Raw genomic sequence first — 461,373 nt, forward strand, 5'->3', positions numbered from 1 at the left:
ATGATGTTAACGGCATTACCGGTAATGAGTATAAATACTCCGATCTTATCGCTCAGGAATATGGGACAGAGCACAACCGAATTCATGTGAGCCCAGAAGAAACGCTTTCTGCATTACCAGCAGCCGTTGCGGCTATGTCTGAACCTATGATGAGCCATGACTCTGTTGGCTTTTACTTGCTCTCAGAACAAGTTACGAAAACCGCTAAAGTTGTACAAAGTGGACAAGGCGCGGATGAGGTTTTCGGAGGATACCATTGGTACCCTAAGCTGGAAAATTCACAAAATCCTCTAGATGACTATGCGCAGCTCTATTTCGACAGAGATCATGCAGAGATGCAAAAGACGCTTTCACCAGACTATATTGGCGACGACTATAGCAGAATTTTTGTTGAGGAATACTTTGAAAAATTAAGTACGTCTTCACCCGTCAACAAAGCGCTACAAATTGATACCGACATTATGTTGGTTGATGATCCCGTTAAGCGTGTTGATAATATGACAATGGCCTTCGGGGTTGAGGCAAGAGTTCCGTTTCTTGACCATGAGTTAGCGGAGCTCGCTGCACGCATACCTTCAGAATTAAAAGTTGGGCATGGCGGAAAATATATTTTGAAAGAAGCCGCCCGTAAAATCTTGCCGGCAGAAGTTATCGATCGTCCAAAAGGATACTTTCCAGTACCAGCCTTGAAATATATCCAAGGCGATTATCTAACATTTATCAAAGAGATTTTAAATCAACCAGTTGCTCGTTCGCGAGGTCTATTTAATCAGTCCTATATTGATGGATTATTGGCGGAACCAGATGCCGCTCTTACCCCTAAAGGACATTCCAAACTCTGGCAGATTGGTTCTCTTGAACTGTGGTTGCAGTCGCATGGAATTTAATAAGGGAGGATTAACCATGTCACTTTCAGCTCTGCACCGCCTGAGTGGTTTTGAAACTGCAGATCGGGATCAAGGGTCCTTTTCTTTTGGAATTGAAGAGGAGTTTTTCCTTTCTAATATTAACTCCGGCGAAATAAGTATTCACACACCTGATCAACTCTTTGAAGGAGCTCATGCTGCCACGAATGGGAGGGTTGATAGAGAGTTTTTACAAAGTCAGGTTGAAGTCGCCACTCCCCCCCTTTATTGCTTCAAAGAAGCGAGAGCAGAGATGTTGTATATCCGGCGCGTATTAGCTGCTTATGCCAAGGAACATAATCTTGCTATTCTCGCATGCGGCACCCATCCAGAGGGTAATTGGCAAAATGCGGTTCAAAGCGAGAAAAAACGCTATGACCATGTGATGGATAGTCTTCAGATGATTGGAGAGCGCAATCTACTATGCGGCATGCACGTACATGTAGAGCTACCGGACCCTACACGTCGAGTTGACATTATGCGTCGTATTCTTCCTTTCTTACCTTTATTGTTAGCGCTATCAACATCTTCACCTTTTTGGCATTCCCGGCAAACAGGGCTCAAAGGATATCGGCTCGCTGCATATGATGAGCTTCCACGCACCGGTATTCCTGAGCTCTTTGGTAATACGGCTGAATATGAGACTTATGTTGAGAGTTTAGTAAATGCCGGAGTAATGCCAGATGCCTCACATTTATGGTGGATGATACGCCCATCCGTAAAGTACCCTACGTTGGAGTTACGTGCACCGGATTCCTGCACACGTGTAGAGGATGCTTTGGCCATCGCTGCGCTTTATCGCTCACTCGTTCATCATCTTTTTTACAACAAAGATTGTAACGCCGATATTGATGTCGTGGATAGAGCTCTGATTTTAGAAAACAAATGGCGAGCACAACGCTATGGCACGAAAACTATTTTCGTGACGAAAGATGGTGACGAAAAAATCTCTAATTTCTTAGATAAGACCCTCGCTATGATCTGCAAGGATGCACAAATTCTAGGTTGTGAAGAAGAAATAGAGCATTGCAGGGATATTTTGGCAATGGGTAGCTCTGCGGACATACAGCTGAAAGTTTATCAAGAACGCTTGTCAAAAGGCTCTGAAAAAGAAGCCCTCCATGAGGTAATTAAATGGATAATGGACACAACCACTAAGAAGACTTAATAAGACCTTCGAGCTATCAATAGTCTTCATATCTCATTATTTCTAATTTTGTATAATAAGTAAATTCATAGTTGACTAAATGGATATGTGTAATAGGTAGATTTTTGTTATATTTATTAGAGATACTTTAATGCTTTTAGTCTGCCGGCTTGTAATTTTTTTAGCAGTTGGCTGTTGGGGAGGAGTATTTCAACATATGGCAAAATGTGACTTTTGCCATATGTGTGAATCGTCGATTGTGTGCTGTTTCGTGCTTTCATCCTTGGTCGTAAATATCCACATTTAGGATAATGTTGACGTAGTAAACGAATCTGGCAGTAATATTCCTGTAGCTAGTAAAATTATGGGATATGGAATGATTACTTACACTGTTTGGACGTCAAATAATCCAGATGAATGGACGCATAAATTTCTAGAAACTGATGATAAAGAGATAGCTGTGAGCAAAGCTACTGAACTGTGTGAATCTAAACGATTCAGGTTTGTTGCTATTGATCAAGGGGATAAAACAATTTGGTCGAATGACCCCGCTACTCCGGCTGAAATAGATTTGTAAGGTGAAGTTACTCGCGGGACACCTCAGTTGCAATTTATAGCTTTTCTCAGAGCGCTTCATATGGCGTTTTGCCGTTATGTGCGCCGTACGGTCTGTTGAAATTATAAAAGCGCTCCCATTCTGCCAGGTTTGCCTTGAGATCGACATCCCCTTTGTAACTGAGAAGTTGATAGAATTCCTGGCCATCGGAGCTTGCTCAAAACACGCTGCATACTCTGATTGAAGGCGCTACTGCCAATGCCGGTAGTACGCAGATCTCGGAGCATCTTTTGACGACGGTTTCGGGCATTCAGAATGTTAGCCACATCCATGTCTGGTCACTGACTTCCAATCGCGTTCTGGCAACGCTTCAGGTGCAGACATTGGAGGGGGGCCGATATTCGAGTTGTGGTTAGCCAAATTGAGCACGAACTGAAGACGAAGTTCAGCATCGAACACCCGCCAATCGGCATCAACTGGGAAGGAGACGCCACTTGTAGTTTGGAGACGCCAAGCTATCCGGCCGCTTTCCATACAGGTCGCTTGCATTAACTAACTGCGCATCACGGTTCATTGGTAATCTCCCTATTTTTAACGGGTTTTGGAGTAGAACTCTTCCAATGCCACGTGGTTTTGTCTATCTGTGCGCTGTCGTCGATTGATTCAGCCGCAAGGTTCTGTTGTGGCGACTGTCAATCGCGATGGAGGCAGACTTTTGCATCGAAGCGGTTGAGGAGGCACTCGCCAGTTACGGCAAGCCTGACATATTCAACACAGATCAGGGTTCGCTGTTCACGCCCATTGACTTCACTGCCGTGCCGTAGAAGACTGAGAGTGCCATCTTGATGCATGGAAAAGGCGCTTGGCGCGACAATGTTATCGTTGAACGGCTTTGGCGGTCGATCAAATACGAGGAGGTCTATCTTCACACTCACAAAACCGTATCCGAAGCGCGAGCGGCATCGGCCGATATCTGACCTTCTATAGCAGCCGACGTCCTCATCCATAGTTTGACCGGCAGGCACCGGATCTGGTTAACTTCAACGCGCTGACACCAATAATGGTGGCGGCATAGCCTCAAAGGCAATGTCGGCTTCCGTGTGAAGTGGTAATCTACATTATATCTTTCACGAAAATTGAAAATTCCGCTACGGTAGGGTTTTTTCTTTGTTATTGAATGTGATTGAGGGCTTCTCTACACTTCTGTAGTGGTGAACATATTCGCCCACCAAAAAATTTTAAATGGAAAAATCCAGTTGAAAATAGTCTCATTTTGGTAAGCACATCAGTTCCTATACTCAAATTTACAATCAACTGTAATCTAATCAACATATGGCAAAAGGTGATTTTGCCATATGTTTATTTATTTATTTATAGATTGTAGATTATTATTTATATATTTAAATTTTTTAATTTTTCCCAATCTAATTTATAGCCGGATGGTCTAATGCTTGAACTATCGAGACCTTCTATGAGCATTGTTCTTGTGTCAGAGTTATCTCCATTAATTAAGACATTATTATCTTTAAGTATTTTGTTGAAAGTTCTGTAAAAAATTTCTGGTATAATATTTTTGTACTCTTTTGTTGTTACGAATAAATGTTCGATAGTTTTATATTTTTTTCTGATGGCCACGAAACTACCCTTCTCATTATTTAGGGTCTTTCCCTTTGTAACAATCGCGCAGCGTTCTTTATCGAGACCTAGTTCAATAAGATCCTGAATGTATTTGCTAGCGGTCTGATGGTTGTCTTTGGTAGATGGTATCGTGCTTTTGAAAATCCCTGTTAATGCTTTTGATAACTGTTTCTCAGAAAAAGGCACGATTCTGTATTTAGCGGCGAGTTTTCCTGTCGCATAGACACGCCCAAATGCCTCTCTATAACGATCTTGGCTGTCGGGATATTGCTTCTTTAGTTTTTTGGAAAATTCATTGCACAGTATCTCTAGGTCGTCTTGATCTGCCTTTGACAATAATAGTTTTTTTACAAATTCATATAAAGCATGCCCATAATTTCCAGTTATTGTTGTTTCGGTTTTGGATATCAATTCTGCTGCTGACAATCCTAATTTATCGGCTAGGCTAAATATTCCTCCTTTTGTAATGTCAGGGATAGGGATGTCGATATAACGGATCATTGCCCCCGCATGTTGGTTCTTCTCTCCTAATATACTGAGTAACGTATGTTCCGCTGTAGTTAAAATTGTAGTTTGCCAGCGTCCTGAACTTTCTCCATTCCAGCCAGACCAGCGGCTTTTCCCTTTTCCTTCATTGATGGAATAAGCGAGGTCCAGAATAGATTCGATAGCCTTTTTCGGACTGCCGAGGACGGCGCCGAATTCATCTAGACATAATATAAGATTATTATGAAGCATGGCTTGTTCTTCTAAAGCCGTTCTAGTTGATGCAAGGGTTCCTATCGCATCGTTGCCGCATGCTTTGAAAACAGACTGTGCTGCTCTTAATAATGTGGTTTTTCCAGTGCCACTGGTTCCTGCAAAATTGAACATTAATCCAGTTTTAGATGAAAAGAACGGCAGTGCGGGACCACTGAGCCCGGCTGCAATAGCGAATATAAGATATGGGGATGCCTCGCAGGGTTGTTCTAAGCCACTGATCCATTTGGGCATCTTCCCGTTTATCCAGCAGATATCTTCTTGGCTTTCGAAATATGAAATGCCGTAATGCTTTTCAATATGCTTTAGGTTTTTGGATTTTGTGATTGTGATGTCTGGTAAGACAAACTCAAAGGGATCGCCATTCGTATCGCGATAAAAACCAGCTCTTTTAACAAGTTTACCCGTTTCCTTGATGAGCGGCCCAGCTTTCATGATGAGGTCACAGATAGCTTTGGACTCATTCATATTAAATGGCAGTGGAACTAAGTAGTCAGTTAGAGCCTCAACAAACTTGGCATGAGAGCGATGCAACGAGTAAGGTAGCAATATTGATCTCAGCTCGCCGTCGGGGGTTTTGAACTTGAGTAGCATTACTGCTTTCCCTTCGGTTTCTGTTTCGAAGAGGCGTTCAAATGTAAAAGGGGAATTTTGATTTTTCGACATAATTTTTCCTGAAGTGTAAAGTGTAAAGTGCTAAACAGGCGCTTTTGAGTTTTTGAAATATTCACTGCAGTGTTGCCCACTAGTCACTCTATTAATTAGCGTGGATGGCTCAAGCAGATGCCGCAGCATCGCTGCTGAGCCTGTTGCTGTTATCTGTCATTTTTCATTCTCGTTTTTGTGGCGACAAGGACTGCTTGATTAATGCGCTCTGTAATGAGAATTTCATGCTCAATGGTGCGGCACGTAATCGCTTAATATTGCGAAGAAATAGCCGGTCACCAACGCTGTATTTGCCTAACCAGCTTGAGAGTTCTGCAAGTTGATGTGCTTTTAATGGTAGGGATCGGACATTAATGCGCGGTGACCCATCACGTTTTAAACGGGCTTCATAATAGGAAGACCGCCGGTTAAACCCATTCTTGTACACATAGGTGAGAGCCCGACCTATGTGTTTTTGGAGTGGGGTTTGTTTGTCAGATTTGATTTCTTTAAAACTAAAGGACTTGTCCGCACCTTTATTGAATGCATCATTAATGCTGGTTTTTAGAGTGTTTGTGAGTGGGCGGTTGATTAGAAAATAAAGGTGTAATTGCCAGCCTTGTACGTCGTTTTCAAAGACGTTAAGTGAAATGTCTATGCCGCCAATTATGATCGCGTCAGCCAAATTGGAGCGTTGAATGTTTTTGTTAAGACGCTTTATTATGGCTTTGAGATTGGCGTTTTTGAGCTCGCCTTCAGGGAAAAGAAGACCGTCAGGTATGATGGAAACTCTGGTCCATATGGCGTGTTGCAGCTCGCTTTTTAGGAAAGCTTTGACAAACGATTTTCGATATACTCTACGGCATCTAGGGCATGCTTCCACTTTGCAAGGTCTTGCTTTGGAACACTTCCCTAATATACGTGCCACCCACATGCTGTGAGTTCTGGAAAGATCTGTTGGCCTTCTCTTCCTCAAAGCTTTTATTGTCGCTAATCGCTGATCATTTGCCTGTGGCCCACTTTCGAACTTAACAGGCAGATAGTTTTTCAATGCGTGAGTTTTACTCATTTTGCTTCTCCCTTGCTCTGGGAGGTGTTCAAGCGCTTATGGCTATCAGCGAATGCTTGAAGATCAGCATACTGATAACGAATGGCACCGCCAATCCGTCGATACGGCAGTTCGTGCTGGCCCGAGACGCGCCAGTTGGCCAGTGTTTTAACGCTAAGGCCAAGCACTTCAGCTGCTTGGGTGCAATTGAGCAGATCAGTTGCTTGATAGCTGGGGGAGGGGGCTGATGATTTGCCTGAAGCTAGAATACTTAAGCTCATGCCACATCGTCTCACGAGAAGCTCAGTGAGGGTTAAATAGGCTTTTTCTAACTTTTGAGATTTGGAGGTATTTGTTTTAGACATCGACTTTCCTTTCGTTGCGTAATGCGTGAAAGAATAATCGATGCGTCGGGTAACAACGTTGCACATCGACTATTCTTTCAAGCAATCCTAAGATCCACTTGATTGACAGAATAGTCGAAGCACCAACTCCATCCCTGGCTGACATCACAGTAATGCCACAAAGGGGTTGAAGCGCTGTATTTCGGCTTGCCTTAAAAGGTTCGCTGCTACTTACCATGCAGATAAGTGATTATACAGTCTGTACCAAACATAAGCTTGGCTCGTTGTACCTCTAGGTAAGAGCTACTGGTATTTGCTCTCACTTGAGATGGATAATCTCAAAATTTACAAGAAAGTCAATATAGGTTGAATAAATTATTCTAAGGCGCATTTTTCAACAAGCGAAAGGCATATTAAGCTTCCGGGTTGAATGTGAGACCGTCGTTGCTTTTTGCTAACAAGATCAGCGGGTTGAAGAGTGGTTGCTGACATGGTTTGAGAGCGATCACTATCAAATAATTTGACTGTGTTGTTTGTGATTTCAGTGGTAACCGTCCAATGGTTCACTGCGCCATAGATGGCAAGCAAGGCGGAACTGTTGGGGTGGTTGAGGTGATTCAAGATGGTTTCGGTGATTTGAACGGATTGTTTTGGCTTGCTAAGTGCAAAGGGGCGATGAGTGCTAATATGAACACCGTGAACATCTATCATGTGCTCTTGTGCCGTTCGTAAAAGCCATATCATGCTATTGAGACCGGTGCCGGTTGATGCGATGCTCAGATTACCTAGCTCTTTTACCGCATAATTGTTTAACACCGCGAAGAGGTCACACCAGTGCTGGCCTTTTGACGATAACTCATGCCCACGGAGGCACCACCTTATGCTGTTGATAATGGCATATAGACCGCACAGCCCATCAAGCTCACCTTGTTTATAGGGTCGCATGGTTTGAGGTTTGGCTGGTGGGGCAAGGTGGTCAATACGCACTAGTACTCATCCACCAACATGACTGTTAAAATGCGTACCGTGATGTTTTCATCAGAGGCATCAGGGGAGTGCTGTGTGAGCGTTTCATCATAATAATCGATTTTCCATAATATGCTTACGCTATCAACTTCCATGGATGCACAGTCATGCTCACCATAAGGATCATTACGATCATTGAAGTCAGAAAACTGTGCAATTGAAGTCATGATGTTAGTGATATGAGCTGCATCAAGGATTTGAATTCCTCTTGTTAGCATAATGCGACCGCCGGCATGCTTCATGCGCAGCCGGTCATTGAGTTGTCGGATTAGCAGTGTTTTTGCAGATGTGGTATCGTTGTTGTTCACTATTTGTTCTTTTGTGTTATGCATTAATGCCTCCGTTTTAGTTGTTGAGCATGTGTTGGTGTTTTGTGTGGCTAGGTTTTTGAGAGGTGGCGTTAAAGCAGTCTCACCAGTCGCCTCTGTGCGTCGCTGTCGCCATCAATATAGCGCTGTGTTGTTACAATCGACTGATGTCCCGCCAGCAATTGAACATCACGTAATGAGCCGCCTGATTTATGCACTAAACGCGCGGCTTGTGTGACAAACGTTCGCCGTCCTGAATGGGATGAGCAGCCTTCAAGTCCTGCTTGTTTGTACAAGTGGTTAAACCAGTTCACGACAGATTTGGCTGTCATTGCCTTGCCGCGTTCACTGAGCACGACAGGACCAGTGAAGCCGGTAGTGCGGCCTAAACTTAATAGGGCCGCTTTCAAATCGGGGTGTATGGGAATACGCCTTGCTCTGCAGTATTTTGTTATGCTGCCAGGTAAATAAAGCGTAGTAGCAATTTTACCTTGGGCATTAAGGAGCATTGGCCATTCAAGCTGGGCAATTTCACCGGCCCTTGGGCCTGCTTTAAAGCTGAGTAAAATAATAATTTTGTTGCGAAGGGGATGGCGGAGGGTTTTGCAGGCTTTGAGTGCCTTCGTTAATTGAGCGTTTGTCACCGTGCGAGCTTGCCGGTGTTGAGCCATGATAAACCTCACCTTTTGTTAGGTGAGGTTAGCTGAGTTTTTTATAAATGTCAAATCACCAGTTAAAATAAGATATATAAATCAAGATCTTAAGTCGTTTTCTCGATTGTTTTTATACTGCGCTGCCTGAGTTTATTTGCTTATACACGGTTGCAAATTGGAGCCATTGTTACTGTTTTGACTCCTTTTGAAAGATGTCTGGATTACCCGTTATGTGCTTTGTGCACGCATCGATAGCTTCGCGCATTTCTTGCTGTACTTTTGGCTGTTGTAGAATGGCGCGAGCGCTTGGAAAATTCCAGCTAACACAATACAGAGCGCCTTCGCGTCCATTAACGATGCTTACGCCCCAATTGCCCTTTGTAAAAAATGGTACTTCCTTAGACGATCTATCGGATTGAGAAGGCACAGGTTCTGGTCGCTTGAATGTCTGAGGTTTTTCGGCTGCTATTTTTTCTACGCTAATCACCGATTGTATGAACTCAGAGTCGGGATTCACCAGAGCTGTGATTTTACAATTGTCATCCATTTTACAAGTCTGAAAGATCTTGTCACCTTCAGGTGAGCGTGTCATGAACCCAAACCAACCTTCAGGTCCTGTAATGCCGCTATCTAATGTACCAATTCCAATAGTGCCTGTTAGAACTTTCTGCACAAGGTTTTGATTGTCTTGTTTGAGCTGGGATTTTGCTTCCACTGCGGTTTTGCCAGCACAATCCCAGAGTAAGTCTAGGGCACGGCTGGAGCCCTTTAATGGTAGACCCAACTTGCTATGATCATAGGTAAGACGAATTTGTTTGCTTTTACGCAACAGCGGCTCAAAACCTGCTTCATTAATATAGGCAGAGAATAAAGCTATGTCTGGTTCGACCATGCTGCCGGTTAATTGCTGCGGGTCATTATCATCAAATGTAACTGTTCCTGCTATTTCTTCATCGACCTCTTTGTCTAATGAGCTAGATGAGACGCCTATGGATAAAACTTTGCTGTCATTGGCATAAATCAAAAAATATATGCCATTCGTCACATGCTTGCCCATAATGCAGCCATTGTAGATGTCATCTTTGCGCACAAAGCCTGTCCAGCCTTCATGATCAAAGGCAGGTGCGGCGCTTGCTATTGTTGTACACGCAACTAAACTTAAGCCGATGAGGCCTGTATATGTGTGATGATGCATTGGGAGCCTGCTGAGTTAATACGGTAGAAGAAGTCGCTTATTGAGCGCTTTGCCGTTGTGCTGTTTTGATGCAATTCTTCAGTGCTGTGACTGCGAGATTATTGTCATAAAATGCAGTTTGGCCAACATAGTTGAGCTTTGGAAAGGCGACTTTTAGGTCGCTGGCTTTGCGTATGAGATCTTCTAAACGCTTATTATCTGCTGGTGTTGTGCCTCTAATCACAATCACCTGTTGGTTAAGTAGGTAAACCCGGGTGAATGTGATTGGCTGATCATCTAAGTCCAGTTGAGCTTCTACGTCCTTTTCCTGCAAGATGCTCCACTTGTCAGAACGAAAGGTGAGATCGAAGCGCCCTTTGGTGTTTGCATAAATTGACAGCATCGTTTCATCATCAAGCATCATTGCCATGTGGCAGCCAAAATCCTGATCATTTGGGATGGGTTGGCCAGCCCAATACCCTTCTTGGAATGTAATTTCGTTAGCAAAAGCAAGTGAACTAAGGGCTGCGGTGGAAGCAAACGCGGTGAGTGTAAAACTGATCGCCCTCTTTATCGTAATCTCAATGCGGCTGATATTTTTACGATGCGATATTGGCTTTAAGTGAACTGTGGGCATGTCGCATTCCTGTCTAAAATATAGCGATTGATGATTGGTGTTTTGAGTGCGGTATATTCTTCAGAGGAAATTGCACCCGCGTTAAATAGCGTTTTCAGACGCGCTAAAGTTTCAATATCATTGGCATTGTTGTCGTGAAGGATTGGGGCCTGGTGAGCCTGCGGCTTATCCAGTGCAGGTTCTATGCGAATGGTTTTGGGGTCGTTGACGAATATATTGAGACCACTTTCACCGCCATTGCTACCGTCTTCACTCTGATGAGCGTAGCGCAGTGCCCATATGAGAGCCACAAACCATCCGACAAGTGTGTAGCCGAAGGCCAGATTGATGATGAATATCAACCATCGGTTAGGGTGGTTTCTACTAAAGGCCACATATGTTGGAATAAAAGTGATGATGAGCAGTATGATAAATAAGCCCATCAGAACCGCAATTGTTGTGGCTCCATCATCTGCAAAGGCGGGGATCGCTAAGGCCAAGTAAAGACTTGTTGCTAATAGGCTGAGAAGTTGAAGTTTAGGCCATTTTTTATGACTGATCATTGCCATGTCATGTCGTCTCATAGTGAGGAGCGGGCAAGCACGTTGGCTTTCAGCTGTTTAAATTCATCCTCATCAATTGCGCCTGTTGCACGTAGCGAAGCGATTTTTTCAAGTTGATGAAGGGAGCTTTGCTCCGTGCCTTCAAAATGAGGTTTGCGTTCAAATGACTGAGTTTCGCCAATATGTGTATTGAAACGATTTTCACCAGTTTTGGTTGGTGTGCACATGAAGACCAGCAGCACAATCGAGCCAATGCCAGGGGCAAGCATTAATAATAGCCACCAAGCTGATTTGCCGATGTCATGCAGGCGGCGTGCGGTGATAGCGAGTGACGGTATGAAATGCGCAAGCACGACTATGCCGGTGAAAAATGCGGCAGGCTCAGCGCTTTGGTCGTCAATAATAAGGTCAAGCGCCAAGGCTACGACCGTAATACCAAACAATGTGAGGGTGTATAGCCAATATTGGGTGCGGCTTGCGCGGCCTTCAAAGTCAACATAATGGCGCATGGCATTAGTGTAGTGGTTCACAGTTTTTACCCCAATCGCGGTGAATAAAAAAACGTTCTTCGTTTGTGTGCGTATGCTAATGATATATGATTTTACATATTATAGTTGATAAACTTGAGCGAAGTAAAGTGCCATCAATTTTTGTATGGATATTCGTAAATTAGTTGGAGATAACTTCGGGCGTGCTCGTAAAGCGAAAGGCCTGACGCAAGAACAGGTTGCTGAGCGCTCGGGTTTTAGTCAGCAATATTTAAGTGATTTAGAGCGCGGTCGCCGTAATCCAACGGTGGTGTCTGTGTATGAATTAGCTATGGCCCTAGATGTAAATTACTTAGAGCTTTTGAAGCAAGATTCTGATCAATAGAGTTTAGTTTAGTGACTTGAATTTGCGCACCGGATTTGCTTGGAATTTAAGACGTATATGTACGCTGCGGGGTATCACTCAAGAGACACTTGCGGTTGATGTTAACGTTGATCTGACGGCAACTAGCGGTATTGAGCGTCCCAAACAATCCATCAATAGATTTGCCTGGTAAGTGGGCAGACGCTTTGCAAGTTAATGTTTTGGATCTATTGGTGGTGTTGCCGGAGGGTATGGATGAGCCCAAGTCCTTGAGGGCAGGGCGTAAGCCAGTAGATACGTCAAAACGCTGAATTTGTGTAAGACGAAAGTGACTGGCTTCAAAAGCCAATTAGCAAACACCGCAATTTTAATTTCTAAAATGATCACTATGCATCCTTAGCAATCACGAATGATCTCTTGATTGCTGGGATTGGTATGACTTCAAAAAAGTGATTGCTATTTGATTGCTGGCTGTATTTCATAAAGTCAACATAGATACTAAGTCATTGATTTTATGGTGCCGCTTATAGGATTCGAACCTACGACCCCATCATTACGAATGATGTGCTCTACCAACTGAGCTAAAGCGGCAGGGACATTTATTCCCTCAGGTCAGAGCTTTAATAAAGCAATCTGTCCGGGCGCGTGATAACGAAATCTCGACTTGTTTGCAAGGCGCAAAAATAAAAAAAGCGTGCTTTCTGACCTGCTCTGTATTTTATTATTCTTTCCCTGAAAGAACAAGTATATGAACTATATTCTCTCAGGTATGTGACTATATTAATTGCATTTGATCTGTAAATTTAGGATGCGCAAAGCGCTGATTTCGCAGTTTTATATTGCTCAATCCAGCGTTCAACCAACTGTCCGGCAGGCAGGATTTCTTTGACCGCTCCGATCCCCTGACCACACCCCCAGATGTCTTTCCATGCTTTGGCTCCGGTCGTGGCTTTTTGGAAGTCCATCTTGCTCGGATCTGCTTCCGGCAGATGATCGGGATCCATTCCCGTTGCTTCGATCGATTGGCGCAGATAATTGCCGTGAATACCGGTGAAGTAGTTGGAGTAGACGATGTCCTTGGCGCTGGATTGCACGATCATTTCTTTATAGGCGTCCACCGCATTGGCTTCTTTGGTCGCGATAAAAGGTGAGCCGATATAAGCAAGGTCTGCACCCATTGCCTGTGCTGCCAGAATGGCGCTGCCGCTGGAAATAGCGCCGGAAAGGGCGACCGGGCCGTCAAACCATTCACGAATTTCGGCCATTAAGGCAAAAGGAGAGAGTGTGCCCGCATGGCCACCGGCACCGGCGGCTACGGCGATCAGCCCGTCGGCGCCTTTGCGAATTGCGGAATTGGCGTGGCGGTTGTTGATCACATCGTGCAGCACAATGCCGCCATAGGAATGGATTGCTGCATTAACTTCCGGCACAGCGCCGAGCGAAGAAATCACTACAGGCACTTTATACTTGATGCAGAGCTCCAAATCCTGCTGCAGACGTAAATTGGAGCGGTGCACTATCTGGTTAACCGCAAATGGTGCTGCCGGTTGCTCCGGATGCTGTTGATTATAGCTCTGAAGCCCTTCGGTGATCTCAGCCAGCCACTCGTCAAGTTGTGCCGGAGTACGGGCATTTAAGGCCGGAAATGCGCCGATAATTCCACTTTTACATTGCGCCATTACCAGAGCCGGATTGGCAATAATAAAGAGCGGTGCTCCGATTGCCGGTAAGCGCAGATGATTTTTGAGAATATCTGGAAGAGCCATTTCGCATTCCCGTAATTGACGTTAACGTAAAAGGTATATTGGTAGCAAAGATACCGTGATGTCAAAGGATAAAATATGGGGGTAAGGATTTTAAAATGGCAAAACCTTGCCGCTAGACGAATGTGCGATATTTATTGCGGCCTGTGCAGGCTACGGGTTTTGAGACTGTTATATTACCTCTGGTTCGGATGGTTCATTTAAGCGCTCGTACATATGCGATTGTTAAAAAACTGGCGCGGGCACTATGATTTTGAGGCGCTGCGACACGTTTTTGGAAAGAAAACAGCATAAAAGAACCACAAAAGCCTGTGAAATCGGGATTTTATGCAAATAGTCTTTGTGGAACAATATGTTAAGATCGTATACAATCTTTTTGCTCTCTGGCGACAGATAGGATTTTATAAAAGCTTAAAAATCAGTTAATGCGTATATCTGCTATTTTATGCATAAATACCGGCGCCGGAGAATGCGACGGGCTATAGGAAGGGACAATTTTGCAGGGCATCGAAAGCGCTATTCGCAACGCTTTAACCAAAGCGGATTCATCTGATCCGGCCATGCGCCAGCGGATTTATGAATCCGTTTGGAGTGCGCATGAGCGTGCTATGGCTGCGAATACTCAGCTTTCGGATCAGCAGCGCGCGGAACGTCGCGAAAAGCTGAAAACTGCAATTTCTCAGGTTGAAGAGGAAATGCGCCAGCCGGTCAGTCCGGTTGTTGCAGAGCCGCTTGCCGCGGAACCGCGCTATGATGGCGGACTGGGTGTACCGGAACTGGATCGCACAGAAATGCGGGCGCAGCCCGATGCTCCGCGCAAGCGCCGCGGCAAAGCAAAGGCAGAGCCTGATCTTGGCTATGAACCGGACATTGCCCAGCCTGTTGCCCGTAAAAAACGTAAAAAATCCCGTCTGGTGTCTCTGGGGCTACCTTTAGCATTTTTGCTGACTGCGGGCTTTATCGGGTGGTCGGTCTATAATAGTTTTGTCACTGTCGGCCCTGTGAGCAATAACAGTCATTCTCTGCCCGGCAATATTGCGCCGGTAATGCAGGGCAATGAAGCCGACAGCAAAGACTGGATCACAATTTTTACGCCTTCACAGCCGAACCGTATGTCGGTTCAGGGGCAGGCGACTGCGGAAATTGCCGGTTCAGGCACATCCCGTTATGTACGGGTTAAATCACCGACGGCTCACGACACAGCCAGCTTTGATATCGGACAGGGTGTGCTGGATCAGATCGAAGGCAAGCAGGCTACTTTTGAAGTCATGGTGCGCAGTGATGATGGTGGCACGGTACAAATGTCTGTGAGTTGCGACTTGGGCACATTGGGCGATTGCGGTCGCAAGCGCTATGACGTGACTGATCAGCAAAGCAGTCTGTTGTTTGATCTTGCAGTTCCGGAAGTGTCGTCTCCCAATAGCGCAGGGCGTATTATCGTTGCCAGTGACATTAACGGCTCCGGTAAAAGCGTTGATATTTATGCAATTCGCGTCAAGGTCGTACAATAGTCCGGCTGTACCTGACGCTTTGTCCGGATAAAATCGGCACAGAAAAATGTGTTTCAAAGCGCTGATCGTGTAAAAAATATCTTGTCAAATTCCGCGTATCACTGCATATCGCGTGCTCTGCAACAAATGCGGTAACTATGGCGCGGGCATTTTTTTCTTCCGGCGATCTGATAGCGGATCGTCGCGCTCATTATGCGGTCATGATGTCTGAGGCGGGAGACCATTCCGCAGCGGCTGATCTGATGCGCCAGTCGCTTGATTACCTGAAATCGCAGTTTCTGCAGTGGCCTGCGGGCATGTTTATGCTGAGCGAAATGCATGAAAATGCCGGCGAGACCGCAGAGGCAGTAACGCTCTGGCGCCAGCTTCTCAAACTTGACCCTGAAGATCGTTTTGGTGCGGCGCTGAAGCTCGCACAATGCGGGTTGGGCGAAACACCCGATGCGGCACCTCCTGCCTATATTGAAGCTCTGTTTGATGCCTACGCGCCGGATTTTGAAGAGTCACTGGTTGATAAGCTGCAATATTGCGGCCCGCAAAAATTGGCCGGACTGATCACCACGCATTTTCCGGAGCGCAGCTATCAGCATGTGCTGGATCTGGGGTGCGGCACCGGCCTGATGGGCGAGGAAATCTATCAGCATTGCGGCTTGCTGAGCGGTGCTGATCTGTCTGAAGCCATGCTGAAAAAGGCAGAAGAAAAACAGATTTACACGCGGCTGATCAAAGCTGATGTGAACCTGTGCAACAGAGCAGCCCTTGTAGATGATGCGCTGCCGCAACCGGATATGATCCTCGCGGCTGATGTGTTTATTTATATCGGTCAGCTGGAGCGTGCTTTTGCACTGGCGGCGGAATGTCTTCGGAGAGGAGGGGTGTTTGCCTTCTCGGTGGAAACACATGATCGTCCTGAAATACAGGATTCAGACGGTTCATGTGAAGATATGATTTTACAACCCTCTTTACGTTTCACGCATTCTGCCCGTTATATTCAAAATCTTTTACAGGCCAGCCGTTTTGAAATGCTGGATTATCAGCACATTGCCTTGCGTCTTGATCGCGGCGAATATCTCGATGGCTATGTTTTTATCGCGCAAAAACTTTGATTGTTTTTAGTCCTTGCGGAATAATAACTGTCCGATCCAGCCTGTCAGACCGGCGAGAAACACAGCGAACAAACCATAAGCCAGACTATATTGGTGGGCTGCTTCAAAAATCTGCTGCTCCAGACCGGCTTTGACAATATTGAGATGGCTGTTGGCCTCACCAATAAAGACGCCATGGCGGAAGAGCAGGGCGCGCGCTTTATGGCGGCCGACAGGCACATTGGCAGAGAGAGCGAGTGTCGCACGGAAAAGGGTCTGCGAGACAAACTCCACAGAACCGACATTCTGCGTGTAAATTCCCTGACGGGATTTCAGATCACGCAATTCCTGAGCAAAGCGAATAGTGTTCGGATCCGTTAAGGTGCCATATTCCGGTGTCATCGAAAAATAATTGACGCCGAGTGACAGCTGGCGATAGGTGCGCTCATCCGTAATGTCCTGCAATGGTCGCGTGGATGCCAGAGAATAAGATAGCGGCACCGATTGGAATGTCTCGGAATCGGCATTCACCCATACACCCAGATAACGTGACTTTTCACGGATTACCAGATTGCGCTGGGGGCCTTCGAGCACCACGATAATATCGTAACGTGCCTGTCTACGGATCAGCGGGTCAGCATTATCCAGCGCGCCGAAGATTGTCAGATTGGTGCCGTTGAAGTTCGACGCAATCGCAATTGTCTCGGTGGAAAGACCGATCTCAATCGTCTCCGGCAGTTGCAGTGGCTCCTGCATGGCACTAACCGGCGGTGTCTCTTGGCCACGGTCTTTTTTGCGCGGTGCAGTATTGCCGCTTTGCAGTGGCAGCAGCGCCGAGAGTAGCAGGGTTGCGATCAGGGTTTTGATGAGCGGTGTCTTCATCTTACTCATCCGCAAAGCCGATGGAGAAAAGATTATCCGGCTGGATGAACAGGCCGAAAGCCAGACGCAGTGCAACGGCCAGCACCAGCAGTGCCAGCAGCATACGCAATTGCTCGCCACGCAGTTTGCGGCCGGCACGGGCACCGTATTGGGCTCCGATCACACCGCCGACCATCAGCAAAAAGGCCAGAACAATATCAACCGTATGGTTGTTTGTAGCCTGCATAACTGTTGTAAAGGCGGTCACGAATGTGATCTGGAACAGCGAGGTGCCGACAACCACATTGGTTGGCACGCGCAGCAGATAAATCAGCGCCGGAACCATGATGAAGCCGCCGCCGACACCCATAATCGAAGAAAGCAGACCAATACAAAAGCCGATAGCCAGAACCGGAATGATACTGACATAGATCATCGAAGCGCGAAAACGCGCTTTAAACGGCATTTTGTGAATCCAGTTATGCTGGCCGGAGCGGCGGACATCCGGTGCGGTGCCGCCCTTGCTGCGCCGCAGGGTGCGCCAGCTTTCAATCGCCATCAACCCGCCGACAGAACCGAGCAACACAACATAAAGCAGCGAGATGATCAGATCGAGCTGGCCAAGTTCACGCAACAGGGAAAACAGATAAATACCGATCAGCGATCCGACCAGACCGCCAATAACCAGTAATACCCCCAGTTTGATGTCGAGCGTGCGTCGCTTGAAATGCGAGAGGGCGCCTGAAACCGAAGATGCAATCACCTGATTAGCGCCGGTAGCAACGGCAATAGCGGGCGGAATGTTATAGAAAATCAGCAAAGGCGTGATGAGAAATCCGCCGCCGACACCGAACAGGCCGGATAAAAAACCAACAGCTGCCCCCATGCCGAGAAGAACCAGCATGTTGACCGAAATTTCCGCTATTGGCAGATAAATACCCACGTCCCGTTACCGCTACTATGCTACTGCGGGTACGCAAATATCTGTAAACCTGACTGGTGGTTTGCAGCTTTGATCCCGCAGAATGCTCCCGAATTTACTATCTGTGCCTATCATCAGACTTTGCAGCTTTTCGATGGCAGAAGGCAGTCATTATCCGTGAGCTGACAGAATTATATGTCTGAACATCATTTACGATGCCAAACCTGAAAAATATCTGTATCGGAGCGTGTCGCATTCATGTTGAGTGCAGACTGTACAACAGACCCTGTGTCTGTTTAAAAACCTGCAAAGAAACGCTGTGATCTCAACTGAATAATACCCACTCTGATGGCGTTTTTGCATACAACAGATTGATTGTTGCAAAAAACTGTTAATTTTCTGCGCCTTTAGCGGCATGATGTCAAACCATGGCTGTGCATAATATGATGCGAAACAAGCAGCCTGTATGAGCGCTGTAAATTGTGCGGCTCAACTGTTGCAGTAAGGTCGCAATTTTCACTATGATATCAAATAAAAATGCCCTGCTACGGCTGAGTAGCAGGGCATGAAAATGCATTTCGAAAAGTGTAAGCAGTTTCAACAGTTCAATATTCACTGAAGCCGCTCTGATCTGTCAGTTTTCAATCAATCAGCTATTGCGTGCGAGCAATGCTTCCACCAGCGGCTGATCGACTTCACCGGTCGGCTTCATGCCGTTGGATTTCTGGAAAGCCGCAATTGCCTGACGGGTTTTATTCCCCATCACACCATCGGCACTGCCTGCGTCATAACCGTTTTTTTGCAGGATCAGCTGAATATTGCGGATTGCCTTTTTCATATCCACAGAAGCGGTCGGCATCGCTTTTTCGTCTGTCCATGCATCCGGAATATGGACTGAATTGGCCTCTTCAATCATATCCTTCGGCTTCCAGAGCTTGGTCAGATTAACCGCGCGCTCCAGCTGTTCAGGCTTGAGTGATTTCGCAACCTGATCACGCTTTTCAGCTGCATCGGCGTCACCGGCTTCAGCGGCCAGAGCAAACCATTTGTAGCTTTCTTCCAGGCTTTGTGTGCGACCCAGACCTTTGGCGGTCAGGATGCCGAGATTATATTGGCTGTCTTTAATACCGAGTTCTGCAGCTTTGAAAAACCACTTGGCAGCATCATCATTATTAACCTGACCGGCAGGCCCCATTGCATAAAGCACTGCGAGATTGTGCATCGCGCTGGCATTACCCTGAACGGCCGCCTGTTCGTAAAGCTTTGTTGCCTTGGCTGCATCACGTGGCATGCCGAGGCCTTTTTCATTGAAATTGCCAAGGCGATATTGTGCCGGTGCAAAGCCACGTTCAGCTGAGAGCGCATACCATTTTGCAGCTTCCGCATAATCACTGGCAACGCCGCGACCGTCTGTATAGCGCAGGCCGATTTCATAAAGCGCACGGGCATCGCCACCTTCAGCCGCATTGCGCAGGGCAATCGAACCCACGTCTTTGGCAATCGCCGGAATGGCTGACAGTTTTTCCTGTGCAGGAGCTTCTGCTTTCACTGGGCTTGTCAGTTCAGGTGCACTGTTGAAGCTCTGCTCCTGCTTGTCCAGTGCTTCAGGCATTGGCTGAATAGCCGGAGCCGCTGATGGCTGATTGATGGTCACAGGTTTGATAATTGCCTGTGTACTGCCTGCCAGCGGATTTGCCGACAAAGGCTGTGTCGGGAATGCGCGGGTGCCAAGCGGCAGTGCATCCTCAGATGTGGTTCCCTGGTTCAGCGTTGTGATCTGAACGGAAGGTGTCACCTGTTCTGACGGATAGCCAGCATTGTCGAGCGTGCTCACCGTTGGCAAAGCAGGTTTTGCTTCTTCTGTTACCGCCGGTTTTGTGCTGATCGCAGCGGTTTTGATATTGGAAACATCTGCAGCCTGCGGTGCAGTGTTTTCTTTTGTATCATTCAGATAGGTGTTGCCGAGCTGCAGACCGGTCGCGGCAATGATAACGGCGCCGAGTGCCAGCAAAAGTGGCTTACGCAGGGAGCGCTTTGGTTTGTCTGCTGCCGCAACGCGATTTTCATCGGAGGTGATATCTTCATTCAGATCACCATCGGTCTGTTCCTGATCGCGCAGGCGTCCGGTTTCATCCGCTGCTGCCTGAGCTGCCCGGCGGGCAGCGCTGATCAGATCGGATTTGCCGTTGCTGGCAGGCTGATCGGAACCGCGGTTACGCTGTTCATCACGGACACGACGGATAATTGCATTGAGATCCGGCATGGCTGCAAGGGTCTGATCAACGCGGATTTCTTCGTTTTGCACTTCTGGCTGCGTTGCCGCTGCCTGCGTGTCGAGTTCCAGCAGATCGCTGGTTTCGATTTTGAAATCTTCCGTGGCAGCAGTTGCCTGAGCGTCCGGCTTTGAGCGGCGAACAGCTTGTGCAAGACCACCGAGCAGGGATTTACGGGTATCTGCTTTCGGATTGTCAATATCTGCATCCACACGGGCTTTATCGGCGACCGGATGTGCCGCAGACTTGACCGCAGCACGGGCGGCTTCAATCGCAGCATCGGCCGGCGACGGTGCGGTGGAGAATGAACGCGCTGCATTGCTTGTAGCCTGCGGTGTGTCCGTGCCCCATTCCGGAACAGAGAACTGATTTGAGTAGCGACCGGCGTCACCCTGTTCGCGCGCTGGTACAGCGGGACGGGAAACCTGCGCATGCGGCGGCTTCTGAAGATTGTCCTGTTCCATCTGTCCCAGACGTTCAGCAATTTTCAGAAGTGTATCATGTACACGGTTAAACGTGCGGTTATTCCGTTCATCGGTTTCGCGGGTCAGTTGTTCCAGTGCTTTGAGATCATCTGCAAGCTGACGGGCAAAGCCGGTGTCACGGGCAGAGCCCTTGTCGACAACCTGACGGATGGCTTCTTCGGCAGCTTCACGGGCAGCACTCAGAACTGTGTCACGATTAATATCAATGGCGCGTTCAATCACGTCGAGACGTGGTTTGATATCTGCCAGCTCCGGTACCAGAGCTTCCGGCTTGCTCAGTTGTTCGCTGATGAAGCTCAGCTGCTTTTCAAGATTGCGCATCAGCTGCTGATCAGCCTGAGGCGCAGCAACAGGAACAGCCTGCAAAACGGCTGTCTGTTCCGTCACCTGACGGGTAATATGATCAAGGCGGCTTTCGAGAGCCTGAATAAAACGGTCATCGTTCAGCGCGGTTTTATGTGCGCTGTTGCGATATTGCTCATCAAGATGGCTGGTCAGATCGGCAAAACGGCGGTCAAGCTCTTCAAAAACAGCGTGTTCCTGATCCGGCTGCTGACTTCTATAGCTGGTGGCGAGAATAGCGCGGCTGATTTCATCGAGGCGCTCATCCAGCTGGCGCAGAGAATGGCTCTGATTATCCGGCAATTGCTCAACGGCATGGCGCAGATCATCAAGACGTGCGCTGATGGCTTCCAGTGCAGGGTCTAGATTAGCAGGCTGAGTGGCCGTTAACTTTTGAAACTGCTGCTGCTCAAAATTATCAAAGCGCTCATCCAGCGCATCCCAGCGATGGCTCATACGGCGCAGGGATTCTTCACGTGCCAGTGTTTCAACTGTCCGTTTCAGTTCTTCGAAATCACGACGCATAACGGCATCGGTATTCGGGCTGTGATTTACGTTGGAAGTAATGTTGCTGGTGCCTGCAATAAAACGGTCAGCTGCGGAGAGACGCGCCGGAGGGGTCTGCTGGGCATCAGACAGATGTAGTTTTTCGCTGATTGCTGCGGCTTGTCTTAATTCCGTGCGTGCGCGCAGGCGCTGCAATTCTTCGGCAATGGCAGACAGTGCTTCTTTATGCGGATGATCGGCAACAGGGGCGGATTGCTGCGGACGCACATTCTGTACCGGCGTTTCATGACGCAGGAACTCCAGTGCATCAGCTGCTGCTGTTTCCGGCAGTGCGGCTTGGGAAGTATAATGACTCTCCGGCTCTTGCCGCGAGCGCAGGTGATCTTCCAGCGCGGACAAGGTGCGGTTCAGTTCATCAAGCGATGCAAGTGGACGGCGTTCACGACGCAGATTGAGATTATCGAGAGGGGACCGCTGGTTATTCATCGCCATTTCACCTTCAAACTGTGTCGCCGTTTCACCGGCGCCGGTCAGATCATTCGCTTTGCTTTCGCCTGCGGTTGTGCGGGCGGTGAAGCAAAACTTTTTGCTTGGTGATGTTGAGTGATCACACGAAACACAGATTTTGCCGTAATCACACTTTTGTCGAAACGTGGTAAATAAGCGGTTAACTTTAGAGTTAATTATTAATTTTATATTGGATGAATAATAACTCGGAGCTTTTTTTGAAGCAAAAAGCACGAAGGAAAACAGGTCGTATAAGCCTGCTTTTTTAGCTGTGATGCAGCTGTTGTGTATTCATCAATGGCATGGCTGGCATGCAGATAAAGAAAAACCCTGCCTCTATGAGAGGCAGGGTTTTCAATTTTAATCCCGATCTTTAGCAGATCAGATGATTAGAACTTGTAGTTTACACCGATGCGAACTTCGTTAACTTTGGTTTTGAAGTTACGATTGTTTACATCAGAGGTTGGGAAGTTAATATCTGTCAAACGAACGCCGTTTTTACCGAAGTTCTTGTGCAGGTATTCACCTTTAACAGTCCAGTTATCGGTAACTGCATATTCAAGACCAGCACCAGCTGTCCAGCCAGTTACAGTTTTCTTGTTTGAGTCTTCAAATGCGCCAACTTTAGTGCAGCCGCCAATTGTTGTGCCTACACGAGCAGTGTCACAACCAAGAGAATACTTTGTCTGACCCCAAGCAAAACCACCTGTTACGAATGGCAAGAAGCGATCTGCAGCATAACCAAGACGTGCACGAACTGTACCGTTTGTGCTCAGCTTATCTGAACCGTAATAAGGATCGTTTACGTTGGCACCGCCCCAGTTTTTCTTAACTGAACCGAAAGAAACGTCAGCTTCAGCACCGAGAACAACATTGTTGTCGAACTGCCAGTTATAACCAGCCTGCAGACCGCCGAAACCACCTTTGGTTTTTTGTTCGTTTGCATTTGGGTTGTGTACGTCGTGCGAACGACCCCAACCGTAGCCGGCATGCGCACCAATATAGGCACCGGTCCAGCTGAATGCTTAATATTCAACTGGTGCTGGTTCCGGAGCAGAAACGATTGCGTCTGCGGCGAATGCCTGACCGGACAGAACAGTCATGGCGAGAAGAGCTACGATTTTTTTCATATTCGAAATCCATGAGTTAGAAATTTGAACTGACAATAGCGTGATAAAAATTAATGGCCAACTATAAAACTAGGTTTAGAATTGGTTAATCTTTACTTGCGAGTTTGCTAAAATACCTTTATTTTTCAGAATCTTAATCGACTTAACATTTTGAAATCAAATTATTGAAGGAAAATCAAAATGTTAAATTATTCGCTCATTGAGTAAAGTGAGATTGAGAAAAACTCTTTAATCGTGGCCGACAAATATACTCCTTAATTTCAAGGGGGCGGTTGTTGCATAAATACATCGCTTTTAAAGCCCGGCTGTCATTTTACCTGCGTGAGTTGTGCATATTTGCCGGTGAAATGACTGCAAATTGGGAATCGTTTCCTGTCAAAGGGCGGGGCGAGCCTGTAAATCTGCGTTTTTTTTGAAGTGTGGCTTTTAATTCCTCTAGCCCAAAACACTTTTCAGTAAAATTTAGATGCTTTGATTGATTTTGACGTTTACGCAAACGTCAAAATTTACTAGGCTGTATGATAAAGGTGCCGGATTTTCATCTGAGGTGTCATATTAAGATCGGTTCTTGCGGAAATACGCATAATATAGCCACATAAGGTGATAGGCTGTATTCTGATAAGCAGGAACTGTGTGCGGCCAGCCGGAGAGGGGATGGTCAGCAGTAGCAGGCTTTTTATGACTGAGAAGGGAGCGGCACCACAGAATACTGCTCAGTCTGTGTTCTGAATGTTTGAATGAGGCAACATGCGGATAAGTGCGCCTGATGTTTCAGGCGCCTTCATCCGATACCGGCAGAGCACCGTTCTGCCGTCGTCAAACTTGGAGGAAGTGCATGCCAGTCTATCGCGCGCCGGTTCGGGATACGCAATTTATTCTCAATGAGGTCTTGGGCGTACAGAGTCGCAATGATTTGCCGTCCTATGCAGAAATGAGCAACGACACTGTTGAGGCTATTTTGCAGGAAGGCGCAAAGCTCGCCGAGCAGACCCTGTTTCCTGTCAATTATAGCGGTGACCGTGAAGGTTGCGAGCGCCTGCCGGATGCTTCCGTTAAGGTACCACAGGGTTTTAAGGAAGCCTATGATCAATATTGTGCCGGTGGCTGGGTTGGTCTTGCCGCACCGGAAGAATTCGGCGGTCAGGGGCTGCCTTATCTGCTGCATGCAGCGGTGGGTGAATATATGTCATCCGCCAATATGGCACTGATGATGTATCCGGGGCTGACACAGGGCGCGATTGCCGCAATTATCACCCATGGTACCGACGAGCAGAAACAGACTTATCTGCCAAAGATGATTGAAGGTCGCTGGTCCGGCACCATGAATCTTACCGAACCGCATTGCGGTACGGATTTAGGCTTGCTGCGCACCAAAGCTGTGCCGCAGGCGGATGGTTCCTACAAGATTACCGGCTCGAAGATTTTCATCTCTGCCGGTGAACACGGCATGACCGATAATATTATCCATCTGGTGCTGGCGCGTATTGAAGGCGCACCGGAAGGCAATAAAGGTATTTCGCTGTTCATCGTGCCGAAATTCAATCTTGATGCCAATGGCGAAGCGGGTACGCGCAATGGCGTGACCTGCGGTTCTATTGAAGAAAAGATGGGCATTCACGGCAACTCAACCTGCGTGATGAATTATGATGAGGCAACCGGCTTTCTGATCGGTGGTGAAAACAAAGGCCTGCGCGCCATGTTCACCATGATGAATGAAGCGCGTCTCGGCGTGGCATTGCAGGGACTGTCGATTGCTGAAACGGCCTATCAGAACGCTGCTGACTATGCCCGCGAGCGTTTGCAGGGACGTGCGCTGACCGGTGCCGCCTATCCGGATAAAAAGGCTGATCCGATCATCGTGCATCCGGATATCCGCCGTTCGCTTCTGACCATCCGTGCGTTTAATGAAGCAGGCCGTGCGCTGTTGCTGTCTACCGCTTTGCAGTCTGACATTGCCCATTACAGTGGCGATGAAGCTGTCCGCGAATTGGCTGATGATCATGTCGGCCTGTTGACGCCGGTGCTGAAAGGTGTGTTGACCGACAAAGGCTTTGACCATGCGGTCATGGCACAGCAGGTGTTTGGCGGCCACGGCTATATTGAAGAAAACGGCATGAGCCAATATGTGCGCGATGCCCGTATCACCATGATTTATGAAGGTGCCAACGGCATTCAGGCGCTTGATCTGGTGGGGCGCAAACTGCCTGCCAATGGCGGTCGTGCCTTGATGGCCTATTTCAAGGAAATCGGCGACTTCTGTGAAGAAAACCGCGCTGATGAAGCGCTGTCTTTCTACACCAAACATTTGAAGAAAGGCCTGAATGACCTGCAAACCGCATCCATGTGGCTGATGCAGAATGCCATGGCCAAGCCGGATAATGCGGGCGCTGCCTCAACAGATTACATGCATCTCTTTGGTCTGGTCGCTTTCGGTTATATGTGGGCGAAAATGGTCAAGGCCGCACAGACGAAGCTGAATGCCGGCGATGGTGACAAAGCCTATTATGAGACGAAACTTGTCACAGCCCGTTTCTATATGGAACGTATTATGCCGGAAACGCAGTTGCGTTTAGCGCGCATTCAGACCGGTGCCGACACACTGATGACACTGCCGGAAGATGCCTTTTAAGAACCGCTCAACAGCGTGTTTTGAAGGCTTATAAAGTTTGGGAGTTAAATGAACTATGACAGACGCTTTTATTTATGATCATGTGCGCACACCGCGCGGACGCGGTAAAAAGGATGGCAGCTTGCATGAAGTGCCTGCCGTGCGCCTTGGTGCTAAAGTGCTGGAAGCTTTGCGCGATCGCAATGGCATTGATACGGCCAAAGTCGATGACATTATCTTCGGCTGTGTTGATCCGGTTGGTGAAGCCGGTGCGGTTATTCCGCGATCAAGCGCTTTTGAAGCGGGCTATGATTTCAAAGCGCCGGGTATGCAGATTTCGCGCTTCTGTGCCTCCGGTCTGGATGCCGTTAATCTCGCCGCAGCCAAAATTGCCGGTGGCACTGATGAGCTGGTGATTGCCGGTGGTGTGGAAAGCATGTCCCGTGTCGGTATGGGGATGTCCGGCGGTGCATGGTATATGGATCCGTCGGTGGGCTTTCCCGGTTGGTTCATGCCGCAGGGCGTATCCGCTGATCTGATCGCCACCAAATATGGCTTCTCCCGTGAGGATGTGGATGCTTATGCGGTGGAAAGTCAGCGCCGCGCAGGCGAAAGCTGGAAAAAAGGCTACTTCAAAAATTCTGTCATTCCCATCAAGGATATCAATGATCTGACCATTCTTGACCATGACGAGCATATGCGCCCGACCACTGATCTGGCAGCGCTTTCCGGCCTTAATCCGTCTTTCGTGATGCCGGGAGAAATGGGCGGCTTTAATGCTGTCGGTATTCAGGCGCATCCTGAAGTTGAAACCATTAATCACGTGCATCATGCCGGTAACTCCTCAGGGATTGTCGACGGTGCTGCAGGGGTGCTGGTCGGCTCCAAACGCGCAGGCAAGATGCTGGATATCAAACCGCGCGCCCGCATCCGTGCCTTCACCAATATCGGCTCCGATCCGGCATTGATGCTGACCGGCCCTGTGGATGTGACAGAAAAACTGCTTGAACGTGCAAAAATGAAACTCTCGGATATTGATCTGTTCGAGCTGAATGAAGCTTTTGCGGCAGTGGTGCTGCGTTACATGCAGGCCTTTAATATTCCGCATAGCAAGATCAACGTGAACGGCGGTGCGATTGCTATGGGGCATCCTCTGGGTGCAACCGGCGCGATGATCCTCGGCACCGTGCTTGATGAACTGGAACGGCGTGATCTCAATACAGCACTGGTTACCCTGTGTATAGGTGCGGGTATGGGCACGGCAACCATCATTGAGCGTGTGTGAGGGAGGGTAGTCCAATGACAAATTACAAGAATTTCAAAGTTGAAACCGGTGCAGACGGTATTGCAGTTGTCACATGGAATATGCCTGACAAAAGCATGAATGTGCTGACCGAAGAAGTGTTGACAGAGCTCGATAAGATCATTGATCAGGTTGTGGCAGACAGCACGATTAAAGGCGCGGTGATCACATCGGGTAAGGATACATTCTCCGGCGGTGCCGACCTTACCATGATGCAGAAAATGCTCAGTGTTTTCAAAACAGAGCAGAAGCAGGATGCTGAAAAAGCTGTCCAGAACCTGTTTGATAATGTCGGACGAATGACCGGCCTGTATCGTAAGCTGGAAACCTGCGGCAAGCCTTGGGTCTCGGCAATTAACGGTACCTGCATGGGCGGTGCGCTGGAACTGTCGCTGGCCTGTCATGGCCGTGTGGTTTCCGATGCGGAAGGCGTGAAACTGGCGCTTCCGGAAGTTAAAGTCGGCCTGTTTCCGGGTGCCGGTGGTACGCAACGTGTGCCGCGTCTGGTCAACCAACAGGACGCGTTGCAGATGATGACCACCGGCTCGAGCCTGACCGCTGCGCGCGCCAAAGGCATGGGGCTGGTGCATGAGGTGGCTCCGGCGAAGAAGCTGGTTGAAACTGCTAAAAAGATGATCCGCAACGGTTTGAAGCCGGTGCAGCCTTGGGATGAGAAGGGCTTTAAACTGCCGGGTGGTGCGATTTATTCCGCAGCCGGTGCCAATCTCTGGCCTGCGGCAACGGCTATTCTGCGCCGCGAAACATCCGGCAATTATCCGGCGGCACTGACCATTCTCAAATGCGTTTATGAAGGTCTGCTGGTGCCGTTTGATACCGGTCTGAAGATTGAGCAGCGCTATTTCACGCATATTCTGCAGACCACAGAAGCCCAGTCGATGATCCGCTCATTGTTTGTGTCTTTGCAGGAGCTGAACAAAGGCGCACGTCGCCCAGAAGGCATCAAACCAACCAAGTTCAAGAAAATCGGCGTAATCGGTGCCGGTTTCATGGGCGCTGGTATTGCTTATGTTACTGCCAAAGCCGGTATTCCGGTGGTTTTGATCGACCGTAATCTGGAAGCCGCGGAAAAAGGCAAAGCTCATTCTGCCGATCTGATTGCCAAAGAGATGCAGAAAGGCCGGATGACAGCAGAAGATAAAGACAAGCTGCTGGCATTGATTACGCCATCTGCCGATTATGCGGCGCTAGATGGTGCCGATCTGGTAATTGAAGCTGTTTTTGAAGATCGCGGCGTCAAGCAGGCGGCAACCGAACAGGCAGAAGCGGTGCTGGGGCAGAATGCAATTTTTGCATCCAATACTTCAACCCTGCCGATTACCGGTCTTGCCAAAGTCTCACAGCGTCCGAAAAACTTCATCGGTTTGCACTTCTTCTCACCTGTTGATAAGATGATGCTGGTTGAAGTGATTATGGGCAAGAAGACGGGCGAAAAGGCGCTGGCAACGGCACTGGATTATGTGCGTGCCATCAAGAAAACGCCGATTGTCGTCAATGATACGCGCGGTTTCTACGTCAATCGTTGTGTACTGCGTTATATGTCTGAAGCCTATAATATGCTGGTGGAAGGCGTGCCGCCAGTAATGATCGAAAATGCCGCTAAAATGGCCGGTATGCCGGTCGGGCCGCTGGCACTCAATGATGAGACAGCGATTGATCTGTCGCAGAAAATTCTCAAAGCCACGCTGGCTGATCTGGGTGACAAGGCCGTTGATCCGCGCCATGTCGAACTGGTCAATACGCTGGTGGATAAATATGACCGCCTTGGCCGCAAAAACGGCAAGGGTTTCTATGATTATCCGGCACGACCTGCCAAAAAACACCTTTGGCCGGAACTGAGTACACTTTATCCGCAGCAGGATGCAGACAAGGTGGATGTGGAAACTCTCAAGCAGCGTTTCCTCGTCACTATCGCTCTGGAAGCAGCCCGTGTGATGGAAGAGGGCATTGTGACCGATCCGCGTGAGGCCGATGTCGGCTCCATTCTTGCTTTCGGTTTTGCACCTTATACCGGTGGTACATTGTCTTATATTGACGGCATGGGTGCCAAGGCATTTGTCAAACTGGCGAAGAAGCTGCAGAAAGATTACGGTACACAATTCAAGGCACCGAAACTTCTGACAGATATGGCTGACAGCGGTGAAACTTTCTATCAGCGTTTCAATCCGTATAAGCCTGCTGATAAGGCTGCCTGATCATTCATTTTTATCAACAGTCATATAATGGCGCGGACATATCCGCGCCATTTTCGTTTTTATTGATATTCTGATATAGGGAGAGGCTACGAAAGTAAGGATTTTATTCCTTGGGATGGGCTGATGTTTACCCATGAAGAACTCTGGTCAGCCATTGATATGGTGGCAAAGCGGGCGCAACTGACGCCATCCGGTCTGGCACGCCGTGCCGGTCTTGACCCGACGACATTTAATAAATCCAAACGTTTTTCCGCAGATGGCAGACCTCGCTGGCCATCCACAGAGTCTCTGGCAAAAATTCTTGAGGTAACAGAGATAGATGTTATGACATTCGCGCAATTGTTGGGTGGCGAAAAATACTCTGAGCGCACTCCCAAAAATGTGAAGCAGTTACCGGATTAATCTTCGCAAAAAACATAGAATGGTTTCAACGTTTCACTATTAACTGAAGGTGTTCTATAACGCGCAGCACATAAAGCGGACGATAAACAGGAGTAAGTATGCGTAAACCGGCGACCCTTCGTACAATTTTGCCGCCGATCCTCGCCTTTGGTGTTGGAGCAACCCTGTTCGCTGCCTATGTCGCACCATTTTATGGCGCGCTTGATCATGACGCCGGTAATGGCGATACAGCCATTGTTGTTGAGAATTTTGATCTGCCGGAAGATATGCCACCGGAAAGACTGCCGTCCGGCACACTCGCGAATGAAGAGCCTAACACGGATAATCCTTTGCCGGATGCATCAGACGCAGTGCAGGATCAGCCGCTGGAGCGTGTAGAACCACGCCCTCCATTGAGTGAGTTGGGTCTGGCGTCGCCGGTGCAGGAAAAGCCTGAACCCGCACCTGCCCCTGAAGATAAGGCCGCAGAAGGCGGCTTGTTTTACCGCCCTGTGGCTTTGGCCGCAGGCAGGCTTGCTGTCGGTAACCGCACGATTGAGCTGAACGGTATTGATATTGTTGAGCCGGATGCCTCTTGTGCCGATATTAACGGCGATGTTTGGCAATGTGGTATGCAGGCACGCACTGCATTCCGTTCATGGTTGCGCGGGCGGGCAATCAGTTGTGATCTGCAAGGCACTGATCCGCAAGAGGAACTGATCCGTACCAGCTGTACCTTGGCCGGAACTGACGTTGCCCGCTGGCTTGTTGAAAATGGCTGGGCGAGAGCGACATTTGGCGGTCAATATGCTGATAGCCAGACACAGGCTGAGAAAATGCTGCTGGGCGTCTTTGGTCGCAAGCCTGTGACTGCAATGCCTGAGCCTTCGGATACTGCGCCAGAGACAATGATACCACTGTTCCCGCAGGATAATGCTGCACCTGAACAAGCGGCGCCTGCACAACCGGCCGCACCGGATTTGCCGTTTCCACCGGCACCACAACAATAAATACAAAAAAGCCGCGTCTCAGAGAAACGCGGCTTTTTCTTTTCATTTGAAGTCTCAGGCGCGCTTGAGTGCTTCCGCAATCAGGCCGCGTGTTTCATCAATACCGTAGAGTGCAACGAATGAACCGAAGCGCGGGCCGCGTTCCTGTCCGATCAGCACTTCATAGAGCATCTGGAAGAACGAGACAGAAACACCAGGGCCGCCGTCAGGGCTCTTCTTATTGTGATCCTGATAGCGTTCGATAACGCGGGCAACATCCAGAATAGCATTCTGGATTGTGGTGCCGTCAGCAGCCTTATCGAGAGCAGCCAATGCTGTATCCAGATCACGCAGAGCCTGCTGTTCAACTTCATCCGGTGCGCGGAATTTCTTGCTCGGCTTCACGAAATCATTGAAGTAGCGGATGGCATATTCCACCAGAGCATTGAGCTCCGGATGGGTTGCCGGAGACGCACCCGGTGCATAGCGGGAAATGAAGCCCCACAAGGTGCTGGCATTTTCCGCATTGGATGCACTGACAAGGTTCAGCAACATGGCAAACGGCACCGGCAGATCAACCTTCGGCGGATTGCCGTAATGCTGATGCCAGACCGGATTGTTGAGGCGTGCTGCCCAATCCTGCTTTTCATAGGCTGCCAGATAGGTGAAATACTCATCTACAGCTTTCGGGATCACGTCGAAATACAGCTTTTTCGCTGTTCTCGGCTTCTGGAACATATAGAGGCCGAGACTTTCGGTCGGTGCATAGGTCAGCCATTCGTCAATGCTGATACCGTTGCCTTTTGACTTGGAAATCTTCTGACCGAGATCGTCGAGGAACAGTTCATAAACGAAATGTTCAGGCGCGCGACCGCCAAGAATTTCACAAATCTTGTCATAGATCGACTGATTGGTCTGGTGGTCTTTACCAAACATTTCAAAGTCAACGCCAAGGGCTGCCCAGCGCATGCCGAAATCCGGCTTCCACTGCAGTTTCACATTACCGCCGGTGACCGGCAGAGTGGTTTCCACGCCGTTTTCATCGTCGAAAGTGATGGTGCCGGCTTTCGCGTCAACCTTCTTCATCGGTACGTAAAGGACACGACCGGTGGACGGGGAGATTGGCAGGAACGGGCTGTAAGTAGCGCGGCGCTCTTCACCCAGTGTCGGCAGCATGACGGCCATAATGTCGTCGTAACGCTCTACGGCACGCAGCAACACTTTGTCAAAGCGGCCGGACTTGTAATAGTCGGTCGCACTGGCAAATTCATAGTCAAAGCCGAAAGTGTCGAGGAAGCGGCACAACATAGTGTTGTTGTGGTCGGCAAAGCTCTTGAAGTCACCGCCGAACGGGTTTGGCACTGCTGACAAAGGCAGCTGCAGGGACGGCTCGAGTGCTGCGCGATCCGGCACATTGTCCGGAATTTTGCGCATGCCATCGAGATCATCCGAGAAACAGATGAGCTTGGTTTTGACTTTGTCTTCTGTCAGCACGCGGAATGCATGGCGTACCATGGATGTACGTGCAACTTCACCGAAAGTACCGATATGCGGCAGGCCGGACGGGCCATAGCCGGTTTCGAAAATCACGACTTCAGGAAAGCCGGTTTTCTCGTACCGTTTTATGATTTTCCGCGCCTCTTCAAAGGGCCACGCTTTCGCCTGTGCTGCTGCCGCAATCAGGTCGGGCGCAAGGTCGATGTGGTTTGAGCGGTCGGTTGTCATAATATCTTTCCTGATAGGAGGTGTTGATTAAAATATCCGCACTTTTTACCGGTACGGATAGACAGGTCTATGGTGAGATGCGGGTTTCGTCAATGCGGCGCAACGCTTTCTTTGCCGCCGCTGGGGGATATCATGTGCTTTCTGTGAAAGCCAAGGTGATATGACACGCTTTCTGTGAAAACGGGGGGAGCGTAATACAAAAATGATGGGGGTTGCGGGCATTATCCATAGGCTTAAACACAATTGAACACTTGTTAAGCGCTATAGAATAGTCTCAATCTTATATTTCAGACCATGCAGGAGTTCTTGGAAATGAAAATCACGCCGCAGGATGCGCTGATCTATATTATGGTAACGGTTTCAGCTGCGGATACGCGGATGACAGATGCAGAATTGTCTTCCATTGGCAATCTGGTACGCCGTTTGCCGGTTTTTACCGGTTTTGATGTGGATACTGTGCCGGAAATTGCAGAACGTTGCTATGAGCTGCTGACCAAAGATGATGGTTTGGATCGCATTCTGGATATTGCACATCAGGCATTACCGGAAAAACTCTATGAAACAGCCTATGCGCTTGCGGTTGAAGTGGCGGCAGCCGATCTGCATGTTGAGCAGGAAGAGCTGGAGTTTTTGCAGCTGATGCGTGACTTGTGGAATCTGGATGAGTTGAGTGTTGCTGCGATTGAGCGCAGCGCTCGTGTGCGCTTCCGCAAACTTTGATGCATTATCGGGCGCGTCTGGTGATAAACGCGCCTTTTTTTTAATAAAATCCGACCGGAAAATAGCGCAGATATAAATCATCCAGCACGCCTTTGCGCTCCAGTGCGGTGAGGGCGTTATTGAAAGCAAGGCGCAGATCTGCATCCTGTTTGCGTAAGGCAATCGCCATGCCTTGCCCTAAGAATTCCGGTGCCGGATAAGCGCCGCCGACAAAGTGGCAGCATGCGCCGTTAGAATTATCTGAAGCGCTGGCAGGATTCATGCGGAGCGACAGGCTCATCGCATCTCCGAAAATCAGCTGAACTTTACCATCCTGTAGCCCCTTATAGAGCAACTCGCTGTTGTTATAGGGTGTGATTTTGGCTTTCGGGAAATAGGTTTTTAACAGGGCTTCATGAGCGGTATCTGCTAGGACGCCGACATTTTTGCCGTCCGGAGAGAATGAAGCGGGGCTGCTCTGCTCCGTTTTAACGGCGACAAAGCGGGCGGGTAAGCTGAAATAAGCGCGGGTGAAGCTTAGAGTAACTCGTTTCTCCCGATCCGGCATCAGTCCGGCAACCAGTGCATCTGTTTCATTGTTGCGCAGCGCTGGCAGCAATTCATCCCATGGCCGTGCTTCGATCTGACAGCGGCTGGCAATTGATAATTCCTGACAAATGGCGCGGATCAGATCAATATTATAGCCGCTGAGCCGTCCTTGTGGTGTGAGACTGTTAAACGGTGCGAAATCCGTGCCGGTCAGAAAGCGGATCTGGCTTCTTTGTGAAATATCCGGCTTTGCCGGTTTCTGATCATCGCCTGCGAGGTAGGGGGAAGCGCTCTGGGCTGAAGCCATGCCGCTTGCCAGCAAAAACATACCTGCAAAGATTGTTGTTGGGGCAGATTTTAGCATTTGACGAAATGAGGTGCGGACGGATGAATTGCGCATGAGGATCCAGTATCTCGTCTGATTATCTTATGAAATATGCAGAGTATAAAACAATCTGAAACGCATGGAAGGGGTCTGTAATTTATTTATTATATTTTCCTTTAGAGTATTAAAAATTTAAATATTAATTGGATTTGAAATTTTGGATAAGATATTTTTTACAGTTGTTATTTTTGCGTGATAGACATTATTGTTAAAAATGCGTTTATTTTGAATGCATAAATTTTTGTAATGTAGAATTTATTGAAATTTATCTTTGTTATTTCTTGGTGGTGAAATGACGATGCATTTATTTATTTCGCAGAGCTTCATTGGGCTATGTGCTGCATTCTCTGTACGTCTGGTGGAGGCAGGGCTTGGCAAAGGAGAGATTATTGCGGCCTTTGCCGGTGCTGCGCGCCATAATACATCATTCAATGATGAGCTTGTGCATCGGGGGGCTATTTCGGAAAGCGCCCTTTATCGGCTCTGGGCGGAAGAGACAGGGCTGACTTACGATGATACGCCAATTGTAAGCGATGTCTTGCTGCGTCCCTTTGATGGTATTGCTCGTTTGAGTAATATTCGTCATGTGTTGGTTGCGGGGCGAAATGGCCAGAGTCTGCTCTATATGGCGCCCGATCTCAAAGAATTGGCGATGTTGAAGTATTATCTGCGGGAATATCCGGAGATGCAGGCACGGTTGCGTTTATGTCCGCCGACAGTGTTGATCGCATTACTGCATGATCGTTATGGTAAAGCTGCCGCGGGACGCGCGCAGCGGATGACGCCGTTGCATTTATCTGCCCGCTTCGTGATGAATGGCTGGCAGGGCTTTAGTTTAGGAGCGCTTCTGCTCGGGCTGATGTGGTTGTTTCTTGTTAATGGCGGCGGTTACTTGTCAGTGCTCTATTGGGGAATGACATTGTTCTTTTTTGCGTGTGTGATCATACGCCTGTTGGCTGCATGGAACGCCCGCCCGTTGCACATACGCCCGTTATCCGCTTACAGAGCCTATAGTCTGCCGGTTTATACAGTGTTGGTGCCACTTTATAAGGAGGCAAATGTCGTTGATCAGCTCGTTTTGGCGTTGGATGGTCTGAACTGGCCGACAACAAAGCTTGATATTAAATTGATTTGTGAAGCGGATGATACTGAGACGGTATCAGCTTTAGTACAATGTAATTTGCCGGCATATTTTGAAATTTTACGGGTGCCGGATATCGGGCCACGTACTAAGCCCAAGGCTTTGAATTATGCGTTGCAATTTGCCCGTGGTGAATTTGTCGTTGTCTATGATGCAGAAGACAGGCCGCATCGCGATCAGCTGCTGGAAGCTTGGCAGACATTCCGGCGTGGAGATGAGAAGCTGGCATGTCTGCAAGCCCCGCTGGTGATCAGTAATTTCAAACATAATTACCTGACGCGTTATTTTTCATTCGAATATGCGGGGTTGTTTCGCGGGCTGCTGCCATGGCTAAGCCGGAGAGGGGCCGTTATGCCTTTGGGCGGAACCTCAAATCACCTGAAGCGAAAAGTTTTGCAGGAGGTCGGCGGCTGGGACAGTTATAATGTGACGGAAGATGCAGATTTAGGTATGCGCTTAGCGCGTTTTGGTTATTCTGTGGATGTGATCAACAGACCAACGACTGAAGACGCGCCGGAAAATTATAAGGACTGGAAAACGCAAAGAACACGTTGGTTCAAAGGCTGGATGCAGACATGGCTGGTGCATATGCGCTCACCGGTGCAAACTTGTCGTCAGTTGGGGATCGGGCGTTTTACACTCTATCTGCTTTATACAACGGGCTTATTGCTGTCGGCCTTGTTGCATCCTCTTATGCTGATAAGCCTGGGGTGGGGAATTGCACAAAGCATTGCCGGTTATCATGATCAGAATGTTATGGCAGCAGTGATATTCAACGGAATGAATCTACTGACCGCCTATCTGAGTTTTCACATTCTATGCAACAAGACACTGCGCTTTGAGGAGCGTCGTCGTTATTCTTATCTCTGGGGCGTGCCGTTCTATTGGATATTATTATCGATTGCCGCATGGCGTGCTTTTTTTCAGATGTTTACGGCACCGCACCACTGGGAAAAAACGCCGCATTTTCCTAGCCGGAATGAAGAGGGGGAGGCAGAAGCGACAAATCTATCTATGCCACCATATGGATTATCTGTTCACAGTCAGAAGAAGTCATCTGCAACGAAACCGTTTGTCACAAATTTGTAATGTAAATCATAAATAGTCTGCTCATCTTATTTGAACGGAAGATGTTTTCCCCGATTAGCATATGATATATCCGCAAAGACAGATATTATGTTTTTGTATTCAATTGCTTTCACAATGGTTACATAAGCATCTGTTGAAATAAGAGGGAATGAAGACGGATATAAAGGCGGCATACAGACATATGGTAACTGATCACAGTCAGAAAAATGATGTTTCTGTTGCAGTGGCTACGGAGGCAGAGATGGTGAATGATCCGGAACGAAATATGTCGCGCTGGTTGCATTCAACCCGTAAGACTTTGCCTGCTTTGATCGTCTTATTGCCGCTTTTTTTACTGCTGCATTCCTGGAATATTTCAGCCCTGTGGGCAGCTATAGCCTGTGTATTGTTGTTTGTTCTGGCTGTGCTTCTGACTGCTTTTTCTGCGCCTAAGCCTGTCGCGGAGGTAGCCAGAACAGGTAAGCGTGAAGGACCGCTCTCACGCCTTTCCGGCGAAATACTGGCTGATTTTTTGCCTGACCCACTGGTGTTGTTTGATGCGGATGGCACTATTCTTTATATCAACTATGCTGCGCGCGAAGCGTTTCCGCCTCTGGCACGCGATACCTCGCTTTATTTATGTTTTCGTTCACCGGAAATGCACGCGTTAATTCAGGGGATTAGCGCTGATGGTCAGGCGCGTTCAACGGATTATCTTGAGCGTCTGCCGCTGGAGCGCTGGTATCGTGCTTCTGTTATGACTTTTGAAACAGCCAAAGGTGAGGCCGACTGTTTCATCCTGATTTTCCGAGATCAGACGGAATTGCGTCGGATCGACCGCATGCGCTCAGACTTTATCGCCAATGCCAGTCATGAATTGCGTACACCTTTGGCCTCTCTGCGCGGGTTCATTGAGACTTTGCAAGGTCCTGCACGGGATGATGCAGGCGCGCGCGAGCGCTTCTTGGGGATCATGCAGGCACAGGCAGATCGCATGTCGCGCCTGATTGATGATCTTTTATCTCTCTCCCGACTGGAAATGAAAGCCGCAATACCACTGAAAGAGCGTGTCGACGTCGGACAGATCGTTAGTCATGTCGTTGAAACACTTGCGCCAATGGCCTCCGGTGTTGGCGTGACCATTGAATGGGCGAAGCCGGATCATCCGGTCTGGTTGCCCGGCGACAAAGATGAGCTCATTCAGGTATTTCAGAACCTGATTGAGAATGCCTGCAAATACGGGCAGGCTGGTAAGTGTGTTGTAGTAACGCTGGATGAACAAGGCGCTGAGAACAGTCAGGCGGATGGCTTACGCGGTTTTTCTGTCAGTATTCAGGATTTCGGCCCCGGTATTCCGGCAGAACATTTGCCGCGTCTCACAGAGCGTTTTTATCGTGTGGATGTGGACAGCAGTCGTGCACATAAAGGCACGGGTTTGGGGCTGGCAATCGTCAAGCACATTCTGACACGCCATCGCGGGCGCCTGACCGTTCGCTCCCAACTTGGCGAGGGTTCAGTCTTCACTGTGGTTTTTGCCGGTTCATAATTGACTATGAACTTCACTTTTCATGGTGCAAAGCACGCAGAAAACGCCATTTCAGCGGTCGAAAAGCCTGCCAAAAAGCGGTGGTGCGCAAACGAGCCATAGTTGTTTTTTGCATGGCATATAAGCTGCCGCGCATTGTGGCTGTTATTGTTATGCATTTTAGCGGGATGGTCAGGCCGCAGTTTTGCACTTTCCATTCTTCGTCACCGACGCCGAGGTCGAGGCAATCATAGTCTTCATCTTTGAGATGCTGCAGCAGTAAATAATGCAGTACATGACCCGGGGAGTATTTGGCCCATTTTTTCAAATTAGAGGCAATCATAATGCCGTAATAATGCGGGCCGCTGACCAATCCCCACATGCAGGCGAGGGGTTCACCATTCAGCTTTAATGCGGAAATATGCAAAGTGCCGGCTGCTTGGAAAGCTTTTGTAGCCTCTTTGAAATAGTGAACTTTTTCCGGATATTGATCAAACCCTGGCACATGAGTTTCAATAAAACGCTGCTGTTTTTCATAGAGCATGAATTCCAGAAGCTGTTGCTGCTCCTGAGGTGTCTCAGCGATGGAGAATTCGCAATTCCCTAGCTCGTGAAGATGGCGAAGTTTGCGACGGATCGCCTTGGGACGGACGAGATCCTGTTGAATTTTGTCCCAGCTATGGGTCAGACTATTGGCATGGCTGCTCGCCTGATTGTCAGTATTCGCCAATAGAAAGAGCGGATTAATCAGGTGTCCGATTTTCTCCGGCATATTGCTGAGTTCAGCAAAGTCAAAAGCCGGCAGGGCTGCCAAAACCTGCTGCCATAAATTCTCAGCCTGCTGCTGGTTCCACTCGACGCCGCAGTCGAACAAGACAGGTGCGTTATAATCGGCGACACCCTGATCTGTAAAAGACAGAATACGTGTCCGCTTGCAGGGAAAAACAGCAAAGGGCAGAAAAGCAACCGGTTTACCGTCTTTCATCCGGACTTCAATAAGGCATAGCTCCGCCTTAAGGGCAGGGGCGTAGGTTTTCTCCCATGTTTTCAGAAAAGTTATAGTTTGAAAAATATGATAATTGGGACTGGCATCACTCTCTAACTTGCCCGGAGCTTGTCTGTCAGCGACTGGCCACTCAACAGAGACATCTGCAACAGATTGAACGCAGCGAATATCATAATTGATTTTCAGAGAAGTACGGGGACTCGTATGAGGTTGCGTTAATGGCTGATCTGGTGCCGGCACAGACTCAATCAAGCTTAAACCCGCATCATGACGGGAAAGCTGTATCGAACTTAATAATGCCATGCCACTTGATCCTGTCTTATTATACCATCGTCAGGCTGAGTATAGGTCTTGTGATCAGTCTGGCAGAATTGAGTAAATAATATCCTATGACAAAGGCTGATGTTTCAGCTTCTTTAGCCTGCCGCATAGAAAGACGGTAATGTGGTAAATAATTGCTTTTAAATGTGTTTTCATAAGAAGAGTGATAATATTATAAAGTTCAAATCTAGTTTTTCAAGAGTATGCTTAGCCCGAATTAATTGCATTTTAGATGTCTTGTGCCTATATGCGCCTAACATATCAGGTGCTCCGGCAGGCAGGATGTCAGATGACGGTCTCAATCATTATTAAAGCATTGAATGAAGAACGACGGATTGCTGCTGCGATTGAGAGCGCTCTCGCTGCTCTGCCGGCAGGTCAGGGCGAAGTTATTCTGGCAGATAGCGGTTCCACTGACCGCACAATTGAAATAGCTAAACAATATCCGATTATTATTGTGCAGATTGAGGCACCGGCCAAGCCGAGTTGCGGATTAGGGCCACAACTCGGCTATCAGTATAGCCAATATCCGTATATTTGCCTGATGGACGGCGATACCGAGCTTGCACAAGATTTTATTGTTGAGGCTATGCAGTATCTTGAAGCAAATGCAAGGGTTGCCGGTGTAACCGGACATGTGATGGAGCGTAATCACGATAATCTGGAATATGTGCGTCGTGGCTTACGCAAAACAGCCTATAAAGCAGTTGGCGTCATCGACCGGATTAATTGTGGCGGGCTTTACAGGCGTGAAGCGATAGAAAATATCGGTTATCTGTCCGATCGCAATCTGCATAGTTATGAAGAATATGATTTGGGCGTGAGGCTTCGTGAGAAGGGCTGGACATTGTTCCGGCTTGACCGGCGTTTCGTCTATCATACAGGCCATAATGTTAACGCATACAAGCTTCTCATCAGACGCTGGCAAACAAAATATATTCGCGGGATTGGCGAGCTGTTGCGTTCGGCAACAGGCAAGCCGCATTTCAAGATGCTCTTTGCTGATTTACCGGAATTGCGCCTGTGGATGGCTGTTTATGGATGGATCATTCTGATGCTGCTCCTGTTCGTAGTGCTGCCGCATATGGGATACGCCGTTTTGGTCGATCTCATGATGATCGGGACGGCAGTCGGTTTAATGAGCATTAAAAACCGTAGCGTGTCGATAGGTCTTTATTCCGTTGTCGCATGGTTTGCGCATGCTGCAGCATTGCCGCTTGGTTTTTTCACACGGCGTAAAAATCCTGAGGCTTTCATTGAAAGCAAAATTCTTCAGGGAAAGTCAGCGGTTGACTAGAGCATAATCCCTTAAACTTGGATCAGTTTAAAGTAACATTATGCTCTCATTTTAAAGTGTTAGAGACCTTTGTGTGTCAAGTCTGGCACATGGCGCTCTAGGTGTGAGCAGCCCGGCGCACCAGCTTGTACAGAAACAGCCACGCACATAAAGCAATTGAGAATTCAATCAGATAGATTGAAATAAATGTACCGGTCGGTGGCATCAGCCATGTGGCGAGCGCCAAGACGGGCGCACCAAGAATATTGCCGGTATTGAGAATGGCCGCCCGATAGCCGTGTTCTCCGGCTGCGCCCATAACTTCTACGGCAACCGACCATAGTGCATAAAAAATGATAACCCAGCACAGCACCTGTGTGAAGTAAATCATAGACTGATATTCATTGCCGAAAATCAAAGGCAAATATGGCGCTAAACCGTAAATCACGACAGCTGTAAAGATCGCTATGCCGACAGCCATCACTACGGATTTTTGCGCCAGCGGCCATGCTTTATCAATGCCATTGGCGCTCATCTTGGCAAAGCGCGGATAGAGCAGGCGGCTCATAGCGTCGATATTCAGATAACTGCTGTCGACGATGCGGCGCGCGACGCCATAGCTGCCGATCACTGCCGGAGAGAGAAGCAGACCAAGCAACAGTAAGTCGATATTCTGCCGGATGGCGCGGAAAATAAACGGTGTGGCAAAGAAAAGTCCGAGTTTGAGTTCTTCGCGCACCAGACGGAACTTAGGTTTTCCGAGGCGCATCAGCCAGAGCCAGTATGCTGCAGCAACAAAAAGATGGCACAAAAACTGCCACCATGCCCAGCCGCTGATTGTATCGACACCAAAAGCGATACAGGCCAGAATGGCTGCAAATGTACGGGCAAAGGCAAAGCCGACGACTGAGAGATTTGCCGCTTTGAAATTGCTGTGTCCGATGTAAACTGCTTCAGCCAGCAGGATCAGGCGCAGCAAAACAATATTGGTAATGAGAAACAGAAACAGGCTGATATAATTGGTCAGCGGGTCAGTAGAAAAACTGACCCAATAGGGCAGAACGAGTATACCTGCGACAATGAGCAAGCTGCCGCTGATGCTGATCAGGATCAGATTATGCCCAAGCATTGCCGGATAAATGGACGTATCTTGAGCAACGCGGCGTAGCAGTGACTCTGAACCGCCGATGCCGCAAATATGCACGGCAATGCTGGTAATGGCCATAATAGTAATGAACATACCGAATTCGGACGCGCCAAGGAAACGGGCGAGAATAGCAAATGTCACCAACTGAGCGACGCTCGCCATGATCAGGCTGCCGCTTGAGGCCATATAGGAGAGGAGCGAGGGCAGATAGCGCTTGATACGCGCAGACAGGCGGTTGTCCGTCAACTCCGTTTCACTCATATTTTCGTTTCCTTTGATGCAGTGTCTGTAAAGCATTTTTGTGCAAAAAGAAACGGCTAAGAGTGACAAGCAGGAACAGATCATCGCTTATTTAGTTGAAATAACTAATGTTTAATATTTTGTTTTTTATGAATTTCAATAGTTAAGCACCGTCTTGCAGATTTCGTTAACCTTTTTTTTTAATGTTTCTGTTAGTGCATATACAAGAATGGCAGACATGCCTGAAAAATGAATTTTGATCAAAATAGTAGAGATGTCTGATGTATACTCTGCAAGAATTAGCCCAAAAAGCCAAAACCGCGCCTGTGACCACACGCGGGGAAGACAATTTGGGGCAAAAACAGGCAGAGATGCAGGCGGCAGTTCCTGTAACAGCGCATGAGACTGTTCCGCCTGTTGTTTATCAGCAGGGATGGGTTTTCCCGTTAATCAGCTTTTCAGATATTATCAATTGGTTACTGCGTTATTGGCTTTTAATTTTGCTAATGGCGGCACTTGGTGCAGCGGCCGGTATTGCATTTGGCAAAACTGCCAAACCACGTTTTACAGCCGGTACAGATATTCTGGTTTCTCCGTCTAATTTGCAGCTGGTACCGAATGATGTTTACGCGACTAGTATGCAGGCTGAAAGCCAGCTGATGGACGTCGAGAGTAAGTTGCGGGTGCTAACTTCAGGTAATGTATTGCAACGTGTTGTTGATGAGCTGAAGTTGCAGGATGATCCGGAATTTAACGGAACGGAAACAAGCTTGCTTTCTGCTCTTGTTGGCAGTGCGAAAAAGGATGCTGATGGCATGGATCCTGCACAGGCCAAAAATATCTCTGCTTTGCGTGAACTGTCTTCCCGTATTGATGCCCGCCGCCCTGAGCGTTCTTATCTGATTAATTTGTCCGCATGGGCGCGGGAACCTGAAAAAGCAGTTTTGCTTGCAAATGCGGTTGCGAAGGCCTTTCAGGAAGAGGTTGCACAAAATGAACAGGATGGTGCAGCTCGCGCAGCCCGTGCTTTAACTGAACCTTTGAATGAACTGAAGCAGGCTGCGACTGAGGCAGAAATGAAAGTTGCCCAATTTCGCAATGCGCAAGGCCTGCAAACCGGCAATGCCGGCGGACTGGTCAGTGCACAGTCTTTGACTGAAACCAATACGCAGCTTGTTGGTGCGTTGAGCCGTCAGGCGGAAGCTAAATCACGTTATGATGAGTTAACCAGTGCAAAAAATCAGGCTCTGGATCCGTCTGCGACTTTGCAGTCGTCGACGCTGACAGCGTTGCGGACTCAATATGCAACCCTGAAACAGCGCGTGGATGCGATGACAATGACCTATGGTCCGCGCTATCCTGAGCTGGTGAGTGCGCAATCACAGTTGTCGGGTCTGCAGGCGCAAATTTCGCAGGAAACCTCACGGATTCTACGGGCTGCGAAGCTTGATCTTGAACAGGCTAATTCAGTTGTTGAAACATTGCGCAGACAGACAGAAACCGCGCGTTCCGCAGTATCACTTGATACAGATGCGCAGGTAACGCTGAATGATCTGGAGCGCGATCGTCTGGCTAAGACAACTCTGTACCAGACATATCTGACACGCGCGCAGGAAATTGCGCAGCGTCAGCAAATCGATACGACGAATATCCGTATTGTCTCTACTGCTTTGCCGCCAAAGAGCCGTTCGTGGCCTCCGGGGACAGCTTTACTCGCTATCGCCGGTGCCATTGTTGGTGGCGGTATGGGGGGCGGACTGGCTTTGTTATTTGGTTTCGTAGGTGCCATGCGCGGACAACGCCGCACTGTGTAAATTAGGTGTAACTGGCGAGCCAAGCCGGAAAGAAATCTGATATATGCGTGTAGACAGCTCTGCTGCTTCAACTCAGACAATGAATGTACTGGGCATAGCATTGTTTATGGGGCAGTTTCTCTATCTGTGGGTTACTGTTGATCCCTATGTGACAGTGACACTTGATGGTGTAGATCGCGGCTCAAGTTTGTTTAGTCAGCTGGCTGCGCTGACTTTGTTCGGTGGTTCGATTTTCTATATCTGTACCAGCCCGCAGAGGGCTTTGGTGCTGCAGCCAAGACCACTGATGATTATGCTGCTGCTTTGGCTACTATTGGCAGCGGCATTCTCTACGGAGAAAATTGACTCATTTAAGCAGGTTATTCTCTCCGGTATCCTGCTGTTGAACGCCTCGGTTTATTTATTGCTGCCTCGCTCGGAAGAGCAGTTCGCCAAACTGGTTATAGCAGGGCTGCTGATTATGCTGGGCTTTGCATATTTTGGCGTGATATTTAAACCGGCACAGGCTATTCACCAGTTCAGTACCCGGTTAGGGGATGCACAAGTGGGGAATTGGCGCGGTCATTTTACCCACAAAAACGTAGCAGCATCGGTCATGATGTTGAGCTCTTGTTATGCGCTTTATCTTAAGGATAAGGGGTGGCGGCTGGTTGGCTGGTCATTACTCATTTTATCTGTACTTTTCTTAACCCAAACCGGTGGCAAAACCTCGACGGCAATGTTGCCGTTGATTTTGATGCTTGCCTTTGTGTTTGAGAGAATACGTTGGGCACGTTGGCCTCTTATTGTCGGCGGCGTATTGCTGATTAATTTTCTGACTGTGGGCGCCGCATTAATACCGGCAGTTTATGAATTTCTTGAATCTTTAGGTATTGATGCCACTTTTACCAATCGTGCTCATATCTGGCGGTTTTCTGTCGGAGCAATGATTGACAGTCCAGTTCTTGGTCACGGGCTTCATGGCTTTTGGCAGACTGAAAGACTGATCAATAATGATACTGTTGAAAACTGGTCGCCAAGAGCATTTAATGGGCATAATGCTTGGGTTGATGCCCTTATTAATCTTGGAATTGTTGGTTTTGTTTTGATTGCAATCTGGGTAATCTTTATGCCTTTGATTTATATCGGACAAATATCGAAGCGAAATTTATATTCGCCACTTGTGCGTCTTTATGTTCGCATCTGGCTTTTCGCTGTGTTTTCGAGTGCGATGGAAAGTGTATTCTTTGAGACAGGCAGTTTGTTATGGTTTAGTTGCATGATGGCTATATTCGGGTTGCGTTTACAGGCGATTGCTCTTCCGCTATCAGGCAAATCTGTAATGGTTAATATTGAAAAATGAACCGGCTGACCTTTCCAGGGGCGGTATAGGAGTGAAGCAGTGAAGCATAAAATCCAATACTGGATTGGACGCATACAAGCGCATTTAATGCGCCGCTTTGCTCCTAAAACATTGCATGTCACAACGACGCGTCCGGTGATTTCCTTTACCTTTGATGATGTTCCCGATAGCACTCTGTTTTATGGCGCAACCATTCTGGAAAAATACGGGTTGCGTGGCACCTTCTATATTGCCGGACGTCTTGCCGGTACTCTGGAGACAACGCGGCAGCTCATCAATGAAAACGGTATAGCGGAACTTGCAGAGCGCGGTCATGAAATCGGCTGCCATACTTATTCGCATCCAAATATTGCGCGTTTGAACGGCACGCAGCTGCAAAGTGAAATTGATCAGAACCGTTCTTTTCTCAGCCGGATATTAGGCAAGCGTTGGAGTGCAACTGGTTCACAATTGAATTTTGCCTATCCGTATAATGCGGTTTCTTATTTTGCCTATCGGCGTATGGCAAAAAATTACCGCAGTTGCCGTGCCGGCGAAAACCGGATTAATCGCGGCGCGACATGCCTGCAAATGTTGTTTGGCATGGAAATCGGCCGACCGGACGAAGATGTGGTGCAGTTGAAGGCTGAGATTGATGCGGTGAAAGCGCAGCCCGGTTGGCTGATCTTTTTCACCCATGATATTTCAGAAACACCGACGCCTTATGGCTGCACACCTGCGGCCTTTGAAAAACTGGTGCAATATGCAGTGCAAAGCGGTTGCGACCTTCTAACGGTAAATGAAGCGCTGGATCACTATATGTTAGCAGAAGCAGCCTGATCGCTTGCGTTCGAAATATGATATAGTCCTGTCTTGTTCGAGGAAGCCTGATGAGCTCTGATATGACGCAATTGCGTTTGCTTGCCATTAATAATTATTTTTACCGGCGTGGCGGTGCAGAAGCGATTTTTCTGGATCATATGAGCCTGTTCGAGGATATTGGCTGGCAGGCTATTCCCTTTGCCATGCAGCATCCGGAAAACCTGCCGTCCGACTGGTCGCAATATTTTGTTTCCGAAATTGAATATGGTCGTGAAAGCTCGGCGCTGACAAAAGTGAAACAGGCGGCAAAAGTTATCTATTCCCGTGAGGCACAGCAAAATCTGAGCCGGTTGCTGGAAGCTGCAAAGCCCGATATCGCTCATGCCCATAATGTCTATCACCATTTGTCGCCGTCGATTTTTGCGACGCTGAAACAGCACAATATTCCGGTGGTGATGACGGTGCATGATCTGAAGCTGGCCTGTCCCGCCTATAAAATGCTGGTTGACGGCCATGTCTGCGAGCAATGCAAAGGCGGACGGATCTATAATGTGGTTGCCAATCGCTGCATCAAAGGCTCCCTGCCGCTGAGCGGGCTGGTGTTTGTGGAAACCGCGATCCACCGCATGCTCGGGCTTTATCGTAATAAGGTGGATCGTTTCGTGGTGCCAAGCCGCTTCTATCGTGAGAAGCTGATTGAATGGGGCTGGCCGCAGGAACAACTGATCTATATCCCGAATTTTGTGGAAACAGACCATCTGAAACCGGTTTATGAGGCGCAGGATTATCTGCTTTTCGCCGGTCGTCTCGCGCCGGAAAAGGGTTTAAAGACACTGATTACAGCGGCAGAAAAATCCGGCGTGAAACTGGTTATTGCCGGTACCGGCCCTGATGAGGCTGAGTTGAAGGCGCTAGCCGCAGAACTCAATGTGCCGGTAATTTTCGCCGGTTATGTGACGGGTGAAAAGCTGCACCGGCTGATCGGTGAGGCAAGGGCACTGGTGCTGCCGTCTGAGTGGTATGAAAATGCCCCCGTCAGTATTTTGGAAGCCTATGCGCTGGGTACACCGGTGATTGGTGCGCGGATCGGCGGTATTCCTGAAATGATCCGTGACGGTGAAACAGGTTTGACCGCTGAGGCCGGTAATGCGGAAGATTTGGCAAAACAGCTAAGTCATATGGCCGCTTTGCCTGTTGCAGAGCGCAATGCCATGGGGCTTGCTGGACGCGAATGGATTTTGAATGAGTTTTCCGCTGATGCTTACCGTAATCGGATGCTGGAACTCTATGGCACGCTCGGAGTAAGCGCATGAGCAAGCGTCCCAAAGTGATGATGCTCGGCCTGCGCGGTGTGCCGCAGGTGCAGGGTGGCGTGGAAAAGCATGTGGAAGAGCTTGCCCGTGTGTTTGTTGAAAAAGGCTGGGATGTCGAAGTGCTCGGGCGCAAGCCTTATCTGAAACAGAAGCAAGCTTATCAGTGGGAAGGTGTGCAGGTCACGCCGCTTTGGGCGCCGGTTTCCACGAAATTTGAAGCGATCGCCCATACATTTCTCGGCGTATTGGTTGCAGCCGTCAGGCGGCCGGATATTTTGCATATTCATGCGATCGGCCCCGCTTTGCTGACACCATTGGCGCGATTGTTCGGGTTGAAGACAGTCGTGACCCATCATGGTTTTGACTATAATCGTGACAAATGGGGCGGGCTTGCCCGTAAAATGCTCAAGACCGGTGAATGGGCAGGGATGCGCTTTGCCAGTCAGCGGATTGCCGTTTCGCGCCATATCGTGGAGACAATGGCGGAGCGCTATCATGTATCGGCGCAGTTTATTCCCAATGGGGTAACCTTGCGTGAAAGCGCCGGTACGAGCGATGTCCTGCAGCAGTTTGGATTGGTTGAGAAACAATATGTAGTGATGGTCGCCCGCATTGTTCCGGAAAAAAACCAGCATGATCTGATTGCGGCTTTTGCTGCGATGCAGGCTGCCGGTTGTCACACGGACAAAAAATTAGCGATTGTCGGTGCAGCAGATCATCAGTCACCTTATGTGGACCAGGTGAAAGCTCTTGCTGCCCAAACGCCTAATGTTGTGCTGACGGGGATGCAACGCGGTGATGATCTGGCGGCACTTTACAGTAATGCGGCACTGTTTGTTTTGCCGTCCAGTCACGAAGGCATGCCGATCGCGATGATGGAGGCAATGGGCTATGGCCTGCCGGTACTGGCAAGCAATATTACTGCAAATCTGGAAGTTGGTTTGCCGGAGGGGGATTATTTCCCGCTTGGTGATACGCAGGCCTTAGCAAAGCAGATGGCTGTGAAACTTGATCAGCCTTTGAGTAGCAAACAGGCAGAAGCGCAGAGTGCGGAAGTGGCGGCAACCTATGGCTGGTCAGGAATCGCCGATCAGACTTTGGCGGTTTATCAGCGTTTGATTTAAGCCTTGCTCATCAGATCGGGCAGAAAGCAGTGAATTTCGAGTTTTGCCTTTGCATTATCTCAAGATGAATTAATGCGGGATACGCATGAAGCGCTTAAAATCATGGCAATAAAAAAGGCGCTGAAAAGCGCCTTTTTCTTTGATGCGTTTTTCCGTTTAGCGAGCGCGACGGCGCTCTGCTGTCGGCTGGAAAGCCAGCTTGGAATGATAGCTGCAATACGGGCTGGATTCACCGGATTCATGGCCACAAAAGTGGAAGTCTTCATGCAGCGGATCACCAACCGGCCATTTGCAGGTGCGCTCTGTCAGCTGCAACAATGTCAGGTGACGGGAGATTGGCACCACAACATTCTCGTTAGAGCGAATGATTGGTTCTGCAACGGCATCCGCCAGAATATCCGCCTGCAGCGCGGCGCTGCCGGAAGATTTCATCACGGTTGCACGTGGTGCAGCCGGGCTGGCGCTGACACTGGCAGCAGACATGCTGCTGACATTAGAGGTCGTTGCTGACCGTGGTGTTGTCACCGGTGCAGGTGCCGGTTTTTTGCTGCGTGGCGCGGCAGTTGTGGTTTTGCCGCGTCCGGAGAGTTTAAGGCGGTGCACTTTTCCGATCACCGCATTACGGCTTACGCCACCCAGCTGGGCTGCGATCTGACTTGCACTCAGACCTTCACTCCACAACTTCTTGAGAAGCTCGACGCGTTCATCTGTCCAGTTCATTGTGGCTCAGGCTCCGTTCTTTATAATCTTTATAGCGTCCGGCGTTCGTTTTTGCGGGCCCGTTCAAGCAGGCACCATATGTACCGGACAGCTGGCGCTGTCGCACTAAATCTAGTCTTACTTTAATATGAAACTACCTTAAGCAGGGACGCCGTGACAAGCGCAGCGCCCTTTGCAGCATTGGTTTTCCCCAACCTTGGAGATCAGCGGGCATTTAATAGACCGGTTTTTTTTAAATACAAGGTTTTCGTGCAACACATGCGCGTTTATTTCATGGCAGCAGCGGCTGAAAATAATTGTTCAGCCATAAAAATGGTTTTAGCACAGTGGTTCAGCAGTTTCATCCTCTTCTGTAAAATTGTCTGTCAGCGACATTTTTGCGCATTTTGAAGAGGCTATTTTCCTGGTCTGACACCGGCGTCTTTGATTGACATTTAAATATTGGCGAACAATAGTGCATTGTCGAGCCGCCCTGAGGGCGGCTTTTTGATTTCATCTGCGCGCAACACCCGCTTCACCGGAGGGGAGTTTGAGAGAACTCACGGAGACCGGCGAAGTCTGAGATGCTGCCCGCTTCAATTTAAAGGCTTTGGAGGCCTTATTGGCATGACGACTGCAAATGTGCACCCGCTTTACGACACCTATAATCGTGCAGCGTTGCGCTTTGAGCGAGGGGAAGGCGTTTGGCTGATTACAGAAGACGGCGAGCGTTATCTTGATTTCGCAGCTGGTATCGCTGTGAATGCACTCGGCCACAGCCATCCTCATCTGGTAAAGACACTTCAGGATCAGGCCGCCAAATTGTGGCACCTGTCCAATGTTTATGAAGTGCCGGGTCAGGAACGCCTTGGTCAGCGCCTTGTCGATAATACATTTGCCGATAAAGTTTTCTTCACCAACTCCGGTGCCGAGGCACTCGAATGCGCGATTAAAACCGCGCGTCGTTATCATTTTGTCAATGGCCAGCCTGAGCGCTACCGCGTTGTCACTTTTGAAGGTGCTTTCCACGGCCGCACACTGGCAACGATTGCTGCAACCGGTCAGGCGAAATATCTCGAAGGTTTCGGCCCTAAGGTTGACGGTTTTGATCAGGTGCCGTTTGGCGATGAAGCTGCCTTGCGCGCTGCCATCACGCCTGAAACCGCTGCCGTTCTGCTTGAGCCTGTGCAGGGTGAAGGCGGTTTGCGTTCCTTCTCAACCGAGTTCCTGCGTCTCATCCGTCAGATCTGCGATGAAAACGGCCTGCTGCTGATTTTGGACGAAGTGCAGACCGGCGTTGGCCGTACCGGCAAATTCTATGCGCATGAATGGGCCGGCGTTACCCCTGACCTGATGGCAACAGCCAAAGGTATCGGCGGCGGCTTCCCGATGGGCGCATGTCTGGCAACGGCAGAAGCAGCCAAAGGCATGGTCGCAGGCGTACACGGCACCACCTATGGCGGTAACCCGCTGGCGATGGCTGTTGGCGAAGCCGTGCTGGATGTGATGCTGGCCGATGGTTTCTTTGATCATGTCAATGAAATGGCATCGCAGTTCCGTCAGGGCATGGCGTCGATTATTGACCGCTATCCGGATGTTTTCACTGAAGTGCGTGGCAAGGGCCTGATGATCGGTCTGAAATGTGCCGTTCCGAATGGCGATGTAATTACCGGTCTGCGCGCTGAGAAAATGCTCAGCGTTGGTGCGGGTGATAATGTTGTGCGTTTGCTGCCGCCGCTGACAGTAACGGCAGATGATATGCGTGAAGCCCTGAACCGGATTGAAAAGGTTGCAGCGAAGCTTTCCAAAGCTCCTGCATAAACGGTGACTAATAATGGCAAATGATAAGACTTTAAGGCATTTTACCGATCTCTCAGCAGTCAGCCCGCAGGACCTGCGTTTCATCATGGATGAAGCGCGCGCCCGCAAAGAGCGATTAAAAGCCGGTAAGCGCGATAAGCCGCTTGAAGGCAAAGTTCTGGCAATGATTTTTGAAAAGCCGTCAACGCGAACCCGCGTCTCTTTTGATGTGGGCATGCGCCAGCTCGGTGGTGAAACCATCATGCTGACCGGTTCGGAAATGCAGCTTGGCCGCAGTGAAACCATTGCGGACACGGCTAAAGTTCTGTCACGCTTTGTCGATGCCATTATGATCCGTACGACCTCCCATGATCGCATGCTCGAACTGGCTGAGCATGCGACCGTGCCCGTGATCAATGCACTGACCGATGATACTCATCCGTGCCAGATTATGGCCGATATTCTGACGTTTGAAGAACATCGCGGTCCGATCAAAGGCCGTACAGTCACATGGAGCGGTGACGGTAATAATGTGCTGCATTCCTTTATCGAGGCATCGGCACAGTTTGATTTCCGTCTGAATATTGCGACACCTTCAGGCAGTGAGCCGCTGCCGCGTTTCCTCGACTGGGCAAATGCAAATGGTGCAAAAATCTTCTCAACCACCAGTGCGGAAAAGGCTGTGGCCGGTTCTGACTGTATCGTAACCGATACCTGGGTCTCGATGGGGCAGGAAGATAATGCGCGCGGCAATAATGTATTTATGCCGTATCAGGTGAATGCGGATCTGATGGCGAAAGCCAATAAAGATGCGCTGTTCATGCACTGTCTGCCGGCGCATCGCGGTGAAGAAGTAACGGATGAAGTGATCGACGGCCCGCAATCGGTGGTTTTTGATGAAGCCGAAAACCGTATGCATGCACAGAAGGCGATTTTGACCTGGTGCCTTGAAGGACGCTGATCGCTTCTTATTTATATACTAACTTCAGGCTTGGCACATTGTCAGGCTTGTCCTAAATAAACATTTACGGCTTGCAGGTTTGTAAACAGCTTGCAGGCCGTATCTGATTTGTGGCGCAAGTTTTGCAGCCAATGAAAAGAGATCGTTATGAATAATCAGACCAGTACCGACCAGATGATGACCAATAGCCCGATGCCGGATCATATTCCTCTGTCCGGTGATGATGTTGTTGTGCCGTTTCAGGTTGAGGGTCTGGATGTGCGCGGCCGTACAGTGCAGCTTGGCGCGGCGCTTGATGCTATTTTGAAACGCCATAATTATCCGGAAGCCGTTTCGCGGCTGCTGGGTGAAGCGGCAGTGCTGACCGTGCTGTTTGGCACATCCCTGAAATTTGACGGCAAGTTTATTTTCCAGACCAAATCTGACGGACCGGTAGATATGCTGGTGGTGGATTTCCGCACGCCTGATGCAATCCGCGCCTATGCACGTTTTGATGAAGAGCGTGTGGCAGAGTTTGTGGCTGCCGGTAAAACCAAGCCGGAAGAACTGCTGGGGCAGGGTACGCTGGCACTGACCGTCGATCAGGGCGAATTTACCCAGCGCTATCAGGGTATTGTCGCGCTGGATGGTTCTTCGCTGGAAGATATTGCGCGCAACTACTTCATGCAGTCTGAACAGATTGCGACTGAAGTGCAGCTCGCAGTTGCCCGCCTTTTTGAGCGCGGTGCCGATGGCAAGCCAACCGAACAATGGCGTGCCGGTGGTCTGATGGTGCAGTTTCTGCCGCAGTCTGAACTACGCGCGCGCCATCGCGATCTGCACGGCGGCGATAATCCGAATGGTACTGAAGCTGAACAGGCACCGGTTGAGGATGAATGGCAGGAAGCCCGTTCATTGGTTGCGACCATTGACGATTCCGAACTGACCGATCCGCAGGTGCCGTCTGAACGTCTGCTGTATCGTCTGTTCCATGAGCGCGGCGTTCGCGTTTATGAAGGCACTAAAGTGGTTGATCATTGCGCTTGTTCACGCGAGAAAATTTTCGGCGTGTTGAAAGGTTTCTCGGCTGAGGAACTCGAACACAGCACTGAAAACGGCAAAATCTCTGTGACCTGTGAGTTCTGCTCAAGCCATTATGATTTCGAGCCTGCTGAAATCACTGCCGCACAATGATGGCTGAAACCGAGAAAAGTGCCTGCCTGATCCGGCAGGCACATATCACAGATGCGGAGTTTTTGCCGGAGATTGAACGCTCGGCAGTGCAGACTTTTGCCGCTGATCCGTCCTTGCATTTCATTCTGGATATGCCGGTGATGTCTGCTGAGCAGCATCGTGACTTTATGCAAAAAGGTCATGTGCTGGTAGCAGAGTGCGATGGTGTGTTAGGTGGATTTCTGGTGGCAGAAGCCATGCCGGATGAAAACCGTCTGCATGTCTGGGAACTGTCAGTCCATCAGAATTTCCAGCGGCGCGGGCTTGGCCGTACATTGCTGGATGCAGCGGCCGATATTGCTAAGGCGCAGGGCTGCACAAGCCTCAGCCTGACAACATTTGGCGACGTGCCATGGAACCGGCCTTTTTATGAAAGCTGCGGGTATCAGGTGCTACCGGTATCGGAACATAATGCACGCTTCCGCTCGATTGCCGAGCTGGAAGAGTCTATTGGTTTGCCGATTGAGCGCCGTGTGGCGATGATCAGAACACTATAATTAGTTGAGCACCGGCCTGTGCCCCGGCATATCGAGCGAAAATGCCGGTATGGTGATGGAAAATAGTTTGCCCTCATTAGGGCTGCCGCTTTCATGATTTTGCATCATATAGCTGCCGGACATCATGCCCGATGAAGTCGTCAGTGGGCAACCGGATGAATATTGATAGCTGTCACCCGGTTTCAGAAACGGCTCTTCACCCACAACACCGGGGCCACGTACTTCTTCTGTGCGCCCGTGCGCATCGGTGATCTTCCATGTGCGCGAGCGCAATTGCACCGGAATATCCGAGTGATTGATTATCGTTACGCGATAGGCCCAGACATAACGGGATTCATCAGGAGCGGATTGCTCTTCCAGATAAAACGGCTCAACGGTGACTTCGATATTCTCGGTAATTGCACGATACATAGAGACTACTCTGGAAGGCCATGGGAGCTGGCAGGATATGACGGCTGCCGGCAAATCAGCAGCCGTCTGATACCAGTTTAGCCTTGAGCGGCTTTCAGTGCAAAGCCAATATCATCGATCAGATCATCGGCATCTTCCAGTCCGATGGAAAGGCGCAGCAAGCCGTCGGTAATTCCGAGTTCCGCTTTGGCTTCATCGCTGAGATTTTTATGCGTTGAGGTGGCCGGATGGGTGATCAAGCTTTTTGCATCGCCGAGATTGTTGGAAATGCTGATGACCTCCAGCGCATTTTCAAATGCAAACGCTGCTTTCTTACCGCCTTTAAGTTCCAGCGCGATCATGGTGGAGCCGCCGGTCATCTGCTTGGCGATGATATCTGCCTGCGGGTGATCTTTGCGACCCGGATAAATCACACGGGCAATGGCATTCTGCTCGGCCAGAAAATCGGCAATCTTGGCGGCAGAACGGGTTTGTGCTTCAACACGCACGGCCAGTGTTTCCAGACCTTTGAGCATTGTCCATGCATTGAACGGGCTGAGACCCGGACCGGTATGGCGGAAATAATCCTGCAGAACTTCTGTAATCCACTCGCGATCAGACAGAACAACGCCGCCGAGGCAACGTCCCTGTCCGTCAATATGTTTGGTGGCGGAATAGACAACAATATGGGCGCCGAGTTCTAGTGGGTGCTGATAGAGCGGGGTGGCAAATACGTTATCGACGATCAGCTTGGCACCGATACTATTGGCAAGACCTGCAATTCTGGCGATATCCATCACTTCCAGTGTCGGATTGGTCGGGCTTTCCAGAAACATGACTTTGGTGTTCGGGCGAACAGCATTTTCCCAGTTTTCAAAATTCACGCCGTCAATCAGGGTAAATTCAACGCCGTATTTCGGCAGCAACGTTTCAATGATGTAGCGACACGAGCCAAACATCGCTTTAGCCGCCAGCACATGGTCACCGGTACGCACCTGACAGAGGATCGCGGCGGCAACCGCAGCCATGCCGGAGGCGGTGGCGCGTGCTTCTTCTGCACCTTCAATTGCGCACATGCGTTTTTCAAACATATCCGTCGTCGGGTTGGCATAACGGGAGTAAATGAAACCCGGGTCTTCACCGGTAAAGCGTGCTTCGCAAGCTTCCGCAGTGTCATAAACAAAGCCTTGTGTCAGAAACAGCGCTTCGGATGTTTCACCATAAGGCGTGCGGGTTGTGCCGCTATGCACAAGCTGCGTTGCAGGGCGAAGGGTACGGATATGTGTCTTTGTCATCGGTCCAGCCTATATTAAAGGATGGTCGGCAGGGTTCGGGCCACACCGGCCAATAAAAAACCGGCCTATGCATGAAGACGCAAAAAGGCCGGTTCGGAACCGCGGCCATATTTAGCAACTTCTTTAACGTGGCTGCAAGCCGGCCGGCAAATCACCACGCCGATTTTGTAGGACTGTTATGCTTGTTATGTCAAGAGTGCTGTGTGCAATGTGTTCAGGTCATTGCAGTCTCGTGGCTTTACCTGTTAAAGGTTAAAGCATTTCACATTCAAGTTGGATCAACTTGAATGGCATGATAATGCGACAAACTAAAGAATCTAGAGCGAGTGCTATGATCCAATCTGGACGTCAACCGCTCTAGATGCAGTAAAATAGTATCTTATGACTGGACAGATGATGACCCGAGATAGCGGAATTTTGGCAGACAGCGATATTGCAGCTCTGTTTGAAACCGGTGCGCTGACGTCAGCGCGCGCCTTGGATCATGATCAGATACAGCCTGCCAGTCTGGATTTGCGCTTGGGCAGCAAAGCCTATCGCGTCCGCGCCTCTTTCATGCCGGGGCCTGAAACGCCGGTAGCGAAAAAGCTGGAACGCCTCAAACTTCATGAAATTGATCTGCGTGAAGGTGCGGTGCTGGAAACCGGTTGCGTCTATATCGTGCCGTTGCTGGAAGGGCTGGCATTGCCGCCGGAATTATCCGCTTCTGCCAATCCGAAAAGCTCGACCGGCCGCCTCGATATTTTTACCCGTGTGATTACGGATAATGCGCAGGAATTTGACAAGGTGCCTGCCGGTTATCAGGGGCCGCTTTATCTGGAGGTTAGTCCGCGGACTTTCCCGATTGTCGCACGTACCGGTTCGCGCCTGTCACAAATCCGCTTCCGCAAGGGCGGTTCCCAGCTGAATGAAGCTGAGCTTGGAGCGCTGCACACGGCTGAAACACTGGTTGCTTCCGCCACGCCGAATATTTCCAATGGCGGTATTGCGCTGTCGATTGATCTGAGCGGTGGTGAAAACGGTCTGATCGGTTATCGCGGTAAGCATCACACATCGGTCGTGGATGTGGACAAGCGTGCGCAGCATGATGTGCTGGATTTCTGGGAACCGATCTATGACCGCGGACACCGTGAACTGGTGTTGGATCCGGACGAGTTTTATATTCTGGTTTCACAGGAAGCTGTGCATGTGCCGCCGCTTTATGCTGCGGAAATGACGCCATTTGATCCGCTTGTCGGAGAGTTCCGTGTCCATTATGCTGGTTTCTTCGATCCGGGCTTTGGTAACGTATCTGCGGGCGGACAGGGTAGTCGTGCGGTGCTGGAAGTGCGCAGCCATGAAGTGCCGTTTATTCTTGAGCACGGCCAGATCGTTGGTCGTCTGATTTATGAACACATGCTCAAACGCCCGAAAGCGCTCTATGGCAGCGATCTTGGTTCACATTATCAGGCGCAGGGTCTGAAGCTTTCGAAACATTTCCGCTGATTGGAAAAAGTCTAAAGTTTTGAAATCCGGTATCTGTTTAGTTACCGGATTTTTTGTTTTTATTGCCTAAGAAATTGGGAATGATTTTGAGGGTTTTATTTTTAGTTTCAAATTATTTATAAGACAATCTGAGGTTGAATTGTATTTCGTCTTCCTCTTTATATTTGTTAATTGATTTAAGGTTGTAATTTATTGAAGAAAATTATCTTTGTTTTGACTGCCGCTACTTTTTCTTTGGTTGCTATGAACTATGCGAGTGCCGATCAGGGCGGTGTAGTCCCTAAGTTGGCGCAGGTAATCAAGCAGGAATGCGGGGAGCCGCCTGCGACAGCATCGGATCTGGATGGTATTAAATATGATATGTGTGTGCAGGTAACGATTGCTAAATATAAAGGAACTGAAGATTAAGCGTGGATTTTGCCGCTTGTCTGAATGATGTTTGAGGTCGCAATATTTATATTGCGGCCTTTTTATATGGTTTGTCCTGATGGTGTTTGACTGCGGCAGTTCTGCGTTCTAATTTCAGCTGAAGCTGGGGGAGAGCGTAATTGGACATGGTGGCAAAACAGGACGGGGCAAAATCTGACGTTTCGCAGGCACAGCGTCTGACGCTGGGGATTGTCGTCTTACCCGGTTTTACTTTGTCGGCACTCAGCCTGTTTCTCGATCCGTTTCGTTTGGCGGCGGATGATAAGGATAAAAGTCGCCAGATACGCTGCGGCTGGAAAATCTGTACATTGACCGGTTTGCCGGTGGAATCCAGCTCCGGCATGACTGTAACCCCGACTGCGCCGATTGGTGCACTGGATGATTGTGACTATATCGCTGTTGTCGGCGGTGTGTTGCCGCATTACCGGCCGGGTCAAAGTGCATTGATTGATGTGCTGAAACGCGCTGACCGGCAGAAAAAGAATGTCATCGGCCTGTGTACTGCGGCTTTCATTGTTGCTGAGGCCGGTCTGCTGGAAGATCGCAATTGCTGTGTGAACTGGTTCCATAAAGAGGATTTTCTCCAGCTTTTTGACGGTTTCACAGCGGATACGACCAGCCTGTTCCACCGTAGCGGCAGGCATTTTACCTGCGCTGGCGGCTTGGGCGCTGCATCACTGGCGCTCTCTATCATTCAGGCCGAAATTTCCGAGGAACTGGCACGTAAAAGCGCATCCATTCTGATGTTCCCCTATGAGTTACTTTCATCGGAGCAGCCTGCGCTGAGTTTTAACGGTGTGCGCTCACCGATGATCCGCAAAGCCATTCGTATTTTTGAAGAAACGCTGGAAGACCCGCTGGCGATGGCTGAAGTCGCGCGTCGTCTTGGCATTTCCACACGCCAGATGGAACGGGGCTTTCAACTCGGACTTGGCAAAACGGCGTTTCAGGTGCGCGAGGAATTGCGTGTGCAACGCGCTAAAGAGCTGCTGACAACGAGCAATGCATCGCTGCTGGAAGTGGCTGTTGCAAGCGGCTTTACCGATACGCGCAGTATGAACCGCTCTTTCGTTCGCCAGAAGCAGAACCTGCCGCGCAGCTACAGAAACAACCGTTAATAGTGCAGTAAAATCGTGAAGGCTTGTCACGCCGGATATTCGCGCTTATTTGTTTGTCTCAACAAAGGAGTGCTTTTATGTCTGACCGTGCTACCCGTTTTCTGGGCGATACACCGGGTCGTGTGATCGTTAAGCTGATTTTGGTGTCGCTGGTTGTCGGCGTTGTCATGCATGCCTTTAACTGGACGCCTTACGACATTCTCTGGAATATCCGCGATTTCTTCGTGCGAATTTGGAATATGGGCTTCTCGGCATTGTCACGCTTTGCTGATTACCTGCTGTTAGGTGCGGCTGTTGTGATCCCTGCCTTTATTTTGCTCAGAATTATCAACTACAGAAAATAACAGCGCTCATTTTTAAGTTGTGGTTTTGATGACTGATACATTGCTGATTTCACGCCGCCGGTTGCTCGTAGCCGGTGGTGCTCTGGTGCTTAGTCCTGTGCTCATTCCGGTTGCTGATGCTTTTGCCGAGGATGATGTCGTGGAAATGGTCAATAAAGTGCGCCGCCAATATGGTGTGCCGCCGATGCAGCCGGAGGCAAAGCTTGAAAAAGCGGCGCTCCATCAGGCAAAGCTGATGGCCAATGCCGGTAAAATTGGCCATAGCATCGGTTGGGGTAATACATTTACCGGCCGCTTAAAACAGGCTGGCATTCGGGGGCCTGCGGCAGAAAATGTTGCATCCGGCCAGAAAGATGTGCCAGCAGCACTGAATGCGTGGCTGAACTCCGCAGGGCACCGGAAAAATCTGCTCGATCCGATCTTCACCCGTTATGGCCTTGCTTATGCAGCACGGGCAGACAAGCCGCATTATCTTTATTGGGCGATGCTCTACGGTATTGATGTGCCGCAAGTCATGCCATGAACGGGCGCGACAAATTGCTGTGATGGTGCAGAATTATACTGACCATCATTGCAAAACAGGATATGTCTTTGCAGAAACTTCTGCACTGACCGATAAAAATATCCGCGACTACTCATGAGTTGAGAGTAGTCAGCACGGCTGACAGCAGAGTCTTTTACATTTCTGACTTTGTTGTGTGGTATTATGTTTAAGCCAGATAATGACGCGCTCGAAACGTCGCTCGTTCGTCCGTTTAACGTCACGCATCGTATGGTGCTGACGATCGCTATTCCTATGACACTGGCCGGTATGACCACGCCTCTGCTGGGGCTGGTGGATACGGGCGTGATCGGACAACTTGGCAATGCCGGTATGCTCGGCGGTCTGGCAATGGGCGCGCTGGTCTTCGATTGTTTGTTTTCAGTATTTGGTTTTCTGCGTTCCGGCACAACCGGTCTGGTGGCGCAGGCGATGGGGCGCGGCGACCGTACAGAAGAGATTATGGTGTTCTGGCGCGCGATTATTGTGGCGCTGGTGGCCGGTTTACTGATGATCGCCATTCTGCCACTGACACTCTATGCAGCCAATGATATTCTTAAACCTACTTCCGATACCGCGAAAGCGCTGAATGAATATGTGTCGATCCGTATGATCTCGGCACCAATGGCGCTGGTAAATTTCTCAGTGCTTGGTCTGTTGCTCGGGCGCGGTAAAGGGCTGTTCGGTCTTGCCCTGCAATTTTTGCTCAATGGTATTAATATCATTCTGGCACTGACCCTCGGGCTGGGGCTTGGCTGGGAGGTTTCCGGTGTAGCATGGGCGACGGTGACCGGTGAAACAGTTGCGGCTATCACAGGCATGACCGTGCTGATCTGGCGTGGCGGTGCATTGCGTAAGCTGGATGTGAACCGCTTGTTCGACAAAGCCGGAATGTGGCGCATGATTGTCATCAGCCGCGATATCATGATCCGCTCATTATTGCTGATGTCGACTTATGTGTTTTTTGCCCGTGTCGGCAATGAAATGGGCACGATCACATTGGCCGCTAATGCCGTTTTGATGAACTTCTATCTGGTGGTCGGCTTCTTTCTGGAAGGCGTAACCATTGCTGCCGAACAATTGGCAGGCCGTGCTGTTGGCGCGCGTTATAGTCCGGCTTTCCGCCGCTCCATTCAGCTGACCTTTTTCTGGGGGATGGTGATGGCGCTGGTGATGGGGCTGATCTTCCTCGCGTTTGGCGATCGTCTGGTCAATATTCTGACCACCGAGCCCGATGTACGCCAAATGGCAGTCTATTATTTGCCTTGGGTGTCACTCACGGCACTGACCGGTCTTTATGCCTTTCAGATGGACAGTATTTTCATCGGCGCTTCCTGGTCAAAAGACATGCGCAATATGATGTTCCTGTCGCTGTTTGTCTTCTTCGGCGTGCTTTATGGTACCCGTGACTGGCTGGGCAATCACAGTCTTTGGCTGGCGCTGAATATGTTCCTGTTTATTCGCGGGGTCACTTTGTCGGCCATGTTGCCACGGCGTTATCGTGGTGAGTTTCCGGCGGGCTTATAAAACAAATATGCTTTGAAAGAACCGGATGCGGCAGCGCATCCGGTTTTTGTTTAAAGATATTTTTTATGACATTGCTTTGTGCATTGTCGGCGCAATTTCCGGATTTGCATGGGCTGGTGACAGAATAATTTCAAGAAAACCAACTGTTTAAGTTATGCTGTAATGCGAGTATTAATTTAAAATTAATAAATAAAATCAATGGCTAAACGTCTCCGCGTTAACGAAGCATCAAGGTTAATAGATCATTATCTGACCATAGTCGTTTTGTTGAGTGAGTGGAGTATTCCGGTGCGTAGTAAAGCTTTGCAGGCCTTGTTTGGCCGATCCGGCAATGAGCCAGCACAGGTCTGGTATTATCCTACAGAAGGTTACTGCCCGCAGGACGGCCGCTATTATCCGGTCGCTGTGACCGTTAAGCAAAAACGACGCTCTTCAACGCTGCCCAAACTACTGGCCGGAGTAGGGCTGTTTTTCTATTCCAGTAATGTTATCGCCTATCAGGATATGGCCAGTATGCTGAGCCTCAGTGAGCAGTCCGGCAATCGCTGGGCGACCTATATGGTGGATGCTCCTGCCGGTTCCATACACAAGGCTGAAATGCCGTTTGTTGATTCGTCTGTAGTCACAGGCAGCCTGAGTGCTGCTGCCGATATTGAAGGCATCGGTCGCGTTGTACTGAGTGGCCGCGTTGCTGGTGGCAAGCTTGGTGTTAATGATCCGAACCCTGATGAGAAACGCGTCAGCCGCTCCGACAAACAGGGGCGTCTTGTTTCCGTCCAGACCAAGGCACCGGCACGTATGTTTAATGCGGGATCGCTCGCCGAGGGCGTTGCTCAGGTGAGTCCCAGGCTGATGCAGCCGGTTGCCGGTAAAAAAGACGTCAAATCCGCTTTTGTTAAGGGCCCGCTGCGCGGCAAGGAAGTTGAGATCGCGCTGGCTTTCCATCGTCCTGAGATCAAGCAGACCGTGGCTGTGCCAACGGCACTCGCTTCCCTTATTACCAATGATACACCGGATGTTTTGGCGCTGGGTTATGCGCCCGCAAAACCGGATTATGCCAAGACCTCACCTTTCGAAAGCATTCTGGTGCCGGAAAAAGACAATGGCCGTTTTATTCCGCCAATCAGTGTACGCGATCACAGTTGGGCAGCAACACCATTGCCGCCGCTTGTGTTCAGCGCGGCAGAGCAGAAATGTCTGGCTGAAGGTATTTATTTTGAAGCACGCGGCGAGCCGGTTAAAGGGCAGGCGGCAGTTGGTCAGGTTATTCTCAATCGTGTGCGCAATCCGGCCTATCCGTCAACGATTTGCGGCGTAGTCTATCAGAACAAAGACTGGCGCAATGCCTGTCAGTTTTCTTTCGCCTGTGACGGGCAGAAGCATCGTGTGACAGAAATGGGTCATTGGCGCATGGCGCAGCAGGTTGCAAAGGCTGTCACAGATGGCCAGATCTGGCTGCCGGAAGTGGGGTCAGCTACGCATTATCACGCGACTTATGTGCGTCCTCGCTGGGCTTCAACGATGGAAAAAGTCAAGAAAATCGGGCTGCATGTTTTCTACCGTACTTATGGTGGCGGCTGGAGCTGATCTCTCAGGGATTCGGTGCCTAAAAACAGAGGTCGAGGCGGGATTTAAGACCCGCTTCGCATTGTTGCCTGTTAAGTATATGATTTAAAAGTAGAAAAAACCTTCAACTTCTATGCAGACAGTGCCTTGACGAATGACTTGGCTGTTAATATGTTGCGGCCGACTTCACAGTGGGGTGAAAACCTCAGTTTTCTTGCCAAAGGAGGCATGAATGGCAGTCGGGAATATACCCGAAAAGCCTCAGCATTCCGATGATGTGGCGAGCAAAGCTGATGCTCCGGCGCAGGCCGGTATTCAGTCCGATACTGGGGCAAGTCTGGATGATCGTCTGCAAAAACTTGGAAGCCATCTGGCCGCCAAAGGTGTAGGTGAGAAATCTAAAAAAGACGAACAGGCTGAGAAAAACGCAACGTCTATGGCGCAGGCCATGAAATTATCCAGCGAATTTATTGCTGGTATCGTGGTTGGTGCGGTTTTAGGTTGGTTTTTTGATCGTGTTTTGGGTACGAACCCGTGGGGATTGATTATCTTTCTCTTTTTGGGATTCGGAGCCGGTACTCTGAATGTTTTACGTTCCGCAGGATATGTCGCAGAAAGCGGCATTAATGTGGAGAGAAAGCAACAGGACAAAAAATAATGTGCATAAGAGTTATCTCTGATATGCACAGTAGTGAATAAGCCTGTAAAGGCAACGGTACGGCTCAAACACATTTGTTTGATTGTGCTGAAAAGATCGTGAGCCGGTGTCTCATGATTTAAAGATTGTGAGCCGTTGGCATCACGGTTGCAAAGCGCCCTCGGGCATGAATGAAACGCCTTCGGGCATGGGTTACAGGTGAGGTTAAGGTGGCAAACGATCCGATCCATCAGTTTCAGGTCTCCAGATGGATTCCTATCGATGTCGGCGGTGTTGATCTGTCGTTTACGAATGTGTCCGCCTTTATGGTGTTGACTGTCGTAACCGCTTCCGCTTTTCTGTTTCTGACATCAGCTGGTCGTGGTCTTGTACCAACAAGATTGCAGTCGGTTTCTGAAATGGCTTACGAATTTGTTGCGTCCTCACTACGGGATTCAGCCGGTTCTAAGGGTATGAAGTTCTTCCCGTTTGTGTTCTCACTGTTCACATTCATTCTTGTAGCAAACTTCATCGGCCTTTTCCCGTATTTCTATACCGTAACCAGTCAGATCATTGTTACTTTTGCGCTGGCGCTGCTGGTCATCGGTACAGTGATTATCTATGGTTTCTTCAAGCATGGTGTGCGCTTCCTCAAGCTGTTCGTGCCAAATGGTGTTCCGCTGGCCATCATCCCGCTTGTGTCCGCAATCGAAATCATTTCCTTCTTGTCTCGTCCGATCAGCCTTTCTGTGCGTCTTTTCGCTAGTATGCTGGCTGGCCACATCACCGTAAAGATTTTCGCAGGTTTCGTGGTATCCATGGCTGCGCTGGGTCCGATCGGTGTAGGCGGTGCAATTCTGCCTCTGTTTATGACCGTTGCTATCACCGGTCTGGAATTCCTGGTCGCATTCCTGCAGGCCTACGTCTTCACTGTTCTGACCTGCATGTATATCAATGATGCAGTTCATCCGGACGGTCACTAACTGAAATTGCTGCTGTCCGGTTTCGGACAGTAGCCTTGCCTATCCTGAAATCAGGCTCTGTATTGTCATTGTTAGTTTATCAATGTTTTACAGGTCGCTCTGAAATATCACCGGCGGGTTTCCGCCAGAACTGAAATCCGCATTTATATCAATCCAGAAGGAGCTTAACATGGAAGCGGAAGCAGCAAAGTACATCGGCGCAGGTCTCGCCTGTTTCGGTCTGGCCGGTACGGCTCTCGGCCTCGGCAACATTTTCGGTAGCTTTCTTTCGGGCGCACTGCGCAATCCGTCTGCCGCTGACAGCCAGTTCGGCCGTCTGGTATTCGGCTTCGCGGTAACTGAAGCTCTGGGCATCTTCTCGCTGCTCATCGCGCTTCTGCTCCTGTTCGCAGTTTAATATTTAAGCTGCCGGATTAAATCGGCCGCATATGCAAATTTCCTTTTAAGGACTAAAAGCATATGCGGCTGGTTATCTTTTATTAAGCCTGAGTGATAAGGGGAAAATGGATGTTCGTGTCCACGGCGTTTGCCCAAACCGCAACTGACTCTCAGCCGGCACCAGTGTCGGGAGCTGACAGTGGCAACTCTGTTGTGCACACTGAAACAGGTGTGGCGCATGATGCCGGTAAAGGCGTGTTTCCACCATTTGATTCCACCCATTTTGCATCGCAGCTGCTCTGGCTCGCGATTACCTTCGGGCTGTTCTATCTGTTCATGTCGCGCGTTGTACTGCCACGTATCGGTGGTGTGATCGAAACGCGTCGTGATCGTATTGCCCAGGATCTGGAACAGGCTGCACGTCTGAAAACCGATGCTGACAATGCAATTGCTGCATACGAGCAGGAACTGGCTGAAGCCCGCAAAAGCGCGGCTGTCATCGGTCAGGAAGCCCGTGACAAGGCTAAAAATGATATTGATGCTGAACGCAAAGCCGTTGAAGCATCGCTTGAAAAGAAATTAGCTGAAGCTGAAAGCCGCATCGCTTCCATCAAGGAAAAAGCGATGAGTGATCTCGGTTCGATTGCTGAAGTAACAACTGCAGAAATCGTTGAAAAGCTGCTTGGCGGCAAGTCCGACAAGGCTGAGATTGCTGCTGCTGTTAAAGCTGTAAGAGCGTAAGGGAGACCGTTATGGACGCAACATTTTGGGCCCTGATTGGTCTGGTCATTTTCCTCGCGATCTTAGTCTATCTCAAAGTTCCGGCTATGATGGGTCGTTCGCTTGATGAGCGTGCCGCTAACATCGCCAAAGAACTGGACGAAGCACGCACACTGCGTGAAGAAGCTCAGGCTCTGCTTGCTGAATATCACCGCAAGCGCAAAGAAGCAGAAAAAGAAGCCAGCGAAATCGTTGCGAGCGCTCAGCGCGAAGCTGCTGCTCTCCTGACTGAAGCAAAAGAAAAGTCGGAAGATTACATTGTTCGCCGTAATAAGCTGGCTGAACAGAAAATCGCTCAGGCTGAAGCCGATGCTGTTAATCAGGTTCGTGCATCCGCAGTAGAAATTGCTGTTGCTGCTGCCGGTTCGCTCATCGCTGACAAGATGGATGCTAAAACTGCCGGTGAGATGTTCAAGTCTTCGCTGGAACAGGTTAAAAACAATCTGAATTAAGTATCTCATTGTATGAATAAAAAACGCCGCTTTATGCGGCGTTTTTTGTTTGTCTTGAGCTTTGGCGTTGTGGGTGAGTATCAAAGTTTGAGAAAAAGCGGGAGTATGAGCTCCGCTTCAGGTGGCCGTTCATTCGTCGTGATTGCTAGAGCATGTTGCGTTTAATCGTACCCACTGCGCTCGCGTCTCAATTCTTTTAATTATCGCATGTTCGCGGTAGCTCAAATGAATACATTTGAGCGCGACATGCTTTAGCCGGAAATCCAGCGTCCTTTAATTGGTGCGAAGCTGTAACGGTGCAGCCCTGCGATAGGCCCTTGATCCTCAATTGCCTGCCGATGCGCTGCGGTGCCATAGCCCGCATGTTTCTCAAGCCCATAAACCGGATGAATAAGCCCTGCACGCTCCATCATCCGGTCACGGGTGACTTTGGCGATAATGGAAGCGGCGGCAATGGTCAGGGAGCGCTGATCGCCCTTTACCAGTGTCATGGCAGGGCAGGGCAAGCCGGATGGCGTTTTATTACCATCGATCAAAGCATAGTCAGGCTGCATGGTGAGCGCATCAACACAGCGCTTCATCGCCAGTAATGATGCGGCCAGAATGTTGCTTCGATCAATCGTCTCGGCACTGAGGCTGCACAGACTGATAGCAACGGCTTTATCCATGATATTATCAAAGAGCAGATTACGTTTTGCTGCTGTCAGCCTTTTAGAGTCATCCAGACCTTCCGGAAGATTGTCCGGATCAAGGATAATGCAAGCGGCGACAACAGGGCCTGCAAGCGGGCCGCGCCCGACTTCATCAAGACCGGCAATCAGCCGAAAACCTTGCGCCTGTAATTGTTGCTCATGGCTGTAATCAGGTGTGAAAACTACAGATTTATCAGCTGATGATTTGGACTGCTTTTTAGAAAAAAGCGGAGAATCAGATGGTGCTTTGCTCATAGGCTGAGATTGCATCCAAACTGAAACTCCGCAAGACCACATCACAAGAGGGGGCGAATGATGTGGCAGGCTGTCGGCAAAAGGAAAGACGACAGCACTTATCTGCTGGAGGGCAGATCAGAAAAGCGAGAGCTGAACACCATTTGTCTGTGGTGGCGTGAACAGATCGCAGCGCAGACGGAACTTATGCACATTCAGTCCGTGCTTTTTACAGGCGATTTCAAAGCGGCGACCAATCTGCCATGCATAAGGGCCTTCGCCGCGCATACGCTTGCCCCACTCGGCATCATAGTCCTTACCGCCGCGCATCGAGCGAAGCAGTGACATGACATGGCGGTAGCGATCGGGGAAATGCTGCAATAGCCAATCCTTGAATAAAGGAGCTACTTCATAAGGCAGGCGCAAAAGCACATAACCGGCCTCACGTGCACCCATCGCATAGGCGGAATCGAGGATACGCTCAATCTCATGATCATTGATCCCCGGAATGACAGGGCCAAGCAGGACAGATACCGGAATACCCGCTTCACTTAACTGACGCACAGCCTGTAAGCGTAAGGTTGGTGTAGAGGCACGCGGCTCCATATTGCGTGCCAGTTTGGCATCCAGCGTCGTGACCGAGATGGCGACTTTGGCCAATCCACGCTCAGCCATTGAGCTGAGGATATCAATATCACGGGTGACCAGTGCAGATTTGGTGATGATGCCGGCCGGATGATTGGCGGCATCCAGAACGCCGAGAATATCGCGCATGATGCGCATTTTCTTCTCAACCGGCTGATAAGGGTCTGTATTGCTGCCAATGGCAATGGTTTTCGGTATATAGCCGGACTTGGACAGTTCTTTTTCCAGAAGCCGTGCGGCATCCGGTTTGGCAAATAATTTGGTTTCAAAGTCCAGACCGGCGGACAGCCCCATATAGCTGTGAGAAGGGCGGGCGAAACAATAGATGCAACCATGCTCACATCCGCGATACGGATTAACGGAGCGGTCGAAATTGATATCCGGTGAGTCATTGCGCGTAATAATGCTGCGCGGCTTTTCAATCTGGACTTCGGTTTTAAACGCTTCCATTTCTTCAAGAGAGTTCCAGCCGTCATCGCTGTCGATGCGTGTTTGGCTTTCAAAGCGACCGGAGGGATTGATCCCTGCGCCACGTCCGCGCCGACGGCTGTGATCAATACGCAAGCCCGTACCATCAATGATGGCATTGGCATGATCTGTGCGCTCGGAACCGAAAACTGCTTTGCTGGAGAAAACAGCCTGATCAGCCGGTTCGAAAACCTCCTGTAAAATTGCCATAGCTTTCTCCTTGCCGGAAATGCAGAGGCATAACCGGAGCAAAATAATCGGGATGTGGAATTTTATACGGCGCGATATATGCGACTCTGTTACGCCGTTTGTACTTTAAAATTTAATCCGAAATAAGGAACAAAGCAAGAACTTATTTTATGGTCAGCTTTTACGCTTCAGGTGCTCATCAAGACGCGGCATGATTTCAACAAAATTACACGGGCGATGGCGATAGTCGAGTTGCTGGGCGAGAATACCTTCCCATGCGTCGCGGCACGCCCCGCCGGAACCCGGCAATACAAATACAAAAGTCTGGTTGATCAGGCCTGCTGTGGCGCGGGACTGGATCGTCGATGTGCCGATTTTGGCATAGGACATCTGATGGAAGATGACGGAGAAGCCTTCCATCTTTTTATCAAAAACCGGTTCCAGCGCATCAGGGGTAACATCGCGACCGGTAAAGCCGGTGCCGCCGGTCGTGATCACGACATCTATTTCCGGATTTTTTGACCATTGCATAACCAGCGCGCGGATTTGCTCTGCATCATCGGTCACAATCTGACGGTCACGCAGCTGATGACCTGCCTCCGTGATGCGGGATGCCAGATAGGCACCGGATGTATCGGTTTCCAAAGTGCGGCTGTCCGATACTGTGAGAACGGCAATACCAACCGGTATGAATGGACGCTCAGTCTTAACAGTATCAGACATAGGCTGGCTCCTTTAAGCTCGAGCGGTTTCAGTTGATATTAAGTCGCAGAAACCGCTCTATTTTTGTTTTACGCGCATTTTATCCCGAAAACCGCTTACACTTTTCGGAATGCGCTTTAAAGGCAAGGTCGTGCTGGCACAGATAAACCAATGCGGGTTTTGTTGCTGAAGCTGTTCAGCGGCCAGTTGCGCTTCGGATAATGTGGCATAAATTCCAAAGCAAGTCGCGCCTGATCCGGACATTTGCGCATATTCTGCGCCACTGTCCTGCAACAGTTTCACTATTTGTGGTAATTGCGGAGCGATTTCTGCGGCAGGCTGAAACAGATCATTACGGGTGGTTTTCAGATAATCGCACAGGTCTGTCTGGCTGTGTCGAGCACCAATATCCTGCAAGGCAGGATTATCGCGCTTACGCAGATGCTTGAAAATCTGTGGTGTTGAAATCGCCGTACCGTCATTGACCAGAACCAGCGGCAGCACGGGCAGAGCGGAGAGAGTTTGCAGTTCTTCACCAATACCCTTAGCGATCAGAGTGCCGCCGTGCAGCTGACCATGCAGACACATCGGCACATCGGCGCCGAGTTGCAGACAAATCTGTTCAAGCAGTGCCTGTTCGGGCTGGATATTCCATAATTTGTGAAGCAGGGCCAACACCGTGGCCGCGTCACTTGAGCCACCGCCGATACCGGAAGCAACGGGGAGCTTTTTCTCCAGATGGATGGCAACAGGCGTATTATGCTGCGGAAAATGCGCACGCAGAAGATCGCGCGCTTTTAAAACAAGATTGCCCCCGTCAACTGGTAAACCCGCACCAAAGCGGCCGGAGAGTGTGAAACTGTCTTGCTCTGCAATTGAGACGCTGAGTTCATCACCGTAATCGGCAAAGGCCACCAATGTATCCAGCAGATGATAGCCGTCATTACGCTGGCCGGTGACATGCAGCGCAAGATTGAGCTTGGCATAAGCCGTAGCCGTCAGGGTACTATACAACATTGAAGTGTCGGGCATGCTTTGAAATCAGTCTTTATCAGCCGGACGATAAACACCGGTTTTCGGGTCGCGTACCAATGTTCCGCTCGCACCGGTGCGGGCTTCCTGCTCGGCCTGACGAACCTTTTGTGAAACGCGGGCAGCTTCCCGTTTAAAGGAGCGATAGCCATAGATCGCAGCTGCAACCAGAAGGATCAGAAAAATCAGTTGTGGCATACCGGCTCCTTTCCGGAGTGAGTTCAGAGTCCTGCTGATTTAAGCAGGATGTTTCCGTGTTTCAAGATAACACAGCACCATGATGCAATTATGATTGCACTAGAGCGCATTCCGACAAGTGTGAAGCGGTTTTAATGGTTTAACATTAAAACCGCTCTAGCTATTACAGGCCGTAACGCGACCACAGGCTCTTTTCCTCAAGCACATTCATCAGGCTTTCGCCTGCCGCACCAAGCAAATGACCGTGAGAAATGCCGCCGGTATTCTTGCGTCCCAGTAATCCGCGGGATGGTTGTATCAGGTTGAGTTTGGTTTTCTCACCATAGGCGGCGCGTAAGTGTGAACGCATATCGCCCAATCCGTCTACCAGTCCCAGTTGCAGGCCGGTGATCGCAGTCCAGAACTGGCCAGTGAACAGGTCGTCATTGTCCTGAAGTTTGGCACCACGGCGCGCTTTTACCATATCAATAAAGGTCTGGTGAATTTCCAGCTGCAATGCTTTGATGTGGTCCACATCTGATGCTTTTTCCGGTTGGAACGGATCCATCGTTGCTTTGTTTTTTCCCGCCGTATGGACGCGGCGCTCCACGCCGATTTTTTTAATCAGTTCGGTAAAGCCGAAAGAGGCTGACACAACACCGATGGAGCCGACAATGGAAGACGGATCAGCGATGATTTCATCACCGGCAACAGCAATCATATAGCCGCCGGATGCTGCCACATCCTCAACGAAAATATGGACTTTCTTGTTGTTTTCCTCAGCAAGATCACGGATGCGCTTATAGATCAGCCGTGACTGTACGGGCGAACCGCCGGGAGAATTGATGCTCAGCGCCACCGCAGGACTGTGCTTTGCCGTGAAGGCTTTTTCCAACTGGTTAGCAATGCCCTCAAGAGACAGGTTTTGCCGTAACGGGCTGTTGCCGGTCATAATGGCACCGCTGAGCCGGACAACCGGAATTTCAACTTGAGACGATTTGAAACGGCGCGGAATAACACGGCTGATAAGTGACGGCACAGATAATCTCCGGTGCGAAAAGCAGATGAAGAAGTGAAGTTCACCCGCTGTCATTATAACAGCGGGTGAAAACAGGGTTTGTTATTTGGCAGCGCGATTGCGCGTTGTCATACGCAGCAAGGCATAACCAAAGACGGCAGAAGTGATGGAGCCGAGCAGAACGCCGATTTTGGTTTCACTGTGCAGCAGGTCATTGTCGAAGGACAACAAACCGATAAACAGGCTCATGGTGAAACCGATACCGCAGAGCAGGGCCACGCCGTAGAGCTGTGTCCAGCTGGCACCCATCGGCTTGGTTGCAATACCCGCACGGATAGCCAGCCATGCGGCACCAAAGACACCGAATTGCTTGCCTAAGAAGAGACCAAGCGCAATGCCGAGTGTCAGCGTGTCGCCGAGGATGGACGGGCTCATGCCTGCAAAAGAAACACCGGCATTGGCAAAACCAAAAATCGGCACGATCACAAAACCGACCCATTTTGCCAGAGCATGTTCCAATGTGTGCAGCGGCGAGCTCATATCATCCGGTCGGCCAAGCGCAGGCTTGATCGGAATAGTCAGAGCCGTCAGCACACCGGCTACAGTGGCGTGAACGCCGGAACGCAGCACGAAGAACCACAGCACAAAGCCGAGGATCAGATAGGGGGTGAGACGCATCACGCCCATCTTGTTGAGGATGAACATCAGTACAAAAACACCGGCGGCGCCTGCAAGATAGAGCGTGGAAATATCAGCGGTGTAGAACACAGCGATAATCGCAACAGCTGCAAGGTCGTCGAGAATGGCGAGCGTTGCCAGAAACACTTTCAGGCTGGTCGGTACACGAGGCCCGAGCAGGGAGAGTACACCGAGTGCGAAGGCAATATCGGTCGCGGAAGGAATAGCCCAGCCGCGGATAGTTTCCGGATTAGACCAGTTGAAGCCGGCAAAAATCAGTGCCGGAACAATCACACCGCCAGCTGCGGCAATGCCGGGCAGAGCGCGATTCGACCAGCTGGCAAGCTGACCATCGAGAAATTCGCGTTTGATTTCGAGACCAACAAGCAGGAAGAACACGGCCATCAGCGCATCATTAATCCAATGCAATACGCTCAACGGGCCGAGCTTCGTCTCGAGGCCTTGGAAATAGAAGTTCGAAAGCGGCGAATTGGCAACGATGAGCGCAAGTGCTGCGGCAATCATCAGGGCAATACCGCTGGCGGATTCACTGTCGAGCCAATGGCGTAGCGTTGAAAAGGGGCGCTTGGTCTGGCTTTGTGTCATCCGGTATCGGCCTTTCTTTGCGGGCGGCATTGGCAAATGCACAACCCTTATCTGTCCGGCGGGCTTCGCACTGTAATCAATGCGCCGACCGGTTCAGACAGTCATTGTTTGCGGAAGAATGCGCTTCGGCCTCCTGAACGCCAGCTCTTATAAGCTGTCGCAACCATTAATGAGGTTTTCTGCGCGTGGCGTAAATTCATGGCCGGAACTTTTATGCAAAATTATTGCCGGTGCAAGGAAAACCGGAGCGCGGCTGCCTTTTATGCCCGTAATCACGACACGAATGGCCGGTTCTTCCGGTCTGGCATGGATCGGGGTGATGGCAATGCTGCCAAAACGGCGTTGCAGGGCTGTCAGCATTTCACTCAAATTTGCGGGGCGGGCAATAATCGCAATTTGCCCGCGCGGACGCAAAATGCCGGAGGCGGTACGTATCCAGCTTTCAAACATGCCTTCATGCATCACATGGGCTTGCGCCTTCAGAGTGTCCGGCGTGGCACGGTCATGGCTCTGGTTAAAAGGCGGGTTCATAATCACATAGTCAAAGCTGTTATCGCTTAAGCCCGCTTTATGACGGGCAGGGCCCGACATCGTGACATCTGCCTGCAAACAAGTGAGGCGGCCATGCATGTGGGCGTTTTCAGGCAAAGCACAGGATTTGTCCGCATAGAGCAGCATTTCCGGTGAGCGCTCAATCAGTGTCACCTGTGTCGCTACGCAGCGCGATGCGACGGCCAGTCCCGCAGCACCGGCACCGGCACCGAGATCCGCCACCTCGCCTTTAAAGCCTGCAGGAAGCGCACTTGCCAAAATCATTGCATCAATACCCGACCGGTGACCTTTCATGGAAGGCTGCACCAGATAGAACGCACCGCGATGAAAAGCGTCCAATGTTTCGCCGTAAGGCAGGGAATGAAGCGAGGAAGACATAGAGGCAGTGGTTTCCTGTCTGGCTGATATTGAGTTCATCAAACCGGCTTTAACCGATTCTGTATATGGGGCGTTCGGGACACAAATAGGTTTGCTGACAGGAATTTGACATCTTATATCAGCGGAATGTGCTTTATTGTGCTGTGTGGCAATAGGCAACTCTTGCCTTTGGCAGGGCTTTTGGTGCATTTGACTCTTGAGCATAAAGGCAGCGTTGAATAATGTGCTGCTATAAAAACGGGTCTCATTATCAGGCCGCGTGAACTGGAGATATGGCATTGGGTGTGGTTCTCAATCTCGATGAGAAAAAAAATCAGCAGGCGTCCATTCAGAAGCTGGTTGATCTGACGAAAGCGGATATGGGACGTGTCAATGCGCTTATACTGTCCAAGGCCGGTTCTGATGTTGAGATGATACCGGAAGTGGCCAATCATCTGATTTCATCCGGTGGCAAACGTTTGCGTCCGATGATGACGCTCGCCGCCGCAGCCATGTTCGGCTATGAGGGTGAAGGTCATGTGCAGCTCGCAACAAGCGTCGAATTTATGCACACGGCTACCCTGTTGCATGATGATGTGGTGGATGAAAGCGACCTGCGTCGCGGCAAAAGCACGGCACGGATGATCTGGGGTAATCAGGCCAGCGTTCTGGTCGGTGACTTCCTGCTTGGTCAGGCGTTTAAAATGATGGTTGATGTCGGCTCGCTCGATGCGCTTGATGTGCTGGCAACCTCGGCTTCCGTGATTGCGGAAGGTGAGGTGATGCAGCTCGCCGCCGCTAAAAATATGGAAACCACGGAAGATGAATATCTGGCCGTGATTAAAGCCAAGACTGCTGCGCTGTTTTCTGCTGCTGCCGAAGTCGGCCCGATCATTGCTGATGCATCGCGTGCCCATCGTCTGGCACTGCGCTCCTATGGTCTCAATCTCGGTCTTGCTTTCCAGCTGATTGATGATGCGCTGGATTACGGCGGCACGGCTGCTGACCTCGGCAAGAATGTCGGTGATGATTTCCGTGAAGGGAAAATCACCATGCCATTGTTGCTCAGCTATCGCCGTGGTTCTGAAGACGAACGTGCTTTCTGGAAATCTTCCATTGAGCAGGGCAATAATGATGATGAGGCTTTGCAAAAAGCGATCGGCCTGATGACCAAACATGGTTCCATTGCGGACACCGTTCAGCGTGCCCGCCATTTTGGTGAAATCGCCCGCGATGCCTTGGCTCCTTTGCCACAGACACCGCAAAAAGATGCTCTGATTGATGTTATTGATTTCTGCATCAGCCGCGTAAACTGATTATTGATCACTACCGGAACATGGTTCCGGTAGTGATGTTTTTTGAGAATACCCTCTTTTCCGGTCACATAAAAACCATGCCAACGCCGGATAGTCTCTCTGTTTTAAAAACAGGCTGGAAATTAAGAATTTAAGGGGAAGTGCCGATGCAGCGGAAGACAGTTAAAGCCCGTGCTCTGGTTCTCGCACTGATGGCGGGAGTGGCTTTCGCTGCGGGCATGTCAGGAGCAGCTCAGGCTGCAACACCGGCAAAGGCGCCGGAGCAGAATGAGCCGGTGATTATATCGCGTGCGGGTTCTTTCCCTGGGGCTTATCTGGCGGGGCGTATTGCCGAGATCGACAATAATCTTCCCGTGGCAATTGCCTATTATCGTCAGGCGCTGGTGTTTGACCCGTCAAACCAGCCGATGAAACGCGACCTGCTGCTCTCTTACCTGACCGACGGTCAGCTGGATGAGGCGCTGCCATTCGCGCGTGCATTGAAAAACGAGCCGGAAGTTGAACGTTTCTCCCGCGTTGTTTTGGCGATCAAATCATTTAACGACAAACATTACCGTACAGCCCGTACCAATCTGAAGCTGACCCAGCAATCGGAAATGGATCGCTTAGCGACAGGTCTGATGACCGCATGGACATTCTTCGGCGAAGGTCGTCCGAAAGATGCATTGGCTGCTGTTACCAAGCTGGACGGGCCGGTCTGGTACGATCTTTTCAAGACCTACACTTCGGCGTTGATTGCCGACAGTGCCGGTCAGACCAAAGAAGCTGATAAATTCTACGCGCAGGCTGTTGCGGATAAAGAAGGCGGCAGTGCTGCGCCTGATACCTATGAGCGTATCATTTATTCCTATGCAGATTTCAAGCAGCGTCAGGGCGATAAAGCCGGTGCGATTAAGCTCGTAGAAGATGCAGAGCAGATCCTCAGCGGTCGTGTCATTCTGCGTGAAGTACGCCAGAAGCTGGAAGCCGGTGAGAAGCTGGACCCGCAGGTGCGTACACCGCAGCAGGGCGCTGCTGAAGTGCTCTATTCTCTGGGCACAGCGATTAATCGCGGCGGGGCGGAAGCCTTTGCAACGATCTATCTGCAAATGTCGAATGAACTTCGCGCCAATAATGACGCAACGCTGTTCCAGTTGGGCGATATTGCCGCCAAGCTGCGCCAGCCGGAAAAAGCTATTCAATATTATGGCCGTGTTGCTGAAAAATCGCCTTACAAGCGTGATGCAGAAATGCAGCAGGCGCTCAATTTGGCTGATACCGGCAAGCCGGATGAAGCAATTGAGCACCTGAAAAACAACCTGCGCAGCAATGATAAGGACAACCGTTCTTATCTCGCACTGGGCGGTGTTTATGCGCAGAAAGAAGACTGGGCAAATGCGGCAAAGACCTATGATCAGGCTGTTGCAGAGCTGAAAGAGCCAACCCGTCAGGACTGGCCGGTATTCTATCAGCGCGGTATTGCCTATGAGCGTCTGAAAGAGTGGGATAAGGCCGAGCCGAATTTCCGCAAAGCGCTGGAACTGTTCCCGAACCAGCCGCAGGTGATGAATTATCTCGGTTATTCCTGGGTTGATCGCGGTGAAAATCTCGAAGAAGCAATGCTGATGATCCGCAAAGCTGTCGAGATGCGCCCGCAGGACGGCTATATTGTCGATTCTCTCGGCTGGGCTTATTACAAGCTTGGTCGCTATAATGAGGCGGTTGTCGAGCTTGAGAAAGCTGTCAAACTGCGTCCTGAAGACCCGACGATCAATGATCATCTGGGCGATGCCTATTGGCAGGCAGGGCGCGGGCTGGAAGCCACTTTCCAGTGGAACCATGCTATTGCCGGTAAGCCGGAACCGGCTGAACTCGCCAAGATCGAGAAAAAGCTGAAACATGGTCTGACGCAGACTGCGGAAGCGGATGTTAAAGATATTACGCCGGTAAAATCTGACACTGCGCCTGAAGCCAAAGTTGATGCCAAGCCTGCTGATCCTGCAGCCAAGCCGTAATTCCGGTGACCTTTCAAAAAGGTCATAATTATTGAGATCAGGCTTTAAGCCTTGACCGTTTAACGCGGAATAATTAGGACAAACTATCTGTTTTTCGGCGGGGCTGAGCTGTTATGGCTCAGCTTTCACCGTTTTCACCACGCATGATTTGCAAGAAGATCAGCTTTGACAGCTGATCTCGCTAAGAATGCTCCAATGAGGCCTTCCCGTGACTCGTATCATGACCAGCACATTGCCTGAACACCTGCATCCGACCCGCTCTTTTCAGGGCTTTATCATGGCGCTCCAGCACTACTGGGCGCAGCATGGCTGCACAATTTTGCAGCCTTACGATATGGAAGTAGGGGCGGGTACGCTGCATCCGTCCACCACTTTGCGCGCTCTGGGGCCAAAGCCGTGGAATGTTGCCTATGTGCAGCCGTCACGCCGTCCGAAAGACGGCCGCTACGGTGAAAACCCGAACCGTATGCAGCATTACTACCAGTATCAGGTATTGCTGAAGCCAAGCCCGCCGAACCTGCAGGAGCTGTATCTCGGCTCGCTGAAGGCGATTGGCATTGATACCGACCTGCACGATATCCGCTTTGTTGAGGATGACTGGGAAAATCCGACCACCGGCTCTTGGGGCTTGGGTTGGGAGTGCTGGTGCGATGGTATGGAAATCTCGCAGTTCACTTATTTCCAGCAGGTTTGCGGTATCGAATGTTCACCGGTTGCCGGTGAGCTGACCTATGGTCTGGAACGTCTTGCTATGTATGTGCAGGGCGTGGACAATGTTTATGACCTGAACTTTAATGGTCTCGAAGGCGAGGACAAGGTAACTTACGGTGACGTGTTCCTTCAGACCGAGCAGGAATATTCGCGCTACAATTTCGAAATCGCCAATACCGATATGCTGCACCAGCATTTCATTGATGCGGAAGCGGAATGTAAAGCGGTTCTCGCTGCAGGTGCACCACAAGAAGGTGCAACAGGGAACTTACACAAATGCGTATTCCCTGCTTACGATCAGGCGATTAAAGCCTCGCATATTTTCAATCTGATGGATGCCCGTGGTGTTATTTCGGTAACCGAGCGCCAGAGCTATATCCTGCGTGTGCGCAATCTTGCGCGCCAATGCGGTGAAGCCTTCCTTCAGACCGATGCCGGTGGCGTCAACTACAAGAACGAGACACGCTGATGCCTGATTTACTGTTAGAATTGTTTTCGGAGGAAATTCCGGCACAGCCGTCCGCCCGCAACGAAGTGAGGACGGACAATACAAAAAATAAGCATGCGGAGGGCGCACGCTGATGCCTGATTTACTGTTAGAGCTTTTTTCCGAGGAAATCCCAGCCCGCATGCAGCGTAAAGCTGCCGGTGATCTTAAAAAGATGATCACAGATGGTCTGGTTGAAGCTGGTCTGACCTATGAGGCGGCAACGCCTTACTGGACACCGCGTCGTCTGACTTTGGATATTCGTGGTCTGACTGTGCGTTCAAAAGACGTGCATGAAGATATCAAAGGCCCGTCTGTTTCTGCGCCTGAGGCTGCAATTCAGGGCTTCCTGCGTAAAGCTGGCTTGAGCGATATTGCGCAGGCGCATGTGCATTCTGATCCGAAGAAGGGTGACTTCTACGTCGCCCATATCACCAAATCCGGACGTGCTGCGGAAGAAATTATCGCGGAACTGGTGCCGAATGTGGTGCAGAATTTCCCGTGGCCGAAATCCATGCGCTGGGGCAAGGCTTCGGCGCAGTCAGGTGCGATGCGCTGGGTACGTCCGCTGCAGTCGATCATTTGCCTGTTTGGTCCTGAAACCGAAGAAACTGTTGTGGTGGATTTTGAAGTCGGTGGCGTGCGCTCTGGCAACACCACACATGGTCACCGTTTCATGAGCGATGGTCAGCCGATCACCGTGCGCCGCTTTGACGATTATGTCGAAAAGCTGGAAAAAGCGCATGTGGTGCTCGATGCTGAACGCCGTAAAGAAATCATTCTCACCGATGCCCGCAATCTGAGCTTTGCCTCCGGTCTGGAGCTGGTTGAAGACGAAGGCCTGCTGGAAGAAGTTTCCGGTCTGGTCGAGTGGCCGGTGGTATTGATGGGCGAATTTGAGGAAGAATTCCTCTCGATTCCGCCGGAAGTGATCCGTCTGACCATCCGTGCCAATCAGAAATGCTTTGTCACCCGCAAGCAGGGCGAGACAGATGCACTTTCCAACAAGTTCATTTTGATCTCCAATATTGCTGCCCGTGACGGTGGCAAAGAAATCGCTTTCGGTAACGGCAAGGTTGTGCGTGCACGCCTGTCCGATGCCTTGTATTTCTGGCATACCGATCAGGCAGATATGCCGGATATGGACAAGCTGAAAGCTTCCGCTGCGAAATTCGCGCTTGATCTGGCTAAGCCGCTTGATCAGCGCATGGCGCGTCTGGATTCGCTGAATGTGACCTTCCATGCCAAGCTCGGCACGCAGGGCGCGCGCGTGGCACGCATCAAGGCGCTTGCTGAGGCAATTGCACCGCTGGTCGGCGCAGATGTTACGCTGACTGCCCGTGCGGCAGTGTTGGCAAAAGCCGATTTGCAGACTGAAGTTGTCGGCGAGTTCCCTGAACTACAGGGTGCAATGGGCCACAAATATGCGCTTCTTCAGGGTGAAGATGCTGCTGTTGCAACCGCGCTTGAAGATCATTACAAGCCGCAGGGTCCGTCCGACCGCGTACCACGCGATCCGGTTTCGGTTGCCGTTGCGCTTGCGGATAAAATCGACACGCTTGTCGGTTTCTGGGCGATTGATGAAAAGCCGACAGGTTCGAAAGATCCTTATGCGCTGCGCCGTGCTGCCCTTGGTGTGATCCGCCTGATTTTGGAAAATGATATCCGTGCGGAATTGAAAGCACTGATTGCACAGGCAGAAAAGCCGATGGCTTTGATTGAAGGTCTGGCATCAAAAGATGTTGGTGCTGACCTGCTGTCCTTCTTCCATGACCGTTTCAAAGTCTATCTGAAGGATGAAGGTGCACGCCACGATGCGATTGATGCAGTCCTGTCCGCCGATGCTGATAATCTGCTGCTGGTTGCCCGTCGTCTTGAAGCACTGATCGTTTTCATCAATGAGGAAGACGGCAAGAACCTGCTGGCAGGCACCAAGCGTGCAGCCAATATTCTCGGGGCAGAAGAGAAAAAAGGCACTGTCATTGCTGACAGTGTGGATGCCGCACTCTTCAACAATGAAGAAGAAAAAGCATTGTTTGCTGCGGTGCAGTCGGCAGAAACCAAAGCTGCTGCGGCCATTGCCAAGGAAGATTTCTCGGCAGCTATGTCGGCAATGGCCGAGCTGCGTGCACCGGTTGATGCCTTCTTTGACAAGGTGATGGTCAATGATGAGAATGAAGCCATCCGCGCTAATCGCTTGGCATTGCTGGCTAAAATCCGTGTCGTAACCGGTCAGGTTGCTGATTTCTCAAAGATCAGCGGCTAATTATAGCATTTCCAGCAAAAGTGCGAAGCGGTTTTGCGTTGGATAATGCGTAAAAACAAACAGTTACAGCGGTTCCAACGATTCAGTCTTAACTGGAACCGCTGTCAACACATTGATAAGAAAAAGCCGGAGTGGTGAGAACCGCTCCGGCTTTTTGATATTCAGCTTTTAAAAAAATCAGGCCGGAATATCTTTGGCTGCCCAAGCCGCAGTTTCCATATCGCGCAGCTCGGAGATATTGGCGACGCCTGCCTGTTTCACCAATGCGGAAAGCTCTTTGACGATCTCTTTCGGCACTGTCGGGCCGCGATAGATCATACCGGTATAAAGCTGTACCAGATCGGCACCGGCTTTAATTTTGGTGAGTGCGGTTGCGCCGCTGTCTACACCGCCGACGCCGATAAGCGGCATGGTTTTACCGATGCGTTGGCGCATTTTAGCAAGCACAATAGTCGAGCGTTCAAAAATCGGAGCGCCGGAAAGGCCGCCTGTCTCTTTTGCTTCAACCTGATTGAGCAAATTGGTGCGTGACAGCGTGGTATTGGAGATAATCAAACCATCAAGCGGATGAGCGAGAGCCACTTCGGCAATATCATCCAGCCCTTCTTCTGTGAGATCCGGTGCGATTTTCAGGAATACAGGGCGTTTCAGGGTGCATTTTTCAGCTTCCTGATCGCGTGCTTCTAGCACTTTTTCCAGCAGAATATGCAGACTGTCTTTGGCTTGCAGATCACGCAGACCCGGTGTGTTCGGGGAAGAAATATTTGCAGTGAAATATTTGGCAACGCTATAGAAGCGATGAATACCGGCGACATAATCAGCCACACGGTCTTCGCTGTCTTTATTGGCGCCGATATTCACACCAACAATACCGCATGTGGTGCAGCTGTTACGCTGGCTGAGGCGTTTATAAGCGGCTTCATGGCCTTCATTGTTGAAGCCGAGGCGATTGATCACTGCACGGTCTTCAACCAGACGGAAAATACGTGGTTTCGGATTGCCGGCCTGCGCGCGCGGCGTGATGGTGCCGACTTCTGCAAAACCAAAGCCGAGTTTCAAAAGCGCATCAGGCACTTCGGCATTCTTATCGAAGCCCGCAGCCATACCCAGCGGATTGGTAAATTTAAGACCAGCAATCGTCTGTTGCAAAGCAGGGTCAAGCGGGGCAGGGCTGGAGAGGACGCCGGTTTTTAATGCGGCAATAGACAGGCCGTGTGCCTGTTCTCCGTCCATCGCAAAAAGTGCGCGACGGGCAATGTTTTCAAAGAAACCGCTCATTGTTCAAGCTCCGGAAACTGATGCTTGCCGTCACTGTTGAGCGGCAGGTCTTTCACCCAGCGCACCGCAGTGAGCTGGAGATTGGCGTAAAGATGCGGGAAGGCTTTGCCGCCGCGGGAAATTTCATAGCGAAGAGCATCACCCAGTGCAGAGGCATCAACTGCCACCAGCAGCAGATCATTCTGACCGGCAAAATGCTTGGCCGCAGTCTCGGCAACCGTGTCAGCGGTAGAAAAGTGAATATACCCATCCTGAAGATCGACAGGAGCGCCGGTAAAATATCCGGTCTGTTCTGCAGCTGCCCATTGGGCGCGCGTGGCTATCTTGTAGATGGTTGTATGTGACAGATCACTGTGTGACATGAAAAACGCTATTGTTGTGAACGGAAATGTTGTTCAGACATCGTTATATATCTGGCCGGTTTGGCGCATCCGGCAGCTTTTAGGACAAAATTAAGTCACAAGCTACCACTAAATTTTAATAAAGAGTTAATGCTGCTTTTGCAAATTTTCAAATGCAGATTGGGGGATGCTTGTTTTTTGCGCTTTTTGGTCTGGAAAACAGTGCCGCATCCTCCCATATTAAAACTATAGTTCCCAAAGGAGATGGCAGATGAAAAACCGTTCCGGTCGTGCGATTGCTGTGGCGAGAGAGAATAAATCGAAACTCATCCTGCGCAGTGCGATAATCTCCGCTCTTACCGGTTTAGCTCTGGTTTGGGGAATGAGCCCGTCTCCGGCGCAGGATATGCAGCGCTACTCGATGGAGAAAACTGATTCCGGTATTATCCGTCTGGATCGTCAGACCGGTGAATTTGCTTTGTGTAAAGAGCAGGCAGGTAAAGTTGAATGTGCGGAAACCAAACCGGCACAGCTGAGCAATGACGAACGCACACTTCTGCTGGAAAAGCAGGTCGCCGATCTGACCGCACGTATCGCCCAGCTTGAAAAAACAGGCGTTGCGAACAGCACATTGCCGAGTGAAGAAGAATTTGAAAAAGGTCTGGGCTATATGGAGCGCTTCATGCGTTCTTTTATGGGCGTGGCCAAGAGCCTTGATGAGCCTGCCACAACACCAAACCGCACTTGATCCTTATAGCATTTGCGAGCCAAAAGTAGGAACCGGTTTTGGCAATAGATAATGCGTAAAAACAAATAGTTACAGCGGTTCCAACGATTCAGATTTGACTGGAACCGTTGTAAATAAAAAAAGCGCCGGAAACGGCGCTTTTTTATGGTTATAAATTGAGTTTAGCGAATATTCGCAAAGCGGCGTGTTGCCTCAATCAGCTCATGTGTGATGCCTGGTTCTGAAACCGCATGACCGCCATCTTCAACAATACGCAGGTCAGCCTCCGGCCATACCTTCTTCAGGTGCCATGCGTTGATGAACGGCGTGCACATATCATAGCGGCCGTGAATGATAACGCCCGGAATATGACGGATACGGTCAGCAAGACGCAGCAGCTGATCGTCAGTGTCGAAGAAGCCGCGGTTCTGGAAATAGTGGCATTCGATACGGGCAAATGCGATGGCAAAATGATCCTGTCCGAAAGCAGCTTCACGTTCCGGATCCGGCAGCAGGGAAATCGCAGAGCCTTCCCAGCGCGCCCAGCGACGGGCAGCTTCAATCTGCACCTGCGGGTTAGGATCGGTCAGGCGGCGGTAATAGGCAGCGACCATGTCACCACGCTCAGCTTCCGGAATATGCAGCTGATAGGCTTCAAAGCGATCCGGATAGATAATGCTGGCACCATTGCTGTAGAGCCAGTCAATCTCGAAGCGGCGTGCCATGAAGATGCCACGCAGAACCAGTTCGGTCACGCGTTCCGGATGGGTCTGGGCATAAGCGAGGCCAAGTGTGGAGCCCCATGAGCCGCCGAAGACCTGCCATTTCTCAACGCCGAGATGGGTGCGCAGACGCTCCATATCCGCAACCAGATCCCATGTGGTGTTTTCACGCAATTCCGCATGGGGTGTTGAACGGCCGCAACCACGCTGATCAAACAGGATAATGCGATAGGCTGACGGATCGTGCAGACGACGCATGGTCGGCGAAATGCCGCCGCCCGGGCCACCGTGGATCATAATGACCGGCTTGCCGTTCGGATTTCCGCATTCCTCAAAATAAATCCGGTGCAGTGCTGAGACCTGCAACATCTCTTCCCGATAGGGTTTGATTTCCGGATAGAGGGTGTGGCGTGTCATGGGTCGTCCTTTTGCGTTATTTTATCTGCGATCAGATCCGGCTATTAGCTGGCCGGCTTTTCTCTTACCTATAGAGCAGGCATCACCCTAGCGGACAATGCGGCACGATCACGGCAAAAGCCGAAAACAGACGGTAAAATCTTTATTTCTCAGACAATATAGACTGTGAAAATTAACAGGGTCTGCGAGAAAGACAAATTTATCGTAATTTACTTATCCCTATTTTATTTTTCGATGCGCGATACAGCGCGTACAAAACTAAAAGGCATTGAGATGGTTTCAAGTTGCGATAAGAACAATGAAATGTCATTTCGTGTGTAAAGCATGATGAATTCATGTAATTTCTAACTTTATCTTTGGTTGTATATAGAGATAAGGTGCGTTCGGGAGAATAGTTGCGTGGACGCTGCTGAGGGGGCAGGCAAGGGGTAAGAAATTTATGAATTTGAATTTTATCATTGCAGATGACCATCCTTTATTTCGCGGCGCTTTGCGTCAGATATTGCAGGATAGCTTTCGGCCGGAGAGTGTGACCGAAGCAGAAAACTATCAACAATTGGAATTGGTTGCGGAAGAAGCGCAGGATGTTGATCTGCTGTTTCTTGATCTGACCATGCCCGGTGTGAGCGGTCTGTCCGGTCTGATTAATCTTAAAGCACAATATCCGCAGTTACCTGTGATGATTGTCTCCGCCACGGATGATGTGGCAACAATCCGTCGTGCGATGGATCTTGGTGCCTCCGGCTTTGTTTCAAAATCGGCAAGTCTGGAAGAAATCGGCGAGGCCGTGCGCACCGTACTGGATGGCGGGGAGTGGGTCTCCGGTGATATGGAACTTGGTGCGGAAAATGATGCGGAAATTGCTGATCTGATTGCCCGTATCCGCGCATTAACCCCGCAGCAGACCCGTGTGCTTTCCATGCTCGGGCAGGGGCTATTAAACAAGCAACTGGCCTATGAGTTGAAAATCTCTGAAGCCACAGTTAAAGCGCATGTTTCCGCAGTTTTGCAAAAGCTGGGCGTGGACAGTCGCACACAGGCGGTGATTTTGCTGTCCAAACTCGGTCCCGGTTTCACACTGCTCGACTAGCGCGTTGAGCACATTCCGAAAATTGTAAAACGGTTTTCGCAATGTGCTTCAGAATAGTTTTAGCGCAAATGATAATGTGCCAGCAGAGCCCGCAAAGCTGCGGGTTTCAGCGGCTTGTTCAGTACGTGAACATTCTCTTCTTTCGCCTGTAATTTGACTTCCTTGGAACGGTCTGCGGTCACCAGTACCGCAGGGATGCTGTGTCCCAGCGTTTCACGGATATAGCCGATCATATCCAGACCATTCTCACGATTGAGGTGATAATCCGCGAGGATGATATCCGGCAAGATCCGCACTGTGGTTTGTTTGCGGGCGACCTGCTGGCACCAGTCTTTCAGTTGCGCACCGTCACGGATCAGCGTCATATCACAACCCCAGCCACCGAGCAGCGTGTGCATGCCATCAAGGATCAGCGGGTCATTATCGATACACAGCACGCGCATACCTTGCAGCGCATTACTCCTGCGTCTGGCAGGCAGCTGATCATTTGCAGTTTCCGTTGCCGGTTCCTGTGACTTTGGAATGATAACGCTGAAGCAAGTGCCTTTGCCATGTTCCGAGCGTAAATGAATCGACAAATTGAGGACGCGAACAATACGGTCGACGATAGAGAGACCAAGCCCGAGCCCGTCAGCCTGAGAAATGCCTTCATCAAGCCGGTAGAATTCACGGAAAACCAATTGTTGCTTGTCGGGGGCGATGCCGATGCCGGTATCCGCAACTTTAATTTCAAGATTATCGCCGCGACGACGCACACCAATCAGAATTTTACCGGAGCGACTATATTTGATCGAGTTTGAGATCAGGTTCTGCAAAAGGCGGCGTAACAGATTGCGGTCGCTGAAAACGCTGAGCGAACAGGGAACAACCCGTAATTGCAGGTCTTTACTGGTTGCAAGCGGGGTAAAGTCGGTGACCACTTGCTGAAGCAGCCTGTCCAGCCTGAACAATGACAGCTCCGGCTTGAGTGCGCCGGTATCAAGACGGGAAATATCCAAAAGCGCACTGAGAATACCCTCGACTGCTTCCAGTGAGGAATCAATATTGCGAGCCAGTTGCGCTTCGGTTTCTTGCAATCTTTCGCTGAGGGCTGTGCTGTAGAGACGTGCGGCATTGAGTGGTTGCAGAATGTCATGCCCCGCTGCTGCCAGAAAGCGGGTTTTGCCGAAATTGGCTTCTTCTGCCAGTTTTTGTGCCTGTATGAGCTGTTTATTGACGTCCAGCAATTCGGTGGTGCGATCGGCCACGCGCTGTTCCAGCGATTCATTGAGGCGTTTCATAGCGTTATCCGCTTCAACCGAGGCGGTGATGTCGGTATAACTGGCAACAATTCCGCCATCGGGCATCGGATTGGCGGCAATCTCGATAATACGGCCAGTGGAGCGTAATAAAATGCGACTTGGCTCATGGGCGCGCTCTAAGGTGCGCATCAACATATTGGCGTCGCTTTCGTGGATTTCTCCGTGATGCAGCAGCCGGTCAAGTACTTCTGAAATCGGTTTTCCGACCTGTGCCAGACCTTCAGGCAATTGCAGCAGGTGTCGGAAACGTCGGTTCCAGCATGTCAGGCGAAAATCCTTATCGAGAACCGTTATGCCCTGTTCCATCTGATCCAGCGCAGTTTGCAACAGATCACGGTTGTGTTGCAGAGCTTCTGAAGCATCGTCCAGCAGGCGTAGCGTATCAGGTGCGGTATTATCTTTGCGTTGCAGCAGCAATGACAGCACCAGTCGCGCAGAGGAGGAGCCGATGGCACTCCCTAATATCTGCTCGGCAAAGCGGATCAATGGGACGTCAGCAACGGCTTTATCATCGAGTGGCAGGTCGCCGCCATGATCATAGCGGCTGAAGGCGAGAGCAACGCGGTCTTCGCCCAGATAGCGGGCGATGGTGTTTTTAATCTCGCCGACTGTAACGCTGGTACGGAAACGGCGCAAAACCGGTACGGTTTTCAGATTGCGCGGCATGAAAGTGCTGGCCTGAATCCGCTCCAGCGGTGTGGATTGGCGCGAGAGCGAGCCGATCACAAAGAACAGCGTATTAATTGCAAGACTCCACAATGCACCATGGGTAAGCGGCAGAGCCTCAGTGCCGAACAGCGCTTGCGGACGCAAATAAGATAGCCCCCATAGGCCATTTTGTAAAATCGGTGCATCCGGATTAGCGAGTGTTGGCAATAATAATGTATAGCCCCAGACTGCGAAGCCGCAGACCATGCCTAAGACTGCGCCGCGGGCATTGGCATTACGCCAGACCAGCCCGCCGATCAGTGGTGGTGCAAATTGAGCAATAGCAGCAAAAGAAACGAGACCAATCGATGCCAAACCAAAAGTGCTGGAGCTGGCGCGGTAATAGCTGAAAGTTACCGCCAGAATAATCACGATAGTGGCGCGACGGGTATAGAGAATGAGCCGTGTCAGATCCCGCTGCTGATATTTGTTACGCCGGTAAACATAGCGGATCAGCAATGGCAGCAGCAGATGGTTGGAGATCATAATCGACAGGGCAACACAGGCCACAATAACCATTGCTGTGGCTGCAGAAAGCCCGCCGACAAATGCCAGCAGAGTCAGAATATGTGAACCTGCAGCGAGTGGCAAAGCCAGCACATAGAGATCGGCATTGGTTGAAGCGTCGAGATTAATCAGTCCCTGCAATGCAATCGGCAGTACAAACAGATTGATCAGGATCAGGTAGACCGGAAACAGCCAGCGTGCAGTACGCAATTCTTTTTCGCTGCGGTTTTCAACCACTGTGACATGAAACTGACGGGGCAGCATCAATATTGCGGCAGCACTCAATAAGGTATGTACCAGCCATGTGCTGACACTGGTTTGCGAGAGCATACTGCCTAAATCAATATTTTTTTGCTGGAGCTGCTGCGATAATTCTAACGGCGAGCCGAACAGAAAGAAGGTAGTGGCAATGCCGACAATCAGAAATGCTGTAATCTTGATTGCAGATTCCAATGCTACAGCAAGGATCAGGCCGTCCTGATGCTCTGTAGCATCGGTATGTCTGGTGCCAAAGAGAATAGCAAAGATTGCAAGCAGTGCTGTTACAAACAGGGAAATATCACCGAAGACATAGACAATCGGGTCATAGGAAGCCTGATATTCAGCCAGTACCATGCCGACGCTACCGGAAACCGCTTTGAGCTGTAGCGCTATATAGGGCATGGAGCCTACCACAGCAATACAGGTGCCGATGGTGGCAACGCTGGTGCTTTTTCCATAGCGGGCTGCGAGAAAGTCAGCGATAGATGTAATGCGCTCTGCTTTTGCCAGCCGCACTACATGACGTAAAAATTTATTGCCGAATGTAAAGACCAGTATCGGGCCTATATAAATACCTAAGAATTCAAGCCCGCGATCAGCGGCCAGCCCGACAGAGCCGAAAAATGTCCAGGAAGTACAATAGACTGCAAGGCTGAAAGCATAGATATAAGGTCGGGGCTTAGCCATCCTGCGAGATGCTTTGCGATCACCTATGCTTGCGACCGCAAATAAAAGAATCAGATAAAGAAATGCTATGCCGATAATGATCCAACCGTGCATTCTTTCCCCTTTCTGATCTGTTTATTACAGCGTTACAGACATAGCATGCTTACAGATACTGTATAGGGTTGCAAATCTTTGTCTTTTTGAGACGCAGAGGCTGTATTCTTGATGCCTATAGGCAAGAATTAACGATATTCAAGGGAATAGCAGCATTATTATCTTTAAAAGATAACAATATTCTTTATTTCTAGTATTCATAATATATTAGAAGAAGCCCCCGTATCGAAAAGGACAGTCTATGTTAAAAGAGTTTCGCGAGTTCGCCCTGAAGGGGAACATGGTTGATCTGGCTATCGGTGTTATCATCGGTGGTGCATTTGGTGGTCTGGTGAATTCCATTGTGAATGATATCATCATGCCAATTATCGGTTTGGTCACCGGTGGTATCGATTTCTCGAACATGTTTATCCAGCTGGCCGGTGAGCCAAAGGGTACTCTTGCTGCTGCGCGTGAAGCCGGTGCGACAATCGCTTATGGTAACTTCGTGACCTTGCTGATCAACTTCATGATCATCGCATGGGTTCTGTTCCTTGTCGTTAAAGGCATGAACAAAATGAAGAAGAAGGAAGAAGCTGCACCGGTTGCTGAGGCAGAAATTCCTGCTGATCAGGTTCTGCTGACAGAAATCCGCGATCTTCTGGCGAAAAAAGCCTGATATTTGCGATGAAGTATAATAGGCCCGGTATCAGCGATGATGCCGGGCTTTATTTTTGGTGGCGTGTTTTGCGGTAAAGAAAAAGTGAGGCGCTTTACACTGCTTGCTTTGTGGCTAAAATGCGGCAACGGATGTTTGTATATCCGTTTTATATGGCTCTTTCAGAATAAGAATAATCACATGCCTCGCCCGCTTTTGCTGAAGAATATCATTGCGCTGTTTCTGACATTTTTAATCGCAGGTGGCGGAGCCGGAGTTGCATGGTTCATCGGGTTGCCAATCCCGTTTTTGCTTGGCTCCATGTGCACTGTGATGATCGCGTCCTTGAGTGGCGTACATATTTATTTGCCGGTTTGGCTGCGCAATCTGGTGTTCATCATGCTGGGCGTGCAGGCGGGTTCCGGTGTGCGCCCTGAGACACTGAACCAAATTGGTGAGTGGCCGCTGAGTTTCATGCTGCTGTTTGTGATGCTGGTCTCGGTCACGGGCTTTACTTTTATGCTGTTACGCTACGTATTCCGCTGGGATGCGCAAACCGCATTTTTCTCCTCATTGCCGGGTGCGTTGTCTTTTGTGATGGCAGCGGCAAGTGAGACCCGCGCTGATCTGATCCGCATCAGTATGATCCAGACCGTACGCCTGTTACTGCTGATTGGTTTGCTGGCTCCTGTGCTCAATGTTTTGGGGCAGTCCGCACCGCATGTTGATCTGACTGAACTGGCCGCAGCTGACCCGCAGGAATGGCTATGGTTGTTTATGGCGGGCGCTGCCGGTGCTTTGCTTGGACATTACAGCCGTTTACCCGGTGGTATGATGCTGGGCGCATTGCTCGCCAGTGCGCTGGTTTATGTAACGGGCTTTGTTACTGTGCGGGTGCCGCCGGAATTGGCCGATTTCGGTATGGTTATTCTCGGCGTGCTGATCGGCTCGCGAGTAAATAAGCAGCATCGCGGAATTATTGTTGAATTATTGCCGGTTGCTCTGATGGCGTTTCTGGTGGGGGCTGCAAGTGCCGGAGCGGTGTGTGCACTGGCATGGCTGGTGACCGGCCTGCATCCTGCGCAGATTGCATTGGCCTTTGCGCCGGGAGCATTGGAGGCTCTGACGGTTATTGCCTTTTCACTGGGCGTTGATCCGGCCTATGTGGCCTCGCATCATGTGGTGCGGTTTATGCTGATTGCCCTTGTTGTGCCGTTTCTCGCTAAGTCTTTGCGGCGGATGGATGAAAAACAAACAGCCGCTCAAGCGGAAACTTAAGCGGCTGTCAAAATTTCAATCCAAACCTGATCAGGCGGTCTGTTTCAGCGGCTGACCTGTGAAATCTGTTGCATAGGGAATGTCCAGCGTCTGCCAGACTTCCAGCAGTGCATCTTTCAGATGAATAATGAGGTCTTCCCCATGGGCAGGTGTCGCTGTAACGCGCAGTCGTTCTGTGCCGCGTGGTACTGTCGGGAAGTTGATCGGCTGGATATAAATACCATGCACTTCCATCAGGCGGTCAGACGCTTTTTTGCAAAGATCTGAATTACCAACAAAAAGTGGAATAATATGTGTTTCTGTCGCCATAACCGGCAGACCTGCGCGTTTCAGGAGGTCTTTGGTCATATGTACGTTTTTCTGTTGCAGGTCGCGCTCAAGATCTGATGATTTAAGGTGACGGATTGCTGCAACAGTAGCATTGGCAATTGCCGGTGGCAGCGCGGATGTGAAGATGAAGCCCGGCGCATAAGAGCGCACAGCGTCTACTACCACTTTCGAGCCGGTTATATAGCCGCCAAGCGTGCCAAAAGATTTAGCCAGTGTGCCTTCGATAATATCAATGCGATGGCTCAGGCCCTCGCGCTCGGAGATGCCGCCGCCGCGTGCGCCATACATACCAACCGCATGGACTTCATCCAGATAGGTCATGGCATTGTATTTTTCTGCCAGCTCGACGATCTCTTTCAGTGGTGCCACATCGCCATCCATAGAATAGATGGATTCAAAGACTATCAGTTTAGCGCGGTCTTTACCTGCGGCTTTCAGCAGTTCTTCCAGATGACGTACGTCATTATGGCGGAAAATCTGCTTATCTGCACCTGAGTGACGAATGCCGGCGATCATGGAGGCGTGATTAAGCTCATCCGAGAGGATCAGGCAATCCGGCAGCAATTTGGCAATGGTGGAAATCGAAGCATCATTGGACACGAAACCGGATGTAAAAACCAGACCGGCTTCTTTGCCATGAAGGTCAGCAAGCTCATGTTCCAGCTCAACCAGAGGGTGGTTGTTGCCAGAGATGTTGCGGGTGCCACCTGCACCGGTACCTTGGCGGGTAGCGGCATCCGTCATGGCTTTCAGGACGTCCGGATGATGACCCATGCCGAGATAATCGTTGGAGCACCATACGGTGACCTCTTTGGTCTGGCCGTTATGGCGCCAAAGAGCCTGCGGGAAGCGACCAACAATACGCTCCAGATCAGCAAACACACGGTAACGATTTTCATTGTGAAGGCGGTCAATGGCCGCCTCAAAAACCCGGCTATAGTCCATGAGGCATCATCCTTTTCTTCACAGTTACCTAATCCTTTAGACGCGCTCCGTCTATAACATGATGTGCGATAAATAGCCCTAGGCCGGTTTCATGGCATTGATTTCAGTCAATTCAGCCGGTGATGAAGCCTTTGATACAAAAAATCCGGTTGATAAGAAAAATCAGAGGCATGGAGTTAGTTACAGGTTGTTGCAAACGAAGAAATAGAGCGCTAGAAGACTTTGCAACAGATTGTTTTATTTTGCAGTAAAAATGCAGGCGCAATACGGGTTGGGGCAGACATGAAAAAAGATCTGACGGCAAAAAAATGTATCACAGTGGGCGCCCGTATCGGCCGGCCGGCGCGAATTTCTCTTGAGGAAATTGCTCGTATTACACTAAAAATCGGGCTGGATGATGTGACGATGATTGCGGTCGGGCAGGCGCTTGGTGTTGATCATTCTTCGCTCTATCGTTATGTCAAAGGTCGTAAAGATCTGCTTTTGGCCGCAGCTGATCTGGCGATCGCAGAGCTGGACTGGCGCGGTAATCCTGCCAATTGGCATGAGTTTGCCCAGAATGTTGCGAATTCTTCCTGGGAGCTGTTTGACCGCTATCCGGGACTGGCGGATGCCATGCGCGAGCTTGAGGTTTCACCGCCGTCGGGCATCCGTGCTTTTGGTGAAATTGCCAATCGTTTTGTAGAATATGGTTTCTCCGCTGAAGAGGCCGTGGTGGTGCTCGACAGTATCTTTGATATGACGATGGATTGCTTCACCGGCTGGCGCAGGGCTTATAAACCTGCGCGTATCGGTGATAATAGCATTGAGAAGGTTGTGAAGTCCTGGGAGGCTGAGGCTGCCCGTAATCCGGATACCGCGCGGCCGATCCTGATCATGAGCCGCATGATGACCGATCCGCCTAAAGAATGGTGGAACCGGAAACTGCACCTGATTTTGGAAGGCGCAGAAGCTGTTTTCAACAAGCGTCAGCTGATCTATGAGGCTGCAGAATAAATCCCTCCCTCTGACAGGTGGCTATTATTGCGCTGCCTGTCGGATGACCACTGCTAGTGCCTGCGTATAGCGTGCGACCTCAGGTGCACCCATTAGCTCGCCGAAAGTACCGCGTGCCAGAGGGCCTGCAATAAACAGATTATCGGTGATTGTGCCATCCTTGCTGATGGCACGCATGGTTTCAGATACTTCTTCACTGCGGCTGGTATGCAGACCGAGACCAGTCGGGTCCATTTCAATCAGGCCATCCTGATGCAGCATCGCTAATGGCGGACACTGGCCGATAATGTCGCCATGTGCAGGGCCTGTGGTGATGATGATCGCATCGAAAAGCTGCTCGATTGTTTCATCGCTGCCACGGGGACGGTAAGTAATCACAAAACCTTTGCTATTCTCAGCATAGCGGGCACCGGTTACATGGGCGCTGAGATAATTGAGCATGTCGGCCTGACTGCGCTGCTCAAGAACATCGTCTGTCTGGGTCGCAAGGCGGAAGCGATGGGCATCCCAATAGGTGCGCAGATGCCGGACAATACGCTGGCGCTCGCTTAACGGCAAAGCATGCCAGATTTCACTGCCCTGATCACGCAGGGCATCAATAACCGATTGCCACGGTATGGATTGCAGTGCTGCTTCATGAATTGTCTTGCGGATTTTATGCAGTAATTGTGTTGCGGATATTTCCGGCGGGTTGATGAAGTCCCCAAACAGACGCGGTGGCTTCGGTTCTCCCGCTTTTAGCCGCAGATTAGGACGTGAGCGCAGGCCGTGACGGGACAGAACCGTAATCTTGCCGCTGTGGCCATGCTGGGACAGTCCGGCAACCATGTCTGCGGAGGTTAGACCTGCACCGATAATCAGCACAGAACTATTCGTTCCGGTTTCTTCAAGCAGCTGTTTGAGGGCGCCGCCTTGATAAGGATTGGCGATCAGTCCCGCTATGTGGCTTTGTCCTGATGGGACAAGTGCGCGCAAAGGCGCAGGCAGCGCGGGCAGGGGATGCGAGGCGGCGATCACCAGATAATCGGCCTCAAGTGTCGTGCCGTTATTCATACTGACTGTGTAAGTGCCGTCATTGTTGCGGCTGGCGCCGGTGGCGCTCGCAATCAGGTGCTGTACTTGTCCGCTGGCAAGCAAAGGCGCGATCTGATCCGCCATATAGCTGCCAAACAGGCTGCGGCGTGCATAAATCTGTCCATTCGCCGTTGTCGCTTCCGGATCGTTGCTCAGACTGTGTGTTTCTTCCATCCAGCGGGCAAAATGCGGCTTGTCATCATAGAAAATGCTCATCCGGTCGGAGAGTACATTCAGGCGAAACGCTTCTTCTTCAGTGGAATAGGCCAGCCCCGCACCGAGATGTTGACGGGGTTCAATGATGATGATTTTAAGCTGTGCCGGATCAGTGATTGCGGCCAGATGATAGGCCAGTGTAGCACCGGAAAAGCCCCCGCCTATGATGATAACGGATTTTTGCGGGGCGTGGTCATGCAATTGGTCGGTGCTGGCAGAAGGCAATACAGTCAAAACATATATCCGGCTTCAGATAAGCGTGCCGTGATCGGGCACAAGACGGCACATGTATAGCAATAAAATCTTCGACTGCCAGCAATATGATAAAATAATTCTCTGTTCCGCCTGTCGGACGATGTGTTTTGTCAAAGGCTGATGAGTCTCTTCAGGAAGAGCAAGCCACCATCAGTCCGGCGGATATAGCGGCGTGGCAGGCCAAAAGGATCGTCCGTTGCTCTGGCATGGCCGCGTTTTGTGGTCGTTGCATAGGTATAACCGGCCTTGCGGGTGATATCACGGATAGCCTGCGTTTCACCGCCGTAAGGGTAGCAGAAATTGGTCACTTCACTGCCCAGAATATCTTCCAGAACTTTCTTGGAGCCTGCAATCTGGCGCTCTGCTTCGGCTAAATCAGCACCCGGCAAATAGATGTGGTCAAGCGTATGCGCACCGACTTCATGCCCTTGTGCTGCCCAGTCACGCAATTGCTCGGCATTCATGCATGGAATTTCAATCGCGCCTTTCGGGATATCCCATTCATTGCGGCCAGCGATCTGATTGGCCACAAAATAATTGGTCGCAGTAAAGCCGAACTCTTTCAGTGCCGGCATGGCATGCTGATAGACGTTGAGAAAACCGTCGTCGAAGGTAATGACCGCAACCTTGCCCTGCTTCTTGCCTTCGAGATAAGGCTGGGCATCACGCATCGATAATCCCTGATAACCCAGTCTTTTCAGCCAGCGCATCTGACTGCGAAACCGATCCGGATGCACATGCAGACTGCGGAACGGCTTGTCAGACGCAGGCGGCACATCAATCGAATGATAAAGCAGGATCGGAATGGCAGAAGGTTTCATCAGTTTCGTCCGGATTTACGGGAATAAATTTTGACACTGCGCCGGTAAATCGGCCGCATCAGTTCTCTGTGTAGTTTATGCGCCAGAGAGCGTGGTTGTTTCAAGGTGCTGCCACCCAGATTTGATGATATTTCCTGTACTCCTCCGGGAACAACAGAGAGCGGCTGCAATTTTGTCACCCAATTCATTTGGGCAAAAGTATCAACCGGTCGGTCAAATTTCTCTGTTAATTCAAGTAAGATTTTTGCAGCACTGCGACTAATAATTTGAGCTACCATGCCTAGCCCTACAGGAACTGGATGGATGACTTTTATCGACGTATTCGTACCGGTAATAACCGCTCCTGTCTCCCGATCTGAACGAAATGGCAGGCGAACCAGACCTCCTTGAGCGGTAACGGAGACTGCCGCCGCAAAAGCTGCGGGGAAGTCCGGCGTCAGAGCCACATCATCTTCCAGCACGAGTGCGGCATCCAGATTTTGATCAATGATGGCCTGCCATGTTTTACGATGCGACAGGAAGCAGGCAACTTCATTGCGGCTCAGACGAAACGGATAATAAGGTTTGTGCAGACGTGGCTGATAGACCTGTGAAACCTGCTCATCGCTCAGTTGTTTTGAATCAACTGCAATAATGATCTCAGCCGGTATCGGGAGTTGTGCCATCAGTTCAGTTACTTGCGCACGGCGTTCGGTCGCGCGTTCAAGATGAACGATGAAGGCTTTAATCTGCGGGTTTTCCATGAATAACCTTTGGCCGGAACGGTTCGTTTTACTGGCTGAATGCAGGCCGATCACAGTCCCGTGATCGGATATAAGCGTCTTCTATAGCAGCTGAAAGGTCATGCTGGAAACTGTTAAACATTTCGAGGCAAAAATTGATTGTTTATAATATTTAGGTGCGAAGCTGACAGAACAATCATGAAATGCTGACAATCCCAAAAGATAGAGCAGAGGCGGACAAATCTGCTGATCTGTCCGCCTCCGGTGCTGGATTGTGAGTTCCGTGTTAATTGTAAATTGTTGCGGTAACCGGACGCCGCACATAATTGCTTAGTGCCTGACGCAGCAGGCCTGAGGCATCCGCATAGGTCGCCGGAAAATCAATCGGCTGATGTTGCATAATATGCGGTATCGCGGCTTTCAGAGATTCCAGCACATGCTCCGGAAGTTTGTCGGAACATTGTGTTAACCGGCGAAAAATCACGCTGATACGTACGGTTTTCCCGTAAACCGCAACTTGCGGTTCCTGATCGGTCATGTCCCAGTCTTCATAGGCGTGAACAGCTTCAAGGAAGCCGTTCAGTAAATAAATTGAAGCATGTCCGTTGTGGAGCGGTGGCAGCAAACTTGACATTCCTGTCTCCTTTTTCGGGCTGCTTACTGCGATCAAATCCTTGCATAGAGCTCGCAGTAATCTTTTAATATTATTTGTATTTCCGTGTATGCCTGCCTGTAGAGGGCAGGAATTGTGAGAACTGTGGTGAGGCAAGTATCGCCTGAATATGTGACAGTTCTATAATGCCGGATAATTTTGCCAATGTGTTTGGCGGTATTTCATAGCATTTCCAGCAAAAGTGCGAAGCGGTTTTGCGTCGGATAATGCGTAAAAATAAAAAGTTACAGCGGTTCCAACGATTCAGTATTAACTGGAACCGCTGTAATTCGTTGGTACAGCCATAAAAATAGAGCTGACGGTATAAGATTAACCAAAAATCAGTGCGGGTAAATCCCGATTTTATTGTACTTTCGGATAGGGCAGTAGAAAAAGAAATATTTTTCAAGATAAGAAAAGGGAGGGGGTGTTCATCCTCTCCCTCTTTATTGCAGCGGTAATCTGTTTCAGCTCTTGCCAAGTTCCACAGAGCGTTGGCGGGCGGCTTCAACCGCTTCTGTCAACAGATTTTGCAACCGGCTATCACCCATCAGAACATCAAGTGCGGCAGCTGTGGTGCCGTTCGGGCTGGTGACATTGATGCGCAGTTGTGACGGCGTATCTGTGCTGGTTGCTGCCAGCGCACCGGCTCCATAGACGGTCTGCATGGCTAGCATACCGGCAATATCCTGCGGCAGTCCGGCAGTGATACCTGCCTGCGTCAGACATTCGATAAAGTGAAAAATATAAGCAGGGCCTGAGCCTGAAACCGCGGTAACGGCATCCATCAGGCTTTCATCGTTGACCTGTGCAACCTGACCGCTGGTCGCCAGCAGTTCTTCAGTAAACTGCACCATATCCGGCTGCACATTGCTATTGGCAAATGTGACCATCATGCCTTTGCCGATGGCGGCTGGTGTATTCGGCATGCAGCGAATGACGGCACTCTGGCTGCCTAAAATCTGCTCAAACAATGCAACAGGTGTTCCTGCGGCAACGCTCAGAAAAGTTGCGGAGGCGGCATAGGGCTTATAGTCAGGCAAAATATTCTGAATAACCTGCGGTTTGACGGCAATGATCACGAGACGCGGTGTGTCTAAAATCTCGGCACTGTTTTTGACGGCTTTAACACCGAGTTTTCCGGCGCGTTCACGTAAACTATCTGCCGGTTCAATTACAGTCACATCGGAAGGCTGCAATTTTCCGCTGGCGAGCCAGCCTTGCAGCATCGCATAGCCCATATTTCCGCAGCCGACCAAAACAGTGTTCTTATTCGTCATCCTTGCCTCTCCCGCTTGATCACACATTTGCATATGCCAAATATTTTGATGATTTAATTGATAGATAGACCATTCTGCGGGGGAAGGGGAATAGCTTCCCAGTAATAATATTCATCGCAGGTCATTGCCCGCTGAAGTGAGGGGTGTGAGACGCTTGCGCCGCTAAAGATCATAAAAATATGAAATTTATTTCTCTGAGTGGTTGCCAGAGACGTTAAGGTTTTGTTAACCATAGGGCAGAGTGATTTGCACCGGTCTTACCGCGCTGCAAAAGCGTAACGGGTCTACGTGATTTACATCGTAAAATGCGTTGCTTCTGGCGTATTGCTTATCTGCGAACAGTTTTGAAGAATGAATGATCAGTCGGAAAATACCGATTGGTCAATTTCAAACGAGTCTTTGTTTGAAATTGCGAATTTTTCACAATTTGTCTGCGGCTTATTATGAATTACTATGTGAAATAAATTTTAAAACGGGGCGGCATTATGGATCGTGATAATAAATTTTCCGGCACATTACCGCTATTGGCCTATACCCCTCAGGATTTTGGCCTCAATGCGCAGCGTTCCCGTGCTTATCGTGCACGTGCAGCTATGGGGCGTACTGGTGTGCAGCCTGTGCGCAGCCATGCACAGGCTCCGGCAATGGCCGTTAAAGCACCAGTTGCAGAGCGCGCAGAGGAAGCTGCTCCTTCTTCAATGTTTAAAAAAATCTGGCAGCGCGTTGCAGGGCGTTTGAAACCTGCAAAGAATACTGAAGAAAAGCCATCACAGGTTGTTGCCCCCGTTATCGAGCAAACTGTTGAACAGCGACTGCCTGTCCGTCGTCCGGTTACAGCCCCTCAGCCTGCGGCCATACAGGATACACAGGTGGAAACAGCTGCAGCGGCACTTGTAACAGAGGATGTGGTGATTGCTGAAGCCCGTCAGACTGTTTCAAAAACCTATGCTGCAATGCGCAAGGGTTCGCTCAGTAACGCTGCAGAAGATCAGTCCATTCCGCAGGCGCCTGATCTTTCCCATGCACTGGCCGAAATCCGGCAGGCATTGAGCGAACATGAAAAACTGGCCAATGCCAGACAAAACGAAAATTCGTCACGTTGATGCCGTTATTCAGATAGCGGAACCGTTTTTTGATTGTCATCATCCCTCAGGCAGATTATGCGAAGGCAGGATGTAAGCACGGCTTGTAATCTCAGGTCTCAGCGCTTGCATTATTTTTTGGTCTGACGGAGTTGTGAGATGACGACTGAAGCGAGCGGCGCAAAAGTAATCGACGGTAAATTACTGGCGGAAGATGTGGTGGCAGCGGTTAAAACCGCAACCGGTGAACTGGTATCCGCCACCGGCGTACAGCCAGGGATTGCCGTGGTTATTGTCGGGGAAGATCCGGCCAGTCAGGTTTATGTCGCTTCCAAAGGTCGTAAAGCCCGTGAATGCGGCTTTCACTCCGTTCAGCATACATTAACTGAAGATACATCCGAAGCGGATTTGCTGGCTGTTATCGATGGCCTCAATAATGATCCTGCCATTCACGGTATTCTGGTGCAGTTGCCGCTACCGAAACATATCGACGAAGGCCGCGTTATTCAGACAATCGCACCGGACAAAGATGTGGACGGTTTCCATTATATCAATGTGGGCAAGCTTGGCACCGGTGCTGTGGACAGCGCTTTTGTGCCATGCACACCGGCTGGCAGCATGATTATGATTGAGCGTCAGCTTAGCCGCGATCTGTCCGGTCTGAATGCTGTTGTAATCGGTCGCTCCAATATTGTCGGCAAGCCGATGGCCAATCTGTTGCTTGCAGCCAATGCGACAGTCACTGTTGCTCATAGCCGTACTAAAGATTTGCCTGCTTTGGCGCGTACTGCTGACATTCTGGTGGCAGCTGTTGGTCGTCCGCAGATGGTGAAAGGCGACTGGATCAAACCGGGCGCGACAGTGATTGATGTGGGTATCAACCGCATTGATGCGCCGGAAAAAGGCGAGGGTAAAACCCGACTGGTCGGCGATGTGGATTATGAAGAAGCCGCAAAAGTGGCGGGCGCGATCACGCCGGTTCCGGGTGGTGTAGGTCCTATGACTATTGCCATGCTGATGGCGAATACACTGGTCGCTGCTTGCCGCGCTGCCGGTGCGAAAGCACCAAAATTCTGACGTTGTACTGAAGTACACAAATTCTGATTAGTTATATGACTGAAGCGGGCGTAGCAAAATATTGTTGCGCCCGTAATCATGAGGAGCAGATGGAATGCTGAAAATTCTGCCTTTCATCCCGCTTCGTGATGATTACACTGCCTTGCTCAATGAGAGCTTGGCACAGGGGCAGCGCATGCTGCAACGCCTGCATGATAACTGGGAAAATGGCGCGAACAGGTTTGATCAGAATGGCGAAATCTTAATTGCCGGATTTATCAATGGTGAGCTGGCTGTGGTGTGCGGACGTAATATTGACCCCTATGGTGCTGATGCGGCGCAGGGACGCGTACGCCATCTTTATGTGGCGCAGCGTTTTCGCCGGAGCGGCATTGGCTCTGCTCTTGTCCGCTCTGCCATGGATGACGCCTCAGAGTATTTTTCTTGCCTGAACACCAATGCACCGGAAAGTGCGTTCCTGTTTTATCAGGAGCTTGGTTTTGTGCGGGTCACAGACAATGTGACTGTGACCCATTGTTATCGCTTCGGTTAATCAGAATACGGATGCGCCCTGATCCGCATGACCGGTTATGTGCCGGAAGGCAGTGAACAATTCACGCCCCATGCCAAATTGATTATGGCTGAGATCAGGTGTCTGAATGGTGCGGGATTGCAGTTCTGTGTCATTCACTAACACAGTCAATGTGCCTTGTGCTGCATCAAGGCGAATGATGTCGCCTTCCTGAATTTTCGCGATCATGCCGTTGTCCAGCGCTTCCGGCGTGACATGAATGGCAGAAGGTACTTTACCCGACGCACCAGACAGGCGGCCATCGGTTACCAGTGCTACGCGCTGTCCGCGATCCTGCAAAATGCCAAGCACAGTCATCAGCTTGTGCAGTTCCGGCATGCCGTTAGCCTTTGGGCCCTGATAGCGGACAACGGCAATGAAGTCGCCTTCCAGCTTACCTGCCTTGAAGGCATCCTGCATTTCCGCCTGATCATGGAAGATTTTCGCCGGAGCTTCAATCACATGGCGATCCGGCTTGACGGCAGATATTTTGATAATTGCACTGCCGATATTACCGCTCAGCACTTTGATGCCGCCGTCCGGCTGGAAAGGTGCTTCAGCTTTTGCCAGAACTTTGGCATCTGCACTCACTTCAGGTGCAGGGGTGCGGGCAATCGTACCGTCTGCATTGAGCGCCGGTTCAATAGTATAATCGCGTAAGGTTTCACCCCAGACAGTACGTACATCTTCATGGAGCAGTCTGGCATCCAGCAATTCGCGGATCAGGTAGCCCATGCCGCCTGCAGCATGGAAATGGTTTACATCGGCCAGACCGTTCGGATAAACGCGGGCAAGCAGTGGTACTGCGGCGGAAATATCGGAAATATCTTGCCATGTCAGCTTGATACCTGCCGCCGCTGCCATAGCGATGAGGTGAATTGTGTGATTGGTCGAGCCGCCGGTGGCATTCAGGCCGACAACGCCATTGACGAAGGAACGCTCGTCGAGCATTGCGCCGACCGGCGTGTAATTATTGCCGCAAGCGGTGATTTCCAGTGCGCGTTTGGCGGCCTCTTTGGTCATGGCATCACGCAAAGGCGTGTTCGGATTGATGAAAGAGGAACCTGGAATATGCAGCCCCATAATTTCCATCAGCATCTGATTGGAATTGGCCGTGCCGTAGAAAGTGCAGGTGCCGGGGCCGTGATAGGATTTGGATTCCGATTCAAGCAGTTCCGCACGACCGACTTTACCTTCGGCGTAGAGCTGGCGGATGCGGGCTTTTTCATCATTCGGCAGGCCGGATGTCATCGGCCCCGCCGGAATAAAAATTGCTGGCAGATGGCCGAAGGTCAGTGCACCGATCACCAGTCCCGGAACAATCTTGTCACAAACGCCGAGATAAACAGCCGCATCAAACATATCATGAGACAGGCCGACAGCGGTCGCCATGGCAATCACATCGCGTGAAAACAGCGACAGTTCCATGCCTGCAAAACCTTGGGTCACACCGTCGCACATTGCCGGTACACCACCGGCAACCTGCGCGACACCACCTGCTTCGCGCGCCGCCTGTTTGATCAGTTGCGGAAAGGTTTCAAACGGCTGATGGGCAGAAAGCATATCATTATAGGCAGTGATAATGCCGATATTCAGCAGTTCATCACCGGCAAGCCCCGCTTTGTCGGATGGGCCACAGGCAGCAAAACCATGAGCAAGATTGGCGCAACCCAGCGCAGAGCGCATTGGCTTGCGGCTGGCTGCTGCATTGATCCGTGCCAGATAGGCCTCGCGGGTCGGACGCGAACGCTCGATAATCCGGTTGGTAATGGCCTGCAGGGTGTGGTTCACGGTCATCTCAATCTCCCATGGCTGCAATGCAGCGCATATCACTTGCCTTTAAACCGATTTAATATACGGAAAAATACTATAGCGAAAGAGTGGAAATTGGCTGATGCGTCTATAGGGCGCAGAGATTGTAAGCCGGATAAATTATTGTTCTGCCTTGGTGTTTTACACGGCAACCAAGGCAGAAGAGGGTAGCGGGCTTATAGCGCATCCCGAAAAGTGCGAAGCGGTTTTCGGAATAAGATGCGCGTAAAAATAAAGAAATAGAGCGGTTTCAATGATTCAGTATTAGCTGGAACCGCTCTATGGTGCCCAGTAGAGCTGTACCGGTTGTTTTGCATAAGCAAAAATGGCGCGTACCGGCATAAGATTGATGTCTTCTTCATTGTAATCGCTGGCCAGCGCTTCTTCAAGAACGGCAAGTTTTTTCTCGCCTTCAATATGCAGGATCAGCAGATCAGCATTGGTGAGAACCGGCAAGGTTAGTGTCAGGCGTGGTTCACCGGCACCTTCTGCCTGCATCGGTACAACGACTGCACGTGTTTGCGGGTCGAGTGCCTGATCCAGTCTGCTGCCGCCACGGAAGAATGAAGCCGTATGGCCGTCATTGCCCATGCCCAGCACAACCACATCAAAAGGTTTTGGCAGGGCATCAATGCGATTGGCGGCGGTGACAGCGGCAACGCTTGCGGTTTGTGCAGGACCATAGAGACTGACAAACTGCGCATTGGCTGCTTTGTTTTGCAGCAGATGATCGCGTGCCAGCTTTTCGTTGGAGCGCTCATTATCCGGCGCTACAAAACGTTCATCGACGAGAGTGATCGTAACCTGTTTCCATGCCACATCCTGCATGGAAAGCGCCTCAAACAATTGTACCGGCGTGGTGCCGCCGGATACAGCAAGCACGGCATGTCCTTTGGCCGTGACTGCTTTATTCAGTTGATCCGCGATTGTTCCGGCTAATTGCAGCACCAAAGCGGATGGCTCTGCAAAATCATGCCTTTCAATATTGGTTATGTCAGTCTCCATCAATGTTCCTGCGCTTGAGCGCTGTTGTAAGCGCACTGCGCAGGTATTTATATCTTTTCACAGAATACCATATCAGATGGGTATTCTTGCCATGCCTTTTGAGGGGGGCAAACCTTTGTTTTGTTTAGGGCGATGATGTTCTGTCTTGGCAGAGACTATCGTGCCCCGTCTCGTGAGAGACAAAGTATATACGATGTCTCGTCAGAGACTATCATGCCATGTGCGGCCGTCACGCTCGATCAGGGCGATTGAGCCGGAAGGCCCCCATGTGCCGGATGTATAGCCCTGAACTTTCTGTTCATTGCTTTCCCAGCCTTCAAGGATCGGATCAACCCAACGCCATGCGGCTTCCACTTCATCGCGACGCATAAACAGGGTCTGATTGCCGCGCACAACATCCATAATCAGGCGTTCATAGGCATCCGGATTACGCTCATCAAAAGAAGCGGCGAAGCTCATATCCAGCGGAATCTGGCGCAGACGCATACCGCCCGGACCCGGATCTTTGATCATGATCCATTGTTTTACACCTTCATCCGGCTGCAGGCGGATCACCAACTGATTGGCTGTAATATGACCGGCACTGCTCTCAAATATCGAGTGGGGGATAGGTTTGAATGTCACCACAATTTCTGAAACGCGCTCGGCAAGCCTTTTGCCGGTGCGCAGATAGAAAGGTACATTTGCCCAGCGCCAGTTACCGATTTCGGCTTTCAGCGCGACAAAAGTTTCTGTGTTGCTGGTATTGTTTTCCAGATCATCGAGATAGGATTTCACAGGGCCGCCCGCAGAGGCACCGGCGCGATACTGGCCGCGCACAGTATTTTCCTGCACATTGTCTGCGGTAATCGGCACGAGTGAGCGCAGGACTTTGACCTTCTCATCATGGACAGCATCGGCTTCCAGCGATGCCGGTGGTTCCATCGCCACAAGGCAGAGCAATTGCAGCATATGGTTTTGCACCATATCGCGAAGCGCACCGGCGGTGTCGTAATAGCCTGCACGACCTTCAAGGCCGACAGATTCCGCAACCGTGATCTGCACATGATCAATATGGGCGGAGTTCCACAGCGGTTCATACAGTGCATTGGCAAAGCGCAGCGCCATCAGGTTCTGCACGGTTTCTTTGCCGAGATAATGGTCGATACGGAAAATCTGGTCTTCGCGGAAAACGCTGCCGATTGTGTCGTTGAGAATTTGTGCGGAAGCCAGATCGCGGCCGATCGGTTTTTCAACGACGATACGGGTCTGATCGGTAATCAGGTCATTGCTTTTCAGCTGTTTGGCGATATCGCCGAACAGGCTCGGGCTGACGGCCAAATAGAAGGCACGAATATCAGCAGGCTTATTTTTGATCAGCTTTTTGAGCTCCGGCCAGCCCTGATCGGACTTGGCATCAATCGCGACATAGGAAATGCGCTGCAAAAACTGTTCGATCTGCTCTTCGTCAATCTCGTCTTTTTTGACGTGTTCATGAATCGCATTGCGGGCAAAGGTTTTATAATCCTCGACGCTCATTTCACTGCGCGATGCACCGATAATACGGGTCGGATCGCTGAATTGTCCGGCACGCTGACGCTGGTAAAGGGCAGGGATCAGTTTGCGCTCGGCAAGGTCGCCCGAGCCGCCGAAAACGATGCAGTCAAAGGGCTCTACCGGAATTGTCTGGCTGGTCATGAACCTGTCTCTTTATTCGCTTGTGTCTGGTCGCCTGCGAGGGCGTATTCAGGATATGGAGAGAAAGTGGTGGGATTGGGTCGGAGCGTGGTTTTCAACGAAGCAGTGATTTGCATTATAATCTAGCGAAATATCGCAGTTTACAATAGTGGTTTTTTAAATCGATTTAAAATTCATGCAAAATACTACAGCGTAGAGAGGGCGCGTAAACATATCTGTGAGCGGGCTCGAGCATTTCACAGTCCAGTTGGCTCAACTTGGACAGTCCGTGATAATGCGACCAAACTAAGAATTAGAGCGAGCGCTGTGATCCAATTTGAACGCAAACCGCTCTAAGATTCCCTTCGCTGCGGAAATGCTCTATGCATGAGGGTAACTGATTTGCAGAACAGTCTCAGCAGGCCGAAAACCGGTTTTCTGCGGAGATTGTTCGATGAAGGCATGGAGAGAATTATGGCACGTTTGAAGGATAAGGTCGCAATTGTTACCGGCGCCGGTTCGGGTTTTGGTGAGGCGATTGCCCGCCGTTTTGCGCAGGAAGGTGCAAAAGTAACCGTTGCCGACATTAATCCGAAACGCGCCAATGATGTTGCAAGCTCTATCGGCAAAAATGCTGTGCCACTTGCCGTGGACGTGTCGCGCAAAGACGATGTTGAGCGGTTGATCGGTACGACTTTGCAGCAATTCGGTCGTCTGGATATTATGGTCAATAATGCCGGTTTTGCTTATAAAAATATGCTGCTGACTGACGTGCCGGAAGATAGTTTCGACCTCATCACTGCAGTGAATATGAAGGCGCTGTATCTCTCCACGCTGGCTGTAGTGCCGGTGATGCGTAAATTCGGCGGCGGTTCAATCATCAATACTGCGTCGATCACTGCGAAACATCCGCGTAAAGGTTTAACCTGGTATAATGCCTCAAAAGGCTGGGTACTGAGCGCGACTAAATCAATGGCACTTGAACTGGCTGAGTATAAAATCCGCGTTAATGCTATCTGCCCTGCAGAAAGTGAAACGGACACTCTGAAAATGATCCTCGGCATGGACAGCGATGAAGTCCGTGCGGAAATGAAAGCTTCAATTCCGCTTGGCCGTTTCTCCCTGCCGGAAGATATTGCCAATGCCGCGCTGTGGCTGGGCAGCGATGAGGCTTCTTTTGTCACCGGCACATCTGTTGATGTGGATGGCGGCTACAGCCTGTAAAAACATTTTCTGAAATATAAAAAGCCCCGCCGGTTATAGTAACCGGCGGGGCTTTTTATATATGGGATTATACCCGATCCATCATGGCAAACCATGAGAGCGCCAGAAACAGCAACGGCGCACGGAAGGTGCGGCCACCCGGAAATGCCGGAATTTTTAGTATTTCAAACTGGTGCAGGCGCTCGCGGTTACCGGTTACAGTCTCGGCATAGAGTTTGCCCATGAAATTGGCGAGCATAACGCCATGGCCGGAATAGCCGCCAGCGCTGATCACATTCGGCATTACTTCGCGCACGAATGGCTGACGAGGCATGGTAATGCCCACGGAGCCGCCCCAGCTATGGGTAATCTCAATATCTTTGAGCTGTGGATAGATTTCTGTGATCTGGCGGCGGATATGGGTGGTAATGTCGCGCGGATTATCGGCCGTATAGGCTTCACGCCCGCCGAAAAGCAGGCGGCCGTCTTTGGAGCGGCGGAAATAACGCACGACAAAACGGGAGTCATCAACGGATTCTCCGCCGTTTAAGACATTATAGGAAGCATCAAGCGGAACTGTTGCCCCCATGAATGAGCGGATTGGCATGACATGCGCTGCGCTGGTCGGCTCCAGATTGCCACCATAGGCATTGACCGCAATCAGTGCTTTTTCCGCATTGATGATGCCACGTGCAGTTTTAACGATGACGCGGCCATTGGATGAGGTGATGCCGGTGGCTTTGCTGTTTTCATAGAGCTTTGCACCCGCTTGTGCAGCGGTCTTCGCCAGTCCGATCAGCAATTTCATCGGGTGGATATGGCCGGTGCCCTTGTCATAGGTGCCGCCGAAATAACGGCTGGAGCCAAGTTTTGCTGCAACTTCATCGCGCTCCATATAGCGCAGATGCGGATAGTTGAAGCGCTCTGCCATAATTTCGCTATGAGCTTTATACTGCTTGTCATAGCGTTGTTTATGCGTCACAGACATGTGCCCCTGCACATATTCCATGTCGATATTATGCTGCACAGCAAAGCTTAAAAGATGATGTTTGGCTTCCTCCGCCAGATCAAAAAGCGCTTTGGCATGGTCAAAACCATACTGCTTTTCAAGATCCTCCGCGCCGCAGCGCTGGCCGGTATTCAGCTGTCCGCCATTGCGCCCCGATGCGCCATCACCAAAACGGGCTTCATCAAGCAGCACGACCTGAATACCCTGACTTGCCAGATGATAAGCAGCAGACAGGCCGGTATAACCGCCGCCGATAATGACGACATCGGTTTGTTGCGAGCCGTCAAATTGCGGATATTGCGGTCGCTCACTGATACTTGCCTCATACCATGACAGTCCGGGAGAAATCGGGCTCTGATATTGCTGTGACTGTTGCATGAAATGCCTATACGTCGGAGGGCAAAATGTGTCTGATTTAAAAGTCACCATGCCGGTCTGCAAACGGCGACTTCTCCGCTTCCGGTGCTCACGTACTTTTATGTACGTTGCGCGCCGGCTCTCGAAATTACCGTTTTCGCCACGGCCTGCCGCTTTTCATGCAGACACGAGTCTATAGTCCGGCAAAACATGCTCCGGCACATTGATCAAAAACAATATGCCGGAGTGTTATTTATACGTTGAGCAGCAGATATTCCCGCTCCCAAGGGCTGATCACTTCCATGAAGGTCTCAAATTCTGCCCGCTTGATCGCTGCAAAAGTGGTTGCAAAACTCTCGCCGAGCAATGCTTTGAGCTCGCTATCCTGCTCAAACAGGCTGACGGCCTCAATCAAACCGCGTGGAAGTTCCACCTCGTTGCGGTTGACCGATGTGGCAACCGGCGCATCCGGCATGATCTTGTTTTTCAGGCCGATCAGACCACAGGCAAGCGATGCCGCAAGTGCCAGATAAGGATTGGCATCGGAAGACGGGATACGGTTTTCCACGCGCCGCGCCTGCGGATCAGAGCGCGGTACGCGCAATGCGGTGGTACGGTTGTCGTAACCCCATTTCACATTGACCGGTGCCGATGCGTCCGGTGTCAGACGGCGATAGGAGTTCACGTAAGGCGCGAACATCACCAGAGCATTCGGAATATGACGCTGCATACCACCGATGAAATGATAAAAAGCCTCGCTCTCGGTGCCGTCTTCATTACTGAAAATATTATGGCCGGTCTTTTTGTCGATGATCGACTGATGGATATGCATTGCCGATCCCGGCTGCCCCTGAATAGGCTTGGCCATGAAGGTTGCATACATATCGTGTTTCAGTGCAGCTTCGCGGATGGTGCGTTTGAACATGAAAGCCTGATCAGCCAGTTCAATCGGATCACCGTGACGCAGGTTGATTTCCAGCTGACCTGCACCTTCTTCGTGGATCAGCGTATCAATTTCCAGCCCCTGTGCCTCGGAGAAGTGGTAAATATCATCGATCAATTCGTCGAATTCGTTGACACCGGCGATGGAGTAACCCTGACCGCCGCCAATAGCGCGGCCTGAACGGCCGACCGGTGGTGTCAGCGGATAATCGGGATCGGGATTTTTGCGCACCAGATAGAATTCGATTTCCGGCGCAACAACCGGCTTGAGGCCGAGTTTGGCATATTCATCCACCACGCGCTTCAGTACGTTGCGCGGAGTGAATTCTGCCACGCGCCCGTCCTGATAAACGAGATCGCAGAGAACCTGTGCGGTCGGGTCAGATTCCCAAGGCACAACAGTCAATGTGGAAAGATCAGCGACAAGACGCAGATCGCCGTCATCTTCCGGATAGACAAAGCCGTGGCCGTCATCAGGATAATCACCGGAAATGGTGACCATGAAAACAGCGGATGGCAATGCCAGCGTGGAATTGGAAATGAACTTCTTAGACGGCATCATCTTGCCGCGTGCAACGCCCGCCTGATCGGGGGTGATGCATTCAATATCTTCGATATCGCGCCATGCCAGCCATTCAGAAGCTTCTTTCCAGTTTTTGACGCCGCGCAGCGACTTGACATAGGCTGGTGTACCGCGACGTACAGCTTTGCGCGGTTTTTTCTTCTCAGTAGGTGTGACAGGCATTGTTCACCGAATATCTGTTTACGATGTGGCCACCATAGCTTTTGCGGCGGCTTTTGACAAACAGAGTAGCATTTGTACGCAGAAGCGTAAGTCCTGCTGTTAAAAATATTTTTTGCTTGTGAGAGTGGTGCGGGACGCAGGCTGCCCGAAACTGTCCGGTATGATTTGAGGATAATACAAGACAGTCAGTCATGATATCCGGACAGCCTGCGATTGTGCGGCTCCACCAGAAATAACGACCCCGAGAATGCGGGAGGGGAAGTTGGGGGATGGAGCCGAACCTGAGGGGATCGTGCTGTCCTGCATTGCGAAAATGGCAGGACAGCAGGGAGGATGCTAGAGTTGAGTGGTAGGCGAAGGCGTGCAGTTTAGTTTCGTGTCAGAACGACCGGTGTCAGCAGATCACCCCACTGGCCTGCGCCATGCCCGCATTGCGTAGCATGCAAACTGAAAAGCGCATTGCGTAGCATGCAAATGGAAAAAGCATGGTGGTGCAGGCCAGAGGAAGCTTAATTTCGTGTCAGAACGACCGGTGTCAGCAGATCGCCCCACTGGCCTGCGCCACCATGATGGCGGGCGGAGCGCACCAGCTCAACGGATACGCCGGCTTCAACTGCTTTCATAACAGCGTGGTTGAGGCGGTGAAGATCATTGGCCAGCATACGGATCGCAGCCTTCTGGTCTTCTGTCATAGCCGAAGCTTGTTCTTCGGCTCGTTCTTTAACCTGTGGTTTGGTCATCATGGTCTTTGTCCTTGGGTTAGAGCGAGATGGTGAGCTGAAGTTGGGGTTGAGATAAAATCCGTAACCGGAAGAGAGCCATATGGCCGGGTGAAGGAGAGTATCCGGTTACGGATGGCTGTATGCAGAGTGTGACTGGAGTCCGGCTCTGCTGATCCGCCTTTTGCTTATTCGGCAGCAGGACGGAACTGGTCATGTTCGGTCGATTCACTCATGGCCGTTGTCGAAGACTGGCCGCCGGTGATCGCCATGGAGACGGCATCGAAATAGCCGGTGCCAACCTCGCGCTGGTGTTTGGTTGCTGTGTAGCCATTAACTTCGGCTGCAAATTCAGCCTCCTGCAATTCCGAATAGGCCGCCATCTGACGATCTTTGTAGCCGCGAGCCAGTTCGAACATGCCGAAATTGAGCTGGTGGAAACCGGCCAGAGTGATGAACTGGAACTTGTAGCCCATTGCTCCCAGTTCGCGCTGGAACTTGGCAATCGTGGCGTCGTCGAGGTTCTTCTTCCAGTTGAACGACGGTGAACAATTGTATGCCAGCAGTTTGCCCGGATGTGCTTTATGTACGCCTTCGGCAAATTTACGCGCCTGTTCCAGATCGGGTTTCGAGGTTTCGCACCAGATCAGATCGCAATGCGGAGCATAGGCCACAGCACGGGCAATACATGGTTCAAGGCCGTTCTTCACATGGTAGAAACCTTCAACAGTACGTCCCTTGTCATAATCAACAAATGGCTGATCGCGTTCATCAATATCCGAGGTCAGCAGCTTGGCGGCTTCCGCATCAGTACGGGCGATAACCAGTGTCGGCGTGCCCATAATGTCCGCTGCAAGACGCGCGGCATTCAGGTTGCGGATATGGGCTGCCGTCGGGATCAGAACCTTGCCGCCGAGATGGCCGCATTTCTTTTCCGAAGCCAGCTGGTCTTCAAAGTGAACACCGGCAGCGCCAGCCTCAATGAAAGCCTTCATGATTTCGAAAGCGTTCAGCGGGCCGCCAAAACCTGCTTCCGCATCAGCAACAATCGGCGCAAACCATGTGTCTACGGAAAGGCCGTTGCCTTCAGCGGTTTCAATCTGGTCGGCGCGTTGCAAAGTGCGGTTGATGCGCTTGGCCAGTTCCGGTGCAGCATTGGCCGGATAGAGTGACTGATCCGGATACATCGCGGAAGCCGTATTGGCATCAGCAGCAACCTGCCAGCCGGAGAGGTAAATGGCCTGCAAGCCTGCACGAACCATCTGCATCGCCTGATTGCCGGAGAGGGCGCCCAGTGCATTGACGAAGTTTTCCTCATGAATGAGTTTCCACAGGCGGTTGGCACCCATTTCAGCCAGACTGTAGCGGATTTCAACCGAACCGCGCAGGCGCTTTACATCTTCAGCAGTATGCGAGCGCTGCAAGCCGTCGAAGCGGCCTTTTGGTGCGGATGGTACCAGATTGTAAAAATCAGTCATGATCAGATATCCTGTAAAACTATATCATCAAATTTTGTGTTGAGTGGTCGTTTTGTCTGTGACCAGATTTACAGACGCTGAGTTCATTGGCTAGAAAAATGCGTAATTTCAGTATTTTATTCGGGTTATGCTGTGTGTGTTGTGACAAGGTGAGTTTGTAAATTTGTAAGTTTTGTAAATTTGACAAATCGCAAAAATTAGTCACATTCTTTACAGATCGGATAAATCCGGTTGTTTCTTGGAGGGGCAGACCTGTGGCAGAACGTAAAATATTTGCCGGTGCACGCATCCGGCGTATCCGCAATGAGCGGGCGCTGACACAGGTTGCGATGGCTGAGGATTTGGGAATTTCGCCATCCTATCTCAATTTGATTGAGCGCAATCAGCGGCCGTTAACGGTACAGCTGCTGCTGAAACTGGCTTCGGTTTATAAAGTTGATCTGGATCAGTTGCAGGAAGAAACCGGCTCTGTACTGGCCGGATTAAAAGAAGTGTTTTCCGAGCCGCTTTTGGCCGGTGAATTGCCGGGCGATCAGGAGCTGATCGATATTTGCGAAGCGGCACCGAATGCTGCCGCGGGGGTGCTGAAATTATTCCGCGCTTATCGTGAACAGCAAAAGCGCCTCACAGACCTGTCCGATATGATGGTGCGTGAGGGGAAAGCGCTGACGCTTGCCCCGACACGCCTGCCATTGGACGAAGTGCGCGAAGTGCTGGCGCGCAGACCCAATTATTTTGAGCGGATTGAAGCGGAGGCCGACAGTTTCAGTCGCTTACTGAAATCGGATGACGGGCTGGCTGTTGCATTGAAGCAATGGCTGAAACGCGAACAGTCGATCACCGTACGCACATTACCTGCCGCAACTATGCCAAACTGGCGGCGGCGCTATGACCGCCACTCGTTGCGCTTGTTTATCTCCGAGCGCCTGTCGGCTTTCGATCAGTTGCGCGAAATCGCTATGGAGGCTGTTTCCATCCGTATGCAGGTGGTGATCGGAGCCGAGCTGGAAGACCTGAAGCTGAGTTCAGCGGAGGCAAAGCGCATCGCGCGGTTTGAACTGCTGCGCTATGCAGCCCATGCTTTGATGATACCATATACGCCGTTTCGCGAGGCGGCACAGCGTGCAAAATATGACATTGATGTGCTGCGCTCGCGTTTCAATGTGTCTTTCGAGCAGGTGGCTTGTCGTCTGACGACACTGCAAAAACAGGGTGCTTCCGGAATTCCGTTCTTTTTGCAGGAGATTGATCAGGCGGGCAATCGTCTGCGTCATTTCGGGGCGCAAGGCTTTCCGCAGGCGCGATTTGGTGGTGCATGCCCGAAGTTGCAAATATATAACGCCTTTTCTCAACCACAGCATTATCTGGCTGAGCAGGTCGAGATGCCGGATAAGTTGCAATATCTGACCATCAGCCGCACAGTTGAAGGCCCGATGACCGGTTTTGGCGAGCAACCGCGCCGGACTGCATTGATGCTGGGCTGCGAGGCATCCTTTGCGCAGGAGACAGTCTATGCGGCCTATCTGGCTGGTATGTCTTCCGGCAGTGCGGTCAGTCCGGTTGGAACCGCTTGCCGCCTGTGTGAAAGGCAGGCTTGTCTGGCACGGGCTGAGCCGCCGCTGACGCGCCCACTGGCGCTGGATGAAATGGTCTCCGGTTTCTCTGCCTATGACTTTCAGTAAGGGTAGAGCATTTGCGAGCCAAAAGTGTGTAGCGCCTTCGCAGGAAAATCAGTTCGCCGGACTGATTTCTTTTCCCGCTACGATGCGTAGGATAATGCGTAAAATTAAAATTTAAAAGCACAGAAGATTCGGGTGTTTTGCCTGTCATGGTTTCTGTGTGGCATATCTTTGAAAGATAAGGCTTATATCCCTGTTCTCTGGCACTCGTTTTCACCAGAGGAAACGCCTCTTTGTGCGCTCTTGAGGTCACACAAAGCTTAAAATTGTGTTTATTAAATTCAAATAACCGGCGCTGCGGGTTTTAAGTGTCATCTTCCCGTTGACGAAAGCGAATTAATCTCAAAAGGTAACGGAGAATGCACATTGAAGGGCAATGTGCGGGGGACATTTTTTGCCTGTCAGGCGGTTGGCCCCGTTAAGCTTTCTGGACGGAGTGACTGATGAAGATCAAAGCCCATTTGCTTTCCTATGTATCGGCCAGTTGCGTGGCGCTTGCTGCCCTGCTGCCGGCACTTCCTGCGGCAGCACAGGAGCGGGTGCTGAACATCTATAATTGGTCTGATTATATTGATGATTCCATCCTGAAAGACTTTACCAAGGAAACCGGCATCAAGATTGTTTACGATGTCTATGATTCCAACGAAATCCTTGAAACCAAACTGCTGGCAGGTGGTAGCGGTTACGATATCGTTGTGCCTTCCGCTGAATTTATGGGACGTCAGATCCCTGCAGGTGTTTTCCAGAAACTGGACAAAGACAAACTGCCAAATCTGAAAAATATGTGGGACGAGATTTCAAGCCGCACCACAGTCTATGATCCAGGCAATGAATATTCGATCAACTATATGTGGGGCACCACAGGGATCGGCTTTAACAAAGCTAAGATCAAAGAAGCGCTTGGCACCGATGAAATCGACAGCTGGGATGTGCTGTTCAAACCGGAAAATTCTGCAAAGCTGAAAGATTGCGGTATTTACCTGCTGGATTCAGGCAGTGAAATGCTGCGTCCGGCGCTGCATTATCTGGGCTTTGATACCAATAATCCGACCGCCGAAAGCTTTGCCAAGGCAGAAGAACTTTACCTGAGCATTCGACCGAATATCCGTAAATTCCATTCTTCCGAATATATCAATGCGCTGGCCAATGGCGATATTTGTATGGCTGTCGGCTATTCCGGTGATATTTTTCAGGCACGTGACCGTGCTGAAGAAGCCAAGAATGGTGTAGAAATCGGTTATTCAATCCCGAAAGAAGGCGCTCTGATGTGGTTTGACCAGATGGTGATTCCGGCTGATGCCAAGCATGTGGAAGAAGCCCATGAGTTCATCAACTATATCATGCGCCCGGAAGTGATCGCCAAGGCTTCGGACTATGTGTTCTATGCCAATGGTAACAAGGCGTCTCAGGAATTCATCGATAAAGAACTGTTGAATGATCCGGCAGTTTATCCGAGCGAAGAAGTGATGAAACAGCTCTTCGTGCCGATGCCTTATCCGCCAAAAATCAATCAGATGGCAACCCGTACCTGGACCAAGATTGTAACAGGGCACTAAAATTAAGGAACAAACGGGGCATTTGCCCCGTTTGTTTTATTGTCTGAGAGACGTAACAACAGATCGTTTCTGATACATTCTTGTTGATATTTAAAATTAGCTTCGAGACCGGTAAGCCCCGCAATAAGAGGGAACAGCATGAAATCTTTTGGTAGTTTTCGCCGTAAGTTCGCACCATGGAACGATCCGGCTGCCAAACCCTATATTTCCTTCGAGAATATCGTCAAAAAATTCGATGATGTGACAGTGATTGATGATCTGTCGCTGAATATTTTTAATCGCGAGTTTTTTGCACTGCTCGGGGCCTCCGGTAGCGGTAAGTCGACTTTGATGCGTATGCTGGCGGGTTTTGAGGAGCCGACCTCCGGACGTATCATGCTGGACGGGCAGGATTTGCGCGGTATTCCGCCTTATAAGCGCCCTGTGAATATGATGTTCCAGTCCTATGCTTTGTTTCCGCATATGACCGTTGAGCAGAATATTGCTTTCGGCTTGAAGCAGGATGGCATGGCCAAATCTGAAATAACTGATCGTGTGAATGATATGCTGAAACTGGTAAAGCTGGAGAAGTTCTCCAAGCGCAAACCGCATCAGCTTTCCGGTGGTCAGCGCCAGCGTGTGGCTCTGGCACGTGCAGTTGCCAAGCGCCCGAAAGTCTTGCTGCTGGACGAGCCTTTGGGTGCGCTGGATAAAAAACTACGCGAAGAAACTCAGTTCGAGCTGATGGATTTGCAGATGAATCTCGGCCTGACTTTCTTGATCGTGACCCATGATCAGGAAGAGGCAATGACTATGGCTGACCGTATCGCTGTGCTCGATAAAGGCCAGATCATGCAGGTTGCGACACCGGCAGAAGTCTATGAAGCGCCAAGCAGCAAATTCGTTGCGGACTTCATCGGTAATATCAACATTATTGAGGGCGAAGTCAGCCATTTTGCTAATGGTGAAGCGGAGATTGAAAGCGCGGCGAATAGTGTGACGATCCGCACCAAAACCGCCAAACAGCTGAGTAAAGGGCAAAAGGTCTGGTATGCGATCCGCCCTGAGAAAATCACCCTCAGCCGTGAAAAGCCGGAAGATGCGTCCATCAATGCCTTGCAGGGTGAGTTGTGGGACATTGCTTATTTCGGCGACATGAACGTATTCCATGTGCGTCTTGCCAATGGCCGTACCATCAAAGCTTCCAGCATGAACTCTGTGCGTCGCACCGATGATCCGCTGGGTTATGACGAGCAGGTCTGGGTGTCGTTTGAAGATGACGCCGGTATGGTTCTGGTTTCCTGATCACCCAAAGCGCATTCCGAAAAGTGTGAGCGGCTTTCGGAATACGCGTCATGAAAGAATTGAGGAGTAGTCCATGCAAAAAATCATTGCAGCTATTGCTTCCAGAGCGGTGATCGCCGTGCCTTATATCTGGCTCGGTCTGTTTTTTCTGATCCCGTTCTTCATTGTCTTCAAGATTTCTCTGTCGCAGGTGGCGATGGCGATACCGGCCTATGATCCGCGCTTTTTCTGGAGTGATGGTCTGAGTGTCATCTGGCAGAAAATTCAGCAGTTTTCTTTCGAGAACTATATCTGGCTGACGCAGGATTCGCTCTATTACAAAGCCTATTTGTCGAGCGTAAAGATTGCTGCCGTTTCGACCTTTTTGGCGCTGCTGATCGGTTTTCCACTGGCCTATGGCATGGCGCGTGCACCGCTGACATTACGCCCGACACTGCTGATGCTGGTGATCCTGCCATTTTGGACATCCTTCCTGATCCGTGTTTATGCGTGGATTGCGATTTTGAAACCGGAAGGTTTGCTCAATCAGTTTCTGATGTCGCTGAATATTATCGATACGCCGTTGACCATCCTGAATACGGATACGGCAATCTATATCGGTATTGTCTATTCCTATCTGCCGTTCATGGTGCTGCCGATCTATTCGGCACTGGAAAAGATGGATTATTCGCTGATCGAGGCGGCGCAGGATTTGGGCTGCACACCGCTGAAAGCCTTCTGGAAAATTACATTTCCGCTGGCTTTGCCGGGTGTAATTGCCGGTTCGATGCTGGTTTTCATTCCGGCCATTGGTGAGTTCGTTATCCCTGATTTGCTTGGTGGTTCTAGCACATTGATGATCGGTAAAACCCTGTGGAGCGAGTTCTTCTCCAACCGTGACTGGCCGGTATCGGCTGCTGTGGCGGTGGTGCTGCTGGTTATTCTGGTCATTCCGATTGTGCTGTTCCAGAAGATGCAGACCCGTGCCGATGGGAGTGGCAAATAATGAATACAACATCCTGGTCTCGTTTTAACATTGTTTCCGTGGTGCTGGGCTTTGCCTTTCTCTATCTGCCGATTGTGTTGCTGGTGGTGTATTCCTTCAATGAATCGCGACTGGTGACCGTCTGGTCCGGTTTTTCGGTGAAGTGGTATGTCGAGCTTTTCAAAAATCAGGGTCTGAAAGATGCTGCGTGGGTGACACTGCGCGTCGGCGTCTTGTCAGCCACGATTGCCACGGTGCTGGGCACTCTGGGTGCACTGGCTTTAACCCGCTATACGCGCTTCCGTGGCCGTACCCTGTTTTCGGGCATGATTTACGCACCGCTGGTGATGCCGGAAGTGATTACCGGCCTGTCGCTGTTGCTGCTGTTCGTGGCTGTCGGTTTTGATCGCGGTTTCTGGACAGTGACACTGGCACATATCACCTTTGCCATGTGTTTTGTTGCCGTTGTCGTGCAGTCACGTCTGGTGAGTTTTGATCGCTCGCTGGAAGAAGCTGCGATGGATTTGGGCGCGCCGCCGGTAACAACCTTTATGAAAATCACTTTGCCGATTATCCTGCCTGCGGTGGTTTCCGGCTGGATGCTGGCTTTCACACTGTCGCTGGATGATCTGGTGATTGCAAGCTTCACTTCCGGGCCAGGCGCGACCACTCTGCCGATGAAAATCTACAGTCAGGTGCGTCTGGGCGTAACACCGGAGATCAATGCGGTTTGTACCTTGCTGATCGGACTGGTGGCGACCGGCGTGATTATCGCCTCGGTTGTCAATAAGCGCCGTGTCGTACAGCGCCAACGCGATGAGCAGGCGGCATTCCGTCTCGGCTAATTGCAAGTAGAACTAAAACTTAAAAAGCCGGTGCATTCGATGCACCGGCTTTTTGTTTATTTGGATGGTGAGATAAACGGTCTGTCCCAAGAGCCGCCGACAAAGAAATGCAGATTTTCTGTTTCGGGCTTTTGTGGTTCCGTTACTGCCGGATCAGGCACCGGTGTTTCACCTGTCTGATCTGTCGCGTCAGTATTCTCAGCCGGTTTTTCTGCGGGTTCTTTGGCCGCTTGTGGCAGCGAGAGCGTACCGGAAAGGGCGAGGCTGCGATCCGTCAGCGGAATAATACCAGTGAGCGATAGAGCGCCCTGTACAGTTTCGACCTTCGTGGTTTCCAGTGTGGCCACACCATCGCCAAGCGAGGCTTTGACATCAAGCCGTTTGAAATCAAGGCTGACTTTGTCGCGGCGTTGCAGCGCGAAGAAACCTTCGCTCTTCATTCTGGCGATAAAATCATTGAGATCAAAACCGAGCATCCGGCCATTATTCAGCGTAAAGCTGATCTGTCCACGGGCATTCTGCAACATGCTGTGCAGGCTTTGCGGTGAGGTTTCGGCCGTTACCGAGAGATTGCCCTGACCGCTCAAAATAGGATCGCTCAAGCCGAGAGCCGTCAGAAATGCGGCACTGTCGATATTCGCAGCATTGAGACGGATGCCGACATTGTCCTGTCCGTTTTCGGTTTGCGACAGTTTGATACTGGTCTGGATAGAGCCTTTGAATGCCTTGGCATCACCAATATCAAAAATGGCCTGACCATCACGGATCTGCAAGGCTGCAGCAAGACCGGTCATCTGCGCTGCGCCGATTGTGGCGTTCTGCGAGGAGAGGCGGATATCCAGATCGGCACTGTTCAGCAGTCGCGTATCAATCATGCGCGGCGGGGCATAATAATACCGGTAGGTATCATAGAGTTTGCTCTGTTCATCCTCACTGACTTTGGTGACCAGAGTGGTCACCGTGTGAAAGAATGAGACAGCATTGAGGGTCTGGAAAGCCAGTGTACCGGTGACAACCGGTCTTTGTTTGCCAAATCCGATTTCAGCAGCACCTTTGGCAGGCATATTATTGAGGTTCAGCGCAATATCAGCGAGTTTAATTCGCAGCGGTGTGGCGCTGATATTCGTCTCAATGCTAAAGGCATCTTCCTCAGTCGTACGTAAAGTATAGCTGGCATCCGAGGACAGGCCGAGCCAGTGCAGGCTCTCACTCAGCGAAGGACTGGTGAGGCTGAAGGCACCTTCGGTAAAGATATTCTCTGAAATATTGCTGCGCCCGTCAAAGCTGACCGACAGCGGCTTGCTGGAAATTTGTGCTGTAATCTGGCTCATACCACGCGCCAGCAGCAGCAATGGCTGGGCAACGCTCAGATTATATTCAGCTGTTTCTTCCTGCCAAACCGCTTTGCCTTTAACTGTCGCAGCGCTGGTGGTCTGCGGCCAGTTGATGGTGGCGTTGATCGCGGTGATTTCTTTTTGTTGCTCGGTGTTGCGGGTGGTAAAACCGATGCTGCTGTCTTCCAGAACCAAACGGCCGAAAGGCATGGTTTGCAACTGCTTATCAGCGTTCTGCTCGCTATCCGACTTTTTCGCTGCCAGACTGCGTGCCTGACGAATAGCAAGGCCGAGACGACCGGAGGATGAAGCGAGAATATTCACAAATTGCGGCAGATCTTCCACCGGCTCGCTCAGGTTGAAATGTGCATTGATCAGACGGGTCTCTGAAAATGCGACACGACCGAACAGGGCATCCAGCGGCGACATTTCCACTTCAATCCGCTCTGCGGTCATAAATGGTGCGCTGGTGTCGCCCATCTTACTCAAGGTGACGTCGCTTAATGATGCGCGAAATACCGGAAAGAAACTCATGCGCGGCGGCTGGCGGATCTCGACGCTATAGCCGGTCCATGCGCTGATATTTTGTGCCAGATGTAAGCGGATTGCATCGGACGAGACAATATAAGGCAGGGCAGCCAGAGCTCCGACAACCAGAACTGCCAGCAGGATGATAACAGCCAGAACGGGGCGTATCAGTTTCATTGTGTTCCGATCACGTAACAAATTATATCAGGCTGTATCTGATTTAAACCAGGTGCAGTCTGTTGCAAAGAGCGGAGACGCAAGAAAGCACGGCAGCATGAGCGTTGCTGCCGTTTCAAGGCCTATTCAGCCAGAACACGGGTTGGCGGAAAGGTAATTTCCACAGTTGTGCCCTGTTCCGGTGCGGATTCAATGGTGAATTGCGCACGATTGGCTTCCACCATGGCTTTGGTTAGCGGCAGGCCCAGTCCCGTTCCCTGCTGACGCCAGTCTTTGGTATCTGGGTTTTTAACCTGTGTCTGGCTGTTGTGATTGCTGACCTGACGGAACGGTTTGAGCGCCTGCTCAAGCTCGCTCTGGTTCATGCCGACACCCGTATCACGAACGCGCATCACCACATGGCCGTCAGGCTCGTAGCTGGTTGAAACAATCACCTGACCACCCTGACCGGTAAAGCGGATCGCGTTGGACAGAAGATTGAGAGCGACCTGACGAATGGAGCGCGCATCGGCAACAATATCCGGCAGGAAGGCTGAGAAGCTGGAGCGAATGATCACGCGCTCACGGTTTGCCTGCGGCTGCATCAGCGCCACAGCTTCAGCCAATGCATCATTGAGAGCAACCGCTTCAAATTCCAGATCAAGCGCACCGGCTTCAATCTTGGAAATATCCAGAAGATCATTCACAAGTGCCAGCACATGGTTGCCGGAGCGGTGAATGTCGCGCAGATATTCACGATAGCGGTCATTCCCGATAGGGCCGAATTTTTCTTCGGCCATCAGTTCGGAGAAGCCGATAATTGCATTGAGCGGTGTGCGGATTTCATGGCTGATCCGTGCCAGAAATTCGGTTTTATGGGTCGAAGCGCGTTCGGCTTCCTGACGCGCAGAGGTCAGTTCTTCCTCAGCGCGCTTCCACTGTGTAATATCGCGCATGACCGCACAATAGCCTTTGGAGGCAGGCAGTTTACCAATGGTCATGAACAGCGGAATGAAGCGCCCCTGTGCTTCGCGACCGATCACTTCTCGGCCATCATTGAGCAGGCTGGCAACGCCGTCACCGGAAAGGCCGTGGATATAATCAATCGCAGCACGCTGGCTTTCAATCGCGAACAGGACTGCAAAAGACTTGCCGGAGAGTTCATTGATGTCATAGCCGAACAGCGCTGCCGCAGACTGGTTGAGCGAGCGGATTTTTCCGTCCTGCCCGATGATAACCACACCATCTGTAGCCGTATCCAGAATGGAGGTCAGCTCATCAACCTGTGTCTGCAACGCCTGAAAATCGGGTTGGGCACGGTAATCGACCGAAGTTGTGGTTTCAGCCTTCGCGTCATCCAGCGATGTTTGTTCAGCCGACTGCAAGGCCAGCTCGGATTGCAACTGATGCACAGGGTTATCCTGTGGTGCAGCATCAATATCCGTGTTGGTTACCAGTTTCGGGCGGTTAGGTTTTGTGTCTGCATGATCGTCATTGTCAGCTTTCAGCACCAGCTCCGGCAGCAGGCTGAGCATCAGTGCGCGGGCACCTTGCCATGGAACAGACTGCAAATGCGCTTCAACAATTTTGTGGCCGCCATCAGCAAGGCACAGGATCATGCCGCTGAGATTGCTGTCATCAGCCTGTGCGAAAAGTGCATCTATGCCACCGGCATGACGAAGATCGTCCAGTGACGCATAGCCGGTCATGTCGAAAAAGGCCTGATTGGCAAAATGCAGCCGGTCAGCACTGTGGATCAGCACCGGAACAGGCAAGCCGCTCAGCACATGCAAATCTTCATCTTCCTGCGATGTGGTTTCGATCACAGGAGCAGGTTTTTCTGCATTCCGGTTTACATTGGCTGGCTCTACATCATGCGGATAAGGGATCTCAGTCGCTTTGACCGGTTCAGCAGCGGGCACAATCTTCTCGGCAGGAGTAGAGGCCGGTTCATCTGCCTTGGCTTTCGGTGTCTTCTGCAAAACTTCACGGCGCAGGCGGTCAGCAATCTCACGAAATGCACTGCGTTCGGTTGGCGACAGACCGTTTTCCGGACGGGCAGGGCGGATTTCCGTAATATTATTGGCTGTCTGAACTTCCGGTTCAGCAGGTTTGGTCTCGGCCTCACTGTCCGTTGGCTGCTTGCGCGCCTGCGTTGCACGCAGCGCTTCCATCAGAATAATTTTTTCGCTGCTCAGCGGCGCTGGAGCGGCTTCACCCGCAGGCGCTCCCGATGCGGTTTCCTGTTTGGCAACTGGACCGGAAATCAGGGCGATGCCAATAGACTCTGGATCGTTTTCCGCCAAGGCCGGATACAAAACGCCAAAGCCGCTGAAACCTGAAAATGCTTTATCACGACCAAATGCTGGCAGCGCGGCCAGATCAACCGGAATACGCTGGTCTGTACCTTCTACCGGCCAGAAAATGCGTTTGCCTGACCATGTTTCCTGTTGCTTCAGCAGAGCTGTAATCACACCGTCATTATCAAAGCCGAAGACTTGTCCGACATCTGAGAATTTACGGCCAATAATATCGGCAGCATTTTTGCCAACGATTTCAGCAAATTCCGGTGAGATTTCAGTGAAGACACTATCAGCGTCGACTTTCCAGATAAAACGCGCTGGTGCGGCTTCTTCAATCACTGGTTCAGCAGTCGTGTTTTCCTGTGATACAGGAACTTCAACGATCTCTTCAATAACAGGTGCGGCATCTGCGATCGCAGCAGCATCAACCATTTTCTGGACGATGAAGAGATAGGGCGCATCCTGATCATCGAGACGGATTATCATCGCAGGTAATGTGGTTTGTCCGGCACGAACACGGCGGCGCACAATACCATCAGTTTCATCTTGTGTTTCAATAATCAGATCGGCCAGCGTGTTGCTGTTAATCTGCAATGCATCAAATTGGGCATCACTGTTCAGCACTGTGCCGTCAGCCAGAAGCTGCACCGCATGATGATGCGGCAGAAAAGGTGCCGCATTGCTTGTCGCAGATTGCTGCGGAGCGCTGATCAGAATAACCGGCCTGTCTGCCCCTTTGAGCAATAAGGATGTGACAGTGCAATGTTGCAAGGCACTATGCAAACCACCGCCCAATCGCAACATAGCCGGTTGCGCAATCGTTTGCTGCAAATCCAGAGCTAAAATCTGACGGCGTGTTTGCGGGCTGAGGCCGGTATCATTACCGATTGCGGAAACGGCATTCTGCTCACCGAGAAGCCGTGCGCCACTATCATTCGCCCAGAGAATTATATGCAGATCATCGGACAGCACCAGCATTGCATCGCCCCTTGCGAGCGCCGCACGGATGCCGGAAAGAGGGATCAGCTCCATGAAATCCAGATGCTGTTGCATATATTTAGTTCCGTACCCGATCACCGACGAAAGTCTGATCTGTCTTAAGCTGTTGTCTGTTATCGGAAATTGATGCTTCCGATATGAAATATCCAAACATTATCACCATAAAAGGCACAGTGCTGACAAACACTTTCTTAACACTTAGTTAATGTCCCCAGCCTTGGTGCTGATCTGTTCATAGAGCGATAAAATTCAGAATCCGATGCTGCAGAGTTTGTGGTCACTATGGTTAACTGCTGGTAAATACAGGCTTTCCATGGCATAATCATGTCAGGCAGATCGGTTCCCGCAATGGAATTCCGGCTTTTTCGGAGGTCGTGGCGTAAATTTTGTAAATTAATCCGCTAAAGCATCATATTTTCACAAAGTTTTTTTGTTAGGTGCTTGCAATGTGCGGGGAATTTCCGTATCTGACCCCTATCGGCGGTTTGATTGATTCACCGCCGGATTGGTACGCGGTCGTAGCTCAGTTGGTTAGAGCGCAGGATTGTGGCTCCTGAGGTCGGTGGTTCAACTCCACTCGACCGTACCATTCTCTCTTATCTCATAATAATATCGAATATTCTGTGGTTTCAGTTTTAATTCGCTGAAAACAATATGTTTTTTATGCTTTTACGCGCAGGAAGATGCGCGTGGTTCAGGCGCAGCTATTCTGGCTTGCTGTCGGGATGAGTCTAAAACAGCGTGCCCTGATTGTCAGCTTTAGGCTTTGAGGGTTTGCTTTTCTTTTTAACTGCCGGGGCTTGTACACTCGCGCCGGTAGCAATCGCAGAAATATCGCCATCCTGAAAGCGTACAGTCAGGTTTTCTCCGGAGTGTATTGCCGCTGCTGCCTTAACCGGCTGCCCCTGATCATTCATCACAATCGCAAATCCGCGCTTGAGAACACTGGTATGAGACAGAGTCTCCATCAGGCGCGATAATTCCTGACTGCGCGTACGATATTTCTCAAGCCTGTGGCGCATTGCCTGATCACTGCGCCTTTGCAAGGTGGCAAGATTGAGTGCCGTCTGATTTGTGCGGCGCAAAATCAGATCGCCATTCAGTCGTGCTGCAATCTGTTGCAGCAGATTACGGCTGTGGCGGGCCTTGAGTGACAGGCCTCTCGGCAGGCGCTGATTAAGCTGCTGTAATTGCAGCTTGCGCTCGCGGATCTGCTGATTGAGCAGGCGCGGGGAGAGGTGGCGCTTGAGGCCGTCAAAATGTGCACGTTTTTGCGCTGTTCCGGCTAGCAAGGCACGACCAAGCCGTGAGCTTGCCTCATCAAAGCGCCGTCTTGGCAGTGCGAGCAGTTGGTCTGTGGATGGCAGTGCCCGTTGTAATGCGCGGTAGGATTCGCGACGTCTGCCGATCAGGCGCGTCATGGCTGCGGCCAGCCGGGCGCCATGCGATGCAATATGTGCCTGCAAATCCGCTCGCACCGGCACAGCCATTTCTGCGGCACCGGTCGGAGTTGGTGCGCGTATATCTGCGGCCAGATCAATCAGTGTCCAGTCGGTCTCATGACCAACCGCCGAAATAACCGGAATATGGGAGTTCGCTACCGCTCTGACGACGCTTTCATCGTTAAAGCCCCAGAGGTCCTCCAGACTGCCGCCACCACGGGCAACAATAATGACATCAGGCTTTGGCAATCGGAGGCCGAAATAGTCCGAATTAAAGCCATTGACTGCGCGGGAGACTTCCTCACCTGTTGTCTCGCCTTGCACCCGCACCGGCCAGACCAGCACATGCAGCGGAAAGCGGTCGGTAATCCTGTGAATAATATCGCGGATAACCGCGCCGGTAGGCGAGGTTACAACACCAATGGTGCGCGGCATAAACGGCAAGAGCTGTTTGCGGTCAGCATCAAACAGACCTTCACGGCCAAGCCTTTGTTTGCGCTCCTCAAGCAAAGCCATCAAGGCGCCTGCACCGGCAGGTTCCATCTGCTCAATCACGATCTGATATTTGGATGAGCCCGGATAGGTTGTGAGCTTGCCGGTGGCAATCACCTCCATGCCTTCTTCAGGACGGAATTTAATCCGGCTCATGGAGCCGCGCCAGATCACTGCTTCGATGCGTGCGCGCTCATCCTTGAGTGCAAAATAAGCGTGGCCTGAAGAGTGGGGACCGCGATAGCCGGAGATTTCGCCACGCACGCGCACATGGCTGAACGTATCCTCAACGGTACGTTTCAGCGCGCCGGATATTTCCGAGACAGAATATTCCGCAACATTGGATGCGGTCCTTTCTGTCGGTTGTGCGGGCGAATCTGCAAAAAAACTCATTGCTCTATTGGCCATTTTATCGGCTTAACGGTCAAGCCACTTTGCCTTCAGATCGGGCAAAGGGGCAGCAATGCAAAAGATTTTTACCGGAAAGCAGTGTCGTTAATTTGAAATTCGTATCGTTTTCCGGAAGCTTGCTTTGATCGCTGCGGCAATCAGATCAATGGCAGGTGCATGAATGCCCTGAGCGCGAATAAGGGACAGCGAGCCGGAAGGCAGTTTCGGAAAGCCTTCTTCTTCAGTCAGGATACGCATACCGCTGCTAACCATATTTTCGGGCAGAATGGTAATGGCACTGCCTGAGCGCACAGCCATGACTATTGAGCGTGTCGAAGATGTGGAGAGCACGATACGATAATCCCGCTGTATCGTGTTGAGTGCATCGGTCAGGAGTTTGCGCCAGCTGCAATTAGGGCGGTTGAGAGCCAGCGGCAGGGCGGCTTGTTCATGCGGCGAGTTTTCGGCGGAGGTAACCCAGACGAAGCGGCTGGAATTCAGGACTTCCGAGCGTTTCTGTCCCGCAGGTTGCAAAATAAGTGCAAGATCAAGCAGGCCACGCCGGATATTATCAATCAGGGCATCTGTCGGTTCACACTGAATAATGGTCTCAATCGCCGGATAGTCCTGAAAGATCGGCTGCAGCGCATCTTCAACCATATGTTCGAGATATATATCCGGCAGCCCGACGCGGATATTGGCCTGTATCTTTTCCGTGCGGAACGAGGTTACCGTTTCATGATTCAGTTCCAGCAGACGACGCGCATAAGTCAGTAATTTTTCACCATGCGGTGTGAGCTGAAGTGTACGGCCGTCGCGGGTAAAAAGCGGGTTGCCGATACGCTCTTCAAGGCGCCGGATTTGCATGGAAATAGCAGACTGAGTTCTGAAGACACTATCGGCTGTTTTGGTGAAGCTTCCAGTTTCGGCAATCAGCAGAAAAGTACGCAACTGATCCAGGTCAAGAAGTGTCTGCATGCCATGCTCCGGTTGAACTTTGATAAATATATGAATTAACCCGATGAAGGTAAATGACTATATTGTATATATTTATATGTTTCTACTAGCTGAAATGTGCAATTAGCAAACAATAATGCGTCAATACTGATGCCTGAGTTGCTTCGTAGACCGATAAACATGGTGAAAACGAAAACGCTTCGCAACCTGAGGGTCGCGAAGCGCTCAATTATTCTAATTTTTCAAAACTGCTCTTATGATGCTGTCCGGCATCTCAGATACGATTATTTATAAGCATAGGCTTCAAAAACCGGCTCAACGGATTTGTTCCAGTCGCTGTTGAATTGCGACAGCATGGTTTCTGCCAATGGTTTGCCGGATTTCACAATGGCTTCCAATGGTTCCAGATAGATGCTTTCATCGCGGCCGGTTTCATCGGTCTGTTTGCGGTTTTTCAAACCCTGAACTGCAATCTCTACAGCCTGTGCAGCAATATCCGCGACTTTGCCCTTGCCGAATGGCGTAGCAAAGCCTTGAGCCGGAACTGCATTGCGCATAGCCGCAACTTGTTCGAAGCTCCAGTCCTTGGTCAAATCGAGCGCCGCATTCAATGCATCTTTGTCATAGAGCAGGCCGACCCAGAAAGCGGAAAGCGCTGCAATATGCTCCAGCGGGCCGCCGTCGGCGCCACGCATTTCGAGGAAGCGCTTGAGGCGAACTTCCGGAAACAGCGTGGAAATGTGGTTGGCCCAATCGCCCATATTTGGTTGTCCGGCGGTTGGGTGATCTTTCATTGCGCCGTTGAGGAACTGGCGGAATGTAATATGGGTGCAGTCAATATAATGCCCGTCGCGCATGATGAAATACATCGGCACATCAAGCGCCCAATCAACATAATCTGCAAAGCCGAAGCGTTCTGAGAATACGAACGGCAGCACACCGGCACGGCGGTTGTCCGTGTCGCGCCAGATATCCGAGCGCCATGATTGCAGGCCGTTCGCTTTGCCTTCCGTGAAAGGAGAGGAGGCAAACAGCGCGGTTGCAACAGACTGCAGCTTCATGCTGACCTGCATCTTATGGCGCATATCGGTTTCTGAGCCAAAATCCAGATTTACCTGAATAGTGGAGGTGCGATACATCATGTCCAGCCCTTGGCTGCCGACTTTCGGCATATAGGCTGTCATAATGGCATAGCGGGATTTCGGCATCACCGGTGTCTCGGCGCGTGTCCATTTCGGGCTGCCACCTATACCGAGAAAACGTATGCCCATCGGTGTGCTGATAGCCTGTACATCTTTGAGGTGCTGGCTCGCTTCCGCAAAAGTCTGATGGATGGTTTGCAGCGGTGCGCCGGACAGTTCAAACTGGCCGCCGGGCTCCAGAGAAATTGCGCCCTGGCCCTGCGGGCTGACGAGGCCGATCAGCTTGCCTTCGTCAATAATCGGATCCCAGCTTAGGCGCTGCTGCATCGCTTCCAGAATGGCGCGGATGCCCTGCGTGCCCTCATAGGGAACCGGACTATTATCTTTGGTGAAATAGGGGAATTTCTCATGTTCAGTGCCGATGCGCCACTGATCCTGCGGCTTACAGCCTTCTGCGAGATATTCAGCCAGTTCCTCAATGCCGGAAATGACTGTTTCGTCTGTTGTATCCCGAGCCATGCTCTGCATTACCCTATTTTGTAGTTGTCACTATTCATATATGTGATTGGCGTTTTTTTATCCAACACGCAAGCAGAATTATTTCTTACAATAATGAGATTAAGCGATGCGTCTTGTCCTGTTGCGAAGAACATGACGAAAAATACGCAATACCTGCAATTATTCGTGGTCGCGCTCTTTAAGAGGGCAACTTATTGCCAGTCGCCGATTGCTGCCTGAATGACGGCCATAGCCGCAACAGCTGCCGTATCTGCGCGCAAAATTCTGGGACCTAGTGGAATCACTGTAACAAAAGACTGCTGACGCAAATTCTTGCGCTCATCTTCTGAGAAGCCGCCTTCCGGACCAATAAAGACACCGGCTTGCTTGCCTTTTAGTGGTGCCAGAAGCGGTAGCGGATTGTTGCTCTCGGCAGCTTCATCACAGAAGATCAACGTGCGGGACGGATCCCACTGCTCAATAAATTTATCAAAGCGCAACGGTTCTCGGTATTCCGGCAAGGATAGAATTCCGCATTGCTCAGCGGCTTCACGCATATTGGCTTGCATGCGCTCACTGTTGAGCTTTGGCATCTGGCAATGCTGGGTGATAACCGGTTGTACAACGGATGCGCCCATCTCCACGGCTTTTTGGATGATATAGTCCATACGGCCGGTTTTGAGTGGCGCAAAACAGTAATGAAAATCTGATGGTGCCGGTTGCGGTCTGACCTGCGCGACAGGATGAAGTGTGGCGCGTTTTTTGCCGTTTTGCTCAATGCTGGCCAGCCATTCACCATCATTGCCGTTGAACAGCAAAATCTGATCACCATCACGCATGCGAAGGACATTAAGCAGATAATGTGCGGTATCAGCTGGCGCCTCGACGGGCTGATCCGGTTGTAATGGCAGGTCGGTAAGGAGTCTTTGCATTCTGTAATTTGCGCGCATCCGCAACGGATGGCAGAGAGGAGGGCGGTAGGTCAAGCGAAAAGCGGAGTAACGTGCCGGACTGTGTAAAACGGCTTTTGCTTCATGGCTCAGGTTATGTGGTTGGAGAGAGACTCACTGCGACTTCTGAGGATGAAATTTTGATATTTGAACGGCTCGGAGCAACGAACAGACCGAATATGGTTAACATTTGGTTTATCTAATATGATATTTATCGCATGATGATCCGGATTTCGTTGCGCTTCTGCCACAGCGGATAGCAAAGTGAATATTCTGCGTGTTTTTGGCTGATAACTGCAGCATGTTTTATTGCTGTTAACGACGCCTGCTTATATCTGGAAGCACCCTTTAAACTGTGCAGGTTCCGTTTCTGATATCAGCGCGATATCACGGTTCAGGCCGAAGATAGTCCGTTTCCGGGAGACTTGATTCCATGTCCGCAAAGAGCGCCACGCTCCTGACCGTCCTTATGTTGTCTGCAATCCTGTTTACCGGACTTGGTCTGCTTTCGGTTGAGACAGGCGACAGTGCTGTTGCCAGTGATGGCTATGGAATTTCTGAGTTCCACCAATAATCAGTTTTGATTAAGACCGGTCACGGATCCGGATAAGTTTGAAACAAAAAAGCCGCGTCAGCTGATCACTGCGCGGCTTTTGCGTTTAATGCATTTGTTAGTGAGGTGTGCTGACCTCATCGCGATATTCTAAAATATCGCCAGGCTGGCAATCCAGTACGCGGCAGATCTTTGCCAGTGTTTCGAAGCGGATACCGCGGACTTTGCCGGATTTCAGTAAAGAGACATTCGGCTCGGTAATGCCAATGTCAGCCGCAAGCTGGCGGGAGCGGATTTTTTTTCGTGCTAATACGACGTCAAGATTAACAACAATAGACATTTTTCACCTTAAAATTGAATAAAATATATTTATACTTGGCTTTATTTTATAAATTTAGATTTTATGGATTTTTCATCTCAATAAGCGGATGAATTATAATTATTTAAAAAGAGGGATGAATTCGTCCTTTCTCAAATGGAAATTTGTAACTCATCATATAAAAAAAGCCATAGATGGATACTGCAATAAAATGCAGGTAATAAAAAGCGGGATTAAATATTTGTAGAATAATATTGATTTTACAGTTAATTTATTATTATTGTTTATTTGATAATTTATAATGTTTTTTGATAAATATTTTAATAATAAGTATTGTTTAATTTTAAGTCAAATATTGTTTTATGTATTTGCAAATTTTGTTCGGTTTATATTTAATAATAAACACCCGCATGAGGCCATGCGGGTGAAACGTTGCAAACTTGATCTGATTTATAAATAATTTTGCTCATTATGCATGCCAGTACAGCGCAATGAGAGAAAATATAGATTGTCTTTATTCAGCCGAAAGTTGTCGGATCAGGACCGATGCGGCCATTCTGAGAGTCCAGCTTGTCAATTTCATCATGCTCAATGCCTAAGAGTTTGAAATCGGTGATTTCAAAATTTTCTTTGATACGGGCAGGGGTCGTGGATTTCGGAATGACGACATTGCCGATATCAAGATGCCAGCGCAAAATAATTTGTGCGACAGTCTTACCGTGATTATTGGCAATTTCTTGCAGAACCGGATTGTCGAGGAATTTACCTTGTCCCAATGGGCTCCACGCTTCAGTTGCAATATTATGCTGCTGGTGGAACTGGCGCAGATTGTCCTGCTGGAAATAAGGATGCAGCTCAATCTGGTTGATGGCTGGTACGACATCTGTCTCACGCAGAATGCGTTGCAGATCAGCTGTGCGGAAATTGGAGACGCCGATCGACTTCACACGGCCTTCTTCGCGCAGTTTAATGAGCGCACGCCATGTATCAATAAATTGATCCTTATTCGGCATCGGCCAGTGAATGAGATAAAGATCAAAATAATCAGTGCCCAGCAGTTCGGCTGAAGTGTCAAAGGCCTTCAGTGTTGCATCATAACCCTGATCATCATTCCACACTTTTGTTGTGAGGAAGATATCTTTGCGCGCAATGCCGGATTCACGGATTGCCTGACCAACTCCGCGTTCATTTTTGTAGATTGCAGCGGTATCAATGTGACGATAGCCGGTTTCAAGTGCGGTCGAAACGCTTGAGACGGCTTCATCATCGGTGATACGCCATACACCGAAACCCAGTTGCGGAATGGAGTTGCCGTCGTTCAGTTTGATCGCAGCTACGGTCATGTCCTTATTCCTTTTCTGTTTTTGCGCCGGTTTTGCTATGCCCTTTGTTGAGCCCCTTATTGAGATTGTCCGGCGAAGCACTTTGCAGAATGTAATCTAGAATCGGTTCTTACTGTTTTTGCAAGACCGGCTTATGTCAAAAACGATAAATTATTCGGGAATTTAATCTGTTGTCTCATGGACGCTGTGGCAGATGCACAATGCAAAAAGCCCCGCACCATTCTCATGATGCAGGGCTTTGGTCTTAAATAACGCGGCTTTTAGAGGACTACCACTTTTGTGCCGACAGGGATACGCTCATAGAGTTCTTCCACGTCCTGATTGCGCATACGGATGCAGCCGGAGGAAACGGCTTTGCCAATCGTTGACGGGGCATTTGTCCCATGAATGCGGTATAGTGTATTGCCAAGATAGAGTGCGCGAGCACCGAGCGGATTGGCGAGGCCGCCTTCCATTCTGGTTGGTAAAATGCGGCCTTTTTTGCGCTCGCGGGCAATCATTTCTTTCGGCGGATGCCATGTCGGCCATTCAGCTTTGCGGCTCACGGTCTCTGTGCCTTTCCAGCTGAAACCTTCCTTGCCAACACCGACACCATAACGGCGGGCTTTGCCATTATCGCCGACGAGATATAAAAACTTGTTCTTTGTATCGATGATAATCGTGCCGGTTTTATGTTTGGTTGTATAATCCACTTCCTGCGGCAGGTAGATCGGGTTCATGCCGCCTGCTGCCTTTGCAGGATTTTGTGGTGCAGTTGCGCTGGCGCGGATGAATGAGCCTTGTTGAGCAACTGTATTTTGGCGCAGGGTTTTATCCTGCTTTTTGCGGGTTTGTTGCCCGTTTGCGCTTCGTTGCGGTGTTGTTGCGCGCTGCTGTGGCCGGTTGTTATTCTGGTAAATGCGCGGCGCAGTCGGCGCAAGCTGACCGGTAGAGCGCTGCGGTTGCAATTGTGTAACCCAGGGAGCGCTCAGGTCAGGGCTGAGAACGAGCGGTGGCGGCGTGGCATAACGGTCATTGGCAAAAGCACCGCCCGCTGAAATAGCGGACAGGGCAAAAGCAGCAATGGATGCGATCAGCAGCAGATGACGTGGTTTCATCAGACCGTCCTGTATTGAAGTTATGCCTTAAACTGCGATGCTTTATACGACAGTTCGGGCATTGAGATTCCTTTGCCCTGACTGTGACCTCTGACCCTTTTGAAAAAGTGAATCGATGACGGTATCTTTCAGAAATGCCGTGAAAACTTTCTCTTGTGGTTATCAGCAGGTAAACATTTTTCACGGCGTTTGATGACTGCTGCTATTCACAGGATGAAACATATGTTCTTTTTTTGTTCCAAGTCAAATGAAATATGTTATAGAAAGATTCATTGTCAAAGCGCTGAGCGTATGGGTGAAATATGACGCACGAGATACCGGTTCTGGAGGCAGGGCTGCATTGGGGTGATGACGGTAAAGTGCGTTGCGGCTGGCATGGCGGCTTGCCGGATTATCAGCATTATCACGATACGGAATGGGGCTTTCCCGTTGAGAATGACCGCCGCCTTTTTGAGAAAATCTGTCTGGAGGGGTTTCAGTCCGGTCTGTCATGGCTCACGATCTTGAGGAAGCGTGAAAATTTCCGCAATGCTTTTGCTGATTTTGACTACCACAAAATGGTTTTGTTTAGCGATGAAGATGTCGAGCGTCTGATGCAGGATAAAGGCATTGTGCGCCACCGCGGTAAAATCAAATCGGCTATTAATAATGCAGGCCGTGCTATTGATCTGATCAATGAGAAGGGCTCGCTGGCCGCTTATTTCTGGAGTTTTGAGCCGCAATCCAAAGACAGGCCGGCAAGGTTTGATTTGGCTGCCTATAAAGATAATCCTTTCACGGAAATTTCCACCCGTATCAGTAAAGATCTGAAGAAACGCGGCTGGTCATTTGTCGGGCCGACAACCGTCTATGCTTTCATGCAGGCGATGGGGCTGGTCAATGATCATCTGGAAGGTTGCTATTGCCGTCCTGTGATTGAGCGTCTGCGTCAGGACTTTGTCCGCCCTAAATGATCGATAACAGCTGCAACTGCACCAACAGAAATGTTTTAAGCGGTGTTTGTGCGCTGATCTTGCTCTTGCCGCACGCAAACTGATCAGTTAGGAAACATACGCGCCTTACAAGGATATCAAGGCACTTAATCTTTAAGATAACTCAAGTTTAGCGGATCAGGATCATGGCAAATAAAGCGGAGAAGATGAAAGCGCGGTTGCCGCGCGGCTTTGTGGACCGTGAGCCTCATGATCTGCGTGCAGCTGAGAAAATGCTCGCGACTATTCGCGAGGTTTATGAGCGTTATGGTTTTGATCCGATTGAAACACCGCTCGTTGAATATACTGATGCTTTGGGCAAGTTTTTGCCGGATTTGGATCGTCCGAATGAAGGCGTGTTCTCGCTACAGGATGATGACGAACAATGGCTGTCATTGCGTTATGATCTGACAGCGCCGCTGGCGCGTCACGTGGCTGAGAATTTCAATGAAATTCAGCTGCCTTTCCGCACCTATCGTAATGGCTGGGTGTTCCGTAACGAAAAGCCGGGTCCTGGCCGTTTCCGTCAGTTCATGCAGTTTGATGCCGATACTGTCGGTGCGCCCGGCGTGTCTGCCGATGCGGAAATGTGCATGATGGCAGCAGATACGCTGGAACGTCTCGGCATTCAGCGCGGCGACTATATGATCCGCGTCAATAACCGTAAGGTCCTTGATGGCGTATTGGAAGCGATTGGTCTGGCCGGTGATGATAATGCCGGACGTCGTCTGAATGTTTTGCGCGCCATCGACAAGCTCGACAAATTTGGTGCAGAAGGCGTGAAGCTGCTGCTCGGGGAAGGCCGTCGCGATGAATCCGGCGACTTCACGAAAGGCGCAGGTCTGGATGCTGCGGCGATTGCCAAAGTGCTCGACTTTACCGCTGCCGGTGCTGAAGACGGACAGCAGACCATCACGAACCTGCGTGCCGTTGTTGAAGGCAATGCGCGCGGTATGGAGGGCGTTGAAGAACTCGCTCAGATGCAGACTTTGTTTGATGCCGGTGGTTATGCCGGTCGCGTCAAAATTGATCCGTCTGTTGTGCGTGGTCTCGAATATTATACCGGCCCTGTTTATGAAGCCGAACTGCAGTTCGACGTCACCAATGAAAAAGGCGAGAAAGTCGTTTTCGGTTCCGTTGGTGGCGGTGGCCGCTACGATGGTCTGGTGTCGCGCTTCCGTGGTCAGCCGGTTCCGGCAACAGGTTTCTCAATCGGCGTTTCCCGTCTGATGACGGCACTGAAAAACCTTGGCAAACTCGGCACAGAAGAAACGCTGGCGCCTGTTGTTATTACTGTTATGGACGGTGATGCTGAGAGCCTCGGTCATTATCAGAAATTCACGCAGGATCTGCGCGATGCCGGTATCCGTGCCGAGATGTATCAGGGCAACTGGAAGAAATTCGGTAATCAGCTGAAATATGCAGATCGTCGCAATGCACCGCTGGCAATTATTCAGGGTGGTGATGAGCGCGCCAATGGCGAAGTTCAGATCAAAGACCTGATTGAAGGCAAGCGTCTTTCCGGTGAGATCGAAAGCAATGAGGAGTGGCGTGCCAGCCGTCCGGCGCAGGTCACTGTGAAAGAGGCTGATCTGGTTGCAGAAGTGAAGCGTATTCTCAGCCAGCAGGCTGAAGATCGCTTGCAGGAACAAAGCAGACAGGCACAGTAATATGAGCACGCGTCAAACAGCAGATATAGCCGCTGATCTGGCGGCTTATTTTGCAACTACCTCGAGTGAGGCCGTTAATATTCCGATCCTGCAGCCTGCCGATCCGTTTCTGGATATGGCAGGGGAGGATTTGCGCAGCCGGATTTTCCTGACAGAAAATGAAAACGGTGACAGCCTGTGCCTGCGTCCGGAATTTACGATTCCGGTTTGTCGCAATCATATTGCGCTGAACGCCGCAACGCCAAAGCGTTACTCCTATGTTGGCGAGGTTTTCCGCCAGCGTCGTGAAGGCGGTACCAGCTTCCATCAGGCCGGTATTGAAGACCTTGGCGGCGATAATGAACCGGCCTCCGATGCACGCTCTTTGAGTGATGCTCTGAATGCTGTGCGTCAGGCAGCAGCAAATGCATCGTTTCAGGTATTGCTCGGTGATCAGTCAGTTTTTGAGGCGGTGCTGGCATCGCTTGGCCTGCCACGCGGCTGGCAGAAAAAGCTGGCGCGCACTTTTGGTAATGCTGCTCAGCTGGAACTTGCTTTGCAGGATCTGGCATCGCCGCGCACCGGCAATAACGTACCGGAATCTTTGCGCCAGTTGGTCAATGAGCAGAATGAAGAAGCGCTGACTGCAGCGCTGACACAGGAAATGCAGGCGGCAGGGATTTCACCTGTTGCCGGTCGCACGCCTGCGGAAATTGCACGGCGTTTGATGGAAAAGCAATTGCTGGCAGCCGTACAGCTGGCAGATCGTGTGCTGACGGCGCTGAAAACATTCCTGTCCATTCGCGTGCCACTGGAGCAGGCAACTGCACAGCTGACGGAATTTGCTTCGCAGAACGGGCTTAATCTTGGTTCCGCATTGCAGGGCTTTGGCAAGCGTGTTGAAGAAATGCGTGCTGCTGGCGTTGATCTCAGTATCATTACTTATGATGCCGGCTTTGGCCGTCCGCTCGATTACTATACCGGTCTTGTTTATGAGATTACCAGCAGCGATGCCGATTGCGGCGTGATCGTCGGTGGCGGACGTTACGACCGATTGCTGACAATGCTGGGCGCTAAAGAGCGTATTTCCGGTGTTGGTTTCTCAGTCTGGCTGGATCGTTTGCAAAAATGTGCAGATGCCACACGGACAGGAGCACAGTCATGACCATTACACTGGCACTGCCTTCTAAAGGACGTCTCAAAGAACAAACTATTGCAGTGATGGCTAAGGCCGGACTGAATGTTGTGTTGCCGGAAGATGATCGCAATTACCGCGCGACAATTGAAGGCGTGGATGATGTGGACATTCTGTTCCTGTCGGCATCTGAAATCGCGCGTGAGCTTGGTTATGGTTCCGTTGATCTTGGCGTGACGGGTGAAGATCTGATCCGTGAAACATTGGCGCAAGCCGATGAAAAGGTGCAGATTGAAACGCAGCTTGGTTTTGGTCATGCGGATGTGATCGTCGCTGTGCCGGAAGTCTGGCATGATGTTTCGACAATGGCTGATCTGGATGATGTAGCGGCAGATTTCCGCCAACGTCATGGTCGCCGTTTACGGATTGCCACCAAATATTGGCGGTTGACGCAGCAGTTTTTCTCGCAGAAGCACGGTATTCAGGTTTATCGCATTGTCGAAAGCTTGGGTGCAACTGAGGGGGCACCGGCTGCCGGTTCCGCAGATATTATCGTGGATATTACTTCGACCGGTTCAACGCTGCGCGCTAATAAACTGAAGATTCTTGATGACGGTATTATGCTGAAGTCGCAGGCTTGTCTGGTCTCGGCGCGCCGTAGTCTGGATAATCCGCGAGTGACGGAAATTATCAGCCGTATTCGTAACAGTCTGAAATAATAAGCATATTAAAGCCTGAAGAAGAAAAGGCCGCAATTCGTGAGAATTGCGGCCTTTTTGATAGGTCAAAAGCGCTTCGCTATTAGCGACCGCGACGGTCAACCGAATATGCACCGGCACCGGTTACGGCGAGCAGCAGCAGACCACCTGCAATTGCGAGGTTCTTCTGTGCCATCAGTGCGTTCATACCTTCGGCAAAATCCATGTGAGCAACCAGTGTGGCACCGATGGTGAACAGGGCAACAACGACCGCTGCAATACGGGTCTGGAAACCGATCAGGATGGCAAGGCCGCCCACAAATTCAACCAGACCAACGAGAACTGCGGTCACGCTTGGCATTGGCAGGCCGATTGCGCCGAAATACTGCGCAGTACCTTCAAGGCCAGTCAGCTTGCCCCAACCAGCAAGAATGAAAAGAATAGCAAGAAAAACGCGGGAGATCAGAATAACAATGGAATTCTGGGAGGCTGAAACAGTGCTCATTATGAGGCTCCGGATGAGATATTGCTGGAGGGGTAAGAGTCTTCCAGACAAAAAAAGTAAACAATAGAAAAGTGATTTATGCTGCAGGCTCATTGTGCGCAGCACGAATTGCTGTTGCGCAATGGATAACTAACAAGTGACTGTATTGTAAATATAGACAGATATTGACATATCGTTCATCAATAGTGAACCCTAAAACAGCATGTCGAAATTTAAAATTGATCATTCTGCATTGATAACGGGCTAAAGTCACGAGACGTTATAAAAAGAAAACAGCCCGCAACAGTGAGCTGTTACGGGCTGCAATAAATGCATTATTCAAAGCAACTTATGAAGGCTGTAACATCAGTTCCGGGCGCACTAAAGCTTCATATTCTGCTTCACTGACAAGGCCGCTTTTGAGGGCTTCTTCGCGAAGCGTTGTACCATTGTGATGGGCAGTCTTGGCAATCTTTGCTGCCGCGTCATAACCGATCTGCGGTGCCAGAGCCGTCACCAGCATCAGCGAATTTTCCATCAACTCATGAATACGGGCTTCATTGGCTTCAATCCCGTCAATACAATGATCGACAAAGGAATTCATACCGTCAGCAAGCAAGCGGATAGATTGAAGCACATTGGCCGCAATAACCGGTTTAAAAACGTTGAGCTCAAAGTGTCCCTGACTTGATGCAACGGTGACAGTTGTATGATTGCCGAAAACTTGCGTGGCAACCATGGTCAGAGCTTCTGCCTGAGTCGGATTGACTTTGCCCGGCATGATCGATGAGCCTGGTTCGTTTTCCGGCAATTGCAACTCGCCGAGGCCGGAGCGTGGACCCGAGCCGAGGAAGCGAATATCATTAGCAACTTTAAACAGGTCTGCTGCTAAAGCATTCAGGCTGCCATGCAGATTGAGCAGGGCGCCATGAGAGGCCAGCGCTTCAAACTTGTTTGGCGCTGTTTTGAATGGCAGGCCGGTAATATTGGCAACGGCTTCCGCGAAACCGGTATCAAAACCTTTAGCGGAGTTCAGACCGGTGCCGACTGCTGTGCCACCCTGTGCCAGTAAGTAGACATCCGTGAGACTCTGCACAATACGGTGCTTGCCATATTCAATAGCGGCGCGATAACCGGAAAACTCCTGCCCCAATGTGACAGGTGTGGCATCCTGCGTATGTGTACGGCCGATCTTGATCAGATGCGCGAATTTCTCTTCCTTGGCTTTGAGCGCATCAATCAGATGGTCAAGGGCAGGGAGCAGGCGGGATGTGACTTCAATTGCCGTGGCAATATGCATGGCTGTCGGGAAGCTGTCATTGGATGACTGTCCCATATTCACATGATCATTCGGGTGAACCGGCTTTTTGCTGCCGATGGTGCCGCCGAGCATTTCAATTGCGCGGTTGGAAATCACCTCGTTGACATTCATATTTGACTGGGTGCCGGAACCGGTCTGATAAATAACCAGCGGAAAATGGTCGTCGAGTTTGCCTTCAACCACTTCGGCGGCGGCCACAGTAATCGCACGTCCCAGAACAGGATCGAGTTTGCCGAGTGCGATATTGGTTTCGGCCGCGGCCTGTTTAACAATGCCGAGCGCATGGATAAGGGGGAGCGGCTGACGATCTGTGCCGATTTTAAAATTCTGCAGCGAGCGCTGGGTCTGTGCGCCCCAATAACGATCATTCTCAACGGCGATAGGGCCGAAACTGTCGGTTTCGGTGCGTTGGTCGGACATAGTCAACTCCTGAAATTCTGTATTCTGGGAAGAGATCGGCAAAAGACGGTTTTAAGTGAAGTTCCGGTTCGGGGGGGCAGACGGTTTAGTCGTCTTCGGTCTCATCATCCGGATTTTCGATCCATGCAGTCGGTGTAACTTTTTTCTGCGTGGTGCTGTCGAGAAAAACCCACCAGCCGCTGTCATTCTCATCCCAATCGCCCCCGGCTTTTTGAAGTTGGGCAAGCTGGCGATAACGTGCGGGAGATTCGTTAATCTGCCCGTCAAAGTCAGTCCAGAGAACTGTCACGGTGCGCCCGTCTTGCGGGGCAGTCGAAATCGGATGTTCTTTACGCATAATGCTTCTCTCCCGTGCCGTGACAGCGTTGATCGTGTCAGAGCAGTATGAAGGTAACTTCACTAAACCTAAGCTGGTTCAGCAGAAATTCAAGCGGAGAAATGTAAAATATGTGTCACATTGTCGCGATATTGGGGAGGGTAAGGTGGGAAGACGGGTTTAACCCGTCTTCCCGTTGTTCCGGTCTGCAACACCTTCAAAGCGGGGGCAATAGGAGCGCCTGGCCGGAACAAACTAAGTAACTGTAATTTTTTGTATCTCTACATTAGAGAATCTCTAAAATAAAGATTGTCTCTTTGTCCGTACAGTAAAATAAAGTGACATGCATTTTTATATGATGTTATGGTTTATGTGTTTGATACAATTTCAACCGGAATGATACCCCTCTTTATTGGGATTAATTATAAATATTGAATTCTTATAATTAATATATCAATGCATTTATCCTGTTAAATTTGATGATTAGAGTAATATTTATTGTGTTGGCTGAGGTATTATACGTTCTAGTATTAAAGCATCTTGTTAAAGATGCTTATTAAACTGCGAATATATTATAAATTGAGGCGGTGAAAAGTTTTTCCTGATTGTTGGGAGTATTTTTCTTGCGACATGCTTAATGCTGCGGGCAGATTATGGCTGTTCGGTTTTTGGGATTTACGCATAAAAAAACCTCCGGTGATGAACCAGAGGTTTTCTTAAAATAAGGCTTTGTGGACTTCTTAGAAGTCCATGCCGCCACCCGCACCGTTTCACGGTGCAGGCTTATTTCTTGATGGGCGTAAAAAAGCCCCTGATAAATCAGAGGCTTTTTCATTTGGTAGGCGCATTATCGTGGCCGTACCGGCGCAAGCGCCTGTGCTACGAAATGCTAGTATGGATTTCTTAGAAATCCATACCGCCCATACCACCCATGCCGCCGCCTGGCATTGCTGGCATGCCGCCGTCTTTCTTCGGCAGTTCAGCAATCATGGCTTCAGTGGTGATCATCAGACCAGCAATCGAAGCTGCGTTCTGCAGAGCGGTACGAACAACCTTAACTGGGTCAACAACACCAGCTTTGATCAGATCGCCATATTCGTTGGTTGCAGTGTTGTAACCAAAGGTTTCAGAAGCGTTTTCGAGGATTTTGCCAACGATAACGGATGCTTCTTCACCGGCGTTTGTTGTGATCTGACGGGCAGGAGCCTGGATCGCACGACGGATGATGTTGATACCGGCGTCCTGATCGGCATTGATACCTTTTGCAGTGATGTTTGCAGAAGCGCGCAGCAGTGCAGTACCGCCACCTGGTACGATACCTTCTTCAACAGCCGCACGGGTTGCGTTCAGAGCATCGTCAACGCGGTCTTTGCGTTCTTTAACTTCTACTTCAGTTGCACCGCCAACGCGGATAACTGCAACGCCGCCAGCAAGCTTAGCAAGACGTTCCTGCAGCTTTTCACGGTCGTAGTCAGATGAAGTTTCGTCGATCTGCTGTTTGATCTGGCCAACGCGGGCTTCGATTTCAGCTTTCTGACCGGCACCGTCAACGATAGTTGTGTTTTCTTTGGAAATCGCAACTTTCTTCGCGCGGCCGAGCATATCGAGGGTCACTGATTCCAGCTTGATGCCGAGATCTTCGGAGATAACCTGACCACCGGTGAGGATCGCGATATCTTCGAGCATTGCCTTACGACGATCGCCGAAGCCCGGAGCCTTAACAGCAGCGATTTTCAGGCCGCCACGCAGCTTGTTCACAACCAGAGTTGCCAGTGCTTCGCCTTCTACGTCTTCAGCAATGATAACGAGTGGCTTGGAAGTCTGAACAACAGCTTCGAGAACCGGCAGAAGAGCCTGCAGGTTGGAAAGCTTCTTTTCATGCAGAAGAATGTAAGCATCTTCCAGATCTGCAATCATTTTTTCCGGGTTGGTTACGAAGTAAGGGGACAGGTAACCGCGGTCAAACTGCATACCTTCAACAACTTCGAGCTCTGTTTCAGCAGTTTTAGCTTCTTCAACAGTGATAACGCCTTCGTTGCCGACTTTCTGCATAGCTTCAGCGATCATGCGACCGATTTCTGCTTCGCCGTTAGCGGAGATAGTGCCAACCTGAGCAACTTCTTCAGAGGTGTTGATCTTCTTGGCTTTGCCGAGAAGGTTTGCAACAACTTCAGTCACAGCCAGATCAATACCGCGCTTCAGATCCATCGGGTTCATGCCGGCAGCAACAGCTTTTGCGCCTTCCTGAACGATAGCCTGACCCAGAACAGTAGCGGTTGTTGTACCGTCACCAGCTGTGTCATTGGTCTTGGAGGCTACTTCGCGCAACATCTGTGCGCCCATGTTTTCGAACTTGTCTTCAAGTTCTACTTCTTTAGCAACCGATACACCGTCTTTAGTGATGCGTGGAGCACCGAAAGATTTGTCGATAACAACGTTACGACCTTTAGGGCCGAGTGTTACTTTTACAGCATCTGCAAGGATGTCGACGCCGCGCAGCATTTTTTCGCGCGCTGAACGACCGAATTTTACTTCTTTAGCAGCCATTTTTCTCTCCTGGAGCCTGAGGTTTGACCTTCAAGGCCTCCCGATTTGAACTGTTGAAAAGGAATTATGAGTAACCTGGGATAAGAACCGTCAGGTCAATTCAAGAATTAGGCAAGAATACCGAGAATGTCGGATTCTTTCATGATCAGCAGGTCTTCGCCGCTGATCTTCACTTCTGTACCGGACCATTTGCCGAACAGAACGCGATCACCTGCTTTAACATCCAAAGCAACCAGCTTGCCGCTTTCGTCGCGGGTGCCGGAACCAACGGCGACAACTTCGCCTTCAGACGGCTTTTCTTTGGCGGAATCAGGAATAATGATGCCACCGGCTGTCTTTGCTTCCGATTCTACACGACGAACGACAACGCGGTCATGAAGAGGGCGGAAATTGATCTCTGCCATGGTTATAACCCTTGAAAATACGCCTTGAACTAAGGCAGCAAAATGAATGATGGGCTTTATTGCCCGTTGATTATTAGCACTCTCCATTGGTGAGTGCTAACGTGCCTTTGATATAGGAAATAGCATTTTCGGAGTCAAGGTTTCGGGCGGGCAGAAAAGATAATATTGCCGGTGATAATCCCTGTAAAAAACTACCAAGTTTGCTCTGAACCTTCAGTACAAGCTGAACATGTAAGGTGCGCTGGCCGGAGTTATAAGTGCTTCACCGAAACAAATTTATACTCGCCGGAATAGATTTTGCAGTAGGTTCATTATGCAGGGTGAATGTGAAGCACATATGAAATTTGCACTGCCATAATATGCGAAAACACCGGCCTGTTTGGCAGACCGGTGTTTTCTGACAAATTATTGGACAACGCGCAGATTGGACAATTCGTCAGCAATCTCACGGAAAGTTTGTTCCAGTTCACTGCCGGTGGTGTTCCAAAACAGTTTGGCGCGTCTGGTTGGATAATCTTTATCAAAGCGCACACGCGATTCTGATGCGCATTCTTTCATGATTTCCATTTGCTTGCGGTCTGTGGTGTTGCTTTGTCTGAGGTCAAGGGCGACCGTCATCACCATAATATTGCTACTTTTGGCGAGCTCGCAAAGACGGCTGAAGCGGGCGTTCAGTGCATTCGTATAATTATCATTGTTACGGGAATTGGTGTTGACGCCGGTGGTTGCTTGAAAAATACGAGGTAAATTATAGCCCGGCGTATTGGTGCCAACATAGCCAAGACCGGAATAGTATGACGTGTTTCCGGCTCTGTCTGTTGTCGTTCTGCCATCCGGATTGCCCAGGCCATTATATTGATAATAGGTATTAGCGCCATCTGTCAGAACAATGACGACTTTATCATTGCCGCGCTCGGAGCTGGGTCTGCCGCCTTTGAAAGGCGCATTTTGCATTAGTGTGCGCCAGCCCCAGACCATGCCTTCGGGAACATTGGTGCCCCCGTGCGGAACCATGTTTTTAATGCCATCCTGAATTTTTTTCATCCCCACAGAGGTTGTGACATCTGTAAGCTCAGTGATTGGCGTTGTTGTGCAGCTGTAATTGGGGCCAATTTTTTTAGCCCCTGTTAATGTCAGGTTCTCTGCTGAAGCTGCTGTATCAGTATAGTAACGAATGAGATCCGACTGCCTTAACTGATAAGAGGATACTGAGGTTCCTTTGATGTTAGCCTGATCTGGCCACCAGCTATTCAGCGCTTTGGTGCTGTTTACAAACTCACTCGGAGCGAACATCGGGACATACATTGTTTCAGGACGCGTTACTGACGGTACGTCTGCATTGATACCATAGAGGCCTGGCCGGGTTTCAACGCAACCCTGCCATGAGGCATAGGTGCTGCCATTTCTGGTTTTCATGTCCTCATAGAGACTGAAACGTGTAAAATAATGGCCGGCCTCAACACCCCAGCCAGTGCCCTCTTTGAAGTAGGCGTTATCACGAAACACAATATTTTTATTGCGTCCCACAACCAGCGGATTATTTCGTATCGGCATGGTAAAATTTTCATAATGAACCGGAGAGACGCCCGTCTGATCCATCCATGTGCGATCCCGGTTATTGGCACCGATATTGACTGAACCGGCAAAAGGAACGAGCGAGAACTGTATCGGATTTTCAAGGTGAGTAATCAGTTCGGCTTGTTTTGCCATGTTGGTGACGAGCTGACTGGCTGCATCTTGCAATAGCTTCATGCGTTGCTGACCCGAGCCGGAGCCTCTCTCATCCATAGAGCCGGAATTATCCAGTACCAGTGCAACTTCAAGCGTATTTTTGAGGCGGACGGTTGCAGCCATATTATAGGTGTATTTGTCCCAGTCAGCTTCGCCTCTCGATAAGGCTTGTACGGCCCTGCCAAAAAAAGAAACATAGCGGAACGAAGCGCTGGCAACGATCTGCTGATCCACATTGGCGCCTTGCGGAAAAGACAGGTTAAACTTCGTTGCAGGTGGTTCGATAGCGCGCAAATTGGCATCGAATATTCTTTTGCCGAAAGTGCGCATTTCATCTTCTGTAGAGGCAACCGTGTAGCGTTTACCCACAGCCAGTGCCGCAGCATCCAGAGAGTTTTGCACATTGCCGCGCACGCGCATCAGATTGGCCGTATCAATAGCCAGCATCATGGCAAACAAAATCGGCGGCAACATGAGCGCAAAAAGCGGAGCGATTGCACCATTCTGGTTTTTGCGGAAATGACGCACAAATAACCGGATACGGCCGGACGAATTTCCGGAAGTGGGAACACAACGCATAGTCTCTCCTGCCGGTCTTGCCGGGATAACATCTTATTCTTGTTCACTGTTTTTCTAATATTCTACATAATGTGCGATGCAGGCAGATGAAAAACGGAAATCAATTCTCAGTTGGCGGAGAGGGTAGCGGATTGGTTCTAACAAGCCGTCACGAAACACGGTAAAGAAACTGGACAATGCACAGGGTTAATAAAGCCTGAGCAATATTGATGTGGCTAATATGCATATAAACAGGGATGTGATGGAGCCGTTTGCGCAAAATGGGTGACATATGCTGCCTGTTGGTTTAGAGCATTTATAAAAAATCCGGCGGGTGAAGTTATGTCTTCAATCCTGCCATGAATTCAGACTGTTTGCGCATAGCGCAACGCTTACTTCGCAAATAGCGCAGTTTAATGATTTAAGGATAATGTTATGCTGCATCCGGCAAAGCTCGATGATCTTTTCGAAAAATATGATGTGATCTTCAGTGATGTATGGGGCGTATTGCATAATGGTGTTGAAGCCTATCGTCCGGCTGCAGATGCTTTGAAACGTGCCCGCGAGGCTGGTGTGAAAGTGGTTTTGATTACCAATTCACCACGCCCTTTTCCCGGTGTAGCTGCTCAGATGGAAATGATGGGTATTACCAATGAGAGCTATGACCAGATTGTCACTTCCGGTGATGTGACCCGTGATCTGATCGCTGCGGGTCCACGCAAAATCTATCATCTGGGACCTGAGCGCGAGCTGGCAATTTATGACGGGCTCGATGTTGAGCTGGTCGAGGAATACGAGGCGTCAGCTGTTGTATGCACCGGTCTGGTTGATGATGAAGTAGAAAAGCCGGAAGATTATGCAGAAATGCTGCAACGTTTTCGTTCGCGCGATCTGCCGTTCATCTGCGCTAATCCTGACCTTATCGTTGAGCGTGGCACGCGTCTGATCTGGTGTGCCGGTGCATTGGCGCGTGATTATGGCCAGCTCGGCGGTCGCACGCTAATTGCCGGTAAACCGCATAATCCGATTTATGCTGCTGCCATGCAGGCTGCTGAAAAGCTGACTGGCAAGCCGGTTGATAAATCCCGTATTCTTGCCATTGGCGATGGTATGCTGACTGATGTGAAGGGCGCACAGAATTACGGCGTTGATGTGCTGTATATTTCCGGCGGTATTCACGCAGCGGAATATGTGGCTAAAGGTGAAGTCGATCACGACAAACTGCTGACATTCCTTGGCCGTCATGGTGAGGCACCTGCCGCGGTTATGCGCTACTTGGTATAAAAACGCAGACGCCGTGTAATTACCCTGAAACAAGTATCCTGAAACAAATTTATGACCGCGATGCCTTCAGATTTTGCTGCACAATCCGCCATCCTCCGTCTCACCTGTGGTGCAAACGGCAGTGAAACTTTGCCCGCGCATTTGCGCGGCGGTGTAGTGGCAATCGGCAATTTTGACGGCGTGCATCGCGGCCATCAGGCAGTGCTTGAAAAAACCTTGCAACTGGCAAAAGAGCGCAATTGTGCTGCCGTTGTACTGACCTTTGAACCGCATCCGCGCAGTTTCTTTAATCCGGAACAGCCGGTTGACCGTCTGACAGATCCGCAGGAAAAAGCTGCAATTCTCGGTCTGCTTGGTTTTGACGTGGTGGTAGAGCAGGGCTTTGATGCGGATTTCTCTTGTCTGTCAGCGCAGGAATTTATCGATCAGGTATTGATTGAACGTCTGGGTGCATCAGAAGTCATTACCGGCGTTGATTTCCATTTTGGCAAAAAACGTCAGGGGAATCCGGCATTTTTACAGCAGGCCGGTGAAGTGCATGGTTTCGGTGTTACGCTGATTGAACCGTTTACCGATGAGGGCGGTGAGGTGGTTTCCTCTTCCCGCATTCGCACCTGTCTGGCGGCAGGCGATGTGGTTGGTGCCGCAGGATTGCTCGGCTATCGCTACACATTGGCGAATACGGTTATCCATGGCAAGCAGCTGGGACGCACCCTCGGCTTCCCGACAGCCAATATGGCACTGCCGGAGCAAACCAGTCTGAAACACGGCATTTATGCTGTTCGCTTCCGTCGTGCTGATGGTTCACTTTATGATGGTGTGGCCAGTTTCGGTCGCCGCCCGACTGTCGATAATGATGGTTGTGCGCTGCTGGAAACCTTTGTGTTTGATTTCTCAGCCGATCTTTACGGGGAGTTCTGCTCGGTTTCCTTCTTTGCTTACCTGCGCGGAGAAGAGAAATTTGATTCGCTCGATGCGCTGATGGTGCAGATGCGGCAGGATGAGGCCGAAGCCCGTGCGATTTTATCCGCTGTTCAGCCGCTTTCTCAGTTGGATTCTTATCTGACTTTCTCGAGAAGCTGAATAAACACGCTTCTTTAGAATATATTTACTGCTTTACTTGAAAAATGAACGCCTGTTTATTTGCTCATCTGTGTTCGGGGGCAGAAAGTGCGTTTGCGTAAAAAATATAATTATTCATGGATCGCTGGTCTGGCGCTGCTGCCTGCTGCATTTATTTCCAGCAATCCGGCTTTGGCAGAAACCGGTGGCAAGTCTTCCGGCCGTTATTTCTGGTCGGGTGACTGGTCTTTGACTGTCGGTGGTGACTTTTATCGTCAACCGCGTTTTACCGGCTCCAGCAAATATATTTTGAGCGCACAGCCTTTGATTTCTTTCGGGCGTACGGGTGTTGCTGAACGCTTTTCTTCCCGCAATGACAATATTTCCTTCGCTCTGATGGATATGGAAGATTTTCGTGTGGGGCTCACCGGCGAATTTCTGATGGCGCGTGGCGGTAGTCAGGCCGATGGTCTGAAAGATGTACCATGGGGCGGTGAGGTTGGCGGCTTTATGGAGTTTTATCCGACAGACTGGTTCCGCATGCGTGCGGAGCTGCGTCACGGTATTCGGGCGCATAAGGGCATCGTCGGTGAACTGGCGGGTGATGCATTTTACGATGTGACACCGGCTATCCGCGTTTCCGGCGGGCCAAGGGTGAACTTCGCTTCCAAGAAGTATTTAGACACTTATTACGGCATTAATGCCGAGGAATCAGTTGCCAGTGGCCTGTCGGTCTATGATCCTGACGGCGGTGGTATTTCTTCAGTCGGGTTGGGCGGTGCGGTAACATGGATGACCACCGATAAAATCACGACCAGTCTCTATGCGGAATATTCCAATCTGCAAGGCAAAGCAGCCCGTTCCAGTCTGGTGAAAGAGCGTGGCTCGCGCAATCAGCTGGCAGTGGGTGTGTCGGCAACCTATCGCTTTGACTTCACTCTGGACTGATTGTTTGAGTAAAATTCCGGCAGTTTTGTAAAAGCATCGGCTTATTCAAGGTGAAAATCTGCCGGAAGGGCAAAGTTTATCCGTCTTGCCTCTTTATTCCGAGCGCTTGCATTGATAAAAGCACTGTCATGATGAGACGATACTCAATATTTATAATGCCGCACTATGCTGGCCGAATTATTGGCCCGGCCTTTTCTTGAAGCCTGATCAGAGAGTTCAGGGGGAAAGGTCCGGGAAGAATAGCTGACATCCTGAGATGCCGGAGCATGGCTGCCGCCTCAGGGATTATTTTTCGAGACTGCCTGCCTGAGCGCAGCATAATGCCGTGATATGCTCCGGCAGTCCAACTGATAGCTTAAGATAATGACCGCTGAAAAAATCGACTATTCAAAAACGCTGAATCTGCCGCAGACCGACTTTCCAATGCGTGCGAGCCTGCCACAGCGCGAGCCGCTGCTGGTTGCCCGCTGGGAAGAGATGAATCTCTATAAAAAACTGCGTGAAGATGCCAAAGATCGCCCGCTTTGGGTGCTGCATGACGGCCCTCCATACGCAAACGGCAATATTCATATCGGCCATGCACTGAACAAGACGCTGAAAGATGTGATCACCCGTTCGTTCCAGATGCGCGGCTTCAACTCCAACTATGTGCCGGGTTGGGACTGCCACGGCCTGCCGATCGAATGGAAGATCGAAGAAAAATACCGCGCTAAAGGCCAGAACAAGGACGAAGTGCCGATCAACGAATTCCGCAAAGAATGCCGTGAATTCGCGGAAGGCTGGATCAAAGCGCAGACTGAAGAATTCAAGCGTCTGGCGATCACCGGTGATTTTGAACAGCCATACACCACAATGAACTTCCGTGCGGAAGCGCGCATTGCCGGTGAATTACTGAAATTTGCCCGTACTGGTCAGTTATATCGCGGCTCCAAGCCGGTGATGTGGTCGGTCGTTGAGCGCACCGCGCTGGCGGAAGCCGAAGTTGAATATCACGATGTTGAATCGGATATGATCTGGGTGAAGTTCCCTGTTACTAATGTGGCCGAACTGGCGGACGCGCATGTGGTGATCTGGACAACCACACCTTGGACAATTCCGGGCAACCGTGCGATCGCTTATTCGCCGAAAGTTTCTTACGGCCTTTACGAAGTAACCGGCGCTGAAAATACCTTTGGTCCGCAGGCTGGTGAAAAGCTGATCTTCGCAGACAATCTGGCTGAAGATTGCTTCAAAAAAGCCAAGCTGACATTTAGCCGTTTGCGTGATGTTTCGGTTGAACAGCTTCATGGCATGACAGCTGCGCACCCGCTGAAAGGCTTCGGCGGTGGTTATGAATTCGTCGTGCCGCTGGTTTCCGGTGATCACGTTACCGATGATGCCGGTACAGGTTTCGTCCACACTGCACCAAGCCATGGTCGTGAAGACTTTGAAGCATGGATGGATGCGGCACGCGAACTTGAAGCACGTGGTATCAACCCGGCCATTCCTTTCCCTGTTGATGATGCAGGCTTCTACACCTCTGATGCACCGGGTTTTGGTCCTGACCGTGAAGGCGGTGCTGCACGCGTTATCGACGATAACGGTAAGAAGGGTGACGCTAACGAAGCTGTCATCAAAGAACTGATCGCCCGCGATCTGCTCTTTGCCCGTGGTCGTATGAAACACTCATATCCGCATTCATGGCGCTCGAAAAAACCGATCATCTTCCGCAATACGCCACAGTGGTTTGTCTATATGGACAAAGAACTTGGTGATGGCACCACGCTGCGTTCCCGCGCGCTCAACGCGATTGATGATACACGCTTTGTACCGGCAGCAGGTCAGAACCGTCTGCGTGCCATGATCGAAAACCGTCCGGATTGGGTGCTGTCGCGTCAGCGCGCATGGGGTGTGCCAATCTGCGTATTCGCAAGCGAAGACGGCGCAGTTCTGGTTGATGAAGCTGTAAACGAGCGCATTCTGACAGCCTTTGAGGTTGAGGGCGCGGATGCATGGTTTGCGGAAGGTGCTCGTGAGCGCTTCCTCGGTAATCGCGCGAATGAACCTTGGGAACAGGTTACCGACATTCTCGACGTTTGGTTCGATAGCGGTTGTACCCATGTGTTTACACTAGAAGATCGCCCTGATCTGAAATGGCCTGCCGATCTGTATCTGGAAGGCTCTGATCAGCATCGCGGCTGGTTCCATTCGTCCTTGCTGGAAAGCTGCGGAACCCGTGGCCGCGCACCTTATAATGCAGTGCTGACCCATGGCTTCACTATGGACGAGCACGGCAAGAAAATGTCGAAGTCGCTCGGCAATACGGTGCTGCCACAGGATATCATCAAAGAATCAGGTGCGGATATTCTGCGCCTCTGGGTGATGACATCCGATTATTGGGAAGATCAGCGTCTGGGCAAAAGCATCATCCAGACCAATATCGACTCCTATCGTAAGCTGCGTAACACCATCCGCTGGATGCTTGGTACACTTGCACATGATGAAGGCGAAGAGGTGGCTTATGCCGATCTGCCGGAACTCGAAAAGCTGATGTTGCATCGCCTGAGCGAGTTGGATGAGCTGGTTCGCAACGGCTATGACAGCTTTGAATTCAAGCGCATCACCCGTGCTCTGATCGACTTTACCAATATCGAATTGTCGGCCTTCTATTTCGATATCCGTAAGGATGCACTGTATTGCGATGCGCCTTCGAGCCTGCGCCGTAAGGCGGCACTTCAGACTGTGCGTCACCTGTTCGATAATATCGTGACATGGCTGGCACCAATGCTGCCGTTCACCACGGAAGAAGCATGGCTGGATCGTTACAAAGATGCCGTTTCCGTGCATCTGGAACAGTTCCGCACCATTCCGGCTGAATGGAATGATCCGGTTCTGGCCGCCAAATGGGACAAGGTGCGCGATGTGCGCCGCGTTGTCACCGGTGCTCTGGAACTGGAACGTGCGGATAAGCGCATTGGTTCGTCGCTGGAAGCAGCACCTGTGGTGCATATTACAGATGCATCGCTGGTATCGGCGGTTCAGGGTCTGGATCTGGCGGAAATCTGCATCACCAGTGATATCACAGTGAGTGATCAGCCGGCAGCCGGTGAAGCCTTTGTTCTGAGTGATGTGAAAGGCGTTGCGGTTGTGTCAGCTAAGGCAACCGGTACCAAATGTGCCCGTTCATGGCGTTATACGCAGGATGTTGGTAGTGATTCTGCCTATCCGGATGTATCTGCGCGTGATGCGGCAGCATTGCATGAGTTGAAAGCACTCGGACGTCTGGATTGATAATGAATTTGCGGCAATCACCTTTAGAGCGCTGTGCGTCCTTTCGGGCGCACAAAGGTCGCTCTAAATAATTGAATCTACGTATCGGTCCAAAAAATGTTCCGATTTTTGGATCGATACGTTAACAAACAATTATCAGTGATTGCCGCATATTTTCTGCCGTGCTAAGGCACTGCATTGAAATATTTTGTCGGCAGTGAAAATCTGCGGTCATGCCTTGGAGTTGCCGGAAAGAGCGGATAACGCCATAATGGTGTGAAGTTTATTGTAGTTGTGGTTGGGTAATCTGGCCGAATACGGATAAAAGTGGTGCTCATGAAGATTGAAGGACGCATTCTCGCTTTCGCAACAGTGCTGGCCAGTTTAGGGCTTGCCGGTTGCGTGTCCGATCCGACCTATGGAACAGGCAAGTCAGCCAGCTCACAATTGCTGGATGATATGTCGTCGATTGCTACAATCGGCCCGAAATCGAAGAGCGGTATTGAGTATAAGCCGCGTCCTGATCTGGTAAAGCCGGTTGCAGGACAGAAAGAAAACCTGCCGCAGCCACAGCAGAGCGTTGCCAGTGCCGGTGATCCTTCATGGCCGGAATCGCCGGAAGAGCGCCGTAAGCGTCTGCGTTCAGAAATTGAAGCAAACCGCGATAATCCGAATTTCGTTTCGCCGATTGCGCCGGATAGCCCGAGCGATTTCACACCGCGTCGCCAGATTCTGCCAAGCGGTTCCAGCCGTCGTGAAGAATATGCAGCCCGTAATTCGGTTGCAGATCCGGCTGCTGTTGCTGCTGCCAAGCAGGCACAGAAAGATCGTTCCGGTGGTTCTGCGACACAGCGTAAATATCTGAGTGAACCACCAATCAGCTATCGTAAGCCTGAAGCTTCTGCAACAGCCGGTGAATTGGGTGAAGACGAGGCGAAAAAAGAACGTCGCCGTAAGGCCGAAGCCACCGGCTCAAAGAGCTGGCGCGATACGCTCGGTCTCTGATTTTCTAAATATTATAAAAAAGCCGCAGTTGATAAAACTGCGGCTTTTTTATTTGCGCTTTTCTTTAAAGAAATCGCGGAGCAGGGCTGTCGCTTCCGCTTCACCGATGCCGGAATAAACATCCGGTGCATGGTGGCATGTCGGCTGGCTGTAGAAGCGGGGGCCATATTCCACGCCGCCGCCTTTCGGATCGCTTGAAGCATAATAGAGCCTGCGGATACGGGCGAAGGAAATTGCTGCCGCGCACATCGCACAAGGTTCCAGCGTCACATAGAGATCGCACTCGCCCAGCCGCTCATTCTGCAACACCTCACAGGCCATGCGAATAGCCAGCACTTCCGCATGAGCCGTCGGGTCATTGATTTCACGGGTACGGTTGCCGGCGCGGGCGATGATCTGATTTTTGCGCGTAATAACGGCACCAATCGGCACTTCACCACGGGCACCAGCAGCGCGCGCTTCTTCCATGGCAATCTGCATGGGTGTTTGTGATTTGCTCACAGTGCTTTGCTTTGCCTTTTCCGCAGCAGGTTTTTGCGGATTTTCGCTGTTCAGGCCACCGGAAGCGCTGCCAGTTGCGTTTTTTTGCATAATGTGCGGCAGCCTTTCAGATATTTTGCTCGCAAGCTTGAAGATGATTTGTTAGAGCGTAACTTTAATAAGGTGTGTAGCATAAGAGCTGCGCTGCAATAATGTCAGCTTTATCCTAAATTTTGCCAAACCGGAATGGTTTAGCATCGCGCATATCCGGTGAAATTGCATTGGCGGTTTTACAGGAGGCAATGCAAAAGAGCAAAGAGATGGAGCAATTCGGGTGATGCCGTTTTCAACGGAATTGCTTTGATTTTGCGGCAGGGCTTTCCGCAACCTGATTTTCTATATTTGATTGCCGGGCACAAATGCCGGTGAAAGGCTGATATTCTGATGACCCGTGATGATCACGATAATGAACGTGGCAAACGTCCTTTTGTAAAACGCGAAGGTTCGCGTGACGACAGAGGTTCTGACCGTCCGCGCCGCTTTGACAGCGACAAACCACGTAGTTTCGAACCTCGTGGTGACAAGCCGCGTGGTTTTGGTTCCCGTTCTGATAAACCTCGTGGTTTTGATATGACAGCACAGGGTGATGAAGGCGAGCGCATTGCCAAGCGTCTGGCACGCGTTGGTATTGCATCGCGCCGTGAAGCGGAAAGCATGATTGCTGCCGGTCGCGTTGCCGTAAACGGTAAAGTGCTGACCAGCCCTGCGGTCAATGTTCTGCGCTCAGACAGAATTACCGTTGATAATAAAGTTCTCCAGCAGGCAGAGCGCACACGTTTGTGGCTCTACCATAAGCCTGCCGGTCTGGTGACAACCAACCGTGATCCGGAAGGTCGTCCGACAGTGTTTGATGCATTGCCGGAAGAACTGCCGCGTGTGCTCTCTGTTGGCCGTCTTGATATTAATACCGAAGGCCTGCTGCTGCTGACCAATGACGGCGGTCTTTCCCGCGTGCTGGAATTGCCTGCTACCGGCTGGCTGCGCCGCTACCGCGTGCGTGCACATGGTTCGGTAACACAGGCGCAGCTTGATGAACTGAAAAACGGTATCGCTGTTGACGGCGTGTTCTATGGCTCGGTTGAGGCAACACTTGAACGTGAGCAAGGCTCCAATGTCTGGCTGAATATCGGCCTGCGCGAAGGCAAAAACCGCGAAGTTAAAAACATCCTCGGTGCGCTTGGTCTGGCCGTATCCCGACTGATCCGTGTTTCTTTTGGTCCTTTCCAGTTGGGTGATCTTGAAGAAGGTGCTGTGCGCGAAATTCGTGGCCGCACATTGCGTGATCAGTTGGGTGAAAAACTGGTTGAAGATTCCGGTGCCGATTTTGATGCGCCGATTTACAATGAATTCTCTAACGAAGCTGTGAAGGGTGAATTGCCGCATCGTATGGCGCGTTTTGATGCTTACGAAGATCGCAGCTCTGAGGATACAGGCGAAGGACGTTCGCGTTATAAATCCGACTGGATTTCCAGCAGCGGCGATGCCGGTGGCAAGGGACGCGGCGGCAAAGGCGGCTTCCGTGGTGGTTCGCGCGGTGCGCCTCGCGATGAAGGTCGCGGTGCTCCGCGTGGTGAAAATGATCGCAACGAGTCGCGTGGCGCTCCTCGTGAAGAAGGTCGCGGTGAATTCCGCAGTGCGCCGCGTGATGGCGAGCGCAAGCCGTTCCAGCGTGACCGCGATGGTAAAAGCTGGCGCGAAGACGGTCTTGCCCGTCTCAGCACGTCAGCACCACGCTCTGGTGGCTTTGACAAGCCGCGCGGTGGTCGTTCTGATAAAGGCGATGATAAATTCGGTTCACAGCCACAGCGTCCGCGCGGCGTAAATGTGTGGATGGCGCCGGGTGCAAAAGCCTATAACTCGTCATCGAAGCCGACACCAGGGGAAGACCGCCGTCGCGGCCGTAGTGGTGAAGACCGTCCGCAGCGTTCAGAAGAAGGTCGTGGTTTTAACCGCCGTCCGGATGATCGCAATGACAGCCGTGGTGATGACCGTTCAGGCTATAAGCGTCAGGGCTTCCGTCGCGACGATGAAGGCCGTGATGGTTTCAAGCGTGAAGGTTTCCGTTCAGACAATCGTCGTTCCCATGATGGTGATGAGCGCCCGGCACGTGAAGAACGCCGTTTCTCTGGCGAGCGCAATTTTGACAAGAAGCCGTTTGGCGAGCGTACAGGCGGCGATAAACCGTTCCGTGGCAAGCCTGAAGGTAGTCGCGGCGGCAAGCCTTTCGGCAAAGGCCCGCAGGGTGGCAGACCATCAGGTGGCCGTCCTTCTGCGCCTCGCGGTGCAGGGCCTCGTGGTAGCGGTCCGCGCGGAGATAAACGTTAATGCGCATTGTTGGCGGCAAATTTCGCGGTGGCGCACTGGTAACGCCGGAAAGCTCAGCAATCCGGCCGACTAGTGATCGGACACGGGAAAGTCTGTTCAATATTATTTCTCATGGTTTTCGTGAGAAGCTGGACAATACACGGGTGCTGGATTTATTCGCCGGCACCGGTGCGCTTGGTCTTGAGGCGATGTCACGCGGTTGTCGCTATACGGTTTTCGTCGAGGAATCCGTGGAAGGTCGCGGACTTTTGCGCCAGAATGTTGAGGCCTTTGGCCTTCAGGGACATACCAAAGTGTTCCGCCGGAATGCCACAGCATTGGGGCCGACCGGCACTATGGGCGAGTTTGATCTGGTTTTTGCCGATCCGCCTTATGGCAAAGGTTTGGGCGAGCAGGCCTTTATTTCCGCTCTTGAAGGTGGCTGGCTGAAGCCGGATGCACTGCTGATACTGGAAGAAGTGTCGGAAGCTGTCATCACGCTGGATGACCGGTTTATCCTGCGCGATGAGCGGAGTTACGGGATCACCACAATACGAATGTATGAGCTGGCCTGAAAAAATTACCATTAAAAATAAATTGCCCGCTACTCAGCGGGCAATTTGCGTTTCAGGGTGGCGCTCCCGATTTCGTGGGGGGGGGGGCGATTATTAAATTATTGTCATTATGACATAATTTTTGAAGGCAGGTTGCGAATTTGCCGCAATCTCGTTTAATTAAGGGTGTTTTGCAAAACAGGAAGGGACACTTTTCGTGCCATATCTATCCTTTTGCCGGCAACTGGTCAGCACTTCTATGCTGGCGCTGCTTGTCAGTTCTGCGGCTGTAGGCGCTTCATATGCGCAAGATGCCAAACCGGCTGCTGCACCTGTTGCCACCTCTGCGGACAAACCGGCCAATGATAATCAGCAGGTTGCATTGCCGGATATCAAAACGCAAAGCGGGGTCAGTAGCTTTCAGCTCGCCAATGGTCTGGATGTTGTGGTGATCCCTGATCATCGCGCACCTGTGGTTACGCAGATGGTGTGGTATCGCGTTGGGGCTGCTGATGAGCAAGAAGGTGTTTCCGGTATTGCCCATTTTCTTGAACATCTGATGTTCAAAGGCACAAAGAATGTTCCGGCCGGTGAGTTCTCTGCCAAAGTTGCGGCGATCGGCGGCCAGGAAAATGCTTTCACCTCCTCGGATTATACCGGCTATTACCAGCAGATTGCTCCCGATGCGCTGGAAATGGTGATGAAGTATGAATCCGACCGTATGGCCAATCTGGTGCTGACGGATGAGGTCATCATACCGGAACGTGATGTTATTCTTGAAGAACGCCGCATGCGTGTGGACAGTAGTCCGGCCGCTATGCTGCGCGAAGAAGTCAGTGCCACGACTTTCTACAATCATCCGTACCGCCGCCCGATTATCGGTTGGCAGCAGGAAATGGAAAAGCTCAGCCTGCAGGATGCGATTGGTTTTTATGAGCGTTATTACACGCCGAATAATGCCATTCTCGTCGTTGCCGGTGATGTGACACCGGAGCGCGTGCGCGAACTGGCATTGAGCACCTATGGCAAATTGCCGAAGCGCTTTGATGTTGCGCCGCGTATTCGCCCGCAGGAGCCTGAAAAACACACATCGCGCACCATTATTTTGCGGGATGCCCGTGTAAACCAGCCATCCTATAATTCCACATGGGTGGTGCCATCTTACATCAACGCCAAGGCCAAAGGCCGTGAGGGCGATGCCGAAGCGCTTGATCTGCTGAGCGAAATTCTTGGTGGCGGTATTCGCAGCCGTCTTTATCAGGAGCTGGTGGTCGAGCAGGGGCTTGCTGCCAGTGCGGGTGCCTATTATGCCGGTGACGCGCTCGATGACGGTACATTCATGATTTATGGCTCCCCGCGCGGTGATGCCACTCTGGAAGATGTGCAGACAGCGGCAAATGTGGAAGTTGACCGTATTATTGCTGAAGGCGTAACGGAAACCGAACTTAATCAGGCGCGTAACCGTTTCCTCAAAGCAATGATTTTTGCCCGCGATAGCCAGACCGGTATGGCGCGGATTTACGGTTCTTCGCTGGCAACCGGCCAGACGGTAGAAGATGTTCTTGGCTGGCCGGATAAAATCCGTGCGGTAAAGCCGGAGCAGATCCGTGATGTAGCAGAGCGCTATCTGAAGCCTTCCATTGAGGTGACCGGCTATTTATTGCCATCGGCTGAGCAGAAAACAACTGAAACCCAGCCAGCGGCAAAACCGGCTGCAGGCGGTAAGGCCGAGGCAGGCGCTCCTGAAGGTAAGCCGAAAGATGCAAAATCAGAGGTGAAAAAATAATGGCATATTCTCTTCACTCTGGTGCAGGGTTCAGCAAAGCTGCACCTGTGCGTGGCAAAACGCTGCTCGGACTTAAAGCGGCTCTCGCCGGTGCTTTTGCACTTTTAGCTACCTTGCCAGCTTTCGCGCTGGATATTCAGGAAGTCACCTCACCAAAAGGCATCAAGGCCTGGTTGGTAGAGGAAGACAGTGTTCCGCTGATTTCCGTGCGCTTTTCGTTCAAGGGCGGCAGTGCGCAGGATCCTGCTGGCAAAGAAGGTCTGGCCAATCTGATGACCGGTCTATTCGATGAAGGTGCGGGCGATATGCCGTCTGATGCCTATCAGGAACGACTGGATAATATCGGTGCCGAAATGAGCTTCAGCGCCACACAGGATAATATTTCCGGCGGTATGCGAATGCTGAAGGAAAACAGCCCTGCGGCTTTTGACATGCTGGCGCTGGCGATTCAGAAACCACGCTTTGATCAGGCTGCTATTGATCGCATCCGTGCACAGATTGTGACCGGCATTAAAGCATCTCAGAATGATCCGTCGACCATTGCCTCGCAGAAATTTGCGGAAGTGCTCTATGGCAAGCATCCTTATGCGCGCCGTGATGAAGGCACAGTGCAATCGCTGGAAGCAATCACCCGCGAAGACCTGCTGGGTGCCCATAAGAAACTTTTCGGCAAAGATCAGCTGAAAATCGGTGTTGTCGGTGCGATCAGCGCCAAGGAACTGGCACCATTGCTGGATAAATTATTCGGTGATTTGCAGGATAAAGCCGATCTCAAACCGGTGGATATGGCTAAGCTGGCATTAGGTGCCACAACTTCTGTCACCTATGATCTGCCGCAGACAACAATCAGCCTGGTTTATCCGGGTGTGAAGCGCAGCGATAAAGACTTCTTCGCAGCCTATCTGATGAATCAGGTTCTGGGTGTGGGCTTCACATCGCGCCTTTATAATGAAGTGCGTGAAAAGCGTGGTCTGGCCTATACGGTTGGTTCCGGTCTCAGCGGACAGGATTATTCTAACAGCCTCAATATCTCGACCGGCACACGCCCTGACCGCGCGCAGCAGAGTCTGGATGTGATCCGTGCGGAAGTTGCCCGCATGGCGAAATCCGGCGTGACCGAGGAAGAGCTGGCTGCTGCCAAGAGCTTTGCAATCGGTGCCTATGCGATCAACAATCTGGATTCGTCCGTCGCTGTTGCCCGTACGCTGGTTGGCTTGCAGGAGCAAAATCTGGGACGTGATTATATTGATCGTCGCAGTGATCTTATCAATGCCGTGACAACAGCAGATGTGAAAGCAGTAGCTGCAAAATTGCTCAAAGCTGATCCTGCCATTCTCGTGGTTGGCCCTAGTTTGAATTGATCAATTCTATAAGTGCATAAGAAAACGGCGCGGTGATCACTCACCGCGCCGTTTTTATTTGTATCAATGCCAGTGTTTAGTTGGCTGCCGGTGCGGTTGATAAATCCGCAGCGGGGAAAGCCTCGGCAGGTGCAATGGTCTCTTCCGTAGCTTTGTCGAGCGGAACCGCAGAGCGGGTTGGCTTGATCAGCGGTTCCGGTGTCACCGGTTTGTTGAACAACAGATGACGACCGGCGAGAATACCTTCTGAAGCCTGAACATAGAGGCGATCTTCATCGCGCTGGCGCACATCATCGGCGATAGCGTGGGCTTCGTCTTCTCCCATGCCAAGTGCTTCCAGCGTTTTACGGCCAAACAGCAAACCGGATTCAAAAGTTTCACGCAGCTCGTAATCCACGCCTTTGGCACGAAGTTGTAGCGTATGCTCACGATCAAAGGAACGGACATAGAGCTTCACATCCGGAAATTCTGCCTGAATGAGATCAACGATACGATCGGTGATTTCTTTCTTCTCAGTGCAGATCGCCACCAGTTTGGCTTTGCGGATGCCTGCCATCTCCAGCACGTCTTTGCGCTGTCCGTCGCCAAAATAGATACGGAAACCGAAACGACCTGCCGCGCGGATCTTATTGGCGGAATTATCAATCACCGTTACGTCCGAACCACCGGCGAGCAGGATTTGCGAAGCAATCTGCCCGTAACGGGAAAAGCCGATCATCAGAACATCAGAGCCTGCGCCTTCAAAATCTTCTTCAATACCGTCTTCCTGTTTGGAGGCTGTCAGCAAACGGTTGCCGATGGAGACAGACAGTGGTGTCAGCGCCATGGAAATGGTTATGGCAGCGATCAGTTCTGAGGCCAGTGCATCAGTGATAACGGCAGCAGCGCTGGCTGCGGAGAATAGGACAAAGGCAAATTCACCACCCTGCGGGAGCAGGAAGGCAACCTTAATCGCATCATTATGTGTACTGCGGAAAATGCGGCAGAGAATGTAAATCACTGCAATTTTGGTGACGATGATCACCGGCACTGAGAGCAGGATCATCAGCCAGTTGTCGAGAATAACAACCAGATTGAGCGACAGACCAACTGCGACAAAAAACAGGCCTAAGAAAATACCGCGAAATGGCTCTACGTCCGCAGCCAGTTCATGGCGATAGGAGGAATCGGCTAACAGCACACCGGCGATAAATGCCCCCATCGCCATGGAAAGTCCGGCGGCTTCCATCAGGGTTGCAGAACCGAGAACCACAAACAGTGCTGCGGCGATCATTACTTCACGCGCGCCGGTATTGCCGATGATACGGAACATCGGGTTCAATAAATAACGTCCGGCAATGATCAGAATAACAATGGCGCCAAGAGCAGCCGCGACATGGAAATTGGCAGCGGCTTGCGAGCCTTCACCCGGAGACAAGGCCGGTATCAGCGCCAGAATAGGCACGATTGCCAGATCCTGAAACAGCAGAATAGCAAAAGCTTTTTGTCCGTATTTCTGGCTGGTTTCCCCTTTGTCTTCCAGTATTTGCATGGCAAAAGCGGTTGAGGACAAGGCAAAACCACAGCCGACAATAATCGCAGCCGGTACCGGCAGACCTGCAACATAAATGCCGAGAAAAGCGAGCGCGACGGCACAGAGCGTAACTTGTGCCAGACCGAGGCCGAAAATGGCATGGCGCATCGACCAGAGACGGGAAGGCTTGAGATCCAGACCAATGATGAAGAGCAGGAAAACAACGCCCAGCTCGGAGAAGTGCAGCAGCTCTTCACCATCTGTAATGAAGCGGGCAATCGGGCCGATAATCACGCCTGCAGCCAGATAGCCAAGGACTGTTCCCAGCCCGAGACGTTTGAACAAAGGCGCGGCAATGATCGCTCCGGCGAGGATCATCAGGGTTTGCAGATAAAGACTGCCGATGGAAATATTGTTTTCCATAATTGAAACATCACATATCTAGAGCATTTCCTGGTCAAAAATCTGTAGCGTTTTTGCGTGGGATAATGCGATAAAACAAAGAGTTAGAGCGGTCTCGATAATTCCGTTTCAACCGGAACCGGTCTGGTTTGTCGGGGCGGGTACAAAACAAGCCATAGGCAGCACATCGTCAGACATGATGCTGCAGCAAATCATGCGGAACATAATACGGAATAAACCGCGCAGATAACGGTTTTTTAAAGAAAATCATCACGTTTGTGACCACATAGTTGCTAAATATGAAGTCATAAAGAGATTTGGCCTGCCAATGAGAGTTTCGACGCTGTCAGATCAAACCGGTTCTTTGCTCTGTTTCTTCACGCAGGATTGTTTTGTCCCGTGTAAACTGAAGTTAAGACTTAAAAAACACGCTGCCTATCCGTATATAAAGGATGTATAGGCTGAACAGGTTGATATTCTACAACTTGCAGATCACGAAGCACGGAGCATTCCAATTTTTGCTATGCTCGGCAAAAGTATAAATGACAGGAAGAATGATGGACGCACAAAGCTCTGCTCAAAAACTCGCCGATCAGGCTCGTTTTCTCGTCGCTGCGGCCAAAAAGGCTGGTGCAGACCATGCTGATGCGGTGGTTGTGCGCAGTCGTTCCAGTAATGTCAGTGTGCGTCTGGGCAAGGTGGAAGCAACGGAAGCTTCCGAGAGTGATGATTTTTCGCTGCGCGTTTTTGTAGGCAAACGCATTGCCAGTATTTCGGCGAACGCCAATAAAGGCGCTGATCCGGTTGCACTGGCAGAGCGCGCTGTCGCGATGGCCAAAGTTTCGCCGGAAGATGCTTATGAAGGGCTGGCAGATCCTGCAAAACTGGCCAGACAGATTGCTGATCTTGATCTGTTTGATCCGACACAGATTGATGCCAAACGCATGACTGAAGATGCGCTGGCTATGGAAGAGGCCGCGCGTGCGGTTTCCGGTGTTACTAATTCCGGCGGTGCAACGGCTTCTGCCGGCTTGGGTGGCATGGTGCTGGTGACCTCCGGCGGTTTTGAAGGTTTTTATACACTGAGCCGTTTTGGCCGTTCAGTGAGTGCCATTGCCGGTGAAGGCACCGCAATGGAGCGCGATTATGACATGCGTGTACGCCTGCATTTTGCTGATCTGCCTGCGCTTGAAGACCTTGGCCGGACGGCCGGTGAACGCGCAGTGCGTCGTCTCAATGCGCGTAAACTTAAAACCGGCGCAGTGAATGTGATGTTTGACCCGCGTGTGGCGCGCGGTATTGCCGGACATATCGCCGGTGCCATCAATGGTGCATCAGTTGCCCGCAAAAGCAGTTTCCTCAGAGATAAAATGGGGCAACAAGTTCTGAGCAAAGGCATCAGCATCACCGATGATCCGATGCGTTTGCGCGGCTCTTCCTCCCGTCCGTTTGATGGCGAAGGGATTGCCGGTGAAAAACTGACCATGATTGAAAATGGTGTGCTGAAACATTGGTTCCTGTCCGGATCAACCGCGCGCGAACTGGGGCTGGAAACCAATGGACGTGGCGTGCGCTCCGGTTCAACTGTCGTGCCGTCTTCAACCAATCTGGCCTTGGAAGCTGGTGAACGCACACCGGAAGAGCTGATGAAAGAGCTTGGTACCGGTTTTTACGTGACTGAGGTTTTTGGGCAGGGCGTGGATATGATCACCGGCCAATATAGCCGTGGTGCATCCGGTTTCTGGATTGAAAACGGTGAGCTGACCTATCCGGTGAGTGAAGTGACCATCGCGTCCAACCTCAAAGATATGTTTATGAATATGACTGCCGCCAGTGATCTGGATCGCTCTTACGGCACAGCCGCACCAACATTGGTAATTGAAGGAATGACGCTTGCCGGAGAGTAATACGGATAAATTGGCTGATACGGCTGACCTGCAACTCATCCGCGATGCAGCGGCGGAAGCTGGTAAAATTGCCCTGCATTATTACGGCAAAGATCCGGAAGTCTGGCTGAAAAACGGCCAGTCTCCGGTGAGTGAAGCAGATTTGGCAGTTGACCGTTTTCTGCAGCAGTCTTTGCTGCAGGCGCGGCCGGATTACGGCTGGATATCCGAAGAGACGGCAACTGATCAGCAACGCACAGGTCGTAAGCGGGCATTTGTTGTTGATCCGATTGACGGTACACGTGCTTTTCTCGCCGGTGATAATCAGTGGTGTGTGAGTATTGCCGTGATCGAAGACGGCAAGCCGCGCTGTGGCGTGCTGGATGTGCCGGTGCGCAAAGAGGTTCTGACGGCAGTGCACGGGCAGGGTGCTTTTCAAAACGACAGGGCGATCAGCGCGCATTTGCCGGATGACGGGCGCAGTTATCCGGTGGCAATGTCCCGATCACATTTTAATGAACTGCCGGAGGGCTTTCGCAGCAAAGTCGCTTTTGCATCCTATGTGCCGTCTCTGGCCTATCGCATCGCCAAGGTCGGGCGGAGTGAGCTGGCGGGCACTTTTGTGCGCGGCGGCGCGCATGACTGGGATCTGGCGGCAGCGGATTTGCTGCTCTCAGAGGCTGGCGGAAAGCTTTTGACCCTTGAAGGTCAGGCACTTAGCTATGGTGGTGAACGGGGGATGATCACAGGTCGCAAACCATTCAGTCATGATGTGCTGGTTGCGGCTGTTGCAGGCTTTGACGGTGAGATGCTCAGTGTTGTGCGGCAACTCTTATCGGGGCACGACAATGCTTGATTGAGGCTTGATCGGGCTCTGATCCGGCTTCCGCAACAGGCATATCCAAAATACGATAAATTAAAGAGTGTGCAGTGATCGCTCTGGTTGAACTTGAGCGTAAACCACTCTAAAGAAGGCGCTAACAGGGGCTGTGCCGCAATTGGCGCTGCCCTTCCGGCAACGTAATCTCAGTGACAGGATTAGACCCATGACCGTATCTGGTGAAAACAAACAGCTGCTGCATTTGGTATTCGGCGGCGAATTGAAGACATTGAACTCGATGGAGTTCCGTGATCTCGAAAAGCTGGATATCGTCGGCATCTATCCGAATTATGAAACAGCTAAAATGGCTTGGAAATCCAAGGCTCAAGCGACTGTTGATAATGCGCATATGCGTTATTTCATCGTTCATATGCACCGCCTGCTGGATCCTGCAAGCGCGATTGCTGAAGCTGTTAATTCTGCAGATAAAGCCTGATAGCGCATTTTGACTGTGTCAGGTTATAATGTGCAGCAAGACGGATTTCTGAAACGCGTTTGGCAGCGTATTCGCGAGCCTTTGGCGCGTTCAGAAATGCTGAAGACGGTGCTGGTCAATTTGATTTCAGGCTATCTCCGGCTGGTCTATGCTACCAATAAACGCCTGCCCGGTTTTGATGAAACCATCGCATCCCAAAAACAGCACACGCCCTATATCGTCACTTTCTGGCATGGTCAGCATTTGATGGGCACGTTTGTGCGTGAAAAATCTGTGCCGGTTGTGGCCATGTTTTCACGCAGTGCTGATGCGGAGCTGAATGCGCGTGTGGCGGAAAAACTCGGCCTGCAAACGGTTCGCGGTTCCGGCGGACGCGCAGACAGCAATAATAGCGGCAAAGGTGGTGCACGTGCTCTGATCACCCTGAAACGGGCTTTGGATCAGGGCATCAGCACCGGCATGATTGCTGATGTGGCGCATAGTCCGGTGCGTGAGGCAGGGCAGGGGATTATCCTGTTAGCCAAATTGTCCGGCCGCCCGATCCTGCCGGTTGCCTATGCTTTTTCCCGTTGTATTGTTTTGCAGAGAAGCTGGGATAAGACATCCATTCCACTGCCTTTTGGCCGCTCGGCCGCAGTGACAACAGAACCGGTTTGGGTGCCTGTGGATGCGGATGAGAATCTGCTCGAAGAGAAGCGTTTGGAACTGACCCGCAAGCTCGATGCAGCCACGGATGCAGCCTATAAACAGTTGGGATTGCAAACACCTCCTGCCCGATAACAATTAATTGTGATAGCGTCCGGCATTCTTTTGTTTAATGACGGGGTTATCAGTTATTGGTGTATAAGCTTAAGATAGGCTTGGTGTGCTGAGCATCTTGGTGCAAGATTTTAACCGGTTGCCTGTAAGCGCAACAGTTTCAGTATTCCGTGTTTTTCCGGCATTTCAAATTCAGACAAGGCAGCAATAAGCTTTTCTGATAGAGCTATCCGGTATGGAGATAAGAATGAGTGAAAAATGGGCCCACACTGTTCTTAAGATTTACAAGGCTGCCGGTTGTGCGGCCTATCCGCTGATCGGGCCCTATATCAGCTATCGCGTTTCCAAAGGTAAAGAAGACCGCAGTCGCCGCTCCGAGCGCTATGGCCGCAGTCAAATTACCCGTCCTGAAGGACCGCTGGTCTGGATGCATGCCGCAAGTGTCGGTGAATTTATCGCGATCCTGCCGTTGGTTGAACATTTCCTTGCGCAGGATATTCGCATTCTCCTCACCACCGGCACACGGACTTCTGCGGCATTGGTGGCCGAGCGCCTCGGCGACCGTGTTATTCATCAATATGTGCCGCTTGATCTGTTGCCTGCCGTGCGCCGTTTTCTCGATCACTGGCAGCCGGATGTGGCGATTAAATGTGAATCCGAAATCTGGCCGATGGCCATTCTTGAACTTGGAAAACGCCATATTCCGCAAATTCTGATTAACGGTCGTATGTCTGACCGCTCTTATGCAAAGTGGAAAAAGCGCAGTTCTGTTGCTGAAGCTTTGTTCGAGAACTTTGCCCATGTGGTTGCACAATCTGATGCGGATGGTGAACGGTTCCGCCAGCTGGGCGCACGTCCGGTGACAATCTCAGGCAATCTCAAAGTGGATACGGATGCACCGCCGGTGGATGCACAAGAGCTGGAACGTCTGCAAAAACAGATCGGCAAGCGCAAAGTCTGGGCTGCTATTTCCACCCATGACGGCGAGGAAGAAATTGCAGCGACTGTGCATACTATGCTCAGCACCCGCCATCCGGACTTGCTGACCATGATCGTGCCGCGGCATCCGGATCGTGCAGAGGCAATCCGTGCTGCAATTGAAGCTAAAGGGCTCACTGTGGCACAACGCAGCCATAATGAAGATATTACCCCGCAAACGGCGGTTTATCTTGGCGATACAATCGGCGAAATGGGGCTCTATCTGCGTCTGTCGCAGATTGCTTTTGTGGGCAAATCCCTGACCGGTGAGGGCGGGCAAAATCCGCTGGAACCGGCAATGCTTGGCACAGCGGTTCTGTCCGGTCGTAATGTGCAGAACTTCCGTGAATCCTATCAGCGCCTGATTAAAAACGGCGGCGCGAAACTGGTCAGCGATCATAATATGCTGGCCGGTGCAGTGAACTTCCTGTTCAACAATCCGGAAAAACTGGCAGCTATGACCGAATCCGGAAAACGCACGGTCGGTGATATGCGCGGTGCGCTGGAACGTACACTGACAGCGCTTGAACCGTTTATCCGGCCTTTGGCGGTGAAATCACGTCTCTATACAACTGTGTCTGAGACCGCACCGGAGACTGAAGCGCCGGAGCAGCAATAATGGCTGCCGGCAAATCACAGCGGGATGCTTCATCCTTCTGGTGGGATAAAGCCGGTTGGCAGGCATGTATGCTGTCCCCTTTGGCTGCGATCTACGGCTCGGTCGCTAAAAAACGCATGATCAATACGGAACCGCCGCAAATTGATCTGCCGGTTCTATGTATCGGCAATTTCACTGTTGGCGGTGCGGGTAAAACCCCGACCTGTATTGCTTTTGCGGAAGCTGCAAAAGCGGAAGGCTTTAAGCCTGGTATTGTTTCGCGTGGCTATGGCGGTTCTTTCAAAGGTGTCCATCTTGTTGATCCCGCACGGGATACTGCAAAACTGACCGGTGATGAACCGCTCTTGCTGGCGCGCCATGCAATGGTTGCCGTATGCGCCAATCGCCTGAATGCCGCGCAATTGCTGGAGCAGCAGGGATGCGATTTCATCATCATGGATGATGGGTTTCAGAGCGCGCGTCTGTTTTATGATTATGCATTGGTGGTGATTGATGCTGCACGGGGTATCGGTAATGGCCGGATCATTCCGGCGGGGCCGTTGCGTGCGCCGTTGCCTGCACAGATGCAGCAGGCATCAGCACTTCTGCGTATCACGCCGAATCATCTGAAGGGCCATGATGCTTCGGAAAATGTGATCCGCATGGCAGCACGCGGCAATAAGCCGTTTTTTGATGCACGGCTGGTTTCAGTGGCAGAGCAACCGGCTGAGGGGAAAGGGTTTCTTGCTTTTGCCGGTATCGGCAATCCGCAGAAATTCTATAGCAGCGTGACAGAACTTGGCGGGGAAGTGGTGATCAGCCGGTCTTTCGGCGATCATTACAGCTACAAGCCGGAGGATATCCGCAAGCTTTTAGCGGAGGCGCGCGAAGCCAATCTGATTTTGGCAACAACAGCCAAAGATTACGTGCGCCTGCGTGAAATACAGTCATCGGTCGAGGGTGACTGGTTGCGCGAGATTGCGATTTTTGATGTGCGGCTTGATTTTGGCCGCGAGAAAATTTTGCAGCGCATTATAAAAACAACACGGCAAAATTTTCTCGAGCGCAGTCTGGAAATTTAGAGCATTTCACATTCAAGTTGATCTAACTTGAATGGCATGACAATGCGACCAGACAAGGAATCTAGAGCGAGCGCCATGATCCACTCTGGACGTAAACCGCTCTAGTCAGAGCGCGATGCGGTAAATATTGAGATCGTCAATATTCTCTTCAATCAGCACCCAATCGCGTGCTGCATAATAGTCATGTTTATCGGCTTCCGCACAGAGATAAACTTCCGGAAACCCCTGTTCGCGTGCTTTTTCAATCGCCGCTTTAATCAGCGCGCTGCCGATACCAAAGGAGCGCTGTTTTTCATCAACCCACAGTGCCGCTACCCATGGGGTATATTGCGGGCGGGCTTCCATATCGCTGTCGATCAGTGATGCAGTCCCGAGAAATTCAGCGCCGTCATGGGCGATAAGGGCAACCGGCGTGGTCTCTGCAGTGAGATTTTCCTCGAACAGACCTTTGATAAAGTCCAGTTCGTGGCCATCCTGCCGCCACCATGCATTCCAGACGCGGTCGGCTGCATCGCCGAGAAATTCCGGACGGGCTTTAAGATCGGATATTGTATATGACTTTGTCATTTTAACTCAGATTAATTCTTGCTGCGTTGGCGCAGATCTGGATTACTTTCAAGCTCACGCTGATAGGAAACGAGGCCGTTTACATAGGCTTCCTGACGGGCAACGCTCCAGTAACGCAGATCATCCAGCTCGATTTTCTCGGCTGTTACTGCGCAAATCACATAGGAGCCCGGCTCAAGAACCTGATAGTCACCATCGAGGTAACGCAATTTGGCTTCACCGCTGCGATTGCTGGAAAACATAGTCATCACTCTTTCTTGTCTTCAGTGTCTTTGGGTAATCTTTACCTGCGTCCGAACAGACGTTCAATATCACTGAGTTTTAATTCTATATATGTCGGCCGCCCGTGATTGCAGGTGCCGGAACCGGGAGTGGCTTCCATCTGACGCAGAAGAGCGTTCATTTCTTCGCCTTTCATGCGGCGGCCGGAACGCACAGAACCATGGCAGGCCATTGTCGCAGCCACATGATTGAGCATATCTTTCAGCCCGTTGGCGGTGTCATGCTCAGCAATCTCATCCGCGAGATCACGGATCAGTTGCTGCACATCCATTTCGCCGAGCATGGAGGGTGTTTCACGAACCGCCACCGCACCGGGGCCGAAACGCTCGACACTCAGGCCAAAGCGTTCCAGCGTTTCCGCATGGGAGACAACGCGCTCCGCATCTTCTTCCGGCAGGTCAACAATCTCTGGGATCAGCAGCATCTGCGCAGCCATCGGCTTGGCTTCCAGAGCGGTTTTCAGCGCTTCATAAACCAGTCGCTCATGAGCGGCATGCTGATCCACAATCACCAGACTATCTTCGGTCTGGGCGACAATATAATTGGCGTGGATCTGCGCCCGCGCAGCCCCGAGCGGTGCGCGCAGCAACTCTACTGGTGCTTCAATCTCTGCTGCGCGGCTGTCGGCACTGGGAGCCGTGAATTGCGAAATCGTTGCCTGCATCGCTTCGCCAAAACCAGCCTGTTCATAACGCGGCGCTGGCTGGTTATCGAGATGCAGCGGGCGTTGTGCCGGATGGGCAGTTTGTGGCGACCATTCCTGTCGCGGTGCATCAGGCCGGTAGTTCGAGGCAGATTGCCAGTTACGGGCAGGGGAGGATGTAAAGCTGCCGGATGAACGCTGCGGCATATCGAATTGCGAGGCGCTGAAGTCTTTGCTCTCAAAACCCTGTGCCTGAAAAGCTTTCAACATGGCTTCTGCACCGCTGGTGGCAGGGCGAATACCCGACTGCGCCAGAGCATGACGAATGGTGCCGACAATCAGACCGCGCACCAATCCAGGATCACGAAAGCGCACATCTGCCTTAGCCGGATGCACATTGACATCGACATGGGACGGATCAAGCTGGAGAAACAACACACCGACCGGATGGCGGTCGCGGGCAATCACATCGGAATAGGCACCGCGCAATGCGCCAAACACCTGTTTGTCGCGCACCGGACGGCCATTAATATAGGCAAACTGGTGCAGGGAATTGGCACGGTTGAACGACGGAATTGCGGTGAAACCGGTCAGGCGCACGCCTTCGCGCTCGCTGTCGAGTGCCAGTGCATTTCCAGAAAAATCAGTGCCGAGAACCTGCGAAATACGCTCGAGCATTGCCGCTTCACTGACCGTTTCTCCGGTGCTGCACGTCGCAGGTAGTTCCAGCGGGCTGCGGTCTGTACCGGCGATGGAGAACCGGATTTGCGGAAAGGAAATCGCGATACGCTTGATCACTTCCGTAATCGCAGTGGATTCGGCACGATCGGTTTTCATGAATTTCAGACGGGCAGGGGTCGCGTAAAACAGATCGCTGACTTCAACGATGGTTCCGCGATTGATCGCAGTCGGGCGCGGCCCTTCGAGATAGCCACCACGCACAACGACCTCATAACCGGAATCAGCCTCAGCGGTGCGGGATTTAATGCTCAGGCGCGCAACGGAGCCAATGGATGGCAGTGCTTCGCCGCGAAAACCAAGGGCGCGGATATCATGCACATCATCGGTTAGTTTGGATGTGCAGTGGCGCGAGACAGCCAGTGTCAGTTCATCCGCTGGTATACCGCCGCCATTATCTGTCACACGGATCAGATTCTTGCCGCCACCGGCAGTTACCACTTCAATACGTGTGGCACCGGCGTCAATCGCATTTTCTACCAGTTCTTTTACCACGCTGGCAGGGCGTTCAATAACCTCACCGGCAGCAATCTGGTTGATAATGGTTTCGCTCAGGAGCCTGATAGACATATGAATGATCCGGTGAGTTGATGGTTTGGCTTGTGTGCGGATTGTCTCCGCACACAATATTAGGTTAATCAGCGCTGTTTTTGCTGCTGAACAATGCCGTAAAGATTGGTGCAGCGTGTGCCCGAGCGGCAATACGCCAGAATTGGCGTTGGTGCGTTCTCTACAGCTGCGGTCATCTCATCCAGATTTTCCTGTGTGATCTGGCCGCCCGCTACAGGAATGAAATAGGTTTGCAGACCCGCAGCTGTTGCAGCCTGTGCAACGGCATCATAGAGCGGCTGGCCGTCGGATTCATGATCCGGACGGTTGCAGATCAGGGTTTTGAAACCCTGCGCCACAACTCCGGCAATATCTTCCGGTGCCAGCTGGCCGGTAACAGCAAAATTTTCATCAATCAGACGAATATCCATAAATCAGAACCTCATTAAAGCTACCGCGAATATGCGACAATTAAAAGAATCCAGAGCTCGTGCGGTGGCTGTGATCAAATACAACACGCTCTGGTGGATTTGTTTTCAGAATATACCATCGCGATATGCTTACCACCCCGAAAGCGCGGATTGCCTGTTGAAACTGTCACGCAAAGCCTGAAACTTCACCGGATAAGCAACGTTTTTAGCGCTGGAATATGCTTTCAGTAAAAGCATATAGTTATGCAGCCAAAGGGATGGAAGGGAACGTCATGGATAAAAGCTGCAGCCTTGAGAGAGATGGTGCGGATATTCTGCCAGCCACATCTGAGGTCAGTAATATTATCCGCCGTCAGGGCAGGCTGAAAGCCTCGCACCGGCAGGTTGCGGAAGAGGTGCCGGTGGCGTTTTCCTATGGCGGTACTACCCATGCGGTAATGATGGCCAGCCCGCAGGATATTGAAGATTTTGCCGTTGGCTTCAGTCTCTGTGAGGGCATTATCGCACAGGCTTCGGAAATCGAGGCGGTGGCTATTCAGAGCTTTCCAGCCGGTATTGATGTGCAGATGCAATTATCCGATCAGCAGCGTGATGCCTTGACGGCGCGCCGCCGCCATATGGCAGGGCCGGTTGGCTGTGGGTTGTGTGGTATTGAATCCATTACTGAGGCCGTGCGGGAATTTCCGCCCGTTGAGAACAGCAATTTCACACTGCGCTCCGAGCAGATCGTGCAGGCGGCTGAGCAGATGTGGAATTTGCAGCTCTTGCATCGGGCAACCGGAGCCGTTCATGCAGCCGGTTTTTATCAGGCGCATCAGAGTGACGGCGAAATACTGGCCGTGCGGGAGGATGTCGGGCGGCATAATGCGCTGGACAAGCTGGCGGGCTTTTTGCTGCGCGGCAAGGGCAAAGCAGAAGGTGCGGATACCACGCGCGGTGCTGTAATGGTGACCAGTCGTGTTTCACTGGAAATGGTGCAGAAAACAGCGGCTATCCGTTCACCGGTCATCTTGGCGATCTCTGCGCCAACGGCTCTGGCAATCCGTACCGCTGAGGCACTGAATATTACACTGGTTGCACTGGTACGTGGTGCGGAATTTGACGTCTATACCCATCCGCATCGGATTATAGAGTAAAAAGCGGCCTGCATAAGCAAGCCGCTTTCTTTAATTTTATGCTTCGATTTTGCTGTAAGTATCCAAAATCTGCACGGTTGCATGGGCTGCTTCACGGCCTTTGACCACGAAATGCGCATGGAAAAAATCATGATGCTCTTTGCTGTCATGATAATGATGCGGGGTCAGCACAACGCTCAGAACCGGCACATCCGTATCCATCTGTGCCTGCATCAGGCCTTTGATCACGGCATCGGATACGAAGTCATGGCGATAAATGCCGCCGTCAACCACAAAGCCTGCTGCAACAACAGCGGCATATTTATGGGTTGCGGCCAATGTGCGGGCAAGAAGTGGTGCTTCAAAAACACCCGGCACGTCAAAGACTTCAACGTCAATGCCATTGCTGGTCAGTTTAGCCAGTTCTTCAATATAGGATTTGCGTGCTTCATCCACGATATCGGCGTGCCAGCGCGCCTGAATGAATGCAACTTTGAGGGAAGATGGGTTGGTCAAGCTCTGGTTCATAGTTTCATCTCTTGATACTAGAATCAGGGCGCAAATTCACAAATCGACAGATCACACCCGTAAAAAGTGTGCTGTTTAACCGTGTCTTTGCTCTCTTTCATCCGGACTATACCGTCGGCTCCGGCATCTCACCGGATCTGCTGACTCTGAATAAAAGGCTTATTCAGACGCTCGCGGGCTCAAAGAATTTCTTCTTCATACCGCCGGTGGGGAATCGCACCCCGCCCCGAGAACAACATCGCGCACTATTGCGCGACGCAATGTTCATACAGCCAGTTGTGTGTGAAGTCGAGTAGACAATGCGTTTCTGTTTCCGCACCAATCTTGTCCGGTAATCAGGCAAGTGATAAGGTGAGGATAGTCCAATCAGGAGATTTATGCGCAGCAACTCAATGCAATTGTTTTCCGACAGTCTTTTTCAAAAGGCTGATCGTTGAGTTGCGCCATTTTGTCAGTGGCATCGTGGCGCGTATTAAACGTCTCAATGGACAAAATTTATCATGATACAAATACCAAATGAAATTCGCCCGATCCGTGCTGAAGATACGGACGCGTTGATCAATATCTGGCTGGTAGCTTCACGCATATCGCATCATTTTTTAGGTGTGGAGCGCTTATTGCTACAAGCTGAGCAGGTACGGGATATCTATCTGAAACAGGCTGAAAACTGGGTGATTATTCATGACGGGAAACCGGCGGGTTTTATCGGTCTGGTCGGGCAGTTTATCGGCGGGCTGTTTGTTGATCCGAATATTCAAGGCAAAGGCCTTGGGTATCAATTGCTTGCTCATGCGCTGGACTTGAAAAAAGCTCTGGAACTGGAAGTCTATGCTCTGAACACGCAGGCGCATAATTTCTATCTGCGCAATGGTTTCGTTGAAATCGCACGTTTTGCTGAGGACGATGAAGGGCTGCCTTTTACCGTCATTCACATGCGTCGTGATCCATAAACATTAAAAAGGTCTGCCGGAAAACTTCCGGCAGACCTCTTATGAAATCTGTAGGTGATATGTCCTGTCCGAAACAGGATATGAGCAATATTCGCGCCGCTTCATTTGCGGGGGTGCTCATTTGCAGAGATGATTACGGCAGGAAATCCAGACCAACCACACTCAGGGCAATAGCCGTATTGAGCGTGATAATCATCATTGTATAAAGTATTGCGCTTTTGGTGATCTCAGTCATCTCACACCTCTACGCATCGGCCCCTTATCGATGCTCTGCTGGTTACTGTTTACTCACCAAATGTAACAGCGTGTAACTGACCATGCAACCCGAAAGCGTCGATTTATCTCTCAAAGCGAGACGTTTAAGGGTATTTCATCCTTGTTTTGCGGGTTTTCAGAAGTACTCTTGTATATACGTCTTTTATAAAATACCCATCACAATCCTTTGTTTTTTAAGTTGAAATTCACCATAATGCCTCACAGTTTATTGCTGGCGTTAAGTTTTGTGAGTGCTGATTTTAGCCTCTCAAAAAACTTTAACGGCGTGGTCAATTCTGCGTGTAATCCGGCTGAGCTGAGTTATATAATGCTCAAAATATCAGATATCTGGCATGCAGGATTCGTATTGTGAATCGTATTATTCCGCTGGTTTTGGCTGTCGCGCTTTTTATGGAGCAGATGGATTCGAATGTGATTTCGACATCTCTGGCCGCCATTGCACGAGATATCGGCACCAACCCGATTGCTCTGAAACTGGCACTCACTTCCTACCTTGTATCCTTGGCAGTGTTTATTCCGGTGAGCGGCTGGATGGCGGATCGCTATGGAGCGCGTAATGTGTTTCGTGCAGCCATTGCTGTTTTCGTGATCGGTTCTGTTGCCTGCGCGGCATCCAATTCTCTGATGAGTTTCGTGGTTGCCCGTTTCCTGCAAGGGGCAGGCGGGGCAATGATGACACCGGTTGGTCGTCTGGTTCTGCTGCGCTCAACACCACGAAATCAGCTGGTCAATGCGATGGCATGGCTGGCAATCCCGAGCATGGTCGGCCCTCTGGTTGGTCCACCGGTTGGTGGCTTTATAACCACCTATTTCAGCTGGCACTGGATATTCCTGATTAATGTGCCGATTGGTCTGGCGGGAATCTGGTTTGCAACCAAATATCTGCCGGTGCTGGATGTGCCGATGCCGCGCAAGCTGGATGTAACCGGTTTTATCTTATCGGGACTGGCGATGTCCGGTGTGGTGTTTGGTCTGTCTGTGGTGAGCCTTCCGGCTCTGCCGCCTGCGGTTGGCATTATCACGCTGGGAATTGGTGTGCTATCAACCATCTTATATATTCAGCATGCCAAACGGGTGGAAAACCCGTTGCTGGATTTATCCCTGTTCAAAAATGATGTGTTTCGTATTTCTGTTACCGGCGGCAGTCTGTTCCGCTTAGGTATTGGTGCTATTCCGTTTTTGCTGCCGCTGATGTTGCAGCTCGGCTTCGGACTTGATCCGTTTCAGTCAGGGATGATTACTTTCGTGTCGGCAATCGGTGCTCTGCTGATGAAATTCGGCGCATCGCGGATTTTTGCCCGCTTTGGTTTCCGCCGGTTGTTGATGTTCGGTTCAATTGCTTCTGCATGCTTTATCATTCTGAACGGCTTCTTCACGCCGCAAACACCGATGATGCTCATCTTGGCGGCACTGTTATTCGGCGGCTTTTTGCGTTCAATGTTCTTCACCGGTGTGAATGCGCTGGGCTTTGCCGAAATTCCGGATGATAAAACCAGTCAGGCGACACCGATCTCTGCGGTTGCACAACAGGTTTCCATTGCGATGGGCGTAGCATTGGCGGGCGTTATTTTGGAGCTAAGCACAATCATTCGTGGTTCCGCATTGCAGATCGAGGACTTCCACATCGCCTTCTTTGTGGTTGGTGGAATTTCTGCACTGGCCTTCTTCTCTTTTGTCAAACTGAAACCGGAAGCAGGGCAGGAGCTTTATGAGAAAAAATTCGCGCCGAAGCAGCGGAAAATCCATTAAATACCGGATCTAGTGAAAATTAAAAAAAGCGCGGTTTAGCCGCGCTTTTTTATTGGATCATGTTCGGTGAGGTTATTCTTCGCTGTCGTCTTCTTTGCGGCCTTTGAAATCGCGGGCAAGCAGATAAAGCTCAACAGATTCCGCACGCGATGCCGGTGGCTTGACGTGATGAACCGAACGGAAGTTCTGTTTCAGCATGGTCAGCAGGTCATTCTCGGTGCCGCCCTGAAAGGTCTTGGTGAGGAAGTGGCCGCCGGGCTTCAATACGGAAACCGCAAAATGTGCAGCAACTTCGCACAAATGCGCGGTACGCAGATGGTCGGTACGGCGGTGACCGGTGGTTGGTGCTGCCATGTCTGAAATCACCAGATCCGGTTCGTCACCAAGTGCGCTCATAATCGCATTGGGGGCTTCATCATCCAGAAAGTCCATTTTCAGGAGCGCAACACCCGGCAACGGATCAACATCGAGATAGTCGATCCCAACAACATGCGGCTGCTCATCGTTGGAGCCAACGATCTTCGCGGCAATCTGGCTCCAGCCGCCAGGGGCGGCACCCAGATCGATAATTTTCTGGCCTTTTTTCAGAATATTATAGCGCTCATTGATCTCGATCAGCTTATAGGCCGCACGGGAGCGATAGCCGTCCGCTTTGGACTGCTGCACATAAGGGTCGTTGAGGTGACGTTCCAGCCAGCGACGCGATGTTTCTTTAATCGTGCCGGCCTTTTTCTTAACGCGCACATGCATACCGCGCGTGCCTGCGCCGCCGCGGCCACCGGTGGTATTCCCGAATTTAGATTTACCGGATTTGCTTCCAGAGCCGCTCATATCGACTGTCTGCCTTTTGTCTGAGTGTCCCTGCCGGAACCGTTCTTCATATAAGTTTCTTTTGCCTGATGAGGGCGGCGGTGGCGCCATGCACCATCGCGGGACATCAATTCTGTCAGGATACCTTCGCGCAAGCCGCGATCGGCAACCAGCAGTCTTTCACTCGGCCAGATCTGGCGGATGGCATCCAGAATGGCACAACCGGCCAGAACCAGATCGGCACGGTCTGCACCGATACACGGATTGGCGACGCGGGTTTTAAAATCCCACGACAAAAGCTTGGTTGTCATATCAGTAACATCCTGCGCGCCCATCCACATACCGTCAACACGGCGGCGGTCATAGCGTTCAAGACCGAGATGAATACCGGCCAGCGTGGTCACCGTGCCGGATGTGCCGAGCAGATGGAAATGCGTGCTTTGCGCCAGATCGCCTAATTTGTGACGCTCACTGAAATCATTCAGCAGACCGGCGACATAGGCAACCATTTCCGCATAATTTTCCGGTGTCACATCGCGACCGCCGAATTTCTCTGCCAGTGTCACAACACCCACCGGCAGGGATGTCCATGCGGTGATATGTTCTGCAAGGCGTGAAGACCGGCGGCAAGTTACATCAATCAAGGCGATTTCCGAGGAGCCGCCGCCGATATCAAACAGAACAAGCGCGTCGGTCTCGCGATTAACCAGAGTACCGCAACCGGAAACCGCAAGACTGGCCTCAGTCTGCCGGTCAACAATCTCCAGCTCAAGTCCTGCTTCTTCACGGACACGCTGCAAAAATTCAGGGCCATTGCTGGCTGAGCGGCAGGCTTCGGTGGCGATCAAACGTCTGCGGCGGATATTTTTGCTTTCCAGCTTATCGCGGCAGACTTTCAGCGCTTCAATCGCACGGTTCATAGCCTGATCACTGAGGCGGCCGCTGGTGCCGAAACCTTCGCCAAGGCGCACGATGCGCGAAAAGGAATCAACAACGCGGAACTGGCCGGGTCTGCTCGGCGTGGCAATCAGCAAGCGGCAGTTGTTGGTGCCGAGATCAAGCGCTGCATAAAGCGGCGGCTCGTAGGGGCGCGGCTGTGCAGCCTGCGCGGTGCGATGCTCAGCAGTATTGTGCGAGCTATGATCTGTTTTAGCCTGTACTGGCCGATGATGGTGCTTGTGAGCAGTTTGTGCCGTTGCGTGACCGTTCTTGGCAGTTTGATTCTGCTGAACCGGTGCAGAGGCTGTATTCTGAAGCGTTGCAGGATTATCCTGCTGCTTTTTGCGGCGCGAGCGTCTACGGCGGTTAGAGAGCTTCTTTCCGCTTTTCTGGCCGTTACGCGCGCCGTTTTTAAGTTCGCCGTTTTGAGATCCGTTGGCTGAGCTATTTTCACCACGTGTTGATCTGTGGCCTGTTGCCTTATCACTGCCCGCAGAATTACTTTGCGCAGAAGGGGAGACCCCTTGTGCGCCGGATAAAACTGCTTCTGTGCCATTATTCTTGCCGGCTTTACGCCTGCGGGCACGTTTGCGCTGTTTTTTATCGAAGCGTCCCGATTCATCTGCCACGGGCTTTGGTGACGATGAGCCGACAGGAGAACGGTTTTGCCGCTGCCCTGTTTTTGGCGGTTCAGGAGAAGCTTGTTTACTTTCCTTGCCGCCAGACGCCCCGCTGATTGACACCTTTGGGGTGTGCAGATCGGGGTTCTTCAAAGTTTTTGTCCTTTTGGCACCGCGCGAACCCGTAAGGGACGCAGGCATGGTGCAGACTATTTCACGTTGCCCTTAATGTAACAGTCCTTTGACGATTTACCAAGGGGCGCAAATTATTAAGCGAAAGGAGAAAATTGTGATTTTTAAAAAAATATATTGAAAACAGTGCAAAGAGGGTTTGCTTTTGTGAAAATATCAATTATATGACCACCACGACGCCGCAAGCGTCACCGCTTCGCTCTCTCAGAGCAGCGTTGCTGGGGAATAGTTTAATGGTAGAACGACGGACTCTGACTCCGTTAGTCTTGGTTCGAATCCAGGTTCCCCAGCCAATCTTTTTTATCACTCAAAAAGCATCCGATATTGCAATGATTGCCACGCTGGTAGTCAATATAATGCTTTCCACGTAAGGAAGCAGCGCGTTCGTATGATTCTGTTTTGATATTTCCCTGAATTTTTATCCGTTCAAAGAATCAGCGTTTATTTCTTTGATTCTTGAGCAGAAACAAAAAAGCTCCGGATGGCCGGAGCTTTTTGCGGATAAAAATAGCAAATCACTTATTTCAGCAATTCTCTGGTGCGTTTCAGAGCGGCGGAAAAACCATCGAGCGGTACATTGAGCTTGATCGGGTTGCCGTCCACAGCCTGCGCCAGCACAGAGAGGTTCTGTCCTTTGCCAAGAGCATCAGCCTTCGCTGCATCAAAATTGACCGGAACAATGCAACCGGCAGGCAGACAGGTTGTAAAGGCAAGGGGCTTATCAGCAGGTGTTTCATCAATCTGCAGCGTAGCGCCCGAAGCAAGATTCAGGCCGAATGGCAATACGAACGCACCTGCTGCGCTGTTTTTATCAGAAGGGCTGATTTCAACGGCCAGTGCACGCTGTCTTTTATCATCCACTTGCTGCTGAGACATGGAGCAGAGAACCTTTTGGTTTTCTCCCTGTTTTTGAACAAGGCAGGTAACCGTCCAGTTGCCGTAGGTTTCTGTGAGTGATGAAGCGCCCCCTGGCAGACCGGCAGCTGACCATGCAGCAGTGGCGCTGCCAAGCGTGAGTGCCATACTGATTGTAGCAACAGCACGGAGTATTGGCTGTCTCATTTTGTGCATGCGAAGGGTCTCCCTAATTAAGCATTTACTGCATTGTAATCAGATTCCCGCAGCAATGACAAAATAGTCATTTTATCTTTGATAAGAAACTGATAAATATACGGTGATTTTTATTGATTGGGTGCAGTTCCATCCAAATAGAATGAAAAACAAAAACAGCCCCGCATGAGCAATCATGCGGGGCTGTTTTTGTTTTATTTTACATTCAGGCAGATTTCAGCAAATCGCCATGCGGGTCGATGACGAATTTCTTCGCGGCGCCCTGATCAAAGCTTTCATAGCCTTTCGGTGCATCATCCAGCGAGATCAGCTGTGCATTGACGATTTCCGCAATATTCAGCCGGTCATGGAGAATGGCTTGCATCAGTTGGCGGTTATATTTCAGCACAGGGGTCTGGCCGGTGTGGAAGCTCTGTGCTTTTGCCCAGCCGAGGCCGAAGCGTAAGGAAAGGCTGCCGACTTTGGCGGCTTTGTCCACTGCGCCCGGATCTTCGGTTACATAGAGCCCCGGAATGCCGATGTTGCCGGCTGCGCGGGTGATTTCCATCATCTGATTGAGAACAATGGCCGGTTGCTCGCCGCCTGCATGGCCGCGTGCTTCAAAGCCCACAGCATCAATGGCACTGTCCACTTCATTGCTGCCGGTAATATCGGCAATTAAATCGCCGAGACGGTCGGAAGCTGAGAGATCAACCGGCTCAAAGCCGACTCTCTTGGCATGGGCAAGGCGTTCTTTGTTGAAATCGCCGATCATCACCACAGCCGCACCGAGAATACGGGCAGAAGCCGCGGCTGCCAGACCGACAGGGCCTGCACCGGCCACATAAACGATGGAACCAACGCCGACACCGGCTTTAACCGCACCGTGGAAGCCGGTTGGCAGAATATCGGACAGCATGGTCAGATCACGGATTTTGGCCAGCGCACGGTCACGATCCGGAATTTTCAGCAGGTTAAAATCTGCATAAGGAATCGTGACATATTTTGCCTGACCACCGATCCAGCCGCCCATATCCACATAACCATAGGCACCACCGGCGCGGGACGGATTAACGGTGAGGCACACGCCCGTATCCTGCGCACGGCAGGTGCGGCAGCGGCCGCAGGCCACGTTGAACGGAACGGAGACGATATCGCCCACTTCCAGCATTTCAACGTCCGAGCCTTTTTCAATCACTTCACCGGTGATTTCATGGCCGAGAACAAGACCTGCTTCCGCTGTGGTGCGTCCGCGCACCATATGCTGGTCAGAGCCGCAAATATTCGTTGTAATGACTTTGAGGATCACCGCATGTTCGATCTTGCGTCCCGTCGGGTCGGCAAAAACCGGATCTGCGATATTCTGTACTTCAACCTGTCCCGGACCCGTATAAACGACACCACGGTTACTGCTCATGGATTTTCCTCCCAGATAAATCACCAGATGAATAAATGTGCGAATAGTGGATGAAGATCACTGCAATGCTGGCCAAAGTGTATGCCAAGTTTGATGAGATATCGTTCTGGACGCGACATCTAATGTGGTGAATGGGCAGGCTGATGTTTTGCGGTCAGGCCAGTTCCCGCTCATGATGAAAGCTGCGGCTGTCCTGCGGTGCCTGTGCGCGGCTGTGTAAGCCATAATCACGGGTAACATCTGCCACCCGCAGCCGGTAATCAGAGAAAACGCCGCTGCGTCCTGCCGCTTGCGCCGAGCGATGGATGAAGCTTGAGCGCCAGTTTTTCACCGCCTCTTCATCGCGGAAGAAGGAGAGCGAGAGAACTTTATCCGGATCAGTCAGGCTCTGAAAACGCTCGACGGAGATAAAACCGTCAATCTGCTGCAATTCGTTTTTCAAACTGGCGGCAATGTCCAGATAGGTGTTTTTCTGTCCGCGGGCGGGAAAAACTTCAAAAATAACGGCGATCATGGGGAGGCTCCTTATGCTGTGTCAGGGCAGTAAATAGGCTATTGTTGTGCATCGATGTTTCGGCTATCATCGAACTATGAAAGATGGCCCTGTCATAGCTTCCGTCGCCGCCTTGATCGGTGACCCCGCCCGCGCCAATATCCTCACGGCGCTGATGGATGGGCGTGCTTTGACGGTGAGTGAACTGGCAGGTGTAGCCGGTGTTACTATGCAGACCGCCAGCGGACATCTCACCAAACTCAGTGATGCCGGTTTGCTCACTGCTGAAAAACAGGGGCGGCATCGCTATTTCCGCCTGTCGGGTGCGGATGTGGCGCAGGTGCTGGAAGCCCTGATGGGGCTGGCACAACGCACCGGTGCGGTGCGGGTTCGTACAGGGCCGAAAGATGCGGCCTTGCGGGAAGCGCGGATTTGCTACGATCATCTGGCAGGCGAGGCGGGCGTCACGCTTTTCAATGGTTTGACGGCGCGTAATTATCTTGAACACTCAGAGCAGGATGCACTTCAGCTGACTTCGGAAGGGCGGGAGTTTTTCAGCGGATTAGGGCTTGAGCTGAAACCGCTGGAAAGCAAACGTCGTCCGCTTTGTCTGCATTGTCTGGACTGGAGTGAGCGCCGCCACCATCTCGGTGGTGCGCTGGGGGCGGCTGTGCTGGATATGATGCTGGAGCGCAACTGGTTGCGCCGCGAACAGGGGCGTGCCTTGCATTTTACACCGGCAGGACGGCAGGAATTCAGCCGTCATTTTAGCTGTATCTGGTAAAATTTACGCGATTTTCACGAATAGTCTTTTCAAAAAGTCATATCCGTGTTACCAGCCGCTGCCAATTCAATTGAAACGATAAGAGTCGTTGCACCCTCTGCTCCCACAGGGTGTTTTACCTGTTTAAAGGAATTGGCCATGGCGAAAATTGTTGAATCATCCACCGGCGCCTACGCGCTGACTTTTGATGATGTCCTGCTGCAACCCGGTCATTCCGAGGTTATGCCTGGTCAGGTCGATCTGCGCACCACTATTGCTGAAGGCATTGAACTGAACCTGCCGCTGCTTTCCGCAGCGATGGATACAGTGACCGAGTCCCGCTTGGCGATTGCTATGGCGCAGGCTGGCGGTATCGGCGTTATTCACCGCAACCTGACACCGGAATTGCAGGCAGAAGCTGTTCTGCGCGTTAAGAAATTCGAATCCGGCATGGTTGTAAACCCTGTCACTATCGGCCCTGACGCAACATTGGCTGATGCACAGGCACTGATGCGTATGCACGGTATTTCCGGTATTCCGGTTGTTGAAAACTCGGTCAAAGGCCCGGGTCGTCTGGTCGGTATTCTGACCAACCGCGATGTGCGTTTTGCCTCTGACCCTGCACAGAAAATCTACGAGCTGATGACCCGTGAAAATCTGGTCACCGTGCGTGAAAACGTTAATCAGGAAGAAGCCAAGCGTCTTCTGCACCAACACCGCATTGAAAAGCTGCTGGTTGTTGATGCGCAGGGTCGCTGCACCGGTCTGATCACCGTTAAGGATATGGAAAAGTCACAGCTCAACCCGAATGCCGCTAAAGATGCGCAGGGTCGCCTGCGTGCTGCTGCTGCAACTTCCGTTGGCGATGATGGTTTTGAACGGGCGGAACGTTTGATCGAAGCTGGTGTTGATCTGCTGGTGGTTGATACTGCGCATGGTCACTCACAGCGCGTTCTCGATGCGGTTACCCGCATGAAGAAACTGTCTTCCGATGTGCGTATTCTTGCCGGTAACGTAGCAACAGGCGCGGCAACACAGGCTCTGATTGATGCCGGTGCCGATGCGGTTAAAGTCGGTATCGGACCTGGTTCGATCTGCACCACCCGTATTGTTGCCGGTGTTGGCGTACCACAGCTTTCCGCGATTATGGGCGCTGTTGAAGTGGCTCAGAAAGCCGGTATTCCGGTTATCGCTGATGGTGGTATCAAATTCTCCGGTGATTTCGCCAAAGCGCTGGCTGCCGGTGCATCGGCTGCTATGGCCGGCTCATTACTGGCTGGTACAGAAGAAAGCCCGGGCGAAGTTTACCTGCATCAGGGGCGTTCTTATAAGTCCTATCGCGGTATGGGGTCTGTTGGTGCGATGGCACGCGGTTCCGCTGACCGTTACTTCCAGGCGGAAGTGCGCGATGAGCTGAAACTGGTGCCGGAAGGTATTGAAGGTCAGGTTGCCTATAAAGGCCCTGTTGCCAATATCCTGCATCAGCTGGCCGGTGGTCTGCGTGCTTCTATGGGTTATGTCGGTGCAAAAACACTGCCAGAGTTCCGTGAAAAAGCAACATTTGTTCGCATTACCAATGCGGGCTTGCGTGAAAGCCATTCGCACGGTGTGACCATCACCCGTGAAAGCCCGAACTATCCGGGCAGCGTATAAGTCGAATATAAAAAGGCCGGTTTAACCGGCCTTTTTTATTGCCCGCAATAGAGGATGTATTGATGGCAATTATTCCTGATCTGATTCAGATCAAGATGACAGTTGAACGTATGGAAAGACTTTACTCTGCCCAGAAAAGCGAAGCAGCTCAGGTGTTATGGGCGGCTTATGTCAAGGTTGGCGCGCGCTTTAAAACTGATCTGGCTGATGAGCGCGATATATGGTTGAGCAGAGCTGCAGCACTGATGCTGCTGAAATACCAACTGGAGTTTCCCGAATAGTTTTGGCTTAGTTGAGGTTGCTGCTATTATCACGTAATTTTGCGAATTCATCGGGCTGTAGCATAATTTTTGCTGTACACTGCCTTACACAAACGACCAGCGCGTTAAAGTCAGCTAAACGCAAGCTCTGTTTACGCCAAAACAGACCAACCTGACGTCTCGGGCAATCATCCGAGAACGGTATAATGCGGATGCGTTTATGCGGAACCTCGGAACGGATAGCGATTTCCGGTATCAGTGTCAGTCCCATATCATTGCTGACCATTTGCAGCAGCGTGGCCATACTGGTTGCACCGAAATTTACCAAAGTTCTTTCGCGCGGAATGGCGCAGACCTCAAGTGCCTGATCGCGCAGGCAATGCCCTTCTTCCAACAGCAATAGTTTTTCCAGTGCCGCATTGCCCTGAGTGAGCGGTGAGGGCAGCACATCATTATTATTGGCTGATGTGGCAATCAGAAACCGGTCGTCAAACAAATGCGCGCTGGTCAGATGGGGATCATGCACCGGCATAGCGGCAATCACGGCATCCAGTTCGCCATTACGCAATTCTTCCAGCAGTTTGTCGGTCAGTGCTTCGCGCAGTTCCAGCGTCAGAGCCGGATATTGCTGTTTCAGAGACTGAATGAGATCCGGCAATAAATAGGGGGCAATGGTTGGGATGATGCCAAGCCGCAGCCGTGATTGTAAAATACCACTCTTCTGCTCGGTCAGTTCTTCCAGCGCACGGATTTCCTGTAAAATCACCTTGATGCGCGGCCAGAGCGTTTGGCCGAGTTCTGTGAGCAGAACTGATTTATTGGCGCGCTCAAACAGCGGACTACCGGCGAGATTTTCCATTTCCGCGATCTGCGCCGAGAGGGCGGGCTGTGAAATAAACACTGTTTCCGCAGCTTTGCGAAAATGCAGATGGGTGGCGAGCGCATCAAAATAGCGCATTTGCTTGACTGTAAACATGATAAGAAAATCCTATCAACTATCTAAAAAAATGCAATTGGAAGTTATGATTAGAATAGTTCTATCTTGAGGTAAGAGCATGAAATGACAGTTTCACCGAAACAGACGCCAGCGCATCATGTCGCAGTGTTTGACGGGAATTGTAACATAATCTCGTGTTATGGCTGATGCAGTTGCTTCAATGCAAAACTGTATCCGTCATATTTTCATGCTGACTTTTTAAGAATGGCTCAGAACAGAGCCCGTAATTTAAAGGGAGTACATCAATGGCCGATCGTCCGATTATGACTACAAGCGCCGGTTCACCGATTCCGGACAACCAGAATTCCCTGACCGCTGGTGAACGCGGTCCGGTTTTGATGACTGATTACCAGCTGATTGAAAAACTGGCGCATCAGAACCGTGAGCGTATTCCGGAGCGTGCAGTGCATGCCAAGGGATGGGGTGCTCATGGTACGCTGACCATTACCGGTGACATTTCCAAATATACCAAAGCCAAAGCTTTGCAGCCGGGTGCCAAGACCCCGATGATCGCACGTTTCTCCACTGTGGCCGGTGAGGCTGGTGCAGCAGATGCCGAGCGCGACGTGCGCGGTTTTGCGTTGAAGTTCTATACTGAAGAAGGCAACTGGGATCTGGTTGGCAACAATACGCCGGTCTTCTTCGTGCGTGATCCGGTGAAGTTCCCTGACTTCATTCACACGCAGAAGCGTCATCCGAAAACCAATATGCGGTCTGCCACAGCGATGTGGGATTTCTGGTCATTGTCACCGGAAAGTCTGCATCAGGTGACAATCCTGATGTCTGATCGCGGTCTGCCGACTGATGTGCGTCACATCAATGGTTACGGCTCTCATACTTATTCTTTCTGGAATGATGCCGGTGAGCGTTATTGGGTGAAATTCCACTTCAAAACCATGCAGGGCCATAAACATTGGACCAATGGGGAAGCAGAAAAGATTGTCGGTCAGACGCGCGAATCCACGCAGGCTGATCTGTTCGGAGCGATTGAAAAGGGTGAGTTCCCGCGCTGGAAGGTGCAGGTTCAGATCATGCCTGAGCTTGATGCGGATAAGACAGCTTATAACCCGTTCGATTTGACCAAGGTCTGGCCGCATGCGGATTATCCGGTGATGGATATCGGTATTATGGAGCTGAATCGTAACGCTGATAATTATTTTGCGGAAATCGAGCAGGCTGCTTTCTCGCCGTCAAATATCGTGCCGGGTATCGGCTATTCGCCGGACAAGATGTTGCAGGCGCGCGTGTTCTCTTATGCGGATGCCCATCGTCATCGTCTCGGCACCCATTACGAACAAATTCCGGTCAATAAGCCTGTTTGCCCTGTACATCACTACCACCGCGATGGTCAGATGAACACATTCGGCGGGATTGCAACGGGCAATTCTGATGCCTATTACGAACCGAACTCGTTCAATGGTCCGGTTGAGCAGCCATCGGCAAAAGAGCCGCCATTGCGTCTTTCCGGTAATGCTGACCGCTTTGACCACCGTATCGGCAATGACGATTATTCACAGCCGCGTGCTTTATTTAATCTGTTTGATGCCGGTCAGAAGAGCCGTCTGTTCTCGAATATTGCTGCGGCAATGGGCGGGGTTCCGGGCTTTATCATCGAGCGTCAGCTCGGCCATTTTAAGCTGATCCATCCGGATTATGAAGCCGGTGTGCGTGCAGCCCTCAAAGAAGCACATGGCTATGAAGCCAATACGATTTCCAATGAGGAAAAGCAGACTGCCGCTGAGTGATTAATTATAATCACTGAGAACATACCGCCGGAGGTAGTGTCCGGCGGTATTTTATTTTTTTGCCGGAGAATTGACCTTTACAGCCATTGTGCTGAAATGCCGGACATATAGCAGAGGTCAAATCCCATGATGTTCGTAATCTTTCTTTTTATGCTCCTTGCATTGGCTCTGGGATTGTTCGGCTGGCGAAAAGTTGCGCTGGTCTGCGTTGCAATCAGTCTGGGGCTGGCAGCCAAAGAGTTCCTTTGGGAAATTCACAGCGCTGAATATGGCTACAGCATGCCGTGGCTGCAGTTTTAAAGCTTGATTTGGCAGGAGATTTTGCATGGTGAATCATACGCAGCAAACAATGATGCCGGAACCATCGCAGCGGCAATTGTGGACGCAATTGCATCGTCTTTATCTGCTGGCAATGATGGCTATGATTGCGGCTATTCTGACAACCGCAATGGTCTATCAATATGGCGATGGTGAATTGCCGTGCCCGCTATGTTTGTTGCAGCGCCTTGCGATGTTCGGCGTTTGCTTTGGTCTGGTTTTGCAATTTCGCTACGGGGTTAGTTTTCAAAACTCCGGTATCAGCTTGTTATTCGCAATTTTCCTGCTGATTGTTTCTGTGCGTCAGACTTTGCTGGATATTTACCCCCGTGAAGGCCATGAATATATCGGCTCCGCCGTTCTCGGACTGCATATGCCGGTCTGGTCGGTACTGATTGCGCTGGCGCTGATTACAGCTTTTGCTGTTCAGATGCTGCTTTGGGGCGATGCGCGTCAAAACAGACGCATATCACTGAGAAAATTTCCGGCGCTGCGCTCGTTGGCTGTTGTTTTCAGCCTTTATATTGTGCTGCTCGCTGCAATTAATACCGCTTCGGTTTTTGTACAATGCGGCCTGGGGCAGTGTCATACAACGGGTTATGCCCTGTTGAAATAAGTCGTTTTTTGCCGCCAAATCCGGTCGTGCCTTTGTGTCGCGTGTGATTTATGTTGCCATTTGCTGCCGCACAGGGTTATGCGAGGCAGAACAGTTATGGCAAAGGAATGATAATGCGGGTTGGCGGACGGTTGCAGGCAGCAATAGAAGTGCTGGAAGATATTGAACGCCAGAGCCGTGCTGCTTCCGATGCGTTGAAAGACTGGGGCGCTGCGCACCGCTTTGCGGGAGCCGGTGACCGCGCCGTGATCGGCAATATTGTCTATGACGTTTTGCGCCGTAAATTATCGCTTGGCTGGCGTATGGATGCACAGGATGCCCACGCGCTGGTTTACGGTTCAGTCTTGAGCGATCCGGATATGGGCGCGGAATGGCTGGAAGCTAGTCTCGCCGGAGATAAATTCGCACCGGCACCGCTGAAACCAGAGCAGGCACAGGCTTGGGAAAGTCGCGATCTGGCAGATGCTCCGGATTATATTCGTGCCGATATTGCTGAGAGCTGGGTATCTGAATTCTCATTGCTGTTTGGTGAAGGCTGGGTCGAGCAGGCGGCAGCGCTTGCGACACGCCCGCCGGTTGATTTGCGCGTGAATACGCTGAAAACCAACCGTGAAAAGGTGTTGGCCGCCCTTGAAGGTTTGAAAAATGCCGGTGCTGAAGCCGCGCCTTATCTGCCGGATGCCGTGCGTATTCCGCCTCTGCGGGCACTTGGCCGTCACCCGAATGTACAGACTGAACAAGCATTCCTCGATGGCTGGTATGAGGTGCAGGATTTAGGCTCGCAACTGGCTGCCAAGCTGGTCGGTGCGCAGCCTGGTCTTCAGGTGATGGATTATTGCGCTGGTGCCGGTGGTAAAACGCTGGCTCTGGCTGCTGCCATGCAGAATAAAGGGCAAATCCATGCCTATGATGCCGAGCGCTCGCGGCTTAATCCGATTCATGATCGTCTGAGCCGCGCAGGCGTGCGTAATACACAGGTACATAACCGGCCGGAAAATCTGGAACCTTACAAAGGTCTGATGGATATTGTGCTGACTGATGCGCCTTGCACCGGCTCCGGTACATGGCGTCGTCGCCCTGATGCCAAATGGCGTTTGACGGATGTGCAGCTTGAACGCCGCGTTGCTGACCAGATGCAAGTGCTGGAAGCGGCAAAACATTATGTCAAGCCGGGTGGTCGTCTGGTCTATGTGACCTGTTCGCTGTTTGCCTCTGAGAATAACCGGCAGGTTGCCCGCTTCTTAAGCGAGAACTCTGATTATACAGCACTGCCAATGGCGGAGCTGTGGAGCGGTGTAACCGATCAGACGCAGCCGCATTATCCGGATTTCGGTGCCGTGTTCTCGCCGCTTTCCACGGATACAGACGGTTTTTATATTGCTGTGCTGCAACAGAATAACTAAGTTTTTCTATGGTTTTCCGTGCAGCTGAGGGTGTCCAAAGGCGGATCGGCTTGAAAGGATGCGGCCAAAGGCTTGTAAGTATCGTCAAGCTGTGAAGCCAGCCAGTATAATCTGATGCTGTTTGACGATGGCCAGAGGGCAATTTGTTCCGCTTTGACACCGGCCTCTCTGCGGATACGGTCAAACCTTACTTTGGAATGAACAAATTCAGTGTGTTCTTTGCGTCCTTCAGCATAGGGAACCAGCCAATTAATTGCGGCTCTGAGTGTGCTGCCGGTTGTGGAGCGGCGGTCAAGCCAGTCACGACCGGCACTGCGCGCGGCAATCGCGGCTTCTGTCAGCGGTTCAAGATCATAGGTCACGTAGTGTAGAGCATCACGTTCATAATAATCCTTAACTGAACCATCGGGGCGTATATTGCCGGCTACCTGTGCATCAAAAAATACCTGTGCTTGATTGAGCATCGCTGCGTCATGAAGGGCAACCGCTGCAAGTGTGAAAAGTTTAATACGATGGCTTTGCCAGTTATCGTTTCCGGCGTTGTGTCCTGAGTTCTCTGTTCTTTTGATATTCTGGCTGTAACCTGCGGCCAGATTATGCAGAAAGGCTTCGGTCTGCTGGCGCTCTTTAGGGGAGAGGTTGGTACTTATCAGTATAAATGTTTTTATAAATTGGCCGAACTGGGTCTCATCAATAGGGTTGAAGTTTAGTTTGTAAACGCTTTGCCACTCTTGCAGATAGGTTCTGGCTTTCTTGAGAAAGCGTGTATCGCCATCGGCACTATAAGCCAGAGCGTCAATATACATGCGTTGAAAATCGGCTTTGGCCGCGGAAGACTGATCAAAAATTCCTTGTCCGGGCAGGGTGCCTTCCGTGTGCAGATGGGCGCGCGGAGCAGGTGGCAGATTGAGCTCTTTTTCCGCCTTGCTGATCAGCTTGCCGAAGTCAGATGGCCGTATTGAGCAGTTCGAAGCCACAGCATGGCTGAGTGGAAACAATAAAAATCCGGCAATAAGTAAAGAAAAAGTTGTTTTTTTCATCGGAAATACCTAAGCAAAGTTTAAAATATTATGCTATCCGGTTTTGATGATTGGATTCCTGTTCCATGGCGATTATATGTCCGGCAATGGCTGCACAGTTACGCAATTGCTGAATGGGGGAATAATGTCGGCGCTGAGAATAGCAGAACCGGACTTCAAAGAACGGGTAGAGCAGAGTTTCGCACGGCAGGCCGTGATGAAACTGATTGGTGCGCAGCTGACCCGCTGCGAGCCGGGTGTGGTTGAAGTGGAACTGCCATTTCGCGCAGATCTGACACAGCAGCATGGTTTTTTGCATGCGGGCATTGTGTCAACAGCGCTGGATTCGGTTTGTGCTTATTCCGCACTAACAATGATGCCGGCTGATGCCGCAGTTCTGACCATTGAGTTCAAGGTCAATCTGCTGGCGCCCGGTAAAGGTGACCATTTTCTGTTCCGCGGTAATGTGACCAAGCAGGGACGTACGATTATGGTCAGCGACGGACAGGCTTTTGCGGTTGGTGAGACCGAAGTGAAACTGATCGCCACGATGACAGCAACGCTGATGGTGGTGAAAGATCGCGAAGATTTGCAGGACTAGGTTGTTTTCTGAGCACCTGTCCTGAATATGCTGTTTACGGAACTTCGTCTGTAAACAGCTTTTTGATTTGAACCTCGTGCGGATTTATCCCAAAGCTCCGCGCAAGTCCGAATAAAAGGGTGTGCCGCAATCGTTCGTATTGATGGCCTCAGGTGTTAGAATGACCAAGATTATGTCTGTGCCGGTACAGGGCACTTCTGAAGACGCGATGTCGATGCTGCAATATGTGCATGATTTCGGCGGCAAAAAAGTGCTTTTTGTTATGGCATCGCCTTCGGAATACGGCCCGCATTTGCAGGCAATGTTCAATCCGCTGATCACAGGTATTGGTCCTGTTGAAGCTGCTGTGGTTGTTTCTGCCGTTCTGGCCGATTTGTCCTTGCGCGGTGCTTTGCCGGATTTGGTCGTATCGCTTGGTTCTGCTGGTTCAGCGAAACTGGTGCAGACCGAAATCTATCAGGCCGTGAGCGTCGGCTATCGTGATATGGATGCGTCTGCGCTGGGTTATGCCAAGGGGCAGACACCATCGGCAGATTTCCCGATCATCATTCCGCTGCCTTACCATGTGCCGGGCATCGCCAGCGCTTCTTTATCCACAGGCGCCAATATCGTTACCGGTTCAGCCTATGATGATATTGATGCGGATATGGTTGATATGGAGAGCTTTGCGATCCTGCGCACCTGCCAGCGTTTTGCAGTGCCGCTGATTGGTCTGCGCGGTATTTCCGATGGTGATGAAACCGTGAAGCAAGTGTCTGACTGGACACGCTATCTGCATATTATTGATGAGAAACTTGCGCAGTCTGTCCGTCTGATTGAAGCCGCTTTGTTGCAGGGCAATCTGGTGAAAACCACGGGCCATCCGGATCCGGGTCTTTATAAAGCTGATCTGGAACGCACAGTGCCGCTGACGGTAAAATCCGGCGACTGATAGCGCTTCACCATTTTGTGCCCTAATATATTGTCGCGGGTTTCGATTCCGGCTTGCAACGATCAACATAATTCTTTAGATGCTGCCCATGAGCACCACCCATCCCGATACTATCCTTATCATTGACTTTGGCAGTCAGGTCACGCAGCTGATAGCGCGGCGTGTGCGTGAGGCCGGCGTCTATTCCGAAATCGTGCCGTTCCAGCTGGCGGATGAAGCGTTTAAGCGCATCAATCCTAAAGCTGTGATCTTGTCCGGCAGCCCGCATTCGACCACCGATATCGGTAGTCCGCGCGCACCACAGGCAGTGTTTGAAGCCGGTATTCCGGTTATGGGCATTTGCTACGGTCAGCAGACCATGTGCGAGCAGCTTGGCGGTAAGGTCGAGAGCGGCCATGACCGTGAATTCGGTCGTGCATTCCTCGAAGTGAATGAAGACAGCGCACTGTTTGCCGGTGTCTGGGCCAAAGGCACCCGCCATCAGGTCTGGATGAGCCACGGCGACCGCGTGACAGCTTTGCCGGAAGGTTTCAAAGTTGTCGGTACTTCACCGAATGCACCATATGCAGCCATTGCCGATGAAAAGCGCAAATATTTTGCGGTACAGTTTCATCCGGAAGTGGTGCACACACCTGATGGTGCAAAACTTCTGCAGAATTTCGTCCATAATATTGCCGGTATCAAGCCGGACTGGACAATGTCCGCTTACCGCGAACAGGCAGTTGAAGCGATCCGCAAACAGGTTGGCAAAGGCAAAGTTATCTGCGCGCTTTCCGGCGGTGTGGATTCTTCCGTTGCAGCATTGCTTATTCATGAAGCTGTTGGCGATCAGCTTACCTGTATTCTGGTTGATCACGGTCTGATGCGCAAAAACGAAGCCGCGGATGTGGTTGCAATGTTCAAAGAACATTACAATCTGCCACTGGTGCTCGTGAATGCGCAGGATCGCTTTATCGGCGCTCTTGAAGGTGAAACTGATCCTGAGAAGAAGCGTAAGACCATTGGCCGTCTCTTCATCGAAGTGTTCGAAGAAGAAGCCGCGAAACTCGGTGGCGCAGACTTCCTCGCGCAGGGTACACTCTATCCTGACGTGATCGAAAGCGTGTCTTTCACCGGTGGTCCTTCGGTTACAATTAAATCGCACCACAATGTGGGCGGTCTGCCTGAACGCATGAATATGCAGTTGGTGGAGCCACTGCGCGAACTCTTCAAGGATGAAGTGCGCGTATTGGGTAAAGAACTCGGCTTGCCGGATTCATTCATCGGTCGTCATCCGTTCCCGGGACCTGGTCTGGCAATTCGTTGCCCGGGCGGTATCACCCGTGAGAAGCTGGAAATCCTGCGCGAAGCTGATGCCGTTTATCTGGACGAAATCCGCAAAGCCGGTCTCTATGATGTGATCTGGCAGGCATTCGCCGTATTGCTGCCGGTGCAGACCGTTGGTGTTATGGGCGATGGCCGTACTTACGAATTCGTCTGTGCGCTGCGTGCGGTAACATCCGTTGACGGTATGACTGCTGATTTCTACCATTACGATATGGACTTCCTTGCCAAGGCAGCGACCCGTATTATCAATGAAGTGCGCGGCATCAACCGCGTGGTCTATGATATTACCTCGAAGCCTCCGGGCACCATCGAGTGGGAATAAGTTGAAGAACAATGCGCCAATCGGCGCATTGTTTTTTTCTGGAGCATTTCACAGTCAAATTAGAATAATTTGACGTCGGGATAATGCGACAAATTAAAGAATCCAGAGCGAGCATTGCGTCCAAATGAACGTAAGCCGTTCCGGAGATATAATCAGCGCATCAGCTTTAGCGAGTAAACGAATGAACAGCAGCGAAAAGATTTATTCCGGCAAGACAAAAGACCTCTATGCCTTGGACAATGGCAACATTCTTTTGGTGTTCAAGGATGATGTTACCGGTGCGGATGGTGTGATCGATCCGGGTGCAAATACCGTTATCGGTCAGGTTGAAGGCAAGGGTCGTAAATCTCTTGGCATGACGGATTACTTCTTTAAGCGTCTGCATGCTGCCGGTGTTCCTACCCACCTGGTCAATCTTGATCTTGAAAAGGGCACGATGGAAGTTCGTCGCGGTGAACCTCTGGGTAAGGATATCAACGGCGCAGGCGGCTTTGAGTTTGTCTGCCGCACCCGTCCTTGGGGCAGTTTCATCCGCCGCTACCAGCAATATATTCGTGATACTGAGCAGAAGCTCGACTATCTCGTTGAAATCACGGTTAAAGACGATGAGCGCGGCGATCCACTTATCAATGATGATAGCATCGTTACCCTTGGTTTGCTAACTCCGGCACATCTTGAACAGGCAAAGCAGTTGACCCGCCATGTGTGCCGCATCGTCGAAACCGACTTGTCTGAGAAAGGTCTTACCCTGATCGACATGAAGATCGAAATCGGCCTTGTCGATGGTGAGATTGTGGTCATCGATGAGATTTCTGCTGATGCTATGCGGGTCATGGATGATGCAGGAAAGGTGCTGGAACATGCCACTGTGTATGAAAGACTGATCGGTTAATATAATCAGCTGATGCTTTGTAAAGCTATCACGGTACTTTTTTAGTGTCGTAAAATTAGAAATGCCGCCGTAGTTTTTGAAAAGCTACGGCGGCATTTCTATGAATTTATTGGTTCATTCTATGTTATTCAAGGTAATACAGTGCTATATTTGTAATGTTATAATTTACTTATATTGTTGAATTTATTTTTATTTGACTTGGAATATTATTTTATTTTATAAATCGTCGTTTATTTATTGTAATGCGTTTCGGGATTTTAAGTGCGTTGTTAAGCTATATTAAAAAAACAATCAGAGCATATTCTTTATATGATCTGGCCTTAATGCTGCTTTTTGCGTTTTCTGCTACCTTTTTTATCCGGCGCACTTATGATCTGATGATGAGGCGATACTGGATTATTGCCGTTCTGATTTTTATTGCACTTATTTTTTTGCGTGTTGCAGATCGTCAGAGAATGCCGAAGAAGAGTAAACTGCTTTTGTTTACATCGGTGCCTGTTTTACTCGTCATTATTCATACATGGTTTATTGATATTTTCGGATCATTCGATATCGGAGCTATTCTTTTTCATCTTGGTATGGACGTGGAAAGTGGTTCTGTAGCAGATATTATCGTTGAAACACTCGGTTATGTTGCCGTAGCAACCATGTTGCTGGTGTCGTTTCATTATATCGCCAGAAGAGATGTGCGCTTATATTATGCCGATCGCTTACTGGCGCTGCCTTTGTTTTTATTAACACCGGTAACGGCGGAATTCGGCAGTTATTATTTGCATAAAAATGATGGCGATAAGCTCTTGCCTTATTATCAGGCGGTACCGGCTGATCTGAAGCTGCATGCAGATCAGGCGCGCAAGAATATTATTATGATTTATGCGGAAAGCGCTGAAGAGACATTCGGTAAGCTTTCTGACGGTGATGATATTTTTAAAGATATGAAGGACATAGCTGGCAGCGGTTTGTACTTTAATAATATTGCTCAGGCCGCCAATACAGGCTGGACAATTGCCGGTATTGTCAGTTCGCAATGTGGTGTGCCGTTGCAGCCAAATGGTTTGTTTGCGCGTAATAAATTTGAAACTCAGACTAATTTTATGCCTTCAGCCATATGCCTTGGAGATGTGCTTGGTAATAACGGTTATAATATTGCGTTTTTGAGCGGAGCTTCGACAAAATTTGCAGGCACAGATATTTTCCTGAAAAACCATGGATATAATATTATTGATGGTGGTGAAAACTATGCGGATCAGTTCACGGACTATAAAAATTTCTGGGGTCTGTATGATGATACGGTTTTTGATTTAGCTGAAAAGCAAATCATCAGCCTGGAGGAGCAAGGAAAACCGTATTTCTTTGCCATGAAGACTTTGGCAGGGCACTTCCCGACCGGTTTTCCGACACGGCGCTGTATTAATAATATCGGGCCTGTTGAAGGCGAGTCGATCCGGTATTCAATCAAATGTACCGGTTATGAAATCAAAAGCTTTTTGTCTAAGTTGCAAGCTGGCGGACAGTTGGAAAATACGCTGGTCGTTGTGATGAGTGATCATCTTTCGATGAAGTCATCCGCATGGAGCGAGCTTAACCAGCATGAGCGCCGTAATTACTTTACGATCATTGGTACTGATCGCGGGCAGGAAATAATTACTAAGCAAGCCGCAATGTTTGATGCTTATCCGACAATTCTGGAACTGCTGGGCTTTACGCTGAATAATCATCAGGCGGGTATCGGTATATCTATGCTATCCGATCGCAAAGGCTTGATTGAAGAGTTGGGGCCGGTGAAGCTTGATCAGCTAATCTCGCATGATCGTGACTTGGCGCAGTTTTTATGGGCCGCACCTGCCGTGACATTAACTTCGCACTGAGAGCAAGGTGGGATAGAATAATCTGGACAGATTGGATTTTGATAATCCTGTTGAATGCCTGCTCCGTTAACGCGGAGCAGGCATTTTATTTTTAGCTTATTTCACAACAATGCGGGCGCCGGCTTTAACGCGCGAGTGCAGGTCGATCACATCCTGATTGATCATGCGAATGCAACCGGCAGAAACACCGCGACCGATTGAGGACGGATTGTTTGTACCGTGAACGCGGTAGTAGGTATCGATACCATCTTTATGCATATACAGCGCACGGGCACCCATCGGGTTGCTTGGGCCGCCGTCAACGCCGTCTTTATAACGGCCATATTGCTGCGGATTACGTTTGATCATGCTTGGCGTTGGTGTCCAGCGCGGCCAGGCAGCTTTACGGGCAATAATAGCATCACCACCGTTAAAGGCACGCGCTACTGGGCCTACACCGACGGCATAGCGAATGGCCTTGCCTTCCGGCTGTACAAGATAAAGATAACGCGATGGCTGATCGACAACAATAGTACCTGGCTTTTCGTTGGTCTTGTAATCAACAACTGTGCGGCGGTGTTGCGGTTTCAGCTTGTTCAGATCAATGGCCGGAATCTGAAAATTCTGATCGGTCATGGCGCGATACATATAAGCTGCATCGCCATCAACAGCTGCGGTTTCTACAATAGCAGGTTCTGCTTTGACAACCGGCTCAGGGGCAGGGGCTGGTTCGGTAACAGTGGTATTAATAACCGGAACAGAATTTTGAACAGTCGTACAGGCTGAAAGGGCGAGGGCAAAACCTGCAAATAATGCTGATTTCAGTAGCGGGGCGTATGGTGGGGGTAAGACAGACAAAGCCGGCTCCAGTTTCTGGCGGATAAAGTCTTCCTGCTTATCCGCTATGCTTAAGGTTTTCTTAAGCGTCTACAAAGAGTTTACCGTTTGATCAATTATCTTTACAGAGAGTGTCCAATTGTCAGAGTGATGGTGTCTTTTTGGCAACGGTTATGGTTAACGCGTTGACTGTGTTCTCAAATCACCGGTTTTAGTAAATCCTGCCAACACAGTGCTGCCGGACTAGCCGGTCGTGCTGAGTTAGCGTGCTATGTGTTAATCTTTGTTGATCTGTGTTTTGAAGACGGCAATAGGTTGCGGCTTTGAAAAATAGTAGCCCTGCAAATATTCGACGCCTTTTTCCTGCAGGTAATTGGCTTGTTCAAGTGTCTCAATTCCTTCGGCGATAACTTTGAGCTTCAGCTGTCTGGAAAGGTCGATGATGCTCTGTAAGACATGGCAGGACAAATCATTGCTGCCAATGCCGGTGATGAAGCCGCGGTCGATCTTGAGCATGTCTGCCTGAAATTCTTTCAGATAATTCAGGTTGGAATGACCGACGCCGAAATCATCCAGTGCGATGAGGATACCTTCGGCACGAAGCGCACGGATTTGCGCCTGTAATGCCTCTGTCGGTACAATCGCTTCACGCTCTGTCAGTTCCAGTACCAGCCTGATTTTACCTGTCCTGAATTGCTGATAGAATTGCTTGCAGGTTGCTATGAGTTCCGGATCCGCAAGAAAATTTGCCGAGATATTGATGCTGACATGAAAATTCTCCGGCAAAGCATCCTGCAACGGCGCAAGCTCTCTGGCTGTACGCCGGATCAATGCCGTCGTCATTGGAATGATAAGACCGGAACGTTCCATAAATGGGATAAAACTATCGGGCGGAATGACGCCTTCCAGCGGATGCTCCCATCGGCTCAGGACTTCTGCACCGACATATTGATGGGTATCGGCTCGGACAATCGGCTGGTAATAGGGTGCAAATTCATCATTCTTGATTGCGCGTCTGCTCTCGGCCGAGATATTGCGCGCATTCATGGCCATGCGATTGGTTGCGAAGGCACTGATAGCACCAAAAACCAGTAGTAAGGCGAAAATCGGTGTATAGCGCGCAAAGACATAGTCGCGCAGGTCTCCCGGCTCAAAACCAGTCTCAACTGTGAACGGATATTTCGTTGATGTATCGACTGCGCAGACCTTGCCCTTTTCTTCTGTGTCATTCGCCCTGATCAGGCCATTCCGCCCGATACGCTGATTACCGATGACAACCGTTGATATAGGAGTCATTTCAATATGGTTGAGCAACTGCGTGATATATTCACCATTGATGCTGGCCAGAATTGAAGCTGAGTCTTTCTCCGTGCGATACATAAGAACCGGACGATCAGGAATGATACTGTTGCCTTGCACAAGAGCCAGTTTGTCCTGATAAAAATTTGGCACGTCCAGCGGTTTCGGACTGTTCCCGTAAATGGTGCTGCAACGCACAATATCACGGTCGGAAACCGACAATGACTGCACGAAAGAGGTGGATGCCGTTTGCAGGCGCAGTTTTTCAATAATCTCAGAGCATGGCCTGTCGACCATTGCCGCCGTTTCATCGGTCAAAGTTTTGGCATCGTCGAGGATGGTATTGAGCTGGTCAATGATCGTGCGACTGGCGGCATCAGATTTTTTATAAAGTGTTTTTTCCGCCTGCCAGAATATCAATGGCGTCCCTAAAAGCAGGGGAGTGAAAAATGCCAGTACGACAATCGCAACATGACCTGCTGTATACTTCTTTTTTCGAAATTTAAATTTATGGTGCCACATCGCCGAGACAGGCTTTCACAAAAGAGCTTTTGTGTATTCCTTACATGTAAAGTTGCTGGACGCAGTATAAGAATTGGTCTTTAAATTTAACATATCCTGATATTCTTATTTATATAGACAGTAAAACCAGACAAACGCATAATTTGCAGATGAAAAGATAAAAGCTGCAAGTTTTTGATCAGGTTTCAGACAGTTCTGAAAATGACAAGAAGCAAGTGCGTTTGAGGAAGATTTTGTAATCTTTCAACAGATGAAAACAGCTTGAATATGGGCTCTTGACTTCAACTGAGGGTGCTGTCTTTATCAGGGCTGTGGCGACGCTGAAAAACAGATTCCGCCGCGCTTTTTCTTTGTTACAGAGTTGAAATGACAGGGCCGAGATTGCTGACTTTTTTTGTCGTTAATCACATGATGGAACATTTCTCAGGACTCGACATCGGGTAGTTTTCCGATGCGGGGCTGATGCCCTTTCTGCACGTTAAAATCTCAATCATTCTGCTATGCCGTCAGAGCATTTCACATTCAAGTTGGATCAATTTGAATGGTATGCCATTGCGACAAACTAAAGAATATAGAGCGCCATGATCCGATCTGGATGTAAACCGCTCTGGGTATTTTTTGGTAACAGGCGCATTGCGCCCTGATTTTATCCGGTTGTCCGTTTTCTGACGGATTGCCGGACTGAATGGTTTTGATCCCGTGCTGTCTGCCGCAGACGCTTAGCCCGCAGTCATCGTTATTTTTCAAACAGGCTCACTGTATTCCTCACCGGTTTACCGATGCATCGGTGTGCCGTGCGATTTGCTGCGCCTGTGTGTTTCCAAAAATCAAAGGAGCAAACATTGCATCTTACACCTCATGAAACTGACAAGCTGATGCTTGTAACCACCGGTCAGTTGGCACAGCGCCGTCTCGCTCGCGGCCTGCGTCTGAATTATCCGGAAGCCGTGGCTCTGATCTCACTGGTGATGCTGGAGCTGATCCGCGACGGTCAGCATTCAGTTGCGCAACTGATGCATCTTGGCAGCACAATTCTTGGTAAGCGCGAAGTGATGTCGGGCGTGGCCGAGATGATTGAAGATGTGCAGATTGAAGGCACCTTCAGAGACGGCACAAAACTGGTTGCCGTGCGTACACCTATCAGCGCTGCTAAAGGCGACATGAAACTGGCACTCTATGGCAGCTTTCTGCCTGTTCCTGAGAAGATGCAGGATGATGAAGAGATCGGCATTGCCGGTCAGGTTGTCTGCGCTGAGGGTGATATTGCGCTCAATGAAGGACGCGAAACTGTTACGATCAGCGTCACCAATACTGATAGCCGTCCGGTACAGATCGGCAGCCATTTCAACTTTGTTGAAACCAATCCGCGTCTGAAATTCGACCGTGAAGCAGCTTATGGCAAGCGTCTGGATATTCCTGCGGGGCTGGCTGTGCGCTTTGAGCCGGGTGAAACCAAGGACGTTACACTGGTCGCGATTTCCGGCAATCAGATCATTCGCGGCGGCAATAATCTGGTCGATGGTGCGGTGGATGCGGACAATAAAGCGCGCACACTTTCCCGCGTGAGTGAGCGGGCTTTTGCCGACAGCCGCAATGCTGAATGAGCACTTTCATCATAATTTCAAACAATAATTTAAGCTTGCAGGGTGCCGGAGATGCTGTCGCACCGCGCTCTGCCGATAAGGATAAAACATGGTCTATAAAATAACCCGTGCAGATTACGCCAAGTTCTTCGGCCCGACCAAGGGCGACAAAGTCCGTCTGGGCGATACTAATCTCTATGCGGAAGTCGAGCACGATTACACTGTCTATGGTGATGAGTGCATCTTCGGTTCCGGTAAGGTCATTCGTGATGGTATGGGGCAGGCCACCGGTGTCAGCAGTGACAAGGCTCTGGATTGCATCATTACCAATGCGCTGATCATTGATTATACCGGCATTGTTAAAGCAGATATCGGTATCAAGGACGGTAAAATCGCCGGTATCGGCAAAGCCGGTAATCCGGATATCATGGCCGGTGTGCATCCTGATCTGGTGATCGGGGTCAATACAGAAGTGATCTCGGGTGAAGGCTGTATCGTTACCGCCGGTGGTATTGATACCCACTTCCATTATATCACGCCGTCACAGCCGATTACCTCGATTGCCAGCGGGCTGACCACTGTGCTTGGCGGCGGTACCGGTCCTGCAACAGGCTCGATGGCGACGACCTGCACGCCAAATCCGAACTATCTGCATAATATGATGCAGGCGACCGATGATTTGCCGCTCAATGTGATCTTTACCGGTCGTGGCAGCTCATCCCGTCCTGAAGGTATGCGTGAACAGGTTCTGGCCGGTGCTGCTGGTTTGAAGCTACATGAGGACTGGGGCACAACACCGGCAGCCATTGCAACCTGTATGGATATGGCCGACGAATATGACATTCAGGTCACTATTCACATGGATTCCGTCAATGAAAGCTGCACGGTGGAAGATTCCATCAAGGCTTTTGGCGGTCGTTCGATCCATGCCTATCATGCGGAAGGTGCGGGCGGCGGTCATGCGCCTGATCTGATGCGTATCTGTGCTGAGGCCAATGTGCTGACCAGCTCCACCACGCCGACACTGCCTTACACTGTGAATACGGTGGAAGAGCATCTCGATATGCTGATGGTCTGTCATCATCTGGATAAGAATATTCCGGAAGATGTGGCATTCGCGGCCAGCCGTATCCGCGCCAATACAATTGCTGCCGAAGGTGTGCTGCATGATATCGGTGCGATTTCCATGATGACCTCTGACAGTCAGGCGATGGGACGCGGTGGTGAGGTGATCATGCGCACATGGCAGGTTGCTGATCAGATGAAAGCGCAGCGCGGAAGTCTGCCGCAGGATGGTGCGGGAAATGATAATTTCCGTATCAAACGCTATATCGCCAAATATACTATCAATCCGGCAATTGCCCACGGTATCAGCCATCTTATCGGTTCGGTTGAGACAGGCAAAGTCGCGGATCTGGTGCTGTGGAAACCGGCATTCTTCGGCCAGCGTCCGGAACTGGTGATGAAAAGTGGTTTCATCGCCTATGCGCAGATAGGCGATGCCAATGCTTCAATCCCGACACCGCAGCCGGTGATTATGCGTCCGATGTTCGGTGCATTGTCGTCCGGTATCGGCAAGACCTCCATCCTGTTCGTCAGTCAGGCATCGGTCAATGATGGCAATGTGCTGAATCTCGGATTGAAAAAGCGCATTGAGCCGGTCGTTAAATGCCGCGGCCTGACCAAGGCTGACATGAAGCTCAATGATGCATTGCCGAAAATCACTGTTGATCCGAAGACTTATAAAGTCAGTGTTGATGGTGCTGAAGTCGGTGCCGAACCGGTTTCTGTTGTGCCGCTCGCACAGCGCTACAACCTGTTCTGATCAATATTAGCGAGAAAAACACGCCGTATATTCTTTATGCGGCGTGTATACAGTGTTGCTTCTGTTTTTAAGCTGCAGATAAGCTTCTCTCTTTATGGCTGACCAATCAAGTTTTGTTTAGTTGAAGCTTATTGGTAAAGACTAGCCAAGTGACCATTCTTGCATCATCTGTATGCAGCGTCATGGTGCAGGGAAGTAAGAGCAGTGAACACGAACAGTTCTAATTTAGCCGTGGCCTATATGGCTGCATTTATCTTTATTTTGCTGATGGTGGCTGCGGCCATTATTTTTCAGGATGCCGAGATTATTCTGCCGGAAATTGCTGCTATGGCAGTGGCGCTTTGGGTGTGGCGTGAAAAAGGCTGGATGCGTCAGCCGGAAAAGATTTTCATTCTGCCATCCCTGACGGCTCTGGTTGGTTTTGGCATTAATCTGCTTGAAATTTCCTATATATCAAAAATCATAATCGTATTGGTGCTGATGCTGGTTGTGATGCAGTTGCTGCAATATAGTCTGGCACCGGCACTGGCGACCGGTCTGCTGCCAATTGTGACCAATGCAACGCATTTTTCGTTTCTCGCAGCAATTTTTGTGACAACTTTTATGCTGATGCTGGGTGTCTATCTGCTTAAGCTCAACGAGGGCGTGTCCCAGGAGGCGCCGCTCAAGCATAAATATATGCTGATTTATTTGCTGCTGCATCTGGTGTGGATCGGCATTGTTGTGCTGGCGGGTTATCCGCAAATGGCGATTATTCCGCCGGTGACTGTGGTGGTTTATGAGGCGCTGCATATGCCAATGTATATGCGCAAAATGGCGCTGAAACAGATTGCTGTTCTGACCTTATCCGCCGTTATTGGCACTGTGCTATTTATGGCGCTGGATAATTGGCTGCTGATTGTTGCCTTGGATATGGCGCTGATTTACGGATTGCTGCATTTGTTTCAGGCGCGTATTCCGGCAGCCTATGCGTTTCCGCTGTTGCCGTTTGTCTTTCCTGCGCAATTTGTTCCGCAGTTGCCATATGCAGCGGCAGTGGTTTCTGTGTTTTTCTTCTCTCTGGTATTTGCCTATAAGACCTATGAAAAACAGCAGAATATGAAACTACAGCAGCAAGCCGCAGAGTAACATGGTGTCGGAGCACCAATCTGATCGTGCCTTATTTGCACACAACAGATTGCTCCCGATCAGATAAAACGAGCTCTCCCTGCGAGATTCAGTGCATAAAACCTCCGGAATGCGGGAAAACCGGGCTGATGGATTTACGTCAGCCCGCTAATCTGATAATGGCAAAAATGTGGCAATGTTATGAATCGCCGGTAATGGCGCGCAATAACAGGTCGTCTCCCGCAGCCTGTCACCATGTGGTGTCCGGATTTTGTGAGGGGGCATATCATCTGCAAGACGTCAGGACGCCTTCTCAAAAAAAGACTGACAGGGAGCAACCATGCTGGAAAAATTCTTCAAATTGCAGGAACACAAAACCAATGTGCGCACAGAAGTGCTCGCTGGTCTGACAACGTTCCTCACGATGTCCTACATCATTTTCGTTAATCCGGACATTCTGTCCTCCACCGGCATGGACCGGAACGCGATTTTCGTCGCGACCTGTCTTGCTGCCGCGCTTGGTTCAATCGTCATGGCATTCGTCGCCAACTGGCCGATTGGTATGGCGCCGGGCATGGGGCTGAATGCGTTCTTCGCTTTCACAGTTGTCGGCGCTATGGGCTTTACCTGGCAGCAGGCGCTTGGTGCGGTTTTCATCTCCGGCGTGATCTTCTTCATCCTCACCATCTCCGGTATCCGCAGCTGGCTGGTTGATGGTATTCCAAAATCCCTGCGCAGTGCGATTGCTGTCGGTATCGGCATGTTCCTTGCGCTGGTTGGTATGAAAAGCTCCGGCATTATCGTCGGCAGCGAAGCAACCTTCATCACCCTCGGCGATCTGACCAAAACCGGCCCGCTGCTGGCGATCTTCGGTTTCTTCGTTATGGCTGTTCTGGATGCACTGAAAATTCGCGGTTCGATCCTGATCGGTATTCTCGTGGTAACCGTTCTGTCGATCATGCTCGGTGTAAGCCAGTTTCAGGGCGTATTCTCCGCACCGCCAAGCCTGATGCCGACATTCCTGCAGCTCGATGTTATGGGCGCACTGCATGTGGGCTTCCTGCAGGTTATTCTGGTTTTCGTTCTGGTTGAAGTTTTCGATGCAACCGGTACGCTGATCGGTGTGAGTAAGCGTGCAGGTCTTATTCCTGAAGGCAAGCCAAACCGCCTCAACCGCGCTCTGTTCGCAGACAGCACCGCAATTATCGGTGGTTCCATCATCGGTACCAGCTCGACAACGGCTTATGTTGAAAGTGCTTCGGGCGTACAGGCCGGCGGTCGTACAGGTCTGACAGCTCTGGTTGTTGCAATCTTGTTCCTCGCAGCTCTTTTCATAGCACCGCTGGCCGGTTCCGTACCTGCCTATGCAACTGCACCGGCTCTGATTTACGTTGCCTGTCTGATGATGCGCGAAATGTCGGAAATCGAGTGGGATGATGTAACCGAAGCTGCACCGGCTGCTTTGACAGCTCTGGGCATTCCTTTCACCTATTCGATCGCAAACGGTCTGGCATTTGGCTTTATCAGCTATGTTATTCTGAAAGCGGGTTCGGGCAAATGGCGCGTCATTCATCCGGCAACATGGATTGTTGCGGCTCTGTTTGTCATCCGCTTTGCTTATGTTCACTAACAGCTAAGCAGCGTTCAATAAAGATTTGGTTGAGCCGCGAAGCAGAACAGCTTCGCGGCTCAACTCATTTTATTGTTACATGAGATCACACTCGATCTTCATCAATGGTCATGATACAGCATGGTATTGACTTACAGGCACCGGCTTTATTCGTCCGGCTTTTGTCTGAACTTATACCACAACAAAATAAGAGTGTTTTCCTGAGGTGTCAGGCCGGAAAATACTTTGCTCGCGCCGGTACACCGGAGAAAAGCTGTCGGGAGGCGGCTGATTATGACTGCAATGACGCAGACACAAACAGGCAGCCGCTGGGGCAGGGAGATCGTCTCTTCCTTTAAGCTCGGCTGGCCGCTGATCTTTACCAATCTTTCGCAGGCTGCACTGACAGCTACGGATGTGATCCTGATCGGCCGTCTTGGTGCCGATACGCTGGCTGCTGCCGTGCTGACCACCAGCTTTTATCATTCGATGATGATCTTCTGTATGGGGTTGGTTTCTGCGACACTGCCGATGATGGCAATGGCGCTTGGCCGCAATCGTCATTCGGTGCGCGATGTGCGCCGTACCGTACGTCAGGGCTTCTGGACGGCGATTATTATCTGTATTCCGTTCTGGATACTGCTCTGGAATGCGGAATCCGTTTTCCTGTTTATGGGGCAGCGGCCGGATATTGCCGCACATTCTGTGCAGATGATGCACACGCTGCAATGGGCGATGCTGCCTTATCTCGGCTATATCGGCCTGCGTTCGTTTCTGGCGGCAATGGAGCGTCCGCTCTGGACATTGCTGATCGCAGCCTTTGCTATCGTGTTTAATGCGATTGCCGCCTATAGCCTGATTTTCGGCAAGTTCGGTATGCCGGAACTGGGCATTCGCGGTGCCGGTATTGCCACCACTGCATCAAGCTGGATGATGTTCTTCGGTCTGGTTGTGGTTGTCAGCACTCATAAAAAATTCCGCCGTTACCGTCTGTTCGGACGTTTCTGGCGCCCTGACTGGCCACGCTTCATTGAACTGTGGCGCATCGGTCTGCCAATGGCGCTGACCTTTGCCTTTGAAACCACGATCTTCTATGCGGCTGTGCTGATGATGGGTAAAATCAGCCCGACATCGTTGGCGGCTCATGCTGTCGCCATGCAGATCGCTTCGCTGAGTTTCATGGTGCCGCTTGGTTTCGGGCAGGTCGCAACGGTTCGCGTTGGTCGTGCCTATGGTGCGGGCAATCGTGAGGCCGTCGCCTATGCCGGCTGGAGTGCCTATGCACTGGGTGTCGGCTTTATGGGCTTTATGGGGTTGATGATGATCCTGATGCCGAAGGTCTTTATCAGTGCGTTTTTGGATATTAACGATCCGGCCAATGCTGAGGTGATCAGGCTTTGCGTATCCTTCCTTGCTTTTGCTGCACTGTTCCAGATTGTTGACGGGGCGCAGGCGGTAGCTGCCGGTATGTTGCGTGGCTTGCGTGATACACGTATTCCGATGTTTCTGGCGCTGCTCGGCTATTGGGGGGTCGGCCTGCCGCTTGGTGCACTGCTTGCCTTTACCTTTAATTTTGAAGGGGTCGGCGTGTGGATCGGGCTGGCCAGCGGTCTGGCAATTGTTGCGGTGCTGATGACACAACGCTGGATGCGGCGGGATAAACTCAGTAATGTAATTTACGTCTGATAAAAAAGGCCGCGGAACGGATCAGTTCCGCGGCCTTCTTAATTTCAGATCAATACTTATTTGCGCATTGAATCCAGAACTTCGTGATTATTCGCAACATCCTGCGCTTTTGCATAGCTTTCCATCAGCAGCTGGTAGTGCGGGAAAATCAGGGTATAGACTTTCGCCCATTCAAGCGCGTCTTCACGGTTCCATGTACGCTGGATTTCCGAAGCCACAGCTGCAGTATCCATAGGGATAACGCCTGCCTGTGTGATACGGGCCAGAGTGATTTCCTGCGCCATTTTGGAATAGGTGCCGGAAGCATCAATCACTGCGAAAACCTTGTAGCCGTCATAAACAGCGGAGATTGACGGGAAGGCCATGCAAACGCTGGTGATTGTACCGGCGATAATCAGGGTTTTGCGGCCTGTTGCTTTAACAGCGGCAACAAATTCCGGATTGTCCCATGCATTGATCTCGCCTTTACGGGCAACATATTGAGCGTGCGGTGCGCTTTCATGAATTTCAGGGATCAGCGGGCCGTTCGGGCCCTGCGGCACGGATGCGGTCGTGATCACCGGCATTTTGGCCAGAGTTGCAATTTTGGCCAGAGCTGTGGCGCGGGCGCGCAGTTCAGTCATCGGCATGTCGCCCACGGTCTGGAACAGGCCGCTCTGATGATCGATCAGCAGCATAACTGCATCTTCAGGATCAATAACCGGACGCTGGCCGCCAAAATTCGCAATCGTTGCTGGAAGGTTCATTTTAATTTCTCCTTGAGGTTAAGAGGGGCATGTTATTCTCAGCTGCGGCTCTCATAAGGACGAGCAGTTTCAGGAAAAGTGGAAACCGGTTTTCCGTTCGAAACTGCGGTGGGACTAATCGGGTAATGTGAGACCCGCAACGCATGGCCGGCATCCGGTCATGGAGCTGGTATGGTTCCGAACTTACCGCTCTGAAAGTCGCGCAGAGCGGCATTGATTTCCTGTGTGGTATTCATGACGAACGGGCCGTGCATAACGATTGGTTCGTTAATCGGTTCTCCGCTGAGAAGCAGGAATGCAGCATCATTGGCAGCATCAATCCGGACGTCCTCACCTTCACGGTTCAGAAGAACGAGCTGAGCCTCGGTGGCCTGCTTGTCATTGTTGATTGTGATTGTTCCGCTGAGCACGACCAGCATGGCCGTATGGCCTTCCGGAATGTTCAGAGAGCTGCTGGCGTTTTGTTTGAGCCGCACATCCCAGAGGTTAATGGGTGTGAAGGTGCGGGCAGGGCCTTTGATTTTGCCAAACTGACCGGCTATAACCCGTAAACTGCCTGCTTTGTCCGCCAGTTCAACGACAGGAATGTCTGATTTGAGCAGGCTTTGATAACCGGGCTCTGCATTCTTGTCTTTGGCGGGAAGATTGACCCAGAGCTGAACCATTTGCAGGGTTCCGCCTGATTGGGTGAAAGCACGGGAGTGGAATTCTTCGTGCAATATGCCTTTGGCAGCCGTCATCCACTGCACGTCACCGGCACCTATAATTCCGCCATTTCCTGTTGAATCGCGGTGTTCTACTTCACCCTGATAAACAATGGTGACGGTTTCAAAACCACGATGCGGATGAATGCCGACGCCACGCCGGTGATCCGAGCCTTTTTCGGCCGGTGCGAATTCCGCAGGACCTGCATAATCCAGCAGCAGAAACGGACTGACATGCTCGCCGTGGCTGGCATGGGAAAACATTGAGCGCACAGGAAAGCCGTCGCCAACCCAGTGCGGGCGGGGGCTGCTGTAAACGCCTAATACCTTTCTCATTGTCTGTCTCCTGTTGTCACTTGCAGCAAATGCTGTGTGTGTGTTGATGACAGGAAGATATGAGTGGGACAAAAAATGCGATAGTCAGCAAAAATGCACTACAATGTCTGAAATATGAGACAATGGTATAGCGCTTTACGATAATACGATTATATTCCATTTCATGAATGATGACGCAGGGAGTTTCCATGCAGGATCTGAATGATCTGAGATTTTTTGTTGTTGTGGTCGAGCAGGGCGGTTTTGCTGCCGCCGCACGCAAGCTGAATATGCCGCGCTCCCGTCTCAGCCGCCGCATCGGTCTGCTGGAAGAAAGTCTCGGTGTACGGCTGATCCAGCGCACTACGCGCCATTTCGCAGTAACGGAAATCGGACAGGAATATTACCGCCATTGCGTTGCTATGCTGGTGGAGGCCGAGGCTGCGCAGGAAGTCATCGACCGGATGCGCTCTGAACCACAGGGCGTGGTACGGGTGAGCTGCCCGTCATCGATGATCTATTTCCAGATCGGCGATCTGATTGCGCGTTTCATGAAAGAAAACCCGAAGGTTGATGTGTTGCTGGAAAGTACCAATCGTCGCGTAGATGTGTTGCGCGAGGGTTTTGATCTGGCAATCCGTGTCCGCTTTCCGCCGCTTGATGACAGTGATCTGGTGATCCGCAAACTGGCAGAAAGCCCGCAGCGACTTGTCGCCAGCCCTTCGGTGATTGCTGATATTAACCGGCCGCTTGTGCCTGCCGATCTGGCAGAATTGCCAAGCATGGCTTGGGATCCGCAGCGTGCAGATCATGAATGGTGTCTCGAAAAGGCTGATGGTGCAACAGCGAGAGTGCATCACAAACCGCGTCTGATTACGGAAGATATGGTGGCATTGCGTATGGCTGCGCTGCATGGCGTTGGTGTGTGCCAGTTGCCGACAATGGTCATTCGTGAGGATTTGCGCGAGGGACGACTGGTGGATGTACTGCCGGAATGGGCGCCGCGCACCGGTATCCTGCATGCGGCTTTCCCGTCGCGTCGCGGGTTGTTGCCGTCAGTACGCTCATTGCTGGATTTTCTGGGCGCAGAATACACGAAACTGGCACGGGAAGAAACCGATTACAGCCTGACTTAAGCTCTCCGCAAAGCCGGAAATCACAATTGATGCTGCCCGGTAAACGGCTGGGCAGCGATCATATAGAAAGCAACTGCCTCGAGATGTAGATCAACACGATGGCGATCTGAATCTTTGGATGCTTAAAGAATGCTGCCAGAGCACATAAACTCAGAGTGACGGATGCGTGAAGCAGCAGAGTGGAGCTGATATTACCTCCGGCAACAATGGCTTTGGAAATATCGATAATCCAGGTCAGGGCCAGAAGCGTAAAAAACCAATACCGGCGCTGAATGAAAAAATCCTGATAGCCTTTATATTCTGCAATATCGTCAGGAAATAACAGTGCGGTCATCAAAAACAGCGTAATCGCATAACCAATCTGGAATGCAAATGCGACGAAAGTCCATTCAACGTCTTTGCTGAGCCGGACACCCCACCACCAGAACAAAATAAGTTCCAGCAACATGGAAAAGACCCATAGCAAGTGCAGGGCTGAAATCCGGTTTCGCTTTGGATGCTGAAGAAATCTGGCTACGCCGGATAAGATACGCGCTATTGAGAGACTTATGATCATCGCAATCAAAATGCGGACATGTGTGAAGATCTCAATAAACTGCGTTGCTTCCATTAAAAGATATCTAACCTTCTGAGGCCATGTGAATGTATTTAGGCGGCCGTTTTGAAGCCAATATTTACAGCGTTTATCGGGATAGCCTAAATCAAATGATTGCCAAACGCTAATACTGAATAAAATTATCCATAAAGTATTCTTTGCAGCAGAAACCGCGCTACCATGATGGAAGTTGCAGAGGGTTATAATAAAAAGGGCACCATATGGTGCCCTTTTTCGTCTTGGGAGCTAGAGCGCCGTGTGCCAGACATGGCACACAAAGGTCGCTCTAAATTTTAAATGAGAGCATAATTTTATCTTAAACTGGTTACAGTTTAAGAAATTATGCTCTATGCCGGTTTCCAGCGCAGTAAGCGCATGGCATTGGCTGTCACCAGAACCGTGGCGCCGGTATCTGCCAGAATGGCTGGCCACAGACCGGTAATGCCGAGAATTGTGGTAATCAGGAACACCACCTTCAGGCCAATAGCGAGCGTAATATTCTGCTTGATATTCGCCATCGTGCTTTTCGACAGGTCAATCATATGAGCGACATCGCTGACACGACCATGCATGATCGCAGCATCGGCAGTTTCCAGCGCCACATCAGTGCCGCCGCCCATAGCGATGCCAAGATCGGCTGCGGCTAGAGCCGGAGCGTCATTGATACCGTCACCGACTTTGGCAACGATCTGCTTATTAGCCTTCAGTTCACCCACCACACGGCGCTTGTCTTCCGGCATCATTTCCGCATGGACTTCCATGCCGAGATCACGGCCGATTGCTTCAGCTGTGCGGCGGTTGTCACCGGTCAGCATGATGGTGCGGATACCCTGCGCTTGCAAAGCTTTGATGCCCTGACGTGCATCTTCACGCGGCTCATCACGCATGGCGATACCACCGGCAAGCTGCTCGCCGATCATTAGCAGGGAAACGGTCTTGCCCTGATCATTCATATCGGCAATGCGCTTCTGATCCGCATCCGAGATGGTGGTCTTCGCCGCGATGGCTTTCGGCGAGGCCAGCAGAATGACTTTACCGTCAACGGTGCCGGATACGCCTTTACCGCCAAGCGCTGCACCGTCATGCATTTGTGGCAGAGCGATCTTGCGATCTTCCGCAGCCTTGAGAATAGCAACGGCAAGCGGATGGCTTGAACCCTGTTCAACGGCTGCAGCATAGCGCAGAACTTCTTCTTCCGAGCTACCAAAGGCGATAATGTCTGTAACAACCGGCTTGCCTTGAGTGAGCGTTCCGGTCTTGTCAAAGGCAGCTGCGGTCACGTGGCCTGCACTTTCCAGCACTGCACCACCCTTCATCAGCAGGCCGCGGCGTGCACCGGAAGAAAGACCCGCAGCAATAGCGGCAGGGGTTGAAATAACCAGAGCGCAAGGGCAACCGATCAGCAGAATAGCAAGACCTTTATAGACCCACTCACTCCAGTCACCGCCGGCAACAAGCGGCGGTATAATAGCAACCAGAGCAGCAAGGATCATCACCGCAGGCGTGTACCAGACCGAGAACCGGTCGATAAAACGCTCGGTCGGGGCTTTGGATTCCTGTGCTTCTTCAACCTGCGCGATAATGCGGGCAATGGTATTGTTCTGCGCAGTGGCAGTGACCTTAACGCGCAGCACCGCATCAGCATTGATCGTACCGGCAAAAACCTTATCGCCCGGTTCTTTATTCTTAGGCGTGCTTTCACCGGTTACAGGGGCTTCATCAACCGCACTGTTGCCGCTGATCACTTCACCATCGGCTGCAATCCGGTCGCCCGGACGCACCAGAATAATCGCACCAAGGGCAACACTTGCCGCATCCTGTTCGATAATCTGACCGTCTTTTTCGACGCGGGCAGTTTTTGGCACCAGATCGGCAAGACCGCGAATAGAATTGCGGGCACGTCGTGCCGCCACGCCTTCGAGAAGCTCACCGATCAGGAACAGGAAGACAACCATTGCGGCTTCTTCCACAGCACCGATAAACAGCGCGCCGACAGCGGCAACGGTCATCAGTGTTTCAATAGAGAAGGGCGTGCCGAAACGGGCACCGGCCAAAGCACGGCGGGCAATCGGCACCAGTCCCACCAGCATCGCTGCGGAGAAAATATAGAGGTCATATTGCGGCACAAAATGACCGATAATATAGGCCGCAACCAATGCAGCGCCTGCCGCAATGGTCAGCTTGGCTTTGCCCTGCTGCCACCATGGCTTATTGTCTTCATCTGTGCCGTGGTCATGCATATGCAGCGGTGAGGTCTCTTTGATCTTTTTCTGCTTCTGCCCATATGCATGATCGTGACTCTGACTTTTATGATCATGTGCGCTGTGATCGTGATCGCTGTGGTCATGCCCAGCGTGATCATGATTATGGTGGCTATGATCGTGGTCATGATCGCCGGAGCAGACATGCGTTTCGGTTTCCGGCTCTGTAACAGCAGCGCCCTGATTGGCCCCCATATAGCTGGATTTATAGCCGAGTTTTTTCAGCTGGCCGGTAATGGCATCGGCTTCAACGCCATTATGGGTTACAGTCATGGTGCCTTTGGTGACCGAAACATTAACGTCGCTGATCTGCTTGCCGAGGCGGCGCACAGCGGTATCAATTTTCATGGCGCAGGAGGCGCAATCCATGCCTTCGACGCGGAATTTATCCTGACGGACGGGACCGGACATCTCCAATTTCCTTTTCTCTTGCATCTTTTGAGAAACACCCTAAATGCTCTAGTGGCTATAGGAGCAAGCGCAAAAATGGACAAAAAAGGCTATACGATCGGCAAAGTTGCGGCACGCAGCGGTGTGAAAGTGCCAACTATCCGTTTTTATGAGCAAATAGGCCTGATCCGCGAGCCGGAACGCACGGAGAATCAGCGGCGGGAATATGGCGCGGAAGATATCAAGCGCCTGTCATTTATCCGCCACGCGCGCGATCTTGGTTTTGAGATCAATGATATCCGCGAATTGCTGGCGATGACCGAGACACCTAACGCCTCTTGCCATGAAGCAGATTCGATTGCGCGGCGTCACCTTGATGAGATTGAGGATCGTATCGAGCGCCTGTCAGCCTTGCGCGATGAATTGCGCCGTATGGTGACTGAGTGCGATCACGGACGGTTATGTGAATGCAGGGTGATTCAGATTCTTGAAGATCACAGCCAGTGTGGTCATGAGCATGATCATCCGGCGCAAACATTGAAATAGGCAATATACACCAGAGAGGAATGGACGTGACTGTAACCATTTACGGCATTAAAAATTGTGACACGATGCGTAAGGCGCAGGATTGGCTGAGCGCACAGAATATCGCGTTCGATTTCCATGATTATAAAAAGGTTGGTCTGGATCGTGCCAAGCTGGAAAACTGGTGCAAGACACTGGGCTGGGAAACCGTGATCAATCGCGCAGGCCAGACATTCCGCAAGCTTGATGAAGCCCAGAAGCAGGATCTGACAGAAGCAAAAGCCATTGAGTTGATGCTCGGCAATCTGTCGATGATCAAACGTCCGGTACTTGAAAAGGACGGCAAATTGCTGGCCGGTTTCAAGCCTGAGATTTACGCCGAGTTTTTTGCATGAATTTTATTGAGTACAGGTGAAGGTCTGAAAGGAAAAGTCTCAGACCGTGGCGAAAATGGTGATTTCGAGACCGGAACGCAGCGTACTTATTGGTACGTGAGTACCGGAAGCGCAGAAATTGCCATTTGCAGCCCGGTATGTGGCTTTTAGTTCAGAACTTAAAGAGCGGCTGGTCGTTTGTTCAGCTCGGGCTCTGCCAGATAATCATGATAGCTGACGCAGCGCACGTCATCGCGCTTGCAAACATCGCGGGCAAAGCGCTCCAGTGCATTCCAGTAGGCGCCATTATTCATCAGGACAAAGTGGAAGCCCATTTGCAGCGGAATACGCTGACCGTTATATTGCTTATTGAAGGCATTCATAAAGGCATCATAGCTGCGCTGTTCAAATTGCGCTGCCTGTTCCGGTTTTTCTTTGCCGCCCGAATGGCGCACATAGAGATTATAATCCATGGCAATCACTGGTCGTGCGGAAGGGCCTTCCGGTATCAGCGGCAGGCCAAAACTTTTTAATCCGGCGAAGTTTTTCGGCAGTTCAGGGCCTGAGGTCACGCCACTGGCCTGATAGGCGTAGCCGCTGTCGCGCAAAGCCGTTTGCACCGGCTTGTCATCGGAGAGATAGGGCGCACGAAAGCCGGTGATCTTGTTGTAAACGAGGTTTTTCCAGCCTTCCGGCTCACCGTCGATTTTATTGGCTTTCCAGGCATTACCGACAATATTGCGGAATGCCTGAATTTCTTGTGCCCATTCTTTTGCCGTCCAGTCTTTCCCGTCAAAGTGGCCGCAGCCATGGCTGGCGATTTCATGGCCTTCCAGATTGGCCTTCCACACCTGATCAAGACGGGTGGCAATTTCTGCTTTATCCTGCGCAAAACCGACATTGGAGCGGCCTGCTTTCATGCGTGGCGGCTGATACTGTGTGCGGTCAGCACGTTCCAGATAAAACACGCAGGAGAGGAAATAGGTAAAACGCGCGCCGGTTTCCTGCCCTAAGGCGCGGCTGCGCTGCCACAGCTTGTTATCATGTGCACCGTCAAACGAGATAATCACTACCTGTTTCGGGCGACTGTCAGGTGTCTCTGTTTTTTGCGGCGGTGTTGCTGCCACATCCGGCATAGCCTGCGCTGTTGTTGCAAAGCACAGGGAAGCGGCAAAACCGGCGGCAATAAGTTTTTGCATAAAGACAGGCTCATGTGATGGCAGAGGAGGGTGAGAGCAGAATTGATAAGGTTGAAATGTGGCAAAGCACAGGCATATTACCTGAATAAATCTGCAGTTTTGGTGCCGGATTAAGGAATTATGCAGGAAATCACAATCGGGGCTACCATCTGTCGCCGATTCCGACTAAAAGCCGGATAGGTGTTTTCAATAAATGGGCAGCGCAGGCTGTCTGTTTGCTGATGCATAATCAATTTTGTTACAGGGTTTCACAGGGTATCCATGACAGACGACAGCTTTATCCGCGAAGTCAACGAAGAGCTCCGCTCGGAACAGATGCGCGCTGTATGGCGGCGTTTTGGTCCGATTTTGATCGGCGGCGCGGTGGCGATTGTTATCGGTACAGCGGGTTTCGTCGGTTATGAATATTGGCGTGAGAGCAAAGCCGCTGTATCGGGCGACCAGTTTCTGACAGCACTTGAGCTGGCCGGTGAAAACAAAACTGACGAAGCTCTGAGCGCGCTGAAGACACTGGAAACAGAAGGTGCCGGTTCTTATCCGCTGCTGGCGCAGCTGCGCTCGGCCACTTTGCTGGAGCAGAAAAAAGATATGGCCGGTGCGGTCAGTGCTTTTGATGCTGTTGCGGCAGATAATAAAGCGCCTGTTGCATTGCGCGATGTTGCAAAGCTGCGTGCGGCCTATATCTTGGTTGATACCGGTTCTTATGACGATGTTGCCAAACGCGCTGAAACACTGAGTGCAGACGGCAATCCGATGCGCGGTTCTGCCCGTGAAGTGCTGGGGCTGGCTGCTTATAAAGCCGGTCGTACAGATGATGCGGTGAAACTGTTTCAGCAGAATGCAGACGATGCGGCAATCCCTGCCAATCTTCGTCAGCGTGCCAATACAATGCTCGATCTGATGCGCAGCACTGAGGCTACCGCAAAGAAATAAGACGTTTCATTCTGAAACGCATACAACAAAAAGATAGAGCAATCTCCGCTTTCAGGAGGTTGCTCTGTAAGACGGAAAAATAAGCTGAATGAGCTTTACACTCGCAATTATCGGACGTCCGAATGTCGGCAAGTCCACACTGTTTAACCGCATTGTCGGGCGCAAGCTGGCGCTGGTCGATGATACGCCGGGTGTTACCCGTGACCGTCGTATCCACGACGGCAAGCTCTATGATCTGCATTTCAAAGTGATTGACACTGCCGGTCTGGAAATTGCCGAGGCCGGTACGCTGGAAGGTCGTATGCGCGCGCAGACTGAAGCCGCGATTGATGAGGCCGATGCGGTTCTGTTCGTTATTGATGCCAAAGCCGGTCTGACACCGACGGATATTGAATTCGCGCAGCTGGTGCGCAAGTTCAACAAGCCTATTGTACTGGTGGCCAATAAATCTGAAGCCCGTGGCGCTGATGCAGGTCTCTATGATGCATATCGCTTGGGTCTCGGCGAACCTTGCCCGATTTCTGCCGAGCATGGTCAGGGTCTGCCTGATCTGCGCGATGCGATTGTGGAAGTGATAGGCAAAGAAAAAGCCTTCGCGGAAGAAAAAGCCGAAGAAGAATTTACGCAGGAAAAAATCGGCGCGCTGGTTGGTGAAGACGTCAGCGATGAGGATGAGGAAATCATCCCTGAATATGACGCGACCAAGCCTTTGCAGATTGCGATTGTCGGCCGCCCGAATGCCGGTAAGTCCACAATGATTAATACGATGCTCGGTCAGGATCGTCTGCTGACAGGGCCTGAAGCCGGTATTACCCGCGACTCGATTTCCGTTGAATGGGAATGGCGTGGCCGTAGTGTTAAATTGTTTGACACCGCAGGTCTGCGCCGTAAGGCGCGCGTGCAGGAAAAGCTGGAAAAACTTTCCGTTGCCGATGGCTTGCGCGCTATTCGTTTTGCGGAAGTGGTGATCATCGTTCTCGATGCGACCATTCCTTTTGAAAAGCAGGATTTGCAGATCATTGATCTGATTATCCGTGAAGGCCGTGCGCCGATCATTGCTTTCAATAAATGGGATCTGATCGAAGACCGTCAGGCATTGCTGGCTGATCTGCGCGAAAAGACCGAACGTTTGTTGCCGCAGGTACGCGGTATCCGCGCTGTGCCGATTTCCGGTGAAACCGGTCACGGCATTGATAAGCTGATGGAAAGCGTTGAGATGACGCACCGTATCTGGAATACGCGCATCTCGACCGGTCGTCTGAACCGCTGGCTCGAAGGTGTGATTACCCATCATCCGCCACCGGCAGTGGCTGGCCGTCGTCTTAAAGTGAAATATATGACACAGGTTAAGACCCGTCCGCCGGGCTTTATGGTGTCCTGCTCGCGCCCTGATGTGATGCCGCAATCCTATGTGCGTTATCTGATCAATGGTCTGCGTGATACATTCGAAATGCCGGGCGTGCCGATCCGCTTGTCGCTACGCACTTCGGACAATCCTTTTGCCAGCCGCGCAAAGAAAAAACGCTGATGTTATCTGGATGATATCGTCTTGAAGCCCTGCCGCAGAAAAGACTTCGGCAGGGCTTTTTCGTAGAAATATGCAGGAGAGAAACGGAATGGCGCAAATTATCAGTACAGAGCCGTCCGATTTACAAATTGCTGCGGAGGTATTGGGCGCAGGCAAACTTGCAGCCTTGCCGACAGAGACTGTTTATGGTCTGGCGGCAGATGCCACTAATGGCAGTGCGGTTGCCGGTATTTTCTCTGCCAAGGGACGGCCGCATTTTAATCCGTTGATTGCCCATATGGCGACGCTTGATATGGCCGAGCGCTATGTGGTGTTTGATGATATCTCCCGTAGACTTGCAGCAAAGTTCTGGCCGGGTCCGTTGACACTGGTATTGCCTCTGCGTGAGGGGGCTGCAATTCATCCGCTGGTAACTGCGGGTTTGACAACACTCGCTATTCGTATGCCGCGCGGGCCGATTGCTGAAATCATTGCCGCGCTTGATCGTCCGCTGGCGGCACCGAGCGCCAATAGCTCCGGCCGTATCAGTGCCACTTCGGCACAGGCTGTGCAGGATGATCTGGGCGCTAAACTCGACCTGATTGTTGATGGCGGTGCCTGTGTTGTCGGGCTGGAATCCACTATTGTTAAAATTGAAAATGGTCAGGCTTTTCTGCTGCGTCCGGGCGGTCTGGCAGCAGAAGAGATTGAGGCTTTCATCGGTGAGCCACTGCATCGTCTGGATCAGCGTGCGGCTATTCAGGCGCCGGGTATGATGGCGTCACATTATGCACCGGATGCCGCGATGCGGTTGAACGTCTCGGAGGTTCGCGAAGGTGAAGCTCTGCTGGCTTTTGGGGCGCAGCGCGCATCTGGTGCGGATAAAGCCGTTGCGATGTTAAACTTAAGCCCTTCCGGTGATCTCCACGAGGCTGCCGTGCACTTGTTCGATTATATGAAGCGGCTGGATGCAGCAGGGGCGAAGACGATTGCCGTTGAACCGGTACCGCATAATGGTTTGGGCGAGGCAATTAATGATCGCTTATCCCGTGCGGCTGCGCCGCGCGATTAGTTGAATTTGGACTGCTGCACTGCGTGATTAATTGAGCTTGGGCGGAAACAGATGATGACGATGTCAGATGATTTGATTGCGCGTTTCACGGCAATTGTCGGAGAGAAAAACGCGCTGCGCGACCCGGCCGATCAGATTTCTTATTTGAGCGAACCGCGAGAGCTGTTTCACGGTCGCGCTGCTTTGGTTCTGCGCCCTGCAACGGTGGATGAAGTCTCGGCCATTATGATGCTGGCCTATGAGACAGCAACACCTGTGGTGCCGCAGGGCGGCAATACCGGACTTGTTGGCGCACAACAGCCGGATACCAGCGGACGGGCGATCATTCTCTCACTGTCGCGGCTTAACCAAATCCGCAATATTGACACGACCGGCAATCTCGTCACGGTCGAAGCCGGTGTTATCCTGCAAAATTTGCAGGAAGCTGTGCAGGATGCGGGACGGCTGTTTCCGTTGTCTTTAGGGGCAGAGGGTTCTTGCCAGATTGGCGGTAATCTTTCATCCAATGCAGGCGGCACGGCTGTGCTTGCCTATGGTAATATGCGCGAATTATGCCTTGGACTTGAAGTGGTTTTGCCCGACGGACAGGTGTTGAATGATCTGCGTCGTGTGAAAAAAGATAATACCGGCTATGATTTGCGTGATCTGTTTATCGGTGCGGAAGGCACGCTTGGTGTTATCACTGCAGCTGTGTTGAAAATTCATCCGCAGCCGAAAGGCAAGGCAGTCGCCTATGTCGGATTGCAGTCGCCGGAAAATGTGGTGCAGCTTTTCCGTTTGGCAACTGATCAGGCAGGGCAGGCGCTGACCGGTTTTGAACTTATGCCGCGTATCGGCATGGAATTTATTCTGCGCCATATTGCAGAAGCGCGTGACCCGCTGGAAAGCGCTTATCCTTGGTATGTGCTGGCCGAGATTTCCTCTGCCCGTTCCGAAACAGATGCACAGGAAATGCTGGAAGCCATCCTGAGTGAAGGTTTTGAGAGCCAACTGGTGCAGGATGCCGCCATTGCACAAAATGGTGCGCAGGCTGATCTGTTCTGGAAAATGCGTGAAGAGATGTCTCCGGCGCAGAAGCCGGAAGGTGGCTCTATCAAACACGATATCTCGGTGCCTGTTGCCTCCATCCCTGCATTCATTGCAGAAGCGGCGATTGCAGTTGAAGAGATGATCCCGTCTGCACGTGTGGTTTGTTTCGGCCATATTGGCGACGGCAATCTGCATTATAATGTTTCGCAGCCGATCGGTGCTGATAAGCAGGCTTTTCTGGCCCGCTGGCATGAGTTGAACCATCGCATCCATACGATTGTCATGCGCTATAATGGCTCCATTTCCGCAGAGCACGGTATCGGCGCGTTGAAGCGTGAAGAATTGCGTGCCTTTAAACAGCCGCTGGCGCTGGAATTGATGCGCCGGATTAAGCAGGCTTTTGATCCGAAGAATATTATGAACCCTGACAAGCTGCTTTGAGCTGAACCTTGTTAAAATTTAAACATTGAGCCGCCGTTTCGTTAAGAAGCGGCGGCTCAATTGTTAAAAAGAGGCCGTGTTACACACCGCTCATCATAAACGAGCGGTAAATATCCACATTTTGAGCTGAAAAATTGCGGTTAGCAAAAGATTGGTACGCAACAAGCGTGTTTAATGCGGATTTAATGTCCACAGGCGCAGCCTTAACAACTGGTTGCTGACATATAGTGAAATTCAGAGAATATTCAGAACTAAACGCCTTTAACTATGAAAAAGGGCGCTGAAAAGGTACAGCAGGCTCTGTTTATTTAGCTCTTGTTAAAAATCATAAATATTTACCGGTTTCACAGGGTTAAGCTGTGTTTACAGCCCTTGCTGAAGTCTTAACTGTGGTTGGAATCTGTAAACCATTTTGCCAAAGACAGAAGCATTAACCCTGTCATTTAAGCAGATTGGGAGCTCTGTACGCTATTCTTGCATCCAACGAGACCACAAAGGTCCGATAGAAAAAAGAACCGACAGTAAAACAATAACAGCGGTTCTCAGAAGGTACAGGGCAAGAAAACGATGAACCAGATGCTGGAAAAACAGGACAAACCAGTTTGGGCGAGCAGAGAGATCCGTCTCGATCCTTCACAGTTCCCGCAGAGCATTTCTTATGCTTCAACGGGTGAGCAGGAAGATGTGACCTTCACGATCAATGAACGTGGCGCAGTACTGCGACGTGTTCTGCCATCGAGCGGCCTGCCAATGTCTGTGGCGCTGCCTGCGCATGTATTTTTGGGCGTGACAGCACGTGCAGTTGAGGATGAACATGGCCTGATTACTGTGACACTGGAACTGATGCACGAAGACCCGCAAATGTCTGTGCCGCTGCTGGTTGCGCATGATCTGGATGATGTGGCTGCGGATTGGCATGCATGGGCAAATGCCTACAAATTGCCGATGTTGCTGGTTGAGGCTGATGGTGTTGCGCGTCCTGTGCATGACACAATCGGTGGTGTAACCGCATCGGCCAGTACAGAGCGCCGTCAGGGACAGGAACAGCGCCGTCGTCGTCCACGTTTTCTGGCGCGCCGTAAAACCGGTTCGCTGGGCGTAACTTTGAAGATTTCCGGCCGCGAGATTATTGCTCGCGTTTAAAAAAACCAGAGATCATTGCTCGCGTGTGAAAAATACCGAAATGACTGCTCGCGGGAATGTGAATGGCCGTCATGGCGCTGCAGGTATAAAAATTAAGAATATTACGCGAAACTGCGAACTGAATATGTGATCTCCAGTCACAGAACATGCAAAGACCGTATATCTTTCCGGATATACGGTCTTTTTTTATTCATTTTTTGCGGGAGAGGAATGCGCCGACGGCCTGTGCGGCTTCCGCAGATTTCAGACGGTCTGCGAAAATCTGCGCTTCACGGTCAATACGGGCATTCAGCGGTTCAGGCTGGCTTTTCATGAGTTCACGGGTCAGTTGCAGAGCCGTTGGCGGGCGTGCTGCCAGCTTTTGTGCAGCGTTCAGTACTTCTGATTCCAGCACATCTTCCGCCACAATACGCCAGACAATGCCGGCTTCAAGTGCCTGTTCAGCGCTCATAGCCTCACCCATTGCCAGCAAAGCAAAGGCACGCTGATGCCCCATGATTCCGGGAGCAAGCAGTGTTGAACCTGCCTCCGGCACCAGCCCGAGATCAACAAACGGGGTGTGGAAAACAGCGCGCGGCGTAGCAAAAGTCAGATCACAATGCAGATTTAGCGTCGTGCCTACGCCAATCGCCAGACCATCAACGCCGGAAATCAGAGGTTTGCGGGATTGGGATAATGTGTGCAGGAAGTCGACAATTTCGCCGCCGAGACTGCCCTGAGACATAGCCGCTGTCATGAAATCCTGCATATCATTACCGGCGGAGAAGGCACCGGGCAGACCGAGCAGCACATTGACGCGGATACTGTCATCATTGTCTGCCTGTCTCAAAGCATCGGCAATGCCGTGATACATATCGCGGGTGATGGCGTTCTTCTTATCAGGACGGTTCATACGGATAATCTGCACGGCATCGTGGCGTTCTGTTTTAATAAATTCGCTCATCGTCAAATATCCTGCAGAAGCTTGGTTGCCTTTGTCAGGCTGGTTGCACCATTGAGAATGCTCTGTTTCAGCCCTGCGGTTTCCTGCAAAGTATTTTGTGCGAAGAAGGCTGCCAGTGCGGCTGTATTCCCGTCATGCAATCCGGCTTTGGCCAGATAAAGCGCACCAACTGTCAGAGACAGCAGGCGCTGATAGGTGGTGGCACCGCACAGCGCGGTCTGGCTGTCGCCTTGCACAATACAGTCTTGCAGAAAGCGCGTGGTTTCTTCCGCTGTGTCCAAAGCGGTTTCAAGCTGCGGTGCGATCGTTTTCAGTGTATCCGATGTCTTGGCCTGTTCGGCAATGTCCCGCAATTCCTGCAGGAAACCATGAATATGCCCGCCATTTTCCAATGGCAGTTTACGCATCACCAGATCTATGGCCTGAATACCGTTGGTACCTTCATAAATCGGGAGAATGCGGGCATCGCGCAGTAATTGGGCAGCACCGGTTTCTTCGATATAGCCCATGCCGCCATGCACCTGAACGCCGAGAGAGGCGACATCCACACCGCTATCGGTAGAGAAGGCTTTAGCGAGCGGCGTCAGCAGACTGGCGCGGTTTGCCCAGAATGTGCCATTGGCAGGATCGGCCTTTGCCATATCGAGTGCCTGTGCAGTCGCGTAGCAGATCGAGCGCGAGGTTTGTGCCAGACCCTTCATGGTCAGCAACATGCGCGCTACATCGGGGTGTTCGATGATCGGGCTCATCTCAGCGCCTTTGGCTGCATTTAAAGAACGTCCCTGACGACGTTCTGCTGCATAGGCGCGGGCTTTTTGATAGGCGGCTTCCGCTACAGCTACACCCTGAATACCGACTAGCAGGCGGGCATTGTTCATCATGGTGAACATGCAGGCGAGGCCTTTATGCTCTTCGCCGATCAGATAGCCGACAGCGCCTTTTTCACCGGTATCACCAAAGCCGTCACCATAAATCATGGTGCAGGTTGGTGAAGCGTGAAGACCGAGTTTTTCTTCTAGCCCTGCGCAGAATACATCATTGCGCGCGCCAAGCGAACCGTCTTCATTGACCAGATATTTCGGTACCAAAAACAGTGAAATTCCCTTGGTGCCTGCCGGTGCATCGGGCAGGCGTGCCAGTACAAGATGCACGATATTGTCGGTCAGATCATGCTCGCCATAGGTGATGAAAATTTTCTGCCCGAAAATCCGGTAGTTGCCGTCATCTGCCCGTTCAGCACGGCTGCGTAAAGCACCAAGATCTGAACCTGCTTGCGGCTCGGTGAGGTTCATGGTGCCTGACCATTCGCCGGAAATCAGCTTTTCAAGATAGGTATTTTTTAGCGCATCACTGGCATGGTGCTCGAGTGCTTCCACCGCGCCCATGGTCAGGGTGGAGGCAATGGCAAAACCGAGCGAGCCGGAATTCCACATCTCTGCAACCGCGACCGAGAGCAAGGTTGGTAACCCCTGACCTCCATAGGCGGGATCACCGGTCAGCGCGTTCCAGCCGCCCTCTGTCCAGTCTTTATAGAGTGCCTGCCAGCCCTCTGTCGTCGTAACTTTTGCATCTTTAAGGGTTGCGCCTTGCTGATCGCCTTTGGTGCGTAGCGGCGTGATACGTGTCTCACTGAATTTGGCAGCCTCCTGCAAAATCGCATCGACAATATCCGGTGAAAGCTCAGAGAAAAGCTCTGTTTTCAAAAGCTCCGGCAGGTCTGCAACCTGATTGAGTGTCTGGCTGATCTGATTCAGTGGTGCGCGATACATCTGCTTTCTCCGTTTGGCGCATTCGCGTGAAAGAATGCAGCCACAGTTCTCCTTAATGATTATTGGTATCGGCTTATTACGTAAACGTCAATAAATTCTCCGGGCGTGTAAATAAGAAAAAACCCGCCGGTAAGGCGGGTTTTAAAAAAGCTATACTTAGGCTGTTTTCTCACGCTCAACAGCACGCCAGCCGATATCTTTACGGCAGAAACCTTCCGGCCAGTCGATTTTAGAAACCGCCTGATAGGCTTTTGCCTGCGCCTCGGAAACTGTTTTTCCGGTGGCGGTAACATTGAGAACGCGTCCGCCATTGGCCAGCAAGTCACCGTCCTTGTGCACGGTGCCAGCATGGAACACTTTCACATCCGGCAGAGCATCGGCGTCTTCCACACCTTTGATAATTGTGCCTTTGCGCGGGGAGGTCGGATAGCCCTCTGCTGCCATAACAACAGTGAGGGCGGCCTCATCGCTCCAGCGGATTGAAAGCTGGTTCAGCATATTATTGGCTGCTGCCAGCATAATCACCAGCAGGTCATCTTTGAGACGGGTCATCAGCACCTGACATTCAGGGTCGCCGAAGCGTGTATTATATTCGATGAGCTTCGGACCATCTTTGCCGATCATCAGGCCGGCAAACAACACGCCGCTGAAAGGTGCGCCGATTTCAGCCATGCCGCGCATGGTCGGCTCAATCAGTTCCTTCATCACCCGTTCCGTCATGGCTTCATCCATGATCGGGGCAGGGGAATAGGCGCCCATACCGCCGGTATTGGCGCCGGTATCGCCGTCGCCAACGCGTTTATGATCTTGCGCGCTGCCAAAAGGCAAAGCGGTTGTGCCGTCACAAATGCAGAAGAAGCTGGCTTCTTCACCGTCGAGAAACTCTTCAACCACAACTTCGGCACCGGCATCGCCGAAATGGCCTTCAAAACAGGCATCTACCGCATCCAAAGCTTCTTCCAAAGTCATGGCAACAACCACGCCTTTGCCTGCGGCTAGACCGTCGGCTTTAACGACAATCGGTGCACCCTGTTCGCGGATATAGGCTTTGGCCTTCGGGGCGTTGTTGAAGCGGCTATAGCTGCCGGTCGGAATATCAAAACGGGCGCAAAGGTCTTTGGTGAAGCCTTTGGAACCTTCAAGCTGGGCGGCGGCCTGTGAAGGGCCGAATACTTTAATGCCTGCTTTCAGCAACGGGTCGGTAATACCGGCGACCAGTGGTGCTTCAGGGCCGACAACAACCAGATCAATTTCGAAACTGTGGCAGAAGGCAATCACGGCATCATGATCATCAATGTCGAGATCAATCAGTGTGGCATGATCGGCAATGCCCGGATTGCCCGGTGTGCAGTAGAGCGTGCCGAGCAGCGGGGAAGCTGCCAGTTTCCAGCTAAGAGCGTGTTCGCGGCCACCGGAGCCGATGAGCAGAACTTTAAGAGCTTCTGAGGAAGACGTGGTCACAGGCATTTCTCCATGATGTACTTCAGGCTTGGATGTGCTTCAGGCTTGCTCCTCCTTTACGAAATCGTTAGAGAATTTGAAAGCATTTATAAGAATGCAACTGCGAAAGGTTTGCATAAATGGTTCAGATTCAGGCGCGCGGCCAAACAGGCAAAGTTATGGACGCTCCGTCCGGCCATTGGGTCTATCGTTTGTTGCCGCCAAGCCTGTGGCCTTATGCGCAGCTTGCCCGTTGGGATCGCCCGATTGGCTGGCAATTGCTGCTCTGGCCATGTCTGTGGTCGGCGGCCATGGTCGCGAGTGCCGGTGCCAAAGCAGGTGATGATGTCTGGACGGTTTTGCCGTCGCTCTGGCATATGGCACTGTTTCTGGTTGGTGCCATTGCCATGCGCGGTGCAGGCTGCACGCTGAATGATCTGGCCGATCAGGATATTGACGATAAAGTTGCGCGTACGCGTTCCCGCCCGTTGCCGTCCGGTCAGGTGAGCCGCAAACAGGCATGGCTGTTTTTAGCCCTGCAATGTCTGGTCGGGCTTGCGGTGGTGCTGCAGTTCAACTGGTTTACCGTGGCGTTGAGCTTTGCCTCACTGGTGATTGTTGCTGCTTATCCGTTCATGAAGCGCATTACCGACTGGCCGCAACTGGTGCTGGGTATGGCCTTTTCATGGGGTGCGCTGGTGGCATGGTCGGCACAGGCCGGTTCTTTATCACTGGCACCGGTGCTGCTCTATGTTGGTGCAATCATGTGGACGATTGGCTATGACACAATCTACGCACATCAGGATAAAGAAGATGACGCGCTGGTCGGCGTGCGCTCAACGGCACGTTTGTTTGGTGAGAAAACCAAGCTGGCACTGATGCTGCTCTATGGTGGTGCGTTGATTTGCTTTGCCTGGGCTTTTGCTTCGGCTGAAGTGCCGATGCCTGCACTCGCTGGTTTGCTGGCCGCCGGTGTGCATCTGTATCGCCAGATTATTGTGCTGGATATTGACAATCCGGAGCAATGCCTGCGCCTGTTCCGCTCCAACAATATTGTCGGCTGGCTGATTTTTGCCGGTTTGGTACTTGGCTCTTTGTGGGTTGTGATCAAACCGGTGATCTGAACCTGTTCATCGCTGTAAATAAAAAAGCCGCGTCTCAGACGCGGCTTTTTTGTTTTTTACGGATAGAATTTCTGAGTTGTCCAATCGCCTTCCGGCGTGTCACGCTTGAAGATCAGACGATCATGCAGGCGGAACGGACGGTCATGCCAGAACTCGATGTAAGTCGGCTTGATGCGGAAGCCTGACCAATATTCAGGACGCGGAATTTCACCGATTGCAAATCGCGCGGTATATTCTGCAACTGCTTTTTCCAGAGCAAAGCGGCTTTCCAGAGGGCGGGATTGTTTGGAAGCCCATGCACCAATGCGGCTGCCGCGCGGACGTGACTGGTAATAGGCATCGGCTTCTTCAGCACTTACCTGCTCGACAGGACCACGCACACGGATTTGGCGGCGCAGGGATTTCCAGTGAAAGCACATGGCTGCTTTACCGGCGGACAGAATTTCCTGACCCTTCTGGCTTTCATAATTGGTATAGAAAACAAAGCCATGCTCATCGAAATCTTTCAGCAGAACCATACGCACATTCGGCAGACCGCTCTCGTCGACGGTAGCAACGGCAACGGCATTCGGGTCATTTGGTTCGGATTTGGTTGCATCCTGCATCCATTCTGCAAACAGGCGGAAAGGTTCGGTCGCAGCGGTGAAATCATCAGCGGATGTTGTCATATCGGTCTGTTCACTTAAATTATCAAAGCAGAAAGCTTTGGCCGGTTCGGCGAAGGCGCTCCTAGAGCGGTTTACGTTCATGTTGAATCGCAGTGCTCGCTCTAGATTTTTTTAATTGTCGCATGTTCGCGGTAGCTCAAATGCATTCATATGAGCGCGACATGCTCTAGGCTGCGCCGTAATTATAACGCGCATACCTTACATGGCTGTCCGTGCTTGTGAAGTCCCGTAAATCGAATATTTTCTCAGAAACCGGCCCAGAACGACAGTGAGCATGGGGTGCCAGATCAAGAAATAATCAGGAAAAACACAAGAAAGCGTTGTGCGGGAATAATCTTGTTATCAGCATTTTGAATTGCTGTGAAAACAGCAGGCCGGAGCCTTTGACGCTGAGTAGTGATTTGTTTACCTTGCAAACTCACCGCTTGTTAACGCGGATTGGTTCATAACAAATGTCTGATTTACATTAATACGGGATGATCTTATAGGATAGTTCCGTTCCCAGCCAGTCAGGACGATCATTTGCCAGTCACAAAGACGACAACAGAATTACGGAATAATCACTTCTTGCAGCGTATGCAGGGTGTTTCATGCCGGATTCTGGTGGTTGTTGGTGCTGTTGCGTTGCTCTCCGGTTGTGCGATGTCCGGTTTTGATCTTCAGAAAGCTGCACCGGATAAAACTGCGATTACCGGTTCAGTGAATAAGCCGCCTGTTGCTGAAGTCACGGACAGCAGCAAAATGTCGGATCAGAATACGATCCGGAATGTTGTCTCTGCATTGAATTTCACGCAATGGGGCAAGACACCTATTCCTTGGGCTAATCCCGATACCGGCAGTCAGGGTACCATCACCACTGTTGCTGAGAAAAAGACCGAAGCCGGTCTGTGCCGTGAGTTTGAAACCTCGCGTGAGGCTTTTGACGGTGCCGCACTTTATCGCGGACAGGCTTGCATGGCGCAGGGCGGCGCATGGGCCTTGACCTCTTTTGCGCCACTCTGAATGAGTAAAATGCGCTGAACTCTTTGTTTTCATAACGTAATTGCACTATTTCGTTGCGCGTCTCTGGAAAAATTGCGCACTGATGCGCATATTGCATTGTAAAAGCATGCCGGAGCCTGTCGCAGATTGCTGCCGCTTTTCATAAAGCAGATCAGTTATTTAATCTCTTCTGACAAGTGCGCCGGATGCGCTATGATTTGGAACAATTTACTGGTGATTCCGTTTGTGCAGTCACCGCAACGATAAAGGAATACTATGCGCGATCCCTATAGCGTATTGGGCGTCGCTAAAACGGCGAAGCCTGAAGAAATAAAATCTGCTTTTCGTAAACTGGCCAAGAAGTATCACCCTGACCAAAATCAGGATGATCCGAAGGCACAGGAGAAATTTGCCGAAATTAATCAGGCCTATGAAATCGTCGGTGACAAAGACAAGCGCGGCCAGTTCGATCGTGGTGAAATAGACGCGGAAGGTAAGCCTGCCGGTTTTGCCGGTCACGGCTATGGCGGTCAGCAGGGCGATCCTTTCGCGGGTTTCCGTCGTGGCGGTTCTGGCGGCGGTTTTCAGCAGGGCGGTTTTGACGGCGCAGAGGATATTCTGAGCAGCATCTTTGGTGGTGGTTTTGCCGGTGGCGGTCGTACCCGTAGCCGAGCGCCGTCCAAAGCACCTGATCTGAAAGCATCCATTTCTGTGACGCTTGAGCAGGCTGCCGGTGCTGAAAAAGTTGAAGCCGTTTTCCCGAATGGCAAGAAACTGTCGATCAAGCTGCCGGCCTATGTTGAGGACGGTCAGACCATTCGCCTCAAAGGGCAGGGGGAAACAATCCCCGGTGCCGTTGACGGTGATGCCTTGGTGACGATCAATTTCAGGAAACATCCGCGTTTCCGCCTAGATGGCCGTGATCTGCATCTCGATCTGCCGGTGCAGCTGAGCGATGCCGTGCTGGGATCGCGCGCGGAAATTGAAACTTTGAACGGTCGTGTGGCTGTACGCATTCCGGCATGGTCAAGCTCGGACAAAATCCTGCGCCTGAAAGGCAAAGGTTTGCCGAACAAAACCGGCGATGCGGCAGATCTGTTCGTGCATATCCAGATTATGCTGCCGGAAGACGGTGATGAGCAGCTCGAATCATTGCTGCGTTCGCGCGCCGGTTGATGGGTTCGCTACTGTATTTGGTTGCGATATTGCGCTGAACGGATGTGCGTGATTTGCAATCAAGGGCAAAATAAAGTGATTTGCGGGTGGAATCGCGCCCGCAAATACTGCTTTCTATTCTTGGGCAGAACCGTTACATAATAGAAACAATCAGCTGATATCTGCATTGAAACAGTCGCTTTCAAGGGGACGGAGGACAAAAATTACCGTCCTTGCTTGAAGCCGCTACTGTGCTATGCGATAGGCAGCTATTCAGATGATATTTTTATGAGGTATGGTGCATGACCACCAAATCCGGTTTGTTGCAAGGAAAACGCGGGCTGATCTTGGGTCTGGCCAACAACCGCTCTATCGCCTGGGGTATTGCCAAAGCTGCCCGGGATGCCGGTGCTGAGATTGCTTTGACCTATCAGGGCGATGCAATGAAGAAGCGCGTTGAGCCGCTCGCTGCTGAATTGGACGCACTGCTTTGCGGCCATTGCGATGTGACTGACGATGCATCCATGGATGCAGTTTTTGCTTTGATCGAAAAAGAATGGGGCAAGCTGGACTTCCTCGTTCACGCCATTGGCTTCTCCGATAAGGATGAGCTGACCGGTCGTTACGTCGATACATCAGCAGAAAACTTTACGAACACCATGCTGATCTCGGTTTATTCCTTCACAGCGCTTGCTAAGCGCGCGGAAAAACTGATGGCTGACGGCGGTTCCATGCTGACACTCACCTATTATGGTGCAGAAAAAGTCATGCCGAACTACAACGTCATGGGTGTTGCCAAGGCAGCGCTTGAAGCCAGCGTTAAATATCTGGCTGTTGATCTTGGTCCGCAGAATATCCGCGTTAATGCGATTTCCGCTGGCCCGATCAAGACTTTGGCTGCTTCGGGTATTGGCGATTTCCGCTATATTCTGAAATGGAACGAGTATAACGCACCGCTGCGTCGCACTGTGACCATTGATGAAGTTGGTGATTCCGGCCTGTATTTCCTTTCCGACCTGTCCCGTTCGGTAACCGGTGAAGTGCACCACGTTGACAGCGGCTATCATACTATCGGTATGAAGGCTGTGGATGCGCCGGATATTTCGGTCATTAAGGACTAAGGTGAGCACTATGGCACGGGAAATCATTTACTTCTCGCGTCATGGCGAGACAGATTGGAACGTCTCGCAGCGTGTGCAGGGGCAAATGGACATTGACATCAATGACCATGGCCGAACACAGGCTGACCGCAATGGTGATATGCTGAAATCACTGATCGGAACCGCAGAAGGGTTTGACTTTGTTGCAAGTCCTCTGCGCCGTACCCGTGAAACGATGGAGCGTATCCGCACCCGTATGGGGCTTGATCCGCTGGCCTACCGCACCGATCCGTTGCTGATGGAAGTGCATTTCGGTGACTGGCAGGGACACATGATGGAAGAGTTCGCAGCTGTCGGTGTCGGCAATGCGGGGCTTTTGCAGCAGCGTGAACGCGATAAGTGGAACTTTGTGCCGCCGGGTGACCAGGCTGAAAGCTATATGGGGCTCTCAAAACGTATTGCTCAATGGCTTGAAACTGTTCAGGGCAAGACGGTTTGCGTCACCCATGGCGGATGTATCCGTACTCTGTTCTATTTGATTGAGGGCATGAGCGGTCAGGATGCAGCGCATCTGCCTGTGCCGCAGGATAAAATCCTGAAGCTTGAGAATAATCACCTTGAGTGGATTTGACCACAGCACAAAGGTCGATCTAAATAAAAAAGCGCCGGAAATGGCGCTTTTTTTATGCTTGCAATAGGAGGCAGATCAGCCGCCGTCTGTTTCATCGATATTGCTGATATAGCGCACATTGTCGACGAGGTCATAAGTGACAATGACCTTCATGCCTTTTTCAATTGTACTGAAATCGAATTCTCCGGGCAGACGGTAATCTTTGCCGTTATCCAGCGTAATGGATTCTGCATCTTCATTGATTTTTGTGATTTTGCCTTCCGCATCGTCAGCCAGAGCAGCTCCGGCGAAAAACGGTGCGAGTAACAATGTAAGAATGGCGAAAATACGCATGAGAGATCCTTGTGCGTGGTAAAATCCGTTGTCCAAAGCTGCAGGTTAATTATGGCATTTGAAGGACCTGCTGCCCTGAAAGTCTTTTGCTGTCGTAACCGGAACCTGTCCCGAAAATTGTAAGCCCCTCACGGGATAATCCGTATATTGGACTGATTTCTTCTCTAGTTTCGGTCAGATACGCATAAAAGCAAAAGATAGACCATATTCGCGGATTTATGCAACATTTTCAAACTCCACGGTAGAGTAAGAGGGAATAGCTGGAATAGCGACGGTTTTTTGCGTTCCGGCCTTTCTGCTGTTTGACCGCTGCTTAAAAGACGAATAGAAACAGATCACCAAACTGAAATTAAAATGAACCGCACAGAACCGGTTCAATCTTGGGGTTTTCTATGTCGCATAACAGCTTTGGCCATCTTTTCCGCGTGACGACCTGGGGCGAAAGCCACGGGCTGGCGCTTGGCTGTGTTATTGATGGCTGCCCTCCGGGCATTCAATTCACCGAAGCTGAAATTCAGACCTATCTTGATAAGCGCAAGCCGGGTCAGTCAAAATATACCACGCAGCGCCGCGAGCCGGATCAGGTGCGTGTATTGTCGGGTGTGCTGACCAGTGAAGATGGTGTGATGACCACCACTGGTACACCGATTTCCATGATGATTGAGAATGTCGATCAGCGTTCCAAGGACTATGGCGAAATTGCTCGTCAATATCGTCCGGGTCATGCGGATTACGCTTATGACGTAAAATACGGTTTGCGTGACTATCGCGGTGGCGGTCGTTCTTCTGCGCGTGAAACCGCAGCCCGTGTTGCTGCCGGTGCCATTGCCCGCAAAGTTGTACCGGGACTGACCGTGCGTGCAGCACTGGTTGGTATGGGTATTCACAAAATTGACCGCTCCCGCTGGGATTGGGCAGAAGTGGATAATAATCCGTTCTTCACACCGGATGCAGGCTCGGTCGAGCTGTTTGCAGACTATTTGGATGGTATCCGCAAAAGCGGTTCATCCATTGGCGCGGTGATTGAAGTTGTCGCTGAAGGTGTGCCTGCCGGTATCGGTGCGCCGCTTTATGCCAAGCTGGATCAGGATATTGCCTCGCATCTGATGTCGATCCCTGCGGTTAAAGGTGTGGAAATCGGCAATGGTTTTGAAGCGGCAACGCTGACCGGTGAGCAGAATGCGGATGAAATGCGCGTTGATGCGGATGGCAATCCGGTATTCCTGTCGAATAATGCCGGTGGTATTCTCGGCGGTATTGCAACCGGTGCGCCGATTGTTACGCGTTTTGCTGTGAAACCGACTTCGTCCATTCTCACCACGCGTCGTTCGATTGATGTGGATAAAAACGAGGTGGATGTGATGACCAAAGGCCGTCATGATCCTTGCGTTGGTATTCGCGCCGTGCCGATCGGCGAAGCGATGCTGGCTTGTGCCATTGCAGACCATTATCTGCGTCACCGCGGCCAGACAGGCCGCGTTTGATAAATGTGGGGCCAGACTGGCCGCGTTTAATAACCTTGGGGCCAGACCACCGCGTCTGAGAGCTATCATTTAAGCTGGCCGCATTTGAGAATGATGCGGCCAGAGCAGTTATATGTGATGTCCATTCGGTAATATTATGGAGTGAAGCATGAGCTATAATCAGAAGCAGGTTGTTGATGCATTGCGCGTTTTCGAGCGAGGCGAAATCGTTGTTGTTATGGACGATGACGGGCGTGAAAACGAAGGCGATCTGATTGTAGCAGCGGTGCATTGCACAGCGGAGAAAATGGCATTTATTGTGCGCCATACGTCCGGCATTGTCTGCACACCAATGCCGAAGGAAGAGGCCAAGCGTCTTAACCTGACAGCAATGGTAGCGGAAAATGATGCACCGCATTCCACTGCTTTCACCATTACTGTTGATTACAAACATGGCACAACGACCGGTATTTCGGCCGATGACCGCACGCTGACTGTGCGTAATCTCGCAAACCCGAATGCAGGGCCTGCCGATTTTGTGCGGCCGGGTCATATTTTCCCGCTGGTTGCCCGTGAGGGCGGGGTACTGATGCGCTCCGGCCATACGGAAGCAGCGGTTGATCTGTGCAAACTTGCGAATCTGCCGCCGGTTGGGGTGATCTGCGAGCTGGTCAATGATGACGGCACGGTGATGCGCGGGCCTCAGGTCACAGAATTTGCCGAAAAGCATGGCCTGCATCGCATCACAGTCGCCGATCTGATCGCCTATCGTCAGCGCAAGGAAACGCTGATTGTACGCATGGGCGAGGCCGAAGTGGAAACACTGGCCGGTCAGGCGCAGGCTTTCACCTATCAGCTGCCATGGGAGCCGATGCAACATGTGGCTCTGGTATTCGGTGATATCCGCGATGGTGAGGATGTACCGGTGCGTCTGCATCGTGAAGATGTGTTGACGGATGCTTTCGGTGCTAATTCCGGCCTTGATAAGGTTTTGCAGCGCATGGCCTCCGAGAAGCGTGGTGTGCTGGTTTATCTGCGTGAAGGCTCTGTGGGTGTTGGTAAAAATGAGCAATCCCGTCGCCATGCGGAGCATCACGACAGGGAAGATCACAAAGAAGCGCAGGCGCGTGATGAAGAATGGCGACAGATTGGTCTGGGTGCGCAGATTTTGAAAGATCTGGGGATTAGTTCCATCCGCTTGCTGGCTTCCAAAGAACGCCATTATGTCGGTTTGGAAGGTTTCGGTATTACTATTCTTAAAACTGAAATCTTGTAATTTTATTCTGCCTGACTAGAGCGTGTTGCGTTTAATCGTAACCAATGCGCTCGCTCTAGATTTTTTTAATTATCGCATGTTCGCGGTAGCTCAAATGAATATATTTGAGCGCGACATGCTTTAGAGCGCCGTGCGCCCGATTGCGCGCAAAGGTTGCTCTAAGCAGGCAGATATAGGGAATTATGGCAACCAGACTTTACTCGCATCCGGTTTTTCTTGAGCATCTCACACCAGCAGGGCACCCTGAGCGTCCGGATCGCTTGCGCGCTTTATTCAGCGTGCTGGAAGGCTATGATTATTACGCCCTGGATCAGGTGGAGGCGCCTTTTTCTGATGAAGGTGCTTTAGGTCTGGTGCATCCGGCATCGTATCTGAAGAAAATTAAAGCACAAATTCCAGATCCGCTTGATGAAGAGCAATTAGCCTCAGGCATGGCACAGCCGATTGTGAATGTCGGGCAGGATACCTATGTCAGCCCGCAAAGCTGGCATGCCGTGTTGGCGGCAACCGGCTCTGCCCTTGCAGCGGTGGAAGATGTATTTAACGGGCAGGCAGATAATGTTTTCATCGCTGCCCGTCCGCCCGGACATCATGCAACTGCTGACACTGCGATGGGCTTTTGCATCACCAATACTGTCGCTGTTGCTGCTCGCTATGCACAGAGCCATTTTGGTGCGGAACGCGTGGCGATTATTGATTGGGATGTGCATCATGGCAACGGTACGCAGGACATTTTTGATGCGGACAAGGATGTGTTGTTTTGTTCAACGCACCAGTCGCAACTTTATCCCGGCACTGGCTTGGTGAAGGAAACCGGTGTTGGCAATATCGTCAATGCGCCTTTGCTGGCCGATAGCGGCAGTCGTGAATTTCGTGAAGCGTTTTCAACGCGTATTTTACCGGCGCTGGATAATTTTCGTCCCGATCTGATCTTGATTTCAGCGGGCTTTGATGGTCATTATCTTGACCCGTTAGCTCAACTTAATTTGATCGAAGCCGACTATGATTGGGCGACGGGGCAGGTGATGGAGCGCGCCGACCGGTTCTGCAATAACCGGCTGATCAGTTTTCTTGAAGGCGGATATGATTTACAGGGCTTGTCCTTTTCCGCCGCAGCGCATATTACGCGTTTGATGAAAGGATAAATTATGACCGAGCCGAACACCACCGGACCAGCTTCCAATGACGATATTGCTGTCATGAGCTTCGAACAGGCGCTCAAGCAGCTGGAAACAATTGTTGATGATCTGGAACGCGGTGATGTGCCTCTGGAAAAATCGATCCTGATTTATGAGCGCGGTGAAGCGCTGAAAAATCATTGCGAGAAATTGCTGCAATCGGCAGAGGATAAGGTTGAGAAGATTAAACTCAACCGCGACGGTCAGCCAACCGGCACCGAGCCGCTTGATCCGGAATAAGTCTTTTCAAAATGGTTTCATTTTTATGCCTCATCCTCACAGATGAGGCATTGTTGTATTATGAGAGATTTTTAAGCGGCACCCAGCCTTCATTGCCATCTTCTGAGCGGCACCATGCCCAGCCATGCGTGGTATCAAAGCTCTCCAGCACTTGTCCTGTTACGCAGGTCAGTTCCATTGCTGAATAATCTTTCTTTGCAAAACAACCGTCCGCTGTGCGGCTGGCCAATGTATCGGGAATCCAGCCGGTTTTGCCCTGCTCATTGATTGCCCACAGCCATACATGCCCATCCCAGTTATAATCTTCACCTGTAAGCTTTAAGACCTCGCCTTGCTTGACGCTGATCGGATCGGGATAGCTGGCTTCGTGGTCTGCGGTAACGGTTTTGCGGATCATGATTGTTTACTTATAAAAGAGAACGGAAAAAAGCGCTGAAATAATAGGGGCCTGCACCCCAAACCAGTGTCCAGAGTGCTGCGCCGATAATATTGGCTGCCACAAATTTGAGCCAGTGCATTTTCAATGCACCGGCCATAATACCGTTCAATTGTCGCAGAATGGCAAAAAACCGTGCGGTGATCACAATGCCGCTGCCGTATTTTTCAAACAGCGCTTCAAACTTCTCGAGTCTTTCCGGCGTGAGCTTCACATAGGGGCAGAAACGCAACAGCACCTTGCGTCCGCCGAAATGGCCGATCAGGTAGCCCGTGCTGTCACCGAGAATAGCAGCCAGAAAAACAGCCATCAGCATCACAGGCAAAGACAATGTGCCTTGCTGTGCCAGCAGGGAAGCGGCAATTAAAATAGATTCTCCGGGCACAGGTGCACCGAAGCTCTCAAAGTAGATGGTAATAAACAGCGCAATTGAGCCATAGGTGGCGATATATGGCTCAATCCAATGCATAATAGTGTCCGTTTTTGTTTATCGCAGCTGCTTTTGCCCGCTGATGGCATGATACAGGAACAGCACCACAACAGCCCCGATAACCGAGACAATCAGACTGTAAATATTGAGGCCGGTAACACCGGCTGCTCCGAAGAAGTTGAAGATAACACCGCCGATAACCGCGCCGACAATGCCGAGGACAATATCCATCAGCATGCCCTGACCGCTTTTATTGACAATTTTGCTGCCGATAAAACCGGCAATGAGACCGAGAATAATCCAGCTGATCACTGACATTGTTGTTTCTCCGTGTCGCAAAAGCATTTTGCAGTCAGATGCAGATTTGTAACTGCAAACATGCTAAAATGATAAAGTACAGAGCAAAAACTGCCGGTAAATATGTGACGTTTCGCTCTGGAAACTCGGTAAAACGCTCCCATATCAATGCATATTTGGCAAGGTACAATCTTGCCAAGTTACTTTTTTTACGTAAAGCTGAGCATTATCCGGCATTTCGCAGGTTTGGAGGAAGTATAAAATGGGCCTTTTTGGTGGTGACTCTTCTAATAATGAACCGGTACCGGGCGGCAGTCTGACCAAGCCGGTTCTCATTGCATTGGGTGCCTTGCTCGTTGGTCGTATGTTTAGCGGTAAATCCGATGAGAATGAGCAGCCTCAGGCGCAGCTGCCGGATCAAACACCATCCGGTGGTGGTCTTGGTGATCTTCTGGGTGGCTTGCTGGGCGGAGTACTGGGCGGCGGTTCGGCCGGACAAGCTGCACCGAATGCGGGCAGCGGCGGTTTGGGTGGTCTGCTTGACCAGCTGAAACAGGCTGGTCTTGGCGACAAAGTTGAAAGCTGGGTTGGCGGTGGCAATAATGCAGCCATTGAACCGGATCAGCTCGGCAATGCGCTTGGTCAGAATACAATTTCTGACATTGCACGTCAGGCTGGCGTCAATGAGCAGGATTTGCTGGCAGAGCTTTCTGCTGCGCTTCCGGGCATCGTAGACAAGCTGACTGCCAATGGTCAGGTGCCGGACATGCAGCAATTGCTGAAAATGCTTAGCCAGAAATAAGCACTCTTTGTTGCTGACTGATTTGTGATGAGATGTCCGGAAGCAAATTTCCGAACATCTCTTTTTTATGTTATTATGATTGAAGTTTTTAATGTCGGATTTTGCTGAAAGGATTGCTTCGTGAGTTTTTTTCCTGGTCAGGATCCGGTTCCCGGTGATCTTCAGTCGATTGATGCAATTGAGACTTTGATTGTGCCGCGTACCAGCGAAGTAGGCGGTCTGCAGGTGCGTCGTGCTTTGCCGACGTCCAAGCGTCGTCTCGTCGGGCCTTTTATTTTCTTCGACCGGATGGGGCCTGCTTTATTGCGTGCAGGCGAGGCACTCGATGTCGCGCCGCATCCGCATATCGGTCTTTCAACAGTAACATATCTGCTGGACGGTAATATTCGTCACCGTGACAGTCTGGGCACCGAGCAGGTGATTAATCCGGGTGAAGTCAATCTGATGACCGCCGGACGTGGCATTGTGCACTCGGAGCGCACACCAGAGGAAATGCGTGGGGCACCGCTCGGAATTTCCGGTGTGCAGACATGGGTTGCACTACCGGAGCGTTATGAAAACATGGCGCCGGAATTCAGTAATCATACGGTGCAGGAATTGCCGTGGTTGCAGGAAAAAGAATTTCGCATGCGCCTGATGATTGGCGACATGCACGGACTGAAGTCCAATGTGCCAACTTATAGCGACACACTTTATGCAGATGTTTTCATTGAGGCTGGCGGGAAGTTTCATTTACCTGCCGTGCAGGAAGAGCGCGCGATTTATATCTTAAGCGGTGCGGTTCGTATTGCCGGTGAAGTGTTTACGGATAATCAGCTTCTGGCCTTCCGGCAGGGCGATGATATTGTGATTGAAGCCGTGCCGCAGAATTTTGCCGGCGAGGGTGCGCAGATTATGGTTTTCGGTGGTGAAACAATGGATAGCCGCCGTTATATCTGGTGGAATTTTGTCTCATCATCAAAAGAACGTATTGAGCAGGCAAAAGAAGAGTGGCGTAGCCGCCGCTTTGATATTGTTCCGGGGGATGCTGAGGAATTTATTCCGCTCCCTGAATAACTATTTGAAATAGTTGATTGCAAATGACCGGCAGATGGGAAACAAAGCCTTTTATATATGTTTCCGTCTGCCCTGAACTGTCCATAGAATAATAAGGTTTTCCAGATGACCGGTTTTAATAACAAGCTGCACACGCCTTTGCTGGATCAGGTGCATTTACCGGAAGATTTGCGAAAGCTTGCGCCTGCACAATTGCCGCAACTGGCGGATGAATTGCGCGCCGATCTGATTGACGTTGTGTCCCGCACCGGTGGCCATCTTGGTTCAAGTCTTGGTGTGGTCGAGCTGACTGTGGCACTGCATTATCTGTTTGATACACCCAATGATCGTCTGATCTGGGATGTCGGCCATCAGACCTATCCGCATAAAATTCTGACTGGTCGCCGTGAGCGTATGCCGACCATCCGACAGGAAGGCGGTCTGTCCGGTTTTACCAAGCGTGCTGAAAGCGAGTATGATGATTTTGGCACCGGCCATGCATCGACTTCGATTTCGGCTGGTCTTGGCATGTCGGTGGCGAGTGAGCTCAAAGGCGAAAAGCGCAATGTCATTGCGGTGATCGGTGATGGTTCCATGTCCGCCGGTATGGCCTATGAGGCGATGAATAATGCCGGTGCGCTGGATGCCCGTCTGATTGTTATTCTCAATGATAATGATATGTCGATTGCACCGCCGACCGGTGCAATGAGCGCCTATCTGGCGCGTCTGGTGTCGGGGCCGACTTATCGTAACCTGCGTGAGATGGCCAAGCAGATCAGTAAGAAACTGCCAAAATTCTTTCAGGATAAAGCGCGCAAGACAGAAGAATTTGCCCGTGGTTTCTGGGCTGGCGGCACAATGTTTGAAGAGCTGGGCATGTATTATGTCGGCCCTGTGGATGGTCATAATCTCGATCATCTGCTGCCGGTGCTAACCAATATCCGCGATAATGTTGACGGACCAGTCTTGGTGCATGTGATAACCCAGAAGGGCAAAGGTTACGCCCCTGCGGAAGCTGCAGCTGATAAATATCACGGCGTTAACAAGTTTGATGTCATTACCGGTAAGCAATCAAAGCCGCCTGCAAATGCGCCGAGCTATACAAAAGTCTTTGCTAATGCGCTGATTGAAGAAGCGCGTCATGACGAGAAGGTTGTGGCTGTGACTGCGGCCATGCCGGATGGAACAGGGCTTAATCTTTTCGGGCAGGCATTTCCGAAACGGACTTTTGATGTCGGCATGGCAGAGCAGCATGCGGTGACTTTTGCCGCTGGTCTGGCAGCAGAAGGTTTGAAGCCCTTTGCAGCGATTTATTCCACCTTCCTGCAACGTGCCTATGATCAGGTGGTGCATGATGTGGCGATCCAGCATTTGCCGGTACGTTTTGCGATTGACCGTGCCGGTGTCGTCGGTGCGGATGGTGCTACTCATGCGGGCAGTTTTGATACTGCCTTCCTGAGCAATTTGCCGGGTTTTGTGGTGATGGCCGCATCGGATGAAGCCGAGCTGGTGCATATGGTGCGCACTGCTGCGGAATATGAAGAAGGGCCGATCTCGTTCCGCTATCCGCGTGGCGATGGTGTGGGTGTTGATCTGCCGGAGCGCGGTACTGTTTTGGAAATCGGCAAAGGCCGGATTGTCCGCGAAGGCAGCAAGATCGCGATTTTGAGCTTCGGTGCGCGGTTGCAGGAATGCTTGGCTGCTGCTGATGAGCTGGATGCAGCAGGTCTTTCCACCACTGTTGCCGATGCGCGTTTTGCCAAGCCGCTGGATCATGATCTGATCCGCCGTCTTGCTAAAGAACATCAGGTGCTTCTGACAATTGAAGAGGGTGCAACTGGTGGCTTTGGTGCTCAAGTGCTGCATTATCTCAGCAACGAAGGGGCGCTGGATCACGGTCTGCGTGTTCGCACGCTGACTTTGCCGGATGCATTTCTGGATCATGCCAAGCCTGAGGCGATGTATGCCGGTGCAGGCTTGGATAGTGCCGGTATTGTACGCGCGGCCTTCGCAGCCCTTGGCCGTGATGTGCTGACCGGCGAGGCTGGTGGCGGTCTGCGTGCCTGATACCATCTGACAGGATTGCTTTAAAAATATCGGAGCGCATATGTCATTATGGATATGTGCGCTCTAATTACATCTTGCGCTCAGGCGTTGTCTCCTTCATTGAGGCAGCATGAATGAAAAGACAGATAAGATACGCCTAGATCAGGCGCTGGTGGAGCGCGGGTTGTTTGCCTCACGCTCGCGTGCCCGCGATGCGGTAGCACGTGGCACCGTGCGCGTGAATGGTCAGGTGGTCACGAAAGCCGGTCAGATCGTAACGGCACAGGCCGAATTAGCGGTGGATGATCCGGCGAGCCGTTTTGTCTCCCGTGCGGCACTGAAACTGACGGCTGCGCTTGATCATTTTGGTTTTGAGGTTGAGGGCAAGGCAGCACTGGATATCGGTGCATCCACCGGTGGTTTCACACAAGTGCTGCTTGAGCGCGGTGCAGAGCATGTGATCTGCGTGGATGTCGGTCATGACCAGTTGCATGAGACTTTGCGTGGTGACAAGCGCGTTACTAATCTCGAAGGGCTGAATGCCCGTGTGCTTGATGTGAGCCATTTGCAAGAACGCAAGATTGAGATTGTTGTCTCGGATGTCAGCTTTATCTCGTTGAAACTGGCACTGCCCAAGGCGCTTGATCTTTGCGCCGATGGCGGCTGGTGTCTGCTGCTGGTGAAGCCGCAGTTCGAGGCAGGACGTGAGGCAATCGGCAAAGGCGGCATTCTCAAAGACCCGTCGCAGGGTGAGAAGATTGCGCAGGATTTGCAGGCTTGGCTCAATGAGCAGTCCGGCTGGCAGGCTTTAGGATTTTGTGCCTCACCGATTACCGGTGGTGATGGCAATCAGGAATATATTTTGGCAGGCAAAAAGAACCGTATTGCCGCCGTAAAGGACGATGTTTGATGAGTTTGCGTGTCACAATCAATGCGATGGGTGCCGGTGGTGATGGTGTTGCCCAGCTGCCGGATGGTCAGGTTTTTGTGCCTTTTACCTTGCCGGGTGAAGTTGCCAATGTTGCGCGGGATAAGAACCGTGCCAGCCTGATGGCCTTGCTGGAAGCATCGGAACAGCGTGTAGAACCATCCTGCCGTCATTTCGAAGACTGCGGCGGTTGCGCCTTGCAGCATTGGGAAATGTCTGCTTATCAGGCTTGGAAGCGTTCATTGGTGGCCGCGAGCCTTGATGGTCGCGGGCTGAAATATGAACTGGCGCCATTAGTGCCATGTGCGCCGCAGAGCCGCCGTCGTGCGACATTCGCCATTCGCAAAACCGAAGCCGGTTTGCTGCTTGGGTTTAACCGTCATCAGAGCCATGAGCTGATCAATATTTCCGAATGTGCGGTGACCGTTCCGGCGATTATCTCCCGTCTGGATGATCTGCGTAAAGTTGCCATTCATCTGGCCGATGGTGCAAAGCCGTTCAAACTGACGGTTACCGATACAGAATCCGGCCTTGATCTGGCTGCAAGCGGCTGCCCGACACCGGATGATGCGGCTCGCCGTATTCTCACACCTTTGATGATGGAACTGGGCTTTGCCCGTCTCAGCGTTGACGGTGAGATTATTCTGGAACCGAAAAAGCCGTTGATTACCTTCGGCAAGGTGCCGGTGAATATTCCGTCCGGCAGTTTTCTTCAGGCAACAATCGAAGCTGAAGAAGCTATGGTTGCGCTGGTGATCGGCCATTTCAAAAAGGTCAAAAAAGCGGCTGACCTGTTCTGTGGTGTCGGTACTTTTGCACTACGTATTGCTGAGACGATGGCGGTTCATGCGGTGGAAAATGATGCACCTGCATTGGCTGCACTGGATCGTGGTATCCGTCATGTGCAGGGGCTGAAACCGGTCACGCATGAGCGCCGCGATCTGTTCCGCCGCCCGATCTTTTATAAAGATCTCAACGCCTATCAGGGCGTGGTTTTCGATCCGCCGCGTGCCGGTGCTGAAGAGCAGGCGATGCAGATTGCTAAGTCTTCCGTACCGAAAGTCGCAGCTGTTTCCTGTAATCCGGTGACACTGGCGCGCGACCTCGCCATTTTGGTGAAGGGCGGCTACAAGATCGACAAGATTATTCCTGTCGATCAGTTCCTGTGGACATCCCATGTGGAAACCGTAGCGCTGCTGTCGAAGAAATAAACGCAGTTTAGAATAAAAAAACGGGCTCGTTGTGAATACAATGAGCCCGTTTTGCATTTTGATAGCAGGATTAGCCGAACAACCCGCCTTCATCTGTATCAATAGTAATGGATGACAGCGTGATATGGCGCGGTCGGGTGATCGCAAACATCACCGCTTCACAAACATCGCGATTGGTTGCGCGCTCACCTTTGGCACGCTCCGGAATGGCATCCCATTCCGCGTCTGCCGGTGAAATATCATCGAGATAGGGCGGATGCACACAGAGCGAGCGCACAGGTGTGCCGCGCAGCATTTGCTGTAAGCCTGTTGCGATCGCTGCCTGTGCATGTTTTGCAGCATAAAACGGTACAGCTACACTATGCAGCGGGGCGTTTGGCAATGCGCTGATAGAACCGATGGTCACTATATCGGGTCTTGCAGAGCGTTTCAGCAGCGGCAGCATGCCTTGCGTGAACAGAAAGCTGCCGGTCACCGCAGCATTGATGGTACCGAAGACTTCCTGCTCGCTATGCGGTTCATCGCTGGCTTCCAGCCACATCGCACCATTATTAATCAGCAGATCAATCGTGTCGTATTTCTCAGTGATCTGGGTAGTTGCACAGCCGATACTGGCATTATCAGCGAGATCAACCACAACCTGATCAGGGCACAGTCCTGTGCGCTGTTCAATCTGATCAGCAACATCTTTGAGTGCAGACTGATTGCGGGCGCAGAGCACAATCTTGCAACCGGCATCGGCCAGCATCATTGCCATTGCAGCGCCAAGACCACGGCCTGAGCCGGTAATAACAGCAGTTAAACCATTCAAGTTTTTCATATTTATACAGCCGTTCCGCCAACAGTCATCTGATCCATGCGCAGATGTGGCTGGCCAACGCCAACCGGCACCCATTGGCCGCCTTTACCGCAATTGCCGGAGCCGTTGTCGAGCTTGCTGTCATTGCCGATCATCGACACGCGATGCATGGCATCAGGGCCATTGCCGATCAGCATCGCACCTTTAACCGGTGCGCCGACTTTACCGTCTTCGATCATATAGGCTTCGGTGCAACCAAACACGAATTTGCCGGAGGTGATGTCCACCTGACCGCCGCCGAAAGACACCGCATAGATGCCTTTTTTAACGGAAGCGATAATTTCTTCCGGTGTTTTATCGCCGGAGAGCATCATCGTATTGGTCATGCGCGGCATCGGTGCATGGGCATAGGATTCACGGCGGCCATTACCGGTCGGCTGCATGCCCATCAGACGTGCATTCTGACGATCCTGCATATAATTGACCAGCTTGCCGTCATCGATCAGTACAGTGCTGTTGGTCGGTGTGCCTTCATCATCAATGGTCAGCGAACCGCGGCGATCTGCAATGGTGCCGTCATCCACCACGGTCACGCCTTTGGCGGCAACCTGCTGCCCCATGAGCCCTGCAAAGGCCGAGAGTTTCTTGCGGTTGAAATCACCTTCAAGGCCGTGCCCTACAGCTTCATGCAGCATCACGCCCGGCCAGCCATTGGACAAGACGATGTCGAAAGTACCAGCAGGGGCAGGGATGGCTTCAAGATTGACCAAAGCCTGACGCAGCGCTTCATCTGCCGCGTGCTGCCATGAGCCGGTTGCGATAAAATCTTCAAACAAACGGCGGCCGCCCATGGAATAGGAACCGGATTCCTGACGGTCGCCTTGACCGGCCATAACGGAAATCGAGAGGCGCACCATCGGACGGATATCGCGGACAAAATGACCGTCAGCGCGCAAAATTTCTACCTGCTGCCAAGAACCGCCAATGCTGACGCTGACCTGACGCACTTTGGTATCTTTGGCGCGCAAATATCCGTCAATCTGCTGGAGCAGCACGACTTTTTCATCGAAGGTCGGAGAGCCCAGCGGGTTTACATCGGTATAGAGGTGGCGGTTCGTGCCATTGGGCGCCGCGCTATAGCTACCTGTTGCGGTGCGCGAAATTGCAGAGGCTGCATCGGCTGCACGGAGCAGGGCGCTATGGGTCAGTTCACCGGAATGGGCATAACCAACCGTTTCACCGGAAACGCAGCGCAAACCAAAACCTTGCCCCTGATTGAATGCGCCGTTCTTCAGGCGGCCATCATCGAAGACCAGAGATTCAGATTCCGCATATTCCAGATAAAGTTCACCGTCTTCACTGCCGTGGAGCGATTGTGAGACCAGTTTTTCAACCTGATCACGGCTGATATCGAATTCATCAATCAGGCTTCGGGAAGTCGTGGAACTCATAAAATTACTCCGGAACAGCGGCGGCGTCCTGTATCAGGACGATTATTGTTCTTAGTATATGGCGAGTTTGCGGCTTTGGAACAAGCCGCAGAGCGGGATAAAATAAAAACGCCGCCGTCAAAATATGAGCGGCGGCGTTTTAATCAGATGAAGCAGCTTATGGCAGCTTGTTGAAGCCGTCGCTGAAGCCCTGCAGCTCAACAGGGATACCAACGCCTTCTTCCGGTGTCTGGAAGACGATGAAGGTTGCAGCTTTACCCTTGCGCAGTGTGTCGATCAGCGCATCATCAAGGATAACCTCTGCGTAGCAGCCGTCTTCAAAGCAGCGCACGAAATAAGCGCGGCCGATATCTTTGCCGTCAACATTGAGGCCGAGACCGTTTGGCAGCAGCACGCCGAGTGGTGCAAGAACACGCAGGATACGGGCCTTGTTATCGGCGGTTTTAAGAACAACGACAGAAAGGCCGAGTTCAGGGCGGTCAGCGGCGATCACATTCTGGATCAGCGCACATTGTTCGGTTTTTGCACCGGCCGGCTTGTCGCACAGGATAGACCAGGCACCATGCTGTGAGCGTAATGTACCGTTCTTCTGGGATGCGCCCGAGGCGGCAGGCTGCGGAGCGGATTGGGCAAAACCGGCAGAGGCGGTTACAGCCATAAGGCCTGCACCGAGCAGAGCAGCGGCAATTTTACGGCTGACAGAGGAGAAATGGCGCATATTTATGGTACCTTTGGCGGCTCGGCAAACACTTCCGGCACCCGCCGTAAATGTTCTTTGAAAGCAATGATAAAGTGAAGACTTCACTGAAATTCCGGCATGCGGCAAATCAGAAAGCCATGCTTCGCAATCTGTGTACATGGAAAATGGCGGAATTTGAACCGCATAAGGTAAAGTTTTAGTACAAATCAAATTGTAAACAGCATTCTTCGTTATTGGCCAGTGGTTGGCGTGGCGTTTTTCATGGTGACTTGCGGACGATTTTCAAAGGACGAATTCACTTAATCCAAGTGCTCTGTGTTGCAACGGTGTGCAGAGCAGGCGTGTAAAATCGCTGGTTGGTTTATTTGATCATGATCAATGCAAATATGATGGAGTCATGAACTGATTCTCTTTTGCGCCGTAAAAACAGGCAACTAGCTGCATATTTTAAATCTGATCCGGTAATGGCGAATTTCAGTTGTTTTTGAAGTTTCAAAAAAAACTATTAAGAAAATTTAAATCGCAGATTTTCAACTCTTTGATTTCAAAGAATTATCTCAATATTGATTTTGGGCGCGTGCAAATTTTGCTGTTTCAACTGGAAAAAACAGCGATCGTTTGCGGTTGAATTACGCGCAAAAATGCCGCACGGGAAATCCTTCGCCTTCTTGGTTTGGTATTATACTGTTGTGTGAGTGCGGTGGGGGAACCGGACATTGGCTGGGGAAGAGCGATGTCTGAAATGAACCGGCAAGGCTATAATCGGGAGAAGATGCTGGTGGATAGGGTTATTGCCACAAATAAAGCCGTTGCAGGCAAGGATTCTGCGATGAAAAAACATGTTTTGACCGGCAGCGCGGTGGTATTCGGCGCAGTGTCCGGTCTTTTGGCGTCTGCAATGGGCGCTTTGGCTGATAAGCCGGTCGACTGGCAGTTGAGCTGGCAGGATTCCGCAACAAAAATTGCTGATCAGATTCACTGGTTTGAACGATATTCTCTGATGTTTATCATTCCCGTGACTGCATTGGTTATGCTGCTTTTGTTGTGGTGTATCGTTCGTTTTCGCAAAGGCGCCAATCCGGTTGCCTCGAAAACCAGCCATAATACAACAATTGAAGTTATCTGGACGCTGGGTCCGGTCATTATTTTGCTATTTCTGGCAATCCCGTCTTTCCAGCTGCTGACTGCGCAATATTCACCGGATGAGCCGAAGCTGACCGTGAAAGCGACAGGCTATCAGTGGTATTGGGGTTATGAATATCAGACAGATGATCCGCTCTCTTTTGATGCACTGCTGCTGAAAGATGAAGATCGTGCGAGCGCCGGTAAGGAAGATCTGGCTGCGTATCCGCGTCTGCTGGCTGTTGATAATGAAGTTGTGGTGCCGGTCGATACCACTGTGCGCCTGCTGGTCACTGCCGCAGATGTTATTCATTCATGGGCAATGCCTGCATTCGGCGTTAAGATGGATGGTATTCCGGGCCGCAACAACGAGACATGGTTCAAAGCTGCCCGTGAAGGGCTGTATTACGGCCAGTGCTCTGAATTGTGCGGTAAAGACCATGCTTTCATGCCGATTGCCGTGCGCGTTGTCTCTCAGGAGCGTTACGATGCATGGTTCGCTGCAGCGAAGTCTGATGTGAGCGGCGCAAATAAAGCTCTGATGGCAGCTATCGAAAATGACAGTAAAACCGTGACTGTTGCCGGAAACTGATTATAAGCCTGACGCAGGCAATGAATCTTCGTCAGGCGCTAAAGTTTTTGCAGGTCATGCATCGCAGGGTCTCTTAAAAATCAAAGATGATTTAAGATGATATTCATGCGGTAATTTAATGTTTCAGAATACCCGTTTGGGTTCCCGATAAGGAACATCCGGTATTCATTGAGAACGGGAGCAATCTTATGGCTGGTACTTCAGCTCACGATACCCGAAAGGGCGCCTCTCATAGCGAGGCAGACCACGATGACCACAAGCCACGGGGCTGGGTTCGTTGGGTATATTCGACCAATCACAAAGATATCGGTACTCTTTACCTGATCTTCGCGATTATTTCCGGTATTATCGGCGGTGCATTGTCCATTGCAATGCGTGCCGAGCTGCAAGAGCCTGGCATTCAGATTTTCCATGGTCTGGCGGCGATGGTTTATGGCGTTGAAGGCGATGCGGCACTGGATGCCGGTAAGCATATGTTCAACGTGTTTACGTCCATGCATGCGCTGATCATGATCTTCTTCATGGTGATGCCGGCATTGATCGGCGGTTTCGCTAACTGGATGATCCCGCTGATGATCGGTGCGCCGGATATGGCGTTCCCGCGTATGAACAATATTTCATTCTGGCTGTTGCCTCCGGCATTGCTGTTGCTCCTGATCTCCTTCTTTGTGCCGGGTCCGGCCGGTGGCTGGGGCGCAGGTGGCGGCTGGACGCTTTATCCGCCGCTGTCCACATCCGGTCAGCCGGGGCCTGCGGTCGATTTCGCGATCCTGTCGATCCATATTTCGGGTGCATCATCCATTCTCGGTGCAATCAACTTCATCACCACTATTCTGAATATGCGTGCGCCGGGCATGACCCTGCATAAAATGCCGCTTTTCGCATGGTCGGTGCTGGTGACTGCATTCCTGCTGCTCTTGTCGCTGCCGGTTCTGGCTGGTGCAATCACCATGCTGCTGACAGACCGTAACTTTGCAACAGCATTCTTCGCGCCGGAAGGTGGCGGTGATCCGATCCTCTACCAGCATCTGTTCTGGTTCTTCGGTCACCCTGAAGTGTATATTCTGATCCTGCCGGGCTTCGGCATTGTCAGCCACGTCATTTCGACATTCTCGAAGAAACCGATCTTTGGCTATCTCGGTATGGCCTATGCGATGGTTGCTATCGGTGTAGTCGGTTTTGTGGTCTGGGCGCACCATATGTATACGGTGGGTCTGTCGCTCGATACACAGCGTTACTTCGTGTTCGCAACCATGGTGATTGCGGTGCCGACCGGCATTAAGATTTTCTCATGGATTGCTACGATGTGGGGCGGTTCGATTGACTTCCGCACACCAATGCTGTGGTCGATCGGCTTTATCTTCATGTTCACCATCGGTGGTATGACCGGTGTGCAGCTTGCCAATGCGGGTCTCGACCGTGCATTGCACGATACCTATTATGTAGTTGCGCACTTCCATTACGTGCTGTCGCTGGGTGCTGTATTCGCGATCTTTGCGGGTTGGTATTACTGGTTCCCGAAGATGTTCGGTTACATGTACAATGAGACAATCGGTAAGATTCACTTCTGGCTCACATTTATCGGTGTGAATCTGGTGTTCTTCCCGCAGCACTTCCTCGGTCTTGCCGGTATGCCGCGTCGCTATATCGACTATCCGGATGCCTATACAGGCTGGAACATGGTGTCGTCTTACGGCTCGTATATTTCCGGTTTCGCGGTTCTGGTTTTCCTCTATGGCGTGTTTGAAGCTTTTGCTAAAAAGCGCGTTGCCAGTGCCAATCCGTGGGGTGACGGTGCGACAACACTGGAATGGCAGTTGTCATCGCCGCCGCCTTATCACCAGTGGGAACAGCTTCCGCATGTGAAATAATCTTCTCTGCGGGCGGCGCAATAAGCCGCCGCCCGCAAAGCCTGCCAAGCATGGCTTATGAAATTGATAGGGCTGTTCACTTTTCAGCTATTTATGAATTTCCTAAACTATGGCGGATGTGCATCAGAGGATTTGGGTGTATAGAGGCGGCATGAGCGCCTCTCACATCAGAGGTGTTGCAAAAGTTGCGCGGCCAGATAAGCCGCATTGCAGGGATATCAGGCAAGACTGCTTGTCCGTGCAATCTCTGAAACAGAGTGCAACATTCGTTTTGAAAGAATTACCGGACCTGAGGCCGGTACCGGTTTGAACCGGAATAATTGAATAAGGGCAGATACAGATAATGTCTCTGGTTGAGAAAAATAACATTTCCGGTTCGACCGGCCAGCAAATACACCTGTCGGAAGCCAGCGCGGCTGATTATATCGCGCTGCTTAAACCGCGTGTAATGTCGCTGGTGGTGTTTACTGGTTTTGTCGGGCTGATTGTGGCGCCAGGTCATATGAACCCGATTTTGGCAGCAATTGCTATTCTGTGTATTGCAATCGGCGGCGGTGCGTCCGGTGCACTGAATATGTGGTATGATGCGGATATCGACCGCATTATGAAGCGTACAAAGAACCGGCCGATCCCTGCGGGTCTGGTACGTGAAGAAACAGTGCTTGCCTATGGTATTACACTGTCGGTTTTCTCGGTAATGACACTCGGCTTGCTGGTGAACTGGCTTTCTGCTGCATTGCTGGCATTTACGATTTTCTTCTACAGTGTTGTTTACACAATGTGGCTGAAACGCTCGACACCACAGAATATTGTGATCGGTGGTGCTGCCGGTGCATTCCCGCCGATGATTGGCTGGGCTGCTGCAACCGGCTCGGTTTCGATTGAAAGCGTTGTGCTGTTTCTGATCATCTTCCTGTGGACGCCGCCGCATTTCTGGGCGCTGTCATTGTTCATGTCCGGCGATTATGAAGCCGCAAATGTGCCGATGATGCCGAATGTGAAGGGTGAAAAATCCACCCGTCTGCAGATTGTCGTTTACTCGCTGATCGTGGCACCTGTTGGTGTCTTGCCTTGGTTCTTAGGCTTCGGTGGCCATGTCTATGGCGTGCTGTCGACTTTGCTTGGTGCGATCTTTATCTGGCGTGCTGTGCAATTATGGATGGCGCCGCAACATGAAGAGCAGATGCGGGCTGCCCGTGCGCTGTTTAAGTTTTCGCTGGTATATCTTTCTGCCCTGTTCTGCGTGTTGCTTGCAGAGGCATTGGTTGCCAAACTACTGCCTGTGATCGGGGGATAATAATGGCGGAAAAATTGCCGAATACCGAAATCGAACTGATTACGCCGACAGATAAGCAGAAAAAAGCGCAGCGCAGCCGCTCGGTTGCTTTGGCGCTTGCTCTGACGGCATTTGTGGTAATTGTGTATATCGCGACATGGGTTAAACTTGGACCCGGAGTGTTGGTTCGTCCGATGTAATCGGAGGAGTATCAGCGTTTTAAGCTGCGGGGAGGCGGCATAGGCAATGATAGAGAAACCGGAGAAGACAGAAACAATACAGGAAAACGCTGCTGCGGATACTGCCGTTGAGCAGGCGTATAATCAGCGCTCTAATCGTATTGTTGCTATATCCTGTGTGAGTTTCTTTGTTGCAATGATCGGTATGGCCTATGCAGCCGTACCGCTTTATCAGATGTTTTGTCAGGTGACCGGCTATGGCGGCACAACGCAGCGCGTTGAGCAGATGTCGGACACTATCCTTGATCAGACAGTTAAAGTCCGCTTTGATGCGAATGTCTCCGGCGGTTTGCCTTGGGATTTCAAGCCGGTGCAGCGCGAAGTCACTGTGCGTATCGGTGAGACCACCATTATCAATTATGAAGCGAAGAATATTTCAGATCGTCCGACCGCCGGACGGGCGACTTTCAATGTCTCGCCGGATTTGACGGGTTCTTACTTCAATAAAGTTCAGTGCTTCTGTTTTACAGATACAACACTTGCTGCCGGTGAGACGATGGAAATGCCGGTCATGTTCTTTGTTGATCCGGATATTGTGAAAGAAAAAGACCTCAAAGGTCTGACGACGATCACTTTGTCCTATACATTTTTCCCGCTGGATAAAGAGCCTGCAAATGCTGCGGTTCAGCCGGTAACCAGCCAGAAAAAAGCAGAATTAGCGGCACCAATAAAGCCGCTGGGATAATATCCCGCGACAACGTGTTGCGGTGCGCTGAAAAGTGAACTGCATCAAGATTATGAGTACAGGAATTATGCTTCCGGCACGGCAATGCATGCTCAGAGATGAACAGAGCGTTTGGTGGGCTGAATAAAACAAGGCGGGGTGTTTGCCGGAGCTGTCTCCGGTTGCAAACCGGACAAAAATAAACAGAGGAGCCTTGGGGCATAAACCTTAAGGGGGAATGACATGGCAGATACTCATCAGAAGAACCACGACTACCATATTATAGCGCCCAGTCCGTGGCCGTTTCTGAGTTCAGTCGGTGCATTTGTACTGGCGATTGGCGGTATCGCTTATATGCGCTACCTCAATGCCGGTGAATTGCACCTGTTTGGGATTAATTTTGTAACGCCATGGCTGTTCTTCATCGGCATCGCGATCATCCTGTATTGTATGTATGGCTGGTGGTCAGACACGATCCGTGAAGGTAAGGAGGGGCACCATACGCGTGTGGTTTCCATTCACCTGCGCTATGGCATGATCATGTTCATCGCCTCTGAGGTGATGTTCTTCGTGGCATGGTTCTGGGCATTCTTCGATGCCAGCCTGTTCCCGAATGAAGTGCATCAGGTAATGCGTGCGGAATTCACCGGTGGTCAGTGGCCTCCGAAGGGCATGGAAGTGCTCGATCCGCTGCATCTGCCGCTGTATAATACAGTGATCTTGCTGCTCTCCGGTACAACCCTGACATGGGCGCATCACGCTTTGCTGCACAATGACCGTAAAGGTCTGGTGACAGGACTGGCATTTACCGTTGTTCTTGGCGTGTTGTTCTCGTTTGTGCAGGCTTATGAATATATTCATGCGCCATTTGCATTCAAAGATTCCGTCTATGGCGCAACCTTCTTCATGGCGACCGGTTTCCACGGTTTCCACGTTCTTGTTGGTACGATTTTCCTTGCTGTCTGTCTTATCCGCTCCATTCGCGGTGATTTCACGCCGAAGAACCATTTCGGTCTGGAAGCAGCAGCATGGTACTGGCATTTCGTGGACGTTGTCTGGCTGTTCCTGTTCTTCAGCATCTATGTCTGGGGCTCATGGGGCGCGCCGATTGCCGTGCATTGATTGCTCTTCGGGAAAACCGCGCTGTGGCGGTGATCCGTTGAGGTAAGATTGAAAGCGCCGTGGGGACGAAAACCAACGGCGCTTTTTTTATCCGGATAGTATCACATCAGCGCGAACAGAAAGGATATCCTATGGATAATGACGACAGTTTGTATCCTCCTGTGGAACCGATCGCTGCCGGTATTAAAGCGCGTTGCCCACGGTGCGGGCAGGGCGCCTTGTTCAACGGTTATCTGAAATTGGCAAAGCGCTGCGAAGTTTGCGAACTGGATTACGGTTTTGCAGATTCCGGTGACGGGCCGGTTGTGTTTGTGCTGTTGCTGGATGGTTTTCTTGTCACAGCTTTGGCGCTCTGGGCTGAAGTATCCTATCAGCTGCCGCTCTGGTTGCATTTTATCATCTGGATACCTTTGGCTATCTTGATTGGTCTGGTACTGACACGCTGGATGAAAGGTATTCTGATCACGTTGCAATATAAGCATAAGGCAGCCTCAGGGCAGCTTGATAAACGGGGACGGGAATGACGATGTCGCATGAGGTTTCACCGCAGGCTGTGAAACGCTTCCCATGGGTTTTGCTGCTGTGCAGCGGCATTGCTTTCGCTGTTTTAGTGACATTAGGCATCTGGCAGACACAGCGCCTGTTCTGGAAAGAGCAGCTGATTGCGCAGATCGAAGCGCGCACGCATTCTGCACCACGACCATTGTCTGAAGTTGAAGCAGAGTTCGCACAAGGTAATAGTGTGGATTATCTGCCGGTGAAGCTGAGCGGCATGTTCCGTCACGATGAAGAACAGTATTTTTTCACCACCTTTAAAGGTGCATCCGGCTATGCGGTCTATACGCCGCTGTTGCTCACTGATGGTCGGGCTATTTTAGTCAATCGTGGCTTTGTGCCCTATGAAAAGCAAAACCCGTCGACGCGCGCTGAGGGGCAAGTGACTGGTGAGGTCACAATCACCGGTCTGGCGCGTGATCCGCTACTTGCCAAGCCTTCTTTCTATCTGCCGGATAATGAGCCTGCGAAAAAGCTCTATTACTGGAAAGACTGGGGCATGATGATGGAGAACAGCCCGCTTTCCAAAGAACATGATTTTGTCGGGTTTTTTGTGGATGCAGATGCCGCACCCAATGCCGGTGGTTTGCCGGTTGGCGGTATAACCATTTTGGAGCAGCCGAATAATCACCTGCAATATGCGGGGACATGGTTCGGACTGGCTGCGGTTTTGCTGGTGGTGACCTTTATTTATATTTTCCGTCAACGACGTGGCGGAGTTGCGCAATAGCTGTTGACATTGCACGGCACGAAGCCCAATTGCTAATGCAGCATTGTTTTATAGCGCATTGCCGGTTTATGGTCGCGATGCTGCTTTGAAGACAGGATAATTCATAGTTCAATGACTGATAAACCTAAGCTGACCATCCGCCTGTGCGGTCCACGTGGATTTTGTGCCGGTGTTGATCGCGCCATTCAGATCGTTGTGCTGGCGCTGAAAAAATACGGCGCTCCGGTTTATGTCCGTCATGAGATCGTGCATAACCGCTATGTCGTTGAAGGCCTGCAGGCGCGCGGCGCGATTTTCGTGGAAGAGCTTGACGAAATTCCGATGGAGCATCGGGATCAGCCCGTGGTTTTCTCCGCCCATGGCGTGCCGAAATCCGTGCCGGAAGATGCAGATGCCAAAAATCTGTTTTATCTGGATGCAACATGCCCGCTGGTGTCAAAAGTTCACAAGCAGGCCATGCGCCATCAGCGTCTCGGCCGTCATGTCATTCTGATCGGCCATTCCGGTCATCCGGAAGTGATCGGTACGATGGGGCAGTTGCCGGAAGGCACAGTTTCACTGATTGAGACCGTTGAAGATGCTGAGAAATATCAGCCGGAAGATGCTGACAACCTCGGTTTCGTAACCCAGACAACACTGTCGGTTGACGATACTGCCGGTATTATTGCGAAGCTTCAGGAGCGTTTTCCGCAGCTGACAGCACCAGCCGCGGAATCCATTTGTTACGCGACAACCAACCGTCAGGAAGCGGTGAAGGAAGCAGCCCCCGGTTGTGATCTGTTCCTGATCGTCGGTGCGCCAAACTCTTCCAACTCCAAACGTCTGGTTGAAGTTGCCGAGCGTTCCGGCGCACGTCATTCACTGCTTGTGCAGCGCGCGGAAGAAATCGACTGGGATAATCTCGGGGATCTTTCAGTGCTCGGAATTTCTGCTGGCGCATCCGCTCCGGAAATCATTGTTGATGAAATCATTGATGCATTTTCGCAGCGCTATGATGTCACCATTGATCTGGCAATTACGACCGTTGAAACAGAAAACTTCCTTGTTAATCGTCAGATCCGCGATGTGGAATTGACGGCGCAGGATATGGCTTTTGTAAACGGCAATCACTAAGCACTTGATTTAAAAGGTGTCATACCGTGCTGCAAATGGCAATTTTTGCGCTTACCTAGGCTCACGTACTTATATGTACGCTGCGCTCCGGTTCTCAAAATCACCATTTTCGCTATGGCCTGCCACTTTTTCGATTTAAGTGCTAAAAACAAAAAATATACTGCCGCAATTTCCGTTCAGGTAACGGCAGGGGGAGACCAGCATGGCTGTCTATACAGATATTAATGAAATTGAACTGGCAGCCTACCTGGAAAATTACGATATAGGCACTCTGCTGTCTTTCAAAGGCATTGCCGAGGGCGTTGAAAATTCTAATTTTCTGCTGCGCACAACCGCCGGTACATTCATTCTGACGCTGTATGAAAAGCGCGTTGACCGTAATGATCTGCCGTTCTTTATCAATCTGATGCAGCATCTGGCTGCCAATGGCATTGAGTGTCCGCAGCCTGTGGTGCAGAAAAACGGCGCGGCGATTGGCGAACTGGCCGGTCGTCCGTCTGCAATTGTTACTTTTCTGGAGGGCATGTGGCTGCGCAAACCGGCTGCGGAACATTGCTATGCGCTTGGTGTGGCTATGGCGCAGATGCATGTGGCGGGGCAGAGCTTTGCCATGCAGCGTGAAAACAGTTTGACAATGAAAGACTGGCGGCCGCTTTGGGAAAAATGCATGGCAGATGCCGATGCCGTAGAAGCCGGTTTGCGTGTGCAGACCGAAGCAGATCTAGCCTATCTGGAAAAGAACTGGCCGTCTGATTTGCCGCGCGGTGTGATCCATGCGGATATGTTTCCCGACAATGTGTTCTTCATTGGCCAGAACCTTTCAGGGATCATTGATTTCTATTTCGCCTGCACAGATATGCTGGCCTATGATCTGGCAATCTGCCTGAATGCATGGTGTTTTGAGCGCGACTTCTCGTATAATCTGACCAAAGGCACAGCACTGTTGCGTGGTTATAATTCTGTTCGTCCGCTTGAACCGGCAGAACAGCAGGCTTTGCCGGTATTGTGTCATGGTTCGGCCATGCGCTTCATGCTGACAAGGCTCTATGACTGGATCAATACACCGGCAGACAGTTTTGTGACCAAGAAAGATCCGATGGAGTATCTGCGCCGTATGCGGTTCCATCGTGAAGTGCGCTCGGCCAGTGAATACGGGCAGTAACGCTCTCTCAGCTGCTAAATTTATATGAAATAATGTGAGTAATCCGCTTGAAGACAATTACAGCCTATACGGATGGTGCCTGTTCAGGAAATCCGGGTCCCGGGGGGTGGGGGGCTATTCTGGACTATAATGGTAACCGGAAAGAACTGAACGGTGGTGAGGCGGACACCACCAATAACCGCATGGAATTGATGGCTGCAATCTCTGCATTGCAGGCGCTGAAAGAGCCATGTCAGGTTGATCTCTATACGGACTCTGTTTATGTGCGCGACGGCATCTCCAAATGGATTGAGGGCTGGAAGCGCAATGGCTGGAAAACAGCTGCAAAACAGCCGGTGAAAAATGCGGAACTGTGGCAGACACTGGATGCCGCCCGTAAAAATCACAAGGTGACCTGGCACTGGGTAAAAGGCCATGCGGGGCATCCGGAGAATGAGCGTGCGGATGAGCTGGCGCGTGAAGGTATGGCACCGTATAAGAAACGCTGACAGAGCAATCTCAGTGTAATGTTGCGGTTCAAGAGCCGCTGAAAGCAGCCCCAATGATCTATCTTACACTGCTCCTGACCGCGATTTTTCTTATTCTGTCTGCAATCCATATTTACTGGGCATTGGGTGGAGAAGCGGGCAAAGTCGCTGCTATTCCGGTCAAGGATAACGGGCAGAGATCATTCTCACCATCCAAAACCGGTACATTGGCGGTGGCTGTAGCATTGTTTTGCTTTGCCGTGCTGCTCTTCTGCATCGGTGTGCAGTCTGTCACAGTGCTGCGTCCGTTGGGCTGGTTACTGGCATTGGTATTGTTTTTAAGGGCAATCGGTGATTTCAAACTGGTCGGCTTTTTTAAGCGACCTTCCGCATCTGTCTTTGCGAAAAATGATAGCAGGTTCTATTCACCGCTCTGCCTGTTTCTTGCCGCAGGTGTTTTATATATTTCTTTCTGAATGAGAGTGTAAAAAAGCCCGCAGGAAGCGGGCTTTTTCTTTGTCATTATCAGAGCTTTTCAAGCATGGCTTCTGCGGAGGAAACCGTAGCAACGCCCGGATTTTCTTCAATGTCGAGGCTCTTAACTACACCGTCTTCAATCAGCGCGGAATAGCGCTTGGAGCGAACACCGAGACCGCCGCCGGACAGGTCGATATCAAGACCGGCTGCTTTGGTGAATGCGCCGATGCCGTCAGAAAGATAGACAATCTTGCCTTCGCCTTCAGTGGCTTTCGCCCATGCGCCCATAACATGCACGTCATTAACGGAAACGACAGCAACAGTGTCTACGCCTTTGGCGATCAGGGCATCGTAATTGGCCAGATAGCCTGGCAGATGGTTCAGGGTGCATGTTGGGGTAAAGGCACCCGGAACTGCGAAGAGAACAACTTTTTTACCCTTGAAAACGTCATCGGTGGAGACGTCTTTAACGCCGTCAGCAGTTTTAACTTTGAAGCTTGCTGCTGGCAGTTTATCGCCGATCTGAATAGCCATGTCTGTTCTCCTTCATACAGATTATCAGTATTCGATAGTCGCATTATACATAGCCTCAGTGCAGCTTTTACGAAAGCGCTATTTGCTGCAACTGAGGTCGCTGTTTAGGACATTTTTCTTATGATAGTGCTTGGTGTGGTTTTTATATGTGTTTTTTCTTAAATAAAGTTTTGCCACAATATTTTGAAATTATTGTCTAATTTATATTGCACTTTTCGGACAGGTCAAAAACTTACCATTTGCAGCTTGGCTGATACAGTCACTGTGCTATCTTATTTTTCAACAGTGCCATGAATATATAAAAATAAAGAGCACATTCTTCTGCAATGAACTGCCAAATGCGTATCTGTTCCTGATCAGCTTAATTGTATTGAAAGAGGTGCATGGTGAAAAACGGTTTCCTCAACGGACGATTTCTGCTTGCAATGCCCGGCATGACGGATGAACGGTTTGCCCGTACTGTCATTTACATCTGCGCGCATTCCGAGCAGGGCACCATGGGCTTCATTATCAATCAGCCCCAACCACTTGGCTTTTCTGACTTGCTGGTGCGGCTTGGTATAATTACGCAGGCACAGAGCATTCTGATGCCGGAGAAAAACCGCTCCCTTGTTGTGCGCCATGGCGGGCCTGTGGAAACGGGGCGCGGATTTGTTTTGCACAGCGATGACTTTATGGTCAAAACCAGTATGCCCGTGACCGACGATATCTGCATGACTGCGACACTGGATATTCTGCATGCAATTTCCGAAGGCACAGGGCCTGAAAAAACATTGATGACGCTGGGCTATGCAGGTTGGGATGCCGGACAAATCGAGCGGGAAATTGCCAATAATGACTGGCTGATCTGCGAGGTAACGCCGGAATTGTTATTCGACGGCGATCTTTTAGGGAAATATGATCGGGTTATGGCGCAGATGGGCGTCGATCCTGCACGTCTTGTTGTGCAGGCAGGGCACGCCTGAACATTATCTGTGAGTGAAGACAAGAACACCGGCTTCTCTTTTGATCAGGGAAGCCGGTGTTTTTATTTATTCGACGGACTGACCGTTCAGTAATTGTGCGGCGCTGTCGGCGCTCATTGGCTGGCCGAACAGGAAGCTCTGCACATATTCGCAGCCCATTTCACGCAACTGCATGGCGTCTTGCTCGCTCTCCACACCTTCTGCGACAACCTTGAGCTCAAGATCCTGCGCCATGCGAATGATGGAGCGCAGCAGGGTGGTTTTCTGCGGCTTGTCGCCCTTCACGAAAGAACGGTCAATTTTGATCATGTCAATCGGGAAGCGTGTCAGATAGGAGAGGGACGAATAACCGGTACCGAAATCATCCAGAGACAGGCCGACACCCATAGAGCGCAATTCATTGAGCATATGTGCGGATTGTTCCGGATTTTCCATCAGTACGGATTCAGTCAGTTCCAGTTTCAGCGTGCCTTTGGTGACATGGGTGCGTGACAGGATTGCGCGCACATCACTGAGCAGATCCTGACGGATCAGCTGGGTACTGGACAAATTGACGGAAACAAACAGGTTCGGTCGTGACAGATTTTCCTGCCAGTTGAACAGATCATTGGCGGATTGCTGCATGGCAAACAGGCCGAGCGGTACGATCAGACCGGAATTTTCCGCAATCGGAATAAATTCAGACGGTGAAATCGGACCACGGCGCGGATGTTCCCAGCGCATCAAGGCTTCAAAACCAGCAATGGTGCCGTCCTGCAGGTTCACAATCGGCTGATAGGCAATTGTGATTTCCTTACGCTCAATGGCGCGGCGCAGATCGGATTCCAACTGCAGCTTGTCGCTGCCGATGGCGCGGAAAGACGGACGGAACGGCTCAATACGGTCACCGCCAAAGCGTTTGGCCTGATACATTGCCAGTTCCGCATCTTTGATCATATCTTCCGCATTGGCGGCATTGGCTGTCCATGTCAGCAGGCCAACCGATGCTGTCAGCACAATCTCGCGCTTGGCATAGGAAATCGGCGCACGGATCGCCTGACGCAAAGCTTCTGCAAAAGCAGCCACTTTGGCCGGATCAGATTCAGAAGCCAGTATCAGACCAAATTGGTCGGAAGACAGTCTGGAGAGCGTATCCTGCGGTTTCATCAGGCGGAACAGGCGGCGCGAAATGGTTAGCAGGATGGTATCGCCTGCCGACATGCCAAGGCTGTCATTAACCTGTTTGAACCGGTCAATATCAATCACAAAGACAGTCGGTTTGAGCCTGCTCTCATTGTAGGACATGCTCATAACATTGGCGAGACGATCGAGGAACAGCTCACGGTTCGGCAATCCGGTGAGATTATCATGAACGGCATCGTGCAGCAGGCGTTCTTCCGCTTTTTTCTGCTCGGTCACATTGTTCAGCGTACCAACGCAGCGCACGATTTCGCCGTCAGAGCCGATAACAGGGCGTGCCCGCAAGTGATACCAGTGATAATGACCGTCATTGGCACGCAGACGGAAAGTCTGATGAATGCGTCCGCGACGGTTTTCCAGAATAGCATCGAGCGTTGTGCGGAAACGATCACGATCATCGCCATGCATCACCGGCAGCCAGTTCCGCACAGGGCCGAGAAGGCTGGAAGCGGCAGTGCCGAGATAGGTGGAGATATCCGGTGTGGTCACCACACGGTCGCGCGGCACATCCCAATCCCAGACAATGTCGCCGGAACCGATAACCGCCAGCGCCTGTCGTTCCATGTCAGAGAACAGGCCAACGCGCAAAACACCACCCGCAAAAGCGTGTTGCATGACTGTGAAGCCGATCAGGAGAACGATCAGAACCAGCCCGCCACCAAGTGCCGGCTGCACAATATCATTATCCAGACGGCCGGAAACCGTGAGCCATGCGCCGGTCATCCATATGGCAATAATCAGCCACGTCGGGATCAGCATGATCGCCCTGTCATAACTGCGTAGTGACAGAATTCCGATAATCACAATGCCGCAGATAACTGTAAGAGCAAAAGAAATACGGGCAATACCTGCCGCAACCGGCGGATCGAAAATCGCAACGCCGCTCAGCATCATCAGACCGAGAACCCATGCCACCGCGCCATAGGAAAAATGATCATGCCAGCGGTTGAGATTGAGATAGGTAAACAGGAAAATCAGGAAGCTGGCAGCCAGCGCCACCTCTGTTCCAGCGCGCCACATCTGCTCATTGCCGGGGGTGATGGCAATCAGCTTGTTCCAGAAGCCGAAATCCACACAAATATAGGCGAGTACCGCCCATGCCAGTGCCGCAGCAGCAGGGAACAGCGAGGTTCCGCGCACGACAAAGAGAATGGTCAGAAACAGCGCCAACAGGCCGGAGATGCCCAGCAAAATTCCGCGATAAAGTGTATAGGCGTTGATGGTGTCTTTATAAGCATCCGGCTCCCACAGATAAAGCTGTGGCAGGTTCGGGGATGCCATTTCTGCAACCAGTGTAATCACCGAGCCCGGATTGATGGTAATCAGAAACACATCCGCATCAGGACTGACCTGACGATCAAGAGCAAAGCCCTCACTCGGAGTAATAGAAGAAATACGCTGAGATCCCAGATCCGGCCAGACAAAACCTGACTTTACAAGGCGGTAATGCGGGGCAACAATCAGACGGTCAATTTGCTCATCGGTTGGGTTGGCGATAGCAAAAGCTGCCCAGTTGCCACTGGAGCGTTTGTTTTTATCCGCTTGCACCTCAATACGACGGACAATGCCATCAGCGCCCGGTGCAGTTGAAACCTGCACACTGTCGCCCTGATCATGCATGATTTGTACTGCGCCGGTGAGGTCGAGGGCAGTGTCTTCTTTAGAAATTTTAATCGGCTCGACTGCGGATGCAGGAGCCGTGAATTGGAATAAGGCAGCCAGAAAGGCAAACATACAGAAAAACGTTTTCAATTGGTTCTGAAAGTTTTCTGTCACTGTCTTTACCTTTTTGTCATTTGTAGTCAGCAGGCTGCGCTTAGCGGGCAACCGGTTTATGGAAACTGTTTTCCATTGTGACCGGCTGAGCTCTTTGCTGCTCTTCCCCCTCAATCAGACTATACAGCAGATGATCCTGCCAGATGCCGTTTATTTTGAGATAGGAGCGCAAAGTGCCTTCCCGTAAAAATCCGGCTTTTTCAAGAAGCCTGACTGAACGCAGATTAGATGGAATACAGGCAGCTTCAAGTCTGTGCAACCGCAGTTCATGGAATGCGAAGGGGATAACCAGTTTCAGAGCGTCATACATGTAGCCCTGACCGGCATGAGGCGCACCGCACCAGTATCCGATCTGTCCAGATTGAGCGACGCCGCGGCGAATATTGCCGAGAGTGATTCCCCCCAGCAAAATATTGTCGGATTTGCGAAACAGGAATAAAGACCATGCATTGCCGCTGCGTGCTTCTTCGGAATAGTGGCGCAATCGCAGACGAAAACTGGACTTTTCCAGTTCGTCATCACGCCATGTCGGCTCCCATGGTGTCAGAAATGCGCGGCTTTTTTCACGTAAATTTGCCCATTGGCGATAATCCGACCATTGCGGCTCACGCAAAGACAAACGCTCTCCCCTCAGATACACGGATGGTGTTTTGCTGAAGGGAAAGCTGATCATGATACCCTGCCTGTCTGGAGAGCCACGGATAGATTTATACAGCCAGTGCCGGGCGCTTATTCGCTGCGAAACCGCGCAATGTACCGTGAATATCGTCATAGCCCATCATCTGGCTGACAGGGCCGACAGCGGCAATGGTTGGTTTGCTGTCGAGGAACATACGTCCTGAAAGATCAGTCAGGCGTTCCGGCGTAATCAGGCTCAGGCGTTCCAGCAGTTCTTCATTGGGAACCGGACGACCGTAAAGCAACATCTGACGGGCAATCTGGCCTGCACGGCTGGCAGCACTTTCCTGCGACATCAGAAGACCAGCACGATATTGCGCACGGGCACGGTCAACTTCCTGAATATTGATATTGGTGGAAGCCTCATAAAGCTCGTTGAGGACAACCGGAACCAGCTCTTCAAGATTTTCACGACCTGTTGCAGCATGGATGCCGAACAGGCCGGTATCGGAAAAGCCCCAATGGAAAGCATAGACGGAATAGCAAAGTCCGCGTTTTTCACGCACCTGCTGGAACAGGCGGGAGGACATGCCGCCGCCAAGAACGGTTGCCAGTAACTGCGAGGCATAGAAATCGCGCACATGATAGGCGCGACCTTCAAAGCCGATCAGCACCTGCGCATCCATCAGATCGCGTTCTTCACGGTAGTCACCGCCGACATAAGCCGCTTTAACCGGTGCGGCAGCACTGGTTGTGGAGCGGAAACCGCCAAGACGGCTTTCTACTTCACGTACAAAAGAAGCATGATCAACAGCGCCGGTAGCGACAACAACCATACGGTCGGCGCTATATTGTTCGTTGATGTAGGTGCGCAGATCATCCGGCGTGAAGGATTGTACTGTTTCCGGCGTGCCGAGAATAGAGCGGCCAAGCTGCTGGTTGAGGTAAGCGGTTTCGGAAAAACGGTCGAAAACAATATCATCGGGCGTATCATGTGCCGCGCCGATTTCCTGCATGATCACGTTTTTCTCGCGCTCAAGCTCATCTTCGTCAAATTTTGAACTGGTCAGAATGTCGGCCAGAATATCAATCGCCAGCGGCAGGTCGTTGCGCAGCACACGGGCATAATAAGAGGTGGTTTCGACGCTGGTCGCGGCGTTGATTTCACCGCCGACATTTTCAATGTCAGCCGCAATCTGCCATGCACTGCGGTTGTCCGTGCCTTTAAAAGCCATATGCTCGAGAAAATGTGCAATGCCGTGGCGGTTATGCGCTTCATTGCGGGAGCCTGCCTTAACCCAGATGCCCAGTGCTACGCTCTCAATAAGCGGCATGGTTTCGGTGGCAATCGTCAGTCCGTTGGACAGAACACTTACTTCTACACCCATTCTAGGCATACTCCCCTGAGTATTTCGCCGTCAGTTTCTTGGATGCTGACGGGTATGATAATGCGACTATTAAAGAGTCCAAAACAAAAATCTGATGTTCCGGATGACTCCGTCTGCCTCTTATGTTTTTTGCAGCATATAAAGGCAGAGTCAAAACTATGCAAATTTGCAGCCATAATACAACATATGGCTGCAACTGCGGTTTAATTATTTCGCTGCTCTTGAATGGCTGCGTATATGATCTTCAACCACTTTCAGGTCATTTTGCAGGTGTGTGAAGTGCTCTTTCCGCTCCATCAGATCGCTGAGCCATGCAGGCAGAGCCGGAGAAACGCCGCAGGCATCTTTCACTGCCTCCGGAAACTTAGCCGGATGAGCGGTTGCCAGCACCACCATCGGAGAGGCTGTGTCCGCGTTTTCGCGGGCAACCTTAACGCCGATTGCCGAATGCGGATCGAGCAGATAGCCATCCTGTTTCAGCACGGAGTCGATAGTTGCAGCGGTTTCTGCCACTGTTGAACGACCGGCAGCAAATTGCTCGCGGATGGTTTTCAGCGGTGCATCTGCAATCGTGAACTCACCGGACTGGCCAAGGCTGCGCATCAGGCCGCGCACAGCGGCTGCATCACGACCATAAGATTCAAACAGCAGACGCTCGAAATTCGAGGAAATCTGGATATCCATCGACGGGGATGAGGTCTGCTCAACACCGCGCATGGCATAAGAACCTGTGGCAATTGTGCGCGACAGAATATCATTGTCGTTGGTTGCAATGATCAGGCGGTCAATCGGCAGACCCATTTGTTTGGCAACAAAGCCTGCAAAAATATCGCCGAAATTACCGGTCGGTACTGTGAAGGACACTTTGCGATCCGGTGCGCCGAGGCTGATAGCCGATGTGAAGTAATAGACGATCTGCGGCATGATACGTGCCCAGTTGATCGAATTTACACCGGAGAGCGAAAGCGTGTCACGGAAGTTCAGATCATTGAACATGCCTTTAACGAGGTTCTGACAGTCGTCAAAATTACCGTCGATAGACAGGGCATGAACATTGCTGGCCGCAGATGAGGTCATCTGGCGCTGCTGCACCGGAGAGACACGGCCATGCGGGAACAGGATAAAAATATCGGTATTATCGCGACCGGCAAAAGCTTCAATCGCCGCGCCCCCAGTATCGCCGGATGTGGCGCCAACGATGGTCGCGCGCTGACCGCGCTGCGCCAGCGTATAATCCATCATGCGCGAAAGCAGCTGCATCGCCACGTCTTTAAACGCCAGTGTCGGGCCGTGGAAAAGCTCCAGCACATATTCATTCGCGCCGGTTTGTACGAGCGGGCAGACGGCATCATGGCGGAATGAGCCATAAGATTCGCGCACCATTTTCTCGAATTCGGCAGCCGGAATCTCCCCATTTACGAATGGGGAGAGAACAGCAAGGGCGATTTCCACATAGGATTTGCCGCGCAGATTGCGGATGTCTTCAGCAGAAAACTGCGGGTAGCTTTCCGGTAGATAAAGACCGCCATCACGCGCCAGACCTGCCAAAAGTGCATCAGAAAAGCCTAAAACCGGCGCTTCGCCACGGGTGCTGACATATTTCATAGGGTTTCAGGCCTCATTTATTCAATGCAATTTTGTTCCGGCAATGCGCCGGTTTTGGTTGATCAGGATGTGTGTTTTCTGTTCGCATCCCTTGTGTCATTTGCAAGTCTGTCGGGATAGAGCTTGCCCTATGCACAAAAAACGTGAAAATATTGTCTCATAATGCATGTTAAGCGCTGTGCGTCCATATGGAAACGCATTCTGAAAGTGAGAAACAGTTTGGCTGAAACTGTGAAACAGCTTTTGGACAAAATGTGCAACAATAATTAAAGCTGTATAGCTGAGACTGCAAAAAGAATTGCAGCGCATATGCAGGATAACAGGACAGAGCGGCTGCGGTGATGATTTGCCGGAGTGGTTCGAAAACAGGTTCAATATTCAGGAAGACCGGTTTATGCAGAATTCTACCTTCGGACGTTTAAATCCTCTTTCAACGCGGTTTGCCCGTCTGGGGGGCGCTGCTTTGCTTGGCCTGATCGTGGCCGGTTGCTCAACCAGCAATCAGCAGCCAACAGTGTCAACATCGGGCGAACAGCGGGTGACGCAGGCCGACTTGCAGGCTTTCTGTCCGCGTATCAGCCTGCGTGAAGGAACGTCCTATTTCAGCACCTATGAAAAAGGTGGTAACGGCGACAGCAATCGCGTGATCTATCAGGCAGCGATCAGCGATGTGACCCGTGATTGCCGCAGAGATAATGGCAATCTGACCATTACAGCTGCCGCTGCCGGTCGCGTGGTTCCGGGACCAAAATTCCGCAACGGCACAATCACTATGCCAATTCGTGTGGTGGTAATGGAAGGCGATAAGGTTGTTTCCAGCAACCTGCATAAGCAGGCCGTGTCGATGACCAATTCGGACGCTGCAACGCAGTTTGTTTTCACTGCACCACAGATTTCGGTATCGGAAGCGACTGCCCGTCAGGTGCAGATCTTCATCGGCTTTGATGAAGGCCCGCAGAAGAAATAATGAGTTAGAGCATATTCACTATGCTACGCGTTAATTAAAATACCGCGTCTGGTTTAAATCAGGCGCGGTATTTTTATATGTTCTTGCGCATATTTGCAAATAGTCGAAAATTATTGCATAAAATATTAACTATAGCTTCATCTAACCGTGAATTTTGTCAGCTGTTCAAACTGATCTCATTCAGGGTAAATAAAGAATTTCGTTTAAAATATTATTTATTATCAATTATTTAGAAGATTAGGTTGCGTAGTTTTGCCTGATTTGGGGCGTATTGACTGTGGAATGCCGCATATTCATCACTAAAGCGATGAAACAATGAAACTATTTGTAATCTCTAACGTTTAGACTGTTGCCATGATGACAGCTTATGAACTCATACAGGAACCAACCGACACCTGGGCCATTTTTGAAATGGATTCCGGTGAGCCGGTTATGATTGAAGGTCGCCCGATGATTGGTCTGAGCGAGACAGAAGCGCAGCAGGTCTATGCTGCATTGACGGCTCCCGTGAAAGACGCCAAGAAATCAGCAGCCTGATATCAGGCATTTGGCTTAAGCCATAATGCAACAATCAAGGGTGATGGTATTCAAGTAATATCAATGCCTTAAGCAAAAGGGCGTGCCATGGCACGCCCTTTTGCTTTTCTGGTCACAGAAGTTAGATCAGAAACCTTCGTCCCATTCAGCCATTGCTTCGATCACGGCTGGCAGGTCACGGTGGCGGTTAATCACGGTTTCCGCACCGGCTTCGGTCAGCTTGTCTGCATGCCCCGGATAGGTATGGGCACCGCCGGTAAAGCCGATAACACGCATGCCTGCAGCGCGTGCTGCATGGACACCGTGACTTGAATCCTCAATCACAAAGCAATGTTTCGGATCGGCATTAAACTGCTGCGCTGCATAGGTGTAAACATTCGGAGCCGGCTTCGGCTCTTTATTGCCAACTTCGCGGGCGGCATAAATATGCGGGGCGAATGCATCATAAAGTGTTGAACGCTTGAGCATCAACTGCAGGGATTCTGTGTTGGAGTTCGAGCAGATCGCTTTCGGATATTGCAGCTGGCTCACCACATCTTCGATGCCGTCGACGGTCAGCAGCTCTTTGCTAATCCGCTCTTTCATAATCTTGCGCGATTTTTCAATCAGCGATGCTGAGATCGGCATAGAGGATTCCCGCTCAATTTCCATCAGAATGCTCGGCCATGTCAGACCGGCAAAACGCTCGGCAATTTCCTCCGGTGAAATCGGGTACCCGGCATCGGTCAGGAGTTCGGATTCGACCTGTGCGGCAATATACTCGGAGTCGACCAGAACACCGTCACAGTCGAAGAGGATCAGCTGGGGTTTTGACATGAAAAATCCGTAAATGTTCAGAAGCTGCAAAAACCGGAACAAGGCTTGCAACAAAGGGGAGGGAGGACGGGCTTTGTGTACACTTAAAACGATTGAGGGTCAAAATGATAAAAAGAAATTGCCCGCTTTAACATTTGAACACAGGGCAAATCAGTTGGCCTGAAACAGGTGATTTGCGGGTACCATATTTTAAGCTTTTTACCGCTAAAATCGGGCAATCGTTAAAATATGTAAACATTTACAGTGGCTTGCGAGTGTGATTTTGCGGTGATTTTAAAGAAATATGACGATTTTTGACATTCAAAACACTTTTTAACAATTCAGTTAACCCCATGTTTACCCTGTTCGGTAACCATAAGGACAGTAAAGCGTTCCTATGTTTAGCGAGTATCACATGTCCGTTGTTCGTCTTGTGAAAGATCTGCCAGAAGCTGCACCGCGCTCGGTCTGGCTCGATACAATTCTTAAGGGTGACTGCGTCGCTGCGCTCGATCGTTTGCCGGATCATTCGGTAGATGTGATCTTCGCTGATCCCCCTTACAATCTCCAGCTTGAAGGTGCTTTGCACCGCCCTGATCAGACCAAGGTCAATGCCGTGGATGATCATTGGGATCAGTTCGACAGTTTTCAGGCTTATGATGCCTTTACCCGTGCCTGGCTGATGGCTTGCCGTCGCGTTCTCAAGCCAAATGGTACAATTTGGGTTATCGGTTCCTACCACAATATTTTCCGCGTTGGCGCGTCTTTGCAGGATCTGGGTTTCTGGATGCTGAATGATGTGATCTGGCGCAAAACCAATCCGATGCCAAACTTCCGTGGCCGCCGTTTCCAGAATGCGCATGAAACGCTGATCTGGGCGTCCCGCGATCAGAAGAGCAAAGGCTATACGTTTAACTACGAAGCCATGAAGGCCGCCAACGATGATGTGCAGATGCGCTCTGACTGGCTGTTTCCGATTTGCACCGGCAATGAACGTCTGAAAGACGAGAATGGTGACAAGGTTCATCCGACCCAGAAGCCGGAAGCACTGCTTGCCCGTATTCTGATGTCCTCATCCAAGCCGGGTGATGTGATCCTCGATCCTTTCTTCGGTTCCGGCACCACCGGTGCGGTTGCCAAGCGTCTCGGCCGTCATTTTGTCGGTATCGAGCGTGAACAGAGCTATATCGATGCAGCAACCAAGCGTATCGCTGCGGTTGATCCGCTGGGTAAGACTGAGCTGAAAGTGATGAGCGGCAAGCGTGCAGAACCACGCGTGGCATTCATCAGCGTGATTGAAGCCGGTCTGCTGCGTCCGGGTACAGTTCTGAGTGATGCCAAGCGTCGTTATGCTGCGATCGTGCGTGCAGACGGAACTCTGGCTGTTAATGGCGATGCCGGTTCCATTCACCGCATGGGTGCCAAAGTGCAGGGCTTTGATGCCTGCAATGGCTGGACATTCTGGCACTATGAAGAAGAAGGCACTCTGAAGTCCATTGATACGCTGCGTGCAGAAATTCGTGTCAACATGGCTCAGGCCGGTTCATAAGCCACTGGCTCGTAAACCAAATGATGAAAATACCAATAGTCTCATACTGGTATTTTCGACAGCATTCTGCGCGAATTTGATGTGTTACTCACAAGCCGCGCATAATTATCGGACTGACCTCCAGAGATGTCTGAGCCTTAAAGCGCCGGTGTTGAGCCGGCGCTTTTTTTGTTGCTGCTTCAGGAGGTTTTACGGCAGAGCCATATTGTGTGATTACCGCAATGAGGGTCATTTTCCACATACTGCACAGCGTCAAAACCGTTCTCGGACAAAAGAGCGCGATATTCTTCCGGTGCGAGGCTGGAGTGATAAAGCGGCTGGCCTTCAAATGTGCCGATGGCCTCACCATTTGAAGTGCCGCTGGTAAACATCAGTACAGCATGATCCGCCGCAAGCGCTGCAAAGCGGGGGAACATCCGGCGCTGGTCATCGCGTTGCAGATGGAAGAAACTGTCCCATGCGAGAATACCGTTAAATTGCTGTGGCAGTGTGAGCGCACGCATATCGGCAACCAACCATTGATGTTGGGGGAAGCGCTCACGACAAATGCCGATCATACTGGAGGAACTGTCGATGCCGGTGATCTGGAAGCCTTCACGGATCAGATGTCCGGCCATAGGCTCTCCGGCGCCGCAACCGCAGTCCAGAACAGCACCCTGCTGGGGCAATAATCCGGTAAAACGCTTCAACCAGTCTGCTTCCATCAGCCCTTTGGCCGTATTGCTGCGACGGATATCATCCCATCTCTGCGCATGGGCTTCATAGAGCGGGATGATATTATCGGCAATTTTCGACATGCATATTTTCCGCTTCACTATTTAAAAGCATCGGGCAAGGCTGCGCTGATCGCCTTTTTCATCACTGTCGGCAGCGCTTCTTCGCTGAGACTATCTTGAGCAACCCACCAGCTGTTATTGCTTGGCGGGACTGAAGTCACGTCCGCTTTGTAAACACTCAGACGCAGTTCAAAATGCGTAAAAATATGGGTTATGCTGCCGTTTGGCTGCCACTGAGCTGCAAAGGGAGCGAGGTCTGCATTAGTCAGTTGCGCGAGATGCTCAGGCGTTGCATTCTCATCCGCAGCGATCCAGTCACTGTTCGGCACTTCACTCATGCCGGCAAGCAGGCCTTTGTCGGCGCGTTTGCGCAAATAGACCTCACCTTGCGGGGACACAATAATGAAGGCCGCACCATAGCGGACGGGTCTGGCTTTCTTAGGGGCTTTTACAGGGTAAAGCTCCGGCTCTCCTTCCAGCAAAGCCGCACAATTATCATTCAGTGGGCAGAGAATGCAGGCCGGTTTTTTGGGCGTACAGATCGTTGCGCCGAGATCCATCATCGCTTGCGCATAATCACCGGGGCGGATTTGCGGTGTAAGCTGTTCTGTAAATTTACGGATTTCAACCTTGGTCTGTGGCATCACGGTTTTGATCGCAAACAGGCGGCTGACGACGCGCTCGACATTACCGTCAACGACGGCAGCAGGAATGTCGAAGGCAATGGCAGCAATGGCAGCAGAGGTGTAATCGCCGATGCCAGGCAATTGTTTGAGGCCTTCCACGCTTTGCGGAAACTGTCCGCCATATTGCGTGGCAACCATGTCCGCGCATTTTTTTAAGTTGCGGGCGCGTGAATAATAGCCAAGTCCTGCCCATCCACGCAGAACATCATCCTCAGTGGCATCGGCAAGCGCCTGCACATTTGGCCAGAGGCCGGTAAATTTCAGAAAATAGGCTTTAACTGCTTCAACTGTGGTTTGTTGCAGCATGACTTCTGACAGCCAGATACGATAGGGATCAGGCAGCACACCTTGGCGGTGATCGTCCGGTGTCACACGCCACGGCAATATACGGTGATGACGGTCATACCATGCCAGCAGTTTTTCTGCGGGTGTTTGGCAAATTTCGGAAGAGAGGGGGCGCTGTTTCGTCATAGTGTTTTCCATAAAGGATATATGGACGGAATGCACCGGAATTTACTGAAATTTACCAGCAGTCTTCACATGGCATAAAGCGCTGCGGTAAAATAATCGGCATCTTGTTGCTAACTGCCGCTGTTTCCAATATTTCATAGGCATCGTGAAATACTACGCAGGATTTTATATTGCTGAACGAACAAAATTTTCCCGTTTATGCTCTTAACCTTGACCGTTCCAAAGATCGTTGGGACAGTTTGCTGGCGCATGCGCAGGAAATTGGCGTGGCGGTTCAGCGTGTACCTGCAGTGGATGGCAAATTACTTCGGCCGGAAGATAAAAAGAATTTTGATGATGCGGGATTTCGCAGAGATCATGGCAAGATCGCCTCTGTCGCGGAGATAGGCTGTTATCTCAGCCATATGAAAGCGCTGAAAATGATCGCTGATGGTGATGCTGTCGGTGGCGTGATTATCGAAGATGACATTCGCTTCTCAGATGAATTCATGCCTGTGGTTGAGGCTGCAATGGCGTTGAAGGGTTGGGATGTGATCAAACTGATCCATAATCGCCTTGTCGGTTTCCGGCCTGTTGAGCAACTGACGCCAGATGTGGCTATCGGACGAACAACGCACGGGCCACTGGGCAATGCCGGTGCTTATATAGTGTCGAAGGAAGGGGCTGCGAAACTTTTGCAGGCCTTGCAGATTATGCATCTGCCTTATGATGTGGCGTTGGAGCGTGGCTGGACAGGCTCTTATAATTTCTTCACTGCGAGCAAAGCTGTGGTGAGCAATCCAAATGAAAGCGCCTCTACAATTTCAGAAGCAGGTGCGAGCAGCTACGCTAAAGCCAAGCTACCGACGCATAAGCGCATCAGTACGCTGTTCTTCCGTGTTAAAGATTATCTGAACAGGGTGTTTTATAGTTTCAAAAAGGCTAATCTTCGCCACAGATAGCGGGCAGACTGTGTTTGTGTTGCATGTGATGATGCTTTTTTCAGTGTTAAAGGAATAAAATGAGCAGAGAGGAAAAATCGGGTTTTAAACCGCTGGCGGATACGGCCGGTAGTGTGCTCGATCCTGTCTTGCGCAAGCGTGCGGGTATCAATCTCTCGCTGGTACAGGCATGGGAAGATGTGGTCGGGCCGCAGATCGGTGCGCAATCGCGTCCGTTACGGATTGTCTGGCCAAGGCGCGCCCATGAGGATGATCCGTTCCAGCCGGCCACGCTGATTATCGGTTGTGAAGGCATGGCAGCGATGCGTATCCAGCATTCCACCGGTGAGATCATCAATCGCGTAAATTCCTTTCTGGGCTTTGCAGCCATTGCCCGTATCCGTATCGAGCAAAAATCCGTTGCGCCGGTCGCTCAACGCAAAATCAAACCGCTGATGCCGGTTGGTGCGCCTGCAGAGAAGAAACTGGCACAGGCGACAAATGGTATTGAGGATGAGGCACTGCGTGCTTCACTGATGCAGCTCGGGCGCAATATTCTTGCGGAAAAAGCCAGCAAAAAGCCGGTTTAAAGCATTGGTGAGCTAAAAGTGGGCGCCGCTCTAACCATAGTGCGTACTGGCAAGTTAGTGCCCGTTAAGTCTCTGTAGACGCACTGTTTATTAAAAACTCTTAAGCTGCCTGACAAAATTCGGGCATTTTGCTCTACTATCGAAAATTAATAGCAACGTGAATAAACGGGTGATTCGTATGATATCTCAACTGAACCGCAGACAGCTTCTGGGTAGTGCAGCACTTGCAACTGCGGCATTGTCCGTCTCTGCGGCTGGAAGTGCTATGGCACAGTCCGGTGTTCCGAAATCAGACGGCACCGTCGATATGAAAAAGCTGCTCGAAAAAGGCGCTCTTGAAGATAAAGTGCTCGGTCAGGCCGATGCGCCGGTGACAATCGTTGAATATGCTTCAATGACCTGCTCGCATTGTGCGACATTCGCTGTGAATACGCTTCCGGCAATTGAAGAAAAATACATCAAGACCGGTAAAGCCCGTCTGATTTTCCGTGAATTCCCGTTTGACCCGCGTGCAACAGCTGCTTTCATGCTGGCACGTTGTGCACCGGATGACCGTTATTTCCCGATGGTTGATGTGCTATTCAAACAGCAGATGCAGTGGGCTGCGGCTGATGATGCACAGGCTGCATTGCTGCAAATCTCGAAATTGGCCGGTTTTACACAGGAGACATTCAATGCCTGCTTGACGAACCAGCAGCTTCTCGATGATGTGAATGCTGTTCGTGAACGTGGTGCTGAGTTCGGTGTGAATGCAACACCTACGTTCTTTATCAACGGCCAGAAATATTCCGGAGCTCTTTCGGTTGAACAGATGTCGGCAGTTATCGACTCTATGCTCTGAACCTGATGCATATTCATGCAGCGGGCGCCTGGTCGTGTCCGCTGCATTGTTATATTTTAAAAAAATAGTGTCTGATTTTATTCCGCTCTTAAACGCTTTGTTTTTGCCGCGTCCGGTTGCACGGAGTGACGGCTGATGCGTTTTACCAAGCTGCGCCTTCTCGGATTTAAATCTTTCGTCGAACCGATGGAATTCGTCATTGAAGGCGGATTGACCGGTGTCGTCGGGCCGAATGGTTGCGGCAAGTCCAATCTCGTTGAAGCCCTGCGCTGGGTTATGGGAGAAAACTCCTATAAAAATATGCGCGCTTCCGGCATGGACGATGTTATTTTCTCCGGCTCGGGCACGCGCCCTGCACGAAACAGTGCGGAAGTTACACTCTTCCTCGACAATAGCGACCGCTCTGCACCGCCATCCTATAATGATGTTGATGAGTTACAGGTTTCGCGCCGTATCGAGCGTGAATCCGGTTCGGTCTATCGTATCAATGGCAAGGAAGTCCGTGCCAAAGATGTACAATTGTTGTTTGCCGATCAATCAACCGGCGCGCGCTCACCGTCCATGGTCGGGCAGGGACGTATTGGTGAGTTGATTCAGGCCAAACCACAGGCAAGACGTGCGCTGCTGGAAGAGGCTGCCGGTATTTCCGGCCTGCATTCCCGCCGCCATGAAGCCGAGCTACGTTTGCGTGCGGCTGAAACTAATCTTGAGCGTCTGGAAGATGTGGTTGGCGAGCTTGGCACACAGATTGAAAGTCTCAAACGCCAGTCCCGTCAGGCCAATCGGTTTCGCTCGCTGTCAGCAGATATTCGTGCGGCTGAAGCAATTTTGCTGCATCTGCGCTGGTCACAGGCCAAAACTCAGGAAGCTGAGGCGCAAAGCGCCCTGTCTACGGCAACATCTCATGTCGGCGCGATGGCGCAGGCGCAGATGATTGCCGCCAAAGAACAGGCTATTGCTGCGCAGCATTTACCTGAACTGCGTGATCAGCAGGCATCTGCCGCCGCAGCTTTGCAGCGTCTGACGATTGCGGTTTCACAGCTTGATGAAGAAGCGACCCGTCTGACCCAGCGCCGTTCTGAGCTGTTAAAGCGGCTCGAACAATTGAGTTCTGATATCGCCCGTGAAGAGCAGATGTTGCAGGAACATGCTGCTGTGCTTGAACGTCTGGACGATGAAGAACAGGATTTGCGTGAGCAGAACGAGGCTTCCGGCGATCGTGCGATTGAAGCCGAAGAACTCTTGTCTGCCGCACAGGAGCAATTGCAGGGGCATGAAGCCGAACTGGCGCAGATTACCTCGGCTCGCGCGGAAGCCGCAGCAGAGCGCACACAGAGTGAACGACTGGTACGTGATATTGCCGAGCGCAGCGAGAAGCTCTCCGCGCAGTTGCGCACCGTTGAGCAGGATATTGCTGCACTGGAAAATCAGCTGAAACTTCTGGCCGGTACCGAAGAAAAAGCTGCCAGAGTAGCGCTGGCTGAAGAAGCCGTGCATGCTGCGGAAGAACAGGCGCTGGCTTGCGAGGAAATGGTGGAGCAGGCGCGGGAAGCGGAAACCGGCCACCGCCAGCCATTGGCGCATGCGCGCGAAGAGCTGAACCGGATTGAAACCGAAGCCCGCACTCTGGCCAGCATTCTCAATAGCGGCCAATCCTCCACCTATATTGCTGTAGTTGAGCAGATGCAGGTGAAAAAGGGTTATGAGACTGCGCTTGGTGCTGCTTTGGGCGATGATCTTGAAGCGCCGGTTAATCCGCAGGCGCCGGTTTTCTGGACAGATATTGATAGCCAGAATAACCGCGATTTTGGTCAACTGCCGCAAGGAGCGGTGCCGCTCAGCACTGTGGTGGACGCACCTCCGGCATTGCAGTCCCGTTTGTCCCAGATTGGTCTGGTGGATGACAGTGAAGGCGCAAAGCTTCAGACGCAATTGCAAAGCGGTCAGCGTTTGGTGAGCAGAGAAGGCAGCCTCTGGCGCTGGGATGGTTTTACCGCGCGTTCCGATGCGCCGACTGCCGCCGCACAGCGACTGGCACAGAAGAACCGCTTGGCTGAACTTGAAGCTTCGGCTGTCACTGCACGCAGTCGTGTGATGCAGGCGGAAACGGCTTTGCGACAGGCTGAAACGGCTTTGCGTGAGGCCGTTGAGCGCGAGCGCAGTCTGCGCGATCATTGGCGTGCTACCCAGCGTGAACTGGCACAAGCGCGTGATGCCTTGGCTGAGGCCGAACGTGCAGCCGGACAATTATCCAGCAAACGCGCCGCACTGGATGAGGCGAAGACCCGCCTCAGCGATAGTTTGGAAGAAAACACCATTCAGCTGGAAGAGGCGCAGATCAGGCTTGATGATCTGCCGGATCTGGGTGCATTGAATTTACAGCTTACAACTCTGACAACACAGGTCATGGCCGATCGCGCTGCTATGACCGAAGCGCGTGCAGCCCATGATAATCTGCGCCGTGATGCGGAAAACCGTCTGCGTCGCTTGGAAATGATTGTCCATGAGCGCAAAAGCTGGCAGTCTCGGGCGGAAAATGCTCGCCGACAGATTACCGCACTGACAGAACGCAGAGCTGAAACCAGTGATGAAGCGGAAGATCTGGCCGAAGCACCGGCAGATATTGAAGAGCGCCGCCGCGAGTTGCAAAGCGCAGTAGAAGATGCCGATACGCAGCGTAAGGAAACGTCCGACCGCCTGAGTATTGCTGAAACAGAGCAGGCCAAGCTGGATAAGCGTGCGACACTGGCTATTCAGGAGCTGGCCTCATCGCGGGAAATGCGTGCGCGTGCGGAAGAGCGTCTGGCAGCTGCAGAAGAGCGTCGTAAGGATGCCGAGGCACGTATTGTTGAGGTGCTGAATTGTGCGCCGCATGAAGCCTTCCGGCATACAGGTCTGAATACCGGTGATCCGCTGCCGGATATGGATCATACAGACCGTCAGCTTGACCGGTTGAAAATCGAGCGCGAACGTCTCGGTGCAGTGAATTTGCGTGCCGAAGAAGAACAGCGTGAATTGTCCGAACGGCAGGATGCGATCATCAATGAACGTGAAGATGTTATCGAAGCGATCAAAAAACTGCGTCAGGCCATTCAGAGCCTGAATAAAGAAGGCCGTGAACGCCTTCTGGCTGCGTTTGACGTGGTCAATGAGCAGTTCCAGCGTTTGTTTACGCATCTTTTCGGTGGCGGTACGGCAGAGCTGCAATTGATTGAATCGGAAGATCCGCTTGATGCGGGGCTGGAAATTCTGGCTCGCCCTCCGGGCAAGAAGCCGCAGACCATGACATTGCTTTCCGGTGGTGAACAGGCATTGACGGCAATGGCGTTGATCTTTGCAGTGTTCCTCACCAATCCGGCACCAATCTGTGTGCTGGACGAGGTGGATGCACCGCTCGATGACCATAATGTCGAACGCTATTGCAATCTGATGGATGAGATGGCTGCTTCCACGCAGACGCGCTTTGTCATCATTACCCATAACCCGATTACTATGGCGCGTATGGATCGTTTGTTTGGTGTGACCATGGGCGAGCAGGGTGTGAGCCAACTGGTTTCTGTTGACCTGCAAACCGCTGCGGCCATGCGCGAGGCTGTTTAAAGATCGCCTGTTAACAGCTTGTTTGATATAATATTATTGCTGTCGAATTCAGTGGACACTTGCCTGATTGTTGAAATAGTCTTGAATATTAGAGAAGTATAAATTTCTTTAAAGCAAAGGGCTGACAATGAGCGGTGATCATAATCATGCGGATGTGAGTGCAACGCCTATTCCAAGGCTTTGGCTCGCATTAGGGCTGACCGGCAGCTTCATGATTGCCGAGATTATCGGCAGCTATGTTACCGGCAGTCTGGCACTGCTGTCTGATGCAATGCATATGGCAACGGATACTTTTGCACTGGCACTTGCGCTGATCGCGATTTATCTGGGGCGGCGTGCCGCCGATATTCTGCGCACCTACGGCTATTCGCGTTTTGAGATACTGGCTGCAGCAATCAATGCCGTACTCTTGCTGCTTGTGGCTTTTTACATCCTTTACGAGGCCTATATACGACTGTCGGAACCGGCAGAAGTACAATCTGTTGGCATGATGGTTGTTGCGGTTTTCGGGTTGATTGTGAACCTCATTTCAATGCGGTTACTCAGCGGCAAGAAGGATGAGAGCCTGAATGTGAAGGGTGCCTACCTTGAAGTCTGGGCGGACATGCTCGGCTCGGTCGGCGTGATTGTCGGTGCCGTGATTATTTACTTCACCGCATGGGAGTGGGTGGACTCGGTGATTGCTGTCGGTATCGGTTTCATGGTCTTCCCGCGCACATGGGTATTGCTCAAAGAATGTATCAATATTCTGCTGGAGGGCGTGCCGGTCGGACTGAATTTGCGTCAGCTGGAGCAATCTGTGCTTGGCGTTTCAGGTGTTGCGGAACTGCATGATCTGCATGTCTGGTCACTGACGAAAAGCCAGCATTCCCTGACCGCACATATTGTGCTGCAACCTCAAGCGAATGGTGAAACGGTGCGCCGTGCTGTGGAGCAGGTGTTGCAGGAGCAATATGATTTGCATCATACGACACTACAGATGGAAGCGGAAAACTGTGCCCGCGCTGAAGATATTCACTGATGATAATACAGACACGGTTACGTTGAGATACCGTGTCTGTGCCTTATCAGATGTGATTATTCACTCCACACGGCCAGTTCATTGCCGGACGGGTCAGTGAAGTGGAACCGGCGACCACCGGGAAAGCTGAAAATCGGCTTGACGATTTTGCCACCGGCTTTTTCAACATCACTCAGTGTCTGTTCCAGATTGTCAGAATAGAGCACCGGCAATGGCTTGGCATTTTTTGCCTCATCACCCTGATAAAAACCGCCGTCCAGCCCTTCGGAATGAGCGGCATAATCGGGGCCGTAATCGGTGAAGCTCCAGCCGAAAGCATTACTGTAAAATGCTTTGACCTCATTCAGGCCACTCTGACCGGCAGGCATTTCCAGATAGTCGAGTTTTCCGGTTTTACGCATGATAGCCTCAAAATAAGATTGGTTTGTCCGGCTGTAATGGCCGACGGGTGATCAGATTGGCACAAGCGGAATCAAATTATCAGCTGATTCCGTTAAGCTACGGAAATGCAGATGAAATCGCTTTCATCTTTTACGAAACAATCATTGTGCCGGATAATAGACTGAAATCGAATTCTGCAAAATCGATTTAAACAAATATACAGCCATCGCGTTGCGCTTTGTTACCGTTTTTCTGCATTTTTCAGTAGCCCGCATCCGAGCTATCGCTTAAGCAGGAGTTGTGTATCCGGTATCGGCTATCATTACGTACATTGAGGCCCGAACCGGTCATAATCAGGAGGACGGAATGGATAAGTGGGTATATCACTTCGGTGACGGCAAAGCTGATGGCGCTGCAAGTGATCGTAATCTTCTGGGCGGCAAAGGTGCGAACCTTGCTGAAATGAGCAGCCTCGGGCTTCCGGTTCCGCCGGGCTTTACCATTACCACCGATGTCTGCACCTATTATTACGACCATGACCGTACATATCCGGAAATTCTGAAAGCACAGGTTGCTCAGGCGCTGGAAAATATTGCTGCGCTGACAGGCCGTCGTCTGGGTGATAAAACACGCCCGCTGCTGGTTTCTGTGCGTTCCGGCTCCCGTGCATCCATGCCGGGCATGATGGATACTGTGCTCAATCTCGGCCTTAATGATGAAACAGTTGCGGCAATCGCTGCCGAGGCCAATGACGAGCGCTTTGCCTATGACAGCTACCGCCGCTTCATCCAGATGTATTCGGATGTGGTGCTGGGCGTTGATCATTCCTTCTTTGAAGAAATTCTTGATGATACCAAAGCCAGCCTTGATCTGGATGTTGATACCGATCTGAGCGCCGATGACTGGCGCGGTGTGATAGATCAGTACAAAGCCAAAGTTGAAGAAGAACTGGGCGAGCCTTTCCCGCAGGATCCTGAAGCGCAGCTTTGGGGCGCGATTTCTGCTGTATTCTCTTCATGGATGAATGCCCGCGCGATCACCTATCGCCGCCTGCATAATATTCCGGAAAATTGGGGTACTGCGGTCAATGTGCAGGCCATGGTTTTCGGCAATATGGGCGATACATCGGCAACCGGTGTGGCCTTTACCCGTAACCCTTCCACCGGTGAGCGCAAGCTCTATGGCGAATTCCTTGTCAATGCACAGGGTGAGGATGTGGTGGCAGGTATCCGCACACCGCAGAATATTACTGAAGAAGCCCGCATTGAAGCCGGTTCCGAGCGTCCTTCGCTTGAGAAAATCATGCCGGAAGCTTTTGCTGAATTCCTGAAAATTGCTGACCGTCTTGAGCAGCATTACCGCGATATGCAGGATCTGGAATTCACCATTGAGCGTGGCAAACTCTGGATGTTGCAAACCCGTTCGGGCAAGCGCACAGCCAAAGCCGCGCTGAAAATGGCCGTGGAAATGGTTGAAGAAGGTCTGATCGGCAAGCAGGAAGCGGTGAACCGCATTGATCCGGCCTCGCTGGATCAGTTGCTGCATCCGACCATTGATCCGAAAGCCGAGCGCCATGTGATCGGTATCGGCTTGCCTGCATCTCCGGGAGCTGCAACCGGTGAGATCGTGTTCACATCGGAAGATGCGGAACAGCTGAAATCAGAAGGCCGCAAGGCTATTCTGGTGCGTATTGAAACCAGCCCTGAAGATATTCACGGTATGCACGCCTCAGAAGGTATTCTGACTTCGCGTGGAGGTATGACCAGCCATGCGGCGGTTGTTGCCCGTGGTATGGGCAAGCCTTGTGTTTCCGGCGCTGGTACTTTGCGTATTGATTACCGCAATGGCACCATGCTGACAGCCGGTGGCACCTTCAAAAAAGGCGACATCATCACCATTGATGGTGGCAGCGGGCAGGTGCTGAAAGGCACTGTTGCTATGCAGCAGCCTGAGCTTTCCGGTGATTTTGGCAAGCTGATGGTTTGGGCTGATGAAGCCCGCCGCATGAAAGTACGCACTAATGCGGAAACACCGGCTGATGCCCGTGCAGCACGCTCTTTCGGCGCGGAAGGTATTGGTCTGTGCCGTACAGAGCATATGTTCTTCGAAGGCCCGCGTATTCTCGCAATGCGTGAGATGATTTTGGCGTCGGATGAAAAAGGTCGCCGTGTTGCGCTGGATAAACTCTTGCCGATGCAGCGTGATGACTTTACCGAATTGTTTGAAATCATGCAGGGGTTGCCGGTTACTATTCGTCTGCTTGATCCGCCATTGCATGAGTTCCTGCCAAAGACTGCGGAAGAAATTGCCGAAGTTGCCAATGTGATGGGCGTTGATGCGGATAAGCTGCGTGAACGGGCAGAGAGCCTGCATGAGTTTAACCCGATGCTCGGCCATCGTGGTTGCCGTTTGGCGATTTCCTATCCGGAAATTGCGGAAATGCAGACCCGCGCGATTATTGAAGCCGCGATTGCTGCTGCCAAAAAAACCGGCGAAGCGGTAATTCCGGAAATCATGGTGCCGCTGGTTGGTATTAAAGCCGAGCTGGATTTTGTGAAGGCACGCATTGATAAGGTTGCTGCACAGATCATTGCTGAAAGCGGTGTGCAGGTCGATTATATGGTTGGCACCATGATCGAACTACCGCGTGCAGCCTTGCGTGCGGGTGAACTGGCGGAGACGGCGGAGTTCTTCTCCTTTGGTACCAATGACCTGACACAGACTACCTTTGGTGTCTCGCGCGATGATGCTTCATCCTTCCTGACCCAATATCAGGCGTTGGGCATTATCGAGCAGGATCCGTTTGTGACGGTGGATTTCGATGGTGTTGGTGAGCTGGTGCAGCTGGCCGCTGAGCGTGGTCGCAAACAACGGGCGAATATAAAGCTCGGCGTTTGCGGTGAACATGGCGGTGATCCGGCCTCGATCGGCTTCTATGAAAAGACCGGTCTGGATTATGTGTCTTGCTCGCCGTTCCGCGTGCCGATTGCACGACTGGCTGCGGCGCAGGCAGCCATTGCAGCAGCGAAGTAATTTATGAATAATCATGACGATGCGCCGGATGCTTCATCCGGCGCATTTGTAGTTTATAATGCTATAAGTTCATCATTGAATCATGAGCCGGTGCGAAATGTCTGCCATTAAATTTTTGTTGTTGGGCTTAAGCCTGAGCATCGGTGTCACTCCTGTTTTTGCTGCAGATGAGGCTTTGCTCTCGCCTAAAATTTCACAGCGCCATTTGATTATCGAGCCGCAGCTTAATCTGGCAGGAAAATCAAATCCGATACAGGTGGCACTGACATTGGATGCCTGTTCCGGCGATATTGATCACCGCATTCTTGATGTGCTGGTGCAGGAAAAAATTCCGGCGACTTTGTTTGTGACCGCACGCTGGTTGCGCCGCAATCAGGCGGCGATCGAAGTGCTCAAAGCGCATCCGGATTTATTCGCAATTGAAAATCACGGGGCAGAACACGTGCCTGCTATTACCGAGCTGAAAACGATGTATGGTATTCCAACGGCCGGTACACCGGCTGCGATTGAGGCCGAAGTAAAAGGTGGCGCGGCCAAGATCACTGAAATCTTTGGTCGTCAGCCGCAATGGTATCGCGATGCGACGGCCCGCTATTCCACTGATGCAGTGCGTCAGATTGAGGGGATGGGCTATAAGATTGCCGGTTATTCGCTGAATGGCGATCGGGGTGCTTCCTTGCCTGCGGCAACGGTTGCCAGACGGATATCCTATGCCAAAGACGGTGACGTGATTATCTCTCACATTAATCAGCCGAAACGAGCCTCTGGTGCCGGTGTTGCTGAGGGTATTGTCGCGTTGAAGAAAAAGGGTGTGCAGTTTCGCCTGCTGAAAGATATGCCTGCCCGTGCTGCGCCGAATGTTGTGAGCGAAACAATGCCGCATCATGAATCTATATCGCAGAAAAGTAATAAAACGCCTTCAAAAATAAGCACAAAAGCAACTGAGCCGGAAACTGTAACAGCTCCGGCTCAGTGATAAATTTGTTTGTGCGGGGAGACTCAGAAGTCGTTTTTGAGTTTGCCCATAACGGCTGCATAATTGCGGCCGAGGCTCTCAAACAGCACATTATTGCCTGAGAGCGGTTCGTGCGACAGTGTCAGGCCGTCATTGAGCAATGTGACAAAAACCACCTGCTCCTGATTGCCTGAAGGCACAAGAATAGCCCCGATACGCTGCGCATGGGTTGTATCAAGCGCAGGCATATTGAACAGGACTTCACCGCCGACAATATCGGCGGCCTTGGCTAATGATAAGTCAAAACCGTCGGTCAGAACATCCTGCGCTCCCAGCGCGAATTCGACCTCAACAGCCTCTAATGACGCACTCTCCTCAGATGCGGCTATAAGATTATCTGACGGGGAAGAGGGCGTTTGCCTCATCTATGGGCTTCTCCGGTGTATTATTGTGATAACGCTTGAGCCGATGATGCCAGCTTAAGAGCCCAATGCAATTTCATTTTGGTGATTTGTGATAATATCATGATAAATAAAAATGTTTCCCTTTTATCTATCGTTAATCACAGATCTTTAACCATGTGTCGCCTGATGAAACTGTCAGTTATGCGATAATTGCATGAGTTCAGACTGTGGGTGGGTTGTTGTTGCCATTGAGGGTAATTCGCTATATTTTTCAATCAGAGCATTTCCAGTAAAAGTGCGAAGCGGTTTTGCGTCGGATAATGCGATAAAATAAAAAGATAGAGCGGTTTCAATGGTTCAGTATTAATTGAAACCGCTCTAATACATAATCTGTCATAAGGCTCTTCACACGGAGCGGAATGCGCTCTAGGCTTTGCTAAATAGTTTTCGTAAATCAAAAGGCAAGTGCGGTTTTTGGCTAAAACGTAACCGGTAGTGCAGCCCTTCATGCTTGATAATTATTACATCCGACGCAAAACCAGCCGCCGTCAATCACGCACTGCACGTTATGCACCGGCTTGTGCAAGTATCGGCTTTTTCCTGTTGGTTGCCGCCGTTGCTCTGCACCGTTTCAGTATGATTCAGCAACCGGATCTGGTGTTGCTTGTTACTTTGTCGGCGGGTTTTGCTGCACTGGCTTTACTGCTTTCAGCCAAATCATTTTATAATCTGTGGCGCAGCGGTGACGCGGGAGGGCGACGGGCTCTGCGTGCCAGCTTTCTCGCTGTGCTGACTTTGGTGCCGCCTGCATTGGTTCTTGTGCAGGTCAGTGCTGCACCACGTATCCATGATATTTCGACGGATTTGGAAAACTCGGTGGAGTTCAATACGGTTATGGAGAATGTGCCGGATTTGCTACAGGCGCATCAACCAAATTTCCGTATCAGAATGCTGTCCTATTTGGGGCTGGATGATCTGACTGCACAGAACAGTCTCAGCACGGATGCTGTGCCGGATATGTTGCAGCAGATTTCGGCCTATCCGGAAGTGAGCGGCAGGCAATATGACAGTGCGCAGGATCATGTTCTGAAAGCTGTGCTGAAGGTGATGAAGGAGCAGGGCATCACGGTCACCGGTAGTGCTGGTGTTGCCGGTGAAGATATTGATGTCAGTGTTGAAGGTGTGGCGAAGACTTTGATACTGGGTCTGCGCAGTGATCTCGCCGTGCGGTTGCGTGATGAGGCAGAACAGACAACGGTCGATATGCGCGCAGTCTCACGCTACGGGCGTTATGATTTAGGTTTCAACGCCGCATTGATTGAGAATTTCTTCAATGCGCTTGATCTGGAAATGCGCAATGCTGTGCCGGATGCACCCGAGGAGTAACGATTAGGCTGGACGATAGAGACTATCCGGCATCGGGTCGCCATCTGTAACAATCAGTCCGCGAGATACCAGATCCTCCAGATGGGCAAAGACCGAAAGTCCCGCAGCGCCAAACAGGCGCGGATCAGTGTCACGATAGATTGCGGCAACCATCTGCGCGATAGTTTCATCTCCCTGCATCACGCGCTCGAGCACTGCCCGTTCACGCATCTTACGATGTGTTTTCAAGCCGCGCAGAAAACGGTGCGGCTTGGCAATCGGTGCGCCATGCCCCGGAAAATACAGCACATCCTTGCGCTTGAGCAGCTTTTCCAATGATTGCATATAGGCACTCATCGAGCCATCCGGCGGGGCGACAATGGTGGTTGCCCATGCCATAACATGATCGGCAGAGAACAGAATACCGCGATCATTCAGAGCAAAACATGCATGATTGGCCATATGTCCCGGTGTGTGGATTACTTCCACAGACCAGTCAGTATTGCTGAAAATCTCACCGTCTTTGGCGCAAATATCCGGTGTAAAATCTGTGTCCGTACTGGCGTCCAGTGCATTGCTCTCGCCATCAAACAACGGGCGGGCAGACTGATGCGGGCCTTGTGCCACAATGATCGCACCGGTCTCGCGCTTTAGCCTTGCCGCCAGCGGGGAATGATCGCGATGGGTGTGGCTGACAAAAATATGACTGACCGGTCTGCCCGCAATGGTACGCAGCAAAGTTTCGAGATGCGCTTCATCTTCAGGTCCCGGATCAATAATGCCGAGCTGGTCTTTGCCGATAATATAGCTGTTGGTGCCAAAACCGGTAAAAGCATTGGCATTGTTCACGGTAACGCGCAGAATATCCGGTGCAACCTCTACCGCTTCACCATAGGCCGGATCAAATTGCGTATCGAATTTCAGAGACATCAAAGAGACTTTCCGGCAGGCATCACGATAATAACACAGTGTCTATAAAGGCTTTTCGGCGACTTGTCCCGTTTATCCACTCGATATATTATAATTGACAATTATCGTTAAAATTGTCGACAATTTTAGATTGACAAAAGAGCGGAAGTTTTATCAATCTGCGCAAAGAGAATTGGGGAGCAGAACATGCAAAAATGTGGTGATCGGGAATTTATCGGTTATGGCCGTCATACGCCGGATCCGCGCTGGCCGAACGGCGCGCAGATCGCGGTGCAATTTGTGGTCAATTATGAAGAGGGCGGCGAGAGTTGCATTCTCGACGGGGATGCCGGTTCCGAATGCCTGCTCTCCGAAATTGTCGGCGCGCAAAGCTGGCCGAAACAGCGCAACCAGAATATGGAATCGATCTACGAGTACGGCGCACGCTCCGGTTTCTGGCGGTTGTGGCGCATGTTCACCAAGCGCAATATGGATGTGACGGTCTATGGCGTGACCAAAGCGATGGAGCGCAATCCGGAAGCCGTTGCGGCGATGAAAGAGGCAGGTTGGGAGATCGCCAGTCATGGTCTGCGCTGGCTGGAATATAAAGATTTCACAGAAGAAGAAGAACGCCGTCATATTCAGGAAGCGGTGCGTCTGCACACAGAACTGACCGGCGAACGACCTTACGGTATTTATCAGGGTAAACCATCCGACAATACATTGCGGCTGGTGATGGAAGAGGGCGGTTTTGTCTATTCCGCCGATTCCTATGCCGATGAACTGCCTTACTGGATTGAAGGGCCAAAAGGCCCGCATCTGATCGTGCCATATACGCTCGACACCAATGATATGCGCTTTGCGACACCGCAGGGTTTTAATGCCGGTGATCAGTTTTTCAATTATCTGAAAGACACCTTTGATGTGCTCTACCGCGAAGGCGCGGAAGGTGCGCCGAAGATGATGTCTGTCGGTCTGCACTGCCGCCTTGTTGGCCGTCCGGGTCGTGCTGCAGCACTGGAGCGCTTTCTGGATTATGTGCAGTCCCATAACAAAGTCTGGGTTGCCAAGCGTATTGATATTGCCCGCCATTGGCATGAACATCATAAACCGGCAGGGCAATAATCATGGAACTGATCAATTTGCCGGTACGGGCTTTGACGCCGGAAAATTTTGCACCTTTCGGGGATATTATCGAGACAGGTCTGGGCGAGGTTAAACTCATTAACTGGGACATTACCGAGCGTCATCATGCATTGGCCACTGCCGATGTTATTGGCGAAGAGCCTCAGGTTTTGATCAATATCTTCCGTAGCAAGCCGTGGGAATTACCGCTGACCATTAAAATGGTTGAGCGGCATCCGCTTGGTTCGCAGGCCTTTATGCCGCTGAACGGACGCGATTATCTGGTTGTGGTTGCAGAAGATAATAATGGTGTTCCGCATGCGCCGGTGGCATTTCTGGCGCGGGGCAATCAGGGTGTGAATTATCATCGCAATGTCTGGCATCACCCGTTGCTGGCACTGGACGAAACTTCAGATTTTCTGGTGGTGGATCGCGGCGGTGCGGGCAATAATCTGGAGGAATATTACTTTCCGCAGCAAAATTTCACGATTTCTGACAGGAGTATTTGACCATCCGGTCAGATGCAGAAAGCAGATATAGTTTAAAAGCGGCATGGAAAGCGCCGGAAATGTCGCTTTAAAACGCATCTCAAAGCTAATTTGCCGCATTTATCACTGCACATCTTGACGACCATTCAGAGGCGTAACAATCTGGTTCTATGACACAGATGATCCGTTTCTTTCTGAATGGTCACCGGCAGGATGTTCAGGTCCGGCCAGATACAACGGTTCTGGAGTGGTTGCGCGGGGAGGCGCGGCTCAAGGGAACGAAGGAAGGCTGTGCCGAGGGGGATTGCGGGGCGTGCTCCGTGTTAATCGGCACAGATATGGACGCGATTGCGCAGGCTGACACTGCGTCGGGTGCAACAGAATCCACTGAGACCGACGGAGCGTTTCGCTACCGCGCTGTTAACAGCTGTATCCTGACAATGGGACAGCTGGACGGCAAAGCTTTGGTCACTGTCGAGGGGCTGAAAACCACACAACTCCATCCTGTGCAGGCGGCAATGGCCGAAAACGGTTCGTCGCAATGTGGTTTCTGCACACCGGGCATTGTGATGTCGCTGAGCGGGTTGGCTGCCGATTGTGCCAGCACCGACACCAAAGTCGACGATCAGCTGATCCATGATACGCTGGCAGGTAATCTCTGCCGTTGCACGGGTTATCGCCCGATTGTCGAAGCCGCACGCAAGGTGATTGCAGAAGGCGGCGCACCGGTAGCACAGCCGCTTTCCGGTTCTTTGCAGGACATCCGCCCGCAATCGGGTTTCAGCCATAATGGCTCAACCTATCATCAGCCGCAGACACTTAAAGAACTGGTGGAGCTGCGCGCGCAATATCCGCAGAGCCTGCTGCTGGCTGGCGGAACTGATCTTGGCGTGGCGCTGGCCGATTATCATAGCGACTGGAATGAAGTGATCTCGACAGCGCATGTGCGCGAGTTGCGTGAGATTCGTGAGGATGCAGCATCTTTCCGTTTCGGTGCTGCGGTTACATGGGCAGAGGTGCTGAGAGCAATTGGCAATCAGTATCCGTCCCTGACTGTTTTACTGCGCCGTTTCGGCTCTGTGCAAATCCGCAATCAAGGCACAATCGGCGGCAATATTGGTACTGCCAGCCCGATCGGGGACGGACCGCCAGCGCTGATTGGTCTTGGCGCTGAGATTGAACTGGCTGGTGCTCATGGTAGTCGCATATTGCCGTTGGAAGATTTTTTCCTCGATTACCGCAAAACAGAATTGCGTGAGGGGGAGGTGATTGCCTCCGTCACGCTTCCGAAGCTGACTGCGACGCAGGATTACCGTGTTTATAAAATTTCCAAACGCTACGATCAGGATATTTCCACTGTTTGCGGTGCATTCCGTGTGACGCGGGAAAACGGAATTGTAGCAGATGCGCGTATCGCTTTTGGCGGTATGGCAGCAATACCAAAACGGGTGAAAAGTGCGGAACAGGCGCTGACCGGTAAGGCGCTGGACGGAGCTGCGGTTGCGGCCTGTGCAGCGTCAATTGCTAAAGAACTTAATCCTTTAAGTGACTGGCGCGGCAGTGCTGAATATCGCCTGATGGTGGCGCAAAATCTGGTGGAGCGTTTGCATCATGATCTGGCCGGTGAAGTGGTGGAGGTAATGGCACTATGATCGCACTTAACCAGCCTTTTCCAACATCGGATAATATCGAAAAAGTCGAGCGCAGCATCATCGGTCATGGCGTTGTGCATGATTCCGCAAGCCGCCATGTGGCCGGAGCGGCGACCTATATTGATGATATGCCGGAATTACCGGATACACTCCATGCGGCTTTTATATTGTCGCCGGTTGCTCATGGCCGGCTGAAAGGTATGGATGCCAGTGAAGCTTTGGCGCAGGCTGGTGTCGTTGGTATCTGGGATGTGCATGATATTCCGGGCATCAATGATGTTTCGCCCGGATTGCCCGGTGAGCCGCTTTTTGCTGAGGAACTGCTCGATCATCAGGGGCGGGCAATCGCAGTGATTGCCGCCACTAGTTTTGAGGCTGCCTATAAGGCTGCAAAGCTGGTGAAGCTGGATATTGAAGAACTGCCGCCGGTGCTGGATGTGGAAGAAGCACATCGGCAAAAGAGCTATGTGATCCCGAAACAGGTGGTACAACAGGGCGATGCCAAAACCGCTATTGCCAATGCGGAGCATCAGTTTTCCGGCCGTCTTTCGATGGGCGGACAGGATCATTTCTACCTCGAAACCCATATTGCCTATACCATTCCGGGTGAAAACTGGCCGCAGGAAAACGGCGACATGCTGGTGCATTCCTCAACACAGCATCCGAGCGAAGTGCAGCATCATGTGGCGCATGTGTTGGGACTCCACGCCCATGCGGTGGAATGTCAGGTGCGGCGTATGGGCGGCGGATTTGGCGGTAAGGAAAGTCAGGCAACGATTATTGCCTGTGCGGCCGCGCTGGTTGCCGCCAAGACCGGACGCCCGTGTAAAATGCGCCTCAAACGCCGCGATGATATGATCGCCACCGGTAAGCGTCATGATTTTGTGGTGCATTGGCAGGCCGGAACCGACAGTCGCGGACGTATCAAGGGGCTGGATATCGAGTTTCTTGCCCGCGCCGGAAACCTGCCGGATCTCACAGGGCCGGTGATTGCCCGCGCGCTGACCCATGCGGATAATTCTTACTTCATTGAACATGCACATTTCATTGGTCATGCCTGCAAAACCAATACCGTGTCTAACACAGCATTTCGCGGCTTTGGCGGGCCGCAGGGCATTATCGCGATTGAAACGATTGTCGATACGATTGCCCGCGAGCTGAAACTTGATCCTAATCAGCTGCGCGCCGTCAATTATTACGGTGACGAGACCGGTGATGAAACGCCCTATGGCCAGAAGGTTGAAGACAACCGGCTGGTACAGGTGACAGAAACGCTGCTCAACAGCAGCGAGTGGCAAAAACGGCGTGCGGAGATTGATGCCTATAATGCTGGGAATCCGCTGATCCGCCGCGGACTGGCGATGATGCCGGTGAAGTTTGGTATCTCGTTCAATCTCACGGCACTCAATCAGGCCGGTGCACTGGTGCATGTCTATCAGGATGGTTCGGTTTTCCTGAACCATGGCGGCACGGAGATGGGGCAGGGGCTGTTTGTCAAAGTCGCACAGGTTGTGGCTGAAGTGTTCCAGATCGATCTGGACATGGTGCGCATCTCGGCGACAGCCACCGGCAAAGTGCCGAACACCTCTGCAACGGCAGCTTCAACCGGTTCGGATCTCAATGGTATGGCAGCCTTTAAAGCCGCTATGGCAATTAAGGGGCGGATGGCGAAGGTCGCTGCAGAGCATTACAACACAGAAGAGAGCGAGATCATTTTCCGTGGTAACCGTGTCTATGCGGGCAATGAATCGTTGTCTTTTGGTGAGCTTGCCAAGCTGACATGGTCAAAACGCGTGCAGCTCTCCGAGGCTGCCCATTATGCGACGCCGAAAATCCACTGGGACGGCAAGACGATGCGCGGCCGCCCGTTCTTTTATTTCACCTATGGTGCGGCTGTTGCCGAAGTAGCAGTGGATACGCTGACCGGCGAAACGCGCTGCCTGAGGGCGGATATTTTGCAGGATGTCGGTTTTCCGCTTAATCCGGCGATTGATCTCGGCCAGATTGAAGGTGCTTTCGTGCAGGGCATGGGTTGGGTCACTTGCGAAGAACTTTGGTGGGACAAGGCGGGACGATTACGCACCGCTGGCCCTTCGACCTATAAAATTCCGGGTTCGCGCGATGTGCCTGAAATTTTTAATGTACGGATATTGGAAAATGCACCGAACCGCGAGGAAACGGTATTCCGTTCCAAAGCGATTGGCGAGCCGCCGCTGATGCTTGGTATTTCCGTCTGGCTGGCAATCCGTGATGCGATTGCTTCGATTGCGGATCATCAATTCTCGCCGGAACTGGATGCACCGGCCACGCCGGAAACCGTGCTGAAATCGATCATGAAACTGCGCCGGCGGCAAATGCAGGGTGAAGCTTGAAATGAATTTGCAGGAATTGAATAGTCTGCCTGAGGCAGGTTTTATCTCTGTGCTGGGCGGTATTTTCGAGCATTCCCCTTGGGTGGCAGAAGCTGTGGCCGGAGACAGGCCGTTTATTTCTGTTTCTGCCCTGCATCAGGCAATGGTGCAGGCGGTTGAAAAAGCCGGTGTGGCCAGGCAGTTGACGCTGATCCGGGCGCATCCTGATCTGGCAGGCAAGGCTGCACGTGCAGGTAACCTGACTGACGCTTCAACCAGTGAGCAAAAAGGTGCGGGTCTCGACCGGCTGGATGATGCGGAATATGAGCGGTTTCATCGCCTGAATGATGCTTATAAGCAGCGCTTTGACTTTCCTTTTATTCTCGCAGTGCGTGGTTTTGACGGTAAAGGGCATGATAAACATTCCATCTTGGCCAGTTTTGAAACACGTCTGAAAAATACGCCTGAGCAGGAGACTTCTGAAGCACTGCGGCAGATTGCGCGTATCGCTGAGCTGCGGCTGGGGGATATGCTCGGTTAGTAAAATGTAGATGCAGCAGAAAAGGTATGGTTATGGCAAAACTCTCAACCCATGTTCTCGATACTGCGCATGGCAAACCTGCTGCCGCAATGCGCCTTGAATTCTATCGGGTTAAAGGCAGTGGTGAGCTGGAGCTGTTAAAGCGTACAACCACCAATCTGGACGGACGTACGGATGAGCCGTTGTTGAGTGACACGGATATGCAAATCGGTACTTATGAAATTCAGTTTCATGTTGCCGAGTATTTTGATTCACAAGGGGCTTATATGGCCAAGCCGCCGTTTCTGGATCTGATCCCGATCCGCTTTTCCATCGCGAATGAGAGCGCAAATTACCACGTGCCATTGCTTGTCAGCCCGTGGGCTTATTCGACCTATCGCGGCAGTTAAACTGCAAGCGGGCTAAATCTATCCCCGTCTTTGATTTCATCCATAGACTTTTCCCGTTCATGAACAACGGGAAAAGCACGATATGGAAACAACACCCAATCTGAAAATGCCTTATATCCTGCCCAGTCAGGCGCAGAAACACGTGACTCATAATGAGGCGCTGCGCTATCTTGATGCGCTTTTGCATCTCTCTGTCACAAGCAGGCAATATACGTCACCACCAGTGAATACTCAGGAAGGTGAGCGCTATCTGGTACCTGCTGGTGCTGCGGATTCGTGGCAGAGGCAGGACGGAAATATTGCGGCCTTCATGGATGGTGAGTGGTTCTTCTTTACGCCCCTGTGCGGGTGGACGATGTATGTTGCAGATGAAAATGTACTGCTGCTTTATAATGGGGCGCAGTGGCAGTCACTGGTCAATCCGCAGCCGATGGTTGGTGTCAATACAGAGGCTGACAGCTATAATCGTTTCGCAGTGGCATCTGACGCAGTCTTGCTGACTCATAGCGGTGCAGGACATCAGCTGAAAATCAATAAAAACCAGAGCGATAATACTGCTTCATTACTGTTTCAGAGTGGTTGGACAGGTTATGCAGAGATGGGCTTGGCGGGGGAGAATAACTTTAGCATCAAAGTCGCTGATGATGCCGGACAGTGGCGGCAGGCATTACGCATTGACCGCGTGAATGGAAATATCGCAATAGGCTCAGTCTGGCCGACAGCCGCTTTGCATGTGGACGGTGCATTGCGGCTCAAAAATTACGAGGCTTCAGCGCTACCTGATGCTGTGCAAAGCGGAGCAGGGGCAATGGCTTTTGTTAAAGCGGGGCAGGGCATTAAACCGGCTTTTAGTGATGGAGTGCAATGGCGCTGGATGCAGGATAGTCAGCCCGTTGGGACGTGATACCGATCGCTTTGATCTTTTCGCTGCAACAGGTTGATTGATACCATGCAGCGAAAAGAATTTGCGTGATAAGCAGGCAGAAATATTGCGCATAAATGTATTTTTCAGTGCCATAATCAGTGCAGTACCGCGAAAACGCGAAATTGACTGTCTTAGCTTTGATTTAAAATGTGAAAATCTGATTTCAGTGGATTGCACAATGAAATTCTTGAGGCTATAAGCCGATCACCGCCACGGAATCTCTCCGTGATTTGTTTTGGGGCGTAGCCAAGCGGTAAGGCACCGGTTTTTGGTACCGGCATTCCCTGGTTCGAATCCAGGCGCCCCAGCCATCTTTCTCACCGAAATATTTTTCTGTTTTTCTTCAGTAAAAGAAGCTTTGTATTTAAGCATACTCGTGTTTGGCCGAGATTAATTTTTTACCTGAGACAGATTCAAAATGTCGCTTTTTATATAGCTCTGTGATAGATCAACTGTGCTTCTATAATGCTACGCGGCATTACGATAGATATTAAAATATTTGCTTATATAGAAATATAGCTGAGTGGATGACCTTAATTCAGGTTTTTCTTCTTTGCCGAAAATGCTCAGAGATATTATCTGCCCAAGCGGGATTTTCGTTTGTCGACAAAAGGGTTTTATCGTCGATGATCATTCAATACATTACGAATATTGATCCAAACTCACTATTTATTGTTAATGCAATTTCTCTTGCAGCATTTTCGATCGCGTTTTTTTGCATCTGGATGAAACAGCGTGACAGAGTTTATTGGTTATATTGGGTCGCTGCTAACTTTATTTTGTCGCTTGGTTTTACGGCATTTGTAATTATTGACCGTACGCAGATGATGCAGTTGATTATTGTCAACGGCTTTATGGTTATGGGCATTGCGCTGCGTTGGCAGGCGTTGCGAAGCTTCTTTTATCGTAAGAACTACATTGAAGTTAATATCGTCATCTTGCTGGTTTTACTGGTTCCTTATTCACTCTCTTCCTATGTCAGCAACAGTTTTATCTTCGGTTTTGTTAATCTGCTGTTCTTTATCGAGATTGTTTTAGTTCTCCGAGAGTTGATCCGGCCCAATGGAGAGGTGCTGCCTTCCCGCTGGGGGCTGGTTATTGCTTATAGTATTGTCGGTGTCGGGTTTCTCGTACGCGTAGGGCAGGGATGGATTGCCGGCCCGCAAAATATGACCCTGCTGCCAAATGACGGGCTATTGACAGTTTTACTGTTGACGATCTCCGTGCATATTGTGGCCAGCGGTGCTTTTGCGATTTCACTCGCCTATGAGCGCGGCATTTCCGAGCTGAAACAAATGACACTGCTCGATCCGCTGACAGAGTTGTATAATCGCCGAGCATTCGAACTTGCTTTGGCCGGACAGAAGCCTGATCTGGAATCGCTGACTTTAATTTTGCTGGATATTGATCATTTTAAACGTGTGAATGATGTTTACGGGCATGAGGCGGGTGATGTCGCATTAAAACGCTGTGCGAATATTCTGACAACTGTCTTTCGTAAGAAAGACGTGGTGGCACGTATTGGTGGTGAGGAATTTGCTGTGATTCTTCCGGATACGACTCTCAATGAAGCTTACGATTTTGCAGAACGTGCCCGTAAGGCTGTCGAAGATGATGCCTTTGAGCATGGCAGTAATATTGTGCGTCTGACAATCAGTGCGGGTGTATGCCAGACTGTCGCCGGTGTCACTTCCCTGTCGGATATTACAAAGAAAGCTGATGTCAGTCTGTATATGGCAAAAAACAAAGGCCGTAACAGAGTTGAAATATTTGCTGCATAAATGTGATTATTATGTGCGCTATTATATATTTTCCTTTTGTTTTGATTTTTTACCTCTAAATTAGCTTGAGTAAAATCGTGGAGGAAAAAGTGCGTAACGGTGTAGTAGTGGAGAACAGAAAAATGTATTTCCCGCGTACAAATTTACGGGAAATGGTGTCTGTTTCTGTGAAATTTCTGTCTGTTCCATTACTTTTTCTGATTGGATTGCTTGCCACATCTCCCGCTTTGGCCGCGCTTTGTACTGACAGTTCTTTAATCACGCAGGATCAGGCTTTAAAACGGCAACTGGCTGCTGTGAGAAATCTGGAACGTACCCGTAAATGTACTGCGGAAAATTCCCAGGGCGGTTTTTTTAATGCCTGCCGCGATCTGGCTCAGCGCCGCGGGGATATCCAGTCAAAACTACAAACGAATTCTGCAGCACTGGCAAGATGCAGCGGGGCAAGCGCTACGACGACCGCAACGACGCAAAAGCGCACCGCAAAAACACCGCCATCGGTGAATATAAAGAAAACAGATGCGATTGCTACTGGTGCGCCAAATCAGTTCTTGGGCAAATATTCAGGAACGCCGCTGCTGTTCTGTGTGCGCCTATCTGACGGATATTATTTCCCTGCACCGCACTCACAATATGCGAGAAGCGATCAGATTAAAGAGACACTCGCACAATGCAGTTTTATTTGTGAAACGCAGGATGTGAATCTTTATGTTCTGAATGATCCGGCTGCTGAAACCGCGGGTATGCTCTCTGTAGATAAGCGCGAAACTTACGGAAATCTGCCGACAGCTTATCGCTATCAGTCCGATCGCAATTTCAGTAAATGCAATTGGGACAGATATAATTCCTATATCCAGCAGGTGAAGTTCAGTCGCGAAAAGCCTAAGAAAATCAAGACAGGCGCATCTTCAAAAACTGCATCCGCGCAAGTTGAAACTGTTGTTGATGAAACCCTAGCTGAAGCCGCTCCGGAAAGAGATCTTACGGAAGAGCTGTCTGACCGGAATGTGCGTATTATTGGTCCTGAATTTTTGCAGCAGGGCAATGATAAGCTGATTAATTTTGATACTGAAAAGCAGCATACAGATGCCGGACTTAAAACGGAAAAAAGTATAGAATAAATACGCATATACAGTTTGCGACATAGCGGCCGTCCTGTCCAAGACAGTGACGGTCGCTATATTTTTATAAATGTAAGTTTTATTACATTCTTGCTAAATGCGCTGTTTTTTGGCGCAAACGGACATGCGCCTGATAAAATCCACAGGCAAGATTTTCAAACTATGTTGATGAAGGCGGCTTTTGATCCGTCTCTGTTTTTACATACTATCTCTGCGTTTTTTCGGATGGCTTGACTTTCAGGCACCCTGAAAATGCGGGGTATTACAGAAAATATAGCGCTTTATCTGTTTCGCTGAGGAATGCAGATGGCGCAATATGATGGCCGCAATACCGGTGCAGAAATTGCTTTCTGCGGCTGCGGGTTCTGACATGCTTTCAAAAATTCGCATTGATATCTGCTGTTAATTCATCATTATGTGTGGGAACTTTATAAAAACTCAAACAAAATTCACAGGATGGGGGCTTACATATGCGCAAAACTTATCTGAAGACCTTGGGTGCTCTGGCCGCAACTTTGATGGCCGGTTCAGCGCTCGCTGAAACACTGACCGTTTATACCGTATACGAAGAAGACGAAGCGGCTGCGTTTCTGGCAGAAGCGAAGAAGGCACTGCCTGATCTCGATATTAATATGTTGCGCCTCTCCAATGGTGATCTTGTTGCGCGTATTATTGCTGAACAGGCGAACCCTCAGCACGACGTGCTCTGGGGTGTTGCGGTAACATCGCTGTTCAATCCTGATATTATCAAAACGCTTGAGCCTTATAAGCCTGCAAATATTGATGCCGTTCCTGCACAGTTCCGCGATAAGGAAGATCGCTGGTTCGCGGTAACCGGTTATATGGCTGCCTTCTGCGTGAATAATGAACGCCTGAAAGCCAAGGGTCTGACCATGCCGAAATCATGGGCTGATCTGACCGATCCGTCTTTTAAGGGGGAAGTGGTTATGCCGAACCCTGCGTCTTCCGGAACCGGCTATATCCAGATCGACTCGCTGATCCAGCAGATGGGCAACGAGAAGGGCTGGGCTTTCCTTGATAGTCTCGACAAAAATGTCGCGCAATATATCAAGTCCGGTTCCAAGCCATGTAACGTCGCTTCGATGGGCGAATATACTGTTGGTGCGTCTTTTGAACTGCGTGCTATCAAAAATATTGCTGAAGGTTACCCGATCACGATGGTGATCCCGTCGGAAGGTGCCGGTAACGAGCTGGAAGCCAATGCGCTGGTTTCAACATCTAAGAACAAAGATGCCGCCAAGCGCTTTCTGGACTGGACTGTGAGCAAGCAGGCTGCTGACGAATATTACAAGTGGAAAGCTATTGTAACAATTCCGGGCGGTGAAATGCCGGAGAAGTTCAAAGCTGCCGGTCTGCCTGAAGATGTGTCTAAAGTTATGTATCCGCTTGATTTCAAAGCGGCTGCTGATGAGCGTTCAACGATCATCGACACATGGCAGAAAAAATACGAGCGTTAAAATGAATGAGACCGGATTGCTGGGAAGCCAATCCGGTCTCGCTTTATGTGCTTAAATTTATTGCAGTCTGAAACGGGACTGCCAAAAATGAACAATAACAGGGAACGCACAGTGTTGTGACACCGTGCATACAAAACAGCAGTCGGAGCAAGACGATAACCACTATGCGAGTCTTTCGCAGGCGATTTTTGTTGTCGTCCGGTTTGCACAAAACTGCATGAAATCAAAGAAGTGAGGATGACCGGCCTGTTTCATGCGGGGCGGGCTATATTCTCATCAAAACAAAATACCAAAGGATGTATACCAATGGATTTGAATATTCAGAACGTCGTCAAGAAATATGGCTCAGTCAAAGCTCTCGATAATGTCTCTCTGAATATTCCGCACGGCTCTCTGGTGTGTTTTCTCGGACCTTCCGGCTGCGGAAAAACCACCTTATTGCGTTCAGTCGCCGGGCTTGAAGACATTGATTCCGGCAAGATCATGCTGGGCGATGCTGATCTGTCCCATACTCCGGCGCGTTCACGTAATTTCGGCGTGGTGTTTCAGTCCTATTCGCTGTTCCCGCATATGACTGCGTCTCGTAATATTGCCTATGGTCTGGAATGCCGGAACTGGACAAAAGCGCAAATCGCAACACGCGTGCGTGAAATGCTGAATCTGGTGCATCTGGACAGTCAGGCAGAGAAACTGCCGGCACAAATGTCCGGTGGCCAGCAGCAGCGTATCGCGATTGCACGCGCTTTGGCACCTAATCCGTCACTGTTATTGTTGGATGAACCACTCTCGGCGCTGGATGCGAAAGTGCGTGAAGAACTGCGCAATGAAATCCGTGCGCTGCAAAAGCGCGTTGGCATTACCACTATCATGGTGACGCATGATCAGGAAGAAGCGCTGGCCATGGCGGATGTGATTGTGGTGATGAAGGACGGTCATATTGAACAGACCGGAACACCGCAAATGCTGTATCAGCAGCCGCAAACCAGCTTCGTAGCCGACTTCATCGGACGTATGAATATTCTGCCGGTTGATAAAGTCGCTGATGGTGAGCTGCATTTTGCCGATAAAGTTCTGAAACTCGATCAGCTGAATAACTGCCATACAGGGCAGATCAGCAAAGTGGGCATCCGGCCGGAATCCATCAATCTGCTACCGGCATCACAGTCTGTTGCGGATGATAATTATTTCCCTGCCACCATTCGCAGCCAGATTTATCTGGGGCATATATCGCGGCTGGAAGTGGTGCCGGATAAGAGACCGGATATTAAAATTCATGTAGAGATGCATGGTGCTGCCAATAAAAACGGCGTGCTGCCGCAGACCGGTGAAGCGGTGACCGTTCATCTGCCAGCCGAAGCGCTGCGGGTGTTGTCATGAGTAGCGCCGGTGTCTCTGTGTCCGCGACGACCGGCGCCGGTTTGAAGCGCGGTCTGTTCAGCGATAATTTTATGTCATGGGCTGTCACCATTGGTGTCACAGCACTGATCCTGATCTTTCTGGTTATGCCGCTCTGGGCCATTCTCGTACTTGGTTTCAGCACACCGGCAGGTTTTGGTCTCGGCAACTTTATCAGCACATTCACAGCCGCCCGCTTTTGGACATTGGTGCTCAACAGTCTGGGCATGGCGCTGACCTGTACAATCCTCGTCACCAGCATGGCCTATGCCTATGCCTATACACTGCAACGGGCGCATGTTCCGTTCAAATCCTTGTTGCGCATGGCAGCGCTGATCCCGCTTTTTGCACCATCACTTGTGCAGGCGCAGGGGCTGGTTCTGCTGCTCGGACGCAATGGTATCCTCAACCGCTGGATGGGAATGGATATTGATATTTATGGCTTCTGGGGTGTGGTGATTGCCAATGCGCTTTATGCCTTTCCTTATGCCTTTCTGATCCTCTCGGCAGCCTTAGCGGTAAGCGATGCACGTCTGCATGAAAGTGCGGAAGTCTTGGGAGCTGGGCCTTGGCGCATTTTCCGTACGCAGACTTTGCCTGCCACGCGCTATGGTCTGGCGGCAGCCTGTTTCGTGGTATTCAATCTGGTGCTGACGGATTTCGGTAATCCGATGGTGATCGGTGGCGATTTCAATGTGCTGGCGACCGAAGTGTATAATCAGGTTATCGGGCAGGCGCAGTTTGGGCTTGGCGCGGTTATCGGGATTGTGCTGTTGCTGCCAGCGATTTTTGCCAAGATTGTTGAGAAACGCCTGACCAAACAGCAACAGGCGCTGCTTACCTCGCAAGCGCGACCGATGGTTGTCCGTCCGTCCCGCAAACGTGATTTGTTCTTGGGTATCTATGCCTATGTTATTCTGGCTTTGATCCTGAGTGTTATTCTGGTTGTGGTTCTGGCGAGTTTTGTCAAACTGTGGCCATATAATATGACTTTCACGCTGCAGCATTATCAGTTCGATGTGCAGAACGGCACAGCACCTTTGTGGAACAGTGTGAAGATCAGTCTGGCAACAGCAGTATTGGGTGTAGCGATTGCCGGTATGACCGCGATTGCGGTGCAGAAGTTTAAAAATCCGCTGACCGGCCCGCTGGCATTTCTGGCTATTCTGCCATCTGCTGTGCCGGGGATGGTACTGGGGCTTGGCTATGTACTGGCTTTCAATAATCCGTCCAATCCGCTGCATTTTCTCTATGGCAGTTTTGCGCTGATTATCATTCTCAGTGTCTATTATAATCACGCCCATGCATTCCTGATTTCCTCAACCAGCCTGAAACAGATCAGCGGTTCTTTTGATGAGGCATCGACCATGCTGGGCGGCAGTGTGGTGACAACACTGCGTAAAGTAACACTGCCATTGCTCTGGCCGACATTGCTGGGCGTAGGGGTCTTGTTCTTCATGCGTACGATGGTGTCGCTGTCTGCGGTGATCTTTCTCACCACACCGTCAACACAGGTCGCATCAATCTCCGTGCTGCAATTGTCTGATCGCGGAGCGGTTAATCAGGCGGCAGCATTCTCGGTCTGTATCATGCTGATTGTGATTGCAGCCTTGCTGATCGTGCGCGGTATTCTCTGGGCATTCGGTGCCAAACACGTGACACTGATCCGCTAAATCAAAACAACGCAAACAAAAAAGCCCGCCTCATCACTGAGGCGGGCTTTTAAAGTTAGTGCAACCAATCAGGCCGCTTTTTCCAGCGTTATGCGTTGTGCAAGCCGCACCATACCGGCGCAGGCATCATCAATCTGATGATCTGCCACGCTGAGACTGAGACGCAGGAAGCCGACAAGATTGCTGCCAAAGGAATCGCCGGGCATTGTGGCGATCTTTTCTTCTTCAAGCAGGCGCATGGCGAAGTCTGCACCGGTCAGACCGGTGGCACGGATATCAACCAGAATAAACATACCTGCCTGAGGGATTTTGCAGGCGATGCCAGCCTGACCATCCAAGCGCTCGGAAATCATCTGCGCACGGCGATAAAAATTCTCCAGCATCTGCTTGGCCGCCGTTGCCGGACGGTTCAGCGCATAGGCTGTCATATCGGCGATGAATGGCTGCACGCCAAACAGCAGATATTCGGACAAAGGCAGCAGCCGGTCGGTGAATTCCTCAGGGCCGATGCACCAACCGCTGCGGAAACCCGGAGCCGAATGGGATTTGGAAATGGATGCAACCACAACAGTGCGTTCGGCCAGTTCCGGTATGTCGAGCGGTGAGGAAAACTCACCGTTGAAGACCAGCAGTTCATAAACCTCATCGGAAATGATCCAGAGATTATGCTTGATGCAAACCTCGCCGATTGCCGCGATTTCTTCGCGGCTCAGCATAGCGCCGGTCGGGTTGTGCGGCGAGTTAAGCAGCAGCACACGCGAGCGTGGCGTAATTGCTTTTTCCAGATCGGCAGCCTGCAGGCGGAAACCGTTCTCCTCACTGACCGGCACATAGACCGGTGTGGCGCCGGTTGCTTTAATCACGCCTTCATAAGTGGCATAGCAAGGATTTGTGGTGATAACTTCATCACCTTCCTCAGCCAAGCCGAACATGGCAATGGCCAGCGCACTCTGTGTGCCGGGGAAGCAAAGAATTTGCTTCTGGCTGATTTCGCGACCAGTACGCTTGGAATACTTATCAGACAATGCAGCGAGGATTGAAGGCTCACCGCGACCGCCGGTGTAACGGGTGCGGCCTGCGCGCATGGAGCGTGCGGCTTCATCAATCATATCCGCAGGTGTCGGAATATCCGGCTCGCCGATGGTCAGTTCGATAATTTCTTCACCAGCGGCTTTCATGTCGCGGGCGCGCATATGGACAGCCCATTTATGTGAACCCTGACTGCTCAGACGCTCGGTAATTCGTGCGTAACGCATCTTGAGCGCTCCTCCATATTTTTATTTATGCTTGCTGCATCTTGTAGAGCATCATTCCTTAAACTTGGACTGGTTCAGTGAAATTATGCTCTAATTTTAAAGTTTTAGAGCGACCAATATGTGCCAGATCCGGCACACGGCGCTCTAGTAATTCCTGCGTTGTATCGCATGAACCGAAGATAAGACCAGTGATGTTTCTGCATAATGTCAGAAAAGCATGCAAAATATGGTGAGAATTAATGTCTTACATTATAATATGTTGAGATGTTCAGGCTTGTCATTGGCGGACAGAGTTTATAACCATCCATGATAATTCTTTGATCTGTCCCATGAGGCTTTTTATGACCAATACAAATTTGACGCTTTTTATCTGTGATCTGCTGAGTGCCGCGGGTTCAGTCACAGTGCTGATCGGCTTGCTGATTGTGCTGTTGTCGACATCGCTGGAAAGCAGCAACGGGCAGGGTTCAGGTAAAAATTACATTGTCAAAGCGTCGAAACATTTCAGAACCGGTTTGGTTCTTGCCATTCTCGGCTTTCTGCTGCTGTCGATGTCGTCTTCATTCGAGCTGATGATTTACTAAGCCGCGTCAGCGATTGAAGTGCGCATACTGATAAAGGGGGGATTGTGATGGCCGTAGATAGTCTTGTTAGCCAGACCGATATGTTCTCTCACATGCGCATCATCAACGGCATGGGCATAAGCCTGTGCCTGTCGCGACTGTTGATTTTTGTTTCCAGATTTATTCAGCATCCATCCAAGAACAAAATATCCTATATCCACTCCGGTTGGATGCTAATTGTATTTTTATGGATTATCCAGTTCTGGTGGGATTATCTGTTCGAGAGCAGCGGCAAAACCTACGATATCTATCTTTATGTGCTGGAGCTTTTCTACGTTTTTGGCCTGTTTTTCATCTGTGTTACCTTAACGCCGGATGATGTTAAGGAATACGGAGACTATGAGAGCTATTTCTTTTCGAGGAAGAAATGGCTGTTCTCTCTTTTCATTTTTATCAATTTTGTACAGAGCATTGAGGGGATCAGAGAAGCTTATCTGAAAAGCGATTTCAGCGATATGAAACTTGAACTCTGGGTGTTGCTTTTATCGACCATCGTTATTCTGGTTGCGATGAATATTAAACGCAGACGATTTCAATATTATATGATTGGCTTGTTGATCCTTTTAATCCTGCTGGATTTCTTTTCCTGACAGACCCGATGCCAGACTGATTGCGTGATGCGATACGCTGATATTACCGGACAGTCTGGTTTTTGTGTGTTTCATAAATTTGATTCACAAGCGTTAATTCACTGTCATATCCACCCTCTATTGCGGAACCAGTTTTTCAACAAACAGGATCTGCAATGTTCAGAAAACTTTCAATCGCCGCTATGACACTGACTGTCTCTGCCACATCGTCAATGGCTGCGACCAATATCAGCTGGTGGCATGGTATGGGCGGCGCGAATGCTGATGTGATCAATGAAGTGTCAAAGCGCTTCAATGAAGCCCAGCAGTCCTGTGCACTGACACCGGTTTCCAAAGGCTCTTACGAAGAAGCGCTGGCTTCCGGTATTGCTGCATTCCGCTCCGGTGAGCAGCCGAATATTCTTCAGGTTTTTGATGCCGGTGCAGCCACCATTATCAATGCCAAAGGCGCGACCGTGCCTGCTGAAGACCTGATTAATAATGCCGGTTATAAATTTGACCGTGAAGCCTTTATCGAAGGCGTGCGCTATTTCTATGCGGCACCGGATGGCAAATTTGTTGGTATGCCGTTCAACTCCTCCGCGCCGATCATGTATATCAACACTGATGCGCTGAAAAAGGCCGGTGTTGAAGCGCCAAAGACCTGGGAAGAGTTTGAAGCTATTGCACCAAAGCTCAAAGAAGCAGGCTATATCCCGCTGACCGCTTCGCAGCTGACATGGCAGTTCACCGAGAACTTCTTCTCCCGTCAGAACATTCAGTTCGCCACCAATAATAACGGTTATGATAGCGTTCAGGACACAAAACTGAATGTGACTGATCCGAACCTCATCATGATGTTCGACAAGCTGAAAGACTGGGCTGATAAAGGCTATTTTGGCTTCTACGGTGCAGGCTGGGCAGACAATCAGAAGCCTTTTGATGAAGGTAAAGTTGCCTTCTGGATCGGTTCTTCCGGTTCATTCGGTGGCCTGCAGAAAACTGCAAAAATGGAATTCTCCGCTGACTTCCTGCCATACTGGAAAGCCGTTGACGGCGCAGGTACCAACACATTTATCGGTGGTGCGGCTCTGTTCGCTATGGCCGGTAAGCCGGATGCAGAAAACAAATGCGTTGCTGACTTCTTCCAGTTTCTGACGTCGCCGGAAGTGCAGAAATATTACCATCAGGCAACCGGCTATGTGGCAATCACCAAAGCTGCATATGAATTGGCAAAATCTGAAGGCTATTACGAAAAGACACCGGTTGCCGAAGTCGGCATCAAGCAGCTGATGCTGCCGTCGGGTGAATGGTCGAAGGGCTACCGCCTCGGTTTCTATCCGCAGATCCGTACCATCATGGAACGCGAATATAACCGTATTTTCTCCGGTGAAACCACTGTTAAACAGGCTTTCGAAACCATCGAAAAAGAAGGCAACGACCTGCTGACCCGTTTCGCAAAGACCGCGAACTAACAACTGAGAGATTTCTCTCAACGTGATGAACGGGGTCGGAGCAAACCATGCCTGACCCCGTTTTCAATCCACTCTTCTCAAAAGACGGGGATTTGCCGCGTGGCATATATCCAGACTTCTAAACCATCAAAACTGGCAGGGCTTTTCGCGCGCTTACCAAGGCTTGGTAATGCAAAGCAGGCAGAACCGGCCAAGCGTGTGCAGTTTAACTCACGCCTGCTGCCTTATCTGTTGCTGGCGCCACAGCTGGCTGTTGTTTTGATTTTCTTTTACTGGCCGTCTGTTCAGGCCATTCAGTCATCCTTCTATATTGAAGACCCATTCGGCTTCGGCTCAACCTTTGTCGGACTGGAGAATTATACGGATGTGCTGGTCAGCCCTGAATATCGCGGCATTGCCGGTTTTACGGCGATCTTTACAATTATCGTGACAGCTTTGTCGCTGGGCATTGGCATGTTGCTGGCGGTAAAAGCCGATGCAGTGATCCGGGGCAATGCCACTTATAAAACCGTGCTGATTTCGGTCTATGCTATTGCGCCGCCGGTTGCCGGTCTCATCGGAATGATGATGTTCGATCAGCATATCGGCCCGTTTGTAAAAATGGCTGCATGGTTTGGCTGGGATATGAAAGTCGGGTTGAATTATTTTGACACTGCTTTTGCGATGATCGTTGTGTCGGTTTGGAAGCAGATCCCTTATAATTTCATTTTCATCTTGTCCGGCTTGCAGGCGGTTCCGGCCTCGGTGCGTGAGGCCGCGGTGATGGATTGCCGCTCGGGTGCCCGTCGTTTCCGCACGGTTATTCTGCCTTTGCTGGCGCCGACAGTGTTCTTCTTGCTGATTATCAATATCACCTATTCGCTGTTCGATACTTTCGGGGTGATCGACGTGATGGTGAAGGATAAGGCCGCCAATAACCCGATTACGCTGGTCTATAAAGTGTTCATGGATGGCTTCCGCGGCAATGATATCGGCAGCTCTTCGGCACAGTCCGTCATTCTGATGCTGGTCGTGTTTACCCTGACCATCGTGCAGTTCCGCTTCGTCGAGCGGCGCATTCACTATAATTAAACAGGACATGTGATGCATAAAGTTAAAATTACTGATCATCTGATCCTGCTTGCCGGAGCGCTGTTTCTGATTATGCCGGTGGTGGTGGCTTTCACGACTTCCAGCCATACGGCGGCTGATATTCACTCCAACGGCTTGTCTCTGAGCTGGGGTGATAATTTCACGGAAACCTATGAAAAGGTGCTGACCCGTGAAGGTGGTTTTACCGGTCAGATCACCGGATCGCGAATGCTGATGAACTCGCTGATCCTTGGGCTCGGCTTTGCAATCGGTAAGATCGTGCTGTCGATGCTGGCGGCCTATGCGATTGTCTATTTCCGCTTCCGCTTTGCTACACTGGCTTTCTGGCTGATTTTCACCACACTGCTGCTGCCGCTGGAGGTGCGTATTGTGCCTTCCTATCAGGTGGTGTCGTCTTTCGGTATGCTCAATAGCTATTCGGGCCTGATTGTGCCGCTGTTGGCTTCTGCTACGGGTACTTTCTATTTCCGGCAGTTTTTTAAATCGGTGCCGGATGAATTGCTGGAAGCTTCCCGCATAGACGGGGCAGGGCCGGTGAAATTCTTCATTGATGTGCTGCTGCCACTGTCACGCACCATGATTGCCGCGATGTTCATCATCATGTTTGTCTATGGCTGGAACCAATATCTCTGGCCAATGCTGGTGACGACCGATGAGAGCTTCTTCACGCTGATGCGCGGTATCAAGCAGATTTTGCAGGTGTGGGTCGGGGCGCAAATTCCGGATTATAACGAGGCTTTTGCTCTTGCCGTGCTGGCCATGGTGCCGCCGGTGCTGATCGTCGTGGTGTTCCAGCGCTGGTTCATCAAAGGCCTGACCGAGAGCGACAAGTAAGAGATTTTAGGAGCCTTTAATGGCACAGGTTAAAATTGAAAATGTATCGAAAATCTATGCAGGCGGCACCAAAGCTGTCAGCGCAGTGAATATCGATATTAAAGACGGTGAATTCATTGTTCTGGTCGGCCCTTCCGGCTGCGGAAAATCCACGCTGCTGCGCATGGTGGCAGGGCTGGAAACCATCTCGGAAGGTGAGGTGGCAATCGGCAGCCGCACCGTGAATGAGGTGGAACCGGCAGATCGTGACATCGCCATGGTGTTTCAGAACTATGCGCTTTATCCGCATATGACGGTCTATGATAATATGGCTTATGGTCTGCGTAACCGCAAAACGCCAAAGGCCGAGATTGAGGCGCGTGTGGCAGAGGCTGCACGGATGCTGGAGTTGGAACCTTATCTGCAACGCAAGCCGCGTGCGCTTTCCGGTGGTCAACGTCAGCGCGTGGCGATGGGGCGTGCCATTGTGCGTAAGCCTGCGGTGTTTCTGTTTGACGAACCGCTGTCCAATCTTGATGCCAAATTGCGTGTTTCCATGCGCGGAGAAATCCGCCAGCTACAGCGCCGTCTTGGTACGACTTCGATCTATGTAACCCATGATCAGCTCGAAGCAATGACACTGGCAGACCGTCTGGTGGTTTTGAATGGCGGTGAGATTGAGCAGATCGGTGCGCCGCTTGGGATTTATCACAGGCCTGCATCGACCTTTGTCGCCAGCTTTATCGGTTCTCCGGCGATGAACTTGGCTGACGGCACTGTGCATCAAACACAAGTAATGCTGGGCGAGGATATTCTGAAATTGGATACACTGCCATCCGTGCAGGGCGAGCTGACAATCGGTATTCGTGCAGAAGATTTGCATATCGCTGAAGCGCATGAGCAGGCCATTCAATTCCGCACTGAATATGTGGAAGAACTGGGCGCACAGCGTATCGTGCATGGTTATGCGGGCAATCAGAAGCTGGTCGCCGCACTGCCCCCGCAGGCTGAAATCCGCGACCAGATGCGATTGGCGGTAGCAAGTGAAAAACTGCACTTTTTTGATAAACAAACCGGTAAACGCATTGAATTGTCGCAAACTGCCGCAACTGTTGTAAAAACAACCCAAGCTGTTTCTGCCTGAAATCTGAGAAATGATATGACTGAAGTAATGACTGTTGAAACCATGATCCATGCGCGTGTTGCTGCTCTTGATGTGCCGTCCCATGAAGAGCGTCAGAGCATCACACAGCTGGATAAAACCATGGCTGCTCATGACGCCAAGCTGGTTGCGATGGAGTGTATGACCCGTGTTGAAACCGGTGGTCAGGCTGCTTCAACAGCACCGCTGGCATTTCCGTTTAATGTCACGGCGTGGAATCTGGAGCGTTGTCTGTTCCCTGAGGCGAGTGCTGCGAAAGTGCTGGCAGAAAAACCTGCCGTGGCGCTGCTGACCGAGATGGACAATGGCATGGCGCGTACCGCACAGAAGAACATGACAGCGGAAGTCGCCCGCCATATGGATATGGAATATGCCTATGGCGTGGAGTTTATCGAGCTTGGCCTTGGTTCGGAAATCGAGCATTCCTTCTGTAAAGATGATTTCAATGAAAAAGGTTTCCACGGCAATGCGCTGATGTCGACTGTGCCGATGCAGCGGATTTTTGTGCAGCGTCTGGCCGGTGAACGCCTGTGGTTCTTTAATGGCGGCGATCAGCCACGACTGGGTGAGCGCAATGCAATCGGCGCAGTGATTGAAACTGTTGACGGGCCGTTTCTGGCAGTGTCTGTGCATTTGGAAAGCGCATCTCCGGCAGCCTATCGTGAGAAACAGGTGGCGCAGTTGATTGATGCGCTGGAGGCGGAATTTGGCGACATGCCAATGCTGATTGGTGGCGATCTCAATACCGGCAATCATGCGGAAGGGGATTTCGAGGCAGAAGGTCTGTTCCGTGTTGCTGCCGAGCGCGGCTTTACCCGCCACAGTGGTGCATTGGATCAGATGACCACGCGTCCAAGCCTGATTACCCGCTGGCCTGATCGCGCTATGAAACTGGACTGGTTCCTGAGCCGCGGTCTGGATATCACTGAGAGCCGCATTATCTCATCGCTGGATGATAATCAGCGTCCGCTTTCTGATCATGATCTGATCGTTTGCCGTGTTGATGGTTTCAGTGCTGCATAATCAGTTGAATTATGCCGGAGGGAAGCCTGTCTTCCTTCCGGTTTTGTAAAGAGCCTGATTGTCTCTTTATTGGGACGTTGTGGTTCCAAATAACTATCTTTTGGAGTTTTCGTCTTACGGGTAGGTTCATTTCATCAACTTGAAACCATGGAGTTTTGAAAATGTCCAAGCCTTATAACCGCCTCGATAAAGACAATGCAGCCGTTCTTCTCGTAGACCATCAGACAGGTCTGCTGTCTCTGGTTCGTGACATTGATCCTGATAAATTCAAGAACAATGTGCTGGCACTTGCTGATCTCGCAAAATATTTCAACCTGCCAACCATTCTCACGACATCCTTCGAAGATGGCCCGAATGGCCCGCTGGTGCCTGAGCTGAAAGAGCTTTTCCCGGATGCGCCTTATATTGCCCGTCCTGGTCAGATCAACGCCTGGGATAACGAAGATTTCGTGAAAGCCGTTAAGGCAACCGGCAAGAAACAGCTGATTATCGCTGGTGTTGTGACCGAAGTTTGTGTGGCTTTCCCTGCGCTGTCGGCTCTGGCTGAAGACTTCGAAGTGTTCGTGGTGACCGATGCGTCCGGTACATTCAATGAAATCACCCGTCATTCCGCATGGGATCGTATGAGTGCTAACGGCGCACAGCTGATGACATGGTTCGGTCTTGCCTGTGAGTTGCACCGCGACTGGCGTAATGATGTGGAAGGTCTGGGTACTCTGTTCGCAAACCACATTCCGGATTACCGCAACCTGATTAACAGCTACAACACTGTTAAAGCTTCGAAGTAATTGGGTAGCTGAGTTACTTAAGGATAAGACCGCGTAATTGATTACGCGGTCTTATCTTTTTTGGGCGTGCAATTTCATTTCCCGCCGTCGTTTTGCGGAGGAAGGAATGCCTAATTCTTCTCGATATTTGGCAACTGTCCGACGGGCGATCACAATACCTTCCGCATCAAGGTTTTGCACAATGGCCTCATCAGACAAAATGCTGTCGATGTTTTCCTGCGTAATCAGCGTGCGGATTTTGATACGCACAGCTTCCGAGGCAATGTCATCGCCGGTTTTGCCCCTGATCGCCGCATTGAAAAAATAGCGATATTCAAACAGTCCTTGCGGGGTCATCATATATTTCTGATTGGCAACGCGGCTGATGGTGCTTTCATGCATCTCAATCGCATCGGCCACCATCTGCATTGTCAGTGGTTTGAGCGCCTCAGCCCCGCTTTCCAAGAATGCCTGCTGGTGAGTGATGATTTTCTCACCGACATTCAGGACAGTTTGCGCACGCTGATCGAGAATACGGGTCAGCCAATTTGCCTTCTGTTTGCAGGCTCGCAGAAATTGTTTTTCTTCTTTAGAAAGGCTGCTGTCATTGAGTTTGCGGCTATAGTCCTCATTCATCAGTACACGAGGCAGAGCCTGTGGATTGAGTGCGATGCTCCATTCGCCGTTTGGTGTCTTGCTAACCAGCAAATCAGGAATGATAGTCAGGGCAGGCGTGCTGTCAAAAATTAAACCGGGTTTGGGGTTCAGGCCGCGAAGTTCGCCGAGCATTTCGCTCAGTTCTTCATCATCCGCATCGCAGAGTTTTTTGAGGGCTGTGAAATCACGTTTTGCCACCAGATCAAGATGTTTGAGCAGAATGGTCATTTCCGCAGTCAGGCGATCATCGGCAATGAGTTGCAGACGCAGACACTCCGCCAGATTGCGGGCGAAAAGTCCTGCCGGTTCAAATGTCTGACATTGGTGCAGAACACGCATTACCTGTTCTGGTGTCACATTCAGGCGCTTGGCGATTTGCGCCAAGTCTGCATGAAGATACCCGGATTCATCCAAAGTCTCGGCAAGCAGCTCGGCAATATGCCGTTCGGTTTTATCCCTGATGCTGAGATTGATCTGCTCGGCCACATGATCTTGCAGGGAATGTTGCACGGTGCCGAAATCTTCAACAGAATAATCCGAAGTGCTGAAAGAGGGCAGCGCACCGCTTGGCGCTCTTTGCAAAAGCGGATTGGCTTCTATTTCACTTTGTACAAAGTCTTCCAGCTCAGCACGGCTCATTTGCAGCACTTTGAGCGATTGCTGCATTTGCGGTGTCATGGTCAGTGATTGGGTCTGCCGCAGAGCGGGCTTGGAAGAGAGAGCCATTGATCTGTTTATAGCATCACTTTCAGTGTTAGAGCGGTTCAATTTAAAAAAATGTTGGAACCGCTCGATGTCTTTGCTTGTCGCATTGTCCTTAAGTAAAACCGCTGCGCACTTTTACGGGAAATGCTCTATTGATACGTCATAAAATTATTGTAAGCACGGAATCAGAATTTTCTTCTGTGCATGAGGATTGATGATGCGCCACTATATTGGAATTGATGTCGGAACCGGCAGCGCCAGAGCAGGGATTTTTGACAGCAAGGGCCAGCTACTGGGCACTGCAGCCTGTGCCATTGAAACCTTTCGCCCGCAGGCGGATTTTGCACAGCAGAGCTCGGCGCATATCTGGGCATCGATCTGCAAGGCTGTAAAACACGCAATGACTGAAGCCGCAATCGCTGCTGACAGTGTTGCCGGTATCGGCTTTGATGCCACCTGTTCGCTGGTTGTTGCGGATGCGGAGGGCAAGCCGGTCACTGTCAGCCCGAAAGGCGAAGCGGATCAGGATGTGATCTTGTGGATGGATCACCGCGCGATTAATGATGCCGAAGAGATCACTGAAATCGGTGGCAAGGTGCTGAACCATGTCGGCGGTCGTATGTCGCCGGAAATGGAGCTGCCGAAAATCCGCTGGTTCAAGCGTGAACTGCCCCAGAGCTGGACGCAGACCGCAGCTTTCTGGGATTTGCCTGACTGGCTGGTGCATCGCGCGACCGGCACCGATATGCGCTCGCTTTGCTCGCCGGCTTGTAAATGGACTTATCTCGGCGATCGGGGTAACGCCGGAGAAGGCTGGGATAGTGCGTTTCTTGAGAATATCGGCCTTGAAGAACTGGGTGACGACAATTTTGTTGCCATTGGCAACCGCTTCGGTGCGGCTGGTGAACTAGCCGGACAATTGTCGGAACAGGCCGCAACGGAGCTTGGTCTTAAAGCCGGTATCGCCGTTTCAACCGGCCTGATTGATGCTTATTCCGGTGCGCTCGGCACACTGGCCGTTGAGGACAATGCCGGTGTGAGTGCAACAGAACAGCGTCTGGCGCTGATCGCCGGTACCTCAACCTGCCATATTGCTCTGAGCAAAGAGCCGGTTTTTGTCTCGGGTGTCTGGGGGCCATATTATTCGGCTCTGCTGCCTGATCTCTGGGCAAATGAAGGTGGGCAGTCGGCCGCTGGTGCTTTGATTGATGCGGTGATCGCGCGTCATGCGGTCTCCGTTAAACTAGTAGCAGAAAATCCGGGTAAGCGTATTGCCGATCTGCTGGATGCGCATCTGGCTAAAATGGCTGAAGAAACGGCAACTCTGACCCGTCATCGTCATGTGCAGCCGGATTTCCACGGCAACCGCTCACCACTGGCGGAAAGCTGGCGTAAGGGCGCGATTGTTGGTCTGACACTGGATCACGAACTGGATGATCTAGCACTGGATTATCTCGCCACCATTCAGGCGCTGGCCTATGGCACAAGACACATTCTTGAAGAAATGCGCCATGAAGGCATGGAGATTGATACGCTGGTGGTCTCCGGCGGTCTGGCGCGTAATCAGCTTTATTTGCGTGAGCATGCAGACGCTACCGGTTGTCGTGTGCTGGTGCCGGAACAGGCCGAGCCAGTGCTGCTGGGTTCTGCCATGCTTGGTGCTGTTGCCAGCGGTGATTTCACGAACTTGCTGGAAGCAATGGCAGCGATGAGTGGCAAGGGTGAAGTGCTGGAGCCACGTAGTGGTGAAATCGCTGGCTATCACGATGCAAAATATCTGGTCTATCGCCGTATGCAGATGGATTATGCCGATTACGCAGAACTGATGGATGAAAATCCGGCTGTTGATGATGAAGATGAAACTGAGTCTGATTTAACTGCTTGACCTTACTATTATAGGAACCTTTATCCTGCTTATCAGTTGATAAGCAGGAGAGGTTTTTATGGCACAGACTGCATCGCATACAGCCCATGCGCATGATGCACATCACGGGCATCACCATGACGGACATGAAAGCGGCAATCGGGTTAAAGACCCTGTTTGCGGGATGATGGTTGATCCGGCTGCAGGCAAGCCGCACATGACCTATAAGGGGCATGAATATCATTTCTGCTCGGATAGTTGTCACAGTAAATTCAAAGCCGATCCCGAAAAATATCTCACTGCACAATCTGCCGCTGCGCCTACGATTAAAGGGGCGCAATATACCTGTCCGATGCATCCGGAGATTATTCGTGATGAACCGGGCTCCTGCCCGATTTGCGGAATGGCGCTGGAGCCGGTTATGCCGTCGCTTGATGACGGGCCTAATCCTGAATTAGTGGATTTTACACGTCGCTTCTGGGTGAGCGCGATTTGTTCCGTTCCCTTGTTGATCATCACTATGGGGCCGATGGTCGGTCTATCTGTGCGTGAGTGGATTGGCGAGCAAACGGCTTTATGGCTGGAGTTTTTGCTGGCAACGCCGGTGGTGCTCTGGGCAGCGCTGCCGTTTTTCAAACGCGGGGTCGACTCGTTTAAAAACCGCAGCCCGAATATGTGGACGCTGATTATGATCGGTGTCGGAGCCGCCTATCTTTACAGTGTGGTTGCTGTGCTGTTTCCGGAAATGTTCCCGCATTCCTTCCGTGGTCATGGCGGTTCGGTTCCGGTTTATTTCGAGGCCGCTGCCGTTATTGTCACGCTGGTCTTTCTTGGGCAAGTGCTGGAACTACGTGCCCGCGAGCGTACCGGCTCGGCGATCCGCGCCCTGCTTGATCTGGCGCCGAAAACTGCACGACGTATTGCTGCTGATGGCAGTGAAGCCGATGTGCCTCTGGATGAAGTACAGGCAGGTGACAAGTTGCGTATCCGCCCCGGTGATAGTGTGCCGGTGGATGGCATTGTGGTGGAAGGCCGCTCCTCCGTTGATGAGGCGATGATTACCGGTGAACCGGTGCCGGTTGAAAAGACCGAGGGCGATAAAGTCATCGGCGGCACCGTTAATAAAAACGGTTCTCTGGTCATGCAGGCAGAGAAAATCGGCGCAGAAACCATGCTGTCGCAGATTGTCGATATGGTTGCCAAAGCCCAGCGTTCCCGTGCGCCTATTCAGGGGCTGGCTGACCGGATTTCATTCTATTTTGTACCGATGGTTATTGTCGTTGCACTCTTGTCCTTTATCGGCTGGGCGCTGTGGGGGCCGGAGCCGAGCATGATCTATGCTATTGTGGCGGCGGTTTCGGTGCTGATTATCGCTTGTCCCTGTGCGCTGGGGCTGGCAACGCCAATGTCGATCATGACAGCAACAGGACGCGGCGCGCAGGCTGGTGTGCTGATCAAAGATGCCGAGGCGCTGGAGCGCATGGCGAAAGTGGATACGCTGATCGTTGATAAAACCGGTACATTGACGGAAGGCCGACCGAAGCTGACGGATGTGGTGGCGGTTTCCGGTGTCGATGGTAACATGCTGTTGCAACTGGCTGCAAGCCTAGAGAAAGGCTCGGAGCATCCGCTGGCGGAAGCCATTGTTGCCGGTGCCGAAGCAAAAGGGTTGAAGACCGATAATGTTGATGCCTTTGAAGCGATTACCGGTAAAGGTGTTGCCGGTACAGTGAAGGGGCGGGCAGTTGCACTCGGCAATCCTGCGATGATGCAGGGTATGGGGCTGGATATTGCCGCCATTCAGGCACAGGCCGATACATTGCGGGCAGAAGGTAAGACCGCGATGTTTGTTGCCGTTGATAACAAGCTGGCAGGTCTGGTTGCCGTGGCCGATCCGATTAAGGAAACAGCGGCAGAAGCCATCCGCACGCTCCATGCGCGCAGTTTGAAAATCATTATGGCCACCGGAGATAATGAACGCACAGCACGAGCTGTGGCCGCAAAGCTCGGCCTTGATGATGTGCGTGCCGATGTGCTGCCGGAAGATAAAAAAGCGCTGGTTGATGAATTGCACAAACAGGGTAAAAAAGTCGCTATGGCGGGGGATGGTGTGAATGATGCACCGGCACTGGCTGCCGCCGATGTGGGTATTGCTATGGGCACCGGTGCTGATGTGGCAGTGGAAAGTGCGGGGATTACGCTGCTTAAAGGCGATCTCACCGGCATTGCCCGTGCGCATCATCTGGCAGAGGCGACAATCCGTAATATTAAGGAAAACCTGTTCTTTGCCTTTGTCTATAATGCGCTGGGTATTCCGGTGGCCGCAGGGCTGCTCTATCCGTTCACCGGCACTTTATTGTCGCCGATGATTGCAGCGGCAGCAATGAGCCTGTCCTCGGTCTCGGTGATTGCCAACTCATTGCGGCTGAGAGCGTTGAAGCTTTGACTAAAACAAATTTAATAAAAAGCGGGCAAATTGCCCGCTTTTTATTTAGCTGGAAACGGATGTTAGTAAGGACTGTCGACCTTACCGGTTTCTACATAGACCGTTTTGATCTGGCTGTAGTGGGAGAGAGCGGCGAGGCCGTTCTCACGGCCGATACCGGAGTTTTTATAACCGCCGAACGGCACTTCCACGGGTGTCAGATTATAGGCATTGATCCAACAGGTACCGGCCTTGAGTGCTGCAATCACACGATGACCGCGGGCGCTGTCTGCGGTGAATACACCGGCAGCAAGGCCGAATTCCGTATCATTGGCGCGGGCGATGACTTCACCTTCATCCTTAAAGGTCAGAATGCTCATCACAGGGCCGAAGATTTCTTCCCGTGCAATACTCATATCATCACTGACATTGGTGAAAATCGTCGGCTCAATATAGAAACCGTTTTCCAGTCCCTGCAAGGCCGGCACAGCGCCGCCGCAAACCAGATTTGCGCCTTCAGCTTTGCCCTTCTCAATATAGGACAAAACCTTGTCGCGCTGGGCAAGGCTCACCATTGGCCCCATCTGGGTGTTCGGATCAAGCGGATCACCGATCTGAATAGCGCGGGTGCGCTCAACCAGACGGCTAACAAAAAGCTCGGCAACGGCCTCATGCACAAAAACGCGGGTGCCGTTGGAGCAAACCTGACCGGTGGAGTAGAAATTGCCGAGCATCGCGCCGCCAATGGCATTTTCCAGATCGGCATCATCGAACACGATCAGCGGGGATTTGCCGCCGAGTTCCATGGTGACCTGTTTCATCTCGCTACCGGCCTGCGCCATGATTTTCTTGCCTGTCGGTACAGAGCCTGTGAGTGAAACCTTGGCAACCTTAGGGTGGCTGATCAGTGCGCTACCTGCATCGCCAAAGCCCTGAACCACGTTGAAAAGCCCGTCCGGCAGACCGGCATCTTTGTAGAGCTGTGCGAGTGCCAGAGCTGACAGCGGTGTGTTCTCGGATGGTTTGAACACCACCGCATTACCCATTGCCAGAGCAGGGGCAGATTTCCATGATGCGATCTGGATCGGGTAATTCCATGCGCCGATACCGACGCAAACGCCCAGTGCCTCACGGCGAGTATAGGCAAAAGGTCCGCCAAGTTCGACAAACTCGCCATTGAAACCGGAAATTACACTGCCGAAATATTCCATCGCATCGGCACCGGAAGCCGCATCGGCCACCAGAGTTTCCTGAATGGCTTTACCGGTATCCAGTGTTTCCAGTTCCGACAATTCCTGATTGCGCTCGCGCATCAGGTCTGCGGCACGGCGCAGAATGCGGCCACGCTCAACAGGCTTGAGTTTTGCCCATTCAACCTGCGCTTTGGCAGCGGCTTCAACAGCCTGATCGACAATGGCTTGTGTCGCGCCGTGCAAACGGGCAATCACTTCGCCGGTGGCAGGATAGATCACATCAAAAGCACGGCCTGCCGTGTCTTCAACAAACTGACCATTGATAAAATGTGAGGCTTGCGGCTGTGCGCGCATGGGAAATTCCTTCAAACTCTTAGAATTTTATAAATGAGAGCATAGCTCAAAAAGTGTCAGGCCGTGGCGAAAAGGGTGTTTTCGAGAACCGGAACGCAATGTACTTGTCGTGTACATGAGTACCGGAAGCGCAGAAAATGCCATTTGCAGACCGGCATGGCGGTTTTTAGTATGCTCTTAGCGATCGGATACTTGCCAGCGCGGATTGATCCAAGGTTCTTGGTTCGAGCGCGGCAGCGGTGTTTTGCCTAAGATATGATCTGAAGCCTTCTCACCGGTCATGATCGACGGGCCGTTGAGATTGCCGTAAGGCACGCGCGGGAAAATTGAACTGTCAGCCACGCGCAGACCTTCAACACCAATCACACGACACTCCGGATCAACCACGGCCATAGGGTCATTGACTGAACCCATTTTACAGGTACCGCATGGATGGAATGCACTTTCTGCATGATCGCGGATGAAATTATCCAGCTGTTCGTCTGTGACCTGATCATCACCCGGCTGAATTTCCCGGCCACGATATGGGGCAAAAGCCTGCTGGCCAAAGATTTCGCGGGTGAGGCGGATGCAATGACGGAAATCGCGCCAGTCATCGGGATGTGACATATAATTGAACAGGATTTTCGGTTTCTCTTTCGGATCACTGGAGCGCAGCGTGACCGAGCCGCGCGACTTGGAGCGCATCGGCCCCACATGCGCCTGAAAACCGTGGCCGCCTGCTGCTGCCTTGCCGTCATAGCGGATCGCAACCGGCAGGAAGTGGAACTGAATATCCGGATATTCCACACCGGCAGATGAGCGCACAAAAGCAGCACCTTCAAAATGGTTGGTTGCGCCGAGACCGGATTTGAAGAACAGCCATTCCGCACCGATACGCGCTTTGGAAAACAGGTTGAGACTGGAATAAAGCGTAATTGGCTGCAGGCATTCCTGCTGCACATAGACTTCCATGTGATCCTGCAAATTCGCGCCGACACCGGCACGGTCTGCCACGACTTCAATACCGTGTTCGCGCAGATGTTCCGCAGGGCCAATGCCGGAAAGCATCAGCAGCTTTGGTGAATTGATGCTGGAAGCAGCGATAATCACTTCACGCTTGGCTTTGATAACGCTGACCGTACCGGATTTTTCGATCTCAACGCCAGTCGCGCGGCCATTCTCGATCACCACTTTGCGGGCGAAAGCATTGACCAAGGTCACATTACGGCGCTTGAGGGCAGGACGCAGATAGGCATTGGCGGTTGACCAGCGGCGGCCGTGATGGATGGTTTGCTCCATCGGGCCGAAACCTTCCTGTTTCGAACCGTTATAGTCATCTGTTGTTTCAAAGCCTGCTTGTTTTCCGGCGTCGTTGAAAGCTTTGAACAGCGGGTTGCTTCGCTTGCCGCGCTGCACATGCATCGGGCCATTGGTGCCGCGCCAGCCCTCTTCACCACCATGGGAATGTTCCATGCGCTTGAAGTAAGGCAACACATCCGCATAGGACCAGCCACTGGCGCCGCTCTCAGCCCAATGGTCAAAATCCTTGGCGTGTCCGCGTACATAGACCATGCCATTGACGGATGAAGAACCGCCGATGACCTTGCCGCGTGGGGTGACGAGACGACGGCCGTTAAGGTGCGGCTCCGGTTCGGTGTTAAAGCCCCAGTCATAGGTGGACATATTCATCGGGAAAGACAGAGCCGCAGGCATCTGGATCAGCGGCCCCATATCGGTGCCGCCATATTCGATGACGATTACAGAATATTTGCCGTCTTCCGACAGGCGGTAGGCCATGGCAGAACCGGCAGAACCGGAGCCGATAATAACGAAATCTGCTTCCATATTGGTTTCCTTAATGCTGGTTGCTGACGGTTTTCGACCGGTTCTGTGCCAGTTGCACGGTGATGTAATCCTCAACCAAAGCAATGGCTTTGGGCGCTTCCGGTGCGTCGGCACCGAGCGCATGGCGGATATAAAGACCGTCGATGAGAGCGCCGGTACCTTCAGCAATATGTTGCGCGGTCTGTTTGTCTGTGAGCTGCTCAAGAGCAAAGCTCAGGTTGGAATGCAGGCGGCGGGCATAAATCCGCAACAGACGGCGCATCTCTAATGATTGCTGGGCATGGGCATAGAAGGTGAGCCATGCAGCAATCGTTTCATGGGCAAACTGTGAGGCGGAGAAATTCACGCTGATAATTGCGGAAAGCCTTGCACGCGGGCTGTCTGCTGCCTGTAAGGCATGGCGCAGATCAGAGCCGAGTTCGCTCAGTAAGTGGCGCATAGTGGCTAAGAGTAACTGGTCTTTGCCGCCGAAGTAGTGATGCGCCAGCGCTGCCGATACACCGGCCTTGCGTGCGATTTGTGCAACAGTCACATCAAGCGAGCCGCGCTCACCGATTGTCTGAATGGCGGCCGAGATCAGGTCTTTCCGGCGCAATTCTTCCATTCCCACTTTAGGCATGTCTGTCTCACAAAATTGTTTGGATTGGACTGATTATCGTTTTTATTGATTGATCAGTCAATCAAGAGTTTATTATCGTTTTATTTCAATGCTATGACGTGATTTGAAAATGAGAAAATCCTCCACCTGCTGAGATGGGCGCGTTTTGACGGCATAAGACTATTTTGCTAGAGCAACGGCAGTGAATGATGCGGAGTTTTAAAATGGCAAATCCGGTTTTGGTTGAAGTTGTGCGCGGTAAAGTGGTGGAAAGCCGCCACAGCGGTGCGCTGACGCTGTTCGATGGTGACGGTAAGACCGTTCTGAACATCGGCGATGTAACGCGCCCGACCTATCCCCGTTCGGCAATCAAGGCTATTCAGGCGCTGCCATTTGTGGAAAGCGGTGCTGCTGATGCCTATGGTTTTGGCAATGAAGAACTGGCTATGGCTTGCGCTTCCCATTCCGGTGAGCCGGAGCATGTGGCGCGTGCGGCCTCGATGCTGGCGAAAGCCGGTTTGTCCTGTGATGATCTGGAATGCGGTGCCCATTGGCCGTCTGACCAGAAAGTGCTGATCGAAGTTGCCCGCAGCGGCAAGGAGCCGACTGCGCTCAATAATAACTGCTCCGGTAAACATGCCGGTTTTCTCTGCACCTGCGCGCATATGGGTTTGAAGGTCAAAGGTTATGTGCAGGCCAGTTCGCAGATCCAGACCATTGTGCGTGAAACCATGCAGGAAGTGACCGGCGCGGTGCATAATGCTGATGAATATGGCACCGATGGCTGCTCCATTCCGACCTATGCTATTGGTCTGGATGCTATGGCGCGTGGTTTTGCCCGCATGGCAACCGGCACAGGTCTGGCACCTGTTCGTGCACAAGCCGCCAAGCGTCTGCTGGATGCTTGCATGGCAGCGCCGTTTTATGTGGCCGGTAGCCGTCGTGCCTGCACTGAGCTGATGGAACTCGCACCAGGCCGTATTTTCGTGAAAACCGGTGCGGAAGGTGTGTTCTGCGGTGCGGTACCTGAATTGGGTGTAGGTTTTGCCATGAAATGCGATGACGGCACCACCCGTGCGGCAGAAATAATGGTGACACGTTTGCTGGCGCAGCTTTTTGCAAAAGATGCAGAACTGTCAGGCAAGCTGGAAGCACGTGCAACGCGCCGTATGAGCAACTGGAATGGTATTGACTTCGGTTATATTGCACCATCAGCTGCTCTGGTTGATGAATTGAAAGCCGTTTCTTTCTGAGAAGAAAAAATACTATAAGTATTTGATAATTAAGCCGTGCGTCATAAAGATGTGCGGCTTAATTGTTTCGCTGCATGGCTTGCTTTTATTTCGGTTCCTTCCTAGGCTCTGTGAATGAGCAGAGCTTTTACAAAAGAACAGGACGATGTTCCTGCCGGTCTGGTGGAGCGTCCGGTCAGTCCCCACCGCAATTTAGTCACTCAAAACGGTCTCAGACTGATTGAGGCTGAACTGGCACGTCTGCAGACGGAGCTGGGGCAGGCAACTGCGAGCGGGGATAAGGCCTCAATTGCCCATGTCTCACGGGATTTGCGCTATTGGACAGCGCGACGTGAGACCGCAGAACTCAATCTTGCAGACCAAGACGGCGATGTAATCCGCTTTGGTATGCAAGTCACTGTTGAGAATGAGGACGGTCGTCAGCAGAGCTGGATGATTGTCGGCGAGGATGAGGCGGAGCCGTCCAAAGGTACGGTTTCCCACATCTCACCGCTTGCTGTTGCCCTTTTTGGTAAGAGCAAGGGTGATCTGGTGACTGTGAATGGCCGCGGGCTGGAAATTATCAGCTTTAAAGCCATTAACTAAAGCATGTCGCAGCTAAATGTATTCATTTAGCGTTCGCGAACATGCGATAATTAAAAGAATCTAGAGCGATCGCAGTGGGTACGATTAAACGTAACACGCTCTAGATCATTGCCGGCTCTGTTCAGAGCCAGCCTTTTCTGCGGAAGAAATAGAGCGGGATCAGTGCGGAGATGACCATCAGGCCGAGCGCCGCGGGATAGCCCCATTGCTCGGTCAGTTCCGGCATAAAGCTGAAATTCATGCCGTAGATCGAGGCAATCAGTGTCGGCGGCATGAAGCCAACCGCGGCCACTGAGAAGATTTTGATAATCGCGTTTTGCTCTACCGAAATCAGGCCGACAATTGTATCGAGCAGGAAGTTGATTTTATTATTGAGAAAATCGACGTAATTTTCCAGCGACTGCGCATCGCGCTCCAGCGTTTTCAGCCATGAGCGTGTGTCTTTGGCTTGCGTTTTTGGTGAACTATTGGCGGTAATATAAACCAGCAGACGACGGACACCGGCAAGACTTTCACGCATTCTCGACAGAAAAGTACCATGCGCACCGATCTCATTGAGAATCTCGCGGAAATCATGGGTCGACATTGGCCGTGTATTATTCGGACGGCGATAAATCCGGTGCGAAGCGGTGTCGATTTTTTCGCTGACACCTTCGATGAAGTCGGCGAGCCTGTTGGTATTGGCTTCGATAATGCCAAGCAGAATGCACAGGCTGTTGGTACGGCTGTTGATCAGACCATTGCCGCTTTTGGCCGTACGGCTGGCATAAAGTACAAAAGATTTAGGCTCGGCATAACGCACGCTGATAAGCACTTTATCTGTCATGATAAAGGTGATCGGGCTGACAATACGATGGTCATCAGTGGTGAGATGCAGAAATGGTGCGGTCAGATATTGCGCGCCGTTTTCGCTATAAAACCGATTGGATTCTTCAATTTCACCCATGTCTTCACGTGTTGGAATGGGAATGCTTGCCCATTGTTCAACCTGTGCTTCTTCTTCTGGCGTCGGGTTTACAAGGTCGATCCATAGTGCATTTTGCGGCAGGTCTGCCGGTGCATGTGTGGCCGGATCAGTATCGGCACGGTCGTAGGGAGTGAGAATGTCACCATTGCGGTAATATACTGTCAGCATCTTTGGGTATAACCCCTGTCATGAAAGCATGTGCCCCTCTGTGTGAGGGCAGATATGCATAAAACAAAAATAAGCAGGCGCAACTGGCCGGAACTATAACTATAGCGTCATTATAAATATAGAAGTGTAAACAGCGCATGTCATTGTTTGCAGGGACATCATGGTTGTGTATCTGCTTCACAGAGCATGATTGTGTTCGATAGACAGGATTGCCGGATATAGATATATCAATACTGATTGAATGATCAGCGCAGAAACAGAAGGTTTGATTTTATGTCTGTAATGAATGAGCCATTGCGGGCAGAGGGGCATGCGACTGCGGAGATGCAAGCAGCAGTCGGGGCGCAGAAAATACCGGTTAAGCAACCGGCCATGAGCCCTGCCTATCGCCTTCTGGCAGGCATTTTTCTGGTGCTGATCGCGCTTAACCTGCGCCCGATATTTTCCAGCTTTGCGGCTTTGCTGCCGGAGATTGTTGGTTCAACGGGTATCAGTTCTTTAACTGCGGGATTGCTGACGACATTGCCGGTCTTTTGTCTGGGATTTTTTGCGCCATTGGCACCGAAATTCGGCGAGCGCATCGGCATCGAACGGACATTGCTGATCGCGGCTCTGTTGCTGGCTTTGGGGACATTTTTACGCGGTGTCGGCCCCGTGAGCATGATGTTTGCCGGTACTATGCTGGCCGGTGCCTGTATTGCGGTGTGTAATGTGTTGTTGCCGGGGATCGTGAAGCGGGACTTTCCTGATAAGGCTGCTTTGCTGACCGGATTTTACACCATGGCGCTGAGCGGGGGAGCGGCGCTGGCCGCAGCTTTTACCGTGCCGCTTTACAAAGCGCTCGATAACTCATGGCAGCAGGCATTGGCTCTCTGGGCGCTTCCGGCACTTGTTGCTGCTTTGCTGTGGGGTGCTCTGACATGGCGTATCAAACATCAGCCCGCAGCGACTAAAGGCAAGGTGACTGGTCTGTGGCGGGATAAGATCGCATGGCAGCTGACATTCTTCATGGGTTTGCAATCATCGCTGGCTTATACGGTTTTCGGTTGGCTGTCGCCGATCCTGCGCGAGCGCGGGCTGGATGGTCACACCGCCGGTGTGGTGGTTTCTGTTGCAATCGGGATGCAGCTTTTTGCCTGTCTGATTGTGCCGACAATTGCAGTGCGCTCCCGTAATCAGAGCCTGCTCAATGCTGTGCTGATTGCCTGTGCCTCTGTTTCTATGCTGGCGATGTTGTTTATGCCGCTCTGGTCGGTTTGGTATTGGGCGGTTCTGCAAGGTATCGGTTTGGGCGGGCTGATTGCAGCCGCTATGACCGAGATTGTGCTGCGTTCGCCTAACCCGCGTGTGGCGGCACATTTGTCCGGCATGGTGCAATTTGTCGGTTACATGATTGCGTCAATCGTGCCGTTGCTGATCGGTATTATCCGTGACTGGACGGGCTCTTATGATGCGACTGCGTTCTTGTTTGTGATTATCGGTATCGTTGCGGCATGGAATGGTTGGGGCGCAGGCCGCGCTATCTATGTCAAAGCGAAGAGTGAGTAAACAAAAAAGCCCCGCATTTTGCGGGGCTTTTTTATGCGAATGACAGGCAGATCAGATGAACTGACCGAGACCCGGAATCGAGTTTACGACATCATCAACGGTTTGCGCACCGGCTTTTTCTTTTGCAAAAGCAATGGTTTCTTTGGCAACGCCGGAAATTTCACCCATGCCGAGGCCTGCGCCCATCAGCTTGGAGCCGAGACCCATAACGCCACCCATCATATTGGAGAGGAAGCCACCCTTATCGGCGGAAGCGATCAGTTCCTGTGCACCCGGAATACCGGCGATCAGCGCGCCGACTTTATCCTGCGGGCCTTCTTTTTCGAGAAAGGCAAGGATCAGGCCAACAGCTTTTTCTGCAGTTGCACTGTCAACACCGACATTATTGGCAATACGTGTAATCAGCTCTTCCATCATAGTCTCCCAAAAATTGACGTTTACGTAATAAGCATTATGGAATGATGAAATCAAGTCCTGCTTTATCCGTTTCTGTAACATAAATTGCCTTAGAGCGGTTTACGTTCATGGAGGGCGCAGTGCTCGCTCTGACATTTTAAAATTAGAGCATAATTCCTTAAACTTGAAACAGTTTAAGGAATTATGCTCCGGGTCGGGGCTAAAATATTGTCCCGTTGCGCTCTGATGGCTATAAACTTAAAATAGCTCTGCCGTTTGGTGTATATTCGGCGTGAAGATGAACGGATGAGGAGTTACTCTATGCCCGCAGATGGAAGCATCTTTCTTGGTGCCAGCCGCAAACCGGATGACAGCTATCAGCAACCGGAAGAACTGGCGCTGAAATATGCCAACCGGCACGGGCTGGTGACCGGTGCGACCGGTACGGGTAAAACCGTCAGCCTGCAGGTGATGGCTGAGGCCTTTTCTGCTGCCGGCGTGCCGGTATTTTGCGCTGATGTGAAAGGCGATCTTTCCGGCATTGCCGCAATCGGTGAGAAGAATGATTTCTCGGTGAAGCGCGCGCAGGAAATTCATCTTGAACCTTATGATATGCATGCGACGCCGGTGATCTTCTGGGATATTTTTGGCGAGCAAGGGCATCCGATCCGTGCAACGATTTCAGAAATGGGGCCTTTGCTGCTGGCGCGGCTGATGAACCTGACGGAAGCGCAGGAAGGCGTGCTGAATATTGCATTCCGCGTGGCCGATGAAGAGGGGCTGCTGCTTCTCGACATGAAAGACCTACAATCCATACTCAGCCATGTTGCCGAGCGGTCTTCAGAACTCTCTGCTCAATATGGCAATGTCAGCAAGGCATCTGTGGGTGCTATTCAGCGCTCGCTACTGGTATTGGAACAGCAGGGTGGCTCTTTCTTCTTTGGTGAGCCTGCGCTGAATATTTCCGATCTGATGCGCACCACCACAGACGGACGCGGTATTGTCAGTGTTCTGGCAGCCGATAAGTTGATGATGAACCCGCGACTGTATTCTACCTTTCTGCTCTGGCTGATGTCGGAGCTGTTTGAGCAATTGCCGGAAATCGGTGATCCGGAAAAGCCGCGTCTGGTGTTCTTCTTTGACGAAGCGCATCTGCTGTTTGATGAGGCGCCGAAAGCGCTGCTGGATCGTATTCAGCAGGTTGTCCGTCTTATCCGCTCAAAAGGTGTGGGTGTTTATTTCGTTACACAGAATCCGCTCGATGTGCCTGAAAGTGTCCTGGCACAGCTCGGGAACCGTGTGCAGCATGCCTTGCGTGCCTATACGCCGCGCGAAACAACAGCGGTGAAAACCGCCGCGGGCACATTCCGGCCAAATCCAGATTTTGATACATTCAAAGCGATCACCATGCTGTCGACAGGGGAAACACTGGTTTCAACCTTGCAGGCTAAGGGTATTCCATCGATGGTGCAGCGCACCTTGATGCGTCCGCCTGCGTCGCGCATCGGCCCGCTGACGGCAGATGAACGTGCAAAACTGGTCGCAACCAGCCCTGTCTCCGGCCAGTATGACCGTGTAATTGATCGTGAATCCGCGTTTGAAATTTTGCAAAAGCGTGCCGAGGATAAAGTTGCCTCAGCTGAGCAGCAGCAACAGGCGGAACAGGGCGGCGGTAGCTGGACAGATTATCTGACATCTACACTTGGCGGTGGGGGCAAGCGCGGTGGCCGTCAGACAGTTGCAGAGACGGCTGTCAAAAGCGTGGTGCGCACTGTGAGTAACTCGCTTGGCCGTGCCATTGTGCGCGGCATTCTGGGTGGCTTTAAACGCTGATTGTAACTTTTTCAGAGTGAATAAGATGCGCCTTGTCTGTCCGACAGGGCGCATTTTTTATGCCTGTTTACTTGGTAGCAGTCACATGGAGCCAGTTGGTTGGCTCATTGTCATAACCGCTGCCGGTCAGTTCGGTAATTTCAATTTTGCTCCAGCCGAACTGCGCATAGAGTTCGCGCAGCCATTGTTCTGAAGGGTAGTTGTAGAACCGGTCGAAGCGATCACGGCCTTCCGCTTCACCCGCTTTATAACTGGCATAGAAGGTGCCGGATGGTTTTAAGGCTATGTGAATCTTACCGATAATGGCAGGCAAGGCCGCGCGCGGAACATGCAACAGGCAGGCATTGGCGAAAATGCCGTGATATTGCGCCTGCGCGTCAATATCTTCAAATAATAGCACGCCGACCGGATGGTTAAGGCGTTTGGCGGCCTCTGCGGCAAGTTCCGGAGTGCCGTCTGTCGGATGCACATCATAACGGCGATCCAGCATATAGCGGCTATCCTGACCGCCGCCGCAACCGAGTTCCAGAATAGAGGCGCCGGCAGGCAGGTGCGCAAGAAACTGATCAAGCTGAATGACGGCCGGTTCACGTCTGCGCGATGCATAAGTTTCAGCTTCGCGGGCATAAAAACCAATCGTGTCCGTATCTTTAGCAGTCATATGCAATCCTTCAATCTCTTGACTGTTTATACGCGCTTTTAAGCTCTTTTACGGACTTGTAAATCCGTGGGGTGAGGGGGCGAATGGAGCCAATAAAAAGCCGGACTGCTGAACAATCCGGCCTTTATAAAATTTTTGATAGTTCCGATCACATAACCAGAATTGGCGTCTTATTTGGAACGCGGTCATAGAGATCCATGACGTCCTGATTGACCATGCGTACACAGCCGGACGAGACGGCTTTACCGATCGACCACCATTCAGGATTACCGTGGATACGATACAGTGTATCAACGCCGTCTTTGAAGATATACAATGCACGGGCACCGAGCGGATTGTTCAGACCCGGAGCCATGCCGCCGTTGCGGGCGCTGTATTTTTCCAGTTCCGGCTGACGGCCGATCATGTCATCCGGTGGTGTCCAGCGCGGCCATTTGCGCTTCCACTGAATAACTGCGCGGCCTGACCATGAGAAACCTGCACGGCCGATACCCACACCGTAGCGCAGAGCCTGTCCGTCCTGCATCACCAGATAGAGAAAGCGGTTTGCGGTATCCACCACAACTGTACCCGGCATTTCACCGGTCGGGTCCTGTACCAGCTGGCGGTAATATTTCGGATCAATTTTTTGAAACGGCACTGCAGGAATCGCATAGCCCTCATCTTCGACAGCTGCATACATGCTGGCGTAAGGGCCGATCGCTGCGCCATTATTGACCGGAGGGGCGACGGGAGCCGGACCGCCGGTCATGTCGATCACCGGAATATTGCGGCTGATCTGTGTACAGCCTGCCAGTCCGGCAGCGGCTGTCACGGACATTGCCGACATAAAAGAACGGCGGGAGAGGGATTTTTCCATATTTAAACCAGTCTTTTCAGAGCGTTTTTAAATGATGAGTATAATACCTGACAAATGAAAACCGGCGGGGGTAAGCCGCAGATAATCTGTGTTCAGGCACGACCCGAAAGAGCCGTTAAATCAGCGCCCTAACAGGCACAGACGGAACGGTAGTGCGGCCGCAAGGCCGGAATAATGGATCTGCCGGATGGATCCGCTATTGTGAGTCCTGACAGAGAGCCTCGTATAAAACTGATGAAAAACTGCCATAATATGGCTAACAACTTATGAATTTTTAAGAATAGATAATTGCTTATATACCTGTTGCCTCATCGCAACATTATGCATTCTCTTGTTCTTGCTCATCTATTGTTCAGCAGACAGATTGCTGCTGCAACACATGGTCGCGGATTATGTGTTTGAAAGGCAGAAATTCCCATGTTTTCATGGGATAATAACTTAAAATTTCCGTGATTTTTCACAGAACTTAACTTCTCTGCATTGCCCGCGTGCCTGTGTCGGCCTATGTAGTATAGGCATGAAGACTTTGGGTGGCGGAAACTTGAAGCCGCCCACACCAAGAGGAGAAATACCATGGCTTTTGAATTGCCTGCTCTGCCTTACGACTATGATGCACTGACACCTTATATGTCCCGTGAAACCCTTGAGTTTCACCATGATAAGCATCACATGGCTTATGTAACCAACGGCAACAAACTGCTCGAAGGTTCAGGTCTTGAAGGCAAGAGCCTCGAAGATGTCGTTAAAGAAAGCTACGGCAAAAATCAGGCGCTCTTCAACAATGCCGGCCAGCATTACAACCATATCCATTTCTGGAAATGGATGAAGAAAAACGGCGGCGGCAACAAACTGCCTGCTAAGCTGGAAGCTGCAATCAAATCCGATCTCGGCGGCTACGACAAGTTCCGCGAAGATTTCATCGCTGCCGGTGCCGGTCAGTTCGGTTCGGGCTGGGCATGGCTGTCGGTTAAGGATGGCAAGCTGGAAATTTCCAAGACACCAAACGGCGAAAACCCGCTGGTACACGGCGCGACCCCAATTCTTGGCGTCGACGTATGGGAACATTCCTACTACATCGACTACCGCAATGCGCGTCCTAAATATCTCGAAGCTTTCGTCGATAGCATGATCAACTGGGATTATGTGCTTGAGCTTTTCGAAAAAGCATAAGCTGAATTGACTTAGCTATCCGGCGCCGTCTGTTCTCAGACGGCGCCATTTTTATTTCAGCGCTTCAATGACTATTTCTACCTGTTTGAGGCAATTATGCAGTTGAGAAAGCTCTGTCGCGAAGACTGGCAATGGATACAGCTATGGTTTCAGGATGAGTATCTTAATGCTGAGCTGGGGCCGCTGGATGAAGAGTGGCTTAATCATGTTCTCAATGAAGTTGGGGGCGTTCAGCTGGTTGTTGAATGCGGAGATAGACCTGTTGGTCTGATTGGTTGCGTTTGGGGGAATGGCACGGACCTGCCTCATGCCATAACAGATATTGCCGTTGCGCCTGATCTGCGCCGTACAGGTTTGGGGCAGAGGATTGTTGCAGAGGTTATGAACTGGGAGGGGCATCCGCTTGCCCGAAACTGGGTAGCCTATGTGGCACAGGATAATGACAGGGCATGCCGGTTTTTCATACATATTGGCTGGAAATATTGCGGAATTGAGGATGAAATGCACTGTTATCAGCTGGCTATCCCGGTACGTTCTTAAAATAAACTGATCTGAGAGCGGCCTTCTCCGCATTTTTCAGACTTATTTTTATTGTTACAAAAAATTAATACGCCAACCTGACGTTTTTATAGATATTCTAAATACCAACACTATAATAATTCTAAAATAGCGCTCAGCATGTCGCAGCTAAATGGGTGCATTTAGCGTTCGCGAACATGCGACAATTATAAAACTGGAGCGAGCGCTATGGCTTCGATTAAATGAGACACGCTCCAGGCACGATTGTACTGAGAGCGCTGTTAGGAAACAGGTATTTCAGATTAAAGGACAAGGTTTATGAAAAAATCTTTGGCGGTATTTTCTGCTTTATTCATGCTGACAAGTGTTGCTTCAGCTTCACCGGTTGCAGATCGTCAGGCGCTGATGAAAGACGTTGGCCGCTCAATGGGTGTTCTTGGACCTGTGATGAAAGGTGAAAAGCCTTTTGAAGCAGAAGCAGTACAGGCCGCTCTGGAACAGCTGAAAGCAGACGCCGTTAAGATGGACGCTGATACCATGTTCCCTAAAGGCTCGGAAAGCGGTGACACTGCTGCTGCGCCAAAAATCTGGGAAGATGAAGCCGGTTTCAAAGCTGAGATTGAAAAATTCCGCACAGCAACTGCCGCTGCTGCCGATGCCAAACCGCAGGATATTGATGCTCTGCGCGTTGCAATGAAAGATGTTGGCGCGAGCTGCGGCACTTGCCATCAGGCCTACCGCGTAAAGAAATAAGTGATTTTGCCTGCACGTGCTCTGTCATGTGCAGGCTTTCTGAATTTTTGCCGGTGCGCAGTCCGGTACCCATGAATTTGGACAAGAGCTTGATATGAAACGTAAATTGATATCCGCTGCTTTGCTTTGTGCTGTTACCGGTGCCGGTGTGTTCTGGTTTCTGACGCAGCCTGTGCATGTTGACCGCACGGCACTGGACAAGCTGGCGGCAGGGGATGTCAAAAACGGCGAGCATGTTTTCTATGCAGGTGGTTGCGCATCTTGTCATGCGGCACCCGGCGCTACGGGCGATGCGAAGCTTGTGCTGGCGGGCGGGCATGAGCTGAAGACTGATTTCGGCACATTTATCGCACCGAATATTTCTCCTTCCTCTCATGGCTTGAAAGATTGGACATTAGGCGAGTTTGCCGATGCCATGCTGGAAGGCGTGGGGCGCAATGGCGAACATCTCTATCCGTCTTTTCCGTATACATCCTATACACGGATGAAATTGCAGGATGTGGCGGATCTCTACGCCTTTATGGAAACTTTGCCAGCCTCGGATGAAGCATCAAAGCCGCATGAACTGGGCTTTCCGTTCAATATCCGCCGCGGACTTGGTCTGTGGAAAATGCTTTACCTGAATAATGCGCCAGCTGTTGCATTGAATAATCCGGATGAACAGCTCAAACGCGGACAATATCTGGTTGAAGCAATGGGGCATTGCGGCGAATGTCATACACCGCGCAATGCTTTGGGTGGCGCAGATACGACACAATGGCTGGCTGGCGCACTTTCTGCGGAAACAGATGCACAGGGTAAACGTGGTATTGTACCGAATATTACCAGCGGTGAGGGCGGGATTTCCAGCTGGAGTGCCAGCGATATTGCCTATGGTCTGGAGAGCGGATTTACGCCGGATTTTGATTCTATGGGCGGCTCCATGACCGATGTGATTGCCAATACATCCAAACTGACAGCAACAGATCGTGAGGCAATTGCTGCCTATCTGAAAGCTATTCCTGAGCATAAGAATGGTTATTCTTCTCAGTAGTTTAACTGGGATTTATCCTCACAGTTTTGTCATCGTTTAAATCGGATGCAATCCTTTAGTATCATGGCGGGTGTGATAGTATCTGTCTGCGGAAGCACAATGCTGTTATGATCCGCAATGTTATAAGGTCAGTCTGTCTGGACTGCGTTCCGGCTGACGCAACCGACCGGAGGATGCAAAATGCAAAACAATAAAACCCAGCAAAACAGTGGTGCATGTCGCACAGTTTACGTAACCGAGCTGACAGATGGTATTCTTGATCCGTCGCGCCCGATGCTCGGACCTGTTGCCGATGGCGGTACGATTATTGCTAATACGGCTCCCGGCTGCTGGGGCCCGATGATTACACCTGCCATTCGTGGCGGCCATGAGGTTACACGACCGGTAGCTGTGGAAGGTGCGGAAATCGGTGATGCTATTGCTATTCGTATCCGCTCGATTGTTGTGACCTCGAATGCCACGGCATCCGGCTCGGACAGTGTTGTTGCCGGTCGCAATAATGGCGACCCGTTCTGCGCAGCTGTTTGTGCGGAATGCGGCACAGAATGGCCTGCAACCCATATTGAAGGCATCGGCCAGAGCGCAATCCGCTGCGATAAATGCGGTGCGGATGCTACGCCGTTTAAGATTGAAAACGGCTATACAATTGTTTTTGACGATGCACGCAGCATTGGTGTGACGGTCGGTAAGGACAGAGCAGAAGCAATGGCACCGGATGCCGCCAAGATCATGGCGCTGCCGGATACATCCATGCAAAATCCGGTCATGACTTTTGCACCGGCCGATCTGGTTGGTGTTGCCACGCGTTTACGTCCGTTCCTCGGTCAGCTTGGTACAACGCCGTCCAAAGCAATGCCGGATTCCCACAATGCCGGTGATTTTGGTTCATTCCTGCTCAATGCACCGCATAAATATGCCCTGACACCGGAAGAGCTGCTGCGCAATAAAACCGACGGCCATCTGGATGTGAATACTGTGCGGCAGGGTGCAGTACTGATCTGTCCTGTTAAAGTGCCGGGTGGCGGTGTCTATCTTGGCGATATGCATGCATTGCAAGGCGATGGTGAAATCGCCGGTCATACCTGTGACGTTGCCGGTGTGGTGACGCTGGAAGTCAGTGTGATCAAAGGTCTGGCTATTGACGGGCCGCTGTTATTCCCTGTGGCTGATGATGTGCCTTATCTGGCACGTCCGTTGAATGCAGTTGAAAAACAGCGTGCCGAGGCGCTCGCAAAAGCCAATGGTCTGGCTGAAATCGAGCAGGATGCACCGATCACTGTGATCGGCAGTGGTGCAACGCTGAACGAAGCTACCGATAATGGTTTGAAACGGGCAGCCGATTTGTTCGGTGTAACTGTGCCAGAAATCATGAACCGCGCAACAATGGCCGGTGCAATCGAGATTGGTCGTCATCCGGGGATTGCGCGCGTGACTTTCCGCATGCCTTTGAAAAAGCTTGAGGAAAAAGGCTTGGCCGGTTTTGCCCGTTCGCAATATGACCTGAAGTAAGCAAGCACCTTATCAGAATAAAAGAAAAGCACCGGAATTTCCGGTGCTTTTTATTTGACGCCTTTTACGGGAAAATTATTCCCATTCCATCTCGCCTTTAATGACCTTTGCACCTAGTTCAAGGCTGGAGGTGCCACCAAGATCAGGGTAGCGTTTTTTCATGGCGGCAATCAGCTCTTCGCTGTTTTGGGCTTTTACCTGTTCCTCTTCAAAAGCAACCAGATAATCCCTGGTGAATGACACAGCAGACATATCTGTTTTGGAGCCGGCAGTCATATGGGCTGGCACGACAATTTCAGGATTACGGGCAGCAATTGCATCAAGCGTTTTAATCCATGCCTGACGCTGCTCTGCCTTTGGTGTATCAGCAAGCCAGACATGCTCACCGGCGGTAATTAACACGCCACCGAATACAGCTTTCAGGGAAGGTACCCAGAGATAGCGACGGTTCGGCATATTCTCCGCATCAATAATCTCAATCTTTTTTCCTTCGAGATCGAGTTCTTTGGCATCAGAGACTTCAGGGATAACCACATCCGCCAATGTCTGCGGGCCGTTCTCTTTGAGCTGAGGGCCCCAGACTTTCAGCTTGCCTTCCACATTACCTTGAATGGCTTCAACTGTTGCAGGTGCCGCAATCACTTTCGCATCAGGAAAGGCGGTTTTGACAGAGCCGAGGCTGAAGTAATAATCAGGATCACTCTGGCTCACATAGATTGTGGTCAGTGTTTTGCCGGTCGCTTTGATTTTCTCTGCAAGGGCTTTACCGTCTGAAAGTGTAAAGCCGCCATCAAGGAGAATGGCCTCTTTTTCACCGGTCAGCAGAACGGGCGTGCGGAGAAAACCGTTCTCATCTGCCTGAAAGAACTGCCAGTTCAATGCTTTCCCATCTTGAGCATGGGCTGCAGATACGGAGAGGGCGGATGTTGCAAGTGTTGCGGCAAGAGCTGCTTTGGTCAGAAACTGCGTTGCAGCTTTGAAAATTGTCATGGTCGTGTCCTTCACCTGAGAATGAATATCGGTGAAGCGAAAATTAAGAAGCAAAGCGCCTTTGACAAGAAGGCATGTGAAAATCCGCAGGTTACATCAAGGTAACCAACCCTAGGCGAAACGCAGGATTTGTCGGGTTTTTAGCAAATCCTGTTTTGTTTCTTCATTGTGAACACAGTGTATAATGCACGGTTTTAGCGTTTCAGACATTTGGCAGCACGTGGCAGACCGGCGCTATAGAGGCTTTGCATCGTGTAGAGCCAGCCTTTGCACTCTTCCATAGAGCTGAAACAGCGATAGCGGTTGATAGATTCAGGATAGTCGCTGCTGACAAAAGCGCTTTCACCAAATCCCTGAAAGATCCCGACAATAGTACCGCTACCACGTGGCGGCGGATTGCAACGCTGGCCTGCATATTCACTGACATTTTTACGCACGGCTGCCTCTGCTTGCGGTGCCGGTATTGCCAGTAATGCGGCAATACTCAAAGCGCTGAGAGCAGTCCGCAGAGGTATGCTGAAGCGAGGTTTCGCAGATATAAAGGGCATGGCTTAATCCTTCCCTGTTGCAAAAGATCAAAGCAGCATCGCTGCCTGCTTTGATCTTTATTACTTTATGCGCCTGTTATAGCTTTCCTGCAACTTTAAGCGCGAAGGCGTAAATATAGGTGACTTCTTCCAGCTGGGAGAAGCGGCCGGAAGCACCGCCATGACCGGCATCCATATTGATTTTCAGTAATACAGGGTTGTGGCTGGTGGTTTTGTCACGCAGTCTTGCAACCCATTTTGCTGCTTCCCAATAGGTCACGCGCGGGTCGGTCAGACCTGCGGTTGCCAGTACCGGCGGATAGTTTTTCGCTTCTACATTGTCGTAAGGCGAATAGGCAGCAATGGTACGGTAGTCTGCTTCCGATGCAATGGGATTGCCCCATTCGGGCCATTCCGGCGGTGTCAGCGGCAGGCTGTCATCGAGCATGGTGTTGAGTACATCGACAAACGGCACATCGGCAATAACGCCGCCAAAAGCTTCCGGTGCCATATTGGTGATCGCGCCCATCAGCATGCCACCGGCAGAACCGCCATGGGCGATAATGCGGTCATGACTGGTGAAGCCTTCAGCCACCAGATATTTGGCTGCGGCAATGAAATCCGTGAAAGTATTGACCTTGTGTTCACGCTTGCCGTTTTCGTACCAGGCAAAACCTTTGTCTTTGCCGCCGCGAATATGTGCAATGGCATAGATAAATCCGCGGTCAACCAGCGACAGGCGTGAGGTGGAAAAACTGGCAGGAATTGTGCTTCCATAAGCGCCGTAGGAATAGAGCAAAGTCGGAGCTGTGCCGTCCAGCGGCGTGTCCTTATGAGCGAGAATGGAGACCGGTACGAGTTCACCATCCGCAGCAGGTGCCAGAAGGCGACGGGTGACATAATCATCAATCACATGGCCGCTTGGTACTTCCTGCGTTTTCAGCAACACGCGTTCACGGCTGGCCATATTATAATCGAAGAGCTGGCTTGGTGTGGTCATCGATGAATAGGAAAAGCGGATAACGTCGGTATCATATTCAGCGCTGCCTTGCAGACCGAGAGAATAGGCTTCCTCATCAAAAGCAATCGCATGTTCCGCACCGCTTGCCCGCTCGCGGATAACAATTCGCGGTAAGCCGTTGTTGCGCTCCAGCCAGACCAGATGATTTTTATAGGCAGCAATATCCAGAATAATAGTGCCGGATTTCTCGCCGACAACTTCAGTCCAGTTTTGTTTTTGCGGCGCGCTGACCGGTGCAGACATGATTTTGAAATCTTTGGCACCGTCAATATTGGTCAGAATATAGAAGACATCGCCGCCCTCGGTCAGACTATATTCAATGCCGGTCTCACGCGCGGCTACAAGCTGTGGTTTGGCCTGCGGATCATTGGCCGGTATCAGCCAGATTTCCGAGGTTTCGTGATCCTGAATATCGATGAAGACATAATCATTCAAAGAACTGCCGGAGACATTCATGAAGAAGCCGGCGTCTTTTTCTTCATAGATCAATGTATCTTGTGCCTGTTCAGTGCCGATGCGGTGATAGAACAATTTGGCAGGGCGATGATTGTCATCCATTTCGACATAGAAGATGCCTTTGCTCTGCGCATCCCACACGGTACCGCCTGCTGTGGCCGTCAGGAGATCACTGCGATCTTCAAACGAAGTCAGGTCGCGGATTTTAATGTCATAGAATTCCGAGCCTTTGGTATCTGCAGACCAGGCAAGCTGGCTGTGGTCCGGCGAGTAATCCAAACCGCCAAGGCTGAAATAGGCAAGGGATGCAGCTTCTTTATCGCCGTCGATCAGAACGGTTTTATCGCCGCCATTGCGTGGCGTTCTGAAATATTGCGGATGCTGGCCGCCGGTGACATAGGAAACGCCATAGGCATAAGCGCCGTCTTTGACTGGAATACTGGAGTCGTCTTCCTTGATGCGGCCTTTCATCTCTGCAAACAGGGTTTTTTGCAGGTCTTTGGTGTCGGCCATCAATGCGGACTGATAGGTGTTTTCTGCTTTCAGATGATTGAGAATTTGCGCATCAAGCAGCGACGGCTCGCGCAGTACATCTTGCCAGTTATCCGCACGCAGCCAGTGATATTCGTCATGGCGCGTAATACCATGACGCGTATCACTATAGGGTTTCTTTTCTGGTGCTGGAGCGGTGTGTTGAGCGAAAGAATGCTGGTTCATACTATTTCCGGTATTTGTGGCTAACATGAAGAGGGCTGAGAAAATGATGCCGATCATGTTTCAGTAAAGTAAAGAGCGGTGCCGTTCATGCAATAACGCAGGCCTGTCGGGGCAGGGCCATCGGGAAAGACGTGACCAAGATGCGCATCACAATCTGCACAACGGATTTCCGTGCGGTTCATGCCATAAGAGAAATCCTCAAAAGCATTGACGGCTTCTGCTGCTGCCGGACGTGTAAAACTCGGCCAGCCGGTGCCGGAGTTGAATTTATCATCTGACTTGTAAAGCAAACGGTCGCAGCAAATACAGTGATAGGTGCCGTGGCATTTCAGGTCAAAATCAGGGCTTGAGAATGCACGCTCTGTGCCGTGCTGACGGGTGATTTTATATTGCTCCGGTGTGAGCTGCTCACGCCATTCCGCATCGGTCTTTTGTACTTTCAGCGGGCGGGGATAAAGATCTTTCTCGGACAAGGTCATTCTCCTGTCATTCAGAATGTATCCCTCAGACAAATCATCTTCGGGATAAGAATTAAAAGATGTGCGTTGATCTGATCCAATCAGATATGGCGACACTGTGCAGTGCAATTTTTACAATATATGGGGATATTAACTGCTTTTTAAAAGGTGAATATGGCGCTGTGCAGTCTAAATCGAAAAGGAATTTTTTATTAGATTTATCTAATTTTAAATGCTCTGATCGTTGTTATTGTTACATATCTGCCGTTTTGATTGGTAAGATAAACTTGTGTTTATGAGGTTATGACGAAGAAGTGTTGTATAAATGATTGTTTTTCATAATCTGCCAGAAAAATGACTTAATATAGAAATAATCATTTTTTTGATAAAGCATCTTATCCTGATGATAGTGTTTTATATCGTTATATTCGTTGAGTTCTATTGGTTGTTGTTTCAACAGATGAAGTTCACAATTTTTTGTGAATTTGTTTTCAGGGATTTAAACTGGAACATCATTTACATCATGTGTGCGAATGGTGATTTCGAAATCGGAATTCTTGAGAGAAAATAGAAAAATTTTCTATTTTAGGCAAATTCGCAGATATTCATTCCGGCAGGTGTGAAGATTGAAATTTTATCAAACAGTCAAAAAGCGTACAGAACTTAACATTATTGTAAAATAAATTGACATTTTGCAATTTTTATAGATATGAGAAGATCATTGGGATGGTATGCACATTTTAAACTGGTTGATTGTTGAGCGGACGGAATTATTATATATATAAAGTGCTTTTCCAATCAGCAATATATAGATGAAGGAAGTATAATGGAACATCCAGAGACTGTAGTTTCTGCCGACGAACTACTGCTCAGTCTTACAGCTGATGTTGTCGCTGCTTATGTCAGCAACAACTCCATCCGTGCCGGCGAGTTGCCAGCATTGATTGCTGATGTTCATGCTGCTTTTGCGCGTTCCGGTGTTCGCGAAGAAGTTGTTGCAGTTGTTGAAAAGCCGAAACCGGCAATCAACCCTAAAAAATCAGTGCACGACGAGTATATTATTTGCCTTGAAGACGGCAAAAAATTCAAGTCGCTCAAGCGTCACCTGATGACCCATTATAATCTGACACCGGAACAGTATCGTGAAAAGTGGGATCTGGATCCTAACTATCCGATGGTTGCACCAAGCTATGCTGAAGCCCGTTCTCAGCTTGCTAAGAAAATGGGTCTGGGTCGTAAGCGTAAAGCTGCCTGATCAGAACTGTTTTTCTGAGACTATACAAAAGCAGCGGTGTAACAATATCGCTGCTTTTTATTATAAATAATTGATGGGTTTTTTTGTATTTTACATAGTCTGCTGCTGCATACGACTATGTACGCAATTATCTTTTGCGATCATATTTAAGATACGTTGTTGCACTTGTTTCAGTGCAATATGGCGATTGATATCGTAACTCCAGTGTTTGTTCAGCCCTTTTAATCTTTCTCTTTTGATAAGCCTGCTTAACCTGGATACAATGCTTGCCTTGGTCTCGGTCGATGCTGCTGTTATTTGCAAGAGATCTATCCCGCAACTCATTTGTAAAGCAAAAGACTGCGCTGCTTGCAGTGCATCTTCTCTGCGTTTTTCTATAAAGACTTGTCTGTCGTTTTGCAGGGTTTGTGACATTGCTCCGCCTCTTGTTTGGTGAGGCGAATGATAGGTGAGGAAAAATGAACGGGGATAAGCAGATTTAAGTAATATTATGTTTTAAATTTAATGGAATTAATATTTTTTTATAAAGAAATATGTATTGTTAAATTTATTTATTGCAATTAATAAGTTAGATTTATTTTGAATATTTCATATTAATTGCAAATTATTGATATGTTTTTTATATTTAAAATAAATGGTTTGAATTTATCCCCGTATAATCTTTTTACCTTAACCATATGTCATCTACGGAGGGCATATGTTGAATAATTTTCCTGATTTTCTATCTGGCCGTACCGATACGCTCATCGTTTTACGTAGCTTCCCGACAGCTGCACAGAGATCTTTCAACAGAGAAGAGAATAACCGCAGCATAATGGGGGAAGTAAACCGGAAAATGCGCATGACAGATGATGCGCTTTATCTCGCAGAGCTGCTGTCTCATAATCATAAGTTAAAGCGGCAGGGCAACAATAATGAACGCCAGCAATATGCGTGGACCCTGTGTGGTGCGCTACTCTCTTTATTGTCCGTTTTCTTTCAGGTTTCATTAAAAGAATTACGCAGTGCTGAGCGGGGCAACAATCATGTTGCCCGGATCCGGCAATTCGGCATGTATATCGCACATACGATGTTCGGACTTTCTATGTCTGAGGTGGCCGGTGCTTTCTGTCGTGAGAGAACGACAGTGAAACATGCCTGCCATCTTATTGAAGATATGCGGGAGAATGAAAAATTCGACCGCAATGTCAGTGATTTTGAATATCTGGTTCGTTCCCTCTATCCGGGTGTAGGGGGGATTGCGGAATGACAAAGCAAGGTCTTGGTTCGAATAGTGTCGATCAACACGTTGTTTTGCGTGTGTTGCGTTTCTTGCTCAAATCCGCAGCTCTGCCGGAGACGAGTACAGATCAACAGCGCTGGCTGCTCGTGAGCGAGCAGGGCGGCACGATAGCCTGTGATAAGCTGGTTTTGGAGGCATTAAAGTGTTCCGCATTCATCAAAATGCAAAGTGGGAAGGTTGTTTTATCTGTGGTAGGGCGTGAGTTTCTGCAAGAACTTAAAAGAGCTGCTAATTCTGTGTATAAAGATGTTGCGGTAAATAGCGCCGGGATTGCCGTCAATCATGCTGAGTCTCCGCTCGCACTGCTCTATCGCAAGAATAAGCAAACAGGTCAGCGTTTTCTCAGCGATGAGGAGTTTCAGGCCGGAGAGCGTCTGCGTGCAGATTTCACACGGGGCAATATGTTGCCGCGCATAACGGCTAATTGGGAGGCAGGCGTTACAAAACGCTCCCGCGGTGAGCAGGGCGCACAGGCAGAACTGAGCGATCATGCGCTGGATTGTCGGGACAGGGTTGAGAAAGCGCTGAAAGCTGTCGGACCCGAATTATCCGGTGTTCTGCTGGATATATGCTGTTTTCTGAAAGGGCTGGAGCTGGTTGAACGTGAGCGGTCATGGCCGGCACGCTCTGCAAAAATGATGCTGAAAACTGGTCTCAGCATTCTCCATCGCCATTATACGGCTGGACGCAAGACGGATAAGTCAGAAGCGCCTGTCTATCATTGGGGAACACCTGATTTCCGTCCGTCCCTGTAAGTGATTGCACGCTTCCAACGGAGACGCGCAAATATAGCATTTGCGAGCCAAAAGTGCGAAGCGCCTCCGCAGGGAAATCAGTTCGCCGGACTGATTTTTTTCCTGCTGCGATGCGTCGGATAATGCGTAAAAACTAATAGTTACAGCGGTTCCAACGATTCAGTCTTAACTGGGGCCGCTGTATACTTTTAGGCTGCGTTTTGCAAAGCGACTTGAGCATCATGGCGAACGCGCTGCACCATGGAGCGCAGGCCATTGGATCGCTGTGGCGTCAAATGCTCATCAAGCCCGAGGCTCTTGAGGACATTTTCCGCATCAATTTTCAAAATCGCCGATGCTGTTTCACCGGAATAAAGCGCCAGCAAGATAGCGACCAGACCGCGCACAATATGGGCATCGGAATCGCCGAGAAATTCCATTACCGGATCCGCACCTTGTCCCTGCGTGGTTTTCAGCCATACCTGACTGACACAGCCCGGAACTTTATGATCCGCATCACGCGCATCTTCCGGATAGGGCTGCAAATCACGTCCGAGTTCAATCACATAGCGGTAGCGGTCTTCCCAGTCGTCAAGAAACTCAAAGTCCGAAGCAATCGTGCTGATCTTTGAATTTGTCATAGGTCTCTCCGCATCTTTATCAGTCATGCGCGGCTTATAGACCATTTTAATCGCAAAGGGAAAGTTTTCAGATAGGTACGTTTATCGCGGGCGCGGTGTAGGCACCGGAATTCTAACAAGAACAGATTGTGTGGCTGGTGACTGCACCGGCTGTTGCTGAGCTACTGGTGCTGGTGTTGAAAAACTGCCCAAAGCATCTTTGGCGCGCAGTAATGCCTGTTCGCCGGCCTGTTGTGCGGTGGCTTTTCCAGCCATGCAGATCGCAGGGTTGCGATCACAAAATGTGCTGATTTCCTGCAGGGTTTTACCCGCTTGTAACCATTGCTCAACCAAATCCGCAGGCGCATTCTGATCAGGCTGCGTTTGGGGCGTGGTCTGTACTGCACGACTGCTTTGGGGCTGTAATGCAGGATTATCGGCCTGCTTTCCCATAATGCCAGGCATTAGCAAAAAGACGCCTCCCAGCCAGAAAATACATTTAAGCAGAAATCTCATGATCTGTGTTCCTGCCCGTTTACATTCTCTCGTGGGTGGTTGATCTCAGCAAATATATGAAATTCGTAATATTCATATATCTATAAAGCATAATCCTGTTGTCGCTATTAATATGGGCGGTCTTTCAGCACATTTCCCAGCATCGGACATATTTCTGAAGATTCTGATAAAATGTCTTTACAGCGCTTCCAGTTAAGACTGAATCGTTGGAATCGCTGTAACTATTTGTTTTACGCATTATCCGACGCAAAACCGCTTCGCACTTTTGCTGGAAATGCTCTAACATTGTCTTTCCGTGTTTAAGTGCTGGAAATATTCCGTTTACCATAGACACAGAAGCTGCCTGTTTTTCGTGTAAAAAAGGCTTTGCGGCCTGTCTTGGGGGCGCGTTTTATCTATTCCTTAAAGTCTCAGCGTCCATTCTGTCATCGTCCGGTGACTGTTCCTTCATGTGTAAGAAGTGCGGCAGTTGAAGTGAGATTGTGTCAGAGTGAGTGTGCTGCGTGTACGGCATTTATGCGAAAACAATGAAAATGATTAAAGGCGGTATGAACAATGCCGTGACGGATCATAACCTGTTGGCGCAGACCCCGTTTGTGCAGAATGGTGTGAAAGCGCATATTTCCTCTAAAGCTGAACATTTTTCTGCGTCCGATCTGCGTCCGGCTCTGCTGCTGTTCCCGTTGTTTCTGGCAATGGCCTTCTACAGCATTTTCCCGTTAATTTCTTTGAATGCATTGCTTGTCACTGCATTATCTTTCACTGGTGTGTCGGTGTTGATGCTGGCTGCACAGGCATCCGGTATCCGTAACAGCCTGACCGGTATTGTCGCCCTGTCTTTCTACAGCGCTATTCTGGGATTCATGGCTTTGTTCGCTGGTGCTGATAATGCTCTGGTCTGGGCAATGGTGCTGGCGCTGCCGCTGGAACTCTGGCTGGTAACCCGTCATCGTGCTGCGGTCATGGCTGGCGGCGTGATTGCCGCTGCATTAATCGCGCTGTCTCAAGTTAAAGGTGTCAATACACAACTGGCATTGCCTGCCGGTGTGTCGACAACCTTCCTGTTTATCTATGCCGGTGCATTGCTGATGCGCGTATTACGCGTCTCTGTAGCTGCCGGTGTGAAGACACAGCAGCCTGTGGCTCAAGGTCATGCCGACAGCGATCTGGAAGCCGCATTGGATGCGCTGGTTATTCGTCTGGATCAGGATGGCCATATCCGCTCCTTGTCAGATCGTTGTGTTGAACAATTCGGCGTGGATCGTGCAGTGCTGAATGGCACATTACTGCTGGATCGTGTGCATGTTGCCGACCGCGTGCAATATCTCGCTTTTCTGGATGGTTTGAAGCACGGCAATGCTTTAATGAAGCTGAGCGGTAAGACGGAAATTCGTCTGCGCTGTGTCGAAGTTGCCGGTAAAACTGAACAGCCGACAATCTATTTCAATATATTTGAAATCGAAGGGCAGGTTAAATCTGTTGCTGGTCAGATGTCGGAAGGTTTTCTGATTGTTGCGCGTAATATCGCGCAGGAGCAGGCTGTGCAGCAGCAGATCATGCAGCAAAGCACAGCGATTGAGAACCTTGAAACCTCGCGCGGTCGTCTGCTGGGAACAGTAAGCCACGAACTGCGCACACCGCTGAATTCGATTATCGGTTTCTCCGATCTGTTGCTGCATGATGTGGCTGGGCCATTGCAGAGCGAGAAGCAGCGTGAATATATCGACCTGATCCGCAAATCCGGCAATCATTTGCTAGAAGTGGTCAATGGTATTCTGGAAGCATCGCGTGTGGAATCCGGTCAGTATCCGGTACAGCATGAGCGTTTCTCAGTGCGCGACAGCGTGACAATGTGCAGCTCTATGCTGATGCCTTTGGCAGAGAAAAAAGGCGTTATTCTCTGTGACCGCATTCATCCGGATGTAACGGATATGATCGCAGACCGCCGTGCTATTCGTCAGATTTTGATTAATCTGGTTTCCAATGCGATCAAATTTACAGATCGCGGCGGCTGCGTGACGATTGAAGTCATGCCGGATATGATGAAGCAGGCCTATGCAGGCACACAGCAAAATCTGGTTATCTCGGTTTCTGATACCGGTATTGGCCTTGAGGCGCATGAGATTGAACGTCTTTGCCAGCCTTTCAGCCAGATCAATAATACGCAGACCCGTATGCAGGAAGGCTCCGGTCTTGGTCTCTATGTGGTGAAAGGGCTCGTTAGCCTACATCAGGGAGAGATGGATATTCGCAGCCGTAAAGGTCAGGGCACAACTGTTTCTGTAACCTTGCCACAAAGTCTGCCGCAGCAGGTTGTGGATAATGGTGTGATGGTTGCAGGTCAGGCCGCAAATCAGGCACCATTGCAGCCTATGATGCAGGCGGGGCGTGTTTCAACAGATATTCGCAGCGCTCTTGAACAAGTAAAGACAGCAATTATCAATCTTCAGGCCGGTGAAACTGAAGGTCATCAGACCGCAGCAGGACAGGCAGAAAGTAGTTATGACGGAAAGACAGAGCCGCAGCGGTACGAAACGCAAGGGGACTTCCATGCGCAAAAACGCAAAACGGCGTAGTTTTGGCAGACGGTTTTTTGATGCTTGCCTGACCGGTGTGTCACGCATGGCGCTGGCTGCCGGTGATCTTGTAGCGCGTAATCCTGTGGTTGCCGGTGGGGCAACCGCATTTCTTGTGACGCTTGGTTTTGTTGCCAGCAATGCGATCTGGTATCAGCCGCAGGCGCATGATGGTGTGTTCTTTAAAACGCGCCCTGAACAGGTTTTTCGCGCGGTTGCAAAAGATGACAGTGAGGCCGCGCGCCGTATTACAGGAAATACCGCGCCGCAGGAAACTGTGCGTCAGATTGCAACCACAACACCTGAACAAAATCAGCCGCAGGCTGTTGCGACTTTACCGGACACTACAGTTGATGGCGGTGATCTGCCAGCTTTGGCGCCGAACGGCGACAAACAGGTTGCGATCCTGCAATATAATCTGAAGCAGCTTGGTTTCTATAGTGGTAATGTCGATGGTCTGACTGGACCGCAAACCCGCGCGGCACTGGAGCAGTGGCAAAGCGTGCAGGCAAAACTTACACCGGAGCAGGCACCAGTTCAGACAGTTGCAACCAAGCCTGTTGAAAACAAAATGACGATTGCTGAAGCAATCTCTGTGGCAGTGCCGGAAGCACGTCCGGAACACAGTTCTGCCCGCTCTGTACCGGTTGCGGAAAAACGGCCTGCACCGATCATGGTCAGAACGGAAGAAAAGCCCGTTGTTCAGCCTGTACGCACGCAACCCCAACAGCAGGAAAGAACCGCTTCCGTTGAACCGGTTGCTGCCAGAGCGTCCGGTGGGCAGGCGGTCTCTGCTGAGGAGCTGGTGCGAATTCAGGCCGGTTTGAAAGCCTTCGGTAATGATATGGTAGTGGTGGACGGTGTTCCGGGTAAAACCACGGAAGATGCAATTCGGGAATTCCAGAAATTGTTCCGTCTCAATGTCAGCGGTAAACCTGATTCTGAACTGATCGGCAAAATGCGCGAAATCGGCCTTATCAGCTGATTTGACGGGAACAGGTATTTATACTGATGCGTCTGACGAGTGAATTCTGGGTTTCCGCATTTATGCGGCGTATCCGCCAAGCCGATGGTTTTGCCTATCTGGTAAGGCGCGGTGCAACGGAGGCCGGTGCGATCTTTATCAAGATACGTGATCGTGATGGTCATTTTGATCTGTATATGCCTGCACCCCAGAGCGAATATGATCCGGAGCGTGCGGATGAGCGCCGCTTCATTCTTTACAAGCAAAGTGATGACGAGCAATTGCTCAATGAACAGCTTGAGAAGGAACTACGCTTTGACCCTGACCTTTGGCTGGTCGAGGTGGAAGACTGCACGCAAGCTGCAGAATTACTGAACAGCGGATTATAAAAAAAAGCCCGGTTTTACTGGGCTTTTTTGTGCTGAATAGTGCTGTCGCTATTGGCGGCATGGGTGAAGCTGTCTGTTGCATTCTCCGCCATATCGCGCAATTGGTTGCGCAGCTTTTCATTCACATCATCGGCTTTCCAGCGTCTCACAGCAGCGGAAGCCTGCTCAGAGCTGATCGAGCGATAAATATGGACGAATTCACGTAATTGCTCACGTTCACCGTGGATAGTGCCCAGAACGGCTGTGAGGATCAGATAAGTGTCCTGTGCGGTCAGGCCGATGGCTTTGAGTGCCAGCGGCAGCTGTGAGTTCGGCCAAGTCCCGATGATTGTCTCAGCGCGCATATAGCTGACATCCAGTGCATCCGCGAGCGCTGTACGGAACAGGCTGTTATCAATCAGCAATGCCATATCGATGAGATGCTCAGCCAGTGCCGGACGCAAATAGGACGTCAGCGATAAAGCGCCGAGATCATGAGTGGCAAATGTCTGTGGTGCCTGAGCCTGCGTATTGGCAGAGCGGAAGGACGGAATGCTTGCCGGTGAACCGGCAGGCGCTTTGCTGGCCGATGGTTCACTGGTCGCCGGAGCAGAAGCATAATGCATGCTTTGCACTTCCGGCTCTTTCGCTTCAACCACGACAGGAACTACGGGCAGGGGTTGTTCAGCATTCAGTGCCTGTTTGATGATCTCATCATCATAATTTTCTAAAAGCGGCAGCAACAGCGGATCAACCGGTTGGCGACGTGCAATCACACGCGCATGAGACAGACCGTTCTTGTCGATAATATCCATAAAGTCGCCGGTCTTAAGGATCGGGGAGCGCAGCAGCAATGGTGCGCTGACTTCGATATTATCATTGGCCAGAGCCAGAACCAGTTTGCGCGGCGCAGCATCATGCTGCGCTAGAATAGCTGAAACCTGTCGTTTGGCGCGTGGTGTTGCAGTTTCCAGTAATGGCAGAGCCAGATCTTCAAATTGCTGGCTGTCGTGGCGTGTCGGGCGTGTCAGGGAGGTAAAGCCTGCAACAGTTGCGGCCAACAGATCGTCGGTCTTGTGGTGTACGGAATGACCACTTCCGGATAATGTTTCCAAAGCGCGGAATTGATCAGTGGTCACGCGTATTTACCCCTTTTACGCTTACACAACACGAATAAAACAAGAATTCCCGTCAAAAACACGGGCAGATAATGTGCACTCTAAGGGACAACACTTAGCAATCAATTAACCATCGGAGATTTTAGGGTAAATTCCAGTTTAATTAATCAAAAATTGAGAGGTTTGCCGGTGCTGGTTGTGACCGTTCAGTTCTCCAGAGAAACGCTCATACATTCAGCGGATTTCAGAAATTCACTGACTTCATCACGCCATGTGGTATCCGGCTCAAAAACACGCAGAACAACAATACCTTCGCTGGCAGTCTGATTAACCAGCACTGATTGCTCAAGCTGTTGCGGCATGCTCTGTTCGAGCAGGATTTTTTGCAGCGGTGAGACAAGCAGCAGGTCAGTTACCGGAGATACCTGATCATTAAGGCTGAAGGTAATATCGCCCTGATGATTATAGAGCGCCAGCGACCAGAACGGTACTTTACCGATAGCACTGATATGAACAGGTCCGTTCGACAGATCAAAGCGGCAGACCGCACTGCGCATCAGCGGGTCGCTGCGCATAGCCCAGTTTTTACCTTCCAGCGGGTGGAAAGTTTCCGGCGGGCCTAATTGTTCCACGCGATTCCACAAAGTCTCCGAAGCATAGGACGGAACCAGCAAGATAACCGTAATATGGACAATCGCGGCTCCGAGCAGGCCGAGCAGCAGGGCATAAAGAAGCTGCAACAGGGAATATCTCATCGGACCGCTCCTTTGCAAGCAATCCGTTTTAGCTCAGGCATTTGCGGGTTCTCAAAGCCGACCGAACTACCGAGCGCGGTGTCATAGAGTGTCATTATCAACTGATAGGGGCGGGTCGCGTTGATCGCCAGCCAGTTGCCGGATTGTGCATCGGATGAAACAGAAATGAGCAAGCTGGAATCATCGCGATACCAGATCATCTGGCTATGCAATGCCTGCGGCAGTCCTTGTTTGCTTAACAGAGGATGGTCGGTTAGGTCGCTGGCGTGAAGTGTCCAGAAACGTGAGGGCGGTACCTGACCTTGCAGACTATAGTCACAGCGGGGATCAAGCTTTGCACCATCCGTATCATAGCGCAGCACAAAGCGTTGTCCCTCTGCTGCGCCAAGCGGCAACAAAGCAGCACGGCTGCGCTGCGCACGGGCATAAGGGTCGGCATCTGCGCTGCCATAAAGGGGCGATGCTTGCCATTGGCCGATGGTCAGATGGTTAAAACCTTCAAAATTATTGAGAGCATAAAGCGCACTGGCTGTGCCGCCTGCAAGGGCGATGGCACAGATCACGATTGTCAGAAATATGGTTCTGATATTGCTCATACAGAATCTATAAAACATGTCCGGTTAACATTGCCTGTCATTCTGTCATAACAGGCTTATTAAAATGAGCTTCAGAGTAAGGTGATGGTTGTGCGGAGTTGCTGCGGCGTTTCGTAAGTGCGAAACTTCTCGTTCAGACCACGCATGAAACGGGTGGTTTCCGAAGAAAGAACGCGCGGATAATCCGGCACTGCGTTTTGTGGTTTGTCACCGTTGCTCGTGTTGTTCTGTGCCACCAGTTTCGGATCAGTTGCAGGCGCCTGTTTAGGAAACGGATTGCTGATGCCCGGAATTGGTTTCAGATCAATATTCTGATGCGCCTGCATCATCATCATCTGCCATGTCATGGCCGGAATAATACCGCCGGTCAGATTATTCATCGGCGCATAGCTGTCATTGCCAAACCAGACGGCCGCTGTGTAATTGCCGGTATAGCCGACAAACCACGCATCGCGATAACTCTGTGTCGTGCCAGTTTTACCAGCAACGCGGGTCATCGGCAGAGCCGCACGCCGCGCAGTACCGCGCTCCGGTACCTGAACCAGCATGGAGTTCATTTCAGAGGCTGCTTTTTCCGACAATACGCGTTTTGGCTCCGGTGTGTCGCGTTTAAAGTCCCAGAGAATTTTGCCTGACGGATCAGAGATTTGCACAATACCGTGACGCCTCCCTGCAAAGCCGCCATTGGCAAAAACGCTGAAACCGGTTGCCTGATCCATCACTGTCATGCCGGATGTGCCGAGCACCATAGTTTTGTGATCGGATATTTCTGATTCAATGCCCATGGCTTTGGTCAGCGCCACAATCGGCTTGGTAGTCAGGTAGTCTTTGGCAAGGCGTACCGGCACCGTATTATAGGATTTGACCAGTGCAGTTGTGAGGTCAACACGACCGGCAAAGGAACGTCCGTAATTGCGCGGCATCCAGTTGCCCCATGCAATCGGCGCATCGGAAATGATCGTGTTCGGCGTCAATCCCTTTTCCATTGCGGCAGCATAGACATAGGGCTTGAACGAGGAGCCGGATTGCCGCAAGGCTTTGGTTGCACGGTTGAACTGGCTCATCCCATAGTCGCGGCCACCGACAATTGCACGTACAGAACCGTCATCGGCAATCACCACGGTTGCAGCTTCGGTCACTTTATACTCAGCACCATATTGGCGCAGATGAAATTCAATCGCGTCTTCCGCAGCTTTCTGAAGATTGCGATCCAGCGTGGTACGCACAACCAGATTATGCTGCGGAATAGAGCGGGTGATTTTCTTCACCTCATCAAAAGCCCAGTCCAGAAAATAATCGGGATTATCGCCTTTGGCGCGGTCAACAACACTGGCCGGATTGCGGCGTGCATAGGCCAACTGACCTTCGCTCATGAAGCCCGCATCGGCAAGGTTGGACAATACAACATTGGCGCGGGCGCGGGCGGCTGGCAGATTAACATGCGGTGCATATTTCGCCGGTGCCTTGAAAAGACCTGCAAGCATGGCGGCCTCGGCAAGATTGACGTCTTTTACGCTCTTGCCGAAATAAAATTCAGACGCCGCCGCAATGCCGAAAGTACCGCCGCCCATATAGGCACGGTCAAGGTATAGCTGCAGAATTTCCGTCTTACTTAAATTGGCTTCGAGCCACAGCGACAGAAAAGCTTCATTGATCTTGCGCTTCAATGTTCTTTCATTGGACAGAAACAGATTCTTGGCCAGCTGCTGGGAGAGGGTGGAGCCGCCCTGAACCACACCATTAGCGCGCATATTTTGAGTGAGCGCACGGCTCAAGCCCCAGAAGTCGATACCGATATGTTCAAAAAAACGACGGTCTTCAGTTGCAAGAACGGCCTTGATTACATGATCCGGCAATTCGGCAATCGGAACCGCATCGCGGTGCATGATACCGCGCTGACCGATTTCATTGCCGTAGCGGTCTAAGAATGTAACGGCATAATCGTCCTGCGCACGCCAGTCTTTTTTGGTTTCTTCAAAAGCCGGCATGGCGAGTATCAGCATCACCACGCTACCCAGCACACCTAGTGTGAAGCCTTCATCGGCAATTTCAACGAACAGGCGTTTCCAGCCGCGCACACGAAACTTGAACGAAAACAGACTGGCGCTTTTCCAGAAAGACGCAAAAGCCGAGCGCAAACGATACAGGCTGTTATCGAGCCAGGCGTCAATCGCCATCAGAAACGGGCTGCGGGTAAGGCGGCGCGCTTTCTTTTTCGGCAAATTATTGTCAGCCTGCTTGTTCATTACAGGAAAAGCCCGTTTTTATTTAAATTGGAGTTTATAGCATTTCCAGCAAAGGTGCGAAGCGGTTTTGCGTCGGATAATGCGTAAAAACAAATAGTTACAGCGGTTTCTACGATGCAGACTTAACTGAAGCCGCTGTAACGAACCCATTCTACCACATTCTTATGAATGACCAATAAAACAGAAGTGCCAAGGAAGGGTTTAGAAATATGCTTAATCAGGGAAGGTGTGATATTTCAAAATGTTAAATATCTTACTGATTGAGCAGGTAAGAATGTGTGTCGGAGAGGATAAAAATAGGAATTTTATCCTTGACTGCGTGACGGTGTTGCAGTAGCTTTCAGATACAGTCAGAGAAGTGTGGCTGAGACAATTCAATAGAATTTGATGGGGCGTAGCATTTGGTGCTGCGCTTTTTTGTTTTGAAATTCTGAAACCGGTTATGCGTTTGGAAAAGAACGGAGCCGGTGCAATCGATGCCAAAAAATATCGGGCCGGAAAACAAAGAGACGACAAAGCTGCAACATAATGCGGCTCATGAGCGTTTGCAGGTGCAGGCTGTTTATCGTTTGCAACGGCGTTACCGGATTGCCGGACAGGACATGGCTTTTCTGTTAGGGCTGCAACCGGACATCTACCTCAGGCGGTTGAAAAAGGCAGGGCTGAACAGCAATGCAAATAGCCCGCCGCAGCTCGATATCGAAGACCTGCTGATTAAAATTAATACGGAATTGCAAAACTTCTCCAAAGCCGATGGCCTGCCGGAAAAGAGTGCGGTTGAAGCTTTGGCGTCATTGGCAAAAGCGGTGAAGAGTATCAGCGAATTGTCCAGGGAAACACGGGCAGAGCAGGCCGGAAGCCAGCCGGAACAAGGCCGTGAGACAGGCGGTGTGAAGCCGGAGGATGTGCGTGAAGCCCTCAGCATCATCAGCGCCAGAATTACCGAACTCCGATCTGCTTGAACTGCTGACCAACGCGGGAGTTGATGCGCAGACCATTGTTGCAACGAGTCAGGAGTGGCTGTTTCAGGGGCGGTTGGCGCAGCTTCCGGTTTTTCCACGTAATGACTGGCGCAGCTGGGTGATTATGGGCGGGCGAGGCTCCGGCAAAACCCGTGCCGGTGCCGAGTGGATCAGCGGCATGGCGCAGGGACTTGCGCCTTTCAGCGATAAAGCTTGCGGCAACATTGCTTTGGTGGGGGAGACGCTTGCCGATGTGCGTGAGGTGATGGTTGAAGGGCCTTCTGGTATTCTCTCTGTATCACGGTTGCAAAGGCCGAGGCTGGAAAGCACGCGGCGCAGACTGGTCTGGGAGAGCGGGGCGGTAGCTTCCTTCTATTCATCAGAAGATCCTGACAGTTTGCGCGGGCCGCAATTTTCTGCTGCGTGGTGCGATGAACTGGCGAAATGGAAAAATCCGCAACAGACATGGGACATGCTGCAATTCGGCTTACGGCTAGGAGATAACCCGCGACAGGTGGTGACGACTACACCGAAAATGCAGGCTCTGCTGCGCGATCTGTTGAGTGATCCGACTACGATCATGACACATATGCGTACTGATGAAAATGCAGCACATCTGGCACCGGCCTTTCTGCTGGCGATGCAGCAGCGTTATGCTGGCACATCTCTGGGGCGGCAGGAACTCGATGGTGTGCTGATCGCGGATCGTGAGGATGCGCTGTGGTCGCGGGAGCAGTTGGGGGCACTTTATGATCCACAAGTGCCGGAATTGCAGCGCATTATTATTGCAGTTGATCCGCCTGCCACGTCCACCAAAAATTCGGATGCTTGCGGGATTATTGTGGCGGGTCTGGATGTGCATGATCAGGCATGGGTGCTTGAAGATGCGACCGTGCAAGGTGTGAAGCCCCATCAATGGGCAGCTCAGGTTGTGCAGTTCTATCATCGTTATCAGGCTGATCTGGTGGTGGCGGAGGTCAATCAGGGCGGCGATATGGTGATGGCTGTGATCCATGCACAGGATACGTCTGTTGCGGTGAAAGCAGTGCGCGCGCAACGCGGCAAATATCTGCGCGCCGAGCCGGTTGCTGCACTCTACGAGCAGGGACGTATTCGCCATGCACAGCGTTTTCCGGAGCTGGAAGATGAGATGTGTGACTTTGCTGTGAACGGGCTGTCGTCAGGACGCTCGCCCGACAGAATGGATGCGCTGGTCTGGGCGCTACATACGCTTTTGCTTCAGGACACGCATAAACCACGCATTCGGCAGCTTCGATAAATTACATTACAATCTCGTGAGGTGAACATGGCTTGGAAATGGCCGTGGCGGCATCGTGCTGCCCAAATGCAGGCGCAAAAAGCAACCGCGCCGTCGCAGGCGCAAAAAGTAACTGTGCCGCCTTCCGCAAAAATGCAGCAGGGTTTTGTCGCCCTGCATATGGATGCACAGGCTCGCTGGACAACCCGCAATTATATGGCGCTGTCGCAACAGGGTTTCATGCGTAATCCGATTGTGCATCGCTGCGTGAAAATGATTAGCGATGCCGCAGCCAATGTGCCGTTACTGCTCTATCAGGGTGAGACGGAGCTTGGAGATCATCCGCTTTTGAAGCTGCTGCGCGCACCACACGAAGGTGCTTGCGGCTCCGGATTTTTCGAACAGCTTTACGGGCATTTACTGCTATCCGGCAATGCTTATATCGAACGGCTTGATTATGACGGGCAGGCCAAAGAGTTGCATCTTTTGCGCCCTGAACGGGTGACGATTGAAAGCGACAGTAACGGCTGGCCGCAAGCTCTGCTCTATCGCAATAATACGGCCAGCCGCCGAATTAGCCTCAATGCCGGTTTCGAGACTGGCCTGTCGGCACGGGCTTTACACCTGCGGCTGTTTCATCCGCTGGACGATCATTATGGTTTTCCGCCTTTGGAGGCCGCATTGATGGCGCTGGATATTCACAATGCTACCGCTGCATGGAACAAGGCGCTGCTTGATAATTCTGCCCGTCCTTCCGGTGCGCTGGTCTATGCGCCGAAAGATGGTGGCAATTTGAGCGAAGAGCAGTTTGACCGGCTGAAGACGGAGCTGGAAGAGGGGTATACCGGAGCCGGTGGAGCAGGCAGGCCGCTGCTGCTGGAGGGCGGGTTGGACTGGAAGGCGATGGGACTTTCGCCCAAGGATATGGATTTCATCGAGGCCAAACATGTGGCGAGCCGCGAGATTGCATTGGCTTTTGGCGTGCCGTCCATGCTGCTTGGCATTCCCGGTGATAATACCTATGCCAATTATGCCGAGGCCAATCGTGCTTTTTACCGTCTGACCATTCTGCCGCTTTTGAACCGTACCGCACAGGCGCTGAGCAACTGGCTCTGTCCGCAATATGGTTCCGATCTGCGATTGGAGCATGATCATGACCGGATTGACGGATTGGCGGAAGAGCGCGAGGCGCTGTGGCGGCGGATTGGTGCAGCTGATTTCCTCAGCGATGCGGAGAAACGGCAGGCAGTTGGCTATTCTCTTGAACCGGAGGGGAGGGAGGCATGAACCTGTTCAACCAGACTGGAGAATTAACGCAGGAACAATGGATTTGGCTTGCCAAAATCACCGGTGCCGTCAGCGGTTCTGCCGTCTCACTGGCTTATATGCTGCCAAAGGGCAAGCGCGAGGCGGCGATCCGTTTTGCTGTAGGCCTAATTTGCGGCATGATTTTCGGCGGAGCGGCGGGCGTTAAAATCGCAGAACAACTGACATTAAGCAACAGTCTCGGACAAGCGGAACTGATGCTGATGGGTTCAGCCGCTGCGAGTTTTGCTGCATGGACAGCGCTTGGTTTCTTCAAGCGGTTTACCGACAGGCTTAAAAATCAGGACAGCATGATTTTCCGTAAAAGGAGTGCTGCCGATGACAATTAATACCGGTCAGGGCTTGTGGTTCAGTGGCTATGCCAGCCTGTTTTCCCTCACGGATTTGAGCGGTGATATTATTGAGCGCGGGGCTTTCGCGGCCAGTCTCAAGCGGGGCGGGACAGTGCGGATGCTCTGGCAGCATCAGGCAGATAATCCCATCGGCATCTGGACGAAGATAATGGAAGATCAGCGCGGCCTTTATGTGGAAGGGCAACTGGCCGAAGGCGTGGCGCGGGCTGATGAGGCATGGCGCTTGCTCTCGGAAGGGGCGCTGGATGGGTTGTCGATCGGATTTTGGGCTGTGCGCAGCAAGAAAGCCACGGCCACCGGCCAACGGCATATTCTGGAAGCGGAGCTTTGGGAAATCTCGCTGGTGACATTTCCGATGCTGCCACAGGCGCGCGTCACCGCTGTTCAGCATAAACAGCATGATGAAAACAGTACTGCGCGGATCATCCGGCAGGCTACATTTCAGCTCCATAGCAACAAATAATCTCATCCGGTCGGTTTGCATCGGTTCATTATACTTCAACTGTAAAAAGGACAGGCAATGACGATCAAGCAGATGCACAAAGCAGCTAAGATGCCGGCTCTGGAAATCAAAGCGCTGAATAGTCAGCAGGAAGTCGGGCAGGCTTTCGGTGAATTTATGCAAGCCTTTGAGGGCTTTAAACAAGCCAATGATGAGCGCCTCACACAGATTGAAAAACATGTTGGTGCGGATGTTCTGACTGTTGAAAAAGTGGAGCGTCTTAACCGTGCCATGGATGAGCAGAAAGCGGCGCTGGATCAATATGTGTTGAAACAGGCACGCCCTGCGCTGGGAGGTGAGGAGCGTTCCATCCACAGCCCTGTAGTTCGGGAACATAAACAGGCTTTTGACCGCTATGCCCGCCGTGGTGATGAGCAGGCGCTGCGCGGACTTGAACAGAAAGCGCATTCCTATGGTTCGGGGCCGGATGGCGGTTATCTCGTGCCGTCTGAACTGGAAACGGCAATCGGCACGCGTTTGGCGGCACTTTCGCCGGTGCGTGGTTTGGCAACCGTGCGTCAGGTTTCCGGTGCGGTTTTGAAGAAACCATTTTCTATCAGCGGACCGGGTACGGGCTGGGTTGGTGAAGAGGGCGCACGCCCGCAGACCACCAATGCCAAACTGGCAGAATTGCAATTCCCGACCATGGAGATTTATGCCATGCCTGCGGCAACCGCCAGCTTGCTGGATGATGCGGCGGTGGATGTGGAACAGTGGATTGCTGCCGAGGTTGAAACAGCTTTTGCCGAACAGGAAAGCGCTGCTTTTATCAATGGTGATGGTGTGAACAAGCCGCATGGCTTTTTAGCCTATGATACGGTTGATGAAGCGTCATGGGCATGGGGCAAACTTGGTTGTCTGAAGACCGGTGTTGCCGGTGCCTTGCCTTCTTCCAGCCCGTCTGATCTGCTGATTGATCTGGTCTATGCGCTCAAATCCGGCTACCGCCAGAATGCTCATTGGATGATGAACCGTAAAACACAATCGGCACTGCGTAAGCTCAAAGACAGCAATGGCAATTATCTCTGGCAGCCGCCGGCATCGCTTGGCCAGAAAGCGTCCTTCATGGGCTTCGGTCTGGTGGAAGCCGAGGATATGCCGGATATTACAACCGACAGCACACCGATTGCCTTTGGTGATTTTGGCCGTGGTTATTTGATTGTTGATCGCATTGGTATCCGCGTGCTGCGCGATCCGTATTCTGCCAAACCATATGTATTGTTCTACACCACCAAACGTGTGGGCGGTGGTGTGCAGGATTTTGATGCGATCAAACTGCTCAAATTTGCAGCTTAAGTTTACTGAGAGAAGGCGGTTTTGCCTGTTCTTGCAGGGCAACATGAATCATTCTGTCAGAGAGTGATTTTATCATATTGTTTTTATTATAAATTACGGGAGATAGCATGGTTCTCCGTCTTATAACGCCGCCGGTCAGCGAGCCGGTGACGACAGCATTGCTGCGCGATTTTTTACGTTTGCCACTAGGGCAGGAAGAAGATTTGCTGGAACGGCTGATCTGTACTGCGCGTGAGGTGATTGAGCAACATTGTAATCTGGTGATGTTGCCGCAGTGCTGGCATTTACAGCTCGCCAACTGGCCGCAATCGGGCAGAATTGCACTCTATAAAGCGCCGGTCATTTCCATCGATAAAGTACAGGGTTTTGCTGCCGATGGCAGTGAGGTTTTGTTTAGTAAGGATGATTGGCGTCTGGATACGGAGAGCCGTCCGCAGCGGGTTTATCTCCGTAGACCTCCGTATATCACCATTGCCCGTGGGTTGGAAATTGAGCTGACTGCCGGTCTGGCGAGTGAGCCGTCAGGTCTGCCTGAAACATTGCGCCATGCCTGTGTGATACTGGCGGCGCATCTCTATGATAACCGTAACTCTGCCGAGGCAGGCGGGCTGATGAGCAGTCTGCCGGATATGGTTGCACAATTGGTGGCACCGTGGTTGCGGCGGGGGCGGCTATGAACCTGCAATTCATTGATGCGGGACAGTTCAAAATATTTCTGAGCCTGCAAGAGAACCGTCCGCTGTTTGATGACAGTGGCAGCTATCAGGAGCAGTGGACAGAAGTTGCCACGCTCTGGGGCAGAATTGAACCTAAGAAAACCGGCAGCCAATCCTTCGCATTGCAGGCCATTCCCAATCTGACACATCGCATCATAACCCGTTATCGCAGCGATATAGCTGTTTCTATGCGGCTGACGCAGGGGACAAGGCATTTCACGGTGCTCGGTTTGCATGACCCCGATGAAAGCCAACGCTATCTCATCTGCTCAGTTAGAGAGGAAATCCGATGAATTTTTCTATGCGTTTTATATTTGAAGCCTTGTTACGCACGCTGCGTCTTGTCGGTTTGCAGGCCTGTGAGCAAGCTTTGTCCAACAAACGTGACGGGCTGTTTTTGAAAAGTCCCGACACTAAAACACCGCCAGCCAATCCTGAACAGGATAATAAGGTATGACGGGTGCGGCGCTCGCTCTACAAAAGGCAATATTGGCGTGGCTGCAAGCCGCGCCTTTGCTGATGGAAAAACTGCAGGGACAGGGCATCTATGATCATGTGCCACCCCATGCAGTGTTTCCTTATATCAGCCTTGGCCAAAGTCAGGTCTATGCCTGGGATACCGATACCGGCACCGGCGAGGAACATAGTCTGGTGCTGCATGTCTGGGCGCGCTCCAATGGCCGCAGACAGGTGCTGGAACTGATGATGCTGGTGGAGGAGTTGCTGGAGGCTTTGGGGAGCAATGCTTTGAGGCCGGATATCGGTGGATTTCATCTGGTCAATCTGACTTTGCAATCTTCACAAACTCGTAATGACGAATTGCGCGATGGTTATAGCGGGCAATTGCGCTACCGCGCGGTAACCGAGAAAATTGAAGGGATGTAACGAATGGCAGCCCAGAGAGGGAAAGACCTGTTGCTGAAAATTGCAACAGGCGACGACACATTTCAGACCTGTGCAGGTTTGCGCAGCAAGCGCATTGCGTTCAATGCGGAGACTGTTGATGTGACTGATGCCGATGCTTCAGGGCGCTGGCGGCAATTGCTGGCTGGCAGCGGTGTACAGCGTGCATCGGTCAGTGGTGCGGGTATTTTCAAAGATGCAGCATCTGATGCACTGATCCGCACAGCATTTTTCAATGGTGATATTCTGAACTGGCAGATTGTTGTGCCTGACTTTGGCACGGTTAGCAGCTTGTTTCAGATCACTGCGCTGGAATATGGCGGTGCGCATGATGGTGAAGTGACCTTTGAAATTGCCTTGGAATCCGCTGGTTTTGTCAGTTTCGGAGCGCAGCTATGATGGTCAATGCCAGACGGGGTGAAATTGCAGCAGTCTTGAATGATAAGGACTGGGTTTTGTGCCTGACACTGGGCGCATTGGCTGGACTCGAAGCTGCATATGAAGCAGAAGACTTGTCGGCTCTGATTGCCCGTTTTTCAACGGGCAGTTTGAAAGCGGAAGATATGATCCGCATTGTCACTGCGGGATTGCGTGGTGGTGGTCATGATGTGGCGGAAGATGATGTGGCCGATATGCGCATTGATGGTGGTGCTGTCGGTTTTGCCCGTCTTGTCGCGCAATTGCTGGAAGTGACTTTTGGTGTGAGCACCGAAAAGTCGGAAAACGTAGCACAATCAAAAAATTAGAAGCCGCAATTGAATCAATGTCTTTCCCCTGGGATGCGCTGATGCATTTCGGGTTGGGACAATTGCGGCTGTCATCACAGCATTTCTGGCAACTTAGTCTGCCGGAGATCAGAGCGCTAACCGGCGCTATGCGTGGCGGCAGGCAGGCGCCGTCTCGCGTCATTCTCAACAGCCTGATGCAGGCTTTTCCTGATGGTGAAATATGAATGATACAGGCACGCAGCAGCAGTCGGTCACGGTTTCTGTCGAGGCGGATACCAGCGGTTTTGACCGTGCGCTGGATAATTTACAAAAGCGCTCCGGCGCGTTCGGGCAGAGCCTGACCTCGGCTTTTAAAAGCGCGGTTACATCCGGTAAAGGACTGGATGATGTGCTGCGAGGGCTGGCGTCGAATATGGCCTCCATGGCGCTTGATGCAGGGATGAAGCCGCTTCAGGGCTTATTCTCTTCGATGTTCTCCGGTCTGATGGGCGGGCTTGGTGGCCTGGGCGGAGTGAAACCTTTTGCCAAAGGCGGGGTGGTTTCCAGCCCGACTTATTTCGGGCTCGGGAGTGGTTTTGGCGTGGCCGGTGAGGCGGGTGCCGAGGCGATTTTACCCTTGGCGCGAGGCAGTGACGGCAGTCTTGGCGTGGCGATGGGCAGTGGCGGAAGAGGACGAAGTATGCAGATCAATTTTAATATGTCCTCACCGGATGCTGCCTCGTTCAGTCGTTCCGAAGCGCAGATCAGTGCCATGCTGGCGCGCGCTGTGCACCACGGCACCAGATGTATGTGAAGGGACGGGACATGCAGGATTTATCTTCATTCCATGATGTGTCTTTTCCACTCGGCGTTTCTTTCGGTGCAACCGGCGGGCCGGAATGGCGCAATGAGATTGTGGGGCTGACATCCGGCCATGAAAAACGTAATGCGCGCTGGTCGATGTCGCGCCGCTTTTATGATGCCGGAACAGGATTACGCTCGCTCAATGATCTGCGCGATGTGCTGCGCTTTTTCGAAGCTCGGCGCGGGTCGCTTTATGCTTTCCGGTTTCGTGATCCGTTTGATCATCTCTCATCGGAACAGGATGCGCCGCCACAGGCAACAGATCAGTTTTTGGGTCGTGGTGACGGCACAATACGGCAGTTTCAGCTGGCAAAACATTATGGCGATTATCAACGCATTATTACCAAGCCGGTGCCGGAGACCGTGCAACTCGCCGTGGACGGGGTGACGCTTGCGGCTGATGCATTCAGCGTGAATTGGCAGAACGGCATTGTTGAGTTTCACGAAGACCATGTGCCGCCGCCGCAGGCAAAGGTGACGGCGGGTTTCCTGTTCGATGTGCCAGTGCGTTTTGATACGGATCGTCTGAGCGCCAGTATTGCCAGTTTCAAAGCCGGTGAAATTCCGTCTATTCCGATTGTTGAGGTGAAGTGATGCTGACACTGGCTCCGGAATTTGAATCACATTTGCAAGGTGATGTGACAACGCATTGTTTCGCATGGATTTTAAGGCGCAAAGACGGAGCGGTTTTCGGCTTCTGCGATCACGATAAATCCTTGCCAGTTAAGGGCATAAATTGCTTTCCCCAAAGCGGAGTGAATGGTTCTGAAGCCGGAAGTCAGATGGGGCTTTCCGTAGACAGTTCCGAGATCGAAGGCGCACTGACCAGTGATATGTTGAGTGATGCGGATATTGAGCGCGGACTTTACGATGGTGCAACAGTGGAGACTTATCTGGTCAACTGGGCGCAGCCGCAGCAATTCGTGCTTTTACGCAGCAGCGTGATTGGCAAAATTACCCGCAGTGGTATGAAATTTATTGCCGAGCTGAAAAGCAGTGCGGCTTTGCTTGACCGCGTATTCGGGCGACGTGCCAAGCGGGGCTGTGATGCAGAATTTGCAGACAGGCGCTGTGGTATCAATCCGGCCGATCCGCGCTATGCCGGTGCGGGGATCGTGGAAGTTGTGAACGGACAGGATGTGATTGTCTCAGGCTTGAGTGCTTTCGCAACGCACTGGTTTGAGCGGGGGAGGATCACTTGGGCAAGTGGTCAAAATAAAGGCAGTGCGAATAGTATTGTTTCGCATCTGCGTCAGGGAGAAGCTGCCAGTCTGATCCTGCAGGATTTGCCGGTCTATGACATTCAGGTCGGGGATCATTTTCGTATATTGGCAGGTTGTGACAAGAGTTTTCAGCAATGCCGTGACCGCTTTGCCAATCATGAGAATTTTCGTGGTTTTCCGCATATTCCCGGTAATGATGCTGCCTATTCCTTTGCTGGTGGTGAGGGCAATTTCGACGGCGGGGTGCTGGTGCCATGACAATAGTGCCCGTTAATGAAAGGGTTTTAGCAATTGCGCAGACATGGCTTGGTACACCTTACCGGCACGGCGCCAGCCGTTTGCAGGTTGGCTGTGATTGCCTCGGATTGATACGTGGTATCTGGCGGGAGCTTTATGGTACGGAGCCTGAGGATGCGGGTACCTATTCCCGCGATTGGGCTGAGCTCACACAGGATGAGCCGCTGATCAGCGCCGCACGGCGGCATATGCATTTAAAACCGCTCTCCGATATGCAAGCCGGTGATCTGATGATCTTTCGTTGGCGGGACGGTGTAGCCGCCAAGCATTTAGGTATCATGGCGGAGAGTAATCGTTTCATTCATGCCTATGAGGGGCATAGCGTGACACTTTCTGCAGTGGTTCCACAATGGCGACAGCGGATAGCCGCAGTCTTTGCATTTCCAGAGAGTTGTTAGAATCCTTCGGTTTGAAGACAGGTCATCTTTTTCATGAGTACACTGGTTCTTCAGGCGGCGGGCGGCATGATTGGCGGGCTGTTCGGCCCCGTTGGCGCGGCAATCGGCAGTGCCATCGGTGCGATGGGCGGCTATATGGTCGATACTGCGCTGATCAACTCAACGCGGCGTATTGAAGGGCCACGGCTTTCCGGTACACGTCCGATGCAGGCGGAGGAAGGGGCGGCACTACCTGCTGTCTACGGCACAATGCGTGTCGGTGGTACGCTGATCTGGGCGACACGTTTTGAAGAACAGAAAGCCACCACCCGTCAGGGTGGCAAGGGCGGCCCGAAAACGACAACCTACAGCTATCATGCCAATGCGGCTTTTGCGGTGGCGCAGGGCGAGATTTCCGGCATCCGGCGGATTTGGGTTGACGGTCAAGAGCTTGATCAGACGCAGGTAACAATCCGTATTTATAAAGGCACGGAAACACAGCAACCCGACCCGCTGATTGAAGCACGTCAGGGGGCTGGTAAGGCGCCAGCCTATCGTGGCACGGCCTATGTGGTGTTTGAACGCCTGCCGATTGATGCCTATGGCAACCGGTTGCCTTTGTTGCAATTTGAAGTAATGCGCAGTGTGGGCAGACTGGCGCAGGATATTCAGGCCGTAGCACTGATCCCCGGAGCAACGGAATTCGGCCTATCGCCGCAAATGGTGAGGGATGAACCGCGTCCTGGTGAAACACGGGCGCTCAACCGCAATACTCTGCGCGCGCAAAGTGACTGGACAGCATCGCTGGATGAGTTGCAGGCATTGTGTCCTAATCTGAAAACTGTGGCACTGATCGTACCATGGTTCGGCACAGATTTACGTGCAGGAGAATGCCGGATTATGCCCGGTGTGACAGCACGTGGAGCGCGAAAACCAAGTCATAGCTGGCGGGTAAATAACGTTGACCGTTCCGGTGCGCATCTGATTTCCGACAACGGGACTGAAAAAGCCTATGGCGGTACGCCTGCTGATTTTTCCGTGATTGCTGCGATCAAAGATGCAAGGCAACGCGGACTGAAAGTCACGCTCTATCCGTTTATTATGATGGATATTCCAGCCGATAATCAGTTGCCTGCGCTGGATCATGACGGTTTTCAACCGGTCTATCCGTGGCGCGGCAGAGTAGGTTTGCCTGCTGGAACGGATAAGACAACGGAAGCCGGAGCGCAGCTTGAGCGCTTTGCCAATGGTGTCTGGGGCTACAGGCGTTTTATCCGTCATTATATTGATCTTGCGCGCAGTGCCGGTGGTGTTGATGCACTCCTTATAGGCTCGGAACTGCGTGGTCTCACGCAAATCCGCAATGAGCAGAACGAATTTCCTTTCGTCAGTCATTTATGTGAGCTGGCTGAAGCCGCACGCACCGCTTTAGGAGCGGGTTGCAAAATCACCTATGGTGCCGACTGGTCAGAATATTTTGGCTATCACCCACAGGATGGCAGTGGTGATGTCTATTTTCATCTTGATCCGCTTTGGGCGCATCCGGCCATAAATGCCATCGGCATCGATAATTACATGCCTCTGAGCGATTGGCGTGATGGTGATGAGCGCAGTATTGATCCTGCTTTGCCACCTTCCGCCTATAATGAGGCTGCTTTGCAAAGTGCCATTGCCGGAGGTGAGGGCTATGACTGGTATTATGCCTCCGATGCGGACAGGCGTGAGCGCAAACGCACGGCAATAACAGACGGGCTGGCGGGCAAACCATGGGTATTTTGCTATAAAGACTTGCGCTCATGGTGGCAAAATCAGCATTTCAACCGCATCAACGGTGCAGAGCAGGCGCAGCCGACAGCTTGGCAACCAATGTCCAAGCCATTCTGGTTTACCGAACTTGGTTGCGCAGCCGTCGATAAAGGGCCGAACCAGCCAAATGTATTCCCTGATCCGAAATCATCTGAAAATGCCTCGCCTTATTTTTCTGACGGGTCGCGCAGTGATCTTGCGGCGGATCGTTTCTTACGGGCGCATTTTTCCTATTGGCAAAAGGCCGGTGAGCATAATCCAGTTTCACCTGTCTATGGTGGCACCATGCTTGATGCGGCGCAGATTTATATCTGGGCGTGGGATGCGCGACCATTTCCGGAATATCCGTTGAAAGCTGACATCTGGGGGGATGCCGCCAATTGGGCGACAGGGCATTGGCTCAATGGACGTCTGAGTGGTGTGGCGCTGGAAGAATTGCTGCTGGCATTGCTGAAAGATTTTGGTTTGGAAGGATTAGCTGATTGTCGTGGCGTTGAGGGTTATTTGTCGGGGTATATTGCCGACAATCCGGCCAGTGGGAGGGCATTGCTGGAGCCGCTGATGGATATATTTAGTGTGGTGGCTTTTGAACAGGCCGATGAACAGCATAAGCTGGTATTTCGCAGTCTGTCACAGCGTCTGCAACCGCTTGTGCTGGATGATTATGCACTGGAACGTGATGACCAGTGGCCGGTTCGCACATTGGAAGATGTCGAGGAACTGCCTGCCAGTGCTGAAATCTATTTCAGTGATCCCTTGCGCGATTATCAGTCAGCCAGTGCACTGGCACAGCGCTCCGGCTGGCAACGTGCAGGGCATGAAAGCCTGTCTCTATCTGCCGCAATGGAACGCGGACAAGCACAGGCACTGGCTGAAAGCTGGCTGGAGCGAAAACGTGCGGAACGCAGGACAGTCAGTTTCTCTCTGCCGTGGACGCAGGCTCAATTGACAATCGGTGACAGGGTGCGTGTACCCGAATTGGCTGGCAATCGCGATTTTCTTATCGTGAGTTTTGAAGATGGCGCGGCGCGGCGTGCTAAAGCTGTGGCACTGGCTCCTGTTTTGCGGCGACCTGACCGTACGCGTATGCCGTCACTGCCGCAGTCTGAAGGAGGCATTGCTGCGGGGCCTCCATTGTTTCATATGCTTGATCTGCCGATGTGGTCAGGCATTGAAAATGAACAAAATCAGCTTCGGGTCGCCTGTTATGCAAAGCCGTGGCGGGAGGTGTTACTTTATGTTTCACCGGAAAATAGCGGCTATCAATTGCGTACAGTGATTCCCTATGCGGCGGTTATGGGGGAGCTGATCACAGAACTCCATGCTTCAGATAGTGGTCGTTTTATGCATGAGCAGAGTTTTGATGTGCGGCTTTATCACGGTGAGTTACATAGCGGCTCACAAGTGCAAATTCTCAATGCAGGCAATACCGCTTTGGTGCAAACCGCAACCGGTAGCTGGGAGGTTTTGCAATTCATGCATGCGGAAGAAATTGCCGCAGGTCATTGGCGGCTGAGGACATTGTTGCGGGGGCAGGCCGGTACTGAAACGGAAGCGCAACTTGTCAAGCAGTCCGGTGCTACTTTTATTGCGCTGGATGATCGTGTTGTGCCAGCCGGATTGCAGCAATCAGAGAACGGTTTAATGCTGAACTGGCGTGCAGGGCTTGCTGGTCGCGATTTTACGGATGAATATTTTACTACTCAGTCGCTGACAGGCGGCATACGTGCTTTAAGGCCGCTGAGTCCCGTTCATTTGCGTTATAAGCGTCAGACCAATGGAGATTTGCGTTTTCAGTGGATTCGTCGCGGGCGCATCGATGCGGATAGCTGGATGGGGGAAGATATCCCGCTTGGTGAAGTTACAGAAAAATATCAGGTGGAGATGTGGCATGGTGAAACTCTGTTACATTCAGGAGTCGTCACTGAACCACAGTTTATATATTCCGGAGCAGTGCCTGAAGGTGCAGAACTGCAGTTCAGGGTAGCACAGATCAGTCAGGCTTGCGGGGCAGGGGATGTTAGCCTCGTCAGATTGAATGGCAAAAAGGGCAATTGATCTGATTTCGCAATTCTGGCAGCTTTGCCGCAGTCTGAGAGACTTTCGTTTTGTAAAAACAAATGTTAACGAAAGAAAAATAATTAGATATCGTCAGTCTGATACACAAAATTGTTCATTCAACATTCAGATTAAAAGCGTTAAAGTGAGCGTTATGATGACACAAAAACCAGTTCGCACATTTTTCGCTGCTTCTGCACTGTTTGCCGGTATGACCGCGGCAGTTTTGACAAGCATTGTTCCATCTGCGGGCGCCGCAGGTTTGCAGCGGCATATTCCTGCCGCTTCGCAACCGGCACAGTCCGCTCAAGCTCAGCCGCGTGTGCTGCGCGTAGCCGGTGATTGTGCTGCTATCGGGCAGCAGGTCGCAGCGCAGCAGGGCGGCACATTAACCAAAGCAACCGCAGCTGTTCAGAACGGTGCGCCGGTTTGTATCGTGGTTGTGCTGGTACCGGGACGCGACGGTGAACGTCCTCGCCGTGTGGAAGTTGCTGTACCGGCTAAATAACCGATTTTCTTTAGCCCGAACATGTCGCTCTCAAACGGATTTACTTGAGTTGCCGTGAACATGCGACTCGCTCTGGCGGCTAACCCGTTTGTTTGCCCGTTTTTACAATCTGCTGTAAAAACAGGTGTTGCCTGTTAAACCGGCAAGATTTTGTGCTGTCATTCCGAAATGCTGAAAAGGTTTGCTGATGAGAATTCTGATTGTTGAAGATGATAAGGATCTTAACCGTCAGCTTGCTGAAGCTCTCCGTGATGCGGATTATGTCGTTGACTGCGCCTTTGACGGCGAAGAGGGGCATTTTCTCGGTGATACCGAGCCTTATGACGCGGTGATACTGGATATCGGCCTGCCCCAGATGGATGGTATCAGTGTTGTTGAGCGCTGGCGCCGTGAAGGACGCACGATGCCGGTGCTGATGCTGACTGCGCGTGATCGCTGGAGTGACAAGGTTGCCGGTATTGATGCCGGTGCCGACGATTATGTGGCCAAGCCGTTTCATATTGAAGAAGTGCTTGCGCGTTTGCGTGCATTGATCCGCCGTGCTGCGGGGCATGCCTCTTCTGAAATTACCAGCGGTAAACTGGTTCTGGATACAAAAGCCTCCAAAGCGACCATTGACGGTGCGGCACTAAAGCTGACCTCTCATGAGTTCCGGCTGTTGTCTTATCTCATGCATCATATGGATGAGGTGATTTCCCGTACAGAATTGGTTGAGCATTTATACGATCAGGATTTTGATCGTGATTCCAACACGATCGAAGTTTTTGTCGGTCGTCTGCGCAAGAAAATGGGTGTTGATATAATCGAGACCGTACGTGGTATGGGCTATCGTATTCGCTCCGATAATTCTGATGGCAGCAAAGATTAAGATGCAGTTGTTTTCCGGGAAAGTCTTTGCTCTCGGTATGCGCTCACTGGCATTGCGTGTTGTCACGCTGTCGACATTCTGGGTGATTATTGCCCTTGTCGTTGTTGCGACGCTGATTCAGTCTCTCTATCGGGATGCCGCAGAGCGCAGTTTTCAGCGCCTTTTATCTGCCCATCTTTATAGTCTTGTCGGTGCTGTTGGATTGACGCCAGAGGGCGCGCTGCATGGACGGCCGGAACTCGGTGAAATACGTTATGCGAGTGCAGGATCAGGCTGGTATTGGTCGGTTGATCCGGTGTCGTCCAATGTGCAGGGCCATTTAGGCTCGGTTTCACTGGGTGCGAAACAAATCCCTGTAAAATCTGTTGCTGAAGAGCCTTTTGATCAGGCATTTATGCGCAGCTATGTGGTGGAAACCAATGACGGTGAAGAACTGTCTGTGGTTGAAACGGAAGTTGTGCTTGATAGTTCTGACAAGATTGCGCGTTTTCGGGTGATGGGAAACCTCAATGAGGTCAAAGCGGAAATCAGTGATTTCCGCAACACGCTGTATATTTATCTGGGACTGTTCGGCCTCGGTAGTATTCTGATTAATGCGGCAATTATCCTGTTCGGTTTACGGCCGCTCGATCATGTACGGCGCACTCTTGCGGATATTCGCGAGGGGCGCAGCAATCGTGTTGATACAGACCTGCCGCTTGAGATTGCGCCTTTGGCTCAGGAAATGAATGCGCTGATTGAGAACAATCATCGCATAATAGAGCGTTCACGCACGCAGGTTGGCAACCTTGCGCATTCTCTGAAAACACCGCTTTCAGTTTTGATGAATGAGGGTCGGAATATCGGCGGCCGTCAGGGGCAATTGGTCAGTGAGCAGAGCGATGCAATGCAGGTGCAGATTCAGCATTACCTGCAACGTGCACGCGTGGCCGCGCAGCGTGATAGTGTTGTGTTCCGTGCGCCTGTAACGCCGATATTGGAGCGCATGATTCGTGTTACAGCCAAACTCAATCCGCATTTGAAGATTACATTTTCCAATCATCTGTCTGACGCGATTTTTGCCGGAGAAAAGGAAGATCTCGAAGAGATTATCGGCAATATTATGGAAAATGCCTCTAAGTGGGGGCGGTCAAAAATTCATCTGAATTTACGTGCCGTACAGAAGCAAGGTGCTACGGAAGGCAGCAACAATGCTTTTGAAATTCTGATTGAAGATGACGGAGAGGGTTTGCCGGCAGAGAAAATGGCCGAAGCATTAAAGCGCGGTAAGCGTATTGATGAGAGTAAACCCGGCACAGGATTGGGGCTGGCAATCGTTCAGGATACTGTAAGGGAATACGGCGGGCATCTTGGATTGATGCAGGCATCTCTTGGCGGGCTGGCTGTGCAGATTACTTTACCGGCTGTTGCGAGCTGACCTTTGCTTTTATCTGGTTTCAGGTATAAATACGTAGTTCAAGAAACGCGTGTTTCTGATTTTTGTTTTGTTTTGAGATGTCAATGGAATGATTGCAGAGCAAATGGCGGTGGTCATATTGCTTTGTAAAGTGTTGCTGACAGGATGTTGAGTTGCTCATGAAGTCGTCTTCCGGAAGTGCATTGCGTAAAATCATTTTCATTTTGCCGCTGTTGTCTTTGACAGCCTGTTCTTCTCTGAACGCGACCAAATCGACCGGCGCATCAACCGGAAATGTTTTTACACGCGGCTCTGTCAGTAATGCCGTTCTTGCGCCTATGGGTAATGGTATTCTAGGCTCGGCAGCGGCTCAGCTTGCAGCCTCTGATCGCAGAGCTGCAATTGAAGCTGAGTATAAAGCGCTGGAATATGCACCGAAAGGTGAAGCCGTGGCATGGAAGGGCCGTTCCGGCCGGACTTCCGGTGAGGTGACAGCTGCGCAGCCTTATCAGGTCGGCTCGCAGAACTGCAGACAATATAGCCACAGCTACACAGTGGATGGTGCTCCGCAAATGGTGCGCGGCACAGCCTGCCGCAATGATGATGGCAGCTGGACTCCGCTGACCTGATTTTCACCACTCAAGATCGCCGTTTTTTTAGTTTCACTTTTCACTCTGAAAAGCCGGAACGCTTTGCGGCCAAATGACCTACACACCATTAATTTGACTGCAGACAGTTGGTTTTGTTGAGCAGGTAGATTAAGTCTCCGGTCATGGATTTCTGGCTTGTTTCTGCACTTTTAACTTTCGTTGCAATTCTTATCGTCATGCTGCCTCTGACGCGAAAAGAAGTCGTGTCAGCTGCTCAGGGCGAGGAGGATCGCTCGGTCTATATTCAGCAATTAAAAGAGATTGATTCCGATCTGTCGCGCGGGCTGCTGGACGAGCAGTCGGCTGCGCAGGCGCGGCTTGAGATTTCTCGACGCATTCTGAAAAATGATCGTCGCATGACAAGTTTAGCAGGTAGCGACAATGCAGGTACTGATGGAGCAGAAAAGAAATATCTGCTGAGTGCAAGCATCCGTTGGGTCGTTGTTCTGGTGCTGTTGTTTATTCCGGCATTGAGCTGGGGTATCTATGCGGCTGTCGGTACGCCTGATCTGCCGTCACAGCCACTGGCTGATCGCAAAGGAAATACTATACAGGATAAGAGCGCGGTTGAACTGATTGCACAGGCTGAAGCGCATCTGGCAAATGCCCCCGATGACGGGCGTGGCTGGGCTATTCTGGCGCCGATCTATATGCGTCTTGGACGTGTGGATGATGCAATTAATGCTTACCGTAAAGCGCTGGAACTGCTTGGCAAAGATGTTGATCGTCTGATCGGTCTTGGTGAAGCTCTGACAGTGAAAGCCAATGGTCAGGTGACTGCAGAAGCGCTGGCACTTTTTGAAGAAGCCGGAAAAGTTGAGCCGACGGATTTGCGTCCGCCTTTGATGAAGGCGCGGGCTCTGTTGCAGGCCGGTAAACGCGATGATGCAATTGATGTTTTACAGATCATTCTGAATACCTCGCCGGAAGATGCGCTGTGGCGTGCGGATATCGAGCAGACAATCGCTAATCTGAAATCTGGTAATGGATCAGTGACACCATCGGCACCGGCGCAGAGTGATCGCCCAACAGAGCAGCCACGCGGGCCATCAGCTGAAGATGTTGAAGCCGCTGCATCCCTCGATGAGCAGGGGCGTAAAGATATGATCCGCTCTATGGTGGATGGTCTTGCGGAAAGATTACGGGAAAATCCGGCAAATGTAGATGGTTGGGAGCGTCTGCTGCGTGCTTATGTCGTTCTGGGGGAGCAGGATAATGTGAAAGAGGCTTTGCGCAATGCTGCAAAAGCCCTGCCGGAAAATGATATGCGCCGCCTCACTGATACGGCAACTCAGCTGGGCGTTGATGTGACAGGAGTTCTGAAATGAGCCATAGTCAACTATCTGCTTCAACCTCTGCGGAAAACCGCGCGCCGCGTGTTTCGCAGGTGATGCGTAATCGCAAACGTAAGCGTTTGATTTTAATTTCCGGTGCTATGGCGGTTCTGGCGCTGGCGATTGGTCTGGTGCTGATGGCCTTCAGTCAGGATATCCGTTATTTCCGCACGCCTGATGATGTGACGGCTGAAGATATTGCCTCCGGTGCTCGTTTCCGCCTTGGCGGACTGGTCGAAGCCGGTTCTGTGGTGCGCGGTGCTGATAAGCATGTAAGCTTTGGTGTAACAGACACACTGAAGCAGGTCACAGTGACCTATGAGGGCATTCTGCCGGATCTGTTCCGTGAAGGGCAGGGCGTTGTGGCAGAAGGTCGCTTTACACCGGATGGCGTGTTTATCGCAGATAATGTTCTTGCGAAGCATGATGAAAATTACATGCCAAAAGATGTCGCGGATAGTCTGAAAGAAAAAGGTGTCTGGGAAGGTAACTAAGCTGCGCTTAAGCAGGCTGTGTTTGAAACTCCCATACCAGAAGCTGAATGTTGCAGCCATAAACTGATGCGCAATTTTCACCGGACAGGATACTAAGAATGAGCGTTGAAATCGGACATTTCGCATTGGTTCTGGCTTTAGCTTTGGCTTTAGTGCAGTCATTGTTGCCGGTTGTAGGGGCAAAGCGGAATGATTTCCGGTTGATGAGCGTGGCAGAACCTTGTGCTGCGGCCGTGTTTGCGCTGATTTTGCTGTCTTCTGCAATGCTGGTTCGCGCTTATGTCGCGTCTGATTTCTCTGTTCTCAATGTGGTGGAAAACTCACATTCGCTGAAACCATTGCTGTTTAAGATTACCGGCGTATGGGGCAATCATGAAGGCTCCATGATGCTCTGGGTGCTGATCCTGTCGTTCTTCAGCGCTCTGGTTGCAGTATTCGGCGGCAACCTTCCGAATACATTGCGCGCCAATGTGCTGGCAGTGCAGGGCTGGATTGCTACGGCCTTCTTAAGCTTTATTCTTTTTACATCTAACCCATTTGTACGCGTTATTCCTGCGCCGATCGAAGGTCAGGATCTCAACCCGATCCTTCAGGATATCGGTCTGGCCATTCATCCGCCATTGCTCTATCTCGGTTATGTCGGATTCTCAGTTTGTTTTTCTTTTGCTGTTGCTGCACTGATCGACGGACGTGTGGATGCTGCATGGGCGCGCTGGGTGCGCCCGTGGACGCTGACCGCATGGATTTTCCTCACCGGTGGTATCTCAATGGGCTCTTACTGGGCTTATTATGAGCTCGGCTGGGGTGGCTGGTGGTTCTGGGATCCGGTTGAAAACGCATCATTTATGCCATGGCTGATTGGTACTGCCTTGCTGCATTCCGCGATTGTGATGGAAAAACGTGGTGCGCTGAAAATCTGGACGATTTTGCTGGCATTGCTGACTTTCTCCCTGTCGCTGCTCGGAGCTTTCCTCGTGCGTTCAGGCGTTCTGACTTCAGTACACAGCTTTGCGACTGATCCGGGACGTGGCCTGTTCATTCTTGCTATTCTGGTGTTCTTCATCGGTGGTTCGCTGACGTTGTTTGCCCTCCGCGCTCAGACATTGACCACCGGTACAATGTTCCAGCCGGTGTCGCGTGAAGGTGCATTGGTACTCAATAACCTGTTCCTGAGCACTGCAACCGCAACAGTTCTGATTGGCACGCTGTATCCTTTGTTACTGGAAGCGATGACTGGAACGAAAATTTCCGTTGGTGCGCCGTTCTTCAATATGACATTCGGCCCTTTGATGATCCCGCTTTTGGCTGCCGTACCCTTTGGTCCTTTGCTGGCATGGAAACGTGGTGATCTCTACGCAGTTGCACAACGCCTGATGTGGGTGTTCGGTCTCTCTCTGGTCAGTATTGGCTTGGTCTTGATCCTGGTTGATCCGCGCGCCGTTTGGGCGGCCTTCGGTATTGGTCTGGCCGCGTGGGTAATCCTTGGCAGCCTGATGGATATTGTAACCAAAGCCGGTTTTGGCAAAGTTGAACTCTCGCGGGCATTCCCGCGTTTGCTCGGTCTGCCGCGTTCCGTTTTTGGTACAGCACTGGCACATATGGGGCTGGGTATCACTCTGTTGGGTGTTGTGGTCGTCACCAGCTTTGGCACAGAGCAGGTCGTGATTATGAAGCAGGGAGAAAGCGTTGCTTTCTCTGGCTATCAGTTGCGCTATGATGGTCAGCAGCCATTTGCCGGTTCCAATTATACGGAAGATCAGGGGCTGTTTACTCTGCTGCATCAGGATGGCCGCGTTGCTAATAAGGTTACAGCCGCAAAGCGTTTCTATCCGGCACGCAATATGCCGACAACTGAGGCCGGTATTATCACCCGTGGCGTCAACCAGTATTATGTAGCATTGGGCGATGCGATTGACGGCGGTGGTATGGTTGTCCGTCTTTGGTGGAAACCGTTTGTTACACTGATCTGGCTCGGAACTGTTGCTATGATTATCGGCGGCTTCCTGTCTCTGATGGACAGACGTCTGCGGGTTGGCGCACCGGCTAAGGCAAGTGCCAAGAAGCCGGTTAAGGCAGTCAGCGGGGCAGTATGATGATCACCTTGAAGGCTCTCTCAGTCCGGTCGTTGAGCACGCTTTTGCTGGCAGCTTTCATTGCGGTTGCCGGTATGACTTCGGTCAATATCCGTTCTGCCTGGGCAGTTAATCCGGATGAGGTTTTGTCTGATCCGGTTTTGGAGAAACGCGCCCGTAATCTGTCTACAGGCTTGCGCTGTATGGTGTGTCAGAACCAGTCGATTGATGATTCTGACGCCGATTTGGCGCGCGATCTCCGTCTTCTGGTTCGCGAAAGACTGGTACAGGGCGATACGGATGAACAGGTTATTGATTTTCTTGTTGATCGGTATGGCGAGTTTGTCTTGCTTAAACCGCGTTTAGACAAGCAGACAATCATTCTGTGGAGCTTTCCGGTGTTCATTCTGATCATCGGTATCGGCGTTATCTGGTATTCGCGTCGCAAGGGTGGCACGACACCGACTCAAATTGCGCCACTGAGTGAAGAAGAAACCAAGCGTCTGGAAAAACTGCTGGATGGACAGTAACCAGTTTTCGTAACCTTACGAAAGTTTCATCTTTCAGAAATTATCCGGTAATGTTGGTTGAGCTATCTCTTGTCAGGAATAATTGATAATCTGCTACAGGTTATCTGCCCTCTCAGGAGATATTTTATGTCTGATACTAAGTCATTTTCCCGACGCCCGCTCAGCCGCATTTTCTTGTCCGCCGCTCTGGCTGGCACAATGCTGGCAACCGGCCCTCTGGCATCAATTTCGACTGCACAGGCAGCTCCTGTCAGTGTTACTGCTCAGGCGCAGCCTGGTTTTTCCGAGCTGGTTGAAAAAGTTCGTCCGGCCGTTGTGAGTGTTCGCGTTAAAAGCGACGTACAAAATACCCGCAATGACCGCACTCAGTACTTTGGCGGCAATGGCCTTGACCAGCTGCCGGACGGCCATCCTCTGAAGCGTTTCTTCAAAGAATTCGGTAACCCATATGGTCCGGACGGCGAACAGGCACGCCCGAACAAGCGCCAGAAGCGCGGTGAACGCGGCCATGCCCGTCCGCTTGCACAGGGCTCCGGCTTCTTCATTTCTGAAGATGGCTATGTTGTCACCAACAATCACGTTGTGACAGACGGCGATTCATTCTCTGTTGTGATGGACGATGGTACAGAGCTTGATGCCAAGCTGATCGGCACCGATGCCCGTACAGATTTGGCGGTGCTGAAAGTCGATGACAAGCGCAAATTCACTTATGTTGCCTTTGATGATGAAGGCACAGTAAAGGTTGGTGACTGGGTTGTTGCAGTCGGTAATCCTTTTGGTCTTGGTGGCACGGTTACTGCCGGTATTGTTTCTGCCCGCGGTCGTGATATCGGCGCAGGCCCTTATGATGACTTTATCCAGATTGATGCTGCGGTAAACAAGGGTAACTCCGGTGGTCCTGCTTTTGATCTGAGTGGTAAGGTTGTCGGTATCAATACTGCGATCTTCTCGCCATCAGGTGGCAGCGTTGGTATTGCCTTTGCTATTCCGGCATCCACGGCCAGCAAGGTTGTTGATCAATTGATCAAGAAGGGCTCGGTTGAGCGTGGTTGGATCGGCGTACAAATTCAGCCGGTCACAAAGGAAATTGCTGATTCACTTGGTCTGGCTGAAGATAAAGGTGCAATCGTTGCTGAACCTCAGGCCGACGGTCCTGCTGCAAAAGCCGGTATTGTTGCCGGTGACGTGATCACGGCTGTTAATGATGAGACTGTTAAAGATCCGCGTGATCTGGCCAAGAAGGTTGCTGCAATCAATCCGGGTGAAAAAGCCAGCCTGACAATCTGGCGTAAGGGTAAGGCAGAAACAGTCAGCATCGACATTAAAGCCTATCCTGATGATCAGAAAACAGGCGATAAGGGTACAGACAGCCCGTCCGGTAATAGCGAGACGCTTGATGACTACGGTCTGACAGTAACACCGGATGACAGCGGTAAAGGTGTTGTCGTCACGGATGTTGATCCGGACAGTGATGCTGCCGATAAAGGTCTGCGCGCCGGTGATACGATTGTGACAGTTAACAATAAGGATGTGAAATCCGCATCCGAAATTAACGCAGCAATCAAAGATGCAGTAAAGAACGGCCGCAAAGCAGTATTGTTGCAGGTACAGCGTAACGGGCAGAACAGCTTTGTTGCATTGCCGGTTGATCAGGGTTGATCTTTAAATCTACTTATTAAAAGCGGGAGGCGGTGTTTTATTAACGCCGCCTCTCTGTTCATTTCGTCTGTTGTTGTGCATGGTGCTTTTCGGAATTGAGGGTCTCAGATGCGTATTTTGATTATTGAAGATGACCGCGAAGCGGCTCGCTATCTGGAAAAAGCTTTTGCCGAAGCCGGACATATTGCTGATATCGCCGGTGATGGTGAGGCCGGTTATACGCTGGCCGAGAATAATCATTATGATGTTCTGATCATTGACCGCATGTTGCCAAAGCGTGATGGGTTATCGGTCATTGCCGGTTTGCGCGCGCAAGGACAGACAACGCCTGCGCTCATTCTTTCAGCTCTTGGGCAGGTGGATGACCGCGTGACGGGCTTACGTGCTGGCGGTGATGATTATCTGACCAAACCTTATGCTTTCTCTGAACTTCTGGCACGCGTGGAAGTATTGCAGCGTCGTGTCAGCCCTAAAGAAGCAGATACAGTTTATCGTGTGGGTGACCTGGAACTTGATCGCCTGTCACATACGGCTCGCCGCGCAGATACAGACATTAATCTTCAGCCGCGTGAGTTTCGCTTGCTTGAATATCTGATGCGCCATGCAGGGCAGGTGGTAACCCGTACCATGCTGCTCGAAAATGTGTGGGACTATCATTTTGATCCGCAGACCAATGTGATTGATGTGCATATTTCGCGTTTGCGCTCCAAAATTGAAAAAGATTTCGACGAGCCTTTGCTGCACACAGTACGTGGTGCGGGCTATATGCTGAAAGCCGGTTCTCCTGCTGCTAAAGCAAAAACGGCAGACGGCCAATGATGAGCCGGCTGAGCGCGTTATTAAGCACGACAGCGGTCCGGCTATCGGCGCTTTATCTGTTGCTGTTTGTGCTCAGCGCAATGGCGTTGTTTTTCTATATGACCAATTTGTCGGTCAACTTCCTCACAGCGCAAACGCAGAAAGCTTTGCTTGATGAGGTGACGAGTGTCACGCAGTCTTATGAGCGTGGCAGTATCCCGCTATTGGTACGTACCATTGACCGGCGTTCGCGCCAGCCCGGTGCTTTTCTCTATCTCATTGCTGATCCTGCCGGTCGTATTCTGACCGGTAATGTTGAGAGCCTGGAACCGGGCGTGCTGGACATGAACGGTATGACAGACCGGCCTTTCAGCTATATGCGCTATGGTGAGCAGGGGACGGCAGAGAAGCATAAAGCGATTGCGATTATCTTTTCTATCCCGAATGGTATGCGCGTTTTGATTGGCCGCGATCTGAGCGAGCCGGAATTATTCCGCGATATCATGCGTCGCGCCTTGGTGCTGGCGCTTGGCATTATGGCCGTCGGAGCATTTCTGATCTGGTATTTTGTCGGGCGCAGGGCATTGCTGCGGCTCAAGCAGGTCTCCAGTTCTTCCCAGCGCATTATGGCGGGTGATCTGGGCGAGCGCTTACCGGTCAGCGGTTCCGGCGATGAATTCGACCGGCTGTCGATCAATCTGAATGCCATGCTTGGCCGGATTGAAGAGCTGAATGACGGGTTAAAACACGTCTCGGATAATATTGCGCATGATCTGAAAACACCGCTGACGCGCCTGCGTAATAAGGCGGAAGCCACTTTATCCGGTCAGAAAGATAATGCGGAATATCGTTCGGCTCTGGAAGATATTATTGGTGAGTCCGATCAGCTGATCCGCACGTTCAATGCAATCCTGATGATCTCGCGCCTTGAAGCAGGCTATTCATCTGAGAATATGGAAGTGCTGCCGGTTAATCCGATCCTGCATGATGTGGCTGAACTATATGAGCCGGTGGCAGAGGATGCCGGACTGGAGCTTGTGGTCGAGGCGGAAGATGACATCAGCCTGCGGATTAATCGTGAGCTGGTCGGTCAGACGGTATCTAATCTGATTGATAACGCGATCAAATATTCCCCTGTTGCGGAAGACGGCGGCGAAAGCCGGACGAAAATCACTGTCTCGATGAAACAGGCTGGTAATCAGGTGTTGATCAGCATTGCCGATCAGGGGGCAGGTATTCCTGAAGCTCTGCGGGAGCAGGCGACAGAGCGTTTTGTACGCCTCGAAGAAAGCCGCACACAACCGGGTTCCGGTCTGGGACTCAGTCTGGCAAAGGCTGTTATGAAATTACATGGCGGCAGTTTAATGTTGGAAGATAATGCACCGGGCTTGCGGGTTGTTCTTGCTTTTCCTGCCCTGACTGAGACAAAACAGTAATCAGGCAGGAATCTAAAGCGCATCCCGAAAAGTGCGTAGCGGTTTTCGGATAAGATGCGCGATGAAACAAGAAACGCATCCCGAAAAGTGCGTGGCGGTGTTCGGGATGCGCGATGAAATAAAGAGAAAGAGCATTTCCTTTGTTTCTGTTTGACGGGAAATGCTCTGGGGTGGAAAGCAGTATGACCGGTGTTTTGTTTTTTGATCGTTTTTTAAAGTCACTGACAGTTCCTGAGCCCCAAAACGCAAAAGCCTATCTGCAAAATTTAAGAGAAGCAGCGGCGGAGCATCAATGCAATGCTCTGAGTGCTTATTTGCAAAACACCGACGAAACCGGATTTTTGGCCGCTGTGCTGGATTGCTCACCATTTTTGCGTGAGGTGACGGAGGCCAATCCTGAAATTCTGGAAAGCCTTTTTACCGCTCCGGTCAGCATCTTACTTGAACAACTGGCCGTGCAGATCAGGGCTGTTGGTGTCGATCCTGAGATGACTGAAAGTCGTCTGATGACAGAACTGCGCCGCATCAAAAAAGCCGCCCATGTGCTGATTGCACTGGATGATCTGGCAGGGCTGGTAGATGTTATGCAGACGACCAATCGGCTGACTGATCTTGCCGAAGCCTGTCTTCGCGCAACAGTGCGTTTTCTGCTGCTGGAAAGTGATACCAAAGGCAAGCTGGCTTTGCCGGATCGCAGTGATCCTGAAAAAGACAGCGGACTTATTGTACTGGGCATGGGCAAGTTCGGTGCCGGAGAACTGAATTATTCTTCCGATATTGACCTGATCATTTTCATCGACAGTGCCCGTCCGGCACTTACTGATCCCTATGAGTGTGTTGATTTGTTCTCCCGTATGGCACGACGGCTGGTGAAAATTCTGCAGGACAGAACGGCTGACGGTTATGTATTCCGCGTTGATTTGCGTCTGCGCCCTGATCCGGGGGCAACACCGCTGGCTATTCCGGTGAGTGCGGCGCTACATTACTACGAAGGACGCGGCCAGAACTGGGAACGTGCGGCAATGATTAAGGCGCGGCCTGTTGCCGGTGATATCACTTCGGGGGAGCAATTCCTCAAAGAGCTGGCACCCTATGTCTGGCGCAAATATCTCGATTATGCAGCTATTGCCGATATTCACTCCATCAAGCGCCAGATCCACGCACATCGCGGTCATGGCGATATTGCGGTGCGTGGCCATAATGTGAAACTAGGGCGCGGAGGCATTCGCGAGATCGAGTTTTTCGTTCAGACCCAGCAACTGATTGCGGGCGGGCGCTTTCCTGAATTGCGCGGATCGCAAACACTGGCCATGCTGACCAAGCTTTATGAGCGTGGCTGGGTGGGCGAGAATACCCGCGATCAGCTGAGCCGGAATTATCAGTTTCTGCGTAATGTCGAACACCGTATTCAGATGGTTGCTGATGAGCAGACGCATATCCTGCCGGAAGATGATGAAGGCTTCAGCCGCATTGCTGCGATGATGGGCTATCCGGATAATGACAGTTTTACAGCCGAGTTTCTGGCAGTTCTGCGGATGGTTGAAAAACATTATGCAGCATTGTTTGAACAGGCACCGGAACTTGGTAGCAGCGGCGGTAATCTGGTTTTCACCGGTGAGACAGATGATCCCGATACATTGCAAACGCTGTCGCAGCTTGGTTTTGAACGTCCGAGTGATATTTGCCGTATTATCCGCACATGGCATTTTGGCCGCTACCGCGCCACGCAAACCGCAGAAGCACGGGAGCGCCTGACGGAACTGACTCCGGCTTTGCTGAATGCTTTTGCCGCTACCGAGCGTGCAGATGATGCATTGCTGCGCTTTGATGATTTCCTCCAAGGTTTGCCGTCAGGCATCCAGCTTTTCAGTCTGCTGCAATCCAATCCGGCATTGCTCAATCTGCTGGTATTGGTGATGAGCGCTGCTCCGCGTCTGGCTGAAATCATTACCCGTAAGCCGCATGTTTTTGACGGTATGCTCGATCCGCGTATTTTCTCGGAGCTGCCAACGCGCAATTATCTCGAGGAGCGGCTGGATACATTTCTAAGTTCAGGCCTGAATTCGGGCGATGCCTATGAGCAGACACTCGACCGTCTGCGCATCTTTGCTGCCGAACAACGCTTTCTGATTGGTATCCGCCTGCTGACCGGCGCAATCGATGGTGTTCGCGCGGGCAGGGCTTTCTCTGACCTTGCCGAGCTGATGATTGATCGTGCCTTGAGCGCAGTACTCAAAGAGTTCTCTCTGCGTCATGGTCAGATTGCCGGTGGCCGTATTGCAGTGCTGGCCATGGGCAAGCTTGGCAGCCGTGAACTCACCGCCGGCTCAGATATAGATATTATTTTGCTCTATGATCACGATGCAGATGCTGACTATTCCGATGGTGAGAAGCAGCTTGCAGCCTCGCAATATTATATCCGCCTGACACAGCGCCTGATCGCGGCTTTATCAGCACCAATGGCCGAAGGTGTGCTGTATGAGGTGGATATGCGTTTGCGCCCAAGCGGCAATAAAGGGCCGGTTGCAACGCATATTGAGGCTTTCAGCAAATATCAGCGCAATGAAGCATGGGTGTGGGAACATATGGCGCTGACCCGCGCCCGCACGATTGCTGGTGACCGCTCATTCCGCGATGAGATCGATGCCGAGGTCGATGCCATTCTCGCTATTCCTTCCGAGGTTAAAAAGACCGCGAAAGAAATGGTCGAGATGCGTGCATTGATTGCCAGTGAAAAACCACCGCGTGATAACTGGGATTTGAAATTGCGTTCCGGCGGCCTGATTGATCTGGAATTTATCGCGCAATTCGCAGTACTGACAGGGCAGGTGGCGACGGAAACACGCCATACATCAACCGAGCTTAATCTGCGCCATTTGAAATCGGAATTTTCCAGCCCTGCACAGGCAGAGGAACTGGCAGGCGCGCATCATTTTTATAGCAATATAACGCAGATTATTCGTCTCTGTGTTGACGATAATACGGGACGGGAAGACTATCTGCCAGGCTTGCTGGAATTATTGTGCCGTGCTGCAGAATTACCCGATATCGGCCATGTCGAGCATCAGTTGGATCAGACAACTGAGCTGGTGGCCAAAGCCTTTAAACAATTGCTGAAAGGCTAAAACTAAGCCGCAACATCGTCGCTGACAGGGGCTGTCAGCGCAGGTGCTTTACGATCAGGAATACGCACAGAGACGATTGTACCAACGCCTTCTGTCGAGCAGATACGCAGCGCCCCGTTATGCAGTTCTGCCAGTGAGCGGGAAATCGCAAGACCAAGACCGGAACCCGTATGGGTTTTGGTGAACTGGTTTTCGACCTGCTCAAACGGATGGCCGAGTTTCTTCAGTGCATCACGCGGAATACCGCAGCCGGTATCTTTAATGGTGAGGATCAGCGCGCCATTGGTCTTGCGCGCACGCACCAGAATATTTCCGCCGTCGCCGGTGAATTTTACTGCATTGGACAGCAGGTTAATCAGCACCTGCTTGATCGCACGGCGGTCGGCGCTGGCAGTGATCGTGTCTGCAATGCTGGTTTCAACGGAGATATGTTTCTGTTCTGCCTGCAACGAGATCACACGCACGGTTTCTTCGATCAGCGGATAAAGATCAATATCTTCGCGGTCCAGAGAGAAATGACCGGCTTCAATCTTCGACATATCAAGAATGTCATTGATAACATTGAGCAGATAATTGCCGCTGGTGTGAATGTCGTGAATATATTCCGCATAACGCTCGGAGCCGAGCGGGCCAAAGGTGCCTGCCGAGATCATTTCGGAGAAACCGATAATCGCATTGAGCGGCGTGCGCAGTTCATGGGACATATTCGCGAGGAATTCAGATTTTGAACGGTTCGCGCTTTCCGCACGTTCCTTTTCCGTCGCATATTTGGATGCCAGTTCAGACAGCTCGCGCACACGGTCTTTCTCCGCTTTACGCGCAAGGCTCAAATCCTGAATGGTTGCCATCAGGCGACGTTCGCTGTCCACCAGACGTTCCTGATGCAGTTTCAGCTGGGTAATGTCGGTACCGACCGATACCAGACCGCCGTCTTGCGTGCGGCGTTCGTTGACCTGCAGCCAGCGACCATCACCAAGCTGGCGCTCAAATGTCTGCGCACCGCTGCGGTCATTTTCATTGGCCATACGACGCTCAAAAGCAGCAGGGCGCAGCAGCGGCTGAATATCTTCGCGCGTTACACCGGCTTTCAGAGCAGTGGCAGGCAGACCTGCATATTCATTATACTTGCCGTTGGACATCACCAGACGGCTTTCGGCATCCCAGAGAACGAATGCTTCGGAAATGCTTTCAATCGCTTCACGGATACGCAGATCAGCTTCGGCGGTGGCCTGTGCAAAGCGGTGCTGCTCGCTGACGTCAAAAGCGATACCAACCAGATGGACATCACCCTCATTGGCGATTTCTGCACGAACGCGCATCCAGACCCAATAGCCTTCGGCATGGCGCATACGCAGAACTTTGTCGACCTGACGCAGCTCTCCGGACATGACCTGTGTGGCGATTTCATAGAGATCGCCGTCAACCGGATTAACGATGGCTGCAACATCACCAAATGACAGAACGCTGTCGACAGCTTCATAGCCGAGCATTTCATACATCGAGCGTGACCAGAACATGCGGCCTCGCGCCATATCCCAATCCCAGAGACCGCAACGGCCACGGGCGAGCGCCAGATCAATCCGCTTCTGGATCTGATGGGAGAAATCATCGGCATCGCGAGCACGCGCCGCCTGAGAGAAATAGGCATAAAGAATAGCCAGTAAGACACCGGCAGTGGCGGCGAATAAGGTAATATTGAGCGAGAGCACCTGCCGCCAGTCTTTGAATATTTCTTTTTCCGTATTGAACGCGACAACAGACAGGATGCCAGCGGTTGCTGCCTGTATATTTTGCGGTTCAACTTTTTCAGCCGCAGCAAAGGCCGCTTCATTGCGGTACTTTACCGGCTGCACACCGGCGCGGCCACCAAACATCAGCAGGGGATGCGCTTCGGAGAAAAGCGTTTCAGCCTGAATACCGAGCAGCTGACGGCTGCTCAGAGCGGCAATGATTTTTGAGTTTTCATCGAGAATGGCAAGCTCAAGACCGGAGCTGATCAGCCCTTGTGAGCGCAGCTCAACCAGCAAATCCTGTATGGCGCTATAATCGCCGGAATTATCTGCGGGCGCAGTGGCTTCCATCTGCTTCTGCAGCTTTGTGGCTACATGGGCAGCCGTCAGCGCCATTTCGTGGCGGGCATCACTTTCAATCTCTTCACGTTGGCTGAGCAGCGACATCATCCGCGCTCCGGCCAGTATAACCAGAAATGCAATAATCAGCACCGGCACGATGCGACGCAGCACCGGCTCGAGGGAGAGCAGTTTACGATAGGCAGGGCCCGACAACAGATAGACATAGCCGGAAAGCTTGAAGCGCTTCGGACGTCTTTCTGAAGTGTAACGGACACCATTCGGCGCGCGATGCGCGTCGGTATTTGCCATCCCGTGGCCCTCATCTGAATGTTTGCTTTTTGAAGTGATTCGGGGTGAGAAATCCGAATAACCCTAATGAATCAAATGTGATTCGCTGTGTCCAGTGCTTTTAATTAATAATTAATAAAAAACCTCTGCCGATTCGAAGGTGATTCGATCAGTTTTCAGAAAGAGACACTTTAATCGGGTGCGCATGATTCTGATTTGATTCAGCAATATGCGGTGCAGTGTTTATTTGTTGTAAAACATTATGTTCTTTTTAAAGCAGGGGACGAAAAAGCAAGATGTGCTTTCCCGTCCCCGCATTTGGTCAGGCAAGCATGCGCTCAGTGATATCGCGCACGTCGGCAGAGAGTTTTTCTGTTTTAGCGATCGTCTCTAAAGCAGCCTTCAGATGTTCGCGGCGTACCGGCTCCAGCGTTTTCCATGAGCGCAGAGTGGTGAGAAGGCGCGAAGCCAGCTGAGGATTTTCGCGATCAATTGTCAGAATGAGCTGCGTAAAGAATGTATAGGTCTGACCATCCTGCCGGTTGAAGCCGGTCGGATTGCTGGCAGCAAAGGCACCGAGTACAGAGCGCGCGCGGTTCGGGTTATCGAGTGAGAATAGCGGATGCTGCATCAGGCTCTGCACCGCTTCCAGAGCATCAGGGGCAGGGCGGCGCGCCTGTACGCTGAACCATTTATCCATCACCAATGGTACCGCGCTGTAATCCTGCTCAAATTGCGCCAATGCGCGTTTTGCGAAATCATGCGTGTAGAAACGATGCGCCAGCAGCGTCAGTGCCGCCAGCTTGTCGGACATATTGTCAGCGGTGGTAAACTGCTCATAAACCCGCTGCGGAGCATTATCCGAAATTGCCAGATATTGCAGTAGCACAGCTTTGAGTGCCCGCTTGCCTGCACTGTCAGCATCCGGTGTGAATGGTGCAGCATCCTGCAAGCTGTCATAGGCCTTGGCAAAAACTTCAGACCCATGTGTGGCGATTGCTGATAGCAGAGCTTCGCGGCTGTTGCGGATCAGGTCGGGATCAATATTGCTGCCAATGTCACGGGCAATATCCGCTTCTTCCGGCAATGTCAGGCAGAGTGCACGGAAAGCATGATCCAGCGTTTCATCCTGTGCAAGCTCTGCCAGCAGTTCGGCCAGAGCCGGATCAAACACGGCAGACTGTTGCAGGCGCAGTTTTTCGACATTGGCTATAATCGCATCGCTCATCAGCGAATGAATAACCTGCCAGCGACCAAAGGCATCGCTGTCATGGCGGGCAAGAAACAATTGCTCATCGCGGCTTAATGATTGCGCGACATGCACCGGTGCGGAGAAATCCCGCAGTACTGACAAGACCGGCTTCTCTGTAATGTTGCGGAATGTCCAGCTTTGTGAGGCCTCACGCAGATGCAGGACATCACCTTGCACGCCGGTGCCTTCAGAAGATGAAATCGCAATATCTTTGCCATCAGCCCCGATCAGGCCGAATTTAACCGGAATATGCATTGGCTGCTTTTCACACTGACCTGGTGTCGGTTCGGTTTTCTGTTCCAGTGTCAGGCGCAGGCTTTGGCTTGCAGCGTCATAATTACTGCTGACAGTGACCAGAGGCGTACCTGCCTGATCATACCACAGCGCAAAATGCGTGAGAGACTGGCCGCTGACGTCTTCAAAACATTTGATGAAATCTTCAATAGTCGCAGCTTCACCGTCATGACGGATGAAATAGAGATCCAGCCCTTTATAGAAATCCTCATCACCGATAATGGTGCGCAGCATACGGATCAGTTCGCTGCCTTTTTCATAAACGGTTGCAGTGTAGAAATTATTGATCTCGCGATATTCCTTCGGGCGAACCGGGTGCGCCAGCGGCCCGCCGTCTTCCGGAAATTGCTGGGCCTTGAGAACTTTCACTTCATCAATACGGTGCACCGCACGGGAGCGCATATCGCTGGAAAACTCATGGTCGCGATAAACGGTCAGACCTTCTTTCAGGCAAAGCTGGAACCAGTCGCGACAGGTGATGCGGTTTCCCGTCCAGTTGTGGAAATATTCATGGGCGATCACCGCTTCGATACCGGCATAATCGGTGTCGGTCGCGGTCTGCGGATCGGCGAGAACATATTTGTCATTAAAGATGTTCAGCCCTTTATTCTCCATCGCGCCCATGTTGAAATCGGATACGGCAACAATGTTGAAAATATCGAGATCATATTCGCGGCCATAAACCTCTTCATCCCAGCGCATGGAACGCTTCAGCGCATCCATTGCATAGGTAGCACGGGCTTCATTGCCATGCTCGACATAGATGTTCAGTGCGACCTGTTTGCCGGACATCGTGATGAACTGATCACTGATCGAACCGAGATCACCGGCAACCAAGGCAAACAGATAGGACGGCTTGGGATGCGGGTCATGCCACAATGCATAATGACGACCATCCGCCAGATCGCCAGCCTCTTGCAGATTGCCGTTGGAGAGTAGGATTGGAGCTGCCTGATTGTCGGCTTCAAGGCGCACGGTATAAACCGATAGAACATCCGGCCGGTCAAGGAAATAGGTGATACGGCGAAAGCCTTCTGCCTCACATTGTGAGGTATAGACATTGCTCGAACGGTAAAGCCCCATCAATTGCCGGTTGGTTGTCGGATTAATCCTTGTGACAATTTCCAGCGTAAACGGGCTTTGTTGCGGTAAGGAATTGATAGTGAGCAGTTCCGGATCAGCCAGATAATCCGTGGCAGGGAGACCGTTGATCTGTAAGCTCACCAGTTCCAGCTCATCACCATCCAGTATCAGCGGTGCCGTGAGAGAGACATCATTGCGACGTTCGATCGTCAGGCGTGCAGTGACAAGTGTCTTTTCCGGATCAAGCTGAAAATCCAGCTCGGTTTTGCGTATCAGATAATCTGACGGGCGGTAATCTTCGAGGCGAAAGACATGACCTGTATCGGTACGCATAACTGCTCCTGAACTGACTTTGACTATTGTGCGGGGAGGTTAAGTCATTTTTTTCACTGGCGAAACCGCTATCCTTGTGAAAATTTTGGTTTAGAGCATTTGCGAGCCAAAAGTGCGAAGCGGTTTTGGCAATGGATAATGCGGTAAAATAAATAGTTACAGCGGCTCCAACGATTCAGTCTTAACTGGAGCCGCTGTAACTCAAGGAAACGGTTTGAAGTTTCGGATTTGGGCTTCTGAACAGAATGTCTGTTTTACGCTTCATTCATTGCAAAAATTGCTGACAATCCCTGTAAATAATGCTGGCAAACTAACCTTTGTCAGCTATGCTGTGAGCATTAAGAGAGGGAGTCTGCCGCGTGAAATTCAGCGGCAGTTAAGGAATTTTCACTGTGAATGCCCCAGAGCGCCATCTGCCGCTGGCAGATTCTATCGCCGCTACCGGAGAAACTGTGCCTGAAACACGGCCATTGCTTGGTATTGCCTGCAAAGTAACCTCCGTTTTTGTTTTTGTGCTGATGTCGACATTGCTGAAATCAGCAGAGGGCATACCTGCGGGGGAGCTTGTATTCTTCCGCTCATTCTTCGCAATTTTTCCGGTTGTCATCTATTTGGCCTATACGCATCAGTTGCAGGGCGTCATGGTGACCTCGGATATCTTCGGCCATATCTGGCGCGGTCTCGTTGGGGTAATGTCGATGCTGAGCGGTTTTTACGCTCTGACATTGCTGCCATTGCCGGAGAGCATTGCCATCAATTACGCATCGCCGCTGATGATTGTAGTGCTGAGCGCGATTTTCCTGAAAGAGCAGGTACGCTTGTATCGCTGGTCTGCTGTTCTGATCGGCTTTGCTGGTGTGCTGATTATCGTTTGGCCGCGTTTGAGCATGTTCTCAAGCGGAGGGATGAGTCAGGCGGAAGGGATCGGAGCGATTTTTGCTTTGATCGGCGCTTTGTCGTCAGCCGTTGCGATGATGCTGGTGCGCAAACTGGTCAAGCATGAGCGCACCGCAACCATTGTGATCTATTTCTCGCTGACTTCGACAGTGATTGCGCTGTTCACCATGCCGTTTGGCTGGGTTGTGCCGCAGATGTGGCAGCTGGGACTGCTGATCGGTGCCGGTTTTGCGGGCGGGATTGCGCAAATCTTTCTCACAGAATGCTACCGCCATGCCGAAATGTCGACCATTGCACCGTTTGAATATACATCCATGCTACTGGGATTAGGCATCGGCTATGTGGTCTTTGGCGATGTACCGACCGCTCAAATGCTGATCGGCAGTTCGATTGTGATTGGTGCGGGTATCTTCATCATTTTCCGCGAGCATAAATTATCCGGCAGAAAACTGAGAAAGAGCTGAGTATTTCTCAGTTCTTCTCATTCTCATCTTTTTCCGGCACATCGCTGCGCGGATCCATCTGATAGCTTTCCGGCGTGTTGATGTTTTTGGTGGCCTGATATTTGAACTCAGTCTTCTGATCACTGATCGCCGGACGCTCCCGCAAGGTTATGCGCCAGAGTGCGTGCAGGCCATAGGCAGCAAAGCAGATGCTCAGTGTCACCGGCATACCGGTTTTGCCTAAACTCTCCATCATGCGGGCTGCGATCTGCGGTCCGATCATATTGCCGATACCATAGACAATCAGTAGGCCGCCGGAGATTTTCACAAACTCATTGGCTTCCGCATAGTCATTGGCATGCGCGACATTGAGGCTGTAGATCGGAAACAGCACGCCTCCCATCAGGAAGATAACCGCATACCCGCTGATGCCGTCTGCGGGAGAAACAAAAGTCAGCATAATTGCCAGTAGAACGCCGACACTGCCGCAGAAGACCATGACATAACGGCGATCGGCAAAATCGGAGAACCGCCCCAGCGGATATTGGAAAATTGCCCCGCCAATCACAGCTGTGACCAGCATGGTTGCGATGCTCAGATTATCCAGTCCGTTTTTCTGGCCATAGATCGGTGCGAGAATATTCCACGAACCGGCAATAATACCGGATATCAACGAGCCGATGACAGCCGCCGGAGAGCGCTTATACAGACCGCGAATATCCAGCGACACTTGTGTCAGCGGTTTCGGTGATTCCGCACGCGATAAGGCTGTAGGGATAAGCGCAAAGCTGTAAATCAGCGTACAGATGATAAACAGGGTCTGCGTTGAGGGATCACCGAAAGGCAGAATATACTGACCGGACATTGTGCCGATCATTGTGGTGATCATATAGACCGAGAAGATCATACCGCGGCTGTCATTGTTGACGCGCTCATTCAGCCAGCTCTCCACCACCATATAACCTCCGGCGAGCGAAAAGCCTGCCAAGGCACGGAAAGCCATCCATGCAATCGGGTCGATGATCAGCGAGTGCAGCAGTAGAGACATGCCGAGAATAGTCAGCAGCACGGTAAAGACGCGCACATGGCCGACATTGCGCACGAAGATCGGTACAATCAGACAACCAACCGTGAAGGCAAGGGAATAGAAAGTCCCCATCCAGCCGATGGTAATCGTTGACCATCCTTCGAGGCCCGCACGGATTGGCAGCAACAGGCCTGCAAGGCCACCGGCCATCAGCATCAGAAGTGTACTGAAAAGAAGCGCTGTAATCGGCAACAACTGTGCAGGCATGACTTTATCCGGACTTTAATCTTCGACGGCAGAGAGCCGTAAAAGAGAACACATTCAGCAGGACTGTATTGTGAAATCAATGCAGGGATATTGGCATTTCCGAGCCGCGAAGAATTCTCTCTTCACGGATATTTATGTCGTATTTTACGTACTAACCCAAGGATCAGGCTTCATTGCCTTCCAGACGCATTTTGACCATCAGCCAATCCTCCCATGCAAAACGCTTTTGCGCCGGTGTGCGCAACAGGTAATCCGGATGCAGGCTTGGCATAATTGCGACGGTCTGTGCACCGGCAGTTGTCAGACTATGCCAGTTGCCGCGCAATTTATAGATCGGCTCGCGGGAGCCTGTCAGCGCCTTTGCCGCAGGGTCGCCGAGCGCAACAATTACTTTTGGCGCAACCAGCTCAATCTGGCGGTCAAGAAACGGACGGCAGAGGTCGAGTTCCAGCGGCGTTGCAGGGCGGTTGCCCGGCGGACGCCATGGCAAAGTATTGGCCAGATAGACTTGCTCGCGCTTCAGATTAATGGCGGCGAGAATACGCTCCAGCATATGACCGGCAGGACCTGAGAAGGGAATGCCTTCAAGATCATCGTCACGTCCTGGTGTGTCACCGATCACCATCAGGTCGGCATTCGCAGAACCATCAGCAAAGCAGATGTTCTTGGCAGTAAACTTCAGGCGGCAGCCGTCAAAGCCTGCCATTGCCTGTTGCAGCATGTCGAGACTGTCTGCGCTACCGGCGAGTTTACGGGCTTCTTCCAGCAGGACTTCCGGTGCAATAGAGGCCTGTGCCGGAACAGGAGCTTGCTGTGCCCTTTGTTGCTGACTTGCCGGTGAGGCAGGGTTCTGCCGCGGTGCCTGTTGCGCATTGCCGGCTGATGCCGCTGCATTGTTGCGCATTGTATTGTCAGGTTGTGCAGCACGTTTTGGCTGTGCCGCCGCAAGAGCTGCTGCTTCTGCAAAACGGTCAACCGGTTCGGCATTCAACGCAGAATCCACTCCGGATTCCGCGTAAAAGCGAATCAGATCTTCCCAATTGGCAGTGATTGCAGTGTCTGACACACGATTGTTCCGGTTTTAGGCATGTTTACTGCTCTGAGGTCGCAAATTGTCAGAGCTTTGGCAAGGGCTTTCGGACGGGGTTGTTCAAAAACCATTTACATTGACGTTTACGTCAATATTATAGTGATCTGTTAGTGAACAAACGTCATGATCTGCGGCGATTTTGGACAATAGGACGCATTTGAACTGTGTTACAACCCTGTATCAGGGTGAATAGATTACAATAACGGGAACCCGCTATCACGCCCGATGCTATGGAGGTTTACATGAGCAACGAACACGAACTCCCCGAACGCGAGAGTATGGAGTTCGACGTTGTGGTCGTTGGCGCAGGCCCTGCCGGTCTTGCCGCAGCGATCCGGCTGAAACAAAATAATCCGGAACTCTCGGTTGTGGTTCTGGAAAAGGGCGGGGAAGTTGGTGCGCATATTCTTTCCGGCGCTGTGGTTGATCCTGTCGGGATCGACAAGCTGCTGCCGGATTGGCGCGAAGAGAGCGACCATCCGTTTAAAACGCCGGTGACAGACGATCAGTTTCTGCTGCTCGGGCCTGCAGGCTCTGTCCGGCTGCCGAATTTCGCTATGCCGAAGCTGATGAACAATCACGGCAATTACATTGTATCTTTGGGCAATGTCGCGCGCTGGTTGGGCACACATGCTGAAAATCTCGGCGTGGAAATTTATCCGGGCTTCGCTGCCGCTGAAGTACTTTATAATGAGGCCGGTGCGGTTATCGGTGTTGCCACCGGTGATATGGGCGTTGAGCGCAATGGTGAACCTGGGCCGAATTATACACGCGGTATGGAACTGCTGGGTAAATATGTGCTGTTTGCTGAAGGTGCGCGCGGCTCGCTCTCCAAAGAAGTCATTGCTAAATACAAGCTGGATGAAGGCCGAGAACCGGCTAAATTCGGTATCGGTCTGAAAGAATTGTGGCAGGTTGATCCGTCAAAGAGCAAGCCGGGTCTGGTGCAGCATTCCTTCGGTTGGCCGCTGGATATGAAAACCGGTGGCGGTTCATTCCTCTATCATCTGGAAGATAATCTGGTTGCAGTCGGTTTTGTGGTGCATCTCAACTACAAAAATCCGTATCTGTCGCCGTTTGAAGAGTTCCAGCGCTATAAAACGCATCCGTCGATCCGTCCGACCTTTGAAGGTGCCAAGCGCATTTCCTATGGTGCGCGTGCGATCACCGAAGGCGGCTGGCAGTCTGTGCCAAAACTGACCTTCCCGGGCGGTGCGCTGATCGGCTGTGCGGCTGGTTTCGTCAACGTGCCACGCATCAAAGGCTCGCATAATGCGGTGCTGTCGGGCATTCTTGCCGCAGACAAAGTGGCGGAGGCTATTGCTGCCGGCCGTGCGAATGATGAAGTGGTTGGCATCGAAAATGAATGGCGCGACAGTGCAATCGGCAAAGACCTGAAGCGCGTTCGCAATGTTAAACCGCTCTGGTCAAAATTCGGCACAATCCTTGGCGTAACGCTGGGTGGTCTGGATATGTGGACAAATCAGCTGTTCGGCTTCTCGTTCTTCGGTACTTTGAAGCATGGCAAAACTGATGCGGCATCGTTGGAACCGGCAGCCAAACACAAGCCGATTAATTATCCGAAACCGGATGGCGTGATTACTTTCGATCGTTTGTCATCGGTGTTTTTGTCGAGCACCAATCATGAAGAAGATCAGCCGGTGCATTTGCAGGTGAAAAATCTGGAACTGCAGCTGAAGTCCGAGCATGATGTGTTTGCAGGGCCTTCGACACGCTATTGCCCTGCGGGTGTTTATGAATGGGTTGAGAAAGACGGTAAGGAAACTTACGTCATCAATGCGCAGAACTGCGTGCATTGCAAAACCTGTGACATCAAAGACCCGAACCAGAATATCAACTGGGTTACGCCACAAGGCGGCGAAGGACCGGTTTATGCAAACATGTAAATGTTTGTGATAATAAACCGTGTCCGTCTCGACCGCCGTCAACAAAGATGTCGGCGAAGGACCGGTTTATGCAAACATGTAAATGTTTGCGATAATAAACCATGTCCGTCTCGACCGCCGTCCACAAAGATGTCGGTGAGGGGCCGGTTTACGCCAATATGTAAAATGCAAAAAAACGGCGCCTTTTAAGGCGCCGTTTTTGTATCAAATGCGTACAGCCGCCGGATTAGGTTGCGGATTATCCTCCGCAGGCTCGGAAGCCGGTGCCGGAACTGAAAATTCCAGCAGCAGTGGCAGATGATCTGAACCGGCAGGCTCACCGGCGCGCAGACTGCGTGCCTTCACCGTATTGTTGATCAGAACCTGATCAATCGGCAGGCCGATCCACGGGCGCAGCATTTCCGGCAGGCGGTTGGTCAGCCATGTCGGGCCGGAACCAGCAACACGCTTGGTGTCGGTGAGCATTTCATATTTGCGCAGGTTGTAGCTCCATGGCGTGGCATTGAAATCACCGGCAATAATTACCGGAATGCCATGTGCATTGGCCATAGGCTCCAATGCAGGGCGCAGCATTTCAAATTGCTGAACCTGCGGAAACGGCCATGGCCATGACTGATGTACGGATGAGACCAGCACATTGGTGCCGCCAAGATTGATCAGAGCGGTTGCCAGTACACCGTCGCCGGTACAAACCGGTGAGCCGAACTCTGCAAATGCACGGCGCGAGAGAATGCCGACACCCCAGCGGTTTGGCAGTGTGCCGCACTGATGACGATAAGGATAGCTGCCCTCCAGTATTTTAAGCCACGGCTGCCATTGCTCGGAGCCTTCCTGATAGGTGATAATATCCGGTGCATTACGGGCAATAGCTTGCAGCACTTCTTTCGGGTCAGCGTGGTTTTGCAGCAAATTAATCTGCATCAGCCGGTAGGTCACAGTCTCATTCGCGTCTGCTGTCTTTTGCGAAGAGCTGTTCCAGTTCACCGTTGTTGAGAAGGCGCTGATACCAAGCAATGCAACCATTGCTGCCTCGCGGCGCAGGCTGGTGAACAGCAGGAAAATGCCGCCAATTGCCATTATCGCTGCCAGATGGGCACGGAAATGCGCGAAACTGTCTAAAGCGGGATGCAAACGGCCAAAGAAGCCCAGCACCAGTGGTACGGACAGCAATACTAATATGATCAGCAATGCAAAGAGCAGGCGGGACGGTTTTTTTACAGCAGGAACTAGCTTTTCAACGGACATAGAGACCACAGAGCAAGAGGAATAAAGAATGGCTACTGATGGCTGCGAAAAGCAGCTTAATCAAGGCCGGAGCATGTCGTGGCTCAATGGTTTCATTGAGCGTTCGCGAAGATGCGATAATTAAAAGCGATAAGAGCGGACGCTATTGAATTTCATTAAACGCGAGCGCTCTAAACAATAGCAGCGCCATTACAGCGCTGCTTTTATCATATTCTGCAAAATGTTTACTGAAACGCGGTTTCGAAGAAGCTGCGAAGTTTACGTGAATGCAACCGGTCTTGCGGCATCGCGGCAATCTTTTCCATCGCACGGATACCAATCTGCAAGTGCTGGGCAACCTGCTTCTTGTAGAAGTCCGTTGCCATGCCCGGCAATTTCAGCTCACCATGCAAAGGTTTGTCGGACACACAAAGCAAAGTGCCGTATGGCACGCGGAAGCGGAAGCCATTGGCCGCAATGGTTGCGGATTCCATATCCAGTGCCACAGCACGGGACTGGGAAAGCCGCTGCACAGGGCCGCGCTGATCGCGCAATTCCCAGTTACGGTTGTCAATCGTGGCAACGGTACCGGTACGCATGATGCGTTTCAGCTCATAGCCTTCAAGGCCGGTGACTTCTTCCACCGCATCTTCAAGCGCTACCTGAATTTCTGCCAGTGCAGGAATTGGCACCCAGATCGGCAGATCATCATCGAGAACGTGATCTTCGCGCACATAGGCATGGGCGAGTACATAATCGCCAAGTTGCTGGCTATTGCGCAGACCCGCACAGTGACCAAGCATCAGCCATGCATGCGGGCGCAGCACTGCAATATGGTCGGTAATGGTTTTGGCATTGGAAGGGCCGACACCAATATTAACCATGGTAATGCCGGAGCCATCCGGTTTCACCAGATGATAGGCAGGCATTTGCGGCAGACGCGCAGGCTCAGCCCCTTGCGACGGCGCATTATTACCGGCAAATGTCACCAGATTACCGGGCTCAACGAATTTGGTGAAACCACCACCGCCTTCCGCCATCAACTTGCGGGCATAGGCGCAGAACTCATCCATATAGAACTGGTAGTTCGTGAAAAGCACATAATTCTGGAAATGCGACGGGCTGGTTGCAGTATAATGCGACAGGCGCTGTAGCGAATAATCCACGCGCTGACCGGTAAAAGGTGCCAGCGGCATCACTTCCAGTGTCTGAAACTCGGTGTCACCATTGGCAATGCTGTCATCTGTATTGCCGAGATCAGGCACGTCAAACATATCCCGCAACGGATGCTGGAATGCATCAGAGACGGACGCTTCCACATAGGTGCCTTCAAGGAAAGCAAAATGCAGAGGAATTGGCGTTGAGGATTCCTGAACAGTAACCGGCACGCCATGATTTTTAATCAGCAGGCGGATCTGTTCCAGCAGATAGCTGTCGAAGAGATCAGGGCGGGTTAATGTGGTTGCATATTCACCCGGCAGGCTGACATGGCCATAGGCGAGGCGGGTATCCACATGGGCAAAGCTGGCCGTGGAAAAGCGCAGTTCCGGATAAAAAGCGCGGAAACGCTGCGGCGGGACTTCCCCTTTGGCGACCTTGTGAAAGGCATCACGCAGGAACGCAGTGTTGCGGTCATAGAGAGCACGCAATGCGTCAACTGCAGCGCGGGCATCTGTAAAAGCTTGGGGAGCAACTGGCTCCGGTGTGGCTAGGCCTGCAGAAATGACATCTGCGACAGACTTGCCGGTGAAAGTGTCGATTCTTTTGCTCATAACTTACTATAAGCCGGAATTCTTACAGTTTATATGGCAAGATTGCGCTTCGGATTGTGGTTGGACGGGCTAGAGCGCTATGTGCCATACTTGGCACACAAAGGTCGCTCTAAAACTTTAAAATGAGAGCATAATGTTACCTTAAACTGTTCCAAGTTTAAGGAATTATGCTCTAGCGTTTATTTCTGCAGGCTGACAAAAAGTACCAGACCGGTCGCAGTCACCTGTCCGCCGGTATTGGCGGCAATGCCTGTAAAGGCCGCAACGGGCGCTACAAAGAACAAGCTGAAAACAACAATACGCATTGCCAGAAACAAGGTGTCGGTCAGGGAGCTCAAAGCACCAGGATTTTTCATGGGCTGACCTCCTTGTGCTGAGTTGCTGTTGTTTGATGAATGCTTGTGTGGTGGGTTGTCATTGAGAGCAGGACAGGGCGGCTGGAGTGACTTTCATTCATCAGTAGCAATCCGAGAAAAGTCGTACCCAGTGCGAAAAGACTGATGATTGTAAACCGGTGATACAACATGGCTTGCCCCCTGTTTCTGTCCTGCTTGATCTTGGGTTTAATCTACAGGACAGGGGCTGAACTCTTTCTGAGAGGTGCGTTCATCGGGCGTTCAAACTCATGAAGCACAATTAAGCATAATGGTTTGCGACGAATATTATTGTTATAAATTGCGGATTGCTTAATATGTAGTGAGGACTATATATTGTTATATCTGACCAGTCAGGCAGACTGGCTTTATAAATTTATAATCAGGAGCTGATCTCTATGAGTGCTGAGCCTAAGACCCAAACCAAGCCGATTGAACTTTATTACTGGCCGACCCCAAATGGCTGGAAAATCAGCATTATGCTCGAGGAACTCGGTGTTCCTTACGAAGTAAAATATATCAATATTGGTAAGGGTGATCAGTTCGAGCCGTCATTCCTGAAAATCGCTCCGAATAATCGTATGCCTGCGATTATCGATCCGGAAGGGCCGGATGGTCAGCCGATTTCGGTTTTTGAATCTGGCGCTATTCTTCAATATCTGGGACGTAAATTCGGCAAATTCTATCCGGCAGCTGAGCGCGCCCGTGTGGCTGTAGACGAATGGCTGATGTGGCAGATGGGTGGTTTAGGGCCTATGTCGGGTCAGGCTGGCCATTTCCGCGTCTATGCACCGGAGAAGGTTGAATATGGCATCAATCGTTATACCAATGAGGTCAACCGTCTCTATGGCGTATTGAATCGCCAGCTTGAAGGCCGTGATTATATTGCCGGCGATTATTCCATTGCCGATATGGCCTGCGTAGGCTGGATCAGCGCCTATAAAAGCTACGATCAGAAACTGGAAGATTTTCCGAATCTGAAACGCTGGTATGAAGCCGTTACAGCCCGCCCTGCGGTGCAGCGCGGTATGGAGCTGGGTAAGACTGAGCGTGAAAAGAGCAATCTGGCGACGGATAAGTCAGCCCAAAGCGTATTGTTTAACCAGAAAGCACGCTGACCGGTTCAGCAAAACTATCCTCTCCGATAGGTGTTAAGCACCTTGGGAGGCAGTCTTGAGGCGTTGCATGACGGAAGTTGTGCAACGCCTTTTTGCTTTCTTCGGGATAATTACTGGCGCGTCAGCTTCTCAGTTTTGCAGATCAGACCGCCTGCAACACAGCCAGCCAGAGATAATGTATTGCCGCTGACACTGGCTTTGCCGGAATAGGTTTTGCCTTCATCGAGCTTGTTGACGGTGCCTTTGTAGTTTCCGTCTTTGCCGGTCATCTTGCCGATGGATTTGCCTTTATATTCGCTGTTCAGCACAGTGCCGCAATAATCATCGCCGCCGCAGTTTTTATATTCGATAATTGTGCCGGTTGAGCGCTTCCATGTGCCGACAATTGGTTCTGCGGCGAGAGCAGGGCTAAGCGATACGGTCAGCGCTGCAATGGTAAGCAAAATTCTCTTCATTGTTTCCTCCCGAAGATGCGTAATCTGTGATGTGACTATTATTTACGCTCACGTAAACGTAATCCAATCTTGCATGCTTGAAAAGAGGGGATTTCGATGTGGAAAATGAATTGCCGAGGGGAGTTGTAAAAGACGAATGTGCTTCTTGGTTAGCATCAGGTTTAAATTAGCAATGTGCGAAAAATCGTGATTTTAGCAGAAAGCCCGTAAAACCGGCAGAGTTATTCTTAATGAATTCTGATGTTTACCCATTGTTTGGATTTTGTTGATTGGCTGTTAAGGATGCAATTTAACGGCGGTTTCAACTCTTTCCTGCATTCTGATCACAACAACAGCAGAGATCTGCACGGCACTTTCAGCCTTAAGCAGACCGCAGTTTAACAGGACAGGATCAGAGCAATGTTTGCAGGTTTTAAAGCGAAGTCAGAAAATAGCATCAATGCCATGCAGGCCGAAATGCTGTTTGAAACCGGTATGATGTATTACGCAGGACGTGACTGCGAAACGGATCGTATCGAAGCTTATAAATGGTTCAATATTGCTGCAATCCGTGGCGATGACCGTGCCCTGCCAATGCGCACGCAGCTCTCATCACTAATGAGCAAGACCGAACTGGTGCGCGCTCTGCGTGAGGCTCGTGAATGGATGGCGCGTCATTAATCGCGCCATAGGAGTTGTATTCAGTTAGCTAGAGCCGCAAGCGGCTTTATTTAACTCGTGGCCGCATAGCGGCTTTGCTTAGCTAGTGGCCGCATAGCGGCCGGGCTTATGATTAATCGCGATAATAACATTCATCACCACTGCACCGATGACCGAAAGCGCAACCTGCTGTGGTGAAAGATAAAACAGGGATATTGCCATAAGCAGGAGATCAAGTGCGAGTTGCGACCAGCCCGCACGGATATTGTAATTATCCTGCAAATACAGCGCCAGAATATTAATGCCGCCGACACCCGCACGATGGCGAAACAGTGCCAGCACGCCCATGCCGACCAAAGTGCCGCCCATGATCGCTGCGAAAACCGGTTCTAATGTCGAGAAATCCACCCACATCGGAAACAGGCGCGTAAAGACAGACATCAAAGCCACGGCAATAAAGGTGCGGATAGTAAAGTGCCAGCCCATCCGTTTGATGGCCAGATAATAAAAAGGCAGATTGATCAGGAAAAATACCAGAGCAAACTGCCAGTTGGTCGCATAGTGCACGAGAAGGGCAACACCCGCCGTGCTGCCGGTCATAAGTTTAGCCTGCGCATAGAGAGCCAGTCCGAGGCTCACAAAGCTCGTACCTATCAGCATAGCCACAACATCTTCGTAGAAACGGTGCCTCTCAGTAGGGAGCACTGAGGATAGAGCCGGAATTGCATCTGGTGTTGTGACTTCAGCCATGAAAAGACCCTGCAACTTGCTGCTGCGGCGTAACTTAAAACGTCGGACAGGTAATTGTTAAAACGTAAACTGAAAAACAGCGAAACCTTCATGGAGTGCTGCCAGAGGTGTTTCTAGCGGAAAACAGAGGTAAAATCAGCGGTGAGAAAATTGTTATTTTGGCTCTGGCAATAGCGAATTATGCGCGGATTTTACGTTTTACTATTCCGATAATTGCGCGTGAATGAGCAGCGCTGTCAGGTGAAATGCTGCCCAAAATTGGTATAAATCAAGTTGAGCAGGGCTTTTACCGGTGATTTACTGTCGTAAACCGCGCATGAACTGTCATTTATTGCATTCGCAATCATTATAAAAATGCTATGTTTAACGTCTAAAATATAAGCAGTGATAATGCTGGCTCACAGTGCGTCAAATCCTTTCAGAAATTGTGAAAAGGTTTTGCATTCGGAATCTTATACGATATTGATGGAAAAACGCTTTAGGCACAGTGTCTTATAACTCACTCAGGAGAACAGAGATGAAAATTCAAACTCTCAGCCGTCTCGGCGGCGCAGCACTGCTGACCGGAATGGCCGTCTTTGTACTGTCTTCACCAGCCAGTGCGCTGACCATGGCAGAATGCAGCACCAAATATCAGGCTGCTAAAGATGCCGGCACACTGGGCAATATGAAGTGGAATGATTTCCGCAAAGCGCAGTGCGGTACCGATTCTTCTGCTGCCCCTGCTGCAGCTCCGGCCGCGCCTGGAAAACCTGCCAAGCAGGCCGCAGCACCTAAAGCTGATGAGCCAAAAGGCCTGACCATGCAGCAATGCTCTGCAAAATATAAAGCAGCTCAGGAAACAGGTCTTGCAACCGGACTGAAATGGAATGCTTTCCGTAAGGAAGAGTGTGGTCCTGGTGCAGATCCTGAAAAAGTAACGGCGGTTTCCACCAAGGAGCCGGCTGCACCGACGACGGCTGCTCCTAGCGGTGTGAAATTTCCGTCAGCTGTTTTCAGCAAATATGCCAGTGAGACTGAAGGCAAGCAGCGTATGAAAACCTGTCTCGACCAGTATTATGCCAATAAGAGTGCAAATTCGCTCAATGGCCTGCGCTGGATCCAGAAGGGCGGCGGTTATTACAGCCTTTGTAATGCCCGTCTGAAGGGCAATTCCTGATAGCTCATTCTGCTAATCAGCTATGAAGCGAAAATAGCCGCCTCAATTTTGAGGCGGCTATTTTTATATGAAGCCTGCGATATGTGACGAATTCTAAAGCTTATTGAACAGCTTCGGTTTTCTTGGCAGTTTTCGACTTGGCTGTTGTCGTCGATTTTGTCGCTTTTTTCACTGCCCGCTTTGCGACTGTGCTTGGCGCAGGTGCTGATTTGGCAATGAGCTTCTTAGCTTGCGCGCACCAGTTCTCACGTTCTGCGCGACCTGCAAAACCTGTGCTACGGTTGAGCCAACTAATTTGCAGTTCATTCAGATCTGCCAGCTGGTCATAATGAAAAATGCCGATGGCAAATAGTTTGTTTTGAATAGCTTTACCAATACCGTTGATCAAAGTCAGATCATCGGCCGTGCCATTACGTGGTTTTTTTAGAAGCTCCGGCTCAGTTGGCAGAACTTGCTCTGCGATGAGTTCCGGCTCTGGTTCGCTGACTGGTGTCACCTTAGTAGCAGGCTCATCGCAGGCAGCAAGCGCTGTTGTGTTTGCCTCTGCGGAGAGCGCATTTACTACCGGTTTGCTATGAGCAGGGCCTACCGGTTCAGCAGCGGGAATGATTTTCTTTGTTACCTGAGCTTCTTTCGCTGGAGCAGTTGGCTTTGTTTTAGCATCGGTTTTTTCTTGCGGAACCACCATTTTGATAGATGACAGAGCAGGGGGTGTTTTCGCCGCTGCTGTTTTGTCAGCAGGTGCCGGCACACTCTCAGAAGATTTCGCAGGCGGAATGGTATTGGCTGCCGGTTGCTTTGCCTTGGAACTGTTAACTTTGCTGTAAAGCAGGCCAAGGAGAAATACGATTACACCGGCCAGTGCGATCCAGAGTAAAAATTCCATATAAATCTCCTTATGAGTGTTATCCGCTGCACAGACTGAATAGCGCATTAATTATGGGCATATTCAGGCGCTGACCTGATTATTGTTCATTGGTTTTAGAACAGGGCAGAGACAATGTGTGCTGTGAAATATAGCAGAATGCGAGCCGGTGCAAAATGCTGCGTCTCATAAAGCGTGGGGATAAAGCCAGAGTGGTGAATGTGTAAGAGTGTTTTACGCTGAACTCAAAGAGCTGAAAACAGAAAACCCGGCAGTATAAACTGCCGGGTCTCTGTAACCTTACGGTCTGTTTTAAGCTATAAAACTTAGAACGAACGCTGGAAGCGGATCATACCCTGCCAAGCATCGTCGCCCTTAAGAACCGACTTGTTGTCGCTCCATTTGGTGTAGGATACTTCTGGAGTAATTGTGAAGCCTGGAACCAGCTGGTAAGCTACGTTTGCAGTTGCTGCGAAGGTTTTTGCATCTTCGTAAGCGAGCTGCACGTTGAAGGTTGCTTTGTCGGTAGCTTTGAATTTCGCGCCACCCCAAACAGCCCAATCGCCACCCCATGTGCCGTAGAAGCTGTCTACGATACGAACGCCGCGCTGTACGCCATCAACTGTGTAAGCATATGCGTAATGATCGTTGTTCGACTTGTAGCCGCCCTGTACCCATACGGAGAACTGTTCAGTTACGTTTACATCGAGACGTACTTTACCAGCCCATTCTTCGTTCTGTGCATCGTAAGCAGCAACACCAACGATCGAACCCCAAGCCTGTTCAAATTTCAGACCACCAACGATATGTGGTGTGTAGTCATCAATTTTAACGCCTTTGGTTTTGAAGTCTTTGTTATCAAAGCCTACATATGTCGCGCCAGCATCAGCATCGCCTGTGCCACCCTGTTCAAGAGCGATCATAGCCGAGAAGCCATTGCCGCCTGTGAATGTGTAGCTGATGGCGTTGGTGCGGTAGCCGCCACCGAGGATTACGTCGTCGTTCATTACGTCGCCGTAGTAACCTGGGAAGGTTACGAATGCGGATTCGTCAAGACCAACGCGCAGACCGCCGAGCTGGATGTAGCCGTAACGCAGCGAGCCGGAAGAACCAGCATCTTTGCCGTTTTCGTACTGGAAGCGAAGATCAGCATATGTCTTCAGTGTGCCGAGTTCAGTTTCAGACGCTGTTGTGAAGCGCAGAGCGAAACGGGACATGAAGTTGTAGGTGTCGCGTTTTTTGTTTGTCAGGTCGCCAATGAAATCTTTGTTGGCAACAGCATCACGAACTGCACGGTCGTTTGCACGAGCGTATACGTTGTCGCCGCCTTTGATGTCAGCGCGAACATAACCGCCGATGCGCAGGCATGTTTCTGTGCCTGGAATGTAGAAGTAGCCAGCGCCGTATGCATCGCAAACGCGTACATATTCAACAGCTTCTGGTTCTGGTGCAACGATGGCGTCGGCAGCCTGAGCGCCGGATACTGCAACGAGAGCTGCAGCGGAGCCGAGAAGAAGGCTCTTAATGTTCATTTCTGACCTCCAGTCAAAGTTTTAAATGGGTCTGGGCATTTTATTTTGGCTGAAGGACAACCTGCCCCCATCCCCTTGGGTGAAAAAGTCGCTACCGAAGCGCTCCTTCTTCTGTCCCCAAGATACTCAGGCTCAGTTTTGTTGCAACACTGAAAACGCATAAGTAGGGAGTGAGTTGTTGCTATCGGTATATCGTGTTGCAGAAAAGACACGAAACTCGGCCTAGGCTGTGGATTTCATTTATGTTTTGTTTATAAACGTTAAAGGAAATTAACCTGAATTTGCGGGCTTTTCAGCCTTTTTATGCAAATCATAGTGCGCAAATCATCGCGAAGCAGCTCTGCCCGCATATATAGCGCGATCAGATTTCGAGAGACGATAATGCTGCAAAGGCAGCAAATTAGACGCTTTGTTTGCCGAAAAGATTCGCCTCGGTGGATAAGAGGCGCATTTCATTGATTCCTGACTTTGATTCTTTGAAAAAGAGCCAACGTTGTCCATAGCGTATATATATGCAGGCTTAATAATCGCATAAAACTATCAGAATTAGGCTGCTTTTTCACGATACGCTGTTGATGATGCATATTTTTTTGCACTTTACGCGTAAAGTGCTTGAACTCCTGATTATTACCGGCTATTGCGCCTTTACCGGAGAGGTGGCCGAGTGGTCGAAGGCGCTCCCCTGCTAAGGGAGTATACCCGGAAGGGTATCGTGGGTTCGAATCCCATCCTCTCCGCCATAATTTAAAAATACCCGCAAACCGGCAGATTTTCTGACCGGTTTTTTTGTTGTTTTGCGTGGTTTTATTGCCCCGATTTGGCGTGCTTTTTTCGACTTTTGGAAAATTTTAATTTAAAAAATTTTGTAACATGTTGAATTTATATGATTTTTTATCATCCTTAATGTTTCTGACTGGAGGTCAGAAATGAACATTAAGAGCCTTCTTCTCGGCTCCGCTGCAGCTCTCGTTGCAGTATCCGGCGCTCAGGCTGCCGACGCCATCGTTGCACCAGAACCAGAAGCTGTTGAATATGTACGCGTTTGCGATGCATACGGCGCTGGCTACTTCTACATTCCAGGCACAGAAACATGCCTGCGCATCTCCGGTTACGTTCGTTTCCAGGCTGCTGGCGGTCGTGATGCTTATTCCGGCGAAAAATATGGTTATTCCCGTAGTGAGTGGAATGACGAGCTTAAAGGTGGCGCTGGCGACTGGGAAAAGAAGCACAAAGATACATATGATATCTACAGCCGCTTCACTCTTCGTACGCACACCGCTTCGGAAACTGAGCTTGGCACTCTGCGTACTTACACAGAAAACCGTTTCAACTTCTCGAACGGTGACCAGGGTGGTCATACTCTGAATTTTGCTTACATGCAGCTTGGTGGCCTGCGCATCGGTCTCGATGAATCCGCATTCCACACCTTTACCGGTTATCTCGGCGATATCATCAACGATGACGTGGTTGATGCTGGTAAATACCGCACCAACCTGATCAGCTACACCTTCACTGGTGGTAACGGCTTCTCCGCTATCATCTCTGCTGAACAAGGCGGCGGTTCACAGGATTTCTATATTGAAGATCCTGCGGATAGCACAAAAATTTATGAGTACAAGTATAATAACCGCATCGACAGCTACATGCCGCACGTTGTTGGTGGCCTGAAGTTTGAACAGGCTTGGGGTTCGATCGCTGGTGCGGTTGGTTATGACTCCAATCTGGAAGAGTGGGCCGGTAAAGTACGTCTCGATGTAAATGTAACAGACCAGTTCTCCGTATGGGTACAGGGCGGTTACGCTTCTTATGAAGAAAACATCGGTATGTACGGTTCATGGGGCGGCGATTGGGCTGTCTGGGGTGGTGCTAAGTTCAAAGCAACTGAAAAAGCTACCTTCAACGTACAGGTTGCATACGAAGATTGGGGCAAGACCGCTGTTGCTGCAAACGTAGCTTATCAGCTGGTTCCAGGCTTCACCATTACTCCGGAACTTACATATACTTCTTGGAAAAACAGCCACCCATTGCGTGAGCTGGGTGTTGTTTCGAACAAAGACGCTTTCGCCGGTACAATCCGCTTCCAGCGTTCTTTCTAAGCCATTGGTTTAGTATAAGAAAAGTGCCAGCGGCTTCGGTCGCTGGTATTTTCGTCTCAGAGGAGGCGTTCAAGCGGGGACCATCTTGTCTAAGATGCGCTTTTATAAATGATGTAAGATTTTTGTATGCGAAGGGCGAAAATGTAGCTTTTTGAGAGGGGGCATCAGAAACACAACCAAAGTGGTTATCCCATGCTGCACTATCAAAATTGCTGCCCGGACTTGTTTTATTTTTTGGTTAGCCCTAAGACTCCTGACCATTCAAACGGCTGGGGGGCCTTATGATGGAGCTGAATCGGGACATCTATATCGATAATTCTGAGAGTTTTGCACCTGTTATCGGGTACAATCTGAGTTTTACGTCTTCAAATACAAAAACACATCGAATTGTTAATCAGTACACAGTTACTGAATTGTCCGAACGCTATCTCAATATTTTGTGGGACGATGGTTCCCATAAATACAATGTGAGATTGTTTCTCGGCGAAATAAATGAAATTCTGAAGGGCGAGCGTTTCAGCGGCTTTAGTCAGGAAATGCTTGACAGAATTATTGGTTCCCTGCGTGAGCGCAATAACAGTAATGCAACCATTAATAGAAAAATGGCTGCACTTAGCAAGTTACTGCGAAAGGCGTATAAGATGGGGGACATCTTTAGCCTGCCGGAGTTCATTCGTCAGAAAGAGCGGGCAGGGCTAATTCGTTTTCTGGAACTTGAAGAAGAAGCACGGCTTTTCGCTGCGATCAAAAAACGCTGCGAAAATAGCTATCGTCTGGCCGTTTTTCTGGTTGATAGCGGTTGTCGTCTGGGAGAGGCGATTGGCCTGACATGGAATGATCTTCAGGATCATCGCGTCACTTTCTGGCTGACAAAATCGAATCGCAGCCGCACAGTTCCTTTGACTAAACGTGCAAGAAAAGCCTGTAAAATTCCGGTTGAACGCCATAAAGGGCCGTTTTCCATGCTGACACAGGTAGAGTTCCGCGCTGTGTGGAATGATGCCAAATATGAAGTTGGTCTTGGCACGGATACACAGGTTGTCCCGCATATTCTGCGCCATACTTGCGCTTCACGTTTGGTGCGCGGCGGTATTGATATCCGTCGTGTTCAGATGTGGCTTGGTCATCAGACTTTGCAAATGACCATGCGTTATGCACACCTTGCGACAAACGATCTCGATAGTTGCGTTAAAGTTCTGGAAATTCGCTAATAACATCAGACTTTTAAGTAATTGCATGCGCTGTCCATACAGGGAAATCAGTCAACCGGACTGGTTTCATCCTGTTTGAGAGCCAGTATAATTAATCGCCGGTTGACTTGACCATGGACTGCTGAGAATCCGCTGCTGCTTGGGCTGAGTGTAGTTTTTGGTCATGTGTGGTTCGGCATAACTCTATAAAAGTAAAAAGTATTTATTTTCGTCATCATGTAATTAGTTCATTGGAATTTAGGGCAGCATGGTTGCCGTTCGCGTGTGGCCTGTTTCTATATGTTGAGATAATCGAACTTAAGCCAATGAAATAGTCGTTTCTTTTTTGATTATTGCCTTTGTATTTACAGAGAAGGTGGGGCTATCAAAAATCTAAGCCATTGATAAAGCCTGTAATTAGCTGCATTGATAGCAAACTGGTTTATCAGGTTACAGGATTTACGATATGGCTGCTGATATTGAGCGTCTCTTTCTGTTTTTTGCCGGTGCTTCCGGCGCCATAGCAATGACAAGTTATGCAGCGTCTGCCCATGGCGATCATGCCTTTTTGGGCGTTGTTGCACCGATTCTGCTTGGTCATGCGGCAGCTTTTATTGGCTTTGCAGTTCTTAGCGCCCGGAGTCGCGCTGTTTATTGGGCAGGCATACTAGTGCTTATCGGGCTTGTTTTGTTTGCAGGTGATTTGATTCTGCGCGATCTGACCGGCAATAAGCTGTTTGCTATGGCTGCTCCGGTTGGTGGCACATTGATGATCGGCGGCTGGTTGATGACAGCTTTATCCGCTTTTATATCGGCTAAAAAGTAGTACTGATATCTGCTGTTTTATGTGCTCGTGCTTCCAAACATACAGCATCCGGCTAAAACATTGTATTATAATAAAAAAGCCCCGCAGTATTTAATGCTGCGGGGCTTTTTTATTAGTGATTATGATACTTATCCGCGGCGACCGCTGATCAAATCCTGCTGAATATTGGCGTTACCATAGAGACGCGATTTGTAAACCGCGTAGTTTTCCATAACGCGCTGCACATAATTGCGGGTTTCAGTGTATGGAATCCGCTCAATCCAGTCGACTACGCTGTCAATGTTTTGTCCGCGAGGGTCGCCATAACGTGCCACCCACTCGCTTGCTCGCCTCGGCCCTGCATTGTATCCGGCAAAGGTCAGAATGTAAGAGCCGTTGAAGCGCTCAATCTGCTCGCCCAGATAATGAGCACCAAGCGTCGCATTATAGGCAGCATCAGTTGTCAAACGCTTGTCGGAATAGGCAAGACCTGCACGCTGTGCGACGCCCTTGGCAGTTCCCGGCAATAATTGCAGCAAGCCACGTGCGCCAGCACTGGAAACAGCAGAAATGTTGAATTCACTTTCCTGACGGGCAATCGCGTAGGCGAGGGCAGCGCCGGAACCTTTAATATTGGCATTGGCAGGAATCGCACCGGTCGGGTGAGACATAGCGCCAACATCTAGTCCGCGACCGGCTGCAATCTTGCCGACACGTAATGACAGGTAGTGATTGCTGTTGCGCTCGGCCATCACAGCCAGCAGTGCAAGTTCGCCGACGCTGCTGAGTTCCTGAGCCATATTGATGTAAAGGCTCTGGGCGCGATTACCATAACCAATTGATTCCAGACGGCGAATTGCTCGTACCGGTTCACGGCTGTCAAAGCGAGCACGATCTTCAGAGCTCGGCTTCGGATAAGGCAACGACAGAACATTATTGCCAAGTTTGGCAGCCGCCAGCTGTCCATAGAAAGATGTGCCGTAATAGGATGCGCGCTGATAAAGCTGTTTTGCGCTGCCGCCACCGCCGGCTTCTGCCGCACGTCCCATCCAATAATAGGCGCGGGAGGCAGACATCGGGCGGGAGGAAATTTCAGCAATACGGGTAAAGTGCTTTTGTGCCGTTGCCGCATCATTGAGCGCACGCAGAGCATACCAACCGGCGTGGAATTCAGCATCCACAGCCATTGTTGAGGATTCTGCGCTATGAGCTGCAGCTAAACGATAGGCGATTTGCGGCTTGCCGATATCCAGCAGCTCACGGGATAATACGCGGCGTTCAATCCACCATGCATCCGGATCAACCAGAGATTTGGCATCCCGTGGCGCTTTCAGCATTAAATTAGCGGCTTCTGTATAGCGCTCCGCACGGCGTAAATGCTGAATATTGGCATAGAGGAATGCCGGATTCGACTGCCATGAACTATGAACGGCTTTGAGCTTTTGCGCAGCATCCGGCGCACGCTTGCTGACAGCAGCAAAAGCCACGTAAAGCGATTCTGCGTTGGCCGGTGCAGCTAGGCGGGCTGCCGATGATAACCGGTTGTCATAGAGCATGCGCAGAAAACGTGCCTGATGATCTTCTTTGGTCAGGACGCCAGAAAACTCGCGCAAAACCTGCGTTTCATCTTTGGCATCCAGCTTGGCGGTTGCCCACCATGGTGCAAGTAACTGACGCGCCTGATTACGGTTTCCGCTGGCAAGATAGGCACGTCCCAGCAGGATCATACCTTCAGTTGTCTGTGGTTTACGGCTGCCAAGATAAGAAATAACAGTGCCTGCAGGCGCGTTCTCACGATACAGTGCCCGTTCAGTATTGCGCTGAACCGTGGTCATGCCAGGCCAGCCACGCAATTCAGAGGCAGCCGCAACATAATCCGAACTTGAAAGACCATCCGAACCGGAGAGTGCCAGTGCCCATGTCAGGATATGACGGTCGAGATCATTTACAGACATGCCGTTGCGGATGGCCAGAGCGCGGCGCGGGTCTTTGGACGAAAGTGCATCTAAGGCGGTTTTCAGGCTACCATTCATGGCAGCCGGAGCCTGTGTTCTTGGAATGGTTGCTGTAGTCGTCGGATCTGGCCGCATCATCGGGGCAGGCATATTGCGCATGGCGGTCGGCGCGAAGGGACGCAGCAACGGCGTCGGCACATTTTCAGCTTCCTGAGCGTAAGCAGACAGGCCATTTGTCGCCACGCTTGCACATAAAAGGGCAAGGGCTAAAATTTTCTGATCTGCTCGCTGTCCGAAAAGTGCAAATTTACGCATGACCGTTCCGTATAACTTTGTTGAAGCAAATTTAAGGCAGAATTTTCAGATGTTCGAGTAAAAACCGAATGTTAAAGACATAATGATCTTTATGGTCAGAGGCTCATAACGGGCTTTCTGATCCTGCCGCTCTTCTTTGTGTGGGACTATAATTCATATCTGTGAAAGCATTGTTAATGAAGCCTTACCTTAAATGCTCATTAAGGAAATGAGGTGAATTATGCACAGTGTTTTAATGCTGATCCGGTATGGTGCGTGCCAAAATTTTGCCGGTATTCGCTGGTGTTGTCAGGCATATTCTTCACCGGAGGGCGGTGATAGTGATTCATAGATTTCGTCTTTATGTCCAATCAATATCGTCTAATCGACGATATTGATGTTTAAATTTATCATATCGATGAATTTGCTATAAATATGTATAAATTTACTTGCTGCCAGAGTTTTGCAGGACTATGGTGCAGCACTTTTCACAAACAGGTGGTCAGGGTATCATTCTGTATGCAGCTTAACGGCCTGTATGGAATGTAATGCTATGACCTTTTGTCGAATATAACGAAATTCGCATGCGCTGTATAATTGAGGTGATCATTTATACGGTTTTGAATATCTGGCATTTTGTCTTGTCTCATGATGGCAGGCCGGAACACCAGAGTGTAATAAGCAGATTCTAATAAACCATATGTCCGGCAAAGCTCCTCACAGGGTTTCGCAGGCATATTATTCATTTAAAACTCAGACATATATTTTGGGAGTACCCGATGCTGAAGGGCTCAATCACGGCTATCGTCACACCTTTTACTGAACAGGGTGCATTTGACGAAAAAGCGTTCCGTGGCCTTGTAAACTGGCAGATAGAAGAGGGGACGCACGGCTTTGTACCAGTTGGCACAACCGGCGAAACACCGACACTATCCCATGATGAGCATAAACGGGTGATTGAGGTTTGCGTTGAGGAAGCAAAAGGCCGTGCGCAGATTATTGCCGGTGCCGGTTCCAATAATACCGTTGAAGCCATTGAACTGGCTCAACACGCAGAAAGTGCGGGCGCTGATGCCGTTCTGGTTGTGACGCCTTATTATAATAAGCCAAATCAGCGTGGCCTTTACGCGCATTTTTCTGCTGTTGCCAATGCGATTTCTATTCCTTTGGTGATTTATAATATTCCGGGTCGTTCAATCATTGATATGACGCCGGAAACAATGGGGGCGCTTGTGCGTGACCATAAGAATATTATTGGCGTGAAAGATGCTACCGGCAAAATCGAACGTGTATCCGAGCAGCGCGCAACGTGCGGGACTGATTTCATTCAGCTTTCCGGTGAGGATGCAACAGCGCTCGGTTTTAATGCGCATGGTGGTCGCGGTTGTATTTCAGTAACCTCGAATATTGCGCCACGTTTGTGCTCGCAGTTTCAGGAGGCTTGTCTGGCGGGTGATTATGCGACCGCACTGACAATTCAGGATCGTCTGATGCCGTTACATAAAGCATTGTTTATGGAGCCAAATCCATCAGGCGTTAAATATGCTTTGGCTCGCACCGGTCGTATTACCAATCATCTGCGTTTGCCGCTAATGCCGGTTGAAGCAGAGACTGAAGAGAAAATTGATGCAGCACTGCGTCATGCCGGTTTGCTCGCTGCCTGATGTGAGGGCTTGTTGAATAGAAAAACAGTTTAAGCTGTTTATTTTGCTGCAAATCATTTAAAGCCTGCCGGTACATTGATTTATGAACCGGCAGGCTTTTTTGTACTCAATTTATAGTCCTTTGAGTGCATTATGCTCTGTTTTTTATAATGGTTGCATGTTCAGGGGGCTTAAATGAAGCCATTTGAGCACGACATGCTCTAGTAAAGTTGCGGATCAGATATATATTGCTGCCATGAACACGAAAAAAAATGCACCTGCACGCAAAATCATCGCTGAAAACCGTAAGGCACGTTATAATTTCGAGATCCTCGAAGTTATTGAGGCCGGTTTGGTCCTGTCCGGAACAGAGGTGAAATCTCTGCGCTCCAATCAGGCTAATATTGCTGAAAGCTATGCCAGCTTTGAGAATGATGCATTTTGGCTGATTAATTCCTATGTGCCGGAATATACGCAAGGTAATCGCTTTAATCATGAGCCACGCCGGTTGCGTAAACTTTTGCTCAGCCAGCGTGAGATTGTGCGTCTGGCCAACTCTATCGCGCGTGAAGGCATGACTGTTGTGCCGCTGAAGCTGTATTTTAACGAGCGCGGCAGAGCTAAACTGGAAATCGCATTGGCTCGCGGTAAAAAATTGCATGATAAGCGCGAGACTGAAAAGAACCGCGATTGGAACCGTGAAAAATCGCGTTTGCTGCGTGATCGTGGGTGATAGCCTAAATATTAAAGCCCTGTCTCGGACAGGGCTTTTTCTTTAAGTGCTATTATGTATTCGGTTTTGTGCTGAGATAATCGCGCACATTTTTGAAGACTTCACGGAACATGGCTTCTGTGAGAACGCCGGTATTGGTGTTGTAACGCGAGCAGTGATAGCTGGAGAAAATCTGCAGCTTTCCGATTTCAGTTTGCACATTATGGCCGAATTTATGCTTCGATACCGGCTGGCCGAGTGCGCGAATTGTCGACTGATGGGCTATCGTGCCCAGTGTGACAATTGCTTGCAGATTAGGCAGGCCGGTAATAAACGGCGATAAAAACTGGCGGCAGGTATTAATTTCGGCGCCGGTAGGTTTGTTTTCCGGCGGCACGCAGCGCACGGCATTGACAATGGCGCAGTCATTAAGCGTCAGCGTATCATCAGGCCGCGCTTCAAATATGCCTTGTGCAAAATCATATTCTTTAAGTGTGGAATAGAGCAGGTCACCGGCATAGTCACCGGTAAAAGGACGGCCGGTGCGATTGGCGCCGCGTAAACCCGGTGCAAGGCCGATAATCAGCAGGCGCACCCGTTCAGGATAAGCGAGGAGGCTGAGTGTATGCACGGATTTGGCACTGTCTTGCGGGTCAGTCGGCAAAAAAGCCGGAACCGGCGCATTATGCCATGTTGGTTCATTGCCCCGCCAGACCTGAATAAAGTCATGAAGGCGGGGGCAAAAATCGCAATCTCGGGATGGTTCCGGATAAAGCAAAAGTGATCAGAAGAGCTTAGTAAAGCTCTTCTTCCTCTTCCATGCGGCGTGCAGGACGCTCTGTAACTTCACGGCTGATTTCCGGCTTCAGTGTCATCAGATCAAGGAAATGATCTGCCTGACGACGAAGTTCATCCGAAATCATTGGTGGCTGTGTTGTAAGCGTTGAAACAACACTTACTTTACGGCCGCGACGCTGAAGCGCTTCTACGAGGCAACGGAAATCGCCGTCACCGGAGAAGATCACAAAATGATCAACGGTCTCAGTCAGCTGCATGGCATCGACAGCAAGTTCGATATCCATATTGCCTTTGACTTTGCGACGACCGGTTGCATCAGTAAATTCTTTGGCTGCTTTAGTAATGACCTTGTAGCCATTATAATCAAGCCAGTCGATCAGCGGGCGAATAGATGAATATTCCTGATCTTCTACGAGGGCAGTATAGTAATAAGCACGCAGCAAGTAACCGCGTTTCTGAAAAGCTTTTAACAATTTACGGTAATCAATATCAAAGCCGAGCGTCTTCGACGCAGCGTAAAGATTAGCGCCATCGATAAAAAGCGCGATTTTTTCGCGTGAATCAAACATTTTGATAATTATCCATTCTTCAACAAATAATATTTGCTGATTAATTGTCTGCACTTTTCAATTTTATTTTTGAAAAAAGCCTCTCCTCTTCTGCGTTCTAAGGCGCATATCCAGAAAGGCAAGCAATCACAGGTTGTTTTTATTGCGTGTTTGATAAAACTTAGGGAAAATGTGTGATTAACATATCACAAATATCAAATAAATGAAAACTATTCATTAGCTAGCAAGAGTATAAACGGTTTAAAGGCATTTTCCTTGTGCTTTAATAGAGCATAAATTTAGCATGAAAATATAAAAAATGGCAGGCGATTCTTGACGATTGAAGTCACGATGGCTTTATGTGTGCAGATGCTTGTTTGTGCGCGTCTCTCATTGCTGAACGGTGCCATGCCGGTTCTGTGTCTGCTCAGACGACAAAATATGTTGTGTCATTTCCTGCTCTTGTGTATTTTGAGTGATTGATCGCAGGCTTTGTGCGCTTTTACTTGTTTTTTGCATCAAGTGACGCTATGGAAGCCGAGAATTCCTGAATTAATTTGAGAGATGAAAGGGGCGATCTATGGCCCGCGTTACCGTTGAGGATTGCGTTGACAAGGTAGACAACCGCTTTGAGCTGGTTCTGCTTGCCAGCCATCGTGCACGTCAGATCTCACAGGGCGGTCAGATTACCATTGATCGCGACAACGATAAAAACCCGGTTGTTGCGCTGCGTGAAATCGCTGACGAGACCCTGTCGCCGGGTGATCTGAAAGAAGACCTGATCCATTCGCTGCAGAAGCATGTGGAAATCGACGAGCCGGAAGCACCGGCACCATTGCAGATCAGCGGTTCTATTGATGAACTGACTGGCGAAGCAATTGTTGGCGCTGAAGACATTGTAACTTTCGACAGCATGAGCGAAGAAGATCTGCTTGCTGGTATTGAAGGTCTTGTTGCACCAGAGAAAAGCGACGATTACTGATTTTTGTTGAGGCGCTTTAAGCTGTTTCAACGGACTTCCGGTTGCTCTTATACGTGCCGGTGTCAGTAAAGATCGGATTATTAAAGCGCTGCAGATCACTCTGCGGCGCTTTATTTTGTGCGAAAACGGCTGCTTTAATATTCAGCTGATAAAATGCCGCACAATAAACGCCGGAATTTGTTGAATGAATGCAGTGTTTTAAACCGGTGCCGCTTTGTGCCGGTCGCATTTTACAGTAACTTCCTGTGTTGCGATAAATGACTTGAGTGATGTGAGCGGACTTTACTGTAATAAGAGGAGTGCAGGCTGATGATGCGCCAATATGAGCTGGTTGAGCGGGTGCAACACTATAAGCCTGATGTAAACGAGGCGCTGCTGAATAAAGCTTATGTTTATGCGATGCAAAAACATGGCAGTCAGAAACGTGCGTCCGGTGATCCTTATTTTTCTCACCCATTAGAAGTTGCAGCCATTCTCACCGATATGCGTCTTGATGAGGCGACAATTGCGATTGCGCTGTTACACGACACAATCGAAGATACCGATGCAACCCGTGCTGAGATTGACCAGCTGTTTGGTCCCGAAATTGGCAAGCTCGTTGAAGGTCTGACGAAGCTTAAAAAACTCGATCTGGTTTCTAAAAAAGCTGTACAGGCAGAAAATCTGCGCAAGCTGTTGCTGGCAATTTCCGACGATGTGCGCGTGTTGCTGGTGAAACTGGCCGACCGTCTGCATAATATGCGTACGCTCGGCGTGATGCGCGAAGATAAGCGTCTGCGTATTGCTGAAGAAACTATGGATATTTATGCGCCGCTGGCTGGCCGTATGGGTATGCAGGATATGCGTGAAGAGCTGGAAGAGCTGGCTTTCCGTTATATCAATCCGGAAGCTTGGCGTGCAGTAACAGACCGTCTTGCCGAGCTGATGGAAAAGAACCGCGGCCTGCTCAGCAAAATTGAAGCAGATCTGGCGCTGTTGTTTCAGGAAAAGGGTCTGCAGGCAGATGTTTCCAGCCGGCAGAAAAAGCCATGGTCGGTTTTCCGCAAAATGGAAACCAAAGGTCTGTCGTTCGAGCAGCTCTCCGATATTTTTGGCTTCCGCGTTATCGTTGATAATGTTGATAATTGTTACAAGGCGCTGGGTATTATTCACCGCACATGGTCAATGGTGCCGGGACGTTTCAAAGATTATATTTCAACGCCGAAACAGAATGATTACCGTTCAATCCATACCACAATTATCGGGCCGTCCCGTCAGCGTGTAGAGCTGCAAATCCGTACCCGTGCTATGGATGATGTGGCAGAATATGGTGTGGCTGCCCATTCGATCTATAAAGATGGTCGCAGCAATACTGTGCCGACCGCGATTTCCACGGAATCCAACGCCTATGCATGGCTGCGCCGGACGATCGAAGCGCTGTCGGAAGGTGACAATCCGGAAGAGTTTCTGGAACATACCAAGCTGGAGCTGTTTCAGGATCAGGTCTTCTGCTTTACGCCTAAAGGCCGCCTGATTGCGCTCCCTCGTGGTGCAACACCGATTGATTTTGCCTATGCCGTGCATACGGATATCGGGGATTCTACCGTTGGTGTGAAGATCAACGGCCGCATGATGCCGCTGATGACCGAACTGAAAAACGGTGACGAAGTCGACATTATTCGCTCGAAGTCGCAGGTGCCGCCAACCGCTTGGGAATCTATCGTTGTTACTGGTAAGGCGCGCTCAGCTATTCGTCGTGCAACCCGTGCAGCGGTGCGTAAGCAATATTCGGGGCTGGGAATGCGTATTCTTGAGCGTGCGTTTGAGCGTAGCGGCAAGACCTTCACTAAGGATTTACTGAAGCCGGCACTGTCGCGTCTGGCGCGCAAGGATATTGAAGATGTGTTTGCGGCAGTTGGCCGTGGTGAACTATCTTCCGGCGACGTTTTGAAAGCTGTTTATCCTGATTATCAGGATACGCGTGTAACGGCTGGCAGCCCTGCCAAAACCGGCGAGAAGGGCTGGTTCAACCTGCAAAATGCGGCGGGCATGATCTTTAAGGTTCCGGAAGGCGGCAATGCTGAGGAAGCGCAGAAGCAGGTTGCGGCACAAAATCATGCCGTGCCGATCCGTGGAGCGAATTCCGATCTTCCGGTACGTTTTGCACCGGAAGGTGCGGTGCCGGGTGACCGTATCGTCGGGATTTTGCAACCGGGGGTAGGGATTACCATTTACCCAATCCAGTCTTCCGCTTTGACCGCTTATGACGATCAGCCGGAGCGTTGGATTGATGTGCGCTGGGATATCGACAGTGAAATGCATGAGCGTTTTCCTGCACGTGTATCGGTCTCCGCAATTAATTCGCCGGGCTCATTGGCTGAAATTGCGCAGGTAGTTTCTGCGAATGACACGAATATTCACAATCTTTCCATGGTGCGTACCGCGCCCGACTTTACGGAAATGATTATTGATCTTGAGGTTTGGGATCTCAAACATCTCAACCGCATTATTACGCAATTGAAAGAAAGCGCCTGTGTCAGTGATGCGCAGCGCGTTAACGGATAAGAGGCTATTATGAATACTGAAGATGTGCTGGGCGTGTTTCGTGAGGCAGGTGCCATTCTTGAAGGGCATTTTATCCTGACCTCCGGTCGCCGCAGTCCTGTTTTCCTGCAAAAAGCACGGGTGTTCATGCATGCCGACAAGACAGAAAAACTGTGCAAGGCATTGGCTGAAAAGATCAAAGCCGCTGATCTGGGGCCGATCGACTATGTTGTTGGCCCCGCAATCGGTGGTTTGATTCCGTCCTATGAAACATCGCGCCATCTCGGCGTGCCGTCGATCTGGGTTGAGCGTGAAAATGGCGTGTTCAAGCTGCGCCGCTTTGAGTTGCCGGAAGGCTCCCGTGTTGTGATCGTGGAGGATATCGTCACAACCGGTCTGTCGATCCGCGAAACCATTGAGACACTGCGTGACCTGAAGGCTGAAGTTGTTGCAGCAGCCTGTATTGTTGACCGCTCTGCCGGTAAGGCTGATGTCGGCACCAAGCTGATCGCCTTGGCTGAATATGAAGTGCCGTCCTATGATAAGGATAATCTGCCGCCGGAACTGGCTGCACTTCCTGCAATTAAACCGGGCAGCCGCAATATTTGATTGCAAATCGGCTTTGCATTGTGATGTGCAGAGCCGATCCTTATTTATTATGAGTGCGTTTTTTGACGCAGGCCTGCTCGTGATATAGAAATTACTGCCTATTCATGGCATGAGGGGCGCATTCTGTATGGCATGAAGCGCCATTTGGCTCGTTGCTTTTTATTGTTTTTATGCGCTAACCCCGTCGGGGCACTTACAAGGCATCATCGTGGTTTCAGTATTATCAGCTCAGACAAAACAAACTCAGCGTCATCGTGAACCATGCGGTGCCTGTGCTGATTGCGAAGTGCGTAAAATGGCAATCTGTGCAGCATTGCAGGATGATGCACTGGATGCGCTTGAATCTATTATGACTTCGCGCAAACTGGAAACCGGTGAAATGCTGGTGGAAGAGGGCGCACCGAAGCTGAAAGTCTTCAGTCTGACCGCTGGTCTTCTGCGCCTTTTTACATTGCTGCCGGATGGCCGCCGCCAGATTTCCGGATTTTTATATCCGGGCGACTACCTCGGTCTTGCCGATGACGGAACCTATTCGCAAACGGCGGAAGCAGTTGTGCCGTCTACATTGTGCAGTTTTGCCGTGAGCGAAATGGACGATCTGATGGATGCGCATCCGGCTCTGAAAGACCGGCTCTATGTTATGACCCGCGAGGCGCTGCGCCAGTCGCGGGATAACCAGCTTGTGCTTGGCCGCCTTGCACCGGTTGAAAAACTAGCATCTTTCCTGCTGGTGCTGTCGGCACAGGCAGAGCGGATCGGCCAGCCTGCCAATCCGGTGCATCTGGCGATGAACCGTACGGATATTGCTGATTATCTCGGCCTGACAATCGAAACTGTCAGCCGCTGTTTTACAAAAATGCGCACACAAGGGCTTATTCAGCTGCCCGATGCCAATACAGTCAGCATTCTTTCGCATCGCTCGCTTGCAGCGGTCGCGGGCGCTGAATTTAAAAGCTGATTTTTTGTCTTTTTCTAAGTTTTGAGCGCGCTGCATTTTTGTGGCGCGTTTATTGTTTGGGCATTTTGTTGGGATTTTTTTGTTTTGGCGCTTGCGTAATATCAGTGCCGGAGAAGGACTATTTTTGAATAAATTATAATTCGGAGGGAACATGTTCCGCCCATTACTAATTTCAGGGTTATTATTATCTGTTTTTTCTAATTTTGCTCATGCAGAGACCGTTTTAAACCGCGGCAATGATATCGATCCCTCAACACTGGATCAGCAACTGACAGTGACAGTTGCTGAGGCTCGCTTATTAAGTGATCTCTATCAGGGGCTGGTGATGCAGGATGCAAAAGGTGCAATCATTCCTGGTGTGGCCAAGTCATGGGAAATTTCACCGGATGGACTGACCTATATTTTCAAGCTGCGCGATAATGCTAAATGGTCAAATGGTGATCCGGTAACTGCATCCGATTTTGTATTCACTTTTCAAAGGATTATGGATCCGCAAACGGCAGCACCATATGCCAATGTGTTGTTTCCGATTAAAAATGGTGAAGCAATAGCCACGGGCAAAATGCCTAAGGAAAAACTGGGTGTTGAAGCGCTTGATGAGCAGACCTTAAAATTTACTCTGGAAGCGCCAACACCATATTTTGTGCAGCTTATGACACATAATACAGCGCTGCCATTGAATAAAAAAAGCGTAGAAGCCAATGGCAAAAAGTTCACGGCACCCGGAAATCTGATCAGTAACGGCGCGTATCAGCTGGTTGACTTTGTTCCGAACGACAAAATCACAATGAAGAAAAACCCTTATTATTATGATGCGGATAAGGTGAAGATTGATGTCGTGAACTGGTTGCCGTTTGAAAATCGTTCGAGCTGTATGCGTCGTTTCGAGGCAAAAGAAGTTCAGATTTGTTCTGATGTTGCTGCTGAACAAATGGATTATGTGAAACAGCAATTCGGCAAGCAGCTGCATGTTGCACCGCTATTGGGAAGCTATTTCCTCGATATCAAAGGCAAAGACGGTAGTCCGTTGAAGGATGCGCGCGTACGCCGTGCGATTTCTATGGCAATTGACCGTGATTTTATCGCCAGCGAAGTATGGCGCGGAACAATGCTGCCATCTTATTCTTTGGTGCCGCCCGGTATTGATAATTATGTCAGCGGCGGCGTGAAACAGGATTTTGCCAATGTGGATATTCTTGATCGCGAGGATAAGGCAAAGGCGCTGTTGAAAGAAGCGGGTGTTGAGCCGGACAGTCTGACGCTTGAGCTTTACTACAGCACGTCGGAAAACCATAAAAATGTTATGGCTGCAGTCGCCGATATGCTGAAGAATATCGGCATTAAAGCAAAGCTGAATGAGCTGGAAGGCACGACTTATTTTAACTTCCTGCGCGAAGATGGTGATTTTAATCTGGCACGTGATGGCTGGATCGGGGATTACAGCGATCCGCAAAGTTTCCTGTTTCTTTATCAGACCGGCAACAGTTTCAATTATCCGAAATGGTCAAACAAAACCTATGATTCTCTGCTTGAGAAGGCAGCTAAAACCACGGATTTGAAAGCGCGCGCTGATATTTTGGCGGATGCAGAGCGCTTATTGCTGAAAGAGCAGGTGATAATTCCGTTGCTGACTTATGCGTCCCGCGCACTGGTTTCTGATCAGGTTGAAGGCTGGCAGGATAATATTATGGATGTTCATGCCACGCAGTGGCTGTCCCTGAAATAATGGTCAGGTTGGTGACATCGGGCAGGCGGGGTATTCTCCGCCTGTTTCTGTTTTTGAGGCATTGATCAAAATCAATGCGGCTATTTCGCGGCCTGTTACAAATGCCTCTAAGGGGAGGCGGAGTCGCCTGTAAAGGGGCGAATTCGGCAAGGCTTGGATTGTTTACTAATTTAGCATCGCCTTTTTTAATAAAGAGTGCATAAATAAGCGACGCCGCAGAATAGTGTGGCAGGTCTGCATGTAAACCGTCGGTCTACCTTAGGATAAAAGGCTGAAACTATGATTGACTTTACTGTCGTTGATTTATCAAGATTGCAGTTCGCTGCAACAGCTATGTACCATTTTATCTTCGTTCCCCTGACACTCGGTCTGTCTTTGCTTATGGCAATTATGGAAACCGTTTATGTTATGACCGGTCGCGATATCTGGCGCCGGATGACAATGTTCTGGGGCGTGCTGTTTGGCATTAACTTTGCCATGGGCGTCGCCACAGGGATCGTGATGGAATTTCAGTTCGGTATGAACTGGAGTTACTATAGCCATTATGTAGGCGATATTTTTGGTGCGCCGCTGGCAATTGAAGGCCTGATGGCTTTCTTCCTCGAAGCAACCTTTATCGGCCTGTTCTTTTTCGGCTGGGCGCGTATGTCGCGCGTGGCGCATCTGATTGTCACATGGCTGATGGCGCTGGGCGCCAATTTCTCCGCATTGTGGATTCTGATAGCCAATGGCTGGATGCAAAATCCGGTCGGTGCGGTTTTCAATCCCGATACAATGCGTATGGAAGTCACAGACTTTATGGCTGTGCTGTTCAATCCGGTTGCGCAGGCTAAATTCGTTCACACTGTCAGTGCCGGTTATGTAACAGGTGCCATGTTTATCGTTGCGATCAGCAGTCTTTATCTGCTGCGTGGCAAGCATGTAGAAATCGCAAGACGCTCGATCACTGTTGCTGCTTCTTTCGGTCTGGCTGCGGCTTTGTCGGTGGTCGTACTGGGTGACGAAAGCGGTTACGTGGCAACAGAACAGCAGAAGATGAAAATCGCTGCTATGGAAGCAATGTGGGAAACAGAACCTGCACCTGCCGGTTTCAACCTGTTCGCAATTCCGGGTGATGGCCAGAACAGCTATGAAGTGCATATTCCGTATGTTTTGGGTTTGATCACCACACGCAGTCTGAGCACAGAATTGCCGGGTATCAATGATCTGGTTGATATGGCTGAAAGACGTATCGAAAACGGTATCAAAGCCTCCGTTGACCTCGATCGTGTCCGCGCTAACCCGAATGACGCTGAAGCCCGTGAAGCCTTCAACGCCAATTGGCAGGATCTCGGCTATGGTCTGCTGCTGAAGCGCTACCGCGATGATATTCAGAATGCGACACCGCAGGAGATCCGCAAAGCTGCCGAAGATACAATTCCGAGCGTCGGCACCTTGTTCTGGTCGTTCCGTCTGATGGTGGCACTGGGCTTCTACTTCATCGCATTCTTTGCCGTGGCCTTTGTGCTGGCCAGCATGCACCGCATCCACCAATATACCAATCGTACCCTGCTTAAAATTGCGGTGATTTCCTTGCCGCTGCCATGGATCGCGATTGAGGCCGGCTGGATTGTTGCTGAATATGGCCGTCAGCCATGGGCAATTGAAGGTGTGCTGCCGACATTCTATGCGGCTTCCAATCTGACTATGACTGATCTGGTGATCAGCCTTGGTTTCTTCCTGACTGTCTATACCGCTTTGTTGGTTGTGATGATCTGGCTGATGGTTCGTACCGTCAAAGCCGGACCAAAAGAACCCGTACGCCCTGATGTCGACATGGCGCAGGATCCCGTACTTCTGAAAATGCAGAACAACGGTTAATCAGGCGAAAGGAACAAGATAATGACAAGTATTCCTTTAGACTACGAAACAATGCGCCTGATCTGGTGGCTGTTGCTTGGCGTGCTGCTGATCGGTTTCGCGATCATGGACGGTTTTGACTTGGGCGTTGGCACACTGTTGCCTTTCGCAGCCAAAACAGATGAAGAGCGTCGTATGTTGATCAACCTGATCGGCCCGACATGGGAAGGCAATCAGGTCTGGCTCATCCTTGGTGGTGGTGCGATTTTTGCGGCATGGCCTGCACTCTATGCGGTATCATTCTCCGGCTTTTATCTGGCGATGATCGCTATCTTGCTGGCACTGATCCTGCGTCCGGTCGGCTTTAAATTCCGCAGTAAAGTGGAAAATACCACATGGCGCTCCACTTGGGACTGGGCACTGTTCATCGGCGGTTTCGTACCGGCTCTGATCTTCGGTGTTGCTGTCGGTAATGTTCTGCTCGGTGTGCCGTTCCGTTTCGATAGTGCCATGCGCATTTATTACGACGGCAACTTCTTCGGCCTGCTGACACCTTTTGCACTGCTCTGTGGTCTGGTCAGTCTGACTATGCTGGTGGCTCATGGCGCGACTGTGATCGTTGCCCGTGTGCCGGGTGTGGTTGGTGAGCGTGCCCGCAGCTTCGGTAAAATCGCAGCGCTGCTCAGCGTCGTCTTGTTTGCGCTTGCAGGCGTCTGGCTGGCCTTCGGTATCAATGGTTATGTCGTGACATCTGTTCAGGATGTGGCCGGACCGTCGAACCCGATGCTCAAAACAGTAACAACCGGCTCGGGCGTATGGATGGAAAACTACACCAAACATAGCTGGATGCTGATTGCGCCTGTGCTCGGCTTTGCCGGTATGGCTCTGAGCTTTATTGCTCTGCATTGCCGCAAAGGTACGCTGGCCTTCTTGTGCAGCAGTGCCGGTATCTTTGGGATTATCAGCACCGCGGGCGTGTCTCTGTTCCCGTTCCTGCTGCCAAGCTCGGTAATGCCGAATGCAAGTCTGACTGTGTGGGATGCTTCTTCCAGCCATCTGACGCTGTTCATCATGCTCATCGCGACAGTGATCTTTCTGCCGCTCATTCTTCTCTATACCAGCTGGGTCTATAGCGTGATGCGCGGACCGATTACGAAAGACAGTGTCGATAATACGCCTAATGCTTACTAACCCTTTGAAGAGACAAGAAAAAGGAACAATGAAATGTGGTACTTTTCCTGGATACTTGGATTGGGACTTGCCGCTTCCTTCGCAATTTTCAATGCCATGTGGTTTGAGTTGCGCAACGACGTGCTGGTGCGCGCCAAAGCGGCTACGCCGGAAATGAAACAGAAAGAACAGGCAGCTGCTGCCGGTAAAGGACAAACAGTATGACGGAGATTGCGGCAAGACATTATGCTTCTCTTGCCGTACCCCGCTATACATCTTATCCGACTGCCGCGGATTTCTCTCCGGCAGTCGGGAAAGATCAGTATGAGGCGTGGTTACGGCGATTAAGGCAGGGGGAACCGGTTTCTCTCTATCTTCATGTGCCTTATTGTCGTGACCTCTGCCACTATTGCGGTTGTCATGCCAAGATTGCACGGCGTGATACGGTGATTGAGGCCTATGCCGATATATTGATCCGTGAAATTCGCCAGACAGGGCAATATTTGACAGAGCGCCCGAAAGCAGTTCATCTGCATTGGGGTGGCGGTACACCAAGTATTCTTGGTGGCGAGGGCATTGCCCGTATCACGCAGGTGCTGCGTGAGCAGTTCGATTTTGCTGATGATATGGAACATGCGATTGAGCTTGATCCGCGCAAGGTTGACAAGAAACTGTGCCGCGATCTGGCTGAAGTTGGTGTGAACCGCGCCAGCCTTGGTGTGCAGGATCTCAATCCGGAAGTGCAGGAGGCCATCGGCCGTGTGCAGCCGATTGAGCAGGTTGAGGCTGCGGTCAATTCGCTCTGGCAGGTTGGCATTACCAGTCTGAACTTCGATCTGATTTATGGTCTGCCGCTGCAGACGGTTGCAACATTGCGCGAGACTTGCAAACGCGTGGCGGCATTCCGTCCGAGCCGGATTGCCTGTTACGGTTACGCGCATTTGCCCGCGCGCCGTGCCAATCAGCGTCTGATCGACACCAGCCTGTTGCCGGATGCCGATGCCCGTTATGAACAAGCACAGATCGTCGGTGAGACATTCATGGCTATGGGCTATGAGGCTGTCGGTATCGACCATTATGCGCTGCCGGAAGATGCGCTGGCCGTGGCCGCCAAAGCAGGTCAGCTGCGCCGCAACTTTCAGGGCTATACGGATGATGATTGCCCGACATTACTTGGTTTCGGTGCATCGTCGATCTCGCAGTTCCGCGAAGGCTATACGCAGAATATTGCTGATATCGGTCAGTATAAAGCTGCGGTGCTGTCTGAGCGTGCACCGGTTATCCGCGGTTATGCCTTTAATGACTCAGACCGCTTGCGGGCACAGATCATTGAAAAACTGATGTGTGATTTCCGTGTTGATCTGAATGCGGTTGCACCGGGCGTTAACTTCTCAGACGAGCTGGCATTGCTGCGGCCATTGAGCGTGGACGGCATTGTCAATGTTCAGGATGCGGTGATCACTATGGCGCCGGAACATCATTCTCTGGTGCGGTTGGTTGCCGCCGTCTTTGATGAGTTCCGCAGGGAGTGCGCGCATAGTTTTAGTATGGCCGTATAAAACCGGCCATACAACAGAGCTTCGCATTAGCCGCGGGGGCGCGGGCAGATGCGGAGAAAGGGGCAGGGACTGCAAGCTGAAGGGGTAAGCTTCAGCGCGGGAATTGCCTGCAAAGGGCATCGCCTGATCAGCCACGGGGGCGCGGCGGATCAGTGCGATGCTTGCTTTGTTTTGGGGGTAAAGCAGGCTGAAATGGTGCACTGCTCGTGTGTTGCGGCACTTTCACGCTCTGTGCTTGCAAGAAATGACTGTTAAAAAAGCCTTAATATCGTATTATGTCAGTAGCTTCATGAGGCTTTCCGGCCTATGAAGCCTTGATTATGGCTGTCGGTAGCAGAATTATCTTCTGATAATAATGCATGATGCAGCCGCTATATGAAACAGGATGGTAACAGAGAGTAATGTTGTTCAGACGCAGAGAACCCTTGAGCTACAGGGAGCGCCTTCGCACAATGATCTGGCCGCGCCGTTCTTTTTCACGCTCATTGCGCTATATGGGTAAGCGGATTACCCGCATTACGGCCAGCCCGCATGCGGTTGCAGCCGGACTTGCCGTTGGTGTCTTTGCAGCCTTTACGCCGTTCTTCGGTTTTCATCTTATTCTCGCGATTATCCTTGCTTATCTGATTGCCGGTAATATTGCTGCCGCGGCGATCGGTACAGCTTTGGCCAATCCGCTGACCATTCCGTTTATCTGGGGCGGCACTTACGAAGTCGGCCGTATGATCGTTGATGAAAACGGTCAGTCGCAGGCGCTGCCGCTGACCCGTATTCTGGAAAGTGAAATCTTCAAGCAAATGAGTTTTGAAGAGCTTTGGCAGCCGATTTTGAAGCCGATGCTGTTCGGCTCACTGGTGCTGGGTCTCGGTTGTGCGCTGGCGGTGTATGTTGCTGCACGCTGGGCGACGATGAATTATCGCCATAAGCGTTTACAGCGCATTGTGGTGAAGAAAACTCTGGCCGGACAGCAGGGTATATCCCGATGATTATTGGTATCGGCAGCGATCTGATTGATATCCGCCGCATTGAAAAGACGCTTGCCCGTCATGGCAGTCGTTTCACTGAGCGGGTGTTTACAGAGCGCGAACGTGCCAAGGCTGAAAGCCGCAAACGTCAGGCTGATACCTATGCCAAACGTTTTGCCGCCAAGGAAGCCTGTTCCAAAGCTTTGGGCACCGGTCTGTCGCATGGTGTGTTCTGGCGGGATATGGAAGTGATCAACCTGCCTTCAGGTAAGCCGACCATGAGCCTGACCAATGGTGCTGAGGTGCGGCTGCAGTCAATGATGCCGGAAGGTATGAAGGCTGTGGTGCATCTGAGCATTACGGATGAATATCCGATGGCACAGGCTTTTGTGATTATTGAAGCTGTTCCAGCCTGAAGATAGAAGATGGCGCCCGCATAATACGGGCGCTTTTTTGTTTCACCTAAAGTGTTAGGGCGCACGGCACTCTAAAGCATTTTACGATATTGGATGAAGCCGGATTTATCGGCAACACGGTCATAGAGCACCATTGCATCGGTATTGGTCTCGTGGGTCAGCCAATAGACGCGTGAGCAACCATTCTCTGCTGCAGTCTTATAGACATGCTCAATCAATGCGCGTCCGATGCCTTTGCCACGAATTTCCGGATTAACGTAGAGATCCTGCAAATAGCAGTAATCACCTGTCGCCCATGTGGAGCGATGGCGGATGTAATGGACAAGGCCGACGGCCTGATCATCTACAAAAGCCAATGCGCCATTCATCGGTTCTGCACTATCCAGTAATCTCTCCCAGCTTTTATCTGTGACATCATCGGTAATGCTGGTTTTGTAAAAATCCTGATAGGCTTTCCACAATGGCAGCCATGCCGCTTTGTCCTGTGCGGTGAAGAGACGGATTTCGACCGGTTGTGTCATGATCTTTTTATTCCCCTGCGTTTTATTCAGTACCTGACGTTCTTTTAATGAGACCGGTTGAACACTGATTTTCAATATTGCAACACAGAATACATCATGGAATTTTCGCGATAACCAGAATGAAAATGCCAGTCTGTGCAATAATTTGAACAATTTTCAGGATCAGAACGGTTCGTCTTTTAGTCATGAATCGCGGGTCATAAAAGCAAGAGCCGGTATGGTGTTTTTTATTGAAAAACCGGCCTGCAGCATGCCGCGGAAAAGTGGAATCCGGTTTTCCGGAAACGACATGCGTCAAACCAAAACCATGTCGCGGAAAAGTGGGAACCGGTTTTCCGGTAACGACATGCGTAAAAGCAAACAGATAGAGCGAGCACAGTGGATAGAACCAAACGCGACACGCTCTAAATGCGGGTTTTATGCAACGCAGGCAGGGTGCTGTCCTTTGATCAGTGAGTTCCTGATTGCTTCATGGCTTTGTAGAGGTTAAGAGTCGCACAATAAACGCGCGCAAAAGCGGAGAAGGTCGAGCTTGTCTAACAAGAGTGAAGTGAAAAAATCCGGCGGTGCCGGTGAACTCGTCAGTATTATTGTGCAGGCTCTGCTGCTGGCGCTTGTCATCCGTACTTTGCTGTTCCAGCCATTCAGTATTCCGTCCGGTTCCATGCGTCCGACGCTTTTGGAAGGCGATTATCTGTTCGTTTCCAAATATGCTTATGGCTATTCGAAATATTCTCTGCCGTTTTCGCCCGATCTGTTTGAAGGCCGCATCTGGGGCTCCGAGCCGAAGCGTGGTGATGTTGCAGTTTTCAAACTGCCGAGCGACACCAATATTGATTATATCAAGCGCGTGATCGGCCTTCCGGGTGATAAAATTCAGGTGCGTGACAGCATTCTCTACATCAATGATGTCGCCGTACCGCGCGAAAAAGTCGGTGAAATTTCCAATCCGGATGTGACCGACGAAAATCGTCCGATTGAGGTCTATCGTGAGACACTGCCGAACGGCGTTTCCTACGAAACTCTGGACGTTAGCCCGAATGCAATGGGTGACAATACGCGGGTGTTCGAAGTGCCTGCCGGTCACTATTTCATGATGGGTGATAACCGTGACAATTCGCTGGATAGCCGTTATTCTGTTGGCTATGTGCCATATGAGAATTTCGTTGGCCGTGCAAATGTCATCTTCTTCTCCATCTCCGGAAAATACAGCCCGCTGGAACTGTGGCGCTGGCCGACCAATCTGCGGTTTGACCGCTTGCTGAACTGGGTCGGTGCAACGGAAAATCCAAAATCCGTTGTAACGACAAATAACTGATGTGTGTTTTGACTAATTTAAATAACAATAATGTTGCCGGTCAGGAGCCTGACAATGGTTTCTGATCGCCAGCGTATAAAAATACTGCAAGAAAAAACCGGCCATACTTTTATTGATCATGCGCGCCTTGAGCGCGCATTGACACATTCCAGTGCGCGGCCGCAATCCGGCTCCAATTATGAGCGGCTGGAGTTTCTCGGTGACCGTGTTCTCGGACTGATTATTGCGGAAATGCTGTTTGCGGCTTTTCCCGATGCGCCGGAAGGCGAGTTGTCCGTGCGCCTGAATGCGCTGGTGAGTGCTGAGGGCTGTGCGTCTGTTGCCGATGAAATCGGTCTGGGTGACCTGATCGAGACCGGCTCCGACATCAAAAGCCTCAATGACAAGCGCCTGCTCAATGTCCGTGCCGATGTGATTGAAGCGCTGATTGCTACGATCTATCTCGATGGTGGCATAGAGGCTGCACGTGGTTTTGTGCTGAAATACTGGGAGCCACGCTCCAGAGTGAGCGATGCTGCGCGTCGCGATGCCAAGACAGAGTTGCAGGAATGGGCGCATCAGCAGGGCAAGCAGCAAGGCAAATTGCAACCTGTTTACCGCATTGTCAGCCGCACTGGTCCCGACCATGAGCCTGTCTTTGTGGTGGAAGTGGCGATTTCCGGTTTCCAGCCGGCAACCGGTACAGGGCGCTCCAAGCGTATTGCCGAACAAGATGCCGCTGAAAATCTGCTGCACCGCCAAGGCGTCTGGCAGAAATAACTGATCTTATAAAATTTCCGTATTTACGCTAAACTTAAGCACATCCCGAAAAGTGGGAACCGGTTTTCGGAATAAGATGTGCGATAAACTTAAATAGAGCTCGTTAAACCTGCGCAGGTTCTTCAGAGCATTTCCGATATAGCGCTTGGCTTAAAAGAGATAAAAATGACTGAAATCAACCATCCGCAGGGTGACAGCGCAACCACAGCAGAAGCACAGACCCGTTCGGGTTTTGTGACGCTGATTGGTGCGCCGAATGCGGGCAAATCCACTTTGGTGAACCGCTTGGTCGGCACTAAAGTGTCGATTGTGACTCACAAGGTACAGACGACGCGCGCTCTGGTGCGTGGTATTATTACTGAGGATCAGACACAGATCGTGCTGGTTGACACACCGGGTATCTTCAAGCCGAAACGCCGTCTTGATCGCGCTATGGTCACAACCGCATGGGGCGGTGCCCGTGATGCCGATCTCGTGCTGATCCTGCTCGATGCACAGGGCGGTCTGAATGAGTCAGCTGAGGCTCTGCTGACCAGCCTTGAAAACACGCATCAGAAGAAAATTCTGATCCTCAACAAGGTCGATCGTGTTGATCCGCCAAAGCTGCTGGAACTGGCGCAGGCTGCCAATGAGAAAGTGAAATTTGAAAGCACTTTCATGATTTCGGCGCTAAACGGTTCGGGCTGTAAAGACCTTTTGAAATATCTGGTTGCCCAAATGCCTTACGGCCCTTGGTATTATCCGGAAGATCAGATTTCCGATATGCCGATGCGCCAGCTTGCAGCGGAAGTAACCCGTGAGAAGCTCTATCTGCGCTTGCATGAAGAATTGCCTTATTCCTCAACGGTAGAAACCGAAAAGTGGGAAGAGCGCAAAGACGGTTCGGTGCGTATCGAACAGGTTGTTTATGTTGAGCGCGACAGCCAGAAAAAGATTGTTCTCGGCCATAAAGGCGAGACGATCAAGGCAATCGGTCAGGCATCCCGCAAGGAAATGTCTGCTATTCTCGAGCAGCCGGTTCACCTGTTCCTGTTTGTGAAGGTGCGTGACAACTGGGGCAATGACCCTGAGCGTTACCGTGAAATGGGTCTGGAATTCCCGAATTCCTGAGGATAGCTGATTATGGAGTGGCGCGACGAGGGCATCATTCTCGGCACAAGACGGCACGGCGAGAGCAGTGCCATTGTGGAAGTGATGACCCGTGCCCATGGCCGCCATATGGGCGTGGTGCGCGGCGGCCGGTCCAAGCGTATGCAGCCGATGCTGCAGGTCGGCAATCATGTTTCGTTACATTGGTGGGCGCGGCTCGATGAGCATCTGGGTTCTTACCAGATCGAGCCTTTGAGCTTTTCCGCAGCGCGGCTGATTGATCTGCCGGTTGCGCTGTTTGCTATTCAGCTGGCCGCAGCCCATTTGCGTTTGCTGCCGGAGCGCGACCCGCACGAAAATCTCTATGAGACATTGCAGCTCTTGCTGGAGCATTGTGACACGCCGGTTGCTGCCGGTGAGTTGTTGCTGCGTTTTGAACTGATGTTGCTGGAAGAACTGGGCTTCGGTCTTGATCTCAAAAGCTGTGCCGCAACCGGCGGCACCACTGACCTGATTTATGTCTCTCCGAAAAGTGGACGAGCCGTGTCCCGCGATGCCGGTGCGCCTTGGGCAGACCGGTTGCTGGCTATGCCGGAATTTGTTTGTAATTCCCGTGTCAGAGCTGAGACTGTGCCGGATATTTGCACGGCGTTTAAATTGACGGGCTTTTTCTTCACCCGCCATGTGTGGGAGCCGCGCGGGCAGCAACAGCCGGAGTCGCGCTCCGGCTTTATTTCTGCTTTAAACCGCGCTGCTTGATTTACGCTGCAGAGAGAGCAGGGCGCTGTACTGCTGTTTCGCGGATCGGCAGATGAATGAAAGCCGCAAACAATCCGAGAATAATGCTCAGCCACCAAACAGCATCATAGCTGTTGTAAATCTGGTAGAGCGTGCCACCGAGCCAGACACCGATGAATGAGCCGATCTGGTGGGAAAAGAACACCATACCGCCGAGCAGACCAAGATGGCGTGTGCCGAACATCGTCGCGACAAGACCATTGGTCGGCGGTACGGTCGAGAGCCAGAGCAGCCCCATAATGGCCGAGAAGATCAGCACACTGGTGCCGGACTGCGGCAGCAGAATAAAACCGGCGACGAGTATCGAGCGCAGTAGATAGATCAGCGCCAGCATTTTCGGCTTGGAATGAGACTGGCCGAGGAAACCTGCGCCAAGCGAACCGATAATGTTGAAAAAGCCAATCAGTGCCAATCCCCAGACAGCATAATGTTTATCCACGCCGATATCGGAAATATAGGCCGGAAAATGCGTGGTAATGAAAGCCACCTGAAAGCCGCAGACAAAGAAACCGGCTGTCAGAAACAGATAGCTTTTGTGGCTCAATGCTTCTTTGAGCGCCTCGGCAACAGTTTGCTTGGCACTCGTGTCCGGCATCCGTGCATTAGAGGCATTACCGCGCAGCGGGATGGCAAGCAATGGCACCAGCAGCATAGCAACACCCAGCCAAACCAATGCATCCGACCAGCCAAAACGCTCAATCAGACCCAGTGAAATCGGTGCAAAAGCGAACATACCGGCAGAACCGGCAGCCGTGCCCAGACCAAAGACCAGACTGCGTTGTTGTGCGCTGACATGACGGGCAAAGGCCGAGAGAATAATGCCGTAAGAACCGGCGGCAACACCAAGGCCAACCAGCACGCCACCACCGATATGCAGGGCAATCGGGGCATCTGCATGCGCCATTAAAAGCAGGCCGGATGCATAGAAAATCCCGGACATCAGCAACACGCGCCATGAACCGTATTTATCGGCAATCATACCAAAGATTGGCTGACCGGCACCCCAAAACAGGTTTTGCAATGCCATAGCCAGACCATAGGTGCTGCGATCCCAGCCTTTGTCACCGATGATCGGCAGCTGGAAAAAGCCCATGGCTGAGCGCGGGCCAAAGGTAAGAAAGGTGATGAGACAACCGGCGATAATGATCAGCCAGGGCATGGAAGGGCTTCGATAGTCTTGCGAGCGAGTGGACATGCTGTGCGTTCTTTCAGCGATAATGCCGGTAAATCTATTGTGTAATAGCGATTACATTATTTTTTTTACGCTTGAAAGAGGCTTGAGTGAGAATGCTTCATTCGCTTGTCTTATTAATTGATTTTGCAGTGTTTTCAAAAGGTCGGATGCTTGGGTTTTGCGCTGTCTGTATAAGTTGATGATTAATTTTACTCACTTTGAGCAAAATAATTCCTTGTCATGAAACTGTAATAGGCATAAAGATTCGCGCCACGGTATTGAGCAGTTTCAGGAAAAGTGGGTACCGGTTTTCCGTTCGAAACTGCGTCTAAGAAATGACCGTCTTTTTCTTTCTGATTATTATGCTCGAATTGAGTATAAATATCGAAAGGGCGGTTAAGGGGAAAAGGAGAGGGCAGCTTTAGTGCTGCTTTATGAGGCAGATTATGACCACAGCCACCACAAAAGAAAACCTGAATAAAGGTGAAATCCGCAGCGCGGCAGAACGTTTTGGCGTTTTGGAAATGCCGTCTCTGGACTATACACCGGAGATCGCAGCAGAAACCGAGCATCTCTATCAGCGCGTGGCGCATCATATTCCGCGCATCGAGTGGCCTGCTTATGCGCCTTATGTTGCGGCGATCAACCGTATCAAAAAACAGCGCAACGCCGTTATCCTTGCCCATAATTATCAGACACCGGAAATTTTCCATTGTGTGGCGGATATTGTCGGCGACAGCTTGCAGCTGGCGCGCGAGGCTGCCCGTGTCGATGCCGATATTATCGTGCAGTGCGGTGTGCATTTCATGGCGGAAACCTCAAAACTGCTCAGCCCTGAAAAGACCGTGCTAATACCGGATATGAAGGCAGGTTGTTCGCTGGCGGAATCCATCACCGGTGCGGACGTGCGCCTGTTGCGCGAGACCTATCCGGGAGTGCCGATTGTCACCTATGTCAACACCTCTGCCGATGTGAAGGCCGAGAGCGATATTTGCTGTACCTCTGCCAATGCCGTGCAGGTGGTGGAGAGCTTCGGTGTTGATCGCGTGCTCTGTATTCCTGATGAGTTTCTGGCGCAGAATGTGGCGGCACAGACTTCCGTTAAGGTGCTGACATGGAAAGGCCGTTGCGAGGTGCACGAGCGCTTTACGGCTGGGGAATTGCTGGCGTACCGCGCCGCTGATCCGTCAGTGCAGATTGTTGCCCATCCGGAGTGCCCGCCTGAAGTGGTGGCCGTGGCTGATTTCGCCGGTTCCACCAAGGGCATGATTGACTATGTGCGCGACAATCGTCCGGCCAAGGTGATGCTGGTAACCGAATGCTCGATGGCCTCCAATATTGCTGCGGAAGTGCCGGAGGTGGAATTCGTCAAACCGTGTAATCTCTGCCCGCATATGAAGCGCATTACCCTGCCGAAAATTCTCGACACGCTGGTGAATATGAGCGGTGAGGTTTTTGTTGACGCAACAATGGCTGTCAAAGCACGGCAGGCCGTTGAACGTATGATCAATCTGAAAAACTGACGGCGTGACGATGAGCACGAAACCCAATCAGATTATACCCGGTCAGATTATAATTGTCGGCGGCGGACTGGCAGGGTTGTTTTGCGCCCTGCAGCTCAGTCCTTTGCCGGTGACGATGATAGCGGCTGCTCCTATCGGGCAGGGCGCATCTTCCGCATGGGCACAGGCCGGTATTGCTGCGGCTGTCTCATCCGATGATACAGTAGAAAGCCATGTAACGGATACGCTGATCGCTGGTGACGGTATTGTGGATGAGGATGTCATCCGTATGATGGCCTCTTCGGCCTCAGATCGTGTGCATGATCTCCTCGAACTCGGCGTGCCGTTTGACCGCGATCTGGCCGGTCATTTGCAGGTTTCGCGTGAGGCCGCGCACAGCCATAATCGTATTGTGCGCGTGCGTGGCGATATGGCTGGCCGTGCAATCATGCAGGCACTGGTTGCCAAAGTGCGGGAAACACCGTCCATCATGCTGATCGAAAATGCTTCGGCCTATCAGCTGATTTCGGATGCAGATGGTATCAGCGGCATTACTATCCGCCGTACAGATGGATCGGATCAGATTTTGCCTGCCCGTCAGGTGGTGATTGCCAGTGGCGGTATCGGCCATCTCTATCAGGTGACCACCAATCCGGCTGAGGCCAGCGGTTCCGGCATCGGTATGGCGGCACAGGCCGGAGCGCTTTTGGCGGATATGGAATTTGTGCAGTTTCACCCGACAGCGCTGGATGTGAAGGCCGATCCGTCACCTTTGGCAACAGAGGCTCTGCGTGGCCACGGCGCACATCTTGTCAACAAAGCCGGTGAGCGTTTTATGTTGCGCCATGATCCAGCGGCAGAAATGGCACCGCGCGATGTCGTGGCACGCGGTATTTATGAAGAGGTGATGAGCGGGCGCGGTGCTTATCTCGATTGCACTAAGGCAATCGGTGAGAGTTTTGCACAGGAGTTCCCGACCGTTTATGCCTATTGTCAGGCAGTTGGTATTGATCCGGCGCGCGATCTCATCCCCGTTGTGCCCGCCGCGCACTACTTTATGGGGGGTATTCTCACGGATATGGATGGCCGCACAACGGTTAAAGGGCTGTGGGCTTGCGGCGAGGCTGCCTCCACCGGCGCACATGGTGCCAATCGCTTGGCATCCAATTCTTTGCTTGAAGCGGTAGTGTTTGGTGCGCGGGTTGCTGAGGCGATCAGGCAATTGCCGCAAGAAGAATGTGCATCTCAATCTGTCGTGCAGGTTCTGGCAGCTGCAAATAAACAGAATTGCACTGAGGCCATGCAGCAATTGCGGGCGGTAATGAGCCGTAGTTTCGGCGTTATCCGCAGGCAGAATCAGATGTTGCAGGGGCTGCAACAAATCCGGCAACTGGCACAGGATAATCATGATCCGCTATTTGCCAATTGCTTGGCGACTGCCGAAGTCTTGGCCGTATCGGCTTTGGCTCGCAAGGAAAGCCGTGGCGGTCATTATCGCAGCGACTATCCTGAAAGCTCGGTTATCTGGCAACATCGCTCAATGATGACTTTGCAAGACGCCCAAGAGACTTATCAAAAATTAGCGGAAACTGCCTGATGAAAACTGCTTATCCTTCTGTTCTGCCACGCCCGCTGGTTGAAGAGGCTGTGCGCAATGCGCTGCTCGAAGATCTGGGACGAGCCGGAGATATTACCAGCCATGCCACAATTGCTCCTGAGAAACAGGCAACAGCGATACTGACCAGCCGTGAGGATGGTGTGCTTGCCGGTCTGGATTTTGTTCGTGCCGCTTTCGCACAGATTGATCCGTCTTTGGAGGTCTCAATCGCTGTCACAGATGCAACCCGCATCAAAGCCGGACAGGAGATTGCCCGTATCAGCGGTAATGCCCGATCCATTTTGTCGGCTGAACGTGTGGCGCTTAATTATCTGATGGTTCTGTCCGGCATTGCGACTTACACGGCACGTTTCGCGGATAAGATTGCCCATACACAGGCGAAAATCTGCGATACGCGCAAAACCATGCCCGGTATGCGCTCATTTGCCAAATATGCGGTGCGATGCGGCGGCGGTGCCAATCACCGATTTGGCCTCGATGATGCGGTGCTGATTAAAGACAACCACATTGCCGTTGCCGGTGGTGTTAAACAGGCGATTGAAGCCGCCCGCAGCTTTGTCGGACATCTGGTGAAGATCGAAGTTGAAGTCGATACGCTGGAACAGATGGCGGAAGCGCTGTCTGTGCAGGCCGATGTGATTCTTCTTGATAATATGCCGCCGGAAACCCTTGTTAAGGCAGTAGAAATTAATGCCGGACGCGCAAAGCTTGAGGCGTCAGGCAATATTAATTTCGATACAGTGAAAGCTGTGGCCGAGAGCGGCGTTGACTATATTTCAACATCAAAAATCACAATGTCTGCACCAACCTTGGATGTTGGACTGGATATTGTTGTTGAATGATGAGACAGAGCCGTTACGATTATCGGGAAATGAGCATATGCAGCTGATACGCACGATTTCAGATTTACGGACGGCTCTCAAGGCTGAGCGCAGCCGTGGCAAGAGTATCGGCTTTGTGCCGACGATGGGCTATCTGCATATCGGCCATCTCACATTGGTCAAAAACAGCCAACAGCATTGCGATGTGTCTGTGGTGTCGATTTTCGTCAATCCCACGCAATTCGCGCCCAATGAAGATCTGGCACAATATCCGCGTGATCTGCCTCGTGATCTGAAATTGCTGGAAGAGCAGGGTTGTGATTATGTTTTCGCGCCGGATGTGAATGAGATGTATCCGGATGGCAGCGGCAAAACATCGACCTATGTCGATGCGGGAGAACTTTCTTCCATTCTGATGGGAGCATTACGTCCGCATCATTTCCGCGGTGTGGCCACGGTGGTGAGCAAGCTGTTCAATATTGTGCAGCCGGATAAGGCTTTTTTCGGTGAGAAAGATTATCAGCAACTGGCGGTTATCAAACGCATGGTTGCTGATCTCAATCAGCCGGTGGATGTGGTCGGCGTGACGACTGTACGCGAGCCGGATGGGCTGGCTTGCTCATCGCGCAACAGTCTTTTGAGTGCGCAGGACCGTGCTGCCGCTGTTGTCCTGCCGCAGGCGATGCAACTAGCTCAGACACTTGTAGATCAGGGCGAGCGTTCGGTTGCGGCATTGCGCCATGCTGTTGTCGATAAATTGCAGCAGGAGCCGCGCGGTGAGATCGAGGCCGTGGATATCCGTGATGCAGAAACACTGGCTGAAACCGCGGAGCAACTTACTGCACCGGCGGTACTATTGCTGACTGTTCGTTTTGGCAAAACCCGCCTGATCGACCAGCATGTGCTGCGCTTTTTAAACTGAGCGAGAGTGCCTTGAAAATCAAAGCTCTGTCTGTGGTTGCACCTTCCGGAACACTTATTGCGCGTGGCGAGAAAACACTGGAAGTCCGCCGCTGGCATCCGGATATCGCATCGGATGAGGAGTTGCTGATTATCGAAAACCGGCATTATCTTCGTCAGGACGGTGAAGAAGATCCGGATGGACATGCTGTTGCTTTAGTGCGGGTGAAGACTATACGCCCATTTGAGAAAGCTGATATCCCAGCGGCCTGCGCTTCTTACTATGAGGATGGTTGGTTGGCGTGGGAGCTGACAGATATACGTCCGGTATTATGTGATCAGAAGGTGGTCGCAGCCAGAGGTATTTATCAGGTTGAGTTGGACGATGTGTTGTTAACGTCCGGCACGCGTAAGCAGGAAAAGCAAGGGAGAGAGTCATGAGTGTCCAGAAACAAATTCGTCGTATTACGGTGCCGGAAATCCGTGCCCGCAAAGGCGGTGTGCCGCTGGTATCCCTCACGGCTTATCATGCCCATACGGCGGCGATTGTTGACCGCTATGCGGACTTTATGCTGGTGGGCGATAGTGTCGGCATGGTGATGCATGGCATGGAGTCGACCATCGGTGTGTCTCTGGAAATGATGATCATGCACGGGCAGGCGGTTATGCGCGGCTCATCCCGTGCGCTGGTTGTGGTGGATATGCCGTTCGGCTCCTATGAGGAAAGTCCGCAGATCGCTTTTCGCAATGCGGCGCGGATCATGGCGGAAACCGGCTGTGGTGCGGTTAAGCTCGAGGGCGGCGTGCAGATGGCTGAGACGATCAGCTTTCTTACCAAACGCGGCATTCCGGTGCTGGCGCATATCGGTCTGACCCCGCAAGCTGTACATGTGATGGGTGGTTATAAGGTGCAGGGGCGCGATCAGGCACTGTGGGATTTGATCAAGCAAGATGCGCAAGCCGTTGCCGATGCCGGTGCATTCGGCATTGTACTGGAAGGTATTGTCGAGCCGCTGGCACGTGAAATTACCGCACAGGTTACTGTGCCGACCATTGGCATCGGCGCATCAGCGGAATGTGACGGGCAAATTTTGGTGCTGGAAGATATGCTCGGTCTGAACGACAAGCCTGCGAAATTTGTCCGTCAATATGGTGCCATAGGTACAGCCATTGACGAGGCGGTGAAGAGTTACGCGGAAGATGTGAAAAGCCGTAGCTTTCCTGATGAGCGGCATATTTATCGCTAGAGCATTTCCAGCAAAAGTGCGTAGCGGTTTTGCGTGGGATAATGCGACCACCGAATCTCTGAGCATTTCCAGCAAAAGTGCGTAGCGGTTTTGCGTAGGATAATGCGAAATACTAAAATTTATCTTTGCGAGAGCGTTACCTTTAAGCCCGGTGCAGGGCGCTCTTCCAGAACTGCACGGCGGAAACGGTAGAGCGCTGCCGGACGTCCGCGTTGCTGGCTGAGGCTGGCACCGGTCGGCTCTACCAGTTCGGCATTTTCCACCAGACGACGGAAATTCTGCTTATGCAGATGACGGCCGGATATAGCCTCAACGGTTTCCTGCAAGGCTGTGAGGGTGAAACAATCGGGCATCAGCTCGAAAATCACCGGACGGTATTTCAGCTTGGCACGCAGGCGGGCAATTGCGGTTGCGAGAATGCGGCGATGGTCAAACACCATGGCTTTGCCGGTATGGCGTTGCAATTCGTCCAGTTGTGCGCTCGGGCTGACAGTGCCGTCAATTGTTGCCTCCCGCACCAGACCGGCCTCATAAAGCAGCTCGTAGCGTTCGAGTACGCGCTCCTCATCCCATTGAATACCATCAGTGCCAAAGGCAAGGCGCAAACGGGTCAAGCGCGGTAACTGATGCAGATCATAGGCCGGATGGCTGCGCTTGTCACTTTGCGCCCATTCACGTAAGGCGGGGATAATAAGGTGGTCGATGAGTGGCGGCTTGCCGCTGCGCCAGTCTTCCCAAGGCAGAAAATCATACCAATATTGCCAGTCATTATCCGGTTGTTCACCACTTTGGCGAGTTAGCGCCAGATAGCCGACAGAGATCACATGGGTATCATCGGTGGGCGTTGAAGACTTGGCACGGCCACGGTCGCCGAATGTATAGAGCTGTTCCACATAGCCGAGGCGCAAAGCGGTCTGCGCTTCCACCCATAGCCGCAGACCCATTTCCAGTGTGCGGTGTTTCAGCGGATCAAACCGCCCGTAAGGCAGTGAGAGCGCGCCGGAAACCTCATGGGCTGCAGGCATTTCATGATCATCGGAACAGAGAATAACCGGACGGTTATTGCTGATTGTAACAACTGCAGCACTCAAGCCCACCTCAACGACAGCGGAAACATCAGCCATGAATTTGTGTCTCCAATATGTTGAATCGGTTGATAAAAGCCCGTTCTATCTCTGCGGTTGGCCGTGGTGATAAATCAAAGTGACCGGCATGAAAACCGCGCGGTCGGCCGAAAAATTCTGCGGCCTCTGCCGTGCTGAAACCAGCCAGTGCAGTTGCCTCAAAATAAGCGGAAACAATGTCGGCTTTCTTAATCGCTTTTTTTAAAACTGCAGGCACGGTCGCAGGCAGAGAAAAGCGCAGATGAATGGCCGTTTCCAGTCGCGCTTCGATCTGTTTATAGGCACCGCCCATCACCGCCTTAAAGGGCGAGATCATATCGCCGATCACGTATTCCGGTGCGTCATGCAGCAAAGCCAGCATCTGATGCTGCAAAGGAGCATCAGGATTTTGCTCGCGGAAAATCTGTTCCACCAGCAGCGAATGTTGCGCAACGGAATAAGCATGGTCGCCACGGGTCTGGCCGTTCCAGCGGGCAACACGTGCCAACCCGTGGGCAATATCACTGATTTCGATATCCAGCGGTGAAGGATCAAGCAAATCCAGCCTGCGGCCTGACAACATGCGCTGCCATGCCCGAACCGGTTTTGTCTTAGAGTCGCCGGATACTGCCATTAGTCTGCTGCTCCTTCTGGGAAGGTGAATTTAGCATAGGCGGGGATTGTCATGCTGACCTCCGTTGCACCGGCGAGCAGCGGAATGTTTTTATCCATTGCGTCTTTCACACGGTCAATACGCACCAGAGCGAGCGCGTTGCTGCCATTGACACTGCGCAAGGTTCCGACTTCTTTGCCACCGGCTGTAATCGGCGTGTCTGATGCAGGTAGATTGGCCTGCGCTGTCACCTGCAAAATCCGGCGCCGTGCAGTGCCGCGATGCTGCATACGGGACACTACTTCCTGTCCGACAAAGCAGCCCTTCTTGAATGATACGCCGCTGAATTGTTCGAGATTAATATCATGCGGGAAAACATCATTCATGATGAAATCCGCACCGCCTTCGGCAATACCATAATGAATGCGCAAGGCTGCCCATGCATCGCGCTCTGCTGGCGTGGCAGGGGAGGCACTGCCGCTTTCAGCATAATGGCGCAGAACATTTACTTCCTCTGGGAAGCGCTCATCACGCACAGACTGATAATTTTCGTCCGCAATTGAATCACTTTCTGAACTGCTTGAATCAGTTTTCCAGCTCAGTCTGATAATTGATTCATTTAAAACAATAATTTCTGCTTTGGCACGTAGGCGATAGAGCGTGAGGCGCTTGGCGAAAACCTCTGATCCTTCTTTCGCAAGATCAATACGGAAGCCGTCTTCAACGCGCGAGATCAAAAAATCGAACTGGATTTTACCCTGAGGGCTTAGCAGCGCCGATGCACGCAGGATGCCGGTTTCGAGGGAGATCAGATCAGCCGTAAAAATGGATTGCAGAAAGGTTTCCGCTTCAGGACCGCGCACAAGAATCTGTGTTCGGTCATCGAAATTTCCGGTTGATCCGGTGAACAGAGTTAAAGGTTCTGTCGTTGTCATATCAACTTTCCGGTTTATAAAGCAGTGCAGATGCAATTATCTTGATATTCATCGCTTTGTTACGTAAGCCGCATTGCGAGTAATCGCAAGTCAGGAACAGCGAGTTATCGCAAGACAGGAGAGCCGCGAATGACCACAACATTCGATACGATTTTCAAAGGTGCAACGGTAGTCAATCATGACGGCAGTGCCGTTCGTGATATCGGCGTTAAAAACGGACGCATTACCGCTATCGGTTCCCTGTCAGAAAATAGCGCAGGCGAGGTTATCAACTGCACCGGCCTGCATATTCTGCCAGGTGTTGTGGATAGTCAGGTGCATTTCCGCGAGCCGGGTCTGGAGCATAAAGAAGATTTGCAGACCGGTTCGCTTGCAGCTGTACTTGGCGGCGTGACCTCTGTTTTCGAAATGCCGAACACCAAGCCGTTGACCACTTCGCCGGAAGCGCTGGCTGATAAAGTCAAGCGCGGCACGCATCGCATGCATTGCGATTTCGCTTTCTGGGTTGGCGGTACACGTGACAATGCCAAAGACGTAGCTGAGCTGGAACGTCTGCCGGGTGCCGCGGGCATTAAAGTATTTATGGGCTCTTCAACCGGTGATCTGCTGGTGGAAGATGATGAAGGTGTTGCCTCCATTCTGCGCAATACACGCCGTCGTGCAGCCTTCCATTCGGAAGATGAATTCCGCCTGCGTGAGCGCGAAGGTCTGCGTGTTGAAAACGATCCGTCCAGTCATCCGGTCTGGCGCGATGAGATTGCAGCGCTGACCTGCACTCAGCGTTTGGTGCGCATTGCCCGCGAAGCCGGTGCGCGCATCCATGTGCTGCATATTTCGACTGCGGAAGAAATTGAATTTCTGAAAGATTATAAAGATGTGGCAACCTGTGAGGCGACACCGCATCACCTGACACTGTCTTCGGAAGATTATAAGACACTCGGCAATCTCATTCAGATGAACCCGCCGGTGCGTGATGCACGTCATCGTGATGGTATCTGGCATGGCATCGGGCAGGGTGTTGTCGATGTGCTGGGCTCCGACCATGCACCACATACACTGGAAGAAAAGCAGAAGCCTTATCCGGCATCACCATCCGGCATGACCGGTGTGCAGACGCTGGTGCCGATCATGCTTGATCATGTGAATGCCGGTCGTTTGTCGCTGGAGCGCTTTGTTGATCTGTCGTCACATGGCCCGAACCGCATTTTCGGCATGTCCCGTAAAGGTCGTATTGCGGTCGGTTATGATGCGGATCTGACAATCGTTGATATGAAACGCAGCGTAACGATCACGCATGAGCAGGCTGGTTCGAAAGCGGGCTGGACGCCATATCACGGAAAGACAGTCACCGGCTGGCCGGTTGGCACAATCGTACGCGGCCATAAAGTGATGTGGGAAGGCGAGATCGTTAATCCTGCACTCGGTGAGCCTGTGGAATTTCTCGAAGCGCTCCCAAGAAATTAACGGGAGCGGCTTTGCCGAGGATTGTACTAAGAAATAAAAAAAAGCCGCCTGATGAGGCGGCTTTTTTATTAAAGATTTTGAGATGCTCAGTCGCCAGCTACAAAAAACTTCCATGAGCCATCCGGCGTAATGCCAAGGCGGTAGAAAATATAGGCGCCGACGCCTTTCATTTCTTCAAAGTCGCCTGCAGTTATCAGCTGATAAAGTTCTACCATCTGCCGGTCATCCAGCTTGTCCAGCGGGTAGGCGAAGAAATAAGGCCAGACATAAACTTCGCTTGGTGTGCCCGCATCGAGATGCGCATAGCCGGACTCAAGCAGGTCTACCAGAATGGCAAGCAGTTCCTGACCATTGCTGTCGCCAGAGAGGCTTTTCAGAAATTCCAGCGGTGTGCCGTCATACTCGCCGAGCGAAAGCAGCGGGCTGTTTTCACCGCCGTCACCGAGCAATGGCTTCAGTGCATCAATTTTACCGGCCTTGGCAATATCGAGAATCTTTTTGCGGGTGTCCTGTACGGGCTGCGGAAGTTTGGAATAATCGTATGAAATTTCCGGAATTTTACCGTCTGGTGATATATGAGGACGGGTTATATCACGCTCAACTGCACCATTATCTGCTGGGGCTTCAGCGCCTGGCGCGCGATAGGTTTCAGTCGGAACCTGACGCAGTGGCCCCGGCAATGGTACCTGTGCCGGATTGATTTCCTCTTCCTCACCTGCCGGTGTCTCGCTGAGCGCAAGAATTTGAGGCTTCGTGTTGAGCGAACCTGCAGAGGCCGGAGCGGAGACTGAGGCAGCGATCATGGCGAAAGCCAGTCCGGCGAGGAAAGGCTTGCTCAGAATTGTGTCTGAACTCAGCTTGCTCAGCCGGCGGCGAAATGAAAGCAACATCGAAAACTCCGGAAGAGAAATAATATTCAAAATATGTGCTTAAAGTGTTCAGGCGTGCAAATTATGGCAAGCGCCGCCGGTTGCAGAAAATTACTGCAAAATACGATTTGGCAGAAACTCACCGGCAATAATCTGTTCACGCAACTTGTCGAGCAGGCCGAGAGCAGCATCTTCACCGGTGCTACGCAATAGTTCGGTCAATGCATTGGCAAAAGCTGCTTCTGCGAGAATTTCCGGTTCAATACCTTCTGAGATTCCGTCTGCCCATGCTTCATGCTGATATTCAATAGCGGCTTGCTTCTTCTCATGGGCAATGAGTTCATCAAGTTCTGACAGAGAATGATTCATTAAAATATCACCTTGGCTTAAAGCCGTTGGACACTGCATTGCAGAAGACGGACAGGACTAACAGGAAGCGCTGTCATAGAGCCATTCAGAGCAGAAACGACTATCCGAAGACCGTTTCTTACACCATCAGACGAAGCATCTCCACCCATAATTTAATCTCTTGTTAACAGATTGCGAGGGTTTGTGAATGATTGTTTGCGGCTTTATCGGGATGAATGAAGTTTTGGTTAATTGCCGTAATGGGCAACCAACCCTTCAGTGAGTTTTTCGCCCTGTTGTTTAAACCGCTCAATCGCTTTGATCGCCTGATCGGTACATTGGCTGTAATTATCGGAATAGGTTCGGTAGCTGTTATTAAAGGCAGAGATCAGCACTTTGCGTCTGTTTGCATCTGCCTTTTCTGCGGTGAGCAGATCATTCATCTGGTCACGCCAAAGATTGTTTTTATCACTGCACAGATTGCTCAGATAATGCAGGGAGCCGAGTGTTTCGGCGAGCCTGATCATCTGGCTTTCATAAGGCGGCCCACTGATATCCTGCGCTTTTGCGGAACTGTTATTGACAATAATACCTGTCAGAAACAGCAAGTAACCGAAAAATCTGATCATTATACACTCCGCACCTGCACTATAAATTGTGGAGTAATCAGGCCGTTTCAAGGCGATATCAGCCTTCTTCCTGTAAAATACGGCGGGCAAAGGCCAGCGTGCTGACGGTGACAGGATAATTCAGCATATCCTCAACTGTGAGCCAGTGCAGGGAAACGGCATCGTCACCGGCTTGCTCCTGTCCGCTGAGATCAAGGGCGCGGTAGATGCTGAGATTGTAGGTTTTGCCATAAAGACCTTCTTTGGAGAGGTCGATAGTATCCACCAGTCGTAATGTATCGCAACGCAGGCCGGTTTCTTCCATGAGTTCGCGATGAGCGGCTTCTTCGCCACCTTCACCTGCTTCCACACCGCCGCCGGGAAAAGCAAAAGAACCTTTGAGCGGTTCTTTACCACGTTTCACCAGCAAGAAGCGGTCTTCATTACGGCAGATCATTGAAACGCCGTGAGCGATAAGCGGGAGAGGGGAAATGTCCTGTGTCATAAAATGAGTGGTAAAAACCTGCCCGCTGATTTGCAAGCTTTGTTTATCAGACACCTTGACCTTTACGGCAAAACTCGCGACACCAAAACCTATGTGTGGACGTTTTGCTTTACTGGCGACAATTGATGAGGTGGAGGCGCATTTCGGCGTGATTGTCGATGAAGCCTTTCCGCCGCGCTATAATATTTCGCCAACGCAACCGGTTATGGTTGTGATGAATGGTGAAACACCGGCACCCGGCAGCAACCGGCCGGAGCGGATTGCAATGCTGGTGCGTTGGGGATTTGTACCGTCATGGACAAAAGACCCGTTGAATTTTCCGCTGATGATCAATGCCCGCTCTGAGACGGCGCATGAAAAACCGTCTTTTCGTACAGCTATGGAACATCGCCGCAGTTTGCTACCGGTCAGCGGCTTTTATGAATGGCGCAAGCTGGGTGATGGCAGAAAGCAGGCTTATTGGATCAGGCCGCGCAAAGGCGGCATGATTGCCTTTGGTGCACTGATGGAAACATGGATGAGCGGTGATGGTTCGCAGATGGATACGGCTGCGATCCTGACCACGGCTTCCAATAATGCATTATCACATATTCATGATCGTCTGCCGCTGGTGATTCATCCTGAGGATTATCAGGAGTGGCTCGATTGCAAGCGCAACCGTGCCAAAGATGTGCAGCATCTGCTGAAACCTGTTCAGGAAGATTTTTTCGAAGCGATTCCCGTATCGGATAAGATTAATCATGCCCGCTATTTCGGCACAGATGTGCATGAACGGGTGGAGGAGCCGGTGATTTCGCAAGCAGGAAAGCTTCCAAAGCCGGTTAAGCCTAAAAAATCTGCTGCGAAAAAGAAAAAAGATGACAATGATGATCAGTTCAGTATGTTTTGACTAACTCTTTCAAAAATATACAGCGCATCCCGAAAAGTGGAGGCCGGTTTTCGGACGAGATGCGCGTTGAGATAATGTTGCATCTCGAAAAGCGGCAGCGATTTTCGAATAAGATGCGCGTAAAGTCTAAGAAGAATAGGTCAATCGTGGGAACAGCAGCAATTTCGGGCTTTTTGCTCGGACTATCACTTATCGTCGCCATTGGCGCACAAAATGCATATATTCTGAGACAGGGACTACTACGCCAGCATGTATTTATCCTCAGTCTGATTTGCGCTCTATCAGATGCGGCGCTGATTGCAGCAGGTGTCGCAGGGCTGGGCACCTTAATTTCGCAATCACCAACACTGATCACAGTAGTGACTATCGGCGGTGCGGCGTTTCTTTTCTGGTACGGTTTTTCCGCATTTCGCCGCGCTATGCATCCGGATGGTATGCATGCAGCCAATACCGGTGCAGTTAGTCTCAAGGCAGCAATGGGCACTTGCTTGGCGCTGACTTTTCTCAATCCGCACGTTTATCTCGATACGGTGGTGCTGGTCGGCAGTCTGTCTGCCCGTTTTGAAGGCGAGGCACGTCTTGCCTATGGCATCGGCGCTATCACTGCATCTTTTGTCTGGTTCTTCTCGCTCGGTTATGGTGCCCGCCTGTTGCAGCCGTTTTTCGCCAAGCCATCGGCATGGCGCATTCTCGACTGCCTGATCGGCATCATTATGTGGGCGATTGCGTTCAGCTTACTTAGCCGTCTGCTGTGGCCTTAAGGCTTTGTCAGAAGGCAGATAAGAAACATGCAGCCGCTTGGTATCTTCACGGCGGCTGCGCGGAGCGGCCATTAAAGCTGCAACCAGCGAGGCAGGGCCGATTGCACGGTACTGTTCAGTAAGCTGATCTTTTTTGTATGAGCTGAATGTCTTTTTCATAATGTTTCCTTCCCTTTTTAGAGCGCCGTGCGCCTTCTTAGGCGCACAAAGGACGCTCTAACATTTTATATTGACAGCATAATATTAGCTTGAAAATTGGGACTGAAGCATGGCTGCATAATGCGGAAATCGGGGTATTGTCGCGGCGACGTATTTTACATCATCCCCGTCAGTGCCTTAATACAGTCCTGATACAGATTGTAAAAATCTGTGGCTGCTCTCTTGACGCGAAGCAGGATCAGAGAGATAAGTGCTGCATGAAAACACCATTCGCAAACACCATTTGTATTATTGCGACCATTATTCGCTAGCAGATTGCTGGCTCGGATGTTTTCGTCTTTCCTTTACTTTTGAAGCAGACAAATGCACCGGCCAGCAGGCTGCGCAAATGTTGTTTTGCGTTCTTAAGAGGGAAACTCGATGTCTGCCACAGAATTGCGTTTATATAATACGCTGACCCGCAGGAAAGAGGACTTTGTTCCTATCAATCCTGATCATGTGCGCATGTATGTCTGCGGCCCCACCGTTTATGATTTTGCCCATATCGGCAATGCGCGTCCGGTGATTGTGTTTGACGTGTTGTTCCGTCTGCTGCGTCATGTCTATGGCGAGAGCCAAGTAACCTATGCGCGTAACCTCACTGATGTGGATGACAAGATCAATGCGCGTGCAGTACGTGATTATCCTGATCTGCCGCTCAATGAAGCGATCCGTAAAGTGACTGAAAGCACGGCAGCGCAATTCCAGAGTGATGTGACAGCGCTTGGTAATCTTGAGCCTTCCAGCCAGCCGCGTGCAACGGAACATCTGGAGGAAATGCGTCAGCTGATCGAGCGCCTGATCGAACGCGGTCACGCCTATGTGGCTGATGATCATGTGCTGTTTGCGGTCAAAACCATGACAGGTGAACACGGCCCGCGCTATGGCGCACTTGCGCGCCGTTCACTGGATGAAATGATTGCCGGTGCGCGTGTCGATGTTGCTTCCTACAAGCGCGACGAGATGGATTTCGTGTTGTGGAAACCATCCAAACAGGGCGAGCCGGGCTGGCCGTCTCCGGCGAGTATTGAAGTGAATGGCCGCCCAGGCTGGCATATTGAGTGCTCCGCCATGTCGATGGCGAAACTGCTGGAGCCGTTTGGCGGCGGTCTGAAATGCGATGATCCGCTGAAGAATACTTTCGATATTCATGCCGGTGGTATTGATCTGGTATTTCCGCATCATGAAAATGAAATCGCCCAGTCATGCTGTGCCTTTGGCTCAGATCGTATGGCCAATATCTGGATGCATAACGGTTTTCTGCAGGTTGAAGGTCAGAAAATGTCCAAATCTTTGGGCAATTTCATCACCATTGACGATGTGCTGAAATCGGAACTGCCGCAAGTGGCCGGTCTTGATGTGCCGGAAGATTTCCGCCGTCGCTGGACAGGGATGGCTGCACGTCTCTCGATGTTGCAGACCCATTACCGGGAGCCGATCAACTGGACGCAGCAGCGTCTGAATGAATCCGGTGAAGAACTGGCCAAGTGGTATCAATTGGTTGCAGAGCAGTCTGCCAAGCCTGATGCTGCAAAAGCTTCGGTCTTCGCTGATGCCGTAGGCGATGATCTGAACACATGGGCAGCGCTCACCGAGTTGCGTAAAGCCTATAAGCAGGGTGATGTGGAGGCGTTGGTTTCTGGTCTCAATCTGCTTGGCCTTTATGATGCACAATTGCTGGCTGAAGCTGCGCAATATTTGTTCAGCTATGCCGCAGATGTCGACACTGCGGATGTTGAAAGACAGATCGCTGAGCGTTTGGCATTCATCAACGGGAAAAATTGGGCGGAAGCTGACCGTATTCGTGACTCATTGCTGGCACAGAATATTCAGCTGAAGGACGGAAAAGATCCGGTTACGGGAGAGCGGGTGACATCATGGGAAGTGAAACGCTGAGTGAAGTACCTGTCGTAAGCGGCGGCTGCCAATGTGGCACTGTGCGCTTTCGCGTAAAGGGGCAGTTGGGCAGCGCATCCATCTGCCATTGTCGTATGTGTCAGAAAGCATTCGGCAATTATTACGCGCCGCTGGTTTCCGTTAAGGAAGGCACATTGGAATGGACGCGCGGAACACGAAAACTGTTCCGCTCTTCCAACCATGTCGAGCGTGGCTTTTGTGCCGATTGCGGCACACCGCTGACCTATGAAGCGCCGGACGGACTGGCGCTTTCAATCGCTGCCTTTGATCAGCCGCAAGACATTGTGCCGGAGGTGCAATGGGGGCTGGAGGGCAAATTGCCTTATCTGGAACAGCTCAGCGAACTGCCCGCCTATACCACGGAACGCGATCCGGAAAGTATCGAGTTTGTACGTACGCTGGTGTCTTTCCAGCATCCTGATCACGATACGGACACATGGCCGCAATAAGCGACAAGCAAGGCACATAAATACAGATATGGAGGAAAGACCGACAATGAAAAAAGAGCGTATCTATATTTATGATACTACCCTGCGCGATGGCCAGCAGACACCGGGAATTGATTTCTCCGTTTCTGACAAAAAAGCCATTGCGGCCATGCTGGATGATTTCGGCGTGGATTATGTTGAAGGTGGTTATCCGGGTGCGAACCCAACAGATACGAGCTTTTTTCAGCGCAAACATACCTCTCGGGCAAAGTTTGCTGCCTTTGGTATGACCAAGCGTCCGGGCGTTTCCACCTCCAATGATCCGGGCATGTCTGTGCTGCTGCAGGCTTCGAGTGATGTTATCACCTATGTTGCCAAAAGCTGGGACTATCACGTGCATCTGGCACTGGGTTGCACGCTGGAAGAAAATCTGGAATCGATCACATCTTCGGTTACAGCTGCCCGTATGGCAGGCAAAGAATGTATCGTTGATTGCGAGCATTTCTTCGACGGTTTCAAAGCCAATCCGCAATATGCCTTAGCTTGTGCCAAGGCGGCCTATAGTGCCGGTGCCCGCTGGGTCGTCTTGTGCGATACCAATGGCGGCACGCAGCCAAGCGAAGTCGGCGATATCGTCAATGCCGTTAAAACTGTTGTACCGGGGGAATGTCTCGGTATTCACGCACATAATGATACCGAACAGGCCGTTGCCGTTTCGCTGGCGGCAATTGATGCCGGTGTGCGGCAGGTACAGGGCACACTCAATGGTATCGGTGAGCGTTGCGGCAATGCCAATCTTGTCACGTTGATCCCGACATTGATGCTGAAGCCGTACTGGGCAGACCGGTTTGAGGTGGGCATCAGCATGGATGCGCTGACAGGCATCACAAAACTTTCCCGTACTTTTGACGATGTTCTCAACCGCGCGCCGAATGAACAGGCGGCATTTGCCGGTAGTTCTGCTTTTGCCACCAAAGCCGGTATCCACGCCTCAGCTCTTCTGAAAGAGCCACAGACCTATGAGCATGTGCCGCCGGAAACAGTTGGCAATCATCGCCGTGTGATGGTGTCGGATCAGGGCGGTAAGTCCAATTTTATCGCAGAGCTTAAAAAGCGCGGTATTCAGGTGGCGAAAGACGACCGTCATCTTGATACGCTGATCGCGCTGGTTAAAGAACGTGAAGCGCAGGGCTATGCCTATGAAAGTGCCGATGCGAGCTTTGAATTGCTGGCACGCCAGCAACTCGGTGCGGTGCCGCAGTTTTTCCGTGTTGAAGCTTTCCGTTGTATGGTTGAGCGCCGCTATGACAGCAATGGCTGCCTGAAAACCGTGTCGGAAGCGATTGTTAAAATCATCATCGACGGTGAAGAACACCTGTCTGTGGCTGAAGGGCATGGTCCGGTTAACGCGCTTGACCTTGCGCTGCGTAAGGATCTGGGGCGTTATCAGGAAGAACTGGCCGATCTGGAACTGGTCGATTTTAAAGTGCGTATCCTCAATGGCGGTACGGAAGCGATCACCCGCGTTCTGATCGAGTCGCATGATGCGAGCGGGCAGCGCTGGCGCACAGTTGGCGTGTCTGACAATATTATCGACGCATCCTTTCAGGCACTGATGGACTCGGTGGTTTATAAGCTGATGAAAAACCGCGAACTTGCGGGACATATTGCAGCAGAATAAAATTTGCCGTTTGCGGATGAGGTAAAACGGGAGTACCGGTTGTTACTGATGTGAATGTAATGAACGGCTCCCGCTGTATGATAAAGCCCGAGACCGGAAATCTGAGGACAACTTGTTATGAATGACCGGTCTCAACAGGCGATGCCGGAAGCAACGCGCGGGTTTATCTTCGCGATGCTGGCCTATTTGTTTTGGGGACTTTTCCCGTTTTACATGAAGGCCGTCGCCCATATTCCGGTTGTGGAGGTGCTGGCGCACCGCGTGATCTGGTCATTGCCGGTTGCGGCAATTATTCTGGTCTTTATGGGGCGTACCAAAGATGTCGGTGCCGCATTGCGCAATCCGCGCACATTGGCAATGGCTTGTCTGACCGCCTCCCTGATTACGCTGAACTGGGGCGTTTATGTCTGGGCGATCTTCAATGATCACGCACTGGATGCCGCGCTCGGCTATTATATCAACCCGCTGGTCAATGTGCTTCTCGGTGCAGTTTTCCTGAAAGAACGTCTGAGCAGAGTGCAGCTGATTGCTGTGTTCCTCGCTGCTGCTGCTGTTGTCCTGCTGACGGTAGAGCAGGGCGGCCTGCCTTGGGTGTCTATCATTCTGCCGCTGTCATTCGGCTTTTATGGCTTCTTCCGTAAATCCTTGCCGATTGGTCCGTCACAGGGCTTCATGCTGGAAGTGATCATTCTGTTCATTCCGGCCAGTGCCTATGCAATTTGGCTTTATGCACAGGGGCAGGATCATTTTGTGGCCGGTACTTCGGCTGATATCGTGCTGCTGATGCTGGCCGGTGTTGTCACTGCTGTGCCGCTGATCATGTATGCAACCGGTGCGAAACTGCTGCGCTACACCACGCTGGGGCTGATGCAGTATATTACGCCGACAATGCTGTTCCTGATCGCGGTTTTCGCTTTCAAAGAACCATTCAACACAACGCAGCTCTATGCATTCGCACTGATCTGGGCAGGCTTGATCCTTTACACATGGTCGATCCTCAAAGATGCACGGGCAGATAAAAAGATATCGAAACTCTGAATAGGATTAATAGCAGTGCCCGTTGTTGAGAAAAGCAACAGGCCATATGGCCTCGTAAAGGATCTGACAAAAAAGCCCCTCATTGAGGGGCTTTTTCAATTTAGTCAGCCTTAGTATGTAATGCCTCGGCTGCGAAGCGACGCTTCCACGCTAACGCACTGAATGGCAGGAACAACAAATAACCCAATGCAGTCAGTGTCAGTGTCTGCCATGTGAAGCTCATCAGAAAACCGGCATAGATCACCACACCGAGGATCAGCGGCACAACAAAATCACGACGGATAAAGCTGCCTGCGGTTTTGCCGTTATAGACCGGCAGACGGCTGACCAGCAAAAATGCAATAATAATCGTAAAGCCAGCTGTACCGTAAGCCAGAGCTTTGCTTGGCAACACGCCGAGAAAGCCGGAATAAACAGGCAGCAGCACCAGCATCGCACCGGCAGGCGCCGGAACGCCGACAAAATAATTACCCTGCCATGCAGGCTGGTTCGGGTCTTCCAGCATAACGTTAAAACGTGCCAAACGCAGGCAGCAGGCAATGGTATAGATCAGCGCTGCAATCCAGCCAAAAGAACCCGCCTGATCCAGCATAAACAGATACAACACCAATGCCGGTGCCACGCCGAAATTGACGATATCGGCCAGTGAATCCATCTGGGCGCCGAATTTGGAAGAACCTTTCAGAAGCCGTGCAATCCGTCCGTCAATACCATCCAGAAAAGCAGCCAGCAGCACCATCGCTACAGCCTGTTCAAAACGGTGCTCTATGGCAAGACGAATACCGCTTAACCCCGCACAAATGGCAAGGACGGTAATCAGATTAGGGATAACAATCCGCATCGGAATTTCAGAAAGGCGCGGACCGCGCCCCTCTGTATTGCCATTCGGATCCAGCGGCGGGAAAGGTGCTTCAAGCATCAGGCGATCCGCACGGTTGGCGCAGTGCGCGCATCATTGAACTCTGCCAGAACGGTTTCACCTGCCACAGCCGTCTGGCCGACAGCAACGCGGGCAACTGCACCTTTTGGCAAGTAAATATCATTGCGGGAACCAAAACGGATCAGACCAAAGCGTTCACCGGTTGTAAGATCTTCACCGGCCTTCGACCAGCAAACGATACGGCGGGCAACAAGACCTGCGATCTGAACAACCGCAACCGTACCATGTGCACTGTCGATCAATACGCTGCTACGTTCATTCTCAGAGCTGGCTTTATCCAGCTCAGCATTCAGGAACTTGCCCGGACGATGCATTACGCTGATAATTTTACCACGCACCGGTGCACGGTTAATGTGCACAGAGAACACGTTCATGAAAACGCAAATGCGCAACATCGGCTCGGTACCGAGATCGAGTTCTGCCGGCGGCACGCACATGCCAACGGAAGAAATCTTGCCATCGGCCGAGCTGATGACGAGATCATCGTCCAGCGGTGTGATACGCAACGGATCACGATAGAAATAAATGCACCAGATGGTTAGCACCATCCCTACCCAGAACAAAGGCCCCCACAACCAGCCCAGCAGCAGCGACACAACAAAGAATGCCGCAATGAAGGGATAGCCCTCACGGTGAATAGGGACGAAAGTATTGCGAATAGTATCGGACAGGCTCATCGGTTTTCCTCAGATTTTCCGCATCAATAACGCAAAGTTACAGCGTTTAAAATGATTAAGCGCAATCAGCGCACTAAATTTGATAATATTCATACTTTCTGCTGACGAAATCCGGACAGAAAGTTACCGGAAGCGCTGTTTTTATTATTTATGCGCTGAATATGGCCGGAATCAAAGTGGTTCAGCTGAAATTAAATACAGCGAAACCGGCTTTGTAGTTAGCAGATATTCGCTGCGGTTGCGAATATCTGCCATTATCATAGAGGATCATTACGCCCCTGTCATTCGCCCGCTGGCGCACCGCGGATAACAATGCCCATCTCATCATTTTCACGCACCTGACGCAACCGTGCTTCGGCCTCATCAGCTTCACGCTGGCGATCCCACATCGACGCATAAAGTCCGCCTTGCAACAGCAGATCACGATGGGTACCACGCTCCGCTATCTGCCCGTCTTTCAGCACAATGATTTCATCGGCACTGATCACTGTGGACAGACGGTGCGCAATGACCAGTGTTGTACGGTCACGGCTGACCAGATCCAGAGACTGCTGAATATCCTGTTCCGTTGCCGTATCCAGCGCCGAGGTTGCTTCATCAAGAATGAGGATCGGAGGCGCTTTCAGGATCGTACGGGCAATCGCCACACGTTGTTTCTCACCGCCGGAGAGTTTCAAGCCACGTTCGCCAACCATCGACTGATAGCCTTCCGGCAACAGCTGAATGAAACGGTCGATCTGCGCCAGTTTAGCAGCCTGTTCCACTTCTTCTTCTGACGCGCTCGGGCGGCCATAGCGAATATTATAGGCGATTGTATCGTTAAACAGCACGGTATCCTGCGGCACCATACCAATCGCATGGCGCAGACTGACCTGTGTCACATCACGGATATCCTGACCGTCAATCGTCACAGAGCCCTGCTGCACATCATAAAAACGATAGAGCAGACGCGAAATTGTCGATTTACCCGCACCGGATGGTCCGACAATCGCAATTGTTTTACCTGACGGCACTTCAAAGCTGACATTACGCAGGATCGGACGGGACGGATCATAAGCAAAGCTGACATTGTCAAAGCGAATTGCGCCCTGTGAGACAGCCAGAGCCTGTGCTTCCGGCTTGTCCTTGACCTCTTCTTCCACTTCCAGCAGATCAAACATCTGTTCGATATCGGTCAGTCCCTGACGGATTTCACGATAAATGAAGCCGATCATATTCAGCGGCAGCGACAATTGCATCAGCAGTGCATTGATGAAAACAAAGTCGCCAAGCGTATGGGTTCCGGCCTGAACTTCACGGGCAGACATCACCATCAGGATCATCATACCGACGCCAAAAATCACAGCCTGACCAAAGTTCAGCCAGCCAAGCGATGTCCATGTCTGGGTGGCTGCTTTTTCATAGCGTGCCATCGAACGGTCATAACGCTCGGCTTCCATGGCCTCATTGCCGAAATATTTAACTGTTTCAAAGTTCAGCAGCGAGTCGATAGCTTTGGTATTGGCATCCGTATCGGATTCATTCATCTCGCGGCGGATGCTGATACGCCAGTCACTCGCTTTGACAGTGAACCACATATAGAGCCAGACGGTTGCAGCAACGACGATCAGATAGCTGACGCCATAGGCGAAACCGAATATTGCGGCAGTCAGTGCAAATTCCAGCAGGGTTGGCACCGAGCTGAGAATGGTAAAGCGCACAATGGTTTCAATACCTTTGACACCACGCTCAATAACACGGGAGAGACCACCGGTGCGCCGTTCCAGATGAAAGCGCAGAGACAATTTGTGCATATGCACAAAGGTGCGGTAGGCCAGCTGGCGTACGGCATATTGACCGACGCTGGCAAACAGCGCATCGCGCAATTGGTTAAAACCGGCCTGAATGATACGTGCCAGATTATAGGCTACGACCAGCATCAGAGCGCCGACAAAAATCTGCGGCACCCAGCTTTGCGGTGTAAAAGAGCCATCCAGCGCATCCGTTGCCCATTTAAAGAAATAAGGCACCAGCATCAGTACGAATTTGGCAATAACCAGATAGAATGTTGCCCAGACGACCCGCATTTTGAGGTCATGACGCTCACTCGGCCACATATAAGGCCAGAGTTTTGCCAGTGTTTTCAAGGTCTGGCCGGATTCTGCTGAGACTGTTTTTTGCTTTTTCATAATTTCTTTTAACGCCACGGACGACCCGCTGCCGTCGCCCTCATTCTTTAAGCATTTCTTTTTCCGCAATGCTGCCTGCGGTTTCCTGCCTGTTCGTATCATGTCTGTAGCCATGATACGAACAAAACTGCTGCACAATGTTGTGAAACTCTGAAACAAACAAGCGCAACACATTTAATCCCCTGTGCTGCGCTTTCTTTGGCTTGTCGCTTTATTGCAGCTTCTGCTGCACGTCCTGATCCTTCAAAGGCTCTTTCGGCATCACGAAGACCTGTCCCGGCCAGATCAGATCCGGATTTTTAATCTGGTCTCTGTTGCTCAAATAGATCGTTGTGTAGCGCAGACCACTGCCGTAGGTCCGTTTGGAAATTGTCCAGAGATTATCGCCTTTACGGATAATCACCGAACCTTCTGCTTCTTCCAACGGCTGTGGTTCAGCTGCCTGCACATCCTGTTGCACTGGTGCACTTGGTGCAACGGCTGCAATCTTTTCACCTTCAACACGACGGAATGGTACGCGCGCAGTAGCCAGAACCTTGCCACCTTTATCCATCAGATCTGCACGAATAATATAATCCCCAACTGCAAGCGGCTGCTGGGTCTGCACCAGATAGCGACCTTCCGGTGTAATGATTGCCGTTCCAAGTAGCAGATCATTGGCGGAAATATTGACGGTCTGACCGCCGCGTGCATGCCCTGCGATAAAGACGGAAGCGCCTTCAATTTCAACGGCTTCAACTGCAATGCTGATATCGCTTTTATCATCCTGTCCGGCAGAGCCGCCCTGTACACTCTGAGGAGGCAAAACGGAATATGGCGCGCTGCTGCCATGCTGCGCAACAGGCACATCTGAGCCTTCCGGCTGCGGTGCAGCCGGGGTTGCCTGCGGCGTGGTAATCATACGGCTAGCTTGTCCCGGCTCTTCAACCAGCGCCAGAACCTGCCCTTCCGGTGTCGCCGGAACTGAAAGAATGGCTGTTTGCTGCGATGTGGCAACGGAATTCTCTCCGCTGGTCGCACGCAATACCAGCTGGTAATCACCGCTCTTCAGCGCCTGATCCAGAATAATTGCAAAATCGCCGTTTTCACCGGCTTTGGTTGAACCAAGCACACGGGTTTTGGAAAGGAGATCGACCTGAGAATTCGGGGCGGCCTTACCGGCAATGACCAGAGAACCATCAGCTTCAAGACGCAATACATCAAAAACCGGCACTGTCACAGTCTGAGCAGCGGCTTGCTTTTCCGGCTCGGCTGATTTTGTCTCAGCAGGTGTTTCGGTTTTAACATCAGGTGCAGCTTCAGTCTTACTTTCCGGAGCGGCCTCTGATTTGGCTTCCGGCGTCTTAGCCGGTGCAGGCTGGGCAACCGGCGCCGGTTGCGGCTGTTCCGTTTTTTGCGGCGCCATATTACAATAAGCAAGCAGACCGCCGATGATAACAACAGCAGCAAAACCGGCAAGCGCATAACGACTATTCTGCATTCGGGGTCGCCCCTTTTAACACCGAGCTTAAAAAAATATTATAACATGTTGTGTCTGCTTATAAATCCAAACGGATAATCAGCACTGATCCAACAACTAGCGCTTTTTTATTGTCACAGCAAGAATATCACATATCGGCACTGTAATTCTTGTCATGCATTACCCGATAAGATGCGCAAGATTGCCAATCCTTTGCAGAAGCCTATGATTTCAAAAGCATTCTGCATCTGAAATTGAAATTCTGGTTTTCGGATAATTTATTACGCCTCACCACGCAGAAAACTTGACGACTAACGACCCGCGCGCGAAAAAGAAAAAATGAGCAAGATTCGATCAATATGTGTCTATTGCGGTTCTTCAACCGGCAATAATCCCCTCTATAGGGAAGCAGGACTGGCTCTTGGCCGCTCCATCGCAGAAAACGACCTTCGCCTGATTTATGGCGGTGGCACAAAAGGAATTATGGGCGCCGTTGCAGAAGGTGCTTACAAAGCAGGTGGTAAAGTCACTGGCATTATCCCAACCTTCCTTCTGAACAAAGAAGCCGACGGCAAAACGAATGAAATGCTTGATGAGCAGATCATTACGGAAAACATGCATCAGCGCAAGCAGCTGATGTTTGAACGTTCCGATGCTTTTGTCACGCTACCGGGCGGCATTGGTTCCGTTGAAGAAATCGTGGAAATGATGACTTGGGCACAGCTCGGCCACCATAAAAAGCCGATGGTTTTTTCCAATATCAATCATTTCTGGGAACCGATGATCGCTATGCTCGATCATATGCGTACCGAAGGCTTTATTCATACCGGCCATCGTGTACAGCCGAAAATGCTTGATACTGTCGAAGAGATCATTCCTTACATCTTTGATGCAGCTGCCAAAGGCGATGCATCCGGTGATGAAGAGATCATCGCCCGCATGTAAGCAAAATGCATAACCAATAAAAAGCCCCTCAGTGAGGGGCTTTTTTTATTGCGCTATTTTTTATCTATTTGAGCGAGCACAAAGGCAACGCGCGTTTCCACATCCGCTTTGGGAAGTTCATGCAGTGTAAAACCGTATGCCTGATAGGTTTGTACCATGGCATCAAAAGTCCGTTCAGCTTCATCAGCCGATTGTTTACGTTCTTCGTCCCCCTGATAAATCTCCGGCCAATGCGGAGCAATGAAGACTGTTTTGTTATAGGCATATTGCTGCACTGCCTGATGTACATGATCGGGGACAGGAATGCCGGAAAGCTTGAGATAACCGGCAATGTCAGCCATGCCTCGGTCAAAGAAGTAAGGTCGCTCAGAGGCGATCTCTGAGGCTAATAAATGCGAACGCATTTCCCATGCCAGCATCATTTCCGCAAAACATGCCGGATCAAGCCATGGCAGCGCTTTGCCGCCGATTTTAACCTGATCCTGAATAATATGGCGTCCGGCCTCCTGACTGTGCTGATAGCCATGCGTTTTTAAGCTGTTGAGCAGAGTGGTTTTGCCAGAACCCGGGCCACCGGTAAGTATATAAAAATGATCCATCACAGATCCTTCTGTGTTTAGAAATTAAAAGTTTCAGATCGTCACGAGGGGGGAAAGGCAGCGAAAAATAAAAGCCATGCTTTAGAGCGCCGTGTGCCAGACTTGGCACACAAAGGTCGCTCTAACACTTAAAATGAGAGCATAATTCATTAAACTGATCCAAGTTTAAGGAATTATGCTTGAGTGCAGGCGAAAAAACAGGCTGCGATATAGAATGAATATTGAAAAAGTGCTTTGAAAATCTGGAAGAACAGACATCCGGCCGGCAAAATGCAATAGGCCGGATGTCTAAAAGCTAATGATTACGATGGCATATGATAGTGCAGGAACTTGTCCTGACGTACATCATAGAGCTGTCCGGTAATGGTCAGTGCGGGATCGGCAAGTTGCACGATTTTAGCAGCCACATCTGCCGGATGCGGCAGGGTTTCCGGATCTTCACCCGGCATTGCCTTTGCACGCATAGCTGTGCGTGTTGCACCCGGATTGACGGAATTCACACGCAGCGGCATTTGTTTGGTTTCTTCCGCCCAGGAGCGTCCCATAACTTCCACTGCAGCTTTAGAGGCGGCATAGGGTGCCCAGAACGCGCGTGCTGTATGAGCGACGCCGGAAGACATCAGAATGGCACGTCCTGCATCGGAGCGGCGCAGCAGCGGATCAACCGAGCGGATCAGACGCCAGATACTGGTCAGATTGGTGCTGATAACATTGTCAAAGACTTTGGCTTCAACATGGCCAACCGGAGAAATTGTGCCAAGCACTCCGGCATTGGCAACCAGAATATCCAGTTTACCCCAGCGGTCATTGATTGATGAGCCGAGCAGATCAAGGGCAGGCATGTCTTTAAGATCAAGCGGAACAAGTGTCGCTGTATTACCCATCGCCTGAATTTCATCATCCAGTTCTTCAAGGCCGCCGACAGTACGGGCAACGGCAATCACATGGGCGCCGCGCTTTGCCAGTTCCAATGCCAGAAAATAGCCGATGCCGCGGGATGCGCCGGTAACCAGCGCAGTACGTCCGCTCAGATCAAAACTCATTAAATCCACCCGTTTCAGTCTGTATAATTTTAAGGCGGCTACGTTGCCGCAACCGCCTTATCTGATCTTAGCCGTTGCTGGATAGCAATGCAAAGTTATGAATATTCGACAATTCTTCCTGATCGACCAGACGGGTCGGATAGTCCCCCGTAAAGTAATGATCGGTGAATTGCGGTGCTTTCGGATTGCGTTTCTCGCCGCCAACAGCTTCGTAAAGCCCGTCGATGGACAGGAATTCCAGCGAATCCGCACCGATATAATCACACATGGCCTTTAAGTCCGGATACTGGTTGGCCAGCAACTTATCTGCGTCCGGCGTATCAATACCGTAGAAATCCGGATGATGGATCATCGGGGAGGCGACGCGGATATGGACTTCTTTTGCACCGGCATCACGGATCATGCGCACGATCTTCATTGAAGTGGTGCCGCGTACGATGGAATCATCCACCAGCACTACGCGTTTGCCTTCAATGATCGCACGGTTAGCCGAATGTTTCAGTTTAACACCAAGGGCGCGAATCTGCTGGGTCGGCTCAATAAAGGTACGGCCAACATAGTGGTTGCGGATGATGCCATATTCAAACGGAATACCGCTCGCCTGCGCATAACCCAATGCTGCCGGCGTGCCGCCATCCGGTACAGGCACAACAACATCTGCTTCAACCGGAGCTTCTTTTGCCAGATTAATACCGGCATTTTTGCGGGCCATGTAAACATTACGGCCGCCGACTACAGAATCAGGGCGGGCAAAATACACATATTCAAACATGCACAGGCGTTCCGGCTTGCGGTTTGGCGCCTTGATAGAGGTGGTGGTGATGGAACCATCTGCTTGAGTTTCACAGACAATAACTTCGCCGTTTTCCACATCGCGGATATATTTCGCACCGATAATATCGAGCGCACAGGTCTCAGAGCAGAAAATCGGCTTGCCATCGAGTTCACCCATGACCAGCGGGCGGATACCAACCGGATCACGCGCTGCAATCAGCTTGGTGCGGGTCATAGCGAGAATCGAATAGCCGCCTTCAAGCTGACGGACAGCATCGACAAAACGATCGCTGGACGAAGCCAGACGCGAACGGGCGATGAGATGCAGCACAACTTCTGAATCAGAGGTGGACTGGCAGATCGCACCCGATGCAATCAGATGACGGCGCAGGCTCAGGCCGTTGGTGAAATTGCCGTTATGGGCAATCGCAATGCCGCCGACTTCCAGCTCAGCAAACAGCGGCTGCACGTTACGCAACACGGTTTCACCGGTGGTGGAGTAGCGCACATGACCAATCGAAAGATTGCCCGGAAGCTGCTTCAAAGTCGCCGGATTGGTGAAGTGATCACCGACCAGCCCCATATGGCGTTCAGAATAAAAACGCCCTTCGTGGAACGAAACGATACCGGCTGCTTCCTGTCCGCGATGCTGCAGAGCATGCAAGCCGAGCGCCGTCAGTGTCGCGGCATCCTCATGCCCCAGAATGCCAAAGACGCCGCATTCTTCATGCAAGGCGTCTTCATCAAAGGAAAATCTCGAAGAGTTTTCAGGCACTTCTGTGCTGTTATGCGCGCCATGCGTGGTGGCGGAGATCATTTGAGTATGATCTGAAGAAGCGGGGGCGGTTTCACCGGAATGACTGATCATAGCCGCTGGGCCTTTCGATTGCAGAGCAATTAAAAATGCTCTCTATCATAAGAGTGCTTTTGCTGCATAGTCCCAAAAAATCTTAGATTACAAGGCAGGAACTATGGAGCTTTAACAATTCAGAGTGCAGAACAGGTCTGATGCATCTGCATCAGATGGAAAGTCGAAGTAAGCGTCATATTGGAACAGCTCTTTGTGGCGGCTTAATGTGCACCATTTGCCGGTAGCGACCGGTATCATCTCGCAGACACTGCTCCCCCTGTCTGCTTTTACCTCTTTTATTTTCAGCTTCATATATGGCGATTGAGACTAAGACACAACCGTCTGGCTCGCATTTTCAACAATCACACAATTTAGCCGCAGCTTTGCAGAATAAATTTTCTCTTGCGTAAAAACCTCACGTAAATTATTAAATCGAGCGCTCAGTCTAATTTAGAGGTGCGCTATGCGCGTGACAGATCCTGAAAAACATCAGGCAAAGAAACAGATGATACTCGATGCTGCAAAGCGTTGTTTTGCCGAGCAGGGGTTTCATCAAACCAGTACGGCACAAATCTGCACTGCGGCGCAGATCAGTACCGGCAGCTTGTTTCATTATTTCCCAAGCAAAAAATCAATCATTGCCGCCCTTTTTGAAGAAGACCGGCAACAAACGCAGGAACTTATTGCCACGCTGCGTGAGCAGGATGATCTGTTTGCAGCACTGAATACTTTTTTCGATGTGGTACTGGATGTGGCTGGCGATAGCATCTTATCCGCGCTGGCGCTGGAAATCGCTGCCGAAGCCGGACGTGATGCCGAAACCGGAGCGCTGTACCGCCTGAACGATAAGGTTATGCGTGAAGAGCTGGAATATCTTATCAGTCTTGGCATTGAGCGCCGTCAGATTGCGGGAGCGTTTCCTGCGGTCACGGCAGTGAATTGTCTGATGATAATTGTGGATGGTATTTTTAACCGTGTTGCCCTTGATCCGGCGTTTAAACCGCATGAACACCAGTCTGCACTCAGAGCTATGCTTTGGGGTGTGCTCGGACATACTGCAGATGCGGGAGCAAAATCATGACTTCAGCATCTCAGAAAGTAACACGCATTGCGGATGTTGATGCGCTGCGTGGCTTTGCCCTGCTGGGCATTTTACAGGTCAATATTATGGCCTTTGCTTCAGTTTTCTACGGCTTGCCGACAGGTGAACCTGAGCAAAGCTTTGGTTTTAATGATCTGGTACATTTGTTCATCTCAACCATTTTTGAGATGAAGTTTTATCTGCTGTTTTCTTTCCTGTTCGGATACAGCGTGACATTGCAAATGCAATCAGCGGTGCGTGCCGGAGAGCCGTTTATTCCGCGCTTTTTACGCCGGCAAGCAGGGCTGTGGGTGATTGGTCTGCTTCACGCGGTTTTGTTATTCCACGGCGACATTCTTTCGACCTATGCGATACTGGGCGTAGTGCTGCTGCTCTGGCGCAATAGTGCGGATCGTACATTGATCAAAAGTGCTGTCTGGTTGTTCAGCATCACTGCAATTCTGTGGGCATCGCTCGGTGTATTGCAGTGGATGGTGGGAGAGATGCAGGATCCGGCACAGGATTTGCTGAATGCACAATATGCTTATACCGCCTATACCGGTAGTTTCAGTAGTGTGATTATGCAGCATCTCAATGAGCTGAAACTGATGTGGCTGATCTTGCTGCTGATACAGGCACCATGTGCTTTGGCAATGTTTCTGCTTGGTTTTCTGGCGGGCAAGCATCAGTTTCTCGCACAACCGGATCAGTACCGGCCTTATTTGGAACCGGCAGTCAAAGCGGGACTGTTTATCGGTCTCCCGGCATCGCTGATCACGGCACTCACGGCTTTGCTCAGCACCGGTACCTATTGGGAAATTTTTGGTCTGGCATTGAGCCTTGTGACTGCGCCTTTCCTGACTTTTGGTATTATCGCGCTCATGCTCAAGTTTTTTGGCACAGAACGCGGCCTGTTCTGGCGTGATGCACTGGCACCGGCAGGCCGGATGGCTTTGTCTAATTATCTGCTGCAATCGCTGATCTGCGGTTTCATTTTTTACGGCTATGGTCTGGCATTGATTGATCAGACGACTGCTATCGGCAATGTTCTGATCGGTGTGCTGATCTTTGCGTTCCAGTTATGCTTCAGCCACTGGTGGATGAAGCATTATTATTACGGACCATTGGAATGGCTACTGAGAGCTTTGACGATTGGCCGCTGGCCTGACCTGAAACGCAAAGCTTGAAATCAGGATAAAGAAAAACCCGCGGCAGAATTTTCTGCGGCGGGTTTTTTAACTCAAATTATCAACTTAGTTTGCTGGCGCGGGAGCTTCATTTTCAGGCGCAGACTGTGAGCCAATATGCGGCTTGATACGGTCATTGTATGTTTTTTCCGGATCTTCCGGCAGCAGCTCAACTAGTTGCTGCCCAAGCGAATCCAGCATTGGTTTGGATTTGGCGTTGATGACCCAGCTTGGCTGATCGGTTGCAACAAGCCAGTTGAAGAACAGCATGGCGATTACTACCAGCAGAACGCCGCGTGCTGCACCGAAAAGAAAACCGAGTGTGCGGTCAAGGGCGCCGATACGGCTGTCGATGATGAAATCAGCGATCTTCATGGTGATGATCGATACGATGATCAATGTTACCAGAAACACCGAGCCAGCTGCTGCGATATTCAGAATGGTTTCATTGCTGATATATGGCTGCAGATAAGGGGCTACCGGCTTGAAGAAGAAGTAAGCTGCCAAAGCGGCCGCTGCCCAGGATGCAACCGAAAGCACTTCACGCGAAAAACCGCGTACCATGGCGAGAATTGCAGATACGAGAGTGACCCCGATAAGAATTCCGTCTAGTAATGTAATCGGCATCCTGCCTTGTTCCTCTGTGTCCGATATGCCTTTAAGGCATATAATTTTGGTGCGGCAGATATCTGCAGCCTGTTATTTACAGTGTCTTTTGCCTGACCGATAGGGTTGTGACAATTCTATCGTGGAAAAATAACCCGAATTTATTTCACAAATCACTAATTCGGGAGCTGTTATGTGTTGAAAACAGCCATAGCCCGTAAAATCAGTAAGGTAAATGTAGGGACTGATATTTTGCCACATGATTCATTCAGGCAAAATCTCACTTCTAATCACGGTTTTGCGCATTTTTTCCAGGACCGGAAGCGGCGATCCGGGCAACAAGATCCGGCAGTGAGCCGGTTTCGCTTAAAGTGAAATTCCGCGGGCGTGATAATTCACCGCCACCGAGAGGCAGAACAGCTTGCTTGAAACCGAGTTTTTCCGCCTCTTTAATACGTTGTGCTGCATGCGCGACTGCGCGCACGGCACCTGAGAGGCTGACCTCGCCGAAGTAAACACTGTTGGCAGGCAGCGGAATACCGGCAAGTGACGAGACAAGCGCCGCCGCCACAGCCATATCAGCTGCCGGTTCGGAAATACGGTAACCACCGGCCACATTGAGATAAACATCATGCTGACCGAAGCGCACGCCGCAATGGGCTTCGAGCACGGCAAGGGTCATGGAAAGTCGGCTGTTATCCCAACCGACAACGGCGCGACGCGGGGTGCCGAGTGTAGACGGGGCAACAAGCGCCTGAATTTCCACGAGAACAGGGCGGGTGCCTTCCATGCCGGCAAAAACCGCAGCTCCCGGCGCTTTCTCATTACGCTCACCAAGGAACAGTTCCGACGGATTGGAAACTTCCCGCAAACCCTTATCGGACATTTCAAATACGCCGATTTCATCAGTGGGGCCAAAACGGTTTTTGACAGTACGCAAGATGCGGTAATGGTGTCCGCCTTCACCTTCAAAATACAACACGCCGTCAACCATATGTTCGACCACGCGCGGGCCTGCGATCTGACCTTCTTTGGTGACATGACCGACGAGCACAACGGCAGCGCCGGTAGATTTGGCATAGCGGATCATCGCCTGCGCACCGGCGCGAACCTGCGTCACTGAACCCGGTGCGCTGTCCGCTGCATCCGTCCACAGGGTCTGAATGGAATCAATAATCACCAGATCAGGGCGCGGCTTGGTATCAATGGTTGCAAGAATATCTTCGACATTGGTTTCTGCCGCCAGTTCGACAGAGGTGTCTGCCGCTTGCAGGCGCTGCGCCCGCAGGCGAATCTGTGCCACTGCTTCTTCACCCGATACATAGATGATGCGGTTGCCGCGACGTGCCAAAGCGGCCGCAGCCTGTGTGAGCAATGTTGATTTGCCGATGCCCGGATCGCCGCCGACCAGCAAAGCAGAGCCGCGGACAAACCCGCCGCCGGTCACACGATCCAGTTCACTGATGCCTGATTGAATGCGCGGCGCATCTTCAATCTCACCGGAGAGGGTGGTGAGCGCAACGGCACGGCCTTTGCGCATCGCCATTTTGCCCGGACCCGAGCCGATGCCGCCGGATGTGCCTTCTTCGACAAGTGTGTTCCACTCGCCGCAGCCGTCGCATTTGCCTGCCCAGCGCGAATGTGTTGAGCCGCAATTCTGGCAGATGAACTGAATCCGGTTTTTAGCCAAGCTATTATCTCTTAAAGCATGTCGCAGCAAAATGGGATCATGTAGCGTCCGCGAGCATGCGACAATTAAAGGAATCTAGAGCGAGTGTCACGGTTGAGATTGAACGCGACACGCTCTAGTGATCGTCATATTGTTCAGGCAGATAAGTGCCTTCGGCCAGATCGGTAAAGCGCGTGAATTCCGACTGGAAGGCGAGTTTAACAGTACCGGTAGGACCGTGACGCTGTTTGGCGATGATCACATCAGCCGTGCCTTTGACTTTCTCAAAGTGCATTTTCCATTCGTCATATTTCGGATCGAATTCATCACGTGGTTCAAGGTTTTTGACGTAATATTCTTCACGATACACGAAGAGCACAACGTCCGCGTCCTGCTCGATAGAGCCCGATTCACGAAGATCGGAGAGCTGCGGGCGTTTGTCTTCGCGGTTTTCTACCTGACGGGAGAGCTGTGATAGTGCAATAATCGGCACGTTCAGCTCTTTGCCAAGGGCTTTGAGACCCGTGGTGATTTCGGTGATTTCCTGCACGCGGTTTTGTGCTGAGGCTTTGGACGAACCGGTCATCAGCTGAATATAGTCAATCACCAGACAATCAAGGCCGCGTTGGCGCTTGAGGCGGCGGGCACGCGCAGACAACTGCGCAATGGAGATACCACCGGTCTGGTCAATATAAAGCGGAATACGCTGCATCGTCTGTGTACAGGCGATCAGCTTTTCAAAATCAGTCTCAGAGATTTCACCGCGGCGGATTTTGGATGAGGAAACTTCTGTCTGCTCGGAAATAATACGGGTTGCCAGCTGTTCGGCGGACATTTCGAGCGAGAAGAAGCCGACCACACCACCATTGATGGCTTTCATGGAGCCGTCCGCCAGCTGTTCACCCTGATAGGCAGCGGCAATATTGAAGGCGATATTGGTGGCAAGGGAGGTCTTACCCATACCCGGACGTCCCGCCAGTACGATCAAGTCGGAAGACTGCAGGCCACCCATCTTACCATCCAGCATGTGGATGCCGGTAGAAACACCGGAAAGATGCCCGTCACGCTGGAAGGCAACGCCCGCCAGATCAATTGCGGTTTTAACGGCTTCATTGAAAGGCTGGAAGCCGCCGTCGTAACGACCGGTTTCTGCCAGCTCAAACAGGCGGCGCTCGGCATCTTCAATCTGGCTACGTGGCGCCATATCAACCGGCGCATCATAGGCCACATTGACCATTTCCTCGCCGATGCCGATCAGCGAGCGGCGTGTGGCAAGGTCATAGATCGCGCGGCCATAATCTTCCGCATTGATAACGGTTACCGCTTCGGCGGCAAGGCGCACCACATATTGAAACACAGTCATGTCGCCGACTTTATCATCGGCAGGCAGGAAGGTTTTCATGGTCACAGGGTTGGCCATTTTGCCGACACGGATCAGCTCGGACGCCAGCTCATAAATACGGCGATGCAGCGGATCGTAAAAATGCGGCGGTTTCAGAAAGTCAGAAACACGATAAAAAGCATCATTATTGATCAGGATTGCGCCGAGAAGTGCCTGTTCCGCTTCGATATTATTCGGGGCTTCGCGATAAAGCGAATTCTGGGTGTCCCGTGTATCGTCAAGTTTGTGAACCGTCGCGTCAGCCATAAAGTTCTGGATCCTTATTCCGCAATAGAGCGGGAATTATCCGGCGAAAAGCCGGACATCAGAGTCTGTTAAAATATGAGTGTAAACAATCTGCCAGTGCAGTTGAAGCGCCTATACCATGATTCACAGTGATTCACAGGCTCAACACCTGTGAAGAGCGTGTATGAAGTTAAACTGAGCTTTGAACTGATATAAGGATCAGTTGCCGGACATCAAGGCTGACTGATGATAACGGATACGCAACTGACCGGTCAGCAGGAAAATATAGGCGGCAAGCTCACTCAGTTCTTCCAGATTTTGTGCAGCAGCACCGGTGAGGCCGGTTGTAAGGCCAAGATGCTCTTCCGCAGCAGTAGAGATCATCATACCAAGGGTTGCCAGCAAAAACTCTGCCCAAGGTAGTCCACCTGAGCGCTGTAACGGGTTAAGCAGCTTTGTGAGCCGTTTTTCAGCATAAAAACGCCCAGAAGCAGAATGGAACCGATCAATGCCGGCATAACTGCCGGTTTATACCAAAGCTGACGGGACGAGAAAAACGGGCCTTCCTCGGACATGCCGAGCGGCTCCATAAAAACGGCACCCCAGCTTAATTCACGCATCGCGCAGATGAACCATATCAGCGCCGCACCGCGCCACAGCCATTTCCAGTCTGCCGAG

General features: G+C 51.0%; 411 protein-coding genes, 5 tRNA genes, 3 pseudogenes and 2 riboswitches (1 of these 421 only partly in view). Of the genes and pseudogenes, 253 read left to right on the plus strand and 166 right to left on the minus strand.

Translation table 11 applies throughout. From position 1 onward, the window contains the following. The 3 genes from DFR47_RS00005 to DFR47_RS00015 form a co-directional block, all read left to right on the plus strand. A partial coding sequence (locus DFR47_RS00005) for an asparagine synthase-related protein (RefSeq protein ID WP_245416386.1) occupies nt 1-887 on the plus strand: 887 nt, incomplete at its 5' end. 16 nt (nt 888-903) lie between these two features. Continuing rightward, complete coding sequence (locus tag DFR47_RS00010; protein WP_170137404.1) at nt 904-2,073, plus strand: carboxylate-amine ligase; 1,170 nt, start codon at nt 904-906, stop codon at nt 2,071-2,073. Between the two features lie 355 nt (nt 2,074-2,428). Further along, a complete protein-coding gene (locus tag DFR47_RS00015; RefSeq protein WP_147245461.1) occupies nt 2,429-2,629 on the plus strand; it encodes a hypothetical protein in 201 nt (66 codons plus the stop codon). Nucleotides 2,630-2,675: 46 nt separating this feature from the next. Here the strand turns inward: DFR47_RS00015 and DFR47_RS00020 are convergent. After that, nucleotides 2,676-2,819 (minus strand): annotated as a pseudogene (locus DFR47_RS00020) (IS481 family transposase); the annotation flags it as partial. Between the two features lie 403 nt (nt 2,820-3,222). Here DFR47_RS00020 and DFR47_RS00025 point away from each other — a divergent pair. After that, nucleotides 3,223-3,683: pseudogene (locus DFR47_RS00025) on the plus strand (DDE-type integrase/transposase/recombinase); the annotation flags it as partial. Nucleotides 3,684-4,000: 317 nt separating this feature from the next. Here DFR47_RS00025 and DFR47_RS00030 read toward each other — a convergent pair. The 10 genes from DFR47_RS00030 to DFR47_RS00075 form a co-directional block, all read right to left on the minus strand. Continuing rightward, entirely contained in the window at nt 4,001-5,671 is a 1,671-nt protein-coding gene (locus tag DFR47_RS00030) for a DUF927 domain-containing protein (protein WP_113942398.1), read from the minus strand. Nucleotides 5,672-5,834: 163 nt separating this feature from the next. Continuing rightward, on the minus strand, nt 5,835-6,719 hold the full coding sequence (locus DFR47_RS00035) for a hypothetical protein (protein WP_113942399.1): 885 nt from the start codon (nt 6,717-6,719) through the stop codon (nt 5,835-5,837). Continuing rightward, a complete protein-coding gene (locus DFR47_RS00040) occupies nt 6,716-7,063 on the minus strand; it encodes a helix-turn-helix domain-containing protein (protein ID WP_170137405.1) in 348 nt (115 codons plus the stop codon). Before DFR47_RS00040 ends, DFR47_RS00035 begins: the two co-directional genes overlap by 4 nt. A gap of 354 nt (nt 7,064-7,417) precedes the next feature. Continuing rightward, on the minus strand, nt 7,418-8,029 hold the full coding sequence (locus DFR47_RS00045) for a hypothetical protein (protein WP_113942401.1): 612 nt from the start codon (nt 8,027-8,029) through the stop codon (nt 7,418-7,420). Continuing rightward, nucleotides 8,029-8,400 carry a DUF3768 domain-containing protein gene (locus tag DFR47_RS00050; RefSeq protein WP_113942402.1) on the minus strand — a complete coding sequence of 124 codons (372 nt, stop codon included), beginning with the start codon at nt 8,398-8,400 and terminating at the stop codon, nt 8,029-8,031. The genes DFR47_RS00045 and DFR47_RS00050 overlap by 1 nt, the downstream gene beginning before the upstream one ends. A 68-nt stretch (nt 8,401-8,468) precedes the next feature. Further along, on the minus strand, nt 8,469-9,047 hold the full coding sequence (locus DFR47_RS00055) for a tyrosine-type recombinase/integrase (protein WP_113942403.1): 579 nt from the start codon (nt 9,045-9,047) through the stop codon (nt 8,469-8,471). Nucleotides 9,048-9,216: 169 nt separating this feature from the next. Beyond that, nucleotides 9,217-10,224 (minus strand): hypothetical protein, encoded by a 1,008-nt coding sequence (locus tag DFR47_RS00060; protein ID WP_113942404.1) that lies wholly within the window; start codon nt 10,222-10,224, stop codon nt 9,217-9,219. 37 nt (nt 10,225-10,261) lie between these two features. Beyond that, the gene (locus DFR47_RS00065) at nt 10,262-10,840 is read right to left on the minus strand and encodes a hypothetical protein (protein ID WP_113942405.1); all 579 of its coding nucleotides are present in this window, start codon (nt 10,838-10,840) and stop codon (nt 10,262-10,264) included. Next, entirely contained in the window at nt 10,822-11,388 is a 567-nt protein-coding gene (locus tag DFR47_RS00070; RefSeq protein ID WP_170137406.1) for a superinfection immunity protein, read from the minus strand. Before DFR47_RS00070 ends, DFR47_RS00065 begins: the two co-directional genes overlap by 19 nt. A gap of 11 nt (nt 11,389-11,399) precedes the next feature. Next, nucleotides 11,400-11,912 carry a DUF805 domain-containing protein gene (locus DFR47_RS00075; RefSeq protein ID WP_147245462.1) on the minus strand — a complete coding sequence of 171 codons (513 nt, stop codon included), beginning with the start codon at nt 11,910-11,912 and terminating at the stop codon, nt 11,400-11,402. A 124-nt stretch (nt 11,913-12,036) separates the two neighbouring features. Between DFR47_RS00075 and DFR47_RS00080 the strand changes: the two genes are divergently transcribed. Then, nucleotides 12,037-12,255, plus strand: a complete 219-nt coding sequence (locus DFR47_RS00080) for a helix-turn-helix domain-containing protein (RefSeq protein WP_113942408.1) — start codon at nt 12,037-12,039, stop codon at nt 12,253-12,255. Between the two features lie 494 nt (nt 12,256-12,749). Here DFR47_RS00080 and DFR47_RS00085 read toward each other — a convergent pair. Together DFR47_RS00085 and DFR47_RS00090 are read right to left on the minus strand one after the other, a co-directional pair. Continuing rightward, a tRNA-Thr gene (locus DFR47_RS00085) sits at nt 12,750-12,825 on the minus strand. A gap of 212 nt (nt 12,826-13,037) precedes the next feature. Then, nucleotides 13,038-14,000 (minus strand): NAD(P)H-dependent flavin oxidoreductase, encoded by a 963-nt coding sequence (locus tag DFR47_RS00090; RefSeq protein ID WP_113942409.1) that lies wholly within the window; start codon nt 13,998-14,000, stop codon nt 13,038-13,040. Between the two features lie 494 nt (nt 14,001-14,494). On the opposite strand from DFR47_RS00090, the gene DFR47_RS00095 reads away from it, so the two are divergent. Together DFR47_RS00095 and DFR47_RS00100 are read left to right on the plus strand one after the other, a co-directional pair. After that, the gene (locus tag DFR47_RS00095) at nt 14,495-15,508 is read left to right on the plus strand and encodes a hypothetical protein (protein ID WP_113942410.1); all 1,014 of its coding nucleotides are present in this window, start codon (nt 14,495-14,497) and stop codon (nt 15,506-15,508) included. 137 nt (nt 15,509-15,645) lie between these two features. Next, nucleotides 15,646-16,614 (plus strand): methyltransferase domain-containing protein, encoded by a 969-nt coding sequence (locus tag DFR47_RS00100; protein ID WP_113942411.1) that lies wholly within the window; start codon nt 15,646-15,648, stop codon nt 16,612-16,614. A 6-nt stretch (nt 16,615-16,620) separates the two neighbouring features. On the opposite strand, the gene DFR47_RS00105 is transcribed toward DFR47_RS00100, so the two are convergent. From DFR47_RS00105 to DFR47_RS00120, 4 genes are all read right to left on the minus strand, one after another. After that, nucleotides 16,621-17,475: a TIGR02186 family protein gene (locus DFR47_RS00105; RefSeq protein WP_113942412.1), complete on the minus strand. Its 855-nt coding sequence runs from the start codon at nt 17,473-17,475 to the stop codon at nt 16,621-16,623. Between the two features lies 1 nt (nt 17,476). Continuing rightward, on the minus strand, nt 17,477-18,358 hold the full coding sequence (locus DFR47_RS00110) for a sulfite exporter TauE/SafE family protein (RefSeq protein ID WP_210207256.1): 882 nt from the start codon (nt 18,356-18,358) through the stop codon (nt 17,477-17,479). A 667-nt stretch (nt 18,359-19,025) separates the two neighbouring features. Beyond that, complete coding sequence (locus DFR47_RS00115; protein ID WP_245416387.1) at nt 19,026-22,469, minus strand: peptidoglycan-binding protein; 3,444 nt, start codon at nt 22,467-22,469, stop codon at nt 19,026-19,028. 410 nt (nt 22,470-22,879) lie between these two features. Next, the gene (locus DFR47_RS00120; RefSeq protein ID WP_113942414.1) at nt 22,880-23,491 is read right to left on the minus strand and encodes an outer membrane protein; all 612 of its coding nucleotides are present in this window, start codon (nt 23,489-23,491) and stop codon (nt 22,880-22,882) included. A 964-nt stretch (nt 23,492-24,455) separates the two neighbouring features. On the opposite strand from DFR47_RS00120, the gene DFR47_RS00125 reads away from it, so the two are divergent. The 5 genes and pseudogenes from DFR47_RS00125 (at nt 24,456) to DFR47_RS00145 (ending at nt 31,135) form a co-directional block, all read left to right on the plus strand. Then, complete coding sequence (locus DFR47_RS00125; protein ID WP_113942415.1) at nt 24,456-26,249, plus strand: acyl-CoA dehydrogenase C-terminal domain-containing protein; 1,794 nt, start codon at nt 24,456-24,458, stop codon at nt 26,247-26,249. A gap of 55 nt (nt 26,250-26,304) precedes the next feature. Continuing rightward, nucleotides 26,305-27,513 (plus strand): acetyl-CoA C-acetyltransferase, encoded by a 1,209-nt coding sequence (locus DFR47_RS00130; RefSeq protein ID WP_113942416.1) that lies wholly within the window; start codon nt 26,305-26,307, stop codon nt 27,511-27,513. Between the two features lie 14 nt (nt 27,514-27,527). Next, nucleotides 27,528-29,744: an FAD-dependent oxidoreductase gene (locus tag DFR47_RS00135; RefSeq protein ID WP_113942417.1), complete on the plus strand. Its 2,217-nt coding sequence runs from the start codon at nt 27,528-27,530 to the stop codon at nt 29,742-29,744. A 123-nt stretch (nt 29,745-29,867) separates the two neighbouring features. After that, nucleotides 29,868-30,095, plus strand: a pseudogene (locus DFR47_RS00140) (helix-turn-helix domain-containing protein); the annotation flags it as partial. Nucleotides 30,096-30,244: 149 nt separating this feature from the next. Further along, nucleotides 30,245-31,135, plus strand: coding sequence for a thermonuclease family protein (locus DFR47_RS00145; RefSeq protein WP_113942418.1), 891 nt, complete (start codon nt 30,245-30,247; stop codon nt 31,133-31,135). Nucleotides 31,136-31,189: 54 nt separating this feature from the next. On the opposite strand, the gene DFR47_RS00150 is transcribed toward DFR47_RS00145, so the two are convergent. Further along, the gene (locus DFR47_RS00150) at nt 31,190-32,839 is read right to left on the minus strand and encodes a lysine--tRNA ligase (RefSeq protein ID WP_113942419.1); all 1,650 of its coding nucleotides are present in this window, start codon (nt 32,837-32,839) and stop codon (nt 31,190-31,192) included. A 312-nt stretch (nt 32,840-33,151) separates the two neighbouring features. On the opposite strand from DFR47_RS00150, the gene DFR47_RS00155 reads away from it, so the two are divergent. Continuing rightward, the gene (locus DFR47_RS00155; RefSeq protein WP_113942420.1) at nt 33,152-33,559 is read left to right on the plus strand and encodes a tellurite resistance TerB family protein; all 408 of its coding nucleotides are present in this window, start codon (nt 33,152-33,154) and stop codon (nt 33,557-33,559) included. Nucleotides 33,560-33,599: 40 nt separating this feature from the next. Here DFR47_RS00155 and DFR47_RS00160 read toward each other — a convergent pair whose 3' ends face one another. Further along, nucleotides 33,600-34,487 carry a transporter substrate-binding domain-containing protein gene (locus DFR47_RS00160; protein ID WP_113942421.1) on the minus strand — a complete coding sequence of 296 codons (888 nt, stop codon included), beginning with the start codon at nt 34,485-34,487 and terminating at the stop codon, nt 33,600-33,602. Between the two features lie 283 nt (nt 34,488-34,770). On the opposite strand from DFR47_RS00160, the gene DFR47_RS00165 reads away from it, so the two are divergent. Both DFR47_RS00165 and DFR47_RS00170 read left to right on the plus strand, forming a co-directional pair. Beyond that, nucleotides 34,771-36,702 (plus strand): glycosyltransferase family 2 protein, encoded by a 1,932-nt coding sequence (locus DFR47_RS00165; protein WP_113942422.1) that lies wholly within the window; start codon nt 34,771-34,773, stop codon nt 36,700-36,702. Between the two features lie 181 nt (nt 36,703-36,883). Next, nucleotides 36,884-38,227 (plus strand): ATP-binding protein, encoded by a 1,344-nt coding sequence (locus DFR47_RS00170; protein WP_342633921.1) that lies wholly within the window; start codon nt 36,884-36,886, stop codon nt 38,225-38,227. 13 nt (nt 38,228-38,240) lie between these two features. Here the strand turns inward: DFR47_RS00170 and DFR47_RS00175 are convergent, their stop codons facing one another. After that, nucleotides 38,241-39,515 carry a GNAT family N-acetyltransferase gene (locus tag DFR47_RS00175; RefSeq protein ID WP_113942423.1) on the minus strand — a complete coding sequence of 425 codons (1,275 nt, stop codon included), beginning with the start codon at nt 39,513-39,515 and terminating at the stop codon, nt 38,241-38,243. A 307-nt stretch (nt 39,516-39,822) separates the two neighbouring features. Between DFR47_RS00175 and DFR47_RS00180 the strand changes: the two genes are divergently transcribed. Then, entirely contained in the window at nt 39,823-40,830 is a 1,008-nt protein-coding gene (locus tag DFR47_RS00180; RefSeq protein WP_113942424.1) for a glycosyltransferase family 2 protein, read from the plus strand. A 97-nt stretch (nt 40,831-40,927) separates the two neighbouring features. Here the strand turns inward: DFR47_RS00180 and DFR47_RS00185 are convergent, their stop codons facing one another. Continuing rightward, complete coding sequence (locus tag DFR47_RS00185; protein ID WP_245416388.1) at nt 40,928-42,217, minus strand: lipopolysaccharide biosynthesis protein; 1,290 nt, start codon at nt 42,215-42,217, stop codon at nt 40,928-40,930. Between the two features lie 260 nt (nt 42,218-42,477). Here DFR47_RS00185 and DFR47_RS00190 point away from each other — a divergent pair, with 260 nt between their 5' ends. The 5 genes from DFR47_RS00190 (at nt 42,478) to DFR47_RS00210 (ending at nt 48,590) form a co-directional block, all read left to right on the plus strand. After that, nucleotides 42,478-44,010 (plus strand): GumC family protein, encoded by a 1,533-nt coding sequence (locus tag DFR47_RS00190; protein WP_113942425.1) that lies wholly within the window; start codon nt 42,478-42,480, stop codon nt 44,008-44,010. Between the two features lie 43 nt (nt 44,011-44,053). After that, nucleotides 44,054-45,352: an O-antigen ligase family protein gene (locus DFR47_RS00195; protein ID WP_113942426.1), complete on the plus strand. Its 1,299-nt coding sequence runs from the start codon at nt 44,054-44,056 to the stop codon at nt 45,350-45,352. A gap of 39 nt (nt 45,353-45,391) precedes the next feature. Then, entirely contained in the window at nt 45,392-46,171 is a 780-nt protein-coding gene (locus DFR47_RS00200) for a polysaccharide deacetylase family protein (protein WP_147245464.1), read from the plus strand. Between the two features lie 62 nt (nt 46,172-46,233). Beyond that, entirely contained in the window at nt 46,234-47,466 is a 1,233-nt protein-coding gene (locus DFR47_RS00205) for a glycosyltransferase family 4 protein (RefSeq protein WP_113943137.1), read from the plus strand. Continuing rightward, complete coding sequence (locus DFR47_RS00210) at nt 47,463-48,590, plus strand: glycosyltransferase family 4 protein (RefSeq protein ID WP_245416389.1); 1,128 nt, start codon at nt 47,463-47,465, stop codon at nt 48,588-48,590. The genes DFR47_RS00205 and DFR47_RS00210 overlap by 4 nt, the downstream gene beginning before the upstream one ends. Nucleotides 48,591-48,746: 156 nt before the next feature. Here DFR47_RS00210 and DFR47_RS00215 read toward each other — a convergent pair whose 3' ends face one another. Next, nucleotides 48,747-49,310: a GcrA family cell cycle regulator gene (locus tag DFR47_RS00215; protein WP_113942428.1), complete on the minus strand. Its 564-nt coding sequence runs from the start codon at nt 49,308-49,310 to the stop codon at nt 48,747-48,749. Between the two features lie 153 nt (nt 49,311-49,463). Here DFR47_RS00215 and DFR47_RS21950 point away from each other — a divergent pair, with 153 nt between their 5' ends. From DFR47_RS21950 to DFR47_RS00235, 5 genes are all read left to right on the plus strand, one after another. Further along, nucleotides 49,464-49,700 (plus strand): hypothetical protein, encoded by a 237-nt coding sequence (locus DFR47_RS21950; protein WP_210207236.1) that lies wholly within the window; start codon nt 49,464-49,466, stop codon nt 49,698-49,700. Between the two features lie 216 nt (nt 49,701-49,916). Then, entirely contained in the window at nt 49,917-51,110 is a 1,194-nt protein-coding gene (locus tag DFR47_RS00220) for an aspartate aminotransferase family protein (protein WP_113942429.1), read from the plus strand. Between the two features lie 13 nt (nt 51,111-51,123). After that, a complete protein-coding gene (gene argF / locus DFR47_RS00225) occupies nt 51,124-52,050 on the plus strand; it encodes an ornithine carbamoyltransferase (protein ID WP_113942430.1) in 927 nt (308 codons plus the stop codon). Nucleotides 52,051-52,224: 174 nt separating this feature from the next. Then, nucleotides 52,225-53,223, plus strand: a complete 999-nt coding sequence (locus tag DFR47_RS00230; RefSeq protein WP_113943139.1) for an Hsp33 family molecular chaperone — start codon at nt 52,225-52,227, stop codon at nt 53,221-53,223. Next, nucleotides 53,220-53,759 (plus strand): GNAT family N-acetyltransferase, encoded by a 540-nt coding sequence (locus DFR47_RS00235; protein WP_113942431.1) that lies wholly within the window; start codon nt 53,220-53,222, stop codon nt 53,757-53,759. Before DFR47_RS00230 ends, DFR47_RS00235 begins: the two co-directional genes overlap by 4 nt. On the opposite strand, the gene apaG is transcribed toward DFR47_RS00235, so the two are convergent. Both apaG and DFR47_RS00245 read right to left on the minus strand, forming a co-directional pair. Then, nucleotides 53,760-54,170: a Co2+/Mg2+ efflux protein ApaG gene (gene apaG, locus DFR47_RS00240; protein ID WP_113942432.1), complete on the minus strand. Its 411-nt coding sequence runs from the start codon at nt 54,168-54,170 to the stop codon at nt 53,760-53,762. Nucleotides 54,171-54,247: 77 nt separating this feature from the next. Further along, nucleotides 54,248-55,444 (minus strand): O-succinylhomoserine sulfhydrylase, encoded by a 1,197-nt coding sequence (locus DFR47_RS00245; protein ID WP_113942433.1) that lies wholly within the window; start codon nt 55,442-55,444, stop codon nt 54,248-54,250. An 89-nt stretch (nt 55,445-55,533) separates the two neighbouring features. Continuing rightward, nucleotides 55,534-55,612, minus strand: a riboswitch (SAM riboswitch). Between the two features lie 225 nt (nt 55,613-55,837). On the opposite strand from DFR47_RS00245, the gene DFR47_RS00250 reads away from it, so the two are divergent. From DFR47_RS00250 to DFR47_RS00305, 12 genes are all read left to right on the plus strand, one after another. Continuing rightward, a complete protein-coding gene (locus tag DFR47_RS00250; protein WP_113942434.1) occupies nt 55,838-56,929 on the plus strand; it encodes a 2'-deoxycytidine 5'-triphosphate deaminase in 1,092 nt (363 codons plus the stop codon). A 192-nt stretch (nt 56,930-57,121) separates the two neighbouring features. After that, nucleotides 57,122-57,337 (plus strand): hypothetical protein, encoded by a 216-nt coding sequence (locus DFR47_RS00255; RefSeq protein WP_113942435.1) that lies wholly within the window; start codon nt 57,122-57,124, stop codon nt 57,335-57,337. Between the two features lie 146 nt (nt 57,338-57,483). Further along, nucleotides 57,484-58,476 (plus strand): GlxA family transcriptional regulator, encoded by a 993-nt coding sequence (locus tag DFR47_RS00260; RefSeq protein ID WP_113942436.1) that lies wholly within the window; start codon nt 57,484-57,486, stop codon nt 58,474-58,476. A 77-nt stretch (nt 58,477-58,553) separates the two neighbouring features. Next, on the plus strand, nt 58,554-58,820 hold the full coding sequence (locus DFR47_RS00265) for a DUF6460 domain-containing protein (protein WP_113942437.1): 267 nt from the start codon (nt 58,554-58,556) through the stop codon (nt 58,818-58,820). Between the two features lie 28 nt (nt 58,821-58,848). Further along, on the plus strand, nt 58,849-59,343 hold the full coding sequence (locus DFR47_RS00270) for a CAP domain-containing protein (RefSeq protein ID WP_113942438.1): 495 nt from the start codon (nt 58,849-58,851) through the stop codon (nt 59,341-59,343). A gap of 183 nt (nt 59,344-59,526) precedes the next feature. Next, nucleotides 59,527-60,888, plus strand: coding sequence for an MATE family efflux transporter (locus DFR47_RS00275; RefSeq protein WP_113943140.1), 1,362 nt, complete (start codon nt 59,527-59,529; stop codon nt 60,886-60,888). Between the two features lie 288 nt (nt 60,889-61,176). Continuing rightward, nucleotides 61,177-62,475, plus strand: a complete 1,299-nt coding sequence (locus tag DFR47_RS00280) for a cell wall hydrolase (RefSeq protein WP_113942439.1) — start codon at nt 61,177-61,179, stop codon at nt 62,473-62,475. 211 nt (nt 62,476-62,686) lie between these two features. Continuing rightward, nucleotides 62,687-63,112 (plus strand): AtpZ/AtpI family protein, encoded by a 426-nt coding sequence (locus tag DFR47_RS00285; protein WP_113942440.1) that lies wholly within the window; start codon nt 62,687-62,689, stop codon nt 63,110-63,112. 209 nt (nt 63,113-63,321) lie between these two features. Beyond that, the gene (locus tag DFR47_RS00290) at nt 63,322-64,074 is read left to right on the plus strand and encodes a F0F1 ATP synthase subunit A (RefSeq protein WP_113943141.1); all 753 of its coding nucleotides are present in this window, start codon (nt 63,322-63,324) and stop codon (nt 64,072-64,074) included. Nucleotides 64,075-64,243: 169 nt separating this feature from the next. Next, nucleotides 64,244-64,471: a F0F1 ATP synthase subunit C gene (locus tag DFR47_RS00295; protein ID WP_113942441.1), complete on the plus strand. Its 228-nt coding sequence runs from the start codon at nt 64,244-64,246 to the stop codon at nt 64,469-64,471. Nucleotides 64,472-64,581: 110 nt separating this feature from the next. Beyond that, nucleotides 64,582-65,193 (plus strand): F0F1 ATP synthase subunit B, encoded by a 612-nt coding sequence (locus DFR47_RS00300; protein ID WP_113942442.1) that lies wholly within the window; start codon nt 64,582-64,584, stop codon nt 65,191-65,193. Nucleotides 65,194-65,204: 11 nt separating this feature from the next. Further along, on the plus strand, nt 65,205-65,684 hold the full coding sequence (locus DFR47_RS00305) for a F0F1 ATP synthase subunit B (protein WP_113942443.1): 480 nt from the start codon (nt 65,205-65,207) through the stop codon (nt 65,682-65,684). A 251-nt stretch (nt 65,685-65,935) separates the two neighbouring features. Here the strand turns inward: DFR47_RS00305 and DFR47_RS00310 are convergent, their stop codons facing one another. The 8 genes from DFR47_RS00310 to DFR47_RS00340 form a co-directional block, all read right to left on the minus strand. Then, nucleotides 65,936-66,631 carry a ribonuclease HII gene (locus DFR47_RS00310; RefSeq protein WP_113942444.1) on the minus strand — a complete coding sequence of 232 codons (696 nt, stop codon included), beginning with the start codon at nt 66,629-66,631 and terminating at the stop codon, nt 65,936-65,938. Between the two features lie 117 nt (nt 66,632-66,748). Continuing rightward, entirely contained in the window at nt 66,749-67,933 is a 1,185-nt protein-coding gene (locus tag DFR47_RS00315) for a PA0069 family radical SAM protein (protein WP_113942445.1), read from the minus strand. Between the two features lie 153 nt (nt 67,934-68,086). Beyond that, a complete protein-coding gene (gene moaB, locus DFR47_RS00320; protein ID WP_113942446.1) occupies nt 68,087-68,635 on the minus strand; it encodes a molybdenum cofactor biosynthesis protein B in 549 nt (182 codons plus the stop codon). A 57-nt stretch (nt 68,636-68,692) separates the two neighbouring features. Continuing rightward, nucleotides 68,693-69,646 carry a 4-(cytidine 5'-diphospho)-2-C-methyl-D-erythritol kinase gene (locus DFR47_RS00325; RefSeq protein WP_245416391.1) on the minus strand — a complete coding sequence of 318 codons (954 nt, stop codon included), beginning with the start codon at nt 69,644-69,646 and terminating at the stop codon, nt 68,693-68,695. 9 nt (nt 69,647-69,655) lie between these two features. Beyond that, nucleotides 69,656-69,844 (minus strand): membrane protein, encoded by a 189-nt coding sequence (locus tag DFR47_RS00330; protein ID WP_022711138.1) that lies wholly within the window; start codon nt 69,842-69,844, stop codon nt 69,656-69,658. A 163-nt stretch (nt 69,845-70,007) separates the two neighbouring features. Beyond that, nucleotides 70,008-70,862, minus strand: a complete 855-nt coding sequence (locus DFR47_RS22040; protein WP_245416392.1) for a S49 family peptidase — start codon at nt 70,860-70,862, stop codon at nt 70,008-70,010. A gap of 81 nt (nt 70,863-70,943) precedes the next feature. Next, a complete protein-coding gene (gene nhaA / locus DFR47_RS22045) occupies nt 70,944-72,125 on the minus strand; it encodes a Na+/H+ antiporter NhaA (protein WP_245416393.1) in 1,182 nt (393 codons plus the stop codon). Between the two features lie 147 nt (nt 72,126-72,272). Then, complete coding sequence (locus DFR47_RS00340) at nt 72,273-73,055, minus strand: tRNA1(Val) (adenine(37)-N6)-methyltransferase (protein WP_113942448.1); 783 nt, start codon at nt 73,053-73,055, stop codon at nt 72,273-72,275. A gap of 278 nt (nt 73,056-73,333) precedes the next feature. Between DFR47_RS00340 and DFR47_RS00345 the strand changes: the two genes are divergently transcribed. The 4 genes from DFR47_RS00345 to glyS all read left to right on the plus strand — a co-directional run bounded on the left by DFR47_RS00345 (nt 73,334) and on the right by glyS (nt 79,808). Then, the gene (locus DFR47_RS00345; protein ID WP_113943142.1) at nt 73,334-74,350 is read left to right on the plus strand and encodes a polyprenyl synthetase family protein; all 1,017 of its coding nucleotides are present in this window, start codon (nt 73,334-73,336) and stop codon (nt 74,348-74,350) included. A gap of 146 nt (nt 74,351-74,496) precedes the next feature. Beyond that, a complete protein-coding gene (locus DFR47_RS00350) occupies nt 74,497-76,344 on the plus strand; it encodes a tetratricopeptide repeat protein (protein ID WP_113942449.1) in 1,848 nt (615 codons plus the stop codon). Between the two features lie 244 nt (nt 76,345-76,588). Beyond that, nucleotides 76,589-77,524 carry a glycine--tRNA ligase subunit alpha gene (locus tag DFR47_RS00355; protein ID WP_210207257.1) on the plus strand — a complete coding sequence of 312 codons (936 nt, stop codon included), beginning with the start codon at nt 76,589-76,591 and terminating at the stop codon, nt 77,522-77,524. Between the two features lie 112 nt (nt 77,525-77,636). Continuing rightward, entirely contained in the window at nt 77,637-79,808 is a 2,172-nt protein-coding gene (gene glyS, locus DFR47_RS00360; protein ID WP_113942451.1) for a glycine--tRNA ligase subunit beta, read from the plus strand. Nucleotides 79,809-79,985: 177 nt separating this feature from the next. Here the strand turns inward: glyS and DFR47_RS00365 are convergent, their stop codons facing one another. Together DFR47_RS00365 and DFR47_RS00370 are read right to left on the minus strand one after the other, a co-directional pair. Beyond that, a complete protein-coding gene (locus DFR47_RS00365) occupies nt 79,986-81,086 on the minus strand; it encodes a quinone-dependent dihydroorotate dehydrogenase (RefSeq protein ID WP_113942452.1) in 1,101 nt (366 codons plus the stop codon). After that, a complete protein-coding gene (locus DFR47_RS00370; RefSeq protein ID WP_210207237.1) occupies nt 81,083-81,448 on the minus strand; it encodes a DUF952 domain-containing protein in 366 nt (121 codons plus the stop codon). Before DFR47_RS00370 ends, DFR47_RS00365 begins: the two co-directional genes overlap by 4 nt. 250 nt (nt 81,449-81,698) lie before the next feature. Between DFR47_RS00370 and DFR47_RS00375 the strand changes: the two genes are divergently transcribed. After that, nucleotides 81,699-82,175 (plus strand): hypothetical protein, encoded by a 477-nt coding sequence (locus tag DFR47_RS00375; RefSeq protein ID WP_113942453.1) that lies wholly within the window; start codon nt 81,699-81,701, stop codon nt 82,173-82,175. 161 nt (nt 82,176-82,336) lie between these two features. Here the strand turns inward: DFR47_RS00375 and pip are convergent, their stop codons facing one another. Continuing rightward, nucleotides 82,337-83,293: a prolyl aminopeptidase gene (gene pip, locus DFR47_RS00380; protein WP_113942454.1), complete on the minus strand. Its 957-nt coding sequence runs from the start codon at nt 83,291-83,293 to the stop codon at nt 82,337-82,339. Between the two features lie 439 nt (nt 83,294-83,732). Between pip and DFR47_RS00385 the strand changes: the two genes are divergently transcribed. Beyond that, entirely contained in the window at nt 83,733-84,383 is a 651-nt protein-coding gene (locus DFR47_RS00385; RefSeq protein WP_113942455.1) for a response regulator, read from the plus strand. A 59-nt stretch (nt 84,384-84,442) separates the two neighbouring features. Here the strand turns inward: DFR47_RS00385 and DFR47_RS00390 are convergent, their stop codons facing one another. Beyond that, nucleotides 84,443-87,940, minus strand: a complete 3,498-nt coding sequence (locus DFR47_RS00390) for a hybrid sensor histidine kinase/response regulator (RefSeq protein ID WP_113942456.1) — start codon at nt 87,938-87,940, stop codon at nt 84,443-84,445. Nucleotides 87,941-88,181: 241 nt separating this feature from the next. On the opposite strand from DFR47_RS00390, the gene mscL reads away from it, so the two are divergent. Then, complete coding sequence (gene mscL / locus DFR47_RS00395) at nt 88,182-88,598, plus strand: large conductance mechanosensitive channel protein MscL (protein WP_113942457.1); 417 nt, start codon at nt 88,182-88,184, stop codon at nt 88,596-88,598. A 180-nt stretch (nt 88,599-88,778) separates the two neighbouring features. Next, nucleotides 88,779-89,855, plus strand: coding sequence for an AbrB family transcriptional regulator (locus DFR47_RS00400; protein ID WP_170137409.1), 1,077 nt, complete (start codon nt 88,779-88,781; stop codon nt 89,853-89,855). Between the two features lie 30 nt (nt 89,856-89,885). Here the strand turns inward: DFR47_RS00400 and hemA are convergent, their stop codons facing one another. Next, complete coding sequence (gene hemA / locus DFR47_RS00405; protein ID WP_113942459.1) at nt 89,886-91,130, minus strand: 5-aminolevulinate synthase; 1,245 nt, start codon at nt 91,128-91,130, stop codon at nt 89,886-89,888. A 282-nt stretch (nt 91,131-91,412) separates the two neighbouring features. Here hemA and DFR47_RS00410 point away from each other — a divergent pair, with 282 nt between their 5' ends. After that, nucleotides 91,413-92,126 (plus strand): TetR/AcrR family transcriptional regulator, encoded by a 714-nt coding sequence (locus DFR47_RS00410; protein ID WP_113942460.1) that lies wholly within the window; start codon nt 91,413-91,415, stop codon nt 92,124-92,126. 24 nt (nt 92,127-92,150) lie between these two features. Here DFR47_RS00410 and DFR47_RS00415 read toward each other — a convergent pair whose 3' ends face one another. The 5 genes from DFR47_RS00415 to proC form a co-directional block, all read right to left on the minus strand. Next, complete coding sequence (locus DFR47_RS00415; protein ID WP_170137410.1) at nt 92,151-93,650, minus strand: FAD/NAD(P)-binding protein; 1,500 nt, start codon at nt 93,648-93,650, stop codon at nt 92,151-92,153. Nucleotides 93,651-93,781: 131 nt separating this feature from the next. Next, nucleotides 93,782-94,492 (minus strand): polysaccharide deacetylase family protein, encoded by a 711-nt coding sequence (locus DFR47_RS00420; RefSeq protein WP_113942462.1) that lies wholly within the window; start codon nt 94,490-94,492, stop codon nt 93,782-93,784. Continuing rightward, entirely contained in the window at nt 94,492-95,235 is a 744-nt protein-coding gene (locus tag DFR47_RS00425) for a glycosyltransferase family 25 protein (protein WP_113942463.1), read from the minus strand. Before DFR47_RS00425 ends, DFR47_RS00420 begins: the two co-directional genes overlap by 1 nt. A gap of 265 nt (nt 95,236-95,500) precedes the next feature. Next, on the minus strand, nt 95,501-95,848 hold the full coding sequence (locus tag DFR47_RS00430) for a BRA0787 family protein (protein ID WP_113942464.1): 348 nt from the start codon (nt 95,846-95,848) through the stop codon (nt 95,501-95,503). Between the two features lie 485 nt (nt 95,849-96,333). Further along, the gene (proC, locus tag DFR47_RS00435) at nt 96,334-97,146 is read right to left on the minus strand and encodes a pyrroline-5-carboxylate reductase (RefSeq protein ID WP_113942465.1); all 813 of its coding nucleotides are present in this window, start codon (nt 97,144-97,146) and stop codon (nt 96,334-96,336) included. Nucleotides 97,147-97,631: 485 nt separating this feature from the next. Between proC and DFR47_RS00440 the strand changes: the two genes are divergently transcribed. The 3 genes from DFR47_RS00440 (at nt 97,632) to DFR47_RS00450 (ending at nt 99,837) form a co-directional block, all read left to right on the plus strand. After that, nucleotides 97,632-98,249 carry a hypothetical protein gene (locus tag DFR47_RS00440; RefSeq protein ID WP_113942466.1) on the plus strand — a complete coding sequence of 206 codons (618 nt, stop codon included), beginning with the start codon at nt 97,632-97,634 and terminating at the stop codon, nt 98,247-98,249. Nucleotides 98,250-98,387: 138 nt separating this feature from the next. Further along, on the plus strand, nt 98,388-99,305 hold the full coding sequence (gene folD / locus DFR47_RS00445) for a bifunctional methylenetetrahydrofolate dehydrogenase/methenyltetrahydrofolate cyclohydrolase FolD (protein WP_113942467.1): 918 nt from the start codon (nt 98,388-98,390) through the stop codon (nt 99,303-99,305). Between the two features lie 94 nt (nt 99,306-99,399). Beyond that, nucleotides 99,400-99,837, plus strand: a complete 438-nt coding sequence (locus DFR47_RS00450; RefSeq protein WP_113942468.1) for a GNAT family N-acetyltransferase — start codon at nt 99,400-99,402, stop codon at nt 99,835-99,837. On the opposite strand, the gene edd is transcribed toward DFR47_RS00450, so the two are convergent. The 3 genes from edd to zwf all read right to left on the minus strand — a co-directional run bounded on the left by edd (nt 99,838) and on the right by zwf (nt 104,349). Further along, the gene (edd, locus tag DFR47_RS00455) at nt 99,838-101,652 is read right to left on the minus strand and encodes a phosphogluconate dehydratase (RefSeq protein WP_113943144.1); all 1,815 of its coding nucleotides are present in this window, start codon (nt 101,650-101,652) and stop codon (nt 99,838-99,840) included. A 294-nt stretch (nt 101,653-101,946) separates the two neighbouring features. Next, the gene (gene pgl, locus DFR47_RS00460; RefSeq protein ID WP_113942469.1) at nt 101,947-102,672 is read right to left on the minus strand and encodes a 6-phosphogluconolactonase; all 726 of its coding nucleotides are present in this window, start codon (nt 102,670-102,672) and stop codon (nt 101,947-101,949) included. Nucleotides 102,673-102,873: 201 nt separating this feature from the next. Next, nucleotides 102,874-104,349, minus strand: a complete 1,476-nt coding sequence (zwf, locus tag DFR47_RS00465; protein ID WP_113942470.1) for a glucose-6-phosphate dehydrogenase — start codon at nt 104,347-104,349, stop codon at nt 102,874-102,876. Nucleotides 104,350-104,802: 453 nt separating this feature from the next. Here zwf and DFR47_RS00470 point away from each other — a divergent pair, with 453 nt between their 5' ends. Further along, entirely contained in the window at nt 104,803-105,552 is a 750-nt protein-coding gene (locus DFR47_RS00470; protein ID WP_113943145.1) for a glucose 1-dehydrogenase, read from the plus strand. Between the two features lie 67 nt (nt 105,553-105,619). Here the strand turns inward: DFR47_RS00470 and DFR47_RS00475 are convergent, their stop codons facing one another. The 4 genes from DFR47_RS00475 to aceA form a co-directional block, all read right to left on the minus strand. Beyond that, entirely contained in the window at nt 105,620-106,918 is a 1,299-nt protein-coding gene (locus DFR47_RS00475) for an NAD(P)/FAD-dependent oxidoreductase (protein ID WP_113942471.1), read from the minus strand. A gap of 232 nt (nt 106,919-107,150) precedes the next feature. Continuing rightward, complete coding sequence (locus tag DFR47_RS00480) at nt 107,151-108,584, minus strand: glutamine synthetase family protein (protein ID WP_113942472.1); 1,434 nt, start codon at nt 108,582-108,584, stop codon at nt 107,151-107,153. A 509-nt stretch (nt 108,585-109,093) separates the two neighbouring features. Continuing rightward, a complete protein-coding gene (locus DFR47_RS00485) occupies nt 109,094-109,327 on the minus strand; it encodes an SMc00767 family acetate metabolism repressor (RefSeq protein WP_113942473.1) in 234 nt (77 codons plus the stop codon). A 164-nt stretch (nt 109,328-109,491) separates the two neighbouring features. Next, nucleotides 109,492-110,781, minus strand: coding sequence for an isocitrate lyase (gene aceA, locus DFR47_RS00490; protein WP_113942474.1), 1,290 nt, complete (start codon nt 110,779-110,781; stop codon nt 109,492-109,494). Nucleotides 110,782-111,035: 254 nt separating this feature from the next. On the opposite strand from aceA, the gene DFR47_RS00495 reads away from it, so the two are divergent. The 5 genes from DFR47_RS00495 (at nt 111,036) to DFR47_RS00515 (ending at nt 117,109) form a co-directional block, all read left to right on the plus strand. Continuing rightward, nucleotides 111,036-112,463 (plus strand): helix-turn-helix domain-containing protein, encoded by a 1,428-nt coding sequence (locus DFR47_RS00495; protein ID WP_113942475.1) that lies wholly within the window; start codon nt 111,036-111,038, stop codon nt 112,461-112,463. Nucleotides 112,464-112,903: 440 nt separating this feature from the next. Beyond that, nucleotides 112,904-114,016 (plus strand): polyamine ABC transporter substrate-binding protein, encoded by a 1,113-nt coding sequence (locus tag DFR47_RS00500; RefSeq protein WP_113942476.1) that lies wholly within the window; start codon nt 112,904-112,906, stop codon nt 114,014-114,016. A gap of 138 nt (nt 114,017-114,154) precedes the next feature. Further along, nucleotides 114,155-115,300 carry an ABC transporter ATP-binding protein gene (locus tag DFR47_RS00505; RefSeq protein WP_113942477.1) on the plus strand — a complete coding sequence of 382 codons (1,146 nt, stop codon included), beginning with the start codon at nt 114,155-114,157 and terminating at the stop codon, nt 115,298-115,300. Nucleotides 115,301-115,373: 73 nt separating this feature from the next. Continuing rightward, nucleotides 115,374-116,285: an ABC transporter permease subunit gene (locus DFR47_RS00510; protein WP_113942478.1), complete on the plus strand. Its 912-nt coding sequence runs from the start codon at nt 115,374-115,376 to the stop codon at nt 116,283-116,285. Beyond that, nucleotides 116,285-117,109, plus strand: a complete 825-nt coding sequence (locus DFR47_RS00515) for an ABC transporter permease (RefSeq protein ID WP_113942479.1) — start codon at nt 116,285-116,287, stop codon at nt 117,107-117,109. The genes DFR47_RS00510 and DFR47_RS00515 overlap by 1 nt, the downstream gene beginning before the upstream one ends. 56 nt (nt 117,110-117,165) lie before the next feature. On the opposite strand, the gene DFR47_RS00520 is transcribed toward DFR47_RS00515, so the two are convergent. Together DFR47_RS00520 and DFR47_RS00525 are read right to left on the minus strand one after the other, a co-directional pair. After that, a complete protein-coding gene (locus tag DFR47_RS00520; RefSeq protein ID WP_113942480.1) occupies nt 117,166-119,148 on the minus strand; it encodes an AsmA family protein in 1,983 nt (660 codons plus the stop codon). A 122-nt stretch (nt 119,149-119,270) separates the two neighbouring features. After that, nucleotides 119,271-122,483: an ATP-binding protein gene (locus DFR47_RS00525; RefSeq protein WP_245416394.1), complete on the minus strand. Its 3,213-nt coding sequence runs from the start codon at nt 122,481-122,483 to the stop codon at nt 119,271-119,273. Nucleotides 122,484-122,941: 458 nt separating this feature from the next. Between DFR47_RS00525 and DFR47_RS00530 the strand changes: the two genes are divergently transcribed. Beyond that, nucleotides 122,942-123,018 (plus strand) — tRNA-His (locus tag DFR47_RS00530). Between the two features lie 142 nt (nt 123,019-123,160). On the opposite strand, the gene xseA is transcribed toward DFR47_RS00530, so the two are convergent. The 4 genes from xseA to DFR47_RS00550 all read right to left on the minus strand — a co-directional run bounded on the left by xseA (nt 123,161) and on the right by DFR47_RS00550 (nt 128,300). Further along, nucleotides 123,161-124,756: an exodeoxyribonuclease VII large subunit gene (xseA, locus tag DFR47_RS00535; RefSeq protein WP_113942481.1), complete on the minus strand. Its 1,596-nt coding sequence runs from the start codon at nt 124,754-124,756 to the stop codon at nt 123,161-123,163. A gap of 102 nt (nt 124,757-124,858) precedes the next feature. Next, the gene (locus DFR47_RS00540; protein WP_113942482.1) at nt 124,859-125,731 is read right to left on the minus strand and encodes a LysR family transcriptional regulator; all 873 of its coding nucleotides are present in this window, start codon (nt 125,729-125,731) and stop codon (nt 124,859-124,861) included. A 263-nt stretch (nt 125,732-125,994) separates the two neighbouring features. Beyond that, complete coding sequence (locus tag DFR47_RS00545) at nt 125,995-127,371, minus strand: glutamate--cysteine ligase (RefSeq protein WP_113942483.1); 1,377 nt, start codon at nt 127,369-127,371, stop codon at nt 125,995-125,997. A 191-nt stretch (nt 127,372-127,562) separates the two neighbouring features. Then, the gene (locus DFR47_RS00550) at nt 127,563-128,300 is read right to left on the minus strand and encodes a 16S rRNA (uracil(1498)-N(3))-methyltransferase (RefSeq protein ID WP_113942484.1); all 738 of its coding nucleotides are present in this window, start codon (nt 128,298-128,300) and stop codon (nt 127,563-127,565) included. Between the two features lie 433 nt (nt 128,301-128,733). Here DFR47_RS00550 and DFR47_RS21670 point away from each other — a divergent pair, with 433 nt between their 5' ends. Beyond that, entirely contained in the window at nt 128,734-128,874 is a 141-nt protein-coding gene (locus tag DFR47_RS21670; protein ID WP_170137411.1) for a hypothetical protein, read from the plus strand. A gap of 97 nt (nt 128,875-128,971) precedes the next feature. Here DFR47_RS21670 and DFR47_RS00555 read toward each other — a convergent pair whose 3' ends face one another. The 3 genes from DFR47_RS00555 to DFR47_RS00565 all read right to left on the minus strand — a co-directional run bounded on the left by DFR47_RS00555 (nt 128,972) and on the right by DFR47_RS00565 (nt 131,612). Then, complete coding sequence (locus tag DFR47_RS00555; RefSeq protein ID WP_113942485.1) at nt 128,972-129,193, minus strand: helix-turn-helix domain-containing protein; 222 nt, start codon at nt 129,191-129,193, stop codon at nt 128,972-128,974. Nucleotides 129,194-129,690: 497 nt separating this feature from the next. Beyond that, complete coding sequence (locus DFR47_RS00560; protein ID WP_113942486.1) at nt 129,691-130,515, minus strand: aldo/keto reductase; 825 nt, start codon at nt 130,513-130,515, stop codon at nt 129,691-129,693. Nucleotides 130,516-130,775: 260 nt separating this feature from the next. Beyond that, on the minus strand, nt 130,776-131,612 hold the full coding sequence (locus DFR47_RS00565; protein ID WP_113942487.1) for a L,D-transpeptidase: 837 nt from the start codon (nt 131,610-131,612) through the stop codon (nt 130,776-130,778). Between the two features lie 302 nt (nt 131,613-131,914). Here DFR47_RS00565 and DFR47_RS00570 point away from each other — a divergent pair, with 302 nt between their 5' ends. The 4 genes from DFR47_RS00570 to hisG all read left to right on the plus strand — a co-directional run bounded on the left by DFR47_RS00570 (nt 131,915) and on the right by hisG (nt 136,086). Further along, the gene (locus DFR47_RS00570; RefSeq protein ID WP_113942488.1) at nt 131,915-132,565 is read left to right on the plus strand and encodes a DNA-3-methyladenine glycosylase I; all 651 of its coding nucleotides are present in this window, start codon (nt 131,915-131,917) and stop codon (nt 132,563-132,565) included. A 164-nt stretch (nt 132,566-132,729) separates the two neighbouring features. Continuing rightward, entirely contained in the window at nt 132,730-134,253 is a 1,524-nt protein-coding gene (hisS, locus tag DFR47_RS00575; RefSeq protein ID WP_113942489.1) for a histidine--tRNA ligase, read from the plus strand. Nucleotide 134,254: 1 nt separating this feature from the next. Next, complete coding sequence (locus tag DFR47_RS00580; protein WP_113942490.1) at nt 134,255-135,397, plus strand: ATP phosphoribosyltransferase regulatory subunit; 1,143 nt, start codon at nt 134,255-134,257, stop codon at nt 135,395-135,397. Continuing rightward, complete coding sequence (gene hisG / locus DFR47_RS00585) at nt 135,394-136,086, plus strand: ATP phosphoribosyltransferase (RefSeq protein ID WP_113942491.1); 693 nt, start codon at nt 135,394-135,396, stop codon at nt 136,084-136,086. Before DFR47_RS00580 ends, hisG begins: the two co-directional genes overlap by 4 nt. 82 nt (nt 136,087-136,168) lie before the next feature. Here hisG and DFR47_RS00590 read toward each other — a convergent pair whose 3' ends face one another. From DFR47_RS00590 to DFR47_RS00615, 7 genes are all read right to left on the minus strand, one after another. Continuing rightward, complete coding sequence (locus DFR47_RS00590) at nt 136,169-136,570, minus strand: DoxX family protein (protein WP_113942492.1); 402 nt, start codon at nt 136,568-136,570, stop codon at nt 136,169-136,171. Between the two features lie 328 nt (nt 136,571-136,898). Continuing rightward, entirely contained in the window at nt 136,899-138,290 is a 1,392-nt protein-coding gene (fumC, locus tag DFR47_RS00595) for a class II fumarate hydratase (RefSeq protein ID WP_113942493.1), read from the minus strand. Between the two features lie 85 nt (nt 138,291-138,375). Further along, nucleotides 138,376-138,627 (minus strand): hypothetical protein, encoded by a 252-nt coding sequence (locus tag DFR47_RS00600; RefSeq protein ID WP_113942494.1) that lies wholly within the window; start codon nt 138,625-138,627, stop codon nt 138,376-138,378. 613 nt (nt 138,628-139,240) lie between these two features. After that, nucleotides 139,241-139,441: a hypothetical protein gene (locus DFR47_RS21955; RefSeq protein ID WP_210207239.1), complete on the minus strand. Its 201-nt coding sequence runs from the start codon at nt 139,439-139,441 to the stop codon at nt 139,241-139,243. A 68-nt stretch (nt 139,442-139,509) separates the two neighbouring features. Then, a complete protein-coding gene (gene groL, locus DFR47_RS00605; RefSeq protein WP_113942495.1) occupies nt 139,510-141,153 on the minus strand; it encodes a chaperonin GroEL in 1,644 nt (547 codons plus the stop codon). A 107-nt stretch (nt 141,154-141,260) separates the two neighbouring features. Further along, nucleotides 141,261-141,557: a co-chaperone GroES gene (gene groES / locus DFR47_RS00610; protein ID WP_113942496.1), complete on the minus strand. Its 297-nt coding sequence runs from the start codon at nt 141,555-141,557 to the stop codon at nt 141,261-141,263. Between the two features lie 405 nt (nt 141,558-141,962). Beyond that, a complete protein-coding gene (locus DFR47_RS00615) occupies nt 141,963-143,867 on the minus strand; it encodes a TadE/TadG family type IV pilus assembly protein (protein WP_113942497.1) in 1,905 nt (634 codons plus the stop codon). Between the two features lie 414 nt (nt 143,868-144,281). Between DFR47_RS00615 and DFR47_RS00620 the strand changes: the two genes are divergently transcribed. From DFR47_RS00620 to DFR47_RS00640, 5 genes are all read left to right on the plus strand, one after another. Then, nucleotides 144,282-145,130: a TIGR01459 family HAD-type hydrolase gene (locus tag DFR47_RS00620; protein WP_113942498.1), complete on the plus strand. Its 849-nt coding sequence runs from the start codon at nt 144,282-144,284 to the stop codon at nt 145,128-145,130. A gap of 60 nt (nt 145,131-145,190) precedes the next feature. Further along, on the plus strand, nt 145,191-146,213 hold the full coding sequence (locus DFR47_RS00625; RefSeq protein WP_113943147.1) for a bifunctional riboflavin kinase/FAD synthetase: 1,023 nt from the start codon (nt 145,191-145,193) through the stop codon (nt 146,211-146,213). Between the two features lie 87 nt (nt 146,214-146,300). After that, nucleotides 146,301-147,140 (plus strand): MipA/OmpV family protein, encoded by an 840-nt coding sequence (locus tag DFR47_RS00630; protein WP_245416395.1) that lies wholly within the window; start codon nt 146,301-146,303, stop codon nt 147,138-147,140. 363 nt (nt 147,141-147,503) lie between these two features. Beyond that, the gene (gene ileS, locus DFR47_RS00635) at nt 147,504-150,410 is read left to right on the plus strand and encodes an isoleucine--tRNA ligase (protein ID WP_113942500.1); all 2,907 of its coding nucleotides are present in this window, start codon (nt 147,504-147,506) and stop codon (nt 150,408-150,410) included. Nucleotides 150,411-150,725: 315 nt separating this feature from the next. Then, nucleotides 150,726-151,394 (plus strand): hypothetical protein, encoded by a 669-nt coding sequence (locus DFR47_RS00640; RefSeq protein ID WP_113942501.1) that lies wholly within the window; start codon nt 150,726-150,728, stop codon nt 151,392-151,394. Between the two features lie 48 nt (nt 151,395-151,442). Here DFR47_RS00640 and DFR47_RS00645 read toward each other — a convergent pair whose 3' ends face one another. Next, nucleotides 151,443-151,985 (minus strand): nucleoside deaminase, encoded by a 543-nt coding sequence (locus DFR47_RS00645; RefSeq protein WP_281011525.1) that lies wholly within the window; start codon nt 151,983-151,985, stop codon nt 151,443-151,445. 333 nt (nt 151,986-152,318) lie between these two features. Here DFR47_RS00645 and DFR47_RS00650 point away from each other — a divergent pair, with 333 nt between their 5' ends. The 4 genes from DFR47_RS00650 to DFR47_RS00665 all read left to right on the plus strand — a co-directional run bounded on the left by DFR47_RS00650 (nt 152,319) and on the right by DFR47_RS00665 (nt 157,939). After that, a complete protein-coding gene (locus tag DFR47_RS00650; protein ID WP_113942502.1) occupies nt 152,319-154,259 on the plus strand; it encodes a pseudouridine synthase in 1,941 nt (646 codons plus the stop codon). Continuing rightward, nucleotides 154,259-154,813 carry a 16S rRNA (guanine(966)-N(2))-methyltransferase RsmD gene (gene rsmD, locus DFR47_RS00655; RefSeq protein WP_113942503.1) on the plus strand — a complete coding sequence of 185 codons (555 nt, stop codon included), beginning with the start codon at nt 154,259-154,261 and terminating at the stop codon, nt 154,811-154,813. Before DFR47_RS00650 ends, rsmD begins: the two co-directional genes overlap by 1 nt. Nucleotides 154,814-155,051: 238 nt before the next feature. Further along, nucleotides 155,052-156,578: a M16 family metallopeptidase gene (locus tag DFR47_RS00660; protein WP_113942504.1), complete on the plus strand. Its 1,527-nt coding sequence runs from the start codon at nt 155,052-155,054 to the stop codon at nt 156,576-156,578. Next, complete coding sequence (locus DFR47_RS00665; protein ID WP_113942505.1) at nt 156,578-157,939, plus strand: M16 family metallopeptidase; 1,362 nt, start codon at nt 156,578-156,580, stop codon at nt 157,937-157,939. The genes DFR47_RS00660 and DFR47_RS00665 overlap by 1 nt, the downstream gene beginning before the upstream one ends. A gap of 76 nt (nt 157,940-158,015) precedes the next feature. Here the strand turns inward: DFR47_RS00665 and DFR47_RS00670 are convergent, their stop codons facing one another. After that, nucleotides 158,016-159,875 carry a monovalent cation:proton antiporter-2 (CPA2) family protein gene (locus tag DFR47_RS00670; protein ID WP_245416396.1) on the minus strand — a complete coding sequence of 620 codons (1,860 nt, stop codon included), beginning with the start codon at nt 159,873-159,875 and terminating at the stop codon, nt 158,016-158,018. A gap of 536 nt (nt 159,876-160,411) precedes the next feature. Here DFR47_RS00670 and DFR47_RS00675 point away from each other — a divergent pair. The 6 genes from DFR47_RS00675 to lpxK all read left to right on the plus strand — a co-directional run bounded on the left by DFR47_RS00675 (nt 160,412) and on the right by lpxK (nt 166,473). Continuing rightward, entirely contained in the window at nt 160,412-161,761 is a 1,350-nt protein-coding gene (locus DFR47_RS00675; RefSeq protein WP_113942506.1) for a TldD/PmbA family protein, read from the plus strand. Then, nucleotides 161,748-162,596, plus strand: coding sequence for a 3'(2'),5'-bisphosphate nucleotidase CysQ (locus DFR47_RS00680; RefSeq protein WP_245416397.1), 849 nt, complete (start codon nt 161,748-161,750; stop codon nt 162,594-162,596). The genes DFR47_RS00675 and DFR47_RS00680 overlap by 14 nt, the downstream gene beginning before the upstream one ends. Nucleotides 162,597-162,786: 190 nt before the next feature. Continuing rightward, a complete protein-coding gene (locus DFR47_RS00685) occupies nt 162,787-163,056 on the plus strand; it encodes a DUF4170 domain-containing protein (protein ID WP_113942507.1) in 270 nt (89 codons plus the stop codon). 9 nt (nt 163,057-163,065) lie between these two features. Beyond that, entirely contained in the window at nt 163,066-163,836 is a 771-nt protein-coding gene (locus DFR47_RS00690; protein ID WP_374788359.1) for a lysophospholipid acyltransferase family protein, read from the plus strand. 226 nt (nt 163,837-164,062) lie between these two features. Beyond that, on the plus strand, nt 164,063-165,412 hold the full coding sequence (gene waaA / locus DFR47_RS00695) for a lipid IV(A) 3-deoxy-D-manno-octulosonic acid transferase (protein WP_113942508.1): 1,350 nt from the start codon (nt 164,063-164,065) through the stop codon (nt 165,410-165,412). Next, entirely contained in the window at nt 165,412-166,473 is a 1,062-nt protein-coding gene (lpxK, locus tag DFR47_RS00700) for a tetraacyldisaccharide 4'-kinase (RefSeq protein ID WP_113942509.1), read from the plus strand. Before waaA ends, lpxK begins: the two co-directional genes overlap by 1 nt. A 105-nt stretch (nt 166,474-166,578) precedes the next feature. On the opposite strand, the gene DFR47_RS00705 is transcribed toward lpxK, so the two are convergent. The 4 genes from DFR47_RS00705 to DFR47_RS00720 all read right to left on the minus strand — a co-directional run bounded on the left by DFR47_RS00705 (nt 166,579) and on the right by DFR47_RS00720 (nt 169,683). After that, nucleotides 166,579-167,040, minus strand: a complete 462-nt coding sequence (locus tag DFR47_RS00705; RefSeq protein WP_113942510.1) for a GNAT family N-acetyltransferase — start codon at nt 167,038-167,040, stop codon at nt 166,579-166,581. 11 nt (nt 167,041-167,051) lie between these two features. Further along, on the minus strand, nt 167,052-167,288 hold the full coding sequence (locus tag DFR47_RS00710; protein ID WP_113942511.1) for a DUF2093 domain-containing protein: 237 nt from the start codon (nt 167,286-167,288) through the stop codon (nt 167,052-167,054). Nucleotides 167,289-167,323: 35 nt separating this feature from the next. Further along, complete coding sequence (mutL, locus tag DFR47_RS00715) at nt 167,324-169,273, minus strand: DNA mismatch repair endonuclease MutL (RefSeq protein ID WP_113942512.1); 1,950 nt, start codon at nt 169,271-169,273, stop codon at nt 167,324-167,326. 68 nt (nt 169,274-169,341) lie between these two features. Beyond that, on the minus strand, nt 169,342-169,683 hold the full coding sequence (locus DFR47_RS00720) for a protein tyrosine phosphatase family protein (protein ID WP_113942513.1): 342 nt from the start codon (nt 169,681-169,683) through the stop codon (nt 169,342-169,344). 272 nt (nt 169,684-169,955) lie between these two features. On the opposite strand from DFR47_RS00720, the gene fdhD reads away from it, so the two are divergent. Further along, nucleotides 169,956-170,819, plus strand: a complete 864-nt coding sequence (fdhD, locus tag DFR47_RS00725) for a formate dehydrogenase accessory sulfurtransferase FdhD (protein WP_113943152.1) — start codon at nt 169,956-169,958, stop codon at nt 170,817-170,819. A 36-nt stretch (nt 170,820-170,855) separates the two neighbouring features. Here the strand turns inward: fdhD and DFR47_RS00730 are convergent, their stop codons facing one another. Further along, complete coding sequence (locus DFR47_RS00730) at nt 170,856-171,326, minus strand: 6,7-dimethyl-8-ribityllumazine synthase (RefSeq protein WP_113942514.1); 471 nt, start codon at nt 171,324-171,326, stop codon at nt 170,856-170,858. Between the two features lie 85 nt (nt 171,327-171,411). Beyond that, nucleotides 171,412-171,564, minus strand: a riboswitch (FMN riboswitch). Nucleotides 171,565-171,826: 262 nt separating this feature from the next. Between DFR47_RS00730 and DFR47_RS00735 the strand changes: the two genes are divergently transcribed. Continuing rightward, nucleotides 171,827-172,276 (plus strand): GNAT family N-acetyltransferase, encoded by a 450-nt coding sequence (locus tag DFR47_RS00735; RefSeq protein ID WP_113942515.1) that lies wholly within the window; start codon nt 171,827-171,829, stop codon nt 172,274-172,276. A 624-nt stretch (nt 172,277-172,900) separates the two neighbouring features. Beyond that, nucleotides 172,901-174,301, plus strand: a complete 1,401-nt coding sequence (locus DFR47_RS00740; RefSeq protein WP_113942516.1) for a DHA2 family efflux MFS transporter permease subunit — start codon at nt 172,901-172,903, stop codon at nt 174,299-174,301. A 72-nt stretch (nt 174,302-174,373) separates the two neighbouring features. Here the strand turns inward: DFR47_RS00740 and DFR47_RS00745 are convergent, their stop codons facing one another. Together DFR47_RS00745 and DFR47_RS00750 are read right to left on the minus strand one after the other, a co-directional pair. After that, nucleotides 174,374-175,132, minus strand: coding sequence for an RlmE family RNA methyltransferase (locus DFR47_RS00745; protein WP_113942517.1), 759 nt, complete (start codon nt 175,130-175,132; stop codon nt 174,374-174,376). Beyond that, a complete protein-coding gene (locus DFR47_RS00750; RefSeq protein WP_425373330.1) occupies nt 175,129-176,679 on the minus strand; it encodes a Ppx/GppA phosphatase family protein in 1,551 nt (516 codons plus the stop codon). The genes DFR47_RS00745 and DFR47_RS00750 overlap by 4 nt, the downstream gene beginning before the upstream one ends. Before the next feature lie 402 nt (nt 176,680-177,081). On the opposite strand from DFR47_RS00750, the gene DFR47_RS00755 reads away from it, so the two are divergent. Further along, nucleotides 177,082-177,155: transfer RNA gene (locus DFR47_RS00755), tRNA-Gln, on the plus strand. Nucleotides 177,156-177,381: 226 nt separating this feature from the next. On the opposite strand, the gene DFR47_RS00760 is transcribed toward DFR47_RS00755, so the two are convergent. The 3 genes from DFR47_RS00760 to DFR47_RS00770 form a co-directional block, all read right to left on the minus strand. Next, on the minus strand, nt 177,382-177,933 hold the full coding sequence (locus tag DFR47_RS00760; RefSeq protein WP_113942519.1) for an invasion associated locus B family protein: 552 nt from the start codon (nt 177,931-177,933) through the stop codon (nt 177,382-177,384). Nucleotides 177,934-178,138: 205 nt separating this feature from the next. Then, on the minus strand, nt 178,139-179,329 hold the full coding sequence (fdhA, locus tag DFR47_RS00765; protein ID WP_113942520.1) for a formaldehyde dehydrogenase, glutathione-independent: 1,191 nt from the start codon (nt 179,327-179,329) through the stop codon (nt 178,139-178,141). 154 nt (nt 179,330-179,483) lie between these two features. Beyond that, the gene (locus tag DFR47_RS00770; RefSeq protein ID WP_113942521.1) at nt 179,484-179,843 is read right to left on the minus strand and encodes an antibiotic biosynthesis monooxygenase family protein; all 360 of its coding nucleotides are present in this window, start codon (nt 179,841-179,843) and stop codon (nt 179,484-179,486) included. 76 nt (nt 179,844-179,919) lie between these two features. Here DFR47_RS00770 and DFR47_RS00775 point away from each other — a divergent pair, with 76 nt between their 5' ends. From DFR47_RS00775 to DFR47_RS00785, 3 genes are all read left to right on the plus strand, one after another. Further along, complete coding sequence (locus DFR47_RS00775) at nt 179,920-180,606, plus strand: ArsR/SmtB family transcription factor (RefSeq protein ID WP_113942522.1); 687 nt, start codon at nt 179,920-179,922, stop codon at nt 180,604-180,606. Between the two features lie 138 nt (nt 180,607-180,744). Then, nucleotides 180,745-182,238 (plus strand): IMP dehydrogenase, encoded by a 1,494-nt coding sequence (guaB, locus tag DFR47_RS00780; protein ID WP_113942523.1) that lies wholly within the window; start codon nt 180,745-180,747, stop codon nt 182,236-182,238. A gap of 62 nt (nt 182,239-182,300) precedes the next feature. Beyond that, on the plus strand, nt 182,301-182,519 hold the full coding sequence (locus DFR47_RS00785) for a hypothetical protein (protein WP_113942524.1): 219 nt from the start codon (nt 182,301-182,303) through the stop codon (nt 182,517-182,519). Between the two features lie 7 nt (nt 182,520-182,526). On the opposite strand, the gene DFR47_RS00790 is transcribed toward DFR47_RS00785, so the two are convergent. Next, the gene (locus DFR47_RS00790; RefSeq protein ID WP_113942525.1) at nt 182,527-183,474 is read right to left on the minus strand and encodes a hydrogen peroxide-inducible genes activator; all 948 of its coding nucleotides are present in this window, start codon (nt 183,472-183,474) and stop codon (nt 182,527-182,529) included. 266 nt (nt 183,475-183,740) lie between these two features. Between DFR47_RS00790 and katA the strand changes: the two genes are divergently transcribed. The 4 genes from katA (at nt 183,741) to DFR47_RS00805 (ending at nt 187,577) form a co-directional block, all read left to right on the plus strand. Continuing rightward, the gene (gene katA, locus DFR47_RS00795) at nt 183,741-185,240 is read left to right on the plus strand and encodes a catalase KatA (protein ID WP_113942526.1); all 1,500 of its coding nucleotides are present in this window, start codon (nt 183,741-183,743) and stop codon (nt 185,238-185,240) included. Nucleotides 185,241-185,366: 126 nt separating this feature from the next. Continuing rightward, complete coding sequence (locus DFR47_RS21675) at nt 185,367-185,540, plus strand: hypothetical protein (RefSeq protein ID WP_170137412.1); 174 nt, start codon at nt 185,367-185,369, stop codon at nt 185,538-185,540. A gap of 49 nt (nt 185,541-185,589) precedes the next feature. Beyond that, a complete protein-coding gene (locus tag DFR47_RS00800) occupies nt 185,590-186,174 on the plus strand; it encodes a disulfide bond formation protein B (RefSeq protein ID WP_374788366.1) in 585 nt (194 codons plus the stop codon). A gap of 113 nt (nt 186,175-186,287) precedes the next feature. Further along, a complete protein-coding gene (locus DFR47_RS00805; protein ID WP_113943154.1) occupies nt 186,288-187,577 on the plus strand; it encodes an RsmB/NOP family class I SAM-dependent RNA methyltransferase in 1,290 nt (429 codons plus the stop codon). Here the strand turns inward: DFR47_RS00805 and DFR47_RS00810 are convergent. Continuing rightward, nucleotides 187,574-188,617, minus strand: a complete 1,044-nt coding sequence (locus DFR47_RS00810) for an alginate lyase family protein (protein ID WP_113942527.1) — start codon at nt 188,615-188,617, stop codon at nt 187,574-187,576. The genes DFR47_RS00805 and DFR47_RS00810 overlap by 4 nt on opposite strands. A gap of 124 nt (nt 188,618-188,741) precedes the next feature. Between DFR47_RS00810 and DFR47_RS00815 the strand changes: the two genes are divergently transcribed. The 5 genes from DFR47_RS00815 to DFR47_RS00835 all read left to right on the plus strand — a co-directional run bounded on the left by DFR47_RS00815 (nt 188,742) and on the right by DFR47_RS00835 (nt 194,536). Further along, on the plus strand, nt 188,742-189,197 hold the full coding sequence (locus DFR47_RS00815) for a PaaI family thioesterase (protein ID WP_113943155.1): 456 nt from the start codon (nt 188,742-188,744) through the stop codon (nt 189,195-189,197). A gap of 214 nt (nt 189,198-189,411) precedes the next feature. Then, nucleotides 189,412-190,128: a 5'-methylthioadenosine/S-adenosylhomocysteine nucleosidase gene (locus DFR47_RS00820; RefSeq protein WP_113943156.1), complete on the plus strand. Its 717-nt coding sequence runs from the start codon at nt 189,412-189,414 to the stop codon at nt 190,126-190,128. An 88-nt stretch (nt 190,129-190,216) separates the two neighbouring features. Further along, complete coding sequence (guaA, locus tag DFR47_RS00825) at nt 190,217-191,776, plus strand: glutamine-hydrolyzing GMP synthase (protein WP_113943157.1); 1,560 nt, start codon at nt 190,217-190,219, stop codon at nt 191,774-191,776. A 181-nt stretch (nt 191,777-191,957) separates the two neighbouring features. Then, nucleotides 191,958-192,668, plus strand: coding sequence for a phosphoribosylaminoimidazolesuccinocarboxamide synthase (locus DFR47_RS00830; protein ID WP_113942528.1), 711 nt, complete (start codon nt 191,958-191,960; stop codon nt 192,666-192,668). 455 nt (nt 192,669-193,123) lie between these two features. Beyond that, entirely contained in the window at nt 193,124-194,536 is a 1,413-nt protein-coding gene (locus DFR47_RS00835) for a sulfatase-like hydrolase/transferase (protein ID WP_170137413.1), read from the plus strand. A gap of 96 nt (nt 194,537-194,632) precedes the next feature. On the opposite strand, the gene DFR47_RS00840 is transcribed toward DFR47_RS00835, so the two are convergent. Continuing rightward, nucleotides 194,633-195,373 (minus strand): L,D-transpeptidase, encoded by a 741-nt coding sequence (locus tag DFR47_RS00840; RefSeq protein ID WP_245416399.1) that lies wholly within the window; start codon nt 195,371-195,373, stop codon nt 194,633-194,635. Nucleotides 195,374-195,628: 255 nt separating this feature from the next. Continuing rightward, complete coding sequence (locus DFR47_RS00845; protein ID WP_170137414.1) at nt 195,629-197,071, minus strand: EAL domain-containing protein; 1,443 nt, start codon at nt 197,069-197,071, stop codon at nt 195,629-195,631. A gap of 944 nt (nt 197,072-198,015) precedes the next feature. Here DFR47_RS00845 and ureB point away from each other — a divergent pair. The 5 genes from ureB to DFR47_RS00870 all read left to right on the plus strand — a co-directional run bounded on the left by ureB (nt 198,016) and on the right by DFR47_RS00870 (nt 204,983). Then, a complete protein-coding gene (gene ureB, locus DFR47_RS00850; protein WP_113942531.1) occupies nt 198,016-198,777 on the plus strand; it encodes an urease subunit beta in 762 nt (253 codons plus the stop codon). Between the two features lie 88 nt (nt 198,778-198,865). Next, nucleotides 198,866-200,581 (plus strand): urease subunit alpha, encoded by a 1,716-nt coding sequence (gene ureC, locus DFR47_RS00855; protein WP_113942532.1) that lies wholly within the window; start codon nt 198,866-198,868, stop codon nt 200,579-200,581. 204 nt (nt 200,582-200,785) lie between these two features. After that, nucleotides 200,786-201,709, plus strand: coding sequence for a hypothetical protein (locus DFR47_RS00860; protein ID WP_210207240.1), 924 nt, complete (start codon nt 200,786-200,788; stop codon nt 201,707-201,709). Nucleotides 201,710-202,028: 319 nt separating this feature from the next. Next, the gene (locus DFR47_RS00865; protein WP_113942533.1) at nt 202,029-203,318 is read left to right on the plus strand and encodes an NCS2 family permease; all 1,290 of its coding nucleotides are present in this window, start codon (nt 202,029-202,031) and stop codon (nt 203,316-203,318) included. A 282-nt stretch (nt 203,319-203,600) separates the two neighbouring features. Beyond that, nucleotides 203,601-204,983, plus strand: coding sequence for an MATE family efflux transporter (locus DFR47_RS00870; protein WP_113943160.1), 1,383 nt, complete (start codon nt 203,601-203,603; stop codon nt 204,981-204,983). Between the two features lie 56 nt (nt 204,984-205,039). On the opposite strand, the gene DFR47_RS00875 is transcribed toward DFR47_RS00870, so the two are convergent. Both DFR47_RS00875 and DFR47_RS00880 read right to left on the minus strand, forming a co-directional pair. Then, nucleotides 205,040-205,729, minus strand: coding sequence for a hydrolase (locus DFR47_RS00875; RefSeq protein ID WP_113942534.1), 690 nt, complete (start codon nt 205,727-205,729; stop codon nt 205,040-205,042). A gap of 158 nt (nt 205,730-205,887) precedes the next feature. Beyond that, the gene (locus tag DFR47_RS00880) at nt 205,888-206,769 is read right to left on the minus strand and encodes a pirin family protein (protein WP_113942535.1); all 882 of its coding nucleotides are present in this window, start codon (nt 206,767-206,769) and stop codon (nt 205,888-205,890) included. Nucleotides 206,770-206,957: 188 nt separating this feature from the next. Here DFR47_RS00880 and DFR47_RS00885 point away from each other — a divergent pair, with 188 nt between their 5' ends. Continuing rightward, nucleotides 206,958-207,884, plus strand: a complete 927-nt coding sequence (locus DFR47_RS00885; RefSeq protein WP_113942536.1) for a LysR family transcriptional regulator — start codon at nt 206,958-206,960, stop codon at nt 207,882-207,884. A 58-nt stretch (nt 207,885-207,942) separates the two neighbouring features. Here DFR47_RS00885 and DFR47_RS00890 read toward each other — a convergent pair whose 3' ends face one another. Further along, complete coding sequence (locus DFR47_RS00890; protein ID WP_113942537.1) at nt 207,943-208,332, minus strand: hypothetical protein; 390 nt, start codon at nt 208,330-208,332, stop codon at nt 207,943-207,945. 494 nt (nt 208,333-208,826) lie between these two features. Next, complete coding sequence (locus DFR47_RS00895; protein ID WP_113942538.1) at nt 208,827-211,151, minus strand: heavy metal translocating P-type ATPase; 2,325 nt, start codon at nt 211,149-211,151, stop codon at nt 208,827-208,829. Nucleotides 211,152-211,226: 75 nt separating this feature from the next. Between DFR47_RS00895 and DFR47_RS00900 the strand changes: the two genes are divergently transcribed. Together DFR47_RS00900 and DFR47_RS00905 are read left to right on the plus strand one after the other, a co-directional pair. Then, the gene (locus DFR47_RS00900; protein WP_113942539.1) at nt 211,227-211,676 is read left to right on the plus strand and encodes a MerR family transcriptional regulator; all 450 of its coding nucleotides are present in this window, start codon (nt 211,227-211,229) and stop codon (nt 211,674-211,676) included. A 26-nt stretch (nt 211,677-211,702) separates the two neighbouring features. Next, nucleotides 211,703-212,050 carry an ArsC family reductase gene (locus tag DFR47_RS00905; protein ID WP_113943161.1) on the plus strand — a complete coding sequence of 116 codons (348 nt, stop codon included), beginning with the start codon at nt 211,703-211,705 and terminating at the stop codon, nt 212,048-212,050. A gap of 158 nt (nt 212,051-212,208) precedes the next feature. On the opposite strand, the gene DFR47_RS00910 is transcribed toward DFR47_RS00905, so the two are convergent. Next, a complete protein-coding gene (locus DFR47_RS00910; RefSeq protein ID WP_113942540.1) occupies nt 212,209-213,228 on the minus strand; it encodes a polysaccharide deacetylase family protein in 1,020 nt (339 codons plus the stop codon). A 261-nt stretch (nt 213,229-213,489) separates the two neighbouring features. On the opposite strand from DFR47_RS00910, the gene DFR47_RS00915 reads away from it, so the two are divergent. From DFR47_RS00915 to DFR47_RS00935, 5 genes are all read left to right on the plus strand, one after another. After that, on the plus strand, nt 213,490-214,161 hold the full coding sequence (locus DFR47_RS00915) for a tetratricopeptide repeat protein (RefSeq protein ID WP_113942541.1): 672 nt from the start codon (nt 213,490-213,492) through the stop codon (nt 214,159-214,161). An 88-nt stretch (nt 214,162-214,249) separates the two neighbouring features. Then, a complete protein-coding gene (gene der, locus DFR47_RS00920) occupies nt 214,250-215,689 on the plus strand; it encodes a ribosome biogenesis GTPase Der (RefSeq protein WP_113942542.1) in 1,440 nt (479 codons plus the stop codon). Nucleotides 215,690-215,777: 88 nt separating this feature from the next. Next, entirely contained in the window at nt 215,778-216,740 is a 963-nt protein-coding gene (locus DFR47_RS00925; protein WP_113942543.1) for an L-threonylcarbamoyladenylate synthase, read from the plus strand. A gap of 60 nt (nt 216,741-216,800) precedes the next feature. After that, complete coding sequence (locus DFR47_RS00930; RefSeq protein ID WP_113943162.1) at nt 216,801-218,210, plus strand: FAD-binding oxidoreductase; 1,410 nt, start codon at nt 216,801-216,803, stop codon at nt 218,208-218,210. Between the two features lie 576 nt (nt 218,211-218,786). Beyond that, nucleotides 218,787-219,353, plus strand: a complete 567-nt coding sequence (locus DFR47_RS00935) for a DUF6101 family protein (protein ID WP_113943163.1) — start codon at nt 218,787-218,789, stop codon at nt 219,351-219,353. Between the two features lie 190 nt (nt 219,354-219,543). On the opposite strand, the gene DFR47_RS00940 is transcribed toward DFR47_RS00935, so the two are convergent. The 3 genes from DFR47_RS00940 to purD all read right to left on the minus strand — a co-directional run bounded on the left by DFR47_RS00940 (nt 219,544) and on the right by purD (nt 223,526). Continuing rightward, nucleotides 219,544-220,296, minus strand: coding sequence for a crotonase/enoyl-CoA hydratase family protein (locus DFR47_RS00940; protein WP_113942544.1), 753 nt, complete (start codon nt 220,294-220,296; stop codon nt 219,544-219,546). Between the two features lie 2 nt (nt 220,297-220,298). Beyond that, nucleotides 220,299-222,065: an acyl-CoA dehydrogenase family protein gene (locus DFR47_RS00945; RefSeq protein WP_113942545.1), complete on the minus strand. Its 1,767-nt coding sequence runs from the start codon at nt 222,063-222,065 to the stop codon at nt 220,299-220,301. A 156-nt stretch (nt 222,066-222,221) separates the two neighbouring features. After that, on the minus strand, nt 222,222-223,526 hold the full coding sequence (gene purD, locus DFR47_RS00950) for a phosphoribosylamine--glycine ligase (RefSeq protein ID WP_245416400.1): 1,305 nt from the start codon (nt 223,524-223,526) through the stop codon (nt 222,222-222,224). A 119-nt stretch (nt 223,527-223,645) separates the two neighbouring features. On the opposite strand from purD, the gene ubiA reads away from it, so the two are divergent. Further along, a complete protein-coding gene (gene ubiA / locus DFR47_RS00955; RefSeq protein ID WP_113942547.1) occupies nt 223,646-224,629 on the plus strand; it encodes a 4-hydroxybenzoate octaprenyltransferase in 984 nt (327 codons plus the stop codon). A 56-nt stretch (nt 224,630-224,685) separates the two neighbouring features. Here the strand turns inward: ubiA and pdxH are convergent, their stop codons facing one another. Next, nucleotides 224,686-225,297 (minus strand): pyridoxamine 5'-phosphate oxidase, encoded by a 612-nt coding sequence (pdxH, locus tag DFR47_RS00960; RefSeq protein WP_113943164.1) that lies wholly within the window; start codon nt 225,295-225,297, stop codon nt 224,686-224,688. Between the two features lie 576 nt (nt 225,298-225,873). Here pdxH and DFR47_RS00965 point away from each other — a divergent pair. The 4 genes from DFR47_RS00965 to DFR47_RS00980 all read left to right on the plus strand — a co-directional run bounded on the left by DFR47_RS00965 (nt 225,874) and on the right by DFR47_RS00980 (nt 229,164). Continuing rightward, a complete protein-coding gene (locus DFR47_RS00965; RefSeq protein WP_342633943.1) occupies nt 225,874-226,299 on the plus strand; it encodes an RT0821/Lpp0805 family surface protein in 426 nt (141 codons plus the stop codon). Nucleotides 226,300-226,554: 255 nt separating this feature from the next. After that, entirely contained in the window at nt 226,555-227,454 is a 900-nt protein-coding gene (locus DFR47_RS00970; RefSeq protein WP_113942548.1) for a DnaJ C-terminal domain-containing protein, read from the plus strand. 281 nt (nt 227,455-227,735) lie between these two features. After that, the gene (gene fabI, locus DFR47_RS00975) at nt 227,736-228,554 is read left to right on the plus strand and encodes an enoyl-ACP reductase FabI (protein ID WP_113942549.1); all 819 of its coding nucleotides are present in this window, start codon (nt 227,736-227,738) and stop codon (nt 228,552-228,554) included. Nucleotides 228,555-228,564: 10 nt separating this feature from the next. Beyond that, complete coding sequence (locus DFR47_RS00980; protein WP_113942550.1) at nt 228,565-229,164, plus strand: histidine phosphatase family protein; 600 nt, start codon at nt 228,565-228,567, stop codon at nt 229,162-229,164. A gap of 75 nt (nt 229,165-229,239) precedes the next feature. On the opposite strand, the gene DFR47_RS00985 is transcribed toward DFR47_RS00980, so the two are convergent. Then, complete coding sequence (locus tag DFR47_RS00985; RefSeq protein WP_113942551.1) at nt 229,240-229,497, minus strand: DUF1344 domain-containing protein; 258 nt, start codon at nt 229,495-229,497, stop codon at nt 229,240-229,242. A gap of 392 nt (nt 229,498-229,889) precedes the next feature. On the opposite strand from DFR47_RS00985, the gene aroC reads away from it, so the two are divergent. The 4 genes from aroC (at nt 229,890) to DFR47_RS01005 (ending at nt 233,654) form a co-directional block, all read left to right on the plus strand. Further along, nucleotides 229,890-230,981 (plus strand): chorismate synthase, encoded by a 1,092-nt coding sequence (gene aroC / locus DFR47_RS00990; protein ID WP_113942552.1) that lies wholly within the window; start codon nt 229,890-229,892, stop codon nt 230,979-230,981. A gap of 148 nt (nt 230,982-231,129) precedes the next feature. Further along, nucleotides 231,130-232,236, plus strand: coding sequence for a 3,4-dihydroxy-2-butanone-4-phosphate synthase (gene ribB, locus DFR47_RS00995; protein WP_113942553.1), 1,107 nt, complete (start codon nt 231,130-231,132; stop codon nt 232,234-232,236). Nucleotides 232,237-232,418: 182 nt separating this feature from the next. Further along, complete coding sequence (locus tag DFR47_RS01000) at nt 232,419-233,381, plus strand: histone deacetylase family protein (protein WP_113942554.1); 963 nt, start codon at nt 232,419-232,421, stop codon at nt 233,379-233,381. Between the two features lie 3 nt (nt 233,382-233,384). After that, the gene (locus DFR47_RS01005) at nt 233,385-233,654 is read left to right on the plus strand and encodes an exodeoxyribonuclease VII small subunit (protein WP_113942555.1); all 270 of its coding nucleotides are present in this window, start codon (nt 233,385-233,387) and stop codon (nt 233,652-233,654) included. 58 nt (nt 233,655-233,712) lie between these two features. Here the strand turns inward: DFR47_RS01005 and DFR47_RS01010 are convergent, their stop codons facing one another. The 3 genes from DFR47_RS01010 to DFR47_RS01020 are packed head-to-tail and all read right to left on the minus strand — an operon-like array spanning nt 233,713 to nt 234,838. Then, nucleotides 233,713-234,051 carry an SH3 domain-containing protein gene (locus DFR47_RS01010; RefSeq protein ID WP_245416402.1) on the minus strand — a complete coding sequence of 113 codons (339 nt, stop codon included), beginning with the start codon at nt 234,049-234,051 and terminating at the stop codon, nt 233,713-233,715. A 10-nt stretch (nt 234,052-234,061) separates the two neighbouring features. Next, nucleotides 234,062-234,559 (minus strand): DedA family protein, encoded by a 498-nt coding sequence (locus DFR47_RS01015; RefSeq protein ID WP_113942556.1) that lies wholly within the window; start codon nt 234,557-234,559, stop codon nt 234,062-234,064. A gap of 18 nt (nt 234,560-234,577) precedes the next feature. Next, nucleotides 234,578-234,838, minus strand: a complete 261-nt coding sequence (locus DFR47_RS01020) for a GlsB/YeaQ/YmgE family stress response membrane protein (protein WP_113942557.1) — start codon at nt 234,836-234,838, stop codon at nt 234,578-234,580. 241 nt (nt 234,839-235,079) lie between these two features. Between DFR47_RS01020 and DFR47_RS01025 the strand changes: the two genes are divergently transcribed. The 5 genes from DFR47_RS01025 to DFR47_RS01045 all read left to right on the plus strand — a co-directional run bounded on the left by DFR47_RS01025 (nt 235,080) and on the right by DFR47_RS01045 (nt 240,839). Continuing rightward, a complete protein-coding gene (locus tag DFR47_RS01025; RefSeq protein WP_113942558.1) occupies nt 235,080-235,619 on the plus strand; it encodes a YidB family protein in 540 nt (179 codons plus the stop codon). Nucleotides 235,620-235,739: 120 nt separating this feature from the next. Further along, complete coding sequence (locus DFR47_RS01030; protein ID WP_113942559.1) at nt 235,740-236,675, plus strand: pirin family protein; 936 nt, start codon at nt 235,740-235,742, stop codon at nt 236,673-236,675. Nucleotides 236,676-236,780: 105 nt separating this feature from the next. Then, nucleotides 236,781-238,721 (plus strand): 1-deoxy-D-xylulose-5-phosphate synthase, encoded by a 1,941-nt coding sequence (gene dxs, locus DFR47_RS01035; protein ID WP_113942560.1) that lies wholly within the window; start codon nt 236,781-236,783, stop codon nt 238,719-238,721. A gap of 109 nt (nt 238,722-238,830) precedes the next feature. Beyond that, nucleotides 238,831-239,610, plus strand: a complete 780-nt coding sequence (locus tag DFR47_RS01040; RefSeq protein WP_113942561.1) for a TlyA family RNA methyltransferase — start codon at nt 238,831-238,833, stop codon at nt 239,608-239,610. Then, nucleotides 239,610-240,839, plus strand: a complete 1,230-nt coding sequence (locus DFR47_RS01045; protein ID WP_113942562.1) for a class I SAM-dependent RNA methyltransferase — start codon at nt 239,610-239,612, stop codon at nt 240,837-240,839. The genes DFR47_RS01040 and DFR47_RS01045 overlap by 1 nt, the downstream gene beginning before the upstream one ends. Before the next feature lie 70 nt (nt 240,840-240,909). On the opposite strand, the gene DFR47_RS01050 is transcribed toward DFR47_RS01045, so the two are convergent. The 3 genes from DFR47_RS01050 to DFR47_RS01060 form a co-directional block, all read right to left on the minus strand. Then, complete coding sequence (locus tag DFR47_RS01050; RefSeq protein WP_113942563.1) at nt 240,910-241,659, minus strand: SDR family oxidoreductase; 750 nt, start codon at nt 241,657-241,659, stop codon at nt 240,910-240,912. Nucleotides 241,660-241,661: 2 nt separating this feature from the next. Next, nucleotides 241,662-243,089: a metalloprotease TldD gene (gene tldD, locus DFR47_RS01055; RefSeq protein ID WP_113942564.1), complete on the minus strand. Its 1,428-nt coding sequence runs from the start codon at nt 243,087-243,089 to the stop codon at nt 241,662-241,664. Nucleotides 243,090-243,246: 157 nt separating this feature from the next. After that, nucleotides 243,247-243,807: an invasion associated locus B family protein gene (locus DFR47_RS01060; protein WP_113942565.1), complete on the minus strand. Its 561-nt coding sequence runs from the start codon at nt 243,805-243,807 to the stop codon at nt 243,247-243,249. An 880-nt stretch (nt 243,808-244,687) separates the two neighbouring features. Here DFR47_RS01060 and coxB point away from each other — a divergent pair. From coxB to DFR47_RS01115, 12 genes are all read left to right on the plus strand, one after another. After that, entirely contained in the window at nt 244,688-245,503 is an 816-nt protein-coding gene (gene coxB / locus DFR47_RS01065; protein ID WP_245416436.1) for a cytochrome c oxidase subunit II, read from the plus strand. Nucleotides 245,504-245,691: 188 nt separating this feature from the next. Beyond that, nucleotides 245,692-247,374, plus strand: coding sequence for a cytochrome c oxidase subunit I (gene ctaD, locus DFR47_RS01070; RefSeq protein WP_113942566.1), 1,683 nt, complete (start codon nt 245,692-245,694; stop codon nt 247,372-247,374). Nucleotides 247,375-247,717: 343 nt separating this feature from the next. Then, nucleotides 247,718-248,671, plus strand: a complete 954-nt coding sequence (locus DFR47_RS01075) for a heme o synthase (protein WP_113942567.1) — start codon at nt 247,718-247,720, stop codon at nt 248,669-248,671. 2 nt (nt 248,672-248,673) lie between these two features. Then, nucleotides 248,674-248,850, plus strand: coding sequence for a hypothetical protein (locus tag DFR47_RS21680; RefSeq protein ID WP_162930267.1), 177 nt, complete (start codon nt 248,674-248,676; stop codon nt 248,848-248,850). 46 nt (nt 248,851-248,896) lie between these two features. Beyond that, nucleotides 248,897-249,574, plus strand: coding sequence for a cytochrome c oxidase assembly protein (locus DFR47_RS01080; protein ID WP_113942568.1), 678 nt, complete (start codon nt 248,897-248,899; stop codon nt 249,572-249,574). A gap of 222 nt (nt 249,575-249,796) precedes the next feature. Further along, on the plus strand, nt 249,797-250,675 hold the full coding sequence (locus DFR47_RS01085) for a cytochrome c oxidase subunit 3 (RefSeq protein WP_113942569.1): 879 nt from the start codon (nt 249,797-249,799) through the stop codon (nt 250,673-250,675). A gap of 131 nt (nt 250,676-250,806) precedes the next feature. Beyond that, the gene (locus DFR47_RS01090; RefSeq protein WP_113942570.1) at nt 250,807-251,199 is read left to right on the plus strand and encodes a DUF983 domain-containing protein; all 393 of its coding nucleotides are present in this window, start codon (nt 250,807-250,809) and stop codon (nt 251,197-251,199) included. A 2-nt stretch (nt 251,200-251,201) separates the two neighbouring features. Continuing rightward, on the plus strand, nt 251,202-251,960 hold the full coding sequence (locus DFR47_RS01095; RefSeq protein WP_113942571.1) for an SURF1 family protein: 759 nt from the start codon (nt 251,202-251,204) through the stop codon (nt 251,958-251,960). 111 nt (nt 251,961-252,071) lie between these two features. Next, nucleotides 252,072-253,073: a 4-hydroxy-3-methylbut-2-enyl diphosphate reductase gene (ispH, locus tag DFR47_RS01100; protein ID WP_113942572.1), complete on the plus strand. Its 1,002-nt coding sequence runs from the start codon at nt 252,072-252,074 to the stop codon at nt 253,071-253,073. Nucleotides 253,074-253,275: 202 nt separating this feature from the next. Beyond that, nucleotides 253,276-254,235, plus strand: coding sequence for a homoserine kinase (locus DFR47_RS01105; RefSeq protein WP_113942573.1), 960 nt, complete (start codon nt 253,276-253,278; stop codon nt 254,233-254,235). 47 nt (nt 254,236-254,282) lie between these two features. Continuing rightward, on the plus strand, nt 254,283-254,723 hold the full coding sequence (gene rnhA / locus DFR47_RS01110) for a ribonuclease HI (protein ID WP_113942574.1): 441 nt from the start codon (nt 254,283-254,285) through the stop codon (nt 254,721-254,723). A 53-nt stretch (nt 254,724-254,776) separates the two neighbouring features. Further along, a complete protein-coding gene (locus DFR47_RS01115; protein ID WP_113942575.1) occupies nt 254,777-255,178 on the plus strand; it encodes a DUF3995 domain-containing protein in 402 nt (133 codons plus the stop codon). Between the two features lie 49 nt (nt 255,179-255,227). Here DFR47_RS01115 and DFR47_RS01120 read toward each other — a convergent pair whose 3' ends face one another. After that, nucleotides 255,228-255,713, minus strand: coding sequence for a peroxiredoxin (locus DFR47_RS01120; RefSeq protein WP_113942576.1), 486 nt, complete (start codon nt 255,711-255,713; stop codon nt 255,228-255,230). A 383-nt stretch (nt 255,714-256,096) separates the two neighbouring features. Between DFR47_RS01120 and DFR47_RS01125 the strand changes: the two genes are divergently transcribed. Then, on the plus strand, nt 256,097-256,678 hold the full coding sequence (locus DFR47_RS01125; RefSeq protein ID WP_113942577.1) for a YqgE/AlgH family protein: 582 nt from the start codon (nt 256,097-256,099) through the stop codon (nt 256,676-256,678). A gap of 66 nt (nt 256,679-256,744) precedes the next feature. Here DFR47_RS01125 and DFR47_RS01130 read toward each other — a convergent pair whose 3' ends face one another. The 4 genes from DFR47_RS01130 to thrC all read right to left on the minus strand — a co-directional run bounded on the left by DFR47_RS01130 (nt 256,745) and on the right by thrC (nt 263,244). After that, the gene (locus DFR47_RS01130; RefSeq protein WP_113943168.1) at nt 256,745-259,591 is read right to left on the minus strand and encodes an EAL domain-containing protein; all 2,847 of its coding nucleotides are present in this window, start codon (nt 259,589-259,591) and stop codon (nt 256,745-256,747) included. Nucleotides 259,592-259,673: 82 nt separating this feature from the next. Then, entirely contained in the window at nt 259,674-260,306 is a 633-nt protein-coding gene (locus DFR47_RS01135) for a GNAT family N-acetyltransferase (protein ID WP_113942578.1), read from the minus strand. 34 nt (nt 260,307-260,340) lie between these two features. After that, nucleotides 260,341-261,639 carry a M16 family metallopeptidase gene (locus DFR47_RS01140; RefSeq protein ID WP_113942579.1) on the minus strand — a complete coding sequence of 433 codons (1,299 nt, stop codon included), beginning with the start codon at nt 261,637-261,639 and terminating at the stop codon, nt 260,341-260,343. Nucleotides 261,640-261,846: 207 nt separating this feature from the next. After that, a complete protein-coding gene (gene thrC / locus DFR47_RS01145; protein ID WP_113942580.1) occupies nt 261,847-263,244 on the minus strand; it encodes a threonine synthase in 1,398 nt (465 codons plus the stop codon). A gap of 394 nt (nt 263,245-263,638) precedes the next feature. Here thrC and DFR47_RS01150 point away from each other — a divergent pair, with 394 nt between their 5' ends. Both DFR47_RS01150 and DFR47_RS01155 read left to right on the plus strand, forming a co-directional pair. After that, on the plus strand, nt 263,639-264,211 hold the full coding sequence (locus tag DFR47_RS01150) for a hypothetical protein (protein ID WP_113942581.1): 573 nt from the start codon (nt 263,639-263,641) through the stop codon (nt 264,209-264,211). 354 nt (nt 264,212-264,565) lie between these two features. Beyond that, nucleotides 264,566-264,748, plus strand: coding sequence for a hypothetical protein (locus tag DFR47_RS01155; RefSeq protein WP_113942582.1), 183 nt, complete (start codon nt 264,566-264,568; stop codon nt 264,746-264,748). A 126-nt stretch (nt 264,749-264,874) separates the two neighbouring features. Here the strand turns inward: DFR47_RS01155 and DFR47_RS01160 are convergent, their stop codons facing one another. Beyond that, nucleotides 264,875-265,564, minus strand: coding sequence for an HAD family hydrolase (locus tag DFR47_RS01160; RefSeq protein WP_113942583.1), 690 nt, complete (start codon nt 265,562-265,564; stop codon nt 264,875-264,877). Between the two features lie 394 nt (nt 265,565-265,958). Here DFR47_RS01160 and DFR47_RS01165 point away from each other — a divergent pair, with 394 nt between their 5' ends. Beyond that, nucleotides 265,959-267,092 carry a site-specific DNA-methyltransferase gene (locus DFR47_RS01165; protein ID WP_113942584.1) on the plus strand — a complete coding sequence of 378 codons (1,134 nt, stop codon included), beginning with the start codon at nt 265,959-265,961 and terminating at the stop codon, nt 267,090-267,092. A 179-nt stretch (nt 267,093-267,271) separates the two neighbouring features. On the opposite strand, the gene DFR47_RS01170 is transcribed toward DFR47_RS01165, so the two are convergent. Continuing rightward, nucleotides 267,272-267,889 carry a class I SAM-dependent DNA methyltransferase gene (locus tag DFR47_RS01170; protein WP_113942585.1) on the minus strand — a complete coding sequence of 206 codons (618 nt, stop codon included), beginning with the start codon at nt 267,887-267,889 and terminating at the stop codon, nt 267,272-267,274. A gap of 17 nt (nt 267,890-267,906) precedes the next feature. Continuing rightward, entirely contained in the window at nt 267,907-269,025 is a 1,119-nt protein-coding gene (gene mutY / locus DFR47_RS01175; protein ID WP_245416403.1) for an A/G-specific adenine glycosylase, read from the minus strand. Between the two features lie 170 nt (nt 269,026-269,195). Between mutY and DFR47_RS01180 the strand changes: the two genes are divergently transcribed. The 5 genes from DFR47_RS01180 to DFR47_RS01200 all read left to right on the plus strand — a co-directional run bounded on the left by DFR47_RS01180 (nt 269,196) and on the right by DFR47_RS01200 (nt 275,997). After that, nucleotides 269,196-269,966, plus strand: a complete 771-nt coding sequence (locus DFR47_RS01180; protein WP_170137416.1) for a glycosyltransferase family 25 protein — start codon at nt 269,196-269,198, stop codon at nt 269,964-269,966. Nucleotides 269,967-270,025: 59 nt separating this feature from the next. After that, the gene (locus DFR47_RS01185) at nt 270,026-270,535 is read left to right on the plus strand and encodes a DUF721 domain-containing protein (protein ID WP_113942588.1); all 510 of its coding nucleotides are present in this window, start codon (nt 270,026-270,028) and stop codon (nt 270,533-270,535) included. A gap of 178 nt (nt 270,536-270,713) precedes the next feature. Further along, nucleotides 270,714-271,376 (plus strand): DsbA family protein, encoded by a 663-nt coding sequence (locus DFR47_RS01190; protein WP_113942589.1) that lies wholly within the window; start codon nt 270,714-270,716, stop codon nt 271,374-271,376. A 135-nt stretch (nt 271,377-271,511) separates the two neighbouring features. Continuing rightward, entirely contained in the window at nt 271,512-274,976 is a 3,465-nt protein-coding gene (smc, locus tag DFR47_RS01195; protein ID WP_113942590.1) for a chromosome segregation protein SMC, read from the plus strand. A 127-nt stretch (nt 274,977-275,103) separates the two neighbouring features. Then, on the plus strand, nt 275,104-275,997 hold the full coding sequence (locus tag DFR47_RS01200) for a cation diffusion facilitator family transporter (protein WP_113942591.1): 894 nt from the start codon (nt 275,104-275,106) through the stop codon (nt 275,995-275,997). Between the two features lie 56 nt (nt 275,998-276,053). On the opposite strand, the gene DFR47_RS01205 is transcribed toward DFR47_RS01200, so the two are convergent. Next, nucleotides 276,054-276,398 (minus strand): VOC family protein, encoded by a 345-nt coding sequence (locus DFR47_RS01205; RefSeq protein WP_113942592.1) that lies wholly within the window; start codon nt 276,396-276,398, stop codon nt 276,054-276,056. A gap of 346 nt (nt 276,399-276,744) precedes the next feature. On the opposite strand from DFR47_RS01205, the gene ppdK reads away from it, so the two are divergent. Both ppdK and DFR47_RS01215 read left to right on the plus strand, forming a co-directional pair. Then, the gene (gene ppdK / locus DFR47_RS01210; protein ID WP_113942593.1) at nt 276,745-279,411 is read left to right on the plus strand and encodes a pyruvate, phosphate dikinase; all 2,667 of its coding nucleotides are present in this window, start codon (nt 276,745-276,747) and stop codon (nt 279,409-279,411) included. Nucleotides 279,412-279,508: 97 nt separating this feature from the next. Next, entirely contained in the window at nt 279,509-280,387 is an 879-nt protein-coding gene (locus DFR47_RS01215) for a polysaccharide deacetylase family protein (RefSeq protein WP_113942594.1), read from the plus strand. Nucleotides 280,388-280,410: 23 nt separating this feature from the next. On the opposite strand, the gene DFR47_RS01220 is transcribed toward DFR47_RS01215, so the two are convergent. Beyond that, entirely contained in the window at nt 280,411-280,791 is a 381-nt protein-coding gene (locus DFR47_RS01220) for a hypothetical protein (RefSeq protein WP_162930266.1), read from the minus strand. Nucleotides 280,792-281,277: 486 nt separating this feature from the next. Here DFR47_RS01220 and DFR47_RS01230 point away from each other — a divergent pair, with 486 nt between their 5' ends. Continuing rightward, complete coding sequence (locus DFR47_RS01230) at nt 281,278-282,156, plus strand: DUF1499 domain-containing protein (RefSeq protein ID WP_113942596.1); 879 nt, start codon at nt 281,278-281,280, stop codon at nt 282,154-282,156. A gap of 3 nt (nt 282,157-282,159) precedes the next feature. Here DFR47_RS01230 and DFR47_RS01235 read toward each other — a convergent pair whose 3' ends face one another. Next, nucleotides 282,160-283,065 (minus strand): MBL fold metallo-hydrolase, encoded by a 906-nt coding sequence (locus tag DFR47_RS01235; RefSeq protein WP_113942597.1) that lies wholly within the window; start codon nt 283,063-283,065, stop codon nt 282,160-282,162. 186 nt (nt 283,066-283,251) lie between these two features. Between DFR47_RS01235 and puuE the strand changes: the two genes are divergently transcribed. The 13 genes from puuE (at nt 283,252) to DFR47_RS01300 (ending at nt 297,963) form a co-directional block, all read left to right on the plus strand. Continuing rightward, nucleotides 283,252-284,169, plus strand: a complete 918-nt coding sequence (gene puuE, locus DFR47_RS01240; RefSeq protein ID WP_113942598.1) for an allantoinase PuuE — start codon at nt 283,252-283,254, stop codon at nt 284,167-284,169. 2 nt (nt 284,170-284,171) lie between these two features. Beyond that, a complete protein-coding gene (locus DFR47_RS01245) occupies nt 284,172-284,678 on the plus strand; it encodes an ureidoglycolate lyase (RefSeq protein ID WP_113942599.1) in 507 nt (168 codons plus the stop codon). A gap of 149 nt (nt 284,679-284,827) precedes the next feature. After that, nucleotides 284,828-286,309 (plus strand): xanthine dehydrogenase small subunit, encoded by a 1,482-nt coding sequence (gene xdhA, locus DFR47_RS01250; protein ID WP_113942600.1) that lies wholly within the window; start codon nt 284,828-284,830, stop codon nt 286,307-286,309. Next, a complete protein-coding gene (xdhB, locus tag DFR47_RS01255) occupies nt 286,306-288,681 on the plus strand; it encodes a xanthine dehydrogenase molybdopterin binding subunit (protein WP_113942601.1) in 2,376 nt (791 codons plus the stop codon). Before xdhA ends, xdhB begins: the two co-directional genes overlap by 4 nt. 1 nt (nt 288,682) lies before the next feature. After that, on the plus strand, nt 288,683-289,201 hold the full coding sequence (gene uraD / locus DFR47_RS01260; RefSeq protein WP_113942602.1) for a 2-oxo-4-hydroxy-4-carboxy-5-ureidoimidazoline decarboxylase: 519 nt from the start codon (nt 288,683-288,685) through the stop codon (nt 289,199-289,201). A gap of 32 nt (nt 289,202-289,233) precedes the next feature. Continuing rightward, complete coding sequence (uraH, locus tag DFR47_RS01265; RefSeq protein ID WP_113943169.1) at nt 289,234-289,590, plus strand: hydroxyisourate hydrolase; 357 nt, start codon at nt 289,234-289,236, stop codon at nt 289,588-289,590. An 82-nt stretch (nt 289,591-289,672) separates the two neighbouring features. After that, complete coding sequence (locus DFR47_RS01270) at nt 289,673-290,494, plus strand: DUF2793 domain-containing protein (RefSeq protein WP_113942603.1); 822 nt, start codon at nt 289,673-289,675, stop codon at nt 290,492-290,494. 257 nt (nt 290,495-290,751) lie between these two features. Next, nucleotides 290,752-290,826: transfer RNA gene (locus DFR47_RS01275), tRNA-Gln, on the plus strand. A gap of 513 nt (nt 290,827-291,339) precedes the next feature. Beyond that, nucleotides 291,340-292,296 (plus strand): GGDEF domain-containing protein, encoded by a 957-nt coding sequence (locus tag DFR47_RS01280; protein ID WP_210207241.1) that lies wholly within the window; start codon nt 291,340-291,342, stop codon nt 292,294-292,296. A gap of 89 nt (nt 292,297-292,385) precedes the next feature. Next, nucleotides 292,386-293,417 carry a DUF2865 domain-containing protein gene (locus tag DFR47_RS01285; RefSeq protein ID WP_147245467.1) on the plus strand — a complete coding sequence of 344 codons (1,032 nt, stop codon included), beginning with the start codon at nt 292,386-292,388 and terminating at the stop codon, nt 293,415-293,417. 470 nt (nt 293,418-293,887) lie between these two features. Then, complete coding sequence (locus DFR47_RS01290) at nt 293,888-294,895, plus strand: ABC transporter substrate-binding protein (RefSeq protein WP_113942606.1); 1,008 nt, start codon at nt 293,888-293,890, stop codon at nt 294,893-294,895. A 306-nt stretch (nt 294,896-295,201) separates the two neighbouring features. Beyond that, nucleotides 295,202-296,272 carry an ABC transporter ATP-binding protein gene (locus DFR47_RS01295; protein ID WP_113942607.1) on the plus strand — a complete coding sequence of 357 codons (1,071 nt, stop codon included), beginning with the start codon at nt 295,202-295,204 and terminating at the stop codon, nt 296,270-296,272. Further along, nucleotides 296,269-297,963 (plus strand): ABC transporter permease subunit, encoded by a 1,695-nt coding sequence (locus tag DFR47_RS01300; RefSeq protein WP_113942608.1) that lies wholly within the window; start codon nt 296,269-296,271, stop codon nt 297,961-297,963. The genes DFR47_RS01295 and DFR47_RS01300 overlap by 4 nt, the downstream gene beginning before the upstream one ends. Before the next feature lie 68 nt (nt 297,964-298,031). On the opposite strand, the gene DFR47_RS01305 is transcribed toward DFR47_RS01300, so the two are convergent. Continuing rightward, complete coding sequence (locus DFR47_RS01305) at nt 298,032-299,219, minus strand: pyridoxal phosphate-dependent aminotransferase (RefSeq protein ID WP_113942609.1); 1,188 nt, start codon at nt 299,217-299,219, stop codon at nt 298,032-298,034. A gap of 341 nt (nt 299,220-299,560) precedes the next feature. Here DFR47_RS01305 and DFR47_RS01310 point away from each other — a divergent pair, with 341 nt between their 5' ends. The 8 genes from DFR47_RS01310 to ycaC all read left to right on the plus strand — a co-directional run bounded on the left by DFR47_RS01310 (nt 299,561) and on the right by ycaC (nt 306,764). Continuing rightward, nucleotides 299,561-299,803, plus strand: a complete 243-nt coding sequence (locus DFR47_RS01310) for a hypothetical protein (RefSeq protein ID WP_113942610.1) — start codon at nt 299,561-299,563, stop codon at nt 299,801-299,803. 47 nt (nt 299,804-299,850) lie between these two features. Then, entirely contained in the window at nt 299,851-300,432 is a 582-nt protein-coding gene (locus DFR47_RS01315; protein ID WP_147245469.1) for a hypothetical protein, read from the plus strand. A 155-nt stretch (nt 300,433-300,587) separates the two neighbouring features. Beyond that, nucleotides 300,588-301,886, plus strand: coding sequence for an extracellular solute-binding protein (locus DFR47_RS01320; protein WP_113942612.1), 1,299 nt, complete (start codon nt 300,588-300,590; stop codon nt 301,884-301,886). Nucleotides 301,887-302,018: 132 nt separating this feature from the next. Then, entirely contained in the window at nt 302,019-302,957 is a 939-nt protein-coding gene (locus DFR47_RS01325; RefSeq protein ID WP_245416437.1) for an ABC transporter permease subunit, read from the plus strand. A gap of 12 nt (nt 302,958-302,969) precedes the next feature. Next, nucleotides 302,970-303,812 carry a sn-glycerol-3-phosphate ABC transporter permease UgpE gene (gene ugpE, locus DFR47_RS01330; protein WP_113942614.1) on the plus strand — a complete coding sequence of 281 codons (843 nt, stop codon included), beginning with the start codon at nt 302,970-302,972 and terminating at the stop codon, nt 303,810-303,812. A 19-nt stretch (nt 303,813-303,831) separates the two neighbouring features. Then, nucleotides 303,832-304,935 carry a sn-glycerol-3-phosphate import ATP-binding protein UgpC gene (locus DFR47_RS01335; protein WP_113942615.1) on the plus strand — a complete coding sequence of 368 codons (1,104 nt, stop codon included), beginning with the start codon at nt 303,832-303,834 and terminating at the stop codon, nt 304,933-304,935. A gap of 15 nt (nt 304,936-304,950) precedes the next feature. Further along, nucleotides 304,951-305,976 carry an endonuclease/exonuclease/phosphatase family protein gene (locus tag DFR47_RS01340; protein WP_342633928.1) on the plus strand — a complete coding sequence of 342 codons (1,026 nt, stop codon included), beginning with the start codon at nt 304,951-304,953 and terminating at the stop codon, nt 305,974-305,976. A 161-nt stretch (nt 305,977-306,137) separates the two neighbouring features. Further along, a complete protein-coding gene (gene ycaC, locus DFR47_RS01345; RefSeq protein WP_113943171.1) occupies nt 306,138-306,764 on the plus strand; it encodes an isochorismate family cysteine hydrolase YcaC in 627 nt (208 codons plus the stop codon). Nucleotides 306,765-306,815: 51 nt separating this feature from the next. On the opposite strand, the gene rpoN is transcribed toward ycaC, so the two are convergent. Then, nucleotides 306,816-308,126, minus strand: coding sequence for an RNA polymerase factor sigma-54 (rpoN, locus tag DFR47_RS01350; RefSeq protein ID WP_113942616.1), 1,311 nt, complete (start codon nt 308,124-308,126; stop codon nt 306,816-306,818). Nucleotides 308,127-308,322: 196 nt separating this feature from the next. On the opposite strand from rpoN, the gene DFR47_RS01355 reads away from it, so the two are divergent. Both DFR47_RS01355 and DFR47_RS01360 read left to right on the plus strand, forming a co-directional pair. After that, nucleotides 308,323-309,990, plus strand: a complete 1,668-nt coding sequence (locus DFR47_RS01355; protein WP_210207242.1) for an FGGY-family carbohydrate kinase — start codon at nt 308,323-308,325, stop codon at nt 309,988-309,990. Nucleotides 309,991-310,048: 58 nt separating this feature from the next. Further along, the gene (locus DFR47_RS01360) at nt 310,049-312,415 is read left to right on the plus strand and encodes a heavy metal translocating P-type ATPase (protein ID WP_113942618.1); all 2,367 of its coding nucleotides are present in this window, start codon (nt 310,049-310,051) and stop codon (nt 312,413-312,415) included. 62 nt (nt 312,416-312,477) lie between these two features. On the opposite strand, the gene betB is transcribed toward DFR47_RS01360, so the two are convergent. From betB to betI, 3 genes are all read right to left on the minus strand, one after another. Then, nucleotides 312,478-313,941 (minus strand): betaine-aldehyde dehydrogenase, encoded by a 1,464-nt coding sequence (gene betB / locus DFR47_RS01365; protein WP_113942619.1) that lies wholly within the window; start codon nt 313,939-313,941, stop codon nt 312,478-312,480. 177 nt (nt 313,942-314,118) lie between these two features. Beyond that, entirely contained in the window at nt 314,119-315,768 is a 1,650-nt protein-coding gene (gene betA / locus DFR47_RS01370; RefSeq protein WP_113942620.1) for a choline dehydrogenase, read from the minus strand. Between the two features lie 10 nt (nt 315,769-315,778). Further along, a complete protein-coding gene (betI, locus tag DFR47_RS01375; RefSeq protein WP_113942621.1) occupies nt 315,779-316,387 on the minus strand; it encodes a transcriptional regulator BetI in 609 nt (202 codons plus the stop codon). Nucleotides 316,388-316,590: 203 nt separating this feature from the next. On the opposite strand from betI, the gene DFR47_RS01380 reads away from it, so the two are divergent. Both DFR47_RS01380 and DFR47_RS01385 read left to right on the plus strand, forming a co-directional pair. Next, on the plus strand, nt 316,591-317,619 hold the full coding sequence (locus DFR47_RS01380; RefSeq protein ID WP_113942622.1) for an asparaginase: 1,029 nt from the start codon (nt 316,591-316,593) through the stop codon (nt 317,617-317,619). A gap of 114 nt (nt 317,620-317,733) precedes the next feature. Beyond that, nucleotides 317,734-318,204, plus strand: a complete 471-nt coding sequence (locus DFR47_RS01385) for a GreA/GreB family elongation factor (protein WP_113942623.1) — start codon at nt 317,734-317,736, stop codon at nt 318,202-318,204. Between the two features lie 121 nt (nt 318,205-318,325). On the opposite strand, the gene corA is transcribed toward DFR47_RS01385, so the two are convergent. Next, nucleotides 318,326-319,339 carry a magnesium/cobalt transporter CorA gene (gene corA, locus DFR47_RS01390; protein ID WP_113942624.1) on the minus strand — a complete coding sequence of 338 codons (1,014 nt, stop codon included), beginning with the start codon at nt 319,337-319,339 and terminating at the stop codon, nt 318,326-318,328. Between the two features lie 282 nt (nt 319,340-319,621). Between corA and DFR47_RS01395 the strand changes: the two genes are divergently transcribed. Then, nucleotides 319,622-320,887, plus strand: coding sequence for a CynX/NimT family MFS transporter (locus DFR47_RS01395; RefSeq protein ID WP_113942625.1), 1,266 nt, complete (start codon nt 319,622-319,624; stop codon nt 320,885-320,887). A gap of 51 nt (nt 320,888-320,938) precedes the next feature. Here DFR47_RS01395 and DFR47_RS01400 read toward each other — a convergent pair whose 3' ends face one another. Then, nucleotides 320,939-321,301: a DUF2267 domain-containing protein gene (locus DFR47_RS01400; protein WP_113943172.1), complete on the minus strand. Its 363-nt coding sequence runs from the start codon at nt 321,299-321,301 to the stop codon at nt 320,939-320,941. A gap of 303 nt (nt 321,302-321,604) precedes the next feature. Between DFR47_RS01400 and DFR47_RS01405 the strand changes: the two genes are divergently transcribed. Next, complete coding sequence (locus tag DFR47_RS01405; RefSeq protein WP_113942626.1) at nt 321,605-323,116, plus strand: helicase HerA-like C-terminal domain-containing protein; 1,512 nt, start codon at nt 321,605-321,607, stop codon at nt 323,114-323,116. Nucleotides 323,117-323,183: 67 nt separating this feature from the next. Here DFR47_RS01405 and DFR47_RS01410 read toward each other — a convergent pair whose 3' ends face one another. After that, the gene (locus DFR47_RS01410) at nt 323,184-323,777 is read right to left on the minus strand and encodes a class I SAM-dependent methyltransferase (protein ID WP_113942627.1); all 594 of its coding nucleotides are present in this window, start codon (nt 323,775-323,777) and stop codon (nt 323,184-323,186) included. Between the two features lie 148 nt (nt 323,778-323,925). Next, nucleotides 323,926-324,636, minus strand: coding sequence for a L,D-transpeptidase (locus DFR47_RS01415; RefSeq protein ID WP_113942628.1), 711 nt, complete (start codon nt 324,634-324,636; stop codon nt 323,926-323,928). Between the two features lie 573 nt (nt 324,637-325,209). Between DFR47_RS01415 and DFR47_RS01420 the strand changes: the two genes are divergently transcribed. The 5 genes from DFR47_RS01420 to DFR47_RS01440 all read left to right on the plus strand — a co-directional run bounded on the left by DFR47_RS01420 (nt 325,210) and on the right by DFR47_RS01440 (nt 329,620). Next, the gene (locus tag DFR47_RS01420; protein WP_113942629.1) at nt 325,210-325,806 is read left to right on the plus strand and encodes a superoxide dismutase; all 597 of its coding nucleotides are present in this window, start codon (nt 325,210-325,212) and stop codon (nt 325,804-325,806) included. A gap of 96 nt (nt 325,807-325,902) precedes the next feature. Continuing rightward, nucleotides 325,903-326,346 (plus strand): GNAT family N-acetyltransferase, encoded by a 444-nt coding sequence (locus DFR47_RS01425; protein ID WP_113942630.1) that lies wholly within the window; start codon nt 325,903-325,905, stop codon nt 326,344-326,346. 297 nt (nt 326,347-326,643) lie between these two features. Beyond that, nucleotides 326,644-327,078 (plus strand): c-type cytochrome, encoded by a 435-nt coding sequence (locus DFR47_RS01430; protein WP_113942631.1) that lies wholly within the window; start codon nt 326,644-326,646, stop codon nt 327,076-327,078. A 94-nt stretch (nt 327,079-327,172) separates the two neighbouring features. After that, nucleotides 327,173-328,111 (plus strand): cytochrome c, encoded by a 939-nt coding sequence (locus DFR47_RS01435; RefSeq protein ID WP_113942632.1) that lies wholly within the window; start codon nt 327,173-327,175, stop codon nt 328,109-328,111. Nucleotides 328,112-328,291: 180 nt separating this feature from the next. Then, nucleotides 328,292-329,620, plus strand: a complete 1,329-nt coding sequence (locus DFR47_RS01440; protein ID WP_113942633.1) for an acetamidase/formamidase family protein — start codon at nt 328,292-328,294, stop codon at nt 329,618-329,620. A gap of 75 nt (nt 329,621-329,695) precedes the next feature. On the opposite strand, the gene DFR47_RS01445 is transcribed toward DFR47_RS01440, so the two are convergent. From DFR47_RS01445 to msrB, 4 genes are all read right to left on the minus strand, one after another. Next, a complete protein-coding gene (locus DFR47_RS01445) occupies nt 329,696-330,610 on the minus strand; it encodes an MBL fold metallo-hydrolase (RefSeq protein ID WP_113942634.1) in 915 nt (304 codons plus the stop codon). A gap of 194 nt (nt 330,611-330,804) precedes the next feature. Beyond that, nucleotides 330,805-331,158, minus strand: coding sequence for a metallophosphoesterase (locus DFR47_RS01450; protein ID WP_113942635.1), 354 nt, complete (start codon nt 331,156-331,158; stop codon nt 330,805-330,807). 76 nt (nt 331,159-331,234) lie between these two features. Further along, entirely contained in the window at nt 331,235-333,331 is a 2,097-nt protein-coding gene (locus tag DFR47_RS01455) for a S9 family peptidase (RefSeq protein WP_113943173.1), read from the minus strand. Nucleotides 333,332-333,384: 53 nt separating this feature from the next. Beyond that, on the minus strand, nt 333,385-333,810 hold the full coding sequence (msrB, locus tag DFR47_RS01460; RefSeq protein WP_113942636.1) for a peptide-methionine (R)-S-oxide reductase MsrB: 426 nt from the start codon (nt 333,808-333,810) through the stop codon (nt 333,385-333,387). 805 nt (nt 333,811-334,615) lie between these two features. Here msrB and DFR47_RS01465 point away from each other — a divergent pair. After that, nucleotides 334,616-335,044 carry a Ros/MucR family transcriptional regulator gene (locus tag DFR47_RS01465; protein ID WP_113942637.1) on the plus strand — a complete coding sequence of 143 codons (429 nt, stop codon included), beginning with the start codon at nt 334,616-334,618 and terminating at the stop codon, nt 335,042-335,044. 90 nt (nt 335,045-335,134) lie between these two features. Here the strand turns inward: DFR47_RS01465 and DFR47_RS01470 are convergent, their stop codons facing one another. Next, nucleotides 335,135-335,458, minus strand: coding sequence for a cytoplasmic protein (locus tag DFR47_RS01470; protein WP_245416405.1), 324 nt, complete (start codon nt 335,456-335,458; stop codon nt 335,135-335,137). A 283-nt stretch (nt 335,459-335,741) separates the two neighbouring features. Here DFR47_RS01470 and DFR47_RS01475 point away from each other — a divergent pair, with 283 nt between their 5' ends. Together DFR47_RS01475 and DFR47_RS01480 are read left to right on the plus strand one after the other, a co-directional pair. After that, nucleotides 335,742-336,293, plus strand: a complete 552-nt coding sequence (locus DFR47_RS01475; RefSeq protein ID WP_113942638.1) for a helix-turn-helix domain-containing protein — start codon at nt 335,742-335,744, stop codon at nt 336,291-336,293. Beyond that, a complete protein-coding gene (locus tag DFR47_RS01480; RefSeq protein ID WP_245416406.1) occupies nt 336,290-337,081 on the plus strand; it encodes a DUF6456 domain-containing protein in 792 nt (263 codons plus the stop codon). Before DFR47_RS01475 ends, DFR47_RS01480 begins: the two co-directional genes overlap by 4 nt. 188 nt (nt 337,082-337,269) lie before the next feature. Here the strand turns inward: DFR47_RS01480 and DFR47_RS01485 are convergent, their stop codons facing one another. Continuing rightward, nucleotides 337,270-337,701 carry a SufE family protein gene (locus DFR47_RS01485; protein WP_113942639.1) on the minus strand — a complete coding sequence of 144 codons (432 nt, stop codon included), beginning with the start codon at nt 337,699-337,701 and terminating at the stop codon, nt 337,270-337,272. Nucleotides 337,702-337,782: 81 nt separating this feature from the next. Next, nucleotides 337,783-338,196: a DUF5330 domain-containing protein gene (locus DFR47_RS01490; protein ID WP_113942640.1), complete on the minus strand. Its 414-nt coding sequence runs from the start codon at nt 338,194-338,196 to the stop codon at nt 337,783-337,785. Between the two features lie 527 nt (nt 338,197-338,723). On the opposite strand from DFR47_RS01490, the gene DFR47_RS01495 reads away from it, so the two are divergent. Genes DFR47_RS01495 through DFR47_RS01505 form a run of 3 tightly spaced genes read left to right on the plus strand, consistent with a single transcriptional unit; the run spans nt 338,724 to nt 342,125 of the window. After that, complete coding sequence (locus tag DFR47_RS01495; RefSeq protein ID WP_113942641.1) at nt 338,724-340,772, plus strand: PAS domain-containing sensor histidine kinase; 2,049 nt, start codon at nt 338,724-338,726, stop codon at nt 340,770-340,772. Next, nucleotides 340,747-341,757: a peptidoglycan-binding domain-containing protein gene (locus tag DFR47_RS01500; protein ID WP_113942642.1), complete on the plus strand. Its 1,011-nt coding sequence runs from the start codon at nt 340,747-340,749 to the stop codon at nt 341,755-341,757. The genes DFR47_RS01495 and DFR47_RS01500 overlap by 26 nt, the downstream gene beginning before the upstream one ends. 26 nt (nt 341,758-341,783) lie before the next feature. Beyond that, nucleotides 341,784-342,125, plus strand: coding sequence for a DUF1491 family protein (locus tag DFR47_RS01505; protein WP_113942643.1), 342 nt, complete (start codon nt 341,784-341,786; stop codon nt 342,123-342,125). A gap of 14 nt (nt 342,126-342,139) precedes the next feature. Here DFR47_RS01505 and DFR47_RS01510 read toward each other — a convergent pair whose 3' ends face one another. From DFR47_RS01510 to DFR47_RS01525, 4 genes are all read right to left on the minus strand, one after another. Next, nucleotides 342,140-343,243, minus strand: a complete 1,104-nt coding sequence (locus tag DFR47_RS01510) for a DUF2336 domain-containing protein (protein WP_113942644.1) — start codon at nt 343,241-343,243, stop codon at nt 342,140-342,142. A gap of 185 nt (nt 343,244-343,428) precedes the next feature. Beyond that, entirely contained in the window at nt 343,429-343,977 is a 549-nt protein-coding gene (locus tag DFR47_RS01515) for a DUF1254 domain-containing protein (RefSeq protein ID WP_113942645.1), read from the minus strand. Next, nucleotides 343,974-344,573, minus strand: coding sequence for a DUF1214 domain-containing protein (locus DFR47_RS01520; protein ID WP_170137418.1), 600 nt, complete (start codon nt 344,571-344,573; stop codon nt 343,974-343,976). Before DFR47_RS01520 ends, DFR47_RS01515 begins: the two co-directional genes overlap by 4 nt. A gap of 71 nt (nt 344,574-344,644) precedes the next feature. Continuing rightward, a complete protein-coding gene (locus tag DFR47_RS01525; protein ID WP_245416438.1) occupies nt 344,645-346,750 on the minus strand; it encodes a transglycosylase domain-containing protein in 2,106 nt (701 codons plus the stop codon). 545 nt (nt 346,751-347,295) lie between these two features. Here DFR47_RS01525 and DFR47_RS01530 point away from each other — a divergent pair. The 30 genes from DFR47_RS01530 (at nt 347,296) to DFR47_RS01670 (ending at nt 376,337) form a co-directional block, all read left to right on the plus strand. Further along, on the plus strand, nt 347,296-347,781 hold the full coding sequence (locus tag DFR47_RS01530; protein WP_113942648.1) for a hypothetical protein: 486 nt from the start codon (nt 347,296-347,298) through the stop codon (nt 347,779-347,781). A 4-nt stretch (nt 347,782-347,785) separates the two neighbouring features. Continuing rightward, the gene (locus DFR47_RS01535) at nt 347,786-349,060 is read left to right on the plus strand and encodes a DNA-packaging protein (RefSeq protein WP_445482834.1); all 1,275 of its coding nucleotides are present in this window, start codon (nt 347,786-347,788) and stop codon (nt 349,058-349,060) included. 27 nt (nt 349,061-349,087) lie between these two features. Continuing rightward, nucleotides 349,088-350,326, plus strand: coding sequence for a phage portal protein (locus DFR47_RS01540; protein WP_113942650.1), 1,239 nt, complete (start codon nt 349,088-349,090; stop codon nt 350,324-350,326). After that, the gene (locus tag DFR47_RS01545; RefSeq protein WP_113942651.1) at nt 350,323-350,694 is read left to right on the plus strand and encodes a DUF6107 family protein; all 372 of its coding nucleotides are present in this window, start codon (nt 350,323-350,325) and stop codon (nt 350,692-350,694) included. The genes DFR47_RS01540 and DFR47_RS01545 overlap by 4 nt, the downstream gene beginning before the upstream one ends. After that, complete coding sequence (locus DFR47_RS01550) at nt 350,684-351,181, plus strand: HK97 family phage prohead protease (protein WP_113942652.1); 498 nt, start codon at nt 350,684-350,686, stop codon at nt 351,179-351,181. Before DFR47_RS01545 ends, DFR47_RS01550 begins: the two co-directional genes overlap by 11 nt. A 57-nt stretch (nt 351,182-351,238) precedes the next feature. Continuing rightward, nucleotides 351,239-352,516 (plus strand): phage major capsid protein, encoded by a 1,278-nt coding sequence (locus DFR47_RS01555; protein ID WP_374788357.1) that lies wholly within the window; start codon nt 351,239-351,241, stop codon nt 352,514-352,516. A gap of 107 nt (nt 352,517-352,623) precedes the next feature. Further along, a complete protein-coding gene (locus DFR47_RS01560; RefSeq protein ID WP_113942653.1) occupies nt 352,624-353,193 on the plus strand; it encodes a head-tail connector protein in 570 nt (189 codons plus the stop codon). Beyond that, entirely contained in the window at nt 353,190-353,525 is a 336-nt protein-coding gene (locus DFR47_RS01565) for a phage head closure protein (RefSeq protein WP_113942654.1), read from the plus strand. Before DFR47_RS01560 ends, DFR47_RS01565 begins: the two co-directional genes overlap by 4 nt. Further along, on the plus strand, nt 353,522-353,689 hold the full coding sequence (locus tag DFR47_RS21685) for a hypothetical protein (protein WP_170137419.1): 168 nt from the start codon (nt 353,522-353,524) through the stop codon (nt 353,687-353,689). Before DFR47_RS01565 ends, DFR47_RS21685 begins: the two co-directional genes overlap by 4 nt. After that, entirely contained in the window at nt 353,686-354,117 is a 432-nt protein-coding gene (locus DFR47_RS01570) for a DUF3168 domain-containing protein (RefSeq protein WP_113942655.1), read from the plus strand. The genes DFR47_RS21685 and DFR47_RS01570 overlap by 4 nt, the downstream gene beginning before the upstream one ends. A gap of 3 nt (nt 354,118-354,120) precedes the next feature. Next, nucleotides 354,121-354,534, plus strand: coding sequence for a phage major tail protein, TP901-1 family (locus DFR47_RS01575; protein WP_113942656.1), 414 nt, complete (start codon nt 354,121-354,123; stop codon nt 354,532-354,534). After that, nucleotides 354,531-354,881, plus strand: a complete 351-nt coding sequence (locus DFR47_RS01580; protein WP_245416407.1) for a gene transfer agent family protein — start codon at nt 354,531-354,533, stop codon at nt 354,879-354,881. The genes DFR47_RS01575 and DFR47_RS01580 overlap by 4 nt, the downstream gene beginning before the upstream one ends. A 17-nt stretch (nt 354,882-354,898) precedes the next feature. Continuing rightward, nucleotides 354,899-355,087, plus strand: coding sequence for a rcc01693 family protein (locus tag DFR47_RS01585; protein ID WP_113942658.1), 189 nt, complete (start codon nt 354,899-354,901; stop codon nt 355,085-355,087). Further along, on the plus strand, nt 355,084-355,656 hold the full coding sequence (locus tag DFR47_RS01590; protein WP_113942659.1) for a phage tail tape measure protein: 573 nt from the start codon (nt 355,084-355,086) through the stop codon (nt 355,654-355,656). Before DFR47_RS01585 ends, DFR47_RS01590 begins: the two co-directional genes overlap by 4 nt. Before the next feature lie 11 nt (nt 355,657-355,667). Further along, the gene (locus DFR47_RS01595) at nt 355,668-356,300 is read left to right on the plus strand and encodes a DUF2460 domain-containing protein (RefSeq protein ID WP_113942660.1); all 633 of its coding nucleotides are present in this window, start codon (nt 355,668-355,670) and stop codon (nt 356,298-356,300) included. Further along, nucleotides 356,300-357,187, plus strand: a complete 888-nt coding sequence (locus DFR47_RS01600) for a DUF2163 domain-containing protein (RefSeq protein WP_113942661.1) — start codon at nt 356,300-356,302, stop codon at nt 357,185-357,187. Before DFR47_RS01595 ends, DFR47_RS01600 begins: the two co-directional genes overlap by 1 nt. Before the next feature lie 5 nt (nt 357,188-357,192). Further along, nucleotides 357,193-357,624: an NlpC/P60 family protein gene (locus DFR47_RS01605; RefSeq protein ID WP_113943176.1), complete on the plus strand. Its 432-nt coding sequence runs from the start codon at nt 357,193-357,195 to the stop codon at nt 357,622-357,624. A 33-nt stretch (nt 357,625-357,657) separates the two neighbouring features. Continuing rightward, entirely contained in the window at nt 357,658-361,467 is a 3,810-nt protein-coding gene (locus DFR47_RS01610; RefSeq protein ID WP_113942662.1) for a baseplate multidomain protein megatron, read from the plus strand. A 154-nt stretch (nt 361,468-361,621) separates the two neighbouring features. Beyond that, complete coding sequence (locus DFR47_RS22265) at nt 361,622-361,975, plus strand: hypothetical protein (protein ID WP_374788356.1); 354 nt, start codon at nt 361,622-361,624, stop codon at nt 361,973-361,975. A 187-nt stretch (nt 361,976-362,162) separates the two neighbouring features. Then, entirely contained in the window at nt 362,163-362,843 is a 681-nt protein-coding gene (locus DFR47_RS01620) for a response regulator transcription factor (RefSeq protein WP_113942663.1), read from the plus strand. A gap of 88 nt (nt 362,844-362,931) precedes the next feature. Further along, nucleotides 362,932-364,260, plus strand: a complete 1,329-nt coding sequence (locus DFR47_RS01625; protein ID WP_113943178.1) for a sensor histidine kinase — start codon at nt 362,932-362,934, stop codon at nt 364,258-364,260. Nucleotides 364,261-364,418: 158 nt separating this feature from the next. After that, nucleotides 364,419-364,868, plus strand: coding sequence for a hypothetical protein (locus DFR47_RS01630; RefSeq protein WP_113942664.1), 450 nt, complete (start codon nt 364,419-364,421; stop codon nt 364,866-364,868). Between the two features lie 143 nt (nt 364,869-365,011). Further along, a complete protein-coding gene (gene ccmI, locus DFR47_RS01635; RefSeq protein WP_113942665.1) occupies nt 365,012-366,217 on the plus strand; it encodes a c-type cytochrome biogenesis protein CcmI in 1,206 nt (401 codons plus the stop codon). Nucleotides 366,218-366,279: 62 nt separating this feature from the next. After that, complete coding sequence (gene ccmE, locus DFR47_RS01640; protein ID WP_245416441.1) at nt 366,280-366,717, plus strand: cytochrome c maturation protein CcmE; 438 nt, start codon at nt 366,280-366,282, stop codon at nt 366,715-366,717. Nucleotides 366,718-366,815: 98 nt separating this feature from the next. Beyond that, nucleotides 366,816-368,810 (plus strand): heme lyase CcmF/NrfE family subunit, encoded by a 1,995-nt coding sequence (locus DFR47_RS01645; RefSeq protein WP_113942667.1) that lies wholly within the window; start codon nt 366,816-366,818, stop codon nt 368,808-368,810. Beyond that, a complete protein-coding gene (locus DFR47_RS01650) occupies nt 368,810-369,319 on the plus strand; it encodes a cytochrome c-type biogenesis protein (protein ID WP_113943179.1) in 510 nt (169 codons plus the stop codon). The genes DFR47_RS01645 and DFR47_RS01650 overlap by 1 nt, the downstream gene beginning before the upstream one ends. A 126-nt stretch (nt 369,320-369,445) precedes the next feature. Next, complete coding sequence (locus DFR47_RS01655; RefSeq protein WP_113942668.1) at nt 369,446-370,978, plus strand: Do family serine endopeptidase; 1,533 nt, start codon at nt 369,446-369,448, stop codon at nt 370,976-370,978. A gap of 108 nt (nt 370,979-371,086) precedes the next feature. Then, nucleotides 371,087-371,797 carry a response regulator transcription factor gene (locus tag DFR47_RS01660; RefSeq protein ID WP_113942669.1) on the plus strand — a complete coding sequence of 237 codons (711 nt, stop codon included), beginning with the start codon at nt 371,087-371,089 and terminating at the stop codon, nt 371,795-371,797. Then, nucleotides 371,794-373,212 (plus strand): sensor histidine kinase, encoded by a 1,419-nt coding sequence (locus DFR47_RS01665; RefSeq protein WP_210207243.1) that lies wholly within the window; start codon nt 371,794-371,796, stop codon nt 373,210-373,212. Before DFR47_RS01660 ends, DFR47_RS01665 begins: the two co-directional genes overlap by 4 nt. A 182-nt stretch (nt 373,213-373,394) precedes the next feature. Further along, nucleotides 373,395-376,337, plus strand: a complete 2,943-nt coding sequence (locus DFR47_RS01670; RefSeq protein WP_113942670.1) for a bifunctional [glutamine synthetase] adenylyltransferase/[glutamine synthetase]-adenylyl-L-tyrosine phosphorylase — start codon at nt 373,395-373,397, stop codon at nt 376,335-376,337. A gap of 2 nt (nt 376,338-376,339) precedes the next feature. Here DFR47_RS01670 and DFR47_RS01675 read toward each other — a convergent pair whose 3' ends face one another. Together DFR47_RS01675 and pepN are read right to left on the minus strand one after the other, a co-directional pair. Further along, nucleotides 376,340-378,718, minus strand: coding sequence for a PAS domain-containing sensor histidine kinase (locus DFR47_RS01675; protein ID WP_113942671.1), 2,379 nt, complete (start codon nt 378,716-378,718; stop codon nt 376,340-376,342). Between the two features lie 301 nt (nt 378,719-379,019). After that, entirely contained in the window at nt 379,020-381,659 is a 2,640-nt protein-coding gene (gene pepN, locus DFR47_RS01680; RefSeq protein WP_113942672.1) for an aminopeptidase N, read from the minus strand. Nucleotides 381,660-382,078: 419 nt separating this feature from the next. Between pepN and DFR47_RS01685 the strand changes: the two genes are divergently transcribed. Then, nucleotides 382,079-383,020 carry a DMT family transporter gene (locus DFR47_RS01685; protein WP_272906759.1) on the plus strand — a complete coding sequence of 314 codons (942 nt, stop codon included), beginning with the start codon at nt 382,079-382,081 and terminating at the stop codon, nt 383,018-383,020. 7 nt (nt 383,021-383,027) lie between these two features. Here DFR47_RS01685 and DFR47_RS01690 read toward each other — a convergent pair whose 3' ends face one another. After that, nucleotides 383,028-384,293 carry an MFS transporter gene (locus tag DFR47_RS01690; RefSeq protein ID WP_113942673.1) on the minus strand — a complete coding sequence of 422 codons (1,266 nt, stop codon included), beginning with the start codon at nt 384,291-384,293 and terminating at the stop codon, nt 383,028-383,030. A 163-nt stretch (nt 384,294-384,456) separates the two neighbouring features. Further along, nucleotides 384,457-385,359, minus strand: a complete 903-nt coding sequence (locus tag DFR47_RS01695) for a uracil-DNA glycosylase (RefSeq protein ID WP_113942674.1) — start codon at nt 385,357-385,359, stop codon at nt 384,457-384,459. A 266-nt stretch (nt 385,360-385,625) separates the two neighbouring features. On the opposite strand from DFR47_RS01695, the gene DFR47_RS01700 reads away from it, so the two are divergent. Continuing rightward, nucleotides 385,626-387,290, plus strand: coding sequence for an electron transfer flavoprotein-ubiquinone oxidoreductase (locus DFR47_RS01700; protein ID WP_113942675.1), 1,665 nt, complete (start codon nt 385,626-385,628; stop codon nt 387,288-387,290). A gap of 204 nt (nt 387,291-387,494) precedes the next feature. Here DFR47_RS01700 and DFR47_RS01705 read toward each other — a convergent pair whose 3' ends face one another. The 3 genes from DFR47_RS01705 to DFR47_RS21690 form a co-directional block, all read right to left on the minus strand. Beyond that, entirely contained in the window at nt 387,495-388,535 is a 1,041-nt protein-coding gene (locus tag DFR47_RS01705; protein ID WP_113942676.1) for an endonuclease/exonuclease/phosphatase family protein, read from the minus strand. A gap of 224 nt (nt 388,536-388,759) precedes the next feature. Then, entirely contained in the window at nt 388,760-390,286 is a 1,527-nt protein-coding gene (locus DFR47_RS01710; protein WP_113942677.1) for an AMP nucleosidase, read from the minus strand. 179 nt (nt 390,287-390,465) lie between these two features. Next, the gene (locus DFR47_RS21690; protein WP_162930408.1) at nt 390,466-390,642 is read right to left on the minus strand and encodes a hypothetical protein; all 177 of its coding nucleotides are present in this window, start codon (nt 390,640-390,642) and stop codon (nt 390,466-390,468) included. Nucleotides 390,643-391,058: 416 nt separating this feature from the next. On the opposite strand from DFR47_RS21690, the gene DFR47_RS01715 reads away from it, so the two are divergent. Beyond that, the gene (locus tag DFR47_RS01715; protein WP_113942678.1) at nt 391,059-391,778 is read left to right on the plus strand and encodes a glutathione S-transferase N-terminal domain-containing protein; all 720 of its coding nucleotides are present in this window, start codon (nt 391,059-391,061) and stop codon (nt 391,776-391,778) included. A 110-nt stretch (nt 391,779-391,888) separates the two neighbouring features. Here the strand turns inward: DFR47_RS01715 and DFR47_RS01720 are convergent, their stop codons facing one another. Continuing rightward, entirely contained in the window at nt 391,889-392,233 is a 345-nt protein-coding gene (locus DFR47_RS01720) for a DUF2147 domain-containing protein (protein WP_113942679.1), read from the minus strand. A 399-nt stretch (nt 392,234-392,632) separates the two neighbouring features. Here DFR47_RS01720 and DFR47_RS01725 point away from each other — a divergent pair, with 399 nt between their 5' ends. Then, nucleotides 392,633-392,893, plus strand: a complete 261-nt coding sequence (locus tag DFR47_RS01725) for an SEL1-like repeat protein (RefSeq protein ID WP_170137420.1) — start codon at nt 392,633-392,635, stop codon at nt 392,891-392,893. A 78-nt stretch (nt 392,894-392,971) separates the two neighbouring features. Here the strand turns inward: DFR47_RS01725 and DFR47_RS01730 are convergent, their stop codons facing one another. Next, a complete protein-coding gene (locus DFR47_RS01730) occupies nt 392,972-393,622 on the minus strand; it encodes a YitT family protein (protein ID WP_113942680.1) in 651 nt (216 codons plus the stop codon). Between the two features lie 517 nt (nt 393,623-394,139). Here DFR47_RS01730 and DFR47_RS01735 point away from each other — a divergent pair. After that, nucleotides 394,140-394,781, plus strand: coding sequence for an antifreeze protein (locus DFR47_RS01735; protein ID WP_113942681.1), 642 nt, complete (start codon nt 394,140-394,142; stop codon nt 394,779-394,781). A 100-nt stretch (nt 394,782-394,881) separates the two neighbouring features. Here DFR47_RS01735 and DFR47_RS01740 read toward each other — a convergent pair whose 3' ends face one another. After that, on the minus strand, nt 394,882-395,667 hold the full coding sequence (locus DFR47_RS01740) for a hypothetical protein (RefSeq protein WP_113942682.1): 786 nt from the start codon (nt 395,665-395,667) through the stop codon (nt 394,882-394,884). Nucleotides 395,668-395,972: 305 nt separating this feature from the next. Then, nucleotides 395,973-397,178: a porin gene (locus DFR47_RS01745; protein ID WP_113942683.1), complete on the minus strand. Its 1,206-nt coding sequence runs from the start codon at nt 397,176-397,178 to the stop codon at nt 395,973-395,975. A 650-nt stretch (nt 397,179-397,828) separates the two neighbouring features. Here DFR47_RS01745 and DFR47_RS01750 point away from each other — a divergent pair. Continuing rightward, nucleotides 397,829-397,918 (plus strand) — tRNA-Ser (locus DFR47_RS01750). A 180-nt stretch (nt 397,919-398,098) separates the two neighbouring features. Here DFR47_RS01750 and DFR47_RS22435 read toward each other — a convergent pair. Together DFR47_RS22435 and DFR47_RS22440 are read right to left on the minus strand one after the other, a co-directional pair. Then, nucleotides 398,099-398,731 carry a hypothetical protein gene (locus DFR47_RS22435; protein WP_445482833.1) on the minus strand — a complete coding sequence of 211 codons (633 nt, stop codon included), beginning with the start codon at nt 398,729-398,731 and terminating at the stop codon, nt 398,099-398,101. Between the two features lie 279 nt (nt 398,732-399,010). Further along, nucleotides 399,011-399,199, minus strand: a complete 189-nt coding sequence (locus tag DFR47_RS22440; RefSeq protein ID WP_445482832.1) for a hypothetical protein — start codon at nt 399,197-399,199, stop codon at nt 399,011-399,013. A 359-nt stretch (nt 399,200-399,558) separates the two neighbouring features. Between DFR47_RS22440 and DFR47_RS01760 the strand changes: the two genes are divergently transcribed. Together DFR47_RS01760 and DFR47_RS01765 are read left to right on the plus strand one after the other, a co-directional pair. Then, entirely contained in the window at nt 399,559-400,485 is a 927-nt protein-coding gene (locus DFR47_RS01760) for a tyrosine-type recombinase/integrase (RefSeq protein WP_113943183.1), read from the plus strand. A 445-nt stretch (nt 400,486-400,930) separates the two neighbouring features. Beyond that, nucleotides 400,931-401,290, plus strand: a complete 360-nt coding sequence (locus tag DFR47_RS01765) for a DUF423 domain-containing protein (RefSeq protein ID WP_113942685.1) — start codon at nt 400,931-400,933, stop codon at nt 401,288-401,290. A 128-nt stretch (nt 401,291-401,418) separates the two neighbouring features. Here the strand turns inward: DFR47_RS01765 and DFR47_RS01770 are convergent, their stop codons facing one another. Continuing rightward, nucleotides 401,419-403,539: a lytic transglycosylase domain-containing protein gene (locus DFR47_RS01770; RefSeq protein WP_113942686.1), complete on the minus strand. Its 2,121-nt coding sequence runs from the start codon at nt 403,537-403,539 to the stop codon at nt 401,419-401,421. Between the two features lie 758 nt (nt 403,540-404,297). On the opposite strand from DFR47_RS01770, the gene dapA reads away from it, so the two are divergent. Both dapA and smpB read left to right on the plus strand, forming a co-directional pair. Further along, nucleotides 404,298-405,182, plus strand: a complete 885-nt coding sequence (gene dapA, locus DFR47_RS01775) for a 4-hydroxy-tetrahydrodipicolinate synthase (RefSeq protein ID WP_113942687.1) — start codon at nt 404,298-404,300, stop codon at nt 405,180-405,182. A gap of 235 nt (nt 405,183-405,417) precedes the next feature. Further along, complete coding sequence (gene smpB / locus DFR47_RS01780; protein ID WP_113942688.1) at nt 405,418-405,894, plus strand: SsrA-binding protein SmpB; 477 nt, start codon at nt 405,418-405,420, stop codon at nt 405,892-405,894. A gap of 52 nt (nt 405,895-405,946) precedes the next feature. Here smpB and DFR47_RS01785 read toward each other — a convergent pair whose 3' ends face one another. Both DFR47_RS01785 and DFR47_RS01790 read right to left on the minus strand, forming a co-directional pair. Then, entirely contained in the window at nt 405,947-406,651 is a 705-nt protein-coding gene (locus DFR47_RS01785) for a uracil-DNA glycosylase (RefSeq protein WP_113942689.1), read from the minus strand. Between the two features lie 16 nt (nt 406,652-406,667). Then, nucleotides 406,668-407,240, minus strand: a complete 573-nt coding sequence (locus DFR47_RS01790; protein WP_113943184.1) for a LabA-like NYN domain-containing protein — start codon at nt 407,238-407,240, stop codon at nt 406,668-406,670. A 559-nt stretch (nt 407,241-407,799) separates the two neighbouring features. Here DFR47_RS01790 and rpoZ point away from each other — a divergent pair. The 11 genes from rpoZ to acpS all read left to right on the plus strand — a co-directional run bounded on the left by rpoZ (nt 407,800) and on the right by acpS (nt 419,966). Next, entirely contained in the window at nt 407,800-408,201 is a 402-nt protein-coding gene (gene rpoZ, locus DFR47_RS01795) for a DNA-directed RNA polymerase subunit omega (RefSeq protein WP_113942690.1), read from the plus strand. Between the two features lie 309 nt (nt 408,202-408,510). Then, the gene (locus DFR47_RS01805; protein ID WP_113942692.1) at nt 408,511-410,745 is read left to right on the plus strand and encodes a RelA/SpoT family protein; all 2,235 of its coding nucleotides are present in this window, start codon (nt 408,511-408,513) and stop codon (nt 410,743-410,745) included. A 9-nt stretch (nt 410,746-410,754) separates the two neighbouring features. After that, nucleotides 410,755-411,333, plus strand: coding sequence for an orotate phosphoribosyltransferase (gene pyrE, locus DFR47_RS01810; RefSeq protein WP_113942693.1), 579 nt, complete (start codon nt 410,755-410,757; stop codon nt 411,331-411,333). Nucleotides 411,334-411,538: 205 nt separating this feature from the next. Beyond that, nucleotides 411,539-412,291 carry a helix-turn-helix domain-containing protein gene (locus DFR47_RS01815; RefSeq protein WP_374788365.1) on the plus strand — a complete coding sequence of 251 codons (753 nt, stop codon included), beginning with the start codon at nt 411,539-411,541 and terminating at the stop codon, nt 412,289-412,291. A gap of 151 nt (nt 412,292-412,442) precedes the next feature. After that, a complete protein-coding gene (locus DFR47_RS01820; protein ID WP_113942695.1) occupies nt 412,443-414,017 on the plus strand; it encodes a peptide ABC transporter substrate-binding protein in 1,575 nt (524 codons plus the stop codon). Between the two features lie 279 nt (nt 414,018-414,296). Next, nucleotides 414,297-415,877, plus strand: coding sequence for a cytochrome ubiquinol oxidase subunit I (locus DFR47_RS01825; protein WP_113942696.1), 1,581 nt, complete (start codon nt 414,297-414,299; stop codon nt 415,875-415,877). Between the two features lie 21 nt (nt 415,878-415,898). Beyond that, nucleotides 415,899-417,047: a cytochrome d ubiquinol oxidase subunit II gene (gene cydB, locus DFR47_RS01830; RefSeq protein ID WP_113942697.1), complete on the plus strand. Its 1,149-nt coding sequence runs from the start codon at nt 415,899-415,901 to the stop codon at nt 417,045-417,047. Nucleotides 417,048-417,080: 33 nt separating this feature from the next. Next, entirely contained in the window at nt 417,081-417,251 is a 171-nt protein-coding gene (gene cydX, locus DFR47_RS01835; RefSeq protein WP_113942698.1) for a cytochrome bd-I oxidase subunit CydX, read from the plus strand. Then, nucleotides 417,248-418,585: an oxygen-independent coproporphyrinogen III oxidase gene (gene hemN, locus DFR47_RS01840; protein WP_113942699.1), complete on the plus strand. Its 1,338-nt coding sequence runs from the start codon at nt 417,248-417,250 to the stop codon at nt 418,583-418,585. Before cydX ends, hemN begins: the two co-directional genes overlap by 4 nt. Nucleotides 418,586-418,986: 401 nt before the next feature. Further along, on the plus strand, nt 418,987-419,571 hold the full coding sequence (locus DFR47_RS01845; RefSeq protein ID WP_113942700.1) for a DUF2062 domain-containing protein: 585 nt from the start codon (nt 418,987-418,989) through the stop codon (nt 419,569-419,571). Beyond that, nucleotides 419,568-419,966: a holo-ACP synthase gene (acpS, locus tag DFR47_RS01850; protein ID WP_113942701.1), complete on the plus strand. Its 399-nt coding sequence runs from the start codon at nt 419,568-419,570 to the stop codon at nt 419,964-419,966. Before DFR47_RS01845 ends, acpS begins: the two co-directional genes overlap by 4 nt. Nucleotides 419,967-420,037: 71 nt before the next feature. Here acpS and DFR47_RS01855 read toward each other — a convergent pair whose 3' ends face one another. Beyond that, entirely contained in the window at nt 420,038-420,487 is a 450-nt protein-coding gene (locus tag DFR47_RS01855; RefSeq protein ID WP_113942702.1) for a GNAT family N-acetyltransferase, read from the minus strand. A gap of 532 nt (nt 420,488-421,019) precedes the next feature. Here DFR47_RS01855 and lepB point away from each other — a divergent pair. The 4 genes from lepB to recO all read left to right on the plus strand — a co-directional run bounded on the left by lepB (nt 421,020) and on the right by recO (nt 424,412). Continuing rightward, nucleotides 421,020-421,805 carry a signal peptidase I gene (lepB, locus tag DFR47_RS01865; RefSeq protein WP_113942704.1) on the plus strand — a complete coding sequence of 262 codons (786 nt, stop codon included), beginning with the start codon at nt 421,020-421,022 and terminating at the stop codon, nt 421,803-421,805. Nucleotides 421,806-421,859: 54 nt separating this feature from the next. Then, nucleotides 421,860-422,564, plus strand: coding sequence for a ribonuclease III (gene rnc / locus DFR47_RS01870; protein ID WP_113942705.1), 705 nt, complete (start codon nt 421,860-421,862; stop codon nt 422,562-422,564). A 165-nt stretch (nt 422,565-422,729) separates the two neighbouring features. Beyond that, on the plus strand, nt 422,730-423,674 hold the full coding sequence (gene era, locus DFR47_RS01875; protein WP_113942706.1) for a GTPase Era: 945 nt from the start codon (nt 422,730-422,732) through the stop codon (nt 423,672-423,674). 12 nt (nt 423,675-423,686) lie between these two features. Continuing rightward, nucleotides 423,687-424,412, plus strand: coding sequence for a DNA repair protein RecO (recO, locus tag DFR47_RS01880; protein WP_075654596.1), 726 nt, complete (start codon nt 423,687-423,689; stop codon nt 424,410-424,412). 1 nt (nt 424,413) lies between these two features. On the opposite strand, the gene DFR47_RS01885 is transcribed toward recO, so the two are convergent. Continuing rightward, entirely contained in the window at nt 424,414-425,646 is a 1,233-nt protein-coding gene (locus DFR47_RS01885; protein WP_113942707.1) for an MFS transporter, read from the minus strand. Nucleotides 425,647-426,071: 425 nt separating this feature from the next. On the opposite strand from DFR47_RS01885, the gene nadA reads away from it, so the two are divergent. Genes nadA through panB form a run of 6 tightly spaced genes read left to right on the plus strand, consistent with a single transcriptional unit; the run spans nt 426,072 to nt 431,713 of the window. After that, on the plus strand, nt 426,072-427,148 hold the full coding sequence (gene nadA, locus DFR47_RS01890; protein WP_113943185.1) for a quinolinate synthase NadA: 1,077 nt from the start codon (nt 426,072-426,074) through the stop codon (nt 427,146-427,148). A 10-nt stretch (nt 427,149-427,158) separates the two neighbouring features. Then, complete coding sequence (locus DFR47_RS01895) at nt 427,159-428,724, plus strand: L-aspartate oxidase (protein ID WP_113942708.1); 1,566 nt, start codon at nt 427,159-427,161, stop codon at nt 428,722-428,724. After that, nucleotides 428,724-429,587, plus strand: coding sequence for a carboxylating nicotinate-nucleotide diphosphorylase (gene nadC / locus DFR47_RS01900; RefSeq protein ID WP_113942709.1), 864 nt, complete (start codon nt 428,724-428,726; stop codon nt 429,585-429,587). The genes DFR47_RS01895 and nadC overlap by 1 nt, the downstream gene beginning before the upstream one ends. Before the next feature lie 37 nt (nt 429,588-429,624). Further along, entirely contained in the window at nt 429,625-430,488 is an 864-nt protein-coding gene (panC, locus tag DFR47_RS01905; protein WP_113942710.1) for a pantoate--beta-alanine ligase, read from the plus strand. Nucleotides 430,489-430,499: 11 nt separating this feature from the next. Next, complete coding sequence (locus DFR47_RS01910; RefSeq protein ID WP_113942711.1) at nt 430,500-430,907, plus strand: ASCH domain-containing protein; 408 nt, start codon at nt 430,500-430,502, stop codon at nt 430,905-430,907. Further along, nucleotides 430,904-431,713 carry a 3-methyl-2-oxobutanoate hydroxymethyltransferase gene (panB, locus tag DFR47_RS01915; RefSeq protein ID WP_113942712.1) on the plus strand — a complete coding sequence of 270 codons (810 nt, stop codon included), beginning with the start codon at nt 430,904-430,906 and terminating at the stop codon, nt 431,711-431,713. The genes DFR47_RS01910 and panB overlap by 4 nt, the downstream gene beginning before the upstream one ends. Before the next feature lie 119 nt (nt 431,714-431,832). On the opposite strand, the gene DFR47_RS01920 is transcribed toward panB, so the two are convergent. Genes DFR47_RS01920 through ygfZ form a run of 3 tightly spaced genes read right to left on the minus strand, consistent with a single transcriptional unit; the run spans nt 431,833 to nt 434,340 of the window. Continuing rightward, nucleotides 431,833-432,837 (minus strand): NUDIX hydrolase, encoded by a 1,005-nt coding sequence (locus tag DFR47_RS01920; RefSeq protein WP_113942713.1) that lies wholly within the window; start codon nt 432,835-432,837, stop codon nt 431,833-431,835. Then, complete coding sequence (locus DFR47_RS01925) at nt 432,830-433,450, minus strand: YfbR-like 5'-deoxynucleotidase (RefSeq protein WP_113942714.1); 621 nt, start codon at nt 433,448-433,450, stop codon at nt 432,830-432,832. Before DFR47_RS01925 ends, DFR47_RS01920 begins: the two co-directional genes overlap by 8 nt. After that, the gene (gene ygfZ / locus DFR47_RS01930) at nt 433,450-434,340 is read right to left on the minus strand and encodes a CAF17-like 4Fe-4S cluster assembly/insertion protein YgfZ (RefSeq protein ID WP_374788364.1); all 891 of its coding nucleotides are present in this window, start codon (nt 434,338-434,340) and stop codon (nt 433,450-433,452) included. Before ygfZ ends, DFR47_RS01925 begins: the two co-directional genes overlap by 1 nt. Nucleotides 434,341-434,493: 153 nt before the next feature. Between ygfZ and DFR47_RS01935 the strand changes: the two genes are divergently transcribed. Further along, complete coding sequence (locus DFR47_RS01935; protein WP_113942716.1) at nt 434,494-435,828, plus strand: dihydroorotase; 1,335 nt, start codon at nt 434,494-434,496, stop codon at nt 435,826-435,828. 86 nt (nt 435,829-435,914) lie between these two features. Here the strand turns inward: DFR47_RS01935 and DFR47_RS01940 are convergent, their stop codons facing one another. The 4 genes from DFR47_RS01940 to DFR47_RS01955 form a co-directional block, all read right to left on the minus strand. After that, the gene (locus DFR47_RS01940; RefSeq protein WP_245416408.1) at nt 435,915-436,718 is read right to left on the minus strand and encodes a hypothetical protein; all 804 of its coding nucleotides are present in this window, start codon (nt 436,716-436,718) and stop codon (nt 435,915-435,917) included. Nucleotides 436,719-436,808: 90 nt separating this feature from the next. Continuing rightward, entirely contained in the window at nt 436,809-437,066 is a 258-nt protein-coding gene (locus DFR47_RS01945; RefSeq protein WP_113942717.1) for a hypothetical protein, read from the minus strand. 227 nt (nt 437,067-437,293) lie between these two features. Next, a complete protein-coding gene (locus DFR47_RS01950) occupies nt 437,294-437,674 on the minus strand; it encodes a TIGR02301 family protein (protein WP_113942718.1) in 381 nt (126 codons plus the stop codon). A gap of 58 nt (nt 437,675-437,732) precedes the next feature. Further along, nucleotides 437,733-438,158 (minus strand): NUDIX domain-containing protein, encoded by a 426-nt coding sequence (locus tag DFR47_RS01955; protein WP_113943187.1) that lies wholly within the window; start codon nt 438,156-438,158, stop codon nt 437,733-437,735. Between the two features lie 91 nt (nt 438,159-438,249). On the opposite strand from DFR47_RS01955, the gene DFR47_RS01960 reads away from it, so the two are divergent. Then, nucleotides 438,250-439,047 carry an SOS response-associated peptidase gene (locus tag DFR47_RS01960; RefSeq protein ID WP_113942719.1) on the plus strand — a complete coding sequence of 266 codons (798 nt, stop codon included), beginning with the start codon at nt 438,250-438,252 and terminating at the stop codon, nt 439,045-439,047. Between the two features lie 113 nt (nt 439,048-439,160). Further along, entirely contained in the window at nt 439,161-439,808 is a 648-nt protein-coding gene (locus DFR47_RS01965) for a LysE/ArgO family amino acid transporter (protein WP_170137421.1), read from the plus strand. Here DFR47_RS01965 and DFR47_RS01970 read toward each other — a convergent pair. Beyond that, complete coding sequence (locus tag DFR47_RS01970) at nt 439,782-439,967, minus strand: hypothetical protein (protein ID WP_113942721.1); 186 nt, start codon at nt 439,965-439,967, stop codon at nt 439,782-439,784. The two genes, DFR47_RS01965 and DFR47_RS01970, sit on opposite strands and share 27 nt — an antisense overlap. A 420-nt stretch (nt 439,968-440,387) precedes the next feature. Here DFR47_RS01970 and cysS point away from each other — a divergent pair, with 420 nt between their 5' ends. From cysS to rarD, 4 genes are all read left to right on the plus strand, one after another. Further along, the gene (gene cysS, locus DFR47_RS01975) at nt 440,388-441,902 is read left to right on the plus strand and encodes a cysteine--tRNA ligase (protein WP_113942722.1); all 1,515 of its coding nucleotides are present in this window, start codon (nt 440,388-440,390) and stop codon (nt 441,900-441,902) included. Then, the gene (locus DFR47_RS01980) at nt 441,884-442,372 is read left to right on the plus strand and encodes a GFA family protein (protein WP_113942723.1); all 489 of its coding nucleotides are present in this window, start codon (nt 441,884-441,886) and stop codon (nt 442,370-442,372) included. Before cysS ends, DFR47_RS01980 begins: the two co-directional genes overlap by 19 nt. A 46-nt stretch (nt 442,373-442,418) precedes the next feature. Further along, nucleotides 442,419-444,032, plus strand: a complete 1,614-nt coding sequence (cimA, locus tag DFR47_RS01985) for a citramalate synthase (protein ID WP_113942724.1) — start codon at nt 442,419-442,421, stop codon at nt 444,030-444,032. A 117-nt stretch (nt 444,033-444,149) separates the two neighbouring features. Then, on the plus strand, nt 444,150-445,070 hold the full coding sequence (rarD, locus tag DFR47_RS01990) for an EamA family transporter RarD (protein WP_113942725.1): 921 nt from the start codon (nt 444,150-444,152) through the stop codon (nt 445,068-445,070). A 100-nt stretch (nt 445,071-445,170) separates the two neighbouring features. Here the strand turns inward: rarD and pssA are convergent, their stop codons facing one another. The 4 genes from pssA to DFR47_RS02010 all read right to left on the minus strand — a co-directional run bounded on the left by pssA (nt 445,171) and on the right by DFR47_RS02010 (nt 450,335). Then, complete coding sequence (gene pssA, locus DFR47_RS01995) at nt 445,171-445,989, minus strand: CDP-diacylglycerol--serine O-phosphatidyltransferase (protein WP_113942726.1); 819 nt, start codon at nt 445,987-445,989, stop codon at nt 445,171-445,173. Continuing rightward, entirely contained in the window at nt 445,989-446,687 is a 699-nt protein-coding gene (locus tag DFR47_RS02000) for a phosphatidylserine decarboxylase (protein WP_113942727.1), read from the minus strand. The genes pssA and DFR47_RS02000 overlap by 1 nt, the downstream gene beginning before the upstream one ends. A 281-nt stretch (nt 446,688-446,968) precedes the next feature. Continuing rightward, the gene (locus DFR47_RS02005) at nt 446,969-448,855 is read right to left on the minus strand and encodes an ABCB family ABC transporter ATP-binding protein/permease (protein WP_113943188.1); all 1,887 of its coding nucleotides are present in this window, start codon (nt 448,853-448,855) and stop codon (nt 446,969-446,971) included. 211 nt (nt 448,856-449,066) lie between these two features. Next, entirely contained in the window at nt 449,067-450,335 is a 1,269-nt protein-coding gene (locus tag DFR47_RS02010) for a LysM peptidoglycan-binding domain-containing protein (RefSeq protein WP_113942728.1), read from the minus strand. A gap of 318 nt (nt 450,336-450,653) precedes the next feature. Between DFR47_RS02010 and DFR47_RS02015 the strand changes: the two genes are divergently transcribed. Further along, nucleotides 450,654-451,259 carry an LOG family protein gene (locus DFR47_RS02015; protein WP_113942729.1) on the plus strand — a complete coding sequence of 202 codons (606 nt, stop codon included), beginning with the start codon at nt 450,654-450,656 and terminating at the stop codon, nt 451,257-451,259. Nucleotides 451,260-451,312: 53 nt separating this feature from the next. Here the strand turns inward: DFR47_RS02015 and DFR47_RS02020 are convergent, their stop codons facing one another. The 3 genes from DFR47_RS02020 to purF form a co-directional block, all read right to left on the minus strand. Next, nucleotides 451,313-451,858, minus strand: coding sequence for an AAA family ATPase (locus DFR47_RS02020; protein ID WP_113942730.1), 546 nt, complete (start codon nt 451,856-451,858; stop codon nt 451,313-451,315). Between the two features lie 302 nt (nt 451,859-452,160). Then, nucleotides 452,161-452,901, minus strand: coding sequence for an SDR family NAD(P)-dependent oxidoreductase (locus tag DFR47_RS02025; protein WP_113942731.1), 741 nt, complete (start codon nt 452,899-452,901; stop codon nt 452,161-452,163). A 67-nt stretch (nt 452,902-452,968) separates the two neighbouring features. Then, nucleotides 452,969-454,543 carry an amidophosphoribosyltransferase gene (gene purF, locus DFR47_RS02030; RefSeq protein ID WP_170137422.1) on the minus strand — a complete coding sequence of 525 codons (1,575 nt, stop codon included), beginning with the start codon at nt 454,541-454,543 and terminating at the stop codon, nt 452,969-452,971. Nucleotides 454,544-454,988: 445 nt separating this feature from the next. Here purF and DFR47_RS02035 point away from each other — a divergent pair, with 445 nt between their 5' ends. Together DFR47_RS02035 and DFR47_RS02040 are read left to right on the plus strand one after the other, a co-directional pair. Beyond that, on the plus strand, nt 454,989-455,606 hold the full coding sequence (locus DFR47_RS02035; protein WP_113942732.1) for a TetR/AcrR family transcriptional regulator: 618 nt from the start codon (nt 454,989-454,991) through the stop codon (nt 455,604-455,606). Beyond that, on the plus strand, nt 455,603-456,793 hold the full coding sequence (locus DFR47_RS02040) for a DUF418 domain-containing protein (protein ID WP_113942733.1): 1,191 nt from the start codon (nt 455,603-455,605) through the stop codon (nt 456,791-456,793). The genes DFR47_RS02035 and DFR47_RS02040 overlap by 4 nt, the downstream gene beginning before the upstream one ends. 66 nt (nt 456,794-456,859) lie before the next feature. Here DFR47_RS02040 and DFR47_RS02045 read toward each other — a convergent pair whose 3' ends face one another. The 5 genes from DFR47_RS02045 to DFR47_RS02060 all read right to left on the minus strand — a co-directional run. Then, nucleotides 456,860-457,420, minus strand: coding sequence for a CvpA family protein (locus DFR47_RS02045; RefSeq protein ID WP_113942734.1), 561 nt, complete (start codon nt 457,418-457,420; stop codon nt 456,860-456,862). 265 nt (nt 457,421-457,685) lie between these two features. Then, the gene (radA, locus tag DFR47_RS02050; RefSeq protein ID WP_113942735.1) at nt 457,686-459,089 is read right to left on the minus strand and encodes a DNA repair protein RadA; all 1,404 of its coding nucleotides are present in this window, start codon (nt 459,087-459,089) and stop codon (nt 457,686-457,688) included. Nucleotides 459,090-459,204: 115 nt separating this feature from the next. Next, complete coding sequence (locus DFR47_RS02055) at nt 459,205-460,716, minus strand: replicative DNA helicase (RefSeq protein WP_113942736.1); 1,512 nt, start codon at nt 460,714-460,716, stop codon at nt 459,205-459,207. Nucleotides 460,717-460,914: 198 nt separating this feature from the next. Continuing rightward, nucleotides 460,915-461,082, minus strand: a complete 168-nt coding sequence (locus DFR47_RS21695) for a hypothetical protein (RefSeq protein WP_170137423.1) — start codon at nt 461,080-461,082, stop codon at nt 460,915-460,917. After that, nucleotides 461,079-461,373 carry the 3' portion of a hypothetical protein gene (locus DFR47_RS02060; RefSeq protein ID WP_113942737.1) on the minus strand. Its footprint extends 209 nt past the window's final position, so the window shows 295 of its 504 coding nt (coding positions 210-504); the start codon falls outside the window, past its right edge; its stop codon occupies nt 461,079-461,081. The genes DFR47_RS21695 and DFR47_RS02060 overlap by 4 nt, the downstream gene beginning before the upstream one ends.

It is taken from the genome of Pseudochrobactrum asaccharolyticum (genome assembly GCF_003314995.1).
Classification (GTDB): Bacteria; Pseudomonadota; Alphaproteobacteria; order Rhizobiales; family Rhizobiaceae; genus Pseudochrobactrum; species Pseudochrobactrum asaccharolyticum.

Bases quoted from the DNA above. Each gene is read 5' to 3' on its own strand.
- DFR47_RS00010 (WP_170137404.1), top strand. From the start codon at position 904: ATGTCACTTTCAGCTCTGCACCGCCTGAGTGGTTTTGAAACTGCAGAT.
- DFR47_RS00015 (WP_147245461.1), top strand. From the start codon at position 2,429: ATGATTACTTACACTGTTTGGACGTCAAATAATCCAGATGAATGGACG.
- DFR47_RS00030 (WP_113942398.1), bottom strand. From the start codon at position 5,671: ATGTCGAAAAATCAAAATTCCCCTTTTACATTTGAACGCCTCTTCGAA.
- DFR47_RS00035 (WP_113942399.1), bottom strand. From the start codon at position 6,719: ATGAGTAAAACTCACGCATTGAAAAACTATCTGCCTGTTAAGTTCGAA.
- DFR47_RS00040 (WP_170137405.1), bottom strand. From the start codon at position 7,063: ATGTCTAAAACAAATACCTCCAAATCTCAAAAGTTAGAAAAAGCCTAT.
- DFR47_RS00050 (WP_113942402.1), bottom strand. From the start codon at position 8,400: ATGCATAACACAAAAGAACAAATAGTGAACAACAACGATACCACATCT.
- DFR47_RS00055 (WP_113942403.1), bottom strand. From the start codon at position 9,047: ATGGCTCAACACCGGCAAGCTCGCACGGTGACAAACGCTCAATTAACG.
- DFR47_RS00060 (WP_113942404.1), bottom strand. From the start codon at position 10,224: ATGCATCATCACACATATACAGGCCTCATCGGCTTAAGTTTAGTTGCG.
- DFR47_RS00065 (WP_113942405.1), bottom strand. From the start codon at position 10,840: ATGCCCACAGTTCACTTAAAGCCAATATCGCATCGTAAAAATATCAGC.
- DFR47_RS00070 (WP_170137406.1), bottom strand. From the start codon at position 11,388: ATGGCAATGATCAGTCATAAAAAATGGCCTAAACTTCAACTTCTCAGC.
- DFR47_RS00080 (WP_113942408.1), top strand. From the start codon at position 12,037: ATGGATATTCGTAAATTAGTTGGAGATAACTTCGGGCGTGCTCGTAAA.
- DFR47_RS00090 (WP_113942409.1), bottom strand. From the start codon at position 14,000: ATGGCTCTTCCAGATATTCTCAAAAATCATCTGCGCTTACCGGCAATC.
- DFR47_RS00100 (WP_113942411.1), top strand. From the start codon at position 15,646: ATGGCGCGGGCATTTTTTTCTTCCGGCGATCTGATAGCGGATCGTCGC.
- DFR47_RS00105 (WP_113942412.1), bottom strand. From the start codon at position 17,475: ATGAAGACACCGCTCATCAAAACCCTGATCGCAACCCTGCTACTCTCG.
- DFR47_RS00110 (WP_210207256.1), bottom strand. From the start codon at position 18,358: ATGCTGGTTCTTCTCGGCATGGGGGCAGCTGTTGGTTTTTTATCCGGC.
- DFR47_RS00115 (WP_245416387.1), bottom strand. From the start codon at position 22,469: ATGAATAACCAGCGGTCCCCTCTCGATAATCTCAATCTGCGTCGTGAA.
- DFR47_RS00125 (WP_113942415.1), top strand. From the start codon at position 24,456: ATGCCAGTCTATCGCGCGCCGGTTCGGGATACGCAATTTATTCTCAAT.
- DFR47_RS00130 (WP_113942416.1), top strand. From the start codon at position 26,305: ATGACAGACGCTTTTATTTATGATCATGTGCGCACACCGCGCGGACGC.
- DFR47_RS00135 (WP_113942417.1), top strand. From the start codon at position 27,528: ATGACAAATTACAAGAATTTCAAAGTTGAAACCGGTGCAGACGGTATT.
- DFR47_RS00145 (WP_113942418.1), top strand. From the start codon at position 30,245: ATGCGTAAACCGGCGACCCTTCGTACAATTTTGCCGCCGATCCTCGCC.
- DFR47_RS00150 (WP_113942419.1), bottom strand. From the start codon at position 32,839: ATGACAACCGACCGCTCAAACCACATCGACCTTGCGCCCGACCTGATT.
- DFR47_RS00155 (WP_113942420.1), top strand. From the start codon at position 33,152: ATGAAAATCACGCCGCAGGATGCGCTGATCTATATTATGGTAACGGTT.
- DFR47_RS00160 (WP_113942421.1), bottom strand. From the start codon at position 34,487: ATGCGCAATTCATCCGTCCGCACCTCATTTCGTCAAATGCTAAAATCT.
- DFR47_RS00165 (WP_113942422.1), top strand. From the start codon at position 34,771: ATGCATTTATTTATTTCGCAGAGCTTCATTGGGCTATGTGCTGCATTC.
- DFR47_RS00170 (WP_342633921.1), top strand. From the start codon at position 36,884: ATGGTAACTGATCACAGTCAGAAAAATGATGTTTCTGTTGCAGTGGCT.
- DFR47_RS00175 (WP_113942423.1), bottom strand. From the start codon at position 39,515: ATGGCATTATTAAGTTCGATACAGCTTTCCCGTCATGATGCGGGTTTA.
- DFR47_RS00180 (WP_113942424.1), top strand. From the start codon at position 39,823: ATGACGGTCTCAATCATTATTAAAGCATTGAATGAAGAACGACGGATT.
- DFR47_RS00185 (WP_245416388.1), bottom strand. From the start codon at position 42,217: ATGAGTGAAACGGAGTTGACGGACAACCGCCTGTCTGCGCGTATCAAG.
- DFR47_RS00190 (WP_113942425.1), top strand. From the start codon at position 42,478: ATGTATACTCTGCAAGAATTAGCCCAAAAAGCCAAAACCGCGCCTGTG.
- DFR47_RS00195 (WP_113942426.1), top strand. From the start codon at position 44,054: ATGCGTGTAGACAGCTCTGCTGCTTCAACTCAGACAATGAATGTACTG.
- DFR47_RS00205 (WP_113943137.1), top strand. From the start codon at position 46,234: ATGACGCAATTGCGTTTGCTTGCCATTAATAATTATTTTTACCGGCGT.
- DFR47_RS00210 (WP_245416389.1), top strand. From the start codon at position 47,463: ATGAGCAAGCGTCCCAAAGTGATGATGCTCGGCCTGCGCGGTGTGCCG.
- DFR47_RS00215 (WP_113942428.1), bottom strand. From the start codon at position 49,310: ATGAACTGGACAGATGAACGCGTCGAGCTTCTCAAGAAGTTGTGGAGT.
- DFR47_RS00220 (WP_113942429.1), top strand. From the start codon at position 49,917: ATGACGACTGCAAATGTGCACCCGCTTTACGACACCTATAATCGTGCA.
- argF (WP_113942430.1), top strand. From the start codon at position 51,124: ATGGCAAATGATAAGACTTTAAGGCATTTTACCGATCTCTCAGCAGTC.
- DFR47_RS00230 (WP_113943139.1), top strand. From the start codon at position 52,225: ATGATGACCAATAGCCCGATGCCGGATCATATTCCTCTGTCCGGTGAT.
- DFR47_RS00235 (WP_113942431.1), top strand. From the start codon at position 53,220: ATGATGGCTGAAACCGAGAAAAGTGCCTGCCTGATCCGGCAGGCACAT.
- apaG (WP_113942432.1), bottom strand. From the start codon at position 54,170: ATGTATCGTGCAATTACCGAGAATATCGAAGTCACCGTTGAGCCGTTT.
- DFR47_RS00245 (WP_113942433.1), bottom strand. From the start codon at position 55,444: ATGACAAAGACACATATCCGTACCCTTCGCCCTGCAACGCAGCTTGTG.
- DFR47_RS00250 (WP_113942434.1), top strand. From the start codon at position 55,838: ATGATGACCCGAGATAGCGGAATTTTGGCAGACAGCGATATTGCAGCT.
- DFR47_RS00260 (WP_113942436.1), top strand. From the start codon at position 57,484: ATGGTGGCAAAACAGGACGGGGCAAAATCTGACGTTTCGCAGGCACAG.
- DFR47_RS00265 (WP_113942437.1), top strand. From the start codon at position 58,554: ATGTCTGACCGTGCTACCCGTTTTCTGGGCGATACACCGGGTCGTGTG.
- DFR47_RS00270 (WP_113942438.1), top strand. From the start codon at position 58,849: ATGACTGATACATTGCTGATTTCACGCCGCCGGTTGCTCGTAGCCGGT.
- DFR47_RS00275 (WP_113943140.1), top strand. From the start codon at position 59,527: ATGTTTAAGCCAGATAATGACGCGCTCGAAACGTCGCTCGTTCGTCCG.
- DFR47_RS00285 (WP_113942440.1), top strand. From the start codon at position 62,687: ATGGCAGTCGGGAATATACCCGAAAAGCCTCAGCATTCCGATGATGTG.
- DFR47_RS00295 (WP_113942441.1), top strand. From the start codon at position 64,244: ATGGAAGCGGAAGCAGCAAAGTACATCGGCGCAGGTCTCGCCTGTTTC.
- DFR47_RS00300 (WP_113942442.1), top strand. From the start codon at position 64,582: ATGTTCGTGTCCACGGCGTTTGCCCAAACCGCAACTGACTCTCAGCCG.
- DFR47_RS00305 (WP_113942443.1), top strand. From the start codon at position 65,205: ATGGACGCAACATTTTGGGCCCTGATTGGTCTGGTCATTTTCCTCGCG.
- DFR47_RS00310 (WP_113942444.1), bottom strand. From the start codon at position 66,631: ATGAGCAAAGCACCATCTGATTCTCCGCTTTTTTCTAAAAAGCAGTCC.
- DFR47_RS00315 (WP_113942445.1), bottom strand. From the start codon at position 67,933: ATGGCAATTTTACAGGAGGTTTTCGAACCGGCTGATCAGGCTGTTTTC.
- moaB (WP_113942446.1), bottom strand. From the start codon at position 68,635: ATGTCTGATACTGTTAAGACTGAGCGTCCATTCATACCGGTTGGTATT.
- DFR47_RS00325 (WP_245416391.1), bottom strand. From the start codon at position 69,646: ATGCCCGACACTTCAATGTTGTATAGTACCCTGACGGCTACGGCTTAT.
- DFR47_RS00330 (WP_022711138.1), bottom strand. From the start codon at position 69,844: ATGCCACAACTGATTTTTCTGATCCTTCTGGTTGCAGCTGCGATCTAT.
- nhaA (WP_245416393.1), bottom strand. From the start codon at position 72,125: ATGACACAAAGCCAGACCAAGCGCCCCTTTTCAACGCTACGCCATTGG.
- DFR47_RS00340 (WP_113942448.1), bottom strand. From the start codon at position 73,055: ATGTCTTCCTCGCTTCATTCCCTGCCTTACGGCGAAACATTGGACGCT.
- DFR47_RS00350 (WP_113942449.1), top strand. From the start codon at position 74,497: ATGCAGCGGAAGACAGTTAAAGCCCGTGCTCTGGTTCTCGCACTGATG.
- glyS (WP_113942451.1), top strand. From the start codon at position 77,637: ATGCCTGATTTACTGTTAGAGCTTTTTTCCGAGGAAATCCCAGCCCGC.
- DFR47_RS00365 (WP_113942452.1), bottom strand. From the start codon at position 81,086: ATGAGCGGTTTCTTTGAAAACATTGCCCGTCGCGCACTTTTTGCGATG.
- DFR47_RS00370 (WP_210207237.1), bottom strand. From the start codon at position 81,448: ATGTCACACAGTGATCTGTCACATACAACCATCTACAAGATAGCCACG.
- DFR47_RS00375 (WP_113942453.1), top strand. From the start codon at position 81,699: ATGAAAAACCGTTCCGGTCGTGCGATTGCTGTGGCGAGAGAGAATAAA.
- pip (WP_113942454.1), bottom strand. From the start codon at position 83,293: ATGACACGCCACACCCTCTATCCGGAAATCAAACCCTATCGGGAAGAG.
- DFR47_RS00385 (WP_113942455.1), top strand. From the start codon at position 83,733: ATGAATTTGAATTTTATCATTGCAGATGACCATCCTTTATTTCGCGGC.
- DFR47_RS00390 (WP_113942456.1), bottom strand. From the start codon at position 87,940: ATGCACGGTTGGATCATTATCGGCATAGCATTTCTTTATCTGATTCTT.
- mscL (WP_113942457.1), top strand. From the start codon at position 88,182: ATGTTAAAAGAGTTTCGCGAGTTCGCCCTGAAGGGGAACATGGTTGAT.
- DFR47_RS00400 (WP_170137409.1), top strand. From the start codon at position 88,779: ATGCCTCGCCCGCTTTTGCTGAAGAATATCATTGCGCTGTTTCTGACA.
- hemA (WP_113942459.1), bottom strand. From the start codon at position 91,130: ATGGACTATAGCCGGGTTTTTGAGGCGGCCATTGACCGCCTTCACAAT.
- DFR47_RS00410 (WP_113942460.1), top strand. From the start codon at position 91,413: ATGAAAAAAGATCTGACGGCAAAAAAATGTATCACAGTGGGCGCCCGT.
- DFR47_RS00420 (WP_113942462.1), bottom strand. From the start codon at position 94,492: ATGAAACCTTCTGCCATTCCGATCCTGCTTTATCATTCGATTGATGTG.
- DFR47_RS00425 (WP_113942463.1), bottom strand. From the start codon at position 95,235: ATGGAAAACCCGCAGATTAAAGCCTTCATCGTTCATCTTGAACGCGCG.
- DFR47_RS00430 (WP_113942464.1), bottom strand. From the start codon at position 95,848: ATGTCAAGTTTGCTGCCACCGCTCCACAACGGACATGCTTCAATTTAT.
- proC (WP_113942465.1), bottom strand. From the start codon at position 97,146: ATGACGAATAAGAACACTGTTTTGGTCGGCTGCGGAAATATGGGCTAT.
- DFR47_RS00440 (WP_113942466.1), top strand. From the start codon at position 97,632: ATGGATCGTGATAATAAATTTTCCGGCACATTACCGCTATTGGCCTAT.
- folD (WP_113942467.1), top strand. From the start codon at position 98,388: ATGACGACTGAAGCGAGCGGCGCAAAAGTAATCGACGGTAAATTACTG.
- DFR47_RS00450 (WP_113942468.1), top strand. From the start codon at position 99,400: ATGCTGAAAATTCTGCCTTTCATCCCGCTTCGTGATGATTACACTGCC.
- edd (WP_113943144.1), bottom strand. From the start codon at position 101,652: ATGACCGTGAACCACACCCTGCAGGCCATTACCAACCGGATTATCGAG.
- pgl (WP_113942469.1), bottom strand. From the start codon at position 102,672: ATGGAGACTGACATAACCAATATTGAAAGGCATGATTTTGCAGAGCCA.
- zwf (WP_113942470.1), bottom strand. From the start codon at position 104,349: ATGACCAGCCAGACAATTCCGGTAGAGCCCTTTGACTGCATCGTTTTC.
- DFR47_RS00470 (WP_113943145.1), top strand. From the start codon at position 104,803: ATGGCACGTTTGAAGGATAAGGTCGCAATTGTTACCGGCGCCGGTTCG.
- DFR47_RS00475 (WP_113942471.1), bottom strand. From the start codon at position 106,918: ATGCAACAGTCACAGCAATATCAGAGCCCGATTTCTCCCGGACTGTCA.
- DFR47_RS00480 (WP_113942472.1), bottom strand. From the start codon at position 108,584: ATGCCTGTCACACCTACTGAGAAGAAAAAACCGCGCAAAGCTGTACGT.
- DFR47_RS00485 (WP_113942473.1), bottom strand. From the start codon at position 109,327: ATGATGACCAAACCACAGGTTAAAGAACGAGCCGAAGAACAAGCTTCG.
- aceA (WP_113942474.1), bottom strand. From the start codon at position 110,781: ATGACTGATTTTTACAATCTGGTACCATCCGCACCAAAAGGCCGCTTC.
- DFR47_RS00500 (WP_113942476.1), top strand. From the start codon at position 112,904: ATGAAGATCAAAGCCCATTTGCTTTCCTATGTATCGGCCAGTTGCGTG.
- DFR47_RS00505 (WP_113942477.1), top strand. From the start codon at position 114,155: ATGAAATCTTTTGGTAGTTTTCGCCGTAAGTTCGCACCATGGAACGAT.
- DFR47_RS00510 (WP_113942478.1), top strand. From the start codon at position 115,374: ATGCAAAAAATCATTGCAGCTATTGCTTCCAGAGCGGTGATCGCCGTG.
- DFR47_RS00515 (WP_113942479.1), top strand. From the start codon at position 116,285: ATGAATACAACATCCTGGTCTCGTTTTAACATTGTTTCCGTGGTGCTG.
- DFR47_RS00520 (WP_113942480.1), bottom strand. From the start codon at position 119,148: ATGAAACTGATACGCCCCGTTCTGGCTGTTATCATCCTGCTGGCAGTT.
- DFR47_RS00525 (WP_245416394.1), bottom strand. From the start codon at position 122,483: ATGCAACAGCATCTGGATTTCATGGAGCTGATCCCTCTTTCCGGCATC.
- xseA (WP_113942481.1), bottom strand. From the start codon at position 124,756: ATGAGTTTTTTTGCAGATTCGCCCGCACAACCGACAGAAAGGACCGCA.
- DFR47_RS00540 (WP_113942482.1), bottom strand. From the start codon at position 125,731: ATGCAGACACTTCTTGACCTGGATCAGTTGCGTACTTTTCTGCTGATT.
- DFR47_RS00545 (WP_113942483.1), bottom strand. From the start codon at position 127,371: ATGGCTCGGGATACAACAGACGAAACAGTCATTTCCGGCATTGAGGAA.
- DFR47_RS00550 (WP_113942484.1), bottom strand. From the start codon at position 128,300: ATGCGCGCAAATTACAGAATGCAAAGACTCCTTACCGACCTGCCATTA.
- DFR47_RS21670 (WP_170137411.1), top strand. From the start codon at position 128,734: ATGTCCGCAAAGAGCGCCACGCTCCTGACCGTCCTTATGTTGTCTGCA.
- DFR47_RS00555 (WP_113942485.1), bottom strand. From the start codon at position 129,193: ATGTCTATTGTTGTTAATCTTGACGTCGTATTAGCACGAAAAAAAATC.
- DFR47_RS00560 (WP_113942486.1), bottom strand. From the start codon at position 130,515: ATGACCGTAGCTGCGATCAAACTGAACGACGGCAACTCCATTCCGCAA.
- DFR47_RS00565 (WP_113942487.1), bottom strand. From the start codon at position 131,612: ATGAAACCACGTCATCTGCTGCTGATCGCATCCATTGCTGCTTTTGCC.
- DFR47_RS00570 (WP_113942488.1), top strand. From the start codon at position 131,915: ATGACGCACGAGATACCGGTTCTGGAGGCAGGGCTGCATTGGGGTGAT.
- hisS (WP_113942489.1), top strand. From the start codon at position 132,730: ATGGCAAATAAAGCGGAGAAGATGAAAGCGCGGTTGCCGCGCGGCTTT.
- DFR47_RS00580 (WP_113942490.1), top strand. From the start codon at position 134,255: ATGAGCACGCGTCAAACAGCAGATATAGCCGCTGATCTGGCGGCTTAT.
- hisG (WP_113942491.1), top strand. From the start codon at position 135,394: ATGACCATTACACTGGCACTGCCTTCTAAAGGACGTCTCAAAGAACAA.
- DFR47_RS00590 (WP_113942492.1), bottom strand. From the start codon at position 136,570: ATGAGCACTGTTTCAGCCTCCCAGAATTCCATTGTTATTCTGATCTCC.
- fumC (WP_113942493.1), bottom strand. From the start codon at position 138,290: ATGTCCGACCAACGCACCGAAACCGACAGTTTCGGCCCTATCGCCGTT.
- DFR47_RS00600 (WP_113942494.1), bottom strand. From the start codon at position 138,627: ATGCGTAAAGAACATCCGATTTCGACTGCCCCGCAAGACGGGCGCACC.
- DFR47_RS21955 (WP_210207239.1), bottom strand. From the start codon at position 139,441: ATGAAAAAGCCTCTGATTTATCAGGGGCTTTTTTACGCCCATCAAGAA.
- groL (WP_113942495.1), bottom strand. From the start codon at position 141,153: ATGGCTGCTAAAGAAGTAAAATTCGGTCGTTCAGCGCGCGAAAAAATG.
- groES (WP_113942496.1), bottom strand. From the start codon at position 141,557: ATGGCAGAGATCAATTTCCGCCCTCTTCATGACCGCGTTGTCGTTCGT.
- DFR47_RS00615 (WP_113942497.1), bottom strand. From the start codon at position 143,867: ATGCGTTGTGTTCCCACTTCCGGAAATTCGTCCGGCCGTATCCGGTTA.
- DFR47_RS00620 (WP_113942498.1), top strand. From the start codon at position 144,282: ATGCTGCATCCGGCAAAGCTCGATGATCTTTTCGAAAAATATGATGTG.
- DFR47_RS00625 (WP_113943147.1), top strand. From the start codon at position 145,191: ATGCCTTCAGATTTTGCTGCACAATCCGCCATCCTCCGTCTCACCTGT.
- ileS (WP_113942500.1), top strand. From the start codon at position 147,504: ATGACCGCTGAAAAAATCGACTATTCAAAAACGCTGAATCTGCCGCAG.
- DFR47_RS00640 (WP_113942501.1), top strand. From the start codon at position 150,726: ATGAAGATTGAAGGACGCATTCTCGCTTTCGCAACAGTGCTGGCCAGT.
- DFR47_RS00645 (WP_281011525.1), bottom strand. From the start codon at position 151,985: ATGCAAAAAAACGCAACTGGCAGCGCTTCCGGTGGCCTGAACAGCGAA.
- DFR47_RS00650 (WP_113942502.1), top strand. From the start codon at position 152,319: ATGACCCGTGATGATCACGATAATGAACGTGGCAAACGTCCTTTTGTA.
- rsmD (WP_113942503.1), top strand. From the start codon at position 154,259: ATGCGCATTGTTGGCGGCAAATTTCGCGGTGGCGCACTGGTAACGCCG.
- DFR47_RS00660 (WP_113942504.1), top strand. From the start codon at position 155,052: ATGCTGGCGCTGCTTGTCAGTTCTGCGGCTGTAGGCGCTTCATATGCG.
- DFR47_RS00665 (WP_113942505.1), top strand. From the start codon at position 156,578: ATGGCATATTCTCTTCACTCTGGTGCAGGGTTCAGCAAAGCTGCACCT.
- DFR47_RS00670 (WP_245416396.1), bottom strand. From the start codon at position 159,875: ATGGAAAACAATATTTCCATCGGCAGTCTTTATCTGCAAACCCTGATG.
- DFR47_RS00675 (WP_113942506.1), top strand. From the start codon at position 160,412: ATGGACGCACAAAGCTCTGCTCAAAAACTCGCCGATCAGGCTCGTTTT.
- DFR47_RS00685 (WP_113942507.1), top strand. From the start codon at position 162,787: ATGACCGTATCTGGTGAAAACAAACAGCTGCTGCATTTGGTATTCGGC.
- waaA (WP_113942508.1), top strand. From the start codon at position 164,063: ATGAGTGAAAAATGGGCCCACACTGTTCTTAAGATTTACAAGGCTGCC.
- lpxK (WP_113942509.1), top strand. From the start codon at position 165,412: ATGGCTGCCGGCAAATCACAGCGGGATGCTTCATCCTTCTGGTGGGAT.
- DFR47_RS00705 (WP_113942510.1), bottom strand. From the start codon at position 167,040: ATGACAAAGTCATATACAATATCCGATCTTAAAGCCCGTCCGGAATTT.
- DFR47_RS00710 (WP_113942511.1), bottom strand. From the start codon at position 167,288: ATGACTATGTTTTCCAGCAATCGCAGCGGTGAAGCCAAATTGCGTTAC.
- mutL (WP_113942512.1), bottom strand. From the start codon at position 169,273: ATGTCTATCAGGCTCCTGAGCGAAACCATTATCAACCAGATTGCTGCC.
- DFR47_RS00720 (WP_113942513.1), bottom strand. From the start codon at position 169,683: ATGGATATTCGTCTGATTGATGAAAATTTTGCTGTTACCGGCCAGCTG.
- fdhD (WP_113943152.1), top strand. From the start codon at position 169,956: ATGGATAAAAGCTGCAGCCTTGAGAGAGATGGTGCGGATATTCTGCCA.
- DFR47_RS00730 (WP_113942514.1), bottom strand. From the start codon at position 171,326: ATGAACCAGAGCTTGACCAACCCATCTTCCCTCAAAGTTGCATTCATT.
- DFR47_RS00735 (WP_113942515.1), top strand. From the start codon at position 171,827: ATGATACAAATACCAAATGAAATTCGCCCGATCCGTGCTGAAGATACG.
- DFR47_RS00745 (WP_113942517.1), bottom strand. From the start codon at position 175,132: ATGAGCGGCTCTGGAAGCAAATCCGGTAAATCTAAATTCGGGAATACC.
- DFR47_RS00760 (WP_113942519.1), bottom strand. From the start codon at position 177,933: ATGCACAAAATGAGACAGCCAATACTCCGTGCTGTTGCTACAATCAGT.
- fdhA (WP_113942520.1), bottom strand. From the start codon at position 179,329: ATGAGCAGTAACCGTGGTGTCGTTTATACGGGTCCGGGACAGGTTGAA.
- DFR47_RS00770 (WP_113942521.1), bottom strand. From the start codon at position 179,843: ATGATCGCCGTTATTTTTGAAGTTTTTCCCGCCCGCGGACAGAAAAAC.
- DFR47_RS00775 (WP_113942522.1), top strand. From the start codon at position 179,920: ATGAAAGATGGCCCTGTCATAGCTTCCGTCGCCGCCTTGATCGGTGAC.
- guaB (WP_113942523.1), top strand. From the start codon at position 180,745: ATGGCGAAAATTGTTGAATCATCCACCGGCGCCTACGCGCTGACTTTT.
- DFR47_RS00785 (WP_113942524.1), top strand. From the start codon at position 182,301: ATGGCAATTATTCCTGATCTGATTCAGATCAAGATGACAGTTGAACGT.
- DFR47_RS00790 (WP_113942525.1), bottom strand. From the start codon at position 183,474: ATGTTTACAGTCAAGCAAATGCGCTATTTTGATGCGCTCGCCACCCAT.
- katA (WP_113942526.1), top strand. From the start codon at position 183,741: ATGGCCGATCGTCCGATTATGACTACAAGCGCCGGTTCACCGATTCCG.
- DFR47_RS21675 (WP_170137412.1), top strand. From the start codon at position 185,367: ATGATGTTCGTAATCTTTCTTTTTATGCTCCTTGCATTGGCTCTGGGA.
- DFR47_RS00800 (WP_374788366.1), top strand. From the start codon at position 185,590: ATGATGCCGGAACCATCGCAGCGGCAATTGTGGACGCAATTGCATCGT.
- DFR47_RS00805 (WP_113943154.1), top strand. From the start codon at position 186,288: ATGCGGGTTGGCGGACGGTTGCAGGCAGCAATAGAAGTGCTGGAAGAT.
- DFR47_RS00810 (WP_113942527.1), bottom strand. From the start codon at position 188,617: ATGAAAAAAACAACTTTTTCTTTACTTATTGCCGGATTTTTATTGTTT.
- DFR47_RS00815 (WP_113943155.1), top strand. From the start codon at position 188,742: ATGTCGGCGCTGAGAATAGCAGAACCGGACTTCAAAGAACGGGTAGAG.
- DFR47_RS00820 (WP_113943156.1), top strand. From the start codon at position 189,412: ATGCTGCAATATGTGCATGATTTCGGCGGCAAAAAAGTGCTTTTTGTT.
- guaA (WP_113943157.1), top strand. From the start codon at position 190,217: ATGAGCACCACCCATCCCGATACTATCCTTATCATTGACTTTGGCAGT.
- DFR47_RS00830 (WP_113942528.1), top strand. From the start codon at position 191,958: ATGAACAGCAGCGAAAAGATTTATTCCGGCAAGACAAAAGACCTCTAT.
- DFR47_RS00835 (WP_170137413.1), top strand. From the start codon at position 193,124: ATGCCGAAGAAGAGTAAACTGCTTTTGTTTACATCGGTGCCTGTTTTA.
- ureC (WP_113942532.1), top strand. From the start codon at position 198,866: ATGGTCTATAAAATAACCCGTGCAGATTACGCCAAGTTCTTCGGCCCG.
- DFR47_RS00865 (WP_113942533.1), top strand. From the start codon at position 202,029: ATGCTGGAAAAATTCTTCAAATTGCAGGAACACAAAACCAATGTGCGC.
- DFR47_RS00870 (WP_113943160.1), top strand. From the start codon at position 203,601: ATGACGCAGACACAAACAGGCAGCCGCTGGGGCAGGGAGATCGTCTCT.
- DFR47_RS00875 (WP_113942534.1), bottom strand. From the start codon at position 205,729: ATGAACCTTCCAGCAACGATTGCGAATTTTGGCGGCCAGCGTCCGGTT.
- DFR47_RS00880 (WP_113942535.1), bottom strand. From the start codon at position 206,769: ATGAGAAAGGTATTAGGCGTTTACAGCAGCCCCCGCCCGCACTGGGTT.
- DFR47_RS00885 (WP_113942536.1), top strand. From the start codon at position 206,958: ATGCAGGATCTGAATGATCTGAGATTTTTTGTTGTTGTGGTCGAGCAG.
- DFR47_RS00890 (WP_113942537.1), bottom strand. From the start codon at position 208,332: ATGTTGCTGGAACTTATTTTGTTCTGGTGGTGGGGTGTCCGGCTCAGC.
- DFR47_RS00895 (WP_113942538.1), bottom strand. From the start codon at position 211,151: ATGTCCGGTCCCGTCCGTCAGGATAAATTCCGCGTCGAAGGCATGGAT.
- DFR47_RS00900 (WP_113942539.1), top strand. From the start codon at position 211,227: ATGGACAAAAAAGGCTATACGATCGGCAAAGTTGCGGCACGCAGCGGT.
- DFR47_RS00910 (WP_113942540.1), bottom strand. From the start codon at position 213,228: ATGCAAAAACTTATTGCCGCCGGTTTTGCCGCTTCCCTGTGCTTTGCA.
- DFR47_RS00915 (WP_113942541.1), top strand. From the start codon at position 213,490: ATGACAGACGACAGCTTTATCCGCGAAGTCAACGAAGAGCTCCGCTCG.
- der (WP_113942542.1), top strand. From the start codon at position 214,250: ATGAGCTTTACACTCGCAATTATCGGACGTCCGAATGTCGGCAAGTCC.
- DFR47_RS00925 (WP_113942543.1), top strand. From the start codon at position 215,778: ATGGCGCAAATTATCAGTACAGAGCCGTCCGATTTACAAATTGCTGCG.
- DFR47_RS00930 (WP_113943162.1), top strand. From the start codon at position 216,801: ATGTCAGATGATTTGATTGCGCGTTTCACGGCAATTGTCGGAGAGAAA.
- DFR47_RS00935 (WP_113943163.1), top strand. From the start codon at position 218,787: ATGCTGGAAAAACAGGACAAACCAGTTTGGGCGAGCAGAGAGATCCGT.
- DFR47_RS00940 (WP_113942544.1), bottom strand. From the start codon at position 220,296: ATGAGCGAATTTATTAAAACAGAACGCCACGATGCCGTGCAGATTATC.
- DFR47_RS00945 (WP_113942545.1), bottom strand. From the start codon at position 222,065: ATGTATCGCGCACCACTGAATCAGATCAGCCAGACACTCAATCAGGTT.
- ubiA (WP_113942547.1), top strand. From the start codon at position 223,646: ATGGTTCAGATTCAGGCGCGCGGCCAAACAGGCAAAGTTATGGACGCT.
- pdxH (WP_113943164.1), bottom strand. From the start codon at position 225,297: ATGACAACATCCGCTGATGATTTCACCGCTGCGACCGAACCTTTCCGC.
- DFR47_RS00965 (WP_342633943.1), top strand. From the start codon at position 225,874: ATGCAGGGTGTTTCATGCCGGATTCTGGTGGTTGTTGGTGCTGTTGCG.
- DFR47_RS00970 (WP_113942548.1), top strand. From the start codon at position 226,555: ATGCGCGATCCCTATAGCGTATTGGGCGTCGCTAAAACGGCGAAGCCT.
- fabI (WP_113942549.1), top strand. From the start codon at position 227,736: ATGACCACCAAATCCGGTTTGTTGCAAGGAAAACGCGGGCTGATCTTG.
- DFR47_RS00980 (WP_113942550.1), top strand. From the start codon at position 228,565: ATGGCACGGGAAATCATTTACTTCTCGCGTCATGGCGAGACAGATTGG.
- DFR47_RS00985 (WP_113942551.1), bottom strand. From the start codon at position 229,497: ATGCGTATTTTCGCCATTCTTACATTGTTACTCGCACCGTTTTTCGCC.
- aroC (WP_113942552.1), top strand. From the start codon at position 229,890: ATGTCGCATAACAGCTTTGGCCATCTTTTCCGCGTGACGACCTGGGGC.
- ribB (WP_113942553.1), top strand. From the start codon at position 231,130: ATGAGCTATAATCAGAAGCAGGTTGTTGATGCATTGCGCGTTTTCGAG.
- DFR47_RS01000 (WP_113942554.1), top strand. From the start codon at position 232,419: ATGGCAACCAGACTTTACTCGCATCCGGTTTTTCTTGAGCATCTCACA.
- DFR47_RS01005 (WP_113942555.1), top strand. From the start codon at position 233,385: ATGACCGAGCCGAACACCACCGGACCAGCTTCCAATGACGATATTGCT.
- DFR47_RS01010 (WP_245416402.1), bottom strand. From the start codon at position 234,051: ATGATCCGCAAAACCGTTACCGCAGACCACGAAGCCAGCTATCCCGAT.
- DFR47_RS01015 (WP_113942556.1), bottom strand. From the start codon at position 234,559: ATGCATTGGATTGAGCCATATATCGCCACCTATGGCTCAATTGCGCTG.
- DFR47_RS01020 (WP_113942557.1), bottom strand. From the start codon at position 234,838: ATGTCAGTGATCAGCTGGATTATTCTCGGTCTCATTGCCGGTTTTATC.
- DFR47_RS01025 (WP_113942558.1), top strand. From the start codon at position 235,080: ATGGGCCTTTTTGGTGGTGACTCTTCTAATAATGAACCGGTACCGGGC.
- dxs (WP_113942560.1), top strand. From the start codon at position 236,781: ATGACCGGTTTTAATAACAAGCTGCACACGCCTTTGCTGGATCAGGTG.
- DFR47_RS01040 (WP_113942561.1), top strand. From the start codon at position 238,831: ATGAATGAAAAGACAGATAAGATACGCCTAGATCAGGCGCTGGTGGAG.
- DFR47_RS01045 (WP_113942562.1), top strand. From the start codon at position 239,610: ATGAGTTTGCGTGTCACAATCAATGCGATGGGTGCCGGTGGTGATGGT.
- DFR47_RS01050 (WP_113942563.1), bottom strand. From the start codon at position 241,659: ATGAAAAACTTGAATGGTTTAACTGCTGTTATTACCGGCTCAGGCCGT.
- tldD (WP_113942564.1), bottom strand. From the start codon at position 243,089: ATGAGTTCCACGACTTCCCGAAGCCTGATTGATGAATTCGATATCAGC.
- DFR47_RS01060 (WP_113942565.1), bottom strand. From the start codon at position 243,807: ATGCGCCATTTCTCCTCTGTCAGCCGTAAAATTGCCGCTGCTCTGCTC.
- coxB (WP_245416436.1), top strand. From the start codon at position 244,688: ATGGGCGCTTTGGCTGATAAGCCGGTCGACTGGCAGTTGAGCTGGCAG.
- ctaD (WP_113942566.1), top strand. From the start codon at position 245,692: ATGGCTGGTACTTCAGCTCACGATACCCGAAAGGGCGCCTCTCATAGC.
- DFR47_RS01075 (WP_113942567.1), top strand. From the start codon at position 247,718: ATGTCTCTGGTTGAGAAAAATAACATTTCCGGTTCGACCGGCCAGCAA.
- DFR47_RS21680 (WP_162930267.1), top strand. From the start codon at position 248,674: ATGGCGGAAAAATTGCCGAATACCGAAATCGAACTGATTACGCCGACA.
- DFR47_RS01080 (WP_113942568.1), top strand. From the start codon at position 248,897: ATGATAGAGAAACCGGAGAAGACAGAAACAATACAGGAAAACGCTGCT.
- DFR47_RS01085 (WP_113942569.1), top strand. From the start codon at position 249,797: ATGGCAGATACTCATCAGAAGAACCACGACTACCATATTATAGCGCCC.
- DFR47_RS01090 (WP_113942570.1), top strand. From the start codon at position 250,807: ATGGATAATGACGACAGTTTGTATCCTCCTGTGGAACCGATCGCTGCC.
- DFR47_RS01095 (WP_113942571.1), top strand. From the start codon at position 251,202: ATGTCGCATGAGGTTTCACCGCAGGCTGTGAAACGCTTCCCATGGGTT.
- ispH (WP_113942572.1), top strand. From the start codon at position 252,072: ATGACTGATAAACCTAAGCTGACCATCCGCCTGTGCGGTCCACGTGGA.
- DFR47_RS01105 (WP_113942573.1), top strand. From the start codon at position 253,276: ATGGCTGTCTATACAGATATTAATGAAATTGAACTGGCAGCCTACCTG.
- DFR47_RS01115 (WP_113942575.1), top strand. From the start codon at position 254,777: ATGATCTATCTTACACTGCTCCTGACCGCGATTTTTCTTATTCTGTCT.
- DFR47_RS01120 (WP_113942576.1), bottom strand. From the start codon at position 255,713: ATGGCTATTCAGATCGGCGATAAACTGCCAGCAGCAAGCTTCAAAGTT.
- DFR47_RS01125 (WP_113942577.1), top strand. From the start codon at position 256,097: ATGGTGAAAAACGGTTTCCTCAACGGACGATTTCTGCTTGCAATGCCC.
- DFR47_RS01130 (WP_113943168.1), bottom strand. From the start codon at position 259,591: ATGTTTGCCTTTCTGGCTGCCTTATTCCAATTCACGGCTCCTGCATCC.
- DFR47_RS01135 (WP_113942578.1), bottom strand. From the start codon at position 260,306: ATGATCAGCTTTCCCTTCAGCAAAACACCATCCGTGTATCTGAGGGGA.
- DFR47_RS01140 (WP_113942579.1), bottom strand. From the start codon at position 261,639: ATGGGTGTAGAAGTAAGTGTTCTGTCCAACGGACTGACGATTGCCACC.
- thrC (WP_113942580.1), bottom strand. From the start codon at position 263,244: ATGAAATATGTCAGCACCCGTGGCGAAGCGCCGGTTTTAGGCTTTTCT.
- DFR47_RS01150 (WP_113942581.1), top strand. From the start codon at position 263,639: ATGCAGAATTCTACCTTCGGACGTTTAAATCCTCTTTCAACGCGGTTT.
- DFR47_RS01155 (WP_113942582.1), top strand. From the start codon at position 264,566: ATGATGACAGCTTATGAACTCATACAGGAACCAACCGACACCTGGGCC.
- DFR47_RS01160 (WP_113942583.1), bottom strand. From the start codon at position 265,564: ATGTCAAAACCCCAGCTGATCCTCTTCGACTGTGACGGTGTTCTGGTC.
- DFR47_RS01165 (WP_113942584.1), top strand. From the start codon at position 265,959: ATGTCCGTTGTTCGTCTTGTGAAAGATCTGCCAGAAGCTGCACCGCGC.
- DFR47_RS01170 (WP_113942585.1), bottom strand. From the start codon at position 267,889: ATGTCGAAAATTGCCGATAATATCATCCCGCTCTATGAAGCCCATGCG.
- mutY (WP_245416403.1), bottom strand. From the start codon at position 269,025: ATGACGAAACAGCGCCCCCTCTCTTCCGAAATTTGCCAAACACCCGCA.
- DFR47_RS01185 (WP_113942588.1), top strand. From the start codon at position 270,026: ATGAGCAGAGAGGAAAAATCGGGTTTTAAACCGCTGGCGGATACGGCC.
- DFR47_RS01190 (WP_113942589.1), top strand. From the start codon at position 270,714: ATGATATCTCAACTGAACCGCAGACAGCTTCTGGGTAGTGCAGCACTT.
- smc (WP_113942590.1), top strand. From the start codon at position 271,512: ATGCGTTTTACCAAGCTGCGCCTTCTCGGATTTAAATCTTTCGTCGAA.
- DFR47_RS01200 (WP_113942591.1), top strand. From the start codon at position 275,104: ATGAGCGGTGATCATAATCATGCGGATGTGAGTGCAACGCCTATTCCA.
- DFR47_RS01205 (WP_113942592.1), bottom strand. From the start codon at position 276,398: ATGCGTAAAACCGGAAAACTCGACTATCTGGAAATGCCTGCCGGTCAG.
- ppdK (WP_113942593.1), top strand. From the start codon at position 276,745: ATGGATAAGTGGGTATATCACTTCGGTGACGGCAAAGCTGATGGCGCT.
- DFR47_RS01215 (WP_113942594.1), top strand. From the start codon at position 279,509: ATGTCTGCCATTAAATTTTTGTTGTTGGGCTTAAGCCTGAGCATCGGT.
- DFR47_RS01220 (WP_162930266.1), bottom strand. From the start codon at position 280,791: ATGAGGCAAACGCCCTCTTCCCCGTCAGATAATCTTATAGCCGCATCT.
- DFR47_RS01230 (WP_113942596.1), top strand. From the start codon at position 281,278: ATGCTTGATAATTATTACATCCGACGCAAAACCAGCCGCCGTCAATCA.
- DFR47_RS01235 (WP_113942597.1), bottom strand. From the start codon at position 283,065: ATGTCTCTGAAATTCGATACGCAATTTGATCCGGCCTATGGTGAAGCG.
- puuE (WP_113942598.1), top strand. From the start codon at position 283,252: ATGCAAAAATGTGGTGATCGGGAATTTATCGGTTATGGCCGTCATACG.
- DFR47_RS01245 (WP_113942599.1), top strand. From the start codon at position 284,172: ATGGAACTGATCAATTTGCCGGTACGGGCTTTGACGCCGGAAAATTTT.
- xdhA (WP_113942600.1), top strand. From the start codon at position 284,828: ATGACACAGATGATCCGTTTCTTTCTGAATGGTCACCGGCAGGATGTT.
- xdhB (WP_113942601.1), top strand. From the start codon at position 286,306: ATGATCGCACTTAACCAGCCTTTTCCAACATCGGATAATATCGAAAAA.
- uraD (WP_113942602.1), top strand. From the start codon at position 288,683: ATGAATTTGCAGGAATTGAATAGTCTGCCTGAGGCAGGTTTTATCTCT.
- uraH (WP_113943169.1), top strand. From the start codon at position 289,234: ATGGCAAAACTCTCAACCCATGTTCTCGATACTGCGCATGGCAAACCT.
- DFR47_RS01270 (WP_113942603.1), top strand. From the start codon at position 289,673: ATGGAAACAACACCCAATCTGAAAATGCCTTATATCCTGCCCAGTCAG.
- DFR47_RS01280 (WP_210207241.1), top strand. From the start codon at position 291,340: ATGATGCAGTTGATTATTGTCAACGGCTTTATGGTTATGGGCATTGCG.
- DFR47_RS01290 (WP_113942606.1), top strand. From the start codon at position 293,888: ATGCGCAAAACTTATCTGAAGACCTTGGGTGCTCTGGCCGCAACTTTG.
- DFR47_RS01295 (WP_113942607.1), top strand. From the start codon at position 295,202: ATGGATTTGAATATTCAGAACGTCGTCAAGAAATATGGCTCAGTCAAA.
- DFR47_RS01300 (WP_113942608.1), top strand. From the start codon at position 296,269: ATGAGTAGCGCCGGTGTCTCTGTGTCCGCGACGACCGGCGCCGGTTTG.
- DFR47_RS01305 (WP_113942609.1), bottom strand. From the start codon at position 299,219: ATGCGTTACGCACGAATTACCGAGCGTCTGAGCAGTCAGGGTTCACAT.
- DFR47_RS01310 (WP_113942610.1), top strand. From the start codon at position 299,561: ATGACCAATACAAATTTGACGCTTTTTATCTGTGATCTGCTGAGTGCC.
- DFR47_RS01315 (WP_147245469.1), top strand. From the start codon at position 299,851: ATGGCCGTAGATAGTCTTGTTAGCCAGACCGATATGTTCTCTCACATG.
- DFR47_RS01320 (WP_113942612.1), top strand. From the start codon at position 300,588: ATGTTCAGAAAACTTTCAATCGCCGCTATGACACTGACTGTCTCTGCC.
- ugpE (WP_113942614.1), top strand. From the start codon at position 302,970: ATGCATAAAGTTAAAATTACTGATCATCTGATCCTGCTTGCCGGAGCG.
- DFR47_RS01335 (WP_113942615.1), top strand. From the start codon at position 303,832: ATGGCACAGGTTAAAATTGAAAATGTATCGAAAATCTATGCAGGCGGC.
- DFR47_RS01340 (WP_342633928.1), top strand. From the start codon at position 304,951: ATGACTGAAGTAATGACTGTTGAAACCATGATCCATGCGCGTGTTGCT.
- ycaC (WP_113943171.1), top strand. From the start codon at position 306,138: ATGTCCAAGCCTTATAACCGCCTCGATAAAGACAATGCAGCCGTTCTT.
- rpoN (WP_113942616.1), bottom strand. From the start codon at position 308,126: ATGGCTCTCTCTTCCAAGCCCGCTCTGCGGCAGACCCAATCACTGACC.
- DFR47_RS01355 (WP_210207242.1), top strand. From the start codon at position 308,323: ATGCGCCACTATATTGGAATTGATGTCGGAACCGGCAGCGCCAGAGCA.
- DFR47_RS01360 (WP_113942618.1), top strand. From the start codon at position 310,049: ATGGCACAGACTGCATCGCATACAGCCCATGCGCATGATGCACATCAC.
- betB (WP_113942619.1), bottom strand. From the start codon at position 313,941: ATGCGCGCACAGCCGCAAGCCTCACATTTTATCAATGGTCAGTTTGTT.
- betA (WP_113942620.1), bottom strand. From the start codon at position 315,768: ATGGAAGCAGATTTCGTTATTATCGGCTCCGGTTCTGCCGGTTCTGCC.
- betI (WP_113942621.1), bottom strand. From the start codon at position 316,387: ATGCCTAAAGTGGGAATGGAAGAATTGCGCCGGAAAGACCTGATCTCG.
- DFR47_RS01380 (WP_113942622.1), top strand. From the start codon at position 316,591: ATGGCAAATCCGGTTTTGGTTGAAGTTGTGCGCGGTAAAGTGGTGGAA.
- DFR47_RS01385 (WP_113942623.1), top strand. From the start codon at position 317,734: ATGAGCAGAGCTTTTACAAAAGAACAGGACGATGTTCCTGCCGGTCTG.
- corA (WP_113942624.1), bottom strand. From the start codon at position 319,339: ATGCTGACAGTATATTACCGCAATGGTGACATTCTCACTCCCTACGAC.
- DFR47_RS01395 (WP_113942625.1), top strand. From the start codon at position 319,622: ATGAATGAGCCATTGCGGGCAGAGGGGCATGCGACTGCGGAGATGCAA.
- DFR47_RS01400 (WP_113943172.1), bottom strand. From the start codon at position 321,301: ATGGAAGAGCTGATTACACGTATTGCCAATAATGTCGGTGTTGACAGT.
- DFR47_RS01405 (WP_113942626.1), top strand. From the start codon at position 321,605: ATGCCCGCAGATGGAAGCATCTTTCTTGGTGCCAGCCGCAAACCGGAT.
- DFR47_RS01410 (WP_113942627.1), bottom strand. From the start codon at position 323,777: ATGACTGCTAAAGATACGGACACGATTGGTTTTTATGCCCGCGAAGCT.
- DFR47_RS01415 (WP_113942628.1), bottom strand. From the start codon at position 324,636: ATGGAAAAATCCCTCTCCCGCCGTTCTTTTATGTCGGCAATGTCCGTG.
- DFR47_RS01420 (WP_113942629.1), top strand. From the start codon at position 325,210: ATGGCTTTTGAATTGCCTGCTCTGCCTTACGACTATGATGCACTGACA.
- DFR47_RS01425 (WP_113942630.1), top strand. From the start codon at position 325,903: ATGCAGTTGAGAAAGCTCTGTCGCGAAGACTGGCAATGGATACAGCTA.
- DFR47_RS01430 (WP_113942631.1), top strand. From the start codon at position 326,644: ATGAAAAAATCTTTGGCGGTATTTTCTGCTTTATTCATGCTGACAAGT.
- DFR47_RS01435 (WP_113942632.1), top strand. From the start codon at position 327,173: ATGAAACGTAAATTGATATCCGCTGCTTTGCTTTGTGCTGTTACCGGT.
- DFR47_RS01440 (WP_113942633.1), top strand. From the start codon at position 328,292: ATGCAAAACAATAAAACCCAGCAAAACAGTGGTGCATGTCGCACAGTT.
- DFR47_RS01445 (WP_113942634.1), bottom strand. From the start codon at position 330,610: ATGACAATTTTCAAAGCTGCAACGCAGTTTCTGACCAAAGCAGCTCTT.
- DFR47_RS01450 (WP_113942635.1), bottom strand. From the start codon at position 331,158: ATGCCCTTTATATCTGCGAAACCTCGCTTCAGCATACCTCTGCGGACT.
- DFR47_RS01455 (WP_113943173.1), bottom strand. From the start codon at position 333,331: ATGAACCAGCATTCTTTCGCTCAACACACCGCTCCAGCACCAGAAAAG.
- msrB (WP_113942636.1), bottom strand. From the start codon at position 333,810: ATGACCTTGTCCGAGAAAGATCTTTATCCCCGCCCGCTGAAAGTACAA.
- DFR47_RS01465 (WP_113942637.1), top strand. From the start codon at position 334,616: ATGGAACATCCAGAGACTGTAGTTTCTGCCGACGAACTACTGCTCAGT.
- DFR47_RS01470 (WP_245416405.1), bottom strand. From the start codon at position 335,458: ATGTCACAAACCCTGCAAAACGACAGACAAGTCTTTATAGAAAAACGC.
- DFR47_RS01475 (WP_113942638.1), top strand. From the start codon at position 335,742: ATGTTGAATAATTTTCCTGATTTTCTATCTGGCCGTACCGATACGCTC.
- DFR47_RS01480 (WP_245416406.1), top strand. From the start codon at position 336,290: ATGACAAAGCAAGGTCTTGGTTCGAATAGTGTCGATCAACACGTTGTT.
- DFR47_RS01485 (WP_113942639.1), bottom strand. From the start codon at position 337,701: ATGACAAATTCAAAGATCAGCACGATTGCTTCGGACTTTGAGTTTCTT.
- DFR47_RS01490 (WP_113942640.1), bottom strand. From the start codon at position 338,196: ATGAGATTTCTGCTTAAATGTATTTTCTGGCTGGGAGGCGTCTTTTTG.
- DFR47_RS01495 (WP_113942641.1), top strand. From the start codon at position 338,724: ATGAAAATGATTAAAGGCGGTATGAACAATGCCGTGACGGATCATAAC.
- DFR47_RS01500 (WP_113942642.1), top strand. From the start codon at position 340,747: ATGCGCAAAAACGCAAAACGGCGTAGTTTTGGCAGACGGTTTTTTGAT.
- DFR47_RS01505 (WP_113942643.1), top strand. From the start codon at position 341,784: ATGCGTCTGACGAGTGAATTCTGGGTTTCCGCATTTATGCGGCGTATC.
- DFR47_RS01515 (WP_113942645.1), bottom strand. From the start codon at position 343,977: ATGAGATATTCCCTGTTGCAGCTTCTTTATGCCCTGCTGCTCGGCCTG.
- DFR47_RS01520 (WP_170137418.1), bottom strand. From the start codon at position 344,573: ATGAGCAATATCAGAACCATATTTCTGACAATCGTGATCTGTGCCATC.
- DFR47_RS01525 (WP_245416438.1), bottom strand. From the start codon at position 346,750: ATGGCGATTGACGCCTGGCTCGATAACAGCCTGTATCGTTTGCGCTCG.
- DFR47_RS01530 (WP_113942648.1), top strand. From the start codon at position 347,296: ATGCCAAAAAATATCGGGCCGGAAAACAAAGAGACGACAAAGCTGCAA.
- DFR47_RS01540 (WP_113942650.1), top strand. From the start codon at position 349,088: ATGGCTTGGAAATGGCCGTGGCGGCATCGTGCTGCCCAAATGCAGGCG.
- DFR47_RS01545 (WP_113942651.1), top strand. From the start codon at position 350,323: ATGAACCTGTTCAACCAGACTGGAGAATTAACGCAGGAACAATGGATT.
- DFR47_RS01550 (WP_113942652.1), top strand. From the start codon at position 350,684: ATGACAATTAATACCGGTCAGGGCTTGTGGTTCAGTGGCTATGCCAGC.
- DFR47_RS01555 (WP_374788357.1), top strand. From the start codon at position 351,239: ATGACGATCAAGCAGATGCACAAAGCAGCTAAGATGCCGGCTCTGGAA.
- DFR47_RS01560 (WP_113942653.1), top strand. From the start codon at position 352,624: ATGGTTCTCCGTCTTATAACGCCGCCGGTCAGCGAGCCGGTGACGACA.
- DFR47_RS01565 (WP_113942654.1), top strand. From the start codon at position 353,190: ATGAACCTGCAATTCATTGATGCGGGACAGTTCAAAATATTTCTGAGC.
- DFR47_RS21685 (WP_170137419.1), top strand. From the start codon at position 353,522: ATGAATTTTTCTATGCGTTTTATATTTGAAGCCTTGTTACGCACGCTG.
- DFR47_RS01570 (WP_113942655.1), top strand. From the start codon at position 353,686: ATGACGGGTGCGGCGCTCGCTCTACAAAAGGCAATATTGGCGTGGCTG.
- DFR47_RS01575 (WP_113942656.1), top strand. From the start codon at position 354,121: ATGGCAGCCCAGAGAGGGAAAGACCTGTTGCTGAAAATTGCAACAGGC.
- DFR47_RS01580 (WP_245416407.1), top strand. From the start codon at position 354,531: ATGATGGTCAATGCCAGACGGGGTGAAATTGCAGCAGTCTTGAATGAT.
- DFR47_RS01585 (WP_113942658.1), top strand. From the start codon at position 354,899: ATGTCTTTCCCCTGGGATGCGCTGATGCATTTCGGGTTGGGACAATTG.
- DFR47_RS01590 (WP_113942659.1), top strand. From the start codon at position 355,084: ATGAATGATACAGGCACGCAGCAGCAGTCGGTCACGGTTTCTGTCGAG.
- DFR47_RS01595 (WP_113942660.1), top strand. From the start codon at position 355,668: ATGCAGGATTTATCTTCATTCCATGATGTGTCTTTTCCACTCGGCGTT.
- DFR47_RS01600 (WP_113942661.1), top strand. From the start codon at position 356,300: ATGCTGACACTGGCTCCGGAATTTGAATCACATTTGCAAGGTGATGTG.
- DFR47_RS01610 (WP_113942662.1), top strand. From the start codon at position 357,658: ATGAGTACACTGGTTCTTCAGGCGGCGGGCGGCATGATTGGCGGGCTG.
- DFR47_RS22265 (WP_374788356.1), top strand. From the start codon at position 361,622: ATGATGACACAAAAACCAGTTCGCACATTTTTCGCTGCTTCTGCACTG.
- DFR47_RS01620 (WP_113942663.1), top strand. From the start codon at position 362,163: ATGAGAATTCTGATTGTTGAAGATGATAAGGATCTTAACCGTCAGCTT.
- DFR47_RS01630 (WP_113942664.1), top strand. From the start codon at position 364,419: ATGAAGTCGTCTTCCGGAAGTGCATTGCGTAAAATCATTTTCATTTTG.
- ccmI (WP_113942665.1), top strand. From the start codon at position 365,012: ATGGATTTCTGGCTTGTTTCTGCACTTTTAACTTTCGTTGCAATTCTT.
- ccmE (WP_245416441.1), top strand. From the start codon at position 366,280: ATGCGTAATCGCAAACGTAAGCGTTTGATTTTAATTTCCGGTGCTATG.
- DFR47_RS01645 (WP_113942667.1), top strand. From the start codon at position 366,816: ATGAGCGTTGAAATCGGACATTTCGCATTGGTTCTGGCTTTAGCTTTG.
- DFR47_RS01650 (WP_113943179.1), top strand. From the start codon at position 368,810: ATGATCACCTTGAAGGCTCTCTCAGTCCGGTCGTTGAGCACGCTTTTG.
- DFR47_RS01655 (WP_113942668.1), top strand. From the start codon at position 369,446: ATGTCTGATACTAAGTCATTTTCCCGACGCCCGCTCAGCCGCATTTTC.
- DFR47_RS01660 (WP_113942669.1), top strand. From the start codon at position 371,087: ATGCGTATTTTGATTATTGAAGATGACCGCGAAGCGGCTCGCTATCTG.
- DFR47_RS01665 (WP_210207243.1), top strand. From the start codon at position 371,794: ATGATGAGCCGGCTGAGCGCGTTATTAAGCACGACAGCGGTCCGGCTA.
- DFR47_RS01670 (WP_113942670.1), top strand. From the start codon at position 373,395: ATGACCGGTGTTTTGTTTTTTGATCGTTTTTTAAAGTCACTGACAGTT.
- DFR47_RS01675 (WP_113942671.1), bottom strand. From the start codon at position 378,718: ATGGCAAATACCGACGCGCATCGCGCGCCGAATGGTGTCCGTTACACT.
- pepN (WP_113942672.1), bottom strand. From the start codon at position 381,659: ATGCGTACCGATACAGGTCATGTCTTTCGCCTCGAAGATTACCGCCCG.
- DFR47_RS01690 (WP_113942673.1), bottom strand. From the start codon at position 384,293: ATGCCTGCACAGTTGTTGCCGATTACAGCGCTTCTTTTCAGTACACTT.
- DFR47_RS01700 (WP_113942675.1), top strand. From the start codon at position 385,626: ATGAGCAACGAACACGAACTCCCCGAACGCGAGAGTATGGAGTTCGAC.
- DFR47_RS01705 (WP_113942676.1), bottom strand. From the start codon at position 388,535: ATGTCCGTTGAAAAGCTAGTTCCTGCTGTAAAAAAACCGTCCCGCCTG.
- DFR47_RS01710 (WP_113942677.1), bottom strand. From the start codon at position 390,286: ATGAGCAAAAGAATCGACACTTTCACCGGCAAGTCTGTCGCAGATGTC.
- DFR47_RS21690 (WP_162930408.1), bottom strand. From the start codon at position 390,642: ATGAAAAATCCTGGTGCTTTGAGCTCCCTGACCGACACCTTGTTTCTG.
- DFR47_RS01715 (WP_113942678.1), top strand. From the start codon at position 391,059: ATGAGTGCTGAGCCTAAGACCCAAACCAAGCCGATTGAACTTTATTAC.
- DFR47_RS01720 (WP_113942679.1), bottom strand. From the start codon at position 392,233: ATGAAGAGAATTTTGCTTACCATTGCAGCGCTGACCGTATCGCTTAGC.
- DFR47_RS01725 (WP_170137420.1), top strand. From the start codon at position 392,633: ATGTTTGCAGGTTTTAAAGCGAAGTCAGAAAATAGCATCAATGCCATG.
- DFR47_RS01730 (WP_113942680.1), bottom strand. From the start codon at position 393,622: ATGGCTGAAGTCACAACACCAGATGCAATTCCGGCTCTATCCTCAGTG.
- DFR47_RS01735 (WP_113942681.1), top strand. From the start codon at position 394,140: ATGAAAATTCAAACTCTCAGCCGTCTCGGCGGCGCAGCACTGCTGACC.
- DFR47_RS01740 (WP_113942682.1), bottom strand. From the start codon at position 395,667: ATGGAATTTTTACTCTGGATCGCACTGGCCGGTGTAATCGTATTTCTC.
- DFR47_RS01745 (WP_113942683.1), bottom strand. From the start codon at position 397,178: ATGAACATTAAGAGCCTTCTTCTCGGCTCCGCTGCAGCTCTCGTTGCA.
- DFR47_RS01760 (WP_113943183.1), top strand. From the start codon at position 399,559: ATGGAGCTGAATCGGGACATCTATATCGATAATTCTGAGAGTTTTGCA.
- DFR47_RS01765 (WP_113942685.1), top strand. From the start codon at position 400,931: ATGGCTGCTGATATTGAGCGTCTCTTTCTGTTTTTTGCCGGTGCTTCC.
- DFR47_RS01770 (WP_113942686.1), bottom strand. From the start codon at position 403,539: ATGCGTAAATTTGCACTTTTCGGACAGCGAGCAGATCAGAAAATTTTA.
- dapA (WP_113942687.1), top strand. From the start codon at position 404,298: ATGCTGAAGGGCTCAATCACGGCTATCGTCACACCTTTTACTGAACAG.
- smpB (WP_113942688.1), top strand. From the start codon at position 405,418: ATGAACACGAAAAAAAATGCACCTGCACGCAAAATCATCGCTGAAAAC.
- DFR47_RS01790 (WP_113943184.1), bottom strand. From the start codon at position 407,240: ATGTTTGATTCACGCGAAAAAATCGCGCTTTTTATCGATGGCGCTAAT.
- rpoZ (WP_113942690.1), top strand. From the start codon at position 407,800: ATGGCCCGCGTTACCGTTGAGGATTGCGTTGACAAGGTAGACAACCGC.
- DFR47_RS01805 (WP_113942692.1), top strand. From the start codon at position 408,511: ATGATGCGCCAATATGAGCTGGTTGAGCGGGTGCAACACTATAAGCCT.
- pyrE (WP_113942693.1), top strand. From the start codon at position 410,755: ATGAATACTGAAGATGTGCTGGGCGTGTTTCGTGAGGCAGGTGCCATT.
- DFR47_RS01820 (WP_113942695.1), top strand. From the start codon at position 412,443: ATGTTCCGCCCATTACTAATTTCAGGGTTATTATTATCTGTTTTTTCT.
- DFR47_RS01825 (WP_113942696.1), top strand. From the start codon at position 414,297: ATGATTGACTTTACTGTCGTTGATTTATCAAGATTGCAGTTCGCTGCA.
- cydB (WP_113942697.1), top strand. From the start codon at position 415,899: ATGACAAGTATTCCTTTAGACTACGAAACAATGCGCCTGATCTGGTGG.
- cydX (WP_113942698.1), top strand. From the start codon at position 417,081: ATGTGGTACTTTTCCTGGATACTTGGATTGGGACTTGCCGCTTCCTTC.
- hemN (WP_113942699.1), top strand. From the start codon at position 417,248: ATGACGGAGATTGCGGCAAGACATTATGCTTCTCTTGCCGTACCCCGC.
- DFR47_RS01845 (WP_113942700.1), top strand. From the start codon at position 418,987: ATGTTGTTCAGACGCAGAGAACCCTTGAGCTACAGGGAGCGCCTTCGC.
- acpS (WP_113942701.1), top strand. From the start codon at position 419,568: ATGATTATTGGTATCGGCAGCGATCTGATTGATATCCGCCGCATTGAA.
- DFR47_RS01855 (WP_113942702.1), bottom strand. From the start codon at position 420,487: ATGACACAACCGGTCGAAATCCGTCTCTTCACCGCACAGGACAAAGCG.
- rnc (WP_113942705.1), top strand. From the start codon at position 421,860: ATGGTTTCTGATCGCCAGCGTATAAAAATACTGCAAGAAAAAACCGGC.
- era (WP_113942706.1), top strand. From the start codon at position 422,730: ATGACTGAAATCAACCATCCGCAGGGTGACAGCGCAACCACAGCAGAA.
- recO (WP_075654596.1), top strand. From the start codon at position 423,687: ATGGAGTGGCGCGACGAGGGCATCATTCTCGGCACAAGACGGCACGGC.
- DFR47_RS01885 (WP_113942707.1), bottom strand. From the start codon at position 425,646: ATGTCCACTCGCTCGCAAGACTATCGAAGCCCTTCCATGCCCTGGCTG.
- nadA (WP_113943185.1), top strand. From the start codon at position 426,072: ATGACCACAGCCACCACAAAAGAAAACCTGAATAAAGGTGAAATCCGC.
- DFR47_RS01895 (WP_113942708.1), top strand. From the start codon at position 427,159: ATGAGCACGAAACCCAATCAGATTATACCCGGTCAGATTATAATTGTC.
- nadC (WP_113942709.1), top strand. From the start codon at position 428,724: ATGAAAACTGCTTATCCTTCTGTTCTGCCACGCCCGCTGGTTGAAGAG.
- panC (WP_113942710.1), top strand. From the start codon at position 429,625: ATGCAGCTGATACGCACGATTTCAGATTTACGGACGGCTCTCAAGGCT.
- panB (WP_113942712.1), top strand. From the start codon at position 430,904: ATGAGTGTCCAGAAACAAATTCGTCGTATTACGGTGCCGGAAATCCGT.
- DFR47_RS01920 (WP_113942713.1), bottom strand. From the start codon at position 432,837: ATGGCTGATGTTTCCGCTGTCGTTGAGGTGGGCTTGAGTGCTGCAGTT.
- DFR47_RS01925 (WP_113942714.1), bottom strand. From the start codon at position 433,450: ATGGCAGTATCCGGCGACTCTAAGACAAAACCGGTTCGGGCATGGCAG.
- DFR47_RS01935 (WP_113942716.1), top strand. From the start codon at position 434,494: ATGACCACAACATTCGATACGATTTTCAAAGGTGCAACGGTAGTCAAT.
- DFR47_RS01940 (WP_245416408.1), bottom strand. From the start codon at position 436,718: ATGTTGCTTTCATTTCGCCGCCGGCTGAGCAAGCTGAGTTCAGACACA.
- DFR47_RS01945 (WP_113942717.1), bottom strand. From the start codon at position 437,066: ATGAATCATTCTCTGTCAGAACTTGATGAACTCATTGCCCATGAGAAG.
- DFR47_RS01950 (WP_113942718.1), bottom strand. From the start codon at position 437,674: ATGATCAGATTTTTCGGTTACTTGCTGTTTCTGACAGGTATTATTGTC.
- DFR47_RS01955 (WP_113943187.1), bottom strand. From the start codon at position 438,158: ATGACACAGGACATTTCCCCTCTCCCGCTTATCGCTCACGGCGTTTCA.
- DFR47_RS01960 (WP_113942719.1), top strand. From the start codon at position 438,250: ATGTGTGGACGTTTTGCTTTACTGGCGACAATTGATGAGGTGGAGGCG.
- DFR47_RS01965 (WP_170137421.1), top strand. From the start codon at position 439,161: ATGCGCGTAAAGTCTAAGAAGAATAGGTCAATCGTGGGAACAGCAGCA.
- DFR47_RS01970 (WP_113942721.1), bottom strand. From the start codon at position 439,967: ATGAAAAAGACATTCAGCTCATACAAAAAAGATCAGCTTACTGAACAG.
- cysS (WP_113942722.1), top strand. From the start codon at position 440,388: ATGTCTGCCACAGAATTGCGTTTATATAATACGCTGACCCGCAGGAAA.
- DFR47_RS01980 (WP_113942723.1), top strand. From the start codon at position 441,884: ATGGGAAGTGAAACGCTGAGTGAAGTACCTGTCGTAAGCGGCGGCTGC.
- cimA (WP_113942724.1), top strand. From the start codon at position 442,419: ATGAAAAAAGAGCGTATCTATATTTATGATACTACCCTGCGCGATGGC.
- rarD (WP_113942725.1), top strand. From the start codon at position 444,150: ATGAATGACCGGTCTCAACAGGCGATGCCGGAAGCAACGCGCGGGTTT.
- pssA (WP_113942726.1), bottom strand. From the start codon at position 445,989: ATGCTTGAAGCACCTTTCCCGCCGCTGGATCCGAATGGCAATACAGAG.
- DFR47_RS02000 (WP_113942727.1), bottom strand. From the start codon at position 446,687: ATGAGCCTGTCCGATACTATTCGCAATACTTTCGTCCCTATTCACCGT.
- DFR47_RS02005 (WP_113943188.1), bottom strand. From the start codon at position 448,855: ATGAAAAAGCAAAAAACAGTCTCAGCAGAATCCGGCCAGACCTTGAAA.
- DFR47_RS02010 (WP_113942728.1), bottom strand. From the start codon at position 450,335: ATGCAGAATAGTCGTTATGCGCTTGCCGGTTTTGCTGCTGTTGTTATC.
- DFR47_RS02015 (WP_113942729.1), top strand. From the start codon at position 450,654: ATGAGCAAGATTCGATCAATATGTGTCTATTGCGGTTCTTCAACCGGC.
- DFR47_RS02020 (WP_113942730.1), bottom strand. From the start codon at position 451,858: ATGGATCATTTTTATATACTTACCGGTGGCCCGGGTTCTGGCAAAACC.
- DFR47_RS02025 (WP_113942731.1), bottom strand. From the start codon at position 452,901: ATGAGTTTTGATCTGAGCGGACGTACTGCGCTGGTTACCGGCGCATCC.
- purF (WP_170137422.1), bottom strand. From the start codon at position 454,543: ATGATCAGTCATTCCGGTGAAACCGCCCCCGCTTCTTCAGATCATACT.
- DFR47_RS02035 (WP_113942732.1), top strand. From the start codon at position 454,989: ATGCGCGTGACAGATCCTGAAAAACATCAGGCAAAGAAACAGATGATA.
- DFR47_RS02040 (WP_113942733.1), top strand. From the start codon at position 455,603: ATGACTTCAGCATCTCAGAAAGTAACACGCATTGCGGATGTTGATGCG.
- DFR47_RS02045 (WP_113942734.1), bottom strand. From the start codon at position 457,420: ATGCCGATTACATTACTAGACGGAATTCTTATCGGGGTCACTCTCGTA.
- DFR47_RS02055 (WP_113942736.1), bottom strand. From the start codon at position 460,716: ATGGCTGACGCGACGGTTCACAAACTTGACGATACACGGGACACCCAG.
- DFR47_RS21695 (WP_170137423.1), bottom strand. From the start codon at position 461,082: ATGATGATCTCTACTGCTGCGGAAGAGCATCTTGGCCTTACAACCGGC.